The organism is Micromonospora sp. CNZ280, assembly GCF_011759515.1.
This window is the reverse complement of the sequence record NZ_JAAOYP010000002.1, coordinates 1137394-1512156: the sequence shown is the minus strand read 5'-3', so window position 1 is coordinate 1512156 and position 374763 is coordinate 1137394. Positions and strand designations below refer to the sequence as shown.

323 protein-coding genes, 1 tRNA gene and 10 pseudogenes (1 of these 334 only partly in view) are annotated in these 374763 nt (G+C 72.0%); 185 read left to right on the top strand and 149 right to left on the bottom strand.

Going from position 1 to position 374763, the window contains the following annotated elements:
- Positions 1 to 124: 124 nt before the first annotated feature.
- The 3 genes and pseudogenes from FHX32_RS21735 to FHX32_RS21725 form a co-directional block, all read right to left on the bottom strand.
- Positions 125 to 553 carry a DUF3140 domain-containing protein gene (locus FHX32_RS21735; RefSeq protein ID WP_167178327.1) on the bottom strand — a complete coding sequence of 143 codons (429 nt, stop codon included), beginning with the start codon at positions 551 to 553 and terminating at the stop codon, positions 125 to 127.
- Complete coding sequence (locus FHX32_RS21730; RefSeq protein ID WP_167178329.1) at positions 543 to 761, bottom strand: hypervirulence associated TUDOR domain-containing protein; 219 nt, start codon at positions 759 to 761, stop codon at positions 543 to 545. Before FHX32_RS21730 ends, FHX32_RS21735 begins: the two co-directional genes overlap by 11 nt.
- 40 nt (positions 762 to 801) lie before the next feature.
- Positions 802 to 1609: pseudogene (locus tag FHX32_RS21725) on the bottom strand (class I SAM-dependent methyltransferase).
- A gap of 500 nt (positions 1610 to 2109) precedes the next feature.
- Between FHX32_RS21725 and FHX32_RS35300 the strand changes: the two are divergent.
- The 3 genes and pseudogenes from FHX32_RS35300 to coaE all read left to right on the top strand — a co-directional run bounded on the left by FHX32_RS35300 (position 2110) and on the right by coaE (position 5105).
- Positions 2110 to 2421, top strand: coding sequence for a S1 RNA-binding domain-containing protein (locus FHX32_RS35300; protein ID WP_486481228.1), 312 nt, complete (start codon positions 2110 to 2112; stop codon positions 2419 to 2421).
- Between the two features lie 16 nt (positions 2422 to 2437).
- Positions 2438 to 3604, top strand: a pseudogene (gene rpsA, locus FHX32_RS21720) (30S ribosomal protein S1); the annotation flags it as partial.
- Positions 3605 to 3923: 319 nt separating this feature from the next.
- Positions 3924 to 5105 (top strand): dephospho-CoA kinase, encoded by a 1182-nt coding sequence (gene coaE / locus FHX32_RS21715; protein ID WP_167178331.1) that lies wholly within the window; start codon positions 3924 to 3926, stop codon positions 5103 to 5105.
- Between the two features lie 56 nt (positions 5106 to 5161).
- Here the strand turns inward: coaE and FHX32_RS21710 are convergent, their stop codons facing one another.
- On the bottom strand, positions 5162 to 5980 hold the full coding sequence (locus tag FHX32_RS21710; RefSeq protein ID WP_167185945.1) for a hypothetical protein: 819 nt from the start codon (positions 5978 to 5980) through the stop codon (positions 5162 to 5164).
- Positions 5944 to 6693, bottom strand: coding sequence for a hypothetical protein (locus FHX32_RS21705; RefSeq protein WP_167185942.1), 750 nt, complete (start codon positions 6691 to 6693; stop codon positions 5944 to 5946). Before FHX32_RS21705 ends, FHX32_RS21710 begins: the two co-directional genes overlap by 37 nt.
- Positions 6694 to 7287: 594 nt before the next feature.
- Here FHX32_RS21705 and uvrB point away from each other — a divergent pair.
- The 3 genes and pseudogenes from uvrB to FHX32_RS21690 all read left to right on the top strand — a co-directional run.
- Positions 7288 to 9395 (top strand): annotated as a pseudogene (gene uvrB / locus FHX32_RS21700) (excinuclease ABC subunit UvrB).
- A 1183-nt stretch (positions 9396 to 10578) separates the two neighbouring features.
- Positions 10579 to 10908 (top strand): hypothetical protein, encoded by a 330-nt coding sequence (locus tag FHX32_RS35295; protein WP_486481252.1) that lies wholly within the window; start codon positions 10579 to 10581, stop codon positions 10906 to 10908.
- Positions 10806 to 11708: pseudogene (locus tag FHX32_RS21690) on the top strand (Scr1 family TA system antitoxin-like transcriptional regulator); the annotation flags it as partial. The gene FHX32_RS35295 and the pseudogene FHX32_RS21690, both read left to right, overlap by 103 nt.
- 125 nt (positions 11709 to 11833) lie before the next feature.
- Here FHX32_RS21690 and FHX32_RS21685 read toward each other — a convergent pair.
- Together FHX32_RS21685 and FHX32_RS21680 are read right to left on the bottom strand one after the other, a co-directional pair.
- Entirely contained in the window at positions 11834 to 12595 is a 762-nt protein-coding gene (locus FHX32_RS21685) for an SDR family oxidoreductase (protein ID WP_167185939.1), read from the bottom strand.
- A 137-nt stretch (positions 12596 to 12732) separates the two neighbouring features.
- A pseudogene (locus FHX32_RS21680) lies at positions 12733 to 13027 on the bottom strand (antibiotic biosynthesis monooxygenase family protein).
- Positions 13028 to 13128: 101 nt separating this feature from the next.
- Here FHX32_RS21680 and FHX32_RS34615 point away from each other — a divergent pair.
- Both FHX32_RS34615 and FHX32_RS21670 read left to right on the top strand, forming a co-directional pair.
- Positions 13129 to 13278: a hypothetical protein gene (locus tag FHX32_RS34615; protein ID WP_208417880.1), complete on the top strand. Its 150-nt coding sequence runs from the start codon at positions 13129 to 13131 to the stop codon at positions 13276 to 13278.
- Positions 13279 to 13766: 488 nt separating this feature from the next.
- Positions 13767 to 14766, top strand: a pseudogene (locus FHX32_RS21670) (TerC family protein).
- A gap of 81 nt (positions 14767 to 14847) precedes the next feature.
- Here the strand turns inward: FHX32_RS21670 and FHX32_RS21665 are convergent.
- A complete protein-coding gene (locus tag FHX32_RS21665; RefSeq protein ID WP_167178346.1) occupies positions 14848 to 15765 on the bottom strand; it encodes an NlpC/P60 family protein in 918 nt (305 codons plus the stop codon).
- 59 nt (positions 15766 to 15824) lie between these two features.
- Positions 15825 to 16922, bottom strand: coding sequence for a dipeptide epimerase (locus FHX32_RS21660; RefSeq protein WP_167178348.1), 1098 nt, complete (start codon positions 16920 to 16922; stop codon positions 15825 to 15827).
- Between the two features lie 121 nt (positions 16923 to 17043).
- On the opposite strand from FHX32_RS21660, the gene FHX32_RS21655 reads away from it, so the two are divergent.
- Entirely contained in the window at positions 17044 to 17841 is a 798-nt protein-coding gene (locus FHX32_RS21655; protein ID WP_167178350.1) for a tyrosine-protein phosphatase, read from the top strand.
- On the opposite strand, the gene FHX32_RS21650 is transcribed toward FHX32_RS21655, so the two are convergent.
- The 3 genes from FHX32_RS21650 to FHX32_RS21640 all read right to left on the bottom strand — a co-directional run bounded on the left by FHX32_RS21650 (position 17807) and on the right by FHX32_RS21640 (position 20623).
- Complete coding sequence (locus tag FHX32_RS21650) at positions 17807 to 18508, bottom strand: lysoplasmalogenase (RefSeq protein ID WP_167178362.1); 702 nt, start codon at positions 18506 to 18508, stop codon at positions 17807 to 17809. The two genes, FHX32_RS21655 and FHX32_RS21650, sit on opposite strands and share 35 nt — an antisense overlap.
- Positions 18509 to 18672: 164 nt before the next feature.
- Positions 18673 to 19545 carry a serine hydrolase gene (locus FHX32_RS21645; protein WP_167178354.1) on the bottom strand — a complete coding sequence of 291 codons (873 nt, stop codon included), beginning with the start codon at positions 19543 to 19545 and terminating at the stop codon, positions 18673 to 18675.
- Between the two features lie 109 nt (positions 19546 to 19654).
- On the bottom strand, positions 19655 to 20623 hold the full coding sequence (locus FHX32_RS21640) for a winged helix-turn-helix domain-containing protein (protein WP_167178356.1): 969 nt from the start codon (positions 20621 to 20623) through the stop codon (positions 19655 to 19657).
- Between the two features lie 111 nt (positions 20624 to 20734).
- Here FHX32_RS21640 and FHX32_RS21635 point away from each other — a divergent pair, with 111 nt between their 5' ends.
- Positions 20735 to 21241, top strand: coding sequence for a tetratricopeptide repeat protein (locus FHX32_RS21635; RefSeq protein WP_167178358.1), 507 nt, complete (start codon positions 20735 to 20737; stop codon positions 21239 to 21241).
- Between the two features lie 146 nt (positions 21242 to 21387).
- Here the strand turns inward: FHX32_RS21635 and typA are convergent, their stop codons facing one another.
- Positions 21388 to 23256, bottom strand: coding sequence for a translational GTPase TypA (gene typA, locus FHX32_RS21630; protein ID WP_088992874.1), 1869 nt, complete (start codon positions 23254 to 23256; stop codon positions 21388 to 21390).
- A 137-nt stretch (positions 23257 to 23393) separates the two neighbouring features.
- Here typA and FHX32_RS21625 point away from each other — a divergent pair, with 137 nt between their 5' ends.
- Both FHX32_RS21625 and FHX32_RS21620 read left to right on the top strand, forming a co-directional pair.
- Positions 23394 to 24785, top strand: a complete 1392-nt coding sequence (locus FHX32_RS21625; RefSeq protein ID WP_167178360.1) for a DedA family protein — start codon at positions 23394 to 23396, stop codon at positions 24783 to 24785.
- Positions 24786 to 24815: 30 nt separating this feature from the next.
- Positions 24816 to 25691, top strand: a complete 876-nt coding sequence (locus FHX32_RS21620) for a transglycosylase SLT domain-containing protein (RefSeq protein WP_167185935.1) — start codon at positions 24816 to 24818, stop codon at positions 25689 to 25691.
- Positions 25692 to 25788: 97 nt separating this feature from the next.
- Here the strand turns inward: FHX32_RS21620 and FHX32_RS21615 are convergent, their stop codons facing one another.
- Complete coding sequence (locus FHX32_RS21615; RefSeq protein WP_167185932.1) at positions 25789 to 27912, bottom strand: efflux RND transporter permease subunit; 2124 nt, start codon at positions 27910 to 27912, stop codon at positions 25789 to 25791.
- A 162-nt stretch (positions 27913 to 28074) separates the two neighbouring features.
- Between FHX32_RS21615 and FHX32_RS21610 the strand changes: the two genes are divergently transcribed.
- The 5 genes from FHX32_RS21610 (at position 28075) to FHX32_RS21590 (ending at position 33329) form a co-directional block, all read left to right on the top strand.
- Positions 28075 to 28587 carry a MarR family transcriptional regulator gene (locus tag FHX32_RS21610; protein ID WP_167186403.1) on the top strand — a complete coding sequence of 171 codons (513 nt, stop codon included), beginning with the start codon at positions 28075 to 28077 and terminating at the stop codon, positions 28585 to 28587.
- A 5-nt stretch (positions 28588 to 28592) separates the two neighbouring features.
- Positions 28593 to 30254 (top strand): CocE/NonD family hydrolase, encoded by a 1662-nt coding sequence (locus FHX32_RS21605; RefSeq protein ID WP_167185928.1) that lies wholly within the window; start codon positions 28593 to 28595, stop codon positions 30252 to 30254.
- A 158-nt stretch (positions 30255 to 30412) separates the two neighbouring features.
- Positions 30413 to 31297: a hypothetical protein gene (locus FHX32_RS21600; RefSeq protein WP_167185925.1), complete on the top strand. Its 885-nt coding sequence runs from the start codon at positions 30413 to 30415 to the stop codon at positions 31295 to 31297.
- Positions 31298 to 31464: 167 nt separating this feature from the next.
- The gene (locus tag FHX32_RS21595; protein WP_167185922.1) at positions 31465 to 32040 is read left to right on the top strand and encodes a helix-turn-helix domain-containing protein; all 576 of its coding nucleotides are present in this window, start codon (positions 31465 to 31467) and stop codon (positions 32038 to 32040) included.
- Complete coding sequence (locus FHX32_RS21590) at positions 32037 to 33329, top strand: MFS transporter (protein WP_486481227.1); 1293 nt, start codon at positions 32037 to 32039, stop codon at positions 33327 to 33329. The genes FHX32_RS21595 and FHX32_RS21590 overlap by 4 nt, the downstream gene beginning before the upstream one ends.
- Positions 33330 to 33373: 44 nt before the next feature.
- Here the strand turns inward: FHX32_RS21590 and FHX32_RS21585 are convergent, their stop codons facing one another.
- The gene (locus FHX32_RS21585) at positions 33374 to 33577 is read right to left on the bottom strand and encodes a cold-shock protein (RefSeq protein ID WP_088992880.1); all 204 of its coding nucleotides are present in this window, start codon (positions 33575 to 33577) and stop codon (positions 33374 to 33376) included.
- 172 nt (positions 33578 to 33749) lie between these two features.
- Here FHX32_RS21585 and FHX32_RS21580 point away from each other — a divergent pair, with 172 nt between their 5' ends.
- Positions 33750 to 34442 carry a 50S ribosomal protein L11 methyltransferase gene (locus FHX32_RS21580; protein WP_167186397.1) on the top strand — a complete coding sequence of 231 codons (693 nt, stop codon included), beginning with the start codon at positions 33750 to 33752 and terminating at the stop codon, positions 34440 to 34442.
- A gap of 99 nt (positions 34443 to 34541) precedes the next feature.
- Positions 34542 to 35150 (top strand): VTT domain-containing protein, encoded by a 609-nt coding sequence (locus tag FHX32_RS21575; RefSeq protein ID WP_167185919.1) that lies wholly within the window; start codon positions 34542 to 34544, stop codon positions 35148 to 35150.
- 253 nt (positions 35151 to 35403) lie between these two features.
- On the opposite strand, the gene FHX32_RS21570 is transcribed toward FHX32_RS21575, so the two are convergent.
- Positions 35404 to 36057: an MBL fold metallo-hydrolase gene (locus FHX32_RS21570; protein WP_167185916.1), complete on the bottom strand. Its 654-nt coding sequence runs from the start codon at positions 36055 to 36057 to the stop codon at positions 35404 to 35406.
- A gap of 8 nt (positions 36058 to 36065) precedes the next feature.
- Positions 36066 to 36782, bottom strand: coding sequence for a maleylpyruvate isomerase family mycothiol-dependent enzyme (locus tag FHX32_RS21565; RefSeq protein ID WP_167185913.1), 717 nt, complete (start codon positions 36780 to 36782; stop codon positions 36066 to 36068).
- Between the two features lie 172 nt (positions 36783 to 36954).
- Here FHX32_RS21565 and rsgA point away from each other — a divergent pair, with 172 nt between their 5' ends.
- From rsgA to uvrC, 4 genes are all read left to right on the top strand, one after another.
- Positions 36955 to 38034, top strand: a complete 1080-nt coding sequence (gene rsgA, locus FHX32_RS21560; RefSeq protein ID WP_167185910.1) for a ribosome small subunit-dependent GTPase A — start codon at positions 36955 to 36957, stop codon at positions 38032 to 38034.
- Positions 38035 to 38334: 300 nt separating this feature from the next.
- A complete protein-coding gene (gene uvrA / locus FHX32_RS21555; RefSeq protein ID WP_167185907.1) occupies positions 38335 to 41277 on the top strand; it encodes an excinuclease ABC subunit UvrA in 2943 nt (980 codons plus the stop codon).
- Between the two features lie 198 nt (positions 41278 to 41475).
- Positions 41476 to 41958 (top strand): Rieske (2Fe-2S) protein, encoded by a 483-nt coding sequence (locus tag FHX32_RS21550; protein WP_167185904.1) that lies wholly within the window; start codon positions 41476 to 41478, stop codon positions 41956 to 41958.
- Between the two features lie 152 nt (positions 41959 to 42110).
- Positions 42111 to 44093 (top strand): excinuclease ABC subunit UvrC, encoded by a 1983-nt coding sequence (uvrC, locus tag FHX32_RS21545; RefSeq protein WP_167185901.1) that lies wholly within the window; start codon positions 42111 to 42113, stop codon positions 44091 to 44093.
- 107 nt (positions 44094 to 44200) lie between these two features.
- On the opposite strand, the gene recQ is transcribed toward uvrC, so the two are convergent.
- Positions 44201 to 46048 (bottom strand): DNA helicase RecQ, encoded by a 1848-nt coding sequence (gene recQ / locus FHX32_RS21540; RefSeq protein ID WP_167185898.1) that lies wholly within the window; start codon positions 46046 to 46048, stop codon positions 44201 to 44203.
- Between the two features lie 239 nt (positions 46049 to 46287).
- Between recQ and rapZ the strand changes: the two genes are divergently transcribed.
- The 8 genes from rapZ (at position 46288) to FHX32_RS21500 (ending at position 53271) form a co-directional block, all read left to right on the top strand.
- Positions 46288 to 47175, top strand: a complete 888-nt coding sequence (rapZ, locus tag FHX32_RS21535) for an RNase adapter RapZ (protein ID WP_167186394.1) — start codon at positions 46288 to 46290, stop codon at positions 47173 to 47175.
- Positions 47172 to 48146, top strand: a complete 975-nt coding sequence (locus FHX32_RS21530; RefSeq protein WP_167185895.1) for a uridine diphosphate-N-acetylglucosamine-binding protein YvcK — start codon at positions 47172 to 47174, stop codon at positions 48144 to 48146. Before rapZ ends, FHX32_RS21530 begins: the two co-directional genes overlap by 4 nt.
- Positions 48147 to 48200: 54 nt before the next feature.
- Positions 48201 to 49181: a DNA-binding protein WhiA gene (whiA, locus tag FHX32_RS21525; RefSeq protein WP_167185892.1), complete on the top strand. Its 981-nt coding sequence runs from the start codon at positions 48201 to 48203 to the stop codon at positions 49179 to 49181.
- A 263-nt stretch (positions 49182 to 49444) separates the two neighbouring features.
- Positions 49445 to 50449 carry a type I glyceraldehyde-3-phosphate dehydrogenase gene (gap, locus tag FHX32_RS21520; RefSeq protein ID WP_486481226.1) on the top strand — a complete coding sequence of 335 codons (1005 nt, stop codon included), beginning with the start codon at positions 49445 to 49447 and terminating at the stop codon, positions 50447 to 50449.
- Positions 50446 to 51645: a phosphoglycerate kinase gene (locus FHX32_RS21515; RefSeq protein ID WP_167185889.1), complete on the top strand. Its 1200-nt coding sequence runs from the start codon at positions 50446 to 50448 to the stop codon at positions 51643 to 51645. Before gap ends, FHX32_RS21515 begins: the two co-directional genes overlap by 4 nt.
- Positions 51645 to 52436 carry a triose-phosphate isomerase gene (tpiA, locus tag FHX32_RS21510; protein ID WP_167185886.1) on the top strand — a complete coding sequence of 264 codons (792 nt, stop codon included), beginning with the start codon at positions 51645 to 51647 and terminating at the stop codon, positions 52434 to 52436. The genes FHX32_RS21515 and tpiA overlap by 1 nt, the downstream gene beginning before the upstream one ends.
- A 93-nt stretch (positions 52437 to 52529) precedes the next feature.
- Positions 52530 to 52790 carry a preprotein translocase subunit SecG gene (secG, locus tag FHX32_RS21505; protein ID WP_088992894.1) on the top strand — a complete coding sequence of 87 codons (261 nt, stop codon included), beginning with the start codon at positions 52530 to 52532 and terminating at the stop codon, positions 52788 to 52790.
- Positions 52791 to 52926: 136 nt separating this feature from the next.
- The gene (locus FHX32_RS21500) at positions 52927 to 53271 is read left to right on the top strand and encodes an RNA polymerase-binding protein RbpA (protein ID WP_167185882.1); all 345 of its coding nucleotides are present in this window, start codon (positions 52927 to 52929) and stop codon (positions 53269 to 53271) included.
- A gap of 115 nt (positions 53272 to 53386) precedes the next feature.
- On the opposite strand, the gene pgl is transcribed toward FHX32_RS21500, so the two are convergent.
- From pgl to tkt, 6 genes are all read right to left on the bottom strand, one after another.
- Positions 53387 to 54151, bottom strand: coding sequence for a 6-phosphogluconolactonase (gene pgl, locus FHX32_RS21495; RefSeq protein ID WP_167185879.1), 765 nt, complete (start codon positions 54149 to 54151; stop codon positions 53387 to 53389).
- An 81-nt stretch (positions 54152 to 54232) separates the two neighbouring features.
- Positions 54233 to 55249 carry a glucose-6-phosphate dehydrogenase assembly protein OpcA gene (locus FHX32_RS21490; protein ID WP_167185876.1) on the bottom strand — a complete coding sequence of 339 codons (1017 nt, stop codon included), beginning with the start codon at positions 55247 to 55249 and terminating at the stop codon, positions 54233 to 54235.
- A 49-nt stretch (positions 55250 to 55298) separates the two neighbouring features.
- Positions 55299 to 56849, bottom strand: coding sequence for a glucose-6-phosphate dehydrogenase (gene zwf, locus FHX32_RS21485; RefSeq protein ID WP_167186391.1), 1551 nt, complete (start codon positions 56847 to 56849; stop codon positions 55299 to 55301).
- A gap of 2 nt (positions 56850 to 56851) precedes the next feature.
- Entirely contained in the window at positions 56852 to 58498 is a 1647-nt protein-coding gene (locus FHX32_RS21480; RefSeq protein ID WP_167185873.1) for a glucose-6-phosphate isomerase, read from the bottom strand.
- A gap of 52 nt (positions 58499 to 58550) precedes the next feature.
- Positions 58551 to 59729, bottom strand: coding sequence for a transaldolase (gene tal, locus FHX32_RS21475; RefSeq protein WP_167185870.1), 1179 nt, complete (start codon positions 59727 to 59729; stop codon positions 58551 to 58553).
- Between the two features lie 15 nt (positions 59730 to 59744).
- Positions 59745 to 61883 carry a transketolase gene (tkt, locus tag FHX32_RS21470; protein ID WP_167185867.1) on the bottom strand — a complete coding sequence of 713 codons (2139 nt, stop codon included), beginning with the start codon at positions 61881 to 61883 and terminating at the stop codon, positions 59745 to 59747.
- Between the two features lie 267 nt (positions 61884 to 62150).
- Here tkt and FHX32_RS21465 point away from each other — a divergent pair, with 267 nt between their 5' ends.
- The 3 genes from FHX32_RS21465 to FHX32_RS21455 all read left to right on the top strand — a co-directional run bounded on the left by FHX32_RS21465 (position 62151) and on the right by FHX32_RS21455 (position 64672).
- A complete protein-coding gene (locus FHX32_RS21465; protein WP_167185865.1) occupies positions 62151 to 63110 on the top strand; it encodes a heme o synthase in 960 nt (319 codons plus the stop codon).
- A gap of 303 nt (positions 63111 to 63413) precedes the next feature.
- The gene (locus tag FHX32_RS21460; RefSeq protein WP_088992902.1) at positions 63414 to 63749 is read left to right on the top strand and encodes a hypothetical protein; all 336 of its coding nucleotides are present in this window, start codon (positions 63414 to 63416) and stop codon (positions 63747 to 63749) included.
- 2 nt (positions 63750 to 63751) lie between these two features.
- Positions 63752 to 64672 (top strand): hypothetical protein, encoded by a 921-nt coding sequence (locus tag FHX32_RS21455; protein WP_167185862.1) that lies wholly within the window; start codon positions 63752 to 63754, stop codon positions 64670 to 64672.
- Positions 64673 to 64964: 292 nt separating this feature from the next.
- Here the strand turns inward: FHX32_RS21455 and FHX32_RS21450 are convergent, their stop codons facing one another.
- Positions 64965 to 65969 (bottom strand): COX15/CtaA family protein, encoded by a 1005-nt coding sequence (locus FHX32_RS21450; protein WP_486481225.1) that lies wholly within the window; start codon positions 65967 to 65969, stop codon positions 64965 to 64967.
- Positions 65970 to 66163: 194 nt separating this feature from the next.
- Between FHX32_RS21450 and FHX32_RS21445 the strand changes: the two genes are divergently transcribed.
- From FHX32_RS21445 to FHX32_RS21405, 9 genes are all read left to right on the top strand, one after another.
- Complete coding sequence (locus FHX32_RS21445; RefSeq protein WP_167186385.1) at positions 66164 to 66877, top strand: ArsR family transcriptional regulator; 714 nt, start codon at positions 66164 to 66166, stop codon at positions 66875 to 66877.
- Positions 66874 to 68304: a Fe-S cluster assembly protein SufB gene (gene sufB, locus FHX32_RS21440; RefSeq protein ID WP_167185858.1), complete on the top strand. Its 1431-nt coding sequence runs from the start codon at positions 66874 to 66876 to the stop codon at positions 68302 to 68304. Before FHX32_RS21445 ends, sufB begins: the two co-directional genes overlap by 4 nt.
- A 94-nt stretch (positions 68305 to 68398) precedes the next feature.
- Positions 68399 to 69535 (top strand): Fe-S cluster assembly protein SufD, encoded by a 1137-nt coding sequence (sufD, locus tag FHX32_RS21435; RefSeq protein WP_167185854.1) that lies wholly within the window; start codon positions 68399 to 68401, stop codon positions 69533 to 69535.
- The gene (locus tag FHX32_RS21430; RefSeq protein ID WP_167185851.1) at positions 69535 to 69861 is read left to right on the top strand and encodes a non-heme iron oxygenase ferredoxin subunit; all 327 of its coding nucleotides are present in this window, start codon (positions 69535 to 69537) and stop codon (positions 69859 to 69861) included. The genes sufD and FHX32_RS21430 overlap by 1 nt, the downstream gene beginning before the upstream one ends.
- The gene (sufC, locus tag FHX32_RS21425) at positions 69861 to 70691 is read left to right on the top strand and encodes a Fe-S cluster assembly ATPase SufC (RefSeq protein ID WP_167185848.1); all 831 of its coding nucleotides are present in this window, start codon (positions 69861 to 69863) and stop codon (positions 70689 to 70691) included. Before FHX32_RS21430 ends, sufC begins: the two co-directional genes overlap by 1 nt.
- 20 nt (positions 70692 to 70711) lie before the next feature.
- On the top strand, positions 70712 to 72016 hold the full coding sequence (locus tag FHX32_RS21420; protein WP_167185845.1) for a cysteine desulfurase: 1305 nt from the start codon (positions 70712 to 70714) through the stop codon (positions 72014 to 72016).
- Positions 72016 to 72492, top strand: a complete 477-nt coding sequence (gene sufU, locus FHX32_RS21415; RefSeq protein ID WP_167185842.1) for a Fe-S cluster assembly sulfur transfer protein SufU — start codon at positions 72016 to 72018, stop codon at positions 72490 to 72492. The genes FHX32_RS21420 and sufU overlap by 1 nt, the downstream gene beginning before the upstream one ends.
- Positions 72489 to 72896: a metal-sulfur cluster assembly factor gene (locus FHX32_RS21410; RefSeq protein WP_167185839.1), complete on the top strand. Its 408-nt coding sequence runs from the start codon at positions 72489 to 72491 to the stop codon at positions 72894 to 72896. The genes sufU and FHX32_RS21410 overlap by 4 nt, the downstream gene beginning before the upstream one ends.
- A 331-nt stretch (positions 72897 to 73227) precedes the next feature.
- On the top strand, positions 73228 to 73857 hold the full coding sequence (locus FHX32_RS21405; RefSeq protein WP_167185836.1) for a LysE family transporter: 630 nt from the start codon (positions 73228 to 73230) through the stop codon (positions 73855 to 73857).
- 217 nt (positions 73858 to 74074) lie between these two features.
- On the opposite strand, the gene FHX32_RS21400 is transcribed toward FHX32_RS21405, so the two are convergent.
- Positions 74075 to 75043, bottom strand: a complete 969-nt coding sequence (locus FHX32_RS21400) for a DsbA family oxidoreductase (protein ID WP_167185832.1) — start codon at positions 75041 to 75043, stop codon at positions 74075 to 74077.
- A 58-nt stretch (positions 75044 to 75101) separates the two neighbouring features.
- On the opposite strand from FHX32_RS21400, the gene FHX32_RS21395 reads away from it, so the two are divergent.
- The gene (locus FHX32_RS21395) at positions 75102 to 75653 is read left to right on the top strand and encodes a TetR/AcrR family transcriptional regulator (protein ID WP_167185829.1); all 552 of its coding nucleotides are present in this window, start codon (positions 75102 to 75104) and stop codon (positions 75651 to 75653) included.
- A 42-nt stretch (positions 75654 to 75695) separates the two neighbouring features.
- A complete protein-coding gene (locus FHX32_RS21390; RefSeq protein ID WP_167185826.1) occupies positions 75696 to 76349 on the top strand; it encodes an acVLRF1 family peptidyl-tRNA hydrolase in 654 nt (217 codons plus the stop codon).
- Between the two features lie 85 nt (positions 76350 to 76434).
- On the opposite strand, the gene ypfJ is transcribed toward FHX32_RS21390, so the two are convergent.
- Positions 76435 to 77349 carry a KPN_02809 family neutral zinc metallopeptidase gene (ypfJ, locus tag FHX32_RS21385; protein ID WP_167186382.1) on the bottom strand — a complete coding sequence of 305 codons (915 nt, stop codon included), beginning with the start codon at positions 77347 to 77349 and terminating at the stop codon, positions 76435 to 76437.
- Positions 77350 to 77595: 246 nt separating this feature from the next.
- Here ypfJ and FHX32_RS21380 point away from each other — a divergent pair, with 246 nt between their 5' ends.
- From FHX32_RS21380 to FHX32_RS21355, 6 genes are all read left to right on the top strand, one after another.
- The gene (locus tag FHX32_RS21380) at positions 77596 to 79200 is read left to right on the top strand and encodes an ABC-F family ATP-binding cassette domain-containing protein (RefSeq protein ID WP_167185823.1); all 1605 of its coding nucleotides are present in this window, start codon (positions 77596 to 77598) and stop codon (positions 79198 to 79200) included.
- Positions 79201 to 79436: 236 nt separating this feature from the next.
- On the top strand, positions 79437 to 80666 hold the full coding sequence (locus FHX32_RS21375) for an IS110 family RNA-guided transposase (protein WP_167185820.1): 1230 nt from the start codon (positions 79437 to 79439) through the stop codon (positions 80664 to 80666).
- Between the two features lie 62 nt (positions 80667 to 80728).
- On the top strand, positions 80729 to 81025 hold the full coding sequence (locus FHX32_RS21370) for a hypothetical protein (RefSeq protein WP_167185817.1): 297 nt from the start codon (positions 80729 to 80731) through the stop codon (positions 81023 to 81025).
- Between the two features lie 114 nt (positions 81026 to 81139).
- Entirely contained in the window at positions 81140 to 81367 is a 228-nt protein-coding gene (locus FHX32_RS21365; RefSeq protein WP_007462679.1) for a helix-turn-helix domain-containing protein, read from the top strand.
- A 43-nt stretch (positions 81368 to 81410) separates the two neighbouring features.
- Complete coding sequence (locus FHX32_RS21360; protein ID WP_167185813.1) at positions 81411 to 82178, top strand: enoyl-CoA hydratase/isomerase family protein; 768 nt, start codon at positions 81411 to 81413, stop codon at positions 82176 to 82178.
- A gap of 113 nt (positions 82179 to 82291) precedes the next feature.
- On the top strand, positions 82292 to 84268 hold the full coding sequence (locus FHX32_RS21355) for an ABC transporter ATP-binding protein (protein ID WP_167186379.1): 1977 nt from the start codon (positions 82292 to 82294) through the stop codon (positions 84266 to 84268).
- Here the strand turns inward: FHX32_RS21355 and mug are convergent.
- The 6 genes from mug to FHX32_RS21325 all read right to left on the bottom strand — a co-directional run bounded on the left by mug (position 84265) and on the right by FHX32_RS21325 (position 88844).
- A complete protein-coding gene (gene mug / locus FHX32_RS21350) occupies positions 84265 to 84945 on the bottom strand; it encodes a G/U mismatch-specific DNA glycosylase (protein WP_486481224.1) in 681 nt (226 codons plus the stop codon). The two genes, FHX32_RS21355 and mug, sit on opposite strands and share 4 nt — an antisense overlap.
- Positions 84942 to 85703: an SDR family oxidoreductase gene (locus FHX32_RS21345; RefSeq protein ID WP_167185810.1), complete on the bottom strand. Its 762-nt coding sequence runs from the start codon at positions 85701 to 85703 to the stop codon at positions 84942 to 84944. The genes mug and FHX32_RS21345 overlap by 4 nt, the downstream gene beginning before the upstream one ends.
- Before the next feature lie 109 nt (positions 85704 to 85812).
- Positions 85813 to 86307 carry an SCO6045 C-terminal-like domain-containing protein gene (locus FHX32_RS21340; RefSeq protein WP_486481250.1) on the bottom strand — a complete coding sequence of 165 codons (495 nt, stop codon included), beginning with the start codon at positions 86305 to 86307 and terminating at the stop codon, positions 85813 to 85815.
- Positions 86308 to 86435: 128 nt separating this feature from the next.
- Positions 86436 to 87254, bottom strand: coding sequence for an MbnB/TglH/ChrH family RiPP precursor modification enzyme (locus FHX32_RS21335; RefSeq protein WP_167185807.1), 819 nt, complete (start codon positions 87252 to 87254; stop codon positions 86436 to 86438).
- On the bottom strand, positions 87251 to 88174 hold the full coding sequence (locus FHX32_RS21330; RefSeq protein ID WP_167185805.1) for a TIGR04222 domain-containing membrane protein: 924 nt from the start codon (positions 88172 to 88174) through the stop codon (positions 87251 to 87253). Before FHX32_RS21330 ends, FHX32_RS21335 begins: the two co-directional genes overlap by 4 nt.
- Before the next feature lie 97 nt (positions 88175 to 88271).
- Positions 88272 to 88844, bottom strand: a complete 573-nt coding sequence (locus FHX32_RS21325; protein ID WP_088992923.1) for a TetR/AcrR family transcriptional regulator — start codon at positions 88842 to 88844, stop codon at positions 88272 to 88274.
- A gap of 105 nt (positions 88845 to 88949) precedes the next feature.
- Between FHX32_RS21325 and FHX32_RS21320 the strand changes: the two genes are divergently transcribed.
- The 3 genes from FHX32_RS21320 (at position 88950) to FHX32_RS21310 (ending at position 91670) form a co-directional block, all read left to right on the top strand.
- Positions 88950 to 89819: a carbon-nitrogen hydrolase family protein gene (locus tag FHX32_RS21320; protein ID WP_167185802.1), complete on the top strand. Its 870-nt coding sequence runs from the start codon at positions 88950 to 88952 to the stop codon at positions 89817 to 89819.
- Between the two features lie 61 nt (positions 89820 to 89880).
- Complete coding sequence (locus FHX32_RS21315; RefSeq protein ID WP_167185799.1) at positions 89881 to 90525, top strand: HAD family hydrolase; 645 nt, start codon at positions 89881 to 89883, stop codon at positions 90523 to 90525.
- A gap of 209 nt (positions 90526 to 90734) precedes the next feature.
- Positions 90735 to 91670 (top strand): RIO1 family regulatory kinase/ATPase domain-containing protein, encoded by a 936-nt coding sequence (locus tag FHX32_RS21310; protein WP_167185796.1) that lies wholly within the window; start codon positions 90735 to 90737, stop codon positions 91668 to 91670.
- Between the two features lie 49 nt (positions 91671 to 91719).
- Here FHX32_RS21310 and FHX32_RS21305 read toward each other — a convergent pair whose 3' ends face one another.
- Positions 91720 to 91974: a DUF2630 family protein gene (locus tag FHX32_RS21305; protein WP_172899298.1), complete on the bottom strand. Its 255-nt coding sequence runs from the start codon at positions 91972 to 91974 to the stop codon at positions 91720 to 91722.
- Positions 91975 to 92070: 96 nt separating this feature from the next.
- Between FHX32_RS21305 and FHX32_RS21300 the strand changes: the two genes are divergently transcribed.
- The 8 genes from FHX32_RS21300 to FHX32_RS21270 all read left to right on the top strand — a co-directional run bounded on the left by FHX32_RS21300 (position 92071) and on the right by FHX32_RS21270 (position 101261).
- Entirely contained in the window at positions 92071 to 92988 is a 918-nt protein-coding gene (locus tag FHX32_RS21300; protein ID WP_167185793.1) for a GNAT family N-acetyltransferase, read from the top strand.
- 162 nt (positions 92989 to 93150) lie between these two features.
- Positions 93151 to 94536: a cytochrome P450 gene (locus tag FHX32_RS21295; RefSeq protein WP_088992927.1), complete on the top strand. Its 1386-nt coding sequence runs from the start codon at positions 93151 to 93153 to the stop codon at positions 94534 to 94536.
- A complete protein-coding gene (locus tag FHX32_RS35290; RefSeq protein ID WP_486481223.1) occupies positions 94533 to 95444 on the top strand; it encodes a terpene synthase family protein in 912 nt (303 codons plus the stop codon). Before FHX32_RS21295 ends, FHX32_RS35290 begins: the two co-directional genes overlap by 4 nt.
- The gene (locus FHX32_RS21290; RefSeq protein WP_486481222.1) at positions 95441 to 97069 is read left to right on the top strand and encodes a prenyltransferase/squalene oxidase repeat-containing protein; all 1629 of its coding nucleotides are present in this window, start codon (positions 95441 to 95443) and stop codon (positions 97067 to 97069) included. The genes FHX32_RS35290 and FHX32_RS21290 overlap by 4 nt, the downstream gene beginning before the upstream one ends.
- A 99-nt stretch (positions 97070 to 97168) precedes the next feature.
- On the top strand, positions 97169 to 99772 hold the full coding sequence (locus FHX32_RS21285; protein WP_167185790.1) for a nitrate- and nitrite sensing domain-containing protein: 2604 nt from the start codon (positions 97169 to 97171) through the stop codon (positions 99770 to 99772).
- 91 nt (positions 99773 to 99863) lie between these two features.
- Positions 99864 to 100286: a roadblock/LC7 domain-containing protein gene (locus tag FHX32_RS21280; protein WP_167185787.1), complete on the top strand. Its 423-nt coding sequence runs from the start codon at positions 99864 to 99866 to the stop codon at positions 100284 to 100286.
- A gap of 5 nt (positions 100287 to 100291) precedes the next feature.
- A complete protein-coding gene (locus FHX32_RS21275; protein WP_088992931.1) occupies positions 100292 to 100678 on the top strand; it encodes a DUF742 domain-containing protein in 387 nt (128 codons plus the stop codon).
- On the top strand, positions 100659 to 101261 hold the full coding sequence (locus FHX32_RS21270) for an ATP/GTP-binding protein (protein ID WP_167185784.1): 603 nt from the start codon (positions 100659 to 100661) through the stop codon (positions 101259 to 101261). The genes FHX32_RS21275 and FHX32_RS21270 overlap by 20 nt, the downstream gene beginning before the upstream one ends.
- 178 nt (positions 101262 to 101439) lie before the next feature.
- On the opposite strand, the gene FHX32_RS21265 is transcribed toward FHX32_RS21270, so the two are convergent.
- From FHX32_RS21265 to FHX32_RS21255, 3 genes are all read right to left on the bottom strand, one after another.
- Positions 101440 to 101868 (bottom strand): hypothetical protein, encoded by a 429-nt coding sequence (locus tag FHX32_RS21265; RefSeq protein ID WP_167185781.1) that lies wholly within the window; start codon positions 101866 to 101868, stop codon positions 101440 to 101442.
- Between the two features lie 285 nt (positions 101869 to 102153).
- Complete coding sequence (locus tag FHX32_RS21260) at positions 102154 to 105030, bottom strand: BTAD domain-containing putative transcriptional regulator (protein WP_167185778.1); 2877 nt, start codon at positions 105028 to 105030, stop codon at positions 102154 to 102156.
- Between the two features lie 221 nt (positions 105031 to 105251).
- Positions 105252 to 108107: an aconitate hydratase gene (locus tag FHX32_RS21255; RefSeq protein WP_167185775.1), complete on the bottom strand. Its 2856-nt coding sequence runs from the start codon at positions 108105 to 108107 to the stop codon at positions 105252 to 105254.
- A 160-nt stretch (positions 108108 to 108267) separates the two neighbouring features.
- Here FHX32_RS21255 and FHX32_RS21250 point away from each other — a divergent pair, with 160 nt between their 5' ends.
- Positions 108268 to 108624: a VOC family protein gene (locus FHX32_RS21250; RefSeq protein ID WP_167185772.1), complete on the top strand. Its 357-nt coding sequence runs from the start codon at positions 108268 to 108270 to the stop codon at positions 108622 to 108624.
- 67 nt (positions 108625 to 108691) lie between these two features.
- Here the strand turns inward: FHX32_RS21250 and FHX32_RS21245 are convergent, their stop codons facing one another.
- The gene (locus FHX32_RS21245; protein WP_167185769.1) at positions 108692 to 109075 is read right to left on the bottom strand and encodes an ArsC/Spx/MgsR family protein; all 384 of its coding nucleotides are present in this window, start codon (positions 109073 to 109075) and stop codon (positions 108692 to 108694) included.
- Positions 109076 to 109458: 383 nt separating this feature from the next.
- On the opposite strand from FHX32_RS21245, the gene FHX32_RS21240 reads away from it, so the two are divergent.
- Positions 109459 to 110034, top strand: a complete 576-nt coding sequence (locus tag FHX32_RS21240; protein ID WP_167185766.1) for a C39 family peptidase — start codon at positions 109459 to 109461, stop codon at positions 110032 to 110034.
- A gap of 130 nt (positions 110035 to 110164) precedes the next feature.
- On the opposite strand, the gene FHX32_RS21235 is transcribed toward FHX32_RS21240, so the two are convergent.
- Positions 110165 to 110353: a hypothetical protein gene (locus tag FHX32_RS21235; protein ID WP_167185763.1), complete on the bottom strand. Its 189-nt coding sequence runs from the start codon at positions 110351 to 110353 to the stop codon at positions 110165 to 110167.
- Between the two features lie 161 nt (positions 110354 to 110514).
- On the opposite strand from FHX32_RS21235, the gene FHX32_RS21230 reads away from it, so the two are divergent.
- On the top strand, positions 110515 to 111177 hold the full coding sequence (locus tag FHX32_RS21230; protein WP_167185760.1) for a hypothetical protein: 663 nt from the start codon (positions 110515 to 110517) through the stop codon (positions 111175 to 111177).
- A 37-nt stretch (positions 111178 to 111214) separates the two neighbouring features.
- A complete protein-coding gene (locus tag FHX32_RS21225; RefSeq protein ID WP_167185757.1) occupies positions 111215 to 111451 on the top strand; it encodes an SH3 domain-containing protein in 237 nt (78 codons plus the stop codon).
- A 70-nt stretch (positions 111452 to 111521) separates the two neighbouring features.
- On the opposite strand, the gene FHX32_RS21220 is transcribed toward FHX32_RS21225, so the two are convergent.
- On the bottom strand, positions 111522 to 112067 hold the full coding sequence (locus FHX32_RS21220) for a GNAT family N-acetyltransferase (RefSeq protein ID WP_167185754.1): 546 nt from the start codon (positions 112065 to 112067) through the stop codon (positions 111522 to 111524).
- 205 nt (positions 112068 to 112272) lie between these two features.
- On the opposite strand from FHX32_RS21220, the gene FHX32_RS21215 reads away from it, so the two are divergent.
- From FHX32_RS21215 to pulA, 3 genes are all read left to right on the top strand, one after another.
- The gene (locus FHX32_RS21215; RefSeq protein ID WP_167185751.1) at positions 112273 to 112869 is read left to right on the top strand and encodes a cellulose binding domain-containing protein; all 597 of its coding nucleotides are present in this window, start codon (positions 112273 to 112275) and stop codon (positions 112867 to 112869) included.
- Positions 112870 to 113028: 159 nt separating this feature from the next.
- Positions 113029 to 113640 (top strand): cellulose binding domain-containing protein, encoded by a 612-nt coding sequence (locus FHX32_RS21210; protein WP_486481221.1) that lies wholly within the window; start codon positions 113029 to 113031, stop codon positions 113638 to 113640.
- Between the two features lie 157 nt (positions 113641 to 113797).
- A complete protein-coding gene (gene pulA, locus FHX32_RS21205) occupies positions 113798 to 119293 on the top strand; it encodes a pullulanase-type alpha-1,6-glucosidase (RefSeq protein WP_167185746.1) in 5496 nt (1831 codons plus the stop codon).
- A gap of 100 nt (positions 119294 to 119393) precedes the next feature.
- On the opposite strand, the gene FHX32_RS21200 is transcribed toward pulA, so the two are convergent.
- The 4 genes from FHX32_RS21200 to FHX32_RS21185 form a co-directional block, all read right to left on the bottom strand.
- Positions 119394 to 121025, bottom strand: coding sequence for a right-handed parallel beta-helix repeat-containing protein (locus FHX32_RS21200; RefSeq protein ID WP_167185743.1), 1632 nt, complete (start codon positions 121023 to 121025; stop codon positions 119394 to 119396).
- A 357-nt stretch (positions 121026 to 121382) separates the two neighbouring features.
- Positions 121383 to 122921, bottom strand: coding sequence for a right-handed parallel beta-helix repeat-containing protein (locus FHX32_RS21195; protein ID WP_167185740.1), 1539 nt, complete (start codon positions 122919 to 122921; stop codon positions 121383 to 121385).
- A 319-nt stretch (positions 122922 to 123240) separates the two neighbouring features.
- Positions 123241 to 124974, bottom strand: a complete 1734-nt coding sequence (locus FHX32_RS21190) for a right-handed parallel beta-helix repeat-containing protein (RefSeq protein ID WP_167185737.1) — start codon at positions 124972 to 124974, stop codon at positions 123241 to 123243.
- 412 nt (positions 124975 to 125386) lie between these two features.
- Positions 125387 to 126868, bottom strand: a complete 1482-nt coding sequence (locus FHX32_RS21185; protein ID WP_167185734.1) for an aminopeptidase P family protein — start codon at positions 126866 to 126868, stop codon at positions 125387 to 125389.
- A 259-nt stretch (positions 126869 to 127127) separates the two neighbouring features.
- Between FHX32_RS21185 and asnB the strand changes: the two genes are divergently transcribed.
- Positions 127128 to 129089 carry an asparagine synthase (glutamine-hydrolyzing) gene (gene asnB, locus FHX32_RS21180; protein WP_167185731.1) on the top strand — a complete coding sequence of 654 codons (1962 nt, stop codon included), beginning with the start codon at positions 127128 to 127130 and terminating at the stop codon, positions 129087 to 129089.
- A 114-nt stretch (positions 129090 to 129203) separates the two neighbouring features.
- Here the strand turns inward: asnB and FHX32_RS21175 are convergent, their stop codons facing one another.
- Positions 129204 to 130301, bottom strand: a complete 1098-nt coding sequence (locus FHX32_RS21175; protein ID WP_167185728.1) for a lytic polysaccharide monooxygenase — start codon at positions 130299 to 130301, stop codon at positions 129204 to 129206.
- Positions 130302 to 130691: 390 nt separating this feature from the next.
- Entirely contained in the window at positions 130692 to 131084 is a 393-nt protein-coding gene (locus FHX32_RS21170; RefSeq protein WP_167185725.1) for a nuclear transport factor 2 family protein, read from the bottom strand.
- Positions 131085 to 131178: 94 nt separating this feature from the next.
- Between FHX32_RS21170 and FHX32_RS21165 the strand changes: the two genes are divergently transcribed.
- Positions 131179 to 132114: a PfkB family carbohydrate kinase gene (locus FHX32_RS21165; RefSeq protein WP_167186367.1), complete on the top strand. Its 936-nt coding sequence runs from the start codon at positions 131179 to 131181 to the stop codon at positions 132112 to 132114.
- A gap of 16 nt (positions 132115 to 132130) precedes the next feature.
- Here the strand turns inward: FHX32_RS21165 and FHX32_RS21160 are convergent, their stop codons facing one another.
- The 3 genes from FHX32_RS21160 to FHX32_RS21150 are packed head-to-tail and all read right to left on the bottom strand — an operon-like array spanning position 132131 to position 133756.
- The gene (locus tag FHX32_RS21160; protein WP_167185721.1) at positions 132131 to 132961 is read right to left on the bottom strand and encodes an MBL fold metallo-hydrolase; all 831 of its coding nucleotides are present in this window, start codon (positions 132959 to 132961) and stop codon (positions 132131 to 132133) included.
- Complete coding sequence (locus tag FHX32_RS21155) at positions 132958 to 133362, bottom strand: thioesterase, FlK family (RefSeq protein ID WP_167185718.1); 405 nt, start codon at positions 133360 to 133362, stop codon at positions 132958 to 132960. Before FHX32_RS21155 ends, FHX32_RS21160 begins: the two co-directional genes overlap by 4 nt.
- A gap of 58 nt (positions 133363 to 133420) precedes the next feature.
- Positions 133421 to 133756 (bottom strand): VOC family protein, encoded by a 336-nt coding sequence (locus tag FHX32_RS21150; protein ID WP_167185715.1) that lies wholly within the window; start codon positions 133754 to 133756, stop codon positions 133421 to 133423.
- 84 nt (positions 133757 to 133840) lie between these two features.
- On the opposite strand from FHX32_RS21150, the gene FHX32_RS35285 reads away from it, so the two are divergent.
- Together FHX32_RS35285 and FHX32_RS21140 are read left to right on the top strand one after the other, a co-directional pair.
- Positions 133841 to 134443 carry a CGNR zinc finger domain-containing protein gene (locus FHX32_RS35285; protein WP_167185712.1) on the top strand — a complete coding sequence of 201 codons (603 nt, stop codon included), beginning with the start codon at positions 133841 to 133843 and terminating at the stop codon, positions 134441 to 134443.
- 59 nt (positions 134444 to 134502) lie between these two features.
- Positions 134503 to 135534, top strand: coding sequence for a phosphatase PAP2 family protein (locus FHX32_RS21140; protein ID WP_167185709.1), 1032 nt, complete (start codon positions 134503 to 134505; stop codon positions 135532 to 135534).
- 47 nt (positions 135535 to 135581) lie between these two features.
- Here FHX32_RS21140 and FHX32_RS21135 read toward each other — a convergent pair whose 3' ends face one another.
- The 3 genes from FHX32_RS21135 to FHX32_RS21125 form a co-directional block, all read right to left on the bottom strand.
- Positions 135582 to 136976 (bottom strand): PH domain-containing protein, encoded by a 1395-nt coding sequence (locus tag FHX32_RS21135; RefSeq protein WP_167186364.1) that lies wholly within the window; start codon positions 136974 to 136976, stop codon positions 135582 to 135584.
- Between the two features lie 155 nt (positions 136977 to 137131).
- Positions 137132 to 137704 (bottom strand): PH domain-containing protein, encoded by a 573-nt coding sequence (locus FHX32_RS21130; RefSeq protein ID WP_208418917.1) that lies wholly within the window; start codon positions 137702 to 137704, stop codon positions 137132 to 137134.
- Between the two features lie 13 nt (positions 137705 to 137717).
- Positions 137718 to 137954 carry a hypothetical protein gene (locus FHX32_RS21125; protein WP_167185703.1) on the bottom strand — a complete coding sequence of 79 codons (237 nt, stop codon included), beginning with the start codon at positions 137952 to 137954 and terminating at the stop codon, positions 137718 to 137720.
- A gap of 235 nt (positions 137955 to 138189) precedes the next feature.
- Between FHX32_RS21125 and FHX32_RS21120 the strand changes: the two genes are divergently transcribed.
- From FHX32_RS21120 to FHX32_RS21110, 3 genes are read left to right on the top strand one after another with little or no spacing between them, the layout of a single operon-like run.
- Positions 138190 to 139296 (top strand): AAA family ATPase, encoded by a 1107-nt coding sequence (locus FHX32_RS21120; protein WP_167185699.1) that lies wholly within the window; start codon positions 138190 to 138192, stop codon positions 139294 to 139296.
- Positions 139275 to 140279, top strand: coding sequence for a DUF58 domain-containing protein (locus FHX32_RS21115; RefSeq protein WP_167186361.1), 1005 nt, complete (start codon positions 139275 to 139277; stop codon positions 140277 to 140279). The genes FHX32_RS21120 and FHX32_RS21115 overlap by 22 nt, the downstream gene beginning before the upstream one ends.
- Entirely contained in the window at positions 140276 to 141226 is a 951-nt protein-coding gene (locus FHX32_RS21110; RefSeq protein WP_167185696.1) for a VWA domain-containing protein, read from the top strand. The genes FHX32_RS21115 and FHX32_RS21110 overlap by 4 nt, the downstream gene beginning before the upstream one ends.
- Before the next feature lie 48 nt (positions 141227 to 141274).
- On the opposite strand, the gene FHX32_RS21105 is transcribed toward FHX32_RS21110, so the two are convergent.
- The 5 genes from FHX32_RS21105 to FHX32_RS21085 all read right to left on the bottom strand — a co-directional run bounded on the left by FHX32_RS21105 (position 141275) and on the right by FHX32_RS21085 (position 145734).
- Positions 141275 to 141433 carry a hypothetical protein gene (locus tag FHX32_RS21105; protein WP_167182784.1) on the bottom strand — a complete coding sequence of 53 codons (159 nt, stop codon included), beginning with the start codon at positions 141431 to 141433 and terminating at the stop codon, positions 141275 to 141277.
- A gap of 285 nt (positions 141434 to 141718) precedes the next feature.
- Positions 141719 to 142840: an acyltransferase family protein gene (locus tag FHX32_RS21100; RefSeq protein WP_167185693.1), complete on the bottom strand. Its 1122-nt coding sequence runs from the start codon at positions 142838 to 142840 to the stop codon at positions 141719 to 141721.
- Complete coding sequence (locus tag FHX32_RS21095; protein ID WP_167185690.1) at positions 142837 to 143745, bottom strand: alpha/beta hydrolase; 909 nt, start codon at positions 143743 to 143745, stop codon at positions 142837 to 142839. Before FHX32_RS21095 ends, FHX32_RS21100 begins: the two co-directional genes overlap by 4 nt.
- 100 nt (positions 143746 to 143845) lie before the next feature.
- Positions 143846 to 144508 carry a response regulator transcription factor gene (locus tag FHX32_RS21090; protein ID WP_167185687.1) on the bottom strand — a complete coding sequence of 221 codons (663 nt, stop codon included), beginning with the start codon at positions 144506 to 144508 and terminating at the stop codon, positions 143846 to 143848.
- Positions 144505 to 145734, bottom strand: a complete 1230-nt coding sequence (locus FHX32_RS21085; RefSeq protein WP_167185684.1) for a histidine kinase — start codon at positions 145732 to 145734, stop codon at positions 144505 to 144507. Before FHX32_RS21085 ends, FHX32_RS21090 begins: the two co-directional genes overlap by 4 nt.
- A 151-nt stretch (positions 145735 to 145885) precedes the next feature.
- Here FHX32_RS21085 and fabG point away from each other — a divergent pair, with 151 nt between their 5' ends.
- The 4 genes from fabG (at position 145886) to FHX32_RS21065 (ending at position 149367) form a co-directional block, all read left to right on the top strand.
- On the top strand, positions 145886 to 146590 hold the full coding sequence (gene fabG / locus FHX32_RS21080) for a beta-ketoacyl-ACP reductase (RefSeq protein ID WP_167185681.1): 705 nt from the start codon (positions 145886 to 145888) through the stop codon (positions 146588 to 146590).
- Between the two features lie 37 nt (positions 146591 to 146627).
- A complete protein-coding gene (gene fabI / locus FHX32_RS21075; RefSeq protein WP_167185678.1) occupies positions 146628 to 147395 on the top strand; it encodes an enoyl-ACP reductase FabI in 768 nt (255 codons plus the stop codon).
- Positions 147396 to 147510: 115 nt separating this feature from the next.
- Entirely contained in the window at positions 147511 to 148545 is a 1035-nt protein-coding gene (locus FHX32_RS21070) for a ferrochelatase (RefSeq protein WP_167185675.1), read from the top strand.
- A 42-nt stretch (positions 148546 to 148587) separates the two neighbouring features.
- Entirely contained in the window at positions 148588 to 149367 is a 780-nt protein-coding gene (locus FHX32_RS21065; RefSeq protein ID WP_109898943.1) for an HAD-IIA family hydrolase, read from the top strand.
- Positions 149368 to 149392: 25 nt separating this feature from the next.
- On the opposite strand, the gene FHX32_RS21060 is transcribed toward FHX32_RS21065, so the two are convergent.
- Positions 149393 to 150187, bottom strand: a complete 795-nt coding sequence (locus tag FHX32_RS21060; protein ID WP_167185672.1) for a hypothetical protein — start codon at positions 150185 to 150187, stop codon at positions 149393 to 149395.
- A gap of 211 nt (positions 150188 to 150398) precedes the next feature.
- Between FHX32_RS21060 and FHX32_RS21055 the strand changes: the two genes are divergently transcribed.
- On the top strand, positions 150399 to 151211 hold the full coding sequence (locus FHX32_RS21055; protein WP_167185669.1) for a DUF3097 domain-containing protein: 813 nt from the start codon (positions 150399 to 150401) through the stop codon (positions 151209 to 151211).
- 148 nt (positions 151212 to 151359) lie between these two features.
- Here FHX32_RS21055 and FHX32_RS21050 read toward each other — a convergent pair whose 3' ends face one another.
- Complete coding sequence (locus FHX32_RS21050; RefSeq protein ID WP_167186358.1) at positions 151360 to 152676, bottom strand: serine hydrolase domain-containing protein; 1317 nt, start codon at positions 152674 to 152676, stop codon at positions 151360 to 151362.
- A gap of 93 nt (positions 152677 to 152769) precedes the next feature.
- On the opposite strand from FHX32_RS21050, the gene FHX32_RS21045 reads away from it, so the two are divergent.
- The 5 genes from FHX32_RS21045 (at position 152770) to FHX32_RS21025 (ending at position 158627) form a co-directional block, all read left to right on the top strand.
- Entirely contained in the window at positions 152770 to 153243 is a 474-nt protein-coding gene (locus tag FHX32_RS21045) for an NfeD family protein (protein WP_167185665.1), read from the top strand.
- 4 nt (positions 153244 to 153247) lie between these two features.
- Positions 153248 to 154354, top strand: a complete 1107-nt coding sequence (locus tag FHX32_RS21040) for an SPFH domain-containing protein (protein ID WP_167185662.1) — start codon at positions 153248 to 153250, stop codon at positions 154352 to 154354.
- Between the two features lie 261 nt (positions 154355 to 154615).
- On the top strand, positions 154616 to 155419 hold the full coding sequence (locus FHX32_RS21035; RefSeq protein WP_167185659.1) for a hypothetical protein: 804 nt from the start codon (positions 154616 to 154618) through the stop codon (positions 155417 to 155419).
- Positions 155420 to 155609: 190 nt separating this feature from the next.
- Positions 155610 to 157817, top strand: a complete 2208-nt coding sequence (locus tag FHX32_RS21030) for a transglycosylase domain-containing protein (protein WP_167185656.1) — start codon at positions 155610 to 155612, stop codon at positions 157815 to 157817.
- Between the two features lie 246 nt (positions 157818 to 158063).
- Positions 158064 to 158627, top strand: coding sequence for a dihydrofolate reductase family protein (locus tag FHX32_RS21025; protein WP_167185652.1), 564 nt, complete (start codon positions 158064 to 158066; stop codon positions 158625 to 158627).
- A gap of 80 nt (positions 158628 to 158707) precedes the next feature.
- On the opposite strand, the pseudogene FHX32_RS21020 reads toward FHX32_RS21025, so the two are convergent.
- Positions 158708 to 158992, bottom strand: a pseudogene (locus tag FHX32_RS21020) (hypothetical protein); the annotation flags it as partial.
- A 108-nt stretch (positions 158993 to 159100) separates the two neighbouring features.
- Here FHX32_RS21020 and FHX32_RS21015 point away from each other — a divergent pair.
- A complete protein-coding gene (locus FHX32_RS21015; protein ID WP_486481220.1) occupies positions 159101 to 159964 on the top strand; it encodes a TrmH family RNA methyltransferase in 864 nt (287 codons plus the stop codon).
- 110 nt (positions 159965 to 160074) lie between these two features.
- Positions 160075 to 161253 (top strand): epoxide hydrolase family protein, encoded by a 1179-nt coding sequence (locus FHX32_RS21010; protein ID WP_486481249.1) that lies wholly within the window; start codon positions 160075 to 160077, stop codon positions 161251 to 161253.
- A 52-nt stretch (positions 161254 to 161305) separates the two neighbouring features.
- On the opposite strand, the gene FHX32_RS21005 is transcribed toward FHX32_RS21010, so the two are convergent.
- Complete coding sequence (locus FHX32_RS21005; protein WP_167185642.1) at positions 161306 to 162583, bottom strand: serine hydrolase domain-containing protein; 1278 nt, start codon at positions 162581 to 162583, stop codon at positions 161306 to 161308.
- Between the two features lie 205 nt (positions 162584 to 162788).
- Between FHX32_RS21005 and FHX32_RS21000 the strand changes: the two genes are divergently transcribed.
- Positions 162789 to 164639 carry a PucR family transcriptional regulator gene (locus FHX32_RS21000; RefSeq protein WP_486481219.1) on the top strand — a complete coding sequence of 617 codons (1851 nt, stop codon included), beginning with the start codon at positions 162789 to 162791 and terminating at the stop codon, positions 164637 to 164639.
- Between the two features lie 31 nt (positions 164640 to 164670).
- Here the strand turns inward: FHX32_RS21000 and FHX32_RS20995 are convergent, their stop codons facing one another.
- On the bottom strand, positions 164671 to 166020 hold the full coding sequence (locus FHX32_RS20995) for a MurL-like N-terminal domain-containing (protein WP_167185636.1): 1350 nt from the start codon (positions 166018 to 166020) through the stop codon (positions 164671 to 164673).
- A gap of 88 nt (positions 166021 to 166108) precedes the next feature.
- On the opposite strand from FHX32_RS20995, the gene murD reads away from it, so the two are divergent.
- A complete protein-coding gene (gene murD / locus FHX32_RS20990; RefSeq protein ID WP_167185633.1) occupies positions 166109 to 167455 on the top strand; it encodes a UDP-N-acetylmuramoyl-L-alanine--D-glutamate ligase in 1347 nt (448 codons plus the stop codon).
- 62 nt (positions 167456 to 167517) lie between these two features.
- Here the strand turns inward: murD and FHX32_RS20985 are convergent, their stop codons facing one another.
- Complete coding sequence (locus FHX32_RS20985) at positions 167518 to 168555, bottom strand: hypothetical protein (RefSeq protein ID WP_486481218.1); 1038 nt, start codon at positions 168553 to 168555, stop codon at positions 167518 to 167520.
- A 400-nt stretch (positions 168556 to 168955) separates the two neighbouring features.
- On the opposite strand from FHX32_RS20985, the gene FHX32_RS20980 reads away from it, so the two are divergent.
- Together FHX32_RS20980 and FHX32_RS20975 are read left to right on the top strand one after the other, a co-directional pair.
- On the top strand, positions 168956 to 170263 hold the full coding sequence (locus FHX32_RS20980) for an aspartate aminotransferase family protein (protein WP_167185629.1): 1308 nt from the start codon (positions 168956 to 168958) through the stop codon (positions 170261 to 170263).
- Positions 170260 to 171759, top strand: a complete 1500-nt coding sequence (locus FHX32_RS20975; protein WP_486481217.1) for a CoA-acylating methylmalonate-semialdehyde dehydrogenase — start codon at positions 170260 to 170262, stop codon at positions 171757 to 171759. Before FHX32_RS20980 ends, FHX32_RS20975 begins: the two co-directional genes overlap by 4 nt.
- Here FHX32_RS20975 and FHX32_RS20970 read toward each other — a convergent pair.
- Positions 171731 to 173233 (bottom strand): acyltransferase family protein, encoded by a 1503-nt coding sequence (locus FHX32_RS20970; protein WP_167185626.1) that lies wholly within the window; start codon positions 173231 to 173233, stop codon positions 171731 to 171733. The genes FHX32_RS20975 and FHX32_RS20970 overlap by 29 nt on opposite strands.
- A 204-nt stretch (positions 173234 to 173437) precedes the next feature.
- On the opposite strand from FHX32_RS20970, the gene ngcE (FHX32_RS20965) reads away from it, so the two are divergent.
- The 6 genes from ngcE (FHX32_RS20965) to FHX32_RS20945 all read left to right on the top strand — a co-directional run bounded on the left by ngcE (FHX32_RS20965) (position 173438) and on the right by FHX32_RS20945 (position 177228).
- Positions 173438 to 174853, top strand: a complete 1416-nt coding sequence (gene ngcE / locus FHX32_RS20965; RefSeq protein ID WP_167185623.1) for an N-acetylglucosamine/diacetylchitobiose ABC transporter substrate-binding protein — start codon at positions 173438 to 173440, stop codon at positions 174851 to 174853.
- A gap of 64 nt (positions 174854 to 174917) precedes the next feature.
- Positions 174918 to 175826, top strand: coding sequence for a carbohydrate ABC transporter permease (locus FHX32_RS20960; protein ID WP_167185620.1), 909 nt, complete (start codon positions 174918 to 174920; stop codon positions 175824 to 175826).
- Positions 175823 to 176731 carry a carbohydrate ABC transporter permease gene (locus FHX32_RS20955; protein ID WP_167185616.1) on the top strand — a complete coding sequence of 303 codons (909 nt, stop codon included), beginning with the start codon at positions 175823 to 175825 and terminating at the stop codon, positions 176729 to 176731. The genes FHX32_RS20960 and FHX32_RS20955 overlap by 4 nt, the downstream gene beginning before the upstream one ends.
- Positions 176732 to 176740: 9 nt before the next feature.
- Complete coding sequence (locus FHX32_RS20950) at positions 176741 to 176914, top strand: VOC family protein (RefSeq protein WP_167182781.1); 174 nt, start codon at positions 176741 to 176743, stop codon at positions 176912 to 176914.
- Positions 176907 to 177044, top strand: coding sequence for a hypothetical protein (locus FHX32_RS35280; protein WP_486481216.1), 138 nt, complete (start codon positions 176907 to 176909; stop codon positions 177042 to 177044). The genes FHX32_RS20950 and FHX32_RS35280 overlap by 8 nt, the downstream gene beginning before the upstream one ends.
- Positions 177022 to 177228 (top strand): ArsR/SmtB family transcription factor, encoded by a 207-nt coding sequence (locus FHX32_RS20945; protein ID WP_486481215.1) that lies wholly within the window; start codon positions 177022 to 177024, stop codon positions 177226 to 177228. The genes FHX32_RS35280 and FHX32_RS20945 overlap by 23 nt, the downstream gene beginning before the upstream one ends.
- Positions 177229 to 177694: 466 nt before the next feature.
- Here FHX32_RS20945 and FHX32_RS20935 read toward each other — a convergent pair whose 3' ends face one another.
- On the bottom strand, positions 177695 to 178684 hold the full coding sequence (locus FHX32_RS20935) for a BadF/BadG/BcrA/BcrD ATPase family protein (protein ID WP_167185610.1): 990 nt from the start codon (positions 178682 to 178684) through the stop codon (positions 177695 to 177697).
- A gap of 198 nt (positions 178685 to 178882) precedes the next feature.
- Here FHX32_RS20935 and FHX32_RS20930 point away from each other — a divergent pair, with 198 nt between their 5' ends.
- The 9 genes from FHX32_RS20930 to FHX32_RS20890 all read left to right on the top strand — a co-directional run bounded on the left by FHX32_RS20930 (position 178883) and on the right by FHX32_RS20890 (position 188271).
- Positions 178883 to 179839 (top strand): MurR/RpiR family transcriptional regulator, encoded by a 957-nt coding sequence (locus tag FHX32_RS20930; RefSeq protein WP_167185607.1) that lies wholly within the window; start codon positions 178883 to 178885, stop codon positions 179837 to 179839.
- Positions 179836 to 180585 (top strand): SIS domain-containing protein, encoded by a 750-nt coding sequence (locus FHX32_RS20925; protein WP_167185604.1) that lies wholly within the window; start codon positions 179836 to 179838, stop codon positions 180583 to 180585. Before FHX32_RS20930 ends, FHX32_RS20925 begins: the two co-directional genes overlap by 4 nt.
- A 26-nt stretch (positions 180586 to 180611) precedes the next feature.
- Positions 180612 to 182024, top strand: coding sequence for an N-acetylglucosamine/diacetylchitobiose ABC transporter substrate-binding protein (gene ngcE, locus FHX32_RS20920; protein WP_167185601.1), 1413 nt, complete (start codon positions 180612 to 180614; stop codon positions 182022 to 182024).
- Between the two features lie 32 nt (positions 182025 to 182056).
- Complete coding sequence (locus FHX32_RS20915; RefSeq protein ID WP_167185598.1) at positions 182057 to 182998, top strand: carbohydrate ABC transporter permease; 942 nt, start codon at positions 182057 to 182059, stop codon at positions 182996 to 182998.
- 13 nt (positions 182999 to 183011) lie between these two features.
- Positions 183012 to 183971 (top strand): carbohydrate ABC transporter permease, encoded by a 960-nt coding sequence (locus tag FHX32_RS20910; protein WP_167185595.1) that lies wholly within the window; start codon positions 183012 to 183014, stop codon positions 183969 to 183971.
- Positions 183972 to 184071: 100 nt separating this feature from the next.
- Complete coding sequence (locus tag FHX32_RS20905) at positions 184072 to 185775, top strand: bifunctional 3'-5' exonuclease/DNA polymerase (RefSeq protein WP_167185592.1); 1704 nt, start codon at positions 184072 to 184074, stop codon at positions 185773 to 185775.
- Between the two features lie 250 nt (positions 185776 to 186025).
- Positions 186026 to 186619 (top strand): nucleotidyltransferase family protein, encoded by a 594-nt coding sequence (locus tag FHX32_RS20900; protein WP_088992997.1) that lies wholly within the window; start codon positions 186026 to 186028, stop codon positions 186617 to 186619.
- 96 nt (positions 186620 to 186715) lie between these two features.
- Positions 186716 to 187219: a hypothetical protein gene (locus tag FHX32_RS20895; RefSeq protein ID WP_167185589.1), complete on the top strand. Its 504-nt coding sequence runs from the start codon at positions 186716 to 186718 to the stop codon at positions 187217 to 187219.
- A gap of 2 nt (positions 187220 to 187221) precedes the next feature.
- Positions 187222 to 188271: a phosphotransferase gene (locus tag FHX32_RS20890; protein ID WP_167185587.1), complete on the top strand. Its 1050-nt coding sequence runs from the start codon at positions 187222 to 187224 to the stop codon at positions 188269 to 188271.
- A gap of 10 nt (positions 188272 to 188281) precedes the next feature.
- Here FHX32_RS20890 and FHX32_RS20885 read toward each other — a convergent pair whose 3' ends face one another.
- From FHX32_RS20885 to FHX32_RS20865, 5 genes are all read right to left on the bottom strand, one after another.
- Positions 188282 to 189208: an amidohydrolase family protein gene (locus FHX32_RS20885; protein ID WP_167185583.1), complete on the bottom strand. Its 927-nt coding sequence runs from the start codon at positions 189206 to 189208 to the stop codon at positions 188282 to 188284.
- A complete protein-coding gene (locus tag FHX32_RS20880; protein ID WP_167185580.1) occupies positions 189205 to 190014 on the bottom strand; it encodes a metal-dependent hydrolase in 810 nt (269 codons plus the stop codon). Before FHX32_RS20880 ends, FHX32_RS20885 begins: the two co-directional genes overlap by 4 nt.
- 480 nt (positions 190015 to 190494) lie before the next feature.
- A complete protein-coding gene (locus FHX32_RS20875; protein ID WP_167185577.1) occupies positions 190495 to 190701 on the bottom strand; it encodes a hypothetical protein in 207 nt (68 codons plus the stop codon).
- A gap of 318 nt (positions 190702 to 191019) precedes the next feature.
- The gene (locus FHX32_RS20870) at positions 191020 to 192345 is read right to left on the bottom strand and encodes a glycosyltransferase family 4 protein (protein ID WP_167185574.1); all 1326 of its coding nucleotides are present in this window, start codon (positions 192343 to 192345) and stop codon (positions 191020 to 191022) included.
- 138 nt (positions 192346 to 192483) lie between these two features.
- Positions 192484 to 194412, bottom strand: a complete 1929-nt coding sequence (locus tag FHX32_RS20865) for a glycogen debranching enzyme family protein (RefSeq protein ID WP_167185571.1) — start codon at positions 194410 to 194412, stop codon at positions 192484 to 192486.
- 42 nt (positions 194413 to 194454) lie between these two features.
- Here FHX32_RS20865 and FHX32_RS20860 point away from each other — a divergent pair, with 42 nt between their 5' ends.
- From FHX32_RS20860 to FHX32_RS20835, 6 genes are all read left to right on the top strand, one after another.
- Entirely contained in the window at positions 194455 to 197163 is a 2709-nt protein-coding gene (locus FHX32_RS20860) for an MGH1-like glycoside hydrolase domain-containing protein (protein WP_167185568.1), read from the top strand.
- Positions 197164 to 197247: 84 nt separating this feature from the next.
- Complete coding sequence (locus FHX32_RS35275) at positions 197248 to 197688, top strand: hypothetical protein (protein ID WP_486481214.1); 441 nt, start codon at positions 197248 to 197250, stop codon at positions 197686 to 197688.
- 48 nt (positions 197689 to 197736) lie between these two features.
- A complete protein-coding gene (locus tag FHX32_RS20850; RefSeq protein WP_167185565.1) occupies positions 197737 to 198447 on the top strand; it encodes an HAD family hydrolase in 711 nt (236 codons plus the stop codon).
- Positions 198448 to 198478: 31 nt separating this feature from the next.
- Entirely contained in the window at positions 198479 to 199219 is a 741-nt protein-coding gene (locus tag FHX32_RS20845) for a DUF4184 family protein (protein ID WP_167185562.1), read from the top strand.
- 510 nt (positions 199220 to 199729) lie between these two features.
- A complete protein-coding gene (locus FHX32_RS20840) occupies positions 199730 to 200392 on the top strand; it encodes a L,D-transpeptidase family protein (protein WP_167185559.1) in 663 nt (220 codons plus the stop codon).
- Positions 200393 to 200494: 102 nt separating this feature from the next.
- Entirely contained in the window at positions 200495 to 200641 is a 147-nt protein-coding gene (locus FHX32_RS20835; RefSeq protein WP_167185556.1) for a hypothetical protein, read from the top strand.
- A gap of 38 nt (positions 200642 to 200679) precedes the next feature.
- Here FHX32_RS20835 and FHX32_RS20830 read toward each other — a convergent pair whose 3' ends face one another.
- Both FHX32_RS20830 and FHX32_RS20825 read right to left on the bottom strand, forming a co-directional pair.
- Positions 200680 to 201174, bottom strand: coding sequence for a cupin domain-containing protein (locus FHX32_RS20830; RefSeq protein WP_167185553.1), 495 nt, complete (start codon positions 201172 to 201174; stop codon positions 200680 to 200682).
- A 12-nt stretch (positions 201175 to 201186) separates the two neighbouring features.
- Complete coding sequence (locus FHX32_RS20825) at positions 201187 to 202659, bottom strand: MFS transporter (protein WP_486481213.1); 1473 nt, start codon at positions 202657 to 202659, stop codon at positions 201187 to 201189.
- 275 nt (positions 202660 to 202934) lie between these two features.
- Here FHX32_RS20825 and FHX32_RS35270 point away from each other — a divergent pair, with 275 nt between their 5' ends.
- A complete protein-coding gene (locus tag FHX32_RS35270) occupies positions 202935 to 203162 on the top strand; it encodes a helix-turn-helix domain-containing protein (RefSeq protein WP_486481212.1) in 228 nt (75 codons plus the stop codon).
- Between the two features lie 428 nt (positions 203163 to 203590).
- On the opposite strand, the gene FHX32_RS20815 is transcribed toward FHX32_RS35270, so the two are convergent.
- The 4 genes and pseudogenes from FHX32_RS20815 to FHX32_RS20800 form a co-directional block, all read right to left on the bottom strand.
- Entirely contained in the window at positions 203591 to 203866 is a 276-nt protein-coding gene (locus FHX32_RS20815) for a hypothetical protein (protein ID WP_167185550.1), read from the bottom strand.
- A 47-nt stretch (positions 203867 to 203913) separates the two neighbouring features.
- Positions 203914 to 204345: a hypothetical protein gene (locus tag FHX32_RS20810; protein ID WP_167186346.1), complete on the bottom strand. Its 432-nt coding sequence runs from the start codon at positions 204343 to 204345 to the stop codon at positions 203914 to 203916.
- Positions 204346 to 204535: 190 nt separating this feature from the next.
- A complete protein-coding gene (locus tag FHX32_RS20805; protein WP_167185547.1) occupies positions 204536 to 205237 on the bottom strand; it encodes a VOC family protein in 702 nt (233 codons plus the stop codon).
- 134 nt (positions 205238 to 205371) lie between these two features.
- Positions 205372 to 205950: pseudogene (locus tag FHX32_RS20800) on the bottom strand (DsbA family protein).
- Between the two features lie 314 nt (positions 205951 to 206264).
- Here FHX32_RS20800 and FHX32_RS20795 point away from each other — a divergent pair.
- The 3 genes from FHX32_RS20795 (at position 206265) to FHX32_RS20785 (ending at position 208411) form a co-directional block, all read left to right on the top strand.
- Complete coding sequence (locus FHX32_RS20795; RefSeq protein ID WP_167185544.1) at positions 206265 to 207407, top strand: Clp protease N-terminal domain-containing protein; 1143 nt, start codon at positions 206265 to 206267, stop codon at positions 207405 to 207407.
- A 222-nt stretch (positions 207408 to 207629) separates the two neighbouring features.
- Positions 207630 to 208265, top strand: a complete 636-nt coding sequence (locus FHX32_RS20790; protein WP_486481211.1) for an extracellular solute-binding protein — start codon at positions 207630 to 207632, stop codon at positions 208263 to 208265.
- Entirely contained in the window at positions 208262 to 208411 is a 150-nt protein-coding gene (locus FHX32_RS20785; RefSeq protein WP_486481210.1) for a hypothetical protein, read from the top strand. Before FHX32_RS20790 ends, FHX32_RS20785 begins: the two co-directional genes overlap by 4 nt.
- Positions 208412 to 208558: 147 nt before the next feature.
- Here FHX32_RS20785 and FHX32_RS20780 read toward each other — a convergent pair whose 3' ends face one another.
- The 3 genes from FHX32_RS20780 to FHX32_RS20770 all read right to left on the bottom strand — a co-directional run bounded on the left by FHX32_RS20780 (position 208559) and on the right by FHX32_RS20770 (position 210554).
- On the bottom strand, positions 208559 to 208951 hold the full coding sequence (locus FHX32_RS20780) for an MmcQ/YjbR family DNA-binding protein (RefSeq protein ID WP_167185541.1): 393 nt from the start codon (positions 208949 to 208951) through the stop codon (positions 208559 to 208561).
- Positions 208952 to 209107: 156 nt separating this feature from the next.
- Positions 209108 to 209851: a class I SAM-dependent methyltransferase gene (locus FHX32_RS20775; protein ID WP_167185538.1), complete on the bottom strand. Its 744-nt coding sequence runs from the start codon at positions 209849 to 209851 to the stop codon at positions 209108 to 209110.
- A 349-nt stretch (positions 209852 to 210200) separates the two neighbouring features.
- Entirely contained in the window at positions 210201 to 210554 is a 354-nt protein-coding gene (locus FHX32_RS20770; protein ID WP_167185535.1) for a hypothetical protein, read from the bottom strand.
- A 294-nt stretch (positions 210555 to 210848) separates the two neighbouring features.
- Between FHX32_RS20770 and FHX32_RS20765 the strand changes: the two genes are divergently transcribed.
- On the top strand, positions 210849 to 211412 hold the full coding sequence (locus tag FHX32_RS20765) for a dihydrofolate reductase family protein (RefSeq protein WP_167185532.1): 564 nt from the start codon (positions 210849 to 210851) through the stop codon (positions 211410 to 211412).
- Positions 211413 to 211578: 166 nt separating this feature from the next.
- On the opposite strand, the gene FHX32_RS20760 is transcribed toward FHX32_RS20765, so the two are convergent.
- From FHX32_RS20760 to FHX32_RS20750, 3 genes are all read right to left on the bottom strand, one after another.
- Positions 211579 to 212535 (bottom strand): sulfotransferase family protein, encoded by a 957-nt coding sequence (locus tag FHX32_RS20760; RefSeq protein ID WP_167185529.1) that lies wholly within the window; start codon positions 212533 to 212535, stop codon positions 211579 to 211581.
- A gap of 51 nt (positions 212536 to 212586) precedes the next feature.
- Complete coding sequence (locus FHX32_RS20755) at positions 212587 to 212754, bottom strand: hypothetical protein (RefSeq protein WP_167185526.1); 168 nt, start codon at positions 212752 to 212754, stop codon at positions 212587 to 212589.
- A gap of 78 nt (positions 212755 to 212832) precedes the next feature.
- Positions 212833 to 213900, bottom strand: coding sequence for a winged helix DNA-binding domain-containing protein (locus tag FHX32_RS20750; protein ID WP_167186343.1), 1068 nt, complete (start codon positions 213898 to 213900; stop codon positions 212833 to 212835).
- Positions 213901 to 214115: 215 nt separating this feature from the next.
- Between FHX32_RS20750 and FHX32_RS20745 the strand changes: the two genes are divergently transcribed.
- Complete coding sequence (locus FHX32_RS20745) at positions 214116 to 214502, top strand: DUF4190 domain-containing protein (protein WP_167185523.1); 387 nt, start codon at positions 214116 to 214118, stop codon at positions 214500 to 214502.
- 217 nt (positions 214503 to 214719) lie between these two features.
- On the opposite strand, the gene FHX32_RS20740 is transcribed toward FHX32_RS20745, so the two are convergent.
- Positions 214720 to 215208, bottom strand: coding sequence for a GNAT family N-acetyltransferase (locus tag FHX32_RS20740; RefSeq protein ID WP_167185519.1), 489 nt, complete (start codon positions 215206 to 215208; stop codon positions 214720 to 214722).
- 122 nt (positions 215209 to 215330) lie between these two features.
- Here FHX32_RS20740 and wrbA point away from each other — a divergent pair, with 122 nt between their 5' ends.
- Positions 215331 to 215948 (top strand): NAD(P)H:quinone oxidoreductase, encoded by a 618-nt coding sequence (wrbA, locus tag FHX32_RS20735; protein ID WP_167185516.1) that lies wholly within the window; start codon positions 215331 to 215333, stop codon positions 215946 to 215948.
- A 119-nt stretch (positions 215949 to 216067) separates the two neighbouring features.
- Here the strand turns inward: wrbA and FHX32_RS20730 are convergent, their stop codons facing one another.
- Positions 216068 to 218017 (bottom strand): chorismate-binding protein, encoded by a 1950-nt coding sequence (locus tag FHX32_RS20730; protein ID WP_167185513.1) that lies wholly within the window; start codon positions 218015 to 218017, stop codon positions 216068 to 216070.
- 252 nt (positions 218018 to 218269) lie between these two features.
- Here FHX32_RS20730 and FHX32_RS20725 point away from each other — a divergent pair, with 252 nt between their 5' ends.
- The 3 genes from FHX32_RS20725 (at position 218270) to FHX32_RS20715 (ending at position 222672) form a co-directional block, all read left to right on the top strand.
- A complete protein-coding gene (locus FHX32_RS20725; RefSeq protein WP_167185510.1) occupies positions 218270 to 219649 on the top strand; it encodes an FGGY family carbohydrate kinase in 1380 nt (459 codons plus the stop codon).
- Positions 219650 to 219748: 99 nt separating this feature from the next.
- Positions 219749 to 222250, top strand: a complete 2502-nt coding sequence (locus tag FHX32_RS20720; RefSeq protein ID WP_167185508.1) for a nitrate- and nitrite sensing domain-containing protein — start codon at positions 219749 to 219751, stop codon at positions 222248 to 222250.
- Complete coding sequence (locus FHX32_RS20715) at positions 222247 to 222672, top strand: roadblock/LC7 domain-containing protein (protein ID WP_088993029.1); 426 nt, start codon at positions 222247 to 222249, stop codon at positions 222670 to 222672. Before FHX32_RS20720 ends, FHX32_RS20715 begins: the two co-directional genes overlap by 4 nt.
- A 102-nt stretch (positions 222673 to 222774) precedes the next feature.
- Here the strand turns inward: FHX32_RS20715 and FHX32_RS20710 are convergent, their stop codons facing one another.
- Positions 222775 to 224271: a GH1 family beta-glucosidase gene (locus FHX32_RS20710; protein ID WP_167185504.1), complete on the bottom strand. Its 1497-nt coding sequence runs from the start codon at positions 224269 to 224271 to the stop codon at positions 222775 to 222777.
- 949 nt (positions 224272 to 225220) lie between these two features.
- On the opposite strand from FHX32_RS20710, the gene FHX32_RS20705 reads away from it, so the two are divergent.
- Complete coding sequence (locus FHX32_RS20705) at positions 225221 to 228112, top strand: glycoside hydrolase family 48 protein (protein ID WP_208419106.1); 2892 nt, start codon at positions 225221 to 225223, stop codon at positions 228110 to 228112.
- Between the two features lie 286 nt (positions 228113 to 228398).
- Here FHX32_RS20705 and FHX32_RS20700 read toward each other — a convergent pair whose 3' ends face one another.
- On the bottom strand, positions 228399 to 229088 hold the full coding sequence (locus FHX32_RS20700) for a DUF3159 domain-containing protein (RefSeq protein ID WP_167186340.1): 690 nt from the start codon (positions 229086 to 229088) through the stop codon (positions 228399 to 228401).
- 160 nt (positions 229089 to 229248) lie between these two features.
- Here FHX32_RS20700 and FHX32_RS20695 point away from each other — a divergent pair, with 160 nt between their 5' ends.
- Positions 229249 to 230136 (top strand): phosphatase PAP2 family protein, encoded by an 888-nt coding sequence (locus tag FHX32_RS20695; RefSeq protein WP_167185499.1) that lies wholly within the window; start codon positions 229249 to 229251, stop codon positions 230134 to 230136.
- A 6-nt stretch (positions 230137 to 230142) separates the two neighbouring features.
- On the opposite strand, the gene FHX32_RS20690 is transcribed toward FHX32_RS20695, so the two are convergent.
- Positions 230143 to 230595: a YbhB/YbcL family Raf kinase inhibitor-like protein gene (locus tag FHX32_RS20690; protein ID WP_167185496.1), complete on the bottom strand. Its 453-nt coding sequence runs from the start codon at positions 230593 to 230595 to the stop codon at positions 230143 to 230145.
- 185 nt (positions 230596 to 230780) lie between these two features.
- Between FHX32_RS20690 and FHX32_RS35265 the strand changes: the two genes are divergently transcribed.
- From FHX32_RS35265 to FHX32_RS20675, 3 genes are all read left to right on the top strand, one after another.
- Positions 230781 to 232016: a low temperature requirement protein A gene (locus FHX32_RS35265; protein ID WP_167185493.1), complete on the top strand. Its 1236-nt coding sequence runs from the start codon at positions 230781 to 230783 to the stop codon at positions 232014 to 232016.
- A 22-nt stretch (positions 232017 to 232038) separates the two neighbouring features.
- The gene (locus FHX32_RS20680) at positions 232039 to 232740 is read left to right on the top strand and encodes a maleylpyruvate isomerase N-terminal domain-containing protein (protein WP_167185490.1); all 702 of its coding nucleotides are present in this window, start codon (positions 232039 to 232041) and stop codon (positions 232738 to 232740) included.
- 187 nt (positions 232741 to 232927) lie between these two features.
- Entirely contained in the window at positions 232928 to 233158 is a 231-nt protein-coding gene (locus FHX32_RS20675; protein ID WP_167185487.1) for a hypothetical protein, read from the top strand.
- 315 nt (positions 233159 to 233473) lie between these two features.
- Here FHX32_RS20675 and qcrA read toward each other — a convergent pair whose 3' ends face one another.
- The 4 genes from qcrA to FHX32_RS20655 all read right to left on the bottom strand — a co-directional run bounded on the left by qcrA (position 233474) and on the right by FHX32_RS20655 (position 237273).
- Entirely contained in the window at positions 233474 to 234562 is a 1089-nt protein-coding gene (gene qcrA, locus FHX32_RS20670) for a cytochrome bc1 complex Rieske iron-sulfur subunit (protein ID WP_167185484.1), read from the bottom strand.
- Entirely contained in the window at positions 234559 to 235386 is an 828-nt protein-coding gene (gene qcrC, locus FHX32_RS20665) for a cytochrome bc1 complex diheme cytochrome c subunit (protein ID WP_167185481.1), read from the bottom strand. The genes qcrA and qcrC overlap by 4 nt, the downstream gene beginning before the upstream one ends.
- 198 nt (positions 235387 to 235584) lie before the next feature.
- Complete coding sequence (locus FHX32_RS20660; RefSeq protein WP_167185478.1) at positions 235585 to 236502, bottom strand: mechanosensitive ion channel family protein; 918 nt, start codon at positions 236500 to 236502, stop codon at positions 235585 to 235587.
- A gap of 123 nt (positions 236503 to 236625) precedes the next feature.
- Positions 236626 to 237273, bottom strand: a complete 648-nt coding sequence (locus tag FHX32_RS20655) for an STAS domain-containing protein (protein WP_167185475.1) — start codon at positions 237271 to 237273, stop codon at positions 236626 to 236628.
- Between the two features lie 933 nt (positions 237274 to 238206).
- Between FHX32_RS20655 and FHX32_RS20650 the strand changes: the two genes are divergently transcribed.
- Both FHX32_RS20650 and FHX32_RS20645 read left to right on the top strand, forming a co-directional pair.
- Positions 238207 to 239436 (top strand): DUF2254 domain-containing protein, encoded by a 1230-nt coding sequence (locus FHX32_RS20650; protein WP_167185472.1) that lies wholly within the window; start codon positions 238207 to 238209, stop codon positions 239434 to 239436.
- Between the two features lie 123 nt (positions 239437 to 239559).
- Entirely contained in the window at positions 239560 to 240537 is a 978-nt protein-coding gene (locus FHX32_RS20645; RefSeq protein WP_167186337.1) for an MFS transporter, read from the top strand.
- 176 nt (positions 240538 to 240713) lie between these two features.
- Here FHX32_RS20645 and FHX32_RS34600 read toward each other — a convergent pair.
- The 3 genes and pseudogenes from FHX32_RS34600 to FHX32_RS20635 all read right to left on the bottom strand — a co-directional run bounded on the left by FHX32_RS34600 (position 240714) and on the right by FHX32_RS20635 (position 242451).
- Positions 240714 to 241570, bottom strand: a pseudogene (locus FHX32_RS34600) (winged helix DNA-binding domain-containing protein).
- 10 nt (positions 241571 to 241580) lie between these two features.
- On the bottom strand, positions 241581 to 241763 hold the full coding sequence (locus FHX32_RS34595) for a DNA glycosylase AlkZ-like family protein (RefSeq protein ID WP_208418911.1): 183 nt from the start codon (positions 241761 to 241763) through the stop codon (positions 241581 to 241583).
- 421 nt (positions 241764 to 242184) lie between these two features.
- Complete coding sequence (locus tag FHX32_RS20635; protein WP_167185469.1) at positions 242185 to 242451, bottom strand: helix-turn-helix domain-containing protein; 267 nt, start codon at positions 242449 to 242451, stop codon at positions 242185 to 242187.
- An 89-nt stretch (positions 242452 to 242540) separates the two neighbouring features.
- Between FHX32_RS20635 and map the strand changes: the two genes are divergently transcribed.
- A complete protein-coding gene (gene map, locus FHX32_RS20630; RefSeq protein WP_167185466.1) occupies positions 242541 to 243359 on the top strand; it encodes a type I methionyl aminopeptidase in 819 nt (272 codons plus the stop codon).
- A 50-nt stretch (positions 243360 to 243409) separates the two neighbouring features.
- Here map and FHX32_RS20625 read toward each other — a convergent pair whose 3' ends face one another.
- Together FHX32_RS20625 and FHX32_RS20620 are read right to left on the bottom strand one after the other, a co-directional pair.
- Positions 243410 to 244273 carry a DUF1028 domain-containing protein gene (locus tag FHX32_RS20625; protein WP_167185463.1) on the bottom strand — a complete coding sequence of 288 codons (864 nt, stop codon included), beginning with the start codon at positions 244271 to 244273 and terminating at the stop codon, positions 243410 to 243412.
- A gap of 55 nt (positions 244274 to 244328) precedes the next feature.
- The gene (locus tag FHX32_RS20620; protein ID WP_208418910.1) at positions 244329 to 245321 is read right to left on the bottom strand and encodes a hypothetical protein; all 993 of its coding nucleotides are present in this window, start codon (positions 245319 to 245321) and stop codon (positions 244329 to 244331) included.
- A 143-nt stretch (positions 245322 to 245464) separates the two neighbouring features.
- On the opposite strand from FHX32_RS20620, the gene FHX32_RS20615 reads away from it, so the two are divergent.
- The 7 genes from FHX32_RS20615 (at position 245465) to FHX32_RS20585 (ending at position 250901) form a co-directional block, all read left to right on the top strand.
- The gene (locus FHX32_RS20615; protein ID WP_208418909.1) at positions 245465 to 246631 is read left to right on the top strand and encodes a histidine kinase; all 1167 of its coding nucleotides are present in this window, start codon (positions 245465 to 245467) and stop codon (positions 246629 to 246631) included.
- Complete coding sequence (locus FHX32_RS20610; protein ID WP_167185460.1) at positions 246628 to 247296, top strand: response regulator transcription factor; 669 nt, start codon at positions 246628 to 246630, stop codon at positions 247294 to 247296. Before FHX32_RS20615 ends, FHX32_RS20610 begins: the two co-directional genes overlap by 4 nt.
- Before the next feature lie 139 nt (positions 247297 to 247435).
- Positions 247436 to 247981 carry a dihydrofolate reductase family protein gene (locus tag FHX32_RS20605; protein WP_486481209.1) on the top strand — a complete coding sequence of 182 codons (546 nt, stop codon included), beginning with the start codon at positions 247436 to 247438 and terminating at the stop codon, positions 247979 to 247981.
- 3 nt (positions 247982 to 247984) lie between these two features.
- Complete coding sequence (locus FHX32_RS20600; RefSeq protein ID WP_167185457.1) at positions 247985 to 248275, top strand: DUF4287 domain-containing protein; 291 nt, start codon at positions 247985 to 247987, stop codon at positions 248273 to 248275.
- Positions 248276 to 248549: 274 nt separating this feature from the next.
- Complete coding sequence (locus FHX32_RS20595; protein ID WP_167186326.1) at positions 248550 to 249545, top strand: LLM class F420-dependent oxidoreductase; 996 nt, start codon at positions 248550 to 248552, stop codon at positions 249543 to 249545.
- A gap of 1 nt (position 249546) precedes the next feature.
- Entirely contained in the window at positions 249547 to 250338 is a 792-nt protein-coding gene (locus FHX32_RS20590; protein ID WP_167185454.1) for an SDR family oxidoreductase, read from the top strand.
- A gap of 44 nt (positions 250339 to 250382) precedes the next feature.
- A complete protein-coding gene (locus FHX32_RS20585) occupies positions 250383 to 250901 on the top strand; it encodes a hypothetical protein (RefSeq protein ID WP_167185451.1) in 519 nt (172 codons plus the stop codon).
- A gap of 51 nt (positions 250902 to 250952) precedes the next feature.
- Here FHX32_RS20585 and FHX32_RS20580 read toward each other — a convergent pair whose 3' ends face one another.
- From FHX32_RS20580 to FHX32_RS20570, 3 genes are all read right to left on the bottom strand, one after another.
- A complete protein-coding gene (locus tag FHX32_RS20580) occupies positions 250953 to 251369 on the bottom strand; it encodes a DUF6234 family protein (RefSeq protein ID WP_167185447.1) in 417 nt (138 codons plus the stop codon).
- Between the two features lie 140 nt (positions 251370 to 251509).
- A complete protein-coding gene (locus tag FHX32_RS20575; protein ID WP_167185444.1) occupies positions 251510 to 252097 on the bottom strand; it encodes an acyl-CoA-like ligand-binding transcription factor in 588 nt (195 codons plus the stop codon).
- Positions 252075 to 253589 (bottom strand): DHA2 family efflux MFS transporter permease subunit, encoded by a 1515-nt coding sequence (locus FHX32_RS20570; protein WP_167185441.1) that lies wholly within the window; start codon positions 253587 to 253589, stop codon positions 252075 to 252077. The genes FHX32_RS20575 and FHX32_RS20570 overlap by 23 nt, the downstream gene beginning before the upstream one ends.
- A gap of 265 nt (positions 253590 to 253854) precedes the next feature.
- On the opposite strand from FHX32_RS20570, the gene bla reads away from it, so the two are divergent.
- A complete protein-coding gene (bla, locus tag FHX32_RS20565; protein ID WP_486481248.1) occupies positions 253855 to 254757 on the top strand; it encodes a class A beta-lactamase in 903 nt (300 codons plus the stop codon).
- Positions 254758 to 254841: 84 nt separating this feature from the next.
- Positions 254842 to 256125, top strand: a complete 1284-nt coding sequence (locus FHX32_RS20560) for a D-alanyl-D-alanine carboxypeptidase (protein ID WP_167185433.1) — start codon at positions 254842 to 254844, stop codon at positions 256123 to 256125.
- Positions 256126 to 256206: 81 nt separating this feature from the next.
- On the opposite strand, the gene FHX32_RS20555 is transcribed toward FHX32_RS20560, so the two are convergent.
- Together FHX32_RS20555 and FHX32_RS20550 are read right to left on the bottom strand one after the other, a co-directional pair.
- Positions 256207 to 256818 carry a dihydrofolate reductase family protein gene (locus tag FHX32_RS20555; RefSeq protein ID WP_167185430.1) on the bottom strand — a complete coding sequence of 204 codons (612 nt, stop codon included), beginning with the start codon at positions 256816 to 256818 and terminating at the stop codon, positions 256207 to 256209.
- A gap of 27 nt (positions 256819 to 256845) precedes the next feature.
- Positions 256846 to 258111 (bottom strand): MFS transporter, encoded by a 1266-nt coding sequence (locus tag FHX32_RS20550; protein WP_167185426.1) that lies wholly within the window; start codon positions 258109 to 258111, stop codon positions 256846 to 256848.
- Between the two features lie 47 nt (positions 258112 to 258158).
- On the opposite strand from FHX32_RS20550, the gene pdxR reads away from it, so the two are divergent.
- The 5 genes from pdxR (at position 258159) to FHX32_RS20525 (ending at position 263803) form a co-directional block, all read left to right on the top strand.
- Positions 258159 to 259562 (top strand): MocR-like pyridoxine biosynthesis transcription factor PdxR, encoded by a 1404-nt coding sequence (gene pdxR, locus FHX32_RS20545; protein WP_167185423.1) that lies wholly within the window; start codon positions 258159 to 258161, stop codon positions 259560 to 259562.
- Positions 259563 to 259877: 315 nt separating this feature from the next.
- Positions 259878 to 260339, top strand: coding sequence for a VOC family protein (locus tag FHX32_RS20540; RefSeq protein ID WP_167185421.1), 462 nt, complete (start codon positions 259878 to 259880; stop codon positions 260337 to 260339).
- 38 nt (positions 260340 to 260377) lie between these two features.
- Positions 260378 to 260899: a GNAT family N-acetyltransferase gene (locus tag FHX32_RS20535; protein ID WP_167185418.1), complete on the top strand. Its 522-nt coding sequence runs from the start codon at positions 260378 to 260380 to the stop codon at positions 260897 to 260899.
- A 121-nt stretch (positions 260900 to 261020) separates the two neighbouring features.
- Positions 261021 to 261407 carry a hypothetical protein gene (locus FHX32_RS20530; RefSeq protein WP_167186323.1) on the top strand — a complete coding sequence of 129 codons (387 nt, stop codon included), beginning with the start codon at positions 261021 to 261023 and terminating at the stop codon, positions 261405 to 261407.
- Positions 261407 to 263803 (top strand): DUF4132 domain-containing protein, encoded by a 2397-nt coding sequence (locus tag FHX32_RS20525; protein WP_167185414.1) that lies wholly within the window; start codon positions 261407 to 261409, stop codon positions 263801 to 263803. Before FHX32_RS20530 ends, FHX32_RS20525 begins: the two co-directional genes overlap by 1 nt.
- Positions 263804 to 263961: 158 nt before the next feature.
- Here the strand turns inward: FHX32_RS20525 and FHX32_RS20520 are convergent, their stop codons facing one another.
- The 8 genes and pseudogenes from FHX32_RS20520 to FHX32_RS35260 form a co-directional block, all read right to left on the bottom strand.
- Positions 263962 to 264738, bottom strand: a complete 777-nt coding sequence (locus tag FHX32_RS20520) for a nucleotidyltransferase domain-containing protein (RefSeq protein ID WP_167185412.1) — start codon at positions 264736 to 264738, stop codon at positions 263962 to 263964.
- Between the two features lie 87 nt (positions 264739 to 264825).
- Positions 264826 to 266091: an MFS transporter gene (locus FHX32_RS20515; RefSeq protein ID WP_167185409.1), complete on the bottom strand. Its 1266-nt coding sequence runs from the start codon at positions 266089 to 266091 to the stop codon at positions 264826 to 264828.
- A gap of 49 nt (positions 266092 to 266140) precedes the next feature.
- Entirely contained in the window at positions 266141 to 268621 is a 2481-nt protein-coding gene (locus FHX32_RS20510) for a transglutaminase TgpA family protein (RefSeq protein WP_486481208.1), read from the bottom strand.
- Complete coding sequence (locus FHX32_RS20505; protein ID WP_167185406.1) at positions 268597 to 269787, bottom strand: DUF58 domain-containing protein; 1191 nt, start codon at positions 269785 to 269787, stop codon at positions 268597 to 268599. Before FHX32_RS20505 ends, FHX32_RS20510 begins: the two co-directional genes overlap by 25 nt.
- 13 nt (positions 269788 to 269800) lie before the next feature.
- Positions 269801 to 270796 (bottom strand): AAA family ATPase, encoded by a 996-nt coding sequence (locus tag FHX32_RS20500; RefSeq protein ID WP_167185403.1) that lies wholly within the window; start codon positions 270794 to 270796, stop codon positions 269801 to 269803.
- A 25-nt stretch (positions 270797 to 270821) separates the two neighbouring features.
- Positions 270822 to 273446 (bottom strand): fibronectin type III domain-containing protein, encoded by a 2625-nt coding sequence (locus FHX32_RS20495; RefSeq protein WP_167185400.1) that lies wholly within the window; start codon positions 273444 to 273446, stop codon positions 270822 to 270824.
- Positions 273447 to 273597: 151 nt separating this feature from the next.
- Entirely contained in the window at positions 273598 to 274575 is a 978-nt protein-coding gene (locus FHX32_RS20490) for a fibronectin type III domain-containing protein (protein ID WP_486481251.1), read from the bottom strand.
- 2034 nt (positions 274576 to 276609) lie between these two features.
- Positions 276610 to 276783: pseudogene (locus FHX32_RS35260) on the bottom strand (tetratricopeptide repeat protein); the annotation flags it as partial.
- Between the two features lie 233 nt (positions 276784 to 277016).
- On the opposite strand from FHX32_RS35260, the gene FHX32_RS20480 reads away from it, so the two are divergent.
- The 3 genes from FHX32_RS20480 to FHX32_RS20470 all read left to right on the top strand — a co-directional run bounded on the left by FHX32_RS20480 (position 277017) and on the right by FHX32_RS20470 (position 278713).
- Positions 277017 to 277100: transfer RNA gene (locus FHX32_RS20480), tRNA-Leu, on the top strand.
- 261 nt (positions 277101 to 277361) lie between these two features.
- Positions 277362 to 277688 (top strand): AbrB/MazE/SpoVT family DNA-binding domain-containing protein, encoded by a 327-nt coding sequence (locus FHX32_RS20475; RefSeq protein WP_167185397.1) that lies wholly within the window; start codon positions 277362 to 277364, stop codon positions 277686 to 277688.
- Entirely contained in the window at positions 277685 to 278713 is a 1029-nt protein-coding gene (locus FHX32_RS20470) for a tyrosine-type recombinase/integrase (RefSeq protein WP_486481207.1), read from the top strand. Before FHX32_RS20475 ends, FHX32_RS20470 begins: the two co-directional genes overlap by 4 nt.
- Before the next feature lie 389 nt (positions 278714 to 279102).
- On the opposite strand, the gene FHX32_RS20465 is transcribed toward FHX32_RS20470, so the two are convergent.
- The 6 genes from FHX32_RS20465 to FHX32_RS20440 all read right to left on the bottom strand — a co-directional run bounded on the left by FHX32_RS20465 (position 279103) and on the right by FHX32_RS20440 (position 286140).
- Positions 279103 to 281688 carry a tetratricopeptide repeat protein gene (locus FHX32_RS20465; RefSeq protein WP_167185394.1) on the bottom strand — a complete coding sequence of 862 codons (2586 nt, stop codon included), beginning with the start codon at positions 281686 to 281688 and terminating at the stop codon, positions 279103 to 279105.
- Entirely contained in the window at positions 281685 to 282077 is a 393-nt protein-coding gene (locus FHX32_RS20460; RefSeq protein ID WP_167185391.1) for an RIP homotypic interaction motif-containing protein, read from the bottom strand. The genes FHX32_RS20465 and FHX32_RS20460 overlap by 4 nt, the downstream gene beginning before the upstream one ends.
- A gap of 276 nt (positions 282078 to 282353) precedes the next feature.
- The gene (locus tag FHX32_RS20455) at positions 282354 to 283598 is read right to left on the bottom strand and encodes an IS256 family transposase (protein WP_167185388.1); all 1245 of its coding nucleotides are present in this window, start codon (positions 283596 to 283598) and stop codon (positions 282354 to 282356) included.
- A 126-nt stretch (positions 283599 to 283724) separates the two neighbouring features.
- The gene (locus FHX32_RS20450; protein ID WP_486481206.1) at positions 283725 to 284888 is read right to left on the bottom strand and encodes a tyrosine-type recombinase/integrase; all 1164 of its coding nucleotides are present in this window, start codon (positions 284886 to 284888) and stop codon (positions 283725 to 283727) included.
- An 8-nt stretch (positions 284889 to 284896) separates the two neighbouring features.
- The gene (locus FHX32_RS20445) at positions 284897 to 285223 is read right to left on the bottom strand and encodes a hypothetical protein (RefSeq protein ID WP_167185382.1); all 327 of its coding nucleotides are present in this window, start codon (positions 285221 to 285223) and stop codon (positions 284897 to 284899) included.
- A gap of 395 nt (positions 285224 to 285618) precedes the next feature.
- Positions 285619 to 286140, bottom strand: coding sequence for a hypothetical protein (locus tag FHX32_RS20440; RefSeq protein ID WP_167185379.1), 522 nt, complete (start codon positions 286138 to 286140; stop codon positions 285619 to 285621).
- Positions 286141 to 286850: 710 nt separating this feature from the next.
- On the opposite strand from FHX32_RS20440, the gene istA (FHX32_RS20435) reads away from it, so the two are divergent.
- The 7 genes from istA (FHX32_RS20435) to FHX32_RS20405 all read left to right on the top strand — a co-directional run bounded on the left by istA (FHX32_RS20435) (position 286851) and on the right by FHX32_RS20405 (position 294867).
- Positions 286851 to 288080 (top strand): IS21 family transposase, encoded by a 1230-nt coding sequence (istA, locus tag FHX32_RS20435; RefSeq protein ID WP_167185376.1) that lies wholly within the window; start codon positions 286851 to 286853, stop codon positions 288078 to 288080.
- Positions 288080 to 288868 carry an IS21-like element helper ATPase IstB gene (gene istB / locus FHX32_RS20430; protein WP_167185372.1) on the top strand — a complete coding sequence of 263 codons (789 nt, stop codon included), beginning with the start codon at positions 288080 to 288082 and terminating at the stop codon, positions 288866 to 288868. The genes istA (FHX32_RS20435) and istB (FHX32_RS20430) overlap by 1 nt, the downstream gene beginning before the upstream one ends.
- A gap of 296 nt (positions 288869 to 289164) precedes the next feature.
- The gene (locus FHX32_RS20425; protein ID WP_167185369.1) at positions 289165 to 290202 is read left to right on the top strand and encodes a hypothetical protein; all 1038 of its coding nucleotides are present in this window, start codon (positions 289165 to 289167) and stop codon (positions 290200 to 290202) included.
- A gap of 127 nt (positions 290203 to 290329) precedes the next feature.
- Positions 290330 to 290668 carry a pilin gene (locus FHX32_RS20420; protein ID WP_167185366.1) on the top strand — a complete coding sequence of 113 codons (339 nt, stop codon included), beginning with the start codon at positions 290330 to 290332 and terminating at the stop codon, positions 290666 to 290668.
- 1 nt (position 290669) lies between these two features.
- A complete protein-coding gene (locus FHX32_RS20415) occupies positions 290670 to 291920 on the top strand; it encodes a hypothetical protein (protein WP_167185363.1) in 1251 nt (416 codons plus the stop codon).
- 210 nt (positions 291921 to 292130) lie between these two features.
- Positions 292131 to 293069: a PrgI family protein gene (locus FHX32_RS20410; RefSeq protein WP_167185360.1), complete on the top strand. Its 939-nt coding sequence runs from the start codon at positions 292131 to 292133 to the stop codon at positions 293067 to 293069.
- Position 293070: 1 nt separating this feature from the next.
- Positions 293071 to 294867, top strand: a complete 1797-nt coding sequence (locus FHX32_RS20405; RefSeq protein WP_167185357.1) for a TraG/VirB4 family ATPase — start codon at positions 293071 to 293073, stop codon at positions 294865 to 294867.
- 42 nt (positions 294868 to 294909) lie between these two features.
- Here the strand turns inward: FHX32_RS20405 and FHX32_RS20400 are convergent, their stop codons facing one another.
- From FHX32_RS20400 to FHX32_RS20370, 7 genes are all read right to left on the bottom strand, one after another.
- Entirely contained in the window at positions 294910 to 295515 is a 606-nt protein-coding gene (locus FHX32_RS20400; protein ID WP_167185354.1) for a site-specific integrase, read from the bottom strand.
- A gap of 83 nt (positions 295516 to 295598) precedes the next feature.
- Positions 295599 to 295859, bottom strand: a complete 261-nt coding sequence (locus FHX32_RS20395; RefSeq protein ID WP_109906334.1) for a hypothetical protein — start codon at positions 295857 to 295859, stop codon at positions 295599 to 295601.
- Positions 295859 to 296620 carry an IS21-like element helper ATPase IstB gene (istB, locus tag FHX32_RS20390; protein WP_109906332.1) on the bottom strand — a complete coding sequence of 254 codons (762 nt, stop codon included), beginning with the start codon at positions 296618 to 296620 and terminating at the stop codon, positions 295859 to 295861. Before istB (FHX32_RS20390) ends, FHX32_RS20395 begins: the two co-directional genes overlap by 1 nt.
- Positions 296617 to 298044: an IS21 family transposase gene (gene istA, locus FHX32_RS20385; RefSeq protein WP_486481247.1), complete on the bottom strand. Its 1428-nt coding sequence runs from the start codon at positions 298042 to 298044 to the stop codon at positions 296617 to 296619. Before istA (FHX32_RS20385) ends, istB (FHX32_RS20390) begins: the two co-directional genes overlap by 4 nt.
- A 94-nt stretch (positions 298045 to 298138) precedes the next feature.
- Positions 298139 to 299320 carry a hypothetical protein gene (locus tag FHX32_RS20380; protein WP_167185348.1) on the bottom strand — a complete coding sequence of 394 codons (1182 nt, stop codon included), beginning with the start codon at positions 299318 to 299320 and terminating at the stop codon, positions 298139 to 298141.
- A complete protein-coding gene (locus FHX32_RS20375; protein WP_167185345.1) occupies positions 299317 to 299634 on the bottom strand; it encodes a helix-turn-helix domain-containing protein in 318 nt (105 codons plus the stop codon). Before FHX32_RS20375 ends, FHX32_RS20380 begins: the two co-directional genes overlap by 4 nt.
- A gap of 4 nt (positions 299635 to 299638) precedes the next feature.
- Positions 299639 to 300724, bottom strand: a complete 1086-nt coding sequence (locus FHX32_RS20370) for a tyrosine-type recombinase/integrase (protein ID WP_167186310.1) — start codon at positions 300722 to 300724, stop codon at positions 299639 to 299641.
- A 323-nt stretch (positions 300725 to 301047) separates the two neighbouring features.
- Here FHX32_RS20370 and FHX32_RS20365 point away from each other — a divergent pair, with 323 nt between their 5' ends.
- The 3 genes from FHX32_RS20365 (at position 301048) to FHX32_RS20355 (ending at position 306895) form a co-directional block, all read left to right on the top strand.
- Positions 301048 to 303603: a type IV secretory system conjugative DNA transfer family protein gene (locus FHX32_RS20365; RefSeq protein WP_486481205.1), complete on the top strand. Its 2556-nt coding sequence runs from the start codon at positions 301048 to 301050 to the stop codon at positions 303601 to 303603.
- A 320-nt stretch (positions 303604 to 303923) separates the two neighbouring features.
- Positions 303924 to 304901, top strand: a complete 978-nt coding sequence (locus FHX32_RS20360) for a replication-relaxation family protein (protein ID WP_167185339.1) — start codon at positions 303924 to 303926, stop codon at positions 304899 to 304901.
- A gap of 293 nt (positions 304902 to 305194) precedes the next feature.
- A complete protein-coding gene (locus FHX32_RS20355) occupies positions 305195 to 306895 on the top strand; it encodes an IS1634 family transposase (protein ID WP_167185129.1) in 1701 nt (566 codons plus the stop codon).
- Positions 306896 to 307370: 475 nt separating this feature from the next.
- Here FHX32_RS20355 and FHX32_RS20350 read toward each other — a convergent pair whose 3' ends face one another.
- The 8 genes from FHX32_RS20350 to FHX32_RS20315 all read right to left on the bottom strand — a co-directional run bounded on the left by FHX32_RS20350 (position 307371) and on the right by FHX32_RS20315 (position 315727).
- On the bottom strand, positions 307371 to 308162 hold the full coding sequence (locus tag FHX32_RS20350) for a DUF6602 domain-containing protein (RefSeq protein ID WP_167185336.1): 792 nt from the start codon (positions 308160 to 308162) through the stop codon (positions 307371 to 307373).
- Complete coding sequence (locus tag FHX32_RS20345) at positions 308159 to 308704, bottom strand: Mov34/MPN/PAD-1 family protein (protein WP_167185333.1); 546 nt, start codon at positions 308702 to 308704, stop codon at positions 308159 to 308161. The genes FHX32_RS20350 and FHX32_RS20345 overlap by 4 nt, the downstream gene beginning before the upstream one ends.
- Entirely contained in the window at positions 308701 to 310266 is a 1566-nt protein-coding gene (locus FHX32_RS20340; RefSeq protein ID WP_167185329.1) for a ThiF family adenylyltransferase, read from the bottom strand. The genes FHX32_RS20345 and FHX32_RS20340 overlap by 4 nt, the downstream gene beginning before the upstream one ends.
- Positions 310263 to 311312, bottom strand: a complete 1050-nt coding sequence (locus tag FHX32_RS20335) for an SMODS domain-containing nucleotidyltransferase (RefSeq protein ID WP_167185326.1) — start codon at positions 311310 to 311312, stop codon at positions 310263 to 310265. Before FHX32_RS20335 ends, FHX32_RS20340 begins: the two co-directional genes overlap by 4 nt.
- 497 nt (positions 311313 to 311809) lie before the next feature.
- Complete coding sequence (locus FHX32_RS20330; RefSeq protein WP_167185323.1) at positions 311810 to 312346, bottom strand: hypothetical protein; 537 nt, start codon at positions 312344 to 312346, stop codon at positions 311810 to 311812.
- Between the two features lie 300 nt (positions 312347 to 312646).
- Entirely contained in the window at positions 312647 to 313471 is an 825-nt protein-coding gene (locus FHX32_RS20325; RefSeq protein ID WP_167185319.1) for a helix-turn-helix domain-containing protein, read from the bottom strand.
- Positions 313472 to 313638: 167 nt separating this feature from the next.
- Positions 313639 to 314763 (bottom strand): hypothetical protein, encoded by a 1125-nt coding sequence (locus FHX32_RS20320; protein ID WP_167185316.1) that lies wholly within the window; start codon positions 314761 to 314763, stop codon positions 313639 to 313641.
- Positions 314764 to 315145: 382 nt separating this feature from the next.
- Positions 315146 to 315727, bottom strand: coding sequence for a hypothetical protein (locus tag FHX32_RS20315; RefSeq protein ID WP_167185313.1), 582 nt, complete (start codon positions 315725 to 315727; stop codon positions 315146 to 315148).
- A gap of 826 nt (positions 315728 to 316553) precedes the next feature.
- Between FHX32_RS20315 and FHX32_RS20310 the strand changes: the two genes are divergently transcribed.
- The 22 genes from FHX32_RS20310 (at position 316554) to FHX32_RS20205 (ending at position 342935) form a co-directional block, all read left to right on the top strand.
- Positions 316554 to 317012 carry a hypothetical protein gene (locus FHX32_RS20310; protein WP_167185310.1) on the top strand — a complete coding sequence of 153 codons (459 nt, stop codon included), beginning with the start codon at positions 316554 to 316556 and terminating at the stop codon, positions 317010 to 317012.
- A gap of 118 nt (positions 317013 to 317130) precedes the next feature.
- Entirely contained in the window at positions 317131 to 317880 is a 750-nt protein-coding gene (locus tag FHX32_RS20305) for a GGDEF domain-containing protein (protein ID WP_167185308.1), read from the top strand.
- 356 nt (positions 317881 to 318236) lie between these two features.
- Entirely contained in the window at positions 318237 to 318563 is a 327-nt protein-coding gene (locus FHX32_RS20300; protein WP_167185305.1) for a hypothetical protein, read from the top strand.
- A 64-nt stretch (positions 318564 to 318627) separates the two neighbouring features.
- Complete coding sequence (locus FHX32_RS20295) at positions 318628 to 319095, top strand: hypothetical protein (RefSeq protein WP_208418906.1); 468 nt, start codon at positions 318628 to 318630, stop codon at positions 319093 to 319095.
- 184 nt (positions 319096 to 319279) lie between these two features.
- A complete protein-coding gene (locus FHX32_RS20290) occupies positions 319280 to 319828 on the top strand; it encodes a hypothetical protein (RefSeq protein ID WP_167185300.1) in 549 nt (182 codons plus the stop codon).
- A gap of 11 nt (positions 319829 to 319839) precedes the next feature.
- Positions 319840 to 320592, top strand: coding sequence for a hypothetical protein (locus FHX32_RS20285; RefSeq protein ID WP_167185296.1), 753 nt, complete (start codon positions 319840 to 319842; stop codon positions 320590 to 320592).
- Between the two features lie 168 nt (positions 320593 to 320760).
- Positions 320761 to 321084, top strand: a complete 324-nt coding sequence (locus FHX32_RS20280) for a hypothetical protein (RefSeq protein WP_167185293.1) — start codon at positions 320761 to 320763, stop codon at positions 321082 to 321084.
- Between the two features lie 48 nt (positions 321085 to 321132).
- Positions 321133 to 322146, top strand: coding sequence for a DUF4192 domain-containing protein (locus FHX32_RS20275; protein WP_167185290.1), 1014 nt, complete (start codon positions 321133 to 321135; stop codon positions 322144 to 322146).
- Positions 322147 to 322299: 153 nt separating this feature from the next.
- Positions 322300 to 322980 carry a GGDEF domain-containing protein gene (locus FHX32_RS20270; RefSeq protein ID WP_167185285.1) on the top strand — a complete coding sequence of 227 codons (681 nt, stop codon included), beginning with the start codon at positions 322300 to 322302 and terminating at the stop codon, positions 322978 to 322980.
- Between the two features lie 535 nt (positions 322981 to 323515).
- Positions 323516 to 324643 (top strand): ArdC family protein, encoded by a 1128-nt coding sequence (locus FHX32_RS20265; RefSeq protein ID WP_167185282.1) that lies wholly within the window; start codon positions 323516 to 323518, stop codon positions 324641 to 324643.
- On the top strand, positions 324643 to 325575 hold the full coding sequence (locus FHX32_RS20260) for a DNA-processing protein DprA (protein WP_486481246.1): 933 nt from the start codon (positions 324643 to 324645) through the stop codon (positions 325573 to 325575). The genes FHX32_RS20265 and FHX32_RS20260 overlap by 1 nt, the downstream gene beginning before the upstream one ends.
- Positions 325559 to 326077, top strand: coding sequence for a hypothetical protein (locus FHX32_RS20255; protein WP_167185276.1), 519 nt, complete (start codon positions 325559 to 325561; stop codon positions 326075 to 326077). Before FHX32_RS20260 ends, FHX32_RS20255 begins: the two co-directional genes overlap by 17 nt.
- A 266-nt stretch (positions 326078 to 326343) precedes the next feature.
- Complete coding sequence (locus tag FHX32_RS20250) at positions 326344 to 327693, top strand: hypothetical protein (RefSeq protein ID WP_167185273.1); 1350 nt, start codon at positions 326344 to 326346, stop codon at positions 327691 to 327693.
- A 253-nt stretch (positions 327694 to 327946) separates the two neighbouring features.
- Positions 327947 to 328483, top strand: coding sequence for a sigma factor-like helix-turn-helix DNA-binding protein (locus FHX32_RS20245; protein ID WP_167185270.1), 537 nt, complete (start codon positions 327947 to 327949; stop codon positions 328481 to 328483).
- Positions 328480 to 329013, top strand: coding sequence for a hypothetical protein (locus FHX32_RS20240; protein WP_167185268.1), 534 nt, complete (start codon positions 328480 to 328482; stop codon positions 329011 to 329013). The genes FHX32_RS20245 and FHX32_RS20240 overlap by 4 nt, the downstream gene beginning before the upstream one ends.
- A 40-nt stretch (positions 329014 to 329053) precedes the next feature.
- Positions 329054 to 330157 (top strand): hypothetical protein, encoded by a 1104-nt coding sequence (locus FHX32_RS20235; protein WP_167185265.1) that lies wholly within the window; start codon positions 329054 to 329056, stop codon positions 330155 to 330157.
- A 156-nt stretch (positions 330158 to 330313) separates the two neighbouring features.
- A complete protein-coding gene (locus tag FHX32_RS20230; RefSeq protein WP_167186307.1) occupies positions 330314 to 331351 on the top strand; it encodes a M23 family metallopeptidase in 1038 nt (345 codons plus the stop codon).
- Positions 331352 to 331965: 614 nt separating this feature from the next.
- The gene (locus tag FHX32_RS20225; protein WP_486481204.1) at positions 331966 to 333435 is read left to right on the top strand and encodes a PD-(D/E)XK nuclease family protein; all 1470 of its coding nucleotides are present in this window, start codon (positions 331966 to 331968) and stop codon (positions 333433 to 333435) included.
- Complete coding sequence (locus tag FHX32_RS20220) at positions 333407 to 334564, top strand: pPIWI_RE_Y domain-containing protein (RefSeq protein ID WP_167185262.1); 1158 nt, start codon at positions 333407 to 333409, stop codon at positions 334562 to 334564. Before FHX32_RS20225 ends, FHX32_RS20220 begins: the two co-directional genes overlap by 29 nt.
- Entirely contained in the window at positions 334557 to 338072 is a 3516-nt protein-coding gene (locus tag FHX32_RS20215; protein WP_167185259.1) for a pPIWI_RE_Z domain-containing protein, read from the top strand. Before FHX32_RS20220 ends, FHX32_RS20215 begins: the two co-directional genes overlap by 8 nt.
- Before the next feature lie 36 nt (positions 338073 to 338108).
- Positions 338109 to 340991, top strand: a complete 2883-nt coding sequence (locus FHX32_RS20210) for a pPIWI_RE module domain-containing protein (protein WP_167185256.1) — start codon at positions 338109 to 338111, stop codon at positions 340989 to 340991.
- A gap of 711 nt (positions 340992 to 341702) precedes the next feature.
- Positions 341703 to 342935 carry a TIGR02391 family protein gene (locus tag FHX32_RS20205; protein WP_167185253.1) on the top strand — a complete coding sequence of 411 codons (1233 nt, stop codon included), beginning with the start codon at positions 341703 to 341705 and terminating at the stop codon, positions 342933 to 342935.
- Between the two features lie 706 nt (positions 342936 to 343641).
- Here FHX32_RS20205 and FHX32_RS20200 read toward each other — a convergent pair.
- From FHX32_RS20200 to FHX32_RS20140, 13 genes are all read right to left on the bottom strand, one after another.
- Positions 343642 to 344379: a prepilin peptidase gene (locus tag FHX32_RS20200; protein ID WP_167185250.1), complete on the bottom strand. Its 738-nt coding sequence runs from the start codon at positions 344377 to 344379 to the stop codon at positions 343642 to 343644.
- 64 nt (positions 344380 to 344443) lie between these two features.
- On the bottom strand, positions 344444 to 347398 hold the full coding sequence (locus FHX32_RS20195) for a LysM peptidoglycan-binding domain-containing protein (RefSeq protein WP_167185246.1): 2955 nt from the start codon (positions 347396 to 347398) through the stop codon (positions 344444 to 344446).
- A 15-nt stretch (positions 347399 to 347413) separates the two neighbouring features.
- The gene (locus FHX32_RS20190; RefSeq protein WP_167185243.1) at positions 347414 to 347845 is read right to left on the bottom strand and encodes a pilus assembly protein TadG-related protein; all 432 of its coding nucleotides are present in this window, start codon (positions 347843 to 347845) and stop codon (positions 347414 to 347416) included.
- Positions 347842 to 348447, bottom strand: coding sequence for a hypothetical protein (locus FHX32_RS20185; protein ID WP_167185239.1), 606 nt, complete (start codon positions 348445 to 348447; stop codon positions 347842 to 347844). The genes FHX32_RS20190 and FHX32_RS20185 overlap by 4 nt, the downstream gene beginning before the upstream one ends.
- Positions 348448 to 348525: 78 nt before the next feature.
- Positions 348526 to 348915, bottom strand: a complete 390-nt coding sequence (locus FHX32_RS20180; RefSeq protein WP_167185236.1) for a TadE family protein — start codon at positions 348913 to 348915, stop codon at positions 348526 to 348528.
- A complete protein-coding gene (locus tag FHX32_RS20175; protein ID WP_167185232.1) occupies positions 348915 to 349118 on the bottom strand; it encodes a hypothetical protein in 204 nt (67 codons plus the stop codon). Before FHX32_RS20175 ends, FHX32_RS20180 begins: the two co-directional genes overlap by 1 nt.
- Positions 349119 to 349132: 14 nt before the next feature.
- The gene (locus tag FHX32_RS20170; protein ID WP_167185229.1) at positions 349133 to 349996 is read right to left on the bottom strand and encodes a type II secretion system F family protein; all 864 of its coding nucleotides are present in this window, start codon (positions 349994 to 349996) and stop codon (positions 349133 to 349135) included.
- 17 nt (positions 349997 to 350013) lie between these two features.
- Positions 350014 to 350871: a type II secretion system F family protein gene (locus FHX32_RS20165; RefSeq protein WP_167185226.1), complete on the bottom strand. Its 858-nt coding sequence runs from the start codon at positions 350869 to 350871 to the stop codon at positions 350014 to 350016.
- A 3-nt stretch (positions 350872 to 350874) separates the two neighbouring features.
- On the bottom strand, positions 350875 to 352167 hold the full coding sequence (locus tag FHX32_RS20160; RefSeq protein ID WP_167185223.1) for an ATPase, T2SS/T4P/T4SS family: 1293 nt from the start codon (positions 352165 to 352167) through the stop codon (positions 350875 to 350877).
- Positions 352164 to 352883 (bottom strand): P-loop NTPase family protein, encoded by a 720-nt coding sequence (locus tag FHX32_RS20155; RefSeq protein ID WP_208418905.1) that lies wholly within the window; start codon positions 352881 to 352883, stop codon positions 352164 to 352166. The genes FHX32_RS20160 and FHX32_RS20155 overlap by 4 nt, the downstream gene beginning before the upstream one ends.
- 109 nt (positions 352884 to 352992) lie before the next feature.
- Complete coding sequence (locus FHX32_RS20150) at positions 352993 to 353586, bottom strand: SAF domain-containing protein (protein WP_167185217.1); 594 nt, start codon at positions 353584 to 353586, stop codon at positions 352993 to 352995.
- A gap of 76 nt (positions 353587 to 353662) precedes the next feature.
- Positions 353663 to 354244, bottom strand: coding sequence for a hypothetical protein (locus tag FHX32_RS20145; protein WP_167185214.1), 582 nt, complete (start codon positions 354242 to 354244; stop codon positions 353663 to 353665).
- A gap of 338 nt (positions 354245 to 354582) precedes the next feature.
- Positions 354583 to 354873 (bottom strand): hypothetical protein, encoded by a 291-nt coding sequence (locus FHX32_RS20140; RefSeq protein WP_167185211.1) that lies wholly within the window; start codon positions 354871 to 354873, stop codon positions 354583 to 354585.
- A 700-nt stretch (positions 354874 to 355573) separates the two neighbouring features.
- Here FHX32_RS20140 and FHX32_RS20135 point away from each other — a divergent pair.
- The 4 genes from FHX32_RS20135 to FHX32_RS20120 all read left to right on the top strand — a co-directional run bounded on the left by FHX32_RS20135 (position 355574) and on the right by FHX32_RS20120 (position 358521).
- Positions 355574 to 356023, top strand: a complete 450-nt coding sequence (locus FHX32_RS20135; protein WP_208418904.1) for a helix-turn-helix domain-containing protein — start codon at positions 355574 to 355576, stop codon at positions 356021 to 356023.
- 100 nt (positions 356024 to 356123) lie between these two features.
- A complete protein-coding gene (locus tag FHX32_RS20130) occupies positions 356124 to 357365 on the top strand; it encodes an MAB_1171c family putative transporter (protein WP_486481203.1) in 1242 nt (413 codons plus the stop codon).
- Positions 357362 to 357883, top strand: a complete 522-nt coding sequence (locus tag FHX32_RS20125; RefSeq protein WP_167185203.1) for a hypothetical protein — start codon at positions 357362 to 357364, stop codon at positions 357881 to 357883. The genes FHX32_RS20130 and FHX32_RS20125 overlap by 4 nt, the downstream gene beginning before the upstream one ends.
- Before the next feature lie 95 nt (positions 357884 to 357978).
- Positions 357979 to 358521, top strand: a complete 543-nt coding sequence (locus tag FHX32_RS20120) for a phosphatase PAP2 family protein (protein WP_208418903.1) — start codon at positions 357979 to 357981, stop codon at positions 358519 to 358521.
- Between the two features lie 483 nt (positions 358522 to 359004).
- On the opposite strand, the gene FHX32_RS20115 is transcribed toward FHX32_RS20120, so the two are convergent.
- Positions 359005 to 359259, bottom strand: coding sequence for a hypothetical protein (locus FHX32_RS20115; RefSeq protein ID WP_167185201.1), 255 nt, complete (start codon positions 359257 to 359259; stop codon positions 359005 to 359007).
- An 866-nt stretch (positions 359260 to 360125) separates the two neighbouring features.
- Positions 360126 to 361151 carry an ATP-dependent DNA ligase gene (locus FHX32_RS20110; RefSeq protein ID WP_486481202.1) on the bottom strand — a complete coding sequence of 342 codons (1026 nt, stop codon included), beginning with the start codon at positions 361149 to 361151 and terminating at the stop codon, positions 360126 to 360128.
- A 406-nt stretch (positions 361152 to 361557) separates the two neighbouring features.
- On the opposite strand from FHX32_RS20110, the gene FHX32_RS20105 reads away from it, so the two are divergent.
- Positions 361558 to 361755, top strand: a complete 198-nt coding sequence (locus FHX32_RS20105) for a hypothetical protein (RefSeq protein WP_167185198.1) — start codon at positions 361558 to 361560, stop codon at positions 361753 to 361755.
- Between the two features lie 510 nt (positions 361756 to 362265).
- On the opposite strand, the gene FHX32_RS20100 is transcribed toward FHX32_RS20105, so the two are convergent.
- The 4 genes from FHX32_RS20100 to FHX32_RS20085 form a co-directional block, all read right to left on the bottom strand.
- Positions 362266 to 363978: an IS1634 family transposase gene (locus FHX32_RS20100; RefSeq protein WP_167185195.1), complete on the bottom strand. Its 1713-nt coding sequence runs from the start codon at positions 363976 to 363978 to the stop codon at positions 362266 to 362268.
- A gap of 265 nt (positions 363979 to 364243) precedes the next feature.
- Positions 364244 to 366382, bottom strand: coding sequence for a UvrD-helicase domain-containing protein (locus FHX32_RS20095; RefSeq protein ID WP_167185192.1), 2139 nt, complete (start codon positions 366380 to 366382; stop codon positions 364244 to 364246).
- Positions 366382 to 372735 (bottom strand): DEAD/DEAH box helicase, encoded by a 6354-nt coding sequence (locus FHX32_RS20090; RefSeq protein WP_167185189.1) that lies wholly within the window; start codon positions 372733 to 372735, stop codon positions 366382 to 366384. The genes FHX32_RS20095 and FHX32_RS20090 overlap by 1 nt, the downstream gene beginning before the upstream one ends.
- On the bottom strand, positions 372732 to 374763 hold the 3' end of the coding sequence (locus FHX32_RS20085) for a class I SAM-dependent DNA methyltransferase (RefSeq protein WP_167185187.1). It continues 2705 nt past the right edge of the window; the window shows 2032 of its 4737 coding nt (coding positions 2706-4737); the start codon falls outside the window, past its right edge; its stop codon occupies positions 372732 to 372734. The genes FHX32_RS20090 and FHX32_RS20085 overlap by 4 nt, the downstream gene beginning before the upstream one ends.

Here is a 374763-nt window from a genome sequence, read left to right as displayed (position 1 = left end):
CCGACCACTGACCCGCCGCGCGTCCGCCGGGCACCCCACCCGCGGACGCCCTGCCGGTGACCGAGCCGGCCGCGACGGGCGCTGGAAGCGTCGACGCCTCCCGGGCGCCGGCGCGACGGGTGGGTCAGCGGCCCGGTCCGCGGCGCGCCTTCGGTGGCTTGCCGTGCCGCTCCAGGGCCTGCCGGGACCGGCCACCCGGTGCCGGAAGCGACGCCTTGAGCGGGTCGTGCCCCCAGTTCATCAGCGAGTAGCGCCACCGGGTGTCGCGCACGTCGCCGCTCGGCCGCTGCGCCATGTGCCGCCGCACGTACCCGACGACCTTGCGCATGTGCCGGAAGTCGGTCTCGGAGAGTTCGCCGCGCTTGCGGCGCAGCAGGTCGATGATCCGGCGGCCCGACTCGTGGCCCACCGACTCGCCGCCCTTGGTGCCCTTGCGCCAACCGACGTGCTTCGACTCGTCGGTCTCCAGCCAGGACTTCAGCTCACCGGGCTTCATGTTCACCGCCTCGGTGAACTCCTGGTACGTCTGCTGCGGGTCCTCTCTACGGCTCATGGCGAAGCACCTCCGGTCGGTGGGCGACGTCCCGGCCCGAGTCGTCGTTGCGGATCCGGTACTGCGGGTGCTCCGGGGACGCGTTCACGGCGTGCCCGCGCACGTGCGTCCGGTCGATGAGTTTCTCCCTCACCACTCCGTACGCCCGGCCGCTGTGACTGGCCCAGGAGACGTGGTCGCCCTCGCGGAATTCCCTCTTCTCGGCCATACGCCCTGGCTACCCGGCGCCGGTGGCCGGAAACGGGCGGCTACCGGCGCGCGGGCTTCTCGGCGACGAAGATCGCGGTGCCGGGGAAGAGGCGGCCGCGCAGCGGGCTCCACTGCCCCCAGATCCCCTCGTGTCCCTCCGGCCACTCCGGTTCCACCAGGTCGACCAGGCGGAACCCGGCGCCGACCAGCTCGCGGATCCGGTCGCCGAGGGTGCGGTGCTGCTCGACGTAGGTGGCCGTGCCGGTCTCGTCCTGCTCCACGTACGGCGAGCGGTCGAAGTACGAGTGCACGGCGGTCAGCCCGCCCTCGCCCGGATCGTCGAGGAAGATCCACCGCATCGGGTGGGTGACCGAGAACACCCAGCGGCCGCCCGGGCGCAGCACCCGGAACACCTCGCGCATCACCGCCGCCGAGTCGGCCACGAACGGGATCGCGCCGAAGGCCGTGCAGGCGGTGTCGAACGCCTGGTCGGCGAAGGGCAGGGCCAGCGCGTCGGCCTGCACCAGCGGCACCCGTACGCCGGTGCGGGCGGCGGCGCGCGGCGTGCCGCAACATGCCGGCGGAGAGGTCCAGGGCGACCGGCCGGGCGCCCCGGGTGGCCAGCCAGCGGGCCGCGGCGGCCGCCCCGCAGCCCAGCTCCAGCACCCGCCGGCCGGGCAGCTCGCCGAGCAGCTCGACGTCGGCCTCGCGCACCCCCTCCGGGCACCAGACGAAGTCGACGTCGCCGAGGAAGGCACCGTGCTCGGCCTGGTAGTCGTCGGCGTCCGTGTCCCACCAGCGGCGGTTGGCCCGGCGGGCCTCGGCGTCGCCGACCCGGCGGCGGGTCACCCGGCTGTCGTCATCCACCCGCTCACGCTAGGCCCCGGCGGCAGCGCCCCGGCGCCCGGGCTCGTACCACCGACGCCCGCCGAGCACTGACCGCGACCGGGCCGCCGGACGGGTCGCGCGACCCGGCGGCCGGGGGGGCCGGAGGGTCGGGTCGGCCGGTCGGGGAGGATGAGGGGCAGGCTCCGGGCGGACGAGCCCCGATCGACCCGGAGGCCGATGGGGCTGCTGTGACGGACGAGACAGTCGTGGTGCTTTCCGGGCGATTTCTCGGCTTTCGCAGGTCACCAGGCGGCGAGGAGACGGGAGGGCTTGCACGCTGTGGTAATGCGCACGGTAGGCTAGACGATGCGCTCGCGGATCGTGTGCCTCGGCAGGGAGCAGGTGCGCGGTCTCCGAAACCACATCAGGATCTCACTTGGCGATCGTTCGGTGTGCCCGGCGACGGATCCGCTGGCGCGAACAGGTCACCGCGACCGCAAGCCTGCGATGACACACCATCCGACCGAGCAACCGCCCACATGACGAGCAGCATCGAGGCCCCCTCGAGCGCCACCAAGGTCACCGTCGACGACCTCGGCTCCGAGGAAGCTTTCCTCGCCGCGATCGACGAGACCATCAAGTACTTCAACGACGGCGACATTGTCGAAGGCACCGTCGTCAAGGTCGATCGGGACGAGGTCCTGCTCGACATCGGCTACAAGACCGAGGGCGTCATCCCCTCTCGGGAGCTGTCGATCAAGCACGACGTGGACCCGGCCGAGGTGGTTTCGGTCGGCGACCCAATCGAGGGCCCTTGTCCTCCAGAAGGAGGACAAGGAGGGGGCGTCTGATCCTCTCGAAGAAGCGCGCGCAGTACGAGCGGGCGTGGGGGCACCATCGAGAAGATCAAGGACGAGGGACGGTGTCGTCCGCGGCTCGGTCATCGAGGTGGTCAAGGGTGGCCTCATCCTCGACATCGGCCTGCGCGGCTTCCTGCCCGCCTCCCTGGTCGAGATGCGGCGCGTGCGCGACCTGCAGCCGTACGTCGGCCGCGAGCTCGAGGCCAAGATCATCGAGCTGGACAAGAACCGCAACAACGTGGTCCTGTCCCGCCGGGCGTGGCTGGAGCAGACGCAGTCCGAGGTGCGCACCGAGTTCCTCAACAAGCTGCAGAAGGGCCAGGTCCGCAAGGGCGTCGTGTCCTCGATCGTCAACTTCGGCGCGTTCGTCGACCTCGGCGGCGTGGACGGTCTGGTGCACGTCTCCGAGCTCTCCTGGAAGCACATCGACCACCCGTCCGAGGTCGTCGAGGTGGGCCAGGAGGTCGAGGTCGAGGTCCTGGACGTCGACCTGGACCGCGAGCGGGTCTCGCTGTCGCTGAAGGCGACCCAGGAGGACCCGTGGCGGCAGTTCGCCCGCACCCACGCGATCCAGCAGATCGTGCCGGGTAAGGTCACCAAGCTGGTGCCGTTCGGCGCCTTCGTCCGGGTGGACGACGGCATCGAGGGCCTGGTCCACATCTCCGAGCTGGCCGAGCGTCACGTGGAGATCCCGGAGCAGGTCGTCCAGGTCGGCTCCGAGGTCATGGTCAAGGTCATCGACATCGACCTGGAGCGCCGCCGGATCTCGCTGTCGCTCAAGCAGGCCAACGAGGGCTTCGTCGAGGGCGAGGAGCACTTCGACCCGACCCTCTACGGCATGGCCGCTACCTACGACGCCGAGGGCAACTACATCTACCCGGAGGGCTTCGACCCGGAGACCGGCGAGTGGCTCGAGGGGTACGAGAAGCAGCGCGAGACCTGGGAGCAGCAGTACGCCGAGGCGCGTCAGCGCTGGGAGGCCCACACCAAGCAGGTGCAGACCTCCCGGGCCGCCGACGCCGAGGCCGCTGCCAACCCGGCCCCGGCGGTCAGCGGTGGCGGCGCCACCTCGACCACCCCGGCCCCGAGCCGGCAGGCCGAGGAGCCGGCCGGCACCCTGGCCACCGACGAGGCGCTCGCCGCGCTGCGGGAGAAGCTCGCCGGCGGTAAGTGACCCGCTGAACGACGACGGGCCCCGTCCCCGCGATCCGTGAGATCGCCGGGGGCGGGGCCCTCGCCGTTCCCGCCCGGCTCGCCGGTCGCGGGCACGTCGGGTCGGCCTGTCGCTCGACGCCCTGGGTGATCGTGCTCGATCCCGGACGCAGTGGCATCCGGGACACTCCGAAGCCACTGCATCCAGGATGGTGCGCGACCCTGCGGGAGCCCCCAGGAGGCACGCCGCCCGGCCCTGAGCGTCGGCGTGGCCCGGCCCGGCCCCGGGCGGGCAGCTACCCGGACTTGGCGGCCTGATCGTGACCAGGTTGACTGGTGCCGTGCTGAGGGTGGGACTGACCGGAGGAATCGGCTCCGGCAAGAGCGCGGTGTCGGCCCGGCTGGCCGAGCGTGGCGCGGTGGTCATCGACTCCGACCGGATCGCCCGGGAGGTGGTCGCACCGGGCACCGAAGGGCTGGCCGAGATCGTCGCCGCGTTCTCCGAGCGGGTGCTCGGCGCCGACGGAGCGCTGGACCGGGCGGCCCTCGGGGCGGTGGTCTTCGCCGACGAGGCGGCCCGCCGCCGGCTGGAGGCGATCACCCACCCCCGGGTCCGGGCCCGGACCGTCGAACTGGCCGCCGCGGCGGGACCCGACGCGATCGTGGTCAACGACGTACCGCTGCTGGTCGAGGTGGGGCTCGCACCCACGTACCACCTGGTGGTCGTGGTGGAGACGGCGGTGGCGCTGCGGTTGGAGCGACTGGCCCGCGACCGGGGGATGGAGCGGGCGGAGGCGGAGCGGCGGATCGCCGCGCAGGCCGACGACGACCGCCGCCGGGCGGCGGCGGACGTGCTGCTGAGCAACGACGGCAGCCTGGCCGACCTGCACGCGGCGGTCGACGCGCTCTGGTACGACCGGCTGCTGCCGTTCGCGGCCAACCTGCGGGACCGGCGGGTGGTCCGGCCGGCGCGGGTCGAGCTGACCGAGGCCGATCCCACCTGGCCGCGGCAGTACGCCCGGCTGGCCGCCCGGATCCGGCACGCGCTCTCGCCCGCCGAGCCGCGGATCGACCACATCGGGTCCACGGCGGTGCCCGGACTCGCCGCCAAGGACGTGATCGACATCCAGCTCACCGTGCCGACCCTCGCCGACGCGGACGGCGCGTTCGCCGAGCGGCTGGCCGAGGCCGGCTTTCCGCGGCTGCCCGGCGAGTGGTGGGACAATCCGCGCCCGACCGGCAGCGGCCGGTGGCCCAAGCGGCTGCACGGCAGCGCCGATCCGGCCCGCCCGGTCTACCTGCACATCCGCGAGGTGGACTCGCCGGGCTGGCGGTACGCCCTGCTGATGCGTGATCACCTGCGTGCCGACCCCGACCAGCGGGCGGCGTACCTGCAGCTCAAGCGGGACCTGGCCACCGCCGCCCCGGACAGCGCCACCTACAGCACCGCCAAGGACCCCTGGTTCGACGAGGAGCACCTGCGGGCCGAGGCATGGGCCGCGCAGACCGGGTGGCGCCCCTGACGAGGGGCGCCGTCCCGGCCGGAGACCACCGCGCGTGCTTCAGCCGTCGGCCGTGCTCAGCCGTCGGCCGGGCGGGCACGGCCCGGTGCGGGAGCGGTCCACCGGGGCACCGAGCCGGGCGTCAGGTCGAGCTGGGCCCAGGCGCCCGGCCGGGTCCGCAGCTCCAGCCGGCGCAGCAGCCCGGACCGGTCGACCCAGTAGCGCAGCAGTGCCCGCGAGGTGCGCAGCTCGACGACGTCCACGGTCCGGCCGTCCAGGCTGTCGCCCCGGACCCGTACCGCGTCGCCGCGCTGACCGGCCGAGCCGCCGGCCCGCAGCGCCGCGCCGACCAACAGGTCGAGGTCGTCGGCCCGGGCCGGGCCGGCCCGCCAACCGTCACCCGGCCGGGGCAGCGGCGGCCGGCCGGGTGCCTCGGCGGGGCCGGGCACCGCGGTGGCCGGCAGGTCCGCCCGGGTGGTGCCGTCGGGACCGTGGTGCAGCAACGTACGGCGGTTCGGCCGGCCGAGGTCGGCGACCGTCAGGTACGCGGTGCGCCGGGTCCAGCTCAACCAGCCGGCGCCGCGCAGGTTCGTCTCGGTGCCCACCGGCGCGGTCAGGGTGACGGTGGCGCCACCGCGGGCGCGCAGCCGGCCCGGCAGGCGGTCCAGCCGGTCCTGCTCGGCGGCGGTGAGGGCCCGGGGCAGACCGGGCCGCCCGCCCAACGCGTCGACCGGGCGCAGGGTGGGCCGGTTGGTGCGGTTCAGTTGCACCGTCACCGGGCCCACCTCGGTCAGCCGGGTCTCCAGCCGGTGCAACCGGGCGGACCGGTCGAGCCAGTAGCGCGGGTGCTCGGCGGTGGTCAGGCCGCTCGGCGGCGGGGCCTGGAGGATGTCCACCGGCTCGGCTCCGACGGTGTCCCGTCCCAGCCAGCGGGCGGCGTCGGGGCCGCGCCGGCCGGTTCGGGCCGGTCGGCGGCGAGGCGGAAGAGCAGGTCGAGCAGCCGGGCGAGGCCGTGTCCGGCGGGCAGGTCGTGCAGCCGCCAGCGGTCCGCCGGGGGCACCAGCGGCGGCGGGGCGGGCGTCGGCACGGCGGTGGGGTCGGGCCGCAGCAGCACCACCGTCGGCGTGGCCTGGAGCAGGCCCCGCTCCGCGCCGGCGCCCGGCCCGCCCACGTCCAGGTAGACCAGCGGCCGGGACCAGTCCACCCAGCCGATCAGTTCGGTGCGGGCCGCGCCGTCGCCGGTGGTCACGTGCAGGCCGGACCGCAGGTCCCGGTAGTTGGTGACCCGCATGGCGGCGAGCCGCTCGTGTTCCGTCGCGGTCAGCGTCCGGGGCTGTTCCGGCGGGTCGGGCGCCCAGCTCAGCAGCCCGGCGACCAGTGCGGCGGCGGAGACCGTGGCGACCACGGCGAGCGCCAGGAGGGTGGTCCGGCGGCGCCGGGCGAGCCCTCGGCGCAGGCCGCCCGGGCCGCGCCGGACCAGGTCCGGCCCGCCGTCCAGCACCCGGCGGATCGCCTCCTGGTCCCGGGTCAGGATCCGGCGGGCGGCGCCCGGCGTCACGGCCGCGGTGGGTTCGACCGAATGGCGGCGGCGGGCCCTGCGTCCGGTCACGGCCGTGGCGGGCTCGGTGGGGGCGGGGTCGTGCGGTTGGGTCGCGTCCGAGGTCACGGCCCCGGTGGCGGTGGTTGCCGAATGGCGGCGGCGGGCCACGGCACGGCGCAGGAGCCCGGTCCACCGGCTGGCCGGTGCGGCGTTCGCGGGGCGTTGACCGGGAGGCGGATGCTGGTGGCTGTCGTCGGGCCTGCCGTCGGCGTCGCGGCTGCGCGCCGGTCGTGAGGTCTCCACAGGTAGTTGAACGGGTCGGAGCGGGCCGGGGTGACGAGCATGGCGGGGCCGACATCCGGGTTCGGGCTGTGCCGCCGATCAGGGGCCGGGAGGTGGGGCAGGGGCGCTCGCGGCGGCCGGTCTGCGCGTCACGCGCGACCACACGGGTGCGCACGCCGGACGGACCGGGTGCTGCGACCCCGGTGCCGGGGGCGGGCCCGGCCGTTGACGGCCTGGCCACCGGCCCGGTCGGCCGCCGCGAGCGGCCTACACGGAGAGCGTAGCCGGGTGAGATGGGCCACACAATGGGAATATCGAAGCCGATCAGGGACCGACCGTAGTCGCCGCGGAGTGTCGGACCCCCGGCGTACCGTTGGGGTCATGGCGCTCGACATTCCCCGTCTCGACGGCCGGTTCCAGGTCGTCAGCGAGTTCCAGCCCGCCGGCGACCAGCCGGCCGCGATCGACGATCTGGAGCGTCGGGTCCGCGGCGGCGACCGCGCCACGGTGCTGCTCGGCGCGACCGGCACCGGCAAGAGCGCCACCACCGCGTGGCTGATCGAGCGGTTGCAGCGGCCGACGCTGGTGCTCGCGCCGAACAAGACGCTCTGCGCGCAGCTGGCCAAGGAGTTCAGCGAGCTGCTGCCGCACAACGCGGTCGAATACTTCGTCTCGTACTACGACTACTACCAGCCCGAGGCGTACATCCCGCAGACCGACACCTACATCGAGAAGGACTCCTCGATCAACGAGGAGGTCGAGCGGCTGCGGCACTCGGCGACCATGTCGCTGCTCACCCGGCGCGACGTGATCGTGGTGGCCACCGTCTCGGCGATCTACGGCCTGGGCACCCCGGAGGAGTACCTCGACCGGGCCGTGCGGGTCGCCGTCGGCCAGGAGCTCGACCGCGACCAGCTGCTGCGCCGCCTGGTCGACATCCAGTACACCCGCAACGACATGGCCTTCAACCGCGGCACCTTCCGGGTCCGCGGCGACACCCTGGAGATCATCCCGGCGTACGAGGAGCTCGCCGTCCGGATCGAGCTGTTCGGCGACGAGGTGGAGAAGCTCTACTACCTCAACCCGCTCACCGGCGACGTGGTCCGCGAGGTCGATCACCTGCTGATCTTCCCCGCCACGCACTACGCGGCCGGGCCGGAGCGGATGGAGCGGGCGATCCGCGACATCGAGACCGAGCTGGGTGAACGGCTGGCCGAGCTGGAGCGGCAGGGCAAGCTGCTGGAGGCGCAGCGGCTGCGGATGCGCACCACGTACGACATCGAGATGATGCGGCAGGTCGGCTTCTGCTCCGGCATCGAGAACTACTCGATGCACATCGACGGCCGGCTGCCCGGCAGCCCGCCGCACTGCCTGCTCGACTACTTCCCCGACGACTTCCTCACAGTGGTCGACGAGTCGCACGTGACCATCCCGCAGATCGGCGGCATGTACGAGGGCGACGCGTCCCGCAAGCGGATGCTCATCGACCACGGCTTCCGGCTGCCCAGCGCGGCCGACAACCGCCCGCTGCGCTTCGACGAGTTCCTGGAGCGGGTCGGCCAGATGGTCTTCCTCTCCGCCACCCCGGGCCCGTGGGAGCTGGAGCAGTCCCAGGGCGAGTTCGTGGAGCAGGTGATCCGCCCGACCGGCCTGATCGACCCGGAGGTCATCGTCAAGCCGACCAAGGGGCAGATCGACGACCTCATGCACGAGATCAAGCTGCGTACCGAGCGGGACGAGCGGGTGCTGGTCACCACGCTCACCAAGAAGATGGCCGAGGATCTCTCCGACTACCTGCTCGAGAACGGCATCCGGGTGCGCTACCTGCACTCCGAGGTGGACACCCTGCGCCGGGTCGAGCTGCTGCGCGAGTTGCGCAAGGGCGACTACGACGTGCTGGCGGCATCAACCTGCTCCGGAGGGCCTCGACCTCCCGAGGTGTCGCTGGTGCGATCCTGGACGCCGACAAGGAGGGCTTCCTGCGCAGCGGCCGGTCGCTGATCCAGACCATCGGCCGGGCGGCCCGGAACGTCTCCGGCCAGGTGCACATGTACGCCGACAAGATCACCCCGTCGATGGCGGACGCGATCGAGGAGACCAACCGCCGGCGGGCCAAGCAGATCGCGCACAACGAGGCGCACGGGATCAGCCCGGAGCCGCTGCGCAAGAAGATCCACGACATCCTCGACGACATCTACCGCGAGGCGGAGGACACCGAGCAGAACACCCGCGTCGGCGGCGCGGTGCGGCAGCTCTCCCGGGGCAAGGCCCCGGTCAAGGAAACCCGCAGCCGGGGCCGGGCCGGCGCCACCGCGCCCGCTCGCGAGGGCATGGCCCGGGCCGAGCTGGCCCAGCTCATCCAGGAGTTGAACGACCAGATGCTGGCCGCCGCCCGGGAGCTGCAGTTCGAACTGGCCGCCCGGATCCGTGACGAGGTGGCCGACCTGAAGAAGGAACTGCGGGGGATGGACGCCGCCGGCGTGAAGTGACACCGGCGGTCGACGGGACGGACGGTCGGTCGGGGATGAGCGCGGTCGAGGCAGCGGTCGACGAGGTCGTCCTCGGGGCGCCCGCCACCCGGCTGCGGCCCTTCGTCGACCGCTACATCGGCTATCGGGAGCGGGCGGCGCTGCCGCTGGTCCGCCGCGAGGTGGCCGGGGCCTTCGTGGTGGTGATCCTCGGCTGGGGCGCCCCCCCTCGACGTGGTCGACCCGCGGGACTGCCGCCCGGGGCGCACACCGGGTGGACTCCTTCGTCGCCGGCATGTTCGACGGCCCCTGCACCACCCGCCTGGTCGCGTCGGCGAGGGGGTGCAGCTGCTGCTGGCCCCGCTGGCCGCCCGCCGATCCTCGGCCTGCCGCTGGTCGAGCTGACCACCGGGCGGTGGGGGTGGCGGCGCTGCCGGGCGGCTGGCTCGACCGGCTCCGGTCCGGCTGGCCACCGCCGCCGACTGGTCGGCCCGGTTCGCGCTGCTCGACGCCGCGTTGACGGCCCGGCTGGCGGACACCGAGCCGGTCGAGCGCGGCTGGCGTGGGCGTGGCGGCGGCTCGCCGAAACCGGTGGCCAGGTCGCCGTCGGCGCCCTCGCCGGCGAGCTGGGTTGGAGCCGCCTGCATCTGGCCGCCCGTTCCGCGACGAGGTCGGGCTTGACGCCGAATACCACCGCCCGTTGCTCCGCTTCCAGCGGGCGTACGCGACCCTGACGCCGGGCCGGCCCTCGCCGTCGACCCGGCGCCGCCCACCGCGGGCGGCGGAAGCGGCGCGACCGGCCGGCGCGGCTCAGGCGACCCGGGCGGCGCGACCGCCAGAGCGGCCCAGGGGGTCCGGCCGGACAGCGCGGCCCGGCGGGTCCGGGCGGTCCGGCGGCCCGCTGGCGGCGTTGGGCCTCAGATCGCCGCCCGGTGCGGCTACTACGACCAGTCCCACCTGATCCGCGACTTCCGGGAGTTCGCCGGCGAAACCCCGACCGCGCTCGGGTCACATTCGTCCATCCGGGGTGACCGGGCCGGCGGCAGACTCGGGCATGCGAACCATCTATCCGATCTTCCGCTAACCCGGACGCCCGAGCGGCCATCGACTGGCTCTGCACCGCCTTCGGCTTCACCGTGCACGCCCGGCACGACGCGCCCGACGGTTCGGTGGCGCACGCCGAACTCAGCCTGGACAGACCGGCATGATCATGGTGGGCGAGCTGCCCCACCCGCGACCCCGGCCGGGCGACGAGGACTGGACGGTCCTACGTTGCGGTCGACGACGTCGACGCACACTGCGCCCATGCCCGTCGGCCGGCGCCGAGATCGTCCGGGAGCCGTTCGACACCGACTACGGCTCCCGCGACTACGCCGCCCGTGACCTGGCCGGCAACCGTCTGGTCCTTCGGCACGTACCGGCCCTGACCCGGTGGCGGCCGGCCGCCACAGCGATGTGCGGCGTGGCGGGCCGCGAGATCGGTTACGCGCGAGCGACGATTGCGGTGAGCGAGCGGTGTATTGGCGCTGGGTGATCGTCCTGCGTACTCTCCCTCGGTGGGGAGGCGGGGATGCCGTTGCCAACGAGTCCGGTCATTCGACGTGCGCGGCTCGAGCCGAGTTGCGCCAACTGCGCCGCGGGAGGCGCTCACTCTGGAACAGGTCTGCGACCGGCTGGGGCTGGGCCTCGACCTCCAAGCTGTCCCGCATCGAGCTGGGGCAGAGCCGGCCGGACCTCGCCGACGTGCTCGACCTGCTGGACGTCTACCAGGTGCCGGCGCCGCAGCGGGACGCGCTGATCGTCATCGCCCGGGACGCGGCCACCAGCCGGGGCTGGTGGAAGGCGCTCGGCGAGATGAGCGAGCGGCAGCGCACGTACGCGGAGCTGGAGGCGGGCGCAGCGAGCATCGTGGACTACCAACCCGCGGTGGTGCCCGGGCTGTTGCAGACCCCGGCGTACGCGCGGTTGCGCATCGCCGCCGGCCGGTTGCTGGACAGCGGCCTGGACGTCGAGGCCGATGTACGGGCCCGGGTCGCCCGGCACGACGTGCTCCGCCGGCCCGAACCACCCGGTACACAGCGCTGCTCGCCGAGGCCGCCTGTGACCCCGCCGACGCCCGCCGGAGGTGTGGCGGGAGCAGCTGCGGCACCTGTGGACCTGGCCGAGCTGCCGAACGTGACGGTCCGGTTGCTGCCCCGGGGGGTCGCCGCGCGGGGCGTGCAGCCGCTCACCCCGTACTCGTGCTACTCGTTCCCGGACCCGGCCGATCCGCGCACCGTGATGCTGGAGGCGCTGACCACCGACGTGCGCCTGGTGACGCCGCCGGACGTCGACCGGTACGAGCGGATCACCGGGTGGCTGCTCGGCGTGGCCCTGCCGGCGGAGGAGAGCGCCGCGGGAGCTGGCCCGCCGCGCCGCCGGCTGAGCGGGCGGTCAGCGGGCAGAGGTCGGGCCGCTGGTCACGCGTGGCGGCGGAAGCCGCCCTCGGAGTCGATCACCTGGCCGGTGATCCATTCGGCATCCGGTGAGCAGAGGAACCGCAACCAGCCGGCGGCGTCCCGCGGGGTGCCCCAGCGCCCGCCGGGGAAGAGCCGCGCCACCGCCTCGTGGACCTCCGGCGGGGCGTAGCCGTTGTCGGTGGGCCCGGGATTGACGCAGTTGACAGTGATGCCGGCGGGCATCAGCAGCGGGGCGAGCTGAACGGTCAGGTTCTCCACCGCCGCCTTGCTGGCCGCGTACGCCAGCTCGCCGGGCATCGGGCCGAGGCGCTGCCCGCTGGAGAAGAGCACCAGCCGGCCGCCCGACCCGGCGCTGAACGCCGCCGCGAACGCCTCGGCCAGCAGCAGCGTGGCCCGAACGTTGACCAGCAGGTGCCGGTCGATCTCGGTGGCGTCCAGCGCTCCGAGCGGGGTGTGCGTGGAGTACGCGTGCACCGCCACCACCGCGTCGAGCCGGCCGTGCCGGCGTACCGCCTCGCCGACCAGCGCGGCCGGCACCGCCGGGTCGAGCAGGTCCGCCCGCTGGTAGGCCGCCACGTCACCCAACTCGCCCAGCAGGGCCGGCACGCCGTCGGGGTCGCCACCGTAGGGCTGCGCCTCGTCGAACTCCGGCAGGCCGGTGAGCAGCAGCCGCCAACCGTCCGTGGCGAGTGTGCGGGCGACCGCCGCGCCGATGCCGATCCGCCGGCTCACGCCGGTCACCAGAGCCACCCGCTGCGTCATGGCCGCCAGTCAACCGGCACCGGTGGTCGAAGATCAACCGATATCGCCGCGCGAGTCACCGGGCCCGGCGCCCCCGAGCCCGTCGGGACCGGCGACCCGCGCGTGCAGGCGGACGATAGGACAGGGGTACGACAGCCTCAGGCCGGCACGTCCACGAAGTGCTCGACCAGCGGCGGGTTGGCGAAGTACGGGCCGATCAGCTCCCGCCACCGGGCGAACCGGTCACTGCCCCGGAAGTTCTCGTTGTGCGCCTCGACGGAGTCCCCTCGACCAGCAGCACGAACCGGGACGGGGCGACTCGACGCCCCGGGTCATCCGCACCGACCGGCAGCCGGGGGTGCCGGCGAGCACCGGGTGCCCCTTGGCGTACGCGGCGGCGAACTCGTCCTCGTGTCCCGGTAGTACGTCGATGAGCGCGACCTCAAGCACCATGCCGGGAAGCCTTCACGGTGCCGGGGCGGGACAGCGTCGCGGGGGTCCGTTTTCCGGGGTGTCGGGCGCGCCCAGGGCGGGCGCGCGGAAGGTGGAGCGGCATGATCGACCGGCTCGCCGGCACGGCGTTCAGCGTGGCGGGCACCGGCACCACCCGGGCCGGTCTGCTGGGTTTCGCCACTGGCGCGCTCACCGTCCGACTGGGTCGCTGGCCGACCCGCTGGTCGCACCGCCTCTCCCAGAGCACCTAGCCTCCTAGGATGCCTTTCGGGTTGTGCGCTCCGACGCCCGGCCGCAGGCCGACGCCCCGTCCGGTGGCTGACGGATCTCACCGGGCGCCGGCGACAAACGACATCAGCCACGGCCGCAGCGGCAGGCGCGCCTCAGACCCCGGGCCGATCGCCGTGGTCGTCGCGGCGCTACGACCGGATCCGCGGCGATTCGTAGGGTTGGCGGGCCGGGGGTGGGGGAGGACACCGAGCGCCCAGGGTGCGGTCACTGGTCGCAGTGGTGAAGAATGGTGCGTGAGGAGGGGAGTATTCCCCCGCGACGGAGTCGTCAGCACGGTCGAGCGCCGGCCCCCCGGTGGCGCGACCCGGCCCCGTCGGTCACCGCCCCGCTCCCGGGACGGTGACGGAAGAGACCTCCGACAGTCACCAGAGTCAGCGTCACCGGCACGCCGCGCCCCTGTGGGGCGTACGGTGTGCCGGACGTTGCGTGTCTGCCGGAGGAATGAACGTTGGACGTGTCCGGACTGGTGTGGGCGGGAACCCTCGTCGCACTGACCGCGATCCTGCTCGTCGACCTGCTGATCATCGGCCGGCGGCCGCACGAGCCGAGCGTGCGCGAGTCCAGCCTGTGGGTGGGCTTCTACGTCGCCCTGGCCCTGGTCTTCGGCGCCGGGGTGTGGCTCGCCTCCGGCCCGAGCGCGGCCGGCCAGTTCTACACCGGCTGGCTCACCGAGTACAGCCTCTCGGTGGACAACCTCTTCGTCTTCGTGATCATCATGGCCCGCTTCGCGGTGCCCCGGCAGTACCAGCAGAAGGTGCTGCTCATCGGCATCGTCCTGGCGCTGGTCATGCGCGGTGGGTTCATCGCCGCCGGCGCGGCGCTGATCTCCCAGTTCTCCTGGGTCTTCTACATCTTCGGCGCGTTCCTCATCTACACCGCTGTCAAACCTGGCCCGCCAGGGTGAGCCGGACGAGGACGAGTTCACCGAGAACGTGCTGATCCGCTGGAGCCGCAAGGCGTTGCCGATCTCCAGGGAGTACGACGAAGCGAAGCTCACCACCCGCGAGAACGGCCGCCGGTTGTTCACCCCGATGCTGATCGTCATGATCGCAATCGGCACCACCGACCTGATCTTCGCGCTCGACTCGATCCCGGCCATCTTCGGCATCACCCAGGAGCCGTACCTGGTCTTCACCGCCAACGTGTTCGCGCTGATGGGGCTGCGGCAGCTCTACTTCCTGCTGGGTGGCCTGCTGGACCGGCTGATCTACCTCAGCTACGGGCTGGCCGTGGTGCTCGGCTTCATCGGCGTCAAGCTCGTGCTGGAGGCGCTGGCCGACAACAACCTGCCGTTCATCAACAACGGCGAGCACGTGGCCTGGGCCCCGCACATCCCGATCTGGCTCTCCCTCACGGTCATCCTCGGCACCCTGCTGGTGGCGACGATCGCCAGCCTGGTGAAGTCGTCCCGGGACCGGCGGCGGGTGTTGGCCGAGGCGCGCCGCTGACCGCGCGTCGCTGAGGCGCGGTCGAGACGTGGCCGAGGGGCGCTCCCACCCGGGAGCGCCCCTCGGGGCGTACGGGGTGGGTCAGACCCGGTGCGCGCCGACCAGGGTGGCGGTGCGGTCCGCCGGCAACTGCTCCTCCAGCACCCGCCGGCGCAGGTAGCAGGCGTGCAGCATGCGGCGGTCGTCACCGGGACGCGGCGTGGCGGTGACGATGCCGATGTGGTGGATCTTGCGGCCGGGGCGGGCGAAGAAGTAGAGGTCGCCGGGGCGTTCCGCGCCGAGCGGGACCGGGGTGGTCGCCTCGGCCTGGTCGTCGGCGTCGCGGGGCAGCACCACGCCGAACCGCCGCCAGGCCAGGTGCACCAGGCCGGAGCAGTCGATGCCGTACGCCGACACCCCGCCCCAGATGTAGACGACGTCGAGCAGCCGGGCGGCGACGGCGAGCACGTCGCCGGCGGTCGGCGGCGTGGTGGGCACCGGGACCGCGTGCGCGGCCGGCAGCCAGAGCGGGCGGGCGTGCCCGGGGGCGTGCACCGGGCGCCACCCGTCGACGGGCGGCCCGGCCGGCGTCAGCCGGGTGCCGAGGATGACGTCGGGGAGGACCACCTCGCCGCCCGGCGTGGCGCGCAGCGCGGTGACCGTGGCGTCGACCACCAGCGGGTCGGCGTCGGCCGGCGTGTCGGCCGGGGCGAGCTGGTCGGCCGGCAGCCAGCCGGGGTAGCCGCGCGGGTCGAGCTTGGCCGCCGGTTGCTGCACCGCGACCACGTGCGCCCAGCCGTCCGGGCGCAGTTCGGTGACCAGCACCCGCTCGCCGAGCAGCAGCTGGCTCAGCACGCAGTCGCCGACCTGCTGGTCGGTGTTCATGCCGGAGATCCAGGCCGGGATGTCGGTGCGCGCGGCGAGGGCGGGCCGGTCGACGGGGCGTACCGCCTCGGGGGAGGTCCACAGGGTCGCGACCGCGACCCGGACCACGGCCTCGCGGCCCGGTTGCAGCTCCACGGTCCACCCCCACCTCGCGCCGCCTGTCACCGCGACCCTATGAAAGATTCCAACGGTCATCAACTACGGGGTTGCACTTTTGCTTCAGTGACGGTGCTGATTCCGAGACCCGGCGCGTCCGGCAGCACCACGGTGGCGCCGTCGTACCGGATCCCGTCGCGCACCGGTGACCAGGCCAGCCACCAGGCGGCGTCCAGGTCGGAGACGGCGGTGGTGCGGTAGGCGGCGACCAGGCTCGCCGCGGCCCCGATGCCGACCTGGCTCTCCATCATGGACCCGACGATCGTGCCGAGGTCGTGCGCGGCGGCCAGGTCGAGCAGGGTCCGGGCCGGGTGCAGGCCGCCGCACTTGGCGAGCTTGACGTTGACCATGTCGGCCGCCCGGCGGCGGATCACCTCGACCAGGTCGCGGACGCCGAAGACCGCCTCGTCGGCGAGGATCGGCACCTGCACCCGGTCGCTGACCCAGGCCAGCCCGTCCAGGTCCCACCGGGGCACCGGCTGCTCGACCAGTTCCACGTCGAGGCCGGCGTCCTCGATGCCGCGGATCACCCGGACCGCCTCGCGGGGCGTCCAGCCCTGGTTGGCGTCCAGCCGGATGCGCACGCCGTTGCCGACGGCGGCCCGTACCGCCCGGACCCGCTCCAGGTCGCCGGCGGCGTCGGTGCCGACCTTCAGCTTGAGCACCCCGAACCCCTCGGCCCTGCGCTGCCGGGCCGCGGCCGCCAGGTCCACGGCGTCGCCGGCGGCGAGCGTGACGTCCGTGGGCACCCGCAGGGTGGTGCCGCCGAGCAGCCGCACCAGCGGTACGCCGAGCCGCCGGGCGGCCAGGTCGTGCAGGGCCACGTCGACGGCGGCCTTGGCGGCCTCGTTGCCGGCCACCGCCCGTTGCACCTCGGCACAGCGGGCCACCAGGTCGTCCGGGTCGCGGCCGGTGAGCATCGGCCCGAGCAGGTCCCGTACGCAGGCCTCGGCGCCGGCTACCGAGGCGCCGGTGACCTGCCAGACCTGCGGCGCCTCGCCGAACCCGGACCGGCCGTCGCCGTCGACCAGCTCGACGACCAGGGTCTCCACGGTGGTGGTGCGGCGCAGCGCGGTGACGAACGGGGTGTGTAAGGGGGCGCTGAGCCGGTGGGTGCGTACCGCGGCGATGGTCATGTGCGGCACCCTATATCCGGACGGGTGGCGACAGGGGAGGCCGGATGGGCGAGGGTCACCGAGCGGATCGTGCGGGTGCGGCGACGGCGCGCGCCGGCGCCGAGCGGAACGGAGCGGCGGCATGAGGGAACGGGACTGGGCACTGGTGGGCGCGCCGAACGCGCGTGACCTCGGTGGCATGGTCGGCGCGGGCGGTCGGCGGGTGCGGCCCGGGGTGCTGATCCGTACCCCGGCGCTGGGCCGGCTCACCGACGATGACCTGCCGGTGCTGGCCAAGCTCGGCCCGGCCTGCGTTATCGACCTGCGGGACCACTCTGAGCAGGCGGTCGCCCCGCCGGACCGGCTGCCCGGTGAGCCGCGGGTGCTGCACCTGCCGGTGCACGACGCGGAGCACCCGGTCTTCACGTACGTCTCGGCGGTGCTGCTCGGCCACGACCTGGCCGCGTACGCGGAACTGGCCCGGCAGGGCACGCCGGCGGCGATGGCGGCCATCTACCGCTGGTTCGTCAGCGGGGCGGTGGCCCGGGCCAGGTTCGCCGAGGCGGTGCGGGCGGCGGCTCGGCCGGAGAACCTGCCGTTGCTCTACCACTGCTCGGCCGGGAAGGACCGCACCGGTTGGCTGACGGTGGTGCTGCTGCACGCGCTCGGCGTGGACGAGGCGGTGATCCGGGCCGAGTACCTGGCGAACAACCCGCTGACCGCGAGTCTGCGGGAGGTGATCCTGGAGGCGATGCGGCAGCGGCAGCCGGCGCTGGACGAGGCGGCGGTGCGGCCGGTGCTGGAGGTGCGCCCCGAGTACCTGGACGCGGCGTACGGGGAGGTGCGCCGGGTGCACGGCTCGTTCGGGGCGTACCTGCGTGACGGGCTCGGGCTGACCGACGAGCTCATCGGGTCGCTGCGGGCGCACCTGCTGGAGTGACCGGCGCCGGGTCCGGGATGCCGCGGGTGGCCCAGCCGGTGACGATCAGGGCCTGCCCGGCGGCGTAGGTCGCCATCACCCAGATCGGCGGACCGGGCAGGGTGGCCACCTCGGCCACGCCGGTGGCGATGAGCAGGTCGGAGCCGAGGAAGAGGGCGCCGCCGAGGCCGACCCGCCAGCCGTGTGCCGCGGCGGTGGCGGCCATGGTGGCCAGGGCGACCGCGTAGCCGGCCACCGGCACGGCCAGCCCGGCGTCGGTGAGTCCGCCCCACATCCAGGCCAGCGCGGCGACGGTCAGCACCGCGTAGGCCACGCCGACGGCGACCAGCGGCGGGCGGCGCAGCGCGACCGCCGCGCCGGCGCGGGTGAAGGCCGCGATGTAGCAGAGGTGCGCGGCGAGGAAGAGCGCCATGCCGGTGAGGAAGGCGGCGGTGCCGTCGCCGAGCAGCGCGACGTCGCCGCCGGTGGAGAAGGCCAGCGCGGCGAGGACCAGCCGGGTCGCCGGCACGCCGCGGTCGGCGGCGGCCCGCCAGAGGTACGCGGCCAGCAGCGGCATCAGCAGCGGCTTGCTGAGCAGTACGCCGAGGTCGCTGCCGGTGGCGTTGGCGAGCAGGTTCGCCGCCGTCGCCACGACGAAGGCGGTGAGGATGGTGCGGCTGCTGGGCATCGGCGCTCCTCCGGGGTGGTGGCCAGCAGCGTAGGCGGTGCGGCGGCCGGAGGCCATCGGCCGGTGCGCGGTCGCCCGGTGGCTGTCCGTGCCGGACGGCGGCTGCGGTCTGCCGCACCGGGTCGTCCGCCGTCGGCGGATCCGCCCGGGCGGCGGACCGGCGGCTATCCGTCGCTGCACAGGTCGTGGCGGGCGGCCCAGACGGCGGCGGAGATGTCGGCGATCAGCTGGCAGGCGTCGTCCTCGGCCTCGTCGCCGGTGGGGCCACCGTCGGCGAGGTCGGTGGTGGTGCAGACGACCACCGCGTACGGGGGCGCGTCGGCGGGGAAGACCACGCCCGCGCCGTGGCGCACCCCGCGGACCCAGCCGTTCTTGTGCGCGATGCGGGTGCCCGGGGGCAGCCCGGCGGCGAGGTCCTCGCGGTGTTCCTGGGCGAAGAGCACGTCGAGCATGGCGGCGCAGCCGGCGGGGGAGGCCAGCGGGCCGGGCCGGGTGGCGCCGGTGGCCAGCGCGGCGAGCAGCGCGGCCAGGTCGGCGGCGGTGACCAGGTTGGTGATGCCGGCGTCGCGGGCGGCGAAGTCCTCGATGCCGCGGCCGGTGACGGCGTGCCGGGCCCCGGCCAGCGTCCAGACCTCGGCGACGGCGGGCAGGCCGACGTGGCCGATGACCAGGTTGGTGGCGAGGTTGCTGGAGCGCACGATCATCCGGTGGGCGAGCCAGCGCAGGGTGGCGGTGCCGCCGACCCGCTCCCAGACGGCGTCGTCGTTGTCGTAGTGGCGGGCGCAGGCGAAGCGGGGGGCGCCCGGCAGCGCCGAGTCGAACGAGTTGCGCACCGGGACCGGGGCGTCCAGGTCGAGGGTGCCGGCCTCGGCGGCCCGGTGCAGGGCGGCGAGCACGCCGACCTTCATGGTGCTGGCCGCGTAGTGGGTGGCGTCGGGCAGCCGGGTCCAGGTCGGCGTCGCGGCGAGCCGGCCGGCGTACGCCGAGACGGTGCCGGGCACGCGGTCCAGCCGGGCGTCGAGGTCATCCCAGGTCATGCCGGTGACCGTAGCCGATCATCCGGGCGGTGCCGGCGGCGGACGGCCCGTCACCGCGGTGGAGGCGGCCGGGCGGTCGCCGGGTGGTCGCGCGACCCGCGGTTGCGCCTCAGCGCAGCGCGGCGTCGCCGAGCGGCGTACGTCGGTAGCGGATCTCGTGCCGGTGTCGTTCCCCGGTGACGAACCCGGCGTCGCGTAGCACCGACAGGTGCTCCGAGACCGTGCCGGCGGCCAGCGCGTGGCGGTGGGCCAGCGTCGTCGTGCTGGCCGGCTCGTCGAGGCTGACCAGCAGCGCCGCCCGGGTCCGCCCGATCAGCCGACCCAGCGCCGCGTGCCGGCCGGTGGGCTGGGGCTGCCAGAGCGTGCCGAGCCCACGCGCCGGATAGATCACCGTGGGCTGCCACGGCGGGTCCACGATGACGACGACCTGATCCCACTTGAAGGCGCTGGGCACCAGCACGAGCCCCTCGCCGCGCAGCTCGCGGTGCTCGTCGTCGCCGTACTCGCGGGTCAGCAAGCCGTTGTGCCAGCGCAGTCGGGGATGCAGCTCGGCGAAGAGCCGGTCCAGGCCGCCCTCGGCGAGGCGTCGGGTCTGGAAGCCGACGTCGGCGTCGAGCAGCCCGCGTACGGTCGGCCAGCTCGGTTCGACCAGCACCTCCCAGGCCCGCCGGACGAGGGAGACCAGTCTCCGGAGCACCACGGCCGGGTCGCCCAGCAGCAGCCGGCCGGTCGCCGACTCGGCCGCCCCGGGGGTGTCCGCCAGTGATCGTCGTACCTCGGCGCGTACCCGGGCGTGGTCGGTGGCGGCCACGGCGGCGAGTTCGTCGGCGAACCGGGCGTGCGGGCTGATCGGTGGCGGCGAGAGGAAGTCGGGGGTGTAGCCGCGCCGCGGCTGGAGCAGGGTGATCGGTCGCAGGTCGAGTTCGTCCGTGTCGACGGTGCCGAGCCACCGGCGGTGCGGGCCGGCGCCCTCGCGGGGGGAGAGCAGGCGCACCGCGGACAGCGTTTCGAGGATGGGTGAGATGGCGAAGCGGCAGCGCAGCAGATCGGCTGGGCTGAACCGCAGGGTCACCGCCATCCGCCCCACCCTCCACCGGAAGATTCGGCGGTCGCCGAATCACTGGCGGCGACGGTACCAGCGCTCGCAGAGTGCCTTCCGCCTGGACCGACGAGCACGAGGAGAACGACGATGAACCCGAGCGCCGACTGGGAGCAGCGCAGCGCGGAGCTGTGGGCGGCCTTCAACGCGGCACCGGACGACTGGGACGCGAAGGAGTTCCGCGGGCGGGTCGGGGCCCTCGCCGACGAGTTGGGCCCGGATCATCCGGTGGCCGCGTTCGAGCGGGCCTGCGCCTGGGACTCGACCGGTCACTCGGACAAGGCGGTCCCGCTCTACCGTGCGGCGCTGGAGCGGGGCATCGACGGCATCCGCCGGCGCCGCTCGGTGATCCAGATGGCCAGCTCGCTGCGGAACGTCGGGCAGGCCGAGGAGAGCGTCCGGCTGCTGACCGAGGAGCGCGAGCGCGGCTCCGACGAGCTCGACGACGCGGTCAGCGCGACGCTCGCGCTGGCGTTGACCAGCGTCGGCCGGGAGCGGGAGGCGGTGTCGATCGCGGTCGGGGCGCTCGCCCGGCACCTGCCGCGCTACCAGCGGTCGATGGCCAACTACGCCCGGCTCCTGGTCGAGCCCAGCTGACCGGCCACCGGCTCGGTCCCGCGCCCCGGGCCGGCCGGCCCGGCCGTGGTACTGCCGTCCCGCCGGGGCCGGTCGAGGGGCGCCGACGAGGCCGGGGCCGGTCCGCGAGTGGCGGACCGGCCCCGGCCGGGCGGTGCGGCGGCTGGTCAGCCGGCGTGCTTGCGGCGGGCGGCGGCCCGGGCGCGGGCGGTCTGGTCGAGCACCACCTTGCGGATGCGGACCGCGGCCGGGGTCACCTCGACGCACTCGTCCTCGCGGCAGAACTCGAGGGCCTGCTCCAGCGACAGCTTGCGCGGCGGGATCAGCTTCTCGGTCTCGTCGGCGGTCGACGAGCGCATGTTCGTGAGCTTCTTCTCCTTGGTGATGTTGACGTCCATGTCGTCGGAGCGGGAGTTCTCTCCGACGATCATGCCCTCGTACACCTCGGTGCCCGGCTCGACGAAGAGCTGGCCGCGTTCCTGCAGGTTGGTCATCGCGAAGGCGGTGACCGCGCCGGATCGGTCGGCTACCAGCGAGCCGTTGTTGCGGGTCCGCAGCTCGCCGAACCACGGCTCGTAGGACTCGAAGACGTGGTGCAGGATGCCGGTGCCGCGGGTCTCGGTGAGGAACTCGGTGCGGAAGCCGATCAGCCCGCGGGCGGGCACCAGCCACTCCATCCGGATCCAGCCGGTGCCGTGGTTGACCAGCTGCTCCATCCGGCCCTTGCGGCTGGCCAGCAGCTGCGTGATCGCGCCCAGGTACTCCTCGGGGGCGTCGATGGTCAGCCGCTCGACCGGCTCGCAGGTCTTGCCGTCGATCTCCTTGGTAACCACCTGCGGCTTGCCGACGGTCAGCTCGTAGGACTCCCGGCGCATCTGCTCGACCAGGATGGCCAGCGCCAGCTCGCCGCGGCCCTGCACCTCCCAGGCGTCCGGACGCTCGGTGGGCAGCACCCGCAGCGACACGTTGCCGACGAGCTCCTTGTCGAGGCGGTCCTTGACCATCCGGGCGGTGACCTTGGCGCCCTTGACCCGGCCCACCAGCGGCGAGGTGTTGGTGCCGATGGTCATCGAGATGGCCGGCTCGTCGACGGTGATCAGCGGCAGCGGCTGCGGGTTCTCCGCGTCCGCGAGGGTCTCGCCGATCATGATCTCGGGGATGCCGGCGACGGCGATGATGTCGCCCGGGCCGGCCGAGTCGGCGGGCTTGCGCTCCAGGCCCTCGGTCATCAGCAGTTCGGAGATGCGCACCCGCTGGGTGCTGCCGTCGGTGCGGCACCAGGCCACGGTCTGGCCCTTGCTGATGGTGCCCTGGCGCACCCGGCACAGCGCGAGCCGGCCGAGGAACGGGGAGGCGTCGAGGTTGGTGACGTGCGCCTGCAGCGGCGCGTCCTGCTCGTACGCGGGCGGCGGGATGGTGTCCAGCAGGGTGCGGAACAGCGGTTCGAGGTTGTGGCTGTCGTCGGGCACCGCGCCGTCGGCGGGCTGGGTCAGCGAGGCGATGCCGTCGCGGGCGCAGGCGTAGACGATCGGGAAGTCGATCTGCTCCTCGTCGGCGTCCAGGTCGAGGAAGAGCTCGTAGGTGTCGTCCACGACCTCCTTGATCCGGGCGTCCGGGCGGTCCACCTTGTTGATCACCAGGATGATCGGCAGGCGGGCCTTGAGCGCCTTGCGCAGCACGAACCGGGTCTGCGGCAGCGGGCCCTCGCTGGCGTCGACCAGCAGCACCACGCCGTCGACCATGGTCAGGCCGCGCTCCACCTCGCCGCCGAAGTCGGCGTGGCCGGGGGTGTCGATGATGTTGATGGTGACCGGGTCCGAGCCGTCGGCCGGCAGGTAGCGCACGCCGGTGTTCTTGGCCAGGATGGTGATGCCCTTTTCCCGTTCCAGGTCCATGGAGTCCATCACCCGGTCGGCCATCTCGGCCCGGGCGCTGAACGCGCCGGCCTGCCGCAACATGGCGTCGACCAGGGTCGTCTTGCCGTGGTCGACGTGGGCGATGATGGCGACGTTGCGGAGGTCGGTGCGAAGCTGCATACCCTCCATACTCTCCTGTCTGCGGTTGCCGGGGTCGGGTCGGGGTCATCCCCCAGATGGCCCCCGGTCTGGGGCGAAACTCCTGTCCCAGCCGTTGCGACGGCTGGCATGCTGACCCTCGTGTTCATGGGGGCCGAGTGCACGACCTGCTGACGTCTCTGCAGGGCCTGCCGGCCCTGCTGATCTACCTGGTCGCCGCGCTGATCGTCGCGGCGGAGACCGCCGTGATCTTCGGGCTGCTGGTGCCGGGCGAGGCGACCCTGCTGCTGGTCGGCTTCCTAGCGTACGCGGGGACGTTACGGCTCGCCCCGGCGCTGCTGGTGATGGTGGGCGCCGCCGTGATCGGCGACACACTCGCGTTCCGCGCCGGCCGGCGGTACGGGTCGCGGCTGCGCGCCAGCCGGCTCGGCGCCCGGGTCGGCCCGCACCGGTGGCGGCGGGCGGAGACGATGCTCGGCCGTCTCGGCGGGCGGGGGGTGTTCACCGCCCGCTGGGTGGCCTTCGTCCGCACCCTGGTGCCCCGGCTGGCCGGCGCGGCGGGCATGCCGTACCGGCGGTTCGCGCCGTGGAACGCGGCCGGGGTGGCCAGCTGGGTGGGCGGGTCGGTGCTGGTCGGCTACCTGGCCGGGGAGTCGTACGAGACGGTGTCCCGGCTGCTCGGCCGGGCCACCGGCGCGGTGCTGGTGCTGCTGGCCGCGCTGGTCGCGGTGGTGCTGGCCGGGCGGTGGCTGGGCCGCAACCCGGACCCGGCCCGGGCGCTGCTGTCCCGGGCGGCCGGGCTGCCGCCGGTGCGCTGGCTCGGCGCCCGGTACGGCATCCTGTTCTTCCTGCTCGCCATGCGGATCGGGCCGGCCTGGACGCTGCTGATCAATCTGGCCGCCGGGCTGCTGCTGCTCTTCGTCGCCGGGCTGGCCATCGCCTGGCTGCTCGGGGCGGTGGTGCGGCACAGCGGGCTGGCCGTCGTCGACGGGGCGATAGCCGGCTGGTTCGCCGACCGGCGTACCCCCGGCACGGTCGACGCCACCCTCGCGGTGGTCTCGGTGCTGCGCGGCTCGGCCCTGATCGTGGTGGTGGCGGTACTGGCCGCGGTGCTGGCCTGGCGGCACCGGCCCTGGCAGGCCGACCTGCTCAGCGTGGTCGGCACGGCCGGGGCGTTCATGCCGCTGGTGGTGCTGGCCGTGGTGACCGACCTGACCGGTCCCGGCGGCGGAGCTGTCGTCTTCCCGACGCAGACCGCGGTGGTGACGGCGAGCCTGTGCACCCTCGCCTGGCTGGTGTCCCGGCACGCCCGCTGGCCGGTGGCGGTGGCCGCCTGGACGGCCGCCGCGGCCGGGGTGGTGGGGCTCGGCGGCGCCCGCCTCTACCTGGGGTTCAGCACCGCCAGCGGCACCGCCGGCTCGGTGCTGCTCGGGATCGCCTGGACGACCGTGTTCATGGTGGCCTGGGCCACCCGGGACCGGGCGGTGGGCAGCGCCGGGCAGCCGGCGGAGGTGTCGTCGGGGCCCCGGCGGCCGGTCCGGCCCTGCTAGGGTGCGCCACGACACGGGGGAGGTGTCGAGATGCGTCGACGCATGGACCGGCTCGCCGCGGTGCTGCTGGTCGGGATGCTGCTGGCCGGCACGTCGGCGGGCTGCGCCGGGCAGCGGGCCGGGTCGGGCGACCTGACCGCGCCGGTGGCCGCGCCCACCGCGCTGCCGGGTGACCCGCTCGACGGCGGGCCCGACGGGGAACCGTCGGCGCAGCCGAGCGCGGTCGAGGCGCTGGGCGCGGCGCCGACCCGCGCCGCGTCGCCGAGCGCCGCCCCGAGCCGTACGCCGAGCCGGGCGCCCCGGCCCCGCCCGGTCGCCAAGCCGCCCACCGAGACGAAGGTGCCACCGGCGCCGCCGAAGTCGCCGTCGAGCGGCTGCGAGCCCAGCTATCAGGGCAGCCAGGCGAGCCGGGCCCAGGCGAAGGCGGCGCTGACCGACGCGGCGGCGAAGACCTACTGGCCGACCTCCGCGCCGAGCATCACGATCCCGCTGAACCTGGTCAAGGCCACGGCGTGGCAGGAGAGCGGCTGGCAGTCCAACATCGTCGCGTGTGACGGCGGCATCGGGCTGATGCAGGTGATGCCGGCCACCGCGGACTGGATGAACCAGCGGTTCGGGCAGAGCTACGACGTGCGCGACTACCGCGACAACGCCTACCTCGGGGCCAACTACCTGGCCTGGTTGACCAAGTACATCGGCGACATGTACTTCGAGGCGGACTACCGCCTCGACGCCGGCCTGTGCACCGCCGAGCTGGACTCCTGCCTGCTCAACGCGGTCATCGCGGCCTACAACTACGGCCACGGCGCGGTCGCGGTGGAGGGCCGGCCGCTGGCCGTGCCCAACCCGGGCTACGTGCGCAACGTGCGGGCGCTGATGACCGAGTGCGTCTGCCTCGGCTACTGAGCCCGGCGCGGGGCCGGCACCACGTCGGCCGCCGGGGCGGCGGGGCCGGGAGGACCCGACCCCGCCGCGGTCGAGGGCGACGTCGCCGGCGCGCCGCTCACCGCCGGGCGGCGGCGACCGGCTCGGCGTCCGGCTGCTCCGCCGCGGTCCGCTCGATCCGGCCCGGCCACCAGAACCGGTCGCCGAGCAGGAACGCGAGCGCCGGCACCAGCACCGTACGGACCAGCAGGGTGTCGAGCAGGACGCCGATGCAGACGATGACCCCGATCTGGGTGAGCAGGATCAGCGGCAGTACGCCCAGCACGGCGAAGACCGCGGCGAGCAGCACCCCGGCGCTGGTGATCACCCCGCCGGTGACCCGCAGCGCGGAGCGCATGCCGGCGCGGGTGCCGGCGGGGCGGGCGTCCTCGCGGGCCCGGGTGACCAGGAAGATGTTGTAGTCCACCCCGAGCGCCACCAGGAACACGAAGGCGAGCAGCAGCACCTGACTGTCCAGTGCCGGGAACCCGAGCACGTGGTCGAAGAGCAGCCACGCCGCGCCCAGGCTGGCGAAGAACGACGCGATGACGGTGAGCACCAGCAGCACCGGGGCGAGCAGGCCGCGCAGCAGCGGCACGAGCACGGCGCCGACGAGCAGCAGGATGATCGGCAGGATCAGCCGCAGGTCCTTGCCGTTGGCCCTGTCGGAGTCGTAGGTGGCGGCGACCGAGCCGCCGACCACCGCGCCGGTGAAGGGGTCGGCGCCGTCGACCGCGGGCGGGGCGGAGCCGGGCACCGCGGCGACCGCGTCGCGCAGCGCCTCGATCGTCCGGTCGGAGTCGGCGGTGCCCGGCTCGGCGTCGAGCACCACGTCGACCTGGGCCACCTCGGCGCCCGCCTCGCCGGGGCGTGCGGACGCGACGCCCGGCACGGCCGCGGCGGCCTGGGTGACGGCGGGCACCGCCGCGGGCGTGGTGAGCACGGCGACCGGCTGGGTGGTGCCGGCGGGGAAGGCTCGGGCGAGGGTTTCGGCGCCGGCGACCGCCTCGGGCTTGACCCGGAACTGCTCGGTCTCCGACAGGCCGGTGCGGATGCCGAGCCCGCCGAGGGAGAGCGCGGCGAGCAGCAGCACGGCGAGCGCCGCGACCGGCGCGGGGCGGCGTTCGACGGCGGCACCGAGCCGGCCCCACAGCCGGCCCTCCCGGACCGCGCCGCCGACCCGGGGCACGAACGGCCAGAACAGGCCGCGGCCGAAGATCACCAGCGCGGCGGGGAGGACGAACAGCGCCGAGGCCATGGCCAGGACGACGCCGGTGGCGCAGGCCACCGCGAGGGCGCGGTTGAGCTCCTGCTCGGACAGCAGCAGGGTGAGCACGCCGAGCACGACGGTGAAGCCGCTGGCGAGGATGGGCTCGGCGGTGCGGCGCAGGGCGGCGCGCATCGCCACGAACCGGTTCTCCTCGCGCCGCAGTTCCTCCCGGTAGCGGGCGATGAGCAGCAGCGCGTAGTCGGTGGCGGCGCCGAAGACGAGGACGCTGGCGATGCCGGTGACGGCGCCGCCGGGCAGGTTGATGCCGACCGCCGGGACGATCGTGTCCAGGACGCGCAGGGTGAGCTGCTCGGTGGCGGCGACCACGACGAGCGGCACGATCCAGAGGAACGGGCTGCGGTAGGTGACGAGCAGCAGCAGCGCGACCACGGTGGCGGTGACGGCGAGCAGGGTGGTGTCCGCGCCGTCGAAGACCTTGGTCAGGTCGGTGGTGAAGGCGGGTCCGCCGGTCACCGAGACGGTGAGCGCCTCGGGCGTGTCGCCGAGGGCGGCGCGGAGCTGGTCGACCCGGCCGGCGACCTCCTGCTGCCCGCCGGCGGTCGACAGCGGTACGACGACCAGGGCGACCGTGCCGTCGGGGGAGACCTGCGGCGGGCTGACCCGACCGCTGGCGGCGAACCGACCCAGCTCGCCGGCCTGGCCGGCGAGCGCCGTGCGGTCGGCTTCGGTGAGCGGGGCGCCGTCGGTGCGGCTGGTGACCACGATCGCCGGCTGCACGTCGCGGGAGGGCAGCTGGTCCTGGAGCCGTTCGACCTGGGTCGACTGCCATCGCACGGACAGGCCGGTGGCCGAGACGGGTTCCGGGTTGTCCGGCTGGGGCAGCCCGAAGACGGCCGCGCCGAAGACGAGCGCGGCGACCACGGTGAGCCACGCGGCCAGCCGGCCACGGGCGACGTGGGTGAACAGGGACATGGCGGGCGCCTCCCGGTCTGCGGCCGGCGGGGCGCGTCCGTGGACGCACACACCCATCTCCCGGCTGCCAAGTATCTTGAGGATCGAGATTATCGACCGCTGAGCTATGCTGCAACTCGACGACGACGGGCGGCAGGGAAGGCGGACGTGGCGACGCACGGCATGTACCGGCGGCGGGACACCCGGCGCGAGCGGCTGGTCGCGGAGATCACCGCCGAGCTGCGCCGGTACTCCAGCGACGCGCAGCACATCGGGCACGCCTTCGCCGCGCTGCACGGGCTCAACGCCACCGACCTGCAGGCGCTGATCGCCGTGATGGACGCCGAGCTGGTCGGCCAGCCGATCACCCCCGGGCGCCTCGGCGAGCAGCTCAACCTCTCCTCCGGCTCGGTCACCGCCCTGATCGACCGGCTGGAACGGGCCGGGCACATCCGCCGCGACCGCGACACCGCCGACCGGCGGAAGGTCTTCCTGCACTACGCCGACCGGGGCGCCGAGCTGGCGATGGACTTCTTCCGGCCGCTGGGGCGGCGTACCGACGAGGTGATGTCCGGGTTCAGCGACGACGAACTGGCGGTGGTGCACCGGTTCATGTCGGCGATCAGCGCCTCCATGCGCGAGCACCGCGACACCGTCCGCTCGGCCCGCCCTGCCCCGGCCCGCCGCCCGGGCTGACCGCGGTGCTGGACCGGCTGGCCACCCGGGTCGCCACCGCGCTGCTGCGGCTGCCCGCCGCGCGTACCCGGCGGGTCACCCTCACCCGTGACATTCCGGTGCGGGTCCGCGACGGGGTGGTGCTGCGCACCGACCACTACGCCCCCGACCTGCCCGGCGCGCCGGCCGTGCTGATCCGCACCCCGTACGGGCGGGGCGGGCCGATGCGGCTGCTCGGGCGGCTCGCCGCCGAACGGGGCTTCCACGTCGTGATCCAGTCCTGCCGCGGCACGTACGGCTCGGGCGGGGTGTTCGAGCCGCTGGTGCACGAACGCGACGACGGACTGGACACCCTGGACTGGCTGCGCCGTCAGCGCTGGTGGACCGGGGCGTTCGGCATGTTCGGCGCCAGCTACCAGGGGTTCGTGCAGTGGGCGCTGGCCGCCGACGCGGGCGACGACCTGCGCGCGATGGTCGCCGTGGTGACCGCCTCGGCGACCCGCGACTCCACCTACGCCGGGGACTCGTTCGCGCTGGACACCGTGCTCACCTGGGCCGAGCTGCTGCAGGCGCAGACCGTGCCCTGGCTGGCCCGGCAGTGGGAACTCAAGCGCGGGCAGCCCCGGCTGGTCGCCGCGCTGGCCCACCTGCCGCTGGCCGAGGCGGACCGGATCGCCACCGGGGTGACCGTGCCGTTCTTCCAGGAGTGGCTGCGCCACCACACCCCCGCCGCCGACTACTGGCGTACCCGGGTCTTCGACGACCGGATCGCCCAGGTGCGCGCGCCGGTGGCGATGGTCAGCGGCTGGCACGACATCTTCCTGCCGGCGCAGCTGCGCGACTTCGCGGCCCTGCGCGCGGCCGGCGCCGCGCCCCGGCTGACCGTCGGGCCGTGGACCCACGGCAGCCCGGGGCTGTTCGTGGCGGCCCTGCGCGACGGGCTGGACTGGCTCGACGAGCACCTCGCCGGCCGCCCGGTGGCCCGGACCTCGCCGGTGCGGGTACACCTCGGCGGGGCCGGCGGCGGCTGGCGGGACCTGCCGGACTGGCCACCGCCGGCCACGCCCGTCCGGTGGCACCTGCACCCGGCCGGCGTGCTGGCCACCGAGCCGGCGGTGCCGTCCGCCCCGGACGGGTTCTGGTACGACCCGGCCGACCCCACCCCCTCGCTCGGCGGCCCGCTGCTGGTCGCCCAGCGCGCCGGGCCGGTCGACAACCGCCCGGTGGAGGCCCGACCCGACGTGCTCACCTGGACCAGCGCGCCGCTCACCGAGCCGGTCGAGGTGGCCGGCCCGGTGCACGCCGAGGTGCACGTCCGCAGCGAACTGTCCTATCTCGACGTCTTCGTGCGACTGTGCGACGTGGACCGGCGCGGCCGGTCCTGGAACGTCTGCGACGGGCTGGTCCGAATCGAGCCGGGGCGCTATCCGGCCGACCCCGCCGGCGTCGTACGGGTGCCGGTGGAGTTGTGGCCCACCGCCCACCGGTTCGCGCCCGGGCACCGGTTGCGTGTGCAGGTCTCCGGCGGCGCCCACCCCCGGTACGCGCGTAACCCCGGCACCGGCGAGCCGCTCGGCACCGCCGTCACGTTGCGTGCCGGCCATCGGGAGATCCTGCACGATCCCGACCACCCGTCGGCGATCGTCCTGCCGGTGCTGAATTCTGTTCCGCCACCGGGTCCACGCTGAACAGACCCCGTCTGAACTGGGCGTTTGTCTGTCGACCGAGTTATGGTTGGGCAACGCCCGGCGTTGTGCACCAGTTGGCCGGGCGCGCGTGTGCCGCCCCCTCGCCGCATACCCGGCGTCACTGTCGTGTCCGGCCCTTGACCCGACGAGGGGGACTCATGACGCGCGCACCCACCAACCTGTTGACCGTGCGCAACCTGCTGCTCACCCATCTCAACGTCGATCCCGACCGGGTGCGGAGCCAGGACCTCGAACCGGCCGAGGTCGGCATCGTCGGTGACGCCTCGCACCGCGGCGGCTACCACTGCGGCTCCGACCGGGTGGTCGCCGGCGACTACTCGGTGGTGGAGTCACCCCGGGACCGCAACGGGTTGACCCTGGACGCCGCGGCGCTCGACGTCGGGCAGTTCGAGGTCCGCTCCGGCGGGCGCACCCACGACCTGCGCAGCTTCTCCGTCTGGTGCGTCGGCCAGTGCACCGCCGACGCGCCGGACACCCGGGACATCCGCGAGATCATCTACTCCCCGGACGGCAGGGTCGTCCGGCGGTGGGACCGGCTCAACCGGCGCAGCACCGGCGACGACTCCCACCTGTGGCACACCCACTTCAGCTTCTTCCGCGACGCGATCAAGGCGGGCCGGGACCAGACCCCGCTGTTCCGCCGCTACCTGACCACCATCGGCCTCATCGAGGGAGACGACATGACCCCGCAGGAGCATGCCTGGCTGGAGACCATCCACCGCAACCTGACCGTCCTGGACGGCCGCAACCCGGTCGGGCAGATCTACACCCGGATGGCGATGGGGGAGGACCACCTGAACACCAGCTACGTGGTGCCCCACCCGAGCCTGCAGAGCCTCGGCGCGCAGCTCAGCGCGGTGCAGACGGCACTGAGCCAGCTCGCCGGCAAGGACGTCACCGACGAACCGGCGATCATCGCGGGTGTGCTGGCCGGGCTGACCCCGGAGAAGATCGCCGCGGCGATCCCACCCACGCTGGCCCGCCAGGTGGCCGACGAACTGGCCCGTCGGCTGGCCGCCTGAGGCCGGCCCGCGGGCGACCGGGCCCCGCGCAGCGTGATACCGCGGAGTCATCGTGACGACTCCGCGGTATCACGCGCCGTCCGGAACGACGCGATCGCCGGAGTTTCGCAAGATAGATTACGCAATAGTTCTTGCGAAACTTCTCTTGCCGATGGCAGGCTGGCGGCATGCCGAACCCCGACGTACGCCAGGTGACCGACTCACGGGTCCTGGCCGCGCTCGCCCACCCGCTGCGCCGACGCCTGATGGACGTGCTGAAGGTGCACGGCCCGTCGACGGTCGGTGTGCTCGCCGACCGCACCGCACAGGCCCCGGCCAACGTCAGCCACCACCTCAAGGTGCTCGCCGCCGCCGACCTGGTCGTCGAGGCGCCGGAGCTGGCCCGCGACCGCCGTGAGCGGTGGTGGCGCCTGGTCAGCCGGGGGGTGGCCTGGTCCAGCGCCGACTTCGACAGCGACCCGGCGGCCCGGGCGGTGGCCGACGCCGCCACCTCGCTCAACCTCGACCGGCACGTCGCGCTGGCCCGGGCCTGGCACGCCGCCGGCGACGACGCGCACGAGGCCTGGGGCGAGGGACCGTTCTCCACCGACCGGTGGCTGCACCTCACCCCGGAGGAGCTCGCCGAGCTGAGCCGCGAGCTGACCGACCTGCTGGCCCGCTGGGCCGAGCGGAAGGCGCCCGACGACGGGCGCCGCCGGGAACCGGTCTTCCTGTTCGCCCACGGCTTCCCGGCCCGGCCGTGAGCCCGGCGACGGCCACCCGGCCCGCCGAGCGGGACGCCGGCGGCCGCCCGGCCAACGGACTGCGCGGGCACCGCGACTTCCGGCTGCTCTGGGCCGCGCAGACGGTCAGCAGCCTCGGCAGCAACGTCACCGCGGTGGCGCTGCCTCTGGTCGCGGTGACCGTGCTCGACGCGAGCACCTTCGCGGTGGCGGTGCTCACCGCCGCGGCCTGGCTGCCCTGGCTGCTGATCGGCCTGCCGGTGGGCGCCTGGGTGGACCGGCTGCGCCGCCGGCCGGTGATGATCGTCTGTGACGTGCTCTCGGCGCTGCTGTTCCTCAGTGTGCCGCTCGCCGCCGTGCTGGAGGTGCTCACCGTCGGGCAGCTGCTGGTGGTGGCCCTCGGCGGTGGGGTGTCCCGGGTCTTCTTCGAAACCGCCGACCAGGTCTACCTGCCGGCCCTGCTGCGCCCGGAGCAGCTGCCGGCCGGCAACGCCCGGATCCAGGCCACGCACACCGCCAGCTACGTGCTGGGTCCGGGGATCGCCGGCCTGGTGGCGCAGCTCGCCGGCGCGGTCACCGCCCTGCTGCTGGACGCGCTGAGCTTCCTGGTCTCCGCGGTCTGCCTGCTGCGCATCCGGCGGGTCGAGCCGCGGCCCGAGCCGGCCGGGCGCACGTCGTCGCTGCGGCGGCAGATCGCCGAGGGGATCCGGTTCGTCGCCGGGGATCCGTACCTGCGGGTGCTGACGCTGTTCGGCGCGGCCAGCAACATCGGGCTGGTCGGCTACCAGGCCGTCCTGGTGGTGTTCCTGGTCCGCGAGGTCGGGGTCGCGCCGGGCCCGGTCGGCGTGCTGGTCGCGGTGATGAGCCTCGGCGGCATCGTCGGCGCGGTGCTGGCCACCCGGCTCGGGCGTCGCCTGGGCACGGCCCGGGCGATGCTGCTGGCGGCGGCGTTCACCGGGCCGCCCGCGCTGCTGATCCCCCTCGCCGGTGCGGGCGCCGGGTTGGTCTGGCCGGCGCTCGGCGGGGTGCTGGTCAGCCTCGGGGTGGCGGTCGGGAACGTGCTCAAGAGCAGCTTCCGGCAGACCTACCCGCCGCACCACCTGCTCGGCCGGGTGACGGTCAGCATGCAACTGCTCAACTACGGGACGATCCCGCTCGCCGCGGTGGCGGCCGGCGCGCTCGGCGCCGCTTTCGGCACCGGCACCGCGGTCGGGGTGATGACCGGCTGGCTGGCGCTCACCCCGCTGATCCTGCTGGTCGGGCCGCTACGGCGACGGCGGGACCTGCCCGCCGCGCCCGGACCATCCTGACGCGCTGCGGCGGCGGCCGGTACGGCCGCCGCCACCGGCACGGGTCACATCGGGCGGACGTTGTCCGCCTGTGGACCCTTCTGCCCCTGGGTCACCTCGAACTCGACCTTCTGGCCCTCGCTCAGCTCCCGGTAACCGCTCGTCGCGATGGCCGAGTAGTGGACGAACACGTCCGGACCCCCGCCGTCCTGCTCGATGAAGCCGAAGCCCTTTTCCGAGTTGAACCACTTAACCGTGCCGGTTGCCATGCATCTCTCCTGTTCGAAGCGGCTGACCGCCGGCCGTCAGCCGATGATCGCCCTGTACCTTTCCGACAGTAACCGGCCAAACCCCGATCTGCCGGGCGAAGTGCCGCAGGCGGTGCGAGCAGTTCCGCGGACCGGCATCGTGAAAGCCGCGCGGCGGCCGGCCCGCTACGGCATGCTTGCGCCGGTGACCGAAGTCGCGAACGCCGCCCTCACCGACCTGGAGCGGGAGATCCTCGCCCCCGGCGGTGGGTTGGACCGGCTCCGGCTGGTGCGCACGCCGTTCGTGCCCGAGGTGCGGCTGCACCTGGCCGAGGACGCGATCGTCTGGTGGGCCCGGATGGAGGCGCACGCCGGACGCAACCTGCCGCCGCCGTACTGGGCGTCGGTCTGGGCCGGTGGCCAGGCCCTCGCCCGCCACCTGCTCGACCACCCCGAACTGGCCGCCGGCCGCCGGGTGCTCGACCTGGCCGCCGGCTCCGGGCTGGTGGCCATCGCCGCCGCGCTCGCCGGCGCCCGGCGGGTGGTCGCCAACGACATCGACCCGTACGCGGTCGCGGCGGTCACGGTCAACGCCCGGGCCAACCGGGTCGCCGTCGCGGCCACCGGAGGCGACCTGCTCGACACCGACGGCGCCGGAGTGGACCTGCTGGTGGCCGGGGACGTGTTCTACGACGCGCCGCTCGCGGCGCGGATGCGGGCCTTCCTGAGCCGGGTCGCTGCCACCGGTGCCGACGTGCTGGTCGGCGACCCCGGCCGGGGTCACCTGCCGCCGGGCCTGACCGTGGTCGCCGATTATCCGGTGCCGACCACCGAGCCCAGCGTCGACTCGCCGGTGCGCCGGGTGCAGGTGCTGCGCCCCCGCTGACGCCGGGCCCTACTCAGGGACCACCCGGAGGGGGAATCAGGGGCGGGTGGGGAGCAAACCCGATGTCCATCGTGGTCGCCGGGTCATAGCGTACGGGGCATGGCGAATTGGCTGGCCCAGGTCGGGGAGCTTCCCACCACCCTGCTCATGGGGGTGCTCGGGGTGGTCATGCTCTTCGACGCCGTACCGCTGCTCGGGGTGCTGGTCCCGGGCGACGTGGCGATCCTCGCCGCGGTCGGGGTGGGGCGGCCGGCGACCGGCCTGGCCACGTTCGCCGCCGTGGTGGTCGGTTGCCTCGCCGGCTGGTCGCTGAGTTTCCTGGCCGGCCGCCGGTGGGGTGACCGGCTACGGCACAGCCGGGTCGGCGGCTGGATCGGCGAGTCGCGCTGGGCGGCGGCGGAGCGGATCCTGCGCCGCGGGGGCGGCCGGATGGTGCTGGTCGCCCCGTTCCTGCCGGTGTTCAACGCGCTGCTGCCGCTGGCCGCCGGCGGGCTGCGGATGTCGTACCGGCGCTTCCTCGGCTGCGCGACCCTCGGCGCCGCCGCCTGGGCCGGCCTCTACCTGGTGCTCGGCATCGCCTCCCGGTCGCTGGCCGGGCTGCTGCCCGGGCCGGCCAGCCCGATGCTGGTGACCATGGCGGTCGGGCTGGTGCTGGCCACGCTGGTGCTGCTGGGTACGCGGCGGCGGCTGCGGGCGCTGGCCGGCTGACGGGGTGACCGGGGTTGCGGTGGGGGGCTTGCCGTGCCGGGCTTCGGGTGGTTGCGGTGGGGGAGGGGGCCTGCCGTGCCCGGCTCCGGGCGGTCAGGCTTGATCCCTGCGCCGGGCACGGCAGGCCCCCTCCCCGTCGTGGGCCGGGTTCGTCCGGGCGTGGGGCGCCGCGGCCGTCGGTTGGGTGATCTCTGGGCGCGGCCGTCGGTTGGGTGAACTCTGCGGTGGTGCCCTGTGTCGGACGGGGTGGGGGTTACCAGCCGCGGGTGCGCCACTGGGGGAGTGCGGGGCGTTCGGCGCCGAGGGTGCTGTCCTTGCCGTGGCCCGGGTAGAACCAGGTCTCGTCGGGCAGCCGGTCGAAGAGCTTGTGCTCGACGTCGTCGATCAGCGCGGTGAACCGCTGCGGGTCCTTGTTGGTGTTGCCCACCCCGCCGGGGAAGAGGCTGTCGCCGGTCCAGAGGTGCGGCGTGCCGCCCGGGTCGCGGTAGAGCAGCGCGATCGAGCCGGGGGTGTGCCCGCGCAGGTGGATGACCTCCAGCGGGCAGTCGCCGACCCGCACCGTGTCGCCGTCGGCGAGCGGCTCCGACTCGATCGGCAGCCCGGCCGCGTCGTCGGCGTGCGCCAGGGCGCGGGCGCCGGTCTTGGCGACCACCTCCTCCAGCGCCACCCAGTGGTCCATGTGCTGGTGGGTGGTGACCACGGTGGCCAGGCCGGCGTCACCGACCAGCTCCAGCAGGCGCGGCGCCTCGTTCGCGGCGTCGATCAGCAACTGCTCGCCGGTCGACCGGCAGCGCAGCAGGTAGGCGTTGTTGTCCATCGGGCCCACCGACACCTTGGTGATGGTGAGCTGGTCGAGCTCGCGTACGGCCGGCGCGCCGCCGGGTGAGACGTCTCCGCGGTAGGTCATGACGGTGTCTATATCCATTCCGGTGGCTCGGGGAGCGGACCGTCCGGGGTGACGGTCAGCACGTCGCCGCGGCTGCGTCCGATCAGCCAGGCGGCGAGTTCGGGGGCGGCGCCGGTGACCACGGGCGCGTGCGCCCGGTCGCCGATCACCAGTTCGTGCCGGCTGCCGTCGAAGCGCAGCACCATCGGCGGCGCGTCGCCGCGCTCGGCCAGGTCGGTGGCCACCTCGTGCAGCAGCCGGTGGCCGAACGCCTCGGGCCAGTCGGCCGGGCGGTGCCCGGCGGCCAGGTCGACGTGGTGCACCGCCAGCTCGCGCAGCCGGCCCCAGACCAGCAGGGCGGCGACCTTGGGACCGCGTGGCGTGTCGACGGTCGCCGTCCACGCCTCGGCGGGCATCGCGGCGACCGCCTCGGCGAACCGGTCCGCCGAGCGGCGCAGGTCGTCCAGGTGCGCCTCCGGCGGGCGGCCGGCGCCGGCCTCGATGTCCGCCGCCCGGGCCGCCGCCGAGGCGTACATCGGCACCGGCTCGCCGGTACGGGCCGCGGTGAGCAGGTTGACGAAGCCGTCGGCGTTGCGGGCCAGGTGCGTCAGCACGTGCCCGCGGGTCCAGCCCGGCAGCAGCGACGCGGCGGCGATGTCCGCATGGTCGAAGGTGGCCGCGGTGCGCAGCAGGCGCGCCGTGGCGTCGTCCACCTCACCGGTCAGCAGGAGCGGATCCGTGGTCACGTTCCGACCCTAACGGTCGCCCGCCCGCACGTCGCCGGGGAAATCGCTTTCGGCGCGTCGCCGGGACCCCTACCGTCGGCTCGGAAACGCGGCACCGGGAACTCGGAGGAGGTGGTGATCATGCCGGTCTCAGCACGCGTGCGTCACCGACTCCGACACCGATGAGGATTTCATGACCATCGACCTGACCGCCCTCGGCTGGGACGCCGACCGGGCGGCACACCTGCGCCGTCGTACCGACCACCGTCCGGGCCGGGTCGCCCGGGTCGACCGCGGCGTCTGCACCGTGCTCTGCGTGGACGGCCCGGTCCGCGCCACCCTGGGCGGGGCGGTGCTGGCCGCCGCCGCCCACGACCTGACCCGGCTGCCCTGCGCCGGGGACTGGGTGCTGCTCGGCACCTGGCCGGACCAGCGGATCACCGTCGAGACGGTGCTGCCCCGGCGCACCGCGCTGATCCGCCGGACCGCCGGCAAGGACGCCAGCGGCCAGGTGCTCGCCGCGAACCTGGACGCCGCCGCCGTGGTGGAGCCGGTGCACCCCGAGCCGGACGTCGGCCGGATCGAGCGGCTGCTCTCCCTCGCCCACGAGTCGGGCGCCCGACCGCTGCTGGTGCTCACCAAGGCCGACCTGGCGGCCGATCCGGCGGCGATCGCCCGGCAAATCGCCGCCGTCGCCCCCGGGGTGCCCGTGCTGCCGGTCAGCGCCGAGCGCGGCACCGGGCTGGACCCGCTGCGCGCCGAGGTGGCGCCCGGCCGCACGCTGGGCCTGCTGGGCCCGTCCGGGGCCGGCAAGTCGAGCCTGGTCAACGCGTTGGCCGGGGCGGCGGTGATGCCCACCCAGGCGATCCGCCGGGTCGACGGCAAGGGCCGACACACCACCACCTGGCGGGCCCTGGTGCCGGTGCCCGGCGGCGGAGCCGTGCTGGACACCCCCGGGGTGCGGGCGGTCGGCCTGCTCGACGGCTCGGCCGGGCTCGACCGGGCCTTCGCCGACATCGCCGAACTCGCCACCGGCTGCCGGTACGGCGACTGCGGGCACGACGGGGAGCCCGGCTGCGCGGTGCGCGAGGCGCTGGAGAGCGGCGAACTGCCGGCGCGGCGTTGGGAGAGCTGGCGGCGGCTGCAGCGGGAGGTGGCGTACGAGACCCGCCGCCGGGAGACCCGGCTGGCCGCCGAGCGCCGGGGCGGCTGGCGTGGCGCCCGCCGGCGGGCCAACCGGCCGGCCCGACCGCCCTCGCCCGGCGGGTTCTGAACCGCGACGCCGGTGACCGATAGTGGATCACCGGCGGTGCGGTCACCGACCGGCCCTCGCCGCCGCATCGGGGCCCGGCGAGGGCGGTCGACGCCGCCGCGTCGGGGCGGACGATGCGCTCGTCGCCGCCCTCCGGGTCGCGGCCAGCTGGGCTGAGCTGCGGGAATGTGCCGGGCGGAAAAAGTGTCGTACCTCGGGGCTAGAGTTGCCGAGGCGCTTTTCTGCGCTCGCACAACCGCTCAGAATCACCACGGAGCGGGACAGATCCTCCTCTCTTCTTCACCCGGGAGTACACGGACAGTGGCCGACCGACTGATCATCCGTGGCGCGCGCGAACACAACCTGCGTGACGTCAGTCTCGACCTGCCCCGGGACGCCCTGATCGTCTTCACCGGGCTCTCCGGGTCGGGCAAGTCGAGCCTGGCCTTCGACACGATCTTCGCCGAGGGGCAGCGCCGCTACGTCGAGTCGCTCTCCTCGTACGCCCGGCAGTTCCTCGGCCAGATGGACAAGCCGGACGTCGACTTCATCGAGGGCCTCAGCCCGGCCGTCTCGATCGACCAGAAGTCCACCTCGCGCAACCCGCGGTCCACCGTCGGCACCATCACCGAGGTCTACGACTACCTCCGGCTGCTCTTCGCCCGCATCGGCGAGCCGCACTGCCCGGTCTGCGGCGAGCGGATCTCCCGGCAGAGCCCGCAGCAGATCGTCGACCGGGTGCTCGCGATGGCCGAGGGCACCCGGTTCATGGTGCTCGCCCCGGTGGTCCGCGGCCGCAAGGGCGAGTACGTCGACCTCTTCGCCGAGCTCCAGGCCAAGGGCTACGCCCGGGCCCGGGTCGACGGCGTGGTGCACCCGCTGACCGAGCCGCCGAAGCTCAAGAAGCAGGAGAAGCACACCATCGAGGTGGTGATCGACCGGCTCACCGTCAAGCCGAGCGCCAAGCAGCGGCTCACCGACTCGGTCGAGGCGGCCCTGGGCCTGTCCGGCGGGCTGGTGTTGCTCGACTTCGTCGATCTGCCCGAGGACGACCCGGAGCGGGAGCGGCGCTTCTCGGAGAACCTCGCCTGCCCGAACGACCACCCGCTCGCCATCGAGGACCTGGAACCCCGGGTCTTCTCCTTCAACGCCCCGTACGGCGCCTGCCCCGAGTGCACCGGCCTGGGCACCAAGAAGGAGGTCGACCCGGAGCTGGTCGTGCCCGACCCGGAGCGCACCCTGCGCGAGGGCGCCATCCAGCCCTGGTCCACCGGGCACAACCTGGAATACTTCCTGCGCCTGCTGGAGGCGCTCGGCGAGGCCGAGCACTTCGACGTCGACACCCCGTGGCGGGCCCTGCCGTCCCGGGCGCAGAAGGCCATCCTGCACGGCTCCGACGACCAGGTGCACGTGCGCTACCGCAACAAGTACGGCCGCGAACGCTCCTACTACACCGGCTTCGAGGGCGTGGTGCAGTGGATCGAGCGCCGCCACGCCGACACCGAGTCGGACTGGTCGCGGGACAAGTACGAGGGCTACATGCGGGACGTGCCCTGCGCGGCCTGCGGCGGCGCCCGGCTCAAGCCCGAGGTGCTCGCGGTCACCATCGCCGGCAAGAGCATCGCCGAGGTCTGCAACCTGTCGGTGGGCGAGTGCGCCGAGCTGCTGGCCGGCATCGAGCTGACCGACCGGCAGAAGATGATCGCCGAGCGGGTGCTCAAGGAGATCAACGCCCGGCTGCGGTTCCTGCTCGACGTCGGCCTGGACTACCTCTCCCTGGACCGGCCGGCCGGCACCCTCTCCGGCGGCGAGGCGCAGCGCATCCGGCTGGCCACCCAGATCGGCTCCGGCCTGGTCGGCGTGCTCTACGTGCTGGACGAGCCGTCCATCGGGCTGCACCAGCGCGACAACCACCGGCTGATCGAGACCCTGGTCCGGCTGCGCGGCCTGGGCAACACGCTGATCGTCGTCGAGCACGACGAGGACACCATCCGCACCGCCGACTGGATCGTCGACATCGGCCCGGGCGCGGGCGAGCACGGCGGCAAGATCGTGCACAGCGGCTCGGTGCCGGCGTTGCTGGAGAACCAGGATTCGGTGACCGGGGCGTACCTGTCCGGCCGCAGGTCGATCCCGACGCCCCGGTCGCGCCGGCCGCAGACCCCGGGCCGCGAGCTGGTGGTGCACGGCGCGCGGGAGCACAACCTGCGCAACCTGACCGTGTCGTTCCCGCTCGGTCAGCTGATCGCGGTCACCGGGGTCAGCGGCTCCGGCAAGTCGACCCTGGTCAACGACATCCTCTACGCCGTACTGGCCAACCAGATCAACGGCGCCCGGCTGGTGCCCGGCCGGCACACCCGGGTCTCCGGGCTGGAGCACGTCGACAAGGTCGTCGGCGTCGACCAGTCGCCGATCGGGCGGACGCCGCGGTCCAACCCGGCCACCTACACCGGGGTGTGGGACCACGTCCGCAAGCTCTTCGCCGAGACCACCGAGGCCAAGGTCCGGGGGTACGGCCCCGGCCGGTTCTCGTTCAATGTCAAGGGCGGCCGGTGCGAGGCGTGCTCCGGTGACGGCACCATCAAGATCGAGATGAACTTCCTGCCCGACGTGTACGTCCCGTGCGAGGTCTGCAAGGGCGCCCGCTACAACCGGGAGACCCTGGAGGTGCACTACAAGGGCAAGACCGTCTCCGACGTGCTGGAGATGCCGATCGAGGAGGCGGCCGAGTTCTTCTCCGCCATCCCGGCCATCCACCGGCACCTCAAGACGCTGGTCGACGTCGGCCTCGGCTACGTCCGGCTCGGCCAGCCGGCGCCCACCCTCTCCGGCGGCGAGGCGCAGCGGGTGAAGCTCGCCTCCGAGTTGCAGAAGCGTTCCACCGGCCGGACGGTCTACGTGCTCGACGAGCCGACCACCGGCCTGCACTTCGAGGACATCCGCAAGCTGCTGATGGTGCTCGAGGGCCTGGTCGACAAGGGCAACACGGTGATCACCATCGAGCACAACCTCGACGTGATCAAGACGGCGGACTGGCTGATCGACATGGGCCCGGAGGGTGGGCACCGGGGCGGCACGGTGCTGGCCACCGGCACCCCCGAGGAGGTCGCCGAGGTGGCCGAGAGCCACACCGGGCAGTTCCTGCGCCAGGTGCTCAAGCTCGACGGCGCGGCGAAGGGCGCGACCGCGGCCACCACCCGGGCGGCCAAGGCCAACGGCGCCAGCAAGCGCACCACCCGCAAGGCCGCCGCCGCGGCCCGCTGACCACTGGCGGCCGGAACCCGCCCGCCGATCGCGAACGTGGCGCCGATCGCGCGGCTAACCTCGTGATCAACGGGAGCTGCCCCGGTCGAGGCGGGGCAGCCGCCGTCGCTGATCGGGTGAACCGGTGGGGGCGGTGGTGCGTGTCCGAGGGTGTGGCCGCGGGATCTCCAGGGGCGGCAGCCGAGAGAAAGGCGAGGCATGAGTGACGATCAGGTGCTGACCGGGCCGGTCACCCAGACCCGGCGGGCCCTGCTCACCGGCGCGGGAGCGGTCGGGGCGGCGGTGGTCCTGGCGGCCTGCGGCGGCGAGGACTCCGGCGACGGGTCCGCCCCGACCAGCGGCGGGCCGGCCGTACCGAGCTCCGGCGACGCCGGCGGGGGCGACCGCCAGGGGGCGCAGTCGCTGGTCCGGACCGCGGACGTCCCGGTCGGCGGCGGCGTGGTCCTGGCCGCGGAGGGCGTCGTGGTCACCCAGCCGTCCGCCGGCGAGTTCAAGGGCTTCGACCCGATCTGCACGCACCAGGGCTGCCCGGTGACGAACGTCGACGGCGGCACGATCAACTGCACCTGCCACGGCAGCAGGTTCTCCATCGCCGACGGTTCGGTCAAGGCCGGTCCGGCCACCAAGCCGCTGCCGCCGAAGGACGTCAAGGTCACCGGGGACCAGATCTCCTTCGCCTGAGCGCCGGGCGCGATCGTCTCGGGTTGCGGTGTCCCGTGGTGTCCCGGGTGGGGCGGCACCGCGAGGTGCCGCATCCCGGGGGCGGGTCAACCCGCCGGAGCGTCGGTCGCGCCGGCCGAGGGCTGTCGGGGGTGCGGACTAGGCTTGCTGCCGTGGCTGACCCCTCGACCTACCGTCCCGCGCCCGGCACCATTCCGGAGTCGCCCGGGGTCTACCGCTTCCGCGACGGCACCGGCCGGGTGATCTACGTCGGCAAGGCGAAGAACCTGCGCAGCCGGCTCAACTCCTACTTCGCCGACCTGTGGGGCCTGCACCAGCGCACCCAGCAGATGGTCACCACGGCCGAGTCGGTCGACTGGGTCACCGTCGGCACCGAGGTCGAGGCGCTCCAGCTCGAATACACCTGGATCAAGCAGTACGATCCGCGGTTCAACGTCCGCTACCGCGACGACAAGTCGTATCCCTACCTCGCGGTCACCCTCGACGAGGAGTTCCCGCGCCTGCAGGTGATGCGGGGCGCCAAGCGCAAGGGGGTGCGCTACTTCGGGCCCTACTCGCACGCCTGGGCCATCCGCGAGACGCTCGACCTGCTGCTGCGCGTCTTCCCGGCGCGTACCTGTTCGGCCGGGGTGTTCAAGCGGGCCGGCCAGGTCGGCCGCCCCTGCCTGCTCGGCTACATCGGCAAGTGCTCGGCGCCCTGCGTGGGTAGCGTCTCGGCCGAGCAGCACCGCGAGATCGTCGACGGCTTCTGCGACTTCATGGCCGGCCGCACGGACACCATGGTGCGCCGGCTGGAACGCGAGATGGCCGAGGCCAGCGAGCAGTTGGAGTTCGAGCGGGCGGCCCGGCTGCGCGACGACATCGCCGCGCTGCGCCGGGCGATGGAGAAGCAGACGGTGGTGCTCGGCGACGGCACCGACGCCGACGTGGTGGCGTTCGCCGACGACCCGCTGGAGGCGGCCGTCCAGGTCTTCCACGTCCGCGACGGCCGGGTGCGCGGCCAGCGCGGCTGGGTGGTGGAGAAGACCGAGGACCTGACCACCGGCGACCTGGTGCACCACTTCTGCACCCAGGTCTACGGCGGCGAGCAGGGCGAGGCCGACGTGCCGCGCGAGCTGCTGGTGCCCGAGCTGCCCGCCGACGCCGACGCGCTGGCCGACTGGCTCGGCAGCCACCGGGGCAGCCGGGTGAGCCTGCGGGTGCCGCAGCGCGGCGACAAGCGCGCCCTGCTGGAGACGGTGGCCCGCAACGCCAAGGACGCGCTGGCCCGGCACAAGCTGCGCCGCGCCGGCGACCTGACCACCCGCGGCAAGGCGCTCGACGAGATCAGCGAGGCGCTCGACATGCGCACCTCGCCGCTGCGGATCGAGTGCTTCGACATCTCCCAGATCCAGGGCACCGACGTGGTGGCCAGCATGGTCGTCTTCGAGGACGGGCTACCGCGCAAGAGCGAGTACCGCCGGTTCATCATCCGGGGCGCCACCGACGACCTCTCCGCGATGTCCGAGGTGCTGCGCCGCCGCTTCGCCCGCTTTCTGGACTCGCGGGCCGAGACCGGTGAGGCGGGCGTGGAGTCGGCCGACGACCCGGGTGCCCCCGCCGGCCAGGCCGACGGCGACGAACCCCGGGTCGGCGCGCTGGTCGATCCGACCACCGGCCGGCCCCGCAAGTTCGCGTACCCGCCGCAGCTGGTGGTGGTCGACGGCGGGGCGCCGCAGGTCGCGGCGGCCGCGCAGGCGCTCGCCGAGCTGGGCATCGACGACGTCGCGCTCTGCGGGCTGGCCAAGCGGCTGGAGGAGGTCTGGCTGCCCGACGACGAGTTCCCGGTCATCCTGCCGCGCACCTCCGAGGGGCTCTACCTGCTGCAACGGGTCCGCGACGAGGCGCACCGGTTCGCCATCACCTTCCACCGGCAGCGGCGCTCCAAGCGGATGACGGAATCCGCGCTGGACAAGGTCCCTGGCCTGGGCGAGGTGCGACGCAAGGCGCTGCTGCGCCACTTCGGCTCGCTCAAGCGGCTCTCCGCGGCCACCGTCGAGGAGATCACCGAGGTGCCCGGGGTGGGCCGCCGGACGGCCGAGGCGGTGCTCGCCGCGCTCAACGGCGACCCGGCGAAGACCCCCTCGACCGACTGACCGCCGCGCGTCCGCGCGTCGGCGGGCTGGGCCAGACCAGATCGCCGATGTGGCGGTCTTCCCCACATCCCCGATCTGGAGTCGATCACCCTGATTGGCAGGCGGGGTCAGGTCGGGGTGTCGGCGAGTACGCCGAGGATCTGCTCGCCGTACTTGGCCAGCTTGTTCTCCCCGACGCCGCTGACCCGGGACAGCTCGGCCAGCGACGCCGGCGCGTCGGTGGCGATCTGCCGCAGGGTGGCGTCGTGGAAGATCACGTACGCCGGCACGCCCTGTTCCTTGGCGGTGGCGGCCCGCCAGGCGCGCAGCCGCTCGAACACCGACGCGGCGGCCGGCGGCAGCTCGGCGGCGACGGTGGCGGCCCCCCGCGGCTTGCTCGCCCGGCCCGTCGCGACGCGTTCCGGCTCGCGGCGCATCATCACCGTCCGGCGGCGGCCGAGCACCTCGGCGCTGGCGTCGGTGAGCACCAGCGTGCCGTAGTCGCCCTCGACCGCGAGCAGGCCCTCGGCCAGCAGCTGCCGGACCACCCCGCGCCACTCCGCCTCGCGCAGCTCACCGCCGATGCCGAACACGGTCAGCGAGTCGTGGCCGTACTGGGTGACCTTGTCGGTGGCCCGGCCGAGCAGGATGTCGATGCAGTGCCCGGCGCCGAAGCGCTGGTTGCGCTCCCGGTCGAGCCGGAACACCGTGGAGAGCAGCTTCTGCGCGGCCACCGTGCCGTCCCAGGACTCCGGCGGGTTCAGACAGGTGTCGCAGTTGCCGCAAGCGGTCGTCCGCCGCTCACCGAAGTAGTCGAGCAGCTGGGAGCGGCGGCAGCGGACCGTCTCGCAGAGCGCCAGCATCGCGTCGAGGTGGGCGGCCAGGTTCCGGCGGTGGGCCAGGTCGCCCTCCGAGGTCTCGATCATCTTGCGCTGCTGCACCACGTCCTGCAGGCCGTACGCGAGCCAGGCGGTCGACGGCAGGCCGTCCCGGCCGGCCCGGCCGGTCTCCTGGTAGTAGCCCTCGACCGACTTCGGCAGGTCCAGATGCGCGACGAACCGGACGTCCGGCTTGTCGATGCCCATGCCGAAGGCGATGGTCGCCACCATGACCAGCCCGTCCTCGCGCAGGAACCGCTGCTGGTTGTGGGCACGGGTGGCCGCGTCCAGCCCGGCGTGGTAGGGCAGCGCCGGGATGCCGTTGGCGGTGAGGAACTCGGCGGTCTTGTCCACCGAGGCCCGGGACAGGCAGTAGACGATGCCGGCGTCGCCGGGGTGCTCGTCGCGCAGCAGGCTGAGCAGCTGCTTGCGCGGCTCCCGCTTGGGCACGATCCGGTACTGGATGTTGGGTCGGTCGAAGCTGGCCACGAAGTGCCGGGCGTCGGTGAGCCGCAACCGGGTGGCGATCTCGTCGCGGGTGGCGCTGGTGGCGGTGGCGGTCAGCGCGATCCGCGGCACCCGCGGCCAGCGTTCGTGCAGCATCGACAGGCCCAGGTAGTCGGGGCGGAAGTCGTGCCCCCACTGCGACACGCAGTGCGCCTCGTCGATGGCGAACAGGGCGATCTCGCCCCGGTCGAGCAGGGCCTGGGCGGACCGGGTGCCCAGCGCCTCGGGGGCGAGGTAGAGCAGGTCGATCTCACCCGCCACGAAGGCCGCCTCGACCCGGCGGCGGGCCTCGGGATCCTGCGTCGAATTGAGGAACCCGGCGCGTACGCCGACCGCGGTCAGCGCGTCGACCTGGTCCTGCATCAGCGCGATCAGCGGCGAGATCACCACCGCCACGCCCGGACGGACCAGGGCCGGGACTTGGTAGCAGAGCGACTTGCCGCCGCCGGTGGGCATCAGCACCAGCGCGTCGCCCCCGGCCACCACGTGCTCGATCACCTCCTGCTGGAAGCCGCGGAAGGCGTCGTAGCCGAACACCCGGCGCAGCACCTCGACCGGGTCGGCGGTGCGCAGGTCGGTGGGGGAAGCCATCCGCGGATTCTACGAGCGGCCGCCGACACCCGGCCGGCCCGCGCCGCGGGGCGCGCCGAACGGACCCGGACAGCGGGGGACACCCCGGGACGGGCGTCCGCCGGGCCGGTCGACCGGGCGGGATAGAGTCGCTGTTTGACCACATCGCGGTCGGGATCACCCGGCCGCGGCGCCACGGCTTGGGGGTAGGGGTGAGCGAGGCGCGCACGGCCGAGGAGCGGAACGACATCCCGGCGGAGATCGCCGGGCAGCCCGCTCCGGCGGAGTCGGACACCACACTGGTGGTGGTCACCGGGCTCTCCGGGGGCGGCCGCAGCACGGTGGCCCGGGCGTTGGAGAACGTCGGCTACTACGTGGTGGACAACCTGCCCCAGGCGCTGATGCTGGACATGGCCGAGCTGGCGTTCAAGGCCGGCGGGGCGGCCCGGCGGACCGCCATGGTGCTGGACGTCCGCTCGCGCGCCTTCTCCACCGACCTCGCCGGGGCGATCCGCGAGCTGAAGGAGCGCGGCTTCTCGCCCCGGGTGGTCTTCGTCGACGCCGACGACGAGGTGCTGATCCGCCGGTTCGAGAGCGTCCGCCGGTCGCATCCGTTGCAGGGCGACGGGCGGCTGGCCGACGGCATCGCCGTCGAGCGCGGCCTGCTGGAGGAGGCCCGGGACCAGGCCGACGTGATCATCGACACCAGCCACCTGAACGTCAACCAGCTGCGCCGGCGGATCGAGGAGCTGTTCGGCGGCGAGGACGCCCGCCGGCTGCGGGTCACCGTGCTCTCCTTCGGCTTCAAGTACGGCCTGCCGCCGGACGCCGACTTCGTGCTGGACGCCCGCTTCCTGCCCAACCCGTACTGGGTGCCGGAGTTGCGCGAGCACACCGGGCGGGAGGAGGCGGTCAGCTCGTACGTGCTCGGCCAGGAGGGCGCGGACGCCTTCGTGGCCTCGTACGCCGACCTGGTCAACGCCACCACCACCGGCTTCGAGCGGGAGGGCAAGCGCTACCTGACCGTGGCGGTGGGCTGCACCGGCGGCAAGCACCGCAGCGTGGCGATCGCCGAGGAGCTGGCCGCCCGGCTGCGCCAGTCCGGCCTGGCCGCCTACGCCCAGCACCGGGACCTGGGGCGGGAATGACGACGGCGAAGGTGGTGGCCTTCGGCGGCGGGCACGGCCTGTCCGCGTCCCTGCGCGCGCTGCGCCGCTGCGCCCCCGAACTCGACCTGGACATCACCGCGGTGGTCACGGTCGGCGACGACGGCGGCTCCAGTGGCCGGCTGCGCGCCGAGCGGGGTGGCCTGCCCCCGGGCGACCTGCGCCAGGCGCTGGTCGCGCTGGCCGGCGACCACCCGTCGACGCGGCGCAGCGCCGGGCTGTTCCAGCACCGTTTCGCCGAGGTGCCGGCGAGCCCGGTCGGCGACGGGCTGGCCGGGCACGCGGTGGGCAACCTGGTCCTGCACGGCCTGATGGAGCTGCTCGGCGACCCGGTGGCCGCTCTGGAGCACGCCGGCGCGATGCTCGGCGCGGTGGGCCGGGTGTTGCCGATGTCCTGCGAGCCGGTCGGGATCGAGGCGCGGGTGCGTGGCGTGGACCCGGACCGCCCGGACGAGGTGCGGACCGTCACCGGGCAGCACCAGGTGGCGGTGACCACCGGCCGGGTGGAGTCGCTGCGGCTGACCCCGGCCGCGCCGCGGGCCTGCCCGGAGGCGGTCACCGCGATCGGCGCGGCGGACTGGCTGATCTTCGGGCCGGGCAGCTGGTACACCAGCGTGCTGCCGCACCTGCTGGTGCCGGAGCTGGCCGGGGCGATCATCAGCAGCCCGGCCCGCCGGCTGGTCACCTTGAACCTGGCGGCCGAGAAGGAGACGCTCGGGCTGTCGGTGGCCGACCATCTCGCCGCGCTGCGCTGGTACCTGCCGGAGCTCAAGGTCGACTACGTACTGGCGGATTCCAAGGCGGTGGGTGACCCCGAACCGGTCGAGCGTGCGGCAGAATCGCTGGGTGCCCGACTGGTCCTCGCCCCCGTCGCGGTCACCGACGGCACTCCCCGTCATGATCCGGCCGCCCTGGGCGCCGCACTGGTGCCCGTCCTGGGCGCCGATCGTTAGACACGTACGTAATCTCCGGCGACACGCCGGAACCGGTCCGTGAGGGGACGCACAATGGCGATGACGGCTGCGGTCAAGGACGAGCTGAGTCGGGTCGACGTGCCCAAGCCCTGCTGCCGGCGGGCGGAGATGGCGGCGCTGCTCCGCTTCGCCGGTGGGCTGCACATCGTCTCCGGCCGGGTGGTCGTGGAGGCGGAACTCGACACCGGTGCGGTGGCCCGGCGGCTGCGGCGGGAGATCGCCGAGGTCTACGGCTATCCCAGCGAGATCCACGTGCTCGCCTCGGGCGGGCTGCGCAAGGGCAGCCACTTCATCGTCCGGGTGGTCAAGGACGGCGAGGCGCTGGCCCGGCAGACCGGCCTGCTCGACGTGCGCGGCCGGCCGGTGCGCGGGCTGCCGCCGCACGTGGTCGCGGCGAACGTGTGCTGCGCGGTGTCGGCCTGGCGCGGGGCGTTCATGGCGCACGGCTCGCTGACCGAGCCGGGCCGCTCCAGCGCGCTGGAGATCACCTGCCCCGGCCCGGAGTCGGCGCTGGCCCTGGTCGGCGCGGCCCGGCGGATCGGCATCACCGCCAAGAACCGCGAGGTGCGCGGGGTCGACCGGGTGGTGGTCAAGGACGGCGACGCGATCGCCGCGCTGCTCACCCGCATCGGCGCGCACGCCAGCGTGCTGGCCTGGGAGGAGCGGCGGGTGCGCCGCGAGGTGCGGGCCACCGCGAACCGGCTGGCCAACTTCGACGACGCCAACCTGCGCCGCTCGGCGCGGGCCGCGGTCGCCGCCGCCGCCCGGGTGACCCGGGCCCTGGAGATCCTCGCCGACGACGCGCCGCACCACCTCACCTCGGCCGGCCGGCTGCGGCTGGAGCACCGGCAGGCCTCGCTGGAGGAACTGGGCGCGCTGGCCGACCCGCCGCTGACCAAGGACGCCATCGCCGGCCGGATCCGCCGGTTGCTGGCGCTGGCCGACAAGCGGGCCCGGGACCTGGGCATCCCGGATACCGAAGCGGCCGTCACGCCCGACATGCTCGTGGTCTGATAGGACGGTGAGGCGTCGCGGTCGCGTGCGGGATCACCACCCGACGCAGCGCGCCGCCGTGTGCTCGGATAAGGTCGCTGCGTACGGCAAGGGGGCCGGCACCGGTACTCCTCGCCGTGCTCACCGCCTCGGGCGGTCAGGTCTCCACGACCGCGGCGGGGTGGCCGAGATGAACCGTCAACGGCCGGCTCCAACGGTCGGCGCACACCACTTCGCCGGCGGTGATCCCACGCCGGCGGACAGAACGCGAGGAGATGGGACCTGTGACCATCCGGGTTGGCATCAACGGCTTCGGCCGGATCGGCCGCAACTTCTTCCGGGCAGTGCTGGCGTCCGGCGCTGACGTCGAGATCGTGGCGGTCAACGACCTGACCGACAACGGGACGCTCGCCCACCTTGTCAAGTACGACAGCATCCTGGGTCGCCTCCCGCAGGAGGTCAAGGCCACCGCGGACGAGATCACCGTGGGCGGCAAGACCATCAAGGCGTACGCCGAGAAGGACCCGGCGAAGCTGCCGTGGGGCGAGGTCGGCGCGGACGTCGTCATCGAGTCCACCGGCTTCTTCACCGACGCCACCAAGGCGAAGGCGCACATCGACGGCGGGGCCAAGAAGGTCATCATCTCCGCGCCGGCGAAGAACGAGGACGTCACCGTGGTGATGGGCGTCAACCAGGACCAGTACGACCCGGCCAAGCACACCATCATCTCCAACGCCTCCTGCACCACCAACTGCCTCGCCCCGATGGCGAAGGTCCTGCAGGACACGTTCGGCATCCAGCACGGCCTGATGACCACCATCCACGCGTACACCCAGGACCAGAACCTGCAGGACGCCCCGCACAAGGACCTGCGCCGGGCCCGGGCCGCCGCGCTGAACATCGTGCCGACCTCGACCGGCGCGGCGAAGGCGATCGGGCTGGTGCTGCCGGAGCTCAAGGGCAAGCTGGACGGCTACGCGCTGCGGGTGCCGATCCCCACCGGGTCGACCACCGACCTGACAGTGAACCTCAACCGGGAGACCACGGTCGACGAGGTCAACGCCGCGATGAAGGCGGCCGCCGACGGACCGCTCAAGGGCATCCTGGTCTACAACGAGGACCCGATCGTCTCCACCGACATCGTGACCGACCCGGCGTCGTGCATCTTCGACGCGCCGCTGACCAAGGTGGTCGGCAACCAGGTCAAGGTCGTCGGCTGGTACGACAACGAGTGGGGCTACTCGAACCGCCTGGTGGACCTGGTCAAGCTGGTGGGTAGCTCGCTGTGAGCATCCGGACCCTCGACGACCTGCTCGCCGAGGGGGTGTCGGGTCGGCGCGTGCTGGTGCGCGCCGACCTGAACGTCCCGCTCGACAAGCAGACCGGCGACATCACGGACGACGGCCGGATCCGCGCGGTGCTGCCGACCCTGAGCGCGCTCACCGGGGCCGGCGCCAAGGTGGTCGTCTGCTCGCACCTCGGCCGCCCCAAGGGCTCGCCGGACCCGGCGTTCAGCCTGCGTCCGGTGGCCGGGCGGCTCGGCGAACTGCTCGGCGCGCCGGTGCACTTCGCCACCGACACGGTCGGCGAGTCCGCCCGCTCCACGGTGGACGCGCTCGCCGACGGCGAGGTCGCGCTGCTGGAGAACCTGCGCTTCAACGCGGGCGAGACCAGCAAGGACGAGGCCGAGCGGGGCGCCTTCGCCGACCAGCTCGCCGGGTTCGGTGACGCCTACGTCGACGACGCGTTCGGCGCGGTGCACCGCAAGCACGCCAGCGTCTACGACGTGCCGGCCCGGCTGCCGCACTTCGCCGGCCGGCTGGTGCTGCGCGAGGTGGAGGTGCTCTCCACCCTCACCGGCGACCCGGCCCGCCCGTACGTGGTGGTGCTCGGCGGCTCCAAGGTCTCCGACAAGCTCGCGGTGATCGAGGCGCTGCTGCCCACGGTCGACCGGCTGCTCATCGGCGGCGGCATGTGCTTCACCTTCCTCAGGGCCCAGGGCCACGAGGTGGGCAGCTCGCTGCTCGAGGAGGACATGGTCGAGACCTGCGGCAACCTGATCGAGCGTTCGGGCGGGAAGATCCTGCTCCCGGTCGACGTGGTGGCCGCGGACGCGTTCGCCCCGGACGCCGCGCACGACACCGTGCCGGCCGACGGGATCCCGAGCAAGCGGGTCGGGCTGGACATCGGCCCGGAGACGGTGGCCGGGTTCGCCGCCGCACTCAAGGGCGCGAAGACGATCTTCTGGAACGGCCCGATGGGTGTGTTCGAGATGGCGGCCTTCGCCAACGGCACCCGCGGGGTCGCCGAGGCGATCGCCAAGTCCGGCGCGTTCACCGTGGTCGGTGGCGGTGACTCGGCGGCGGCGGTGCGGGCGCTGGGCCTGGACGAGTCGTCGTTCGGGCACATCTCCACCGGCGGCGGCGCCTCCCTGGAATACCTGGAGGGCAAGACCCTCCCCGGCATCGCGGCCCTGGAGAAGTGATGGCGAGCGCCACCCGCCGGCCCCTGATGGCCGGCAACTGGAAGATGAACCTGAACCACCTCGAGGCGAACCTGCTGGTGCAGAAGCTGGCGGCCAGCCTCAGCGAGAAGCAGCTCGCCGAGGTCGAGACGGTGGTGCTGCCACCGTACACCGACCTGCGCACGGTGCAGACCGCCGTGGACGGCGACAAGCTGCTGATCGGCTACGGCGCGCAGGACCTCTCGCCGTACCCGTCCGGCGCCTACACCGGGGACATCGCCGGTCCGATGCTGGCGAAGCTGGGCTGCACCTACGTGGTGGTCGGGCACTCCGAGCGGCGGGCCTACCACCACGAGGACGACGCGATCGTCAACGCCAAGGTGCAGGCCGCGCTGACCCACGGGCTGACCCCGATCCTCTGCGTGGGGGAGGGGCTGGAGGTCCGCGAGCGGGGCGAGCACGTGCCGCACTGCTGCGACCAGCTCGACGCCGCGCTGAAGGGGCTGACCCCGGAGCAGGTCACCCGGGTGGTGGTCGCCTACGAGCCGGTCTGGGCGATCGGCACCGGCAAGACGGCCACCCCGGAGGACGCCCAGGAGGTGTGCGGCGCGGTCCGTACCCGGCTGGTCGAGACCTTCGGTCAGGAAACCGCTGACCAGGTACGGATCCTCTACGGCGGCTCGGTCAAGGCGTCCAACGTCGCCGCGATCATGGCTCAGCCGGACGTGGACGGGGCGCTGGTCGGCGGGGCGAGCCTCGATGCCGAGGAATTCGCGCAGATCTGCCGGTTCCCGGAGCACATCGCCCGCTGATCGCTCGCTATCCTTGACTCCGCCCGTCCGCCGGTCGGTGCCGCGTGCCCGACCTGCCGGGCGAGGATCGCTACGAGAGGATTGACCCCAGCCATGCCGATCTGGTTCGCATACACGTTGATCGTGTTGCTGATCATCACGAGCGTCCTGCTCACCCTGCTGATCCTGCTCCACCGAGGTAAGGGTGGCGGGTTGTCGAGCATGTTCGGCGGCGGCGTCAGCTCCAGCCTGGCGGGGTCGTCGGTGGCCGAGAAGAACCTGGACCGCTACACCGTTCTGGTGGGCATCGTCTGGTTCGCCTGCATCGTCGGGCTCGGCCTCTGGCTCCGGCTGCAACTCGACGGCGCCGCCTGAGTCGCCCGTCAAGTCGTACAATCTGCGCGCGGTCCGTCCCCCGACGGGCCGCGCGCAGTCCGTTTCACCCCGCTGCACCGCGTCGCCCGCCGCCCCCCTGAGCGGCGGTCCCCTCCGACGACAGGAGCGAGCAGCCGTGCCGAACGGCCACGTCATCCGCGGCTCGCGGGTCGGGTCCGCACCCGTTCGCCCCGCCGAGCGCTACGAGCCGGCCCCCTGCCGGCCGGTCAGCTACTGGTGCCGCAACGGGCACCACACCGAGATCCGGATTGCCGCCGAGGCGGAGGCGCCCCCGGTCTGGGACTGCCCGCGCTGCGGCTACCCGGCCGGCCAGGACGCGCAGAACCCGCCCGGCCGGGTGCGGTCCGAGCCCTACAAGAGCCACCTGGCGTACGTGAAGGAGCGGCGTACCGACGCCGAGGGCGAGGCCATCCTGGCCGAGGCGCTCGCCGAGCTGCGCCGTCGCCGCGGCACCGGCTGACCGGAACCTAGCCGACCGGCCTGCGGGCGCCCTCGCCGGCGCGAAACCGAACCCGCTCGGATCCGCGCCGCCGCTCCGCCCGGACGTGACCTTCGCCGTCGGGCGGGTGCCCGGCTCAGCGCAGGCTGCGCAGCCGGGCCGGCACGTCGGCCGCCGCGGACCGGTCCAGCAGCCAGAGCGTACGGCTGGTGCCCTGCACCCCGGCCGCCGGCAGCTGCACCGGCCCCGCACCGGCCAGCGCCATGCCCACCGCGTGGGCCTTGTCCGCCCCGCTGGCCACCAGCCAGACCTCCTCGGCGGTGTTGATCGCCGGCAGGGTGAGGGTGGTCCGCACCGGCGGCGGCTTCGGACTGCCCCGTACCGCGCTGACCGGCCGGCTCTCGTAGTGCACCGGGTGCTCCGGGAAGACCGAGGCGACGTGCCCGTCCTCGCCGACGCCGAGCAGCAGCACGTCGAAGTGGGGGAGCAGGGCCGTGCCCGGCCGGGCCGCGGTCGCCAGCTCGGCGGCGTACCGGGCGGCCGCCTCCTCCGGGTCGGCGCCGACGTCGGACGGCGGCATCGGGTGCACCCGGGCCGGGTCCAGCGGCACGGCGTCCAGCAGCGCCGCCCGCGCCTGGGTCTCGTTGCGTTCCGGGTCGCCGGCCGGCAGGAACCGCTCGTCGCCCCACCAGACGTCCACCCGGGACCAGTCCACCGCGTCCCGGGCCGGCAGCGCCGCCACCGCCCGGTAGACCGCCGCAGCGATCCGCCCGCCGGTCAGCACCATCGCCGCCTGCCCCCGCGCTGCCTGCGCGTCGAGCAGCCGCACCACCAGCCGGGCCGCCACGGTCTGCGCGAGCAGATCGGCGTCGGCGTGGACGGCGACACTCACCTCACTCATTCGTGTGCCTTCGTTTCCCGACCGCCCGGCGGTCGCTGTCCGTCATCCCCGCTCTGGGCCGTACGCCGGCCGTCGGGGCGCTCAGTGCTCGGCGCTCAGGTCGGCGTGCGCGGTGACCCCCGCCTCGGCGCGCTGCGCGGTGGCCGGATCCTTCCAGACGTGCACCCGCTGGCCCGGGCGCTGTTCCAGGCCGGTCAGCCCGGCGGCGGCGCCGAGCGCCTCCGCGTACACCTGGTCGGCGTCGAGCCGGCGCAGCTCCTCGGCCAGCTCGTCGCCGAGCGGCCGACGCACCAGCGGCAGGTGGCGGTCGTCCTGGCCGGTCCGGCGGAACGTCGCCACGCTGTCGTCCCGGGTCAGCGTCAGCTCGTCGCCGTTGGCGCAGCGCAGCTGCACCTCGCGCATCCGGGGGAACTGGTCGGTGGTCTCCCAGCGCGGGGTGATGCCGAGCCGGCTGCCCAGCCAGCCGATCATCAAGGCCGCCGTCGGGTCGCTGCCCGGCGCGACCACTGTCGCCTCGGTGACCCGCGCCTGGGTGGTGTCGAACGCCCCGGCCACCAGCGTGCGCCACGGGGTGATCCGGGTCCAGGCCAGGTCGGTGTCGCCCGGCGCGTAGTCCCGGGCGCGTTGCCGCAGCGCCTCGATCGGATCCGCGGCCTGCGCGGTGTCGGTGATCCGCCGGTCGGCCACCACCCCGAGGAAATCGGTGGCGATCTCCTCCGGCGGCTCGCCGTGCCACCAGGTCACCACCGGCACGTCGGGCACCAGCAGCGGCATCACCACCGACTCGGCGTGCAGGGCGAGCCGGCCGTACATCCGGGTGACCACCGCCTCGCCCGGGCCGAGCCGGCCACCGACGACGATCTCCGCGTCCAACCGGTTGCGGTCCCGTTCGACGTCCGCGCGGACCACCACCACCAGTCGGCACGGGTGGGCGGCGGACGCGATGGTGGCGGCCGCCTCCGCCTCGCGGACCCGCCGCTCGTCCACCACCACGATCAGCGTCAGGGCCATCCCGCTGGCCACCCCGCCGGCGCTGCGACGCTCGGCGGCAAGCGCCTTGACCACCTCGTTGCCGGTGGTGTCCCACAGGCCGATCACTGGAGCCTCCCGGTCCGTCCGAGCCTGATGATTCGCTCGCTCCGCTCGCTCATGCGCGCCGCCAGGCGCGGCCCTCGCGGGCCAGCATCTCGTCGGCGGCCCGCGGACCCCACTCGCCGGCCCGGTACGGCTCCGGCTCGGTGCCCGCCCAGGCGTGCTCCAGCGGGTCCACGACCTGCCAGCTCTGCTCGACCTCGGCAGCGTCCGGGAAGAGGGTCCGGTCGCCGATCAGCACGTCCAGCACCAGCCGCTCGTACGCCTCCGGGCTGGACTCGGTGAACGCCTCGCCGTACTGGAAGTCCATCGCGATGTCGCGGACCTCCATCGTGGTGCCCGGCACCTTGGCGCCGAACTTCAGCACCACGCCCTCGTCCGGCTGCACCCGGATGACCAGCTGGTTGTTGCCCAGCGACTCCATGTCCGCCGGGTTGAACGGCAGGTGCGGCGCCCGCTTGAACATGATGGCCACCTCGGTGACCCGCCGCGGCAGCCGCTTGCCGGCCCGGATGTAGAACGGCACCTCGGCCCAGCGCCGGTTCTGGATGCCCAGCCGCACCGCCACGTACGTCTCGGTGGTGGAGTCCGGGGGCACCCCCTCCTCGTCCAGGTAGCCCACCGCCCGCTGGCCGCCCACCCATCCAGGCAGGTACTGGCCCCGCACGGTGCCCTGGGAGACGTCCTTGGGCAGCGTGATCGCCTTGAGCACCTTGAGCTTCTCGGTGCGGATCTCGTCGGCGTCGAAGCTGGTCGGCTCCTCCATCGCCACCAGCGCGAGCAGCTGGAGCAGGTGGTTCTGGAGCACGTCCCGGGCGGTGCCGACCGAGTCGTAGAACGCCGCCCGGGTGCCGATGCCGACGTCCTCGGCCATGGTGATCTGCACCGAGTCGACGTATTTGGAGTTCCACAGCGGCTCGAACAGGTTGTTGGCGAACCGCAGGGCGAGGATGTTCTGGACCGTCTCCTTGCCCAGGTAGTGGTCGATCCGGAAGACGTCCCGGCGGGTGAAGACGTCGTCGACCAGGTCGTTGAGCGCCTTCGCCGAGGGCAGGTCGTGGCCGAACGGCTTCTCCACCACCACCCGGCGCCAGCCGCCCGACTTCTCGTTGTCGGCCAGCCCGGTACGGGCCAGCTGCTTGAGCACCACCGGGAACGCGGCCGGCGGGATGGAGAAGTAGAAGGCCGCGTTGCCGGGGATGCCGTGCGACTGGCGCAGCTCGTCCAGGCAGCGGGCCAGGTGGTCGAAGGCGGCGTCGTCGTCGAACGAGCCGCCGACGAACTTGATGTTGCCGGCCAGCCGCGCCCAGACCTCCTCCCGCCACGGGGTACGGGCGTGCTTCTTCGCCGCCTCGCAGGCCAGGGTCTCGAAGTCGCCGTCGCCCCAGTCCCGGCGGGCGAACCCGAGAACCACGAAACCCGGAGGCAGCAGACCGCGGTTGGCCAGGTCGTACACCGCCGGGAGCAACTTCTTCCGCGCCAGGTCGCCGGTGACGCCGAAGATCACCAGAGCGCACGGCTCCGGGATCCTCGGCAGCCGCCGGTCCTGCGGGTCGCGCAGCGGGTTCACGCCGCCTCCTCGCTCCGCCAGGTCCACGTCGTCCATCGTCACGCCCGCAGCGCCCCCGTCGCATCGAGCAGCTGGGCCAGCCCCGCCGACCGGTCGGTCAGGTGCAACCGCAGCACCGGGCGCTGCCGGCCGGCCAGCGCCTGCCGGTCGCCGGCCGCCTGCGCCGCCTGCAACTCGCCGAAGGTGTACGGCTTGCCCGGCACCGGCAGGTCGTCGGTGACCGCGCCGGTCAGCTGCAGGTAGCTGCCGACCTGCGGGCCGCCCTTGTGGTACTGCCCGGTGGAGTGCAGGAACCGCGGACCCCAGCCGAAGGTGACCGGGCGTCCGGCGGCGCCGGCGAGCAGCGGCCGCAACCGGGCCGCGTCGGCGTCGGCGAACCGGTCGAGGTACGCCATCACCGCCAGGTAGCCGTCGTCGCCCAGCCCGTCCACCAGCCAGCGCAGCACGCCGGCCAGGTCGCCCGGGGCGCCCGGGGCGTACACCTCGATCGCGCCCTCGGTGAACGACGGCGTCTCCGCCGGCGGACCGGAGGCCAGGATCTTGTTGGTGTTCTCCTTGCTCTCGGTGACGTTGGGCTGGTTGAACGGGTCGATGCCGAGCACCACGCCGGCGACGGCGGTGGCGTACTCCCAGGTCAGGAACTGGGCGCCGAGCGGGCCGTTGACCGCCACGTCCGGCGCGGCGCCGCCGCCGGGCAGCTGGCCCGCGCCCAGCGCGCCGCCGTAGGTCACGGTGAGCACGTCCGGCCCGGTGGCGCCCGGGCTCTGCGGCGACTCGACCACCACCGGCAGGATGCCGACCCCGGCCTTGCCGGTGGACTCGGCGATCAGCTGCTCGGCCCAGTCACCCAGCCCGTCGATGCCGGTGCCGTCGGCGACCAGCGCGACCTTGTCCCGGCCCATGGTGGCCGCCGCGCCGAGCGCGGCGCCGAGCGCCAGGCCCGGATTGTCGCCGTCCCGGCCGAACGAGGAGGACAGCGCCTCGGCCTCGTCCAGCAGCTCGGCCACCTCGACCCCGGCCAGCGCGGACGGGACCAGCCCGAACGCGGTCAGCGCCGAGTACCGGCCGCCCACGTTCGGGTCGGCCAGCACGGTGAACGCGCCCATCTCGGCGGCGGTCTGCTCCAGCGGCGAGCCCGGGTCGGTGACGATGACGAAGTGCCGGCCGGCCTCCGCCTCGGTCATCCCGGCGTCGAGGAACGCCTGCCAGTACGCGCGCCGGTGGCTGTCGGTCTCCACCGTCGAGCCGGACTTGCTGGCCACCACCACCACGGTCCGCTCGAGCCGGTCGGCCAGCGCCGCCCGGACCTGCCCCGGGTCGGTGGTGTCCAGCACGGTCAGCTGCTTGCCGAGGGTGCGCGCGATGACCTCGGGAGCCAGCGACGAGCCGCCCATCCCGGCGAGCACCACATGGTCCAGGTCGGCCAGCTCCGCCTTCAGTTCGGCGAGCTGGGGGAGCAGTTCCCGGCTGCGGCGATGGGTGTCCACCCAGCCGAGCCGGATCTTCGCCTCGGCCTCGGCGTCCGGCCCCCACAGGGTGGCGTCCTTCGCGGTCAGCCGGCCCGGTACGCCGTTGGCGACCAGCGCCTGCCGGGTGGAGGCGGGGGCCGACCGGTCGACCGCGTCCGCCCCGTGCACCGCGATCCCGGCGGCCGCCTCGACCGGCCCCGCCAACAGGTCGCTCATGACAGCCCTCCGCTTCGCCGCGTGCCCGTGCCGGGCCGGTCCATCCACTCGCTCACGCATTGCCTCCCGCCTGCTGCGCGGCCTGGGCGTTGTCCTTGGCGGCCCGGCCGGGGTGCCCGGTGCCCTGCCCGGCGGCGGCCAGCGACTTGCGGACGCCGTCGAGCAGCTCCTGCCAGCTGGCCTCGAACTTCTCCACGCCCTCGCGCTCCAGCACGGCGATCACGTCGGCCATGTCGACGCCCACCGACTCCAGGTCGGCGAAGACCTTGCGGGCGTCGTCGTACGCCCCGGTGACGGTGTCGGCGCTGGTCTCGCCGTGGTCGGCGTACGCGTGGATCACCGGCTCCGGCATGGTGTTGACAGTGCCCGGCGCGATCAGTTCCTCGACGTAGATGACGTCCCGGTAGTCCGGGTTCTTGGTCGAGGTGGAGGCCCACAGCGGCCGCTGCGGGTGCGCCCCGGCGTCGGCCAGCGCCTGCCAGCGGTCGGAGGAGAAGACCTCGCCGTAGCGCTCGTACGCCAGCCGGGCGTTGGCGACGGCGGCCTTGCCGCGCAGCGCCTTGGCCTGCTCGGAGCCGATCTTCTCCAGCCGCTTGTCGACCTCGGTGTCGACCCGGGAGACGAAGAAGGACGCCACCGAGCCGATCTTGGACAGGTCGTGCCCGTTCGCCTTCGCCTGCTCCAGGCCGGCCAGGAACGCCTCCATCACCTGGGAGTAGCGGTCCAGCCCGAAGATCAGGGTCACGTTGACGCTGATCCCCTGGGCCAGGGTGGCGGTGATCGCCGGCAGGCCCGCCTCGGTGGCCGGGATCTTGATGAAGAGGTTGGGCCGGTCGATCAGCCACCACAGCGCGCCGGCCTCGGCGACGGTCTTGTCCGTCTCGTGCGCCAGCCGCGGGTCCACCTCGATGGAGACCCGGCCGTCCACCCCGCCGCTCGCGTCGTACGCCGGCCGCATCACGTCGCAGGCCCACCGCACGTCGTACGTGGTGAGCATGCGGACGGCCTCCTCGACGTCCACCCCACGGATGGCGAGGTCCCTGAGCTGCCAGTTGTACTCGTCCGCGTCGCTCAGCGCCTTGGCGAAGATGGTCGGGTTGGAGGTCACCCCGACCAGGTGCTTCTCCCGGCGGAGCTGGTCCAGCCCGCCGGAGCTCAGTCGCGTCCTGGAAAGATCGTCGAGCCAGATCGCCACGCCCGCGGCGCTGAGCTCTCCCAGCCTGTCCGTCATGCCGTCCACGCTCCCTCAGTTGCCGGTCGTGTTACCGGTGATGTCGCCCACCCGGGTCAGGGCCGCGTGCGCGGCGGCCACGATCCGGTCGGGGGTGAACCCGAACTGCTCGAAGAGCACGGAGTGCGGGGCGCTCGCGCCGTAGTGCTCCAGGCTGACGGTCTCGCCGCAGTCGCCGACGATCGCGCGCCAGGACATGGCGATGCCCGCCTCCACGCTCACCCGTGCCTTTACCCCGCGCGGCAGCACCGACTCCCGGTACGCCTCGTCCTGCTCGTGGAACCACTCCTGGCAGGGCATGGACACCACCCGGGTGGGGGTGCCGTCGGCCTCCAGCCGCTCCCGCGCGGTCAGGCAGAGCTGCACCTCGGAGCCGGTGCCGACGATGATCACCTGGGGCTTGCCGGTGGACGCCTCGGCCAGCACGTAGCCGCCCTTCGCCACGCCCTCGGCGCCGGCCAGCGTCGAGCGGTCGAAGGTCGGCAGCGGCTGGCGGCTGAGCGCCAGCGCGGTCGGCCGGTCGGTGTGCTCCAGCGCCTGCCGCCAGGCCCAGGCCGTCTCGTTCGCGTCGGCCGGGCGCACCACGTCCAGGCCCGGGATCGCCCGCAGCGCGGTCAGGTGCTCCACCGGCTGGTGGGTGGGGCCGTCCTCGCCGAGGCCGATCGAGTCGTGCGTCCAGACGTAGACCACCGGCAGCTTCATCAGCGCGGCCAACCGGACGGACGGCCGCATGTAGTCGCTGAACACCAGGAAGGTGCCGCCGTACGGGCGGGTGCCGCCGTGCAGCGCGATGCCGTTGAGGATCGCGCCCATGGCGTGCTCACGGATGCCGAAGTGCAGCGTGCGGCCGTACTCGTGGCCGGGGAAATCCTTGGTGGCGTGGGTGGCCGGGATGAAGGAGGGCTCGCCCTTCATCGTGGTGTTGTTGCTCTCGGCCAGGTCGGCCGAGCCGCCCCACAGCTCCGGCAGCACCGGCGCGAGCGCCTCCAGCACCTTGCCGGAAGCGGCCCGGGTGGCGATGCCCTTGGCGTCGGCCGGGAACTCCGGCAGGGCGTCCGCCCAGCCCTGCGGCAGCGTCCGGGTGGCCAGCCGGTCCCAGAGCGCCCGGCGCTCCGGGTTGGCCTGCGCCCAGGTGTCGAACGCCCCGGTCCACGCGCGCTGGGCCTCCGCGCCGCGCTCCATCACCCGGCGGGCGTGCCCGAGGACCTCCTCGTCCACCTCGAAGGTGCGCTGCGGGTCGAAGCCGAGGATCTGCTTGGTGGCGGCCACCTCGTCGGCGCCGAGCGCCGAGCCGTGGATCTTGCCGGTGTTCTGCTTGTTGGGGGCGGGCCAGCCGATGATGGTGCGCAGCGCGATGAAGGAGGGGCGGCCGGTCTCCGCCTTCGCCGCCAGCAGCGCGCGGTAGAGCGCCTCCACGTCCTCGTGGTAGTCGCCCTGGTCGGCGTCGCCGCTGCGCCAGTCGACCGTCTGCACGTGCCACCCGTACGCCTCGTAGCGGGCCGCGACATCCTCGCTCTTGGCGATCCGGGTGTCGTCCTCGATGGAGATCTCGTTGTCGTCGTAGATCACGCAGAGGTTGCCCAGCTGCTGGTGCCCGGCGAGCGCGCTGGCCTCGTGGCTGATGCCCTCCTCGATGTCGCCGTCGGAGGCGATGCACCAGATGTCGTGGTCGAACACCGAGGCGCCCGGCTCGGCCTCCGGGTCGAACAGGCCGCGCTCGCGGCGGGCCGCCATGGCCATCCCGACCGCGTTGCCCATGCCCTGGCCGAGCGGCCCGGTGGTGGTCTCCACGCCGGGGGTGTGCCCGTGCTCCGGGTGGCCCGGGGTCAGCGAGCCCCACTGCCGCAGCGACTGCAGGTCCTCCAGGCTCAGCGGGTAGCCGGAGAGGAAGAGCTGGATGTAGAGGGTGAGGCTGGAGTGGCCGGCGGAGAGCACGAAACGGTCCCGGCCGGGCCAGTTCGGGTCGGCCGGGTTGTGCCGCATCACCCGGTTGAAGAGCAGGTACGCCGCGGGCGCCAGGCTCATCGCGGTGCCCGGGTGGCCGTTGCCGGACTTCTCCACGGCGTCCATGGCCAGCACGCGGACGGTGTCGACGGCCCGGCGGTCGAGGTCGGACCAGTTCAGTGCGGGGTGCTCGGGACGGTTGGCAGCCACGATGGTTGTGCTCCTCGGCAGATGGGCGGAACCCTCACTCATGACCCTATCGAGCGGTCCTAAACGTCCGCCCGGGGATCTCCGCATGCTGGTCTGTACGTGTCCGGGCGGAACGGCGTTCGATCCCGCGACGGTGTGACGGCTCGCACCGTTGCCGGGTCGGCCGGGCAGCCAAAACGACAGCGCGTAGTGTGTGGGGCGGTGTGTGGACCCGAACCGGGCCCGGCCGACCCGACCTCCCCTGCCGACGCCGGAAGGTGGCAATCCGTGAGCATGATCACCGACCGCCCCGTCAGCACCCCTGCCGGGCAGCAGCCGGTGCGCACGGGGGGCAAGGCGGCGGTGGCCGCGCCGCGGGACGTCCGGGCGGTGCTGTCGGCGTACGTCACACTGACCAAGCCCCGGATCGTCGAGCTGCTGCTGGTCACCACCGTGCCGGCGATGATGCTCGCGGACGGCGGCCTGCCGTCGCTCTGGCTGGTCGCCGTGGTGCTGGTCGGCGGCTCGCTCGCGGCCGGCGCGGCCAGCGTCATCAACTGCTACATCGACCGGGACATCGACCAGTTGATGCGGCGCACCAAGCGCCGTCCGCTGCCGGCGCACACGGTGACCCCGCGCAACGCGTTGATCTTCGGGCTGGTGCTGGCCGCGGTGTCGGTGGCGCTGATGGCGGCGTTCACCAACCTGCTGGCCGCCGGGCTCACCCTGGCCGCGATCCTCTACTACGACGTCGTCTACACCCTCTGGCTCAAGCGCACCACGACGGCGAACACGTTCTGGGGCGGCGCCTGCGGGGCGGCGCCGGTGCTGATCGGCTGGGCGGCGGTGACCGGGTCGCTGGCGCCGGCGGCGTGGGCCCTGTTCGCGGTGGTCTTCTTCTGGCAGATGCCGCACTTCTACCCGCTGGCGATGAAGTACAAGGACGACTACGCCCGGGCCGGCATCCCGATGCTGCCGGTGGTGGCCTCCGCCCGCCGGGTGAACGCCGAGATCGTCATCTTCGCCTGGCTGACCGTGGCGTCCTCGCTGGCGGTCTGGCCGCTGGGAATGAGCCTGGTCTACGGGGTGCCCGCCGTGGTCGTCGGCGCCATCTTCCTCGTCGAGGCGCACAAGCTGGCCCGCCGGAGTGCCCGAGGGCTGGCGGTCAAGCCGATGCGGCTGTTCCACTGGTCGACGACCTACCTGACCATCCTCTTCGCGGCCGTCGCCCTGGACGCCCTGATCTGACCGCGGCGCCCGGCCCGATGGCTCGCCCGGCCGGGGAGCGGTCCTCGCGGCTGCCCGCTCGACAAATCGTCATCATGGATGAGTTGTCCGGGTTTCGCGTCACATCAGGGTGACTGTCGTCATGAGTCCGATGGGCTCAACCCGTGCCGGCCCGGGGTGGTTTGCCGGGCCACTTTGCCAGCGGAAGTCCGGATATAACCGGGCGAATCACCTGTGGTTCTCCTTAAACCTCGAGGTAATTGGCATCACAAAAGGTTCATGGTTCTCGCCCGGCTGGGTGGAGGTCTGCTTAGGCTTCGCGTCATGGCAGATGGTTCCGATACGACGCTGACGGCCGAGCAGACCGCTCCCGAGCAGGCCCCCAACGGCCTGGTCGCGGGGATCAAGTCGTTCGCCGCCGGGCACGGCGGCGCGAAGGCGGTCATCGAGTACGTCGGCAAGCGGGGCGCACGCATCGTCCTGGTGGGCGCGGACGGGGCGTGGGGCGACCAGTTCGCCGACGACACCGTCGTCGCGCGGCAGGCCTGCGCCAAGGCTGGGGTCGCGGTCGAGAACGCCTGGGAGCGTGAGCTGATGGACCAGATGCGTCCGAGCAACGACCTCTGGCGGTCGATGGCCCGACGCACGATGGCCCGCTGACCTTGACCGACCACCACCAGTCGACCCGGGGGGAACCCCGGGTCGCTCTCGTCACCTGCACCGAACTGCGCGACCTCGACCCGGACGACCGGCTGGTGCTCGCCCCGCTGGCCCGGCACGGCGTCACCGCCGAGCCGGCGGTCTGGGACGACCCGGCCGTCGACTGGGCCGGCTACGACCTGGCGGTGCTGCGCTCCCCGTGGGACTACGCGCTGCGCCGCGACGAGTTCGTCGCCTGGGCCGCCACCGTCCCGGCGCTGGCCAACCCGGCCGACGTGGTCCGCTGGAACACCGACAAGCGCTACCTGGCCGAGCTCTCCGCGGCCGGGGTGCCCACGGTGCCCACGTCCTGGGTCGCGCCGGGGGAGAGCTGGCAGCCGCCCGCCGACTCCGGCGAGTACGTGGTCAAGCCGGCGGTGAGCGCCGGCAGCCAGGACACCGGCCGGTACGACCTGGCCGACCCCGAGCACCGGGAACTGGCCGTGGCGCACGTACGGCGGCTCTCCGCCGCCGGCCGGGTGACCATGGTCCAGCCGTACCTGCGTGCGGTGGACAGCGCCGGCGAGACCGCGCTGCTCTTCCTGGCCGGCCCGGCCGGCCTGGCGTTCAGCCACGCGATCCGCAAGGGCCCGATGCTCACCGGCCCGGACCTGGGCGTAGAGGGGCTCTACAAGCCCGAGGAGATCAGCGCACGTACCGCCACCGAGGAGCAGTTGGCGGTGGCGGAGAAGACCCTGGCAGCGGTGCCGGGCGGCGTGGAGCGGCTGCTCTACGCCAGGGTCGACCTGATCCCGGGCGCGGACGGCGCGCCGGTCCTGGTCGAGCTCGAGCTCACCGAGCCGTCGCTCTTCCTCGGCTACGCCGAGGGCGCCCCCGAGCGCCTGGCCGCCGCCATCCGCACCCACCTGACCCGCCACCCCTGACCGGCCGCCCGCGACCCGCCGGCGCAGCCGGCGCCAGGCGCCACCAACCGGCCCCGCCGGTCCGCCCGCGCGGACCGGGGGCCGGCTCACGTCCGCCGGCCCCCGCCGGCACTCGCGGGTCATGATCCGCACAACATGCCGGATGTGGTGGCCTGGAAGCTGCCGGAGGCCCCAACATCCCGAGTGTGGTGGTTTCCGGCGGGCGGGGAGGCCGCAACATAGCGGAAGCGGTGAGCCCGATGCGCGGCCCGACCGGGGCCTGGGCCGAGGGGGTTCGGAGCGCGGGGCCGGGTCAGGCGGTGGCGGGGACCGGTTCGGCGGCCGGGGCGGCGGAGGCGGGCTCGACCGGGAGCGGGCGACGTTCCCGGGTCGACCAGAGCACCGAGAGCGTGGCCAGCAGCACCAGGCAGGAGCCGAGCATGTGCGCGCCGACCAGCAGCGCCGGCAGGTGCGTGAAGTACTGCACGAAGCCGATCAGGCCCTGCCCGAGTTCCACGGCGACCAGCACCACGGCGGCCCGCTCGGCGCGCCGGGCGCCCACCGCCCGGAACGCGAAGATCAGCGCCACCGAGAGCCCGATCAGCAGGAACACCCCGTCGGCGTGCACCTGCGAGATGGTCTCCGGGGCCAGCCCGTTGCGTTTGGCCCCCTGGTCGCCCGCGTGCGGCCCGCTGCCGGTCACCCAGGTCCCCACGACGAGCACCGCCGCGCTGGCCAGCGTGGTGAGCAGCGTCAGGGCGCGCAGCGGGGCGGGCACCACCGGCACCGCCGGCGCGTCCGGGTCCTTGATCCGCCGCCAGAGGGCGTACGCGGCCGCGATCACCACCATCGAGGCGAGGAAGTGCAGCCCGACCACCCACGGGTTCAGGTTGCTCAGCACGGTGAACCCGCCGATCACCGCCTGGGCCGGGATGCCGAACAGGACGGCGACGGCGAGCGGCAGCAGCCCCGGGCGACGCGGCCGGTGCAGCAGCACCGCCAGCACCACCGCCGCCGCGATGATGCCCACCGCGAAGGTGAGCAGCCGGTTGCCGAACTCGATCGCCCCGTGCACGCCCATCTCCGACGTGGCGACGTAGGAGGCGTCGGTGCACCGCGGCCAGGTGGGGCAGCCGAGGCCGGAGGCGGTCAGTCGGACGGCCCCGCCGGTGACCACGATCCCGACGTTCGCGATGATGGACGCGAGGGCGAGTCGGCGCAGCAGGGCGGCGGAGACCGGAAACCGGGCGAGCAGGCGTTGCGGCGCGGCGGGGGCCGGGGACCGGACGGGACGCTTCACGGCGCAAATCCTACGCACCGTAGTGATCGAGGATCGTGCGACTCAGCCCGGACGGTGGTTCGGATCACCGTGACCCGGGTTTGCGGGCCCCCAGCGAATTACGTAACGTTGGCGTTGTGAAAAACGCGGCGGGCCTTCCCGGGCACCTGCCGGCGACCGCTCCGGCCGCCGGCGAGGGCTCCCGGTCGCCGCGCGGCGTCAGACGCGCCGAGCTGGAGTTGTCGCCGTCCGCGTCCGCCACGGATGTCTCCACCCGTGACCGGGTCACCCAGCTGCTGCTGGAGCGGGGCGCGACCACCGCCGCGCAGCTCGGTTCGGCGCTCGGGCTCAGCCCGGCCGCGATCCGCCGGCACCTCGACGCCATGCTCGCCGAGGGTGACGTGGTCGCCCGCGAGCAGACCGTCCGCGGCCACCGCGGCCGCGGCCGCCCGGCCAAGGTGTTCCTGCTGACCGAGGCGGCCCGGGTGCGCTGCGGCACCCACCACTACGACAACATGGCCACCGCCGCGCTGCGCTGGATCGCCCGCAACGGTGGTTCCCCGGCCGTCGAGGCGTTCGCCGCCGAGCAGGTCGCCGCCCTGGAGGCGCGCTGCCGCACGGCGATGGAGGACGCCGGCGACGACCCGCTGGCCCGGGCGGAGGCGCTCGCGGCCGCGCTCACCGCGGAGGGCTACGCTGCCAACGCGTCCACGATCGCCTCGGGTGGCCAGCTCTGCCAGCACCACTGCCCGGTGGCGCACGTGGCCGCCGAGTTTCCCCAGCTGTGCGAGGCCGAGACCGCGGTGATCTCCCGTCTGGTCGGCACCCACGTACAGCGCCTGGCCACCATCGCGCACGGCGACGGGGTGTGCACCACGCACATCCCGACCCAGCCGGGGCGTGCCCAGTCCGGTAAGACCGTCACCACTGTGAGGACAGATAGATGACCGAGCAGATCGTCCAGCCCCTGACCCAGGAGGAGCAGCTCGCCGCCCTGGGCCGCTACGAGTACGGCTGGGCCGACCCGGACGTCGCCGGGGCCTCCGCCCAGCGCGGCCTCAACGAGGCGGTGGTGCGGGACATCTCGGCCAAGAAGAACGAGCCGGCCTGGATGCTCGACCTGCGGCTGAAGGGCCTGCGGCTGTTCGACCGCAAGCCCATGCCGGCCTGGGGCGCCGACCTCACCGGGATCGACTTCGACAACATCAAGTACTTCGTCCGGTCCACCGAGAAGCAGGCCACCAGCTGGGAGGACCTGCCCGAGGACATCAAGAACACCTACGACAAGCTGGGCATCCCCGAGGCCGAGAAGCAGCGGCTGATCGCCGGTGTGGCGGCCCAGTACGAGTCCGAGGTGGTCTACCACAAGATCCGTGAGGACCTCGAGGAGCAGGGGGTCGTCTTCCTCGACACCGACACCGCCCTCAAGGAGCACGAGGACCTGTTCAAGGAGTACTTCGGCACGGTCATCCCGGTCGGCGACAACAAGTTCGCCGCGCTGAACACCTCCGTCTGGTCCGGTGGCTCGTTCATCTACGTGCCGAAGGGCGTGCACGTGGAGATCCCGCTGCAGGCCTACTTCCGGATCAACACGGAGAACATGGGCCAGTTCGAGCGGACGCTGATCATCGTCGACGAGGGTGCGTACGTGCACTACGTCGAGGGCTGCACCGCGCCCATCTACTCCTCCGACTCCCTGCACAGCGCGGTCGTGGAGATCATCGTCAAGAAGAACGCCCGGTGCCGCTACACGACCATCCAGAACTGGTCGAACAACGTCTACAACCTGGTCACCAAGCGCGCCGTGTGCCACGAGGGCGCGACCATGGAGTGGATCGACGGCAACATCGGCTCCAAGGTCACCATGAAGTACCCGGCGGTCTACATGACCGGCGAGCACGCCAAGGGCGAGGTGCTCTCGGTGGCGATGGCCGGTGAGGGCCAGCACCAGGACGCCGGTGCCAAGATGGTGCACGCCGCGCCGCACACCAGCAGCACCATCGTCTCCAAGTCGATCGCCCGCGGCGGCGGCCGCACCTCGTACCGCGGCCTGGTGCAGGTGCTGGAGGGCTCGCACCACAGCGCCAGCACGGTGAAGTGCGACGCGCTGCTGGTCGACACCATCTCCCGCTCCGACACCTACCCGTACGTCGACATCCGCGAGGACGACGTGTCGATGGGGCACGAGGCGACCGTCTCCAAGGTCAGCGAGGACCAGCTCTTCTACCTGATGAGCCGGGGCCTGACCGAGGACGAGGCGATGGCGATGATCGTGCGCGGCTTCATCGAGCCGATCGCCAAGGAGCTCCCGATGGAGTACGCCCTGGAGCTCAACCGCCTGATCGAGCTCCAGATGGAGGGCGCGGTCGGCTGACCCGGCCAGCCCTCGCGCGGCCCGGACCCGTCGCGCCGCGTCGCGACCAGCCCGACCGACCCTCCGATCAATCGCAGAACAGACCAAGGAAGAGATGACTACCCAGGCTTCCGCGCCGCCCAGCACCAAGTCGCAGGCGCTCCGCTCGTACGACGTCGCCGACTTCCCGGCCCTGACCGGCCTGGAGGAGGAGTGGCGCTTCACTCCGCTCAAGCGCCTGCGCGGCCTGCTCGACGGCGCCGGAGCGCCGGCCGGGCAGGTCGTCACCCAGGTGTGGTCGCCCGACGGCGTCACCGCCGAGTGGGTGGAGCGCGGCGACGCCCGGCTCGGCCGGGTGCTGGTGCCCTTCGACCGGCTCAGCGCCCAGGCGTGGAGCGGTTTCGACAAGGCCCTGGTGGTGACCGTGGCCCGCGAGGCCGTGCTGGAGGACGTGGTTTCCATCGAGGCCCGGGGGCAGGGCGACCCGCTCGCCTACCAGCACATCCTGCTGGACGTGCAGCGGCTGGCCGAGGCGACCGTGGTGCTCGACCAGCAGGGCAGCGCCACGCTGGCCGACAACGTCGAGGTGGCCGTCGGGGACGGGGCGAAGCTGACCCTGGTCACCATCGCCGACTGGGCCGCCGACGCGGTGCAGGCCCAGCACCTCAAGGTCAGGCTGGGCCGGGACGCCAAGGTGATCCACGTCCAGGTCTCCCTCGGCGGCGATCTGGTCCGGCAGTACACCAGCGTGGAGTACACCGACCGGGGCGGCGAGGCCGAGCTGTACGGGCTCTACTTCGCCGACTCGGGCCAGCACCTGGAGCACCGGCAGCTGGTCGACCACGCGGTGCCCGACTGCCGCAGCTACGTCGGCTACCGGGGCGCCCTGCAGGGTGAGAGCGCGCGCACCGTCTGGGTGGGCGACGTGCTGATCCGGGCCGAGGCGACCGGCACCGACACGTACGAGATCAACCGGAACCTGCTGCTCACCGACGGCGCTCGGGCGGACTCCGTACCGAACCTGGAGATCGAGACCGGCGAGATCGCCGGGGCCGGCCACGCGAGCGCGACCGGCCGGTTCGACGACGAGCAGTTGTTCTACCTGATGGCCCGGGGCATCCCGGAGGCCGAGGCACGCCGCCTGGTGGTGCGCGGGTTCTTCGCCGAGCTGATCAACAAGATCCCGGTCGAGGAGTTGCGCGAGCGGCTCGGCGACGCCATCGAGGACCGGTTGGCCAAGGCGGGCGCCTGATGATCCGGATCTGTTCCACCGAGGACGTGCCGAAGGGGACCGCGATCAGCGCGGACGTCGACGGCACCCAGATCGCGCTGGTGCACGGCGAGGACGGCGAGTTCTACGCCGTCTACGACGAGTGCTCGCACGCCGCGGTCGCCCTCTCCGAGGGCGAGGTGGAGGGCTGCACGCTGGAGTGCTGGCTGCACGGCTCCCGCTTCGACCTGCGCACCGGCGAGCCCACCGGGCTGCCCGCCACCGAACCCGTACCCGTCTACCCCGTCGAAGTCCGCGACGGCGACATCTACGTCAGCCTCACGCCGAGCAATGGAGTGACCCGATAATGAGCACCCTGGAGATCCGCGACCTGCAGGTGTCGGTCAAGCTGCCCGAGGGTGAGCTCAAGCCGATCCTGCACGGCGTCGACCTGACCGTCCGTTCGGGCGAGACCCACGCGATCATGGGCCCGAACGGCTCCGGCAAGTCCACGCTCGCCTACTCGATCGCCGGTCACCCGAAGTACGAGATCACCGGCGGCTCGGTGACCCTCTTCGACGATAATTCGGCCTCCGCGCCGCACGGCGGCACTCCGGACCGAATGAACGTCGCCGGCCAGGACGTGCTGGCCATGTCCGTCGACGAGCGGGCCCGCGCCGGTCTCTTCCTGGCCATGCAGTACCCGGTCGAGGTGCCCGGCGTCTCGGTGGCCAACTTCCTGCGCACCGCCAAGACCGCCATCGACGGCGAGGCGCCGAAGCTGCGCACCTGGGGTGGCGAGCTGCGCGGTGCGATGGAGCGCCTCCAGATGGACCCGGCGTTCGCCCAGCGCAACGTCAACGAGGGCTTCTCCGGCGGTGAGAAGAAGCGGCACGAGATCGTGCAGCTGGAACTGCTCAAGCCGAAGATGGCCATCCTCGACGAGACCGACTCGGGCCTGGACGTGGACGCGCTGCGCGTGGTCAGCGAGGGGGTCAACCGGGTCCGCGACACCGGCGACACCGGCCTGCTGCTGATCACCCACTACACCCGGATCCTGCGCTACATCAAGCCGGACCACGTGCACGTCTTCGTCGCCGGCCGGATCGTCGAGCAGGGCGGCCCGGAGCTGGCCGACAAGCTCGAGGAAGAGGGCTACGAGCGGTACGTCGCCGGGGCCGGTTCGGCGCGGGCCTGAGGCGCGGAAGGGTCGCTGAGATGACCACCATCGCGATCCCACCCGGGATGCCGCAGTACGACGACGTGCCGCGTTACGACGTGGCCAAGGTGCGCGCCGACTTCCCGATCCTGGACCGGGAGGTCAACGGGCACCGGCTGGTCTATCTCGACAGCGCCAACACCTCGCACAAGCCGCGGCAGGTGCTCGACGTGCTCGCCGAGCACTACGCGCTGCACAACGCCAACGTCTCCCGCTCGGTGCACACGCTGGGCACCGAGGCCACCGAGGCGTACGAGGGCGCCCGGGCCAAGGTCGCCGCGTTCATCAACGCGCCGAGCGCGGACGAGGTGGTGTTCACCAAGAACTCCACCGAGGCGATCAACATCGTGGCGTACGCCTTCTCGAACGCCTCGCTGCGCCCGGACGGCGACCCGCGGTTCCGGCTCGGCCCCGGTGACGAGGTGGTGATCTCCGAGATGGAGCACCACTCGAACATCGTCCCGTGGCAGCTGCTCTGCGAGCGCACCGGCGCGACCCTGCGCTGGTTCCCGGTCACCGACTCCGGCCGGCTGGACGAGTCCGGACTGGACGACCTGGTCACCGAGCGGACGAAGATCGTCTCGCTGGTGCACATGTCGAACATCCTGGGCACTGTCAACGCCACCGCGCGGATCACCGAGCGGGTCCGCGAGGTGGGGGCGCTGCTGCTGCTGGACTGCTCGCAGTCGGTGCCGCACATGCCGATGGACGTGGTCGACTACGACGCCGACTTCATCGTCTTCACCGGGCACAAGATGTGCGGGCCGACCGGCATCGGCGTGCTCTGGGGGCGGGCCGAGCTGCTGGCGGCGATGCCGCCGGTGTTCGGTGGCGGCTCGATGATCGAGACGGTGGCGATGGCCGGCTCCACCTTCGCCGCGCCGCCGGCCCGGTTCGAGGCGGGCACCCCGCCGATCGCCGAGGCGGTCGCGCTCGGCGCCGCGGTGGACTACCTGTCGGGCATCGGGATGAAGGCCATCCAGTGGCACGAGAAGGAGCTGACGGCGTACGCGCTGGACGCCCTCGCCACGGTGCCCGGCCTGCGGATCTTCGGGCCGACCGTGCCGGTGGGCCGGGGCGGGACGATCTCGTTCGCCCTCGGCGACGTGCACCCGCACGACGTGGGGCAGGTGCTCGACTCCCTCGGCGTGCAGGTGCGGGTGGGCCACCACTGCGCCCGTCCGGTCTGCACCCGGTTCGGCGTGCCGGCCACCACGCGGGCCTCGTTCTACCTCTACACGACCACCGAGGAGATCGACGCCCTGGTGGCGGGCCTGGAGCAGGTGCGGAAGGTGTTCGACTGATGCAGCTCGACCAGCTCTACCAGGAGATCATCCTGGACCACTACAAGCACCCGCACGGGCGTGGCCTGCGCGACGCCGACGACCCGGCGGACCGGGTGGCCGAGGCGCACCACGTCAACCCCACCTGCGGTGACGAGGTCACCGTCCGGGTCGCCACCGACGGCGACGTGCTGCACGACGTCTCGTACGACGGCATGGGCTGTTCGATCAGCCAGGCGTCGGCGAGCGTGCTGCACGAGCTGCTGAAGGGTCGGCGGGCCGGGGAAGCTTTCGTGGTGCACGAGGCGTTCGTGCAGTTGATGTCCGGTCGTGGTCAGGTCACGCCGGACGAGGACGTGCTCGGCGACGGGGTGGCGTTCGCGGGGGTCGCCCGCTACCCGGCCCGGGTGAAGTGCGCGCTGCTGCCGTGGATGGCGTTCAAGGACGCCGCGGCACGCGCCGGCGTGGGCGCGAGCCCTTCGGAGGTTAAGGCATGAGTAGCGAGGACACCGCCACCGCGGCGACGCCGCCGGTCGAGGGTGCCGCGGGCACCCCGGTCGCCGGCGCGGCGGGCGGCAAGGCCGCCGTCGCCGACATCGAGGAGGCGATGAAGGACGTCGTCGACCCCGAGCTGGGCATCAACGTGGTCGACCTCGGCCTGGTGTACGGCGTGCACGTCGACGACGACAACGTCGCCACCCTGGACATGACCCTCACCTCGGCGGCCTGCCCGCTCACCGACGTGATCGAGGACCAGGCCCGGCAGGCGCTGACCACCGGCCCGGGTGGCGGCCTGGTGAGCGACATCCGGATCAACTGGGTCTGGCTGCCCCCGTGGGGCCCCGACAAGATCACCGACGAGGGGCGCGACCAGCTCCGCTCTCTCGGCTTCAACGTCTGACCTTTCCCGGTCACCCGTCGAGCGCGGCACCCCTCGGGGCGCCGCGCTCGACCCGTCTCCAGCCACACCGCCCCATCCGACGCCCGCATCGCGCCCGTTCCCCGGGCGTGATCCGCGATCGTCTGCAGTAGGCGCGGGCGGCCCCTCCCGGCGGCAGGCGATCACGCCGCTGGCGGGTGGCGGGGAAATTGGTGGCGGGGGTGGGGGTGGGGGCGCAGGATGGGCGGGTGATCGAGACGTACCGGATGATGCCTGTCCCTGTCGCCGCGACCGTCGTCGCGCGTCGACAGCGCACGGCATCCGGTCGCGCCTCGACCCGCCGCCGACGGTCGTGACCGGCGCGTTTCTGGCCGGCCTGGTCGCCGGCTACGGCGTCGCCATCCCGGTCGGCGCGATCGCCGTGCTCATCCTCGGGCTCAGCGCCCGGACCTCGTTCCGGGTCGGCGCGGCGGCAGCGCTCGGGGTGGCCACCGCCGACGGGCTCTACGCCGCGGTGGCGGCCCTCGGTGGGGCGGTGGTCGCCGGGCTGATCGCCCCGGTCGCCGGGCCGCTGCGGCTGGCCGCCGCGATCGTGCTGCTCGCCATCGCCGGCCACGGCGCCTGGCGGGCGCTGCGACCGCGAACCGCGCCCGGGGGTCCCGTCGACGGTCGCCGGGGCCTGGACACCCCGATTCGGGCCTTCGCCGGAGTGCTGGCGTTGACCATGTTGAACCCGGCGACGGTGGTCTATTTCGCCGCCCTCGTCATCGGTCGGCAGGGCGGCGCGGATCCGGGCGCGGCCGACGCGTTGCTCTTCGTGCTGGGCGCCTTCGTCGCCTCCGCCAGCTGGCAGCTGCTGATCGCCGGCGGGGGCACGCTCGTCGGGCGGATGCTGACCGGGCCGCGTGGCCGGCGCGTCACGGCGCTGGTCTCCAGCGCCCTGATCGCGGCGCTGGCGGCAGCCATGCTGCTGCCACGATGAGCGCCACCGACGCCGCCGGCCGGGGTGCCGGTCCGAGGGCGCGGTGCGGGCAGCTCGACCCGGGTGCCCGCCCGACGGCACGTCTCGGGCGGCCCGAGACCCGGGGCGGCGTCCCACGGCGCGGTGCGGACGGCCCGACCCGGGTGCGGGCCGCCAGGGCCGGCCGCGGGCACCCTCGACCGGGTGCCCGCCGGGCCGGTGCTGGCTGTCAGCCGGCCTAGCCGGGGGACATCGCCGCGGCCAGGCGCAGGTGGGCGGCGGCGCGGGCGTCGCCCTGCCGCTGGAGGGTCCGCCCCAGCAGCAACTGCAGGTACGAGTCGTCCGGCGCCTGCGCCGCGAGCGGCTCCAGGATCCGCAGCGCCCGGTTGAGCTGGGCGGAGTGGAAGTACGCCCGGGCGGCGAGCAGTAGGGTGCCGCGGTCGTCGCCGTGGGTGTCGAGCAGGGGCCGGAGCAGGGTGAGGGTGCCCAGCGGGTCGCCGAGGTCCAGCAGCGCCTCGGCGTGCCGGAGGCGTTCGACCTCCTCGGGTAGCTGGCGTGGGCTGCGGCGGGCGGCCTCGGTCAGGAAGGCGTGGATCACCTCCGCGGGCTGCGCGCCGCGCAGCGCCGCGCCGTTCACGACGAACGTCGGGGACGTCGCCACCCCCGCGGCCCGGCCCCGCAGCACCAGTTCCCGGACGGCCGTGTCGCCCGCGCCGTCGGCGGGCAGCCCACCTGCCGCCGGGTAGCCGGCCCGGCGGGACACCTCGTCCAGCACGGCCGGGAGGCTGATGTCCAGCGCGTCGACGAAGTGCGCCCGCATCACCTCCTCGGCCACCGCGTCCTGCAGTGGCGGGCCGCCGGCCTCGTGGGCGAGGGCGATGAGGCGGTGGGCGTCGTGGCTGCTGGCCCGCCAGCCGGCTCCCCAGCGCGGACCGAGGCCCTCGGCGAGCGCGACGCGGGAGACGCGTTCCCGGTTCTCGCCGGGCGTGAGGTGCGGCGCGCAGCCACGGAGGGCGGCGTCCACCATCGGGTCGCGGAGCACCTCGGCCAGGGGCTCGCCGGGGGCGGGAGCGGAGGGGTCGATGCGGTACGGCCGCCAGACGACCTCGACCGGGTCGCCCGGCCAGGACGCCAGCGCCCGCTCCAGCCGCCGCTTGCCGATGTACGCCCACGGGCAGACGACGTCGGCCCAGATCTCGATCCGCATGGTCGGACAGGCTACACGACACGTGTCGTATAAACCACGGGTGTCGTATAGTGTCCGGGTGAACTCCTCCGACCCCCGCGTCCGGCGGACCCGGGCCAGGTTGCGGGCGGCCGTCCTCGAGCTGGCGGCCGAGCGGGAGCTGGGCGACATCACGATCGCCGAGGTGGCCAAGCGGGCCGGGGTCAACCGCGCGACGACCTACCTGCACTTTCCCGACCTGGACGCGCTCGTCGCCGACGCGATGGAGGAGGCCGTCGCCCAGGTGGCCCGCGCCGCGGCGCTCTGCCCGCTGGACGCCCCGCGTGACGAGCCGCCGCAGCCGCTGCGCGAGCTCTTCGACACCGTCGCCGCCAACGCGGTTCTCTACCGCAGGATGCTGTCCCCGCACGGCAGCGCCCGCTTCGCGGCGGGCCTACGCGACCGGCTCGCCGCCGAACTGCGGCACAGCCTCGAAGGTCGCCCCCGGACGGCGGACGATGTGCCGGTGGACGTCCACGCCGCGTACCTCGCCGGTGCCCTCACCGGCGTCATCGCCGCCTGGACGGCGGCGCAGGCCCCGGCCGGCGCCGCCGACACGGCACTCGCGACGTGGCGGTTGCTCCGTGGTTGACCCGGTCCGCGCGCCCATGCGCACATCATTCGGGAGGTTGCCGTGGTCGGCAGGCCGGCGGTAGGCGGCGGTCGGTGGGTCGAGGTGGGTCCGGGCCGGATCGCCCGCTGGGTCGACGGCTTCGCCGACCGGCACGGTTCGCCCGTCACCACCGTCGAGGAGTACGGCCTGCGGCTCGCCGCCCCGGACGGCGCGACCGCCGAGCTGCACACCCCGCCCGGCGCCCCGGCCACCGCCGACCTGACCGGGTTCGTGGCCGCCGCGACCGCGCCCCGCCGGATCGGCCTGCTGCTCGCCCGCAAGGGCGCGGTGGCGGTGGGCGTCGCGGCGGGGAAGGAGCTGGTGATCTCCAAGGTGGACACCCGCTACGTGCAGGGCCGCACCGCCGCCGGCGGCTGGTCCCAGCAGCGCTTCGCCCGGCGGCGCGACAACCAGGCGAAGGCGGCGCTGGGCGACGCGGCGGAGCTGGCCGTACGGCTGCTGCTGCCGGCGGCGTCGACGCTGGACGCGCTGGTCTGCGGCGGCGACCGGCGGGCGGTGGACACCGTGCTCGCCGACCGGCGGCTCGCCCCGCTGGCCGCGCTGCGCGCCGAACGCCTGCTCGACGTGCCGGAACCGCGGCACGCGGTGCTGGTCGGCGCGATCGACGCCGCCCGGGCGGTGCGGATCCTGGTCCGCGACCCCGAGCCGGCTTGACCGGCCGTCGCCGGGCGGGGCCCGGACAGGCCGGCGGCCGGCGGGTTCGCGCCCACCGGCCGTCGCGCAACAATTCCTCGGCGGCTCAGCGCGCGCCGCCGAACGTGTCGCAAGACTTCGGGTCGCCGGTGGAGTAGCCCCGGGTGAACCACTCCTTGCGCTGGGCCGAGGAGCCGTGGGTGAACTCCTCCGGGTTCACCGGCCGGTTCGCCCGCTCGGAGATGGCGTCGTCGCCGATCTTCTCCGCGGCGTCGATGGCCTGCGCGATGTCCTGTTCGGTGATGCTGGTGACGATCTTCTGCCCGCTCTCGTCGGCGGTGCCGGTGGCGTGCTTCGCCCAGGCACCGGCGTAGCAGTCGGCCTGGAGTTCGAGCTTCACCGACAGCGCGTTCGCGTTGTCCGGGTCGCGCTGCTGCTGGCGGCGCAGCTGCGCCTCGGTGCCGAGCAGGTCCTGCACGTGGTGGCCGTACTCGTGGGCCAGCACGTACGGCTGGGCGAACTCGCCGGAGGCGCCGAGTTGCTGCGCGAGCACCTGGTAGAAGGTCAGGTCGATGTAGACCAGGTCGTCGGCGGGGCAGTAGAACGGGCCGACGCCGGAGTCGGCCGGGCCGCAGGCGGTGTTCACACCCCGGCTGAAGAAGACGGTGCGGGACGGCCGGTACTGCTCGCCGAACGCCTCCGGCAGCGCGGTCCGCCAGTACGCCTGGATCGAGTTCACGTACAGGGTGTTGCGGCAGTCCAGCTGCTGGAGTGCGTCGTCGGCGGAACACTTCTGCTCCAGCGAGGTGTTGTCGCCCTGCTCGTCACCGCCGTTGGTCGCGGCGTTCAGTCCGAAGCCGCCGCCGACCAGGGCGATCAGCACGGCGACGATGATGCCGACCAGGCCGCCACGGCCGCCGCCGGTCGGGATGGGGATGCCGCCCAGCCCGCCGCCTCCGCCGGACCCTCGCCGGTCGTCCACCTGGCTGGTGTCGATCCGCGCGTTCTCGTTCAGCTCCATGTCTACCCCGATCACCGACTTCATCCGTCGTGGTGGTTGCGGTACCGGACCGGGTCCGGACGCCGATTCCGGTACCCGATGATCTTGGTCGGTAATCCGGCGGAGGCGCCGGGCGCGTCCCGGTACACTTGCCGCGTGCTGCTCTGCGAAGGCTGAACCGCCCCGCGCCGACGGTCCCTCCGGCCCGCCGGCGCTCTCGCGTGCCCTGAGTCAGCCCTTCCAGACCCCGAGAGCGAGTTCGCCGAGATGATCACTGCCACCGGCCTGGAGTTGCGTGCCGGCGCCCGGATCCTGCTGTCCGACACCACGCTGCGGGTGCAGCCCGGCGACCGGATCGGCCTGGTCGGCCGCAACGGCGCCGGCAAGACCACCACGCTGAAGGTGCTGGCCGGCGAGGGGCAGCCGTACGCCGGGCAGATCGACCGGCGCAGCGCCATCGGCTACCTCCCGCAGGACCCGCGTACCGGCGACCTGGACGTCACCGGCCGGGACCGGGTGCTCTCCGCCCGCGGCCTGGACGTGCTGATGGCCCAGATGAAGGAGATCGAGGCCAAGCTCGCCGACGGCGCGGACGAGAAGCTGGTCCGCCGCTACGGCGTGCTGGAGGACCAGTTCGCCTCCCTCGGTGGGTACGCGGCCGAGGCGGAGGCCGCCCGGATCTGCGCCAACCTGGGCCTGCCCGACCGGGCGCTCGCCCAGACCATCGGCACCCTCTCCGGCGGCCAACGCCGCCGCATCGAGCTGGCCCGGATCCTGTTCCGCGACGCCGGCGAGAACGGCGGCGGCATCCTGCTGCTGGACGAGCCGACCAACCACCTCGACGCCGACTCGATCACCTGGCTGCGCGGCTTCCTCGCCAACCACAAGGGCGGTCTGATCGTGATCAGCCACGACGCCTCGCTGCTCGAGTCGGTGGTGAACAAGGTCTGGTTCCTGGACGCCACCCGCTCGGTGGTGGACGTCTACAACCTGGGCTGGAAGGCGTACCTGGCGCAGCGGGAGACCGACGAGCGGCGCCGCCGCCGGGAGCGGGCCAACGCCGAGAAGAAGGCCGGCGCGCTGATGGCGCAGGCCGACAAGATGCGGGCCAAGGCCACCAAGACGGTCGCCGCGCAGAACATGGCCCGCCGGGCCGAGCGGCTCATCGCCGGCCTGGAGGAGGTGCGCGTCGCCGACAAGGTGGCCAAGGTGCGCTTCCCGAGCCCCGCGCCGTGCGGCAAGACCCCGCTCACCGCGACCGGCCTGTCCAAGTCGTACGGCTCGCTGGAGATCTTCACCGACGTGAACGTGGCGGTGGACCGGGGCTCCCGGGTGGCCATCCTCGGGCTCAACGGCGCCGGCAAGACCACCCTGCTGCGCATCCTCGGCGGCCTGCTGGAGCCGGACACCGGCCAGGTCAACCCGGGGCACGGGCTGCGGCTGGGCTACTACGCCCAGGAGCACGAGACGCTGGACGTGGACCGTACGGTGCTGGAGCACATGCGCAGCGCGGCGGCCGAGCAGACCGACACCGACCTGCGCAAGATCCTCGGCGCGTTCCTCTTCTCCGGCGAGGACGTGGACAAGCCGGCGGGGGTGCTCTCCGGCGGCGAGAAGACCCGGCTGGCCCTGGCCACGCTGGTCTGCTCGGGGGCGAACGTGCTGCTGCTGGACGAGCCGACCAACAACCTCGACCCGGTCAGCCGGGAGCAGGTGCTGGACGCCATCGCCCGCTACCCGGGTGCGATCGTGCTGGTCACCCACGACCCCGGCGCGGTCATGGCGCTCAAGCCCGACCGGGCCATCCTGCTCCCCGACGGCGACGAGGACGCCTGGTCCGACGACCTCCTCGAGCTGGTGGAACTCGCCTAATGGGAGCTGTCGGGTGAGCCGTTGGCAGACTCGACACCGGTAGCCGCGGGTGGGTGAGCACTCCCCTCGCCTGGACTTGGAAGTCCTGGGGTCAGAGCGTGCCCCCGCTCGTGGTCGGGAGAGGAACGGCTGATGGGGTGTCGTGCCCGCCGCTGCGCGTGAGCACTGGTCCATTAGGCCGCCGGGCTCTTCCGTGGGCTGCCGAGAGTGGTCGGTGTGGTGAAGCGGAGGCGGGTGTGCTGTTCGTCGGGGACGACTGGGCAGAAGATCATCACGATGTAGAGGTGCAGGACGAGCGCGGCCGGACGTTGCGGGCCGTGCGGCTGCCCGAGGGTGTGGACGGCGTGGCTCGTTTCCATGACCTGGTGGCCGGGTTCTTGCCGGAGGATGCCTCGCCGGCGCAGGTGCTGGTGTGTATCGAGACCGACCGTGGCCCGTGGGTGCGGGCGCTGGTCGCGGCCGGCTATCAGGTCTACGGGGTCAACCCGAAGCAGGCCGCCCGGCATCGGGAGCTGATGTCGATCTCGGGCGCCAAGAGCGACAAGGCCGACGCGCGCACCCTGGCGGACATGGTGCGGACCCGCCGGCACCAGCTGCGGCAGGTCGCCGCGGACTCCGACATCGCCGAGGCGGTCAAGGTCGTCGCCCGGGCCCACCAGACGCTGATCTGGGAACGCACCCGGCACACGCTGCGGCTGCGGGCCGCGCTGCGGGAGTACTTCCCCGCCGCGCTGCAGGCATACGAGGTCCTGACGCTCACCGGTTCGGACACCCTGGAACTGCTGGCCAAGGCCCCGACACCGGCTGCGGCGGCCAAGCTGACCGTGGCGCAGATCAGCGCCGCACTCAAACGGGCCCGCCGACGCGACATCCCCACCAAGGCGGCAGCGATCCGGCAGGCACTGCGCACCGCGCACCTGGGCCAGTCCGAGATCGTCACCGGCGCATACGCGGCGACCGTCCGGGCCACAGTGGCAATCCTGCAGACCCTCAACACCGAGATCCGCACCATGGAAGGCCAGGTCGAGGCCCATTTTGGCCAGCACCCGGACGCTGAGGTCTACCTCAGCCAGCCCGGCATCGGCGCCATCCTCGGCGCCCGGGTGCTCGCAGAATTCGGTGACGCTCCCGGCCGCTACACCGACGCCAGATCCCGCAAGAACTACGCCGGCACCGCACCCATCACCCGCCAATCCGGCAAAACCAAAACCGTCCACGCCCGGTTCGTGCACAACGACCGACTCGTCAACGCCCTGCACATGCAGGCCGGCGCCGCGATCCTGCACGACACCGCCGTCCGTGCCTACTACAACGAACTCCGCGCCCGCGACGTCAGCCACCCCGCCGCCCTACGCCAGATCGGCAACCGCCTCGTCGGCATCCTCCACGGCTGCCTCAAGACCAACACCCATTACGACCAAGCCACCGCTTGGTCACACCGAACCGCCCTACCCACCGCTGCTTGACACCTCAGCTCCTGGGGTGTCTGACCGCACCCACCGATTCCGCCGGCCCGGCGCCTTTGATCATGAAGTTGGTGTCGGTCGTGCCGGCGTGTCGCGACAACAACTTCATGATCGACGCGGGACGTCAGGGGGTGCGGGTGAGCAGGTGGGGGAGGATGCCGGAGGTGGTGAGGATGACCACGCGTGGCGGCGAACACCACGGCCGCGCCGACCGCGGTGCCGAGTACGTCGATCACCCGGGCAGGCTACGGCCCGCCGCCGGCGTCACGGCGGTCCGGTGCCGCCGCCGCGTCCCGCCCGATCCGCCCGATGCCGGGTGGCCGGCGGCCCTCGGCGGCATCACCCTATCGGGAACCTGACATTGCACTGCGTGTCGATTGGCGAAGAGTTGATATCTGGCGCATGATCGTTCGAGGCGGTCTAATAGGTGGGACCGTATCCGAACCGCACAGTCTGGGACGTGAGGACACAGCATGGCAGCCACGGGCACAGCCACCAGCACTGAGAAGGGTCGCCGGATCGTCGGAGCCGAGCGTCAGACGCTCGCCAAGGACCTGGTAAAGCGGTACACCTCGGGCGAGAGCATCCGAGCGCTCGCGGCCTCGACCGGCCGTTCCTACGGGTTCATCCACCGGGTGCTCACCGAGTCCGGCGTGCAGCTGCGGCAGCGTGGCGGCGCCCGGCGCCGCAAGAAGGCGTGATCCGCCCAGCAGCGTCGTCCAGCGCCGCGCCCCGGGCCGCCCGGTGACCGCCGAGGCGACCGGGGTACGGCTGGACTGCGACGGGCCCGTCGCGACGGTCACGTTGTGCCGGCCCGACGTGCTCAACGCCCAGACCCCGGCCATGTGGCGGGCGATGAGCGACTTCGCCCGGGACCTGCCCGGCGACGTCCGCGTCGTGGTAGTCCGCGGGGAGGGCCGGGCGTTCTCCGCCGGCCTCGACCTGTCGGTGGCCGGTGCCTCCGGGCCGGGCTCGTTCGCGGAGCTGGCCACCCTGCCCGAGCAGGAGTGCGCCGACCGCATCGCCGAGTTCCAGGGCGCCTTCACCTGGCTGCACCGCCCGGACGTGATCTCCGTGGCGGCCGTGCAGGGCCACGCCATCGGCGCCGGCTTCCAGCTCGCCCTCGCCTGTGACCTGCGGGTTCTTGCCGAGGACGCGAAGTTCTCGATGGCCGAGGTGACCCTCGGGCTGGTGCCCGACCTGGCCGGCACGAAGCGGCTCGTCGACCTGGTCGGCTACTCCCGCGCGCTGGAGATCTGCGCCACCGGCCGACGGCTGGACGCCGCCGAGGCGGACCGGATCGGCCTGGCCACCCTCGTCGTGCCGAACGCGGAACTCGACGGCGCGGTGCGCGACCTCACCGCCGGGCTGCTGGCCGGCAACCGGGACGCGGTGGTGGAGATCAAGGCGCTGCTGGCCGGCGCCGGCGGCCGCTCTCCCGCCGAGCAGCAGCGGGCCGAACGCGAGGCGCAGACCCGCCGCCTGCGTGATCTCGCCGGTCGGGGAGAATAGTAAGGACCGTTCGGGAAGATCCGGGTTACGGCCGAGGTTGTCAGAGTCGTCGGGAGAATTGACCTGACGGTGTTGGTCAGCCCGACGACCCGGAGGTGAGCGTGTCCCACCCGATGTCCGGCGGCGGCATGGGCGGCTGGAGCATGCTCCGGTCGATGCGTAGCCGCGACGAGATCTCCACCCACCGGCTGCAGCGCGGCGTGGCCCACCGGATCGTGGCCTTCGCCCGTCCCTACCGCCGGGACATCGTGGTCTTCCTGGTCACCGTGGTGCTCGCCGCGGTCATCGGGGTCGCCACCCCGGTGCTCGCCGGTGACGTGATCGACGCGATCAGCCGCGGCGGCGCGGAGGCGAGCTCGCTGGTCGTCCGGCTGGCCCTGGTCATCGCCGGGCTCGCGGTCGCCGACGCGCTGCTCTCCCTGGCCCAGCGCTGGTATTCGGCCCGGATCGGCGAGGGGATCATCCTCGACCTGCGTACCCGGGTCTACGACCACGTGCAGCGGATGCCGCTGCAGTTCTTCACCCGTACCCAGACCGGCGCGCTGGTCAGCCGGCTCAACAACGACGTGCTCGGCGCCCAGCGGGCGTTCACCTCGACGCTGTCCGGCGTGGTCAGCAACGTCATCCAGCTGGTGCTCACCGCCGCGGTGATGTTCACCCTCTCCTGGCAGATCACCGCGCTGTCGCTGGTGCTGCTGCCGGTCTTCATCATCCCGGCCCGGCGGGTCGGCAAGCGGCTGGCCGAGATCACCCGCGAGTCGTACAACCTCGACGCCAAGATGAACGCGACGATGACCGAGCGGTTCAACGTCGCGGGAGCGCTGCTGGTCAAGCTCTTCGGCCGACCCGACGTCGAGGCCCGCCGGTTCGCCGGCCGGGCCGAGCGGGTACGCGACATCGGCATCCAGTCGGCGATGTACTCGCGCACGTTCTTCGTGGCGATGCTGCTGGTGGCGTCGCTCGCCCAGGCACTCACCTACGGCCTCGGCGGCTGGCTGGCCGTCACCGGGTCGGTCAGCGCCGGCACCGTGGTGACCCTCGCCCTGCTGCTCACCCGCCTCTACGGCCCGCTGACCGCGCTGTCCAACGTCCGGGTGGACGTGATGAGCGCGCTGGTCTCCTTCGACCGGGTCTTCGAGGTGCTCGACCTCGAGCCGGCCATCAGGGAGAAGCCCGACGCCGTCCCGGTGCCGCGTGGCAACGGCCGGGTGGAGTTCCGCGAGGTGCGGTTCCGCTACCCGAGCGCCGCCGAGATCTCGCTCGCCTCCCTGGAGGAGGTCGCCGCGCTGGACCGTACGGTCAACGAGCCGGTGCTCAAGGGGGTCTCGTTCGCCGTCGAGCCGGGGCAGATGGTGGCGCTGGTCGGCCCATCCGGGGCGGGCAAGTCGACGCTGTCCATGCTGATCTCCCGGATCTACGACGTCACCGACGGGCAGGTGCTGGTCGGCGGGGTCGACGTGCGGGACGCCACCCTCGACTCGCTGCGCGACGAGATCGGCGTGGTCACTCAGGATTCGCACCTGTTCCACGAGACGATCGCCGAGAACCTCCGCTACGCCAAGCCGGACGCCACCGACGACGAACTCTGGGCCGCGCTGGCCGGCGCCCAGGTCGCCGACCTGGTCCGGTCGTTGCCCGACGGCCTGCAGACCACCGTCGGCGAGCGGGGCTACCGCTTCTCCGGCGGCGAGAAGCAGCGGATCGCCATCGCCCGGCTGCTGCTCAAGGCCCCCTCGATCGTGATCCTCGACGAGGCGACCGCGCACCTGGACTCGGAGAGCGAGGCGGCGGTGCAGCGCGCGCTGTCGGTGGCGCTGACCGGGCGTACCGCGCTGGTCATCGCGCACCGGCTCTCCACCGTCCGCGAAGCCGACCAGATCCTGGTCCTCGACGACGGGCGGATCGTGGAACGCGGCCGGCACGACGAGCTGGTCGCCGTCGGCGGCCTGTACGCCGAGCTCTACCGCACCCAGTTCGCGGTGGCCGACTCGCCCACCCCGTACGCTGACGCGACCGGCCCGGAGCCGGTGACCCTGCCGATGCGCTCGTACGTGCCGGACGACGCGCTGCCGCCCGCCGCCGCGAACTAGCCGGTCGCCGCGGCCCGCAGCTCGGCGAAGGCGGCGCCCAGCGTCTCCGGGGTGAAGTGCGCGTTCAGCCCGCTCGGGTTGGGCAGCACCCAGAGCCGGGCGCCGGCCAGCGGCTCCGGCTGCGGGCCGAAGCCGGCCTTCGGCCGGGCGAACCCGATCCGGTACGCGGTCACCCCGACCACGGCCACCCAGCGCGGCCGGTACCGCGCCACCTTGTCGGCGAGGATCTCCGCCCCCTCGACGAGTTCGGCAGCGGTCAGCTCGTCGGCCCGCGCGCTGGCCCGGGCGACCATGTTGGTGATGCCCAGCCCGTAGCCGGGCAGCTCGTCCTGCTCGCTCGGGTGCAGCTGCCGCGGCGTGAACCCGCCGCGGTGCAGCGCCGGCCAGAACCGGTTGCCGGGCCGGGCGAAGTGCCAGCCGGTCGCCGCCGACCACAGCCCGGGGTTGATCCCGACGAAGAGCACGTCGAGGCCGGGCGCGATGACGTCGGGCAGGGTCCGGTCCGCCGCGGCCGCCAGCTCCTCCCGGGTCGGCCGCCGCTGCCCGGGCCCACCCGCCCGGATGTCGCCCGTCGGCGGCGTACCCGTCGCGGGTCGCGTCGCGGGGCCGGGGGTCGGCGGCGCGGCCGGCTCGGGGCGTGCCCGGTCGCCACGGCCCCGGCCCGGGCCGGTCGTCACAGGCCGCGCAGCGCGCCACCGTCGACCGGGACGGTGACCCCGGTCAGGTAGCTCGCCGCGGGGGAGAGCACGAAAGCGGCCACCCGGCCGAACTCCGCCGGCTCGCCGATCCGGCGCAACGGGATCCCCGCCTCGGCCTCGGCCCGGGCCCGGTCGGGGTCGCCGGTCGCGGCGAACAGCTCCCGGTTCCGGTCGGTCATGATGCGCCCCGGCAGCAGGCCGACCACCCGGACGCCCCGGGGGCCGTACTCGTCGGCGATGTCCTTGGCGGCACCGACCAGGCCGGGGCGCAGCCCGTTGGAGATGCCCAGTCCGGGCAGCGGGCCGCGCGCCGAGGTGGAGAGCACCAGCCCGATCGCGCCGCCGGCGGACAGCTCGGCGGCCACCGTACGCACCATCCGGACGGCGCCGAGGAAGACCGTCTCGAAGGACCGTCGCCACTGCTCGTCGCTGACCGAGGCGGCGCTGCCCGGCGGCGGACCGCCCACCGACACCAACGCCCCGTCCAGCCGGCCGAAGTGGTCCCGGGCGGCGGCGACCAGGCGTTCCGGGGCGGTCGGGTCGGTCAGGTCGACGGCCAGCCCGACCGCCCGCCCGGGCCCGCCCAGGCGCTCGGCGGCGGCGGCGACCCCGTCGGCGTCGCGGGCGGAGAGCACCACCCGGGCGCCGTCGGCGACGAGGCACTCCGCCGTGGCGTAGCCGAGGCCACGGGACGCGCCGGTGAGCACGTACACCCGATCGGTCAGTCCGAGATCCATGGCTCGATCCTGCCGCATCCGGCGGCCGGCGCCACCCACGGGGCGACCGGCCCTGGCCGCCGCCCGAGCCGCACCGGCGACGGGACCGCGGGGCGCCGGGCGCGGCCGGTCAGCGGCGCGCCGGACGCAGCAGGCGTACCCGACCGGCGAGCTGCACCGCGACGGCGCCGCCGGCGCGCCCCAACGCGGGCAACCGGCGCGGCCGCGGCGGCCGGTGCCCGTCGTAGTGGTCGGTCGCCTCGCGGACCGCCAGTTCCTCCGCGCCGAGCGGCGGCAGCGTGCCCCGCTCCCGCAGCACGCGGGCCAGGTCCCAGCCGTCGCGCAGCGATCCGGCGGTGGGCCGGCCGGCCGCCCAGCCGGCGAAGGTGGCCGGCCAGTCGGCGCCGAAGCCGGCGGCGAGCAGCGGCCAGTGCCGGGCCACGTCGCCGGCGCGCTTGCGCAGCAGCGCCGCCCGGGCCGCGGCCAGCGGCGCCGGGTCGAAGCCCGGCGGCACCGGCGCGCCGGCCACCAGCGCCGCCACCAGCTCCGCCTGCCGAGCCGCCAGGTCCGTCGCCGGCCGGGTGCCCGGGTCGTCGTCCGTCAGCGGGGCGGCGGAGCCTTCCACCTGCCGCACGGCCGGGTCGTCGTCCGTCGACCGGTGGGTCACGTCGGCGCTCGGCCGCGAGGTCCGGTCGTCGGGCGACCGATCGGTGGAGCCGGACCCGGGCGGGGCGGCCGGGAGCGGGTCGGCGGTCACGTGACCACCGGGAACCCGGAGGCCGTGGCGAGGGCGTCCAGCTCGGCGCGGAGCGTCGCCGCGGGCGGATAGTGCCCGTCGCGCTCCAGCAGCAGCGCCGGCGGGCGGTGCCGCGCACACAGTTCGGCGAGCAGGTCGAGCACCTCGGCCGGCACCGGGTCGGTGTGCGTGTCGTGGTAGAAGCCGGCGTGCTCGGCGCCGCCGGCCACGTGCGCGTAGGCGACCCGCTCCAGAGGCAGCCGGTCCAGCAGCGCGACCGGGTCGGTACCCCGGTTGCGGGCGTTGGCGTACACGTTGGCGACGTCGAGCAGCAGCAGGGCTCCCGTACGGTCCAGGATCTCGGTCAGGAACGCGGCCTCGTCCAGTTCGTCGTCCGGCCAGTCGAACAGCGCCGCGATCGGTTCCAGCGCGATCGGCACCGGCAACTGGGCCTGCGCGCGGTCGACGTTGGCGCAGACCGCGTCGACCGCCTCCCGGGTGCGCGGCAGCGGCAGCAGGTGACCGGCCTCCAGCCCGCCGGCCCGGACGAACGCGATGTGCTCGCTGACCAGCGGGGCGTCCACCAGCCGCGCCACCGCGGCCAGCTGGGCGACCCGGGCCGGGTCGACCGGTTCGGCGCCGCCCAGGGAGAGCCGCACCCCGTGCGGTACGACGGTGACGCCCCGCCCGCGCAGCGCGGCCAGGCCGACCGGCAGTGGTCCGATCGCCGGCACGGATTCCGCCACCACCTCGACGAAGCGCAGGCCGGGCAGCTCGGCGACGAAGCCGGCGATCTCCGGACGCCAGCCGATGCCCACCCCGGTCGGGCCGGTCATCCGCCGCACCCACCGCCGCCGCAGCCGCCGCCCCCGCAGGAGCTGCCGCCGCCCCCGCAGGAGCTGCCGCCGCCGCAACCGGAGCTGCCGCCGCCGCAGCCGCCGGTGCCGCCGCTGTTACCCAGCGCCTGCCGCTGGATCTCGGCCTGCTCGGCGAAGCCCGGATCCATCGCCCAGAGCGCGGCGGTGCCGAACAGCGCGACGCCCATCGCGGCGCCGGCCGCGCCGTAGGTGGCGTACGCGGGGGAGGAGGCTGGCGCGAGGTGGACGTGGCGCTGGCGCAGGTTGCGTAGGGCGGCCTGACCGGCCCGGGTGCGGTACGGCACGCGGAGCAGGACCAGGACGGCCACCATGATCCCCACCAGGCTGAGCGCGAGCCAGCCGACCGGCCGGTCGTTGGAGAGCCCCTGGAAGAGCCGGAACACGCCGAGGGCCAGCAGGAGCACCAGGGCCATCGCCCCGCGCCGGGCGGACTCGCGGCGGGCCTGCGAGAGGGCCAGCCCGCGCTGTTCGAGATCGGCGGCGAGCTGGTTCAAAGCCGTCACGACCCGCTGGTCCGTCCGTACCGCCGAGACCCGGGCCCGCTGGGCGGCCGCCTTGTGCACCGCCCGGGCCAGCGGGGTGGCGCCGGCGGGCAGCGGGCCGGTGGTGGCGAGGCGGCGACCCGGGTCGACGCCGACGGAGCCGGTGCCGCGCAGCGCGCCGAGCGTGGCGTGCACGGCCAGCGCGGCGCCGCCGTTGAGGTAGGCGGCCTGCTCCGGGGTGAGCTGGTCGTAACCGGGTTCCCGGGAGCCGGCGAGCACCCGGGCCCGGTGGATCGCGCCGAGGACCACCACCAGGACGGCCGCGGCGAGGTAGTAGCGCAGGAAGGTCGGACCGGGGATGCCCCAGGTGTCGCCCGGTGCGGCAAGGACGGACATCGGCTGCTCCTGTCGCCGGAGGGATCGGCGGCCTCATTGTGGAGCAGGACCGCCACGCCGTACCGCCCGGTGTCAACCTGCCGGGTGACGGTTCCGGTCAGCGCCGGCGGACCGCCTCCTCGACCAGGTCCAGCACCCGGCCGAGGTCGCCGGCCGGCCGGCCCATGGCCAGGTGCAGCACCAGCCCGTCGTAGGCGAGTTCCAGGAACTGGGCCAGCACGTCGATCGGGACGTCGTCGCGCAGTACGCCCGCCTCCCGCTGCCGGGCCAGCCGTTCCCGGGTCGCCTCGGCGATGGCGGCCGACCGCTCGGCCCACCGCTTGGCGAACGCCGGGTCGGTACGCAGCCGCCGGGAGACCTCCAGTTGGCTGCCGAGCCAGCCGGTGGTGTCCGGGGAGACCGCCCCGGCCAGCAGGTCCCGCATCACCTGGACCAGACCGTTGCGGGCCACCGTCTCCACCATCACCGCGGCGTCGTCCTCGGCGACGGCGAGGAAGAGCGAGTCCTTGTCCCGGAAGTGGTGGAAGATCGCGCCCCGGGACAGTCGGGTGGCCTCCTCCAGCCGGCGCACGGTGGCGCCCTCGTAGCCGTGCCGGGCGAAACACGCCCGCGCGGCGGCAAGGATCTCCTGCCGGCGCGCGTCGAGCTGGTCCTGACTTACTCTGGGCACGGGTCGATCGTGTCAGGTCACCCCGCGTACTGCAAACCGTACGTACGGCTTGGATTCGTCGGTCGGTCGATCAGCGCGCCGCCGCGCTCCGGTTACGATCGCGCCGTGACGCCACCCCCCACCCCCGCCGCACTGCCCGCCGCGCCGCTGACCGTGGCGGCCGTCCAGGCCGGACCCGTCCCCGGGGACGTGGCCGGCAACGCGGCCACCGCCGGCCGGCTGGTCCGTCGGGCGGCCGACCGGGGGGCCCGGGTGGCGGTGCTGCCGGAACTCTTCCTGCCCGCGTACCACCCGCCGGCGCTGGCGGCCGATCCGGCCGGCACCGACGTCGCGGCCGATCCGGCGGCGGACGTCGACGACGCGCGGCTGGACCCGCTGCGGGCCGCCGCCCGCGACGGCGGCACCGTGGTGGTGGTCGGCGCGGCGGTCCGCCACGCGGACGGCCGCCGGACCATCTCCTCGCTCGTCGTCGACCGCACCGGCGGCGTCCGGGTCGGGTACGACAAGCAGCAGCTCTGGGGCGACGAGCGGGACCTGTTCGTGCCCGGCGGGCGCGGCGCCACCCTGCTGGTCGACGGCTGGCGGTTCGGTCTCGGCATCTGCTACGACGGCTGCTTCCCGGAGCACGGCCGGGCCGCCGCGGCCGACGGGGCGCACGGCTACCTCTGCCCCAGCGGCTACCTGGCCGGCTCGGAACACCGCCGCGACCTCTACTACGCGGCACGCGCCCTGGACAACACCATGTACGTGGTCTTCGCCAACTCGGTCGACGGTGAACCGCCGTGGCGGTTCAGCGGCGGCGCGGCGGTCTACGACCCGGAGGGCCGCCCGCTGGCGCGCGGCGCGGACACCGGCGAGGAGGTGCTGGTCGCGACGCTCGACCCGGCCGCCCTGGCGGCCACCCGGGCGGCCCACTCCATGCTGGTCGACCGCCTTCCGCATCAGGGAGCGGCCCGCGCGGTGCTCACCGCCTGACCCGGGTCGGCGCCCCGCCGGGCCCTGTCGGCGCGGTACCGGCGTCCCGTAGGGTGCCCGAGTGCCGCTGCTCCTGCTGGACCTGGACAACACCCTGCTCGACCGGGCCGGCCCGTTCCGCGCCTGGGGTGAACGGTTCCTGGACGGCATCGGCGCGCCGCCGGTCGACATCGACTGGCTGGTCTCCATGGACGCCGACGGGCTGACCGACAAGTGGGACGTCGCCGACGCCATCCGGGACCGGTACGGGCTGCGCATCCCCTCCATCGACCTGGTCGAGGAGCTGTACGAGGGAGTGGTGGCCAACGTCCGGCTGGACCCGCTGGTCGCCTGCGCGCTGCGGATCGCCGACGACGCCGGATGGGTGCCGGTGGTGGTCAGCAACGGCACCGTCCGCCAGCAGGAGGCGATGATCCGGCGGACCGGGCTGGACCGGTTCGTGGCCGACTGGGTGATCTCCGAGGAGGCCGGGGTCAGCAAGCCCAACCCGAGGATCTTCGCGCTGGCCGCCCAGCGGGTCCGGATGCCGCTGCGCGGCGCCTGGGTGATCGGTGACAGCCCGGAGGCGGACATCGGCGGCGCCACCGCCGTCGGCCTGCCCAGCGTCTGGCTGCACCGCGGGCGCACCTGGACCGACCCGCGGTTCGCGCCGACCCGCACGGCGGACGGCCTGATCGCCGCCGTCGCCGCCGTGCTCGCCCGCTGAGCCGGGGCCGGGACCTCGGCGGCGATCCGCGCTCGCCGGGGCGACGCGCGGGTAATTCGGTTGACCAGCCGCGACCCGGGTCGCGAGCATGGTCGGCGCATCGTGCACCCGGGCGTGCGCCCGGTCGAGGAGAGGGGGTCGGTCATGGCCGTCTTCGCAGGTCACTTCCACCTGCCTCCATCAGCCTCGAGCAAGGGATCACCACCGCAGTGCGCGATCACGACCTTCCGGCGCGCGAGCGCCGTAGCCGCGGCAAGCGCCGCTTCGACGACGACGAACCGACCTACCTGAAGCGCGGTCGGGCGCCCGAGCCCGTCCTCGCCGAGCCGGACGCCGAGCCGGACCCGGACACCGGGGAGCGTTGGTCCTCCTGGGACGACGCAGTGCACGGCCCGCAACCCCACCCGGACTGGCTGGTCACCGAACTGGCCGCCAAGGACACCGAACTCGGTGTGCTGAAGACGGGCAAGGAGGCGGACGTCCACCTGGTCCGCCGGGCGGTGCCCGGCACCGACCGGTCCTGCCTGCTGGCGGTCAAGCGCTACCGGGACGCCGAACACCGGATGTTCCACCGCGACGCCGGCTACCTGGAGGGGCGCCGGGTCCGCCGGTCCCGGGAGATGCGGGCGATGGCCGGCCGCACCGCCTTCGGCCGGCAGATGATCGCCGGGCAGTGGGCGGCGGCCGAGTTCGCCGCGCTGGCCCGGCTCTGGGAGATCGGCGCCGCGCAGGGCCGGATCGCCGTGCCGTACCCCGTGCAGCTGCGGGGGACCGAGCTGATGCTGGAGTTCCTGGGCGAGCCCGAGGAGGGGCGGGCCGCGCCCCGGCTGGCCCAGCTGCGGCCCGATCCGGCGCAGCTGCGCGACCTGTGGGAGCAACTGGTCGACGCGCTGGTCGTGCTGGCCCGCGCCGGCTACGCGCACGGCGACCTGTCGCCGTACAACCTGCTGGTGCACCGGGGGCGGCTGGTGCTGATCGACCTGCCGCAGGTGGTCGACGTGGTGGCCAACCCGCAGGGCGCGGACTTCCTGGCCCGGGACGTCCGGGTGGTCAGCACCTGGTTCGCCGCGCGTGGCCTGCCGGCCGCGCAGGCCGACCCGGCCGAGCTGACCGGGGAGCTGCTGCGCGAGGCCGGTATCCGCTGAGGCGTACGCATGCCGGGCGGCCGGCGGGCCGCCCGGCACGCGTGCGACCTCACTGGAGGTAGCGCTCGACCTCCGGCTTGGGCCGTACGCCCTGGGCGTCCGGGTCGCCGTGGGTCTGCCGGGCGGCCCGCCGGCGGCGCAGCAGGTCCCAGCACTGGTCGAGGGACTCCTCCAGCTCGCGCAGCCGCTCGCGGGCCGCGTCGTCGGTGCCCGTCTCGTTGGCCTGCGCGTCCGCGCGCAGCCGGTGCTCCTCGTCGACCAGCTCGGAGATCCGGTTCAGGATGGTCTTGTCGTCCATGCCCATGAGCCTGGCACAGGGGGCCGGCACACGCGCGGATTCGTCCCCGGCCGATCTACCGCGGCCCCGGCCCGCCCGGTCGTTGCGGTAGGTTGCCGGGCCATGACCGTCACCGTCCGCCCCGGCGGCCCCGACGACGCGGAGCGGGTCGCCGCGCTGCTGCGGGCGGCCAGCCCGCTGATCGCCACCCCGGAACTGGTTCGCTGGCAGTTGGCCGGCGCGCCGGCGGCGGAACGCTTCGGGCTGCTGGTCGCCGAGGCCGGCGGCGAGTTGGCCGGGGTGGCCCGTACCGGGCTGCTGCACGAGAGTGGGGAGCCCGGCTGGGGCTTCGTCAACCTGGTGGTGCATCCGCGGGAGCGGGGTCGCGGCGTCGGCGGGGCCCTGCTCGCCGCCGCCGAGGCGCGGCTCGCCGGGCTGGGCGTGCGGCGGGCGTACGCCCGGGTGGTGGACGAGGCGGCGGCGGTGACCTTCGCCGAGCGGCACGGCTACCGGCGCGGCCGGCGCGCGCTGCTGCTCGGCCTGGACCTGGCGGCCGCGGCGCTGCCCGAGCCCCCGCCGCCGGCGCTGCCGGTGCGGCTCGCCACGGCCGCCGACCTCGGCGACCCGCGCCCGCTCTACGAGGCGGACCTGGACGCCGCCCGGGACGAGCCCGGCGACACCGGCATGGTGGAGATCAGTTACGCCGACTGGCGGGCGGCCTACTGGGAACGGCCGGACCTGGACCGGTCGCTGACCACGGTGGCGGTCGTGGACGGCGCGGTGGTCGCCTTCAGCGTGGCACTGACCGACGGCCGGGACCGCTACCAGTCGGGGATGACCGGCACCCGCCGCGACTGGCGCGGCCGGGGGCTGGCCCGGGCGGTCAAGGACGCGTCGTTGCGGGCGGCGCGGGCCGCCGGTTACCGGACCGCCCTGACCGTCAACGACGCCGGCAACGACGCCATGCTGACGCTCAACCGCTGGCACGGCTACCGGCCGATCGCGGCCGAGTACCGCTACCTGCGGGATCTGTGTCCCTGAGGGTTCCCACGTCAATCCCTTGTGGAGCAAGGCAATGTCGGCCGCGAAAATTTCTCCTGGTACGACTAGAGAAAGTTGACTCGGCAATGGCATGCTCGGCGGAACGCTTACTGCACACAGTCGTGCCGCGACGCACGGTTGCCGAAGGGGGCACAGAGCACCGTGGGAGTGCCACACACCGCGCCGGTCCACACCAGACGAGCGGACGCGGTCCCACTGCGCCAGGTGGTGCCGAGCCTGCTCCGCGATCCGGCGCAGGCCCTGGTCGAGTTCGGGGAACGGTCCCGGGGCGAGGTGGTCAAGCTCAACCTCGGCTCGTTCCGCCCCTACCTGGTCACCCGGCCGGAACACCTGCAGCAGGTGCTGCGGGAAAAGGCCGCCAACTACGTCCGGGCCGGCGACGGGCTCCAGTGGCGGCCGCTGAAGCGGTTGTTCGGCGAGGGCATCCTCAGCGACGGCGAGTACTGGTCGAACAGCCGGCACATCCTGCAGCCACTGTTCACCGCCCGGCGGATCGACAACCTGGTCGACCGGCTGGCCGAGGCGATCGAGGACGCGGTCGACGAGCTGGACGCACCGGCCCGGGCCGGCCAGCCGGTCGACATGGGCACCGAGCAGGCCCGGATCGTCTGCTCGGCGATCATGCGGGTCTTCTTCGCCGACAAGATCTCGGTCCCGGACGCCATGAAGATCATGCAGGCGCAGGACGCGATCGCCTGGTCGGTGATGCCACGCATCATGGTGCCGTGGGCCCCGCTGGCCGTGCCGATGCCCGGTGACCGCGCGTTCCGCCGGGCCGTCCGGCTCATCGACGACACGCTGATGCCGATCGTCCGGGCCTCCCGGGAGACCGCCGAGTCCGACGGCGACGACATCATCTCCACCCTCTGGCGCGGGCGCACCGAGGACGGCAGCCGCCTCGACGAGCGTCAGGTCCGCAACGACACGGTGGCCATGGTGGCCACCACCACCGAGACCACGATCAGCGTGCTCACCTGGCTCTGGCCGCACATCGAGCAGGACCCGCTGATCGCCGAGCGGCTCTACGAGGAGATCGACCGGGTGGTCGGCGACGCCCCGGTGCGCCGGGAACACCTGCGCGAGCTGCGCTACACCCGGCAGGTGCTCGACGAGCTGCTTCGGCTCTACCCGATCGGCTGGCTCTTCCCCCGCCGGGCCGTCGAGGCCGACGTCCTCGGTGGGGTCCGGATCGAGGCCGGTTCCACCCTCGTGGTGAGCCCGCTGATCACCCACCGGATGTCGATGTTCTGGGACCGGCCGGAGGTGTTCGATCCAGACCGGTTCGCCCCGGAGCGGGCCCGCAGCCGGCACCGGTACGCGCACTTCCCGTTCGGCGGCGGCCCGCACCAGTGCCTGGGCATGCACCTGTTCTACCTCGAGGCGACGCTCATCGTGGCCACCCTGCTGAGCCGCTACCGGTTCCGCCTGCAGCGGCCGGCGGTGCCCGGCATCAAGGTGGCCGCCGCGCTGCGACCCCTGGAACGGGTCGAGCTGACCCTGCGTCCGGTGCGGAGCGCCGCGGCATGAGCCGACAACCCGCGTCGCCGCCGTTCGACGGCGGCGACCAGATCGCGCTGGCCGCCGAACAGGGCCGGATCTGCGCCCTCGCCGCCAAGGGGCAACGCGACCTGGCCGAGCGCGCCGCCGCGTACCCGGAACTCTTCCCGCCCCGGCCGTTCGACCCGGCACTGTTCGGCAACGTCGCGATGGCCATCGCGTTCGGCGCCCCGTGGTGCGACCTCGACCAGTTGCGGATCACCAACCGGGCGGTGCTCTGGGGCTTCGCCGTCGACTGGCAGGTCGACTACGTCGCCAAGAGCCGGGACGAGATCGACCGGCTGGCCGCGAACTGCCTCGCGGTGGCCGACGGCGCCGCCCCGGCCGCCGACGACCCGCTCGGCCGGTTCCTCGCCGAACTGCGCGACGAGCTGGCCGCCGTGCCGGCGTACCGGACCCACGCGCCGGTCTGGCGGGCCGAGCTGCGCAAGGTCCTCGACGCCATGGCGCGGGAGTGGGACTGGAAGCAGGCCGCCGGCTCCGGCGGCCTGCCCACCCTGGACGAGTATCTCGACAACGCCGACAACCTGGCCTGCACGGTGGTCAACGTCGTGCACTGGATCCACTCCGACGACCCGGTGACGCTCGCCCACCTGGACGCGCTGGTGGTGGCCAGCGCCGAGGTGCAGCGGATCCTGCGCCTGGTCAACGACCTCGGCACCTACGAGCGGGACCTGCGCTGGGGCGACCTCAACGCGCTGTTGCTGGTGGACGACCCGACCGTGGTGCGGCGGCGGATCGACGAGCTGGTCGGGCACGCCCGCGAGCTGCTGGCCCCGCTGCGGGACAGCTGCCCGGTGCAGGCCGACTACCTGGCCCGGCAGATCGGCTTCAGCAGCGGCTTCTACCGCTCCACGGACTTCTGGGGTGCGCTGTGACCACCTCGGAGCTGGGCACCACGGCGGGCTCCGAGATCGCCGCGGCGGCCCGGGAACTGCTCGCCGCGCTGGCCCTCGAACCGGCCGGCCGGGTGACCGCGTCGGTCTACGAGACCGGTCGGCTGGTCACCCACGCGCCGTGGCTCACCGGCCACGACCGCCGGCTGGCGTACCTGCTGGGCAGTCAGCGCCGCGACGGCGGGTGGGGCGCGCCGGGCGGCTACGCCCTGGTGCCGACCGCCAGCGCGGTGGAGGCGCTGCTCGCCACCCTGCGCGCCGGCGGCGGGGCTTCCCCCGCCGAGCTGGCCGCGGCGGCCGGCCGTGGCCTGGACGCGCTCGACGGGTGGCTCGCCGACGGGCTGCCGCTGCCGGACACCCCGGCCGCCGACCTGATCGTGCCGGCACTGGTCGAGCGGATCGACGCCCACCTGGAGTGGTTCGACGAGCGCCCCGGCACCGGCCCGGGCGGCTGGGCCGGCCGGCGCCTGCCGCCGGTGGACCGGCGGCGGCTGGACGGCCTCGGCGCGCTGCTGGCCGGCGGCCGGCCGGTGCCGCAGAAGCTCCAGCACGCCTTCGAGGTGCTCGGCCCCGCCGCCCGGGGCCGGCCCGACGTCGCCCCGGTCGCCGGTGCGGTGGGCGCCTCGCCGGCCGCCACCGCCGCCTGGGTCGGCGACGCACCGGACGCGGCCGACCCGGCCGTGCGGGCCTACCTGGCCGGGGCGGTCCGGCCGCACGGCGGCCCGGTGCCCTGCTGCACCCCGATCACCGTCTTCGAGCGGGCCTGGACGCTGAGCAGCCTGGCCCGGGCCGGGGTACCGGTGCGGCCGGCGCCCAAGCTGGTCGCGGAGCTGGCCGGCGCGCTCGGCCCGCAGGGCACCCCGACCGGGCCGGGTCTGCCGGCCGACGCCGACACCACCTCGGTCGCCCTCTACGCGCTGGCCCGGCTCGGCCACCCGGTGGACCCGGCCAGCCTGCTGTACTACGACGTGGGCAGCCACTTCTGCACCTGGCGCGGCGAGGACGGGCGGTCGGTGACCACCAACGCGCACGTGCTGGAGGCGCTGGGCTGGCACGCCCGGCACACCGCGACCGGCGCCGCCCGGTACGGCGACCGGGTCGCCGCGCTCGCCGGCTGGCTGCGCGAGCAGCAGCGGCCCGACGGACGGTGGGCCGACCGCTGGCACGCCTCGCCGTACTACGCCACCTCCTGCGCGGTGCTGGCGCTCACCGGGTACGCCCCGGCCGAGCTGGCCGGGCCGGCGGTGGACCGGGCGGTGGACTGGGTGGTGGCGACCCAGCGGCCGGACGGGTCGTGGGGGCGCTGGAGCGGCACCGTGGAGGAGACCGCGTACGCGCTGCACGTGCTGCTCGGCACCGACCGCCCGGCGCGCCCGGGGGTGCCGGAGGCGGCCCGCCGGGGCCTGCACCAGCTCGCCACGATGGACGGTCGCCGGGACGATCCGCCACTGTGGCACGACAAGGATCTCTACGCTCCCGTGCTGATCGTCCGGGCGGCCGTGCTCGCGGCCCGGCAGCTCGCGCTGACCAGATCGGACCTGCTCGGGGCGGGTGAGGCCGCGCTGCGCGCGCCCGCGCCGGACGACTCCATGATCAGGAGCGCTTGAGTGAGGAAGCGGACGCTGCTAGCGTGCGCCGGGGTCGATGCGCGCGCGTACGTGCGCGACTGACTGACGGATCAAACAGGCCACGCCAGGGACGGTGTAATGGGTTCCCGCAGTTCGAATCTGCGTACCAAGGTTGTCGCCCTGCTCGCCTCGCTGGTCGCGCTCTGGAGCTTCACCGCCTGGGTGACCATCCGGGACGGCGTGAACCTGCTCGGCGTGCAGGCGTTGGACAGCAAGGTCTTCAACCCCACCGAGCCGCTGCTGCTGCAGTTGCAGCTGGAGCGTCGGACGTCCCTGACCTTCCTCGGGCGTCCCGACGACGGCCAGCGGGCGGCGCTGGCCGAGGTGCGGCAGCGCACCGACCAACTGGCCGCCGAGTTCACCGGGTCCATCGACAGCTGGCAGGTCGCCGCGCTCGGCAGCGACACGCTCGACCAGCGGCTCGACGAACTGGTCGGCGGCCTCGACGAGCTGGCCGCCACCCGTACCGCGGTCGACGACAAGAGCATCGACCGGGCCGAGGCCGGCGGCGCGTTCACCGACCTGATCGAGTCGATCTACCGGGTCTACGACGCGCTCGGCAACCTCGACGACGAGCAGGCCGCCGAGGACACCGCCGCGCTGATCGGCCTCAACCGGGCCCGGGAACTGCTGTCCCAGGAGGACGCCCTGCTCGCCGGCGTACTGGCGGCCGGACGGATCACCACCGAGGAGCGCGCGCAGTTCACCCGGATCGTCGGCGCCCGGCAGTTCACCGCCAACCAGTCGATCGTCCGCCTGCCCGCGGCCGACCAGCGTCGCTACGACCAGATGTCGACCGGCGAGACCTACCGCCGGCTGGCCGACCTGGAGAACCAGGTCATGCAGAGCGACGCCGGCGCCCGGCCCCCGGTCGAGGCGGCGCAGTGGAACGACACCACCGGCCCGGCGCTGACCGAGATCGGCGACGTGGTGCTCGCCGGTGGCGACGACATCGTCGACCGGGCCACCCCGATCGCCATCGGCGTCATCGTCCGGCTGGTGCTCGCCGCCGGTCTCGGCCTGCTCGCCGTCGTCGCCTCGATCATCGTGTCGATCACCACGGCCCGGGCCCTGGTGCGCCAGCTGGAGCGGCTGCGCGAAGCCGCCTTCCGGCTGGCCAACGAGCGGCTGCCCAGCGTGGTCGAGCGGCTCGGTCACGGCGAGGAGGTCGACGTGGCCAAGGAGGCGCCGCCCCTGCAGTTCGGCGACGACGAGATCGGCCAGGTCGGCAAGGCCTTCAATGCGGTGCAGGAGACGGCGATCCGTACCGCGGTCGAGCAGGCCGAACTGCGCCGCAACGTCCGCGAGGTGTTCCTCAGCCTGGCCCGGCGCACCCAGGCGCTGGTGCACCGCCAGCTCACCCTGCTCGACGCGATGGAGCGGCGCGAGCAGGACGCCGAGGAGCTGGAGGATCTGTTCCGGGTCGACCACCTGGCCACCCGGATGCGGCGCAACGCGGAGAACCTGATCGTGCTCTCCGGCTCCACCCCCGGCCGCGCCTGGCGGCGCAACGTGCCGATGGTCGACGTGGTCCGCGGCGCGGTCGCCGAGGTCGAGGACTACACCCGGGTCAACGTGCTGCCCCTCGGGCCGGTGTCGCTGACCGGCCGCGCGGTGGGTGACGTCATCCACCTGCTCGCCGAGCTGATCGAGAACGGCCTGTCCTTCTCGCCGCCGCACACCACCGTCGAGGTGCGCGGGCAGATGGTGGCCAACGGCTTCGCGATCGAGATCGAGGACCGCGGCCTGGGCATGAGCGAAGAGGACCTGGCCGCCGCGAACCACCGGATCGTCGACCAGTCCGACCTCAACCTGGCCAACGCCTCCCGGCTGGGCCTGTACGTGGTGAGCCGGCTGACCGAGCGGCACGGCATCCGGGTGCAGCTGAAGGAGTCCGCCTACGGTGGCACCACCGCTGTCGTGCTGATCCCGGCCGAGCTGGTCACCGCCGACGACACCGACCCGAGCACCTCGGGCGGGTTCCCCGCCGGTGCTCCCACCGCGGCCGCGGCACCGGCCGCCACCGCCGGCCCGGCCGCACCGGTCGCCGAGCAGCCGTCCGCCCCGCTCACGGCGCCGGTGGCACTGGCCGAGCCGCCGGTCGTTACCGAGCCGGCCGAGCCGGTCGAGTCGGTCGAGCCGGCTCCGGTGGCCACGGCGGGCGCCGACGGCGGTGACGGCGGTGCGGACGGAGCGCTGCCGACCCGGACCCGGGGCCTGAGCCTGCCGGCCGGCGAGGACCCGCTGCCGGTCCGGGCCCGGCGCTGGTCGGAGCAGGCGGCCCTGGACGGGCCGACCTTCCCGACCGGCCTGCCGATGGCCGCCGCCCGGTCCGACGTGGACGTCACGCCGACCCTGACCGGTCCGGCGCCCGCCGGCGCCGCCGCCCCGGCGACCGACGGTCGCCCGGACGCCGCCGCCGGGCAACCGCAACCGCCCCGGACCGACTCCGGGCTGCCCGTCCGGGTCCGGCAGGCCAACATCGTGCCCGAGCTGCGCGACGAGCCGGCCGCCCCGGACGACGAAGAGGACGTGGTCCGCCCGCCCGAGCAGGTACGCCGGATGATGAGTTCCTACCAGACCGGCACCCGGCGCGGGCGTACGGACGCGGCGCGACTGCTCGGCGGGCCCGGCGCCAGGCCGGACTCCGGGCCCGACCCCGACGAGCAACAAGCGACCTGACCGGCGCGGGCGGCGCGGGTAACCCGCTCGCGACGTGACGGTCAGCCCCACACGAGCACGGCGACAACGCCGGGGGAGAAGAGGACGACGAGTGGCGCAGAAGACGGCTTCGAGTGCCGACCTGACGTGGTTGCTGGATGATCTGGTCGGCCGGGTGAAGCAGGCCGAGCATGCTGTCGCGCTCTCGACGGACGGCCTGCTGATGGCTTCCTCGCAGGGACTCAGCCGCGACGACGGAGAGCACCTCGCGGCGATGGCGGCTGGCATCCAGAGCCTGGCCCGGGGCGCCGGCAAGCGCTTCGGCGGCGGGCAGGTGCAGCAGACCATCATCGAGATGCAGTCCTCGTTCCTGTTCGTCACAGCCGCCGGGCGCAACGCCTGCCTCGCGGTGCTGGCCACCGAGGACGCCGACGTCGGCCTGATCGCGTACGAGATGGCGATGCTGGTCACCCGGGTCGGCAAGTTCGTCGCCTCGCCGACACGCAACGCCGAGCAGTCGGCCGGCGAGAAGTAGCCGCGATGACCGTGCAGGGAGAGTCCGCGGAACATCAGTGGGTGGACGACCATGCGGGTCCGGTGGTGCGTCCGTACGCGGTGACGCGTGGCCGGGCCCGCCCGGTCACCGGCACGTTCGATCTGATCTCCCTGGTGACGGCGACCCGGGCCGACGTGACGCCGGAGGTCGGCCTGGGCCCGGAGCACCTGGCGATAGTCGGGCTCTGCCAGCGGATGCAGTCCGTCGCCGAGATCGCCGCCCACCTGGACCTGCCGGTGGGCACCATCCGCGTCCTGCTCGGCGATCTGGTGGCCCGCAACCTGGTGCAGGTCCGCGAGCCGCGGAACACGGCCGGCCTTCCCGACAACAGCGTTTTCGAGGCGGTAATCAATGGACTACGGGCACTCTGAGCGGCCGGCGGGAGCGACCCCACTGCCCACCGCGATCAAGATCCTCGTCGCGGGTGGCTTCGGCGTGGGCAAGACCACCATGGTCGGTGCGGTCAGCGAGACGCGCCCGTTGCGTACCGAGGAGGTGCTGACCGAGAGCGGCGTCGGTATCGACGACCTTTCCGGGGTGGAAAGCAAGACCACCACCACGGTGGCGATGGACTTCGGTCGGATCACCATCAGCGACGACCTGGTGCTCTACCTGTTCGGCACCCCCGGCCAGGACCGGTTCTGGTTCGTCTGGGACGAGCTGGCGCTCGGCGCGATCGGCGCGGTGGTGCTGGCGGACACCCGCCGGCTGGCCGACTGCTTCCCCTCCATCGACTACTTCGAGGGCCGGGGCACCCCGTTCGTGGTGGCGGTGAACTGCTTCGAGGGCGCCCGGCAGTACCGGCTCGACGAGGTGCAGGCGGCACTCAACCTGGACCCGGGGGTGCCGGTGCTGCTCTGCGACGCCCGGCAGCGGGAGTCCAGCAAGGAGGTGCTCATCACGCTGATGGAGCACGCCATGAAGACCCGCGACGCCCGCCGCGACGCCGGCTAGGACGGCCCCCGCGCACTGGACCTGGCCACCGCCGTCTGATGGCCAGGGTGGCCAGAGCCGCAACACGAGATCGTGACGCAGTTCTGTGGGAGCCGGAGGGGTCGGAATCCCTCCGGCCACCCGCCGCTCAGCTAGAACGCAAGTGCTGAGGCCCGGCCACGCAGGGCTGCATGCCTCGTCAGCCGCAGTGTTTCTTGTACCGGTATATGTGAGTCTGCAGGCCCACATTTCCGCCGAAATCAATACACCTGCCGGCCATGTTGACGCCGGCCGGCGTGTAAACCGGTCCGGCGTAGTAGCTGTATTGACCGCGATCGCACTGAGTCTTGTGAGTCGTCGTATTGTCCGGGCAGTCCTGCCAACTGCCACCGGACGCGCGAATCTCGACGAACGTTCCTGTCGGGAATCTCGTCTGCTTGCCGTACATGTGTCCGGCGTGCCGCATGATGGCACAGTTCCGCTTGAGGGAGGATGAGTAGTAGATTTCCAGGTTGCCCTCATGCTGGTCGGTCATGTCATTCTGAAGCCGGTACAGACCGACCAGGGAGTAGGACGACCCACACTCGCCGCCAGCATTGGCGGCTGGCGCGAATCCGACGACCGCCATCGCTGACAACATCGTTGTGACCAGCAAACGAGCGACAGTTCTTCGCATTACACCTCCACGTGATTCGTTGACTGAGGCCGCCTTCAGGCGACTCAGGAATCATGGCAGACGGACATATCGATGCCATATAACCCGGGCATAGGGTGGTACGTCTTCGGCTTGAGGCGCCCGGTTGAGGAGCCGCCGCGGTCCGGTTGTGAATAGCTGCTTGAATACGTCGAGGGCGTGATCCGTTTCGAGCCGCCTGGCTCACATCCCGACGAACTGATGCGGGGCATCACTCGACTAGAGGAACCGCATGCCGATCTCGTCGGCCTGGTCGAGGGCTTCTACCGCAGCCGGTTCACCAGCGAGCCAGAGCACGGCGCCGAGCGTGCGCAGGGCGTCACGTTGCTGGACGGGCCGCCCCAGCGAAACCGCGCCGGCGACCGCCCGGCGAGCGTCGGAGATCGCCCGATCGAGGTGGTGTAGACGCGCAAGAGTGAGCGCGCGTCGCTGCAGCGGCCCTATCGCTAGGGCAGGGCCTGCCTGCTCTGATTCGCGGACCGCACGATCGAGATGGAGCAAGGCGAGGTGCTCCTGCCCCGCCCGGGCACGGACCATGCCGAAGGAATCGAGGATTTCGGACATGAGCTGAGGCAGGCCGATCCTTCGAGCCAGGAGGAGACTGTGCCGCAGCAACGCGAGAGACTCGTCCATGAGGCCCGCAGCGTGTGTGGCTTCCGCAGCGTTGAGCAGGCATATGGCGACGGCCCGGTGCCGACCGGCCGAGGCATAGGCCGTGATGGCGTGCGCAAAGTCGCCAATGGCCTGGTTTTGTTGCCCAAGACGTACCCTGGCTGAGGCGATGTTCGCCACCACCTGGGCCCGCAGCAGGTTGTCGGTGATCTTGGCTAGCTGACGGCGCGCCTCGGCCACCCGCTCTGCGAGCTTCGCGGGTCGGTCCAGGAGGATCTCCGCGAAGACGGCCGCGCTGTACATCTGGGCGAGGTGAGCGGGATCGCTGGTGCGGTCAGCCTCGGCGAGCAGTGGAGCGTAGAACTCGACGCAGTCCGCGGGGAAGGTGGTGCTCAGCCACCGGCTCAGCGGCCCGAGCAGCTCGTGGGCGAGCGCTGTGGACTCGTCGTCGGCAGTGAGGTCTTTGATCAGCCGGTTCAGCATGTGGCGATGACAGTTGAGCCACTGCATGGCCTGGTCGTGCGAGCGTGGAGCGCCCAGCCGGGCATCGGTGGGCCGCCGGGGAAATGCCTCACCGTCCTGAAACAGGACCCGGCTGCTCCGGATGATCCGGATATAGGTCCGAGCGATCCGACGTAGTGCGGCCCGCCCGACTTCAACCGGCTCGTCTATCGCCAGCTCGACCGCGTACGACCTGATCAGGTCGTGAACCACGTACCGGCCATCGCGGTGCTCGACGAGGCCATGGTCGATGAGCGCGTCAAGCGCCAGCGTGGTGTCCGACGGTGTTGCGTCGATCAGGGCTGCGGCGACCTCCGGCGTCAACTCATGGAACCGTCCGGCGCCGATGCGTCGGAGCATGAGTGCCGCGTGCCCGGCAACCGAGCTGTTTTGCAACAGCGAGACGTAGCCGGCCCGGAATGTCGATCGGACGTCCAGGTCAGCAAGCCGGAGGTGGTCGAGACGGGTGTGCTCATCACGCAGCGCCGAGGCCACGTCCGAGGCCGATACCCCCGGGTGTCGGGCCATCCGTAGGCCGGCGATCACGAGGGCCAGTGGCAGGTATCCGCACAGACGTGCCACCGCGCCGAACGCGTCAGGTTCGTGATCAAACCTGCTTTCCCCGACTATGCGGCGCATGATCTCGACGGCGGCCTCGGGTGTGAGGGCGTCCAGCCGGACCCGGTCGGTGCAGTCCAGAATGTCGAGCGGGTGGCGGCTCGTGACGAGGGCGGCACAGCCGGATCCGGCGGGCAGCAGGTGCCGTAGCTGGGCCGGATCGTGGGCGTTGTCGAGCACCACGAGCAGCCGCCTCCCGGCTAGCGCGTTCTGGTACGAGGCCGCGGCTGACTCGAGGCCGTCTGCCAGCCGACTGTCCGCGATGCCCAGTGCCCGCAGGAAATGCCGGAGCGCATCGAGCGGTTCCCGTGGCCCGAGCTCCGCCGAACCGCGCAGGTCGACGAAGAGTTGCCCGTCCGGAAAGTGATCGCGCAGGCCGTGGGCCGCGGCAAGGGCGAGTGTGGTCTTGCCGATCCCGCCCATTCCAGTGATCGCGACGATCGCGCCGCTCCGGCCAGCCGGCCTGCTGAGCAGCACCCGTTTCACCTGTTCGAGCTCAGCGTCGCGGCCGACGATCAGGCGCGGCCGCGGTGGCACCTGAGTCGGCCGGGGCAGGCTGGCGATCTGCCGCGCAGATACCCGGACAGGTGGGTGGATCGGCGGCTCGGTCCGGGGTTCGGGCCGTTCGCCCTGCAGGATCCGGCGTTGCAGTGCCGTCAACTGTGGGCCGGGATCAAGGCCGACGTGCTCGGCGAGGGCGTCGCGCGCCTCCTGGAAGGCGCGAAGCGCCCCCGACCTGTCGCCCACGGCATAGCTCGCGCGGACCAGGGCGTACCAGCCCTGCTCATGGGACGGATGGTCGGTCACGAACCGGCGCAAGCCGTCGATCGCGGCATGGCCGCGACCGCTGCGCAAGCACGCTTCCAGATACTGCAGGCGGGCCGAAGCGTATTTCTCGGTGAGGGCGTCGATGTAGGCGCGGACCGCGAGCCCACCTCCCGCGCCCAGCAGCGCGTCGCCACGCCAGAGCGCGAGCGCTGACTCGAACAGCGCCATCGCCCGATGGGGTTGACCTGCTTCCAACGCGGATGTGGCTGCTGCCACCTGTCCGTCGAACCGAGCCTCGTCCAGCTCGTCGTTATGCACCAGAATGCTGTAGCTCGCGTGCCCGGTCGTCAGCCTGTCTCCATGGACACCGAATGTGGCCCGAATCGACGACACGTAGTTTCGGATGTTGGCGACGGCGGAGTCGGGGGGCTCACCCCACCACAGTTCCTCGCAGATCCGATCCAGGCTCACCGGATTGTTGCGCCGGCTCAGCAGCAACGCCAGCAACGCCTGCCGTTTCGGACCGCCAACCGGCACCGGTTCGTCTGCGATCCGGACGGCAAGCGGCCCGAGGACATGGAACATCACCGACGCCATCGCCGCTAAACTTCATCGGCTAACCGGCCAACGCGGCCGTCGAGAACGTCCACGGTTGGCAATGTACCCGCGGGCGCAAAAACCTCCGGGGGCTGCCGGTGGGAGCCGCTCGGGCAGGAATCCCAGTCGTCGGGTAAGACCACCTGGCGACGCAACAACCCCGGGCCAGACACACGAAGGGCCCCTTCCCGGCTGCGGAAGGGGCCCTGTCACGTGGTGCGTCAGCTGGCGATCATGCGCCGCAGCACGTACTGCAGGATGCCGCCGTGCCGGTAGTAGTCCGCCTCACCCGGGGTGTCGATCCGGACCACCGCGTCGAACTCGATCCCGGTGTCGGTGCTGACCTTGACCGTGCGCGGCGTGTCGCCGTCGTTCAGCGCGGTCACCCCGGCGATCGAGAACGTCTCGGTGCCGGTCAGGCCGAGCGACTCGGCGGTCTCGCCGGCCGGGAACTGCAGCGGCAGCACGCCCATGCCGATCAGGTTCGAGCGGTGGATCCGCTCGTACGACTCGGCGATGACCGCCTTGACGCCGAGCAGCATGGTGCCCTTGGCCGCCCAGTCCCGCGACGAGCCGGAGCCGTACTCCTTGCCGGCCAGGACGACCAGCGGCACGCCGGCCTCCTGGTAGGCCACCGAGGCGTCGTAGATCGAGGTCTGCTCGCCGGTCAGGTGGTTGACCGTGAAGCCGCCCTCGACGCCGGGCACCAGCTGGTTGCGCAGCCGGATGTTGGCGAAGGTGCCCCGGATCATGACCTCGTGGTTGCCCCGGCGGGAGCCGTACGAGTTGAACTCGTGCCGCGGCACGCCGTGCTCGGCGAGGTACCTCCCGGCGGGGGAGTCGGCCTTGATGGAGCCGGCCGGCGAGATGTGGTCGGTGGTCACCGAGTCGCCCAGCTTGGCCAGCACCCGGGCGCCGGCGATGTCGGTGACCGCCTTCGGCTCCCGCTCCATGCCCTCGAAGTACGGGGGCTTGCGGACGTACGTCGACTCGCCCTCCCAGGCGAAGGTGTCGCCGGTCGGGGTGGGCAGCGACTGCCACCGCTCGTCGCCGGCGAAGACGTCCGCGTACGCCGAGCTGAACCCGGAGGCGCCGATCGCCGAGGCGATGACGTCCTGGATCTCGGTGCTGCTCGGCCAGATGTCGCGCAGGAAGACCGGGTTGCCCTGGCTGTCCTCGCCGATCGGCTCGTTGGCCAGGTCGATGTCCATCGTGCCGGCCAGCGCGTACGCGACCACCAGCGGCGGGGACGCCAGGTAGTTCATCTTGACGTCCGGGTTGATCCGGCCCTCGAAGTTCCGGTTGCCGGAGAGCACCGAGACGACGGCCAGGTCGGCGTCGTTGACGGCGGCCGAGATCTCCTCGGGCAGCGGGCCGGAGTTGCCGATGCAGGTGGTGCAGCCGTAGCCGACCAGGTGGAAGCCGAGCTTCTCCAGGTACGGGGTGAGGCCGGCCCGCTCGTAGTAGTCCATGACGACCTTGGAGCCGGGCGCCAGGGTGGTCTTCACCCACGGCTTGCGGGCGAGCCCCTTCTCCACCGCGTTCCGGGCCAGCAGCGCGGCACCGATCATGACCTGCGGGTTGGAGGTGTTGGTGCACGAGGTGATCGCGGCGATCACCACGGCGCCGTGGTCCAGCTCGAACTCGGTGCCGTCCGCACCGGTGACCTGGATCGGGTTGGTGGCCCGCCCACCGGCGCCGACCGCTGCCGTCGCCAGGTCGCGCGGGGCGTCGGCCGGGTCGTTGACACCGTTGGCCGGGGAGTCGCTGGCCGGGAAGGACTCGGCGCTGGCCTCGTCGGCGTGGCCGACGACCCCGAACGGCTTCTCCTGCTGCGGCACGCCGGCGGCGCGGCCTCGGTCGCCACCGGTCTCGTCGGCGGCCACGTAGTCCTTCAGCGCCGAGCGGAACAGCGTCTTGGCGCTGCCCAGCGGCACCCGGTCCTGCGGGCGCTTCGGGCCGGCCAGGGACGGCTCGATGGTGCTCAGGTCCAGCTCCAGGCGCTCCGAGTACTCCGGCTCGGCGGCCGGGTCGTGCCAGAGGCCCTGCTCCTTGGCGTACGCCTCGACCAGCGCGACCTGCTTCGGGTCGCGGCCGGTCAGCTCCAGGTAGCGGACGGTCTCGGCGTCGATCGGGAAGATCGCCACGGTGGAGCCGTACTCCGGCGACATGTTGCCGATGGTGGCCCGGTTGGCCAGCGGCACCGCGCTCACGCCCGGGCCGTAGAACTCGACGAACTTGCCGACCACGCCGTGCTTGCGCAGCATCTCGGTGATGGTGAGCACCAGGTCGGTGGCGGTGGTGCCGGCCGGCATCTCACCGGAGAGCTTGAAGCCGACGACCCGGGGGATGAGCATGCTGACCGGCTGGCCGAGCATCGCGGCCTCGGCCTCGATGCCACCGACGCCCCAGCCCAGCACGCCCAGGCCGTTGACCATCGTGGTGTGTGAGTCGGTGCCGACGACCGTGTCCGGGTACGCCTGCCCGTTGCGCTCCATGATGGTGCGGGCCAGGTACTCGATGTTCACCTGGTGCACGATGCCGGTGCCCGGCGGGACCACCTTGAACTCGTTGAACGCGGTCTGGCCCCAGCGCAGGAACTGGTAGCGCTCCTTGTTGCGCTCGTACTCCAGCTCGACGTTGCGCTGGAAGGCGTCCTCACGGCCGAACAGGTCGGCGATGACCGAGTGGTCGATCACCAGCTCGGCCGGGGCGAGCGGGTTGACCTTGGTCGGGTCGCCGCCGAGGTCGCGTACCGCCTCGCGCATGGTGGCCAGGTCGACCACGCAGGGCACGCCGGTGAAGTCCTGCATGAGCACCCGCGCCGGGGTGAACTGGATCTCCACGCTCGGGTCGGCGGTGGAGTCCCACGCGCCGAGCTGCCGGATGTGGTCGGCGGTGATGTTCGCGCCGTCCTCGGTCCGCAGCAGGTTCTCCAGCAGGATCTTCAGGCTGTAGGGCAGCCGCTCGTGGCCGTCCACCTTGCTGATCTTGAAAATCTCGTAGCTCGCGTCTCCGACGCGTAGCTGGGTCTTCGCACCGAAGGTGTCGAGGCTCGCCACGTCGTACTCCTTCACACCAGCGACCGTGAGTAGTCCTGAGCAGTCTGTCGCACCGGCCGGAGTGCCGCCGTGGTTAGGTGACACTTACCGCCGATTCTCGCTTTCAACAAAACCGTACGTCCGTCTTGCTAAAGGCGCAACCTCGTGCCATGGTTCGGGACGAGGAGGTACCACCATGATCCACCACGTCCAACTCGCCTGCCCGCGCGGCTCCGAGGATGCGTCCCGGGCCTTCTACGTCGGCGTGCTCGGCCTCATCGAGAAGCCCAAGCCGCCGGTCCTCGCGGCCCGCGGTGGCTGCTGGTTCACCGGGCACGACGCCGAACTGCACCTCGGCGTCGAGGACGACTTCCGGCCCGCCCGCAAGGCGCATCCCGCCCTGCTCTGGCCGGACCTGGACGCGCTCGCCGACCGGCTCACCGCCGCCGGTCACCCCGTCACCTGGGGCGATGACGAGCTACCCGGGATGCGTCGCTTCCACACCGAGGACGTACACGGCAACCGGCTGGAGTTCCTGGCCCCGCTCGATTGACCTGCGGGCGATGCCTGGCTCGTCGTGCGGGGCGGTGGCCGGCCCGTCGTGCGGGGGACGTCCGGGTTCAGGCCGTGCGGGCGGCGCCGCCGGCACGGCGCACGGCCTCGTCCAGAGCCTCGGGGGTACGGCCGACCAGCGCGCTGCCGTCGTCGAGCAGCAGGATCGGGCGCTGGATCAGCTCGGGCGAGGCGACCATCGCCTCGATCCAGCGTGGCTCGGCCGCGGTGTCGCGCGGCCAGTCGGCCATCCCCCGGGATACCGCCGCCGGCTCCTGGAGTCGGCAGATGTCCCAGGGACGCGCGTCAAGCCGGCGCAGCACCTCGACCAGTTCCGCTTCGGTCGGCGGCTGGTCGAGGTACGGCCGGACCTGGTAGCCGACACCGGCCTCGTCCAGCGCGGAGCGGGCACCAGCACTCTTGGAGCAGGCGGGGTTGTTCCAGATCTCCATGCCCGACATGGTGCCAGCCACCCGTCGAGCCGCGCGCGCCCCCGGAACCCCTGGTCAGTCCCCGGCGCTCCCGTGCACGGCGTGTGGTGACCCGGCCCGGCGCACATCCAGGCAGGTCTGGTGCCGCAGCGCCATGAACCATGCCGCTGCGGCCGTTGCGGTGGGTGTCGGCCTGGTCGGCCCGTCGGCCTGTTCAGCCGGGCGTGTCGTCGCGGGGCGGGCACTGCCGTACGGGTGTGATACCTCAGAGTCATAGTTATGCCTCTGAGGTATCGCGCTGTCGGGGCGATTGGTCGGCCGCCGGCCGTTGCGCGATCGCTTGGTGTCCGGTGCCGCTGGGGCCGGGCTGGCTGGCCGTGGGTTGATGGCCCGGTGTCGGCGATGTGGCGGCATCACGTGTCTCGCTGGGGGTGGAATCGCCGGCCACCTCGATCACCACCGACCGTCAGAGTGGTGAGCGGGAACTCGGCGTCCGCTACGAGGCGCAGCCGAACTTCTACTACTGCGGCCCCGCCGCCGCCCGCAACGCCCTGTCCGTGCAGGGCAAGAACATCGACGTCGACGCCATGGCCAAGCAGATGGGCACCACCGAGGCCGGCACCAACTCCATCAACGACATCACCCCCGTCCTGAACAAGGAAACCGGCAAGGACGTCTACCGCAGCGTCGAGATCCGCGACTCCAAGGCGGATGAGAAGCAGACCGACAACCTGCGCACCGACATCGTCAAGGCCGTCGACGAGGGCCGCGCCGTGGTCGCCAACATCGCCGGCACCGCCACCGACACCGACGGCAGCACCCACTCCTTCGAAGGCGGGCACTACATCAGCGTCGTCGGCTACCGCGACGGCGGCAACACGGTGACCATCGCCGACTCGGCCAACCCGAACACCGCCAGCTACCGGATGAACATCGACAACCTCGCCGACTGGATCGCCACCCGCGGCTACACCGCCTGACAACCAACAAGCACCAACGAACACCGAGCAGCAACGCGAAGGGCCGACCCCAACCCAGGGGGCCGGCCCTTCGCCGTCCCCGCGTTTCCCGGGTCACCGACGGCCACTGACCGCGCCGCGGCGAAGCCGCTCAGGCCGCGTCGTCGGCTGACTTCGCCGCGCTGGCCTGCGCGTGCCGGTCCCGCAACCGGGCCCGGATCTCCTCCGGGGTGTACGCGCGCCGCCGCCGCTCGGCGCGGGCGATCACCACGCCGGAGGCCGCGACACCGGCGAGACCCGCGAGCCCGAGCACCTTCCACCACCGCAACCGTCGCCGCATCGGCCTAGGGTAGACGGCCATGAGGGTGCGAATCAGCGGTCCGGCCCACGGTGGCGTGTCGGGCGACGGTGGAGCGCCGGCATGAGCGAGCGTCAGCGAGCGAATCATCGGGGCAGTGCGACCGCGCCTCATGGCGGCACGGAGCGAAGCGGAGTGCCGGCATGAGTGTGAGCCTGGACGAGGCCGTCGAGCTGACCCGTACCGGCGACCTGTGGGTGTTCCGTGGCCGCAGCGTGCCGGACCGGGCCATCCAGTTCACCACCAACAGTCCGGTCAACCACGTCGGCATGGCGGTGGTGCTGGACGACATGCCGCCGCTGATGTGGCACGCCGAGCTCGGCCGGTCGCTGCCGGACCTGTGGTCGGGCACCCACCAGCGCGGCGTGCAGCTGCACGACCTGCGGGACGCGGTCTGCGTCTGGGCGAACCGGTACGGCCAGCGGGCCTGGCTGCGCCAGCTCGACCCGCCCGCGGACGCCGGGATGGAGGATGCGGTGCTGCGTACCGTCGCCCGCCTGGACGGCACGCCCTTCCCGTCCACCGCCCAACTCGCCTGGCGCTGGTTGCGCGGCCGGGTACCGGCGATCCGGCTGCCGGCACCCGGGCGCCGGGGCGGCGCCGCCACGCCGGTGCGCGACGGCGCGCTGGAGTCGGCGTACTGCGCGGAGGTCGTCGCGGTGACCTATGAGGCGATGGGGCTGCTCCCCGCCGGTCGGCGGCCGAACTGGTACGACCCGGGCCGGTTCTGGAGCGGCGACGACCTCGGCCTGACCGGTGGCGCCCAGCTCGGAGCCGAGATCGAGGTGCGGGTACCGGCGCGCTGAGGTTTGGCCGGCCGGCTGATCGGCAATTGTCAGCCGGGTGAGAGCCTCCACCGACCTGGACACGCTGACCGACTTCTTCGACCGGTACGGCGTGGCGCTGACCGCCGGCGACGTGCCCGCCATCGCCGGCTGCTACGCCCTGCTGACCATGGTGGCCGTCGAGTGGGAGTTCCTGGACTCCCAGGGGCGGAAGGTGCCCGGCGAGCGGTACCGCTATCTGCTGCGGACCACCGACCATGGCCCGGCCATCTGCACCGTGGTGCGGACCGCCTGACCCGCCGCCGGGCCGCGGACCCGGGCGGCCGGCCCAGCCGAGACCTGGACGCCGGACCGGGCGGGGCGGTTCACGGTCGCCCGGTGGGCACCCAGAACCGCAGCTTGCCGGCGCGCTCGTCGGCGAGGACCCCGCCGTTGCGCTCGATCACCCGGCGCGAGGCGAGGTTGTTTACGTCGCAGGTGACCAGCGCCGGGTCGATGTCGAGCCGGTGGGCCACCGGCAACGCCGCGCGCAGCATGGCGGTGGCGTGCCCGCGGCGACGGGCGGTGGGCCGTACGTCGTAGCCGATGTGGCCGCCGACCTCCCGCAGCGGCGGGGTGAGCCGGTGCCGGACCGAGATCCGGCCGAGGTACTCGTCGCCGTCGACCCACCACAGCGTGGTGTCCGGCACCCAACCTGCCGGCCGCGGCGTGTCCGGCAGCGCCTGGGCGCGCAGGTCGGCCACATAGCGGACGAACGCATCCGGGCGGTGCCAGGTCGCCGCGTACCGGCGGATCTCGGTGCCGACCATGGTGTGGTCCTGCCGGTCGCCCCGGCCCTCGGCCAGGAACTCGGCCATCGCGGCCAGGAAGCTGGCGTGTACCCGTTCGGTGGGGGGCGTCAGGGCGGGCATGTGCCGATCAGACCCGAACCGCCGCCGGTCGGCCAACCGTTTTCGGTGGCGCACCGGCCGGTCGGTCGGATCGCGGACGGCTCCATTCCACCCGGGCAGGACCGCTGGCTAGGCTGGCGAGTCGGTTCCGACGAGGGGGGAACGGATGTCTGTGCGGCCCGCCGGCGATCCCGGCCGGCATGCCGCATCCCGTGTGCTGGCGTCGGTGCCCTGGGTCATCGTCCTGCTCGGTGTCGGCTTGCTGACCGCGATGCTGGTGGTCGCGCTGGTGGCGTTCCGCGCCCCCGAGCGCCGCCCGGCGGCCGAGCCGCCGCCGACCCAGCCGCTGGCACTGCCGTCCCTGCCCGCACTACCGGGACTCGCGCCGACGTCCCCGCTGCCCGCGACCCCGACGTCGGCCACCCCGTCGGCCAGGGCCACCTCGCGGCCACCGGTGCCCGCCGGTGACCGGTCCGCGCGCCCCGCCGACCGGGGCGACGGTGTGCTGACCGCCAGCTATCGGGTGACCGGGAGCGACCGCGACTCCTTCACCGCCCGGCTGGTGATCGGCAACGGCACCGACGACGCCCGCGAGTGGCGGGTCGAGCTGCTTTTCGGCGGCAACGTGAAGAGCATCCAGGTCTCCTCCGGGGGCGCCGGGATCGCGGTGACGAGCACCGGCGCCGGCCGGTACACGCTGCGCGGCACCGGACCACTGGACCCCGGGCAGAGCTGGACCCTCGGGCTGCGGTTCACCCGCCACGGCACCGGTGACCGCCCGGGAAGCTGCACGGTGAACGGCGCCGACTGCGTCATCGGCTGAGCGGTGAGCCCGGCCGGTGCGGGGCCGGGCCGACGCCACCGGCGCGCCCTCGACCGTTACGCTTCCGACGACCGCTGGAGGGATGAGATGTCCGGCACGGGCCGAGCACCGAGCAAATCGTACGGTACGACCGCCGTCGCGTCCTCGCCCTGGATCGTGGTGTCGATCGGTGTGGCCGTGATGGTGGTGCTGCTGGTCGTCGCGCTCGGGGCGTACCGGGGGCGCAGTCCCGACTTCGACGCGCAGCCCGACCCACCGCCGCCCACGGTCGCCCTGCCCGAACTGCCCCTGCCACCGACCGCCTCCGCCTCGCCGACGCCGTCCGCGCGGGCGACGCGTACGCCGGGGGAGCGCACCGTGAGCCCGTCCGCCCGGCCCACGCCGAGCCGGGCCAGCCGCGCTCCATCGCCCACCGCCGGTGGGGGTGACGCCCCGTTGGCCGTGCCGCCGCCGTCGTCGCCGATGAGCGGCCGCTACCGGGTGGTGGACTCGTTCCGGGGCGGGTTCATCGGCGAGGTGCTGATCCGCAACTCCTCGTCGACCGGACGGGACTGGACGGCCCGGCTGGTCTTCCCGGGCGGGCGGTTGGACATCGCCTGGCTGGAGGGCGCGCCACAGGGGACGGTGAGCCGCACCGACGACGGCTTCAGCTACCGCAGCGGCCGGGACCTGGCCGGCGGCGCCTCGGTGGCGCTGCGGTTCCACGTCGAGGACGCGGACAGCCGGCCGGCGAGCTGCACTGTCGACGGCGTCGCCTGCACCGGGCTCTAACAGCATCGGGGCACCCTCCACGGCCCGGCGCGGGACTGCGCCGGGCCGTCCTCTTTGCAAGCGCCGTGCCTTGTTGCGACTTGGTTTGCAAGGTATTGCAGAATGTTTCGGCAAGGGCTAGCGTGCGGGCCAATCAGCGACCAGAGGAAGGCCGTCGATGAAACCCCCGCCGACACCGCGCAAGGCCCTGCTCGCCCTCGTCTGCATGCTCGCCGTCGCCCTCGTCGCGGTACCGGTCGCCGTGCGCCAGTTCGGCGGCGCCGTCACCGGCCGGGCGGGCACCGACCCGCTCGCCGCCGCCGGTGCCGTGCAGTGGTCCGCCGAACCCTCCGCCGAGGCGCTGCTGCGCGCGGGCGCCGACGACGCCCGGGCCGAACAGTTCTACTTCGTCCTGCCGGACCGGTTCGCCAACGGCGACCGGCGCAACGACCGGGGTGGACTGTCCGGCGACCGGCTCAGCACCGGCCTCGACCCCGCCGACAAGGGCTTCTACCACGGCGGTGACCTCAAGGGCGTGATGGACCGGCTCGACTACATCCAGGGGCTGGGAACGACGGCGATCTGGCTCGCCCCGATCTTCAAGAACCGGCCGGTGCAGGCCCGCGGCGACGACGTCTCGGCCGGATACCACGGCTACTGGATCACCGACTTCACCCAGGTCGACCCGCACTTCGGCAGCAACGAGGATCTGAAGCGGCTGGTCCGGCTCGCCCACCAGCGCGGCATCAAGGTGTACCTGGACGTCATCGTCAACCACACCGCGGACGTCATCCGCTACGGCGAGTCCGCGCCCTACCTGGACAAGGCGAGCGCGCCGTACAAGGACGCGCAGGGGCGCGCCTTCGAGGACCGGAACTACGCCGACGGCAGCCGTGACTTCCCACCGGTGAACGCGCAGTCCTTCCCGTACCCGCCGACGTTCGCCAACCCGGCGGACGCGAAGGTCAAGGTGCCGGCGTGGCTGAACGACCCGACCATGTACCACAACCGGGGCGACTCCACCTTCGCCGGTGAGAACAGCGAGTACGGCGACTTCTTCGGCCTGGACGACCTGTGGACCGAGCGTCCCGAGGTGGTCCGCGGGCTCACCGAGGTCTACTCCGACTGGGTGGTGCAGACCGGCGTCGACGGCTTCCGGCTGGACACCGTCAAGCACGCCAACCTGGAGTTCTGGCCGCAGTTCAGCCAGGGCGTCGAGCGGGCTGCCGCCCGCGCCGGCAAGCCGGACTTCTTCATGTTCGGCGAGGTTTACAGCGCCGACCCGGAGATCACCTCGACGTACGTGCGGCGCGGCGGGCTACCGGCCACCCTCGACTTCGCCTTCCAGGGGGCGGCCCGCGGCTACACCGCCGCCGACGGCTCGGCCAAGGCCCTCGCCGACGTGTACGCCCGCGACGACCTCTACAACTCCCGCGACACCGACGCGGGCCGGCTGACCACCTTCCTCGGCAACCACGACATGGGCCGCATCGGCGGGTTCATCGCGGGCGGGGGCACCGACCCGGCCAGCCACCTGCGCCGCGACCGGCTCGCCCACGAGCTGATGTTCCTCACCCGCGGCCAGCCGGTGGTCTACTCCGGCGACGAGCAGGGCTTCACCGGTCCGGGCGGCGACAAGGACGCCCGGCAGGACATGTTCGCCTCGAAGACCCCCGACTACCTCGACGACGACCTGCTCGGCACCGACCGCACCCACGCGGTCGACCAGTACGACCGGACGCATCCGCTCTACCGGGCCATCGCCGAGCTGGGTCGGCTGCGCCAGGCTCACCCGGCGCTGCGCGACGGGGTGCAGGTCACCCGGTACGCCGCCGACGGGCCGGGCGTCTTCGCCTTCTCCCGCATCGACCCGAAGCAACGCACCGAGTACGTGGTCGCGGTGAACAACGCCGGCACCGAGCAGACTGTCACCGTGGACACCTGGTCGGCCGGCGCCACCTTCACCGGCGTCTACGGCGACTCGGCCGCCCCGGTCGCCACCGCCGACGGCAAGCTCACCCTGACCGTGCCGCCGCTGTCGGCCGTGGTGCACCGCGCCGGCACGCCGATCGCGCTGCCCGACGGCAAGCCCTCGATCACCATCACCACCCCCGCCCCGGACCAGCCGGTCGCCACGAAGGCGGCGGTCACCGCCCAGGTCACCGGGGACCCGCTGGCCACCGTCACGGTGGCCGCCCGGGTCGCCGGCGGTCGGTGGACCCTGCTCGGCAGCGCCGACCGGGCCCCGTACACGGTGCACCACGACCTGGCCGGGCTGGCCGGCGGCACGACGATCGAGTACAAGGCGGTGGTACGCGACGGCAAGGGGCGGACCGCCACCGCCCGGTCCACCGCCACCGTGGGCACCCCCGGGCAGGCATCCTCGCGGGACTGGGTGGTGGTGCACTACCAGCGCCCGGCGGGTGACTACGCGGACTGGAGCCTGTACGCCTGGGGCGACATCGACCCCGGGTACGTCACCGAGTGGCCCACCGGGCAGCCGTTCGCCGGCACCGACTCGTACGGCCGGTTCGCCTGGGTGAAGCTCAAGCCGGGGGCGAAGTCGGTGGGCTTCCTGGTGATCGACAAGTTCGGAAACAAGGACGTCGAGCAGGACCGCAGCATCGACGTGACACAGACCGGGCAGGTGTGGGTCAAACAGGGCGACCCAACCGTCCATCCGAGCCGGGAGGCGGCCGCCGGCGAGCCGGACCCGCCCGTCGCCGATGGCACCGCGATCATCCACTACCGCCGGGCCGACGGCAACTACGACGGCTGGGGCCTGCACCTCTGGGACGGCGCGGCCAACCCGACCGACTGGGCCACCCCGATGCCTCCGACCAGCGTCGACTCGTTCGGCGCGGTGTTCCGGGTGCCGCTGGCGGCCGGCGCCACCGGGCTGAGCTACATCGTCCATGCCGGGGACGAGAAGGACCTGCCGGAAGACCAGCGGCTCGACTTCGCCGACGCCGGGCGGGAGGTCTGGCTGCTCGCCGGCGTCCGGGGCCGGCTGCTGCCGTCGACGGCGACCGGCACCGGCCGGGACACCGACATCACCCGGCAGCGGGCGCACTGGATCGACCGCTCCACCGTCGCCTGGCAGACCGGGCCCACCGACGGCAAGGCGTACGCCCTGGTGGCCGCGCCGGCCGGCGGGGTGAGCGTGGTCGACGGCGAGCTGGCCGGGACGTACACCTCGCTGCCGCTGCGGGCGCAGCGCAACGGGCTCACCGAGGCCCAGCGCGCGGCCTTCCCGCACCTGTGGGCCCACCAGAGCTTCACCCTGGACCGGCGGGACCTGGCCAGGGTGCCGGCCGCCCTGCGCGGCCAGCTGCTGGTGACCGAGCGGGACGCCGAGGGCGAGCTGCTCGCCGCCACCGGCGTGCAGATCCCGGGGGTGCTCGACGACGTGTACGCCCGGGCCACCGACGCCCGGCTCGGCGTCACCTTCTCCGGCGGGGTGCCGACGCTGTCGGTCTGGGCGCCCACCGCCCGCACGGTCTCGGCGCAGCTCTTCGACTCGCCCACCGGGCAGCCGACGTCGGTGGCGATGAGCCGGAACGACCGCACCGGCGTCTGGTCGGTGCGCGGGGCGCGCGACTGGGTCGGGAAGTACTACCGCTACCAGGTCGAGGCGTGGCAGCCGGTGGCCCAGCGGGTGGTCACCGCAGCGGTGACCGACCCGTACTCGCTGGCGCTCGCGCCGAACTCCACGCACAGCCAGATCGTCGACCTCGCCGACCCGAAACTCGCCCCGCCGGGCTGGGCGAAGCTGCGCAAGCCGGCGGCGGTGCCGTCGACCAGGGCGCAGATCTCCGAGCTGTCGGTGCGGGACTTCTCCATCGCCGACACCACCGTGCCGGCGGAGCGGCGGGGCACCTACCTGGCGTTCACCGACCCCGGCACGGCCGGGATGAAGCACCTCAGGTCGCTCGGCGAGGCCGGGGTGACCCACCTGCACCTGCTGCCCGCGTTCGACTTCGCCACCATCCCGGAGCGGCGCGCCGACCAGCGGCAGCCGGCCTGTGACCTGGCCGCGCTGCCGCCGGACGCGGACCAGCAGCAGCGATGCGTGGCGGCCGTCGCCGACACCGACGGCTACAACTGGGGGTACGACCCGCTGCACTACACGGTGCCCGAGGGTGGCTACGCGGTCGACCCGACCGGCGCGAAGCGGACCACCGAGTTCCGGCAGATGGTCGCCGGCGTCAACGGCGCCGGCCTGCGGGTGGTGATGGACGTGGTCTACAACCACACCTCGGCCGCCGGCACCGACCCGAAGTCGGTGCTCGACCAGGTGGTGCCCGGCTACTACCACCGGCTGCTCGAGGACGGCACGGTGGCCACCTCGACCTGCTGCGCCAACACCGCGCCGGAGCACGCGATGATGGGCAAGCTGGTGGTGGATTCCCTGGTCACCTGGGCCCGGGCGTACAAGGTGGACGGGTTCCGGTTCGACCTGATGGGGCACCACCCGAAGGCGAACATCCTGGCCGTCCGGAAGGCGCTGGACAGGCTGACCCTGGCCCGCGACGGCGTGGACGGGAAGTCGATCCTGCTCTACGGCGAGGGTTGGAACTTCGGCGAGGTGGCCGACGGCGCCCGCTTCGTGCAGGCCACCCAGGCCAACATGGCCGGCACCGGGATCGGCACCTTCAACGACCGGCTCCGCGACGCGGTACGCGGCGGCGGGCCGTTCGACGCCAACCCGCGCCAGCAGGGCTTCGCCTCGGGCCTCTTCACCGACCCCAACGGCGACCCGGTGAACGGCTCGACGGCCGACCAGCGGGCCCGGCTGCTGCACCAGCACGATCTGATCAAGGTGGGGCTGACCGGCAACCTCGCCGGCTACCGGTTCACCAACTCCGCCGGCGAGCGGGTCACCGGCGCCCAGGTCGACTACAACGGCTCGCCCGCCGGCTACACCGCCGCGCCGGGGGAGGCGGTCACCTACGTCGACGCGCACGACAACGAGATCCTGTACGACGCGCTGGCCTACAAGCTGCCGCAGGACACCTCGGCGGCGGACCGGTCCCGGATGCAGGTGCTCGCGTTGAGCACCGTGGTGATGGGGCAGGGCACCGGCTTCGTCACCACCGGCACCGAGCGGCTGCGCTCGAAGTCGCTGGACCGCAACTCGTACAACTCGGGGGACTGGTTCAACCAGATCCGGTGGGACTGCGCCCAGGGCAACGGGTTCGGCGCCGGCCTGCCGCCCGCCCAGGACAACCAGGAGAAGTGGTCGTACGCCCGGCCGCTGCTGGCCGATCCGGCGCTGGTGCCGGACTGCGCGGCGATCGACACCACCGCCGCCCGGTACGCCGAACTGCTGCGGATCCGGGCCTCCTCGCCGGTGTTCGGGCTGACCACCGCCGAGCAGGTGCAGCGGCGGGTGGCGTTCCCGCTGTCCGGCACCGCGGAGACCCCGGGCGTGCTGACCATGACGCTGGACGGCCGGGGTCTGGATCCGCGGTGGAGGTCGGTGACGGTGGTCTTCAACGCCACCCCGGAGACGGCGACCCAGCGGGTGACCGGGCTGCGCGGCGCGGACGTGGCGCTGCACCCGCTGCTGCGCACCTCGGCGGACGAGGCGGTGCGGACGGCGTCGTTCGACGCCGGCACCGGCACGTTCACCGTGCCGGCCCGCAGCGTGGCGGTCTTCGTGCAGCGCTGACCCCGCCGGCGGCCGCGCGGGCGCACCGCCGCGACGACGAGGACCGGCCCCCTTCCGCTGGCGCGGAAGGGGGCCGGTCCGGGTGACGGCACCCGATCGATCAGCCGAAGCAGTTCTCGATCTTGTCGAAGCTGCCCTTGCAGTTGGTCGGGTCGTTGCCCTTGATCGCGGACTTGTCGTCCACGTTCACCTTGCCGCCGATGCTGAACACGCCGCCCGGCTTGAAGGTGGACCGGTTGTGCGACACCTTGGTGTCGTACAGGTCGACCTTGCCCAGGACGTTGAAGATTCCGCCGCCGGCGATGCCCGCGAAGTTGCCGGAGATCTCGCTGTCCCGGAAGGTCACCGCGGAGGCGAAGACGAACACCCCGCCGCCGAAGAGCCCGGCCTTGTTGTCCTTGATCTCGCTCTTCTCGACGTTGGCGATGGCCTTGAAGGCCAGGACCAGGCCGCCGCCGACACCGAAGGTGTTGTTGTTGCTGATCTTGACTTCCTTCAGGTCGAGGTTGCTGTCCCCGGCCGCCGCGACGCCGCCACCGGCGAGCACCGCGAGGTTGTCGGAGATCTTCGACTTCTTGACGGTGGTGTCGCCCTCGATGTCGAGCAGGCCGCCGCCGAAGCCGAGCACCTCGTTGCTGCTGATGTCGGACTTCTCGACCCAGACCGTGCCGCCCTTGATGTCGTCCCGGTAGATGAAGGCCGCGCCGTTGGCGATACCGCCACCGCCGATGACGGCGGCGTTGTCCTTCACGTTCGACTCCGAGACCTTCAGCACGCCGGCGTTGAAGATGCCGCCGCCGTAGAAGAACGCGGTGTTGTCCGAGACCGAGGTGTGGTGGAGGCTGGTCTTGCCGAAGTTGGCGATGCCGCCGCCGACCCCACCGGCCTGGTTGCGCTCGATGTGGGTCTTCTCGAACTCGGCGCTGCCACCCTCCTGCACCAGGACGCCGGCACCGTCGTGGACGTTGCCGTCCTTGAGGACCGCCATCTCGGCCTTGCCGGCCTGCGCGGCCTTGAGCGCCGCGCCCTTCGGGTTGGCCTGGAGCAGCGGCAGGTACGGCTGGTTGGCCTGGGCGGCCTTGCCGGCCTCGACGGAGTTCGAGTACCGGGACCAGACGGCGTCGGCCGTGTCGCCCTTGCGCTCGTGGTCGATGGTCTTGCCGCCCTTGATCGTCAGGTCCTTGACCTTCAGGTGACCGCCCCGGCCGACGTTGAGGATCCGGAAGTGGTCGGCCGTGGCGTCCCGCACGATCTTGGTGTCGTGACCCTTGAGCGTGATGTGCTCCTTGATCACGGGCAGGCCGTTGCCGTACTTGTCGGAGCGGGTCAGCTTGTAGGTGCAGTCCTTCGCGAGCTCCAGTACGCCGCCGTGGTTGTTGTTGGCGTAGATGATCGCCTGGATCAGCTTGTCGGAGTCGCAGGGCACCTCCTTCCCGCGGTCCTTGTGGTCGCGGTCCTTGTGGTCGCGGTCCTTGTCGGACCGGTCCCACTCCTTGTCCTTGTGGTCGCGGTTCTCCTCGGCGGCACCCCGGTCACCGTCCTTGCTGACCTGGGCGGTGGACCACTTCAGGGCGTCCGCGCCCACTGCGCCGGCACCGGTGGCGATGCCGACCGCGGCGATGCTGACTACGCCGGTCAGGCCGGCGACGCCGCTGGCGAGCCAGAGCTTGCGGCGCCCCTTGGACGCCGCGCCCTGCCCCGAGGCGCTGTTCTTTGCTGGGTAGTTGGACATCGGAGCTCTCTGCCCTCTCTTCGTACCAGACAGGGTCGCGACGCCACAGGCGAGCGTCCCCTGCTACAAATCGGTTGTAGCTCCCAGAAGCACCGTATGAGAATCTTCCTCGCCTCGTGGGTGTATCTGAAATAACCCCGCATTCGGTACGGGTCGGTTCGGGGTGGCCCGGGAGGGTGTGATCGGCGCAGGATCGCCGCTACCAGCCGACTCCGGCTAATTACGCACCGTAGCCGTGCAGGGCGCACTGATCGGCTCAGTCCGGGCTCACCCGGGACGAGCCACACGGACAGGGCCCGCCGGCCGCCGGAGCGGCGCGGGGGCCCTGTCGCCGTGTCGTGTCGACTCCGGGTGGAATCAACCGAAGCAGTTGTCCGGGATGACCGGGCTGCCCTTGCAGTTGGTCGGCCGGTTGTCCTTGACGGCGGACTTGTCGTCGATGACCACGGTGTCCTGGTTGGTGAAGATGCCGCCCGGCTTGTTGGTGGCCAGGTTGTGGGCGACCTTTGTCCTGATCAGCTTGACCTCGCTCAGGTTGCCCGCATTGAAGATGCCGCCGGCCTGCGAGTTCTGGCCGACTGCCTGGTTGGCCACGACCTCGCTGTCCCGCAGCGTGACGCGGCCGTTGTCGTTCTCCAGGCCTCCCCCGTTGCCGCCAGCGATGTTCTCCTTGATCACGCTGTCCTCGATCGTGACATCACTGCCGGCGACCAGCAGGCCACCGCCCCCGCCTGCGGAGGCGTTTCGCGCGACCGCCACGTGCTGCAGCGTCAGCTCGCTACCACCGGTCACGCGCAGGCCACCAGCGCTCGCCGCAGCGGTGTTGTCGGTGATCTGGCTGCGGGTGACCGTGGTGCTGCCTCCTGATGAGGTAGCGAGGCCACCGGCGACGTCGGTCGACCGGTTGTGGCTTACCGTGCTCTTCTCCACCAGGACCGTGCCGCCGTCGTTGGCGATGCCGCCGCCCTCGGACGAGTTGTTGTAGGTGATGCGGGATTTCTCGACCTTGAGCAGCCCTGTGTTGTAGATCCCGCCGCCGGTGGCGAAGGCGGTGTTGTCGCTGACCGTGCTGTGGTCGAGTGTGGTCCTACCGAAGTTGGCGATGCCCCCTCCGTCGCCGCCCGACTGGTTGCGCACGATCTCGCTGTCCTTGATGTCGGCGCTGCCGCCGCGCTGCACGAGGATGCCGGCACCATCGGCAGTGGTGACTGCCGGCTTGGGGACGGCCATGGCGGGCCTGCCGGTCGACGGGGCGGCGACGCCCTGGGCCGGCTCGGTGATCGGGGCCGGGACCATCTTGACCGGTCTGGTCTGACCACCCTTGATGGTCAGGTCCTTGAGGGTGAGGTGTCCGCCGCGGCCGACGTTGAGGATCCGGAATTGTTCGGCGGTGGCCGCCCGCTCGATCTTGGTGTCGTGGCCGGTGAGGACGATCTTCTCCTTGATCACCGGTAGGCCGTTGCCGTGTTCGCTTCGGGTCAGCTCGTAGGTGCAGTTCCTGGCGAGTTCCAGTACGGCGCCGCCGGTCTCGTTGGCGCGTACGATGGCCTGGATCAGCTTGTCGGTGTCGCAGGGCACCTCCTTGGCGCGGTCATCGCGCTTGCGGTCCTTGTCGCGCTTCTTCGTGTCGGCCCGGTCGTCCTCGACCTTGCCGGAGGCGTCCCCGCCGGCGTGGCCGGCATCACTGACGTTCCGCTTCGGCGCCGACGCGAGGGTGTCCGACACCCGTTGCGTGTCGTCGGACTTCTTGTCCCGCGCGGCGACGCCGCCGAGCGCGGCCAGGCCGACCACGCCGCTCAGCCCGGCCACCCCGGCGACCATCCACAGTCTTCGTCGTCCGGCGCCCGGTGCGTCCTCGCGGGGCTCATCATGCGGGTTCGCTATGTCTTCGGACATCAGAGCTTCCGCCCTCTCCTGCTACTAGACAGGGCCGCATCCGCCGAAGCGGGCGCGGCCAGCTGCAAATCGGTTACAAAACCCCGACTTCCACGGTATGGGAGAAATCCTCGTGAGAAGGATGAATCTGAGTAAAGCCCGCGTTTCCCTCAATAGGGCGACGGGCCCCACCAACCGGGCCGGCCGGGGCGGGAAGCGGCAGATCGCGCCCGACGGGGCGAGGAGCGGTCGCTGGACGTGGCAGGCGCAAGGGCTCCTCCGTACCGCCGGAAGGCGGCGCGGAGGAGCCCTTTCTCTATGTGGTGTCGCATTCAGGGGTTCAGCCGAAGCAGTTGTCCGGGATGACCGGGCTGCCCTGGCAGTTCGTGGGCCGGTTGTCCTTGACCGCCGACTTGTCGTCGATATCCACGCGGTCGTTGTTGGTCCAGATGCCGCCCGGCGGTTCGGTGGCCACGTTGTGGGCCACCTTGGTCCGGATCAGCGTGGTCCTGCCGAAATCGTTGACGATGCCACCGCCCACCGAGAACCGACCAGCCGCACGGTTCGCCACCACCTCGGTGTCGCGCAGGGTGGTGCTGCCCAGTTCGTCGGTGTAGACGCCCCCGCCGCCGAACCCCTCGGCGACGTTCTCCTTGATCACACTCTGCTCGATCACCGCGTGGGCGTGCCGGCCGACCCCGACGCCACCAGCTTCGCCCGCGGTGTAGTTGTTGGCCACCAGGACGTGCTCCAGGCTCAGCTTGGTGTCGCGGAATGCGATCACGCCGCCGACGTCCTCGCTGCCGGTGTTGTCGGTGATGCGGCTGTGGCTGATCGTCGTGGTGCCGCCATTGTCGAAGACGCCACCACCGAGGCCGGAGGTCCGGTTGTGGCTGATGGTGCTCTTCCACACCCAGACGGTGCCTCCCGTGGCCGTGAAGCCGTTCGGCGCGGTGCCGTTGGCGATCCCGCCGCCACCCTCGCCGGCGGTGTTGCTGGCCACCTTCGACTCCTCGACCCGCAGGACGCCGGCGTTGAACAGGCCGCCGCCGAACAGCCCGGCGGTGTTGTGCTCGATCGAACTCTTGCGGATGTTCGTGGTGCCGTAGTTGGCGATGCCGCCGCCGTTTCCACCGGCCTGGTTCTGCACGAACACACTGTGCTCGATGTCGGCGTGGCCGCCGCGCTGGACCAAAATGCCGGCCCCGTCGGCGCTGCCGGGCGGCTGGGTGGGCGCGAGGTCAGGCGCGGGTGTCGGGGTGCGGTTGGGCGAAGCCAGCGCCGGTCCGCTGCCGGGTCCAGGGGTCGGTGTGACGGCCACCTGGGGTGCGGCCGTGACCGCCGGTCGGGGCGCGGCCATGGCCGGCGGGGCGGCCGGGGCCGGTGCGACCTGCGCCGAGCCGCCGAACTCCGCCGCCGGCATCGGCGGTGGGACCATCTTCCGGGCTTCGGTCTGCCCGCCCTTGATCGTCACGTCCTTCAGCGTCAGGTGACCGCCCCGGCCCACGTTCAGGATCCGGAACCGGTCGACCGCCGCCGCCCGGACGATCTTCGTGTCGTGGCCCTTGAGGACGATCTTCTCCTTGATCACCGGCAGGCCGTTGCCGTGCTCGCTGCGGGTCAGCTCGTACGTGCAGCCCTTGGCGAGTTCCAGCACGCCGCCGTGGTTCTCGTTGGCGTGGACGACGGCCTGGATCAGCTTGTCGGTGTGGCACGGCACGTCCTTCGCCTTGCCCTTGTCGTCGCGGCGGTTGTCCCGGCCGCTCCAGTTGGCGCCGGACCGGTCGTCCTCGTGCTTGCCGTCCTTGCCCTTGGCGTACTCGCCCTTGCCTTTCTCGTCGCCGGCGTCGTCGGCGCGGCCGGCGTCGCTGACGTTCTGCCGCACGTTGGACTGAGCGTCCGGCCGGTCGGAGTCGCCGGAGGAGTCGTCACGGGCGGCGATGCCACCCAGGGCGGCCAGACCGACGATGCCGGTCAGCCCGGCCACGCCGGCGGCGACCCAGAGTTTCCGCCGCCCCCGGTTCGGCGGGCCGGTGAGGGCCTCGCCGTCAGGAGTCGTCACATGATTGGACATCAGAGTCTTCCGCCCTTTCAGCTATCAGACGGGGCCGCGCCAGTCGAAGACGCGCGACCAGCCACAAAACGGTTGCAGCCTCTGTTAGTCACCGTATGAGAAGGATCCTCGTGACAAGGACTTATCTGAAAAAAGCCCGCATTCATCGCAGGTGACGCCCGGGTCCCCACCGGGGTCCACGCGGGAAGGAAGGCGTGCTGAGCAGCACAAAGGCACCCTTCCGGACCGAATCTCGGTCGGATGCCGCCCGGCGACGGGGTCGGCGCCATCCTCGGCCGGTGCCGGAAACCGGGTGGTGATCCCCGTTCCGGGCCGCTGCCTTCCGAGTGCCGCCGGGACAACCAGCCTCGGACGGCGAACGGCCCGGCCGGGACGTCGTCCCGGCCGGGCCGTGGTGGTGATCGGGCGGGGATCAGCCCGGCAGGCGGGGACCCGCCTCGCGCTGCTGGGCCAGCCAGGTCTCCACCTCGTCCGCCGCGCGCGGCAGCCCGGCGGAGAGGTTGACCGCGCCGGTGGCGGTGACCAGGACGTCGTCCTCGATCCGCACGCCGATGCCGCGCAGCTCCTCGGGAACCAGCTCGTCCTCGGGCTGGAAGTAGAGCCCCGGCTCGACGGTGAGCACGTAGCCCTCGCCCAGCGTGCCGTCCCGGTACATCTCCTTGCGGGCGTTGGCGCAGTCGTGCACGTCGATGCCGAGCATGTGCCCGAAGCCGTGCAGCGTCCAGCGTCGGTAGACCGTCGACTTCTCGTCCATCGCCTCGTCCACGCTGACCGGCAGCAGGCCCAGGTCGGCCAGGCCCTCGGCGAGCACCCGCATGCAGGTCAGGTGCACGTCGCGGAACTTCACCCCCGGCTTGATGAAGTCGATGCCGGCCTGCTGCGAGGCGTGCACGATGTCGTAGACCTGCCGCTGCAACGCGGTGAACCGGCCGTTGACCGGCAGCACCCGGGTCACGTCGGCGGTGTAGAGGTTGCGGTTCTCCACGCCCATGTCCATCAGCAGCAGCTCACCCGGGCGGGTGGCGCCGTTGTTGTGCACCCAGTGCAGGATCGTGGCGTGCTCGCCGCCGCCGACGATCGAGTTGTAGCCGACCTCGTTCCCGTCGTGCCGGGCCCGCAGCGCGAAGACGCCCTCCAGCAGCCGCTCGGAGACGCTCCGGTCCGCCGGCAGCACCCGGGCCACGTCCTCGAACCCCCGGACGGTGGCGTCGACGGCGTCCTGGAGCTGGGCGATCTCCCACTCGTCCTTGACCAGCTTCAGCTCCGAGATGGCGATCGCCAGTTCCCGGTCGCGGGCCGGCTGGCCCTCGGCACGCGGCCCGTCGTACGGGCGCACGGCCGCGTCCACCCGGGCGTCGAAACCGCGCAGCACCCGGGTACGCCCCGGCGCCAGGTCGGCCAGCGTGGCCTCCAGCTCGGTCAGATCGGCGGTCGGCAGGCCCAGCTCGGTCGACTTCTCGGCCAGGGTGTGCCGCCGGCCGACCCACAGCTCGCCGTGCCGGCTGCGGAAGAACTCGTCGGTCTGCCGGGACGACCGGGGCCGCATGTACAGCGTCGCGTCGTGCCCCGAGCCGTTCGGCCGCAGCACGAGCACGCTGTCCGGGTCGTGGTCGCCGGTCAGGTAGGCGAAATCGCTGCCCGGCCGGAACGGGTGGTCGGTGTCGTTGGCGCGTACCTTCTCACCGCCGGTGGGGATGACCAGCGTCTCGCCCGGGAACGCTGCGGAGAGCGCGGCCCGGCGCTTGGCGTAGTTCGGCACCTCCGGTCGTGGGCCGACCGGCAGCACGGTGTCCCGCCAGCCCTGCCGCATGAACGACAGGAACGCCTCGGGAAAGTCCGGGTCGTGCGATTCGGTGCCGTCCGTCGGCTTGCCACCGGTGCGTTCCTCGGTCATGCTCGCTCCCTCCTCGTTGCTGGTCCCGACGGTACCGCGCGGCCGGCGGCGCAGGGAGCCGGCGGTGGCCCACCGGAGCCCGGCTCCCCGGGCCGGCGGCGGGGCGGGTCCGGTACGGGGCGCGTCCCGGGCGGCCCGTTACCCGAGGATGCCGCACGCTCCGCCGGAACGCTGGTGCCGGTCGCCGCCGCCGGCCGGGCCCGGACGAGAGCCAACGGTGCCGCGACGTCCGCTCCGGTCGCGTGAAAAGATGACCCCCATGTGCGGACTCCTGGCCTTCTTCAGCGCGCGCGGTGACGCCGCGGCCCACCGCGACAACATCGCCGGAGCGTTGGAATGCCTGCACCACCGCGGGCCGGACGAGACCGGTGTCGAGGTGGTCGGCGACGCCTCCGGTCGCTACGCGGACGGCGTGTTCGCCCACAAGCGGCTGGCGATCATCGACGTGGCGCTCAGCCACGAGCCGCTGCCCTACGCCGGCGGGCGCTACCTGCTCACCTTCAACGGCGAGATCTACAACTACATCGAGCTGCGCGAGGAGCTGATCCGCGACTACGGCGCCCAGTTCGCCACCAACGGCGACGGCGAGGTGATCGTCGCCGGCTACCACTACTGGGGCGAGCAGGTGCTCACCCGGCTGCGCGGCATGTTCGCCTTCGTCATCTGGGACCGGCAGGAGCGGCGCGCGTTCGGTGCCCGCGACTACTTCGGCATCAAGCCGCTGCACTACCTGGAGACCGCGGACGGGCTCTACCTCGCCTCCGAGAAGAAGGCGCTGCTGCCGTTCGCGCACTCCGCCTACTCCGGCGACGCCGGCATCGACACGGCCAACCTCAGCCACTACCTGACCCTGCAGTACGTCCCCGAGCCGGGCACGCTGCACAAGGGGATCAACCGGATCGGCTCCGGGGAGTACCTGACCTGGACCCCGGGCGGGCGGATCGACGTCCGCCGGTGGTACCGGCCGGTGTTCCGGCCCGCGCCGGTCGACGACGAGCAGAAGCTCTACCACGAGATCCGGGAGACGCTGCGGGAGAGCGTCCGGATGCACATGCGCTCGGACGTGCCGGTCGGCTCGTTCCTGTCCAGCGGCATCGACTCCACCGCTGTGGTGGCGCTGGCCCGCGAGTTCAACCCGAACATCCTCACCTTCACCGTCGGCTACGACGTGCCCGGTTACTCCGAGATCGACGTGGCCCAGGACTCGGCCCGCCACCTCGACGTGACCACCATCCCGACCAAGATCGGGCCGCAGGACATGATGGAGGCGCTGCCGAAGATCGTCTGGCACCTGGACGATCCGGTCGCCGACCCCGCGCTGGTGCCGCTCTACTTCGTGGCGAAGAAGGCCGCCGAGCACGTCACGGTGGTGCTCTCCGGCGAGGGCGCCGACGAGTTCTTCGGCGGCTACACGATCTACCGCGAACCGCTGTCGCTGAGCACCGTCAACGGCCTGCCCGGCGGCGTGCAGAAGGGGCTGCGGGCGGTCTCCAAGGCGATCCCGCAGGGGGTCAAGGGCAAGAGCTTCCTGGAGCGCGGCACCACCCCGATCGAGCAGCGCTACTACGGCAACGCCCGGATGTTCACCGAGGAGGAGAAGCAGCACCTGCTGCGCCGCTACGACCCCTCGGTGCGCTACACCGACGTCACCGCGCCGATCTACGCCGAGTGCACCGAGCTGGACGACGTCACCAAGATGCAGTACGTCGACCTCTACACCTGGCTGCGCGGCGACATCCTGGTCAAGGCCGACCGGATCTCGATGGCCCACTCGCTGGAGGTCCGGGTGCCCTTCCTGGATCGGGAGGTCTTCGACGTGGCGGCGAAGATCCCGGTGGACCTCAAGCTGCCGCCGCGTTCCGACGCCACCAAGTACGCCATGCGCCAGGCGCTGCAGGGCGTGGTGCCGCCGGCCATCGTCAACCGCAAGAAGCTCGGCTTCCCGACCCCGACCCGGGTCTGGCTGCGCGGCGAGATGTACGAGTGGGCCCGGCACGTGCTGGCCACCTCCGGCGCCGGTGAGCTGCTCGACCTGTCGTACGCGCTGCGGCTGCTGGAGGAGCACAAGCGGGAGGAGGCGGACCACTCGCGCAAGGTGTGGACGGTGCTGATCTTCTGCATCTGGCACGCCATCTTCGTCGCCAAGACCCTCGACCCGGGCATCCAGCGCAACCAGTCCGCCCTGCTCACCAAGCCCGTCGTCGGCTCCATGGTCCGCTGACCCTCCCACCCGGCCCGGGCGGCCGGGCAGCCATACGTGGATCAAGAGGTTTGCGTCGCCGGAACGGATCCCGGACGACGCAAACCTCTTGATCACTTCGGGGTGGGAAGGGGGTCAGCGGCCGGTGCAGGTGACCGTTGGCAGGGTGTTGGTGCCGGTGGTGTTGGCCAGGAAGCCGAAGGTCGTGGTGCCCTCGGGGGCGATCGTGCCGTTCCAGGAGACGTTGCTCGCCGTCACCGACGTCCCGGACGTGGTGTGCGACGCGTTCCAGATCTGACTGATCGACTGGCCGCTGGGCCAGGTCCAGGTGGCCGTCCATCCGGACCAGGTCGCATTCGTGTGGTTCATGATCATGATTTCCCCCTGGAACCCGCCCTGCCAGGAGTTGACCACCTTGTAGACCGCCATGCAGTCGCCGGTGGGCGGCGGCGTGGTCGGGTCCGGCGGGGGAGTGGTCGGGTCCGGCGGCGGGGTGGTCGGGTCCGGCGGCGGCGTGCCGCCCGGGCCGACCCCGGTGACCTCACCGTTGCCGCCGTCGAAGGTGACGTCCGAGCAGCCGAAGAAGTTCTCCTGGCTGTCCGAGCGGACCCAGCGCGAGTAGATGATGTGCCGCCCGCTCTTGCCGGTCGGCAGGTTGCCGCTGAAGTAGTAGTGCCCGTCGTTGGTGCCCACCGCGCCGCGCTGCGGCGGGTTGGTCACCGTCAGGAACGGCTGCTCCTCCAGGTCGCTCCAGGCCAGCGGCCGGGTCGGGCTCCAGCTGTCCTTGGTCACGTAGAAGTAGAACGTGCCCGGGTGGTGGGCCCAGTTGCTGTAGCGGAACTCCATCCGTGCCCCGGCGGTCAGGTGGGTCAGCGGCCAGTCCGTACGGGCCAGGTCGTAGCCGCGGAAACCGGTGTTGCCGCCGCTGCACAGCTGCCCGTCCGGGATGAAGCCGACGGTCCGCCCGCCCGCGTCGGAGCGGAGCACGCTGAACCAGTTGTAGAGCGAGTTGGCGCCGCTCTGCGCGACCGCGGCGGAGCAGGCGGGGTTGTTCGGCCGGATCTCACCGGTGGTGGTGAGCCCGTCCTTCCAGCACAGGAACGTCCGGCTGCCCGGGGTCATCGCGGCGCCGTGCGCGGCGGCCGGATCGGGGCCGCTGACCAGCGCGACGGCCCCCACGAGGAGGGTCGCGGCCGCGGTGAGCAACGCGGCCGTACGGGAACGGTGGGACATGGGTTCTCCTGACTCGCGGGGCGTGCCGCCCGAGCCGCCCCGCCGGAAGCGCGTGGGGTTGGCGGACCCACGGCGACGAGCGGATACGACGATCGCGGCGACGGCCCCGGCGGGACGTGCGCCGTCGACGGCCCGCCGTGCGGGCCGGCGCCCTCGCGAGAAGAACCCGGCAGCCGTCGGCGCGCAGCCCCCGCGCCGCCCGGCATGCGTCATCCCACCACGCCCCGGAGCCGAACGCAATAGCCGTCTCTCGATGTGTCAGGCGACCGGCGTGACCGCCAACCACGGAGACCGCGCTGGCCCGGCACCTCGATGCCGCGCGCGAACGGCCGCCGGGACCGGGGTCCGGCGGCCGTTGGCGGCGCTGGGGGCGGTGACCGGCGCGACCGGTCAGCCCGCCGTGGCGGGGGCGTACCGCTCGACCAGGTGCTCCCGGCCGGTCGGCGGCTCGTAGGGCTCCGGCCAGAACTCGGTGATGCCGGCGATCCGGCCGGCGTCGTCCAGGTCGAAGAAGCTCACCGCGGGCTGGTCGGCGCCGTCGACCGTGCAGGTGATCCAGCTGGCCGCCCGCGGGCCGGCGCCGGTCACCCGGGTCACCGCGACGTGCCAGTCGCCCGGGTATTCCTGGTTGAACCGGAGGAAGGCGGACCGGCCACGGATCCGTTCCCGGGTCTGCGGCAGGTGGTAGATCACCTCGTCGGCGAGCAGCGCCGCGACCCGCGGCCAGTCCCGCGCCTCGCACGCGTCCCAGTACGCCAATACCGTGTCTTCTGCGGTCGTCATGCCGCGCACTGTGTCAGCCTGGTGCGACAAGATCTTCCAGGCGCGACGGGTGCGGGTCGGTTTCCCGGCGACCGGCGACGACGAAGGGATCCTGATGGGATACGCGGTGGTGCTCGGCGAGGCACTGGTCGACCTGCTCGACGCCGAGTGCGACGGGGAGCCGGTCTACCGGCAGGCGATCGGCGGCGGCCCGCTGAACGTCGCGGTCGGCGTGGCCCGGCTCGGCGGCGAGGTGCAGTTCGTCGGGTCGCTCGGCGACGACGTGCTGGCCGGCCGGATCCGCGCCCTCCTCGGCGAGGCCGGGGTGGGGCTGGCCGGCGCGGTCACCGTGCCCGCCCCGACCGCGCTGGCGGTGGCCACCTTCGCCGGGCCGGAACCGGACTTCCGCTTCTACGGCGAGCCACCCTCGTACGGGCTGCTCACCGCCGACGACCTGGACGCGGACCTGGTCGCCGGGGCCGGCGTGCTCTACTGCGGCTCGATCGTGCTGCTCCAGCCGCCGGTGCTGGCCGCCGCGCGGCGGGCCTGGTCGCTCGCCACCGGACTGCGGGTCTTCGACCCGAACGTGCGACCCCGGCTGCTGGACGGTCCGGCCGCGCTGGCCGGGCTGCGCGAGGTGGTGGCCGAGTTCGCCGCCGGCGCCCACCTGGTCAAGCTCAGCACCGCCGACGCCGCGCTGCTCTATCCCGGCGAGCCGGTCGAGGGGGTGGCAGCCTACCTGCGGGAACTGGGCGCGGCGACCGCCGTGGTCACGCTCGGCGCGGCCGGCGCGGTGGTCGCCGCCGCCGGCGCCGATCCGGTACGCGTGCCCGCGCCCAAGGTGCGCGCGGTGGACGCCACCGGCGCCGGCGACTCGGTGATGGCGGCGCTCGTCGCCGACCTGCTGGTCGACGGGGAGCCGGTCGAGCCGGCCGGCTGGCCCGAGCGGGTGGCGTTCGCGCTGCGGGTGGCCGGGCTGGTCTGCGAGTCGGCGGGCGGGGCCACCGCGATGCCGACCCGCGCCGAGGTGGTACGCCGCTTCGCGGGCTGACCGGCCTGGTGGCGGGTCAGCTGGTGCCGTCGAGTTCGGCGTAGCCGCGGCGGGCGGCGGCCAGCGCCGGGCGGGCGCCGAAGGGGGCCTCGGCGGCCACCCGCTCGGGCGGCGCGCCGCCGGTGTGCCCGGCCCGGATCAGCCAGGCCAGTTCGACCAGCTGGGCGTGTTGGGCGCGGACGAACTCGGCGTCGACCGGTTCGCCGTGCCCGGGGACCACCACGGTCGCCGGGGTGGTCAGCCGGAGCAGTTCGGCGACCGCGTCCGGCCACTGCAACGGGTACGACTCCTCGAACGCCGGCGGGCCGCTCTGCTCGACCAGGTCGCCGGCGACCAGCACGTCGGCGTCGGGCAGGTGCACCAGCAGGTCGGCGGCGGTGTGGCCGCGACCTGGATGGCGCAGCAGCACCTCCCGCCCGCCCACGTCGAGGGTGGCCTCGGTGTGCACGGTGTGCGTCGGCGCGAGCAGTACCGCGTCGACCAGCTCCTCGGCGAGCGCCGGGTGCTCGTCGCGGATCTCCTCGTACGCCTCCCGGCGCAACCGGTCCGGTTGCTCGCGCAGCGCCTCGACGGCCAGCGTGTGCGCGTACACCGGGCGCGGTGGGTCGGCGGCGAGCGTGGCGTTGCCGAAGCAGTGGTCGAAGTGGTGGTGGGTGTTCACCACCGTCCACGGGTGCGGGGTGACCGCCCGGGCCGCGGCGGCCAGCTCGGCGGCCTGCCCGGCGGTGGAGAGCGTGTCCACCAGCAGGGCGGCACCGTCGCCGACGACCAGCGTGACGTTCACCCGCAGCAGCGGCTCGCGGTAGACGTGCACCCCGTCGGCGATCTCGACGAACCGGCCGGTCATGACGCCCGGGACGCGCGTTCCACGAAGCGCTGCCGGTCGACCAGCACCCGCTCCACCCGACCCTCGGCCACCGGCTCGCCGCCGTCGGTGACGCTGACCTCGAACAGCAGCCGGCGACCGTCGACGGTGGCCAGTCGGGCCTGGGCCACCACCGTCCGGCCGACCGGCGTGGCGGCCAGGTGCTCCAGCTCGACCCGCACTCCGACGGTGGTCGACCCGGGCTGGATCCGGGTCGCCGTGGCGGCCACCGTGGCCGCCTCGGCCAGCGCGAGCACCCGGGGCGTGCCGAGCACCGGCACGTCGCCGGAGCCGAGCGCCTGGGCGGTGTCGGCGTCGGTGACGGTCAACTCCACCCGGGCGGTCAGCCCCGGCGCGAAGGCGTGCTCCAGCTGTTCCTGCATGGACCGAGCCTAGACGAGCGGGCGCCTGCGCGTCCGTCTCCCGGGCCGGGCCGGCCGGCTAGGCGCCGACCACGCAGAACTGGTTGCCGTCCGGGTCGGCCAGCACGGTCCAGCCGTCGAACGCGCCGACCTCGGCGGCGCCGAGCCCGCGGATCCGGGCCACCTCGGCGGCCGGGTCGGCGGTGAAGAGGTCCAGGTGCAGCCGGTTCTTGCCGGCCGCCGGCTCGGGGACCAGCTGGACCGACAGGCCGACCCCGGCCTTGGTCGGGTCCTCCAGGTAGTTGCCGCCCGCGTCGGAGGAGGCGAGCTGGTAGCCGGTCACCGCCTGCCAGAACGCGGTGGCGCGGGGCAGGTCGTTCGTGTCGATGCCGACGTTGCCGATGCGGATGCTCACGGTTGGGTCCCTTCTTCTAACCAACGTAGGCGGTACGCTAGTTAGCGTAACCAGCTACGGTCAATAGCCGGTTAGGATGTCTCCATGGCACCCGACGCCGTCCCCGGCGCCCCGCCGGACAGCGACGCGGCGCCCGCCCCGCTCGACCGGATCGAGGCGTTCGTCAACACCCGCCACGAGGACGGGGACGATCTCGACACACCGGCCCGGCTCGTCGACTGGCTGCACGCCCGCGGCCTGGTGCCGGCCGGCAGCACCGCCACCGGGGCGCAGCTCCACCGGGCCCGCGCGGTCCGCGAGGGGATCCGGGCGCTGATCGCCGCGAACAACACCGAGCCGGTGCCGAGCCCCCGACCCGACGGCCTCGACCCGGCCGCCCGGACCGGGCTGGCCGCGCTGGCCCGCGACCTGCCGCTGGTGCTCGACGTCACCCTCGACCCGCCCCGGCTCGTGCCCGCGGCCCGGGCGCCCGTCGACGCCGCGCTGGCCGGGCTGCTCGCCGTGGTCGCCGAGGCGGTGGCGCTGGGCACCTGGAGCCGGCTCAAGGCGTGCCGGGAACCGAGCTGCCGGTGGGCCTACTACGACCACTCGCGCAACCGGCGGCGCACCTGGTGCTCGATGGAGATCTGCGGCAACCGGGCCAAGGCGCGCGCCGCCCACCAGCGCCGCACCGCCCCGCGACGCTGAACCCGCCCCGGGGCGGTCCGCGTCGGTCGATGCCGGACCCGCCGTTAACCTTGACCGCGATGGCCGTCGTTACTGACCCCCAGCCCCCCGCCCCGACCGACCCGCCCGCGTCGCCCGACGGCGGGCGTCGCCGCGTGGTCGCGATGACCGCGTGGGGGGTGGCCTTCGTCGCCGGCTGGCTCGCCATCGGGCTGCCCACCGACCCGGCCTACGCGTTCCTCTGGATCTGGGCGGCCACCATCGCCTGGAACTCCACCCGGCCGTGGCGCAGCCACCTGCGCTTCGTCCGGGACTGGGTGCCGGTGGTGCTGCTGCTCGCGGTCTACAACCTCTCCCGCGGGTTCGCCGACAACGGCGCGACCCCGCACGCGTACGAGCTGATCGTCGCCGACCGGTTCATGTTCGGCTGGGCCACCGGGGGTGAGGTGCCCACGGTCTGGCTCCAGGACCACCTCTACCGGCCCGCGGTGCAGTGGTGGGACGTGGCGGCCAGCTGGGTCTACTTCTCGCACTTCGTGGTGGCGCTGGCTGCCGCGGCGGTGCTCTGGCTGCGCGACCGGGGGCGGTGGGCGGCGTTCATGCGGCGCTGGGGCTTCCTCTGCGCCACCGGCCTGGTCACCTACTTCCTCTACCCAGCTGCCCCGCCCTGGTGGGCGGCGCAGAACGGTCTGCTGGAGGAGGTGGCCCGGATCTCCACCCGGGGCTGGAAGGCGTTCGGCATGCACGGCGCCGGCAACCTGCTCAACGCCGGCCAGATCGCCTCGAACCCGGTCGCCGCGATGCCGTCGCTGCACACCGCGTTCGCGCTCTTCGTGGTGCTGTTCTTCCTGCGGCAGACCCGGCGACGCTGGTGGCCGCTGCTGCTGGCCTACCCGCTGGCGATGACCTTCACGCTGGTCTACTGCGGCGAGCACTACGTCATCGACGTGCTGGTCGGCTGGGCGTACGTCGGGATGACCTTCCTGGTGGTCGGCCTGGCCGAGCGCTGGTGGGCGGCCCGGAAGGCGCGCCGCGCCGCGCCGGAGCGCGACGCCGGGCCGAGCGACCCGCCGGCCCCCGCCGAGCCGCCGGCGGTGCCCGCGATCCGCTGACCGCCGGCCCCGGCCGGCGTCGGTGGCCGTCGTCGGCGCCGGACCGCTCAGTTGGCGCGGCGGGCGGCGTGTGCGCGGGCCGTCAGCTCGGCCGCCAGCGCCCACGCCTCGGCCAGGTCGCGGTCCCGGCCGGCGGCCCCCGCGCCGCCAGCGGTGTCGGCGTGTACGGTGGCCAGCCGCAACCGCCGCTGAAGCGGCCCCTGCACCACCCGTACGCTCTGGATCCGGGCGTACGGCACGATCGCCACCTGCCGGGTGAGCAGGCCCGAGCGGACCGCGAAGACCCGCTCGTGCAGGCCGGCGCCGAGCACGCCCCGGCTGAGCGGGTTGAGCCAGCGGGCCCGGGCCGGCGGCGGGCTCAGCGGCAGGGCGCCGATGCTCACCCCGGGCAGCACCTCGGCGACGATCGCCTCGCCGGTCGGCAGGTCACCGACCGGGAGCAGCCGGTCCGGCCGGTTGCGCTCGTCGGCCTCCCCGGCGGAGTAGCCGGCCACCTCCAGCCGCAGCCGCAGCCAGCCCTTGACCCGCCACAGCAGCGGCCAGGTCACCCCGACCGTCTGCACCCGGTGCAGCGGCACCGTCTGGGCGCGGGTCTCCAGCAGGCCGTTGCGCACCCGCAGCGTGCCCGCGTCCCGGGCCAGCCGGAAGTTCCAGTCGTCGAGCACCCGGCGGACCGGTTGCAGCAGCACGCCGGCCATCGCGGTGAGCGTGCTGGCCACCGCGATGAACGACCAGGACCCCTCGGAGAGGAACTGCACCGCCACGAAGGCCACGCCGAACGGCAGGAAGAACGCCTGCGGGGTGAGCAACTGGCTGACCAGCAGGTCCTCGTTGCGCACCGCGTGCAGTGGCCGGCCGGGCGGGACGGCCGCGTCCGGGACGGGGGCCACCGCCGCCGGGGTCGTCGCGCCCGGGGCCGGCGCCGCCGTCCCGGGGGTGACCCGGCCGGCCAGGGCCAGCAGCCGCTCGCGCAGCGCGGCGGCGTCGGCCACGCTCAGATACGCCAGCGGAGCCTCGGTCTTGCCCCCGCCGACCACCTCCAGCCGCAGCTCGGCCAGGCCGGTGAGCTGGGCGAGCAGCGGGCGGACCACCTCGACGGCCTGGAGTCGCTCCAGCGGGATGGCCCGGGTCCGCCGCCAGAGCAGCCCCTCGTACACCCGCAGCTCGCGGCCGACCACGTGGTAGCCGGTGTTGTACCAGCTCACCACGGACAGCACGGTGGCGCCCAGGGCGATCACCACCACCATCGCGGCGAACCAGCCGAAGCCCACCCGGGACAGCGTCGACCAGGACAGCCCGGCGATCACCACCACCAGCGACTTGGCGCCGTGCAGCGCCGGGCTCAGCGGGTGCAGCCGTTGCCGCGGCTCCACCGCGCCCGGCGGCGGCGCCCCGCCCGGAGGAAACGCGCCGGGTGGCGGGAGCGCGCCGGGCGGCGGCATCCCGCCCGGGGATGGGAACGCGCCGGGTGGCGGGACGTCCGCCGGCGGGGTCGCGGGACGGGTGCCGGGCGGCGGCGGCCCGGGTGGGACAGGGTCGGCGCCGTACCGTGGCCGGGCCGGGCCGGGCTGGTCCGGGCCGCTCCCGACCGGGTCGTTCACAGGCCCTCCGCCCGGTCCTCGCCGAGCGCGGTGAGCCGGTCGCGCAGCCGCGACGCCTCGGCCGGACGCAGCCCCGGCACCCGGGCGTCGCTCGCCGCCGCGGCGGTGTGCAGCTGCACCGTGGCCAGGTCGAACGCCCGCTCCAGTGGACCGGCGCTGACGTCGACGAACTGCATCCGCGAGTACGGCACGATCGACAGCCGCCGGACCAGCAGCCCGTGCCGGACCAGCAGGTCGTCCTCCCGCTCGGCGTAACCCCAGGCCCGTACCGCCCGGACGATGGCCACCACGCGCAGCGCGGTGAGCAGCAGCACCGCGCCGAGCGCCGCGCCGAACAGCCAGTGGCCGCTGAGTGCCCAGCCGATGCCGAGCCCGAGCAGGACCACCCCGACGACGGTGGCCAACCGGAGCAGCTCCACCCAGATCAGGTCCGTCGAGATGGGCTGCCAGCGGACGGTGGCCGGCCAGGGTTCCAGGGGGCCGGCCGCCGGGCCGGGCGGTGCGGTCGGGCCGCCCGGTGCTGCGGCCGGCGCCGGGCCGTTCGGCTCGTCACCGCTCACCGTGGACATCCGTCGTGCGCGCTCACACGTCGAGCGTAGGCGATCCGGACACCGGTACGACCTCCCGCAGGAAGCCCCGGGCGTCGAGAAAATCGCCGAGGGTGGCCCGGTGCTCGGCACAGGCCAGCCAGGTCTTGCGCCGCTCGGCGTCGTGCAGTCGGGGATTGCGCCACCGCAGGGCCCACCGCGCCGGGGCCCGGCACCCGCGCGCCGAGCAGATCAGCGCCGGGTCGGTGGCGGACGGGGAGGGGGTGCTCATCCCGGCCAGTCTAGGCGGGACGAAAGATTGAGCGCCGGGCGGCCACGGGGGGAGCCGCCCGGCGACGGGGTGAATCGTACACGCGCCGGGGCGGTCCCGGTAAGCCCGTGATCGGCGATTCGGCGTGCGGGGACGGTGCGGCGAAAATCGCCTTCTCCCCACCTCGGCTCTCAGCCGGGCATGCGAGTCTTGATACGCACCACCCCGCGACGACCGACCATGCTGTGGAGGACCGGTGGCCCAGCCGACCACGCCCGACGTACCGACCCCGAACGGGGCGGGCCCGGAGACCACCGCGCCGGCGACCACGCCGGCCGAGGACGCGACCCTGCTCGAGCGGGCGTTGTTCGAGATCAAACGGGTGATCGTCGGGCAGGACCGGATGGTGGAGCGGATGTTCGTGGCGCTGCTCGCCCGCGGCCACTGCCTGCTGGAGGGGGTGCCCGGCGTGGCCAAGACGCTCGCCGTGGAGACCCTCGCCAAGGTGGTCGGCGGCTCCTTCGCCCGGGTGCAGTTCACCCCCGACCTGGTGCCGGCCGACATCATGGGCACCCGCATCTACCGGCAGTCGAGCGAGAAGTTCGACGTCGAGCTGGGGCCGGTCTTCGTGAACTTCCTGCTCGCCGACGAGATCAACCGGGCGCCGGCCAAGGTGCAGTCGGCGCTGCTGGAGGTAATGAGCGAGCGGCAGGTCTCCATCGGTGGCGAGTCGCACCGGGTGCCGGACCCGTTCCTGGTGATGGCGACGCAGAACCCGATCGAGCAGGAGGGCGTCTACCCGCTGCCCGAGGCGCAGCGGGACCGCTTCCTCATGAAGATCGTGGTCGGCTACCCGACCGACGCGGAGGAGCGGGAGATCGTCTACCGGATGGGCGTCGCCGCGCCGGAGCCGACCCCGGTGTTCAGCACCCCGGACCTGATCGCCCTGCAACGCAAGGCCGACCAGGTCTTCGTGCACAACGCCCTGGTCGACTACGCGGTCCGGCTGGTGCTGGCCACCCGGAGTCCGGCCGAGCACGGCATGCCGGACGTGGCCCAGCTCATCCAGTACGGCGCCAGCCCGCGCGCCTCGCTCGGCCTGGTCCGGGCCACCCGGGCGCTGGCCCTGCTGCGTGGCCGGGACTACGCGCTGCCGCAGGACGTGCAGGACATCGCGCCGGACATCCTGCGCCACCGGCTGGTGCTCAGCTACGACGCGCTCGCCGACGACGTGCCGGCCGACCACGTGGTGCACCGGGTGCTGTCCACCATCCCGTTGCCCTCGGTCGCGCCCCGGCAGCAGGCGACGCCGACGCCGGCCGCCGCCCCGCCGGGTGCCGGCTGGCCCGGGCAGCGGCCGTGACCTCACCCACCCGTCGACCCCTCGGCGCCCCCGCCGACCGCAGCGAGGCCGTGCTGTCCCGGCTCCAACTGCTGGTCACCCGCAAGCTCGACGGCCTGCTCCAGGGCGACTACGCCGGGTTGCTGCCCGGGCCGGGCAGCGAGGCGGGGGAGTCTCGCGAGTACCGCCCCGGCGACGACGTACGCCGGATGGACTGGCCGGTCACCGCCCGCACGACGACGCCGCACGTGCGGCGTACGGTGGCCGACCGGGAGCTGGAGACGTGGCTCGCGGTGGACCTGTCGGCGAGCTTGGACTTCGGCACCGGCACGTGGCTCAAGCGCGACGTGGTGGTGGCCGCCGCGGCGGCGATCGCCCACCTCACCGTGCGCGGCGGCAACCGGATCGGCGCGGTGATCGGCAGCGGCGGCGGCGCCGCGGCCCCGACCGGCCGGTGGCGGGCCGCTGCGCCGGTCGCCGGTCCCGGGATCTACACCCGGCTGCCCGCCCGGTCCGGCCGCAAGGAGGCGCAGGGCCTGCTGCGGGCGATCGCCGGCACCGAGATCCGCCCCGGGCGTGGTGACCTGGGCCGGCTGATCGACATGCTGAACCGGCCGCCCCGGCGGCGGGGCGTCGCGGTGGTGGTCTCCGACTTCCTCGCCCCGCCGGCGCAGTGGGTCCGGCCGCTGCGCAAGCTGCGGGTCCGGCACGACGTGCTGGCCGTCGAGGTGGTCGACCCGCGCGAGCTGGAGCTGCCCGACGTCGGGGTGCTGCCGGTGGTCGACCCGGAGACCGGCGAGCTGCACGAGGTGCAGACCGCCGACCCGGCGCTGCGGCACCGCTACGCGGCGGCGGCGGCCGCCCAGCGCGCGGAGATCTCCGCCGCGCTGCGCTCCGCCGGCGCCGCCCACCTGCGACTGCGTACGGACCGAGACTGGCTGCTGGACATGGTGCGCTTCGTGGCCGCGCAGCGGCACGCCCGCACCCGGGGGACGACACGATGATCCGTTTTCTGCAACCGTGGTGGCTGCTGGCCGTGCTGCCGGTGCTCGCCCTGGCCGCGTTCTACGTCTGGCGGCAGCTGCACCGCCGGGCGTACGCCATCCGATTCACCAACGTCGACCTGCTGCGCACCCTCGCCCCGAAGGGGCTGGGCTGGCGGCGGCACGTGCCGGCCACCGCGTTCCTGCTCTGCCTGCTGGTGCTGGCCACCGCGCTGGCCCGGCCGGCGGTGGACACCAAGCAGCCGCTGGAGCGGGCGACCGTCATGCTCGCCATCGACGTGTCGCTGTCCATGCAGGCCGACGACGTGGCGCCGAACCGGCTGGAGGCGGCCCAGGAGGCGGCCAAGCAGTTCGTCGGCGAGCTGCCCGAGACCTACAACCTCGGGGTGGTCTCGTTCGCCAAGGCGGCCAACGTGCTGGTGCCGCCGACCAAGGACCGGGAGGCGGTGACCAGCGCGATCGACGGGCTGGTGCTGGCCGAGGCGACCGCGACCGGGGAGGCCGTCTTCACCTGCCTGGAGGCGATCCGCTCGGTGCCCGCCGATGGCGCCGCCGGGATCCCGCCGGCGCGCATCGTGCTGCTGTCCGACGGGTTCCGCACCTCCGGCCGGTCGGTGGAGGAGGCGGCCGCCGCGGCCCAGGCGGCCAACGTGCCGGTCTCCACCATCGCCTTCGGCACCGACGCCGGTCAGGTGGACATCGGCGGTCAGCTCCAGCGGGTGCCGGTGGACCGGCTGGCCCTGGCCGAGCTGGCGGAGACCACCGAGGGCTACTTCTACGAGGCGGCCTCGGTGAGCGAACTGAAGCAGGTCTACCAGGACATGGGCAGCTCGATCGGGTTCCGTACCCAGCCCCGGGAGATCACCCAGTGGTACGCCGGGGTGGCCCTGCTGCTCGCCCTCTGCGCGGGGGCGCTGAGCCTGCTCTGGTCCTCCCGGATGCTGTGACCGGCGGCGCGCCCGCCCGTCTTCGGGGGCGCGCCGGGCCGGTGCGGGTCAGTGGCCCGCGCCGGCCAGGACGAAGACGACGGCGACCCAGACGGCGGCGAGGGTGAAGCCCAGCGGGGCGAGGTAGCGGCTCATGGTCAGCTCCGGGTGGCGGCTGGACGGCCCGGCGGGCGAAGGCGCGGACCGTGCGGGTGGATCAGGACGCACACACGAAGTCGTGACCGGGCGGCTCCCGGAGCGCCGGGTGGTGGGCGGCGCGGCACGACCGCCCCCGGCGGACGGCCGGGGAGCGGGCGGTGCGGGGAGCGGGATCGGGTCAGCTCACCTGCTGAGCCGTGGCTCAGCGGAGCGGACGTTCGGCCCGGCCACGACTGGGAGGATCGCTATCTCGCACAGCGATCACCTCCTGCGGTCGGCGGGGCCCGGAACGCGGGCCGCACGACGGCCCGCAAACGCCGATCATCGTACACCCGGCGCCGCAGGCCCCCGCACTCAGCCGACCGGGCGGGTGACCCCGTCCATCGGTGGGCGTCCGGCCGGCCGGGCGGTCGCCGACCCGCCGGTCGCCCGCCCGCGGACCAGCACCAGCAGCACGGCGGCCAGCACCGGCAACCAGCAGAGCCGGGCCGCCAACCAGCCGGGTCCGTCCGGCGCGGTGTGCAGCCCGGGCAGGGCGACGCCGGTGCGGGCGGCCAGCACCGTGACCCCGACCAGCACCGGCTGGTGCCAGAGGTAGACCCGCACCGCGTGGCGGTTGACCAGGCCCACCGCCCAGCCGGGCCAACTCCGCCCGGTCAGCCGGGCCAGCACCGGCCGGGCCGCCAGACCCACCCCGACCTGGGTCACCGCCAGGGCCACCGCGAGCAGCGACGGCGGGTGCAGGTTGGACACCGCCGCGCCGGGCACCCCGACCGCGCTGACCGGGTAGCCGAGCGCCAGCAGGCCGGCCAGCCCGGCGGCTCCGGCGCCGGCCAGCCCGAGCGCGGACCGCCGGCCGGCGAGCCGGCCGTCGGCGTGCGCCAGCCCCAGCAGGTAGGGCACCGCCCACGCGGCCAGCACGGCGACCGGCAGCCGCCCGGGGACCTGCGGATGGAGCCGGCCGGCCAGGTCGGCCACGGCCACCACGGCCACCGCCGGGAGGGCGCAGCGCAGCGGACCCCACCGGCGTACGGCGGCGCGCAGCGGTGCGGTCAGCGCCACCAGGACGAGCAGCGGCAGCAGGAACCACAGTGGACTGACGGTCAGCGTCAACGCCACCGACAGCGTGCCGTCCGGGGTGCCCAGCACGGTGGCGGCCAGCAGTACCGCCGCCCCGGTGCCGAGCAGCGCCACCGCCGGCAGCACCAGCCGGCGCAGCCGGCGGGCGAGCCAGGCCCGCCCGCTGGACTGCCGGGCCGCCGACCGGGCCGAGGCGTACCCGGCGGCGAAGAAGAACAACCCGAGCGTCTGCAGCAGCCAACTGGCCGGCGCCAGCGACGGCATCGCGGTCAGCGGGCTGGCCTGGGCCAGCGTGCCGTCCGGGGCGAGCACCAGGCCGGTGACCAGCCAGTGCCCGAGCACCACCCCGCCCACCGCGTACGCCCGCAGCGCGTCGACCGCGCGGTCCCGGCTCACCGGGCCGCTCCGCCCGCCGTCGCGGCACCGGCGGTGCCGGTGAGCACCACCGACGCCACCGCGTCGAGGGTGGCTCCGCCGGGACTCAGGTACCGGTCGTGCCCGGTCACCCCGGTCACCGGCAGCGGCCGGGCGCCGAAGGCCGGGTCGGCCGGCCGGATGCCGTGCCCCAGCCCGGGCAGGCGCAGTTGGGGCACCCGGCGGATCCAGTCCGTCTCCGCTTCAGCCGCCCAGACCCGTACGCCGCCGAGCCGGTCCGCCCGGTCGGTGCCGACGCCGATCCCGCCGAGGGTCACCACGTCGGTCACCTGTGTCGGCGCCCGCCGCGCGGCCAGCCCGACCACCAGCGCCCCGTAGCTGTGCCCGACCAGGGTGACCCGGGCCCGCGGCCGGCGCGCGGCCAGCTCGGCCAGCAGGTCGGACAGGGCGGCGGCGCCCCGCCGGGCGGCGCTCGTCCCGGCCGCCGTGAGCACCCCGTCGGGCGGGTCGTAACCGAGCCAGGCGAGCACGGCGACCCGGGCGCCGGGGTCGGCCGACCGCAGCGCGCCGTGCAGCTCGGCGGCCTGCACGGCCGGCGCACGCCGGGCCACCCCGCCCAGTCCCCGGTCGAAGTCGCGCAGCGTGCACCCCACCCCGGGCACCAGCACCGCGATCCGGTCCGCGCCGGCCAGGTCGCCGACCACCTCGACGGCCAGCCCGTCGCCGCGCGGGTCGAAGGCCAGGAACCGCCGGCCGCGCTCGGCCCAGTCGGCGTACGGCGCGCCGGCGGCCCGCATCGCCGCCGCCGTGGCCGGGTACCGGTCGACGAACCCGGCCGCGGCCACCGGGGCCGGCCGGGCCGGCAGCACCACCCCGGCGCCGAGCAGCGCGGCCAGCGTCACCTTCAGCACACCGTTGCACCGCATCACCGTGCTCCCTCCGTGTCGGTCACGGTGGGCAGCGTGCGGTGCCGGACGGTGCCGGCGCGTCACCCCGGGGAGCCATCCCCGGCCCGGTACCGGGGAGCTATTCCCCGGCGGCCACCAGACCCGTCTCGTACGCCAGCACCACGGCCTGCGCGCGGTCGCGCAGGCCCAGCTTGGCCAGGATCCGGCCGACGTGGGTCTTCACGGTCTGCTCGGCGACCACCAGGTCGGCGGCGATCTCGGTGTTCGACCGGCCGCGGGCGATCAGCCGCAGCACCTCGGTCTCCCGCGGGGTCAGCGCGGCCAGTTCGGTGGGGCGGGGGCGGCGCCGCTCCGGCCGGGCCGCGAACTCGGCGATCAGCCGGCGGGTGACCGCCGGGGCGAGCAGCGCGTCGCCACCGGCCACCACCCGGACCGCGTGCACCAGGTCGGCGGCCGGGGCGTCCTTGAGCAGGAAGCCGCTGGCCCCGGCGCGGAGCGCCTCGTAGACGTAGTCATCCAGGTCGAAGGTGGTCAGGATGAGCACCCGGGGACGCTCGGCGGGGCGGTCGCCGAGCAGCTTGCGGGTGGCCGCCAGCCCGTCCAGCACCGGCATCCGCACGTCCATCAGCACCACGTCGGGGTCGAGCCGGCGGGCCGCCTCGACCGCCTGTGCCCCGTCCGCGGCGTCGCCGACCACCAGCAGGTCCGGCTGGGCGGCCAGCAGCGCGCCGAAGCCCTGCCGGACCATCGCCTGGTCGTCGGCGATCAGCACCCGGATCATCCCGTCCCGTCCTCCCCGTCGCAGGGCAGCACCGCGACCACGGCGTACCCGCCGTCGTCGGTCGGCCCGGCGGTGAACGTACCGCCCAGCGACACGGCGCGTTCCCGCATGCCGGTCAGCCCGTGCCCGGCCCGGCCGCCGCCCCCGGTGGCCGGGGCGTCGCCCCGGTCGTTGGCCACCCGGACCTCCAGGTCGCCGGCCGCGCCCCGGATCGTCGCCCGCACCGCGGCGCCGGAGGCGTGCCGGGCCGCGTTGGCCAGCGCCTCCTGCACGATCCGGTACGCGGCCAGCCCGACCGGCGCCGGCGGTTCGGCGGGCACGTCGACCTCCAGGGTCACCGTCATGCCGGCCCGCCGGGCGGCCTCGACCAGCGCCGGCACGTCCGGCAGCCCGGGCTGTGGCGCGGTCTCCGGATCCGCCGCCTCGCTGCGCAGCACGCCGAGCAGCCGGCGCATGTCGGTCAGCGCTTCCCGGGCGGCGCCGGCGATGGCGGTGAACTCGGCCCGCGCGGGCTCCGGCACGGCGTCGAGCCGGTACGGCGCGGTCTCCGCCCGCACCGCGATCATCGACATGTGGTGGGCGACCACGTCGTGCAGTTCCCGGGCGATCCGGGTGCGTTCCTCCAGCACCGCCCGGCGGGCCTGCTCCAGCTCGCTCCGCTCGGCCTGCTCGACCAGTGCCCGCCGGGTGAGCACGTTGCGCCGCACCAGGTCGCCGAGGAGGAGCAGCACGACGAAGAGCAGGATGATGCCGACCTGGTTGCGCGGCGCGACGAAGATCCAGACCGGGATGATGCTGATCAGCCCGATCCAGGCCAGCACGACGCGGTCGACCCGCGCCGCCACCGCGGTCAGCACGACGATGATGACGAGGATCTGGGTGGGGCTCCACGGCCAGTCGTCCGTCGGCCGCCGGTTGAAGGTGCCGAACAGCTGCCCGACGAACATGATCCGCCAGGCCCACAGCGGTCGGGCCAGCAGGATCGGCAGCGGCGCGACGGTGAGAATCGCGATCAGCCATGCGGTGGCGGCGGGCAGTTCTCGTGAGTCGATCAGGAACGCCGCGGTGACCAGGGTCAGCCCGACCAGCGCCAGCAGCCCGACCGTCGGCGCGACGGCGGCCGTTCGGCGCCAGCGGCCCAGTGGTGGCCGGACCGGTGGGTAGTCCGGCCCGACCGCGAGGCGGCGAAGGCCGGCCAGGGCGGCACGGGCGGGACTGCGGTCCATCCCCCGCAGGGTAGTTCGGCGGGACGCTCCGGTCGTGCTCCCGCAGGATGATCCAGCGGGTCGTACCTCGGTATGACGTCGGGCGGGTTAGTGATTACCGTGCGGTAACGCCTAGTCTCCAAGCCGCACGATCTTCGGAGAGGAACCCACCGTGGCTCGAACAGTGCTGGTTACCGGAGGTAACCGCGGGATCGGCCTGGCCATCGCGCAGGCCTTCGCCAAGCAGGGCGACCGGGTGGCGGTGACGCACCGCGGCGGCGAGCCGCCGGAGGGGCTGTACGGGGTCCGGTGCGACGTCACCGACTCCGACTCGGTCGACGCCGCCTTCACCGCCGTCGAGGCCGAGCTGGGGCCGGTCGAGGTGCTGGTGGCCAACGCCGGCATCACCGACGACACGCTGCTGCTGCGGATGTCCGAAGAGCAGTTCACCAGCGTGCTGGACACCAACCTGACCGGCGCGTACCGGTGCGCCAAGCGCGCCTCGGGCAAGATGCTGCGGGCCAGGTGGGGCCGCATGATCTTCATCTCCTCGGTGGTCGGCCTCTCCGGCGGCGCCGGCCAGGTCAACTACGCCGCCAGCAAGGCCGGCCTGGTCGGGGTGGCCCGTTCGATCACCCGCGAGCTGGGCAGCCGCAACATCACCGCGAACATGGTGGCCCCCGGCTTCATCGACACGGACATGACCGCCGTGCTGTCCGAGGAGCGCCGGGCGGAGATCCGCAAGTCGATCCCGGCGGGCCGGATGGCCAGCCCCGACGAGGTCGCCGCGGCGGTCACCTGGCTGGCCGGGGACGGCGCCGGGTACATCTCGGGCGCGGTGATCCCGGTCGACGGCGGCCTGGGCATGGGTCACTGAGCACCGGTCACTCGAGAAAGTACGGAGGAACCCCTGTATGTCCGGACTGCTGGCCGGTAAGCGACTGCTCGTCACCGGCGTGATCACCGACGCCTCGATCGCCTTCTCGGTGGCGAAGCTCGCTCAGGAGAACGGCGCCCAGGTCGTGCTCACCGGCTTCGGCCGGCTCTCCCTGGTGGAACGGATCGCCAAGCGGTTGCCCGAACCGGCCCCGGTGATCGAGCTGGACGTCACCAACGCCGAGCACCTCGCCGGGCTCGCCGACAAGGTACGCGAGCACGTCGACGGCCTGGACGGGCTGGTGCACTCGATCGGCTTCGCCCCGCAGAGCTGCCTTGGCGGCGGCTTCCTCGACGCCCCGTGGGAGGACGTGGCCACCGCGCTGCAGGTCTCCACGTACTCGTACAAGTCCCTCGCGATGGCGGCGCTGCCGCTGATGTCTCCCGGCAGCGCGGTGGTCGGCCTGACCTTCGACGCCACCAAGGCGTGGCCGGTCTACGACTGGATGGGCGTGGCCAAGGCCGGGCTGGAGTCCGCCTCCCGCTACCTCGCCCTGCACCTCGGCAAGCAGGGCATCCGCAGCAACCTGGTCGCCGCCGGGCCGCTGCGCACCATGGCCGCGAAGTCGATCCCCGGGTTCGAGCAGTTCGAGGACGCCTGGGCCGAGCGCGCCCCGCTGGGCTGGAACCTCACCGACCAGGAGCCGACGGCCCGGGCCTGCCTGGCGCTGCTCTCCGACTGGTTCCCGGCCACCACCGGCGAGATCGTGCACGTCGACGGCGGCTACCACGCCATCGGCGCCTGAGCCGCACCGGCCGGCGTTCCGGGCCGCCCGGGACGCCGGCCGCCGGGGGGTCGTCCGGCTCACGCATCCCGGGGGCGTCGCCGACCCGGCGCCGGCCGCGGGCAAGAATGGGCCCATGGCGTACGACGCGGTGGTGCTGGTGTCCTTCGGCGGCCCGGAGCGGCCGGAGGACGTGATGCCGTTCCTGCAGAACGTGACCCGGGGCCGGGGCGTGCCGCCGGAGCGGCTGGCCGAGGTCGCCGAGCACTACCAGCACTTCGGTGGGGTGTCCCCGATCAACCAGCAGAGCCGCGACCTGCTCGCCGCGATCCGGGCCGACTTCGCCGCCCACGGCCTCGACCTGCCGGTCTACTGGGGCAACCGCAACTGGCACCCGATGCTCGCGGACACCGTCACCCAGATGCGCGACGACGGGGTGACCCGGGCGCTCGCCTTCGTCACCAGCGCGTTCGGCGGCTACTCGTCCTGCCGGCAGTACCAGGACGACATCGCCGCGGCCCGCGCCGCGGTCGGCCCGGACGCCCCGCTGATCGACAAGCTGCGCCAGTTCTGGGACCACCCCGGCTTCGTCGAGCCGCACGTCGACGCCGTCCGGGCGGCCCTGGCCCAGCTCGACCCGGCGAAGTGGGCCGGCACCCGGCTGGTCTTCACCGCCCACTCCGTGCCGACCTCGATGGCCGCCAACGCCGGTCCGCACGGCGGCCGGTACGAGGCGCAGCTGCACGAGGTGGCCCGGCTGGTCCACGCGGCGGCCGCCCCGGACCTGCCCTGGGACCTGGTCTGGCAGAGCCGCTCCGGCCCGCCGCAGGTGCCGTGGCTGGAGCCGGACGTCAACGACCACCTCGCCGCGCTCGCCGCCGCCGGCGACACCACCGCGGTGGTGGTCAGCCCGATCGGCTTCGTCTCCGACCACCTCGAGGTGGTGTGGGACCTGGACACCGAGGCGCGCGAGACGGCCAAGCAGCACGGCCTCGACTTCGTCCGGGCCGGCACCCCCGGCACCGATCCCCGGTTCGTGGCGATGGTGCGCGAGCTGGTCCTGGAGCGGATCGAGCCGGACGGCATCACCCGGCGCCGCCGCCTCGGCGAGCTGCCGATGTGGGACACCTGCCCGACGGTGTGCTGCGTGCCCACCCGCCGCCCCTCCTGACCCCGGCGGACGACCCGCCCCGACGACCCCTGGGACGACACCATGCATGAGCGCAGGACCGTGGAGAGCTGGCTGACCGACATGGACGGCGTGCTCGTGCACGAGGGGCAGCCGGTGCCCGGCGCGCCGGAGTTCGTCAAGAAGCTCCGTGCCTCCGGCAAGCCGTTCCTGGTACTCACCAACAACTCCATCTACACGCCCCGGGACCTGCGGGCCCGGCTGGGCCGGATGGGGCTCGACGTGCCGGAGGAGGCGATCTGGTCGTCCGCGCTGGCCACCGCGCAGTTCCTGGCCGACCAGCGGCCGGGCGGCACCGCGTACGTGATCGGGGAGGCCGGGCTGACCACCGCGCTGCACGCGGTCGGCTACGTGCTGTCCGACTTCGCGCCGGACTACGTGGTGCTGGGGGAGACCCGCACCTACAGCTTCGAGGCGATCACCAAGGCGATCCGGCTGATCAACGACGGGGCCCGGTTCATCTGCACCAACCCGGACGCCACCGGCCCGTCGGTGGAGGGAGCGCTGCCGGCCGCCGGCTCGGTCGCCGCGATGATCTCCAAGGCGACCGGGGTGGAGCCGTACTTCGTCGGCAAGCCGAACCCGATGATGATGCGCTCGGCGCTCAACACGATCGACGCGCACTCCGAGTCGACGGCGATGATCGGCGACCGGATGGACACCGACATCCTCTGCGGCCTGGAGGCCGGGCTGGAGACCATCCTGGTGCTCACCGGGATCAGCACCCGCGCCGAGGCGGAGCGCTACCCGTACCGGCCGTCGCGGATCGTCGACTCCGTCGCCGACCTGCTCGACGAGGTCTGACCGGCGGCCGTCAGCGTGCCTCCCGTCAGGGGCGCAGCGGGGCGTTGCAGGCGGCCACCAGCGCCTGCCGGCAGGCCGCGGTGAGCGGGCGCAGCGCGGCGTCGCGCTGCTGGGCCTCGTAGTTGTTGATCGCCCCGCCCGGCGCGGCGTGCCCGGCCAGGGCCAGCACCCGGTCCAGCACGGCGGCCCGGGCGAAGAGCCGGCGGGCGCGCGGGTCGAACCCGGGCGGCAGGTCGGTGGTGCCGTCCGGCCGGCGCAGCGCCTCCAGCGCCCCGGCCAGCTCGGGCCGCCACTGCGCCACGTCGAGCCGGGTCAGCGCCGCCGTCGTCTCGGCCAGCGCGGCGGCCAGTTCCGCCTCGGCCTCGGCCGCCCCGGGCAGCGACAGCGAGGCCGCCGGCGCGTCCGCCGGCAGCGGGTAGACCCGCCACAGCACCGTCTCGAAGGTGTCGCCGGAGCCGGAGGTGTGTGTGCGTACCTCGGGGATCAGCCCGAGGCCCCCGGCCACCACCGCCTCGCCGGCGAGCAGCGCCGCGCCGGCGAAATCGCCCGGCCCGGGCAGCCCGCGCGGGTCGCCCGGCGCGGGCAGCACCAGCCGGATCTCGTCCGGCGAGAGCTTGGCCAGGGTCGGCAGCGCGTCGCGCAGCGACACGTCCGTCCAGGTGCCGGGCGCGTCCGCGACGAGGTGCTCCTCGGCGCCGGCGATCGCGTCGGCGACCTCGTCGAAGGGGACCAGCCCGGCGCGCCACGCGCGCACCCAGGCGACGAACCGGCTCGACCGGCGCGGCGCGAGTGTGGCCGCACCCGCTGCGGGGGTGGACATGCCGAAAGGGTACGTGGTCTCCGCCGCCCCTGTCTCGACTGCCGCTCCGACCGTTCCTTCTGCCGTCGATCATGGCATTGTGGTGGGCGGATCGTCGATGTCTGCCGGGTTTGCCGGCTACCCCCGGGACCGCATGATCGACCCGCCGCCGGCCCGCCGGCCGTCGGCGTGTCGGGTGCGGGGGTGCGGACGGCCGGTTAGCTTGATCGGCATGGCTGGGCGGTATGCGGACGACGTGCTGGCGGGGGACTGGCGGCGGCGGAAGGTCACCCCCGAGGTCGACGCGGAACCGGACCTCGTGGTCGAGGACGCCGAATCCGGGTTCTGCGGCGCGGTGGTCGGCTTCGAGTCCGGCGCGGTGGTGCTGGAGGACCGGCACGGTCGCCGGCGCAACTTCCCGCTGCTGCCGGCCGCGTTCCTGCTCGACGGCCAGCCGGTGACGTTGCGCCGCCCGGCCCGCGCCCCGGTCCCGGCCGCCCGCCGCCGCACCGCCTCCGGTTCGATCGCCGTCGACGGGGTACGCGCCCAGGTCGCCAAGGCCAGCCGGATCTGGGTGGAGGGCATCCACGACGCCGCCCTGGTCGAGCGGATCTGGGGCGACGACCTGCGGATCGAGGGCGTGGTGGTGGAGCCGCTGGACGGCATCGACGCGCTCGACGCCGAGGTGCGCGCGTTCGCCCCCGGCCCCGGCCGGCGGCTCGGCGTGCTGGTCGACCACCTGGTGCCCGGCTCCAAGGAGAGCCGGATCGTCGCCCAGGTGACCTCCCCGCACGTGCTGGTCACCGGGCATCCGTACGTGGACGTGTGGCAGGCGGTGAAGCCGAAGGCGCTGGGCATCCCGGCGTGGCCGGTGGTGCCGCCGGGGCGGCCGTGGAAGGAGGGCGTCTGCGCGGCCCTCGGGGTGGCCGAGCCGGCGGACATGTGGCGGCACATCCTGTCCCGGGTCGACAGCTTCGCCGACGTGGAGACGCCGCTGATCAACGCGATGGAACGCCTCATCGACTTCGTCACCGAACCCGCCTGACCAGGGTTGCGCTTGGGGCCGGCGCCCGCCTTCCGTCTGCGTGCGCAAGATCGTGCTCGATCCTTGATGGAGCGGCATCGGGTAGCTGGGAGGCCACTACATCCAGGTTGTCGCGCGATTTTGCGGCGCGGTGCGGCGGGTGGGGTGGTCAGGGTTCCTGGTCGGGGGTGCGGGTGAAGAGGAAGGTGGCGATGTCGAGGGCTGCCACCTGACCGGTGTCGTCGCGGAGCACGGCGAGGATCTCGCCGTTCTCCGGGCCGGAGCGGCCGCGCCACCGGTCCGTCCCCTCCGGGGCGAACCGGCTCACCCGCTCGCCGCGGACGTGTGCCACCAGCTCGCCGGTGGCGGCGTCCCAGGTCAGGTCGAGGGTGACCCCCATCCACCACCAGCGGCCGGTCACCACGGCGACCCCGGCCGGCGGGGCCGCGGCGGTCGGCTGCCAGGGCCGCGCGATCGCCGGCTCGGCGTCCAGCACGGTGGTGAGCACCCGCTGCCCGAGCGAGCCGATCCCGCCGCAGCGGAAGCCGTACGAGTTGGCGAAGCCGACCACGGCGGTGCGGGACGGGCGGTGTACGGCCAGGGCGGCCACGTAGCCGGGCATCGATCCGCCGTGCCCGACGTACACCCGGTCGCCCTCCCGGTAGAGCTCCAGGCCCAGGCCGTGCCCGACGCTCCACGAGTCGGGGTCGCTGATCACCACCGGCGCGCACATCTCGGTCAGCGTCTCCGCCGCCAGCACCCGCGGGTGGGGGTCGGCCAGGAAGGCGGCCCACCGGGCCAGGTCCTCGACGGTGGACCAGAGCTGCCCGGCCGGGGCCATCGCCCGGGTGTCGGTACGCGGCTCCTCCCGCAGCGTGTCGTGCCATGGGTGCACCACGTAGCCCCGGGCGAACGGCTCGGTCGCCGCGTACGTGGTGCGGCGCATGCCCAGCGGCTCCAGGATCCGCTGCCGCAGCAGGTCGGCCCACGGGGTGCCGGTGATCCGCTCCAGCGCCCCGCCGAGCAGCCCGTACGCCAGGTTCGAGTAGTGGTACCAGCGGTGCGGCGGGTAGGCGATCTTCTCGGCGGTCACACCCCGCAGCAGGGTGGCCAGGTCGACGCCCTCGGCGCGCTCCCACCACGGCCCGTCCGGCTCGCGCTGCAGGCCGCTGGCGTGCCCGAGCAACTGGCGCAGGGTGAGCGAGCCGACCGCGGTGCCGGGCAGGTGCTCCGCCAGCGGGTCGTCCAGCCGCAGCCGCCCGGCGTCGCGTTCCTGCATCACCAGGGTGGCGGTCATTGTCTTGCTGATCGAGCCGATCCGGTACTGCAGGTCCGCGTCCGGGCGGGGATGCTCGCCCGCCGTGGCGAGGTGGGCCAGCGCGCCGTCGCGCACCACCCCGATCACCAGCGACGGCGTACGGCCGGCCGACTGCGCGGCGGTGACCAGTTCGTCGATCTTCCGGGCGGTCTCCGGCAGCAGGGCCACGGCGTCTCCTCGTTCGGCCGGCGATGCGGTGCCGTCGAGCTTACTGATCATGGCGAAGAGGTCGCGCGTGCATTTCCGTGTCACGATCTAAGGGTGGACGCCGTGCTGTGGATCGTGTTGGGTGTGCTGCTGGCCGTCGCCGAGATCTTCACGACGACGCTCTTCCTGATCATGTTCGCGGCCGGTGCCTTCGCCGCGGCGGGTGCCGCGGCGCTGGGGGCGCCGGTCGGCGTGCAGGCGATCGTCTTCGCCGGGGTGTCGGCGCTGACCGTGCTGGCTGTCCGGCCGACCCTGCGCCGGCACCAGCGCTCCGCGCTCGCCAGCGGCGAGCAGCCGTTCGGGGTCGAGGCGATCGAGGGCAGCAGCGCGCTGGTGCTGGAGCGGGTCGACGCCGACAGCGGCCTCGTCAAGATCGACGGTGAGCTGTGGAGCGCCCGCTCGTACGACGCGGGTCAGGTCTTCGACCCGGGTGAACGGGTGCAGGTGATCCAGGTCCGGGGTGTGACCGCCCTGGTCTGGCGGGACGACGTTTCTTCTTCCGGCGAGCTACCTGACGCGAAAAGGTGAGTACATGGAACTCGTGTTCCCGGTCCTGCTGATAGCCGTGGCGCTGATCGCGGTGATCACCCTGGCCAAGGCGGTGCGGATCGTGCCGCAGCAGCGCCAGGACGTGGTGGAGCGGCTGGGCAAGTACAAGCGCACGCTGAACCCGGGGCTCAACCTCCTGGTGCCGTTCATCGACGCGGTGCGTACCAAGGTGGACATGCGCGAGCAGGTGGTCAGCTTCCCGCCCCAGCCGGTGATCACCTCCGACAACCTGGTGGTCTCGATCGACACCGTCCTCTACTTCAAGGTGGTCGACTCGGTCCGGGCCACGTACGAGATCTCGAACTTCCTCCAGGCGATCGAGCAGCTCACCGTCACCACACTGCGCAACGTGATCGGTTCGCTCGACCTGGAGCGGGCCCTGACCAGTCGTGAGGAGATCAACCGGCACCTGTCGGGCGTGCTCGACGAGACCACCGGCCGGTGGGGCATCAAGGTCACCCGGGTGGAGATCAAGGCGATCGAGCCGCCGCCGAGCATCCGCGACTCGATGGAGAAGCAGATGCGCGCCGAGCGGGACCGCCGCGCCGCCATCCTCAACGCGGAGGGGCACAAGCAGTCGCAGATTCTCACCGCCGAGGGTGAGAAGCAGGCCGCGGTGCTGCGCGCCGACGGTGACCGGCAGGCCCGGATCCTGCAGGCCGAGGGCCAGGCCAAGGCGATCCGGACCGTCTTCGACGCCATCCACCAGGCCAACCCGAGCCAGAAGGTGCTCGCCTACCAGTACCTCCAGGCCCTGCCGCAGATCGCCAACGGCACCGCGAACAAGGTCTGGATCGTGCCGGCGGAGCTGACCAAGGCCCTCGAGGGGATGGGCGGCGCGCTCGGCGGGCTGAGCCGGATGGTCGGCGACGAGCCAGCGCCGGAGGCCGCCGACGGGGCGAGCGAGGTTGAGCGCGAGGCGGCCGAGGCCGCGCAGGCGGCGGCCGCCGCGGCTCAGCAGATCCACGACGAGGTACGGGTCGCCGAGGCGCAGGCCACCGGCGGCAAGCCGCAGGGGCTGCCGGCGCCCGAGCCGGTCTCCCCGGCGAGCCTGCTCAACGATCCGGCCGACCAGCGCGAGCGCGGCTGACCGGTACGGCGACGCGGGTCGCCGGGCGTGCTCCGCCGCGGAGCACGCCCGGCGACCCGTTGCCGTTTCGGGACATCCGGCACGCCGGGCCCGATCGCGGCGCGTTTCGCCCGACGGCGGCCGCGCGGCTACCTGGGAATAACGCGAAAGCCACTCATGCCCCGCCCGACCGCTGCCACCATCGGTGCGAGGACGGGCGGTGACCAGGCAGCGGGCACCGGGGGGCGTCCAGCGCCGCTCGTCGGATGAGCGAGGTGACGCATGAAGGATCCGGCGAAGCGGGTGTGGTCCACGGCCCCGGTCCCCGGCGCGCACGACCCCACCGGGCCGCTCGGCGCCCGGCGTACCGGCGGGGGATTCGGGGTGCTGCCCTTCGTGGGTGAGCCGGGACCGGCCGGCCCCGCCACCAACGCCAGCTGGGCCTGGTCGGTGCGCCGCTTCGCCCGGGCGGCGGTGTGGCTGCTGCCCGCGTACGCCGTGCTCTACGGCGTGGTGTCGATGGCCAGCGACGGCGGGGTGGGCAACGACCCGTATCCGGCCGACGGCCGGCCGTTGTACCTGCTCGGCTGGGTGGGCGCGGTCTGGCTGGGGCTGCTCGCCCTGCTCGCGCTGACCGGGCTGCTGGCCGCGACCCGCAGCCGCCGGGTGGCCGCCACCGGGCTGCTGGTCAGCATCGCCGGCACGGTACTCATGCTGCCCTTCGCCGGCCTGGCGGAGCAGACCCCGGTCTTCGGCACCACCGCCCGGACCCTGGTGCTGGTCGGTGCGACCTGCTACAGCGCGGGGTGGGCCTTCACCGGCTGGTCGGTGGCCCGCTCGGGGATGTTCAGCATGGGCGACGGGGTGATGCTGATGATCGCCGCGCCGCTGCTCGGCCTGGGCGGCGCGCTGATCGGCTCGTTGCAGACCTTCGGGGCGATCTTCGTGTTGATCGCCGGCATCGGCATCGGCTACCGCTCCGGCCGGCTGGTCCCCGCCGACATCGCCCGCGACGCCGCCAGCGCCAGCCTCGCCACCCCCGCCCCGTCCACCCCCACCGGTCCCACCGGCCCCCTCCCCACCTGACCCGCGCCCTTGCCACGCCCGCTCGCCATCGCGTTGATCATGAGGGTTGCAGATCGACTTCGCCGTCAACCTCATGATCAACGAGGGTGGGCGGGGTGGGTGGGAGGTTGCTGGGAGGCGGCGGTGAGGTTGCTGACAGATGGGGAGCGGGGGTGGTCGGTTGGTGGCATTCGCGGTAATTCTGGGGACCATGGCCCCGCCCCGCTCGCCGCTGTCGCGGCTGTTCACCGTGCTGCTCGCCGGCGTGCTCGCCGGGCTCGTCCTCGCGGTCGCCGCGCTGCCGGGCAACCTGCTGTTCGGGTTCGCCGCCAAGGCGGCGCTCGGGTCGTACGCCGCGCTGCCGGAGGCGCTGCGCACCCCGGCCACGCCCCAGCGCTCCTACCTCTACGCCAACGACGGCAAGACGCTGATCACCACGTTCTACGACGTGAACCGCAGCGACGTCCCGCTGGCCGAGATCGCCCCGGTGATGCGGCAGGCGATCGTGGCGGCCGAGGACCGGCGGTTCTACTCGCACGGCGGGGCGGACCTGCGTGGGCTGTTCCGGGCGCTGGTGGCGAACGTCTCCGGAGGCGGCACCGAGCAGGGCGGCTCGACGCTGACCATGCAGTACGTCCGGAACGTGCTCAAGACCGACCCCAGCCGCACCGCCGAGGAACGCGCCGCGGCCACCGAGCAGACCGTCGGCCGCAAGCTCCAGGAGATCCGGTACGCGGGCGCGCTGGAGGAGCGGCTCAGCAAGGACGAGATCCTCAACCGCTACCTGAACATCGCGTACTTCGGTTCCGGGGCGTACGGCGTCGCGGCGGCCAGCCAGCGCTACTTCGCCAAGTCCCCGGCCGACCTCACCCTCGCCGAGGCGGCCCTGCTCGCCGGCCTGGTGCAGTCACCGGAGGCGTACAGCCCGATCGACGGTGACGCCGGGGCCGCGCTGGAGCGCCGCGGGTACGTGCTGGACTCGATGGTCGAGACCGGGGCGATCACCGCCGAGCAGGCGGCGCGGGCCAAGGCCGAGAAGCTGACCCTGCGTCCGACCGCGCAGCCGAACGGCTGCACCGCCGTCGCCCAGGGCCACGACGACTGGGGCTTCTTCTGCGACTACCTGCGGCAGTGGTGGCTGGCCCAGCCGGAGTTCGGCGCCACCGTCGAGGAACGCGAGCAGGCGCTGCGCCGCGGCGGCTACACCGTGGTGACCTCGCTGGACCCGCAGGTCCAGGCCACCGCGCAGCGGGAGGCCACCAAGATCTACGGGTACGGCAACAAGCGGGCCGTGCCGATCGCCGCCGTCGAGCCGGGCACCGGCCGGGTGCTGGCGATGGCGGTCAACCGGCACTACAGCCTCGACGCCAACCCGGACGGGCAGGCCAACCGCCCGAACACCGTCAACCCGCTGATCTCCGGCGGCGACAGCGTCGACGGCTACCAGGCCGGCTCGACGTTCAAGCTGTTCACCATGCTCGCCGCGCTGGAGGCCGGCAAGCCGCTGGCCACCGGCTTCGACGCGCCCAGCCGGCTGCCCACCCGGTACGCCGCCGAGGGCGAGAGCAGCTGCGACGGCCGGTGGTGCCCGGCCAACGCCAACCCGGAGTGGATGGACGGCTACCGGATGATGTGGGACGGCTTCGGCCGTTCGGTGAACACCTACTTCGTGTGGCTGGCCGAGCAGGTCGGGCCGGAGAAGGTGGTGCAGATGGCGCAGCGGCTCGGCATCACCTTCCGGGCCGACTCCGACGCCGAGTTCGCCCGCGAGCACGCCGAGAACTGGGGCTCGTTCACCCTGGGCGTGGCCGCCACCACCCCGCTGGACCTGGCCAACGCGTACGCCACCGTCGCGGCGGAGGGCACCTGGTGCGCGCCGCTGCCGGTGGTCTCGGTGACCGCACCGGACGGCGAGCGGGTGCCGGTCGGCGACCCCTCCTGCAAGCGGGTGCTCGACGCCGACGTGGCCCGGGCCGCCACCGACGCAGCCCGCTGCCCGGTCGGCCAGCAATCGCCGTACGGGCAGTGCAACGGCGGTACGGCCACCGCGGTGAACCGGATCCTCGACGGCCGCCCGGTCGCCGGCAAGACCGGTAGCTCCGAGCGGAACGCCACCGAGACCTTCGTCGGCTTCACCCCGCAGGTGGCGGTCGCCGGCATCGCCGCCAACCCCGACGACCCGACCGACTCGGTGGGCTCGGCGGTGCAGGCCCGGGTGATCGAGGCGGTCGCCCGGGTGATCGCCACCGCCGTCGACGGCAAGCCGGAGCAGGCGTTCGCCGCGCCCAGCCGGGAACTGGTCGGCGACCCGCGCCGCCCGGTCGAGCGACCCCCGGTCGTCCGGCCGTCCGACGAGCGGCGCCCCGCCGACGACGACCCGCTGGCCGACCTGCGCCGTTGGCTCGACCGCCGAGGCTGACCCGCCGCCCGCCGCCCGCCGCCCGCCGCCCGCCGCCGACGCGCGACCGAGGCCGCGTTCCGGTGAAGGCGTGGCCTCGGTCCGGCGGCAGGCCACACCGTCGTTGAGCCTGACCCGGTCCAGCCGGGGGCGGCGTTCGGAAAAATTTGGGAAGAGGCCGTCGCGGGCTGTCGGATCCGGCGGGGCCGCTCCGACCACCTGGCGAAGACGCCCACGAGGGGCGGCCGACACCAGGGGGAACAACGGATGCGGAAGATCGTCTACTACGTGCACCAGTCGCTCGACGGCTTCATCGAGGGCCCGAACGGCGAGTTCGACTGGCCGGTGATGGGGCCGGAGCTGTCCGCGTACTCCTTCGGCCTGCACGACCGGATCGAGGCGTTCCTCTACGGCCGGCGGGTGTGGGAGCTGATGTCCGCCTACTGGCCGCAGGTCGAGTCGATGTCGGACGACCCGCACGACCTGGCGTTCGCGCCGATCTGGCGGCGGACGCCGAAGGTGGTGGCCTCCCGGACGCTCACCGCCGCCGACTGGGACGCCCGGCTGATCGGCCGCGGCGACCTCGCCGAGGAGGTCGCCGCGCTCAAGGGCGAACCCGGCGGCGACCTGCTGCTCTCCGGCGGCGCCAACTTCGCGGGGGCGCTGACCGAGGCAGGGCTGATCGACGAGTACCACCTGGTGGTGCACCCGGTGGTGCTCGGCGGCGGCAAGCCGGTCTTCGCGGCCAAGGACCGGTTCGACCTGCGCCTGGTCGAGACCCGCGCCTTCGACGCGCGGTCCGTGCTGCTGCGCTACGACCGGGTCAACTGACCACCGCCGAAACCCCCGGTTGACGCCGGCCGCCCGGCGGGGCTTCGCCAGGCCGGGTGGCGGCGGGTCGCCGCCTGCGGTCAGCCGCGGCGGGGGCGGAAGGCGGCGACCGTGGCGGGCAGCCCGCGGCGGACGATCCCGGCCCAGTCGGAGTCGCCATGCAGCATCGCCGCCGCCGTCCTGCGCGCCTGGCCGGCGGTGAAGTGCGGCGGCAGCATCAGCTCGGCCGGGTCCACCAGCGCGTTGATCACCACCGCGAACTTGGCCGACAGGGCGTACGGCATGGCGCCGCCCATGGACTGCAGCGTGCCGGAGAGGCTGGCCGGCATGCCGGGGCGGACCTGGACGTGCCGGGCGTACCAGGCGCCCGCCACCCGTCACCGCTGTCTGCGCTCACCTGACTGGTCCCTCCGGTCGATCCACCGCCGTGCCCGGCATTTCCCATCTTTACCGGACAGAACGGCCGCCGTCGGGTGTTCACCGGACGGGTCGGTGGCCCGGCCGGCCCGGTCCGGCAGAATCGGCGGGTGCCCGTCCACCAGATCACCGACCCCGACGACGACCGGATCGCCGACTACCGCGCGCTGACCGACGTCGAGCTGCGCACCCGCTGGGAACCACCGCACGGGCTGTTCATCGCCGAGGGGGAGCTGGTGCTGCGCCGGGCGCTGCGGGCCGGCTACCCGGCCCGGTCGTACCTGGTGGACGCGAAGCGGGTGGACCAGCTCGCCGACCTCGACACCGGGGACACCCCGGTCTACGCCGCCACCCCCGACGTGCTCCAGCGGGCCACCGGTTTCCACGTGCACCGCGGGGTGCTGGCGTCGTTCCGGCGCAAGCCACTGCCGACGGCGGCCGAGGTGCTGGCCACCGCGCGCCGGGTGGTGATCCTGGAGGACGTGAACAACCACACCAACCTGGGCGCCATCTTCCGGGGCGCTGCCGCGCTCGGCATCGAGGCCGTCCTGCTCTCCCCGACGTGTGCCGACCCGCTGTACCGGCGGAGCGTACGGGTCAGCATGGGCGAGGTGTTCGCGGTGCCGTACGCCAAGTTCGAGCGCTGGCCCGAGGGCCTGGACCAGGTACGGGAGGCGGGTTTCACCGTGCTCGCCATGACGCCGGCTCCGGACGCCGTGCCGATCCAGCGGCTCACCGCGGCGCACCGCGAGCGGGCGGCGCTGCTCCTCGGAGCCGAGGGCCCCGGCCTCACCGCGGCAGCCCAGGCGGCCAGTGACGTGCGGGTGGTCATCCCGATGCGGCGCGGAGTGGACTCGTTGAACGTGGCCGCCGCCGCCGCCGTGGCGTTCTGGGAACTCGGGCGCGACGATCCCCGCTGAGGCGGGTGCGGCCGGGGCGGCCAGCGCGGTGAAGGAGACGTAGAACACCCGTGCGCTCAGCGGAACAGCACATAGCATCCGCAGTCGTGACGACTTCGCCCGATGTGAGCATCCACCCGTTTCGGGTCGACATACCGCAACGCGATCTCGACGATCTGTACGAGCGGCTCGATCGCACCAGGTGGCCCGACCAGATGCCCGGCGCGGGCTGGGAGTACGGCATCCCGCGGGACTACCTGATGGAGCTGGTGCGGTACTGGCGGCACGAATACGACTGGCGTACCGCGGAGGCCCGGCTCAACGAGTGGCCCCAGTTCACCACCACGATCGACGGGGCGGGCATCCACTTCGCGCACATCCGGTCTCCGGAGCCGGGCGCGACTCCGCTGCTGATCACGCATGGCTGGCCGGGTTCGATCGTAGAATTCACCGAGGTCGTCGGGCCGCTGACCGATCCGCGGGCCCACGGCGGCGACCCGTCGGACGCCTTTCACCTCGTCCTGCCGAGCATCCCGGGGTTCGGGTTCTCCGGGCCGACGCGGGAGACCGGCTGGGAGTTCCGGCGGGTGGCCGCCGCCTTCGCCGAACTGATGCGGCGTCTCGGCTATCAGCGGTACGGCGTGCAGGGCGGTGACTGGGGTTCGCTCATCTCCCGCGAGCTCGGTCGTACCCGCCCCGAGCAGGTCATCGGCGTACACCTGAACCTGCTGCCGCGCTCGGCCGCGACGGAGGAGCCCGACGCGGATCTGCTCGCCCGGTTGAGCCCGGCGGAACGGGATCGGACGCTGGCCTCGTGGCGGCGTACGCAGGAATGGGACCGCGACAGCGGCGGCTACGCGGCGATCCAGTCCACACGGCCGCAGACGCTCGCCTACGGCCTGACCGACTCTCCGGTCGGCCAGCTGGCCTGGATCGCGGAGAAGTTCAAGGAGTGGACGGACTCGTCGACCCGTCCGGAAGACGCGATCGACCGGGATCACCTGCTCACCAACGTCATGCTCTACTGGCTCACCCGGACGGCGGGCTCGTCGGGCCGCATCTACTACGAGCGGGCACACTCGGACTACTGGGAGACGCCGCCGGAGCCCTCCGCCGCACCGACCGCGCTGGCTGTCTTCCCACGGGACAACTTCATTCCGCTGCGGCACATCGCCGAGCAGACGAACAACATCGTGCGGTGGACGGAGTTCGACCGGGGCGGGCACTTCGCCGCGATGGAGGCACCCGAGCTGCTGGTCGGTGACATCCGAGCGTTCTTCCGGCAGCTCCGCGCGCAGCCGTCCGACTGAGCCGCGACGACCCGGGGGTGGGGGCGGCGACAACGCCTCCACCCCCGGGGCGTCAGGCGTAGTACTTCGACCAGAAGTTGTGCGTGGGCCAGCTGGTCACGGCGCGCGCGGCCTGCCACAGCAGCGGGTCGATCTCGCCGTAGCCGAGCCCGGAGTCGTCGTCGCGCTGGTTGAACAGGGCCGCCCAGCTCATCCCGTCGTACGTGCGGACCAGCAGGCTGTAGTTGCCGGGCAGGCTGCCGGTGTGCCACGTGTTACGTCCGGTGCCGCCGGAGACCGGTCGCACCGCCCAGCCCAGGCCGTAGTACCAGCCGTTGCTGTTCACACCGGTCGGCTTCGGCACCGCCCAGATCCGGCTGAGCGAGGTGCTGTTCAGCAGGGTGCTGCCGACGTCGAAGGCGGATGCCCAGCGCACCATGTCCACCGCCGAGGCGATCCAGCCGCCGTTCGCGTCGTGCAGCCGCATGCTGAACGTGCCGTACGGCGCGGCCACCGTCGTGCCCGAGTCGTCCAGCACGGTCGTCCCGGTGTACTGCGACCGATAGCCGACCTCGCCACTGTGTCGGGCGATCGTCCAGCCGTTCGCCATCCGGGTGATGCCCAGTGGGGCGAGCAGCGTCTGCTTGACGTACGTCTCGTACGGCACTCCGGTGACCGCCTCCACCACCCGGCCGGCGAGCAGGTAGCCGTAGTTGCTGTAGGAGACGGTCGCCCCCGGGTCGTGCAGCAGGGGCTGGCCGGACATGAACCGGATGACGTCGGCGTGCCGCAGCTCCATCGGCACCCCGAGGGACCGGGCGATGATCCGGTCCTTGAACAGCGGGTCGAAGTTGGTCGCGTCCCGGTCCCAACCGCCGGTGTGCTGCAACAGCCGCCAGAGGGTGACCTGCCCCAGCCGGGGGTCGACCGTCTGCCCGGCCGGGGGCGTCAGGTCGACGAACTTCCCGACCGGGTCGCCGAGGCTGAGCCGGCCGTCCTGGGCGAGCCGGACGATCGCCGCCGCGGTCAGCGACTTCGACAGGCTGGCCACCCGGAACAGCGACGTCGGCTGGATCAGCTGCGGCGAGTTGTTGCCGTAGCCGCGGGCCAGCACCAGCCGCCCCCGGTAGGTCACGGCGAGCTGCCCGGCGGAGATCCGCCGGGCCAGCATGTAGCTCTTCATGGTGTCGTCGAAGCTGCGCAGCGCGGCAACCGCGGTGCCACTCGCGGACCAGGTCTCCGGTGCCGCCACGGCCGGCGTGGCGGCGAGCGCGCCCACGCCGAGGGCCCCCGCGCCAGCGGCGCCGACCAGCTTGCCGAACGTCCTGCGGCTGACCGTCGTACTGTTCATGCCCCACCTTCCGGTTGATCACGGAAACCGGCACGTTACCGGAGTTGATCAACCTAGGTGGCCCCGTGGATCGGCCGGGGCGAACGGCCGGTTCGTCGGACGAACCGGACGGTCGGTGCGCGCGCGGAGGGTGTTGCCCGGGGCACGGCGTGTGGACCCGGGCGGGCGGTCGAGAATCCAGGTCACGGACGGTAGCGTGTCGGCCGTGTTCCCTACCGTCCGTGAGGTCCTCGCCCTGGACCCGGTCCGCCGCGGCGCCCCGCGCCTGGTCGCCGGGGCCGCCGGGCTGGACCGCCCGGTGCGCTGGGTGCACGTGGCCGAGGTGCCCGACATCGCCACCCTGCTCGGCGGCGGCGAGCTGGTGCTGACCACCGGCATCGGGCTGCCCGCCGACGACGCCGGGCTGCGCGCCTTCATCGGCGACCTCGCCGACGTCGGGGTCTCCGGCCTGCTGGTCGAGCTGGGCCGCCGGTACGCCAGCGAGGTGCCCCGGGTGATGATCGCCGCCGCCGAGCGCCGCGGCCTGCCGCTGGTCGAGCTGCGCCGGGACACCCCGTTCGTGCGGATCACCGAGGCGGTGCACGCGCTGATCGTCGACGCCCAGCTCACCGAGCTGCGCGCCACCGAGGAGATCCACCAGCGCTTCACCGACCTCTCCGTCGAGGGCGCCGGCCCGGCCGAGGTCATCCGGCAGGCGGCCGAGCTGTCCGGGTGCCCGGTGGTGCTGGAGAACCTCTCCCGCCAGGTGCTCGCCTACGACCCGGCGGGGGAGAGCGCCGAGCTGCTGCTGGACGGCTGGGAGCAGCACTCGCGCCGGATCCGGCCGGCCGGGCGGACCGCGTACGACCCGGACAGCGGCTGGCTGGTCACCACGGTGGGCGCCCGCGGGCAGGACTGGGGCCGGTTGCTGCTGCGCTGGCCGGCCGCCGGCGAGCTGGCCCGGCCCGGCCGCGTCGGGACGGACGCGGGACCGGGCACGGCCCACGACGACGGCGCGCCCACCCCGGCCGGCGACCCGCCCACCCGGCTGACCATCCTGGTCGAGCGGGCCGCGTCCACCCTGGCGCTGGTCCGGCTGATCCGCCGCGACGCCGAAGGGCTGGAACGGCAGATCCACCGCACCCTGCTCACCGCCCTGCTGGACCACTCCCGGCCGGTGGACGAGGTGGCGCTGCGCGCCCGGGCGCTCGGCGTGGTGCTGGAACGCCGGCACCTGGTCGGGGTGGTGGTCCGCCACCGCACCGACGACCCGGCCGGTGAGCACACCGGCGACAGCGGTGAACCGGGGGCCTTCGGCGAGCCCACCCCGGACGCCGGCCCGGCCCGGCTGCGGGACCTCGCCGAGGCGGTCGGTCAGGCCCTGCGCGAGGCGAAACTGACCGCGTTGACCAGCGCGGTCGATGACCACGCGGTCGGCGCGCTGCTCGCCCTGCCGGACGCCGCCGCCGAGGAGCGGGCGCTGGCCGCGTTCGCCGCCGCGCTGCGCCGGGGCCGCCCGGACGGCCGGCATCCGGACGCCGCGTCCCGGCAGCCCGACGCCGTGGTGCCGCGGCAGCCGGACGGCGGCTCCTCGCGGTCCGGCGGCCGGGGCGCACCGGCCGGCTCTGCCGGGCTGATCGTCGCCGCCGGCTCCGGGGTGGGCAGCCTGCGCGAGGCTCGCCGCTCGCTCACCGAGGCCCGCCAGATCGCCGAGGCCGCCCGGCGGGACCGACGGGACCTGCCGATCTTCCGGCTGCCGCACGTCGGTCTGGCCGGGCTGCTGCACCTGCTGCGCGACGAGCCACGCCTGCAGACCTTCGTCGAGCGCGAGCTGGGCGCCCTGCTGGCGTACGACGCGCGGCACCCCCGGGAGCAGCTGCTCGGCACCCTGCGCGCGTACCTGGAGCAGGGCCGGAACAAGTCGGCGGCGGCCGCTGCGGCGCACCTGTCCCGGCCGGCCTTCTACGAGCGGCTGGCCCGGATCGGCCGCATCCTCGACGTCGACCTCGACTCGGTCGACGCCTGCCTCTCCCTCCACGTGGCCCTGCTAGCCCTGGACGCCATCCGCACCCCCTGACGCCCCCCACCCGCGCAGGGACCGAACCGGGTCAGGGGAGGGGGGTGAGGGTTTTGGCGTAGGTGGGGGGGATGTGGTGGGGGCCGCCGGGGGTGAAGACGTCGGAGGTGGCGGCGGCGGACCAGGCGGTGTCAGGGACGGCGTCGACCAGGGCGCGGACCACCGGGGCGTCGCGCCACTGCTCCTGCTCGGCGAGCAGGCTCAACGCCACCACCGACTCCTCCACCTCGCCGACGCACTCGAACGGCTTGTGCCCGTCCACGCCGAGCAGCTCCCGGTAGCCGGGGATCTGGCCGGCGTCGGCCAGCAGGTCGCCGCCGAAGATGTGGGTGATCCGCTCGCGGGACATGAACGGCGCCATGGCCAGGAAGACGAACCGGCACTTCGGGCAGTTCCGGCACCAGCGCTCGCTCGGGTCGTGCAGCTTGAACGCGGCGTTGCAGCTGGTCACCACGTCGTCGTAGCGGTCGATCTCGGCGAAGAGCCGGGCGATGTGCAGCTCCGACAGCGACCGCAGCAGCGAGAAGTACGGCTCGGCCAGCCCCGCGTGCTCGGTCAGCGCCGCCCGCATCAGCCCCTCCGCCTCGACCCCCTTGGACCACTGGTGGTTGATCTCGTGACCGTTCCAGACCAGGTTCGGGTCAGACGCGGAGCGCTCGTTGGACATCACCACCGGGCCCAGCCCGTGCAGCACCGCGGTGGCCACCGCGATCAGCGAGTTGATCGCGGTGACCGGAATGTGCCCGTTCAGCGCGCCCGCGGCGTTCAGCTCGAACAGCCGCGGGTCGATCCGCCGGCGGGCGGCCAGCGGGGCGAGCCCGGAGGCCTCGTTCACCGAGACGATCACGTGGTTCGGGTTGACCGAGAACGGCACCGGGTCCATCCCGGCCCGGCGCAACGCCTCCAGGCTGACGATCGAGTCCTTGCCGCCGCCGACGGCCGAGAGCGGCCGCCGGTCGGAGTTGTCCAGCGGCGCCGCCGGCTTCACCGAGCCGGGCGGGACCTCGGGGGTCAGCTCCAGCACGTGCGGCAGCTTGTTGCGGTACGCGTACTCGGCGAGGCCCTGGGTGTAGATGCCGGTGACCAGCGCGGCGGCAGCCGGGCCGAGCGGGGCCGGCAGCATCAGCCGGCCGGGCGCGGCGGCCTTGTAGTAGCTCACCCCGGCCACCACGTGCAGCAGCTCCAGCACCCGGCCGAGGGCGGCGACGGTGGCGTCCGACGGCGGCTCGGCCGGCAGCGGGAAGGTGACCACCTCGGTGAAGGTCAGCTCCGCGTCGGGGCCGCTCAGCCGGTAGTCGAACAGGGCCTCGCCGGTGGAGAGGTCGATCGAGTAGGACGGGAAGGTGAAGGCGTCCATCCGCCGGAGCTGTCCGTTGAGCACACGCCATACTAGGCCGTGGTTCACCCGTCCGCGTCCGGCTGCGCCAGACTCGGCCGCCGACCCGCCGCCCGCCCGGAGGAGATCACCTGTGCGCTTGTCTGACCTGCGCGGACGTACCGTGGCCGTCTGGGGCGCCGGCCGGGAGGGCCGGGCCGCGGTCACCGCGATCGCCGCGCACGGCCCGGCCGGGCTGGTCGCCGTCGACGACAGCGCCAACTTCCTCTCGCTGCCCTGGGACGGGCCGCTGGCCGAGGCGGCGCCGCTGGTCGTCGGTGAGGAGGGCTTCGCCCGGCTGGCCGCCGCCGACGTGGTGGTCCGCTCGCCCGGCGTGCCGCAGACCCACCCGTGGCTGGTCGAGCTGCGCCGGCGCGGGGTCACCGTCACCCAGGGCACCGCGCTCTGGATGGCCGACCACGCCGAGCGCACCATCGGGGTCACCGGCAGCAAGGGCAAGAGCACCACGTCCAGCCTGATCAGCCACCTGCTCGCCGCGGTGGACCGGCCGAACGTCTTCGGCGGCAACATCGGGGTGCCCACGCTCGACCTGCCCGAGGCCGAGCTGTACGTGCTGGAGCTGTCCAGCTACCAGTGCAGCGACCTGACCGACTCGCCCCGGGTGGCGGTGGTCACCGCGCTCTTCCCGGAGCACCTGGACGCGCACGGCGGCGAGGCCGAGTACTACCGCGACAAGCTGAACCTGATCGCGTACGGGCCGCGGACCGTGGTGGTCAACGGCAACGACCCGCGGCTCGCCCTCGAACTGGGTGACCGGGCGGCGGTACGCGCCGGCCGGCCGGACACCGCCCACGTGGCCGCCGGCCCGGACGGCGCCCCCTGGTTCCACCTCGTCGACCAGCCGCTCTTCCCGCGCGCGGTGCTGCCGCTGGTCGGCCGGCACAACGAGAGCAACCTCTGCGTCGCGCTGGCCGTGCTGGACGCGCTCGGCGCCGACGTGGTGGCCCGCAAGGACACCCTCGCGGTGGCCGTGGCCGGGTTCCAGGGGCTGGCCCACCGGCTCACCGAGATCGCCGACCCGTCCGGGCTGACCTTCGTCGACGACACCCTCGCCACCAGCCCGTACGCGGCCATGCACGCGATCGACGCGTACGAGGGACGACCGTTGACGGTGATCGTCGGCGGCACCGACCGGGGGCTGGACTACAGCCCGCTGCGCGAGCACCTCGCGGAGCGCGAGCTGACCGTGATCGGCATCCCGGACAGCGGCGGGCGGATCGTCGAGGCGCTGGCCGGGTTGCCCAAGGTGCGCACCGAGGTGGTCGACGAGCTGGTGGACGCGGTCCGGCTGGCCCGCGAGCTGACCCCGGCCGGCGGGGTGGTGCTGCTCTCGCCGGCCGCGCCCAGCTACGGCCGGTTCCGCAACTTCGAGCACCGCTCGGAGGTCTTCGCCCAGGCCGTCGCCGACACCGCCGGCTGACCGCCGTCCATTCCGGGTCTGCGCCGCCGCGCGGCTCAGTCGGGTCCGCTGGGCCGCGGAGGTCAGGCGGGTTGCGGCAGGGCGGCGTGCAGGGCACGCATCGAGCGGATGGCGGAGCGGATCTCCTGCAGGTAGCGGCCCGGGCTGAGGGTCGGCTCGGGCAGGGTGGCCAGGTCGGGCAGGGCCGGGTCCACCCCGACCGTCTCGATCCGGCAGCCGTACGGCACGGCCAGCGTGCGTAGCGCGTCGCAGTGCTGGAACGGGACGTAGATCGGCGCGGTCACCATCAGCACCGGGTCGCCGGGGGCGAGCCGGACGTGCTCGGCCCAGAAGCGCTGGGTGTCGGCGGTGTGCGCGCGGCGCCGCTCGGGCTCGGTGGACGGGGCGGCCAGCACCCGCACCGGTGGCGTCCCGGCCGGGCGGTACGTCCGGGACGACCACGAGTGGTGCGGGTGCCCGGCGTCCACGCCGTCCTGCTCGGCCGGCCCGGCCACGCCGAACGCCAGCCGCACCGCCGCGTCCAGCGCGGCCACCTCGGTGTCGCACCGCTCGACCCCGGCGGCGGCCAGCATGGCGTGCTCGGCGGCGGAGAGCGGGCGGAAGCTGCCCAGCACCGCCACCTCGCCGCCGATCCGGGTGCCGGCGCGCAGCAGGTGGGCCGCGTACGCCACCCGGCGCAGGCAGGCGTGCGCCAGCCCACCGAGCACGACCAGGTGGGCGTAGCCGGGCCGGGCCGGCGGCCGCGACCGGACCAGGCCGAGCACGGCCGCCGCGGCGAGCACCCGGCCGGCGGTGGCCGGGTCGAAGGCCGGTTCCCGCGCCTCGGGCCGCTCCCGGCCGCCCCGGTAGTCCCAGTGCTTCGCGGAAAAGTCGTCCAGCCCGGCCAGCACCGCCGCGAGGTCACCGCCGGGCCAGTCGCCGCCGAAGTGCGCCACCAGCCCACGCAGCGGTTCGGCACCGATCCAGGCGGCGATGCCCGCGGTGATCGCGGCGGCGTCCGCGCCGGCGGGCAGCGGCGGGTCCGCGACCGGCGCGGTGGCGACCCCGATGGACCCCGGCGCGCGGGCACCCAGCGACGGCGGTACGGAACGCTCGGGCACGGTCGGATGCTACCGGCCGGGTCACGGCCGTTCCGGCGACCGGCCGGACCGGCAGGCGACCGGATCGGCCGGTCGCGCTCAGGTGTTGCGAGACCTGCCGGCGACCGGGGTGCTGACCGTGACCGGCGACCGGGGTGCTGACCGTGACCGGCGACGGGGGTGCTCACCGCGGCGGCGACCGGGTGCTCCCGGGACCGCGGTACGGAAAGCGGCGGCCAGAACGCGTCGAGGCCACCGGAAACGTTCCCTGCGGCTGCGACGGCCACGGAAAGCGTGGCGTCGAGGCTTGACGATCTGTCAGCCGAAGCCGGTCCGCCGGCTACAGGCTGGCACTTGTCCACCGGGCTCGATGGTGAAAGCGTGCGGTATCCGCGTACGCCGCTGAAGGGGACAGGCGACCATGACCTCCGACGACCTGCTGGCCCGGCACCGGGCCGTGCTCCCGTCCTGGATGCCGCTGTACTACGCCGAGCCGATCGAGTTGGTTTCCGGCTCCGGCCGCCGGGTCACCGACGCCCAGGGGCGCAGCTACCTGGACTTCTTCGGCGGCGTGCTGACCTCGATGATCGGGTACGACATCCCGGAGATCCGCGAGGCGGTCGAGCGGCAGCTGCGCACCGGCATCGTGCACAGCTCGACGCTCTACCTGATCCGCCAGCAGGTCGAGCTGGCCGAGAAGGTGGCCCGGGTCTCCGGCATCCCGGACGCCCGGGTGTTCTTCGCCAACTCCGGCACCGAGGCGAACGAGGCGGCGCTGCTGTTCGCCACCAACCACCGCCGCTCGGCGCAGATCCTCGCCGTGCGCAACAGCTACCACGGCCGGTCGTACGCCACTATGGGCGTGACCGGCAACCGCGGCTGGTCGGCCAGCGCGCTCAACCCGCTCCAGGTGGCCTGGCTGCACTCCGGCGAGCGGCTGCGCGGCCTGCTGGCCCGGCTCAGCGAGTCCGAGCGGGTCGACGCCGCCGTCGAGGACCTGCGCGAGGTGCTCGCCACCCAGACCGCCGGCGACGTGGCCTGCCTGATCGCCGAGCCGATCCAGGGCGTCGGCGGCTTCGTGCACCCGCCGGACGGCCTCTTCGCCGCCTGGAAGAAGGTGCTCGACGAGCACGGCATCCTGTTCGTCTCCGACGAGGTGCAGACCGGCTGGGGGCGTACCGGCGAGCACTTCTGGGGCTACCAGGCGCACGGCGTGACGCCCGACCTGCTCACCTTCGCCAAGGGCATCGGCAACGGCTTCGCCCTGGCCGGCGTGGTCGGCCGGGCCGAGGTGCTGGAGTCGGTGCCGGCGATCAGCTTCTGCACGTTCGGCGGCAACCCGGTCTCCACCGCCGCCGGCAACGCCGTGCTGGACTACCTGCTCGACCACGACCTGCAGGCCAACGCGGCCCGCACCGGCGCGATCCTCGCCGACGGCCTGCGCGCCGCCGTGGGCGGGCTCGACTGCGTCGCCGAGGTACGCGGCAAGGGGCTGATGCTCGGCGTCGAGTTCGTCCGCCCGGGCACCGCGGAGCCGGATCCGGTGCTGACCGGGCGCGTCCACGAGGCGTGCAAGGCCGGCGGGCTGCTGGTCGGCAAGGGCGGCCTGTACGGCAACGTACTGCGGATGGGTCCGCCGCTGACGCTGACCGAGGAAGAGGCGCGCGAGGGGCTGGCCATCCTGGTCGACGCCATCCGCTCCAGCGCGGCGGCGGAGGTGGCGGCGTGAGCACCCCCACCACCATCGGGCACTTCGTCGACGGCAAGCGGTTCACCGGCACGTCGGGCCGGCGCGGCGACGTCTTCGACCCGGCGACCGGCCGGCGTACCGGCGAGGTGGAGCTGGCGAGCGCGGCGGATGTCGCGGTCGCGGTGCAGGCCGCCGAGCGCGCGGCCCGGTCCTGGCGGGACGCCTCGCTGGCCAAGCGGACGGCGGTGCTCTTCGCCTTCCGCGAGCTGGTGCACGCCCGGCGGGAGCGGCTGGCCGAGGTGATCACCGCCGAGCACGGCAAGGTGCTCGCCGACGCCGCCGGCGAGGTGCAGCGCGGCCTGGAGGTGATCGAGTACGCCTGCGGCATCCCCTCGGCGCTGCGCGGCGGGTTCAGCGAGAACGTCTCCACCGAGGTCGACTCGTACAGCCTGCGCCAGCCGCTCGGGGTGGTCGCGGTGATCTCCCCGTTCAACTTCCCGGTGATGGTGCCGCTGTGGTTCGTGCCGGTGGCGGTGGCCTGCGGCAACGCGGTGGTGCTCAAGCCCAGCGAGAAGGACCCGAGCGCCGCGCTGCTGCTCGCCGAGTGGTTCGCCGAGGCCGGCCTGCCCGACGGGGTGCTGAACGTGGTCAACGGCGACAAGGAGGCGGTCGACGCGCTGCTGGACCACCCGGGCGTGCGGGCGGTCTCGTTCGTCGGTTCCACCCCGATCGCCCGGTACGTCTACCAGCGCGGCACGGTGGCCGGCAAGCGGGTGCAGGCGCTCGGCGGGGCGAAGAACCACATGGTGGTGCTGCCGGACGCCGACCTGGACCTGGCCGCCGACGCGGCGGTGAACGCCGGGTTCGGCTCGGCCGGTGAGCGGTGCATGGCCATTTCCGCCCTGGTCGCCGTGGAGCCGGTCGGCGACGACCTGGTCGCCCGGATCGCCGAGCGGATGGCCCGGCTGCGCACCGGCGACGGCCGGCGGGGCTGCGACATGGGGCCGCTGGTCACCGCGGCGCACGCCGACAAGGTCCGGTCGTACGTCGAGGCCGGGGTGGCCGCCGGCGCGGTGCCCGTGGTGGACGGGCGCGACGTCGAGCCGGACGGCGACCCGGCCGGGTTCTGGCTCGGCCCGACGCTGTTCGACCGGGTCACCCCGGAGATGTCCATCTACACCGACGAGATCTTCGGTCCGGTGCTCAGCGTGGTCCGGGTCGGCTCGTACGACGAGGCGGTCGAGCTGGTCAACGCCAACCCGTACGGCAACGGCACGGCGATCTTCACCAACGACGGCGGCGCGGCCCGGCGCTATCAGCACGAGGTGGAGGTCGGCATGGTCGGCGTCAACGTGCCGATCCCGGTGCCGATGGCCTACTACTCCTTCGGCGGCTGGAAGTCCTCGCTCTTCGGCGACCTGCACGCGCACGGCGAGGACGGGGTGCGCTTCTTCACCCGGGGCAAGGTGGTCACCAGCCGCTGGCTGGACCCCCGGCACGGCGGGGTCAACCTCGGCTTCCCCACCCAGACCTGAGCAGCCGCAGGACGCCCGCCCCGGCCAGGTACGCCACCAGGGCTGCGACGGGCACGCCCAGCGGCTCGGCGGCCTCCTTCGGCGCGGTGCTGTTGGCGACCAGCCCGTACACCACTGCGGCGAAGGCGGCGGCGGTGAGCGCGGTGCGGGCGGTCGCCCGCCGGCGGGCTCCCGGCTCGGGCCGGCCGCCCGCCGCCGGTGCCCGCGCCGCGGCGGGCCGGCGGGTGCGGCCCTCGATGGGACCGAAGACGGCGATCAGCGCGGCCAGCACCACGGTCAGCAGCAGCACCCACGGCAGCCGCCAGGCCAGCCAGGCCGCCGAGCCGGGCGGGGGCGTCGGCAGCACGCCCGCCGCGTCCAGCGCGCCGACGAGCAGGATCACCGCGGTCAGGTGCCAGAGGAAGACGGTGAGCACGACCGCGTTCACCGCGATCACCGCCTGCCAGGGGCGGGAGCGGCGCAGCCAGCGTTGCGCCGCGTCCTGGAGCAGGAGGATCAGGCCCAGCTGGGCGGTGGTGACGGCGAGCAGCGCCACGCTCGGCGGCGCGGCGTTGTCCAGCGGTTCCCCCGGGATGTTGATCATGCTGACCGGGTACGGCCCGGGTCCGGTCAGCAGCACGGCCGCGGTGAGCCCGCCGAGCAGCATCGCCACGCCGGCCCGGTGGGACATGGGCAGCCGGCCGGACCAGATGCCCCGGGTTGCGGCGGTGCCGTCCCGGTCCGCGCCGGTGGTGCCGTTCCGGTCCGCGCCGGCGGTGCCGCCGGTGCGAGCGGTCTCGCCGCCCGGGGTGGTGGCCGCCGCCCGCGGCCCGGTGGTGCCGGCCCGGGCCTCCTGCCAGGCGAAACCGAGCTGGTGGACGGCCAGCCAGCCGAACAGGTAGTTGGGCAGGGCGAGTTCGGCCGGGCCCAGTGCCCGCCCCAGGTCGCCGGCGGCGACCAGGGCGGCCAGCGCCACCGGGACGGCCAGCCCGAACCGTCGGTGCAGCGCGTACGTCACCGGGGTGAGCGGAACCACCACGAGGTACGCGGCGAGGAACCAGAGCGGGATGGTGGCGAACCAGACGACGGTGCGGATCAGCGGCGCCTCGGCTCCGACGAGCCGGGCGGCGAGCGCGCCGACCGCGAGCACCACCAGCAGCGCGGTGGTGGGCCGCAGCAGCCGGGCGCTGCGGCCAAGCAGCCAGCCGGTGGCGTCGCCGCCCCGGTGCCGGTGCGCGGTCAGCGAGGCGGCGTTGGCGAACCCGCCGACGATGAAGAACACCGGCATCACCTGTACCGCCCAGGTCAGCGGGTAGGCCCAGGGCAGCTCGGGCAGTGCGGACCGCCCGGTCGGGTCGCCGTCCGCGTCGTAGCCGATCGCGGCTACCGCCCAGTGGCCGAGAACGACCAGAATGATGGCGAGCGCGCGGAGCAGGTCGACGTACCGCTCCCGGTCAGCCGGCGTACGCGCGGCGAGCTCGCGCAGTCGGCGCATGATTCGAGGCTATGCCACCGCGAGGTGGCCGGCTCTGATAACGGTTCGGTCGTCGGGTCTTGAAGTCCTGGCCCGGCTGCCGTAGAAATTCTTCAGCAACATTCTGTGAATTGAAGACAAGCAACGAATCCCCCGTGCCTCGAAACGGCGGGACGCCACCCCCAGACGACCGGCGACCGCCAGGACCCGATCCGAGGAGAGACCATGAACAGGCGTGAGATCCTGCGGCGGAGCGCCGCTGCCGGCCTGCTGGCCACCCCCGCCGCCGGTCTGCTGGCCGGCTGCGCCACCGGTGGTGGCGGCGACAAGGACGACTCCGGCACCTACAAGGGCACCAAGAGTGAGCAGAACCCGCTCGGGGTGAAGGAGGACGCGCCGCTCGAGGTGGTGATCTTCAACGGCGGCTTCGGCGAGGAGTACGCCAAGGCCCACGAGGCCATGTACACCGAGAAGTACCCGAAGGCGAAGATCAACCACTCGGCGACGCAGGAGATCGCCAAGACCCTCCAGCCGCGCTTCGTCGACGGCACCCCGCCGGACGTGGTGAACAACTCCGGCAAGGACCAGATCGACTTCAACGGCCTGGTCTCCCAGAACGCCATCGCCGACCTGGGTGAGCTGCTCGCCGCGCCGAGCCTCGACATTCCCGGCAAGACGGTCAAGGACACGCTGCTGCCGGGCGCCGTCGAGGTCGGCTCGTACGACGGCAAGTTCATGGTGCTGAACTACACCTACACCGCCTACGGCATCTGGCACTCCACCAAGCTCTTCACGGAGCGCAACTGGGAGTACGCCAAGACCTGGGACGACCACATCGCGCTCTGCAAGCAGATCAAGGCGGCCGGCATCGCGCCCTGGACGTACGCCGGTAAGCACCCCCGGTACATGAGCTGGCCGCTGATCGCCACGGCCATCAAGTTCGGCGGGCCGTCCGTCGCGACCGCGATCGACAACCTCGAACCGAACGCGTGGAAGTCCGACGCCATGAAGGCCGCCGCCGACGCGTGGCACCAGATCGTTAAGGACAAGTACATCCTGGACGGCTCGCCCGGCCTCGACCACGTGCAGTCGCAGACCGCGTGGTGCCAGGGCAAGGCCGCCTTCGTCTCCTGCGGCTCCTGGCTGGAGAGCGAGCAGAAGAAGGTGACCCCCGAGGGGTTCAACATGACGATCCAGCCGACGCCGAGCCTGGGCAGCGGTGACAAGCTGCCGTTCGAGGCGATCCGCGGTACCGCCGGCGAGCCGTTCATGGTGCCGGCCAAGGCCAAGAACCTCGCCGGCGGCTTGGAGTACTTCCGGATCATGCTGTCGAAGAAGGGCGCCCAGGACTTCACCAAGAAGGTCTCCAGCCTGACCGTGGTGGCCGGGTCGACCGAGGGCATCGAGCTGCCATTCGGTCTCAGCAGCGTGACCAAGGCCCTGGACGCCTCCGGCAGCAACGGCTTCAACTGGGTCTACAACAACTACTACCGCAAGCTGGAGCGCGAGCTCGTCGACGCGGCGTGCGGCGAGTTCTTCAGCGGCCGGATCGGCCCGGCCGAGTTCCTCGACATGTGCCAGAAGGGTGCCGACTCGATCGCCCAGGACAGCTCGATCAAGAAGTACAAGCGGGCGGCGTGACATCCGGCCGGTGGGGGCGGGGCAGCCCCCACCGGCCCGCGGCTGTGGGAGAAGGTCCTTTCTCGTGAAACATGGCAAGTACCCGCTGATCATCACGTTCCTGGTACCGCCGCTGCTGCTCTACGGCATCTTCGTGCTCTCGCCGTACCTGCAGGCCTTCCAGATCTCGACCACCGACTGGCTCGGCTACTCGGCCGAGGCCAACTCCGTCGGATTGGCCAACTTCGAGCGGCTGCTGGACGACGACCGGGTGTGGAACGCCCTCAAGAACAACGCGTGGCTGCTCCTGGTGGTGCCGGTGGTGACCATCGTGCTCGGCCTCTTCTTCGCCACGATGCTCAGCATGGGCGGTCGCAAGGGTCGGGCGGGGGTGACCGGCGTACGCGGCACGTCCGTGTACCGGATGGTCTACTTCTTCCCGCAGGTGCTTTCCGTGGTCATCATCGCCCTGCTGTGGAAAGAGGTCTACCACCCCAACAGCGGCCTGCTCAACGGTGCCCTTGGTGCCATCGGCCTGCCAACGCCGGCCTGGCTGGGTGATCCCCGGTTCGCCTTCTGGTGCGTGCTGGCGGTGATGATCTGGAGCAACGTCGGCTTCTATGTGGTGCTCTTCGGCGCGGCCATGTCAGCCATCCCGCGGGACATCTACGAGGCGGTGATGCTCGACGGGGCGTCCCGCTGGACCACCCTGCGAAAGATCACCATCCCGCTGCTCTGGGACACCGTGCAGGTCGCCTGGATCTACCTCGCGATCGCTGCCCTGGACGGGTTCATCCTGATCCAGCAGATGACCAACGGCGGCCCCAACTTCTCCTCCGACGTCATCGGCCTGCGGATGTACGAAACCGCGTTCGGCAGCGAGAGCAAGTTCGGCTACGCCTCGGCGATCGGCGTGGTGCTGTTCTTCCTGACCCTCTCGGTGGCGGCACTGGCGCTGCGGGCCGCCCGGCGTGATCGGATCGAGTACTCGTGACAACCCTCGACAGGACCGCGTCCGACGGCGCGGCCGTGGCGGACCGGCCGGCGCCGCGGGACGGCAAGCTCCGCCGCGATTTCGGCGTCGCCAACGTCTTCTCGCACTGGTTCCTGCTGCTCTGGGGCGCGTTAACCGCGCTGCCGCTGCTCTGGATGTTCCTCAGCTCGTTCAAGAGCGACGGGGAGATCCTGTCCGACCCGTGGGGCCTGCCCGGCGCGCTGCGGTTCGAGAACTGGGCGCGCGCCTGGACCGAGGCGCACATCGGCCAATACTTCCTGAACAGCGCGATCGTGGTCACCGGATCACTCACCCTGACGATGCTGCTGGGCGCCACCGCGGCGTACGTCTTCGCCCGGTACGAGTTCCCCGGCCGGCAGGTCTTCTACTACCTGTTCGTCGGCGGGATGATGTTCCCGGTCTTCCTGGCCCTCGTGCCGCTCTTCTTCGTGGTGCGCAACGCCGGTCTCTTCGGCACCTGGACCGGGCTGATGCTGGTCTACGCCGCCTACTCGCTGCCGTTCACGGTGTTCTTCCTGACCGCCTTCTTCCGGACCCTGCCGACCGCGGTCGCCGAGGCGGCGCTGATCGACGGGTGCGGTCACTTCCGGCTCTTCTTCCGGGTGATGCTGCCGATGGCGCGACCGGGTCTGATCAGCATCGCGATCTTCAACTTCCTCAGCCACTGGAACCAGTTCATCCTGCCGCAGGTGCTCATGCAGGGCGACGACTCCAAGTGGGTGCTGGCGCAGGGACTCGCCGCGCTCGCGGTCAGCCAGGGCTACCAGGGCGACTACAGCGGCCTCTTCGCCGGTCTGACCATCGCCACGCTGCCGGTGCTCGCGGTCTACATCGCCTTCCAGCGGCAGATCCAGGCGGGCCTGACGGCGGGTCAGCTGAAGTAACCCGAGTCCGTGACCGGCCATCGGCTGGAGACCGACGACCTCGACGCCGACGTGGCGACGCTGGCCGCCCGGGGCGTCCGCTCCGCCGACGGCGGGATCCAGGAGGCGCCCTGGGGGCGGTACGCCACCTTCGACGACCCGGACGGCAACGGCATCGTGCTCCAGGCCACCACCCGTGGCTGAACCGGACGTCTTCGCCGCGCTGGCCAACCCCACCCGGCGGGCTGTGCTGCGGCTGCTGCTGGAGCGGGGAGAGCAGCCGGTGCACCGGCTGGCGGAGCACTTCGCCCATGCGCCGGCCCAGCCTCTCTGAGCACCTGCGGGTGCTCAAGGAGGCCGGCCTGGTCGTCGAGCAGCCCGCCGGCCGGCAGCGGCTCTACTCGCTGCGACCCGAGCCGCTGCGCGAGGTCGTCGACTGGCTCACCCCGTACGAGCGGTTCTGGCGCGGCCGCCTCACCCGGCTGCGTGAGGTGCTGTCGCAGGTGCCCGATGAGTGACCCGGGCACCGTCGCGGTGGATGAGCTCATGTCTCACCCGCCGGCCAAGGTCTGGCGGGCGCTGACCGATTCTGATCTGCTCGCCCGCTGGCTCATGCCGAACGACCTCGTGCCGGGTCGGGCGCCGGTTCACCTCCCGTACCGACCCGGGTCCGGAGTTCGACGGCACCGTGCACTGCGAGGTGCTCGACCTCGACCCGCCGCGCCTGCTGCGTTGGGCCTGGCGCGGTGGCCGGCTGGACACCGTGGTGACCTGCACGCTCCTCGCCAAGGGACGCGGCCCCCACCCCCCACCCCCCACCCCCCACCCCTCCCACCCCTCCCACCCCCCACCCCTCCCATCCCCCACCCATCCGGGTTGATCAAGGGGTTTGCGTCATGATCCGGCCCGGATCATGACGCAAACCCCTTGATCACCTGCGTGTACCGGGCGGGCGCGGGGCGGGGGCGGAGAGTGCCGGGGTGGTCAGGTGGGGGTGGGGACCAGGCGGGCGTGCAGGGTGGTCGGGTCGTCCACTTCGGGCAGGTCCCGCGCGGCGAGCCAGGCCGCGGCGGCCGCCCCGTCGCCGGCCGAGTGGAGCGGCGCGTCCGGCCAGCGCCGGGCCGCCTCGTCGCGTACGGCGGCGGCGAGCGGGGTGTCGCCGGTGAGTAGCCCGCCGCCGAGCACGATCGGGGTGACCGCGCCGGCCGGCCGGATCCGGGTGACGCTCTCCGCGAGGTGACCGGCGGCCTCGGCGATCAGCGCGCGTCCGGTCGGTTCCCCGGCCACCGCGGCGGCGACCACGCGGGGGGCCAGTCGGGCCAGTTCTACCGGCGGGCGTCGGGTGACCGCCTGGATCAGCGTGTCGACGGTGTCCCGGGGGCGGACCGCCACCTCGGGGGTGCCGAGCAGGTCGGTGAGCACCTGCCGGCCCAGCGTGTCGGGTGCCCGGCCGGAGTCCAGGTCGGCCAGTAGCCGGCGGACCGCCTCGCGGCCGAGCCAGAATCCGGAGCCGGCGTCGCCGAGCAGCCAGCCGTGGCCGTCGGCCACCCGGTCCAGTCGCAGGTCGTGGACCTGGGCGGCGATCGCGCCGGTGCCGGCGATGAGCACCGTTCCGTCCGGGGCGGCGGTGCCCGAGGCGTACGCGACGAGGGCGTCGCCGTGCACCGCGTACGGGCAGTGCAGGCCGGCGTCGTGCCAGGCCCGGTCGAACGCCGCCCGCCCGGCCGGGTCGGCGAGCAGCCGCCCGGCTCCGGCGAGGCCGATGGTGCCGGCGCGGACCCGGGCGGGGTCGGTGTCGGCGAGCGCGCCGCGCAGCGCGGCGAGCAGTTCGGCGGCGGCCCGGTCGGCGCCGTGGCTGGTCGGGTTGCCGCCGCCGGCGCGGCCGTCGCCCAGTCGCCGGCCGTCCAGGGTGAGGGCGGTGGCGCGGGTGGAGGTACCCCCGACGTCGAGACCAACCACGACGGTGTCGGACATCGGCTCGGGCCCCTCCTGCTGCGCTGCTGTGGCGCATTCATGCTGGTCGGCCCGGTGGCGGCAGGCAAGGTCGGCGACCGCGGTACGGCTGTGCGCCAGGTAACAGTTTGAAAACTTCGCCCACGGCCTTGACACGGAGGGGCGGTCAGTAAGAACTTTTACCACTAACAGTTAACAGTCTTTTCGGAAAGGCGTCCCATGGTTGATCACGAGGTGGACACCTCCGCGGGGACCGCGGTGGTCGACGCCGACGCGTTCGACCGACGGGGCGCGCTGCCCTCCGACGGCGTGCTGGCCCGGGTGCGCGCCGGCGTCGACGAGCTGACCGGCGCGCTGCGCCGGGTCGCCGAGCACGTGCTCAGCGACCCGGAGGCGGCCGCCAGGGCGACCATAGTGGAACTCGCGGAGCGCAGCGGTACCTCGCCGGCCACGATCACCCGGTTCTGCCGGGCGATGGGCTTCGAGGGCTACGCCGACCTGCGGCTGGGCATCGCCGCCGAGACCGGGCGGGCCCGCTCGGCCGGCTGGACCGTCGACATCGGACGGGAGATCCAGCCCAGCGACCCGCTGGAGCGGGTGCTCGACCAGATCATGGCCGCCGACACCCGGGCGATGCACGACACCGCCGCGCTGCTCGATCTCGCCGAGGTGGAGCGGGCCGCGGTGGCCATCGCCGGTGCCTCCCGGGTGAACATCTTCGGCGCCAGCGGCAGCGCGCTGGTCGGCGAGGAGATGCAGTTCAGCCTGCACCGCATCGGGGTGGCCGCGTGGGCCTGGAACGACGTCCACTCCGGGCTCGCCTCGGCCGCGCTGCTGCGCCCCGGCGACGTGGCGCTCGGCATCTCGCACACCGGGCAGACCCGGGAGACCATCGAGGTGCTCGCCGAGGCGGGCAGCCGCGGCGCCACCACCGTGGCGCTCACCGGCTTCCCCCGCTCGCCGCTGGCCGAGCTGGCCGACCTCGTGCTGGTCACCGCCAGCCAGGCGACCACCTTCCGGCCGGACGCGCTCTCCGCCCGGCACCCGCAGCTGGTCGTGCTCGACCTGCTCTACATCGCGGTGGCCCAGCGCACCCACGACCGCGCCCACGCGGCCTTCCGGCGTACCGCCCAGGCCGTCGACGGGCACAAGGCCGCGAGGGAGGCCCGCTCATGATCAGCGCTCAGGGGTACGCGGAAGCGGTCCGTCCGGTGCTCGACCGGCTGGTCGACAGCAGCGCGGACGGGATCGCCACGGCCGCCGACCTGATCGCCGCGAGCCTGCGCGCGGGCGGGGTGCTCCAGGCGTTCGGGGCCGGGCACTCCGAGGCGTTCGCCGCCGAACTGGTCGCCCGGGCCGGCGGCCTGGTCCCCACCAACCGGCTCTCCATCCACGATCTGGTGCTGCACGGCGACGCCCCGCGTGACGTGCTCGCCGATCCGAAGCTGGAGCGCGACCCCACCATCGCCCACCAGCTCTACGCCCTTGCGGCACCCCAGCCGCAGGACGTGTTCGTGGTGGCGTCCCAGTCCGGCATCAACGGCTCGGTGGTCGAGCTGGCGGCGCTGGTCACCGGGCGCGGTCACCCGTTGATCGCGGTCACCTCGGTCGAGCACACGGCACGGGTCGCCCCGCGGCACCCGTCCGGCCGGCGGCTCGCCGACCTCGCCGACGTCGTGCTGGACAACGGCGCGCCGTACGGCGACGCACTGCTGCCGCTCGAGGGCGGCGGCGCGGTCTGTGCGGTCTCCTCGGTCACCGCGGCGCTGCTGGCGCAGCTGCTGACCGCCGAGGTCGTACGACGGTTCCACCAGGCCGGAGAGGTACCCCCTATCTACCTCTCCGCCAACGTCCCCGGTGGGGACGAGCACAACCTCGCCCTCGAGTCGCGGTACGCCGGGCGCCTCCGGCGGACCGCCTGACCCGAACACCTCAAGGAGAGACGACGATGTCGATTACCCCCGAGAACCCGGCCGACCTGAGCCGCCGCACCGTGCTGCGTCGGGCCGCCGCGGTCGGCCTGCTCGCCACCCCGGCCGCCGGCCTGCTGAGCGCCTGCGCCGGCAGCGAGCCGAGCAAGTCCGACGACACCGGCGCCGCGAAGAGCAAGGACAACCCGTTCGGCGTCAAGGACGGCAGCGCCGTCAAGGTCGTCATCTTCAACGGTGGCCTCGGCGACCAGTGGGCGAAGGAGGACAAGGTCCTCTTCAACGCCAAGCACCCGAACATCACGGTCAACATGAGCTCCACCCAGAAGATCAAGACCGAAGAGCAGCCGAAGATGGCGACGCAGCCGAGCGACCTCGTCATGAACTCGGGTGCGGACAGCATGGACCGCAGCACCCTGATCAACGAGGGTGCGATCGAGCCGCTCGACGACCTGCTCACCGCGCCCGCCTGGGACGGCGAGGGCACGGTCGCCGACACCCTGCTGCCGGGAACCGTGTCCGACGGCACGCAGAACGGCAAGTTCTACGTGGTCAACGTGGCGTACACAGTCTGGGGCAACTGGTACAATGCCGCCCTGTTCAAGCGGGAGGGTTGGCAGGCGCCCACCACCTGGGACGACTTCTTCGCGCTCGCACCGAAGATCAAGGCCAAGGGCATGGCGCCGTACGTCCACGACGCGGTCCACGGCTACTACCCGCGCTGGGCGCTCATGGCGAGCATCTGGAAGGCGGTTGGCAAGCAGGCCGTCATCGACATCGACAACCTGAAGGACAACGCCTGGAAGGCGGACGGCATCGTCGCGGCGCTGGAGCCGTGGGAGAAGCTCGTCAAGGACCGGCTGCTCCTGCCGGGCAAGCTCGACCACACCCAGTCGCAGCAGGCCTGGCTCGACGGCAAGGCCGCGTTCATCCAGGTCGGCACCTGGCTGAAGAACGAGATGGCCGCGACCATCCCGCCGGGCTTCGAGATGACCCTCTCGGACTACTGGTCCAAGCCGGGCGACAAGGCGGCGAAGGACGTCTTCGCCGGCTCCGGTGAGGGCTTCGTGGTGCCGAGCAAGGCGCCGAACAAGGCGGCGGCCAAGGAGTTCCTCCGCGCCATCCTGTCCAAGGCCGGTTCGGCGAAGTTCGCGGAGCTGACCAAGTCGCTGGCCTCCACCAAGGGCTCCGGCGACAACGTGCAGGACTCCGCGCTGGCGTCGGCGAACACGCTGATGAAGAACGCCACTCCGGACCTCATCTCGGTCAAGCTCTGGGACTTCTACGCCGACCTGGACAAGGAGAGCCAGAACCTGTCCGAGGAGCTGATGGCCGGCCGGCTCACCGCCCAGCAGTTCGTCGACAAGATGCAGGCGGCCGCGGACAAGGTCGCCAAGGACTCCTCGATCAAGAAGCAGACCCGCGCCGCCTGACAGGCCCCGACCAGTTAGAGAAGTGAGTGACCATGCGGCACGGTGTTGCGCGTTTCGTCACGGGTTTTCTGGCCTTGCCGGTTGCGCTGTACCTCTTCTACGTGGTGTGGCCCTTCGCGCAGGCGGCGGGGTACTCGCTGACCGACTGGGGTGGCTACTCGGACACCCAGAACTTCGTCGGTCTGGACAACTACGTCCGGCTGCTTTCCGACGAGCTGATCAGGAAGGCGTTCTGGCACAACGTGTTCTTCCTGATCACCGTGCCGCTGTTCACCATCGGACTGGCCCTGTTCCTCGCGTTCCTGCTCAACGTGGGCGGACGCGAGGACAGGGCCGGCATCCGGGGAGTCTTCGGCTCCGGGCTCTACAAGGTCATCTTCTTCTTCCCGCAGGTGCTGTCACTGGTGGTCATCGCCGTGATGTGGCAGCAGATCTATCGGACCGACGGCCAGGGCCTGATCAACGGCCTGCTGATCAAGCTCGGGTTGCTCGACCCGGAGAACCCGCTCGCCTTCACCTCCGACCCGGAGCCGTTTCTCGGCGTACCGGCGGTGCTCTGGTGGCTGCTGTTGATCGCGGTTTGGAGTGGTGCCGGCTTCTACATGGTGCTCTTCTCCGCGGCGATGCAGTCGATCCCGAAGGACATCTACGAGGCGGCCATCCTCGACGGCGCGGGTAGGTTTCACACGTTCTTCCGGGTCACCCTGCCGCTACTGCGCGACACGGTCTCGGTCGCGTGGGTCTACCTCGGCTTCATCGCCCTGGACATGTACGCCCTGGTCTTCGTCATGACGCCCAGTCAGGGCGGGCCGAACCACGCCAGCGAGATCTTCGCATCGGTGCTCAACTTCACCGCGTTCCAGAAGGGCCAGTTCGGCTACGCCTGTGCGATGGGTGTCGCCCTGGCGATCTTCACGATCCTGCTGGCCGCGGCGCAGCTGAGGATCACCCGTCGTGAGCGGATCGAGTTCTGAGGAGGGCTGGAGGATGAGCACCCTGACTCCCGCGTCCGGTGACCTGACCCGGCCGGAGCAGACCACAGATCGCGCGGCCTCGGGTCGCCGCCCGGACTCCCGCGCCTCGGCCGTCGGATCGCGGCTGTTCAACGGCTTCTCCCACGCCTTCCTCGTGGTCTGGGCCGTGATGGTGATCTACCCGCTGGCGTGGGTGGTGATGTCGGCGCTGAAGACCGACTCGGAGGTGATCCGTGAGCCGCTGTCCCTGATCCCGGACAAGCTGAACTGGGACAATTTCTCCCGGGCCTGGGGAGAGGGACATCTCGGGGACTTCTTCTTCAACACCCTCCTGGTGCTGGCCGGCAGCGTCACCCTGACCATGCTGCTCGGCTCGATGGCCGCGTACGTGCTGGCCCGCTACGAGTTCCGCGGCAACCGGGCGATCTACTACATGTTCCTCTCCGGGCTGACCCTGCCGATCTACCTCGCCGCGGTGCCGCTGTTCAAGGGCGTCTACAACACGGGCCTGGTTTTACCGTTGCTCGGCCCGAACAAGCACCTCATGCTGATTCTGGTGTACGTCGCCTGGTCGCTGTCGTTCACGGTCTTCTTCATGCACTCGTTCTTCCGGACGCTGCCCAACGCGATCGCCGAGGCGGCGATGGTCGACGGGGCCTCGCACACCCGGCTGTTCTTCAGTGTGATGCTGCCGATGGCCAAGCCGGGCCTGATCAGCATCGGAATCTTCAACGTGCTCGGTCAGTGGAACCAGTGGTATCTGCCGACCCTGCTGATGCAGTCCGTCGCGGGAGAGCCCAAGAACCAGGTCATCTCCCAGGGCCTGATCGAACTCTCCGTCAACCAGGGGTACAAGTCCGACTGGTCCGGCCTTTTCGCCGGGGTGACCATGGCGATGCTTCCGGTGCTCATTGTTTACATCGTCTTCCAGCGGCAGGTTCAGTCCGGTCTGACCGCCGGCGTCGGCAAGTAGTCTGCGCGGACGGACACCAGGCCTCCGTCGAAGTGGCTGCCCCCGTGGCCCGACCACGGGGACAGCCACTTCCGCGTGTGTGAGGCGGGTGCGGGCGGCGGTGTCGCACGGGCGAGGCAGAATCGCGTCCGTGCTGGTGGCGGTGGTGTCCGACGAGCGGGGCGGGGGAGCCCTGCGACCGCTCGACGCCGCCGGCCGCCCCACCGGCCCGGTCGAGCCGGCCGCCGACCTGGCCGCCGCGGTGGCCGCCCGCGAGCGCGCCGAGCACCCCCGGTGGGTCTGGGCGTCCGGGGCGGCCGTCTACCCGGCCCTGGTGCGCGCCGGGGTGCGGGTCGAACGCTGCCACGACGTGGAGCTGACCGAGGCGCTGCTGCTCGGCCACGCCGGCCGCTGGGGCGAGCCGCGGTCGCTGGCCGCCGCCTGGGCCCGGCACACCGGCGCCCCGGTGCCGGCCGACCCGCCGCCGCGCCCGGCCGCGCCGCCCGGCCACGGGCAGGACGCGCTCTTCGACACCCTGCCCGGCCCTCCGGGGCCGGGCCTCGACGCCCTGATCGAGGTGTACGCCGACCAGCTCGCCCGGATCGCCGCCGCCGAGCATCCCGGCCGGTTCCGGCTGCTGGTCGCCGCCGAGTCGGCCGGCGCGCTGATCGCCGTCGAGATGGGCGCGGCCGGGCTGCCCTGGCGGGCCGAGGTGCACGACGAGATCCTCGCCGAGCTGCTCGGCGAGCCGTCCCCGGTCGGCGGCCCACCCCGCCGGCTGGCCGAGCTGGCCGCCCGGATCGCCGACGCGTTCGGCGTACGGCAGCTGCACGCCGACTCCCCGGCGGAGCTGTTGCGGGCGTTCGCCCGGGCCGGCGTGGAGCTGCCCAACACCCGGGCCTGGGTGCTGCGCGGGGTGGACCACCCGGCGGTGCCGCTGGTCCTGGAGTACAAGGAGCTCTACCGGATCTGGACGGCGCACGGCTGGGCCTGGCGCGACGCCTGGGTGCGCGACGGCCGGTTCCAGCCGGAGTACGTGCCCGGCGGCGTGGTCTCCGGCCGGTGGGCGACCCGGGGCGGCGGCGCGTTGCAGATCCCGAAGGTGATCCGGCGGGCGGTGGTGGCCGATCCGGGCTGGCGGTTCGTGGTCGCCGACGCCGGCCAGCTGGAGCCCCGGGTGCTCGCCGCGGTCTCCGGGGACGCCCGGCTCGCCGCGGCCGGCGGGGCCGGCGACCTCTACGCCGCACTCGCCCAGGACGCGTTCGGCGGCGACCGGGCCCGCGCCAAGGTGGCCCTGCTCGGCGCGATGTACGGGCAGACCGGCGGCGCGGCGGTGCCGGCGCTGGCGGTGCTGCGCCGCAGCTACCCGACGGCGTTCGGCTACGTCGAGGCGGCCGCCCGTACCGGCGAGGCCGGCGGGCTGGTCCGGTCCTGGCTCGGGCGCACCTGCCCACCGGGGACGGCCGGCTTCGCCGACGGCGAGGAGGGCGACCCGGACGCCGGGGCCGACCCGCAGTCGACCCGGGCGCGGGCGGCGCGTTCCCGGGGCCGGTTCACCCGCAACTTCGTCATCCAGGCCACCGCCGCCGAGTGGGCCGCCACGCTGCTGGCCACCCTCCGCGGCGAGCTGGCCGGCAGCGACGCCGAGCTGGTCTTCTTCCAGCACGACGAGGTGATCGTGCACTGCCCGGCCGAGCTGGCCGGGGCGGTGGCCGAGGCGGTGCGCCGGGCCGGCGAGCGAGCCACCGCGCTGCTGTTCGGCGACACGCCGGTGCGGTTCCCGCTCGATCTGTCCATCGTCGACTGCTACGCCGACGCGGACTGACGCTCGGCTCACACCGGCCGCCGGATCGGCCGCGATGCACCGTCGCTGACCGCGCCCGCGCTGACCGGTGGCTCAGCTTATGGTGATCGGTCCGGTGAATAACGGTTGCACTATTTTCCCCTTTCGCCCCGCTACCCGATCCACCCCCTCCTCGTTGCTCCCGATGTCCGTACGACGGAGCGGGCCGTGCCCCCTGGGCCACGGTCCGCTCCACGGTAGAGGGGGCGCAGCGCTGAACCGGATCGCAGGAATGATCATCGCCGCGGGCGGCGGCCGCCGCATCGGCGGCCCGGAGGCCCTGCTGCATCAGGGGGAGAAACCGCTGGTCAGCCGGATGATCGACACGATGGCCGAGGCGGGCTGCGCACCGCTCGTGGTGGTGCTGGGCGCCGCGGCCGACCAGGTGCGCGAGACGGCGGACCTGACCGGGGCCACCGTGGTGGTCAACCGGGCCTGGGGGACCGGCGTCGGGTCGTCCATCCGCGCGGGCCTGGCCGCGCTGGACGACGAGGCGATCGAGGCGGTAGTGGTGGTGCCGGTCGACATGCCCGGCCTGACCGCCGCCGCGGTGCGCCGGGTGGTCGCGCTGCCGTATCCGGACGTGCTGGTCTGCGCCACGTACGGCGGGCTGCGCGGCTACCCGATGCTGTTCGGCCGCCGGCACTGGTCCGGCATCGCCACCCTGGCGAGCGCCGACGTCGGTGCCCGGCCCTACCTGCTGGCGCACAAGGACCAGATCGTCGACATCTCGTGTGACTCGGTGGCCGACGGCAGCCGGGTCGACACCCCGGAGTTGATGGCGCTCTACGGCCTCACCGTCCCGCCCCAGCGCGTCGGCGTCTGAGCCACGCGGCCACGGGTGGGTCCGTGGCCGCCACGGCCGGTCGGGGCGGGATATCGTCACCCGGGCGGCGTCCGCGCCGCGCACGGGGGAGGTCCGATGTACGTCGCGATCGGCCGGCACGTCGCCGGGGCGCTGACCGCCTGGCTGGTGTTCACCGCCGAGGGTCTGGTCGGCTGTCTCGCCCTGCTCGGCTACGCGCTGGTCACCGGCGCCGACCCCGGCGGCCCGCTGGCCGGGCCGCTGCTGCTGCTGATCGCCGCCCTGCTCGGGGCCGTTTTGATGCCGCTGCTCTTCGCGCCGGCGGTGCTGCTCGGCGAGGCGGTCGCACGGCGGCGCGACCCCTTGGTGCGGACGCTCACCGGCACCGCGGCGGCGATGCTGCTGGCGGCCCTGTACGCCGCCGGCGTCGGGGTGGCCACCGACGGGTCCCCGGCCGGCGTCGTGCTGGCCTGCGTGCTCGCCGCGCTCGCCGTGGTGTGCCCGGTGCTGGCCTACACCCTGACCGTCCGCGCCGGCCGGTGGGCCGAGCGGGTGCTCGGCCGCCGGATGGCCCGGTCCACGCCGGCCGCGCCGGTCGCCGGAGAGGGCGTGACCTCGTAGGCGTGGCACGTCCACCGGTCGACCTGGTGCCCGCCGGCACGCCGGCCGAGTCGCTGACCCACAACACGCTCAACGGGGTGACCGGCGGCATCTGGCGTAGCCGCCGCGAGGGGCGGCCGGCCGTGCTGAAGCTGCTCGCCCCGCCCGGCCGGCCCGGCCCGGCGCACTGGGCGGGCAGCACCGACCCGGGCCACTGGAACTACTGGCGGCGCGAGGTCGAGGCGTACCGCAGCGGGCTGGCCGCCACCGCGTATCCCGGACTGGCCGGGCCGGCGCCGTTCGCGGTCGACGACCGGCCGGACGGGACGGTGGCGCTCTGGCTGACCGACGTGCCCGGCCGGCCCGGCACCACCTGCTCGGCCGCCGACCTCGGCGAGGTGGCCGACCGGCTCGGCGCCGGGCACGCCCGCTGGCTGGCCGACCCGGCGGGCCGGACCTGGCCCGGGACGGGCCGGACGCCGGACTGGTTGGCCCGGGACTGGCTGCGCGACTACACGCTCAGCCGGCCGGTGCCCGAGCCGGTGCCGTGGGAGCACCCGGTGGCCGTCGCCGCCTGGCCGGCGTCGCTGCGGGCGGGCCTGCGCCGGCTCTGGCAGCGGCGGTACGAGGTGGTGGCCGCCACCGACCGGCTGCCGCGCACCCTCTGCCACCACGACCTGTGGCCGATGAACCTGGTCTTCGCCGACACCGGCCCGGTGCTGCTCGACTGGTCGGGGGTGGGGCCGGGCCCGATCGGCGAGGACGCGGCCAACCTGGTGCTGGACACCTTCCTGGACGGGCTGGTCGACGTCGCGCTGCTCGACGAGGTGGCTGCCACCGTGCTGGACGGGTACCGGGCCGGCCTGGGCCGTAGGGTCGACCGGGCGACCGTCATCCGCGCGGTCCGGCTCACCGGGGCGGCCAAGTACGTCTGGCTGGCCCCGTTGATGCTCACCCGGCTGGGTGGCCCGACCGGGCAGACCTACGACCGGCGGGACGAGGCCGAGATCATGGCCGGCCGGCGCCCGGTGCTGGAGCTGCTGGTCCGCTGGGCCGCCACGGCGCTGGACTGAGCGGGGCCGGTCAGTCCAGCTGGAACAGGGCGGCCGCGTTGTGCCAGCAGACCGCGCACAGCCAGTCGTCGCCGAGGTCGAGCCGGGCCAGCCCGGCCAACTGCTCGGCGTACGGGTACGGAATGTTCGGAAAGTCGCTGCCCAGCAGCACCTTGCCGGCCAGCCCGAGCGACCGCAGCCGGGGCAGCTCGTCGGCGGGGAAGGGCACGAACCGGTCGAAGAACGAGGTGAAGGCCATGGTGGTGTCCAGCCGGACCCGCTCGTACGCCTCGGCCAGGTCGAGGAACGCCCGGTAGTCCGGCGCGCCCAGGTGGGCCACCACCGCGGTCAGCCTGGGGTGGCGGGCGAGCAGCGCGGCGAACGGGTCCGGCCCGGTGTGCGCGGTGCCGACCGGGGCGTGCCCGGCGTGCACCACGACCGGCACCCCGGCGTCGGCGAGCAGCCCCCAGACCGGGTCCAGCGCGGAGTCGGTCGGCGCGAACCCGCCGACCTGCACGTGCACCTTGAACACCCGGGCGCCGGCGGCCAGCGCGTCGGCGACGTACCGGCCGGCCGACGGCTCCGGGAAGAAGGTGGCCGAGGGCAGGCAGCCCGGGGTGGTCCGGGCGAAGTCGAGCGTCCACCGGTTCAGCTCCGCCGCCATGCCGGGTTTGTGGGCGTACGCCAGGGCGCTGAACGCCCGGACGCCGAGCCGGCGCAGGTGCGCCACCCGCTCGGCGTCGCTCCACCGGTAGCGGATCGGCCACTCGGTGCCCACCAGCGGCCCGGCCGCGTCGAAGTACGCCCACACCCGGCGCAGCAGCCGGGGCGGCAGGAAGTGCACGTGCACGTCGGCCAGCCCGGGCAGGCCGAGCCCGCGCCAGAACGCCGGCACCTCGGCGTCGTCGGCCCCGGACAACGGCGTCCGGCCGGTCGCGGGAGCGGGCCGGTCGGTCATACCTGAATGTTGAAGCGTTGCAGCACCGACGGGGCGACCAGCCCGGCGGCGGCGAGCACCGCGATCACGGTCAGCGCGGCGCGCACCACGACCACCTCGGTCTTGCTGCCGGCCCGCAGCGCGATGCTGTTCGGCAGGCCGATCATCGTCCACATCCGACGTTTGATCGGGATCGGCCAGAGGATCGGCACCCCGGCTTTGGTGATCATGTCGCCGAGGATGTGCACGAAGCAGCCCACGCCGACGGCGGTGCCGATCAGCGGATAGCCCCGGCCGCCGGGGAGGTTGGCGGCGACGAACCACGCCGCGCCGGCCGACACCAGGGTGACGATCACCCAGCCGGCCCGCTCCGCCCACTCGTCGAACAGCCCGCGCAGCGCCAGCCCGATCATGAAGAACAGGACGCCGATCACCGCCCACTTGCCGTACGCGGCGCAGAGCGCGGTGGTGCCCCAGCCGACCAGCAGGGTGAACGGGATGGTGTGGGTCAGCGTGCGGTGCCCGTTGCTGCGGCGCGGGTCACGGCTGAGTTTGGTCGCGTAGTAGACGCCGAGCGAGATCTTCTCCATCACCTCGGCGATGAACAGCGAGAACACCCCGAAGGTACGGGCCACGGTGGCGCCGCCCTGGTTGCGGGTGACCTTGCCGGACAGGTCGAGGTCGGGGAAGAGGGCGCCACCCGCGCAGACCGCCGTCCCGACGGCGAGTGCGAGGGGGGACTGGTGGTAGTCGGCGAAGTGGTCCAGCGCCCACGACCCGGCCAGCCACACCGTCGCGCCGGACAGCGCGTGGGACGGTCCCATCATCTCGGCTCACCCTCCCCGGGGATCTTGAGCGCCAAAACTACGCCACTGTAGTTCAGAGCCGTGCCGCGCGGGCATCACCCGGACGGGTCCACAGGGGACGGTGTCAGGGCAGGGGGGTGAAGCTCTGCCGGATCATCGCGAAGTATGCCGTGTTGACCTGCCAGTCGAACTCTTTTGTCAGCCACGAGACGGTGTACGCCCGGTCGGCGGAGACGTTCGCCAGCAGTCGCCCGGTGTGCACCCGGTCGCCGGCCGCGCCGATCCAGGCGCACTCCCACGTCCCGGTGCAGCACCCCGGCGGCGTGCGCGACCAGGTCCAGCAGCCGGTACCGTCCCGCGATCAGCCGCTGCCGCACGGTTCCGCGTTCCTCCCGGTCACTCCGGGTTACACGATTGTCAGCGCAGCGCGCTTTCTCATCGACCGCCGGCCGGGAGCTGGAGGAGGACCGACGGCCAGGCGGGCCGTGGCGGCGGGGGACGTCAGGCGATGCCGAGCCGCGGCGGCGGAGCCCGGTCCGCCGACCATGCCGGGACGCAGCCCGGGACCGCCTGCTTCGCCAGCCGGAAGACGATGCACAGCCCCACCGCGTGGCCGAGCGAGAAGATCACGGCGAGTACGGCGGCGACGACCAGCATCGGCAGCGCGGCGGGCTGCTCGACGGTGCGTCGCCGCTGAGGGACTCGCATGCGGCACACCATAGCCGCGCCGGACGCGGACCGACCAACCGTCGCCGCCGCGCCCGCTGTCTTGCCGACGGCCGGAAAGGAGCGGGGCGGTTGTTGGCCCGCCGGCTCCGCTGTCGCCGCGCGGTCACCGGCCCAAGCTGGAGGTCGTCTCGGGCGAAAGTGAGGGCGGCATGCCGGCCAGGACCACCGTCGATCGACCGCAGAACGGCGCCCACCGCAGCCCGGTCTCCGTCACGCCGGCTGACGAGTACACCCCGCGCCACCCCGCTGGCCCCGGCGCAGTCCGGCACACCGTGACGGCCGGCGGGCCGGCCGGGCTCAGCACGCGGCGTGCCCGGCACCGAGCAGGTTGCCCTCCGGGATGACGATCCGCTGGCCGCCGGCCGGCCGGGCCACGCGCCGGGCCCGCCACTGGCCCTGCTCCCGCCGGGCCGCGGCGTACGTGCCGGCGGTCCGGTCCGCGATGCTCGCCCAGCCGTAGCGCCGGCCGACCATGGTCCGGGCGCGCCGGGCGACCCGGCGGGCGAACACCTCGTCGCCGATGAGTTGGTCGACCGCGCCGGCCAGGGCGTCCGGATCGCTGTGCGGAAAGGTCACCCCGGTGACGCCCGGCTCGACGATCTCGGCGAGGCCGCCGGTACGGGCCACCGCGAGCGGCGCGCCGGCCGCCGCCGCCTCCAGCGCCACCATCCCGAACGGCTCGTAGAGGCTCGGCACCACCGTCGCGTCGGTGGCACCCAGCATCGCCGGCAGCTGGGTGGTGTCCAGGAAGCCGGTGAAGCGTACGGTCGACCCGAGCGTGAGCCGGCGCGCCTCCTCCTCCAGCTCGGCCCGGTACGGCCCGTCCCCGGCGATCACCACCCGCAGGCCCGGGTGCCGCGGCTGCAGGTACGGCACCGCGTGCACCAGGTGCTGCACGCCCTTCTCGTAGACCAGCCGGCCGGCGTACCCGACCAGCGGCCCGTCCCCGGCGAACCGGGCCCGGGCCGAGGCCACCGCCCGGGGCCGGGCCCGCCAGGCCCGGTCGTCCACCCCGTTGGGCACCACGTCGACCTGCCCGGCCGGCACCTCGAACAGGGTGGTGACCTGGTCGCGCATGTAGCCGGAGCAGGCGATCACCCGGGTCGAGGCGTTGCTGAGCCAGTGCTCGACGCCGTGGATGGTGCGGTTCATCTCCTCGGGCAGCCAGCCCTGGTGCCGGCCCGCCTCGGTGGCGTGGATCGTGGTCACCAGGGGCAGATCGAGGTGCTCGGCGAGGGTGACGGCGGTGTGCGCGACGAGCCAGTCGTGGGCGTGGATGACGTCGTGGTCGGCGGTGTCGGTGGCGCGCAGGGCGGCGCGGGTGAGGGTGTGGTTGAAGGCCATGGTCCAGGCCAGCAGGCTGTTGGTGGCCAGGGGGAAGGTGACGGGGTCTTCGGCGGCGCGGATGATGCGGACGCCGTCGGCGTACTCCTCCAGGGGTGCGCCGTCGGCGTGGCGGGTGACGACGGTGACCTGGTGGCCGGCGGCGGCGAGGGCGACGGAGAGGGCGTGGACGTGGCGGCCGAGGCCGCCGACGAGCACCGGCGGGTACTCCCAGGACAGCATCAGCACGCGCTGGTGCCGGGCGGGGTGGATGTCGATCACGTCGGCGTCTTGTGACATGCGGCCCCCTCTGAGTTGTCCCCGGGCGCGCGCCGGCCGGCACCTGCGCCGGTGCCCGTCGTCGCGGCTGGATCGGATCCAATCCTGCGGGCGACCGGCTAACCAGCGGAGACGCGGTCGTTGCAGAGGTGTAAACCGTTAACGGCGCACCCGCAGCAGCTCGGCGACGGACCAGGCCTGGAAGGGGCAACCGGTCGCCCGGTGCGGGGCGTCGGCGTCGGCCGTCTCGCTTACCGAGCCCAGGCCGTACTCGGCCAGGTGGGCTTCCACGCCGACGAACAGGTCGTCGACCGGCAGGCCGGCCCGCTGGCAGGCGTCGGCGTACGGGCCGAGCAGCCACGGCCAGACGGTGCCCTGGTGGTACGCCCCGTCCCGCTCCGCCGGCCCGCCCCGGTGCCGCCCGACGAACCCGGGGGAGCCCGGGGCGAGGCTGCGCGGGCCGAGCGGGGTGAGCAGCCCGGCGGCCACCCGGCGCAGCGCCGCCGCGTCCGGCTCCAGCGGGGCGTACGGCAGCGACCAGGCCAGCAGCTGGTTGGGGCGGAGCAGGTCGTCGTCGTGCCGCTCCGCGCCCAGCGGGTACGCCGCCGCGGGCGCGTCCACCACGTCGTACAGCCAGCCGGTCGGGGCGGGGAAGCGGTCGCGGAACGCGGCGGTCGCCCGCTCGTGCAGCCGGCGCAGGTCGGTGGCGTCCCGCCCGACCAGCTCGCTCAACTCGGCCAGCCCGGCCAGCCCGTTGATCCAGAGCGCGTTGACCTCCACCGGCTTGCCCGCCCGCGGCGTCACCGGCACCCCGTGCACCCGGGCATCCATCCAGGTCAGCGCCGCCCCCGGGGCGCCGGAGGTGAGCAGCCCGTCGACCGGGTCGACGGCGATGCCGTACCGGGTGCCGGCCAGGTGCGCGTCGACCACCGTGCGCAGCGCCGGCAGCAGCTCGGCGGCCAGGTCGGTGTCGCCGGTGACGGCGACGTGCCGGCGTACCGCGTGCAGGAACCACAGCGTGCCGTCGACCGTGTTGTACTCCACCCGCCCGGTGTCGGCGGTGTTGGCGAGCATCCCCTCCGACAGCGTCGCCGCGTACGACCGCAGCAGCTCGCGCCCCTCGTCGGCCCGGCCGGTGGTGAGGAACAGGCCCTCGTAGGAGATCATCGTGTCCCGCGACCAGGCGCCGAACCACGGGTAGCCGGCGACCACGTCCGGCCCCCGGCCGGTGCTGACGACGAACGCGTCGGCGGCCAGCGCGAGCGTCGCGGTCACCTCGTCGGCCGGCGCGGCGGCCGCCACCACCCGGCGGTTGCGGTCCCGGGCGGCCGCGACCACCTCGGTCGCCGGGGGCGGCTGCTCGGCCAGGTCGCCGGCCCAGGCCAGCACCGACACGGTGTCGCCCGGGCGGTCCAGCGCACCGGCGAAGCCTCCCGCGTGCCAGAGGTCCTCGCTCGGGGGCAGGCCCCGGTCCGCCTCCTCCCGGTGGTGCACGCCGAGCCACCACTGGCCCTCCGGGGTCCAGTCCGGCCCGGCGAGCCGGAACGCGCCCTCGACCACCGCCCCGCCGGCCACCGGCTCCACCCGGGGCACCGGCCCGTCGGCGCGGCGCTCGCCGTGCGCGTCCCGCCAGGTGCAGGTCGCGGCCAACTCCAGCCGGACGGGGCCGCCCGCCACCAGCCGGTGCACCACCGCGACGCAGCGGTGGCCGTGCCGCATGGCCAGCTCCCGCTCGATCACCACGTCGCCGATCCGCCACCGCCACCGGGGCACCCCGTCGATCAGGGTGAACTGCTCCAGCAGCTCGAAGCCGGGCGGGTCGACGACCCCGGAGGCCCACTCGTGCGCGCCCAGCCGCACCCGGGCGCCGGACGGGAGCAGCACGGCCGGATCCAGGCTGACCAGACCGACCCGGCGGGACGCCGGCGTCTCGCCGGCCACCACCAGCAGCCCGTGGTAGCGGCGGGTCCGCAGCCCGCTGACCGTGCCCATGGCGTACCCGCCGAGGCCGTCGGTGACCAGCCACTCCCGGGTCGCACCGCTGCTGAGCTGCCCGCACACCTGCGAACCGAACCGAATGTCGATCAACTTTCCTCCACCGGCGGCGGGGTGTAACACGCCACGACGAGAATGGCCGCTGTGGTGGAGTACCCCGGCGGCGTCGAAGATGTGCACGTGATCACCGACGTGCCGCCGACGAACGCGCCCGCGCCCGACCCCGAGCGGATCCGGCTCGCCCAGGCCGACGCGGGGGAGCAGGACTGGCGGGCATGGGGTCCGTATCTGTCCGAACGGGCGTGGGGGACGGTGCGGGAGGACTACAGCGAGCACGGCACGGCGTGGGACTACTTTCCCCACGACCACGCCCGGTCCCGAGCCTACCGGTGGAGCGAGGACGGGATGGCGGGCGTCTGCGACGACCGGCAGACGTTCTGCTTCGCCCTCGCCCTGTGGAACGGCCGCGACCCGATCCTCAAGGAGCGGATGTTCGGCCTCGGCGGCGACGGCGGCAACCACGGGGAGGACGCCAAGGACTACTGGTGGTACGAGGACTCCACGCCCACCCACTCGTGGATGCGCTGGCGCTACCACTACCCGCAGGCCGCCTTCCCGTACGACGAGCTGGTCGCGGTCAACGCGCTGCGCGGCCGGGACGACACCGAGTACGAGCTGGTCGACACCGGCATCTTCGACGACGACCGGTACTGGGCGGTGACCGTCGACTACGCAAAGGCGTCGCCGACCGACCTGTGCGTCGTGATCACGGTGGCCAACCGGGGCGACCGGGACGACCGGCTGCACGTGCTGCCCACCCTGTGGTTCCGCAACACCTGGGCATGGGGGCTGCCCGGCGGCGACCGGATCCCCCGGCTGGTCGGGGAGGGGTCCCGGCTGGTCGGCGAGCACCGGGTACTCGGCCAGCTGCTGCTGGAGGGGGAGGGGGCGCCGACCCCGCTGCTCTGCGACAACGACACCAACGCCGAGCGGCTCTGGGGGCTGCCGGGCCGCTCCCGGTACCCGAAGGACGGGATCAACGACCACGTGGTCAACGGCGCGGCGACGGTGAACCCGGCGCGGGAGGGCACCAAGGGCGCCCTGCACTACGTGCTGGACGTGCCGGCCGGCGAGCAGCGGCAGATCAGGCTGCGGCTGACCCGTACCGCCCCGCCGCCCGGCGGCGCCGCGCCGCCGCCGGCGGACCTGGGCGCCGGGTTCGACGCGGTGGTGTGGGCCCGGCGGGCGGAGGCGAACCGGTTCTTCGCCGGGGTGATCCCGGCCGCCGCCACCGCCGACGAGGCCCTGGTGGCGCGGCAGGCCATCGCCGGGCTGATGTGGGGCAAGCAGTTCTACCACTTCGACGTGAAGCGGTGGTTGGAGGGCGATCCGGGCTCGGCGCCGCCGCCACCGGGCCGCCGGCACGGGCGCAACAGCGCCTGGTGGCACATGACCAGCTTCGACGTGATCTCCATGCCGGACCCGTGGGAGTACCCCTGGTACGCGGCCTGGGACCTGGCCTTCCACTGCGTGAGCATCGCCCGGGTCGACCCGGGCTTCGCCAAGGACCAGCTGCTGCTCCTGCTGCGCGAGTGGTACCTGCACCCGAACGGGCAGATCCCCGCGTACGAATGGGCGTTCGGCGACGTGAACCCGCCGGTGCACGCGTGGGCGGCGTTGAAGGTCTTCGAGATCGACGGGAGCCGGGACCACGACTTCCTGGCCCGGGTGATGCACAAGCTGCTGCTCAACTTCACCTGGTGGGTCAACCGCAAGGACACCGGCGGCAACAACGTCTTCGAGGGCGGTTTCCTCGGGCTGGACAACGTCGGGCCGTTCGACCGGTCGGCGGCGCTGCCGGTGGCCGGGGTGCTGGAGCAGTCCGACGGCACCGGCTGGATGGCGATGTACGCGCTCAACCTGCTCGACATCGCGATCGTGCTGGCCGAGCACGACCGCACCTGGGTGGACACCGCCACCAAGTTCTTCGAGCACTTCGCGTACATCGCGGCGGCCGCGTACTCGCAGGGGCTCTGGGACGACGAAGACGCGTTCTTCTACGACGTGCTGCGGCTGACCGACGGCACCAAGGTCCCGCTGAAGGTCCGCTCGGTGGTGGGGCTGCTGCCGCTGGCGGCGGTCACCCGGCTCACCGCGCGTACCCTGCACCGGCTGCCCGAGTTGGGCGCCCGGCTGCGCTGGTTCCTCACCAACCGCCCCGAGTACGCCGACGTGATCGGCGCGCGCAGGCTCGGCCCGGACGGCCGCCAGCAGCGGCTGCTGTCCATGGTCGGTCCGGAGCAGGTGGTCCGGCTGCTGGCCCGGATGCTCGACACCGACGAGTTCCTCTCCGAGTACGGCCTGCGCACGCTCTCCCGGGCGCACCTGGACAAGCCGTTCGCGGTGACCCTCGGCGGTCAGGAGTTCTGCGTCGGCTACGAGCCGGCCGAGTCGACCAGCGGGCTGTTCGGCGGCAACTCCAACTGGCGCGGGCCGATCTGGATGCCGACCAACTTTCTGCTGATCAGCGCGCTGCGCGACTACGCCGCCTTCTACGGCGACGACCTGCGGGTGGAGTATCCGACCCGGTCCGGGGTGAAGCGGACGCTCGACGAGATCGCCGACGACCTCTCCGCCCGGCTGATCGCGCTGTTCACCCAGGACGGCTGGGGTCGCCGGCCGATCTACGGCGCGTGCCAGCTCTTCCAGACGCACCCCGACTGGCGGGACCTGATCGCCTTCCCGGAGTACTTCCACGGCGACAACGGGGCGGGGCTCGGCGCCTGGCACCAGACCGGCTGGACCGCCCTGGTGGCCGACCTGATCCTGACGCTGCGCCGCTGACCTGCGAGTTGTGTCGCGACGGCGAACAGTTGCCAATCCGTCGCCGGCCGTTCACGGTCCGCGACCGCGGCTAGGCTCGGTGAGGTGTCCGCCGACCAGGACGGCGCCGCCGGCCACCGCGAGGCCGCCGTCCACGCGACCGGCGTGCCGCCGCGACCCGTTCCGACGGGCGAGGCGGCGACCCACGCCGTCGAGGTTCCGGCCCACGGGGCGGGGCAGCTCGGGGACGGGCGCGAGGTTCCGGTTCACGCCGAGCCCGGGCGGACCGGGTACCGGTCACCCCGGCCGCCGCGTTCGCGCAGCTGCGCGCCGCCGCTGGCCGCCGGCCGGGACCCGGACACCCTCGCCGAACTCGGCTGGAGCCTGCTACACGGCGTGGTCATGCTCACCCGCGGCGGCCGGCTCCGGCCGGAGGCGCAGGAGCAGCGCGAGGAGATGATCGCCGCCCGGCTGCTGGAGCTGCCGGTGGCGCCGGCCCCGCGCCGCGGGAAAGTCCCTGGGCGCTCCGGCGGCGGTGCCCTATAGTCCCCGCCGGGCCAGGCGGTGACCGGCCCGGCACGGGGAGGGGACGGCATGACGGACGGTGGCGCGACGGTGTCCCCGGGGCAGGTGTTGGTGTTCGACGCCGACGACACGCTCTGGGAGAACAACCTGCTCTTCGAGCGGGTGATCGACGACTTCCTGGCGTGGCTGGACCACCCGACCCTGGACCGGGTCGCGATCCGGGCCGTCCTGGACGACATCGAGCGGGCCAACGCCGCCGTGCACGGCTACGGGAGCAAGGTCTTCCTGCACAGCCTCGGCGAGTGCCTGGAGCGGCTGCGCCAGCGGCCGGCCACCGAGGCCGAGCGCCGGGAGATCCAGGAGCTGGCGGTGGCGCTGGTGGAGCACCAGGTCGAGCTGATGCCGGGGGTGGCCGACGCGCTCGACGAGCTGGCCGGCCGACACGCGCTGCTGCTGCTGACCAAGGGGGACCGGGAGGAGCAGCAGCGCAAGCTGGACGCCTCCGGGCTGCTGCCCCACTTCCGGGCCGCGCACATCGTGCCGGAGAAGGACGTCGACACGTACCGCTGGCTGACCCGTGAGCACGGCTTCGACCCGGCCGGCGCGTGGATGATCGGCAACTCCCCGAAGTCGGACATCCTGCCGGCCCGGGCGGCCGGCATGAACGCGGTGTTCATCCCCAACGACAACACCTGGGTGCTGGAGCACGACGAGCTGGACCCGGCCGACCCGGGTGTGCTGCACCTGACCGCCTTCCCCGACCTGCTCAAGCACTTCTGAGCTGGTCCCGGGACCGACGGCACCGGCCGCCATGCCGCTGACCTTCCCGTCGCACCTGGCCGCCGTGCTGCCGCTGAAGCTGTGGCGGCCGCGCTGGTTCGACGGGGTGGCGCTGGCCACCGGTGCGGTGTCGCCGGACGTCGCGCACCTGACCATGGGCAGCCGGTTGGAGGTCGGCGGCAGCCACACCGCCGCCGGCCTGCTCTGGTGGTGCCTGCCGGTGGCGCTCGGATACGCGTGGCTGGCCCGCCACGGCGCGGCCGGGGTCGCGCCGTGGCTGCCCGGCCGGGCGACCACCGGGTGGGTGGCGGACGCCCGCACGAGCGCGCCCCGGTGGTGGGTCACCGGCGGCTCGGCGCTGCTCGGCTCCGCCACCCACCTCGGCTGGGATCACCTCACCCACACGGACGGCTGGCTCCGGGCGCTGGGCGTCGACTGGTACGCCCGGACCGGCCTGCACTGGTGGACGGTGGCGGACCTGAGCAGCACGCTGCTCGGTGCGGCGGTCGCCGTCGACCTGGCCCGGCGCCTCGCGCGCCGGCATGGCATCGTGAACGGGCGACCGACGCCGGGTGACCCGGTGGTGTTCGGCGGGGCCGCCGCCACGACCGCGCTGGGCGGGGTGGCGCTGCTGCCGGCCCTGCCGGCCGCCGATCAGCCGGCTGCCACCGGCGTACGGCTGCTGCACGTGCTGGCGCTCGCGCTGCTGGTGGGTGGCCTCGCCGCCCGCCGCGCGCAGCGTTTGCGCAGAGGTTGCTCCGACGGGAAGTAGCGCTCCTGTCGACGGTCGTGTTACGCGGACATGCCGGTTTTCAACGTTGATATCAATCACCCTCCACCAGGCCCCGCGCGCCTTGTCCGACCTGGAATGACCCGCCTAGCCTGATCCGGCGCTCGCGGCTCTTCGGGGTGGGTCGGGAGCGCACCGAAGTCCGGTAGCTGGGCACCGTGGAGCTGAGTGCAGGCGGGCCGGCTCGTCGGGTTGAGCCGAGCGTGGGCGGCGTGCCACGCCCGCGCGTCCAATCCGGCGAAGCTCGCTACCACGCCGGACGGCTGGGGGTCAGGACCGGGGAGTTGCGGACCCGGTCCTGACCCGTCCTGTTTCCGGACGTCGGCGTGTCGTTGCGTTCGAGCTGCCGATCCCGTTACACCGACCCGCCGCCGTACCCGGCTGAGATTCCTCACCATTTCCGGGGCAGCCGGCCCGGACCGCAACTGCGATCATGCTGCGAATGGACCGGAGACATTCTTCCGTGCGTACCGCCGTCCTGCCGAGGCGCTCGTGACCGGGCGGGGGCGGCCGATCCCGCCGCCGAACCGGGCGTCGGCGCTGACCACCCTGCCGGAGGGGACCCGGCAGGTCGTCCTCGTCACCGGCAACGGCTACAACACCACGTACGCGACGCTGGAGACGTTCGCCGTGGCCGGCGGCCACTGGGTCGCGGTCTTCCCGCCGCTGCCGGCGCGGATCGGCTCCCGGGGCTTCAGTGACAACCACGTCGAGGGCGTGCCCACCACGCCGACAGGCGTCTACTCGTTCGGCGAGACGATGTACGGCATCGGCGCCGACCCGGGGGTCCGCTACCCGTACCACCAGGTGGTGACGAACGACTGGTGGAACGAGAACCCGGAATCGCCGCTGTACAACACCTTCCAGCACAGCACCACCAACCCGGGTGGCTTCAGCGAGGCGCTGTGGAAGGAGATCCCCGCGTACACCCACTTCGCGGTGATCACGTACAACATGCCGCCGAACGTGCCGGAGCCGATCCCGAACGCCGGCAGCGGCATCTTCCTGCACGAGTACAGCACCAGCGGCGGTAACGCGACCGCCGGCTGCGTCAGCCTCGCGCACGCCAACCTGGTCCGGGTGCTGACCTGGCTGGACCCGGCGCGCGCGCCGCGGATCGTGATCTGCCCGGTGCAGAACCTCGGCCGGTACTGACCCGCGCCCGCTGCCGCCTCCCGGCTCGCTGCGCGCACCGGGTGTCGACCCGGTCCTCTCGGGACATGGCGCAGGCACCGGCAGGACGCGCGCGAGGGCGACGTGATCGAGCAGTTCCGCCCGCCGTTCGGCTCGTACGAGCCGGACAAGGGGCCGGGCCTGACCCGGTGGGCTTCCGACCAGATCGACGCCGCCCGCATCAGCGAGGAGCAGTCGCACTGCGTGGTCGGGTCGCCGGAGTGCGGTTAGGTCCGGCCGGTGCCGCCGTCGGCACCGGCCGGACCGGGTCAGCCGGTTTCGCGGGCTCGCCAGATCGGGCTGTCGAAGTAGTGGTTGTCGAATTGCTCGGAGCTGGCGCCGATCTCCTGCGGCTTGGCTTGGCCGTTGTAGACGCGTTCCAGCAGTCGGTAGTAGTCGAATCGGGCAATACCTGGCGTGAAGGTGACGAGGACGTCGGCTTCCTTGCCGGAGGCTGGGGCGAAGGCGTGCGGCAGATGCGGCGGGATGACGAGGAGATCGCCTTGGTGCAGGGTGAGGATCTGCTCGCCGGCCAGGACCTCCAGGATCCCGTCGATGACGAAGAAGGTTTCGGCGGCGCGGGTGTGGAAGTGCGGCGGCGCGCCGGGTGACCCCTTGCGGAGCAGGGAGCGGTTGACGGTTAGGGCCCCGTGGGTGGCGTCCGCGTCGGCAAGCAGGGTGATGAGGCTGGTGGGTCCGTCTGCGAGGATCTCGGCGTCGGCGGCCGTGACGAGGACCGGTGACGGGGGCTGGGTGGTGGACACGGTTCTCCTTGTTCAGCGGGTCGCGATCGGCGTGTGGCGGCGTTCCGCGCTGGCCGGTTCGGCCGGCGTTGGTCCTTGTTTGGGCGTGCGAGTGAAGCCGAGTGCGGTGACGGCGGTGACGGCTATGCCGGCGGCGGCGACCAGGAAGGCGACACGCAGGCCGGTGGTGGTCGCGATGCGTAGTGCCTCTCCGTCGAGGCCATGGGTGCCGGCGTTGGCGAGGGCGACGAGGATGGCCAGGCCGACGGCGCCTCCGACCTGCTGGGTGGTGGAGGCCATTCCGGAGGCGATTCCTTGTTCGTGGGCAGGGATGTCGGTACTGGCGGCGCCGAACATGAGGGTGTAGCCGGCGCCCTGGCCCAAGCCGAGGATGACCAGTCCTGGCGTCAGGGCCAGGTAGGAGGCGTCGGCGTCCAGGGTCAGGGCGACGATCACCGCGCCCACGCCGCCGATCACCAGGCTGGCCACCATCGAGGTTCGGATTCCGTACGCGGTGGCGAGCCGGCCGCCGGTCTGCGCTCCGACGGCGATGGCGATCATCGAGGTGAGGAAGGCGAGCCCGGTCCGCAGGGCGCTGTAGCCGTGCACGTTCTGGAAGTAGACCGTGAGGAAGTACAGCAGGGTTCCGAACGTCGCCATGTACAGGAAGGTGACGATCATCCCGGTACGCAGGTCGCGGTTGCCCAGCAGGCGCAGCGGCAGCAGCGGATCGCGGCCGCGCCGCTGGATGACGAGGAACGCCGCCAGCAGGGCGATCCCGCCGATAATGGCGGCGAGGACGGACGGGGCCGTCCAGCCGGACTCCGGCCCCTGCACGATGGCGAGCACGACCAGGGTGGTGCCTGCCGTCCCGGTGACCGCACCGGCCAGGTCGAACGTTCGACCCGCCGTCCGCTCGGCGTCGCGGGCGATCAACGGAAACGCCGACAGCACCGCCACGGTTGCCAGCGGAACGTTGACGTAGAAGACCGCCGGCCAGCCGAACGCCTCGGTCAGCACGCCGCCGAGGAGCGAGCCGAGGATCATGCCGCTGCCGCCGGCCGTGCCCCACACCGCGTATGCGCGGTTGCGCTGCCTGCCGGCTGCGAAGCTCACACCGACCAGGGTCAGCGTGGCGGGGAACAGGAACGCTCCACCGAGGCCCTGCACGGCGCGGGCGGCGACGAGCAGCGATGGGCTCTGCGCAAGCCCACCGGCCAGCGAGGAGACGGCATAGAGGGTCAGGCCGGCGACGAACACTCGACGCGGGCCGAACAGGTCGCAGGCCCGCCCGCCGAGCAGCACGAACCCGCCGAACGCGACCGCGTAGGCGCTGATCACCCACTGCAAGGTGTGCCCGGAGAAGCCGAGTTCGCGGCCGATTTCGGGCAGCGCCACGTACACAATGTTGTAGTCGATGGAAATGATGAGCTGGGCGAATGCCAGCAGCGCCAGCAGCGCTCCCAGCCGGCGCGGTCGCGCCGGCACAGCCTGGATATGAGTCACGTCGGTTTTCCTTCTTCGGCAGGTCAGATGTTGAAGATCGCGTTCGGGTCGCCGGTGAACCAGGGTTGTCGATACGCCTCCGCCGGATCAGCCAGCGCTCGCCGTCGCCGACGAGATCGACGTCGTAGGGGTTCTTCAGCAGCGCGAACGTGGCGTGGTCAGCGGCGAGCAGGTGCTGGTTTCGATGCCTCAACCCTGCGGCTGGCCTGAGCGGCGAACAATGCCGACGTATGCCATGATCGTGAAGCCAGGATTAACGATGCTGGGAGAGGGGCATGCTGGAGCGACATGAACTGGAGGCGTTTCTCGCCGTCGCCGAGGAACTTCACTTCGGCCACGCCGCAGAACGAATGCGCGTGTCCACGGCGCGGGTCAGCCGGTCGATCCGCAAACTGGAACGGCGCGTCGGCGTCCCGCTGTTCAACCGGACCAGCCGCCGGGTCGAGTTGTCCCCGGTGGGCGGGCCCTCTAGGACGACCTTCGACCGGCCTGGACACAGATAACCACCGCGCTCGCCCGGGCGATCGAAGCGGGCCGCGGGATCACCGGTACTCTGCGGGTCTGCTTCACCGGCGCGGCCGGCGGCCAGTTGCTGGTCCGCGCCACCGAGCTGTTCCGTCGGCGATCGAAGTCGCCGCCGCAGGTGACCGGCGCTATCCCCTCGTCGGCGCCGGAAGCGGCGTCTTCCCGGTCGGAGCCAACGCCAGGCGCTACTACGCCCGCCCCGACGTGGCGTACGTCCACCTCTACGACGCGCCGCCCCTGCAGTGGGGCCTGCTCCGGCGCGCAGACGGGGCCGATGCCCGCGTCCGCGCCTTCATCGAAGCCGCCCACATCCTCGTCTCCGCAGACAGATGACTGGCCCGCGCATCTGCCGCTCCGAACCGGGTCAACGCATCGCTCACCTTCGGCGAAGGCCACGGGACGTGGATCAGGCCGACGCGCCGCGGACGATGGCCACCGCCACCCGGCAGAACTCGTCCATGTCCGGCTCGAAGCCGGCCGCGATGTCGGGGTGCAAGCCGCCCCGGGTCTCGTCGAGCAGCCGCTGGCAGACCTGCTCGACCGGCTCGCCGGCGTAGCTGGCGCGGACCCGCTCCGCCGCCGCCTGCAGCGCCGAGGTCAGCTGGTCTTCCAACGGGCCGCGCAGCTTCTGCTGCACGGGGTCGAGCCCGCGGGGGTCCAGCGTGACATGTGGCTCCGACATCGGCGCTCCCTTCGTCGGCGTCCGCGGTACCCCACCGCGGCCGTCGGTCAAACCACGTTCGGTACGGCGGCGACCCGTACCTGGTACGAGAATTCCTCCGCCGGCTCCTCCACGTACGACAGCCGGCGGATCTGCCGGTCGTCGTCGTAGAGGGCGACGTCGACCAGGACGCCGAGGTGGGCCAGTCCGATGCTGGACACCCGCTTCTTGTCCTGGAGCACCGCGCACACCCCGCCGAGCAGCGTGCTGGCGTCGGAGGTGCGGTGCCCGGGTGGGCAGCGCAGCACCAGGTCCACCTCGATCGGCCCGGACAGTGGGGTCCAGCCGGTCTGCTGGGCCGCCGCGCAGGCCGCTTCGAGCAGGGCGCGGACCCTCGTCGCCTGCCGGTGGCCGGCGGCGAAGATGGACAGCGCCTCGGTCTTGACCGGTGGCAGGCCGCTCACCTCGAACGTCAGGGCGAGAGCGCGGGTGTCCTGCACCACGACGGCACCTCCTCGTTGGGGACGATCCTGCCCAACCGGTGGACCGGCAGAGGGAAGTTCCCGCGAGAACCAACCGATCGGACGGGCTGGGGTCGGCCGGAGGCGTGTCGACGTCGGCGGCGAACGCGCTGGCTGCGGAGCTACGGAAACGCTAGTCGACCCTGCGGTCGCTGGGTAGCACCGCCGCTCACTGGGTGGGACGAGGCGCGAACGCGCAGAACTCGTTGCCCTCCGGGTCGGCCATGATCCACCAGCTGATCGTGTCGTCCGGCTCGCGCAGCAGCGTGGCGCCGGCCTTGATCAGCGCCGTCGGCTCCGGGTCGGTCAGGTCGACGTCCCAGTGCATCCGGTTCTTCACGGTCTTGCGTTCCGGCACCGGGTCGAAGATCCACTGCCGCCACGGGAAGCCGGCCGCGCCGAGCACCGAGGCGTGCCCCCGGTCGCTGGTGCGTACCTCGCCGCCGACCACGCCGGCCCACCACGTGGCCTGGGCGACCGGGTCGGCGGAGTCCACGACCAGCGCGATCGGGCCCGGCTGCGCACCCTCGCGGGGCGGGAACGCGCAGTACAGGTTGCCGTCCGGGTCGGCCAGCACCCACCAGCTGATCTCCGCGTCCGGCTCGCGGACCAGCCGCGCTCCGGCGGCCAGCAGCGCCGCCGGCTCCGCGTCGGCCAGCCGCAGGTCCAGGTGGACCCGGGTCTTGGCGGTACGCGGCTCGGGCACCCGGTTGACCCAGATCGACTCCGCGCCCGAGCCGCCGCGCGGGTCGATCCGGGTGTCCCCGTCGCCGGTGTCGACCAGATCCCCGTCGAGGATCCGGGCCCAGAAGGCGCCCAGCGCGTGCGGGTCGGCGGCGTCCAGACAGAGGTCCTTGAAACGAGCGATCATCCGCCCATCATGCCCGCCCGACCGCCGGCGCCGGGGCAGCCCCACCGGCCCGCCCCGGCGCCCCGCCTGCCCGGCCCCGGCCGGCCAGGGCCGGCTCCAGCGCGCCCGGCGGGGAGGGCACGGGCACGGCAGGGTCAGTGGCGGCCGCGCTTGACCTCGTGGAAGGCCGGCAGGTGTAGCAGGGGAAGCAGGCAGTCCCAGATGGTCAGCGCGTCGTCGGTGCCGGGCACCTCGGTGAGGATCGGGCCGTGCATGCCCCGCTCCGCGCCGGGCACCATGAGCACCGGCGAGCCGATGTCCGGGCCGGCCGAGGCGTACGCCAGCGCGTGCGACTCGCGTACCGCCCGGTCTCAGCGCTCGTCGTCGAGCGCCGCCGCCGCGTTACCTAGCCCGGACGCCTCGACGGCCGCGTCCACGATCTTCGGCGACAGCGGGTTGCCGGCGTCGTGGCTGCGCGCGCCCACCTCGGCATAGAACCGGGCGACGTCGTCCGAGCGCCCGTCGGCGCGCAGCGCCTCCACCAGCCGCAGCGCCCGACTCGACGCGGCCAGCACGTCGGCGAACTCGGGGGCCGACTTCCCCTCGTTGAGAATGGCCAGGCTGAGGGCCCGCCATTCGATCCGCAGGCCACGGGCGTCGGCGACGGCGACCAGCCAGCGTGAGGTGCGCCAGGTCCACGGGCAGGCGGGATCGAAGAAGAAGGCGGCGTCCATCGGCCGAGGGTAAGCGCCCTCGCGCCGACCCGCAGCGCGGTGACCCGCACCCGCTTCGGTGTGTGCAAGGCCCGACGCTCGGCCGCCAGCGGCCCCTGACGACGAACGCCAGGTCGACCCGCAGCGATAGGCTCCGGGGCCTGCCGCGGAACGCGAAGCTGAGCTGTCGGGACGCCGGTGGCGGCTACGCGGGGCAGCGCGATTCCCAGCGTCATCGCGGCGGGTACCGAACCCGCCCACGGGAAGCTGACCTGCGATCGCGGCCAGGGCGGGCGGCCTGTGGGCACGGCGTAGCACCCGAGACGGAGGTGATCATGTCGATCACGATCGGTGGCGGCCTCTCCTCGGTGCTACGCAGGGCCGGGCAGGAGGCGGCGCGGCTGAAGAAGCTGAGCATCGGCAGCGATGACCTGCTCTTCGGGCTGGTGGGGCGCTATCCGCCGCTACGCGCGGCGATTCCGCTCCGGTCGCAACCCGAGGGGGCCGGCGAGCCACCGCACCAGGTACCGGCTGAATCCGAGCTGCGGGTGGGCCTGACCGTCGAACTGACCCGGGCGATGCGGGAGGCGTACTGGCGTTCCCTCGGTTGGCCGGGGCCGGCGCGGGACCGGTTCGCCGGGGTGCCCGGCTGGGAGCCGGACGCTGCGGCGGTGCTACAGGTGGCCGCGCACCTGGCGGCGCGTCGCCGGGCGTCGTGGGTGGGAAGCAACCACCTGCTGGAGGCGCTCCTGGAGACTCCCGGTAACCGGGCCGGGCGGCACATCGCCTGGGATCGTCTCCTGCCTGGCCGGCTCGACGACGCGGCGGCGCGGATCTGGCCCCGGGGTGACCAGGAGCCGCCCCGGTCGGGGCTGGCCGGTCCGCTTCGGCAGATCGGGGTGCTCGTCGGGCCAAACGAGGAGCCGGCCGGCCGGTTCAAAGCCCGGCTGATCTCCTCGGCCAGCCGGCTCCTGACCCAGACCACGCCGGCGCTCGGCTGGCTGGAGCTGGAGGCGGTGGCCGAGACGGTGCGGCTCGGGCACGACCGCACCGCACCCGCCCATCTGATCATGGCCGTGCTCGTGCTCGAGGAGGAGATGCGGGCCGGCGGGCTGCGTCCGGGCCGGCCCTCCGGCTCCGCCAACGGGGCCCTGCTCGGCGACTTCGGGCTGACCCGGCAGGAGGCCAGCCTCGTGGTGGCCACGACCGACCACGGCGGGCAGTTCGCCGGGCCGCGGCCCAGGCGGGCCTGGCGCACCGACCGGAACAACCCGCCGTGGACCGCGGCGGCGGCCCGGATAGCCGAGCGGGCCCGCGAGCTGAGCGCCCTCGGCGGCCGGGTGCCGGCCGGCAGCGCCCACCTGATGTACGCGGTGTTGACCGACCCGGACGGCAGTGGTCCACGGCTGCTCAGTGCGCTGGGCGCCGACCCGTCCGCGATCCGCGAACTGGCCGCTGACCGCCTCGGACTGGCCTGACCGGTCGCCCGGCAGCTCACCGCGTCGAGGGCCGGCGATCGCCGTCACGCCGGAAGCGCTGTTGTCGGCGTCCCATCATGGCCAGGTTTCGCGACTTCGCAGGTCGGGCAGTGTTGGGGCCACGAAACGTCCGGGACCGATCACTCGCTGGTCAGCGTCCCGACCGTCTCGCCGTGCGCCGGGGCACGGTGCGTCACCCCGGCTGTTGCGAGGGGAGGGGTGATGAGTGATCCCCACGGGACCCGGCTCCGGCCACGCGTACGCGCGCTGGCCGCCGCCGCGGCGCTGACGTTGGTGGTACCCATGGCGGCCTGCGGATCCGGCGACGACGGCGGCGTGCCGACGATCAACCTGTACTACCCGCCGGAGCAGAACCTGCAGAAGGTGGTGGACACCTGCAACGCGGCGGCCCAGGGCCGGTACCGGATCGCCTACCGGGTGCTGCCGCGCCAGGCCGACGACCAGCGGGTGCAGATGGTGCGTCGGCTCGCCGCGGAGGACCCCGGCATGGACGTGCTCGGCCTGGACGTCACCTGGACGCAGGAGTTCGCCAGCGCCGACTGGATCCTGGAGTGGACCGGGCAGGACCGGGCGGACGTCGAGCAGGGCACCCTGGCCGGCCCGCTGGAGACCGCGCGCTACCAGGACAAGCTCTACGCCGCGCCGAAGAACACCAACGTCCAGCTGCTCTGGTACCGCAAGGACCTGGTGCCCGAGGCGCCGAAGAGCTGGGACCAGATGATCTCGGCGGCCCAGCAGCTGAAGCAGCAGGGCAAGCCGTACCAGGTGCTCACCATGAGGAGCTGGCCGCCGACGCCGGGGCGGCCGACTTCACCGGCGCCGGGGCGAACCTGGTGACCCGGCTGTCGGCGGAGTCGCCGGTGGTGGAGGGGGAGACCCGCCGGGTCTGGTTCAACCTGGAGAAGATCCACCTGTTCGACCCGTCGAACGGGCGCAACCTCACCCTGCACGAGGGCCGCGCGGCTGGGGCCCTGGCCGACTGACACAGGGGTTGAAGCTGTCGGACGGATGGCCCGCTGTCTCGTGCTCACCGCGTGGACAGCGGGCCGTCGGTCGGGACGCGGCGCCACCTGGCCGCCAACACCGTCAGAGGCCGAGCATCGGCAGACAGGGCGGCAGGCCGTCGACTGTCACCGGGAGTCGAGCACCGCAACCCTGCGCGCCCCGGCCGTACGTCGGTAGCTGGCGTCGAGCAGCTCGTCGACCTCGTCCCAGTTGGTGTCGCCGGTCAGGTCGACCCCGATCCACCCGTAGGCACCCAGGTAGGCCGGCACGTAGCAGCGGTCTTCCGCCAACAGCGCCGCACGCTCGTCGGGGTCGACCAGCACGAGCACCGAATGATCGTGCTGCCGGTAGACGCCGTCGACCTTCACCGATCCCCCGTAGTAGGCGAAGACCTTGGCGGTGAAGAAGGCGGGACGTCCGTGGGAGACCTTCTCGGCCGCGTCGGGGAACGCCAGGGCGAGCGCCCGCAGCCGGTTCAGCAGCGGGTCTGCCTCGTCGAACATGATGGGGTGCGGCATATCAGTAGGTAAGCACACGGTGCGCGGTTGGGGACCGGGTGGATGGCAGAGTCGCCACCGGCCCTCGACGTCGCACGCGAACTGCTCGACGGACAGACGGGGCTCGGGCCGCGATAGCTGCTCACGGGCGTCCATGAGGGTGAACCCGCACCACGATCAGATACGGCGGAGCACCAGCGTCACGAAGCCCAGAACGTTGCGGTACCCGCGCAGCCACTGATCGCGGTGCTCCGCGGCGACGGTGAGCGCCTCGGCGGCGTCCGGATGGCCGGGGTTGTCCAGCGCCCACTCGGTGAGCGAGCCGACCCACGACCATTCGTAGTCGTCCCACTCGGCGGCGTCGCTGACATGGGCGTACACCGGCGTCCAGCCGGCCTGCTCGGCGGCGTCGACCAGGCCGGCGAGGTCGGTGAAGTCCTCAGGCTTCGCGTCGAGCGCCGCGAGTGCCTCCGGAGTCGGTGGGACCTGCCAGAATCCCTCACCGACCATCAGGATGCCGTCGGCGTTCACGTGCCGCCCGGCCAGCTCCAGCGTCTCGCCGAACCCACCGAACGCGTGCGTCGACCCGACGCAGAGCACCAGGTCGTAATCGCCGTCCGGCACGTACGCCCGGGCGTCGCGCTCGTGCAGGGTGAGCCGGTCGGCGAGACCGCGTTCGGCGGCGGCGCTGGCGGCGCGTTCGAGGGCGTACCGGCTGACGTCCACGCCGTCGGCGTGCCCGTCGGGGTAGTGAGCGAGGGCCTGCAGGGCCCAGGCTCCCTCTCCGCAGCCGAGGTCGAGGACGCGAGCCGTCGGTTGGCGGCCCGCTCGGCGCAGAAGCCGGTTGAGGTTGACACCGGAGATCGGGGCCGCGATCGGGTGGTGCGGGTGCGCGATGCTACTGAGCCGTTGACGATCCACCGTCGCAGTCAACACGAGTCCGGCCGACGCCCGCACCCGGGTCGTCATGCCTCGAGTTGGCGCCCGACCGGCACAACGCTCGGATCGACTGGTTCCGCGGCCTCGCGCTCGAGGCGTGCATCGTCGCAACCGGGGCTCCGTTCCCCGTCGAGGGCCGTGCTGGCCGGCGCCCCCAGCGGGACCCCGGCCGACCTGACCGACGAGGCCCGCACCAGGCAGCGTTTTCCCAGGCTCACGGCGTACCTGGACAGCAATCCATGGATCGAGCGTCCGTGGGAACCCGCGAGCGCCTGAGCCCCCGCGCGCACCCAGTGCTCTGAGCGTGCATCGCGCGGCCGACGCCTGGACGTCAGTGACACACCATCGCCACGTCGAGGAAGAGGCAGCACGAGCTCAAGGTGGACAAGGCAAGCGCGGACCCGGCTCGAACTGCGATCTCGACGCCGCCACGGTGCCGCCGGGTCACGGGCAACGTCTGCTCCAGGACCACGAGACCCAGCCAGCCGAGCAGTATGAGCGGGAACCAGAGATCCCAGGAAGCGTTGTCGAACGCGCTCGCGTTTCCATTGCCGCCGTAGTTGGCGCAGTCTTCGTAGCGCGTGATCGGGTCGAGGAGCATCAGCAGCGACGCGATGGCCGCGCCGCCGACGAGGCAAGCCCAGAATCCGCTGAGCCGTGACGAGCGCCCCCGACGGTCGATCATCAGCTCAGCCTAGAAGCACCGCCGGCAGCGTTGCCCAGACCTGCGCCGCCACCGCGAAGGTGCTGTCCTCTGCTGCGCCAACCGTGACCTGTCCGCGGCAGAAGCGGACACCGCTGGCGTGCGCGACCAGCCGACATCCCGTGGAAATTTCTCTCGGGACGGCGTCGGATCCGGGCCGAGTCGTTCGTAGAACGGGCGAGAGACGGAGACGTCTGCCCGACCCGTGATGCTCAACCAGCTAGCAGGCGAGGGTGACATCCCAATCGGGTCCTACGTGCACCGGGAGGTAGCGGCATGGCAAAGCTGATCTACGTGACCAATGTGTCGGTTGACGGCTATATCGAGGACGAAAGCGGAGCCTTCGACTGGTTCCCACCCGACGACGAGGTATTCACGTTCACCACCAACCTCCTGCGGTCCGTGGGTACCTTCCTTTACGGGCGGCGCCTGTACGAATCGATGGCTGTCTGGGAAACCGACGCTGCTCTAGCCGCGCAGTCCGCCCTCATGGCTGACTTCGCGAGCGCCTGGCAAGCGGCGACCAAAGTCGTCTACTCCACCACTCTCACCGCGGTGTCAACGGCTGTCACCAGCTTGGAGCGCCGTTTCGACCCCGCCGTCGTACACCAGCTGAAGGCCACGGCCGGCAGTGATATCACCGTTGGAGGCGCCAACCTGGCGGCGCAAGCCATGCGGGCTGGACTGGTTGACGAGTGCCAGTTGTTCGTCTGGCCGACGGCCGTCGGCGGTGGCAAGCCGGGGCTGCCTACTGGCGTGCGCACCGACTTCGCGCTCCTCGACGAGCGCCGATTCCAGAACGGCGTCGTTCACCTCCGTTACCGCCCGCTCGGCCACTAACCAGGGTTACCACCCTGATCTGGCCGCTGCGGCCGGTGTGACGAGCGCCCGCCCACCCATCCGCCGCCGGTGAGACCCCTGAGCGTTCGCGGGCTGCTTCCCGAGCATCGGAGGTCCATCGCATGACCGAGTGAACCTTCTCGGCACGAGCGCGCGCAGCGGGCCGTCACTCATATCCCATGGCCGGGATGACCTTGCCGAGTGCTTCTTCGATGAACTCTCGGGTTTCGTCGTCGAATTGGTTGCTGCGTTTCGTCAGCTTGTGCGACTGGAACGTGGAAGGGGTGGCGAAGTCGTCGACGTCGAGCCGTTCGAACAGGGCGCGGCGCTGCCCGGGCCAGTCGGCTGCGAGATCTTCTGCCCTCACCTCGATGTATCGCCTGCCCGTCAGGTCGACCGTGTTCTTCCAGGTGAGCCATCGGTGGTAGATCGGCTTGAGGTAGGCGAGCGCGCCGTCGACGGTGGACGGCGCCCATGGCTGGGCCAGGTGGGATGCGAGCACCGAGACCGGGTGACGCTTGATGTGCACGATTGTCGCTTCGGGGACCAGTTCCCAGAGGAACTCCATGTACAGCAGGTTGAACGGTGTCTTCTCACACCAGGTCGGCTTGCCCGCGTCGGCGGCTGCTCCGCCGAACATGGTGTCGATCAGGCCCCGCAGGATTCCGAGCAGTTCGCCCCGGTCGCTGAAGTACCTGGGAAGTACCCGCCGGCGGCTCACCGGCTCGAACGGCCCGGCAGGCCGGTCGGCGTTCCCGAAGCCTTCCGCAGGCGCAGGTTCGTCGTATGTGTGCGCGATCAACTGCGGCCAGAGCTGTTGCACCGCGTCCCGGTAGCGCCGCTCGCCGACCAGCTCGGGAACGGTCTTGCCGCGATCGTCGCGCCGGCCGGGCACTCGTACGGTGAGGAAGTCGCTCAGCCGGTGCAGGGCGTCCTCACCGACGGTGGGGTCGTATCGGTCGGTGAGCGCGTCGGCCAGGTCCCGCAGGCCACCCGGGTCGATGAGGAACCGGGTCTCCATGGGAATCCGATGGATCAGCGGATGTTCGCCGATGATGTCGGCGATCCGTGACGTTCCCGACCGACCCGTACCCGCAACGAAGATCGGTGAGGGGAGAGGCACGGCGAGCAGTCAAGCTCTCAGCCCGGTGCCGGTGCAAGCCATTTATCCATTTCAGCACGGCGCCTTCGCGAGGACGACGTGATCTTCGCGGACATCGCCGATCATGGCGAATTCGGCCCGGTCGACATCGCAGCAGAAGCGGAGGTCGTTGGAAAGATCAACACGTTCGGACGCGGGTAGCTGTGCATAGCCACGAGCATGCTCGGCGGCGCCGTCCATGATGCCGGCGACCAGGTCTGCCCGTCGCGGCGCTGACTCCGCCGTGGGCCGAGCTCGCCTGATGAGCGGGGGCGGTGGTCAGCCGGGCCAGTTGAGGCGCGGTGCCCGGCCGAGGAACTCGGCGTAGCGGGCCAGGGCGCGCTCCACCCGTCCCCGGACCCGCTCGGTCAGCGGCACGAGCGGGTTCACCGTCACGGTCACCCGGGCCGGGTCGAGCGTCCGCTTCCAGGTGCCCACGACGCGGCCGGCGCGCACGATGGTCGCCTGGAAGACGCCGTTGCCGCCGGGCACGATCGCGTTGGCGTGGGCGGGGTCGAGCATGAGCGACCGGTCGCGGTAGCCCAGCAGGTACTCGTCGAACCCGGGCAGCACCAGCACGTCGTCCACCCGGCGTGGCCCGGTGTCGAGCAGTGCCGGATCGACCATCGCGGCCGCACCGTCCACCAGCACCGGCGCGAGTGCGTCGCCAGCGGCGGCGAACCCCCGGCGGGCGTCGGTGAGGGTGAGGCCGGTCCAGCCGGCGAACTCCCGGTCGGTGACCGGCCCGTGGGAGCGGACGTAGCGGTGCGCGAGCGTGGCCAGCGCTTCCTCCCGGTCGAGCCGGTGCGGTTGCGCCGCCCACTCGTCGAGCAGGGCGAAGGTCTGCTCGGTGCCGACGTTCGGCGCCAGGCAGGTGACCCCGCGCACGCTCGCGTACCAGAGCAGGTGGTAGCCACGCTGGCCGGTGGTGCCGATCCCGGCGGCCGCCAGTGCGGCCAGGCACTCGGCGCGGGTCAGCCGACCGCCACCGGCCAGCGCGCCGCCGAGCACCTCGACCGCCCGCTCCGCGTCGGCCTCGCTGAGCCCGAGCTGCGCCCGCCGGGTCGCCGCGCCGGCCAGCGACCGTACGCCGGTCAGCTCCAGCATCCAGCGGGCGTCGCGGGGCGGCACCAGGTGCACGGTGCCCCGCATCGGCCAGGTGCGCAGCGCCTCCCGCCGCTCCAGCGCGGCGTGCACGGCGGTGTGGTCGTGCCCGGGCAGCCGCACCCCGAGCGACCACATCCCGCTGGCCAGGTCCTGCGCCTGCATGGCGCCGAACCACTCCACCACGTCGGCCACGGTGGCCGACGTGGTGGCCGGGTGCGGATGGAGCAGCAGGCTGGACATCCGCAGCGCCAGCGCGTCGGTCGCGGTGAGCAGGTGCACGGGGCGGCCCTTTCCGGTCGGGTGGGCGCCAGCGTAGGTCCCGGCACCGACGTTTCCGCCACCGCCGCCGCCGTCCGCTGCCGCCGCTGTCCGTCCGCTGTCGCGGAGGCATGACGGTCGGCGGAACGGGAACACGGCCCGGGTGGTGGGCGCGCTCCGCGCCCGGAGGGAGCGACATGACTGCGTCCAGCGAGCCGGTGCGGGGCACCGGCGCACCGACCCGGGCCGGCCGGACCGGAACGGCGGCCAAGACCAGCGCCGCGGCCACATTCGCCCTCGTCTTCGGGGTGGCCGCGCTGATCAGCGTGCTCACCGTGATCCTGTCCTGGATCGGCCTGCTGCTCGGTATCATCGGCGTCGTGCTCGGCATCGTCGGGCTGAAGATGGCCCGCCGCCCGGGGGTGACCGGCCGGGGCGTGGCGATCGGCGGCCTGGTGCTCAGCGCCCTGGCGGTGCTGATCGGGCTGGCGTTCGGCGCCGGGATCACCACCTTCCTCAACAACGAGGCGGCGGTGGACCGGATGCAGCAGCAGGTCGACGACCTGCGCGACCGGCTCGACTGAGCGCGGTTCCGGACGGTACCGGCGTGCCGGGTGTCTCCCCTGATCGCGCTGCGCCAGCGACGCTGCCGGCGAAGCGCGATCCCCCGTTCAGGTTCCCCGATGCGGCGGGCTGCCGGTCGCGCCGACACCGGTGCGACCAGGATCCCGGCCGGCGGCCGGTTCGGCACCGGTTCACATCGGAACTTGCGGAAATCTTGAGCCGTGACAAGCGTTCCGGTCAGAGCCGCCGGTGCATGACGAGCAGGTCCACGAAGCCGTCGCGCGGGTGCCGGAACGCCTCCGGCACCCGACCGACCACCTCGAAGCCGAGCGAGCGCCACAGCGCCACCGCGCGGGTGTTCGTCGCCACCACCGCGTTGAACTGCATGGCCCGGTAGCCCTCCGCGCGGGCCAGCGTCAGCACGTACTCGCCGAGTGCCCGCCCCACGCCGCGGCCGGCGGCGACGGGGGCGACCATGAAGCTGGCGTTGGCGACGTGGTCGCCCGGCCCGAGCTGGTTCGGCACCAGCTTGGCCGTGCCCAGCACGGTGCCGTCCGGGTCGACCGCGACCACGACCCGGCCGGGCGCCGGCACCAGCCACATCGTCCGCGCCCGGTCCTCGTCGACGTCGCGGGGCCAGGTGTACGTCTCCCCGGCCGCCACGATCTCGCGCAGGAACGGCCAGATCCGGGGCCAGTCGTCGGCGGTGGCGGGTCTGATCTCCATGCCTCCAGCATCGCCCGCCCACGCGGCCCGGTCGCACCAGGGCCGACCGCCGCCTTGGCGCCGTTTGTCCGGGCGGCTGCCGGGTAGTCGCCGGAGCTGATCCGAGACGAGGAGGACCTTTGATGGCTGACCGGACCAAGGTCGCGGTGATCTACTACAGCGCGACCGGCATCACCTACCAGATGGCGCAGGCGGCGTGCGAGGCCGCTGGCGACGCCGGCGCCGAGGTTCGGCTGCGGAAGGTGCACGAGCTGGCACCGGACGAGGCGATCCGCTCCAACTCGGGCTGGCACGCGCACGCCATGGAGACCCAGGACGTGCCCGAGGCGTCGCTGGACGACCTCACCTGGGCCGATGTCGTCATCTTCGGCACGCCGACCCGGTACGGCGTGATGGCCGCCCAGCTCAAGCAGTTCATCGACACCACCGGCCCGCTGTGGTCGCAGGGCGCCCTGGTGAACAAGGTCTACTCGGCGTTCTGCTCGACGGCCACCTCGCACGGCGGGCAGGAGTCCACCCTGCTGTCGCTGTTCCACGTCTTCTACCACTGGGGCGGCGTCGTGGTCACCCCCGGCTACACCGACGACAGCCAGTTCATCGCCGGCAACCCGTACGGCGCCTCGCACACCAGCAACAACGGCGAGACCGCGCCGGACCACATAGCGCTCACCGCCACCGCGCTGACCGCCAAGCGGGCGGTGCAGCTCGGCACCGCGGTGAAGAAGGGCCTGGCCGGCTGACCGGCTCGTCCGGGGCGCCGGCCGGACCCGGGCAGCGGGGGGTGGCCGGTGGCCCGGGCGGGGGCTCTCGGGCCCGTCCGGACCACCGGCACCGGCAGCTCTACCGGTTACGCCGCTCGTTATGCCGGCTCGGCGGCCGGCAGGCTCACCGGCAGCAGCTCGGTCAGCAGTTCGCCGAGGACGGCCAACCCGTCCGGGCTGAGCACCGACTCGGGGTGGAACTGCACCCCGGCGAAGCCCGGGCCGCGCAGCGCGTGCACCGCCCCGTCGGCCTCGTCCCGGGCCAGCAGCACCGGCCCGTACCGGGTGGCCAGCCGGTCGGCCTCGGCGCGGGCGGTGTAGCTGGAGTAGAAGCCGACCCGGCGTGGTACGCCGAAGAGGGTCAGCTCGCGTTGCAGCCCCTGGTAGGGCGCGTCCCGGCGGTGCAGGGCCAGCCCCAGCAGCCCGGCCAGCAGCTGGTGGCCCAGGCAGACCGCGAGCGTGGGCCGGCCGTCGGCCAGCAGCCCGGCGAGCAGCCCGCGCAGCGTGCGCATCTTCGGGTCGGTGACGCCGCCCGGGTCGCCCGGGCCGGGGCCGACCACCACCAGGTCGTACCCGTCGAGCGGGCCGGGGGTGTGCCAGGGGCGCAGCGTCACCGTCAGGCCGAGCGCGCCGAGCTGGTGGGCCAGCATGCCGGTGAAGGTGTCCTCGCCGTCGACGATCAGGGCCCGCCGGCCGGTCAGCCCGGGCAGGCCGGCCGCGCCCGGCGTGCGCTGGTCGAGCCAGAACCGGGCCAGCGGGGCGTTGCGGGCGGCGAGTGCGGCCCGCACCTCGGGGTCGTCGGCGAGCGGGCGTTCCGGGCCGGGACGCGCCGAGCCGGCACGGTCGTGGCGTACCGCCGGCCGCGGGCCGGCGGCCGGGGCCTGCGGGCCGAGCCCCAGCGCGGCGAGCACGCCGGCGGCCTTGGCGTACGTCTCGGCCACCTCGCCGGCGGCGGTGGAGTGCCGGACCAGGGTGGCACCGACCGACACCCGCAGCTCGCCGGTGGGGGAGATCTCCGCGGTCCGGATCAGGATCGGCGCGTCCAGGGTCTGCCGGCCGGCGTCGTCGTGGCCCAGCAGGGCCAGTACGCCCGCGTAGTAGCGCCGACCGGTGCGCTCGTGCCGGGCGATCACCCGGCAGGCGTTCTCCATCGGGCTGCCGGTGACGGTGGGCGCGAACATCGTCTCCCGCAGTACCTCGCGGACGTCCTTGGAGCCCCGGCCGGCGAGCAGGTACTCGGTGTGCGTCAGGTGTGCCATCTCCTTCAGGTACGGCCCGACCACCTGGCCGCCCCGCTCGGCCACGGTGGCCATCATCTTCAGTTCCTCGTCGAGCACCATGTACAGCTCCTCCACCTCCTTGGGGTCGGCGAGGAAGCGCAGCAGCGCGGCCCGGTCCGGGGTGGCGCCGGTGTGCCGGAAGGTGCCGCTGATCGGGTTCATCATGACCAGGCCGTCGTCGACGCTGACGTGCCGCTCGGGGCTCGCCCCGACCAGCACCCGGCTGCCGGTGTGCACCAGGAACGTCCAGTACGCCCCGCGTTCGCCGCGCAGCAGGCGGCGCAGCGCGGCCAGCGCCGCCGTCAGCGGCGGGCCCTGTACGGTGGCCCGCAGCGTGCGGTGGATGACGAAGTTGGCGCCCTCGCCCCGGCCGATCTCCTCGGTCAGCACCCGGCCGACGGTGGCCGCGTACTCGTCGTCGTCGACGTCGAACCCGGCGTCGGTGGTGACCACCGGCAGGTCCGGCAGCGCGGCGAGCGCTTCGGCCAGCGTCACCCGTTCGTGTCGCTCGACCAGCAGGCACTCCAGCGGCATGCCGTCGTCGACGCAGGCGAAGCCGCGCTCGGTGACCTGCCGGAAGGGGACCAGCGCCAGCGTCCGCGGCCCGGCCGGTCCGGCCGGCAGCGGCACGTCGGCGAGCCGGTCGACGGCGCGGACCGGGCCGGCGTACAGCTCCAGGTGGTCGGCGCCCTCGCGCCGCACGAGCGCGAACGGGCCGGGGTCCGCGCCGCGGGCGACGTCGGCGAGCAGGTCGGACAGGTGGGGCATGGTCTCTCCTCGGGCCGGGTGCCGTCCGACGGGACGGCCCGGGGGCCGGAGCAGACCGGCGGCCGCCTCGACGGGCGGCCGCGTGGGGTAGCTACGCGCGGGGGAGGGCCGCCGGGTCGGCGGGCCACCAGCAGGTCAGTCGCGCGAGCATGCGACCACCCTACGCGGTGGGTGGGCCGGCGGGAAGCCGATCGGGCGTACGCCGTTGCGCCAGCGCTTCGGCGGCCAGCTCAGCGGGTACGTTGACCCGCGATGAACATTCTCGCTCTGGACCTGGGCACCTCGTCGGTGCGCGGGCTCGTGCTGGATCCGGACGCCCGGCCGTTGCCGGGTGCGCTGGCTCGGCGCCGGGTGGAGCTGGTCGTCGGCGACGACGGCACCGGCACCCTGGACGGCCCCCGCTACCTGGCCTGCCTGATCGAGTGCCTGGACGAGCTGGCCGCCGGTGGTCACCTGCGGGACGTGTCGCTGGTGGCGACGAGCGCGCAGTGGCACTCGGTGGTGCCCGTCGGCGCCGACGGCGCGCCGCTGGGACCGGTGCTGACCTGGTTGGACACCCGACCTGAGGCGTTGCCCGGTGCGACCGGGCCGGCCGACCCGGACGAGTACCACTGGCGCACGGGCGCCTGGTGGCACCGCTGCTACTGGGCGCTGCGGCTGCCCTGGCTGCGGGAGCAGACCGGCGGCCGGGTCGCCCGGTTCCTCGGCCTGCCCGAGTACGTGTTCGGCGAGTTGCTCGACTCCGCCCCGATGTCGATGTCCCAGGCCTCCGGCACCGGCCTGCTCGACCTGCGGACGATGGACTGGGACCCGGAGGCCTGCGCGCTGTCCGGCAGCCGCCCCGACGACCTGCCCGAGCTGGCGCCGGTGTCCTGGCGGGGGCGGCTGCGCCCGGCGTACGCGCGGCGCTGGCCGCAGTTGGGCGACGCGCTGTGGGCTGGCCCGGTGGGTGACGGCGCGGCGGCGAACGTGGGCTCCGGCTGCGTCGGACCGGACCGGGCCGCGGTGACCGTGGGCACGTCGGCGGCGGTGCGCCTGATGCAGCGTGTCCCGGTCGGGGCGGCGCTGCCGCCGCTGCCCGAGGAGCTGTGGCGCTACCGCGTCGACCACGAGCACGTGGTGACCGGCGCCGCGTACTCCTCCGGTGGCAACCTCTTCGCCTGGGCCAAGCGGGAGCTGCGGCTGCCCCAGGGCGTGGAGCTGGACGCCGCCCTGGCCCGGTTGCCGGCGGCCGGCCGGCTTCCGGTGAACGTCCGGTTCGGCGGGGACCGGCCCCCGGGCCTGGTGCCGGCCGGCTCGGGCGAGCTGCGCGGGTTGAGCTTCGGCACCAGCGCGGTGGACATCCTGGCCGCGCTGATGCGGGGGCTGTGCGACCTGGTCGCCGAGAACCTCGCCGTGCTGGAGTCCACCGTCGACAAACCGGTGGACGTGGTGCTGGGCGGGGGAGCGGTGACCGCCTCGCGGTGGTGGCGTTCGGCGTTCGCCGCGGTGCTCGCGCCCCGACCGGTGTGGCACGGCAGCAATCCGGAGATCGGGGCCAGCGGCGCGGCACTGGTCGCGTCCGGCCGGATCGGTGACGCCACCCGACTCGCCGACATCAGCCGGACGGATGAGAGCACCTCACCCTCCTGAGTCGCACCTCAGCCCGGCCCGTTGACACAGCTCGCGCGCCTGATTGGATGGACTGCGCTCCCCGGGTCGCGGCGGACGCGGGGAACGTAGGAGGCATGTGTGGGCGCAGGTCCGGACCGGGCGCACGGCGCGGTGTCCAGCCACCGCCGGCGCCGGTTCGACGTCCGGGTCGTGCCGCACCGGCGCCGCTCGCCGTTCCGGCTGCGCGACTGGCGGATGCGCACCAAGCTTGCCACCGTGCTGGTCGTCCCATCGGTGGCCTTCCTCGTGCTGGCCGGCCTGCAGACCGGCGCGCTGGTCAACCAGACCACGGCGTTGAGCGACTTCGCCCAGCAGGTGGGCATCGGCCGGGAGATCACCGCCGCGGTGCACCGGCTCCAGCAGGAGCGCGACCGGGTCGCCGGTGAGCTGGCCGAGCTGCGCCGGGTCGGCGCGGGCGGCGACCGCGATGTCGCCATCGCCGCGCTGAAGCCGCTGGAGGCCGCCACCGACCAGGCGATGCGGGAGCTGCGCCAGGCGGCCGAACCGCTGACCGACGCCGACGCGTCCTGGCGGGTCGCCTACTCGGAGGCGCTCGAGGCGTACGACCAGGTGGTCTACATCCGGGCCGCGGTGCCGCCGGCGGTGCTGGGCAGCGACACCATCCTGAGCAACTACCACCGGGCCATCGACGTGTTGCTCAACCTGCTCGCCGAGCCCTCGCCCGGCGACGACCACCCGGCGCTCAGCGACGCGGTGCTGCGCTACGTGCAGCTCGCCCGGGTCAAGGAGCTCTCCTCGCGGGTGCGCGCCCAGCTCTACGAGGCCGCCCGCGCCGGCCGGTACGACGTGGAGGACCAGGTAGCGCTGAGCGACCTGCGCGCCCAGCAGTTGACCGCGCTCGGCGCGTTCCGGGTCGCCGCGACCGCCGAGCAGATCCGCCGCTACGACCAGACCTCGGTGGACCCGGAGTTCCTCGCCGCCACCCGGCTGGAGGAGCGCAGCCTCCCGGGCGACGGCGAGCCGGAGGTGCTGCCCGCTCCGGAGTGGTGGGCGGCCAGCGAGGACCGCCAGGAGCTGCTACGACAGTTCGAGGTCTCGGTGCTGGACGACGCGGTACGGCAGGCCGACGGCGCGAGCGCCGGTCAGCTGCGTACCACCCTGCTGGTGGCCGGCGCGATCGTCACGGTGCTGCTGTTCGCGCTGCTCATCTCCGTCCTGGTCGGACGGTCGGTGGCCCGGTCGATGCGGCTGCTGCGCAGCCAGGCGCTGCGGATCGCCCAGGTGGAGCTGCCCGACGCCCTCGACCGCCTGCGTACCGTCACCGGGGGAGTGCCGACCATCGACGTGGCGCCGGCCGTGGTGCGGTCGCTCGACGAGATCGGCGAGCTGGCCGAGGCGTTCGTCGCGGTGCACCGCAGCGCCGTCAGCGTCGCCGTCGAGCAGGCCACCACGCGCCGCAACGTCAACGGCATGTTCGTCAACCTCGCCCGGCGCAGCCAGGTGCTGGTGGAACGGCAGCTGGAACTCCTCGACGACCTGGAGCGGGAGGAGAGCGACCCGGACCAGCTGGAGAACCTGTTCAAGCTCGACCACCTGGCCGCCCGGATGCGGCGCAACGACGAGAGCCTGCTGGTGCTGGCCGGCACCGAGTCCACCCGGCGGTGGAACCGGCCGGTCCGGTTGGCCGTGGTGCTGCTCGCCGCCGGCGCCGAGATCGAGCAGTACCAGCGGGTGCGGCACGAGTCGGTGGCCGAGCTGCACGTCGTCGGGCACGCCGTCGGGGAGGTGGTGCACCTGTTGGCCGAGCTGCTGGAGAACGCCACCGCGTTCTCCCGGCCGGACACCGTCGTCCGGGTCACCGCCGGGCCGGAGGGGCACGGCGCGGTCATCGAGATCGCTGACCAGGGCCTGGGCATGAGCCCGACCGCGTTGGCCGAGGCGAACGCGGTGCTGGCCGAGCCACCGGCGGCGGACGTTGCCGCCGTCGAGCGGATGGGTCTGTTCGTGGTGAGCCACCTGGCCGCCCGCCACAAGATCGAGGTGCGGCTGCACGCGAGCGCGGACGGGCTGACCGCCCGGATCCGGCTGCCGCGCGAGCTGCTCGCTCCGGATCCGGGGCCGGAGCTGGACCCACCGGGGGCGTCCCGGATGCTCACCGGCGCGATCGCCGCCGCGAACCGGGCCCGCCCGGTCGAGCTGCCGGTGGCCGGTCGGCGTCCCGACCCGGCCGTGCCCCGGTCGGCCCGTCCGGTGCCGGTCCGGGCCGAGGACGTGCTCGCCCCGGCCGCGGCGCCGGTGCCGTCCGGCGGCGGCTGGTGGACCCGGCACGGGCCGACGGCGACCCCGTCCGTGGACGGCTTCCCCGTCCCGCCGGCCGTTCCGGTGACCGGCGGCACCAACGCGCGCGGCCTGCCGGTACGGGTGCCGATGGCGCAGTTGTCGGCGGTCACCCGGTCGGCCCGGCCGGAGCAGCCGCCCACCCGTCACGAGCCCGATCCGGACGCGGTCGGCGGCATGCTCTCCCGGCTCTACAGCGGGGTGCGCCGGGCCGAGGCCGAGGAAACCCGAGAGATACCCATGCCGCGTGGCGGCGTGCCCAGCGAAGGGGGACGACAGTGACGACGACGTTGAGCCAGGAGGCCCGCGACCTGAGCTGGCTGGTCAGCGCGTTCGCGCAGCGGGTGCCGGGGGTGGCGCACGCGGTGGTGGTCTCCTCCGACGGGCTGTTGGTCGCCATCTCCGACCACCTGCCCCGCGACCACGCCGACAAGCTGGCGGCGGTCACCTCGGGGCTGATGAGCATCACCGCGGGCGCCGCCCAGATGTTCGACGGCGACGTGGTCAAGCAGACGGTCGTCGAGATGGGACGCGGCTACTTCCTGGTGATGCAGGTGCGCGACGGTTCCATCCTGGCCACGCTGGCCGGCGCGGACGCCGACATCGGCGTGGTCGGCTACGAGATGGCGCGGCTGGCCAAGCAGGCGGGGGAGATGCTCACCCCGGCGCTGCGCGCGGAGTTGCAGCAGGCGCTGCCCCGCTGAGGCCGGCTCGCGCGCCGCCGGGCCCCCCGTGCCGGGCCCCCGGCGGCGCGCGTCCCGGATCCCACCGGCCCCGCCGACCGGGCCGGTGGGTGCTGCCGACGGTCAGAGCGCGTTGCGGGCGATCACCGTGCGGTACCAGTGGGCGCTGCGCTTGAGCACCCGGCGCTGGGTCGGGTAGTCCACGTAGATCAGGCCCCACCGCTGGTCGTAGCCCTCGGCCCACTCGAAGTTGTCCAGCAGCGACCAGACGTGGAAGCTCTCCAGCGGCACGCCGGCGCCGATCGCGCGGTGCGCGGCGGCCAGGTGCTCGCGCAGGAAGTCGATCCGGCCGGCGTCGTCGACGGCGCCGTCGGCGCCGAGCACGTCCGGGGTGGGCAGGCCGTTCTCGGTGACGGTGAGCGGGATCGGGCCGTAGTCGCGGGTGACCCGGGTCAGGATGTCGTACATGCCGTCCGGGTAGATCTGCTGCCAGTCGGCCTCAGAGGTGGGCCACCGGCGCTCGGTGCCGCCGTCGGCGGTGACGTAGATCGGCGTGTAGTACTGCACGGCGAGCAGGTCGACCGGGGCGGAGATGACGGCCAGGTCGCCGTCGCGGATGCCGCGGACCATGCGGCTGTCCGGGCCGAGGTCGGCCAGCACGTCCTGCGGGTAGCTGCCGCGCAGCACGGAGTCGAGGTAGAGCCGGTTCTCGTAGCCGTCGTAGAGCCGGGTGGCGGCGGCCGCTTCCGGGGTGTCGTCGGTGGGGTAGCAGGGGTGCAGGTTGAAGGCGGGGCCGATCCGGCCGGCGCCGCCGACGGCCCGCAGCGCCTGGACGGCGAGCCCGTGGGCGAGCTGGAGGTGATGGGCGACCAGGTAGGCGGCGGCCGGGTCCCGCCGGCCGGGGGCGTGGTGTCCGGACAGGTAGCCGTTCTGCACCACGGTCTTCGGCTCGTTGATGGTCAGCCACACCGGCACCCGGTCGCCGAGGGCGCGAAAGACCGCGTCGGCGTAGTCGGCGAAGCGGTGGGCGACGTCCCGGGACTCCCAGCCACCGGCATCCTGGAGGGCCTGCGGCAGGTCCCAGTGGAACAGGGTGGCCATCGGCGCGATGCCCCGCTCGTGCAGTCCGTCGATCAGGCGCCGGTAGAAGTCGAGCCCCCGCTGGTTCGGCGCGCCGGTGCCGTCGGCCTGGATGCGCGGCCAGGAGATGGAGAACCGGTAGCTGCGCAGCCCGAGGTCGCGCATCAGGTCGAGGTCGTCGCGCCAGCGGTGGTAGTGGTCGGCGGCCACGTCGCCGGTGTCGCCGTTGCGGACCCGCCCGGGGGTGTGGCTGAAGGTGTCCCACACCGACTCGCCGCGGCCGTCCTCCTTGGCGGCACCCTCGATCTGGTACGCGGAGGTGGCCGCGCCCCAGCCGAAGTCCGGCGGGAAGCGCAGCGGCCCGGTGGGTGCGGCGGCGGTGTCCGGGTCGGCGGCGCCCTCGTCCGGGTCGTCGCAGCCGTCGGCGGTGCCCACCACGGCGGCGGTCGTGGTGGCGCCCAGCCCGGTGCCGGCGGCCCTGGCGGAGGTGGCGGAGAGCGCGGCGCGGCGGAGCAGGTGCCGCCGGGTGAGTGTCGACATGGGTTCTCCTCTGATGGTGCGTGGCCGCCGCCGGGTGCCGGGAGCGCTCCCAGCATAGTCAGGCGCTGCCAGCCGGTCATCCGCCGGCCGGGCGGGACGGGGTCCCGGGCCGTGGCGGCGGCGATCGGGGATGGCGAAGCGGGGAGGTGCGGCGGGCACCGGTGGGTGTGCCGCGGCGATGCCGGGGCGCGCGGTGGCGCGCCGGCCGGGGGCGCCGGCGGGCGCCGGGCGGGAAGCCGACGGTGGGCGGGCGAGGCGGCGGTGCCGACGTCGGGGCCGGTCCGGTCGGCCTCTTTTCCCGTCGTGAAGGGAGGTTTAGTGTGGGGACGGGGGAGGGCAACCCCCGTCCCCACCGTTGCAGTACACGCACGGGCGGATTTGGCGTCCCTGTCGTGCGTGTCGCGCGGGAGCCGGGCCACGCGAGTGGCTTGCGGATCCACCTCCCTTCACTGGGTGGGACGTTGGCTGGCGGCGGCGTCCGGGCTGGCCCGCCGTCAGCCTTCGGGCTGATCCCGGGGTCCGTCCGCGGACTCGCCCCAGGTCGATCTTGTTGGTGGAACTTTGTCGGTGGAAGCGCTCCCATCGACGATGCTTGCGACTGTAACGCCCGTCACGGCTTTGTGAAAGCCCCAGAACGAGATCGAAACATCTGACTGTTCGGCGCGGGCCGCGCTTGTTGTGGGAGCGCTTCCATGACAGACTGTCGATCGACCGCGTCGCGGAGCCAGCTCGCGAGAGCGCGGGTCGCCGAGGGCATCCGGCAGGTCCGGCACGGCACCCGAGTCAGCCCGGCGAACGCCGCCCCCGTCACGGGCGTCGACGGCCGCACCCCGCCCGGGCCGGGGCCACCACCATCCCGGGCGCCTCGTGTCCCCTCGTCGGGGCGGGCGCCCCGCCGGGGTTTCGAGCCCCCGGCCTGGTCCGAGGAGACACCGCGCACATGAGAAATCTGGCACGACGTCGCCGGCTGGCGATGGTCGCGGTCACCGCGCTGGCCGTCGGCGGGGTCACCCTGCCGGCCGGCGCCGCACAGGCCGCCCCGGCCTGCGACGTGGTCTACGCGACCAACGACTGGAACACCGGCTTCACCGCCAACGTCACCATCAGGAACCTCGGCGACCCGATCAACGGCTGGACGCTGAAGTTCGCCTTCCCCGGCAACCAGCGGGTCACCCAGGGCTGGTCGGCCCGATGGAGCCAGACCGGCAACGAGGTCACCGCCACCAACGAGGCGTGGAACGGCAACCTGGGCACCGGCGCCAGCACCAGCATCGGCTTCAACGGCTCGTACAGCGGCAGCAACCCGAAGCCGACCTCGTTCTCGGTCAACGGCGTCACCTGCGGCGGCACCCCGCAGCAGCCGCCGACGGTCGCGCTGAGCGTGCCCGCCGGCCCGTTCGAGGCGCCGGCCGACGTGCCGCTGACCGCCACCGCCAGCGACCCCGACGGCACGATCAGCAAGGTCGAGTTCTACCGCAACGGCCTGCTGGTCAACACCGACACCACCGCCCCGTACGGCTACACGCTGGAGGACCTGCCGGCCGGTGACTACACCGTGCAGGCCAAGGCGTACGACAACGCCAACCTCACCGCCACCGCGGAGCGCTCCTTCACCGTGACCCCGGCCAGCGGGCCGGTGCTGGTGGCCACCCCGTCCTCGGTGAGCGTCACCGAGGGATCCAGCTCCACGGTCAACCTCAAGCTCAGCGCGGCCCCGACCGCCAACGTCCCGGTGAGCGTCGCCCGCACCGGCGACACGGACATCACCGTCGCGCCGGCCACCGTCACGCTGACCCCGAGCAACTGGAACACCGGGGTCGACGTCACCGTCGCGGCGGCGGAGGACGCCGACACCGTCGGCGGCACCGCCACCCTCACCGCCTCGGCCACCGGGTACGCCCCGCTGGCGATCACCGCCACCGAGATCGACAACGACACCCCGGGCGGCGACAACGAGTACGTCGAGCGGTTCCTCACCCAGTACGGCAAGATCAAGAACTCCGGCTACTTCAGCCCGGAGGGCGTGCCGTACCACTCCATCGAGACGCTGATCGTCGAGGCGCCCGACCACGGCCACGAAACCACCTCCGAGGCGTTCAGCTTCTGGCTGTGGCTGGAGGCCCAGTACGGCCGGGTCACCCAGAACTGGGCCCCGTTCAACAACGCCTGGACCGTGATGGAGAAGTACATCATCCCGTCGCACGCCGACCAGCCAACCGCCGGCGCCGCCGGTACCCCGCAGTACGCCGCCGAACACGACCTGCCCAGCCAGTACCCGTCCCAGCTGGAACCGTCGGTGCCGGTCGGCCAGGACCCGCTGCGCAGCGAACTGCAGTCCACCTACGGCACCGGCGACATCTACGGCATGCACTGGCTGCTCGACGTGGACAACACCTACGGCTACGGCCGGTGCGGCGACGGCACCACCCGACCGGCGTACATCAACACCTTCCAGCGCGGCACCCAGGAATCGGTCTGGGAAACCGTGCCGCAGCCGTCCTGCGACACCTTCGCCCACGGCGGCCAGTACGGCTACCTGGACCTGTTCGTCAAGGAGTCGAACGCGCCGGCGAAGCAGTGGAAGTACACCAACGCGCCGGACGCCGACGCCCGTGCGGTGCAGGCCGCGTACTGGGCGCTGACCTGGGCCAAGGAGCAGGGCAAGGCGGCCGACGTGGCGGCCACCGTGGCCAAGGCAGCCAAGATGGGTGACTACCTGCGCTACGCGATGTTCGACAAGTACTTCAAGAAGATCGGCAACTGCGTCGGCGCCGCCGCCTGCCCGGCCGGCACCGGCAGGGAGTCCGCGCACTACCTGATGTCCTGGTACTACGCCTGGGGCGGCGCGTACGAGACGAACCAGAACTGGTCCTGGCGGATCGGCTCCAGCCACAACCACTTCGGCTACCAGAACCCGTTCGCGGCCTGGGCGCTGACCAACGTGGCCGAGCTGAAGCCGAAGTCGCCCACCGCGGTGGACGACTGGACCAAGAGCTTCGAGCGGCAACTGGAGTTCTACACCTGGCTCCAGTCCGCCGAGGGCGGCATCGCCGGCGGCGCGACCAACAGCTGGGGCGGGCACTACGGCCAGCCGCCGGCCGGCACGTCCACTTTCTACGGCATGTTCTACGACGTCGACCCGGTCTACAACGACCCGCCGTCCAACCAGTGGTTCGGCATGCAGGCCTGGTCGATGCAGCGGATCGCCGAGCTCTACCTGCAGACCGGCAACACCCGGGCCAAGGCGCTGCTGGACAAGTGGGTGCCGTGGGCGATCGCCAACACCACGCTGGGCGCCGACTGGTCGATTCCGTCCGACATGACCTGGAGCGGCCAGCCGACCACCTGGAACCCGAGCAACCCGCAGCCCAACACCAACCTGCACGTCGAGGTCACCACCCGCGGCCAGGACGTCGGCGTCGCCGCCGCCTACGCCCGCACCCTCATCGCGTACGCGGCGCGCTCCGGCGACACCGCGGCGAAGAACACCGCCAAGGGGCTGCTGGACGCGCTGCACGCGGCCAGCGACGCGCAGGGCGTCTCCACCACCGAGAAGCGCGGCGACTACCGGCGCTTCGACGACGTCTACGACGCCAGCACCGGCCAGGGGCTCTACGTCCCGCCGGGCTGGATCGGCACGATGCCCAACGGCGACGCCATCGCCGCGGGCAAGAGCTTCGTCGACATCCGTTCCTTCTACAAGAACGACCCGGCCTGGCCGAAGGTCCAGGCGTACCTCGACGGCGGCCCCGAGCCGACCTTCAACTACCACCGGTTCTGGGCGCAGGCCGACGTCGCCATGGCGTACGCCGACTACGGAAACCTGTTCCCGAACGGCTGAACCGGCCTCCCGGGTGGACGGCTCGCCCGTCCACCCGGGAGCCCACCCGGGCGGCGGGAGGAACACCCGCGGACGCCCGGTCGGCAGGCGGCCTGACGCCCACGGTCAGGCCGGGGTGGGCCGGCCATCCGGCCGACGCAGCGGGTCGGTCGGCCCACCCCACCACCCGGACACCGCGCGGCTCGAAAAAGCCCGAAAAAAGAGGCCGTCACGGGATCACGCGCGGGACCGCGACGGAGTAACGTACGTCACCGGAGAGGCCGCTCCCCCCGTGGCGGCCTCTCCATCACTTTTCCGGCGCCGCCGCCACCGCACCGGCCCGGTCCACCGGGTGCCGCAGCCCCGGATGCCCCGCCGGCAGCGACCGGCGCACCACCACCCAGCTCACCGCCAGCGCGGCGGCCACCAGCGGCCAGCTCAGCGCCACCCGGGCCACCGTCAACGCGAGCACCTGCCCGGCCAGGTAGAGCGGCAGGAACACCGCCACCCGCAGCAGGTAACTCGCCGCCCAGACCCAGCTGCCCCGCCCGTACGCCCGCAGCAGCGCCGGATCCCGCCGCCACCGGCTGCGCTGCCGCAGGGCCACCCCGACCACCACCCCGAGCAGCGGCCAGCGCACCGCGATGCTCACCATCCAGGCCAGCGCGCTCGCCGCGTTCGACAGCAGCTGCAACAGGAAGAAGTCCTCGGCCCGCCCGGTCCGTAGGGCGATCAGCGCGGCCACGCAGACGGCGAGCAACCCGATCAGCACCGACCTCGGCCGGTCGCCGCGGCGCAACCGCCAACCGGCCACCGCCGTGCCGGCGACCACGGCCGCCCCGATCCCGGCCCATAGCGAGTGCCCGCCGAGCAGCCAACCGGCGGCGAACGCGACCGGCGGCAGGGTGGCATCGACCGCGCCCCGCCGGCCGCCGAGCAGGTCGGCGAGCGACTCCGGCCGGCCCACCGTCGCCTCCGACCGGTCGGTGGGCGGCAGGTCCTGCTCCGGTCCGCTGGTCACCCGTCACCTCCTACCGTCGGCCCCAACCTAGTGCGGTAGCCGCGACCCGTTATCGGGTACCCGGTCGGATGTGGTGAATCGAGGCAGTGTCGGCTGGCGGGCCGTCGCCGGACCGGCCCGCGGATCCGGCTACCGTGTGCGGGTGCGCGCGACGGCAAGGGGTTGGACGGCGGTCTGGTTGGTCGTACTGGCCATCGTCCAGGCGGCGGCCCTGGTCGTCGTGTGGCGGGTCGCCGTGCACACCGGCCTGGGCCATTGGGTGGACACGGTGGCGTTGACCGGCAACCGGATCGGCCAGGACCGCATCGACGAGCCGGTGGACCGGCTGCTCAACGCCATGTCGGTGGTGTCCCTGCTGGCGACCACCGCGGTGATCGGCTTCATCGCGCTGATCCGGGGGCGGATCGCCCTGGCCGTCACGGCCACCCTGCTGGTCGTCGGCGCCAACGTCAGCACCCAACTGCTGAAGTACGGCCTGGACCGGCCCGACTTCGGCATCGACCTGCAACGGGCGTACGCCGGCAACAGCCTGCCCAGCGGCCACGCCACTGTCGCCGCGTCGGTGGCGGTGGCGCTGGTGCTCGTGCTGCCCCGCAAGGTCCGGGCGCTCGGTGCCTTCCTCGGCGCCGGCTACGCCGCGGTCGCCGGAGTGGCCACCCTCTCCGCCGGCTGGCACCGGCCCAGCGACGCGGTGGCGGCGTTCCTCGTGGTTGGCGTCTGGGCGGCCCTGGCCGGGCTGCTGCTCCTGGCACTGCAACGCGAACAGGCCCAGGTGGCCTCCGCCGACGCGCACCGGGTCGCCGCGGCGGTGCTCGGTGTCGGCGGCGCGCTCGCGGTGATCGGCTGCGCGCTGGCCCTGTCCTGGCTGGTCGACCTGAGCGGCACCCCGCCGATCGAGTTGTCCCGGCGGCCGCTGTTCGTCGGCTACGCCGGCAGCGCCGCCGGCATCGCCGGGACGATGGGCCTGGTGATGGCGCTGGTGCTCTCCGCCGTGCACCGGCTGGTGCCGCGCCGCCCGGGCTGACGGCGCTCAACGGGCGTACGTGCCGACCATCGTGCCGCTGGCGAACTCCTTGTCGGTGAGCGCCCGGTACACGTCGGGTACCTGCGGCGCATCGGGCAGTTCCAGCGGCCGTTCCAGGGCGTAGAGCCGGAAGAAGTACCGGTGCGGATCGTCGCCCCGCGGCGGTTGCGGCCCGCCCCAGCCGATCTCGCCGAAGCCGTTGGGCCACTCCCGGCCGCCGAGCGGCACGCCGCCCTCCGGCGATCCGTCCGAGGTCCGCGAGATGCCGGTGACCAGCCAGTGCAGGAACGGCGTCTTCCCGGCGTCCGGGTCCTCAACGAACAGGACAAGCTCGACCGCGGAATCCGGCACCTGCGACCACTCCAGCGGTGGCGAGACGTTGCCGCCGTCGCGGGCGACGCGGTCCGGCAGCCGGTCGTGGTCGTTGAACGCGGTGCTGCGCAGCATGATCCCGGCCATCCTTGACGCTCCTCTCGGTCGACCCGGTCGCGCGTACCCGCCCGGCGGGCGCCGAAACGACCGCGCCGCTCGGGGGAGGCAGGGGAGCGCATCCGGCCGTTGTCCCTCCGAACCGGGCGGGAGTCGGCTGCGATGAGCAGGTGGCGGGAGCGTGGAGGCGCTGGGGTCGGGGTCACGCGGCCGGGTTGCTGCGTAGCCCGGAGAGCGCGCAGCAGGCCACGTACGTGGAGCTGTTCCTCGACCTGGTGATGGTGTTCGCCTTGAACCGGCTGGTGGCCTCCGCGGTGACCGGCCTGGAGGACCCGGGCCTCGACAGGTCGGACGTGGCCCGGCGCTGGACCACCCTCGGTCGCACGTTGCTGCTGTTCGTGCCGCTGTTCTGGCTGTGGGCGATAACCGCCTACCGGACCGCACGTCTCAATCCGCGCAGCCCGGGGGCGCAGTGGGCGATCCTGACCACGGGTTTCGCCCTGCTGATCATGGGTGCCAACGTGGAGCACGTGTTCGACGGCGGCGGCGCCCTTCCGTTCGCGTTGTCGTACGTGCTCGGCCAGCTCAGTTGGTCCGTGATCTTCGCCGTGCTGCTCGGCCGGCACCCGCTGGCCCGGGTGTACTGGCGCGTCGCGCTCTGGTTCACCCTGTCGGCGCCGTGCTGGGTCCTCGGCGCGTTAGCACCCGGCCGGGCGCAGTTGCTGCTATGGATCATCGCAGCCGTCATCGACCTCGGCGCGGCGCGGCTGGGCTGGCCGGCACCCCGGATGGGGCGTGGCAGGACATCGGCGTGGATGGAGGCACCGCACCATCTCTCCGACCGGTACACCCAGCTGGTGTTGATCTCCCTCGGCGAGACGTTCCTCGCGGTCGGCATCATCTACTCCAGCGGCGCCGACCGCGGCCATCGCTACTCGACGGTCGCGCTGGTCACCTCCTTCGTCACCGTGGTGCTGCTGTGGCGCATCTACTTTCACCGGGTCGGTCTGGTGCTCGGCGGGGCCGTCGCCGCGGCCCGGGATCCCGCCGGGTTGGGGCGCTTCGTCGCGTCCGTCCACGCGGTGATGATCCTCGGCATCGTGATCACCGCGATCGGGCACGAGATCATCCAGGGCCACATCTTCGGACGCACCTACCCGGCGTGGCTGGCGCTGATCCTCGGCGGGCCGGCCTGCTACCTCGTCGGTCGGGCCGCCCTGGAACACGCCGTCTTCTCCCGGGTCTCCCCACGCCGCTGGATCGGCATCGGCGTGCTGCTCACCACCGCGGTACCGCTGATCAACGCTCCGCCGCTGGCTGCCGGGATCACCGCCGCGCTGGTGCTGTTCGGCATCGCCGTCGTCGACACCCGTCGGGCCGCCCGCCGTCCGCTGGAAGAGCCCCATCCGGCCGATTCGCGGAAGAACTGGTCCTGGTGGCGGCACCCCTGACCACGGGCGTCCCGCGGTCGGTGTGAGAGGGTACGGCCGGCGGAGGGGAGGACCGGTGCAGGCCGTACGAACAGGGTTCCACGACGAGTGTGCCCGGCTGGGCGAGGTGCTGCGCGACGTCGACGAGGCGGACTTCGACCGGCCCACCGGCTGCGCGCCGTGGACCGTGCGGGAGCTGCTCGCGCACGTGCGTACCGGCGCCGGGCGGCTGGTGGACATGCTCGCCGCGCCGGCCCCGGCCCGGGCCGAGGTGGATGCGGCCGGCTACTTCGGGGCCGCGAAGTTCGCCCCGGCGGTGGACGCCGACCGGATCGACGCCGGCCGGCGGGAGGCCCGGGAACTCGACGGGGCGGCGCTGGTCGCGGACTTCGACCGGGCCTGGCGGGCCACCCTCGACGCGGTCGATGCCCAGCCGCCCGACCGGGTGGTACGCACCCGGCACGGCGACGCGATGGCGCTCGGCGAGTTCCTGCGTACCCGGGTGGTGGAGGTCGGCGTGCACGGCCTGGACCTGGCGGCGGCGCTGGACCGGCGGCCGTGGCTCACCCCGGCGGCGGCGGAGGTCGTCGCCGACCTGCTCACCGGCGGCCACCCGGCCCCGGCCGAGCTGGGCTGGGACCGGCTGACCCTTATCCGCAAGGCGACCGGCCGGGCCGATCTGACCGACGCCGAGCGGGCGGCTGTCGACGCGGCCGGCTTCCGCTGGCTCTCCTTCGCCGGCTGACCACCGGCCCGCTGCACGCGAGCCGGGCGCGTTGTGCTGGTGCGCCCGGGCGGACGAAAAGGGAACACGTCACGGGCCAGCGGGAGCCGGGCATGGCCCCGAGTTCCGTGCATCGCCTGCTCGACGCTGGGCGCCAAAGTGCAACCACCACAGCGTAGCGAGCAACGCGATACCGAGGACAGAGCTGGTGATCGCCGGGCTGGTCGCCCGTGATCGTGGTCAGCGCGACGTCGTGCAGGGCTTTTCCGAACGAGCGGTAGCGGTAGCTGCCGGTGAGGACCAGCACCTGCCCGACGATGAGGACGATTGTCGTGGTGATGATCAGCAGGCAGGCGAGTCGGTCGGTCAGCAGGCGACCGGTCGAGTGGGAGCCGCGAACAGCAGCGGTGATGACGCCCCCGGCGCGGGCAGCGCGTAGCGTGGCGGCGGCCCGGGCGAACCGCAGGAACGGCACCGCAAGGACCATCACCTGCCACCAGTTGCGCCGCCAGAACCGGCACGCGTCGTACCGGGCCGGCCAGGCGCGCAGGGCGAACTCGGCGACGAACTGGAGGCGGCCCAGGTCGGTGGGGCGAGCCGGCTTGCACGCCCTGGTAATCGAAGCGGCGGCCGGAACGGAGGAGCCACCCTCGCACCATCCCCCCGGCGGCTATTGAGGACATCGGCAACCGGCTGCGCTCCGATGGGACCGGTGCCCGCGTCCGGTGCCCGTCGACCGCTCCGGTCACGAGGGTCAGGGACGTTCCCAGAAGTCGGGTCCGATCGGCTCCTGGTAGTCGGACGATGCGACGAAGAAGCCCTCGTCGTCGACCTCGATGGGGAGTTGCGGCAGCCGGCGGTTGGCCGGCCCGAAGATCGGTTCGGCGTTGTTGGTGATGAGGAACTGTGACTGGTGGCAGGGACAGAGCAGCCGATTGGTCTGCTGCTCGTAGAGACTGGCGGGGCAGCCGGCGTGGGTGCAGATCTTGGAGTAGGCGATGTAGTTGCCCCACATCCAGTCGATCTTGCCGGCCTCGCGGTTGTTCTCGCGGGCGGTGAGGGCGTCCGAAGCGCGCAGGTGGATGAGCAGGGTGACCGAGTCGGCGTGCTGGTTGCTGACGCCATGAGGGATGCCGGGGAAGACGGTCACCTGGCTGCCGGCGAGCAGGTCCGACGGGCGTACGGGGCGTCCGTCCTCGCGGACCAGGCGGATCCGGGTGATCCTGCCCTGGTCGTCGGCGGGAGCGAAGCCGGTGCGGAAGAGCTCCCGGTCGGTGTGGGGGTCGCGGATGAGCCCGCCGACGAGGGGAGCGGCGATGACCGCGCCGACGGGGACGAGGCCGGCGAGGAGCGAGATGCCGAGCAGCGGGCGCCGCTTCACACCGAGTTCGTCCGCCATGTAGAGCATGGTCTGGCCGGTGATGCGCCGCTCATCGGGGGAGACGGCTCCCTCATGGCGATCCTGGATGGACACTTCTTTGGGTAGCAGCTTCTTGCCCCAGGTCAGGATCCCGAGGCCGGTCCCCAGCAGGGCGATGCCCAGCGTCGCGCCGAGCAACGGCGTGTAGTACTCGGACAGCCCGCCGATCAGCTCGAATCGCCATGGCCACCAGATGTAGACGATGAGGAACGCGGTTGCTGACAAGCCGGCGATCAGGAACGTCGCCGCGACGGTACGGACCAGTCGCCGCTCGGCTCGTGAGCCGGTCACCACCTGCGGCTCGTAGTGGACGATCTCGATGTCGTCGCGCCGGGCGCCTTCACGGACGATGTCGAAACGAGAAAGCTTCGGGTCGTTGACGTCGACCGGCTCGCGCTGTTGCTGCGTGACGTGGTTGCTCACGACTTACCCGCGATCCAGAGACTGGCGAAGACCAGCGCGACGATGCCGACCAGGAACACGGCCAGGCCCTCGGTGGAGGGGCCGTACCGGCCTAGATCGAACCCGCCCGGGTCGGTGTCGGCCTGAATGACCCGCTGGATGTAGGCGATGATGTCCGCCTTCTGCTCCGGGGTCAGCGTGCTGTCGCCGAACACCGGCATGTTCTGCGGGCCGCTCAGCATCGCGGCGTAGATGATCCGCTCGCTGGCCGGGTAGAGACTCGGGGCGTACTTGCCGGAGGAGAGGGCACCGCCCCCGCCGCCGAAGGCGTGGCACTGCGAGCAGTTGATCCGGAACAGCTCGCCGCCGCGGGCGAGGTTGGCGTCCTCGACCAACGCGTCGACGTCGTCCGGAACCACCGGGCCGACGCCCAGCGAGTCGACGTACGCGGCCAGCTGCCGCACCTGCTCGTCGGTGTACAACTGTGGCTTGCGCTGCGCCTGTGCCTCCTGGCGGGCCAGCGGCATCCGGCCGGTGCCGACCTGGAACTCCACCGAGGCGCCCCCGACGTTGATCAGGCTTGGTCCGCGCCCCTCCACGCCGCCAGCGCTGCGACCGTGACAGGTGATGCAGCCGACCTCGAACAGCGCCTCACCCTCCGCGGCTGCCGCGCTGCGCCCTGGCTCCTCCTGGGCGCTGGCCTGCGGAGCGAACGCGATGTACGCACCACCGGCCAGGACCAGCGCCGCGACCATCCGGACGACGGCCTGAAGGCGCCGGATGGCACGGCCAGGGCGACGGCACTCCCGCTGGCGGGCACCACCGTGTCGCGGTCGATCTGCCATGGCTTCCTCTGTCTCGCACACAGTGAGGCGACAATTTGTCACGGTATACGAGTTTTTTCCTTGGGGTGGCACTTACGCCGACCAGGTGCCGTCCCCTTTCCCGCGTGTGCCGACGGCGGGCGAAACCCCGTGAACCTGGCGGAGCGTGTCCGGCGATGGTGAGCCGGCAACCGGCTTCCGACGGTGCTCGCTGACGCGTCAGCCGGGAGAGACGGAGCCCTCCGATTCCTGCGGCGGATGGATGGTGATGTCCTGAGTCACCGACGCCACCCGGAGACCGTGTTCGGCGAAGCGGTCCAGCACCCGCCGGGTGACGTGGTCCTTGACCTGTCGGGCGGCGCGCACGGGCACCACGAAGCGGGCTGACAGCTCCACCCAGTTCGGTGTGGCGCGGATGAAGACGCGGGCATCGACCTCCGCCTCGGCGACAGGATACCGATGACGCATCTGCTCGATTGCCCGCCGCGCTTCGGCCGTCGACGAGATGGCCTCCGCTTCCTCGCGCAGGATTCGCTCCGCCATGTGCCAGTCGGCCTGATACGGAATGGGCAGCGTGAGTTCCTCCCACAGGTGGTCCAAGACGGTGCTGCTGTTGTAAACGGGTGAGCTGAACACGAACCGGTTGGACAGGGATACCACCCGACCGGTGTATTGGCGGCCTTGGATCCACGACTCGGGGTCGGTGGAGGAGCCGCTTTCCAGGATTCGCGTGCGCAGTGGTGTGATGTCCAGGACATCCCCGCGGACGCCGCACATCTGGATTCGGTCCCCGACGCGGAACTGCCTGCCGGTCAGGATGCTGACCCATCCGGCGAACGCGCCGATGACCTCCTGCATCGCCAGGGCGAGCCCGGCGGCGAGCAGACCGAAAACCACGCCGACGCGGCCAGCGAACGGCCGCCACAGCAGCGCCAGCGCGAAAAGCAACGCCACGACGGTGAGATAGTGGACCGCCTTGCGCAGGTAGTAGCGGTTGGTCGTGTCGGCTACCCGCAAGGTCGCCAAACGGCCCGCGATGATAGCGATCACGACCGCCGCCACGATCAGGACGGCAGTGGTGACGAGACGACCGCCCACACTGCTGACGTCCCAGACCGCCTCCACGAACGAGTCCACGCTCCGCGCTCCGCGCCATCGTCACAGGAGCCGCCCGTCGGCCTGCCCCGCGCCAGGTCACTTCCACGATAGGCGGGTCCGAGGCTGCCGAACCCCGGAAACCGGGACGTCGTATCCATCCGATCATCGGCCATCGTGGCTTGCGCCGTTGTCGTCCGCGTCGACGAAGATCGGATGAGGCGCTGGCCACTGGCGGGGCTGCCATCCCGGCGCCAGTTCGGCGGTCGCCTCAGTGCAGCTGGTGAAGATCGGAAAGAGGTCAGCGAGGTGCATGGTGTGCAGCACGGAAAGGATGAACCGGGAGGGTGCGGCGAGGCCCAGCACCCCACCACGCCTACGGGCCTCGTGCTGAGCGCGAACGAGCAGTCCGAGGGCAGTGGAGTCGATCAGGTGAACCTCGGTCAGATCAAGGATGACGTAACCGTTGACCGCAATCGCCGTGTGCAAAGCGGAACGGAGCGGACCGCATGCGTCGATATCGATATCACCGACGAGGGTCACGATCGTCACATCCGTCAGACAGTCGATACCGGACACGGTGCCGCTCCGACGGCGACTCTCCCCACCGGCACCAGCGTCGGCGATCGCGGGGAACAATCCGCAGCGTGGGCAGCGGTGCGGCCCAGTGGGGATGGGTGAGCCGGTCCAGCCGTTCTCCGAGATCAGGGTCCAGACAACCTCCGTGTCGGGCAGCAGCGACCCGGCCCCGGTGATCGTGTCACCGCACGTGTCGCAGACGAGGGTCATGAGATCCTCAGGCGCGACGGTCATCGCTACCTCCTCGTTGCGTTCGCCCGCATCCGCGCCGGACCGACCACACCGATCGGCGGTCCTGAAGGACCGGCGCCACCCGGCGCGGGACGGCCCCGGTCGATCGGTGTGGCTGGCGGGCTCGGCGCTGAAAGTCGCTGCAGCCGGTCATGCTCTTGCCGTCACCATCGGTGGCAGAGGAGTCCGACAGGCCGATGTCCGGCGTCGGAGGGGCGGCACCTGTCATGAGGACTGGCAGGATCTGGTCCAGACGGCCGACCGCCCAGACCGGCCAGATCCAATCCCCCGGCCACGCTCACCTCGGCCCTTGTGACCCGGCAGTCGGTGTACGGCGGCCCCGGTCCCATATGCCTCCTCCATGCGGCGCGATGTTCGGCATCCACCTTGCGACCCTGGCTTGGCACTGGGTCCGCAATCGCGTGACGGTTGCGTGACAAACGCCCCCGAGCGCTGACCGCGTCCACCGCGCTGCACGGCGACGCAGGTCGGCACCTGCCTTACTGCCAGTCAGCAGGTCGTCGACCCTGCCCAGGTCGATGCGCGTCGACGTCGGCGACGTGTCGGCCGCGTAGGTCCGGCTCGGCGGCCGCGATCGCTCGCCCGGAGTCGCCGAGCTTGACCAACGTCGCAGTCCGGTCGGGTGCCATGCCTGCTCCTTCCGTAGCGGCTGATCCCCACGTGCTACCCGGCAGTGCTGCGGACACGACGACGAAACGATGACGATCTGCGCCCACTACGGTGACGACGTGCCGCTGCAGCGTCTTGAACGCGCCGCCGGCTCATATCAGGTTCGCCAAGGCGCGATGTGATCAAGCACAGCCGCCTGCCCCCGGGACCCTGCTGCCGAACGCCCTTGACCATCTCGACAGACAACGAGCGGAAAGGTCTGAGGTACGTCACGATCGGGGTGTGAGGCCCAGAGACCGGGTCGCCATGAGCGAGTCACCCACGCCCCCGTCCCGGATCGGCCAGATTCGGAACAGTTTCTGGCTGCTGCCAGCGACCTTCGCCACGGGTGCCGTGCTGACGGCGGCGGCCCTGTCCGTGCTGGAGTTGCGTCTGGGCCTCCCCATCGAGGGGATCCTGCCCAGCGGTCCCGCCGGCGCGCGCTCGCTGCTGTCCTCGATCATCACCGCGATGATCTCGTTTACCGCGTTGGTCTTCTCCATCACGGTCGTCGCGCTGCAATTGGCCAGCAGCCAGTACTCGCCCCGGGTGCTACGAACGTTCCTACAGGACCGGATCATCCAGGCGACACTGGGCACGTTCGTCGCGACGTTCCTGTTCGCGATGGTCGTACTGGCCGCGCTGCCAGCCAACGACAACGAACGCCTACCGGAGTTCTCCCTCGCGGTGTCGATGACACTCGTCCTGGTCAGCAGCGGCATTTTCATCTACTACCTACACCACATCACCACCGTGATGCGCGTATCCCACATCATCGCCGCAATCGGCGCGCAGACTCGCCGCACGATCGCCCGACACGTCCCGGAACGCGATGAGCCGGCTCCAGCCGTCTCCGGCGAGGTCGTGCAGGTCGTCTCGGCTCCCACGCCAGGCATCGTCACCCGCGTCGACCTCGACCTGCTCGCCCTGCTCGCCCGCGAATACGACTGCGCTCTAACGGTCGTACCCGCCCCGGGCGACTTCGTTGCCGCTGGCGTACCTCTGCTCAACGTCCACCGGCTGGCCATCGGCGCTGCCAGCCCGCTACCAGCCGACCGCGCCCTACGAGGCGTCACCATCGCCGCAGAGCGGACACCGGGTCAAGACATCGGGTTCGGTTTCCGGCAACTGGCCGACATCGCCGAACGGGCCCTGTCTCCCGCCTCGAACGACGTGACCACTGCGGTGCGCGCAGTGCAGGAGGCGCACGACCTCCTTCGCCGGCTCGCTACCCGCCCCGATCCGGCGGGCGTCGTCCGCGACGACGACGGCAGGGTTCGGGTCCGCATGAGGCACGTCGCGTACGACACCTACCTGGCGATGATCGTTGACGGCCTACGCGCCACCGCCGGCACCCAGCACCGGATTACCCGACTGCTCGACGCCGTGCTCACCGACCTGGACGCGGTCGCCCTGCCCACCCATCGGCCGGCGATCCGACGCCGACTGCCGCACCAGAAGCACCCTGCCGAAGCCGACACTCCCGGCCACCCCTGAGTTGGCGGCGGCCACACCACGGGGTGGCCAGGCCCAGGATCCGGCCGGGGTGGGGTCCGCTACCGACCCAGTCCTCACGGGGATTCCACCGGCGGTGCCTTCGGACGGAGCGATTCTCCACGACTGGGGATCTTCGTCATCGTCACTGCCGAGATCCTGCCGATCGGCCTGTTGACCTCGATCGGGTCCACGTTCGGCGTCTCTGACGGCATTGCTGGTCTGACGATGACGATGCCGGGCCTGCTGGCGGCTGTGTCGGCACCGGCCGTCACTGTCGCCGTCGGCCGCCTCGACCGGCGAATGCTGCTGTGCGGGCTGATCCTGCTGCTGGCTGCGGCGAACCTCGTCGCTGCCACCGCGACGTCCTACCCACTCATGGTGGCGTCCCGAGCACTCGTCGGCGTCGTGCTCGGCGCGCTCACCGTGATCGTGCTGCTGGCGTTGGTCGCGGTGCTGCCGCCGTTGCCCGCCGCCGAACCGGTCAGGCTCGCCGCGTTGGTGGACGTGGTGCGTGATCGCACCGGCCGCACCGCACTGACCCTGACAGTCCTGATCGTGACCGCGCACTTCGGCACATACACCTACGTGACCCCGTTGCTGCAGCAGGTTACCGCCGTCGGGTCGGTCACCCCCTTCCTGCTGGTCTACGGCGTCGCTGGCGTTGTCGGCAACTTCATCGCCGGCGCGAATGTGCGGCTTCGCCTGCAGGCCACCCTCATCGCCAGCGCTGTCGCGCTCGCCGCGGCCACCGGGCTGCTGCCCGTGTTCGGCACCGCAACGATCGGAGCGGCTGTACTGCTCGCCGTATGGGGCCTCGCCTACGGGGCCTTGCCGGTCTGTTCGCAGTCCTGGTTCGCGGCCTCGGGCACGGGCTCAGCCGAGGCCGCGTCCGTGCTGTTCACGTCTTCGTTCCAGGCCACCATCGCGCTCGGCGCGCTACTCGGCGGCATCGTGGTCGACGCGACGTCGCCGGCGGTGCTCATGACGTACGGCTCGGGCCTCGCCGTCCTCGTCGTGCTGGTCGCGGCGAGGCCATCCGGCCTTGCCAAACCCGTGTCACGAACGCCACCGGTAGCGGTCGAGACCGGCCGTCCCGTTTGACGAGGGTGCCGGCGGCGGCGCGGGTCAGGAGACTGGTGTGCGCCAAGCTCGGCGCCGAAGATCAGCGCCGAGGGCGTCATGGCCCTCGGGACCGCCGACGCCGACACCGATGCCGGCCTCGACATGGTCGAGCCGAGTTTCGCCAGGTGGCGCAGCCGCCCCGGACAGCCGGGAGGTCATGTCGTCGTCAGGATGGTGCCCCCGATGTCGTGGCGAGCGTCGGGCGCGGCGAACGCAAGCAGCCGGGCGCCTTCGGCTTCGACCTCGCTACGTTCGCCGGCCCTGAGCGGCCGGAACGGATCGATGTCGAGCGTCGCCCGTCCCTTGGCCCGATGGAGCTTCCACGCTCCGGCCACCTGCCCGTCCACCAGAAAGGTGGCACGCATCCCGTTTCGCGTCATGACCCGTGTGCGGAACTGATCCGAAATCACGCGAGTACGGTCGGCACGGGAAGCCAGCACGTTGTCGTACTCGGGCAGGAAGCGAACCGGCGCACGGACATCGAGGTCGGGGCGCGGCGCATCCGGGAGGTCGAACAGTTCCACCCCGTACTCGTTGCGAAAGACCGCCAGCCGGGGCCGAAGCCTTTCCAGGACCGGACGCAGTCGGGTTCGGCCGGCCCAGGTCTGCACGTCGCTGACCGAGGCAGGGCCGAAAGCGGCGAGGTAGCGAAGGACGATTTGTTCCGCGTCGGCGACGGCGGCCGGCTCAACGCCGGTCCAGTCGGCCGCCGTCGCATACCGGGTGGCGCCGCCGATGCCCAGAGCCCGCGTGGCGGCACCTGAACCAGCTGCACCAGGTTCCGCATGATGGCGGCGAGCGCTCGGGGCTCGCGATCGGGCCACCGTTCCTGCAGCGACGCCCCGAGCTCGGCCGGGGTGAGAAGCCTTGCGCCGAGCAGGGCCTCGCCCGCCTTCGCCACGGCCGGACGGTCTATCCCCGTCAGCGGTTTCCTGAACGCGGTGTCAAGTTTCCGGTCGAGCGCTGGCTGCGCCCAGGGCCGCAGAATGCGGTGGTCATCGGTGACAACCATGTGGATCGTGCTACGCATCTAGGGCGATACGCACCACCCGCCGCTCCAGCAACGCGTTCGTCAGACCGGTGGTGCCACTTGTGCGCAGTCTGCTCCAGAGCCCGAAGTAGGGCGCGTACGGTGCCTGCGCCTGCAGGCCGACCAGATGGGTGACCGCCTCCTCGATGGTCGTGTCGGCTCGTTCCAGCAGCATCTGACGAGCCAACAGGGCTCGGCCCAGCTGCCGTTGTCCCAACACCGGCGCCATTCCCGGTTCCCCCTGCCACACTCGAACAGCGCGATCAGGAACTCGGGGTCCATGAACTGGCGTATCTGCTCCAGCACGGGGCCCGGTTCGAGGTCCTCGCCGGTGAGCGGACGTCCGAGCGTCTTGCCGAGGATCTGGACCTGCTGCGCCTGGGTCAACGACTTCACCGTGACAGAGCCGGCTGAACTTGTCGAACTCGTGCGCGAACTGGCCGACCGCCACCATCGCGCCACCGAGACCCGTTTGCGGAATCCGTAGCCGTCCTCAACGTCGCGGTTGTCGCCTGGGGGCACTGCATGGGTGAAGGTCCGTACTCTTCGGCGAGTGACGATCGAGGCACCCTTTTCACGGCCCGATTGTGAAGTCGCTAGGACGCCTGACGGACGGGCATGTCGGCCAGCCAGACGTCGGCCAGGTCGCCGAGGGGTACGTCGAGGGCCTGGCTGAGGCAGACCACGGTGCCGAACGCCGGCGCGGGCAGGCGGCCCGCCTCGATCTTGCGCAGCGTCTCGGGGGAGATGCCGGCCGCCAGGGCCACCTCGACGAGGCTGCGGCCGGCGCGCGCGGTGCGGAGGGCGGCTCCGAGGCGCTGGCCCGCTGCGATCTGTTCGGCGGTGAGTGGTTGGCGAACCATGCCAGCAGGATATCCCTCCGGAGCGTCCCGGCCGGGCGTGGTATAAAAATCCCGGTATAAAAATACCGACCGCGGGGAGGGAACCTGTCGTGATCGAGCTCAAGTCCGCCGAGGAGATCGGCCGGATGGCGGTGACCGGCCAGTTCGTCGGCGAGCTGCTCGCCGAGCTGAGCGGTGTCGCCGCGGTCGGCCTCAACCTGATGGACCTCGAACACCACGCCCGCCGCCGGATCGCCGAACGCGGCGCCGAATCCTGCTACTGGGACTACGCCCCGTCGTTCGGCCGCGGCCCGTTCCGCAACGTGCTGTGCCTGTCGGTCAACGACGCGGTGCTGCACGGCCTGCCGCACGACTACGTCCTGCGCGACGGTGACCTGCTCAGCATCGACATGGCGGCCAGCATCGACGGCTGGGCCGCCGACTCCGCGATCTCCGTCATCGTCGGCGCCCCCGACCCGGCGGATGAGAAGCTGATCGAAGCCACCGAGGTCGCGCTGGAAGCCGGCATCGCCGCCGCCCAACCCGGCGGCCGCCTCGGCGACATCTCGGCCGCGATCGGCGAGGTCGCGCGCTCGTACGGCTATGGCGTCAACGGCGAGTTCGGCGGCCACGGCATCGGCCGTACCATGCACGAGGCCCCCCACGTGGCCAACAACGGCCGCGCCCGCCGCGGCCTGAAACTCCAGCCCGGCCTCACCATCGCCATCGAGCCGTGGTTCTGCCGCTCCACCGACAAGATTGTGTTCGACCCCGACGGCTGGACGATCCGCTCCGCCGACGGCTCCCGCGCCGCCCACTCCGAGCACACGGTAGCCATCACGGCTTCCGGCCCTCAGGTCCTGACCCGGCGGCCCACCGCCGGCGCCACCTCCGCCGATCCCACCAGGAGGGCGGCCGAAGCCTCCTGACCCACTGCCCGCCCCCGGGCGGGACTCAGGGCGTTCCGGACCGATCGACCTCAGCTGCCGGCCCGGGGCGCGGGCACCTGTGGCACCGCCTTGCGCAGGTGGTCGAGCACCACCGGGTCGATCCGCCCGGGCACCAGGCGCTCCTCCAGGTTCTCCATGCCGGCCCAGGAGAAGAGCGCCTCCTGCGGGTCGGTCGGGTCGACCGGGAGACCCAGCGCGGTCAACAGCGCGCCGACCTCCGCGGCGACCGCACCGGTCAGCTCCAGCAGGGTGGCCGGGTCCGGCCGGCTGAACAGCAGGGTGTGCACGGCGAGCAGCCGGCCCAGCTCGGTCACCGGGTCGGCGTGGTCGTCGACCCGCAGGTCTACCAGCGCGTCGCCGGTGCCGCCGTACCCGCCGCCGCGCTCGACCACCAGCAGCCCGGCGCTCTGCCGACCGCGCCGGTCACCGCCGGCCTGGTCACCGGCGCGCAGCGCGGCCAGCAGCCGTTCCGAAAACGGCAGGGCACCCCCGCCCAGCCAGGCGTCCCGCATCGCGTCGATCACCTGCGGGCCGGCCAGGATGTTGCCCTGCGCCGCCCAACCGTCCCCGGCCTGCCCGCCGGCCCAGTCGTGGCACATCAGCCCGGTGAAGGTCGCGCCCGGCCCGGTGGCGGCGACCACGCCGAGCTGGCGGTGGTCCCGATCCGGGTCGGCGGCGACCAGCCCGGCCACCACGTCGGCGGCCGCCACGCCGGTGCGCAGCATGGTCAGCCCCTGCGGGCGGTACGCGAGGTTCACGTGGGCCTGGGTGGCGAGCGCGCCGACCTCGGCCTCGGCGGCCGGGACGAGCGCCCCGGCGGCGAGGAACCTGCTGGCCACGGCGACGCCGTGCAGGCGGCCGTCGGCGGAGCGGGCGACGATGGAGAAGGTCACGCGTTGGAGATTAGCGCTCCCGGCCGGGTTCGCATCGGCGCCGCTGGATGCCCGCTCAGGAGGGCGGGCCGCCGCGAGCGATGTGTGCGCGTGCGGCTTGCCGGCCGGCGGTCGGCCCCCGCCGGGCGCCCCGAGGCCCCGCTCCGCCGCTGTCGGTGACCGGCTGGCCGGTACCCAGCGTCATCGCGGTCGCCACCGGCCGCCCTCGGGCGTTCTCCCGGTGCCCCCAGCGCGTCCTGCCGCCGGGCTTGAAGACGGAGAGGATCGTCGCGGTCCAGAGCAGGGCGAGGAACAGCGCCATGGCGCCGACCAGCAGCATCCCGGTCCCGCCGGGTTCGGCGGCCGGGTCCTCGCTGCGCGCCATGAGTTCGTCGATCCACGGGCCCTCGAAGGTGGCGAGGACCGGCAGGCTGAGCGCGATGACCAGCTTGGCCAGTACCCAGCGGTGTTTGATCAGCCCCCAGGGCGTGCCGAGCGACACCACCACACCGGTGATGATCGCCAGGAAGACGCTCGGGATCGCCAGCGCGATGTTGAACGTGTCCATGAGCACGTAGGCCCCGTGTCGCATCTCGTGCCGGTCGGTGGTCGCCCCCACGATCGACAGCACGAGCATCGCCAGGGAGACGCCCAGCCAGCCGACGCCGATGCCGATGTGCAGCGTCAGCCACACCTTGCGCGCCACCCGCCCGAGCCGCGGGAAGCGCGGCTTCAGCCCGACCGTGATCACCGTCGACAGCAGCATGCCGAGCCACGGCGCCTGATGGGCGAGCAGGAACAGGAACTGCGCGGGAATGAAGAGCAGGTGGAAGACGATCAGGATCCGCCGGGCGCGCGCGGCGCCCGCCGCCCGGCCGAGCGCGTACCAGCTGCCGAAGGAGAGCACCGAGGCGACCGCGTACCCCACCACGCCGGCGGTCTGGAACAGGGGATGGTGAGCGTCCTGCCGCAGCGCGATCAAGGCGCCCGCCACGACGGCGAAGACCCCGAAGGCGACCTGCAGGTTTCTGGCGCCGACCGATCGGCCGGGCCGTTCGTGGATGAGCATGCGACCAGGGTTGCCGGTCGCACCGGGCCGGGACGTCGGCCGATCCGGGAGAGCGGATCGTTGGATCGGCTGTGAATCCCCGGGGTCGCGTACAACTTCCTGCTGACGCGCAGGCCAGCGAAGATGCCTAGCCTGGGGGCACGATGACTGCGCACGATCCGCACCCGGCGACGCCGTGGTCGCGCCGCCCGGTGACCGATACGGCGGTGGCGCTCGTCGTCGCGGTGCTCACGGCGACGGGCGAGTTCGGTACCGACTTCTTCGGGCCGACGCTCGCCGGGCTCGACGGGGTCCCGCCGCTGTGGCTGGGCCTCCCGCTCGCCGTCGGAGTCGGGCTGCTGACCAGGTGGCGGCGTCGGCTTCCGGTGATCGTGCTGGCGGGAGCACTGCTGGCCAACGCCCTCGTGCCGGCGCATGCGGCCGTCGCGGTCGCGCTGTACACGCTGGCCGAGCGCACCACCGCCTGGCCCAGGGTCACCGCCGGTACGTTGGCGTCCGCCGTCCTGGTGGGCGTCCCGCTCTGGCGGTTCGCCGGAGCCGACGGCGCGATCCCGATCAGCATGGCGGTGTGTGTCGCGCCGGCGCTGCTGGGCATGTACGTCGGCACCCGGCACGAACTGGTGGAACGCATCCGGGAGCGGGCGGAGCGCATCGAACGTGAGCAGCAGCAGCGCGTCGCCCGGGCCCGCAGCGACGAACGGGCTCAGATCGCCCGGGACATGCACGACCTGGTCACGCACCGGGTCGCGTTGATGGTGCTGCAGGCCACCGCCCTGGAGGTGGCCGAGGGCGAGGAGGCGGTCACCATCGGGAGACAGATCGGAGCGACCGGCCGCGAGGCACTGGCCGAACTCCGCTCCCTGGTGGCGGTCCTGCGCAACGACGGCGACGCTCCGCTCGCTCCGCACCCGGGGCTCGCCGAGCTGGACGTCCTGATCGAGGAGTCCCGACAGGTCGGCATCCCCGTCACCCTCGACGTGACGAACCCGGCGGGGGAACGGCCCCCGCTGCTCGTGGAGCACACGGCCTACCGGTTCGTCCAGGAGGCGCTGACCAACGTGCACAAGCACGCACCGGGGGCACCGACCCGGGTGCGCGTTCAGAAGACCCCGCACCTGCTGCGACTGTCGGTCAGCAACGGCCGGGGGCGGCCGCCCGCCGATGCCTCGCTGCCGGTCGGCGGCCACGGGCTGCTCGGGCTCGCCGAGCGGGTGCGGCTGGTCGGCGGCGAGTTCACCGCAGGCCCCACCGCCGACGGTGGCTTCGAGGTGACCGCCGAGGTGCCGATCTTCCGGTGGGAGGAGCGATGACCTCTCCAGCCAGCCCGATCAAGGCCCTGATCGTCGACGACGAATGGATGGTGCGTTCGATGCTGCGCACCATCATGGAGGCGGCACCTGACATCACGGTGACGGGGGAGGCGTCCGACGGCGTCCAGGCCGTCGACCTCGCCCGGACGCTCCGGCCCGACGTCGTACTCATGGACATCCGGATGCCCCGGGGCGACGGGTTGACGGCGACCGAGCGGATGGCGCGGCTCGACCCGCCGCCGTACGTCGTCGTGCTCACCACGTTCGACCTCGACGAGTACGTGCACACCGCGCTGCGCAACGGCGCCGTCGGGTTCCTGCTGAAGGACGCGACGGCCGACGACATGCTCGCCGCGGTGCGCAGCGCGGCGCGCGGCGACGCGATGATCTCCCCACGCGTCACCCGCCGGCTGCTCCGGACGTTCGCCGAGCCGACGCCGGACCGGCACCGCGACGCCGGGCGGCGGCTCGCCGTGCTCACCGGGAAGGAACGGGAGGTGCTGGTCGCTGTCGGCGGCGGTCTGTCGAACACCGAGATCGCCGCCTCGCTCTACATGAGCGAGGCGACGGCGAAGACCCACGTCAGCCGGATCCTCGCGAAGCTGGGCCTCGCCAACCGGGTGCAGGCGGCGATCCTGGCGCACCAGGCCGGCCTGCTCGACTGATCCCGGCCCGGCCCAACCCGGTCCGGTGCGCCAGATCGTTGTCTCTGGCGCAACGATGGTTGCCGGAACCGTCGTTGATCGTTGTCTCGCGGTCACGCAAGGTGGTTGTCGAAACCTCCGCACAGCAAAGGACGACGACGTGACGTACCGAAAGATCGTGGCGGGCCTGTTCATCTCCGCCGACGGCGTGGTGAGCGCACCCGAGCAGTGGACGTTCCAGCACATGACCGAACAGGCCACGGCGACCATCGGCGCGATGATCGCCGACGCCGACACCCTGCTGCTGGGCCGCCGCACCTACCAGGAGTTCGCCGGGTACTGGGCAGCCCAGACCGGCCCGATGGCCGACGCCCTCAACGGCATCCACAAGCTCGTGGCCTCCACGACGCTGACCGTGGCCGACTGGACCAACAGCGAACTGCTCGACGGCGACCTCGTGCGGCGGGTCACCGAACTCAAGGCAGCACCCGGCCGCAACATCAACATCTCCGGCAGCGTCTCGGTCGTCCAGACCCTGTTCGAGGCCGGGTTGATCGACGACCTGCACCTGATGATGTTCCCCGTCGTGCTCGGCGGCGGAACCCGGCTGTTCCCGGCGGACGGCAAGCGCGTCGCCATGAACCTCGAGGACTCCACGACGTTCGAGAGCGGCGTCGTGCACCTGCACTACTGGATCGGAGGCTGACCAATGTCGTTCCAGGCGTACCTCGATGCCATCGAGGACAAGACCGGCAAGACTCCCCGCGCCCTCGTCGACGAGGCCAGGCAGCGCAACTTCGACGCGGCCGACGTGAAGGCCGGGGTGATCGTCGACTGGTTGAAGAGCGAGTACGGCCTCGGGCGCGGGCACGCGATGGCCCTGGTCCACGTGATCAAGAAGGGGCCGAAGATCAGCACGAAGCACGTCGGCTCAGCCGGTTCCCACCGCGACGCCACCGACACCCTGTGGCTCGACGGCAAGGCCACCCGCCCGACCTGACAACGACGTCAACCGTTGCGGTGCCGCATTCTCGCAACGGCGGGGCGGCTGCCTCCGAAGGTCGCCCGACCGGGCGGCGGCGCCGGGGGAGGGCAGCAGCCGTCCACCGCCCTGGACGCGGCCATGGTCAGCCCGCTCCGCCGTCACACCCGCCCGGCCGCAGTCGTAGCACCGGCACCTGCCCGGCCGTCCGGTAACCGGGAAACCGGCGGGCGGAATCTTGATCCGGGTCGCGGCGAGCGGGCACGATCGACCGGTGACGACGCGATGGGGAATGACGGTGCCGCTCGGCGGGATCCCGCTGGCCGATCACGCGGCGGTCTACGCCGCCCTCGACCGGGCCGGGTTCACCGACGTCTGGTCGGCCGAGGTGAACGGGGCCGACGCGTTCACCCCGCTGGCGCTCGCCGCCGCCTGGCAGCCCCGGCTACGCCTGGGCACCGCGATCACCCCCGCGTTCACCCGGGGGCCGGGGCTGCTGGCGATGAGCGCCGCCGCCCTCGCCGACGCCGCCCCCGGCCGGTTCGCCCTCGGCATCGGCGCCTCTTCACCCGTGGTGGTGGGCGACTGGAACGCCGTCCCGTACACCGAGCCGTTCCGCCGCACCCGGGACGTGCTGCGCTTCCTGCGCGCCGCGCTGGCCGGCGAGACGGTGGACGGGGCGTACGACACCTTCAGCGTGCGTCGGTTCACCCTGGAACGGCCGCCCGCGACGCCGCCGCCGGTGCTGCTCGCCGCGCTGCGTCCCGGCATGCTGCGGCTGGCCGCCGCCGAGGCCGACGGGGTCATCCTCAACTGGCTGGCCGCCGACGACGTACCGCGGGCGCTCGGCGCGACCGGGCAGCAGCGGCCCGGGTTCGAGGTGGTCGCCCGGATCTTCGTCTGCCCCACCGAGGACGCCGCGCACGCCCGCGCGCTGGGCCGCCGGCTGATCACCAGCTACCTCACCGTCCCGGCGTACGCCGAGTTCCACCGCTGGCTGGGTCGGGAGGAGGTGTTCGGGCCGATGTGGCGGGCCTGGGCCGCCGGCGACCGGCGGGGCGCCGGCGCGGCGGTGCCCGACGAGGTGGTCGACGCGCTGGTGCTGCACGGCTCGCCCGAACGGTGCCGGGACCAGGTCGCCCGGTACGCCGACGCCGGGGTGGACGTGCCGGTGCTGGCCCTGCTGCCCACCCCCGAGCTGGCCGCTGGCGGCGCCGCGGCGCTGGCCGACCTCATCGGCCGGCTCGGCCCCGCCCGGGTAGCGGCGGCCGGCGGGCGGGAGAGCTGAGGTGAACCTGACCGACCGGATCGCCGTGATCACCGGTGGGGCCGGCGGGATCGGCGCGGCGCTGGCCCGCCGGTTCGCCGCCGAGGGCGCTGCCGCCGTGGTGGTGGCCGACCTCGACGCCGACGGCGCCGACGCGGTCGCCGCCGGCATCGGCCCGGTCGCCCACGCCGTCGCCGTCGACGTCACCGACGAGAAGCAGGTCCGCGCGCTGGTCGCCGACACCGAGCGGCGGTACGGCCGGATCGACCTGTTCTGCGCCAACGCGGGCGTGGCCACCGGCGGGGGAGTGGACCTGCCCGACGCCGACTGGGACCGCGCCTGGCGGGTGAACGTGCTCGCCCACGTCTACGCCGCCCGGGCGGTGCTGCCCGGTATGCTGGCCCGGGGCGGGGGCTACCTGCTGGCCACCTGCTCCGCGGCCGGCGTGCTGACCGCAGTCGGCGACGCCCCGTACACAGCTACCAAGCACGCCGCGGTCGGCTTCGCCGAATGGCTCGCGGTCACCTACCGAGACCAGGGCGTGCGGGTCAGTGCGCTCTGCCCGCAGGGGGTGGACACCCCGATGCTCGCCGAAGGGCTGGCCGCCGGGCACCTGGGCGCGCGGGTGATCGCCGCCTCCGGGGCGGTGCTCAGCCCCGACCAGGTGGCGGACGCGGTGATCGCCGGGCTGGCCGAGGAGCGCTTCCTCATCCTGCCGCACCCCGAGGTCGCCGGGTACGCCCGCCGCCGCGCCGAGGACCCCGACGGCTGGCAGGCCGGACTGCGCAAACTCGTCCGCCGCCTGCGCGGCTGAGGCGCCGCCGCCCCGGCTTGTGCCACGGCGGCACACTGCACCCCATGGAGGCTGTCCTCGGTTCACTGGTCGGAGGAGTGCTCGCCATCGCCGGTGGGCTGCTGGTGGCGCTGGCGACCGTCCGCCATGACCACCGCCGGTGGCAACGGGACGCGCAGCTGAAGGCCGCCATCGACCTGCTGTCGGCGCTGCAGTCCCTGGTGCGGCGGCTGATGAACCTGGCGTACCTGGAGGACAAGCGCGGCGACGAGGCGGCGGCGGCGATGGCGGACTACCGGGAGGCGACGATCGCCTGGAACAGCGCGATGTACGCCGTGCTGTTGGTTGGTTCGCCGGCCGGCACCGCGCTGGTGCCCGACCTCGACCGTGAGGTCGACCGGTTGTGGGAACGCGCGATGGCCCGCCGGTGGACCCGCGCGGAGTTCCGCGAGGAACGCAAGGCCCTCGGCCAGCTCGCCGCCCGCTACCTGGCCACCAACCGCACCCTGTCGGGTCATGACGGGATCGCGCTGCGCTCGCTGTGGACCTGGGACGAGTCCCCCGCCGCGGTCACGGATCGCTGAGTTCGGCCCGGCCGGCGCGGTGTCGCCCCGGTCACCGTGGTCGCGGCCGCCTCAGCCACCCGGGCAGCGGGTGTCGCCGCCGCTGCGCTCCTGGCAGACGGTGGGCGCCGGGGGCGGGGGCGGCGGCGGGTTCTGCGTGCGGTACGCGTCCGCGGCCACCGGCGCGCCGAGCGCGCCGAGCACGATCGCCACCGCCAGGTAGACCGCTCCGGTGCGGACCAGGCGACCGGTGAACGCGGCGACGGCGACGAGGATCGGCCCGCCCACCGCCACCACGGCCAGCACCAGGGTCGCCCGGGCTCCTTCCCGGTCCGCCGCCCGGCTTCCCTGGCCGGAGTGCTGGTCGGCCCAACCCGCCAGGCCGATGCCGAACCACCACCACAGCGTCGCGAGCACCGCGACCACCCAGGCCAGCGTGAGGAGGGCGACGGTGGTGGGAGCCCAGCGCGAGGTGGCGGTCGACGTCATGCCGCGACGATAGAGTCGCTGGCCGCCGGCGCGCCTGAGTGCCGATACCCAGCTCGACCGGTGGGCGCCGCCTCGCCGGAACGTCCGCCGGGCGCCTGTCGGGGAGAGCGCCCGCGTCGCCGGGTGCGCCGGGCGCCTGGTCAGGAGCCGAAGCCCGCCTCCAGCTCGGCGAGGGCCTGGTCCATGACCTGGATCGGGTCGGCGCTGCGGTCGCTGGCCAGCCAGGTGGACATCGCGCCGAGCAGCGCGCCGCAGCAGGCGCCGGCGTACGCCCGCAGCCGCGCGCTGCCCGCCGGCTCGCCGGTACGCGCCGCCGCCGCCTCGGCGATCAGGTCGAGCGTGGTCACCATGTTGTCCAGCAGCCGCATCCGCACCGCCGGCACCCGCATCATCAGATTCGCCCGCTGGAGCATCTTCTCCCGCTCGGCGTCGTCGAAGTCGGCGAGCGCTTCGCGTAGCCCATACCGCATGGCGGCCACCAGGGACAGCTCCGCCGGCGCCTCGGCCAGGTGCCGGCCGAAGATCGGGTCCCACTCGTCCTGGAGGACGACGTCCTCCTTGGTCTTGAAGTACCGGAAGAAGGTGCTCGGCGAGACCTCCGCCGCCGCCGCGATCTGGTCCACGGTGGTGTCCTCGTACCCCTGCTCCCGGAACAGCCGCAGCGCGTGCTCCTGGATCGACCAGCGGGTCTTCTGCTTCTTGCGCTCACGCAGCCCGGGTGAACTCATGGGCCGATTCTTCCTCGGTCGGCGCGGCCGGCGCATGGTTGGGCAGGAAGGCGGCGGCGAGCGCCGCGCCGGCCAGCGCCACTCCGACGCAGACCAGCAGCACCGCCGACATCGCGTCGAGGTAGGCCGCGCGGGCGGCCACCAGCAGCGCCGGGTCACCCGCGCGCGCGGCGAGGGCCGCTGCGCCGGCCACCGAGTCCCGGGCCGCCTCCGGCGCGCCGGTCGGCAGCCCGCCGGCGTACGTGTCGGCGAGCACGCTGCCCAGGACGGCCACCCCGACGGCGCCGCCCACCTGGCGCAGCGCCTGCGACAGCCCGGTACCGGCGCCCGCCTTGGCCGGTGGCAGCGCGCCGAGCACCGCGTCGACCGCCGCGGTGAGCGCGAGCCCGGTGCCGAACCCGATCACCGCGAGCCAGCCCGCCACGACGCCGTACCCGGTGCCGATGTCGGTCGCCGCGCCCCAGCCCAGGCCGCCGGCGGCCACGACCAGGCCGGCCAGCACCGGGATCTTGCTACCGAGGACACCCACCAGCCACTCGGCGACCTTGGCGGCGACGATCATGCCGGCCATCATCGGCACCAGCCGCAGTCCGGTGCCGAACGCGTCGTGACCGCGCACCACCTGCAGGTACTGGGGCAGCACGAACAGCAGCCCGAACAGCGCGAAGGCGGCCAGCGTCGCGACCACCGAGCCGAGCAGGAACCGCCGGCTGCGGAACAGCGTGAGGTCGACCATCGGGTACCGGGCGCGCAGCTGCCAGCCGACCAGGGTGGCCAGCAGCACGGCGCCGCCGGCGAGGGCCGCCAGCACCACCGGGTCGCGCCAGCCGCGGACCGGACCCTCGATGATCCCGTACACCAGGGCCACCAGGCCGAGCGTGGACAGGATCGCGCCCGGCACGTCGACGGGGCTGCGGGCGGGGTCGCGCGACTCGGGGATCAGGACCGCGACCGCGACCAGGGCGAGCGCGGCGACCGGCACGTTGACCAGGAACACCGACCCCCACCAGTAGTTGTCCAGCAGGTAGCCGCCGACCAGCGGACCGAGCGGGACGCCGGCTCCGGCGGCGGCGGTGAGCGAGGCGATGGCCTTGCGCCGGTCAGCCGCCGCCTCCGGGAAAAGAACGGGCAGGGTGGCCAGGGTCACCGGCGTGAGGATCGCCCCGCCCACCCCCATGATCGCCCGGGCGGCGACGAGCTGCGCCGGGTCGGTGGTGAGGCTGGCCAGCGCCGAGGCCGCGCCGAAGAGCAGCAGGCCCACGACGATGAACAGTCGGCGCCCGTACCGGTCGGCGAGCGCGCCGGCCGGCAGGAGAAGCCCGGCGAAGACGACCACGTAGGCGTCGACGATCCACTGGAGTTGGCTGGTGCTGGCGCCGAGTTCCGCCCCGAGCGTGGGTAGCGCGACGTTCAGGATCGTCACGTCGAAACCCACGGTCAGCATGGCCAGCACCATCGCCGCGACGGCCCACCAACGACGCGTCCCCTGCATGACACCGCCTCCTATATGAGAGCAACTGTCTTATGACAGTAACTCTCAAAATTGCCGGATCGCGATGCTTGAGCGACAGATGTGCTGGCGGTCACACGCGGCCGTCGGTCCCGAGTCCTCGCCGCGACCGGATGCAACCGGTCTGAGCCGGCCGCGCGTGTAGCCAACGATGGAAACCTCACCTAAGCCGTCCGAACGGCTGCTCCGACCGGAAACCCGCGACGGCTCACGACGACCGACCACCACACGCCGTGCCTTCCTGGCGATGGCGGCCGCGCTACCCATGGCCGGTTGCGCCACCACCCCCGCGTCCGGCCCCACCGAAGCCGCTTCCGCCACCACCGCTGCTGCCACGGCCAGCCCCGCCGCCACCCCGCCGGACCAGCCACACCACCGGCTGACCGAGCTGGAGCGCCGGTACGACGCGCGCCTCGGCGTGTACGCCCTCGCCACCGGCACCGGCGCCACGATCGCCCACCGGGCCGACGAACGATTCGCCTTCTGCTCCACCTTCAAGGGCCTGGCCGCCGCGGCCGTGCTGCACGGCAACCCGCTGTCCCACCTGGACACGGTCGTCCGGTACACCGAGGACGACCTGATGAAGAGCTCCGCCATCACCAGGCGGCACGTCGCCTCCGGGATGACGATCCGCCAGCTCTGTGACGCCGCGGTCCGCTACAGCGACGGCACCGCCGGCAACCTCCTGCTGCGCGACCTCGGCGGCCCGGCCCGACTGACCGCCTACCTGCGCGGGCTGGGTGACCCGGTCACCCGGATGGACCGGTTCGAGCCGGACATCGTGACCGCCATCCCCGGCGACCCCCGCGACACCACCTCGCCGCGCGCGATCGGCGCCGACTACCAGCAGATCGTGCTGGGTGACGCCCTGCCGCCCGACAAGCGTGCCTTCCTCCGCGGCCTGCTGGAACGCAACGCCACCGGCGCCGGCGCCAAACGCGTCCGGGCCGGCGTACCGAAGGACTGGACCGTGGCCGACAAGACCGGCACCGGCGACTACGGCACCCTCAACGACATCGCCCTGGTCTGGCCACCGGGCTCGGCGCCCCTGGTCATCTCGATCATGTCCAGCAAGGCCACCCGGGAGGCCACGTACGATCAGGCACTCATCGCTGACGCCGCCGCCTACGTGGTGGCCACCCTGACCTGAGCGGCCGGTGCCCACGCCCCGCCCGACCAGACCAGAGACAGCACAGCAGCGCGCCGGGCGCGCCACACGGGGAGACAACGCCAGATGACCCACTCCGCCACGGCCCGCGTGACCGGACCGGCCGCCGCACCACCGCCGGGCCGGCGACGCGCCCGCTGGCTGCTCACCACCGGCCTGCTGACCGTGCTGCTGGCCGGCGCCTCGCTGGTAGCGGTGGAGCCGCTGCGCCACCCGCTGCCGGAACCCACCGTGACCCGGATGCTGCCCGCGTCGACGGTCATCCCCGGCACCGCCCCGACGATCCCGTGGCCGCAGCGGGGACAGGCCGCCCTCACGGTGGACGGGCTGGGCTCGCTCGGCACGTCGGGCGGCCGCGACCCGGTGCCGATCGCGAGCGTGGCCAAGGTGATGACCGCGTACGTCATCCTCACCGAGCACCCGCTCGACCGGGGCGAGCCCGGACCGCGGCTCACGGTCAGCGCGGCGCAGGCCGCCGCGTACCCGGGGGAACTGGCGCGTGGGGAGTCCCTGGTGCCGGTGGTGGCCGGCGCGGTCCTCACCGAACGTCAGGCGCTCCAGGCGGTGCTGCTTCCGTCGGCGAACAACATGGCGCGGATCCTGGCCGCCTGGGACGCCGGCAGCGTCGAGGCGTTCGTCGACAAGATGAACGACACCGCCGCCGCGCTCGGCATGGCCGACACCCACTACACCGACCCGGCCGGGCTCGACCCGGGCACCGTGAGCACCGCCGTCGACCAGGTGATCCTGGCCCGCAAGGCGATGGAGCTGCCGGCATTCGCGGAGATCGTGGCGCAGCGGACGGCCACCTTGCCGGTCGCCGGCACGGTGAAGAACTACAACTCCCTGGTCGGCAAGGACGGCGTCGTCGGGATCAAGACCGGCTCCACCGACGAGGCCGGCGGGTGCCTGGTCTTCGCCGCCGTCGTCACCGTCGGCGGCCGCAAGCTCACCATCGTCGGCGCCGTCCTCGGGCAGCCCGGGGCCAACACCCCCGTGCAGCTGGACCGGGTGTTCCGGGCCACCCGCCCGCTGGTCCGCACCGCCGCCAAGGCGATCGGGGAGCATCCGGTCGTGCGGGCCGGCGACCAGATCGCCACGGTACGCGGACCGCTCGGCGCCAGCACCACGATCAACGCCAACGAGGACCTGACCGTGCTGGGCTGGCCCGGCATGCCGGTCCGGCTTGACCTGGACATCCCGGCCGTACCGGCGCGACTGCCGGTCGGCGCCGAGCACGGCCGGCTCACCGCGGCCGCTGGCGACGGTGCTCCGGTCACCACCGCCCTGCGCACCGGCGAAGGGCTGGAGCCGCCGAGCACCTGGGACCGCATCCGACACCACCGCTGACCCAGACCCGCGACCTGAAAGGTTCTCCACCAGCGACGCGATCTCGCCCAGCAGGGAGTTGGCTGATGGTCGGGCTGAGATCTATTTCTTGATCCGATAGCGCAGGTGGGTGACGTGCGGTGATTCGATCACGGCGGTCGCTTCGAGTTCGATGTGGCCGGTGTCCAGGTGGTCGAACAGTCGGGTTCCGTTGCCGAGAAGGACTGGTACCAGTTGGAGTCGGATCTCGTCCACGAGCCGGTGGCGAACGAACTGGCGGGCGGTGGTGGGTCCGCCCATGATCAGGACGTTTCGGTCACCCGCCGCTTGTCGTGCCAGGCGGAGCGTGTTGTCGATGCCGTCGGTGATGAACGTGAACGAGGCGCTCTTCATGACCAGTTCCTCGCGTGGTTCGTGGGTGAGCACGAAGCACGGCACCGGGAACGGGGTGTCCTGCCACAGATCGACCCCGACGTCGAAGGTTCGTCTGCCGATCACCACGGCTCCGGTCGTGGTGAACACTTCCCGCGCCTGCTCGGCATCGACGCCGGCCGTGGAGACGCCGTCGGCGGCTACGGCCCGGTCGGCGTCATCATGGAACAGCCATTCGTGCAACCGCTCGCCACCTCTGCCCATCGGCTGTTCGACGGTGATACCCGGTCCGGCGGCGAAGCCGTCCAACGACACGCTCATGTTCAGCAGGGTGTGTCCCATCGCTTCTCCTCGGTCTTCGTTGGTCGGTCATGCTTGGCCGCCGGTGAGACCGGCGTGCCGCTGGCGCCATGCGGGTACGAGGACGGTGATCAGCACGGCGGCGGTGCAGACGAATCCCGCCGAATACCCGATCGGACCGAGCAGGAGGCCGAAGCCGACGGCCCCGACCCCCAGTCCACCGTCGTAGGCCATGTTCCACAGTGCACTCACCCGAGCGAAACCGGAAATCGGCACGCGGGCGAACATCAGGGCCAACGTCACGTGCTGGGCCACGCCGAACCCGATGCCGAACAGCCCGGCGCCGGCGATGACCGCCAAGCGGTTGGGTGCCCACGCGAGCGCGGCGGTACCCATAGCGACCGCGACTACTGCGGGCGGGAGCATGCCGCCGCCGTACCGGTCGCCGTAGCGGCCGGCCGCCCAGCGGGCCAGCGGAGTGGTGCAGGACTGCACGAGCAGCGCCAGCGCGGCCAGTCGATGCGATGCCGCAGAGAGGCTGAGCGGTAGGAACGTCAGCAGTACGCCGGCTACCAGCGCCACGGCGGCGAAAACCACCGCCGGTCCGGCAAGACCACCTACGTCGGCCGTGTCACGTTTCGTCGCGGTCGGTGCGGAGCCGGCCCGCGCAGGCTCGGTCAGCGCGGACTCCCTCGACGCGGACCCGGTCAACGCGGACCCGGGCGGCGCGGTACGCCCCGGCAGGCCGGGGACGGCCAACAAGGCAAGCAACGCCAGGACGGCACCGGCGAGGAAGACGGGCCGGTAGCCGAGGTGTCCACTCAGCCATACGCCCGCTGGGAGGCAGGCGATGGACGGGACACCGACGGCCGCGCCATACAGACCCAGGCCTTCGCTGCGACGACCGGCCGGCGTTAGCTCCGCAGCCAGGGCCGCACCGGCGACGAAGACGATCCCCAGGCCCGCGCCGCGCACCAGGCATACCCCGAGCACCAGCGGGGGCCACGACGAGATCGGCAGCACGGCAGCCGGTAACCCAAGGACCAGCAAGGCCAGCGAGACGACAGTCCGGTAACCGTACCTGCGGATCCAGGCCGGTGACGCCAGCTCGGCAAACACCGTGCCGAGCATCAGAACGCCGGTGGAAAGACCCGCGCCCACCCCGCCTGCGCCGGCCGCTGCCGCGTAGGACGGGACAACCGGCATCAGCAGGTAGAAACTGCCGAGCGCGCCGAGCGACGCGACCAACAACCGGACCATGGGGCCGGTCACGATCGGCTGGACCGACCTCTTCTCCACCATTTTCGCCGCTGCGGCTGGCGAGGGCTGAACCATGATCGAACGCTAGAGCGGCGACCGGCCCGGCAGTAAGGTCCAGTTTCATGCCGACTGAGCGGACCAGTTTGGGTCCGGAACTGCTTCTGCGGGTTGACCGGACCCGGCCAGAACCGCTACGCGACCAGCTTGAACGTGCCCTGCGGGAGGCTATCCGCGCCGGTCGGCTGCGCGCTGGCGACCGCCTCCCGTCGTCGCGCATGCTGGCCAGAGACCTTGCCGTCTCGCGCGGTCTGGTCACCGAGTGCTACGCCCAACTGCACGCCGAGGGCTACCTCGCCGCCGTCCCTGGCTCGGCCACCCGGGTCGCCGCGACCGCCCATCCACCGCAGGCCGGATCGACACACGTCACCCGCAGCGCACCGACCAGAATCGACTTCCGGCCCGGCGTGCCGGACCTGTCGAGCTTTCCCCGCGACGAGTGGACCCGCGCCGTGCGCCGCGCCTGCCGTCATGCGCCCGCCGATGCCCTCGGCTACCCCGATCCGTACGGCTACCGGGTGCTGCGCGACGGGCTCGCCGCCCACCTTCGGCGAGTGCGCGGCGCCGCCGCCGACCCGGATCACCTCGTTGTCTGCGCCGGATTCGCGCAAGGCCTGCAACTGCTCCTGCGCGTCCTGGGCGACAAGGGCGTACGGACGGTCGCCGTCGAGGACCCCGGTGATCCAGACCATCACGCCATCGCCACGATGCTGGGTCTGAAGGTCGTCCCCGTACCCGTCGATGACCACGGCATCGACGTCGACGCCCTCGCCGCGACCGATGCGCGCGCCGTGATCCTCACCCCGGCGCACCAGTCGCCCACCGGGGTCGTACTGGCTCCCGAACGACGCCACGCCGTCATCGCCTGGGCCACCGCCCGGGATGCCACGATCATCGAGGACGACTATGACGCCGAGTTCCGGTACGACCGCGAACCGGTTGGCGCCGTGCAGGGCCTCGCCCCCGACCGGGTCGCGCTGCTCGGCTCGGTCAGCAAGTCACTGGCACCGGCGCTGCGACTTGGCTGGGCCCTCAGCCCGCCCCACCTGGCGGCGGCCGTCGCGCGACACAAGCAGCTCGCCGACCGCGGCTCACCCATCATCGACCAGCTTGCCCTCGGCGAACTACTGAGCAGCGGCCGGTACGACCGCCATCTGCGCCACATGCGCCGCCGCTACGCCGCCCGCCGCATCGCGCTCGTGCAAGCGCTACGGCAACACGCACCCGACATCGAGCTTCGCGGCCTGGCCGCCGGTTTCCACGCCGTGGCTGACCTACCCGCCGGTGCCGATGAGCACGCCATCGTCGAGGCCGCCCGCCGCCGATCCGTCGGCCTCTACGCCATGAGCCACTACCGTATGACGGCGCCGCCACGCGCGCCGCAGCTCGTGCTGGGCTTCGGCAACCTCACCCCAGACGCCATACAGGAAGGCATCAGCATCGTCGCCGACCTCCTGCACGCCACCTGACAGCGTTGAGCGAGGCGATGCAGGACAAGTAACGCGCAGTTCGCCACCGGCGGTTGAGCTGCCGCGCCGCCCGTTCCCGAGGGCGAAGTGATGTCGCGGGTGACTCCGGTCGACCGAACGCCCATGCCGTCCACTGGATCGCCGATAGCGGACCGATCCTGTCCGCTGGACGTGTCAGGGTGACTACATGGACGGCCACCTCGACCGGGGCCCGGTACCGGTGCCGCGTATGCACCGGATCCACCATCGGTCCGGGGGTCGCCCGTCACCCGACATCCACCCGCACCCGGAACCCGCTACGGACGGAGCAACCCGATGAGCCGCCACATCCAGGTCACCTTCGACGCCCACGATCCGCGGGCGCTGTCCTCCTTCTGGTGCGAGGTGCTCGGCTACGTCCACCCCGCCCCGCCCGGCGTCGACCTGCCCGAGGGCGCCGACCCGCTGGCCGCGTGGGACGACTTTCTCGCGCGGATCGGCGTACCCGAGGAGCAGCGCAACACCAGATCGGCGATCGAGGATCCGGACGGGCACGGCCCGCGACTGTTCTTCCAGCAGGTTCCGGAGGACAAGGTCGCCAAGAACCGCGTCCACCTCGACGTCCGGGCCGCTCCCGGCCTGGCGGGAGAGGAGCGGATGGCGGCGCTGGAACGCGAGTGCGAGCGGCTCGTCGCGCTGGGCGCGAAGCGTCTCCGTCGCCACGAGCCCGAATTGCCGTTGAGCGCCGGCCACATCGTGATGGCCGACCCCGAGGGCAACGAGTTCTGCCTGGACTGACAAGGTCGGCGGGGACCTCCCGACGGTACCGTTGCCGGGTGCCCGAACTGATCGCGCCCACCGCCCGCCTGCACACCGCCTGGTTGGAGGCACACGCGGAGTGGGGCCCGGGGCAGCACGAGGACGGATTCGGGCTGGACCCGTCCGACGACGTGACCTCGCCGGCCGGCTTCGCCGCGTGGGTCGCCCGGCTGCTGAACCACTCGGATCCGGCGAAGCCGTTGGACGCCGGCAAAGTGCCCTGCACCTACCGGTGGATCGTGGAGCACGACCGGGTGCTCGGCGGGATCGCGCTGCGGCACGGCAGCAACGACTACGTGCGGTGGGCCGGGCACATCGGGTACGGCATCAGGCCGTCCGCGCGTCGGCGTGGGCTGGCGACCTGGGCGCTGAGCCGGATGCTGGCGGAGGCGCGGACGTTGGGCCTGGATCGGGTGCTTGCGGTCTGCACGGTCGACAACGCCGCCTCGGCGAGGACGATCGAGCGGTGCGGCGGCGTCCTCGAAGGCGTCGGCGAAACCCGGTTCGGCCCGGCCCGGCGTTACTGGATCGACCTCTGACGGCTGGTCAGCGGGCGCTTGATGCTCGACTGTGGACTGTTGACGGAGGAGTCGTCGCGGCCGGGCGGGGACTGGGCGCGAAGAAGTGTCGGTCCGGTCTGGCACGCTGACCGCCGTGGTGATGATTGGCGTCGTCGATGAGACGACCTCGGGTCGCGAGCAGGATTCGTGGCACCTGGAGATCTTCGAGGAGCGGCTGTCGCTGCGCGAGGTCATCCGTCGCCGGGTGTTCCAGGAGGTTGCCGAGCACAACGCCCGGCGCTCGGGCCCGTTCCAAGGTTTGGTGCAGCCGTCGGAGACCGAGCGTGCGCTCAACGGCCCCGACCGGTACGCGCATCGCCCGGTCGACCCGCAGGGCCAGTACGAGCGCGCGGTGGAGGCGTTCCGTCGCAACGGTTTCGTCGTGCTCGTCGACGACCGGCAGGTCGATGACCTCGACGCGCAGGTCGACCTGCGAGCGGGCACCGAGATCACCTTCCTCCGCCTCGTTCCCCTGGTCGGTGGCTGATGACCGCTGTGCTGCCCGACGCGGCCCTGTCGCCGTATGCCGCCGGCCTGCTGCGGCTGCTGACCGTTCCCGAAGCGGCGGCGGACGAGCCGGTCGCCGGTCGACTGGTGGACGCGTCGCGGCTCAGCGACCGGGAACTCGGCGTGCTGCTGGCCGCCGCCTATCGCCTGCTGCCGCTGGATCCGGCCCACTGGGTGAAGCTGGGCGTCATGGACGCGTGCCGTGACCGGCAGCCGGCGTTCACGCCGGAGTCCTGTGCCGCCCTGCTGTCCGCGCTGGTGGACGAGTTGGCGCAGCCGGGGGGCTCCGGCAATCCCGTGTTGGCCGTCAGAGCGCTGCTCCGGTGCGAGGGCCCGTTGCCGGAGGAGGCGGCGCGGTCGGCCAGGAAACTGGTCAGGGCACTCGGCGACCGGCACCGGGTTGACCACCCGTACGCGCTGATGGCCCTCGCCGGGCTCGGCGGCGGGATGACCTCCTGGATCGAGAGCAAACTTCACGCCCGGTCGCTGCCCGGGATCGCCCGCGACGAGGCGGCGGTGATGTCCGCGCTCGGCCCCATCGCCCAGGCGCTGCTCGCTGAGGCGAGCGGTGAGCGCACGTACCACTCGCCGCCGCATCTGCCGGACATCTGGCAACGACTGGCCGACCTGCCCGAGTACGCGTCGTTCGCGCACCGGGCGCTCGACGCGGCGCACCGCCGGGTCGCCGACATCCAGGCCGGCAGGGTCCCCTACCAGGCGGATGCGGCGTTCGCGCGGGAGGAGGTGGCGACGCTCGGCCGGGCGGTGCGGGTCGCCCTGCTGCGGGACGAGCCGTGGGTGACGCAGCCGTTGCGACAGCTCGCGCTGGGCGTCGCCGTGGCGCCGACCGCCGCCCGGACGGCGCCGTCGCAGGCGTTGCTGTACGAGGTGGCCCGCGCCGTCGCGGACTTCCCCACGCCGGAGGCGTTGGACGCGCTGCGGGCCGCCCGCGCCGTCGCCCGGCACAAGGGCGTCCACCGGCAGCTCGACCGCGAGCTGCGGCGGATCGAACGGGCGCTGGGGGACCGGCCCGACGTGGCGTTCCGGCTACCCGACCTGGGATTCGGGCCCGACGGCGTCCGTACGGTGACCGTCGGCGGATACGAGGCGGTCGTCACGCTGTCCCACGACGTCGACCTGACCTGGCGGCGGCCGGGCGGCAGGGCGCTGGCGGCCGCCCCGGCAGCGGTGCACCGCGACCACCCCGACACCGTGAAGGAGCTGCGCGACCTGGTGAAGCAGGGCCGGGCGCAGCTCGCGACGGTGGCCCGGTCCCTGGAGCTGGGCTTCACGGCCGGCACCACGCTGCCCTACCGGCGCTGGCGTGACGAGTTGGCGGCGAACGGTCTCGGGTGGAGCGTGGTGCGCCGCCTCATCTGGGAGGTGCCGGACGCGTCCGGCCGGTGGCGGTCGGTGCTGCCCACCGGCGACGGGTTCGCGGAGCTGGACGGCACGGCCGTGCCCGCGCCCGACCCGGACACCGACATCCGGCTGTGGCATCCACTGCACAGCTCCGCCGAGGAGATCCAGCGCTGGCGCGACGAACTCACCGATCGCGAGCTGCGGCAGCCGTTCAAGCAGGCGTTCCGGGAGGTCTACCTGCTGACGCCGGCCGAGCAGCAGACGGAGACCTACTCCAACCGGTTCGCCGCGCACATCGTCCACTACCGGCAGCTGTACGCGCTGATGCGGGGCCGCGGTTGGACGTGTTCCCGGCTCGGGCCGTGGGACGGCGGGGACACCGACGACGCGTACCGGGTGCTGCCGGGCGGTGCCTGGCGGGTCGGGTTCCGGCACGACTACCGCGACGAACAGCCGGACGGCGTGGAGTGCGGCAGCACCGACCGGGTGTGGTTCGATCGCCGGGTCGGGGGCGCCTGGCGCACCGCACCGTTGGCCGACGTGCCGGCCATCGTCCTCAGCGAGGCCATGCGCGACGTGGACCTGTTCGTGTCGGTGACCTCGATCGCCGCCGATCCGCACTGGATGGACCGCGGCGACGATCTCCACGCCGACTACTGGCGCCAGGCGAGCCACGCCGAGCTGTCGGCGACGGCGCAGACCCGGCGGGCCGCGCTGGAGCGGATCATCCCGCGGACGAATCTCGCCGACCGGTGCGAGCTGACCGAGCGCCATCTCGTGGTGCGGGGACAGCTGAACACCTACCGGATCCACCTGGGCAGCGGGAACATCCTGATGGAGCCGGGCAACACGTACCTCTGCATCCTGCCGGCCCGGCGCGGACCGCAGGAGTCGGTCTTCCTGCCGTTCGAGGACGACCGGCTGGCGCTGATTCTCAGTAAGGCGTTTCTGCTCGCCGAGGACGCCCGGATCACCGACCCGTCGATCGTGGCCCAGCTGCGCGCCGCCCGTTGAGCACAGGTCGGACTGGGGCTGTGGCATGTTCGGTCCGCCGGCTGCCGGGCCGAGCCGGCGCGGTGCGGGTCGGGCCGGCACCGCGCGGCGCTGCGGGAAGTTGATCTGACAGCGCCGCGTGTCGGGGGTGGGTCGCCGGCCGGCTGGCCGGTCGCGGGTCAGTCGGCGAAGCGGCGCCAGGCGTCGTCGGCCACCGCGTGGACGCTGTCGCCGGCGGCGACGAGGTCGGTGGCGGTGAACTGTTCCACCGCGCCCGCGCGCCAGCGGACGGCCCGATGCGCGAGGTCGGCGTACTCGGGAAGGAGCCGGGCGAGGTATTCGCCCGCGGCGGCCTTCGAGATGATGTCGCCGTGGGCCAGCGTGTGGTGCGAACGCGGGGGGCCCAGCACGAACCAGGTCACGATCCCCGGGTCCATGACCGTGTCGGGGGCCACCTCGGCCATTTCGGCCGGGAAGGTGGCGGCGCGCTGCTGCCAGTACTCCCGCAGGTTGTCCAGGTTGTACCGGCGCAGCTGCTCCGGATCGACCCGGATCCCGAGGTCCGCGACGGCCGGGCCGCGGACGTGGATGCCGTACCGCCGCAGGGTCAACCACAGCACGGGCGTCAGCTCGCCGCAGGGCTGGTCGGTCCGGAGCGTGCCGTCGACCACGAACGGCACGACCGGCCGGTCGGTCGCCCAGGCGCGGGCCATCGCGGGGTCGAGGTAGACCCCGTCGAGGTGGGGTGACCGGGGCATCCCGGCATGGATCTTCGCGAGCCGGGCGAGATCGTCGCCGGTTGCCGGACGCGACGTGAGGATCACCGTGTCGACGTCACTGGCGTGGGCCTGCCAGGCGCCGAGCGCGGCGGACCCGACGAGGTAGAGGCCCCGTACGTAACCGGGCAGGGCCTGATCGACCGCGTGGAGATACCGGCGGATCAGCTCCTCGATCACGCGACCGACCGTAGCAACGGCCCGGCGGCGACGCGGTACACCCGGCCGGTCAGGGGCGGGGCGATGGGCTCGGGTGAGCGTCCCGGGTCAGGCGGCTTCGCCGGAGACGGCCGGCGCCAGGGTTGGCTCGGGAGCGGCCGGTTCCGCGCCGGCCCGGCGGATCGGCGTGAACAGCCCGCTGATCGCGACCAGCAGGCAGCCGCTGCCCGCGACCAGGGCGACGGCGGTGACGCCGTACCGGCCGGCGGCCCAGGTCAGCACGGCCGCGCCGGCCGGCCCGAGCGAGTAGTGCGTGCTCCAGAACGCCGAGGTGACCCGGCCGAGCAGGTGGTCGGGGGTGATCTCCTGGCGCAGCGACATGGAGCAGATCCCGCCGACGCTGACGCCGCACAGGTACACCGCGGTCAGCACTGTGACGGCGGGCACGTTCCCGGCCAGCCCGATGCCCCCGATGGCCAGGCCGCAGGTCGAGAGGGCGCCGACCCAGGTGACGCCGAAGCCGCGCCGGCGGCGCAGCGGCGCGACCAGCAGCGCCCCGGCGATCGTGCCCAACGCCGCCAGGCCGAGCACGGTGCCGACGGTGCGGTCGGAGCCGCCGAGGTCGTGCTTGACGTGGTAGACGAGCACGTCGGTGAAGCCGTACGTCAGGAAGATGAAGACCGACAGCAGCACGGTCAGCGAGCGGAGCACGGGCTGACGCCAGAGGAACCGGGCGCCGGCGAGGAACTCGGCGAGCCGCCCGGTGGTGCCGGTCGGCTCGCCGTCGTCGGCCCTGCGGAGCCGGACCAGCCAGAGTCCGGCGGCCGACAGGGCAAAGCTGGCCGCGTTGATGGCGATGGCCGCCGTCGGGCCGAACCGGGCGGACACCACGCCGGCGAGCAGCGGCCCGCCCACGGCGGCCAGCGCGTACGCCGCCTGCAGGCGGCCGTTGGCCTCGGTGATCCGGTCCCGGTCGACCAGGTTGCGGACCGCGGTGACCGCGGCGACCTGGAACACCATGCCGGCGGCTTCGCAGATCGGCAGGACGACGAAGAGCAGCCAGACCTGCGGGCCGGCGAGCCAGGCCAGCGGGATGAGGCTGTAGAGGACCAACCGGGCCAGGTCGGCGGCGATCATCAGGGTGCGCCGGTCGTACCGGTCGACCAGCACGCCGCCGAAGACGCCCGCGCCGACGGAGGCGGCGCCGGCGACCGCGGTGAGCAGGCCCATCTGGGCGACCGATCCGGTGGCGTGCAGCACGAGCAGCGGCACCGCCAGGTAGGCGAACGCGTCGCCCGCGGCGGAGAGCGACTGGGCGACCCAGTACGTGCCGAAGTTGCGGTCACGCCACAGGGGAGAACGGACCGCGCTCATGCCGACGAGGGTAGTGCGGGCCGGCCGCGGGGGCGGTCGCCGGAGTCGGTCATCGGGCCGGCGTCCGGCGGCGGAGGGGACCGGGGTGCACGGACCAGAGCAGCCGCCGCCACCAGGGGCGAGCGTCGCGCAACGCGTCCACGTAGGCGGTGGCGACCGCGGCGGCGCGGGCGGCCTGCTCGCCGGTGGCGGCGCCGGGCGCGAAGGCGACCTGGTTGAGCAGGTCGGCCAGTTCGTCGACCTCCGCGCCGGGCCCGGCCAGATCGTGACCCGGTGGGCCGTCCACACCGAGGTCCGCCATGCCGGACCGCGACCCGTCCGCGCCCGGGTCCGCCGTGCCCGACCCGGGAAGTCCCGCCCGGCGGGCGGCGGCGAGGGTGCGGCGGGCGCGGGCGGCGACCTCGGTGGCGGCGAGGTCGCCGCCGACCGGGTGCCCGGCCAGGCGCAGCGCGTCGGTCACCTCCCGCCAGGCGCCGGCGATGCGCTGGCCGGGGTCGCCCCGTTCGAGTCGGGCCCGGGTCAGCGCCCGCCGCATCGACAGCAGGGTGAGCAGCAGCGCCCCGACCAGCAGCAGCACACCGCCGGTACCGCCGCCGACCAGCACCGGCGTCGGTACGCCGCCGCCGTCCACCGGCGGCGCCGGCGCGGCGGCTGGTTCCGGTTCGGCGGTCGGCTCCAGGGTCGGCTCGGGCACCTCCGACGGCGGTGGGTCCTCCGGCTGGGGGCGGAAGTCCTCCTCGACCGGTCGGGGTTCCTGGTCGGGGCGGGGCAGCGGGTCGAACGGCACCCAGCCGAGGCCCTCGAAGAGCACCTCCGGCCAGGCGTACGCGTCGGCGGCGCGGACCGGTCCGTCGCCGGTGGACTCGAAGCCGACCACCACTCGGGTGGGTAGCCCGGTGAGCCGGCCCAGCACCGCGAAGGCGGCGGCGAACTGCTCCGAGGTGCCGCGCTGCCCGCCGCCGTTGCGGGGGCCGAAGAGGAAGAAGCTCAAGTTCGGGTACGCGTGCCCGCTGGGTGCGTCGGCCACCAGCCGGTAGTGCTCGGCGAGGAACTGCTCCACGGCGAGGGCCCGGGCGTACGGCGCGCCGTTCTCCTCGGCCAACTGGTTGGCGAGCCGGCGCAGCGGCTCGGGCACGCCGTCGGCGACCCGCAGCACCCGGGCCACCTGGTCGCCGGCCGGCACGTTCGCGGTGGCCAGCAGGTTCACGTCGGGACGTTCCCGCTCCGAGGTCACCGTGTAGCGCAGCCCCGGGCTGAGCCCTTCCGGCCGGATCAGCGTCCCGGTCGCCGGGTCGTACGCCACCCGCGCGCCGGTGACCTCGCGGGGGGTGGCGACGGCGGGTAGCAGCCGCCCGGTCAGGTCGGCGACGGTGATCTCCTGCCGTACCGTCTCGACGGTGCTGTCCGGGGCCGGTGCCGCCGCCGGCAGGATCCGGCCGGCGTTGCGGTAGGTCGCGCCGACCCGCCAGGTCACCCCGTCGTAGTCGCTGAGCACGGCCAGCCGGATCCGCAGCGGGCTCTCGTCGCCCGGCTCCCCGCCCCCGGCGGGATCGCCGGTCGGCGGGGGCGCCGCGGTCGGGCCGGCCGGTCGCTCGGTGCGGACGTCGAGCAGCTTCTGCTGCGGGTTCAACGCCCAGCCGGAGATGCGGATCAGCGGGTTCTCGTCGAGCGTCTCCACCTGCGGCGGTTCCACGTACCGGCGCGGGTCCACCGGCCGGTCCTGGACCCGGGCGGCGACCAGCGGGCCGAGCAGCGCGGCCAGCGCCACCACGGCGGCGACCCCGGCGGCGGACGCGGCGGCCAGCCGGACCCGCACGGCCGTGCGGACTGCCGGTGCGAGCCCGGCCGCCGGGTCTTCGCCGGCCGTGGTCGGTCGCGCCGAGACGGCGAGGCCGAGCACCGCCGCGGCGACCAAGACCAGCGTCGGCCGGATCGCCGGATCGGCGTTCGGCCCGACCACGTAGAGCGCGCCCGCGTAGAGCAGCAGCGGCGGCAGGTAGCCGAGCAGCACCCGGCCCGCCCGCAGCGCCACCTCCGCGCCGGCGAGCCCGGCCAGCCAGGCCGCGACCAGCGGCACCAGCACGGTGTCCGGGGTCGGCTCGACCGGGATCATCGCGGTCAGCAGCCGGGGGATGCCGTTGCGGGCGGCGTCGGCCGCCACCTCGGCGAACCCGCCGGGCAGCTCGGCCCGGGTCGCGGTGAGCCGCAGGGACCAGGCCGTCCAGCCGGCCATGGCCAGCACGGAGATCGGTGCGACCAGCCAGGACGGCAGCCGCCGGGCGGCCACGCTGACCAGCACCGACCCGACGGCCGCGCCGAGCACCAGCGCGGTCAGCAGTCCGCCGGCGTAGACCCGGCCGAGCACCACGCCGGCCAGCCCGATCATCGTGACCAGGGCCAGCGGCACCGGCACGGCGCGCAGGACCCGGCCGAGGCGAGCGGTGGCCGGCCGGTCCGGTCCGTCGGACTCCGGGGGAGCGTCGGCCGCCGGGGGGCCGGTCACGGTCACCACCGGCGCACCCCGTCCCACTCGGCGGCGAACGCGGCCCCGTCGGCCGCGTCGACCACGACCATGCCGGCCGCGCCCGCCGGGGTCGGCTCCGGCGCGCCGAACACCCCGACCACGACCGAGGGGTACACGCCGCGCAGCGCACCGACGTGCCCCAGGTCGCCCCGGCCGCCGGGACCGGTGAGGAAGACCAGTGTGTCGCCGAGCCGGTCCTGCCGCAGCCGGTTCGCGGCGGCGCGCAACGCGTCGTCGGCGGTGGAGAGTTGTGCCGCGGCGAGCCGGTCCAGCGGCCCTCCGCCGGTGAACCCGCCACCGCTGGCGCCCGGTGCGGCGGCGTCCGGTCCGGCAGTCTCCGGTTCGGGGGCGACGAAGAGCAGCACCACCGGCAGGTCCTCCCGGAACGCGGCGGTCACGATCGAGGCCGCAGCCTCGCAGCCCGACTCGAACGACTCGACCACCCCGCCCACCCGGTCCGGGTGGGCGGTGGCCCGGTTGTCCAGCAGCACCACGATCCGGGGCAGGCTGGTGTCCACGTTCTCCCGCACCATCAGCTCACCCACCCGGGCGCTGGTGCGCCAGTGCACCCGGCGCAACTCGTCGCCGACCACGTACTCGCGCAGCGAGTCGAAGGTGATCGAGCCGTGCGGCACCGCGTCCACCCGGCCGTCGAGGCTGCGTCCGGCTCCGGTGGGCACCGCGCGCAGCGGGTGGATGCGCGGGTGCACCCAGACCGGGACGGTGCCGCCGTAGGGGCGGGCCACCGACACCAGCCCGAGCGGATCGCGGCGGGTCACCCGCAGCGGGCCGACCGGCACCACGCCCCTGCGCCGGGTCGGCACGTCGTAACGGACCGTGGTGTCCCGGCCGGGGCGCAGCCGCAGCACCGGCACCGGCACCGCCCGGTCCCCGCACCGGTCCTCGGCCACCAGGCTCGCCGCCCGCAGCCGGCCGGTGTTGCGCACGGTCACCGTCATGCTCGCCGGCTCGCCCCGGGCCACCCGGTCCGGGTCGGCGCTGCGGGCCACCTCCAGCCGGGGCCGCCAGGCCGCGGTCAGCACGGCGTAGCCGACCGCGCCGCCGGCCGCCGCGCCCAGCAGCGTCAACTCCGGGTACGCGAAGCGGAACCCCACCCCGAGCAGCACCACGGCGGCGACGAGCAGCCCGACCCCGCGGGCGGTGATCCCCACGCCGACCCGCCGGTCAGCCCTGCACCTGGGCCGGCTGCCCGGACGGCAGCGGCACCAGCACCGAGGCGACCGCCTGGCGCAGCACCTCGGCGGCGGTCACCCCGCGCACCTGGGCGTCCGGGGTGAGCAGCAGCCGGTGCGCGAAGACCGGCTCGGCCAGCGCCTTCAGGTCCTCCGGCATGATCCAGCCGCGCCCGTCGATCAGCGCGTACGCGCAGGCCGCCCGGGTCAGCGCGATCACGCCCCGGGGACTGACCCCGACCCGCACCTGCGGATGGGTGCGGGTGGCGGCGGCCAGCCGGACCGCGTACGCGTAGAGCGGCTCGGCGATGTGCACCCGGCGGGCCATCTTCACCATCTCGCCGACGGTGGCGGTGTCGGTGACCGCGGTGAGCGCCTCGGGGGAGCGGACCGTGGCGCCGCGCAGCACCTCCACCTCGACCGCCTCGTCGGGGTAGCCGACGGAGAGCTTCACCAGGAAGCGGTCCAGCTGCGCCTCCGGCAGCCGGTAGGTGCCGTCCATCTCCACCGGGTTCTGGGTGGCCACCACCAGGAACGGCTGCGGCACCGGGTGCCGGACGCCGTCGACGGTGACGGTGCGCTCCTCCATCACCTCCAGCAGCGCCGACTGGGTCTTCGGCGAGGCCCGGTTGATCTCGTCGGCGATGACGATGTTGGCGAACACCGGCCCCGGGTGGAACTCGAAGCCCCGGGTGGCCTGGTTGAAAATGGTCACCCCGGACACGTCCGAGGGCAGCAGGTCCGGGGTGAACTGGATCCGCCGCCACTGACCCTTCACCGTCGCGGCGATCGCCCGGGCCAGCGTGGTCTTGCCGACCCCGGGCACGTCCTCCAACAGCACGTGCCCCTGCGCGAACAGCGCGGTCAGCGCCAGCCGGACCACCTGCGGCTTGCCCAGCACGACCGCGTTGACGTTCTCGGCCAGCCGGGCGGCCAGGGCGGCGAAGCCCTGCACCTCCGGCTGGGTGAGCGGCTCGTGGGTGTTCACGGGTGGTGCTCCTTGCCTGGGTGGGTCAGCAGGTCGGCAGGACGTTGATGTTGTCGCCGCCCTCCAGGTTGAGCCAGGCCCAGGGGATGTAGTTGCGGCCGGAGTACTCGACCTGCACCCACCAGGTGCTCGCCTTCTGGTTGTTGTAGATCCACGAGTCGACGTGCTCGCCGGACTTCTTGCAGTACGCCTTCAGCCGGGTGCCCGGCTTCGCCCAGCCGACCTGCCGGTCGTTGTCCTGTCGGGTGACCGAGAAGATCTCGTTGCCGTTGCGGCCGTCCACGTCCTTGTTGCAGTACGTGCGCTGGTCGCCGTCGGGGCCGTTGTTGCAGGTCGCGATGCCGTAGAGGGCGTCGGTGGTTTGCGCGCGGGTCGCGGTGCCCTTGCCGGCCGCGTTGCTCGCGGTCACCGTGAAGGTGTACTTCGTGCCCGGGGTCAGCCCGCTCATCGTGATGCTGGAGCAGGGGCCGGTTCTCGCCGGCTCGCCGGTCGTGCTCAGTGAGCAGGACGCCTGTCCGCCGCCGGCGTCCACGGTGAACGTCACCGTCGCCGCGGTGGCGGTCGCCGACGAGCCGGTCACCGTGACCCGCGGCTCGGCCACCGTCCGCGCGGTCGCGGTCGCCTCCGGGCCGGGCCCGGCCTCGTTGACCGCCTTCACCTTCACCGTGACGTTCTGGCCGTTGCCCAGCCCGCTCACCGTCGTCCGGGTGTCGGTCACCTCGCTGCTGCGCCCGCCCACGTCCACCAGGTACTTCGTCACCGGCCGGCCGTTCGCCTCGGCCGGCGACCACTGCACCGCGACGGTGCCCGGCTGGTTGGCCACCGTGCTCGCCCGCAGCCCGACCGGCTGCCCCGGCGCCGCGTACGGCACCACCGTGTTGCTCACCGGCGACGCCGCCGAACCGGCTCCCTTGTCGTTGACCGACACCACGGTGAACGCGTACTGGGTGCCGTACTCCAGCTCGCCGGCCGGCACCACCAGCTCGGTCTTGCGGGACTCACCGGCCGGGGCGTTGGCGCCCGCCGAGGTGGCCGTCACCACGTACTTCGCGATGGTGTTGCCCTGCCCGTTCGCCGCCGGCCAGCGCACCAGCACCGTGCCGTCCGGCCGCTCCTGCGCGGTGACGCTGGCCGGCGGGTCGGGCACTGCCGCGGTCGGGGTGACCGGGTTGCTGGTCCGCGCCGGGCCGGCGCCCTTGGCGTTCACCGCGTGCACCGAGAACCGGTACGTCGCGCCGTTGGTCAGGCCCTTGATCTCCACGGCCCGCTGGTTGGCGCCCACCTCATGCCGCTGACCGGCGCCCTCCACCACGTACCGGATGATCTGCGCGCCGTTGGCCGCGGCCGGCCGCCAGCTCACCCGGGCCTGCGCGTTGCCGGCGGCGGCGGTGACGCTGCGCGGCGCGCTCGGCTTGCCGACCTTGGGCTTCTTCGGCGGAGGCGGCGGCGGGGGAGCCGGCGGCGGGTCGCCGCCGAGCACGTCGTTGGCGTACTTGTCGACCTCGCGCACCTGGTGCTTGTCGTTGACCACCCGCGCCGTCGACGTGTCGGGCGCGTTGATGAACAGGTGGTTCTCGCGGACCTCCAGCTCCAGCGGCCCGGTGGCCCTGCCGCGGATAGTGTCGACCAGCTGCCCGTTGGCGTCGAAGGAGTAGACGGTGCCGGTGGCCTCGTCGGCGCAGTAGAACCGGTTGGCCCAGGCCACCGCGGGGGAGAGCAGGTCACCGGTGCCCGGCACGGTGAACGCCCGCACCTCGCCGCCGGCGCCGACCACGTGCACCTTCCGCTCGTCGGCCACCGTCACCGGCACCACCGGGCCGCTGGTACGGGTGGGCAGCGCGCCGGGAGCGGTCATCGGCAGCGGCGTCTTGCGGACCTCGCCGCGTTGTACCCGGACCAGGGTGCCGGCCGTGCGGTCGAGCACCGCGACACCGTCGTCCAGGGTGGAGACGACCAGCTCGTGGCTGGCGTCGGCGACGTCGTACGTCTCCACCTGCTTCGGGCTCAACCCGGCACCGGCCGGCGCGGCCGAGGCGGGCGCGGACGGCAGCGTCGCCGCCGTGATCGCCGAGACCGTGCCCTCACTGGGCACCGCGATCCACAGCCGACCCTCACCGTCGAACGACCCACCGGTGATGCCCGGCGGGTAGCGCACCGGCTCACCGACCGGGGCCAGCGAGCGCGGGTCGAGCTGGCGGACCACACCCTGCACCGCGTCCACGACGAACGCCGCGTCCTCGTGCAACGCGACGTTCACACCCAGGCCGGGGGTGGTGCGGGTGGTCGCGATGATCTGCAGGGTGGCCAGGTCCAGCGAGCTGACCTGACCGGTGTTCAGATCCCGCAGGATCAGCAGCCGGTCGGTCTGGGTGACCTGCATCGGGTGCCGGCGGGCCGCCGGAACCTCGACCCGGGTGTCCACCCGGGCGGTGACCCCGTTGACCCGGGCCAGCTCGCTGCGCGCGGCGCTCCACAGCCAGGAACTCGCGTCGTAGCTGGCCACTGCGTTGTCGGCGGCGCCGAGCCCGAGCACGGTCAGCCCCATGGCGGCCAGCAGCGCGGCCACCGTCGCGATGGTGACCAGGCCGCCCCGGAACCGCGATCGGGGGCGAACGGCGTCGGTGCGCACGGCGTCATCGATGGTGGCCACAGCCCGGTGCCTCCCCTGTAGTCCTGGCAGGTGGCGCGCCCGACGGCGACCCCTCCCCCTGAGCCGGGTGCCATCATATGGCCCGGCCGAGGGCGGGGGAACCCGCACCGTCTCGCTGTGGACACCCAGCGTGTGCGCCCGTCGTGGACGGTCAGCGCGGCGAGGCGCCACCCCTCCGGTCGGTGCAGACCTGCCCGGACGTGGCGAACGAGTCGGTGGAGTAGACCGCCAGCACGGTGAAGCAGTAGTCCACCCGGGAGTTCAGCCCGTTGACCGTGTAGGTGGTCTGCCCCGGGTCCACCGACGCCATCACGCCCAGCGCCTGCCCGGTCCGCCCGCCGGCCACCATGAACGGCACCGCCCCGTCGGCCGGGTCGGTCCAGGTCAGCGTGATGGTGGCGGTGTCGTCGCGGAGCTTCAGGTCGGTCGGCGGTGGACCGGCCGCGGTCGCCTCGGCCGAGGCCGACGGCGTCGGGTTGGCCGGCGGCGCCGCGTCCCGGCCGAGCAGCAGCGCGCCCACCCCGGCCGCCGCCGCCACCGCCACCACCGCGGCGACGACCGCGACGACCACCGTCGTCCGGCTCCGGCCGCCGGACTCCGGCTCCTCGATGGAGTACGCGGGCAGGCTCGACGGGTACGCCGGCTGCTGCGGGTACGCCGACGGTGCGTCCCCGGTCGTGTCGGGCATGGGTGTCGGCTTCGGTTTGGGTTCGAGCCGCGGCTGATCCAGGTCGAGGTCCACGTAGCCCGGTGTGTCGTCCTCCTCGTCCGTGTCCTCGTCGTTGGCGTCGTCCGATTCGGAGTCGTCGACCGGAGCGGCCAGCGGTTGCGGCGGCGCCATACTGCCCCACGGCGGGGCGGTCATCCCCCACGGCGGCACCGGCGGCGCGCTGACCGGCGGCGGCGCCACCGGCGGCCCGCTCACCTGGTACGGGTGCCCGGGCGGTGCGCTGACCGGCTGCGGGTATCCGGGCGGTGCGCTGATCGGCTGCGGTCGGGGCGGGTAGGCCGGGTGCAGCGGTGCGCTGACCGGTGGTGGCGGCAGGGGCGTACCGCTGACCGGGTGCGGGTGTGCCGGCGGCGCGCTGACCTGCGGTGCCGGGTACGCGGCGTGCGGCGGTGCGCTCACCGGGTGCGCCGGCGGTACGACCGGTGGCGGCGGGGGGATCTGCCGGACCGGCCCGGGCGGCGCACTCACCGGCAGAGCCGGTGGGGCGCTGATCGGCGGACCCGACGGGACGCTCATCGGCGGCGCGCTGACTGGACCGGTCGGCACCGCACTGACCGGGCGAGCGGGTGATGCGCTCACCGGCGGCGGGGGCGGCGTGCTCACCGGCGCGGGCGGCGGGGGCGCGCTCACCGGCTGTGCGGGCGAGGGCGGCGTGGCCGGCGAGGTCTGGGCGGGTGGCGTGGCCGACGTGCTGGCGACCCGTGCCACCTCCTCGGCCAGCAGCGGCCCGATCTGCTGGACCTGGATGGTCGGCTTGTCCCACCCGGGAGCCGGGATCGGCGGCGGGTCCGGCAGTTGCTGCGGCCGGGCAGCCGCGTCGGGCTCCTCGGGGGCACGCTGCCGCGGCGGCCGGACCGTAGCAGCCTCCGGGCCTCCCGGGGCCGAGCCGGCGGGGCTCGCGGGCACTGCCGACACCGGGCGCGCCGAACCGGTTTCGCCCACCGGCGGTGCCGACACCGGCCCGGCCGGGCTTGCGGCACTCGCTGGCGGCGCCGGCACTCGCCGCGGCGGGCTGGCCGCGCTTGCGGGTGGTGCCGACACCGGTCCTGCCGGCTGGGCCGGAGCATGCCGGGTGGGATCAGCGGGCGGCTGCGGCGGGGCCCACGGCGACTGTCGCGGGGCCGGCGTGGCCGGAGCGGCGCGGTGCTGCGGCGGCGGGCCGGGCGGCGACGGAAGCTGCTGTGCCACGCCGGCCCCGCCCTGGGCCGTCATGGGCACTGTGCTGTCCCCGTCGAGCTGCGGTGGGGGCGGCAGCGGCGGTGCGGGCAGAACCGGAGGCGCCGGGAGATGCGGCGCCGCCGAGGCGGGCGGGCCGGCCGTAGCGGTCCGCGGGACGGGGACCGGTGCGGTGCGGGGTGGGGGCGGGGGCGGTGCTGCGTGTGGTGCTGGCGCGGTCGGGGGCGCCACGGGGTGCGCCGCGACGTGGGGAGCCGGCGGCGCCAAGGCGGCGCGCGCCGGCGGGACCGACGCCGCCGGACCGCGATTGGCGGGCAGCGGTGGCGGAGCAGGCAGGGGCGGGCCGGGCGGCACCGCTCGGCCTGCCTGCTGCGCTGGGGGCGTCGGTGGAACCGGAACGGGCGGCGCCGGCGGCACCGGTCCAGCCGGACGACCCGTCCGCGAGGCAGGAGGCGCCGGTGGAGCCGAGGCGGGCGGGGCCTGCGTCGGGCCTGGCGGGGGCGGCGCAACCGGTGCTGCCGGGCGGCCCGCCTGCTGGGCAGGTGGCGCTGGCGGGGCCGACGCGGGCGGGGCGACGCGGTGCGGGTGTGGTGCCGGGAAGGGCGGCGGCGGGGGTGTGGCGTGGGTCGACGCCGGATGTCCGGCGGCGTGGTGGCCGGGCGGGGTCGGATGGGGTGGGGCGGGCATCGCCGGGCCGGCGGTGGGCGGCGCCGGGGGAGTGGCGGCGAGCGGCGGGACCGGGACGACCGGGGCGGAGCCCGCCGGTGACGTGGCCGCGCCGCGGGGCGGCACCGGGGGTGGCGGGGGCAGCGGCGGCACCGGGGCGGATGTCGGTCGGGCGGCGGGTGCCTGCGGCGGGTGGACGCTGGTGGAGCCACCCCGCTGCTGGTCGGTGGCGGGAATGGTGGTCATGGAGACGGTCGGCCCGCTGAGCGCCGCTGGCCCGGTCCGGCCGCCCGGGCCGCTCTGGCCGGTGTCGGGAGCGGGCGGTTGCGGGGTGGGAGCGGCCTGGCCGAGGTACTGCTGCGCGGTGCGTACCGCCGGGTGGTCGGCACCGAGCACGGCGGGCCCGGCGGTGGCGATGCGGATGTAGTTGCGACGCGCTTCGTGTCGATTTCCCAGTTCGTCCGCTACCCCGGCCAGCTCGAACGAGAGCGCAAGCATCAGCGGATCGGCGTGCGACCAGCGGCGCTCGCCCGCGGCGAACGCCTCCTCCAGCACCCGCCGGGCGGCGCCTGGGTCGTCCGCCTCACGGTGCAGCCGGGCCAGCAGGTGCGCCGTGTTGAGCAGGTCCGGGTGATCTTCGCCGTACGCCGGTCGGGCGGACCCGATGACGTCGGCGAGCATCCGACGGGCGGCGGTCAGATCGCCCGCGGCGCGCAGCGCGAGAGCCCTCTGTTGGACGACGGCCAGGGAAGCGGGATGGGACACGTGGCCATGCTGCCGGTAGAGAGCGGCCGGACGCTACCCGGGGCGTGCCCGTCCCACCCTCGCCGGCATCGCCTGACCCGGCCTGAGCTGGGCGCGGAGGGTTCGGGCCGGAGGGGTGGAAGCCGATGTGCATGATCCACCCCGGCCGTGTACAGTAACTCCCCGTGCGGCCCGCTGGGCGGCCGAACGGGTGACGGTTCACCCGGGTCGGCGCGGTAGGCTGGACGATGCAGGTCCGGGTGGCGGAATGGCAGACGCGCTAGCTTGAGGTGCTAGTGCCCGTATAGGGCGTGGGGGTTCAAGTCCCCCCTCGGACACAGATTTTCCGCATCTATGCGCTGTTTCACGTGTTCGTGTTCAAGCGCGCTTGAACACCTCATCTACCCTCTGGCGTCTCTGCGGGCGACCGCCCTGCCCGGGCGGGGGTGGTCGTGGTGACCGCCTCGTTCGTGCCGCCGGTGATCCCCAAGGTCGTCCCTGGCGGTGCCGGTGCTGGCCCGGTGGGTCGGAGGCGACGACCGCTTCCAGTACCGGCGTTGGAATCGGGGTCCCCGCGAGCGACCGACACCGTCTACGCGTTGAGCGCGGTGGACAAGAGCGGCCGCGTCGCTGATCGCAGTATCGTCCGGGTGCTTGGCTGGGTGCCGGGGACTCGGCTGGACATTCGCGAGCAGGCAGGAATCATCGTGGCCCGGCCGGCAGTCGATGGTGTCCACTACGTCGGCGATCGTGGTCATCTGCATCTGCCGTTGGCGGTGCGCCGGTGGTGCCGGCTGACGGCAGGGGATCGCGTCCTACTCGCTGCCGACCCTGCCACTGGTCGATTGGTGGCCCATCCCCTTGCCGTGCTCGACCGGTTGCTGGCCGACGTGCATGCTGCCGTGGCGGGGGGTGAGGCGGCGTGAGCCAGACCGTCGCTGGCCGGCCGGAGTTGGAGGCGGCCCGGTTGTTGCTGGAGCGGATGGGCATCTCTCCGGCCGATCTGCTGGAGGTACGGCCGGCCCGTCCGCTAGCCCCGACGTTCGCCGAGTACGTGCCGTTGGTGGCCGCTGCGGTGTCGCCGGGTACTCGTCGGGCGTACGGTTCGTACTGGAATCGGGTGGTGCAGGCATGGGGGGATCGGCGTATCGACGAACCGCGCCCGTCTGAGATCGAGCAGTTGCGCGTCCAGGTGCAGGCGAACGTGGTGGCGCGACGCAACAATCGCGGCGGCCGATCGGCTGCCGAACATTTGGTGGCCGCGCTGCGGTGCCTGTACCGGCGGGCGGTGGCAGACGGGTACCTCGATGCGGCCGACAACCCGGCGTTGAAGGTGGACAAGCCACGCCGGCTGCCGAGCACCCGGCGGGCCATCGGCGACGCGCGCTTGGCGGAGATCAATGGGGTGGCGGCCAGCACGGGCGATGACCCGGGTCTGGACAGTCTGCTGATCCGGCTGCACACCGAGACGGCCTGCCGCCGTGCCGGGGCGCTGGCGCTGCGCCCGCGGGACCTGGACACCGACCAATGTCTGATCTTCCTGCGAGAGAAGGGCGGCACGTCCCGGTGGCAGCCGGTCTCGCCGACGCTGATGCGGCACCTGCTGGCGCAGCATGCCGAGCGGGCTGACGGCGACCGGAACGGCAGCCTGCTGCGTTACCGCGACGGTCGGGCGCTGACCTACCGGCGTTACGACCATCTGTGGGTGCGGATCGGGCAACATCTGCGATGGGTGCACACCCAGCAGATCAGTACACACTGGCTGCGGCATACCACCCTGACCTGGGTCGAGCGCACCTACGGTCACGCCGTGGCCCGCGCCTACGCCGGACACTCGGACGGCGCCGGGAGCGGCTCGACAGCCACCTACGTGCGGGCGACACTCCACGAGGTCGCGGTGGCCTTGGCCGGTCTGACTGGTGAGGAACATCCGCTCGCTGCTGAACCCTAGACGATGATCACCTGGTGGCCTCCCTCGCCTGGGGCGAGGGAGGCCACCCGTTCCTGTCAGCGGTATCCGGCACCGTGGGGTATGCCCCTGTCGGGCACGAGTTGATCTCACCCGAGGTAGAAACGGCGTCGATCTCCCGGAATTGATGGGTGGGTGGGTGGGTCAGCCTCGGGCCGAGCTGCAGTAGACCCAGCGCTGAGCACTGCTGCCACGCGGATTTGACAGCACGGCGTGCGCGCTCACTGCGGCAGCTAAACAGGTGGCCGGCGAGCCTTGTATTTGCATTGATTACGGGAGCGACCAGTTGCCCGCGGCGACAAAGCATGGGGAGCAACGCGACGAATTTGATTCTTTCTACCTGCACATGGGCTGGCTGGAATCCCACGTGTTCAGTTCGCTTCGCGTGCGGTTTGGAGGTTTGCCGCGGCGAGTGCCGTTCGCGGATGGTCCTCGCCGAACAGGCGTATGAAGTCGGCGAGGACTTGCTCGAACAGGGTGATCGCCTCGCTCACGCGCCCCGCCGAGAAGTAGGCACCGGCGAGGCTGTGGCGGGCGACCAAGGTGCTGGGGTGGCCCTCACCAACCAGCCGTATGGAGTCAGCGAGGACTTGCTCGAACAGAGTGATCGCCTCGCTCACGCGCCCCGCCGAATCGTAGGCGCCAGCGAGGCTGTAGCGGGAGGCTACGGTGCTCGGATGGTCCTCGCCGAGTAGCCGCTCCCGCTCGGCGAGGACCTGCCCGAACTGGATTATCGCCTCGCTTACCCGCCCCGCGGATTGGTAGGCGGAGGCGAGGTTGTTGCGGACGGTCAGCGTGTTCAGGTGATCGTCGCCGAGCAGCCGTACGAAGTCGGCGAGGACTTGCTCGAACAGGGTGATCGCCTCGCCCACCCGCCCCGCCGATTGGTAGGCGGAGGCGAGGCTGTGGCGCCCGATTAGCGTGTTCAGGTGATCGTCGCCGAGCAGCCGTACGAAGTCGGCGAGGACTTGCTCGAACAGGGTGATCGCCTCGCCCACCCGCCCCGCCGATTGGTAGGCGGAGGCGAGGCTGTTGCGGACGGTCAGAGTGTTTGGATGATCGCCGCCGAGCAGCCGTACGAAGTCGGCGAGGACCTGCTCGAACAGGCTGATCGCCTCGCCCACCCGCCCCGCCGATTGGTAGGCGGAGGCGAGGCTGTGGCGCCCGATTAGCGTGTTCAGGTGGTCGTTGCCGAGTAGCCGCATGGAGTCGGCGTGGACCTGCTCGAACAGGGTGATCGCCTCGCCCACCCGCCCCGCGGATTGGTAGGCGGAGGCGAGGTTGTGGCGAGAGGCCAGGGTGTCCAGGTGATCGTCGCCGAGCAGCCGCTCCCGCTTGGCGTGGACCTGCTCGAACAGCGTGATCGCCTCGCCCACCCGCCCCGCCGATTGGTAGGCGGAGGCGAGGTTGTGGCGGGCGATCAAGGTGTTCAAGTTTTCGTCGCCGAGTAGCCGCACGAAGTCGGCGAGGACCTGCTCGAACAGGCTGATCGCCTCGCCCACCCGCCCCGCCGACTCGTAGGCGGAGGCGAGGTTGTGGCGGGAGGTCAGGGTATCCGGGTGGTAGTTGCCCAGCAGCCGCCGCCGGCCGGCGAGGACCCGCTTGAACAGGTTTATCGCAGGTATCAGCTGGCCTTGGAACTGTTGGTAGGCCGCTGTCCGGTCGCCGAGAAACAGGACGTCGGTGTTGTCATGACCGGTGCCAATGCTGGTGATCAGCGCGTCTATGTGTGGCAGCAGTTGATTCCACTTGGGCCAGCCCGCCATGTTGCTGATCGGATCGTCCGGTATCGCCTGGACGAGCAGCGCGGCTGCAAGACTGACGGCGTCCTCACCAGGCCCCGGCAGTTGAGCAGGGCCACCAGTGCGGGTGACCGCCTGTACCAGGCGATGCACGCTCACCATGCCGTCCGCCCGCTGGATCATGTTGTACGAGGCCAACACCGCCAATGCCTCGCCCAGCGCCACCTTGTCTCCGGTGATCGGCGTGAGCACGTCCTCGGGCAGATTCTCGGGCGCCAGCACCGCCAGCAGCGCCATGACCTGAGCAGCGAGCGGTGAGCGTCTGCTAATGGCTGCCATGGTGACCTGCCAGATCCTCGCGATGCTGCGTTCCGCAGTGGCACCCTCACCGGCATGGGCGGCTACACGTGCGAACTGCTGTGCCAGCAGCCGTCGGTAGTCATCGAAGCTCATCCCATCGTGCTGGCTGATGTAGGCGGCAGCCTGCTCCAGCGCCAGCGGCAGATCACCCAAGTCCGCTGCCAGCTGGCTTGCACCTACGGTATCTCCGGAGCCGGTCAGGCGGGTCAGCAGCTGCACACTCGCATCCCGCACCAACACCTGCAGACGCAGCGGCGTCAGGCCGTACCTCGCCCACCGGGCCGCCCCCAGATCCCGGCGAGTGGTCACCAGAACTTGACCACGCCCAGCGACCTGACCCAGCAGCGGTGCAATATCAGCGAGGTTCTCCACGTTGTCCAACACCAACAGCCAGCCCGAATGAGACTGCAGCCAGCCGATCGCCCACTCCTGCGCATCCGCCAACATCGCCACCGGATGCAACCGGCGTGTCAACCCCGCCAACCCCAGCCCGACGTTCTCCGCCGTGTCCGCGGTAATCCACCACACCACGCCATAGCGGCCGCGGTAGGCACGCGCATAGTGCAGCACCAACTCTGTCTTACCGACGCCGCCTAGCCCATGCACGGCTGCTTGCCCCGGCACCGCACCCGCAGGATGTAACAACGCCGCCAGTCCGGCCAGATCACGGCCAACGAACACCACCGACGCGGCGGGCAGGTTGTCCACCCCCGCCGCAGGCACCGAGCCTGGAGACGGCATCGTCGAGACATCCACAGCAACATTCGCCTGCGTGTTGTGGTCCCCGATCTGCACCCCCGCCGAACCATTCACCGTGGTCTGGTACGCGCCCGGCTCGGGCTTGCCGCCAGTCACCGCGTTGGGTAGTGGAAGGTGTTGGTCTGCGTGTTGTGATCCCCGACCTGCACACCGGCGGACTGCGACACCGTCACCGTGAACCTGCTGCCTGGCACACCCGCCTCCGTCAGCAGCCCCGCAATTTCATCAGCCAACCGCCGATCCTCGGCCAGGGCCCTCTTCACCTGCGCGAACAACGCCGCAATGAACGCCTCATCCTCCGGGTTCTCCGCCATGTCCGTCATGGCACCACCCACCTGCGCCGACCGCGACGACGCCAACAACCGACCCAGCAGGCGCCGCCCCCAGCCCACCGTCGCATCAGCTGTGACATCCGCGCTTCGCTCCGTCACCCGCTGTACCACCGCACTGCCGTACGCACCCGCAGCCGCCGACAGGAACGGCACCACCGCACCCGCCAACCCACCAACATCAACCATTAGCCACCCCAGAAATGCCAGCCGACAACCTCCGATCTACCACACCCCCGCACGCCAGCCGAACCCCAAGAGGCCGAACAGTTACCACCTGTTGCGGGGCGAGCGCAGCTGGTGGGGTTCGGGTGTTCTCCTAGGTGATCGGGGACTGCTGTCCGAGCCGCGACCCCGACGGCTTGGCGCAACCGCTTGGTCACGTCCGCGTTGGTGGTGTAGGAGACGGCCATCGCGGGATCCGGTCTGATGTTATGCGGCGATCGGGGCTTGGTTGGGCTGGTCGGTGTCGTGTTGGTCGGGCTGGACGGGGATGAGGCGTGCTTTGGCCAGTACTTCCAGGCCCATGTAGCGGCGTCCTTCGGTCCATTCGTCGGTCTGCTCTGCGAGGACGGCGCCGACGAGGCGGATGATCGCCGCCCGGTTGGGGAAGATCCCGACGACGTCGGTGCGGCGGCGGATCTCCTTGTTCAGCCGCTCCTGCGGATTGTTGGACCAGATCTGACGCCAGATCTCGCGCGGGAAGCCGGTGAAGGCGAGGAGGTCGTCGCGGGTGGTGTCGAGGTGCTCGGCCGCGGCCGGGAACTTGGCTTCGATCGTGGTCACGACCCGGTCGAACTGGGCTCGGACGGCGTCGGCGTCGGGCTGGTCGAAGATCGTCCGGACGAGTGTGGCGATCCACGGCTGCGCGGACTTCGGCACCTTCGTCAGCAGGTTCCGCAGGTAATGGGTTCGGCATCTCTGCCACGCGGCTCCGGGCAAGGCCGCGCCGATAGCCTGCACCAGGCCGGCGTGGGCGTCGGAGATGACCAGGCGGACTCCGGACAGCCCGCGGGCGGTCAGTGATCGCAGGAACGCCAGCCAGCCGGCGCCGTCTTCATCCGAGGCCACGTCCACGCCGAGGACTTCCCGCTGACCGTCGGCGTTGACACCGACCGCGATCAGGGCGTGAACGTTGACCGTCCGCCCGTGCTCGCGGACCTTCATCGTCAGCGCGTCCATCCACACGAACGTGTAATGCCCTGAGTCCAGGGGCCGGTTGCGGAACGCCTCAACCTGCGCGTCCAGGTGCGCGGCCATCTCCGAGACCTGCGACTTGGACAGCTGCCGGATCCCGAGCTGCTCGACCAGCTTCTCCACCCGCCGGGTCGACACCCCGAGCAGGTAGGAGGTGGCCACGACTGAGACCAGGGCCTGTTCGGCCCGCCGCCGGTGCGTCAGCAGCCAGTCCGGGAAGTAGGAGCCCTGCCGCAGCTTCGGGATCGCCAAGTCGATCGTCCCGGCGCGGGTGTCCCACTCCCGCTGCCGGTAGCCGTTGCGGGAGTTCACCCGCTCGTCGCTGCGCTGCCCATACGCGGCGCCGCAGATCGCGTCGGCTTCGGCGGACATCAACGCCTGCGCGAACGCTTTGATCATCGCCTGCAACACGTCCGGCGACGCGTCCTCGATCTGCTCGCGCAGCAGCTCAACAGGGTTCACACTCTCAGATGCGGCCATCGCGTTCTCCTCTCCTTCTCTGACTTGGTCGTCTTGAAGGATCGACGCGATGGCCGTCTCTCATCTACACAACACGCCCATCACGGGCAAGTCGTACACCACTCCAGTGGACGCAACCCAACCGCTTCACGCCGTAGCGCTGCTGATGTGGCCGAATTGCAGGGCTACGGTGCGTAACGGCATTCCTTCCGCCCGGCCCGGGTCACGTCCGCTCGGGTGAGGTTCACCCGAGCGGAGTCTGCCCTTGGCGGACGAATCGCGTGTACCGCTGTCGGGGGTTGCCAGAGGGTGCGGCTCGCCGGTGAGCGCGGCCAGGGCAGCGGCGACTTCCTGGACTTCGGCGCGTACGTAGGTCATCGTGGTGCCGATGTCGTTCTTGCCGCTGTGTCCGGCGTACGCGCGCGCTACCGCATAGCTGAAGGTGCGTTCGACCCAGGTCAGGGTGGTGTGGCGTAGCCAGTGGGTGCTGACCTGCTGCGCCGCGACCCAGGGCAGGTGGGTGCCGATGCGGTGCCACAGGTGGTCGTAGCGGCGGTAGGTCAGTGGCCGGCCGTCGCGGTAGCGCAGCAGGCTGCTGTTGCGGTCGCCGTCGCCACGCTCGGCGTGGTGGGCCACCAGGTGCAGCATCAGCGTTGGCGAGACCGGCTGCCAGCGGGACGTGCCGCCCTTTTCCCGGAGATAGATCAGGCATTGGTCTGGATCCAGGTCTCGCGGGCGCAGCGCCAGCGCGCCGCCGCGGCGGCAGGCGGTTTCCAGGTGCAGTCGGAGCAGCAGGCTGTCCAGGTGCGGGTCGTTGCCGGTGGTCGCGGCGATGTGGCTGATCGCGGCCAACTGCGCCTGTGGGAGGGCGCGGCGGGTGCCGGCCAGCCGGCGGGGCTTGGCGACCCTGGCCGCAGGGTTGTCGGCCTCTCGGATCAGTCCGTCCATGACGGCGTGCCGGTAGATGCAGCGCATGGCGGCGATCAGGTGTTCGGCTGCGGTGCGGCCACCGCGGGCGTTGCGGCGCACCACCACCTCGCCGCGGATTTCCTCGGCCAGCCGTTTGATCTCCAGGGGCGTAGGCTCGCTGATTAGCCGGGTGCCCCAGTGCTGGCAGATGCGTTGCCAGTAGGAGTTGTACACCCGGCGGGTACCGGGTGAGACCGCCTCGGCAACCTGCCACACATACTCGTCGAACGTCGGCACCGCTACCGACGCTGCCGTTGGGTCGGTGAGCAGCTGCTCGGGGGTGATACCAAGCTGTTTGAGCAGGCTGCGCACCGTCTCCAGCTGCGCGGTGCGCTGACCCATCGGCCCCGTCATCGCCCGGCCCCTCTGTCGTGTGGCTGGCGGTAGAAGACGACCAAGTCATCCACCGTGGTCATGGGGATCACCAGCAGCTCGTTCCGCCGCCGGTTCGCGGCGACCAGCACTCGATCTCCGGCGGCGATGCGACACGTGCGGCGTACCGCCAGGGGAAGCCGTAGATGACCCCGTGGGTTGATGCGGACGGTACGACCGGTGCGGGCGACCACGATCGGGCCAGGCTCAGTCGCCAACTCGACCGCCTGCCCGGCGGCCCAACCCATGAACGTCAACGCTGACCGATCGGCCAGCCGCCCATCGCGGTCAACCGGCGTGACCACGCAGCGGATCCCTGCACCGCGCGCAGCATCTGGCGGCACCGGGATCGGCAGCCCTGGCATGGGCCGCAGCTCCGCGCTGGTGGCGGTGTGCCGTGGGGAGGCCGACTCGGTATCCACCTCAAGCGGCGCATCGTCGACATCGCGCCAAGCGGAGGGGTGCTCTTTCGCTGGGGCGGCGGCACTGGAGCCGGCGATTCGTGCTGGATCGCCGCTGTGGTCGCGGCGGGGGGTGGCGCGTCGCGACGCGCCACCCCCGACCTGTCGGGAGTCGCGGTCAGTCATGGCGACCTACCGAGATGAAGCCGAGCGGCTCGATGTGGCAGGCGCCTCCTCCTATGGGCCGGCGGCGAGGTTTGGGGCGCGTGGTTTCGAGTTCGACGCGTGGCGTGCCGCGGTCAGTCATCGCGACTCCTGTTGGTGAAAACGAGGAGGTCGACGCTGTAGCGCGGACCGTCGTCGCCGGCCGACCAGCCCTGCCGTGCCGCCTCGGCTTCGGCCAGGCTGGCGTAGTAGAGGAACTCGTCGCCGTCGCCCGCGGCGGTGACCGCGACGATTTGCAGGACGTGGGCCAGGCCCGCGGTGTGGGCAGCGGGCAGCAGTTCGTCGAGGTGCTCGGCGTAGGTCGTGCCGGGCTGGCCGGGTGCCGCGGAGCTGACGGCGGCGATGGCGCAGGTGTCGGCGGTCATGATGAGCCGGCAGGCAGCGAACAGGTCGGTGATGGTGGCCGGTGTCCGGGTGGTATGCCGTGGCGGCCACCGCAGGACGACGAGGCTGACGGGTTCGGTGAGCGTGTCGAGGTCGGCGACCGTGCTGGGGTCGGTGATGGACAGGTACGTGCGGGATGTGTAGGCGCTGGCGTGCTCCAGCTGCGGGTCGCTGTCGAAGTCGACGACCGCGTCGCCGCGCCGGGTGTACACAAGGACGAGTCGCTGCGCCAAGCGCGACGCAAGACGGCTGCCCGGGGCGCCGGGTCCGGTGTCGTCGCGGTCGTCGAGCCGCCAGACGGCGATTGGGACATCGCCACCGACGAGGACTGCGTCGCTGTGGTCCTTCAGTGCGTCGTCGTTGGATGGGTTTGGGCGTGTCGCGCTGTTCGGCGTGGGGTCTGGCAGAGCAGTCATGTGCGGGTAGCTCCCGCGCTGGCTGACCGTGTTCGCACCTACGAATGGCGTCGGTGACCCAGCTCAGACCACCGGCTCCTGCAGCCGGGCACCCAACAGCGCCCAACAGCGTCGGCGGCCTTGTCGGATGAGGCTGCCCAACAGCCCGAGGGAGTTCGCCCAACAGTTCTCGGCGTTGACCCAACAGTCTTCGCCGTTGACCAACAGCGTTGAGCTTGGCCAGCCGCGGGTTCCGGGCAGCGGCTTGGCTGCTACGTGTCCGACCAGCACGGCCGTGCCCGCCAACGTAGCGAAGACGAGGCGAAATGCGCCCATGCCCAGCGAGCCGCCTGAGCCTCGCCCGAATCGGCGCAGGGTGGTCAGGCTTGTAGGTGCGCGGCGACAGATACGCAGCGCTCTACGCCTGACACGGAGGGCTCCTAACGGCCGTCCGAGGTGTCGGCTCCGCCTGAAAACTGACCCCGTGGTTCCGGCTGAATTTTGACCCCTTCCGGAAGCATCGGGAGGTGCTGAGCGTGGAGGACTGGGCGGAGATCCGTCGGTTGCATCGGGCGGAGCGGATGGCGATCAAGGCCATCTGTCGGCGGCTGGGGATTTCGCGGAACACGGTGCGCAAGGCCTTGGCCAGTCATGAGCCGCCCCGCTATCAGCGGGCGGCGAAGGGCTCGATCGTGGATGCGGTGGAGCCGCAAATCCGGGCGTTGTTGGCGGAGTTCCCGGACATGCCGACGACGGTGATCATGGAGCGGGTCGGGTGGACTCGCGGCAAGACGGTGTTCGCCGATCGGGTGCAGCAGTTGCGGCCGTTGTTCCGCCGCCCTGACCCGGCTCAGCGGACGGAGTATCTGCCGGGTGAGCTGGCGCAGTGCGATCTGTGGTTCCCGCCGGCGGACGTGCCGTTGGGGTTCGGGCAGGTGGGCCGGCCGCCGGTGCTGGTGATGGTGTCCGGGTATTCGCGGTGGCTGTCAGCGGTGATGATTCCGACCAGGCAGTCGCCGGACCTGCTGGTGGGGCACTGGACGTTGATCTCCGGCTGGGGGCGGGTGCCCAAGGCGTTGGTGTGGGACAACGAATCCGCTGTCGGGCAGTGGCGGGCCGGGCGGCCTCAGTTGACCGAGGCGATGAATGCCTTCCGCGGCACCCTCGGCATCAAGGTGATCCAGTGCCGGCCGGCGGACCCTGAGGCCAAAGGCTTGGTCGAACGGGCCAACGGCTATCTGGAGACCTCGTTTCTGGCCGGACGCCGATTCGGCTCACGTCAGGACTTCAACGCCCAGCTCACCGACTGGCTGGTGCGGGCGAACAACCGCCAACACCGGATGCTGGGCTGTCGCCCGCTGGACCGATGGGACGCCGACCGGGCCGCGATGCTGCCACTGCCACCGGTTGCGCCGGTGGTCGGCTGGCGGCAGACCACTCGCCTTCCCCGCGATCACTACATCCGCTTGGACGGCAACGACTACTCGGTGCACCCATCGATGGTCGGCCGGCGGGTCGAGGTCACCGCCGACTGCGACCACGTGACGGTGCTCTGCGACGGCCGACCCGCGGCCCGGCACGACCGCTGCTGGGCCAAGCATCAGAGCATCACCGATCCCGCCCACCGCCAAGCCGCAGCGGACCTGCGCGTCGCCGCCCAACGCACCCCGACGACCGCCGTTGACGCCCAGGTCGAACGCCGGCCGTTGAGCGACTACGACCGGCTGTTCGGCCTGGACGTTGAGGTGGCTGCGTGATGGCCGCCAAGACCAGCCGCAACGTTGCATCCGAGATCGCGTTCCTCACCCGCGCCCTGAAGGCGCCGTCTCTGGCCGCGTCGGTCGAGCGCCTGGCGGAGCGGGCCCGGGCGGAGTCGTGGACGCATGAGGAGTTCCTCGCCGCCTGCCTGCAACGCGAAGTCGCCGCCCGGGAAGCCCACGGCGGAGAGGGACGCATCCGGGCCGCGAGGTTCCCGGCCCGCAAGAGCCTGGAGGAGTTCGACTTCGAGCACCAACGCTCGCTGAAGCGGGAGACGATCGCTCACCTGGGAACCCTCGACTTCGTGGCGTCGAAGGAAAACGTCGTCTTCTTGGGCCCGCCCGGCACCGGCAAGACCCACCTGTCCATCGGCCTGGGAATCCGGGCCTGCCAGGCCGGACACCGCGTCGCGTTCGCCACCGCCGCCCAATGGGTGTCCCGCCTCGCTGATGCCCACCACGCCGGCCGGCTGCAGGACGAGCTGATCAAGCTCGGCCGGATCCCACTGCTGATCGTCGACGAGGTCGGCTACATCCCCTTCGAAGCCGAAGCCGCGAACCTGTTCTTCCAGCTGGTCTCCAACCGCTACGAACGAGCCAGCCTGATCGTCACCAGCAACAAGCCCTTCGGCCGGTGGGGCGAAGTGTTCGGCGACGACGTCGTCGCCGCAGCCATGATCGACCGCCTCGTCCACCACGCCGAAGTGATCTCGATGAAGGGTGACAGCTACTGGCTCAAAGACCGCGACCTCGGCCGCGTTCCCGCAGCCAGCAAGACCAACGACTGAACATCAACAACCAGCGAGGGGGTCAAAATTCGGCCGGAACACAGGGGTCAAAGTTCAGTCGGCGTTGACACGAGGGCTCGCCGATCCGCGCGGGACTTCCGACCAACAGTGCCCAACAGGGCCGCGAGCTGCGGTCTTGGGCCGCCGTGCCTGGCGATGCCGGGCTCCGTACTCCTGTTGGCGGTTGGGTGGACAGGCCCTGAGCAGGCCCAACAGGCTCGTGGTCCCGCTCGCGTGATCTTGGGCTGTTCGATAGGCGTGCGCGGATAGAGGCCTCGCACCGCCGTCAAGCTGCGGTGCCCGAACGCTTCGCAAGGGACGCCATGTCTGCTCGATCTTGGCCGTCGTCGCCGCTGGCCGCGGCCGGCCGTGCCTTCACCCTGCTAGTGCAGCCGCCCACCCATGTCGGATTCGATGGCCGCGGGTTCGCCGGTCTGCCGGACGAGATCCTGCCACTGGAACGGCTCCGTGCGCTGCTGCTGGCACCGCAGACCAACGTCGAGGTCCGTGACGCGGTGTGGCGTGAGCTGGTCATCCGCGCTCGCCGGGACGGCCCGGCCTGGGTCGTGGCCGCGGTGGGCATTGCCCTGCCCGGCCTGCGGCACGTCGCCGGGCTGCTCGCGTCGGGATGGCGCGGGGATACCCGTGACCTGGACGCGGAGCTGCTGACGGGGTTCGTCGAACGGCTCAAGACCATCGACCTCGAGCCGCCGCGGGTGGTCGGTCGGCTCATCGACGCCGGCTTGCGCGCCGCCCGCAAGGCCCGGGATGCGGAGTCCGACGCCCAGCTTATCTACACCGATGCGACCGGGCCGATCGCGCCGATCCAGCCGTGGGACCACCCGGACCTGGTTCTGGCCAGGGCGGTCGCGGTCGGCGTCATCGACGCCGACGAGGCGAACCTGATCGCCGCGACCCGGCTGGAGAACGCCACTCTCGCCCAGGCAGCGGCACGCCTCGGTATCGCCGCGAGCCTGGCCTCGTCGTGGCGGCTGAAGGCCGAACGCCGGCTTCTGGAAGCCATCCGCGAGGGAGATCTCGCGTTCGTGCCGCTGCGGCGTCGTCGGTGCCGCCGCGGCGGTGACGCGACCCAACAACCGGTCGCCGCGACCCAGCAGCGAGTCGCTGCCAGCCAACAGCGGATGGCTGCCGCCCAACAGCGAGTCGCTGCTACGCGTGCCACCCGACCGCGACGGGCTGTTGGGTCGCCGTTGGGTGGCGGAGCGGCGGTGGACGTCGTGTTGGCGACCCAACAGCGGGCCTTCGTGGGCAAGACATCGGACCGAGAAACGGCCGGTGTCGGCGCCCCGGGGATCGGGGCGCGGCCGGCCTGAGTGGCCGTGTTCGCACCCGATCACTTCATGGCTGGAAGGAGCGACGCTCCCACGGCCGGCCCCGGTTCCCGGTGGCGCATCTCGACCCCAATATCGAGCCCCGCACGAGGGGCGGGAGGTGCCCACCATGTTCCGCCGCATCATCTACCGCACCATCACGGTCCCGGTCGCGTTTCTGGTGGCTGTGGCCGGCTCGGCCCCGGCGTACGCGGCCGAGCCGCAGATCCTGGCCGCGTACACGCTGCCCGTGATCATCGGCAACATCACGACCTGGATCGTCGGGCTACTGGTCGGTGTCGCCACGTTGTTCCTCACCATCGGTGGCCTGCGCCGGCTGGCCGCGGGTGGCGACCCGACCGAGATCGAGAAGGCGAACTCCGCGTTCAAGAACGCCCTCATCGGCTACGCCCTCGCCGTCCTCGCGCCGATCCTGCTCGCGATCGTGCAGGGCTGGATCGGGGGCTGAGATGGGCGGCTGGCTCGCCGACCAAATCATCGGCCCCATCCTCACCTGGTTCGCCGAGACCGTGATCGGCGCGCTGAACGCGTTGTGGGAACTGCTGTCGGTCACCGCGTTCGTCAGCCCTGACGTGACCCAACTGCCACAGGTCAGCGCGTTCGCCAGCACGTCGCTGGGCATCGTGAATACCTGCTACGTGCTGGCGTTCCTGTGGACGGCCATCCTGGTGATGGGCCGCGACACCATCCAGTCCCAGGTCGGGCCAGGCGAGCTGATACCTCGCCTGGTCATCGGCCTGATCGCCGCCAACTTCGCCATCCCGCTGTGTTCCACCATCATCGGTTTGGCCAACGCGTTCACCGCCGCCTTGACCAGCCAGGACATCACCGCGCCCGGCTCGATGCAGCAGCTTCGCGCCACCACGGTCAGCGCATTGGACGGCCAGGTCGGCGCCAACCCAATCAGCTTCCTGCTGCTGCTCATCGGCCTGCTGATCGCGGTGCTCACCGGCACCCTCCTCGTGCAGTGGATCATCCGGCTCGGGGTACTCGTCGTCGCCGTCGGTATTTCACCGATCGCCATGGCCCTGCACGGCACACCGCAGACCGAGGGTGCGGCCAAACTGTGGTGGCGCACCATGCTCGGCACGCTCGGCATCGTCGTGATCCAGGCGGTCGCCCTGCACACCACGCTGAGGGTCTTCCTCAACCCGGACAGCAACCTGCGCGTGCTGGGTCTGCCGATACCCGGCGGCGAACCGGCCGCGATCATGAACCTGCTCATCGTCGTCTGCCTGCTGTGGGGCGTCGTCAAGATCCCCGGATTGGTGCGCCGCTACATCACGCAGGGCCGGCCGAACGCCATGGGCATGATGCTGCGCGTCGTGCTTGTGCAGCAGCTGACCCGCGGGATTTCCCGCGCGTTCAGTGGCGGTCGGAGTGCCGTGGGGGCCGCCGGTCGCGCGGGCCGCGCCGGCGGCGGCGGTGCGGGTGCCGGTGGGGCCAACCGGCCGTGGCCGGTGAACTCCGGCGGAGGCGGGGGCCGCATTCGCCCCGCCGTGCCCTCTGCGCCGTCCTCGACACCTCGCTCGGGGTCCGCGCCCCGGCCGGGGGGTGCCGGTTCCGGCCGGACTGGCACCGCCTACCCGACCGGTCGGCCCGTACGCCCGTACACCCGCGATGAGCTCGCCGGCGGCGTCGACCTCTACACCCGCGCCTTGACAGCCCGCGCAGCCGCGCCATCCCGAAAGGCACCCTGATGACAGCCATTCGCCACACTTCACACCGAGATGACGAGATCGCTGGACTGTCCGACGCGGCGCAGGCCACGTCCACCATCGTTGCCATCGCCTGGCCCACCGGTCGGCCGATCCACCGATACACCCTCGCCGCGATCGCCGACGGTGTGGACCTCTACACCCGGGCGATGAAGGCCCGTGCCGCTGGCGTCACACATCGGGGAGACGACGATGCGTCCCGGCGATGACGTCACCCCGCACGCCCGAATTCCCGCAGACGTCGACACCCCGGACAAGATCGTTTACGGGTTGACCGCGCGGCAGTTGGCCATCCTGGCCGTGGCCGGCGTGATCGGCTACGGCATCTTCCGGGCGGTGGGGACGCTGCTGCCGCAGCCCGTGCTCATCGCGATCCTCACCCCGCTTGCCGGTACGGCGATCGTGCTGGCGTTGGGCCGCCGCGACGGCCTGTCCATGGATGCCTGGCTGCTCGCGGCGGTCCGGCACACCCGCAGCCCGAAGCGGTTGGCGCCTACCGCTGCTGGCCGGCCCGCCGCTGCACCCTCCTGGGCACCGGCCACTGAGACACCCGCCGCGACGGTGCCGGTGCTGCGGCTGCCGGCCAAGGCGATCAGCGACACCGGCGTCATCGACGCCGGGTCGCACGCGGTGGCGCTGGTCGCCTGCACGACCGTGAACATCGGTCTGCGCACCGGCGACGAGCAGGCCGCTCTGATCGGCAGCTACGGCCGGTGGCTGAACTCGCTGTCCGGGCGGGTGCAGATCGTGATCTCCGCGCAGCGGGTCGATCTGTCAAGCCACGCTCAGCGCATCGCCGACAACGCGGAGACGATCGCCAACCCGGCCCTGGCCGACGCCGCCCGCGACTACGCCGACTTCCTCGACGACCTCGCGGCGCGTCGGGATCCGCTGTGGCGGACCGTAGCCGTCGCGGTCACCGCAGCCGGCGACAAGGGCCGCGACACCGAGGTCCTGCGCCGTGCGGAACACGCCGCGTCCGCGTTGTCCGCGCTCGGGGCGCAGACCGCCGTCCTGGACGGCGGCCGGGCCGCCGCCGTTTTGACATGCGCCACTGACCCCTACACCCCGGCCGACGTCACCTGGGCCCGCGCCCTGCCCGACGTGGCCATCACCGGACCAGGAGATTGACATGCCCATACTGCAGCGGCGAAAGCCGACCACCACTGATGCGAGCCCGGCCGACTCGGCCGGGCTCGCGGCCGTTGTGGGCCCGGCCGCGATCGAACACACGCCCCGCTACCTGCGCGTCGGTGACGGGTACGCCGCCACGCTGATCGTGACCGGCTACCCCGCCGAGGTCGGCCCGGCCTGGCTGGACCCGCTGCTGGCGTGGCCGGGCCGGCTCGACGTCGTCGTCTACATCGACCCCCTCCCGCCGCAGATCGCCGCCGCCCGGCTGCGCAAGCAGCGGGCGCGGCTGGAGTCCAACAGGCGCACCGACGCCGAGAAGGGCCGACTTATCGACCCGATCACCGAGGCCGCTGCCGACGACGCCGCGGAGTTGGCCGACCGGATCGCCCGCGGCCAGTCGAAGCTGTTCCGCGTTGGCCTGTACTTGTGTGTGCACGCCACCACCCTCGACGATCTCGACGAGGCGGTCGCCCACGTGCGGGCCACCGCGGCCTCCGTGCTGCTAGACACGCAGCCGGCAACCTGGCGGCAGCTGCAGGGCTGGGCGTCCACCCTCCCCCTCGCGACCGACGGGCTCGACATGCGGCGGGTGATGGACACCGACGCGATCGCGACGGCGTTCCCGCTCGCCTCGTCGGATCTGCCGGCGCCGCTGCCCGGCGAACCCGGCGCCACCGGGGGCATGCTCTATGGCCTCAACTCTGACAGCAACGGCATCGTCTGGTGGGACCGATGGGCGCAGCACAACGCCAACAGCGTCGTCCTCGCCAGATCCGGCGCCGGCAAGAGCTACTTCGTCAAGCTCGAAGTGCTCCGCTCCCTCGCCGACAGCGTGCATGTGGCGGTGATCGACCCGGACAACGAGTACATCCGCCTCGCCGACGCGGTCGGCGGCGTCACGATCGCGCTCGGCGCTGGCGGGGTCCGGCTCAACCCGCTCGACATCCCGCCCGGGGACCGCCGACCGCAGGCGCGCACCTACCGGGCACTGTTCCTGCACACCCTCATCTGCGTGTTGTTGGGGCAGCAGCCGCCACCGTCGGAGCGGGCCGCCCTCGATAAGGCGATCAACGGCGCCTACGACCAGGCCGGGATCTCCAACGACCCCGCCACCTGGCGCCGGCAACCGCCCCTGCTGCGCGACGTCGCCGCCGCGCTCGCGGCTCAGCACACCGAGGCCGCCGACACCCTCGCGGCGCGGCTCACCCCGTGGACCACGGGATCGTTCAAGGACCTGTTCGACGGCCCCACCACCACCGTCCCCACAGGGCAGCTGGTGTGCTGGTCCACGCGGCATCTCGCCGACGAGCTCCGCGCACCTGGCATGCTCCTCGCACTCGACGCGATCTGGCGCGAGGTGGACACGCCGGCCATCCGCTCGGCGCACACACCGAGGCGGCTGGTCGTCGTTGACGAAGCCTGGACACTGCTGCGCGACGGCGAGGGCGCCAAGTTCTTGTCCCGGCTAGCGAAATCAGCGCGGAAGCGGCGGGCCGGGCTGGCGGTCATCACCCAGGACGTCGGGGACCTGCTCGGCTCCGACCTCGGGCAGGTCGTCATCGCCAACGCGGCCACACAGATCCTGTTGCGGCAGGCGCCGCAGGCGATCGACATCGTCGCGGACGTGTTCGGCCTGACCGCCGGCGAGGCCCGGGTACTGCTCGGTGCCCGCCGCGGCGAGGGCCTGCTCATGTCGGGCACACACCGGGTCGGGTTCCAGGCCGTGGCCTCCAAGAAAGAGCACCGGCTGTGTATCACTGGCCTGGAGTTCACGGATTCTCAGGGAGATTTGTGAGGGAACTCCGGGATGTTCGAGCGTTGGTTGGGTCATGGAGGGTCAGTTCGGCGAAGTCGTGGGTGCGTCGTGTTCGGTGATCTGGTTGACGGTGCTGGCATAACGGGCGGCGCCGGCGATCGACAGGCCGAACAGGTCGCAGAGGGCGCGCATGTCGCCGCCGTTGGCGTGGGCTTCGTCGAGGATGCGGTCTTGGCGGATGCGGTCACCGGACGTGCCGAGTTGTTTGCGGATCCACCAGTTGGTGCAGGGCCGGGCGTTGGTCCAGTTGCGGGCGTGGATGAACATGTGCGGGTTGACGCTGGTCGGCCAGGTGTTGTGCCGGTGCTCGAGGTAGGTGTTGAGGCGGCCTCGGGCGGGTTCGGCGAGCAGGATGACGCGGTTGTTGATGTGCAGCCGGCCGTCGTGCAGGTCGGTGAGTTTCAGCTCGGCGAGCTGGTAGATGCGCACGGCGTGGAAGGCGAGCAAGGCGGTGAGCGCTTCGGTCGCGGGGCGTCCGTCGACGAGGTTCGCGCGGACCTGGGCGAGGTCGATGGCAATCGGCGCGGTCTTGATGTTGGAGGGGTTCCGGATCCTGGCGGTGGGGTTGACGAAGACGGCCTTGCGGGCCTTGAGGATCCGGAAGATCGACCGGAGGCCTTGCAGCATGGTGGCGCGTGGTGTGCCGCCGGCGGGCAGGTGTCGGGGTACTCGTTGGAGTGCAGAGGTGAGTACGGCTGATCTTGCAGAGGTCAGGTGTCGTGGTGGGCGCCTTGTTCGTCACGGTGGGTTGCGTCTTGCAGGCGCAGGCGGGTGAGGCCGAGCATGTCGATCAGCCATCCGGGTCCGCCGGTGATGCCGCGGGCGCGTAGGAGGGTGTCGACCTCGTTGTGGGTTGCCGCAGTGGTGTGGGCGAGGAAGTCCGCGCAGATCTGGAGCAGGAGTTGCAGCAGGTCTCCGTGGTTGGTGTCGCTGGTGGTCGCGGGGTCGTCCGGGTTGGCCGGGGTGGGCATCAGGCGACGTTCTCGATGGCGGTGAGGCGGTTCTTGAGTCGGTAGCTGGGGCCGTTGATGGGGACGACGTCGCAGTGGTGCAGGAGCCGGTCGAGGATGGCGGTGGCTAGGACCTCGTCGCCGAAGACTTGGCCCCATTCGCCGAAGCCCTTGTTCGAGGTCAGCAGGGTGGAGCCTTTCTCGTAGCGTTTCGAGATCACCTGGAAGACGAGGTTGGCTTCGGGCCGTTCGAGGGGCTGATAGCCGACTTCGTCGATGACCAGGACGGTGGGGCGTAGGTAGGTCTGCAGCTTGCGGGCCAGCCGGCCGATCGCGTCGGCGGCGGTGAGGTGGCGGACCATGTCGTCGAGGGTGGTGAAGTAGACGGTGAACCCGGCTCGGCAGGCGGCGACCGCGAGGGACACCGCGATGTGGGTCTTGCCGACGCCGGGCGGGCCGAGGAACGCGACGTTGGCTTTGGCCTGCACGAACGCGAGGGTGGCGAGGTCGCGGACTTTGCGGGGGTCCAGGTCGGGTTGGAAGCTGAAGTCGTAGTCGTCGAGGGTCTTGTGGTGCGGCAGTTTCGACAGGCGCAGCCCGGCGCGGAAGCGGCGTTCGTCGCGGACGGCGAGTTCCTCTTGCAGGACGAGGTCGAGGAACTCGAGGTAGCCCATGGCCTCGGTGTCGGCCCGGCCGGTGAGCTCCTGCAGCGTCTTGGCCAGGTGGGGCAGGCCGAGTTTGGTGGCGCTGGCGTGGATGCGGTTGGTGACCAGCTCACTCACTTCGAGACGTCCTTCAGGTGTGGTCGGTTGGTGAACGGGCTGGCCGCAGCGATCTGCTCATAGACCGACAGCGGGCGGGCCTCGACGGCGATCTGGGCGGCGGCAGCCCGGTTGAGCAGGGCTTGCAGCGGTCCCTGGCCGCCGTCGAGGCGGGCCGGTCGGCGTGTGGTCGACTGCTCGCCGTCGGGGTCGCCGGTGGTGACGGCACGGGTGTGTCCGTCGGGCAGGCCGTCCCAGTGGGTTTCGTCGACGACGCGGGCGCCGCGGCCGACGGCCCGCTCGTGCGTGGCCAGCAGCGTGGTGCCGTCCAGGCCGCCGACGGTGGCGTGGATGGTGATGGTGGCGGCGGTCGCCCGGATCTCCACGAGTTGGCGATGGCGGACCCGTCGGGCCGGCACGGAGTAGAGGTTGCCGGCGTAGGCGACCAGGCAGTCCTTGCCGACGTGCCGCAGATGCCGGTCGGCGACCACATACGCCCTGGCCGGGATCGGTCGCAGCGCGGCGTGGTCACGGACCGCCCGCACGCCGATGATCTCACCGTGGGTGCGATGCCGCACGGCCCGCCGCTGCGGCACCCAGGCCACGAACGTGGCGTCGAGCTCGGCCAGCGAGGAGAACGCCCGCCCGGCCAGGACATGATCACGGACGATGGTGACCTGCCGTTCGACCCGCCCTTTGCCGGTCGGCCGGTATGCGGCCAGCACATCGATGTCGAAGTCGTAGTGCCCGGCGAACGCGACCGCTTCCGGGTGCAGCGGCACCGCCTGACCCGGGGCGACGTGCCGGCGGACCACGGTCTTGGTCCGGTCGTAGACGATCACCCCGGGGACCCCGCCGAAGTGCGCGAACGCCCGCCGGTGACACTCCCAGAACGCGGCCAGGTCCTGGCTGGTGGTGAAGCAGCAGAACGGATCCCGCGAGTACGACAGCACCATGTGAAACGAGTACACCTTCGGGATCCCGACGTGAGCGAGGATGCCGCCCTCGTCGCCCCAGTCCACCTGCGCCTGCGCACCCGGAACGACCTCGAACCGGCGATGCAGCCCGGCCAGCTGATCCGGGCTGATCCCCAACTCCGCAGCGATCCGCGGCCGGGCCTGCTGCAGATACAACTTCACCCGCTGGTAGTTACCGGTGAACCCGTACTGCTCGACAAGACGCTCATGGATCACCGTGCCCTTGAGCAGCAACTCCGCCCGCAACCACGCATCGACCACATGCGCGAACACATCGATCAACTGCCCACGAGCCGGCCGCGCCCGAACCGGCGGCGCCACCTCGCCGCCACCAGCAGCCAGGTACTTCTTCACCGTCCGCCAGTTCAGGCCCGTCTCACGAGCGATCTCCGAGACACTCGCACCAGCCTCGTGCAACGCCCGGAACCGGCGCACATCCAGCCACCGCTGCTCATCCAACGCCCCCACCGCCAGCCGCCCCACGCCGGTCCGATCACGACCCGAGCAGCCTCACCCTCAGTCACCCGCTGACGACGGACAAACAGTGCGCACCTCTGCAAGATCAGCTGTACCTAGCTCTGCACTCCAGGCCGTACCCCGACAGCAGGACCGCGTGGACGTGCTCGGCGTCGATCTCGCACAGGGACTGGTGGTCGGTGGCCCAGTGGCGGATGGCGGGCAACGCCCACCGCAGCTGGGTGCCGGTGGTGCCGTCGTGCCGAGGGCGCCGTCGCGGGGCGGTGACCGAGCCGTGCCGCATGACATCGAACCAGGTGCCGAGTTCGTCGCGCATGGGTGCGGGCAGGTCGCCGGTGGCGGCCAGGAACCATCGCTCGATCGCGGGGGTGCGGTCTTCCTCGAGCATGCCTGCCTCGTGCAGGACGTCCGCGACGACTTGGGCGGAGTGTTTGATCCGGCTCAGCAGTGCGACGTCACTGCGCCGGATCGGCGCGCCCGGGGTGTCCTGGATCGCGAGCATGATCCGCACGCCGCGGCGGGTCTTCTCCGTTTTGCCCTGGGGCCAGCCGTGGCGGCGGGCGTGGTCACCGACGAACTGCATCAGGGCCGCTTCCAGACCGGGAAGCGGTGGTGGCAGCAGCTGCAGGCCGGGATGGGCGGCGAGGTCACGGTGGGCGTCGAAGAAGACGAGCTGGCGATGCCCGACCGGACGCAGCAAGCTCATGTCGGCCGCGACGGTCGTCTTGACGTAGGGCTTGCGGGGCCCGGATCCGGTCCACATGCCGGCGAAGAACAGCTGCTGACCGTGGCGGTTGGCGTCGGCCATGCTCACCCGGTCGGGACGCTCGCCGTGCAGACGGGCGATCATACTGCGTTGCCGGAAGCAGAGCCGGCAGTGTCCGGCTTCGCCGAGGTGGGTGCGCCGCCGGCAGGTCGGGCAATCCCCGAGCTGCGGGAACTTCTCCGCCCAACTGCGGCAGGCCGCGCACTGCCAGCCGTAGGTTCGGGTGACACCCCACCCGAAGCAGTATGGGCAGGAGTCAATGATCACTGATGTGCTGGCCAGCGGGCCGGCTTCTCGCCAGACCGGCGACCGCTGGCCGGGGGCGTGCCGATGGCAGCGGGCGCACAAGCCGCTGGTGTAGTAGTCCTCGGCCGAGCCGCATCGCCGGCAGGGCGGCGGACAGACCGGGCCGCCGGGCCAGCACTGGAAGCAGAACGGCACCTCCCGCATCGCCGGCGGCCGGACCCGGCAGACCGTGCACGGCTTGAGACGCCGCGTCATGCCGGCGGTGTGCTGCGTTGCCGGCCCAGCCGGACCACCGGAGTGGGTGACTGTTCACCGACCGCCTGCTCGCGGCGCGGCCGCCGCGCCGCGACCTTCTCCGGCTCGCGGATCAGCAACTCGGCCGGGCTGCAGTCGAGGACCGCGCAAATCACGTCCAGGTCATCGAGCCGGATGGTTGTCGGGGTTCCGGTCCAGAGCCCGGACATCTTCCCCGAGCTGATCTCCAGACCGGCTTCGGCCAAGAGCCGACGCATCTCGGTGGACTTCCAAATGCCTTTCTCGGCGGCGCGCAGCCGCAAATTCCACCGCATGTTCTCAGCCTCCCAACCCCGCGAGCCGCGCCGCGGTCCGCTCGTTCGCCGCGACCCACGCCCGTTCCACGTGCTGCGCGGGCACATGCACGTAATGCGTCGTCGTCGACAACCAGGAATGGCCCAACAGTTCCTGGATCGCTTTCAGGTCGACGCCCTGGCGATACAACGACGACGCGCAGAAATGCCGCAACATATGCGGTGTCAGCCGGCCCTTCCATTGCGGCAGCCACCGCGCCACCGCCTCCGCGAGCCCGTCACGCAACACCTGATCACCAGCCCGGCGGCACAACCCGGTCACAGGGTCCGGCTGACGCTCGGTCGGCAGCAGCGGCGCATCGAGGCGCTGGTAGTCATCACCGAACTGATGCCGGACATCGGCTATCCACCAATCCAGCAGCGCCCCCGCCGAGTTGATCGCCGGTATCAACCGCGTCTTCGGGCCCCGCCCACGGCTGCCCTTACCGAATCGCACGTGCACGGACCCGAACTCGCCCAGATCTCTGCGCCAGTCCCGAAGGTCAAGCATCCGCGTTTCCTGGATCCGTAAACCCACCCGCCGCCACAACGACGCCGCCAGATAGCACCGCGCCGCCGGCAAATACTTACGGGCGCTCGGCAACCAATCACGCCACGCACCGAAAAGCTCATCGATCTCGTCCTCGCTGGGCGGCACCCGGGCAGCCCCGTAGTCCGAGCGGCCCGGCCTGTTGAACTCATCGATCACCTGCGCCACGACCACACCGGTCAACGCCACGATGTCGCCCTGATAACGCTCGACGACGAAGTCGAAGAACCTGCCGACCGAGCTGACCTTGTGCTCCACCGTCAACCGGGCCCGCCCCAGCGACCGCTGCTGCGCCAGGAACCTGTCGGCATCACTCGCCTGCGCCGTCCACACCGGACGCCCCAGGAAGCGGATGAACTCGAACAACGCATACCGGTCCGCCGACACCGTGCTGTCGCACGAACCGGCAGCAACGCCGGACAGCAGGAACTGATCCACCAACTCCTGCTCAAAGTCCTCCGCATCCTGATCCGTCGCAAGGCGCCGCGGCCCATGCAACGACCGCACTGCCGCGAGCCCCATGAGCACCTCGGATCCGAGAACTCGACCAACCACCACGAACATCGGAGATCGTTCATGAATCCCGACGTCAAGTCAACAAGATCCCGGCAACCAAACCCCCACCAACAAGCTCACCAAAGGCCCCAACATCGCACCGGGCGACCCAAGGAACTCCAGACAAGTCCGGTAGGAGACCTGGAGTTGCCCGACGACGAGTGACCCCACCACCAAAACGTCACGGCCGGGACCGGCCGTGACGTGACCACACCACACCACCCCAGGGCCGTGGGCCGCCAGCAATGGCTGCCCGCAGCCCTCTTTGTTCTCCGAAAGGGGCCCGACCAGTGAACACCAGCCCCGTCTTCGCGCACATCCCCGCGTTCACTCCCACGCCTTCTCCCACCTCACCACCGACACCATCGGCGCCGCCGCTGCCCGGACCGTCGCGGTGGCTGCTCGACACCGCCACCGCCGCCGTCGACTGGTGCCGGGACCGGCCGTGGCTCGCGCTCGTCGCCGTGCTGCTCTTCGCCGCCGGCTACACCGCGCGCACGGTGGTGGCCGGCTGCCGGCACGCCCGGATGGCCCGCCACGCGCAGCTGATCACCATCAGCCCGCCGCCGGAGGTCGATTCGGACGGCGCCGCCACACTCTGGGCCACCCTCGCCGAGATCCTGCACACCGGCTGGCGTCGCCGCCTGCGCGACGGCCGCCCGCACCTCGCCGTCGAATACCGGTGGGGCGGCCGGGAACTGACCATCGCGGTATGGGTGCCGCGCACCATCCAGCACGGGCCGATCCAGGCCGCGATCCGCGGCGCCTGGCCCGGCGCGGCCTGCACCGTCACCGACGCCGACCCGCCGCTGCCCCTGGATGCTCTCGATGCCGGCGGAGCGCTCAGCCCCACCCTGCCGGCCTGGTACCCGCTGCAGACCGACCACGACAACGACCCGATGCGCACCCTCATCGCGGCAACATCGGGGCTGCAAGTCGCCGAGTCAGCCTGCGTGCAGGTCCTGGCCCGCCCCGCGATCAACCGGCAGATCCGCCGGTTGCGCCGCGGCGTGCAGGGCCTTCGCACCGGCCGGCCACCGCGTGACCTGCTCGACCCCGCCACCTGGCTGCGCGTCGTCCTCGACTTAAGTCTGGAGCTGTTCAGCACGGGCCGACGCACTCATCCAGCCGGGCGGCACACCCCGATACCTGGCAGTGACCCACAACGGGAGCGTGACGGCCGCGCCGGCGTCGACAAGCTCGCCGGCACCCAATGGGAGGTCGCGCTGCGCTTCGGCGTCGCGCACACCAACCCCCGCGGCAGCGACCCCGCCGACCTCAAGCCCCGGCTGGTCACCATCGCCCACGGCATCGCCTCGGCGTTCGGGTCCTGGACCGGCCGCAACCGGCTACGTCGGCTGTCCATCAGGCATCCGGCCCGGGTCCTGGCCGCCCGGATGCTGCGCCGCGGGTTCCTGCTCTCGGCCGCCGAGCTGGCCACCATCGCGGCGCTGCCGCAGGACATCGCCGTGCCCGGTTTGGACCGGGCCCGCGCCAAGCCGATGCCCGCCCCCGTCGCCGTCGCCGCAGGTGGGCGCGGCACAAAGGTGCTGGGCAAGGCCGACGTCGGCAGCCATTCCGTCGCCCTCAACGTCGCCGACGCCCGCCAGCACCTGCACGTGCTCGGCTCCACCGGCTCCGGCAAGTCGACGCTGCTGATGAACATGATCCTCGACGACATCCACGCCCGCCGCGGCGTCCTCGTCATCGACCCCAAAGGCGATCTGGTCGTCGACCTGCTCGACCGAATCCCGAAAAGCCATGCCAAACGGCTGACGATCATCGACCCGGACCAGCCGGCCGGGACCACCCTCAACCCCCTGCAGGGCGACGACCACGACCTGGTCGTGGACAACATCGTGTCCATCTTCGGGCGGATCTTCGCCAAACACTGGGGACCGCGGATCGACGACACGCTGCGCGTGGCGTGCCTAACCCTGTTACGCAAGGCCAACGCCACGCTGACGCTGATCCCGCCGCTGCTCAACGACAAGAAGTTCCGATACGCGTTCACGCAGAACCTCGACGACCCGGAGGGCCTGCGCGGCTACTGGGAATGGTTCGAGTCAACCCCGCCCCCGCTGCGGGCCCAGGTCATCGGCCCCGTGCTCTCCAGGCTCCGCGCTTTCCTGTTACGCGACTTCGTCCGTCGCACCCTCGGCGCACCACAGTCCAGCTTCGAGATGCGCCGCGTCCTCGACGGCGGCATCCTGCTCGCCCGCCTGCCGAAAGGGCAGATCGGCGAAGAAACGGCCCGGCTGATGGGCAGCTTCGTCCTCGCCTCCGCCTGGCAGACCGCGACCGGACGCGCCCGGCTGCCCGAGCCGGACCGGCGGGACTCCTTCGCCTACATCGACGAGGCGCACAACTTTCTGAACCTGCCCGGCTCGGTGGGTGACATGCTCGCCGAAGCCCGCGGCTACCACTTCGGCCTCGTCTTGGCTCATCAGAACCTGTCGCAGATGCCGCGAGAGACGCAGCTGGCCATCTCCGCCAACGCCCGCAACAAGGTGTTCTTCTCCTGCGCCCCGGAGGACGCCCACCAGCTGGCCCGGCACACCATGCCCGAACTCGACGAACACGACCTGTCCCACCTGGACGCCTACCGAGCGGCGTGCCGGCTGGTCGTCAACAGCCGCGAGACCGCGGCGTTCACGCTGCGGACCAATCCACCACGGGCCCTCGTCGGGGAAGCCACCGCGGTCCGGCAAGCCGCCGCCGGGGCAGTAGCGGACCCGGCCGGGAATCGATCGGCGATCGCCCATCTCGCCGGTGTGGCCGACCCATCGGGCGGTGACGATCCGGACTCGGGCAACCCAACAGCCACCCAAAAGGACGCCGCGTAACCCAACAGGCGCGTCAAGCAAAATGCGGTCCGCGGCCGTTCGGCACCTGGATCGCGTAGACGGCGCTCGCGCACCGCGATCGCAACGTCCCTCAGCGGCCACGGGGGAAGCCGCTGAGGGACGCCACCAGCGTACGCCCCGCCCCCGCCACAGAGCGATCACCAGGTCGGCGCCGCTTGTGACGCCGACAGGCGAGCCAGAGCCTGCCGACTCGGCCAGGACCCGGTCGCCGTAACAGCCACCGGCTCGGCCGCCGCCCGGCGCCGTGCTGCCGGGGCCAGGCCGCCCCCATCCACCCAACAGCCCAGCTAGGAGCCGTCATGTCCGCTCACACCCCATCCCGACACTTCCCCCAAGGGGAACTCCCCGCAGGGGACACGCCGCTGGTCGTGCCCCGCACCACCGACCCTCGCCGCACGACCAACCACACCCTCATCGACATCTCCCACCGCCTCCGACCACGCGACTACACCATCGCCGCCCTCCTCGACGAGCACACCACCCTCACCACCGAACACCTCACCTTGATCCTGTTCGCCAACCCCACCACCTGCCGGCATCGGCTTCAGCTCCTACGCCGCCTCGGCTTCATCGACCGGTTCATCCGCAACCGGCCCGGCGCACCCAACCCGGTGTGCTGGCTACCCGGCCTGCTCTCCGCGCGGTACACGGCGCTGGCCCGCGGCGAGGGCCCACCCACCGCCAGAGCCCTACGAGAACGCCAGGACCGGGTCTACTCCAGTCCCACCCTGGAACACCTGCTGGCGGTCAACGACGTCTTCGTCTCCCTACTCGTGCACGCTCGTCACCAGCCGAGTACGGCGCTGACCCGCTGGTGGTCCGAACGCACCACGGCGGCGGCGTTCGGCCACCGCATCAAGCCGGACGGCCACGGCGTCTGGACCCACGACGACCAGGAGACCGGCTTCTTCCTCGAACTCGACCGCGGCACCGAGCCGATCGGCCGCCTGGTCGACAAGCTGGCCTCCCACCGCAAGCTGCGCGCCGAGGGCGGACCGCAGTACCCGATCCTGTTCGCCCTACCCAGCCGGCTACGGGAGCAGAACCTGCACCGCAAGCTCGCCGACCGGCCCGAACCGACCCTCGTCGTCGCCACCACCTCACCGGAATCCGGGCCTAATCCCGCCGGGCCGGTATGGCGGCTGGCCGGCAATGGCCGCCACCGGCTCACCCTGGCCGACCTGCCCAGCAGCCACGGCCAGCCTGGCCCCCTCACCCCCGGACCGGCACGCCCGGACGACCACCCGCTCCGGCTGCTACTCCACTCCACCAGCTGACGCCCGCCGGCTCACGTGGAGCGGGTACTCGTCGCCTGCCGCGCCACCGGCGACGTCCCATCGCATGCGGTGGTCATCCACCGCCTGAACGTGCGCAGGTGCTGGCGTGGCCACGTCGCCTGCGTTCCGCAGCTCAGCGTCGATATAGTCGGCGTTGCGGCGTGAAGGCGCAGGTCAAGGCGTTGCGGCCTGGTGGAAACCGCGAAATCGCCTAGTGACACGCCTGCCTGTGTATAACTGTTATGAGCTGCTGGTCTATGCCGGGTCTCATAGTCGGTGTACGGTCGTGCCTCGTGTACGTGAAGGCGTCGACCCGCAAGACCCGCGACGGGCAGACGATCCGCTACCTGCAGTTGGCCCACAATGAGTGGGACCCGGCCGCGAAGGCGTCCAAGACCCGGGTGTTGTACTCGTTCGGCCGTGAGGACCAGCTCGACGTGGCCGGTATCCGCCGCCTGGTGGACGCGTTGTCGCGGCTGCTGGCCCCGGCCGACGCCCTGGCCGCGGCCGCGCCGGCCGGGTTGTCGTTCGAACAGTCGAGGCCGCTGGGCGGGGCGTGGCTGCTCGACGGGCTGTGGCGCCGTCTGCGTATCGACACCGTCCTGCGGCCGCTGGTCGGCTCGGCGCGGCGGGAGGTCGACGTGGAGCGGGTGCTGTTCGCGCTGGTCGCGAACCGGGCCCTGGCGCCGTCGAGCAAGCTGGCCGCCGCCGAGTGGATCTGCCAGGACGTGCACCTGCCCGGCCTGCCACATGTCACCGACGACGCCTGCTACCGGGCGATGGACCAGCTGATCGAGGTCGAACCTGCGTTGACCCGCGGTGTCTACGACCAGATCGCCGACCTGCTCAACCTCGAGGTCGACCTGCTGTTCTTCGACACCACCAGCACCTACTTCGAACTCGACGAGGCCGACGAACCGCTGTGGCGCGACGCCTTGGGCAAGGTCGTGGCCGAAGGCGACCCGGCCGCAGTCAAGCAGGCCGGGTTCCGCACGCATGGTAAGAGCAAGGACTCCCGCGACGACCTGCCCCAGGTCGTGGTCGGGATGGCCGTCACCCGCACCGGTATCCCGGTGCGGGTGTGGTGCTGGCCCGGCAACACCGGTGACTCCGCCCTGATCCGGCAGGTCAAGACCGACATGCGGGAGTGGAGCCTGGCCCGCATCGTCTGGGTCGCCGACCGTGGCTTCGCCTCCGCTGAGAACCGCCGCTTCCTGCAACAGGGCGGCGGGCACTACATCCTCGGCGAGAAGCTGCGCGCCGGCACCAGCGAAGCCGACGCCGCCCTCGCACGGCAGGGCCGCTACGCCACCGTCGCGGACAACCTGCAGGTCAAGGAAGTCAACATCGACACCGACGACCGGTTCGTCATCTGCTACAACCCCGAGGCCGCCGACCGCGACGCCGCCGTCCGGACCCGGCTGATCGCCCAGCTCACCGACCTGATCGACGACACCGACCGGCTGTCGGCCACCAAACGCGCCGAGCTCCGCGGCGTGATCTCGACCAAGCCCGGCCTGAACCGGTTCCTGCGCGTCACGCCCAAGGGCCTGCTGCGCATCGACCAGGCCAAGGTCAAGGCGGAGCAGCGGCTGGACGGCAAGTACCTGCTGCGCTGCTCCGACCCAACACTGTCCGCCGAGGACATCGCCCTGGGCTACAAGCAACTGCTCGAAGTCGAACGCGGCTGGCGCGACATGAAGACCACCCTCGACCTGCGCCCGGTGTTCCACCACCGCGAGGACCGCATCCGCGCCCACATCCTGCTCTGCTGGCTGGCCCTGCTGCTGATCCGGGTCGCCGAGACCGAAACCGGCCGCACCTGGACCGCGATCCGCACCGAGATCGACCGGCTGCACCTGGGCGTGTTCACCGGCCCCGCCGGCACGTTCGCCCAGCGCACCGAGCTGTCCCAACCCCAGAAGGCCCTGCTCACGAAGCTGAAGATCACCGAACCGCCTCGGATCTTCGACGCCACACCCGCAACCGCCTGACCTGCAACAACACAACTGCCTAGTGACACGCCCAGTCACCGGGCCTACCGGCGTTTGCCCAGCTCAAACCCCAAATTCGCGGACTATATCGACGCCGAGCTGCGGAACGCAGGCGTCGGGGCCGCTCCGGCCCCCACCAGTCGAACCTGGAGCTGGCCCGGCACTCATCCGGATGAACTTCGGCGTCATCACGCTCATGGTCGCCACCCGGTGAGCCTCCGATCGGCGGCGACGAAGGCACCCCCTACTGGCGACCCCTCATCGGCAAATTCGTGCGCCTGATCATGACGCCGTCCACGGTCGAGACCCGGGCGGCCGGCTCGGCGCCGTTCGGGTAACTACGGGGTCGCTGGAGTTACCGATCTTCGCTGTTAAGGTGGCCTGCCAGCTGAGCCTCAACCGGCCGTGCAACGGCGATGACTACGTTCGCGCTGGCTCAGCGCTAAAGATCGTAGGCCGAATCGCAGCCCTCTCGTCATGCCGGAACCTCTGTTGGCAGTTCACAAGACCGCTGTGCGAGCACCGAAGTGTAAGCGTCGATGTTCATAGCTGAGACGGTGCCCATCTGTTGAAGCCGGGCAAGGAGCCGCATCGCGAAGAAGGCTAGGCCGACCTCGGCGTCCGCGGTGACGAGGCCGGGATCCGCGGTGGTGTGTTCGGGTAGCTCGAACGCGCCGTGTTCGAGACCGCAGCCGAGGTCGATACGCTCGTCCTCGGTGAGATTGTCCAAGCCTCTGCGCAGGGCGCGGCCGAAGGGTGGATTCCAGTCGCTCCGGCAGGCCAGCAGGCCGCCGAGGATTCGTGGCGGTGGCTTCGGATTGCTGACGGTGCCGCCTGCGTGCACGATGGGTGCGGTTGTCCGATGCAGCCGGCGGACGCTGGCCACCTTTTCCCCGGCCTCGCGCAGATATTCGAGGTCGAGTTCCTGCTTGGCTTCGAAGACGGCGTAGACGCTCTCTGCGGGCAGGAAGAGAGCACCGCCCATCTCCCAGAACAATGGGGTGAAGTGCCGGTCGTATACGACGACGTCGAGCTGGAGGCTTTGGTGGCCGCAGCTGTCGACGACGAAGGCCTTGTCGACGGCGTATCGCCTCGGTAGGAAGTCGCGAAGCATCGTGATCCATTCGGCTTCGCTGCCGTCGCCGATGGTCGGCATGTGACCGACGAGCTCCGGTGCGGCCTCCATGACGGCCCGCAGGCGCTTCGACTTCGCGGCGAAGGCGGTGCGCAGGTTAAATGGCCGGTTGTCGTCGGATTCGGCGATCAAGAAGACTCCCTTGTCGTTAGGGCCGTGGCTTCGGCTTCCAGGCTGGCTGCCGTGTCCTCGGTGATCGCCACCTCAGCCTCGTCGATCTGGACGGGGTTGATGGCGGCCACGGGCCAAATGTCTTGGCAGATTGCAACGCGGCCGTAGACATGCGAGAGCCCCTGGGCTGGGTCGGCGAGGACGACGAGTGCTACTGGCCCCTGGGCGAGGCGGGCGATGGCTGCGAGGGCGCGCAGGTCGGTCCGGCTCGGGCCGATGTCAGCGGGATGGGTGTGCCATTCGCCGACGTATCCCACCACGGGCGGGGCAGCGCCGCGCCCAATGGCCAATCGGGCTTGTGCTTGGCGGTGGCGCCGCAGGTAGCCGCGCCGGCTGCTCTGCGGATCCGCGACTGTGACCGTGCGGGTGACCACAACGAGGTTTGGTGTGCGGAAGCCGAGCAGGATGCCGCCGGTTTCGTGCGGAAGCGCCGCCATCCCGTCGGCGATCGTCGCGTCGAAGGCTTGCCGGGTGATGAGGATGTCGCTGTGGTGCGTACTCACGGATCCTGCCCTTCGGCGAGGGCACGTTGTTCGCCAGGCACGGCGGTGCCGGGATTCAGCAGCAGGCCGATGGTGTGGCGGACGGCAAGGGCGGCGGCCTCCCACACCGCCGCCGGTGGTGTCTGGCTGATGGGGCTGCCACACCCGGTTTCGTAGACCTCGCTTTGGGGTGGCGGCAGTTGCGGGAGTGGCAGCGGCTGCTCGCCGTCACGGATGGGAGTGCGGTCGACTCGGATGGCGTAGCCGTCAGCGAGGACGCACACGGACAGCATGTGCCCGGCGCCAGCTCGCGCCGCCGCGGTAAGCATTGCGGTGGCGGTGGAGTCGGCCGTGGCATCGACGACAACATCGTGACCGGCGAGCAGGGTGAGAGCGTCGGCAACGGATCGCAGCCGATCGTCTTGCCACTGCACGGCACCAAACCGGGGACGTGTCTTGCAGAGGGCTTCCGCGACTGCACGGGCCTTCGGCAACCCGACCGCATCGCCGTCGAGCAGGTGGCGTGTGGTGTTGCCCGGCAGAAGGAGGTCACCGTCGATCAGCACCAGTTCCCCGACGCCGCTGCGATGTAGCAGGTCAGCGACCACCGACCCGATAGCGCCGACGCCGACGACCGCGACTCGTTTGCTGGCGAGCTCCTCCGCTCGGGGATGAGCGCGGATGGCGCGCGTGGCGAGGTCGTCGGGAGCCGTCTTCAGGGACTTCACGGTCACCTTGTCGTCCTTGTCGACGGCGAGCGCGAGTCCCAGTACTCCTCGAACGTCACGGTGGCGGTAGATCAGCATTACCTTCCGCAGGCCGTCGTCGTAGGCGCGGGCCAGAGCACGGGCACCGTCAGCATCAACGGCGGCGCAGAGATCGTCCCAGTCTCGGATCGGGCTGTCCAATTCCTTAGCGTTCAGTATCAGCACCGTGTCGGACGGCCAGATTCGGTGGCCGCTTGCGCGGCCCTGCCGGCGAGGCGCCGCTACTGGGCCGACGCGAAGAACGCCGTGCCGTTTCCGGCACAGCTGGAGCACTTTGCCCTCGTGGCCAGCCAGATTGCCGTACAGGATGAGGGCTCGCTCCGCCGAGGGGTGCAGGTACCGGTCGAGGTCCAGCGCGGGTACGTCGTCGCCCCACCCTGCCGCATCCTGGGCCAGCCAGGCACGGGCCTGGTCAAGCAACTGCTCGCCGTCGGCCCAGGGGATCCGGGTGTGATCTGCTTGGATGAACAGGCACATCGCACGGTCGAGGTCACGGTGCCAGCCGTTGCTGGCCTCGTAATAGTTGTCGGCGAACGTTCGCCCGGTTACCTGCTCGGCCCAGCCACGGCTCAGCGGCAAGACCTTCGGTGCAGTGAAGGGGAAGTCGTCCTCAAGGACGATCTCGACCAACGTCGTTCGCGCCAACCCGTTGCCTCTACTGGCTGGCTGGAACGTCAGGGCACCGCGCCAGCGGTCCTCTGGGCCGGCAACACGCCGGAAGCCGGCCTGGGCCAGCACGTGCAGGAGCGCGTCGCGGGCGACGGCCCTGCCGATACGCAGCGCTTCGGCCGCGTCGCTTCCTTCGACGGTGGTCATCCGAACCGGCGGTTACCTGCTGGGACGGTACGGTCTCCAGCGGTCACTGACGCGAACCTCTTGGCGGTACCGTCAGCGTTGCAGTCCGCGGGCATCGGCAACACGTAGTCATTGTCCCCTTGGTCATCGACGGCCTTACCGAGCAGATCACGAAACGTCTTCGCAGCAGCGCACCGATCATCGCTGGCCAAAGCCTCCTCGGCCCGATCGGCGGCGTCCAGAAACGCATTGGCGAGATCGCGCTTGTCCGCGTCCTCTGCCCGGACGACCACCTTCTCGCCCGGAATCGTCGGATCATCGAGCCCGAAGCCGAGTACGAACGCGTCGTGCAGGACGTTCCCGGTCTCCCGTAGGGCACTGGCGTAGTAGTCGGCCTGCGTCGGCCCCTCAACCAGGCCGGTGCGGAAGGCGTGCAGGGCGGCAATCTCGACGGTGAGCCCACCGGGCTTACGCTTACCCATCAGACTTCGGCGCGTCTGCCGCAGCAGCTTGATAGTCGGCACGTAGAAGCCGTCGAAGTTGTCCGCGTTGTTCAACTCAGTGGTCAGACGGGTCAGCTCGTGAGGGTTCGTCGCCTGCCAGCCCTGTGGATCGTCACCGTCCTCGCGCTTCGGCAGCTGCCACGCCTCGACGCCAGTAGGCGAAGTCCACGGCCGCGCCGGGACCGCGTCCACGTACAACCCGTCGTACTCCGGAAAACTCACCTGCAGGCTGCGCGCCTGCCGGCGTACCCGCGTCTTGCCGTCAACTGGCGGGAACGCCTTTCTCAGTACACGCTCGAACTCGCTCAGCAGCGTGCTCGGCAAGACGTCACTCCCCACCTCGGTCAGCCGGCCGAATACGTCGACGTCCTTGATCCGCCGGATGCTGACGTGCCGCTTGTAGCTACCGATGAGCAGCCGCTCGAAACCCCAACCCGCGATCACCGAATCGTTGGCGAGCGCATCACTCACCTCTGCATGAGCCAACGGCGCGTTCGTCTTGTCGGCCTCCGTCGGCTCAATGTTCCCCAGCGCGTCGTCGAACTGCGTCACCAACGCCGGCATCGCCTGATCTCCTCCACGTGCCACCTACCCCACGTCTCGACAGTGAGTGCCCGGTCGGGTGCCGTCCGTGAGCGAATCCATGGGGTACGCCTACTCTGGCAGCTTTATTCGTCCTGCTCACCGGGTATCGACAGTAGCGGGAGGGTCTGACAACAATGGCCGTTCCTCAGCTGACGGCCGGACACTACGAAGCGCACCAGCAGCCGCCCGAGCCCTCGGCCAGCGAGCACTCACCGTTCATTGTCGCCTCGGAACGCACTCTCATCGGCCAGATGCGGGTGCTCGGCACGGATGGCCCGGATCTCGGTCCGTGACGGAGCGTCACCCCTGACAGGGTTGATGGTGGTTGATTCCGACTACTCGATCAACAGAGCCTGCCAGTCTCAATACCGTGACCGGACGCCCGTTGTTACCGAAACCCCTGGCCGCAGATGTCCAGGCGTCCGCGACCTCGCCCTTACGGCGCGCCGACGTGATGCATGCCATCGTTGGTCGTGTCAGCTGAGCATGCCAGCGCCGACAAGCGCCGTGTTGCAGAGGTCGCGCAACGCGCGGATCTCTTCCACCATCGCGTCCGACAGGACGAGGCGCATCGCGTCATCCGTCGAGGTGAGCCGCTGGGCGAGGATCGCTCCGAGATCCTGGCGCATCATGGCGACGCGCTCGACATCTTTGCGTTTCTGACGCGCACCGCCGTGGTTGGCACCCTCGATGCGCCGGCGGTCGAACGCATTCCGGCCCTCGCTGTCGGGGATGAGATCCCGGATGTCGCGCGAAATCTGTGACTTGTGCACGTTGAGCATCCGCGCGACATGGACCTGCGTGATCGGGTTGCCGACGTCCTCCGCGGCTTTCATGATCGCAACGGCGAGACGGGCCCGGTCCTCACGCGAGAGCGTCCAGGCCCTGCCGCCTGTGGCACGCTGCCACTCCTTTACGGCCTTGCAAACCAGGCAGATTCCGGCGCCGATGCACCGGTGATCGGGAAGCGCAATACGGACATCAGGATGGACAGCAGAGTCATGTCCGTGCATGTGGGCCCCTCTGCGGGCAGGGTATAGCGCGCGACAGGATGGGTGGTACACAGACTTGATCTCGTTGAGGTCCCGGAACCTGTCAAGCCCAGTGGGGCTCTCCGGAGCGGGTGTCTGGTCCCGTGCAGCCCCTCGGGCTACCGATCGCGCTCAGGACGCCGCACCGGCGGCGTTCACCGCACGCTCCCGGTGGGAACCCGGGATCACATCCGTCCCACCACGGCCCTGCCCTTCTCCTCGCACATCCTGGCATCCGCAGACGTAAAGCCCGCAGGCTTCGTGCTGCTCGGCCGTGTGGTGTCATCGAGGGACGTAGTAGCCCTTGTGGCTATTGGCCTTGATGAAGTCCATGAGCGCTTCGCGGGCGAGAAACTTGCGCGAGCCGATGTTGACCCACTCGATGTCGCCCTGGTTCATTATCTGGTACAGCGCGGAGTAGCTGATGCCCAGCGCCTTTGCGGCGTCCTTGATACTCAGCAGCAGCGGCCCGGTGCTCGACAGGTTCGCCGGGCCGATGACGGTGGTCTGCTCGGCCTCGATGACGTCGACTTCGGAGGTGACGGTCTTCCACGAGCCGAAGTAGCCGTAGGGCTTGTCGAACTCCTCCTGTACCTTCTTGGCGGCGTCCTCCTCGCTGGTGGCGCGCACGAGGCGTTCGGCGACCTGCACGCGGGTGACCACGACCTTGTAGCGCATGCACGTCTCCCTGATCTCTCGCGTCGTGCGCACGACCCCGGGCGGCTTGGTGCGGGTGGCGACCCGGCGCATCGCCCGAGCGGTTGCGTCGACGCCGGGTTCGTCGGATTCCGTGCGCTGCCCGGGCAGGTTGATCGTCGGCCTCGTCGGCAGCGGCGAGCGTCCCCGCCGTGGCCGCACATCCAGCGCAGGCTCCCGGACTGACCCGGGCGGTGCGTGCCCGTGGTCGAGAAAGTAGCGCCCCACCTCGGTGATTGTCGCCGTCCACACCTTTTGCTTGCGGCTCACCACGAGCAGGCCGCGGTGGGACATTGCCCGCGCTGTGAGCTTGTGTGTCTCGTCCGGCCAGTTCCTCGCCGGGCAGCCGTCACCGACCCAGCGCAGCACCTCCAGCTGGCGCTCGGTCAACGCGACCGGCGGCGAAGCCATGGCGGTAGTCGACCACATCGCGGCGTTGTCGGCTGTCCCGCGTCGTCCAGTCGAGCCAGAGCGTGCCGCCGATCTCGACGGGTCAGGCTCGGGTCGGCTCCACGGTGACGCCGGCCTTTGCTGGTCAGGGTCGGGTCAGGGGCTGACCGCGTTCGTGGAACGACGGTTCACGCCTTGCCGCTGGCAGGCCACAGTTCCCACCGATTTGCTCGGCCCCGGCGAACCTCAGCGTCTGGGTACTGCTGCTGCAGTTCCTGAAGGCGCTGCACGACCTGCGCTATCGGCAACCCGGACGGCATCACCGCCAGCGGCTCGGGCTTCGGGGGCGCCGGGATGGCGTTACGCGCTCGGTTGGCGTCCGCCATGCGCGCGAGCATCGCCCGTGCCTCCTTCATGCGCGCACCCCACGCCGGCCAAGCTGGACAGGGGCCGTCGAACGGAGGGGTGACGTACCCGTGCTTGTGGGCGGGCATCGGACAGTCGGCACACATGTCCTCGGCTTCCAGCCGCGGCACGGCGAGCAGCTTGTCCAGTCGCCACTTCATGACGTCGTGGCGGGCCTTGAGCTTGGACCGCTCCTGTCGGTCCTCGGTCGCCTTGATCTGCGGCTGCAACTTGGGCAGCGCGTCACGCATCTCACGGACCTCGGCGATGCGCCGCTCCCGGTACCAGAACAACGTGGAGTGGCGCCGGTCGCGGGGAAGGTATCCGTTCGCGTCAACGACGTCCTCGGGGTCGCCCACGACGGGGGCTAGTTGGTCGACCGCAGACTGGTGTCCTGCCACCGCAGCCTCGAGTTCGGCAACCTCATCTGCTCGGCGCTTCGGGTCCATGAGGGGGAACGCCTCGCCCGAGCGCATCTTCGCCAGCTTTTCTGTCCTATACGCCAAGGCGCACTGATGCTCCAGCAGGGTAAGGCGTGCCTGATCCCGTTCAGGGTCGTAGCGTTTGAGGTTGTCCTGGCGCTGCTGCTCGCGCTTCGCACGCTTCCGTTCGAACTCTCGGTCCCACCGAGCCATCTCGGCTTCGAGCTGGCGCTTGGTCTTGCGTCGAAAGCCAGGCTCGGCCCGCTCCCATTCCTGCATGATTCGCTCGGCCCGTTCCAGATCGGCCGCCTGTTCCTCCATACGCCACGGATTCCAGAACTCATCTGCATGCAGGTCGATGAAGAGTTCCCGGGCCGCGACGCTTTCCTCGAACGTAGAGGTGGCCCCAGGCTTTGCGCGCCACAAGTAGGTGCCGTCGCTGTACACGCCCTCCGGCAAGGCCGCCTGATCGACCGTCATCGTCATGGCAGCAACTATGCCCCGTCTCGGACTCGCATGGACGGACACCACGCTTGAACGTCGGCGGGGTTGCCGCGAGCCATGTCCGTTGATGTTGGTCGCCCGCAGGTGCTCCGCGCCACGACAGGTCAGACGTCGCGAAGCGCCTGGCGCAGCATTGCGGTCTCCTTGCTGGTGGGCGGGCCGCGCTCGCGCTATGCCACTCAACGACCAGCCGCTGCCCGCTGGGCAGGGTGTAGGCCCAAACAGCCCGGCCGGCCACCGCGCTGCCGTAGTCATCGCCGCTGGCGCCCAGCGCGGCGACCAGCGGCAGACCCAGGTTCGTGGCAAGTACGTGCCACGGGTGGCCGAAGGTGAACACCTCAGACACGGGCAGGTCCGCGATCGACTACCAGACAAACTCGTCGATGACATTGGCCGGCGGTTTCATGGCCGCGGTGACCCGGTCGAGTGCCAACGGGTACGCCTCGAAGATCACCAGTTGCCCCCTGGGCGTCCGGGTCACTGAGCCAGCGGCGCATGAACCCGACCCGGGCCTCGTAGTAGCGGTAGGGACCGATCTCTTCGTCCACGGGGCCCGCAGGTAAGGGGTGGTCGCCATCCAGACGCTGTACGAGCCGAACTTGCGGATTCCGCTGGCCAAGATGCCGTCCCAGGCCTGGAAGATCGGCTCGTATCGGCCGGGATCGAGACCCAGCACCACCAACCGTGTCGAGGCAAGAAGCGCGCCGACGTACGGCTTGGAGAACCCACCACTCAGCGAGCCGAACGTCCGCTCATCGGCCAGAAGTGGATGCGCCACACGGTCGATGCCGGGTCGGTGGTAACGGAACGCCGCGAGGGGCTCGCCCAGCCCGTTCCTGTGGATCTCGCTGAGTCCGCTGGTGGGCTCGTGGCCGGTTGAAGCGTCGGACATACCTCGGCTCGTCTCACCATCCATCTGCACGGCGCTGGGCACGTTCGGCTGCACCTGGCTGTGCACGTTGGCTGGTACGCCGACACTTCCGGCACCTATGCCAGGTGCCACCGCCAGGAGCCGCGCAGACTGGCGGCCTGACCGCGGCGCGGCGTTCTCCAACGCGACCGAAGGCCGGGGCGAGTGGCGCAGAGTCCGGCGACGCAGCCTTGTGTCATCACGTGGGGCTACTCAACAACTACTCGATGGGCCTTGGTGTTGGCCACCAGTGCGCCAAGCCGATCCAACGGGGTCGTTACCACCAACGCCGTCAAGCTCGCGGCGCGCCCAACAGCGCAGGTTAACGGTGGTTTTCGGCGGATGCGCGCCGCCGGTTGGCCTGTTGGGTGACCGAGCTACGGTGAGGACTCATTTCATTGAAACCCCTTATGCACCACCATCCGGGCCACGGCGCCCACGACCGCGGTCGCAACCGCCCACCCGCCATCTGGCCGGTCGGCCTGCCCCGCCCGTAGGCGCCTTGCCCACCCCACAGCACCACCGCGCAGTCCACGCGCCCCGCCGCGGGCCCTTCCCGCGTGCCGCTGACCGCATCGCGGTCAAGCTCTCACCTCCCTCTCCCGGGAAGCCGACTTCGGCACGCCCGTGTCCCGCCACGCCCTGCGAGGAGGAACTCGTGCCCCACACGTCCCTGACTATCGTGTGCCTGCCCCATGGCACCCCCACCGACCAACTGGCCGCAACGGCCGCAATCCGCCTCGCGGCCACGCCGCTTACCAGTCTCGGAAGCGCCGGGCACTTTGTCGCCAACACTCGCTTCCACCGCGGCAGCCTTCTGCAGCCCCGGGAGAACACCGCCGCCGGCGGACCCCTCCGACTCTTGGACCTCGACGCGATGCGCGCCGCCGCGCACCGGGCCTACTGGTACCGCTGGCATCTCTGGAACCAGGTTGTCGCCGGCACCCGGCCCGCCCAGCCCTACTGGACCTTCCTCGACCGGCACCGCGACGCGCCGGACAAGTACCCGCTCGCCAAGGCGCAGCGGCACTACCTCGCCCAACCCCGGATAGCGACCATGCTCACCTACAACGCCCTGCCGAACAGGCTCACGGATCTGCCCACCAGCCACCTGGAGGCATTCCAGACCGGAGCGCACGGCTACGCCAACTACGGCTGGCTCTGCGCCATCCCGGGCAACAGCTTCCTCTGCCTCGACGGCACTCACCTGGTGGCCACCAGCGACCAGTACGCCACGCACATGGCCTACCTGGCCGAGGCCAACCACCGCATCGGTGGGCTGCACCACCGCGACATCCTCGTCGCGCTTTGCACCCGCTGATCCCACAGCACCCTCACCCACGCTGGCGAACCGGTCGACCCGGTTCGCCAGCCGGCGCCTGCGAGGCCTCACCCCAATTACATGGAAGGAGACCTTCTTGATGCATCTCGCACCGTCCGTGACGGCCATCCGCTGGGCCTCGATCGTCGTCACGGCGCTCAGCCAGTCCGTCGTTCTCACCGTGCTGCTCACTGGCCACACCATGCTGGCGGGCTTCATCGCCGTGTTCGGCATCGCCCTGCAAGCGATCGTCCTGGCCCTCTACAACGACCGTGCCGTACGCGCCACACGCCGCATCGCCGAACTGGAGTCTGACCTCGCGGTCGCGCACCTGGACCCGGTCACCGGGCTCGCGGTGCGCGGGGTCGCCGAACGGTACCTCGGTGACGTCGCCGGCATGGATGTGACCGTCGCGCTCATCGACGTCGACGGCATGCATGACGTCAACACCGCCCACACCCACGCCGGCGGCGACCTGTACCTTGCCGCGCTCGCTGAACGGCTCGTGCGCGTCGCTGAACCCGGTGACCTCGTCGCCCGCCTCGGCGGGGACGAGTTCGTCGTCGTGACGCCGCGCGACCTGCACGTGCTGGCCTGGTCTCTCGCCGCCGCGGTGGCGCCGCCGGTCGTCATCGACAGCGTCGTGCAGCCGATGCGCGTGAGCATCGGGTTGTGCCGCGGACCCGGGGGTGACCCGCACGTCGCCTTCGGCCGGGCGGACCGGGCCATGTACACGGCGAAGCGGCGCGGCGGCGGAATCGAGGTCTACGACCCCGGTCGCGATGGTCAGCCGCTTCCGCGCGGCGTGCGCCCGGCGGTCCGGCACCGTGACCGACACGCCGCCCGGCATACCGCCAACGGCTCCTGACCCAGCGCCGCTGGCCGCGCGAGCGGGCGCTGTGCGTGACGGGCGCAGAGTCCACCAGGTCGCCCGCCGGAGCCTCTGCGGCACTGGGTGGCCGTGCCCGAGCCGCCTTCTCTATGCAGGCATGCGCGCTGCCCGTCGCCACTGCCGGCACCGCGCATCGCTGACCGGCGGCGTTCGCTTGTCGGCCATCACATCCATTCGTAGGCCGTCGCCCGGCCTCACCTGCGCACCCCCTGTGCGCATCCAGGGCGCGGCCGTATCGCCGTGCCCTGGGCCCTTCGTTCATTGCCGATTCGGCTGACAGGAGGTGTGGGCCCGGCGAACCAACCAGACCGCAGATGACAGGAGTTGCGCAGTTGAGCAGAGTTATCCGCCACATCGACCGCGGTACCCGCATGATCGACGGAGTCGATGTGCACCTGACCGAGTTCGTGTCCGACGACGACGTCCGCAGCTTTGGCGTCCACCGCACCGACACCGGAGCCGATCTCACCGAAGATAAGCACCTCGACACCTGGCCCAACGACGACCACCTTGCCGACCTGCTCCACGCGCAGGCCGGCCAATGGGTTTGCGCGGACTGCGCGACGAGGTTCGACAGCCACCAGCGAGACCTCATCGCCGACCACGTCCGCGACTGCGAGACGGGCAACCGGACCGGGGCGGCGCACGGTGAGCGGTGAAGCGGCCTCCCACCCGCCCGGCACCCGGGCGGTGTGCCAGCGGTGCCAGACATCCATCGAGCAGGTGCGTGACGGCCATCTGTGGTGCGGCGGGTGCGGTCGCTACCTCATTCACGATCCCGAACGCGGCGACTGGATCACCTTCGCCGAGCGGGAGTACCGCCAGCGGGCCGACGCGCACCAGCGGCAGGTCGCCCTCAGCGCCGAGCTGGCGCACCGGGCGGTCGCGGCACTGCGCGACCGGAAGCCGCCCGGCTGGCAGGTGGCGGCCGGCCAGCACGTCGACGCCGCCATTCACACCGTCGACATCACGCCACCCGCCGGCCCGGTGGACGCCGTGGCTTCTCTGCTGCCACCTGAGGGAACCGGGCAAGGTTGGCGGGTTCGGATCCACAACCGCACCCGCCGGGTTGCCTTCCCCCTGTATCAGGCGGGCGGGGCCGAGGCGGCATCGTTCGACACCGTCGGCGATGCCGCCGACGCCGCCGTCCGCGCATTGCACATCGAGATCGCGGTAACAACCCGCCGCTGAACCGGCGGCTGCTGCCACACGAGTGCCTGCCCTTGGCGGCAGCCGTTGCCCGCCATCATCCGCGACCGTCTTGTCCGCTTCACCGGCCGTCGCCCGGCCTGAGCACGCGCATGTCCTGCGCACCCCCGGGCACGGCCGCACCGCCGTGCCCGGGTCTTCTCATCTCGACACACAGGAGCCCGGTATGACCGACCTGTTCGCCTTCCCATCGCTACCCCCTGCTGTCCTGCACTTGGGGCAGGCTGTGCACGTCAACGCCCGCGCCGCCTGGCTGCCGGCCACCGTCACGTCCATCACGCCCGCCCGCGTCGGTGTCGACTACGCCGCCCCACCGTCGCCGTGCGGCCGGCTCGCCGAGGCGGTCGCGCCCTGGGTGGTCCGCCCTGCCGACGGGGTGCGCCTGCGCGCGGTGCGCGAGCTGCGCGCCGGCGATGACGTGGTCGCGTTCGACGGCACCACGCGCACGGTCGCCGCCGTGTGGCCCAGCCGCAACTGCTGGTGGGTCATCTCCTACACCAGCGGGAAACGGGCCGTCCTGCCACCGGCGGCGATCCTGCGCCTGATCGACCCGACGCCACCGGTCACCGTCAACGGCATCCCGCTGGGACCATCTCGGCCCCCGGCATCGGCTACGGGGCTCGGGCGTGGCTGTGCTGCGCCGGATCCCGGCCGAGCGGATCCGACCGATGCTCCCGCCACTGCAGCTGTTCCGACTACCCGTCGCCGCTTGTGAAGGAGGCCCACATGATGGGCAATCGCGCTGTCATCACCATCACCGACCAACACGGCGCCAGCCGCTCGTTCTGGGCCGGCTGGGGAAGCCCCGAGTACCAGATCCCGCACCTAGCCGACTTCGTCGCGTGGGCCGACCGGCACCAGCGCCCACTCACTGTCGACACGTGGCTCACCCACGCGGACGCCTTCCCCGGCACGCTGCCACGGATGGAGGTCACCGGCACCGCTGCCGACGACGAGGCCTATATCGGCGACCTCGACTACCGCTACCAGCTGGTCCTGCACGAGGGCGCCCATGCGGTGCAGCTGCGAGTGCATCAGCTGCGCGGACCGGCGGGGGAGCCGCAGCCCCGGCTCGTGGCCGAGCTGACCGACGCGACCCTCTACGGGGAAGCGGCCAGGTTGTGCGAGGTGATGGCCGACCGCGCCCAGCAGTGGGCCGACCGCCACGGTGGCAACCCGCCGCCGGGCAACGACCCCGACGGCTGGCGCCGCCGCGCCGCACAGTTCCACGAGATCCACCAATCCTTGCCGGTCACGGCCATCGCCGCGAACCTCGCCGCCCGCCTGGTGCCGGCGACCTACGACGCGCCCCACCCGTCGATCCACGTGGCCGGCGTGTGGGTGTTCGCCTACATCGACACCAGCGCCGTGCTACAGATCTCCGCGCACCTCGACGACGCCGCAGGGTGGCTGCGACGGCCCGACGGCACCGTACCGATGCGGGTCACCGTCCAAGGCGCCTCCGTGTTCGAAGCCTGACCGCCGCACAACCACACCGCCCGAGGCAAGCCCCGCGCGGACCTGACTGGCCCGCGCGCACTCCTGGCCGACGCCCGGCCACCAGTTTCGCCGGGCATGGCCAGACGGCCGTGCGCGGAGGCTCCACAGACAGGGGTCCCCATGGCCCGTACATCCTTCATCTTCATCGTGGTCGCCGAGGACGGCACCAGCCACGAGCACCACATGCGGCTGCATGCCGGCACCGTTGACGATCTGCTGCGCCGCGCGGTCTGCGGGTGGCTGGAATCTTCCGATCGGTACCCCGGATCTGTACGTCTGGCGCGACGAGGACGGCCGCTCGAGGGCCCGCCGCCTCAACCCCGTCGCCAGCCTGCTCGTCGCCCGTCTCGGCGGCGGTCGGCCGCCGCTGGTCGGACCGGTCGCCGTGACCGGCTGTCGGGCACCACCGTCACCAGCCTCACCACCGTTCAAGTCGACGCGGTGCTGGCCGCGCTCATCAACTGCCGCTGATCTCCAGCCGCTGCACTCTCCCCACTCACCCTTGAAGGAGGACCAACTGTGGTCGCGCCCCGAAAGCTTCGGCTCACCAGCCGTCAGGACATCGTCGCCGTGGTGCCTTACCTCGTCGGCTTTCACCCGCAGGACAGCCTGGTCTGCGTCGTCCTGGACGACCGGCGGGTACGGTTCGTCGCCCGACTCGACCTTCCCCAGCCGTCCGAGGTCCAGGGACTGTCGGCACCGGCCGCGCAGGCGGCCGCGCTGATCTCGCGGTACGGATCGGCAACGATCCTCGTCGGCTACGGCACGGCTGACCGTGTCGAACCCGCCGCCGAGCTGCTCACCGCGGCGCTGCACGTCGCCGCCGTCGACGTGCTCGAGGTCCTGCGAGTCGCCGATGGCCGCTACTACTGCCTGTGCGGAGACACCGGCTGCGCCGACGGGGTGGCGTACAACCCCGCAGCCAGCATCGTCCCGGCCGAGGCGGTCTACCTCGGCATCGCCCCGCTGCCGGACCGTGCCGCGCTGGAGCACCTGATCACGCCGATCACCGGCCCAGAACGTGACCGGATGCGGGCCGCGAGCGACACCGCGCTGAGCCGGCTCACGGCCATGCTCACCGACGGCGACGCCTCGACTGATGGCAGCAAGCAGCAGGCAGCCGCACCTGGGCACGTCGTGCGCAGCGGGATCGCGGCGGTTCGGCAGGCATACGAATCCGCCAGCCGCAGCGAGGCATTGTCCGACGACGCCGTGGCGTGGCTGACCGCCGTGCTCATGGTGCCCGAGGTCCGCGACCATGCGTGGATCGCATGCGACGGCAGCGACGACCAGCGGCGGCTATGGATCGACGTGACCCGCCGCGCCGTCCCGGAGGCAACGGCCGCGCCGGCCTGCCTGCTCGCGATCACCGCCTACCTCGCCGGTGACGGCACCCTGGCGAACATCGCCGTGGACCGTGCCTTGCACGTCGATCCGGACTACCACCTTGCACATCTGCTCGGCCGTGCCTTGCAGGCCGGTATGCCGCCACGTCTGTGGCAGTCAGCCAGCACAGGCACGACCGCCGACTAACACCTGTACATCCCGGTGCCCACAAAGGGCGCCGCCGGCATCCCCGCAGACCCCACGAACACGGGGTTTGCGCACCGCTTGAGGTGAGGGCAGCCGGTGGCACCCGGCTGCCCTCGACACCTCCCGACCATGGGATTGGAGGTGTGGGCACCAGTGTCCACCCCCGCGCAGGTCACCGCAGTCCTGGCGGCGATAGCGATCACCGCCACCATCACCTACCACCTGACCCGGGTCCGCGCTGCCGCCTACCACCGCAGCGCCGTAGCCGGCGCTATGCACGCAGCTCGCCGCGATGACCTGACCGGCCTGGGCAACCGCGCAGGCTTCCACGCGGCTCTGGCCAACTCCACCGGACGGCACCAGCAAGTCGTCGTGATCCTGGTCAACCTTGACGGCACCCGGGCGTTCGTGAGCCGCTTCGGCCACCGTGCGCTCGACCAGTTGCTCGTCCTGACCTGCGGCCGCCTCCGGCACACCGCGTCCGCAGCCCGCGGGTCCGCGTTCCGGCTGCGCCGCGACGAGTTCGCCGTGATGCTCGACGACCGCGCCGATGCCGTCGACTACGCCGAACGCCTCGTCGCGGCCGTCGCCGAGCCGACCGAGATCCTTCTCTCCGGGCTTCCCATTGCGCTCACCGTGACTTCCTGCGCCGGCGTAGCCACGTTCTCCCCATACGCCGACAGCGACCAGCGGCTGACGCTCATTCGCGCCGACCGTGCCATGCGCGCGGCGAAACAGGTCGGCCGCGGGCAAACCGCGGTATTCAATCCGGTGACGATGCACGGTCTTGACGGCCCACGCGCCTCCCACGCTGATGGTGGGGAGGACCGATGAAGACGCGCGGGTTGGTCATATGCCGACCTGGAGCGCGACCTACCGTGGCGGCGGCGGGGGCGCGTAGGGGCTGATCGACTGGGACAACGCGCATGACCGCCGGGATCAGTGACGAGGCGGTCAAACGGGAAGCGACCGGATCTTCGCGCAGACCGTCGCCAACTTCGGAAACCTGGCCGAGGACGTGCAGCCATGACCGCTGTCTGCTGCATCACTGACGGCCACGAGCAGGCGCCGGCGGTCGCCGTCTTCGTCTACTACGGCCCAAGGCGCGATCCTCGGCGAACCGCTGCACTGGGACTGCGCCGCGTGCCGGGTGCCCGGCTGTGGCCACATGGTCCCGGCGTCGTCGAGTTGGGCTCGGCCCGCCACGCCGAACTGCATGCCGATCCCGATCCCCGGACCGTCTAGTTTCATCAGTTCGCTCGCCCCGTTGGTGGGGGCGGCGGCCTCACCTCGCGCCTACGGGCAGGTTGGGGCCGCACCGGTCCCAACCTGTCCGCCGCCACGAGGCGGGGATAGGAGGGCCACACTGATGGCCAAGCACAATCCCAGGGCCACGAAGGCCAGGGCCAAGAACAGCCCGAGGGCCGAGCAGGCCAGCCGCAGCGACGGCGATCGCGTGGAGCTGTTGGCGAAGATCAAAGCCGACTTCGACGCCCGGCTGGCCCGGATGGCGGCCGAACCGGCGCAGTGGATCGAGTTCATCGACCATGTCGCCACGTTCGGTGCCCGCTACAGCCTCGGCAACCAGATCCTGCTGCTGGTCCAGGCCGAGGAGCGCGGCATCGAACCGCGCTACTTCCTGCCGTACGGCCGCAAGGACGGTTCGACCGGCTGGAAGGCCCACAAGCGGTTCGTGCGCGCGGGGGAGAAGGCGTTCAAGATCTGGGCGCCGATCAAGCGGCGGCCGACCGAGGAACAGGCCGCCGAGTGGGAAGCTGCCGGCCGCAAGGTCAAGCGGGAACCGTCCGGGCGCCCCGCCGTGCAGGTGGTGGGCTTCGGCCTGGCCAACACCTTCGAGTTGTCGCAGACCGAGGGAGAGCCGTTCGAGCCGCCGACCGTGCTGGTGCGCCGACGGGTCCACAACCGCGGGACCAGCCCGCAGCTGCTCGTCGGCGACGACCCGACCGGTGTCTTCGACGACCTGGTCAAGCTCATCAAGGACAAGGGGTACGCCTACGAGCTCGTCGCCCCGCGCACCGGCTACTTGCGCAGCGCGAACGGGGTCACGGTCCGGGGCCCGGGAGTCCAGATCGTGCAGGTCCGCGACGATGTCGACCCGGCGCAGCGGACCAAGACCACCCTGCACGAGCTGGCTCACATCCGCTGCGGGCACCTCGACACCACCGCGGTCGGCGAAACCGTACACCGCGGGCGGAACGAGACCGAGGCCGAGAGCGTCGCGCACATCGTGTTGCGGGCGCTGGGCATGGACAGCGCGGCCTACTCCGACGCCTATGTGTTCGGCTGGGCTGGCGGCGACATGGACCTGGTCAAGGAGTGCGCCGAAACAGTGCTGCAGGTGGCCAAGCAGATCCTGGCCGACCTCACCCCGGCCGATGGCACCACGGGGGAGTCCGACCCAGGGCAGGTCGGACCTGACGAACCAGATCAGGTCGCGTTCGAGCTGGCCGGCGCGGCGGGGCGGAGGGCCGCGTGATGGACACCTACGCCGACGAGCGGTTCGCGCGGGCCACGCTCGGCTGGCTGTGCGAACCCGGCGATGCCCGGCTACGGCAACTGCTGGCCGAGCACGGCCCGACCGACACTCTCGACATGCTGTCCCGGCGGGGCGTGCCGTTCGTTCGCCGGTCGGAGATCCGGTACCTGCCCACGGCACAGATGTGGGGCGAGGTGGCCGTCGCCGTCGAGGACGCCCAGCGGGGCGGCCGCCGAGTGGTAATCCCGGCCGATCCCGACTGGCCGACCGGACTGCGTGACCTCGAGGATGCCGAGCCGGTGTGTCTGTGGGCGCGCGGGTCCGCCACGGTTCCGCGGCAGGCGGCCTCGGTCACCATCACCGGATCGCGGGCCAGCAGCCCTTACGGCAATCATGTGGCGGCCGACCTCGCCGCCCAGCTGACAGGCCAGAACTGGACGGTGCTGTCCTCCGGTGGGCTCGGGATCGACGGAGCCGTGCTGCGGGCGGCGCTGGCCGCCGACGGTGACGCGGTCGCGGTACTGCCCTGCGGCCTCAACCAGCCCCATCCACACCAGCATCGCGGTCTGTTCGACCGCCTCGCGGAGGACGGCCTGCTGCTCAGTGCGTGGCCGCCCGGGGCCGGACCGACCCTGCAACGGGCCTCGGCCAACCAGCTACTGCTGGCCGCGCTCACGGCCGGCACGGTCGTGGTCGAAGCATCGCTGCGCAGCCGCGCGTTGCACGTCGTGCGGCTGGCCGTCGACCTGGGCCGCATCGGCATGGTCGTGCCCGGTCCGGTCACCTCCACCATGTCGGCCGGCTGCCACGAGTTGCTGCGCACCGAACGGCGGGTGCGGCCGGTCGCCCATGCCGGCCACGTGCTGGCCGACCTCATGCCGCTGACCCCAGGCGAGCCGGACGGAGGTGGCAACCGTGACGGCAGCGCCTGAGATCCCTGTGCACCTGGCCGGGCGGCCCCGCTCCGGCGGGCTTGTCGTTCCGTGGATCACCCCGGCCACCCGCGGCGGCCTGTATCTGTTCGGCAAGCTCACCGACCTGGCGCAGTACCAGTGCCTGACCCGCGCCCTGTGCCAGGTCTGCGGGCAGCGGCTGGGTAGGCGGGTGGTGCTGTTCGCCCAGGAATCCGACCTGGTCTACGAGTGTACGGCCGAGCCGGCGGCATGCCCGCCGTGCGCGGCCTACAGCCGCCGGGCCTGCCCGATGCTCGCCGGACGGCGGCATCGGTACCGGGCCAGCGAACACCGGGCCCTGGCGGGCAGCCCGCCCGGCGCAGATCAGCTGCTGCGGCAGGCAGCGCCCGCGGAGCCCTGGTACGCCGTCTGGATCCGCGACTACGACGTCATTGATCACCCGGCACAGCCGGGCACGCTCGCCGCGTCGTGGCGTCGGATCCCGCCGCTGCGCATCCGCGCCCTGCCAACCATCACCTGACCTACGGCACCACCGCGCGCCGGCTTCCGGCGCGCTTGCTTTGTCTGCACCACCTTCCGGCCGATGCGCGGTGACGACCTGATGTTTCACACCGACACCGACCAGATCGGCGATCTGCCCACCTGGGGCTGGTAACACGCCAGACCCAGCAACCCACCTAACCCTTCCGGGGACCGTGCTGGCCGCGTGCCGCAACCCCGGGGGCACCCGGGGTTGGTACGCGGCCCGGCGCGGTGACCTGGACTCCGAAGAAAGGATGCGGAGCCATGTTCGAGCCATCCGCGCAGATCGAGTCCCTCCTCACCGCCGCCGCCGTGCGGGAGTCCGCCGCTGCGGGAATGCGGGCAATGATCCAACGGGAGTCGGAGTTCCCGAGCCCGTGGCAGGCGAGGCTCACCGGTATTGCCCTGGACCCGTACGGCCGCGAGTTCGCTGACCAGGCGCTGGACGCCTACTGGTCAGACGAGCTGCGTCAGCAAGACATGCTCGGCTCCAGCAGCACCGACCGTGAGGTCATCATCGGCAGCGGATTCCACGCAGCGACCTACTCGGCGATCCGCGTACTTAGCGGCTACCCGAAGCCGCTTGTCCTAGAACGCCACGAGCGGGTCGGCGGCAGCTTCGCCATGACCGCGCGGCCGACGTTCTACCTCAACTCCCGCAACCGTGCGGGAAGCGCCGGACTGGCAGGCGACCAGGGAGCAAGCCTGAACTACCTGCCGGGCGCACCGATCCAGGCAGCGAACGTGTCCATGGTCGAGTACCAGACGAACACGGACATGGCGTTCGTGATCCGCCTCGCGTTGGCCCAGTTCGCCGACGTGGTGACCAACGCCAAGGTCCTGTCGGTCGCTCGTGACGGAGCCGGGGTCGAAATCGAAATCGAGGGCAACGCCTCGCTTCTCGCCGGTCGGGTCATCGACGCCCGGGGCGTGGGTGACCCGGACGACCAGGAAGTCGCCAACGGCACCACGATCCTCACCTTCCCGCAACTCATGCAGCGCATGGCCGGCATGTGGCCACTGCGCGGTGTACGTCGTGTCGCGGTTGTCGGTGGTGGTGATTCTGGCAAGTGCGCCGTCGAGTCGTGCCTGGGCATCGCGCCGCAACCGTTCATGGCCGCTGCCGCGCTGGACCGGGTGGACCGGATCGACTGGTACTCCGACGGCCTGCCGACGACGTGCGAAGAGTGGCAGGCCGACATTCGTGGCAGGTACCAGGCCATCGGTCGCTACCTGCGGCCGGACGGGTTCGGCCTCCGGCGACTCAACGTGCTGCGTCGCCGGGCACGGCCCGTCGCGCTGCCCGGTGCGGGACTCATCGACGGCCGTACGTACGACCTCGCCGTCGTCTGCACCGGCAACCGGGAGACGGACATCGACGGCCTCGACTTCGGATCCTTCGACGAGTACACCACAGCCGACGGGAACGTCGTTGCCCGTGAGCACTACAACCTGCCCGCCTTCCGCATCGGTCCGCACGCGAGATTGCCCTTCACCCAGCGGGAGCGAGCAGACGGCGTCGCGGATATCGCCGCGAACTCGGTCTCGATGTTCCGAACGGCGACCAAGACGGCCACGTTGGCGGCAACGCTTCCTGCAGTGACTCGGGAGTAGCCCACAGGCGGCACCCGACCACTCCACCGAGGCCCAATAGGGCACCCGCCCTGGGGATGGAGGCTGCGCGACTAGCGGATTTTGGCCGGCACCCGACCGGTCGGCCCCTGCGCCCCCCTGGCGCCACAGCTCATCTCATCCATCACGACGCCGTTGCACTTGGCCGTCGCCCGGCCACCAGCACCACCTCCGGGCACGGCCAGCAGGCCGTGCCCGGACCTCATTCTCCGATCTTCAGAAATGGAGCCCCGTCATGGCAGACAACCGCCGCCCAACGCGGCCCCGCCGCGAGACCTCGCCGGCCACCCTCGAACTGCTGCGCCGCGCCCAAGACGGCGACCGCGACGCGTTCGGCCGGCTCTACGCCGATCACCTCGACATCGTCACCTGCTACGTGCCGGTCCGGCTGCGAGACTGCGACTGCGACTGCGACTGGGACGCGATTCCCGACGCCGTGCACCACGCCTTCACCGACGCGCTCACCGAGCTGCCGTCCGCACCCCAGGACGCGGCCGGCTGGTTCCTGCAGCCGGCCGCATGCGCCTGCACCCGCCACGGCTGGGCCGCCCGTCGCTACCTGCGGGCTGCCCATGAGATCCACGACCACCTGACCGACAACCAGCGCACCGCGATCCAGCTGCACTACCTCGACGGCTACCCCCGCGATCTCACCGCCGCCACCTTGAGCCGCAGCACCGCGGCCATCAAGGATCTGCAACGGCGCGGGCTACGCCGGCTCAACTCCGCCCTGGCCATGCCGATGGCCGACGCAACGGCGGTGGCCCGATGAGCACGATCCGGCCCGACACACATGTGTTCAGCGGCGAATGGTTGGAAAGCCCCGACCTGTCCTGCCAGCACCGCTACCGCGAAGGGTTCGCTGGCATCCCGACCGGAAGGTGGAACGGCTGGCAGGTCTTCACCGTGACGCCGCAGGTGATGCGCGCGATCATCGACAGCCAGCACGCTGAGATGCTCCAAACAATCAGCCCGTCGGTCGCCGGCGGCGCACACCTCGACGAGGCGTGGCTCGACGCCCTCCAACACATGGCCTCGGTGTCATGGCTGGGCAACCTGGTCGTCGTCGACGCACGCGTCCTGCACAGCGACCCCACCCACGCCGAGGTCATCGCCCCAGACGACGAAGGCCGCTACCGCGTCGGGTTCGGCTGGATGTGGGACGCCGTGGACCCCGCCGAGGTGCACACCATCCACCACAGCGCCAACGGCGGACCGGCAACGCACCACCAGTGCCCGGCTGGGCAGCCGGCACAGGCGGCGGAGCAATGGGCCTGCGCACTCCGCGGGAGGACCCCATGATCCTCGCGTTCGCGACCACCACGCCAGCGGCGGGTGAGCGATGAACCTCACCGCCACGCCCGGCGACGCCCCACACGGCCGGGCCGCCGAACACGCCGCCTGGGCCTTCTACGTCATCGCCGCCCTCGGCTCGACCATCGGGCAGATCTGGGTCGGGGTGCAGACCCCGCCCTGGCCGGATGGCTTCGACTGGTGGTGGCGAGCCGCCCTCGTTGCCCCATTCGCCGCCGTCATCGACATCGGCGGTGTCGTCACGTCCGCGTTCGCCGACTGGCGGCAGCGGCTCGGTGAGGCCGCCTACGGCTGGCGAGTGCTGTCCGCCGGCTCGGTCACCGTCGGCGTCGCCATCAACGTCCTTGGCCACCGCGACGTGCCATACCTGGCCACGGTGTTCGGCGGCCTCGGTGTCTTCGCCTACGCGGTGTGGCTGATGCACACCGCCGCCCGCCGTCGCGACGCGCTGCGGGCCGCCGGGAAACTCGCCGACACGGCGCCGGTCTACGGCCTCGCCCAATGGTGGCGTGAACCGGCGGTCACCCGCCGCGCCCGCTCCCTCGCCCTCGCCCACCGCCTCCCGCTGCACGAGTCCCTCGACGCCGCCCGGCAGCAACTCCGCGACGAGAAGCGCCGCGCCGCGCTCGCCACCCATGTCGAGACGCTGATGCGGTCCCGGCACGACGACCCAGTCCGTGCCGACATCGCCGCGACCACGCTCGACCTCGACGCGGTCGCCGTCGCACTCACCACACAGACCGACGTGGCCGGCTGGGCCCGCGTCATCGGCGCTGACCTGCTGCCCCCGGCCCCGTCCGACACCGGCGCCGACCCGGACGCCGAGCGGGAACCGGGGGCACTGCCTGTGTTGGCCGGGCCGATGCCGCCCGCCGACGTGCTGCGCCGGGTGCCGCAGGACCAGGCGTCCTACGACCGGTGGCGGCAGCTGTGGGCCGAGCTCAAAGCCAACCCGGAGATCGAGCTCGCCGAGTTCGCACAGCAGCACGACATCTCCCTGCGGCAAGTCCAATGGATCCGCCGCACCGGAGCCAGCGGCCTGCTCGACTCGCCGCTCACATTGATCGACCGGATCGCCCAACTGGCCGGCAGTAACGGCCACGTCCCACACCACCCGGCATCCGCCTCGTAAACCTCCTGCCGTCGGTGGCGGAACACACCCGTGTCCCGCCACCGGCACGCGCCCCTTTCGAGGCCCGTGCCGGACCCATCCGGAGCCCGGGGCGGAACGCCGCCGGCGCACCCCCTCGAAGGGAATCACCATGCCCGCACACACCCGGCGGCTGCCGTGACCAGCCGCGCCATCGCTCTCGTCGTCTCCGTTGTCCTCGGCGTCGCGTTTCTTTGCGTCGCCGGGCTGTTCGCCCTCACCGGGGCCGCGTCGGCCTGCTCGGTCATCCCTAGCCCGAGCGGCGCCACCGGCCGCAACGACGCCGAACAAGTGCACTACGCCCAGGTCATCGTCACCGTCGGCATCCAGAACGGCATTCCCGTCCGCGGTCACGTCATCGCAGTGGCCACCGCGCTGCAGGAGTCCGGGCTGCGCAACCTCGACCACCTCGGTGAACGCAACGACCACGACTCGCTCGGGCTGTTCCAGCAACGGCCGAGCCAAGGCTGGGGCACCCCGGCGCAGATCATGGACCCCGAGTACGCGGCGGGAGCCTTCTACCGCAAGCTCGTCACCATCCCCGGCTGGCAAACGATGCCGCTGACCGTTGCCGCGCAAGCCGTGCAGCGCTCCGCCTACCCCGACGCCTACGCCAAGTGGGAGAGCGACGCGACCTTCCTCGTCGGGCTCGTCTCCGGCCAACCGCTCGGTTCTGGTGGCCCCGGTGAGCAGTGCATCAGCATCGGCGGCTGGATGAAACCAGTCCAAGGGCCCCTCGTATCCGGGTTCCGGACCGACGACCGGCCCGGCCACGACGGCGTCGACATCGCCGCAGCGAAGGGCACCCCGATCCACGCCGCCGCGTCCGGCCTGGTCATCCGCGTCGTCTGCAACGCCCACCTGCACGACGGCAGCCCCTACTCCTGCGACGTGGACGGCCACCCGGTCAACGTCCGCGGCTGCGGCTGGTACGTCGAGCTGCTACACCCCGACTCGACCGTCACCCGCTACTGCCACATGGTCCGCCGCCCGTCCGTCGACGTGGGCCACCAGGTCGCCGTCGGCCAGGTCATCGGCCAGGTCGGCAGCAGCGGCCACTCCTCTGGACCACACCTGCACCTGGAAACCCACACCGGCCAGCCCGCGGCCGAATCCAACGCCGTCGACCCCGTTGGCTTTTTCGCCATGCACGGCATCGATCTGACTGCCACGTAAGGGATGTGGGTTCTCGCCGCAGATGGTGGATTCTCACGATCTTGGCGGACCGTTTGGCGACTCCGCCAAGATCGTGAGAACGGCCCATGCCGGGGTGACTGCGTAGGTGCCGCAAACGCTAGCCGTCCATGCGACTCAGCCACATCAGGGTCGTCATGCTCAGTGACTAGCGTCGGCCCGCCCGGCACCGGATCTGGCCGAGTTGGGTGCACCTGATCATGCTGATACGGACGCACCACGTCGGCATTGCTGCTCAGTTAACCTGGTCTGCTAGCGTTCCAATGCGTCGTTATCAATAACTCGCGCCCTGCGATCAAGCTTCAAGGTGCTGAACTGTGCGGATACCCTCGTCATGGGAGCGCGATGTCAGACAGGAAGCCGTTAGCCCGGAACAACGCGGCACCCTTCCCCTCGTTCCCGGTCAGAGAACACCCGAGGACGCACCGCCTGCAGGACCCTGGACCGCGCCGCCTGAACTCGTCGGCAGCGCGTCGCCCATCCGTGTGGCATTGAGCGTCTTGGCTGGGGGAGACCATAGGTGCGCGATGCACCTTGCGGTGAAGTCGAGGCCAGGGCTTAAGCCCGCCGCCTGGCCGCGTCGAGACAAGCCGCCGGTGCCGGTGCGGCTGGTCATGGACGTATTGGACGCTGTGGAGTTCGACCGCCGACCGGTTGACGAGGCGCTGAACTCGGTGCTGGCGAAGCAGCCGCTTCACGAAGGTCTCGCAGCCTTCATCAAGCATGCCGCACGCAGTTACCTGTCGACCTGTGAGGCGGAACCATCGATGTTGCCGGTCGCCCGCTGGTGGGTGGTCCAGCATGTCGATCAAGGTGTACGCGAGCTATGGGCTTGGGGCCGGCGCTACCGCTCAGCCGATGGTGCGGTGCGTGAACTACGGCTGATTCGCCTCGCGAACATGCTACAGCGACAGCGCAGCGAGGCCGAGGTGGCGGTCGCGGCCTACACGGCCGCATACGGCCGTCCCGCGCCGTGGCCGGATGAGTGGGAAAGGAAGTTTTTTGTCCGGGCACGCGAAGAGGTGTCTCGCGTGGTGGTCGCCGACATCGACCTCACCGAAGGCCGGAGAAGAGTCCTGTTCGACGGAACGATCGCGGATGCCGCCGCTCTTTACGAGAAGGATGGACGCCGCGCAGCGATTCAGGTCCTTCATGGCCAGACGCGCCGCCCGGGCGGCGATTGTCTCAAATGCCGCCTCGTGCTGGCCTGCGACGAGGTGACGCGAGCGCCGGGACTACTGGGACTGCGGTCGTACCGGCGAGCGAAGCTACGCCAGGTGTCGATCAGCGACCTACGCTATTACGACAATTGCCCGGCCCAACATCACCTGCAGGCGTTGCATCTGCCGAAGGTCAACGAGTACGCCACTCCGGCCCGGATCGGTCAGGCAGTTCACCGCTATTTGGAGACGCTGCACGCGAGAGCAAGCGGACCGTGCCAGCACGCGGACATGCCAGCTGATATCAGCTGGCCTGACCCGCGCTGGGAGCTCGACGCTGATGCAGCCGAGGTCGGCATGCGGATGCTCGCGCATCACCCGTCCGTTTGCCCCCTTGAGGAGAACACTTCAGACCTCAGGATCGAAGAGACCTTTGTCCTTCATGACACCGCTGCCCAGACGCTGGTGATCGCCAAGCCCGACCTCGTCTACCGCGACGACGGCGCCTGGGTGTGGCGCGAGACCAAGACCACCCGACGCCGCCAGCGTGGTGGCGATGATGCCGTCACAGAGTTCCCGCAGGTCGCGCTCGCGACGGCCATCCTCGGGCGAGGCCTGCTCGGCGGACCCGTCGACGGTTCCCGAGTGGAGCTGGAGATCCTCCGGCCGACCGGAGCGGATCTCATCATGGTCGACCCGTCAGATCCGCAGGAGCTCGATAAGTCGTACTCAGTCCTGCGGAGAATGGCGCAGCCGTGGCGCGAGGACAACACCTTCGCCGCGGCGCCTGGGGATAACTGTCGTACCTGTCCGGTAAGTAGGTGGTGTCCCAGCGCGGCGGAAACGGACACGCCGCCGTCCTCTCAGGAGACCGCTCGTGGTGCTGACCGAGAACAGCCCGCCTGATCTGTCCACCTTCACCGGGGTGACGCTGCTGCGCATGGTCGCGACCGCTCTGGTCGACCTGTCGCGTCACGACAGGTCCCCGGACCCGATCTACTCGGACAAGGTGCAGAAGGCCTACAACCACCTGGTCCTGCAGTGCCTGCTGCGCGAGATGGAGCCGCCGGCCAGCGTCGCAGACATGGCGCATTGGGCGGCGACCAGGCCGATCGGACAATGGCCGTTTGACCTGCCGGCGGAAGCCGAGAACTTGGACGAGTTCCTGGTCGACGCGCAGACCGGGGTCCCCACCCAGCGATGCTACGAGTGGGAGGTCTCAGGTCCCGATGCCGCAGCCGAGTTCTTCGAAAACGAGATCATCCGTACGGTCTTCGCACAGTGCGAGGCGGCACGATCGCCGCAGTCCTACACCGCGTTCCGGTACCTTTTGATCGACAAGCCGGTCCTGACCGGTATCGACAAGGCGACGCTGATCGGTGAGTATCCCGAGCTGGGCACCGTTTTGGAGACGGTGAACCGGTGCTACGAGCCGGCCCCGGCCGCCTACCGAGGCACCGACGGATGCTTCGCTACGTGCGCACGCTGCCACTGCCTACTCAAACCCGATGGGCGGTCCTGGCGGTGCGAGCTGGACCGCTGCCGCCGGGAAGCCCACGCCACCCCGAAAGAGTTCATCGACGATCGCTCGACCGGCGGGCTGTATTTACTGCGAGCGCCGCTGCGCATGTTCATCACCGGCCCGGGGCTGGCCGAGGTCGAGCTGGAACAGAAGCTCATCGGCAAGGGCCTCGTCCCGGAGATGTGGCCGGGCTGCGACGCCTACGACCTGAGGATCACGCTACCGAACCGGCAGGTTTGGGCCGTCGACGTGAAAGACCGCGCCAACCCGGCCCTGCTCGGGCACAGCGCCACCCGGTTCCGGCCGGAGCCGCCGTACAACCGGGCCTTCCTGGTGGTGCCGCAGTACCGGTTCGACGACCGCGAGGACTACAAGATCGTCTTTGAGCACTTCTGCCCGCCGGAGGTCAAGGAGCAGGTGACCCTGCTCAGCGACAAGGCGTTTCTCCGCATGTTGACAACCACCTTGACCCGGCTGCGTAAGAACGGCTCTGCGGGAGGCGACGATGCGTGATCGCAGTAGCTGGCACGGCGACCTCGCCAGCGAATTCCGTGGCGCGTGGAAGGCACCTGCCGGGTTCGGCATCGGTGACCTGCTCGACGTCGAGCTGGCAATCTACCTCGGCACGCGGGTCATGCCGACCCGGCCGGTGCGCGACATCTGGACGCTGCTCAGCGGCTACCCCTATGAGGAAGTGTTCGGCGACGTACGCACCAGCGAAGCGCGGCTGATGATCCGGCGGGCCCGGCATTTCCTGTGGGACCGCAGCCGCCGCTACACCTGGCACAACTCGCTGCACATGTATCTCGACGTCGACATCACGCTGCGCGGCTACACATTCGCGGCCATCGACGATCTGCCCAAAGCGCTCGAGCCCACGCGCGCGCACGACCGCAGGGACGTCTATGAACGGTTGCTGACCCAGCCGCCTCCTCTGGAGCGGCGCGAGCTGCCCATCGCCGGTGCCGGAGACCAGTTGTTCTACGTCCGCGACCAGCGCCACTCCGTGAACATCCCCGTCGAGCTGATCGGCCTCAAGCCCTGGATCGGGCATGACGTCGGGGCGGTGCCGGCAGGCAAAGGCGAGCCGATCACCGTCACCATGACCGAGCTGGAAGCCGCGGCTGATGCTATGGATGCCGTGGAGGTCGCCGCCAACGCCGCGGATCTGGCGGAGAACCGCACGCCGGGCAAGTCCAACGATTGGAAGAAGCGTCTGCGGCGGGTCGAGTTGCTGCTGCGCGACGAAGCCGCCGGGGCGTTCGTGGCCCATCCCCGGCTGCGCATCGACAGGCTGATGAACCTGGTCGGCATGGTCGGCGCCGGCAAGTCCACGATCCGTGACATTCTGGCCTTCCAGCTCGCCACCCGCGAGCGCCCGGCCGACCGACGCCGGACCACGATCGTCGTCGGTGACGTCGCCGAAGTGCTGACCATCACCGAGCAGTTCCGCCGCCTCGGTGTGCACGCCGCGCCGATCCTGGGAAAGTCCACCCTCGAACGCAACATTCAGCGGTTGCACCGGCGCAGCGAGTCTGCGACACAGACCATGCTGAATCATGACAACCCCGGTTTCGCGCACCTGTCGAGCGCCTGCCCGCTCGACGCCTTACGGGGGTTCGAGGCGCGCCGGGCGCTGGCAATCACCGCTGCGCCATGCACCGGCTTGTACAACGCTGACGATGTCGAGAAGGCCGAGATCGAGCACGACGATCCCGACCTCGTCAGCACGGGGTTCCGGCGTCGCCGTAGGCCAGCCAGGCCGAAACGTCACGGATGCCCGTTGTGGACTGCGTGCCCGCGGCATAGTGCGGCCCGCGACCTGGTCGACGCGCAGATCTGGGTCGCCACGCCGGCATCGCTGGTGCACAGCCGTGTGCCCGACCATCTCAACGACGAGAACATGCGCTACCTGGAGCTGGCCTGCCGCCGCAGCGACCTGATCATCGTTGACGAGGCCGACCGGGTACAGATGCAGCTCGACACCGCGTTCGCGCCGGCGGCGACGCTGGTGGCCCGTGGTGCGGAGTCGTGGCTCGACGAGGTCGGCAAGCACAAGCTCACCGAGCTGGCCGCGCAGGGTCGGCTGCAGTTGTCGAGTGACGAGACCGACGATTGGAACAACGCGCTCAACACGGTCATCACGGCTACCGACCGGATCTACTCCATGCTGATCAACGACGAACCGCTGCGGCGATGGATCACGCAGGACTACTTCAGCGCGATGACCTTGCACCAGTGGCTGATCAATGAGTGGTTTCCCGAGCTGCGCAGGCGCAACCGCAACGATGACGAGAATGCCGTGGCCCCCGACGAGGACAAACTTGCTTCCCAGCGGGCCGAGCTCCAGCGTGTCGACACCGTTCTCGGCAGTTTCCGCGACTCGCCGCTGACCCCGTTGCGCGGGCGTGGTCCCGAGGATACGACGACGGACCTGGTCAACGCGCTCGTGGCGATGGCGACCGAGCTGCTGCACGCCCCCCGCGGGGTATTCGTTCGCGAGTTCAGCCGTGAGCGGCTCAAGAAATTGCTCCGCCAGTTGGTCCCGAACAACGCCTCCGTCGCCGGTGACCTCGACGCCAACCTGCACCGCTTCGAATTCACCCTCGTCCTGGCGGTCCTCCACGATCGCCTTGACCGCATGACCATTCTGTGGCCTCGCGTCGAAGCCGCGCTCAACCTGGACTCGACCTCCAACGTGCTGTCGCGCCGGCCGCCCAAGGACTACATGCCGGTGGTCCCCGAATCCCCCATGGGTAACGTGCTCGGCTTTCAGTTCCAGGCCGGCGACCGCAACGAGGACGGCGACCAAAGCGGCGAGCTGCGGTTCTTCCGCTGTAACGGCGTCGGCCGCGAGCTGCTGCTGGAGCTCGCCGACATCCCTGCCGTGGACAACCGGCCCGGCCCGCACGTGCTGCTGATGTCGGCCACCAGCTGGGCCGGCACCTCCAGCCGCTACCACCTGCACGCCCAGGTCGACGCCGTGCTGCGGCCCCACGAACACGAGGTCGCCGCCATCAAGAAGAGCACCTTCCGCAAGCTCTTCCTCTACCCACCCGGCGTCACCACCGCCCTGAGGCTGTCCGGCACCGACCCCCGGCAGCGTCCCGCCCAGCTCGAGCAGATGCTGCACCAACTGGCCGTACCTGACCGCAGCCTGACGGGCGCAACCTCGCTGCTGCAGCAGGAACTGGACGACATCGACGACCCACAACGCCGCAGGATCCTGCTGCTGGTCGGCAGCTACGCCGAAGCGCAACGTGCCGGGCACTACCTCAACAACCTGCCGGAATGGACCGGCAACGTCACGGTCCTGGTATCCGACGACACCGACCTCGACCACTCCTGGAGCAACCTGCCCGCCGACACCCGGCAACTGCACCTTCGCCGCGGCGAGCTGACCAAGTTCCCCGACATCGGCGGGCAGCTGCTGATCGCGCCGCTGCTGGCCGTCGAACGAGGGCACAACATCGTGGTTCCCGGCGGTAAAGCCGCCATCGGCAGCGTGTACTTCCTCGCCCGCCCGCACCACCGCCCCGACGACATCACCCTGGCCACCCAGGCGATCAACGACTGGGCGGTTCGCCAAGTCCGCGGCCCGGGCCGTCGCTTCACCCAGACCGCTCTAGCGGCTGGCAGCCCCGACGACGCCGGCCTTCGCTTCCGGGCCGAAGCCGCCCGCAAATGGCACCGCTTCCTTACCCGCCGCCTGTCCTGGACCAGCTTGCCTCCCGACGAAAAGTCGGCCTTCACCTGGGACCAGCTCGTGGTCATCTGGCAGGTCATCGGACGACTCGTGCGCGGAGGTGTCGCCGCCCGCGTCTACTTCGTGGACGGCGCCTTCTCCCCCCGCGAGGCCGGCTTCACGGGCGACGACACCCCAGCGACCAGCCTGCTCGCCAGCATGCTGCACGAACTCGTGCCCTACTTCGACCCCGAGTCGGCACAACCGGCGATCGACCGATCGCTGGTTGAAGCCCTCTACGACCCGCTCTACCGCGCCCTGCGCGACATGAACTGATCTTTACCCGCACGGACCGGTTCAGAAAGGCCCTCGATGCGCTACGACCACACCCAGACCGCAGCATTCGTGGCAAGCCGCAAACTCGAAATTCGGCTGCACACACTTACCTTTCCCGCCTCCTGGCGCCGTCCTATCCTTGACCTCCGCACAGCCGGTTGGCGCGAGGAATCACGCGCTCGCGCCCAGCAGGTACCGATCGGGCGCCTCAACGCACTGATGCGCACCGCCGCCCCCGATCTAGTCTCCACCGCTACCTGGGCAACCCTCGACGAAGGCAACCCCTGGCTGTTCGCAGCAAAGCCGTTCCCGCCGGCGATCATGCGGACCTTCATCAATGCCTGGCTTTATGACCTGCCCACCACCGACGACGGCAAAGCGCTCGTGATGCCGACAATCACGAAACTCGACTCGGGCACCCTGCAATGGACGCAAAAGACCGTCGACCTGCTCGCCCACGAACTCTCCGATGGCAACACCGCCGTCCCGCACCCTCACCTGTTCAGCCTGCTGCCGGACTACGCCGCAGCCAAGATCGCCGGCCAGTCCTACCAGCACGGCAGCAAATCCATTCGGTTCCGGCAGGTCGCGGCCAATCCCGCCAACGGCTACGCCGAACTCGTCTCCTGGCCGCCGCTGGAACACCACACCGGCAAAGGCAGCAACATCCGGACCTGGTACTACAGCGCCACGATCAAGATCGCGCTGCGTACAAAGGCGTTCGACCCCACCATGCGGCTGCACGTCGACACCGGCATCCGGCGTTGGACCAGCGGCGAGCTACACACCAAGGGCCGCTGGGGAGCCTCCACCCTCCTACAGTCGACTAGCCCGTTCGTCACCAATGCACCGACATCGCAGAAGTTCGCGGTCGCCCACCTGATCTGGGACCGCGACACCCGGGAAATGGGCTGGCGCAACGGCGGCACCGAACAGATCCTCAACCGGATCGGCGCCTTGGAAAATCTCCCGGCAGCCGAGCAGCTCGCCGGCAAGTCGGACGCCTGGATCTTCGGCCGAGATGGCGTCACTGCGGCCGTCACCTACCACACCACCATGCGTGGCCCCGACCACCAGGTCGGCACCGGCATCATGCCAGCCGAACGCAGCCGCCTGATCCGCTGGATCGGCCAGTGCCTGCAGCCCGACTTCGATCTCGACCAGCCCCTGACCCGCGTGCTCATCGGCGGCAAGGCGAGCCGGAGCCTCACCAAGCTCGAAAGCGTCCCGAAGGACAAGAAGGACCAGACCGACGCCGAGCGCGCCCAGCTCGTCGAAAGGCAGGAAGCCGCCCACGCCGCAAACGATGAAATCTCGAAGGCGAACGCGCTCATCCGACGCCAGCAGCTGGCCGCCGCCGTGGACGGCCGGCTCTCCGCCGTCTTGCTCTACCAGGGCGACGGCAAGGGAATGCGCGACCGCCTGCTCGCTACCGTCGAACGACTGCTCGATCTGCCCCATCAGCAACCCGCCAGCAACGACACCTGGACATGGGACGTCGGAGACCTCACCCTCACGATCTACGCCCGTCCCCTTGGCAGGCTCGGCGCAGCGATCGGCGAGGGCTCCGTTCCTCGGCGCGGCCGGAAGCACGACGAAGCTGTCGCCGCACACCGAAAGCTGGTCGCTTGCGCCATGAAAGATCTGGCCGAAGAAGTCGGTGACACCCTGCAACTCGCCCTCATCGAGCTCGACGGCGCGAAAGCCTTCAACGCGCGCACCACCGACCCGAAATTCGCGATCCGCATGGGCTGCGCCGACGCCGACATGGTCAGCCAGTTCATCCGCCCCGACGAGTTCCCTGGCAAGGACCTCGACAAGGAAGAGGCCAGCAACCAGCACCGGGCCGAAGCCGCCTGGGACGACTGCCTACGTCAGCTCGGCATCCGATTTGTCCCGCAACATCGCCTCAAGGGCGCCATCCCCGACGACCTCGAGCAGCTCGCCTTCTGGGTCGTCAAACGGCGCAACGACGACACCAACACTCACCAAATCTTCATCCCGATCGCCATCCTGATCCGACCCGGCCAAAAGCACATCATGGGCAAAACCGAAGGCATGGCCGACTGGGTGCCCTACCCGACCCTGCTCAAGACCCTGGCCGGCACGAACTACCACGCCAGCCCGGCAAAGGAAGACGAGCAGAAGGAACGGCTCGCCGCCTTCATCCGAAGCACCCTAACCCGGTTCCGGAACACGCAGACCCTCATCCTGACTGAAGCCCACAACATCCGGTATCGGCTCACCACAGTACAGAACGCTCACATGCTGCCCGACCACCTCCAGCTCGGCGAATTGCGACCCCAGAAAATCAGCCTCTTCGGCAAGAAGATGAGGCTGGTACGGATCTGCGGCAACGAACGCCTCGAAACCCCCGAGTCATGGGCTTTCGAGGGCGACAGCATCGGCATCTCCGACGGGCTGTGGCGACAGGACGACGGAACCGGAAACACCGAGCAGGCGCGCGTCTACTACAGCACGGTCGACAAGCCGGCTACCCACAGCTCCATCGTCATCGACCTAGCCAAACTTACGCCTCATTACAAGGAGAGCCCGGCAAAGGTCGATGCCCCCGATCCCTCAGAAGGCCGTTCCCCCGACGACGGAAAGCTAGAAGACGCGAGGAACTATCTCGACCCGTCTAAGAACGCCTGGAACGCCGAACTACTCGAATTCGCCGTCGTCGCTCACCCCGAGGGCGAAGACCCTGCAAACTGGGCCGGGTTTCTGCACCAGCAACGCCACTGCTTTGACGACTACCGGGCAGCTCTCAGCAGGCCCCTGATTATGCACGTCGCACGACTCACCAACCAATACGCCCTACCCGCCGACGACACCCTCGAAGGCGATAGCGACAACATCGACGATCAACCCGAACCCGAAGGCGATATTCAACTAGCCTTCGACTTCGAGTCCTGAGGGCCCTCGGGAACAAACGGACACACGGCTGGGTACCTCACTCCGCACGAGGTGCCCAGCCTGGCCCAGGCGCCGCACCCCAGAACTATCGCTAGTGAATTAGCGAGTGGGACGCTGCTTTTGCCTAACGCACGTGCGGATCAGTAACGCTTCCCGGTGCCACCCAGCCTGGTGCCGTATCGTGCCAGGCCATCCAATTCGTCGACCATCATTCCGATATCATCGGCTAGGACAAGAAGGAGCTCCTCCTCGGCTTCCGGCAGATCCTCGGCGTGGCGATCAGCTCCTGAATGGGTGCTTGGCCACGGGCCATCAACAACGTCACTTGCCCACGCTAAGGCGTTGCCGTAAACCAACTCCGCTTTTCGCGCGGTTTCGCGTTTGCACCTGACGACGAAACAAGTAAGTGCCCGCTTTGCTTCGGCAGCTTCGGCCGTACATTCTTGTACGAGTGCTCGCCTCGTCTGCTCCGGCCGTGTGGCCATCATGGCCGCAGCATGCTTCCGGTGCGTGCTGTTGCCGGAGGAGCATTGGTCTGCCGCGAACCCCTCGCTACGGAGCATGACGGAGGTTGTGGTGTCGGATGTCCGACCGTGCCGATGACAGCGCATCCGATCTTGACGATGATCCTGTGCTCGGTCGTGCCGGCGGGCAGACGTCATCGTGCTGGCTCACTACGGAACGACAGGCCGAGTAGAGGAGCAACGAGTCGTGAGCAAGCTGTCGTTGCCAGACAAGACCTTCCTGGAGGCTGTGCTGGGCATGAGTGGTGGATACGTCCTCGACCTCACAAACACATCATTGGCGCAGCTATTCGACGATCTCGCCATCGACATCTACGAGGACAAGTACGCCGAGTACGGAGTGTCGAAGGCCAATAGGTTGAGGACGCTGTGGAAGATCGGCTCAGATTGCGAGGTCGCATCAACGCTCGGCACCCTTGCGGACTACATCGAAGCGAAGCAGGCTGCTCCGGGCTTTTCAGGCTTCCGCGAGGAGATCACGGACGACCAGATCGCCAGGATCCGAAGGATCGCGGCCAAGCTCGGACGTGCACCGTCTGCTGGTAGGGGGCAGACAAGGTCGGCCGACGACGTAGCTGACCCCACACCCGCCATCTTCACTACCGAAGCGACGGTTTCAAAGAACAAGATTCAGATCGAGATCCACGGGGACATTTACAACCACATCGGGCGGTACCTGGCGACCGGGGACTACTTCCATGCAGTCGAGGAGTCCTACAAGCTGGTGCGAGGGAAGCTTCGCGAGATCACTGGCAAGGAGAAAGCCTCGGACGTCTTCAACAATAGCGCCCAGAACACCGCACACTACGAAGCTCTGTTCGGTAAGGCGACGCCTGCCAACGACGCGGAAGCCGACTTTTTCCGTGGTATCGGGTACCTACACTTGGGTGTCCAGCATCTCAGAAACGAGAAGGCCCACACGCCGGCAACACCTCTCGAACCCAACCTTGCCGTGCACTACATCTCGCTTGCGAGCCTCGCCTATGACCTGATAACGCGATACGTCAGCGAAGACACGATCAAGGAGCTTGAAGACCTGGTTCTCACCAAGCGCCAGAGCTACCGAACCGCAGGTGCCTTTTACCGTGACTTCGAGGATGGCAAGTGGCTGCGAAGCCTGACGCTCCCTGCCAAACTTCAGTCGCCAGCGGTGCGTAAGGTGCTCAAGACCAAGTGGCTGCACGAGGCTGACTTCACCCGGAGCTACGACCACAGCAACGTCGTGCTGATGCGGCTTGAGCTCGTGGTCGATGAACTCTCCGAAGCCGACGTCGACCGCTTGCTGGATCTACCGACAAAGGACTCGTACGGCAACGACCAGTCGGCAGGTATGGAGCAGTTCTTGGAGTTTGTTCAGAAGAAGTATCCGGACACGATTTCACAGAAGGCGAAGGACTGGCTCACGAAGGAGCAGTCCTGACGAGTGCCTTCCGAGCTTGAACGGATAGGCTTCCGGTCCAAAATTAGCGTTCGTTGGGAAGTTGCGGCCGCCCTCATCTGGCAGACCGCGCGTCCCGGTACCTGACGGTGTGCGATGGGAGTCGATGCATGGTCTTGCCGGTGAGTGGCTGTCGCCGCTGAACGGGATTGTCAAGACAGCAGCTGCGGACAGTGCGCAAGGTATGCGGCGAGGCGTGGCGGTAGCGGCCCGGCATCTGGATCGTGCAGGTGCCGCCAGATCCGGTTCTCGACCCAGGAACCAGTAGGCGAACTCCTCGAACGAGGGTCCGCATCGGTAGGTCACTCCGAAGTCCTCATCGTCGTCGTAATCGAGGTCCAAGCCATACGTTTGCACGACGAACGCCGGCTCCAGTGAGTTGGCGTGCGGCGTCGAGCTGCGGCGCAGCGATAGCCTCGCCTGCTTGCTCGAAACCGAATCGCGGACCCCAGCGCCACAAGACGGTTCGACTGGTCACGCCGGCGCTCGATCACAGCCATGTTTCTGCGGCCTCGCTTTGCCTCCTGCGCAGCCGACTGGCCGCCGGGGCCCAACCCCGGCCACGCGCCCAGCGACGTGCCCGCAAGGCGCGGCAGCCTTTTTGTATCTAGCGTGACTACCCTCCGTTACTGGCATCTTGCTGAGGGTGTGCGGCTGGTGCGGACTGGCATACTCCGAGCGACACCACCTAGGTGATCATGGCGAGGGTGATTAACGCACCGGCCAGCATCGAGGGTCCGTGTGCGATATCGTCGCCCGATTTCCGCCGACCTGCGGCCTGCAGCGTTGCGCCGATAACTGAGGTGATCAGGACGCTCACGAGTCCTCCGATCCAGACGGCGGTCCAGCTGTGGGCGCCAAGCAGTAGCCCGGTGGTGAGTCCGAGTTTGACGTCGCCGAAGCCGCCGTTGGCGATGAGGGTCAGCAGGAAGTAGCAGCCGGCGGTGATACCTGCTGCTGCGGCGGCGCGCAGTGCCTGGCTCCAGCCTCCGCCGGTCAGCGTCTGCAGCAGGACAGCCACTGCGGCGGCGGCGAACGCCGCCGCGGTGAACGGGTCAGGGAGACGTCGAACAGCAAGGTCGACGAACGCGAGCGTGACGCAGGCCGAGGCAAGGCAGACCAGGACAGGTGCCGCGGCTGGCGTGGCGATGGCGGCCACGAGCACACCGGTCGCGACGGCGAGGACGGCCTCGACAGCGCCGGGTGGTGGGCCGATCCGCGCCGCGCAGGTGCGGCAACGGCCGTTCGGCGGCAACCACCCGAGTCGCCAGATCCGGGCGGCGGGGATGACTGCGGTCTGGCAGCCAGGGCAGGCCGGTCGTGGCGGGTGGCCGTAGGGGACGCTGAATGCCAGAATCCACGTCCGGACGGTTCCGGCCAGGGCGAGCGCGGCTGCCGCCGCGATGACGGCCCATCCGGATGTCATGCGTGCCCTCCAATACAGGCGCTGACCTGCGGGCCGGGCAGCCGTGGCGTTTGGTGTGGGATGTTCACGGGTTCGCCAGATCGCGCAGCAGGCTGGTGGCGAATTCCTCGGTGTCCGGGTCGATGTCGATGCCGGCGTCGTCGAGTTCGCGGCGCAGTACGGAGAGTCGTTCCCGTACGCCGGTGGCGTCGCCAAGCCGCGTCGCGGTGCGCATCGCCCGGCGGGCCAGTTCGTCGGAGAGCGGGTCAAGCGCGCAGGCGGTGTCGTAGAGGGCGAGCGCGGCGGCTGGGTCGCTGTCGGCTAGCAGGCCCGCGGCCTGGGCGTAGATCTTCACGAGGAGGCGTCGGGCGTGCTCGCGGTCGGTGTCGATCCATTCGTAGTCGCTGCCGTCGGCCAGGCTGCCGCTGGTGGTAGCGATCGCGGTTTGCAGGTGGGCTAGGCGGGCGGCGTCGCCGCCCGCAGTGGCGACTCGGGCGTAGGCGTCTTGGATGGCCCACCAGTCGACCTGCAGCAGGGCCGGGTCGAGGTGGTAGTGGCCACCGGTGTTGATAACCGGTTCGATCTTGGGGGCGTTGTCGGCGGGTTCCGTGTCGGTCTGGGCGATCGAGCGGATGACGCTGCGGAGGTTGGCCACGCAGGTGGAGAGGCGTTCGGCTGCACGGGAGACGGTCACGTCGGGCCAGATGGCTTCCATGATGTCGTCGAGGGCGGCGCCGCTGCGGTGGACGACCAGGTATACGAACAGTTCCAGGCTCTTGGCGCGCAGACCGCGCACGGGCTTGCCATCGGTGCCGAGGATCGCGGGTTCGCCGAGGACGCGGGCGTGTACCCGCCTACCGGCGGCGCCCCCCGCCGGCTCTGCCGTATCGGCCACGGCCGTACTGGAGTCGGATTGCGGGCCGGCGAGCTGGGGTGCGGGGTCGGCGAAATGGGGGGCAGTGTCGAGGCTTTCGGTCTCGGCAGACGAATCGCTGGAGGCTGGCGTGGCCGTCGCCGGTTGGGTTTGGGCAGGTGCGGGCGGGGCGGCGGGAGGTTCGTCGTCGCCGTACGCTTCGGCGAGCATGGTCAGGATGGCGGCGGCCGCGGCGGTGTCGAGCACCGCGACGCGCTCGCCGTCGCTGCCCTCGGTGGTGCCGTCGGGGGCGATGGTCAGCGTGGTGCCTTCGGGCCAGGCGCCGATCAGGACAGTGCCGATGTCGACGTTCTTGCCAAGTCGGGTGGCGGTGGAAAGCCGGGTGTGCCAAGCCTGGTCGGGGACGTCGGCGATGAGCAGCAGTTGTGGTAGCGGTTCGCCGAAGGTCCATCCCTCGCGCAGCGCGTGAACGGTGGCGGTCTCCTGGTCGGCGATGATCCGGCTGCGGCGAATGATCTCTTCTTCGAGCAGGGCGAGTGCCGCGGCGAAGGTCGGGGCGACGGTGAGACGCTGCATCGGGTCGAGGTCGACCGCGGCGACGCCGAGCAGGGTGGCCAGTGTCGAGGCCGGGATGATGACGCGGCCTTGCGCGTGCAGGTCGTCGGTGTCACCAGCGGTGAGGGTGGCGACCAGCAGGGCGCGGGCGGCGTCCAGAGCGGCCGGGCCGTCCAGTCCGAGGCCCGCGGTGACCGGGAGCGCGCCGACGCCAGCCAGTTCGGCGCCGCTGGGACCGGCGGGCGGCAGCGGGGGCTTCACTTCCGCGGTGACGTACTCGCGGACGGTCGGGCCACGGTCTGGTTTGCGGTCGAGTAATTGCGGCGCCGCGCGGCGCACGCCTTGCCGGAGCCGGGTCAACGCTGCCAGGGGTGGCGCCAGGTCCGCGTCCCGCAGGACCGGGCTGGTGATGGGTGTCGGCCGGTACCGGTGACGGCGTCGCTTCCACACCATCGCGACGGCGTAGATCAGTCGGGCGGCCAGCCCGACACCTATCGCGCCGCCAGCGATGATGACCCATTCCGGCGACGCGGTCGAGGACCGCTCATCGCCCGGCTGGGGCGTGGCATCGCTGGTGCGGACGGTGGACGGACTCGGCGCGGATGTCGGCGTCGTCGAGCCGGCCGAAGGCGAGATGGGCGCTGTCGCCGAGGGCGGGACGAAGACCCCGTCGTCGTCCGGCATCGGTGAACTCGCCGATGTCTCCGGGCTGACCGTAGCTGACGGGCCAGGCATCGCTGATGGGCCAGTGCTTGGCGTCGTCGTCGGTCCGTCGGTCGGTGACGCGGCCGATGCGGCCGGTGGGTCCTGGGTGCCGGGGTTGTGCGGTGATGCGCTGGCGGGCATGGCGCTGCTCGGCATCGCCAGCACCCAGCCCGGGAAGATCAGGTCGGGGTCGTTGAAGGTGGTGCGGCCGGAGATGTGGGGCCAGTACCGGCCCTTGTTCAGTTCCCAGATCTCGGTCCACCGCTTGCCGTCGCCGAGGTACTTGTCGGCGATGCGCCACAGCGACTCGCCGCGGGTGACTGTGTGCTCGACCGGTTCGCCGTTGATCAGCAGGGTGACCATGCCGACCGGCTTGAGCGCGGGCAAGGTCGACCCGCCGCTACCCAGGCGCTCGGCCGAGCCGGTGGCCGAGATCGCCGCCGTGGTGCGGGGTTTCGAGTCCGCCTGAATGACGAGCGCCGCGGATGAGGTGGCGTGGGCGGGCGGGCCGGTGAGCGAGGCGGTCAGCGATGCGGCGGGTGCGGCAACGACGATGCTGGCGGTGATCCCGGCGATGAGCGCGCCGGCCAAGCTCTGGGTGGGTGCGAGGAGCCGGTAGCGGGGGGGCCGCACGCCCCGGACAGCGGCCCCGATCTCGATGACGACGGATACTGCGAACAGCAGCCACAGCACCCACAGCAGGACGGAGAGCCCGTTGAGGAAGGTGGCGTCGGTGAGCCAATCTCGGCTGGTCAACGCCGTGCGCACCTCGGCCAGGACGGGCATGTGGTCGGGCAGGGGCGAGCCGATGTAGCGCAGCTGCGCGAGCGGGACGCCGAGTAGCAGGGCGAGCAGGCCCACGGCGTTGACGAGCCGCTGACCAGCGCGGGCGACTACCGTCCACATGCGCATCTCCTCGGGCTATCCGGTGATCGGTGCGGCGGTGGCGGTAGCGCGGACGGTGAGTGTGTCGAGGCCGAGGATCGGCACGAGGATCCCGGGTCGGGTGACGGTGACGGTGACCCGGACCTCCTCTGCGGTTGCGGTGACGCTGCCCTGCTCGCCCATCTGGTTGAGGAAGGCGGTGGCTGCGGCCTGCGCGGCGGCGGGGTCGATCTGGACCACGCCGTTCTGGCGCAGCGCGCCGAGGTTGAGCTGGTTCGCGCCGGCGCGGGCGGCCTGCTGGGCGATGTCCGTGGCGTGGCCGCGGGCGCTCATGGCGTTGCCGCCTTCGAGGATGGCCCCGGCGAGGACGAGCACAACCAGGATCAGGAACAGGCCGAAGGCCGTGGCGGAGCCACGGTCCCTACTCGCTGCAGGTCGCCGCGCTGCCCGTAGTCGACGCGGGGTCATCGGCCCTCCCACTGCCGCGGGCCGGGCCGGTCAGCGGGTGGCCCGTCCGGTTCGGTGTCCAGCCAGGGATAGTCGTAGCCGCCGACGATCCGGGCGCGTGCCGCGCTGACGACCGCATCGGTTGCCGACGGTGTATCGGCTTGCCGCTCGTCGAGCAGCTGCCACCAGTCGACGGTGACGATGGCGGGTTCGAGGTGGCGGAGGCTGTCCGTTCCCAGCGCAACCGACCGGTAGGTGTCGATGGGGGCGGTGGAGGTCGACGAGGCGGTCATCTGCCCGGGGATGGCGTTCATCATGGCCAGCGTCGACAGGTCAACGGTGCACGTGACGGTGACCGTGACCGACCCGCCGCGCTGCCACCGGCTGGTGTCGACCGCGACCACGAGCTTGGCGCAGGTGATCGATCGGCCGGCCAGGTCGTTCTCGGCGGCTTGCCGGGCGGCCGCGGTCGCTGCGGTGGGGCTTCGTTGCAGGGACGCGGCGCGGGCCGCCGCAGCTGAGGCGGACTCCAGGTCCAGGCGGGAAATGGCGAGTTGGAAAGCTGCCGCGACGACAACGATGGCCACCAGCATGCAGGGAAGGAAGAAGCCGGCCACCTCCACCGACCAGGCGCCGCGGTCGCCGCGCACGGCAGATGCGACAGTGCGGCGGCGCCGGGCTGTGGTCGGCCAGTGGGACATCTAGTTGATCCTCTCCACGGGCACATGAACGGTGACGGTGACCGGGGGACGGAATCCGGGAATGATCGAGGTGGCCGTACCGCGCACGGTGACGGTGACCGTGGTCGCGCTGCGGCCGATGTCGATCCTGGGGTCGTTGAGGGCGCTGCCGACCGCGGAGGCCAGGATGGTGTTGGCGTCGGCCTCACCGGCGGCGACGGTGCCGCCGTATACCCGAGTCTGCTGGGCAGCGTGGTTGGCGGTGTAGCGGGCGCCGAGGGCCGCCAGGCCCCACGTGACCGCTTGGACGCCGATCATCATCGCCAGCAGCATCAGCAGGGTGTAGCCGGCGACCTCGACGGTGACAGCGCCGCGGTCACCGTCGAGCCGTTGCCAGCGTGGCCGTTTCATCAGCTGCCTGTGAAGCCGATGGTGTACGAGAGGTTGTTGAAAAAGGCCTTGAGGTCGTCGCGGAGGATGAGACCGACCGCGCCGACGATGACGATGACCGCCGCGATCCAGAGCATTACCTCGACGGTCTGGGCACCGCGTTCGGGCCGGGTACGCATGGCTGCGCTGCCTTTGGCCAGCAGACGGATGATGGCGTGGTTCATCGGGAGTGCCTCCTTTACCGGGTCAGGCTGGCGCTGATCGCGCCCATCGCCGCGTACAGAAGAAAGATCAGGTAGCCGAGGCCGAACAGCATGATCGGGATGGCCATTTGAGCGCTGTTGGCGTGCGCTCGGCGCTCCAGATTGGCGGTCATCCGCTCCCGCATCGTGCGCGCGACCACGGACATGGTCTCGGCCACCGGTGCCCCGGCAGCGGCCTGTTCCATCGCGGTGGCGAGCTCGGCGAGTTCATCGACGCCGATTTGCGCACCCAGGTCCCGCATCGCAGTCCAGGCATGGATGCGCTGCCGGCCACGGGTCTGGGCTGCGGCGGACAGTTCGCGGCGGATCCGGGTGGCGGCCCAGCCGGACAGCTCGTCCATCGTCTCGTCGAGGGCCTGCTCGACGCCGGCCCCGCCGGACAGGCCGCCGCCGGCGAGGTCCAGCAGAGTCGACAGGGTCTCGCGCATCTCGGCGCGGCGGACCTCGGCTGCGGCGTGTAGCCGACTGTGGGTCAGTCGGACGGCGATCGCGGCGCCGAGCAACGCCAGCCACAGCGGCATTTGCCCGCCGAGTCCCCACAACACCGGAAGCGCGCCGAGGACCAGCATGCCGGCGATCGCGATGACGATCTGCTGGGCCAGGTACTCGGCGGGGTCGCGGTCGAGGATCGCGAGATCCATCAGCGTGCGGTCGCGGGGCAGTCCGAGGTGGCGCAGCGGCGCTGCCAGCGCGACGTCGAGCCGGCGGCGTCGATTGAGCGGGGCGACCGGTGGCCTGGACAGCCGGTCCAGTGCCTCGGTCAGCGCCGGGCGGGGCGGGTTTAGCCCGGAGGCGAACACGGCCACGCCTGCGCCGACCACGCCGCCGGCGGTGACCATGACGGTTAGGGCGTCGCTCATGGCGTCCTCGTCTCCGGATCGTCGTGCAGGACGCGGGCGGGCTCCGGCATGCGGGTCAGCCGCTGCAGCCACACGGCCGCGAGCGTCCAGATCGCGCCGATGATGAGCAGGACCGCTTGCCCGGTGGGGCTGTCGAACGGTTGAAGCAGCGGCCGGTTGAACAGGTACAGGCCGACACCGACGATGACCACGATGACGATCACTAGTCGGGCGCTGGCCTTGGCCTCGGTCCGGGCGGTCTCGACCCGCTGCACTGCGGCGACCCGCTCCCGGACCGCGTGGGCGAGCCATCCGAGCTGGGCGGCGAGGTTGCCGGTGTGGCTGCCAGACGCCTTCCGCAGCGCCGTCGCGACCAGGTCGGCGGCGTGGTGGTCGACGTCGCGTTTGAACCCCGTCATCGCGACTGGCAGCCGCACACCCGCGTCGAGCGCGGCAGCCAGACCGGTCGACTGGGCATGGATCGGGGGCTTGGCGAGGTCGGCGGTGTCCCGGATCGCCTGCTCGATGCCGGCGTACGAACGCAGGCTGCCACGCAGCGCCTCCGTCCACGACGCGATCGCGTCCAGCTTCGCCAACGAGGCCGCCTCGGCCCGGCCTCCGCCGAGCATCGACGGTGCCGCGTTGGTGAACATGGCCGCCAGCAGCGCGGCCACCGGCCAGCGGGTGAACCCGGCGACCAGCGCGCCGACCGCGACCGCAGCCGCCAGCCGGTATCCATTGCGACCGGTGACGAGGCTCCGCAGCCGCGAGGAGGTACCGGACCGGTCCGGCCGTTCGGTACGGCGGATCCCGGTGGCCACCAGCCACACGCCGAAGCCCACCGCGAGTCCGCACAGGACGTTGATGCCGGTCATGCCCTAACGCCCTCCGCCGAGCAGCGTGGCGTCGAATCCGACGTCGAGCAGCTTGTCGATGGTGATGTCACTCAAGCGGCTGGCCGGGACCGCGCGGCGGTCAGGGCCGGGCTTGTAGATCTCGTTCGAGCGGACCTGGGTCGCATCGGCGTCGACAACCTCCCGGACACCGGTGACCACCCGGGTGCCGTCGGCGGTCTTGCCCAGCTGCACCACGACGTGCACGCCGCCGCCGATGAGCTGGTAGGTGACGTCGAACGGCAGCTGTTCCTTGGACTGGCGGGCGTATCCGGCGATCTTCTTGAACGCCTCCCGCGTCGACGATGCGTGGATGGTGGTCATCGACCCGTCGGTGCCCTGGTTCAGCGCGTTGAGCAGCGGGATGACCTCCGGCCCCCGGACCTCGCCGACGATCACCCGGCTGGGGTTCATCCGGGTCGCCCAGCGGACCAGCTGCACCATGTCGATGCCGCCCGAGCCCTCGATGTTCGGGTCGCGGGGCTGCATCGGCACCACGTCCGGGTGGGCGGGATCGGTGTCCAGGCTCAGCTCGTACGGGTCTTCGACCGTGATGATCCGCTCGTACGGCCGGATCGCCGAGCACAACGCCCGCACCATCCTGGTCTTGCCGGTGTCCATGCCGCCCGACACGACGATGTTGAGCCGGGCAATCACCATTGCCTCGAACAGCTGTGCCATCGCCGGCGTCATGGTGCCCAGACCAGCCAGCTCGGCCAATGTCAGCTGCATGAACCGGTGCCGGCGGATCGACACGCACACCCGCTCGGTCACCGACATCACCGCGAACAGCCGCGCCCCACCCGGCAGGCGAAGGTTCAGCCGGGGCAGGCCCGGATCGAACCGCCGCTCTTGAACCCCCAGTGACGCGGCGACCTTGCGCAACGTGTCGGCCAGCTCCTCGTCCGACGACGCGACCGGGCCGACCCGGACCCGCTTGCCGCCGGCGTAGGTGATGAACACATTCTCGGCCCCGTTGACGTCGATGTTTTCGATATCTGGGTCGTCGATCAACGGCTGCAGGTCACCCAGCCCGGTGAAGGCGTCCATCAGCGATCGGCGCAGCTGCTCGCGAACCTCGTCCGGAACCGCCTGCTGGCCGCGCCGCAGCGCGCTCACGGTGTACTCACGGACGACGTCAGTTACCAGGTCCTTGACGAACGCTCCCCGGTCGTCGACCTCACCACGGCGGACCGCTGCGGCCAGCCGATCGGACACCGCGGCGTGCAGTTCGTCGCGCAGCACGGCGACCTGCGCCAGCATCTGGCTCGTTGTCATGGCGTGGCCTCCAACCTCTCCCGCGCGGGTCCTGCAGTGTTCCGCCCCGCGTTGACGGCCTCGGCGGCATCTGACGCAGGCTCGGCGGGCGGACGGTAGGTGAGCGCGAGGCTGCGGGCCGCGGCGAGCAGCGGACGGCGAGTCCAGCCCGCTTCCCGCCGGGCCCCGGGCTGCCCCCACCGGCGGGGCCGCTTGCGCCCGGCGAGGATGTCGGCCGCCAACGGGTCGTGCGGGATCGTGGTCGTGACCTCGATCTGCAAGTAGTCGGCGATCTCGTCGGGCTGGTGTGGGCCGTCGCCGACGAGCACCAGGCGCACGACGGGGCACCGCCGGCGCAGGATTGGCACCCGCATCCGCAGATGCCGCAGTTCCGCCGACACCGGCCGGGCGACCAGCAGCAGTTCGTCGGCCTTGTCGAGGTAGGCAAGCACCGGTGACTGCGGGTCGAGACGGCCGAGATCGGCGAACACTGGCCTGACCGCCGCCAGCTCGCGCAGGACGCCTGGGCCTTTGATCCGCAGCTCCTCGACCGTCGCGGCGGCGGCGTCGCTGGGCGGGGTCAGGATCACATCGGCGCCGACCTGCAGGTGCTGCACGAATTCGGCGCCGTCGCCAATCGGGCCGCCGTAGGCGCCCGATGCCAGGCTCGCCAGTCCCGGCTCGTCGTAGGTGTCCCAGCGGCTGCCCAGATCACCGCCGGCCGCGTCGACCTCCACCACCACTGGCGGGGGCCCGGGGTGTGGCCAGCGGGCCGCCATCGCCACCGCCAAAGTGGTCGCGCCAGGCGAGCCCTTCGCAGAACCGAAACAAAGCAGCATCCCGCGCTCACCGTCCTGGGCTCTGCAGGATCAGCGCGACGTCTCCGGTGGCGGAGGCGATCCGCACCGCCGACTCAGCCGACATCTGCAGCGACACCACGGTGATTCCGGAGCTGTCGGTCAGGTCGACGGCCCTGACGACCGCGGGCGCTTGCGGAGGCGAGTCAACCGCGCCGCCCTGGCGCACGATGACGACGAGAACCGACGCACCAGGTGCCAGCCCTGACGGCGCCCGCCCCGTCTTGACCCCGACGGCGATGACCGACTTGCCCGGCGGGGGGTCGGTCACGGCGCCGAGCTGATCGGAGGTCAACAGCGCGCCGGCGGCGAGCGGGACAGCCGCGGTCCGCCCCACTACCGCGCTCCCCTCGCTCGCGCGCACCACGTGCAGCGCCTGATCGGGAACGATGTGCACCACCCGGAGATCCGCGTCGCTGAGTTGCTTTCCCGCTGTGACCGGACGTGCCATGGCAAGGACGTCGATGCCCGGATCGACCCGCAGCCCGACCACCCCGAACGCCACGGCGCCCAGCACCACCAGCAGCGCGCCGCCTAGCAGGCGGGGAACCGAGCGCCGGCGGCGCGTACCGGGCGCGTCCACGATGGTGCGGGTCTCGGGTGGTGTCCTGCGGGCCGTGGGCCGGGCGGACGTCGCTGTGCTCATCGCCGCGTGCTCCTCATGACTTCGTGTTGACGGCCGAGGCCTCGACCACCTGGACCGGGACGCTCGCGGTCGAGGTGAGATCGGGTTCGCTGCCCGACGTGCCGCCGCCGGACCAGGTGATCCGCCACGTGATCGTCGCGGTCACCGTGTACGTGCCGCCGGCGGCGCTACGCGACGGCGAGGTATAGGTGTGGCCGCAGTCAGGCGACGCACTCGCTGGATTCATGCCCGGCGTCCACGGCGTGCCCTTCCCACAGGTGCGGGAGCCTCCGTCGCCGGTCGACCAGCTCACCCGCGTCGGCGTGCCAACCGCCGTGACCGAGAGCCCTGCAAGACTCGCTGTGGCCCGGCGCGGCGTCCACACCGATTCATCAACCCACATCCACGTCGGCACGTGCACCACCTGACGGGAGCCACTGTCGGGACTGAGCCGGATCTGCGGTGCGGGCAGTCTGAGGTGTTTCACCGCCTCCCGCGCCAACAGTTCGACCCCAGGGTCGGCGCCGAACACTCTGAACCGCACGAAGCTCTCAGGCCAGAAGTTGGTGATCGGGTCACCGCAGGAACCGACGTACCAGTAGTCCGGGGGAGCCACCGGGCCCCCAAGCGCCTCGGCCGCAGCGAGCTCCGTTCCCTCGGCGCGCTTGTACCAACAGCCATCGCCGCCGTACCAACCCTTGCCCGGAATGTTGCACGGGACAGCCCGACTCGAGCCGTCTCGGCACCCCGAGCCGCCACCCCCACCGCCGCCTTCCGACCCTCCAGGTTCCGATATGTTGATGACGCAGGCTGGGTTCGTCGGGTTCGCTATGCAGTTCACCGGGTCACCGAGGCCGGCCTGGGCGGCCACGGCGTCGGGGAGGACGAGTGCAACAGCGACACCTCCTACCGCGAGAAGCCTTCGTATCTGCGGCAGCATGCTTAAACCTCGACTCAGCACGTTCCGACCGATTGGAGGGCGAAGGAGGTCACTCTCCAGGCCCCGTCATCGAGGCGGGACACGGTGGCCTTCGCTGACTGCCGGCCGCCAGGAGTGTCCGCGTAGGGGGACCCGTCCGTTTTGAGCAAACGGGTCTTGGACGTGTCGACGCAGTCCTCGATGTCGACCGTCGGCGGCGACGCATTCGGCCGTACTGTGGTTGCCTTCGGGTGCAGCGTGACGTCGCCCTGGCCCACCAGGCCGTCACGTTGCATGGAGGCCAATCCGTTGACGAAGACCTTCAAGGCGTCTCCTTGGGTGTACTTCGGCAGGTCGGCGTGCTGCGGGTCTGGGATGCGGCTGGCGTCGACGTACGCCCTCCACATGCCCCGGTATGCGTCTAGAGCGGTTGCCGCGCCGGTGCCCGAGGTGGGGGATGGTGGCGAGGAGGCTGGACTGGTCGCAGAGGTAGCCGGCGCCGTGCTCAGGGTCGGCGCAGGGCTGCCCGGGCCACAAGCGACAAGCACCGCAGTTGCGATGGGCAGCAGCGCCAGCTGCGTTGCTGCGTGCCGCCTCTGGCCGGAGCGAATGCGATGCCTGCTGTGCAGCGATGAGGAGTCGAAGGCACTGGCCTGCGTTGCGACGGCGGGCGCGATGAGCCGTGCCGGGTGCTTGAGAAGCGCCATGAAGTCCTCCCATTCGCTTCAATCGACCTACGCCTCTGTATCACCAACGCGGCCTGTCACCTTCCGTATCTACAGCCTTCACCTCCTGCTCGCGGCCATGCGCTTGCCGCTCTGAACGCCCGCCGCTCATACGAGTCGGGCGGCCAGGTGGGCTGCGGATAGGGACTCGCGGGCACCAGCAACTCCATCCATGGATGTGATGGAAACGTGAGTGTCCATCGAGCTGCATCGTATGCACGCCGCCCTCAAGGGTGTCAACTGTTGTGCACGGTCGGATTTGGCGTGTAGATTTGGGCGTGTTGGTTGAAGGAGCTACCCCGTGACGCCCCACGCAGACGGTTCCGCTGGTGAAACGCTGGCCCAGCGGCTGGACAACCTGTTCCTGTCGGTACGCCGGTCGGACGGGCGCGAGTACAGCCACCGCGAGGTCGCTGAGGCGGTAACGGCTGCCGGTGAGCCGATCTCGCACAGTTACATCGGGCAGTTGCGCGCGGGCGACAAGGACAATCCGACGATCAAGCACCTACGCGCGTTGGCGCGCTTCTTCGGCGTACCGGTGGAGTACTTCACCAACGAGGACGTCGCCGCCGATGTCGATCGCGAACTCCGCATGCTCACCGCGCTGAAGGATCTGCAGGTCAAGACGGTCGCACTGCGACGCACGCTCCTGCCCGAGGCTGAGCGGAGCCTGGCTGAGTTGGCGCGGATTGTCGAGGTGATCCGCGAGATTGAGGTTGCACAAGACGGCGAGCGGCAAAGCAGGGAATAGCCGACATGATGGCCGACAGCGGGGGAGCGAGCATGGGAAGGCTTCCCCGGCTGGGTCAGTTCGGTTCGCCATCATTCGCCGGCAATGTGGCGGTTGAGCGATGACGGGACCGGTGGGCGTCGCTGCGCTGGCCTTGCTGTGGGCAGCGGTGATCTACCGGACGTGGCGCCTACCCAGAGGAGCGCGTAGTCCACAGCGGACAGCGCTGTGGTTGGCGATCATGGCTCTGGCGATGGCGGCGACCGTGTTCTACCCGACGGTGTACCGGGCCTTCGACCGCGCCGTCGGAGTGCCCAACCTCGCCGAGCTAGTTGGGCACAGCCTGATCCTGCTGGCAGCATGGCAGGCGCACTCGATCCTCATCTTCCTGATCTACCCGGGACCGGCGGCCCGCCGACGAACCTGGGCACGCGGTGCGCTGGTTGTCGTCAGCGTGGCGGCAATGGCGATCTTCTTCGGCTTGGCGCCGGTCGACCAGGAGGCCCCTCAGACGTTCACCACCGTGTACGCCGAGGCACCGTACATCGTCCCGTACTGGGTGACCTTCCTGGTCGCGGCCAACTACCTGCTCGGTGACATGGTGCGGCTGGTCGCGCGCTACGCTGCCCGCAGCCCTCACGAACACCTGCGTCTCGGACTGCATCTCATCGCCGTTGGCGGCTCGTTCGGAGTTGCCTACTGGTGCTACTGGATCTCGTATCTTGTGGCGCGCAATTCGGGGCTGTCCGTTTCCGCTGACATCCGAACCGCAGGGCGGTCGTGCATGTTCGCCGCTATCGTCTTCTGCGTGCTCGGCTCCACCGTGCCCGCACTGGGACCCCGGGTTGGCCTACCGACTCCGTACGCCTGGCGGGCCGGTCTGCGCGACTACCGCCAGCTCTACCCGTTGTGGCGCGCGCTTGCCACAGCCGCGCCGGAGATCGTGCTCAACCGGCCGCCGCTTTTCGTGGTCGATGTTCGGTTCTGGTTGAATCGGCGGATCATCGAGATCGAGGACGGCTTGCGGCTCCACGGCAGAAACGCACCGCACGCTGGGCAGCCCGGCCCGCAGTCATCGCATCAGCCCGATGGAGACCGAGATCCAGCGGCCGAGGCGGAACTGATCCGGCAAGCCGTAAGGGTCGGACGTCAGCAGGTGGAGACGCCGCGGCCGCCGGCCGGCGAATGTGCGCGGGAAACAACGCTGAGTTACACTGACCGGCTCCGATGGCATCTTGAAGTTGCACGCGCGTACGCGAATCTCGGCCGAGGAGGACGCCGGTCCATGCCGGCGCCGGCCACGCGGCGGTTAGCTACCGGGATAGCTGCACGACAGCGGAAGGAGGTGGATGACGCGACATGACCAGCACGCCGGTTACGACCAGGCGGGCGGCGCGCGCCAAGCTGCGGGCGCTGGGCATCGTCGTACCTTCGCCCTTCACGATCGACGACTTCTGCTCTCAGCTCAGCACGGCGCGGGGTCGCCCGATCCGGATCATTCCGGTCGACCTACCGTCGCGAGCCGCATCGTGCGGAGCCTGGCTCGCGACTGCCAACGCGGACTACGTGTGTGTCGACAGCATCGCGCCGGCCCCGCTGCGCGAGCACATCGTCCTACACGAGCTGAGCCACATCATCTGCGATCACGGCGGCATTCCCATGGCCGAGAGGGTGACGCAGTACGGCCTGTTGGATCCGTCCACGGTGCGGCGGATGCTGGAGCGCACCCTCTACGACAGTGCGGAAGAGCGGGAGGCCGAACTGCTCGCCTCAGAGATCGGATCCCGCATCAACCGCGGTCAGCCCTGGCGCCTCCCCGCCGATGACGGCACCCGACAGATCATCGACGGACTTGCCCTGGTCATGGGCGGAGGATCGTAGTGGCCCGCCCGGCAGTTGGTACGTCAGCCACGACGGCGCCGGACGGTGCCGTCGACCCCGCTCGGTCCTCCGCAGCCCGGCGGCTGGCCCGCGTCGTGACCGAGGCCCTGGCACCGGCAGTGCTCGTCGCTGGCATCTCCCTCGCTGTGGCTTGGCACAGCCGATCAATGGGTTGGGGGATTGTTACGGCCCTTTTCGCCAGCGGAATCCCGATCAGCTACATCGTCCGCGGCATCCGTAAAGGTCACTACCGGGATCACCACGTGTCGGTCCGGGAACGCCGGCCGGCGGTGATCCTGTTCGCGGCGGCGTCGGTCGGCGTGGGCCTTGCTCTCATGATCCTGCTTCGGGCGCCACGCGAGCTTGTCGCGCTGGTCGTCGCGATGCTCGCTGGCCTGGCACTCACCCTCGTTGTGACCAAGTGGTGGGGGAAAGTCAGCTTCCACACGGCAGTGGCGTCGGGCACGGCTACGACGCTCGTTCTCGTGTTCGGGCCGTGGCTCCACCTTGCCTGGCTGGTGGTCGGCCTGATCGCCTGGTCGCGGGTGCGGCTGCGAGAACACACGGTGACCCAGACCGTTATCGGCGCGGTGCTCGGCGCGGCGGCGGCCGGACTGGTCTTCCCCATCGTTCGTTGACGGTCACGGCAGAAGACCGGGCTGGCCGTGGACGGCGTCGAGCGGCCCCGGCTCTCCCTGCTGCCCCGAGTAGGGTTCAGGTGCGCTTCAGCGGCCAGGTCAGTCACGTGGAGATGTCGTATGAGCGGCCGCCGCCGACCCGCTGCGGCCGCCTGGCGTCTCGCCAGCAGACTCAAGACCCTAGACGATGGCGGTGAGAGGAAGTCCGCTCCCGCAGCAATCGGCTGCAGCTTCGGCCCCGTGGACGGAGAGCACTTCCATCACAAGGGACCAACGGGATCGCGGACGTTGCGGAGGCGTTGGGGCGGGCCTCTGGCCGGCGCTCAGCAAGGGCATCAACTGGCACCCGCTGAGAGAGTTGACAATGGTTGGTGAAGCCGGCTGAGGTGCGGCGAGCAACGCTGTAGGCATCGAGAGCTCTCGATCAGCACATAGAGGGCCCCAGCGGGTGGCCGCTGGGGGTCGTGCTTGCTGGGCTGTTTGTCAGTCGCGCCTACGGAACCTGTCGGGCCATCCGATGAACCGCGTGTAGAGGGCGGCCACGTCAACCTCGTTGGGGTTGAGCTTGTTCAGGTCTTCGCAGGCGTCGTAGAGCATCGAGCCGAGGTAGATGCATAGTGCGGTGCGGTCCTGGGCGTACTCAGCTTTCAGTGACAGTCGGGCGTGGGCGCAGGGCCAGGGGGCGGCGCAGGCTCGACACAGCCACAGCGGACGTAGCGGTAGGTGGTCTCTAGGCATGCCTGCCGCCTTGTGATCTGTACGCCTGACCTCGGGTGAGCAGGTTTCCCGTCCAAAGGATCTGCGTCGGTTCGTTCCAGCCTGGCGGCTCGATCCGTGCGGGCGGCTCGGGGATCGGCTCGACGGGCACGGCCTTGTGCTTGTCAGGGCACGTCTTCCACCTCAGCCCACAGGAACAGTCACGGCGGAACCAGCGCCGCCACACGGGCCGATGAACAGGAGCAAGCGGTATCGGTTTGAGGACCCTCCGTATGGGCATGCTCCGACTCTCGCCGAAGGGTTGACGACTCGTCAACCCCTTCGGGCGACCCTTGTTGACGAGTCGTAAAGGGCCCGTGCTGGATGGTCTCGATCGATGACCGAGGACGTGATGGCGATGGCCGAGATTGCGGCTTTCCTCGGTGTGTCCAGGCAGCGAGCTAACACGCTTGCTGACCGTGCGGACTTCCCTAAGCCGATCGCTCACCTGACGGTGGGCCGCGTGTGGGCTACGGCCGACATCCGGGCTTGGGCTGAGCAGCGACGCAGGGACCTTGAGGGCGAAGCGGGCTAGGTGAGGTCGTCGCGCCTGAGCTGCGGAAACGCCAGTCACCTGTCTAACTGGCGTTCTCCGGCCTCATCGCCACCCTGGGCCTGACCACCCAGCTCTATTTCAACGACGACACCCTCACCGCGCATCTAAGGGCAATCGCCGATCAACATCCGGTCGGTGCGAAACATCACCGCCGCCGTCGGCGCCGCGGTCGGTGGCCTCGCCACCGCCATCTACCGCTGCCGCATGGGTGCGGCGCGGACCGTCAACGGCGAAGCCTGTCACGCCCCAGCCTCCCTGCGGGCAGTGCCCGCCGACTCGGCAGCCTCGCCCGTTAGCCAATCACGGTCCCGAACGGGTCCTCGCCCTCGCCGAGGAGCAGCGGCACGTCATAGACCGATAGGTCCGCCCGGGGCCGCGCGTACCGCACCCGGTGGCGCCAGCGTCCGTGTTCGAACGCCACGTCGGCGTCGATCTCCGCCACCACGGTCGGTTCCAGCTGCACGTATGGCAGCGGTTCGGGCCGGTCCAGCTGGCCGGTCCAGGACGCGGGCAGCGGCTCCGGCCACGGGTGGGCCGTGCCGTGGCGTGGTATGCGTGGCGGCGACAGCAGCTCGGCCAGCGCCGCACGCTGGTCGGTGGTCAGCGGGTGGGACCGGCCGGTGTATCGCAGCCGTCCCCGGCGGTCGAACCGGCCCAGCAGCAGGGTTTCCGGGCGGCTGATGCTGCCGGTCACCCCACCGATGATCGCCTCGGTGACGATCCGGGTGCGGAACTTCGACCAGCCACGCCGGCCCGGCTCGTACCGGCCGCCCAGGCGTTTGCTGACCACGCCCTCGATGCCCGCGGCGACGGTCCAGTGCAGCAGCCAGTCCGCCACCTGCCGCATGTCGGCCGTCTGCGGTGTCGCGGTGAGCTGCGCCGGCGCGTCAACGAGCAACTGCTCCAGCCGGGCCCGCCGCTGCGCCAGCGGCAGGTCCAGGATCACCCGACCGCCGGCGTCGGCGAGCAGGTCGAACAGCACGTAGTGGGCGGGACGCTCGCGTGCCACCCGTAGCAGGTCGCGGCCTGCGGTGACCCGGCGCTGAAGCTGGGCGAAGTTGGTGCGGCCCCGCTCCCAGACGATCAGCTCACCGTCGAGCACCACCCCTGGCGGGACCGCAGCCCGGATCGCCCGGGTGATGTCCGGGAAGTAGGTGGTCAGGTTCCGGCCGGCCCGCGACTGCAGGTAGACCCCGTCGGGCTCGCGGAAGGCGATACACCTCCACCCGTCCCACTTCGGCTCATGCACCAAGCCCGAGCCCTCGGGCACCACGTCGACCGGTGCCGCGAGCATCGGCGCGACCGGCCGACGCAGCACCGGTTCCGCCCCCGTGCTCGCCTGTCGGCGGGCTGGAGTCACGTCCAGGCCCCACCACGCCGGCCGTCACTGCCGCTCATCTTCCGCCCCCCACGTCATCGTGGGAGAGACGTGGGTGACCTCGGGCGGAGATCCGCGACATCCAATGCGCCAGCGAGGGCTGCAGTATGCGCGCAGCGCTAGCACTGGCGGGGTCGGCGGGGATCCTGAACGGTTGGCGGGGTCACCGCTCGGCCGCCGGCCACGGCCATGTGCAGGTGGGGCCCGCATCGGCCGCAGGCCGCCGACGACCGGTCCCGCGCAGCGGGTTCAGTCGCGGGGCCGGTCACTGCCCGCTGCGCTGCCCAGTCGGGCGGCAGAGTCTCGTACGCCGCGTCCCGTGCTCGTCGGCGCGTACGGTCGGAGGGTGGACGTGCTGCTGCGCGGCGGGCCCGGCGATGGCCGGGTGGTGCCCGGCGGCGGGGGAACCGTCGTGTGGCGGGCCTGCTTGTACGAGATCACATCCGAGTACGCCCACCGGCGCGGCCGTGACCTGCGCGTGTACCGGCATTGCCCCGACTGCTGCGAGCCGTACGGCCGAGGCGCCGAGGACCGCTGCGAGTGACCCGCCGGGCTGCGGCGTTCGATACCCCACCCCGGATTCGAACATGCGTACGATCGCTGCGGGGGCGAAAGCCCGGCATTGCACTTCGGCCCGACCTCGCTGGGGCCGCATGGCAAGACGCGACATCTGGCTGACGCGCGACGGCCGGCGGTGGTGAGTCGGTGGCCGCCCCGGCGGCGACGGCGGCCCTGAGGTGATCTACGAGTTCGACGAGGAGTAGCGGCGCGGGCGATGGTCGACCGGATGATCGAAACCTCAGCCAGCGAACGGCGCGATCTCGCGGCCGCGATGCGCCACGAGCAAGCCTACAGAAATCGCACCAGTTGATCGGAGGCTGCTCGCCACGGACTGCGACGGCTGAGCGATCTGCGGGCCCGCCTCCACAACGCCCGCGGCCGCCTCGCCCGCGTTCCGCAGTTGGTGGGCAGACGATCATGGCGAATCGGGGCTTTGGGCTGCGGAAATGGGCGTGGTGAGGCCGGGTGGTCGTGTGCCTACGCGTTGACGTGGTCAGGCGGGGTGGATCGCGGTGATTCGCGGTGGTTTGGGTACGCCGGCAGCGGTGAACAATGCCTGCTGTGGTTCATTGAGGGGCGTCGTTTGAAGGATCTGGCCGTCGGGGCCCTGCAGCTGGACCTGGTGCACCCGTGACAGCTGGGTGTTGATGTGGTTCCAGGTCTGCCCGGTGCGCCGCTCGGCGACGCGCACGAGCAGCAACGCGAGCCAGCAGAGCAGGACGTGGGCCTGGATGCGCTGGTCGAGACGGTGGTAGACGGGCCGCAGCTCGATGATCGTCTTCATGTCACGGAAGCTGCGTTCGGCTTCCAGGAGGTTCTTGTAGCCCAGTGCCACGTCTTCGGCGCTCAGGTGGGGGTCGTTGGTGGACAGCAGGTACTTGCCGTCGAGCTTGGCCTCCTCGGCGACCTTCGCGCGGTTGACGACGAGCCGGCCGTTGGCCTGCTGGCGCAGGTAGCGGCCCAGCGTTGGATGGTCGCGCAAGGCGCATTCGGCCTTGCGGTGCGGCCCGTCGTCGGCGATCTTGCCGGCCTTGGCCGCCTTCGCGCTGGCCTTGGCCCGGGCATTGGCGATTCGGGCCAGCTCGGCCTCGACGCGGGCCAGGTGCTTGTCGCGGGTCTGCTGGTCACGTTCGGCCTCGACCGGGTTGTGGCAGATGATCCACCGCTTGCCGGGTGTCGCGTCCACCGTGACTTCCTTGACCCGCAGGTTGTCACGCACGACCTGGTAGCGGCCCTGACGGGCAAGGGCTGCGGCCGCGTCGGCGCTGCCGTCACGCATCCGTTCCCCGGCGATCCACCCGCCGCCGGCGCGGGCCAGGTAGGCCAGGTTGGCGTCCGAGGAGAATCCCCGGTCGACCACGGTGACTACCCGGCCCAGCCGCCACCCCCGCAGATCGTCTTTGACCTGCGGGATGACGGTCGCGTCGGTGGTGTTGCCCGGCCACACCCAGCAGCGCACTGGGATGCCCTCGCGGGTGACGGCCAGTCCGATGACGACCTGCGGCAGGTCCGGGCGGTGGTCCTTGCTCTTGCCGAAGCGGCGCAGCGTCGACACCGTCACGCCGTCGGGGTCGTCTTCGTCGTCGAGCTCGAAGTAGGTGGAGGTGGTGTCGAAGAACAACACATCGACTTCCAAATTGAGCAGGTTCGCCACGGCGAAGAACACCGTCTCCTGCACCGTGGCGTGCGCCCCGGCCTCGGCGTCGATGAGCAGGTCCATCGCCCGATATGCCTGATCGGCGTCGATGCGTCCAAGGCCCGGCACGGCCACGTCCCAGGTGGCCCAGTCCGCCGCGGCCAGCTTCGATGCTGGCGCCACCGCACGGTTGGCCACCAGCGCGAACAGCACCCGCTCGACCTGACTACGAAACCGGCGCCCGGCAAGGACCTCACCCAGCGCCTTGTCGATACCGAGGGTCTTCCACAGCCCGTCGAGCAGCCACACCGTCCCGCACGAACGCGACTCGACCACCGTCAACGGCCCGCCAGCGGCGGCGTCGGCGAGGTCAGCGGGCTCATCGCCCAGGTAGCGGTTGATCGACGCCACCAGCCGACGCAGCCCGGCCACGTCCAGCAGATCCTCGCGACCGAAGTTGACCAGCACCTCGGCCTGAGTCACGCCGCCGACGCGACGATTGTGCGCCAGTTGCACGTATCGCACCGTGGACCCGTCGCCGTTGCGGCGCTGCGTCGTCCGCAGATACATGCCCACACGATGACGCCAACCGCTGCCATACACAAGGGTATCTATGGCCACAGTTGTCGATCTCGTGTGCCCACGCCATACGACGCCACGGACAGCACGCACGTCGCTGACCAGCAACTACACCCGGTCAGGCGGCCTCACATGCCCACCAACTGCGGAACGCGGGCCTCGGTATCGGGCCATGGGAACCGTCAAGACTCGGACACCAGAGCGGATCAAGTTCCCCGTGTGGTGGAGGTGCTGCCCGCTTGGGCGCGACGTACCGTCAGCTCCGGCTCACCACCACCAGTTCGTCGCGCGCCCGGGTCGCAGCCACATATCGCAGCGACCGGGCCCGCAGCTCCGCGTCCGCTCGTTCAGCCGGATTCAACGACTCGAGGCGGGCCAGTTCGGCAGGTGACGGCTTGCCAACCACGAGCACCACCTTGGAGAACTCGGTGCCCTTGGCTCGATGCATGGTCATGACGGGCACCCGTTCGGCGGGGGGTCGGTCACGGTCGACAGCGCGGGCGGGGATGCCGTTCTCGGTGAGTGCGGTGACGACGCGGTCGCGGTGGAACCTGTCCTGTACGAGGACGGCGATGGTGTCGGGGGCGTCTCCGGCATCGAGCCAGGCGCGGACGTGGCCGACGATGGCCTGTAGCTCGCCGGCGAGTGAGTCGATGGACTCGACGATGGGGGCGGGGCCGGTGCGGGCCGAGCGGTAGCCGGTGGCCTCGGGCTCGTCCTCGAGGTCGACGTACTCGCCGCCTTCGAGGGTTGCCATCGCGTAGTGGAGGTTCTGTGCGGTGGTGCGGTAGTTGAGGGTGAGGCGCTGGGAGCGGCCGACTATGGCGACGCCGTACCGGCCAAGAATGACCCGTGTGCCGTAGATGCGCTGGTGGGAGTCCTCGGCGATGAACAGATCGTCGGGGTGTTCGCCGGCGAGGGCGCGCAGCAGCAGCCAGTGAGTGGGGGAGAGGTCTTGGCCTTCGTCGACGAGCACGTGGTCGGCGGTCCGGTCAGTCTGCTTCGCCAGGTAGGCGGCGGCGACGACGGCAGCTTCGGTGAAGTCGAGGCTGCCGTCGATGCGGCTCTGGGCACGGTACGCGGAGATGAGCGCCCAGACGGCCGAGCGCTTGGCGCGGTCGAGTGCGACGCTGCGTCCGGGGCGGCGGACCCGCAGGTAGCCGGCCTCGTCGTGGATCTTGTTGGGCAGCACGATGTGGGCGTACTCGGTGGACAGGAACGTCTCGTTGGCGAGCTCGTGCGGCAGGGTGGTGCCGGTCGACTCGACGACCTCGCGCCATCGTGTGCCGCCTGCGCGGGCCAGGGGGGCAGAGCGTTCCTCGCCGAGCACCTCCCGTATGGCGTCGGTGACGCCGCTGCCGGCGCCGCGCAGCACGGCGGCGGCGAGGGCGTCAACGCCGGCCACGTACACACCGGGCTGGCCGAGCGCCTTGGCTTGGGGCACGCGCGGGTCGAGATGGGTGAGGCCGTCGCCGAGGGCCTCGGCGAGGTTGGTGGTGAAGGTGGTCAGGACGATGCGGGCGTCTGGTTTGCGACGGGCGAGAGCGCGGGCGCGGTGGATGAGCACGACGGTCTTGCCCGTGCCCGCCCCGCCGGAAAGGCGGAACGGGCCGTTGTAGCTGCGGTCGACGTAGCGGCGCTGCTCCGGGTGCAGGAAGATCCGCCACGCGCCGAAGTCGCCCTCCTCGATGACGCGGCGAAGCTCGTCCTGGTCGTCGATGAATGCGTACTGCAGTGCGGCGGCGGGCCGCTTGAGGGACTGCAGGACGTCGGCGTCGGCGTCGCCGGACGAGGTGGTCTTCTCGAGCTGCATGCGCGCGACGATCGCTTCGACGGTGTCACCTGCGCCGAGGTCGACGAGGATTGTGCCGATCCAGCCCTCGTGGCGTTGGGCGAGGTCGAGCACGGCGTCCTCGTCGGCAGCGGCCATTGCCTGGTCGGCGACGTCGTCGGGCAGGCCGAGGGTGTCGACGAGGTCGATGCGGCTGTGACCGAGGCGAACAAACAGCGGCTTCGCGGTCGGCGCCACCGCTGGCGGCGGGGTGACGGGCAAGGCCATCGTCGGCGGGGCGATCTCGTCGATCTGCGGTAGGCCGTTGATGGGGTTGACTTTCAGCCGTACGCGCTGGGCCACCGCGATCGCGTCGTCGTGTGGCCAAATGCCGTGGATGACGTAGTGAGTCTCGCCGTCGCCGTCGAGGCGGAACATGACCGCTCGCCAGAATTCGTCGACGCGCCCCGTGCGCACTCGGGGGTCGGCGCAGTCGTTGATCGGTTCGACGTGCAGGCCCGGCGTCGTGTCGTCGGTGCTGAGCTTTTGCAGGAACGCCATCGCCTTGCCACGGATGGAGCCGTCGATCTTGCTGGCGAGCTTGCCCATGATGATCGTCGGCATCAAAGGTCTCCGTGCTTGTCGGGGGTGGCGTCAGCCAAGGCAGCGGCGACGAGGTCGGGCGAGGGGTCGAGGACCCGCCAACCCGCGGCGGCGAGGTCCGCGCGGTCCTGGCGCGGCATGTGCGGGAAGGCAACCACGACCTGCAGGTTGGGCCAGGACAGGTCGAGTGGGATGCCGTCGGGGCCTTCGGCGCCGACCACGGGTGGAGTGAGGCCGTCTTGGGCGGCGAGGGCCGCAACGAGGTTGCGTTCGTCACCGGGTGCGGCCGCGTCGTAGACGTCGGCCCAAGCCCCCATCGGACGGCCGGGACCGGATGCGCCGTCTGTGGAGGCACTGCCCGACGGGCCGGTGATGAGACTCGTCGTCGTCACGACCGTCGGCCAGTCGCGCAGTGCGAGAGCGTTGGAGAACCGAAGCCACGCCCGCCAGGCCTTTGCATGAGCATCGTCAAGGACCTCGTCGCGGTCGTCGAGGACGGCAGCGACCTGTACGACCATGGTCGGCGGCATCTCGACGACGATGGCGAGCGCATCTGCGCGATACACGTGCACACGTCGGTCGCCGGTCGGCAGGTGCTCGTTGAGAAGGACCGCGCGACCGATTTCCTCGAGTGCCGCCGTCTCGGAGACCTGGACGGGTTGCGACTTCTTCGACAGGAACATGGGCACAGCCCGGGCTACGGCACGGACCGCTTCCGGGCTGGGGTTGAAGATCCAGTCCAGCAGCCAGTCGACAGGCCCCCTGCCGAGCGCCTTGTATGCCTCCGGCGGCGCCTGGAACTGGGGAATGTTCATCAGGCTGCCCGCCAAGTCGGCGCTGTACCAGTCGGGCGCAGAGCCGGCGCCATTCTCGGCCGCGGTCACGTCCTGAATGGTGACGCCGAGGACGACCAGCCCCGAGTCCCGCAGGTTCGCGCGTTTGCGGGCGTCGTCCGCGAGCCGGTTGACGGCTGCAGTCGCGTGGTAGGCCCGGCCATCGGTGAAGATGGCGACAGCGGGCACGTTCATGTCGTTCGTCTCGAGCAGGAAGTCGGGCCGGGAGTCCGCGACGTTCATCTGCGGGGTGAGCGTCCATTGCCGGTGCCCGCCGGGCAGGGTGAAGCGCACGATGTTGCCGCTCGGCCCGGGTACCTCCGTGAGCGCGGCACCGTTCCTGCGCAACCGCCCGACGATCAGCCGGTGGGACGCGCGCTCCAGGTGCGACTCGGGCTCCTCGTGAGGTGCCACCTCGGTCACCGTCCAGGTCGTTCCTTCGGCGGTCTCCGCGTCGGGAGCCAAGCCGAGGAGGGTACGCAGATGCCGCTCTGCCGACGCTCGCGAAACCCGCCGGATGGCGCCCGGAGCGGTGAAGGGTAGCAGGCATCGATGGCAAGCGAGCCGCTCCTCGTGGCGGCATTCACAGTCACGAACCCGGTTCCACGCGAGGACCAGCAGATCGCGCAGGCGTTCCGGGTCGGCAGTCTCGGCGAGGTAGCCGGTGCCGCCGGGAACCGCGTCGTGCAGCAGCAGCGCCTCGTGGTTGTCGGTGCCGTCGGAGAGCGTCGGATCGACGACGTGCTCGACGCGGATGTGGTCGGGGTGGCCGCCCATTTGTTCCCGCAGGCCGAGCAGCAGTGCAGCGGAGAGGCTGGGCAGGGCGAAGTCGTCGCCGAGGCTGACCGCGTGGGGCAGCCGGATCAGCAGACCCTGGGTACGCAGCGTCCGAGCCAGGGCGACGGTCTTGGTCGTCTCCTTCGGGGAGGTGCGGTACGGACACCAGGGCCGGTGTTCGTGGGGCCGGTTGCGCCCGGACTCGGTGTCTTTCTTGCCGCAGCCAGCGCAGACCCGGAAGAGCGTGCCTTGACGCTCGCCGCCGGCGATGGTGCGTGTCGCACCATGGCCGGACGGGCCCATGTTGAGCCAGCGCAGGTCGACCGTCCGTAGGTAGGTGCAGCCAAGGCCGGTGCTCTCGGCGAACCAGCGGCGGGTGATGTGGGCTGGATCGATGTCGGCGGTCGGGACGACATGGAAGGCAACCCGTCCGCGTTCGTCCTTGCGATCGGAGATCGTCACTTCGTCGCGCCGTACTTCGGCGGAGACCCGCGTCAGCTCGACCACGTCGAGGCGTTGCCCGGTGTCGCCGATTCCCGTGCTGCCGCAGCGTGGGCAGGACGAGACTGGCACCTCCCGGCCGGACTCCGCGATGTCGACCGCGTATCCGCAGTGGGGGCAGAAGGCCCAGGTGCGGATGGAAGCGCCGTCCAGGCCGAGGTCGACCGCGTCGATCTCGATCTCCCAGCCGCGGGCATAGAACGTCGCACCAGGGGCGAACTCGCTGAGCGCTTGCGCGGAGCCCCGCTCGAACCGGGCACTGCCGTACTCGTGGGTGCCGCTGTCCGGGTCGGTCCAGGACAGCCCGACGTCGAGGGTGACGGTGTCATCGAGGAGCGTGTAATTGGGCAGCAGCCCGTACTCCTCAAGGACGCTGATCCAGTAGATGCTCCGCAGGTGGGCGAGCTGACCTGCGGTGAGCTTGCGGGTGGCCTTGGCCGAGCGCAGCGCCTGCTTGTCGTCGTCGGTCGCAGCCGGGGACTGAACGCGCGCCTCGAGTTCGGGCAGGAGTGCGTCGATGTCTTTCTGCCGGCGTTGCAGCGTCTCGACGGTGTCCTGCCAGCGGCGGCTGGCCGCCTGCACGTGTGCGGCGAAAGCGCTGGTCCTCGGGCCGTTGGCAGGACCCAGCCAGTCGCGCAGCCCCGACACGACCTCCTCTGGCAGCTCGCAAAAGGTTGCGAGGAACCGGGGCAGATACTCGTCCGCGCTCTGCTCGGCGTGCAGCACGAGGTCGCCGAGGAACGTGCCCGGCGCGCTCGATCCGATGGCTCCGGAGGCCGCCCTCGGGTGCCGGCGCTTGGTGTCCCTGGCGAAGCCGTCCACCAGGTACGCCGTGTACTGCCGGCGCAGGATCTCCTCCGCCGCCAGATACGTGGCGGGTGGCCGCACTTCGCCGTCGATGACGGAGAGGGGGTCGCCGAGCTTGGGCAGGTGTTCCCCGCGGCCGGTGACGAAGGCGAGGTTGAGCGCGTTGCCGGTGAGGCGACCGGCGCGACCGACGCGCTGGAGGTACGAGGCGACGGTGCGGGGCAGCGAGGCGAGGAAGACCGCCGACAGGTCGCCGATGTCGATGCCCATCTCCAGGGTGGGCGTGGCGACGAGCACGTTGGGTGCTTGCGGACTGGTGGCGGCATCGCGGAAGCCGTCCTCGTAGTGCAGCCGGGTCGCGTCGTCGAGGAGGCTGGTGTGCTCCCGGGCGACGATGCGGCGCATGTCCGGGGAGGCGTAGAGGCGCCGGTAGAAGTTGTCGGCCAGCTCGCTGGCCCGGAGGTGACCGCCGCAGCGGACGTTCAGGCAGGGCGCGGCGGTGAGCTGTTCGACGGTGGCGGCGGTACCGGGCGTGGCGGCACGGCAGGTGTCGCAGGTCAGTAGGTGACGCCCCTCGGCGAGATCGGTTTCCGTCGTGGGAGCGATGACGATCCCGGACGAGGGGATCGCGTAGACGGTCGCACCGGATTCGCTGTTCGTGGTGGTGAGCAGGCCTTCGCGGGCGAGTCGGTCGAACAGGCCGCGGGCGAGGCGTCCGCCGTCGACCGGCGAGACGTCGAGCACACGGGAGGTCCAGCGGGCGTACCAGGACTTCGGCGAGGTGACCGGGTCGAGTCCGCCGTCGCGCGCCGGTTCGCTCGAACCGCCGACCTTCGGGTACGCCGGCGCGGGACGGCCACGGGGGAACGCTGGCATACCCTCGCTGCGAGGCCGCCCGGCCCAGATCGACCAGCGTCGTCCGTCTTCCATCCGGTACCGGGCGAACCACGGGTGGTCGATCGCGCCTTGGGTCCGCATTCGTTCCAGCACACCGCGGACCCACTGCACGAGCGTGGCGTCGTCGGGGCCTCGGGAGCCGAGCTTGTCCTGCCAGGAGACGCCCTGTAGAGCGGCGTGGGCGATTCCGGCCATTCGCTCAGGCTTCCCGGCTTCGACCGCGACAGCCACGGAACCGGTGAGTTCGAGGGTGCGACCGAGATGCGAGTTGAGCCCGAACTCCAGCGCGGCGTCGAGGGCGAGGCGCTTGCGGACTCGCGCCCGCACCGCGGCGGGCACGGATCGAAGGGTCTTCGCCTGCCAGAAGGGCGTGAACGACTCCCGGTCGGCGCAGTCGGGGGCGATGACGCGGTACCGGGCGAAGGGTTTGTCGCCCGCCTGCTGGATCACCTCGTCTACGAGCGCGTCGAGCGTGAGGGCACCCTCCGCGACCGCTTCGCGAAGCACGGAGCGCAGGGTGAGGGTGTGTGAGCGGGCCTGCACGAAGCCTGCCCGGTGGGCGGCATCCTGCACGGAGTCGGTGAAGACCAGGGCTTTCTTCTCGGCGGCGTCGAGGGCCGGCGAGCCGAAGAGAGTCGAGAGCGACACCGACAGCAGGGTGGCGACGGCGCTGCCGAGGAACCGGATGCCATCTTCCTGCCCGCAGGACGGGCAGGTGTCCTTGCGGCTCTGCTCGTCGGCGTCGGTGCCGACGTTGGTGAGCACCGGTAGCACCCACCCGTCCCGCAGGTCCCGGTCGTCGTCGGCTACGTCGGCGAGGAGTTCCCGGTTGCGCACCGAGAACCACACCAGCCCTTCGACCTTCTTGTCCTCATCGATGTGGATGGCGGCTTCGGCGGGGGCGTACAGCAGCGGGCGGAAGCGACCTTCCCTGGTCGCATGGTTGCGGCGGATGCCGTCGTCCTCAGCGGCGAGACTGTGGCCGACGGGGGCGAGGCCGATGCCCCAGCCGGAGCGGCCGCAGTGCCGGCAGTAGATCGCAGGGAATGAGGGCCGTACCTCTTCGCCGTCGGTGCCGGCGACCGGCGGCCCGTCGTCGCTCCATCGGAAGCGGGTGGTCGCGGCGGCGGCGCGGTCGATGCGGGTGAGTTCGCGTACCCAGAGGTGGACGTCCACCGAGAGGGCGTCGCGGCCGACGACGGCGCGGACATGGCCAAGCATGGCGAGCAGGTACGACAGCAGGGCTTCGGCTCGGGAGCTTTTGCCGTTGACGTAGCCGAGCACGCGGCCCATCAGGGTGTCGAGCGCGACGGCTTGCTCCGCCGTGCGCACGAGGTCCTGGACGAGGGGATGCGCACGACAGAGCGCCAAGAGCAACTCGGGGCTTGCGTCGGTGAACCGATCGGCTTCGACTCCGTAGAGGAGGCCGAGAACCGTGGGAGTAACCTCTTCCCCGGTCGGGTTGTGGCCGAGCGCACCGACCGCATCGACTGCCGCGGCAACGTCGAGCATGCCAATGTCTGCAGGGGCGAAGCCGGCGGCGGCGATGACCTCGGCGGCGTCGCCGATCCACTCGTCGAGGCTGAGCCGCGTCTCCGTGACGACCGCGTCGGCGTCGAACCGCTCGCCGAAGACCGTGTGGGCGAAGTCGAGCATCACCGTGGGGTCGCCCTTGTCGCCGAGAGTCGCCGACGTCGCTACCGGGGTGATCAGACCGAGCGGCCGGTTGCGGGCTGCCTCGTCGATCTGCGGGTCGTCGTCGCTCCAGTGGCTCTTGAGTGCCAGCCCGAGGCGGCGCAGAAGCATCGCCACGTCGGTGCCTTGCGCGCCGTCGTAGGTGTGGAATTCGTCGAGTACGACGTAACGCAGGCTCGTCGCCGACTGCTGCCACAGCTCCTGGTCGTCGGCGCGCAGCAGGAGCTGATCGAGCATCTTGTAGTTGGTGAGCAGGATGTCCGGCGCCGTGTCCCGGATGATCCCCCGGTCGGTGATCAAGCCGTCGGAAGTGACGGCAGTGCGGGTCGGACCGGATTGGCCGGTGTAGAGGGCGGCGGTGAGGTCGGCCAGTTCGGCGTGGGTCGTGAGGAGCTTCGTCACTCGCGCCGCCTGGTCGTTGGCGAGCGCGTTCATCGGATAGAGGATCATCGCCTTCGTCCCAGCCACGCCCTGGCGGCGGGCGCGCAGCACGTGGTCGAGGATCGGGTACAGGAACGCCTCGGTCTTACCCGAGCCGGTGCCGGTCGTGACCAGGGTCGGCGCCGGCCGGCGCGGCTCACCGCCGGCTGACGACGCCAGACGGGCGAACGCCGCCGCCTGGTGGCCGTAGGGCGGGAAGCCCTCGTACCACTCCAGCGTGTCCCGCCAGCCCTCGTCCGCGGGACGGAACGGCAGCCGGAGCCGCACGTACGGGCCCTTGAACATTCCGGACTCGGGATCCGAAAGGAACCGATCCAGGCTGTCGCGCGCATCCCCGTCGGTCAGCCCGAACGTCGTCGTCAGGTAGTCGACCAGGCTCTGCCGGATGCTGCTGGCCTGAAGCGTGGGGAGCAGGGCACTCACGAACGCTCCTTCAGCAGCCGCTCGAAGTGGGCGTACGCCTGCCGCATGTCCGCCTCCCGATCGAGCGTCACGAACGGCAGCTCATAGGTGTAGGTGTTGCCCGCCTGGTTGGTCGTGGTCCGCTCGTCCTTGGTGATCCGGTCTCCCCTCTTCCGCCAAACACTGAGTACCGAGTTCGGGACCAGCCGCCCATTGACGTCGTAGTGATACACATTCCGGTCGTAGCCGCTTAGGACGGCGAACTGCGTCCGGTAGATTGCGCACAGTTCGTCAGCGGTCACGCCGAGCATCAACGCCACCAACGCGTCGATCTCCGCCAGCGCCTGCCTTCGATCGGCGGCGATCCGCAACGGCGTATCAGCAGTCCACTGGGGACCTACATCGCCGAGTGGCTTGCGGCGCCCGTGCTCGAACCCTCCCGCCCATTCATAATTCACAAACGCAGCAGAATAGCAGTCTCGCCATAGGTCGGCATATGCGTCCACAACGCAGTTCAGTCGTAGGGTGCGCAAAATGAGGTCATTGCGCAATGAATGGCAAGGGGCGACTGGAAGCTGAGCGAATGTCCCCTGGTAAATGTTCCCTCTTGGGGCCGCACGGATCAAGAAGTCGGCGACCAAGGCGCTCGAAAACCCGGCCACTTCAGCGAGATCCTGGACCGAAATCTCGGGGGAGCCCGCACTCAAAATCGAATTGACGTGAGCCACACCTGGCGGAATGATGGCTGTGATCAATGTCCGCTCTCCGGTATTGGCTGCCATCTTCCGCCATGCGACTCGGTAGAAGTCATGCGCCGAATTCTGCTCCTCGTTGCTCCGATGCGCGTATTCGCGTCCATAGCGATGCCTGTCACCCGTCGGCTTGAAACTGGTGACGGGGATGTTGTCCGGCGGTAGCGTCTCGAAGTCCGTAGGCGACCAGTCAAGATTGTGCAGCATGGTCTCGTTCGGCGTCTTGTATATTGGCGTAGAGACAAAGATGTGCGGACCTTGGAGGATCACCTCACCCCACGATGCCGGTGCCCCCCACTCCAACTCAATGTAGCCCTTCTTCCGGTCGGTGGTCTCATTCCACCCTCCGGAAAATTGCAGTCCCAGCCCATCAACCCGCTCGGCAGAAGACAGTTTGTCGAGCGCCGAGGCGGCGGAGCGGTTAACTGCATAAACCATACGGGTCTGACTTACCGGCACCTTGGGCCGCTCTAGGATTGAGTGCCAGGTTGCCAACGTCTGATCGATAACGGTAGTGATCCGGTTTCGGTGTGGACGCAGGTCCCAATTGCCATCCGGATCCTTGAGTCCAGGCTCCGGCCCGGAACCATCGTGGTCAAACGACCGCATCGCTGTGTCAGGGTGATAGAGCGAGGTCGCCATGAGAAAGCGTACCTTGTCTCGGTTCGCGCCGTAGACATGGACTCCATAAGCAACGTGGTGGTCGATTTCGAAGAGCTGTAGCTCGTTCGCGAACTGCCAGTGGCGGCGCAGGCGGCGATAAGTTGCTTCGCGGAGGAGGCCCGCCTTCTCATCGGTGAAATGCGTCTCCGGGTGGATCAGCCCAATAGTGCCGCGCTGTGCGGCGTGGCGCCAGGTTTGCTCCATGAAACAGCGATAAAGGTCAGGCCGCAGTCCCTGTAGATGCGGGAACTGCGCCAGACTCGACACGAACTCCCGAGTTGTGGTTAGGCTGGCGGCCATGTCGGCGTAGAACTCTGGGGAAGTAGGGAGGGCAAACGTCTCATCGCGCATTCGCGCTTCGGTTGACTGCGACAGCTTGCCGTTCAACTCCCACCGTGGGTCGAACTCGGCCAGGGCCGCCTTTTCGTCAAAGTCCGGGCGCACCCATGGTGGATTACCGACCTGAAGGTCAAAGCCGCCGTGGGCGAAAACGGTGGCGAAGTCGAGGTTCCAGTGAAAGAAGCCCTGCTGCCCCGCGATGCGCTCACACACCACCAACCACGGGTGCTCCCGTAGGGCGTACTCCACCGGCAGTGCGTTCGCGAAGGTGAGTTCCAATTCCTCGGCGCTGTTC

Excerpts from the sequence above, each read along its gene's own strand:
- FHX32_RS20725 (WP_167185510.1), top strand. The coding sequence starts at position 218,270 with ATGAACATTCTCGCTCTGGACCTGGGCACCTCGTCGGTGCGCGGGCTC.
- FHX32_RS21250 (WP_167185772.1), top strand. The coding sequence starts at position 108,268 with ATGATCCACCACGTCCAACTCGCCTGCCCGCGCGGCTCCGAGGATGCG.
- FHX32_RS21365 (WP_007462679.1), top strand. The coding sequence starts at position 81,140 with ATGGCAGCCACGGGCACAGCCACCAGCACTGAGAAGGGTCGCCGGATC.
- FHX32_RS21620 (WP_167185935.1), top strand. The coding sequence starts at position 24,816 with ATGCGTCGACGCATGGACCGGCTCGCCGCGGTGCTGCTGGTCGGGATG.
- ypfJ (WP_167186382.1), bottom strand. The coding sequence starts at position 77,349 with ATGGAGCTGAACGAGAACGCGCGGATCGACACCAGCCAGGTGGACGAC.
- FHX32_RS35290 (WP_486481223.1), top strand. The coding sequence starts at position 94,533 with ATGAGCCGACAACCCGCGTCGCCGCCGTTCGACGGCGGCGACCAGATC.
- FHX32_RS20885 (WP_167185583.1), bottom strand. The coding sequence starts at position 189,208 with ATGACCGACCGGCCCGCTCCCGCGACCGGCCGGACGCCGTTGTCCGGG.
- FHX32_RS20765 (WP_167185532.1), top strand. The coding sequence starts at position 210,849 with ATGGCAAAGCTGATCTACGTGACCAATGTGTCGGTTGACGGCTATATC.
- FHX32_RS21460 (WP_088992902.1), top strand. The coding sequence starts at position 63,414 with ATGGCAGATGGTTCCGATACGACGCTGACGGCCGAGCAGACCGCTCCC.
- FHX32_RS20900 (WP_088992997.1), top strand. The coding sequence starts at position 186,026 with ATGATCATCGCCGCGGGCGGCGGCCGCCGCATCGGCGGCCCGGAGGCC.
- pulA (WP_167185746.1), top strand. The coding sequence starts at position 113,798 with ATGAAACCCCCGCCGACACCGCGCAAGGCCCTGCTCGCCCTCGTCTGC.
- FHX32_RS21060 (WP_167185672.1), bottom strand. The coding sequence starts at position 150,187 with ATGTCCACCCCCGCAGCGGGTGCGGCCACACTCGCGCCGCGCCGGTCG.
- FHX32_RS20850 (WP_167185565.1), top strand. The coding sequence starts at position 197,737 with ATGACGGACGGTGGCGCGACGGTGTCCCCGGGGCAGGTGTTGGTGTTC.
- FHX32_RS20525 (WP_167185414.1), top strand. The coding sequence starts at position 261,407 with ATGACCGCTGTGCTGCCCGACGCGGCCCTGTCGCCGTATGCCGCCGGC.
- zwf (WP_167186391.1), bottom strand. The coding sequence starts at position 56,849 with ATGGACGACGTGGACCTGGCGGAGCGAGGAGGCGGCGTGAACCCGCTG.
- FHX32_RS21570 (WP_167185916.1), bottom strand. The coding sequence starts at position 36,057 with ATGACCTACCGCGGAGACGTCTCACCCGGCGGCGCGCCGGCCGTACGC.
- FHX32_RS21600 (WP_167185925.1), top strand. The coding sequence starts at position 30,413 with ATGACGCGCGCACCCACCAACCTGTTGACCGTGCGCAACCTGCTGCTC.
- FHX32_RS20970 (WP_167185626.1), bottom strand. The coding sequence starts at position 173,233 with ATGCGCCGACTGCGCGAGCTCGCCGCGCGTACGCCGGCTGACCGGGAG.
- FHX32_RS21125 (WP_167185703.1), bottom strand. The coding sequence starts at position 137,954 with ATGAGCACCCCCTCCCCGTCCGCCACCGACCCGGCGCTGATCTGCTCG.
- FHX32_RS20210 (WP_167185256.1), top strand. The coding sequence starts at position 338,109 with ATGCGCTACGACCACACCCAGACCGCAGCATTCGTGGCAAGCCGCAAA.
- FHX32_RS21410 (WP_167185839.1), top strand. The coding sequence starts at position 72,489 with ATGAGTAGCGAGGACACCGCCACCGCGGCGACGCCGCCGGTCGAGGGT.
- FHX32_RS20250 (WP_167185273.1), top strand. The coding sequence starts at position 326,344 with ATGTTCGAGCCATCCGCGCAGATCGAGTCCCTCCTCACCGCCGCCGCC.
- FHX32_RS21135 (WP_167186364.1), bottom strand. The coding sequence starts at position 136,976 with ATGCCGCCGCCCGGCGCGCTCCCGCCACCCGGCGCGTTTCCTCCGGGC.
- FHX32_RS20540 (WP_167185421.1), top strand. The coding sequence starts at position 259,878 with ATGAGCCGCCACATCCAGGTCACCTTCGACGCCCACGATCCGCGGGCG.
- FHX32_RS21655 (WP_167178350.1), top strand. The coding sequence starts at position 17,044 with ATGAGGGAACGGGACTGGGCACTGGTGGGCGCGCCGAACGCGCGTGAC.
- FHX32_RS21070 (WP_167185675.1), top strand. The coding sequence starts at position 147,511 with ATGGCGTACGACGCGGTGGTGCTGGTGTCCTTCGGCGGCCCGGAGCGG.
- FHX32_RS20395 (WP_109906334.1), bottom strand. The coding sequence starts at position 295,859 with ATGCCCACCCCGGCCAACCCGGACGACCCCGCGACCACCAGCGACACC.
- pgl (WP_167185879.1), bottom strand. The coding sequence starts at position 54,151 with ATGAGTGAGGTGAGTGTCGCCGTCCACGCCGACGCCGATCTGCTCGCG.
- FHX32_RS20930 (WP_167185607.1), top strand. The coding sequence starts at position 178,883 with ATGGTTGATCACGAGGTGGACACCTCCGCGGGGACCGCGGTGGTCGAC.
- FHX32_RS21345 (WP_167185810.1), bottom strand. The coding sequence starts at position 85,703 with ATGGATCTCGGACTGACCGATCGGGTGTACGTGCTCACCGGCGCGTCC.
- FHX32_RS20265 (WP_167185282.1), top strand. The coding sequence starts at position 323,516 with ATGGCCAAGCACAATCCCAGGGCCACGAAGGCCAGGGCCAAGAACAGC.
- FHX32_RS21065 (WP_109898943.1), top strand. The coding sequence starts at position 148,588 with ATGCATGAGCGCAGGACCGTGGAGAGCTGGCTGACCGACATGGACGGC.
- FHX32_RS21685 (WP_167185939.1), bottom strand. The coding sequence starts at position 12,595 with ATGACGCAGCGGGTGGCTCTGGTGACCGGCGTGAGCCGGCGGATCGGC.
- FHX32_RS35300 (WP_486481228.1), top strand. The coding sequence starts at position 2,110 with ATGACGAGCAGCATCGAGGCCCCCTCGAGCGCCACCAAGGTCACCGTC.
- FHX32_RS21185 (WP_167185734.1), bottom strand. The coding sequence starts at position 126,868 with ATGACCGAGGAACGCACCGGTGGCAAGCCGACGGACGGCACCGAATCG.
- FHX32_RS21230 (WP_167185760.1), top strand. The coding sequence starts at position 110,515 with ATGAGTGTGAGCCTGGACGAGGCCGTCGAGCTGACCCGTACCGGCGAC.
- FHX32_RS21090 (WP_167185687.1), bottom strand. The coding sequence starts at position 144,508 with ATGATCCGGGTGCTGATCGCCGACGACCAGGCGATGGTCCGGCAGGGC.
- whiA (WP_167185892.1), top strand. The coding sequence starts at position 48,201 with ATGGCGATGACGGCTGCGGTCAAGGACGAGCTGAGTCGGGTCGACGTG.
- FHX32_RS20335 (WP_167185326.1), bottom strand. The coding sequence starts at position 311,312 with ATGCCGGCGTTGGTGACGCAGTTCGACGACGCGCTGGGGAACATTGAG.
- FHX32_RS21260 (WP_167185778.1), bottom strand. The coding sequence starts at position 105,030 with ATGGCGTCGGTGATGTTCCATGTCCTCGGGCCGCTTGCCGTCCGGATC.
- FHX32_RS20125 (WP_167185203.1), top strand. The coding sequence starts at position 357,362 with ATGACCAGCACGCCGGTTACGACCAGGCGGGCGGCGCGCGCCAAGCTG.
- FHX32_RS34595 (WP_208418911.1), bottom strand. The coding sequence starts at position 241,763 with ATGCTGCTGGAACGAGCCGACACGACCATCGAGGAGGCGGTCACCCAT.
- FHX32_RS20340 (WP_167185329.1), bottom strand. The coding sequence starts at position 310,266 with ATGACCACCGTCGAAGGAAGCGACGCGGCCGAAGCGCTGCGTATCGGC.
- secG (WP_088992894.1), top strand. The coding sequence starts at position 52,530 with ATGCCGATCTGGTTCGCATACACGTTGATCGTGTTGCTGATCATCACG.
- FHX32_RS20650 (WP_167185472.1), top strand. The coding sequence starts at position 238,207 with ATGAGCGAGTCACCCACGCCCCCGTCCCGGATCGGCCAGATTCGGAAC.
- FHX32_RS20870 (WP_167185574.1), bottom strand. The coding sequence starts at position 192,345 with ATGTCACAAGACGCCGACGTGATCGACATCCACCCCGCCCGGCACCAG.
- FHX32_RS35285 (WP_167185712.1), top strand. The coding sequence starts at position 133,841 with ATGGCACCCGACGCCGTCCCCGGCGCCCCGCCGGACAGCGACGCGGCG.
- FHX32_RS20875 (WP_167185577.1), bottom strand. The coding sequence starts at position 190,701 with ATGCGAGTCCCTCAGCGGCGACGCACCGTCGAGCAGCCCGCCGCGCTG.
- FHX32_RS21265 (WP_167185781.1), bottom strand. The coding sequence starts at position 101,868 with ATGGCGGTCGTCGGATTCGCGCCAGCCGCCAATGCTGGCGGCGAGTGT.
- FHX32_RS20615 (WP_208418909.1), top strand. The coding sequence starts at position 245,465 with ATGACTGCGCACGATCCGCACCCGGCGACGCCGTGGTCGCGCCGCCCG.
- FHX32_RS21380 (WP_167185823.1), top strand. The coding sequence starts at position 77,596 with ATGATCACTGCCACCGGCCTGGAGTTGCGTGCCGGCGCCCGGATCCTG.
- sufB (WP_167185858.1), top strand. The coding sequence starts at position 66,874 with ATGACCGAGCAGATCGTCCAGCCCCTGACCCAGGAGGAGCAGCTCGCC.
- FHX32_RS20115 (WP_167185201.1), bottom strand. The coding sequence starts at position 359,259 with ATGCCTAGAGACCACCTACCGCTACGTCCGCTGTGGCTGTGTCGAGCC.
- FHX32_RS21005 (WP_167185642.1), bottom strand. The coding sequence starts at position 162,583 with ATGAACAGTACGACGGTCAGCCGCAGGACGTTCGGCAAGCTGGTCGGC.
- FHX32_RS20515 (WP_167185409.1), bottom strand. The coding sequence starts at position 266,091 with ATGAGCGCGGTCCGTTCTCCCCTGTGGCGTGACCGCAACTTCGGCACG.
- FHX32_RS20740 (WP_167185519.1), bottom strand. The coding sequence starts at position 215,208 with ATGGAGATCAGACCCGCCACCGCCGACGACTGGCCCCGGATCTGGCCG.
- FHX32_RS21330 (WP_167185805.1), bottom strand. The coding sequence starts at position 88,174 with ATGTCCGTCCTTGCCGCACCGGGCGACACCTGGGGCATCCCCGGTCCG.
- FHX32_RS20285 (WP_167185296.1), top strand. The coding sequence starts at position 319,840 with ATGATGGGCAATCGCGCTGTCATCACCATCACCGACCAACACGGCGCC.
- sufC (WP_167185848.1), top strand. The coding sequence starts at position 69,861 with ATGAGCACCCTGGAGATCCGCGACCTGCAGGTGTCGGTCAAGCTGCCC.
- FHX32_RS20730 (WP_167185513.1), bottom strand. The coding sequence starts at position 218,017 with ATGCCCCACCTGTCCGACCTGCTCGCCGACGTCGCCCGCGGCGCGGAC.
- FHX32_RS21585 (WP_088992880.1), bottom strand. The coding sequence starts at position 33,577 with ATGGCAACCGGCACGGTTAAGTGGTTCAACTCGGAAAAGGGCTTCGGC.
- FHX32_RS21195 (WP_167185740.1), bottom strand. The coding sequence starts at position 122,921 with ATGTCCGAAGACATAGCGAACCCGCATGATGAGCCCCGCGAGGACGCA.
- FHX32_RS20570 (WP_167185441.1), bottom strand. The coding sequence starts at position 253,589 with ATGCAGGGGACGCGTCGTTGGTGGGCCGTCGCGGCGATGGTGCTGGCC.
- FHX32_RS20215 (WP_167185259.1), top strand. The coding sequence starts at position 334,557 with ATGCGTGATCGCAGTAGCTGGCACGGCGACCTCGCCAGCGAATTCCGT.
- FHX32_RS20895 (WP_167185589.1), top strand. The coding sequence starts at position 186,716 with ATGTACGTCGCGATCGGCCGGCACGTCGCCGGGGCGCTGACCGCCTGG.
- recQ (WP_167185898.1), bottom strand. The coding sequence starts at position 46,048 with ATGGCTTCCCCCACCGACCTGCGCACCGCCGACCCGGTCGAGGTGCTG.
- FHX32_RS20370 (WP_167186310.1), bottom strand. The coding sequence starts at position 300,724 with ATGGGGCTCGCGGCAGTGCGGTCGTTGCATGGGCCGCGGCGCCTTGCG.
- FHX32_RS21650 (WP_167178362.1), bottom strand. The coding sequence starts at position 18,508 with ATGCCCAGCAGCCGCACCATCCTCACCGCCTTCGTCGTGGCGACGGCG.
- FHX32_RS20240 (WP_167185268.1), top strand. The coding sequence starts at position 328,480 with ATGAGCACGATCCGGCCCGACACACATGTGTTCAGCGGCGAATGGTTG.
- FHX32_RS20375 (WP_167185345.1), bottom strand. The coding sequence starts at position 299,634 with ATGCGGTGGAATTTGCGGCTGCGCGCCGCCGAGAAAGGCATTTGGAAG.
- FHX32_RS20750 (WP_167186343.1), bottom strand. The coding sequence starts at position 213,900 with ATGTCCAGCCTGCTGCTCCATCCGCACCCGGCCACCACGTCGGCCACC.
- FHX32_RS34615 (WP_208417880.1), top strand. The coding sequence starts at position 13,129 with ATGATCGACCGGCTCGCCGGCACGGCGTTCAGCGTGGCGGGCACCGGC.
- FHX32_RS21400 (WP_167185832.1), bottom strand. The coding sequence starts at position 75,043 with ATGCGGATCGAGATCTGGGCCGACGTCGTCTGCCCGTGGGCGTACATC.
- FHX32_RS21645 (WP_167178354.1), bottom strand. The coding sequence starts at position 19,545 with ATGACCTGGGATGACCTCGACGCCCGGCTGGACCGCGTGCCCGGCACC.
- FHX32_RS21165 (WP_167186367.1), top strand. The coding sequence starts at position 131,179 with ATGGGATACGCGGTGGTGCTCGGCGAGGCACTGGTCGACCTGCTCGAC.
- FHX32_RS20910 (WP_167185595.1), top strand. The coding sequence starts at position 183,012 with ATGAGCACCCTGACTCCCGCGTCCGGTGACCTGACCCGGCCGGAGCAG.
- FHX32_RS21430 (WP_167185851.1), top strand. The coding sequence starts at position 69,535 with ATGATCCGGATCTGTTCCACCGAGGACGTGCCGAAGGGGACCGCGATC.
- FHX32_RS21235 (WP_167185763.1), bottom strand. The coding sequence starts at position 110,353 with ATGCGGCGACGGTTGCGGTGGTGGAAGGTGCTCGGGCTCGCGGGTCTC.
- FHX32_RS20925 (WP_167185604.1), top strand. The coding sequence starts at position 179,836 with ATGATCAGCGCTCAGGGGTACGCGGAAGCGGTCCGTCCGGTGCTCGAC.
- FHX32_RS20170 (WP_167185229.1), bottom strand. The coding sequence starts at position 349,996 with ATGGTCACCGCCGGCGGCGTGGTCGGCGCAGGCGTGGCCGTGTTCGCC.
- qcrC (WP_167185481.1), bottom strand. The coding sequence starts at position 235,386 with ATGGCAGATCGACCGCGACACGGTGGTGCCCGCCAGCGGGAGTGCCGT.
- FHX32_RS20260 (WP_486481246.1), top strand. The coding sequence starts at position 324,643 with ATGGACACCTACGCCGACGAGCGGTTCGCGCGGGCCACGCTCGGCTGG.
- FHX32_RS20880 (WP_167185580.1), bottom strand. The coding sequence starts at position 190,014 with ATGATGGGACCGTCCCACGCGCTGTCCGGCGCGACGGTGTGGCTGGCC.
- fabI (WP_167185678.1), top strand. The coding sequence starts at position 146,628 with ATGTCCGGACTGCTGGCCGGTAAGCGACTGCTCGTCACCGGCGTGATC.
- FHX32_RS20580 (WP_167185447.1), bottom strand. The coding sequence starts at position 251,369 with ATGACGTCGACCGCCACCTCGCGCTGGGCTCCCACCACCGTCGCCCTC.
- FHX32_RS21130 (WP_208418917.1), bottom strand. The coding sequence starts at position 137,704 with ATGTCCACGGTGAGCGGTGACGAGCCGAACGGCCCGGCGCCGGCCGCA.
- FHX32_RS20595 (WP_167186326.1), top strand. The coding sequence starts at position 248,550 with ATGACGGTGCCGCTCGGCGGGATCCCGCTGGCCGATCACGCGGCGGTC.
- tpiA (WP_167185886.1), top strand. The coding sequence starts at position 51,645 with ATGGCGAGCGCCACCCGCCGGCCCCTGATGGCCGGCAACTGGAAGATG.
- FHX32_RS21285 (WP_167185790.1), top strand. The coding sequence starts at position 97,169 with ATGGGTTCCCGCAGTTCGAATCTGCGTACCAAGGTTGTCGCCCTGCTC.
- FHX32_RS21140 (WP_167185709.1), top strand. The coding sequence starts at position 134,503 with ATGGCCGTCGTTACTGACCCCCAGCCCCCCGCCCCGACCGACCCGCCC.
- FHX32_RS20600 (WP_167185457.1), top strand. The coding sequence starts at position 247,985 with ATGTCGTTCCAGGCGTACCTCGATGCCATCGAGGACAAGACCGGCAAG.
- istB (WP_167185372.1), top strand. The coding sequence starts at position 288,080 with ATGGCCGCCAAGACCAGCCGCAACGTTGCATCCGAGATCGCGTTCCTC.
- FHX32_RS20745 (WP_167185523.1), top strand. The coding sequence starts at position 214,116 with ATGACTGCGTCCAGCGAGCCGGTGCGGGGCACCGGCGCACCGACCCGG.
- FHX32_RS20160 (WP_167185223.1), bottom strand. The coding sequence starts at position 352,167 with ATGACAACGAGCCAGATGCTGGCGCAGGTCGCCGTGCTGCGCGACGAA.
- FHX32_RS21170 (WP_167185725.1), bottom strand. The coding sequence starts at position 131,084 with ATGACGACCGCAGAAGACACGGTATTGGCGTACTGGGACGCGTGCGAG.
- FHX32_RS21175 (WP_167185728.1), bottom strand. The coding sequence starts at position 130,301 with ATGTCCCACCGTTCCCGTACGGCCGCGTTGCTCACCGCGGCCGCGACC.
- FHX32_RS21660 (WP_167178348.1), bottom strand. The coding sequence starts at position 16,922 with ATGACCATCGCCGCGGTACGCACCCACCGGCTCAGCGCCCCCTTACAC.
- FHX32_RS21635 (WP_167178358.1), top strand. The coding sequence starts at position 20,735 with ATGAACCCGAGCGCCGACTGGGAGCAGCGCAGCGCGGAGCTGTGGGCG.
- FHX32_RS20095 (WP_167185192.1), bottom strand. The coding sequence starts at position 366,382 with ATGCCGACGATCATCATGGGCAAGCTCGCCAGCAAGATCGACGGCTCC.
- FHX32_RS21030 (WP_167185656.1), top strand. The coding sequence starts at position 155,610 with ATGGCCCCGCCCCGCTCGCCGCTGTCGCGGCTGTTCACCGTGCTGCTC.
- bla (WP_486481248.1), top strand. The coding sequence starts at position 253,855 with ATGGCGGCCGCGCTACCCATGGCCGGTTGCGCCACCACCCCCGCGTCC.
- FHX32_RS21735 (WP_167178327.1), bottom strand. The coding sequence starts at position 553 with ATGAGCCGTAGAGAGGACCCGCAGCAGACGTACCAGGAGTTCACCGAG.
- FHX32_RS20655 (WP_167185475.1), bottom strand. The coding sequence starts at position 237,273 with ATGACCGTCGCGCCTGAGGATCTCATGACCCTCGTCTGCGACACGTGC.
- FHX32_RS21055 (WP_167185669.1), top strand. The coding sequence starts at position 150,399 with ATGGCTGGGCGGTATGCGGACGACGTGCTGGCGGGGGACTGGCGGCGG.
- FHX32_RS21480 (WP_167185873.1), bottom strand. The coding sequence starts at position 58,498 with ATGAGCGACCTGTTGGCGGGGCCGGTCGAGGCGGCCGCCGGGATCGCG.
- FHX32_RS21420 (WP_167185845.1), top strand. The coding sequence starts at position 70,712 with ATGACCACCATCGCGATCCCACCCGGGATGCCGCAGTACGACGACGTG.
- FHX32_RS21305 (WP_172899298.1), bottom strand. The coding sequence starts at position 91,974 with ATGGGCATGGACGACAAGACCATCCTGAACCGGATCTCCGAGCTGGTC.
- FHX32_RS21040 (WP_167185662.1), top strand. The coding sequence starts at position 153,248 with ATGGAACTCGTGTTCCCGGTCCTGCTGATAGCCGTGGCGCTGATCGCG.
- FHX32_RS21575 (WP_167185919.1), top strand. The coding sequence starts at position 34,542 with ATGGCGAATTGGCTGGCCCAGGTCGGGGAGCTTCCCACCACCCTGCTC.
- FHX32_RS20935 (WP_167185610.1), bottom strand. The coding sequence starts at position 178,684 with ATGTCCGACACCGTCGTGGTTGGTCTCGACGTCGGGGGTACCTCCACC.
- FHX32_RS20555 (WP_167185430.1), bottom strand. The coding sequence starts at position 256,818 with ATGGGACACACCCTGCTGAACATGAGCGTGTCGTTGGACGGCTTCGCC.
- FHX32_RS35270 (WP_486481212.1), top strand. The coding sequence starts at position 202,935 with ATGCTGGAGCGACATGAACTGGAGGCGTTTCTCGCCGTCGCCGAGGAA.
- FHX32_RS20420 (WP_167185366.1), top strand. The coding sequence starts at position 290,330 with ATGTTCCGCCGCATCATCTACCGCACCATCACGGTCCCGGTCGCGTTT.
- FHX32_RS20415 (WP_167185363.1), top strand. The coding sequence starts at position 290,670 with ATGGGCGGCTGGCTCGCCGACCAAATCATCGGCCCCATCCTCACCTGG.
- FHX32_RS20550 (WP_167185426.1), bottom strand. The coding sequence starts at position 258,111 with ATGGTTCAGCCCTCGCCAGCCGCAGCGGCGAAAATGGTGGAGAAGAGG.
- FHX32_RS20325 (WP_167185319.1), bottom strand. The coding sequence starts at position 313,471 with ATGGCTTCGCCGCCGGTCGCGTTGACCGAGCGCCAGCTGGAGGTGCTG.
- FHX32_RS20360 (WP_167185339.1), top strand. The coding sequence starts at position 303,924 with ATGTCCGCTCACACCCCATCCCGACACTTCCCCCAAGGGGAACTCCCC.
- FHX32_RS21245 (WP_167185769.1), bottom strand. The coding sequence starts at position 109,075 with ATGGAGATCTGGAACAACCCCGCCTGCTCCAAGAGTGCTGGTGCCCGC.
- FHX32_RS20380 (WP_167185348.1), bottom strand. The coding sequence starts at position 299,320 with ATGACGCGGCGTCTCAAGCCGTGCACGGTCTGCCGGGTCCGGCCGCCG.
- ngcE (WP_167185623.1), top strand. The coding sequence starts at position 173,438 with ATGAACAGGCGTGAGATCCTGCGGCGGAGCGCCGCTGCCGGCCTGCTG.
- typA (WP_088992874.1), bottom strand. The coding sequence starts at position 23,256 with ATGCAGCTTCGCACCGACCTCCGCAACGTCGCCATCATCGCCCACGTC.
- FHX32_RS20405 (WP_167185357.1), top strand. The coding sequence starts at position 293,071 with ATGCCCATACTGCAGCGGCGAAAGCCGACCACCACTGATGCGAGCCCG.
- FHX32_RS21550 (WP_167185904.1), top strand. The coding sequence starts at position 41,476 with ATGAGTGACGATCAGGTGCTGACCGGGCCGGTCACCCAGACCCGGCGG.
- ngcE (WP_167185601.1), top strand. The coding sequence starts at position 180,612 with ATGTCGATTACCCCCGAGAACCCGGCCGACCTGAGCCGCCGCACCGTG.
- FHX32_RS20330 (WP_167185323.1), bottom strand. The coding sequence starts at position 312,346 with ATGCACGGACATGACTCTGCTGTCCATCCTGATGTCCGTATTGCGCTT.
- FHX32_RS20770 (WP_167185535.1), bottom strand. The coding sequence starts at position 210,554 with ATGATCGACCGTCGGGGGCGCTCGTCACGGCTCAGCGGATTCTGGGCT.
- FHX32_RS20100 (WP_167185195.1), bottom strand. The coding sequence starts at position 363,978 with ATGTATCTGCGGACGACGCAGCGCCGCAACGGCGACGGGTCCACGGTG.
- FHX32_RS21085 (WP_167185684.1), bottom strand. The coding sequence starts at position 145,734 with ATGGACCGCAGTCCCGCCCGTGCCGCCCTGGCCGGCCTTCGCCGCCTC.
- FHX32_RS20560 (WP_167185433.1), top strand. The coding sequence starts at position 254,842 with ATGACCCACTCCGCCACGGCCCGCGTGACCGGACCGGCCGCCGCACCA.
- FHX32_RS20710 (WP_167185504.1), bottom strand. The coding sequence starts at position 224,271 with ATGTCGACACTCACCCGGCGGCACCTGCTCCGCCGCGCCGCGCTCTCC.
- FHX32_RS20245 (WP_167185270.1), top strand. The coding sequence starts at position 327,947 with ATGGCAGACAACCGCCGCCCAACGCGGCCCCGCCGCGAGACCTCGCCG.
- sufU (WP_167185842.1), top strand. The coding sequence starts at position 72,016 with ATGCAGCTCGACCAGCTCTACCAGGAGATCATCCTGGACCACTACAAG.
- FHX32_RS21335 (WP_167185807.1), bottom strand. The coding sequence starts at position 87,254 with ATGACCGGCCCGACCGGGGTGGGCATCGGCTGGCGTCCGGAGATCGCC.
- FHX32_RS21580 (WP_167186397.1), top strand. The coding sequence starts at position 33,750 with ATGCTTGCGCCGGTGACCGAAGTCGCGAACGCCGCCCTCACCGACCTG.
- FHX32_RS20805 (WP_167185547.1), bottom strand. The coding sequence starts at position 205,237 with ATGATCGCTCGTTTCAAGGACCTCTGTCTGGACGCCGCCGACCCGCAC.
- FHX32_RS20780 (WP_167185541.1), bottom strand. The coding sequence starts at position 208,951 with ATGCCGCACCCCATCATGTTCGACGAGGCAGACCCGCTGCTGAACCGG.
- FHX32_RS20165 (WP_167185226.1), bottom strand. The coding sequence starts at position 350,871 with ATGACCGGCATCAACGTCCTGTGCGGACTCGCGGTGGGCTTCGGCGTG.
- FHX32_RS21110 (WP_167185696.1), top strand. The coding sequence starts at position 140,276 with ATGATCCGTTTTCTGCAACCGTGGTGGCTGCTGGCCGTGCTGCCGGTG.
- FHX32_RS20790 (WP_486481211.1), top strand. The coding sequence starts at position 207,630 with ATGAGTGATCCCCACGGGACCCGGCTCCGGCCACGCGTACGCGCGCTG.
- FHX32_RS21530 (WP_167185895.1), top strand. The coding sequence starts at position 47,172 with ATGACGACGGCGAAGGTGGTGGCCTTCGGCGGCGGGCACGGCCTGTCC.
- FHX32_RS20845 (WP_167185562.1), top strand. The coding sequence starts at position 198,479 with ATGCCGCTGACCTTCCCGTCGCACCTGGCCGCCGTGCTGCCGCTGAAG.
- FHX32_RS21595 (WP_167185922.1), top strand. The coding sequence starts at position 31,465 with ATGCCGAACCCCGACGTACGCCAGGTGACCGACTCACGGGTCCTGGCC.
- FHX32_RS20575 (WP_167185444.1), bottom strand. The coding sequence starts at position 252,097 with ATGAGTTCACCCGGGCTGCGTGAGCGCAAGAAGCAGAAGACCCGCTGG.
- FHX32_RS20815 (WP_167185550.1), bottom strand. The coding sequence starts at position 203,866 with ATGTCGGAGCCACATGTCACGCTGGACCCCCGCGGGCTCGACCCCGTG.
- FHX32_RS20620 (WP_208418910.1), bottom strand. The coding sequence starts at position 245,321 with ATGCTCATCCACGAACGGCCCGGCCGATCGGTCGGCGCCAGAAACCTG.
- FHX32_RS20755 (WP_167185526.1), bottom strand. The coding sequence starts at position 212,754 with ATGGACGGCGCCGCCGAGCATGCTCGTGGCTATGCACAGCTACCCGCG.
- FHX32_RS20190 (WP_167185243.1), bottom strand. The coding sequence starts at position 347,845 with ATGACCCCGCGTCGACTACGGGCAGCGCGGCGACCTGCAGCGAGTAGG.
- FHX32_RS21220 (WP_167185754.1), bottom strand. The coding sequence starts at position 112,067 with ATGCCCGCCCTGACGCCCCCCACCGAACGGGTACACGCCAGCTTCCTG.
- FHX32_RS20635 (WP_167185469.1), bottom strand. The coding sequence starts at position 242,451 with ATGGTTCGCCAACCACTCACCGCCGAACAGATCGCAGCGGGCCAGCGC.
- wrbA (WP_167185516.1), top strand. The coding sequence starts at position 215,331 with ATGGCTGACCGGACCAAGGTCGCGGTGATCTACTACAGCGCGACCGGC.
- FHX32_RS21615 (WP_167185932.1), bottom strand. The coding sequence starts at position 27,912 with ATGTCCCTGTTCACCCACGTCGCCCGTGGCCGGCTGGCCGCGTGGCTC.
- FHX32_RS21270 (WP_167185784.1), top strand. The coding sequence starts at position 100,659 with ATGGACTACGGGCACTCTGAGCGGCCGGCGGGAGCGACCCCACTGCCC.
- FHX32_RS20690 (WP_167185496.1), bottom strand. The coding sequence starts at position 230,595 with ATGGCCGGGATCATGCTGCGCAGCACCGCGTTCAACGACCACGACCGG.
- pdxR (WP_167185423.1), top strand. The coding sequence starts at position 258,159 with ATGCCGACTGAGCGGACCAGTTTGGGTCCGGAACTGCTTCTGCGGGTT.
- FHX32_RS20945 (WP_486481215.1), top strand. The coding sequence starts at position 177,022 with ATGCGCCGGCCCAGCCTCTCTGAGCACCTGCGGGTGCTCAAGGAGGCC.
- FHX32_RS21640 (WP_167178356.1), bottom strand. The coding sequence starts at position 20,623 with ATGGCGGTGACCCTGCGGTTCAGCCCAGCCGATCTGCTGCGCTGCCGC.
- tal (WP_167185870.1), bottom strand. The coding sequence starts at position 59,729 with ATGACGGACAGGCTGGGAGAGCTCAGCGCCGCGGGCGTGGCGATCTGG.
- FHX32_RS21035 (WP_167185659.1), top strand. The coding sequence starts at position 154,616 with ATGAAGGATCCGGCGAAGCGGGTGTGGTCCACGGCCCCGGTCCCCGGC.
- FHX32_RS20610 (WP_167185460.1), top strand. The coding sequence starts at position 246,628 with ATGACCTCTCCAGCCAGCCCGATCAAGGCCCTGATCGTCGACGACGAA.
- FHX32_RS21355 (WP_167186379.1), top strand. The coding sequence starts at position 82,292 with ATGTCCGGCGGCGGCATGGGCGGCTGGAGCATGCTCCGGTCGATGCGT.
- FHX32_RS21025 (WP_167185652.1), top strand. The coding sequence starts at position 158,064 with ATGCGGAAGATCGTCTACTACGTGCACCAGTCGCTCGACGGCTTCATC.
- FHX32_RS20410 (WP_167185360.1), top strand. The coding sequence starts at position 292,131 with ATGCGTCCCGGCGATGACGTCACCCCGCACGCCCGAATTCCCGCAGAC.
- sufD (WP_167185854.1), top strand. The coding sequence starts at position 68,399 with ATGACTACCCAGGCTTCCGCGCCGCCCAGCACCAAGTCGCAGGCGCTC.
- FHX32_RS20915 (WP_167185598.1), top strand. The coding sequence starts at position 182,057 with ATGCGGCACGGTGTTGCGCGTTTCGTCACGGGTTTTCTGGCCTTGCCG.
- FHX32_RS21190 (WP_167185737.1), bottom strand. The coding sequence starts at position 124,974 with ATGTCCAATCATGTGACGACTCCTGACGGCGAGGCCCTCACCGGCCCG.
- FHX32_RS20130 (WP_486481203.1), top strand. The coding sequence starts at position 356,124 with ATGACGGGACCGGTGGGCGTCGCTGCGCTGGCCTTGCTGTGGGCAGCG.
- FHX32_RS21300 (WP_167185793.1), top strand. The coding sequence starts at position 92,071 with ATGACCGTCACCGTCCGCCCCGGCGGCCCCGACGACGCGGAGCGGGTC.
- FHX32_RS20455 (WP_167185388.1), bottom strand. The coding sequence starts at position 283,598 with ATGGCCGCATCTGAGAGTGTGAACCCTGTTGAGCTGCTGCGCGAGCAG.
- FHX32_RS21275 (WP_088992931.1), top strand. The coding sequence starts at position 100,292 with ATGACCGTGCAGGGAGAGTCCGCGGAACATCAGTGGGTGGACGACCAT.
- FHX32_RS20200 (WP_167185250.1), bottom strand. The coding sequence starts at position 344,379 with ATGACATCCGGATGGGCCGTCATCGCGGCGGCAGCCGCGCTCGCCCTG.
- asnB (WP_167185731.1), top strand. The coding sequence starts at position 127,128 with ATGTGCGGACTCCTGGCCTTCTTCAGCGCGCGCGGTGACGCCGCGGCC.
- FHX32_RS20860 (WP_167185568.1), top strand. The coding sequence starts at position 194,455 with ATGGCCGCTGTGGTGGAGTACCCCGGCGGCGTCGAAGATGTGCACGTG.
- FHX32_RS20795 (WP_167185544.1), top strand. The coding sequence starts at position 206,265 with ATGTCGATCACGATCGGTGGCGGCCTCTCCTCGGTGCTACGCAGGGCC.
- FHX32_RS21095 (WP_167185690.1), bottom strand. The coding sequence starts at position 143,745 with ATGCGGTGCAACGGTGTGCTGAAGGTGACGCTGGCCGCGCTGCTCGGC.
- FHX32_RS21610 (WP_167186403.1), top strand. The coding sequence starts at position 28,075 with ATGTACCGGCGGCGGGACACCCGGCGCGAGCGGCTGGTCGCGGAGATC.
- FHX32_RS20320 (WP_167185316.1), bottom strand. The coding sequence starts at position 314,763 with ATGACGATGACGGTCGATCAGGCGGCCTTGCCGGAGGGCGTGTACAGC.
- FHX32_RS35295 (WP_486481252.1), top strand. The coding sequence starts at position 10,579 with ATGATCATGGTGGGCGAGCTGCCCCACCCGCGACCCCGGCCGGGCGAC.
- FHX32_RS21370 (WP_167185817.1), top strand. The coding sequence starts at position 80,729 with ATGAAGTTGGTGTCGGTCGTGCCGGCGTGTCGCGACAACAACTTCATG.
- FHX32_RS20530 (WP_167186323.1), top strand. The coding sequence starts at position 261,021 with ATGATTGGCGTCGTCGATGAGACGACCTCGGGTCGCGAGCAGGATTCG.
- FHX32_RS21160 (WP_167185721.1), bottom strand. The coding sequence starts at position 132,961 with ATGACCGGCCGGTTCGTCGAGATCGCCGACGGGGTGCACGTCTACCGC.
- rsgA (WP_167185910.1), top strand. The coding sequence starts at position 36,955 with ATGACCATCGACCTGACCGCCCTCGGCTGGGACGCCGACCGGGCGGCA.
- FHX32_RS20180 (WP_167185236.1), bottom strand. The coding sequence starts at position 348,915 with ATGAAACGGCCACGCTGGCAACGGCTCGACGGTGACCGCGGCGCTGTC.
- FHX32_RS20290 (WP_167185300.1), top strand. The coding sequence starts at position 319,280 with ATGACCGACCTGTTCGCCTTCCCATCGCTACCCCCTGCTGTCCTGCAC.
- FHX32_RS20585 (WP_167185451.1), top strand. The coding sequence starts at position 250,383 with ATGGAGGCTGTCCTCGGTTCACTGGTCGGAGGAGTGCTCGCCATCGCC.
- FHX32_RS20450 (WP_486481206.1), bottom strand. The coding sequence starts at position 284,888 with ATGGGTCAGCGCACCGCGCAGCTGGAGACGGTGCGCAGCCTGCTCAAA.
- FHX32_RS20980 (WP_167185629.1), top strand. The coding sequence starts at position 168,956 with ATGACCTCCGACGACCTGCTGGCCCGGCACCGGGCCGTGCTCCCGTCC.
- FHX32_RS21200 (WP_167185743.1), bottom strand. The coding sequence starts at position 121,025 with ATGTCCAACTACCCAGCAAAGAACAGCGCCTCGGGGCAGGGCGCGGCG.
- FHX32_RS21155 (WP_167185718.1), bottom strand. The coding sequence starts at position 133,362 with ATGCAGGAACAGCTGGAGCACGCCTTCGCGCCGGGGCTGACCGCCCGG.
- FHX32_RS20175 (WP_167185232.1), bottom strand. The coding sequence starts at position 349,118 with ATGAACCACGCCATCATCCGTCTGCTGGCCAAAGGCAGCGCAGCCATG.
- FHX32_RS20195 (WP_167185246.1), bottom strand. The coding sequence starts at position 347,398 with ATGTGGACGGTAGTCGCCCGCGCTGGTCAGCGGCTCGTCAACGCCGTG.
- FHX32_RS20400 (WP_167185354.1), bottom strand. The coding sequence starts at position 295,515 with ATGCTGCAAGGCCTCCGGTCGATCTTCCGGATCCTCAAGGCCCGCAAG.
- FHX32_RS20235 (WP_167185265.1), top strand. The coding sequence starts at position 329,054 with ATGAACCTCACCGCCACGCCCGGCGACGCCCCACACGGCCGGGCCGCC.
- FHX32_RS21730 (WP_167178329.1), bottom strand. The coding sequence starts at position 761 with ATGGCCGAGAAGAGGGAATTCCGCGAGGGCGACCACGTCTCCTGGGCC.